Below are 379643 nucleotides of genomic sequence, written 5' to 3' on the forward strand. Positions count from 1 at the left end.
GGAGTTCGAGGGGTCCGTCGGGGTGATCGCGGCCGACGCCCAGGTCAACACGCTGACGGCCGCGCTGTGGGACGGCGGCCTCGACGTGGCCGGGCGGCTCGGCGTGCTGCCCGCCTCGCTGGCCAAGGGCCTGGAGTACGACCACGTGGTGGTGTGCGAGCCCGCCGCCATCGTCGAGGCGGAGGAGCGCGGCCTCCACCGGCTGTACGTGGTGCTGACCCGGGCGGTGTCCCGGCTGGACGTGGTACACGCCCGGCCGCTGCCGCCGCAACTCGCACGGCGGCCCAGCCGCTGAGACGAGTCAGGCAGGCCGCCTCGACAGGCCGTCCACTTGGGTGTGTGATGTTTATCACGTCACGAGACGGGCGGGCCGCCGCCAGGTGCGTTTCGAGAGGAGCACGATCGATGACCTCCCCGCACGATCCACCCCCAGGCGACGACCACTACGGACAACCGGGGCAGCAGCAGCCTTCTTACCAGCCTCCCTATCCGCAACCGCAGGCGCAGTCCACTCCCGTTCTGTCGATCATCGGGTTCGTCTGCGCGGCGATCGCCCTGCTGTTCATCCCGATCCTGTTCGGCATCATCGGGATCGTGCTCGGCATCGTCGGCCACACCCGTGGCGAGACGCTGGGCAAATGGGCGGCCATCACCTCCGCCGTCACCATGGTCGGCGGCATGATCCTTGGGATCATCGTGGTGAACTCGATGGGCTGAGTCGTGGCATTCTGAGCGGGTGCTGCCCCCGCTCGACGAGCTACGCGACCTGATCACGGCCAACCTGGCGGCCTTCGACCGCCGCCAGGTTCCTCCCGCCGAGGGGGTGCGCAGGGCCGCCGTCACCGTGTGCGTGCTCGAGGACGCCGAGCGGACCCCGTACACCGTTCTCATCAGGCGGGCCCCGCACGGCCGCAACCCGGGGCAGTGGGCGCTGCCGGGCGGGCGGCTGGACGACGGCGAGGAGCCCGTCGAGGCGGCGCTGCGCGAGCTGGCCGAGGAGGTCGCCGTGCGCGGCGTGCGGGTTGCGGGGCTGCTCGACGACTTCGTCACCGACTCGGGGTTCGTGATCACGCCGGTGGTGGCCTTCGGCGGCCGGCAGGAGCCGGTGGGTGACGCCTGGGAGGTGGCCTCGGTGCACGCCGTGCCGCTGGAGCGGTTCGTGGCGCCGGGGGTGCCGCGCTGGCGGGACGGGCTGCTGCAGATGCCGCTGGGGCCCGGGATCGTGATCCACGCGCCGACGGGGGCGATTTTGTGGCAGTTCGCCGAGGTCGCGCTGCGCGGCCGTGAGCTGCGGGTCTTCGACGTGACCCAGCCTCACTGGACCCGATCCTGACCAAATCTTGGGGGGCGGTGGAATACGACCAGCCGGATGTCGGTTAGCATCGAATGGCCGATGTGGTCTGTGTCCCCCGGGCCGCAAATTACCGCCTTCACGGAATACCGTTCGGCTGGAGCCGTGTTGTGCACCTCGCCGAGGAGGCGACCGCCACATCGGCCTTAACCACATATCAGGCGCCCCGTCCCAGGACGGGGCGCCTGCTTTATGGTGGGTGGCCGAACCGACGATCGTCCAGGAGCGCCAGTTGCTGTATCAAGTGGTCAAGTTCGCCGCCGCACCGGTCGCGCACGCGATGTGCCGCCCGCATGTCTCCGGCGCCTCGCACGTGCCGAGGACGGGCCCGGCGATCCTGGCCGCCAACCACCTGTCGGTCCTGGACTCGTTCCTGCTGCCCGCGCTGCTGCCGCGGCACGTCACCTTCGCCGCCAAGAACGAGTATTTCTCCGGCAACCCGGTCTCCAGCTGGTTCATGCGCCTGGGGGGCAGCCTGCCCACCGACCGCGAGAGCGCCCACGCGGCGCAGGCCATGCTCGACGCCGCGGCCGACCTGCTGGAGCGCGGCGAGCTGTTCGGCATCCACCCCGAAGGCACCCGCTCCCCCGACGGCCGCCTCTACCGCGGCAAGATCGGCGTCGCCTGGCTCGCGCTCAAGACCGGCGCGCCCGTGCTGCCCGTGGCGCTCAAGGGCACCGAGAAGGTCCTGCCGGTGGGCTCCAGGGTCCCCCGCCCCGCCAAGATCGGCATCACCATCGGCGAGCCGCTGAAGGTCTCCGGGGACCACGCCAACGCGCGCGACCGCCGCCGCGTCACCGACGACATCATGGCCGCCATCCAGCGGCTCTCCGGGCAGGAGTACGTGCCTACGTACGCCGCCAGTCACAAGGCGTCCAACGGCGTGGCCGAGCCGCCTGCGAAGAAGACCCGACGAACTGGAGGCTGACCAGTGCCGCGTGGCCGTACCATCGCGATCGTGTCCGGCGCCACCGTCCTGGTGCTGGCCGCCGCCGGCGGCGGTGCCTACTACCTGCTGCACACCCGCGGCACCCCCGCCGAGACCGCGCAGCGCTTCGCCGCCGCCTGGCAGGCCGGCGACCAGGCCAAGATGAGCGCCGAGCTGGCCACGCCCGCGTCACTCGCCCCCTACGGTCAGTTGCGCACCGCTCTCGGCGTGGAGTCGACCACGGTACGGCTCGGCCGCCCCGCCGAGACCGACGGCCGTGCCACCGTCCCCTACACCGCCACCCACCGGCTGAAGGACCTCGGCGAATGGACGTACGAGGGCGTCATCGACCTCAAGGTGGCCGAGCGCCACTGGAAGGTCGACTGGAGCCCCAAGACGCTGCACCCGTCCCTGGCCGCCGGCGCCACCTTCGCGCTCAAGACCAAGTGGCCGGACCGGGCCGAGATCACCGACGCCTCGGGCGGGCGCATCGACACCGGCGACGTCGGCGGCTCGGTGCAGCAGCTCGTCGGCTACCTCGACAAGGCCACCAAGAAGGACGTGGAGAAGCTCGGCACCGCCTACAAGGTCGGGCAGACCATCGGCGCGAGCGGGCTGCAGGCGACGTTCCAGAAGCGGCTCGCGGGCACGCCCACGACCGAGATCCAGGCCGGCGGCAAGACGGTGAAGACGATCGAGGGCGCCGAGGGTGAGAGCCTGCGCACCACGCTCGACCCGCGCGTGCAGAAGGCCGCCGTCGCCGCCATCAAGGACGTCGAGAAACCCGCCTCGCTGGTCGCCATCGAGGCCGGCTCGGGCGAGATCCTGTCCGTCGTCAACAACAAGGGCGGCTTCAACCGCGCCCTCGACGGCCGCTACCCGCCCGGCTCCACGTTCAAGGCCGTCACCGCGATCGGCCTGCTGGCCGAGGGGATCACCCCCAAGCAGGCCGTGACGTGCCCCAAGTACGTCACGATCGGCGGGCTGCGGATCCGTAACTCCGACGAGTCGTCCTTCGGCTCGGTGTCGTTCCAGGACTCCTTCGCCTACAGCTGCAACACCACCTTCGCGCCGCTGGCCAAGCAGCATCTCGGCGCCGACAAGCTGCTGAGCGCCGCCGAGAGCGTCGGCTTCAACCAGCCGCTGACCATCGGCGTCCCGGCCACAAAACCCAGCTTCCCCAAGGCCGAGTCCGACGCCGAACTCGCCGCCGAATCGTTCGGCCAGGGCCGGATCACCGCCAGTCCGCTGTCCATGGCCTCCGTCACCGCCGCCATCGCCGACGGCACCTGGCGCCCGCCCACCCTGGTGCCCGATCACGAGCAGAAGGCCACCGAGAAGGAGCTGCCCGACGGCGTCACCGCCGAGCTGCACGCCATGATGGCCGCCGTGGTGACCAAGGGCACCGCCAAGGCCGCCGGGCTCCCCTCGGGCACCCGCGGCAAGACCGGAACGGCCGAGTACGGCACCGGGCCGAAGCTGGAATCGCATGCCTGGTTCATCGGCTTCAAGGATGACGTGGCCTTCGCCGTGGTGGTGGAGGGTGGCGGCGGGGGCGGCAAGGTGGCGGCCCCGATCGGCGCCGATTTCCTGCGGGAGCTCGGCGACTACCGGTCGGAGTGATCAGCCGCCCGGGGCTTCTGCCGCCCGGGGCTTTGGCCGCCCGGGGCTTTGGCCGCCCGGGGCTTTGGCCGCTTGGGGCTTTTGCGCTTTCATACCGCCGACAGGTTCCGCTACCTCGGCGGTGAATAGGTCCGCCTTAGCTTTGCATGCATTGCATACAATGGATACAGTTGGCACATGCAGAACGAGGTGGCGCATCGGCGCCTGCGGGAGCTGATCCTGGACGGGACGTACGCGCCAGGAGTGCGGCTGACCGAGGTGGACGCGGCCGCGGCGCTGGAGATGAGCCGGACGCCGGTGCGCGAGGCGCTGCGGGCGCTGGCCGCCGACGGGCTGGTCCGCACCACCGGGCGGGGCGTCGTGGTGGTCGCCCTCGATCCGGGCGATCTCGAGGATGCCTACCAGGTGCGGGCCGCGCTCGAGGCGCTCACCGCCGAGACGGCCGCCACCCGCCAGCGTGACGGCCGCCTCGCGCCCGCGGACCTGACGGCCCTGAGGACGCTGGCCGACGTCACCGCCGAGACGACGAGCGAAGGCCGTCTGGTGGAGGCGGTCGAGCTCAACCGCCGCTTCCATCGGCGGATCGCCGAGCTGGCCGGCAACCGGATCGCGCTGGAGACGCTGAACCGGGTCTGGGACCAGATCCAGGTCTCCACCCTGCGCTCGCTCAAGCCGGTGGTCCGCCACGCGCACGTCTCGGCGCAGCACGACGACCTGCTCGCGGCGATCACCGACGGCCGGGCGCAGGACGCGGGCCAGATCGCCCGCCGCCACGTCCTCGACACCCGCACCACCGCCCGACAACCGCCCGAACAGCAGTGATCACACCTGCCCCGCCCCAGTTCCTCGCCCGCAGCCGCGCCACAAACTCTCCCCACAGTTCCTTGTCCGCAGCCGCGCCACAAACTCTCCCCACAGTTCCTTGTCCGCAGCGCCGCGCCACAGAACCCCCCTTGCCACAGCCGCTCTTGCCGCAACCCCTCGCGCGCAGCGCCGCGTCACCGTACGCGATCAAAAGTAAGGAAGTCTGACGTGTCACGAATGCACACCTATGCCACGACCACGACCTGGACCGGCAATCAGGGCACCGGCACCAGCGGGTACCGCGCCTACACCCGGGACCACACGCTGGCCGCCGACGGGCGCGAGGTCATCGTGGCGAGTTCGGACCCGGCCTTCCGGGGGGACGCCGCGCGGTGGAATCCCGAGCTGCTGCTGGTGGGCGCGCTCTCGGAGTGCCACATGCTGGCGTACCTGCGCCTGTGCGCCGACGCCGGGATCGTGGTCACCGCGTACGTGGACCACGCCGGGGGCACCATGGCCGAGACCGCCGGCGGCGGCCACTTCACCGAGGCGGTGCTGCGGCCGCAGGTGACGGTGGAGTCGCCGGACATGGTGGAGGCCGCCATCCGGCTGCACGCCGACGCCCACAAGTCCTGCTTCATCGCCGCCTCCGTCAAATTCCCCGTGCGTCACGAGCCGGAGGTCACGGCGGCCCGCGCGAGCGACTGAGGCGGCGGCAGGGTCAGAAGGCGGCGGCCAGCGCGAGGGCGGCGGCGGTCTCGTGCTGCAGGACCATGATCAGAAGGGTCGCGACCAGCGTGGCGATGAGCAGCCAGCTGATCAGGATGATGACCGTCGAACGCTGGAGTCTGCGGCCCCCGACCGACTCGCCGCGGGCTCTCGCCTCGCTGCGGCGCACCCGCTCGTTGAACGACTCAAGCCGGGAGACAAGTCTCGGATCATCGTCGACGAGGTGCTGCTCGATCTGGGCCAGCATTCGCTCCTCATCCTGCGACCAGGCCATGGTTGCACCTCCGGAACGCAAGCACTGTGCGGGTTTCCTGCCCAACCATGAAGATCATTAGCCTCCGGCTGACCATGTAATTGCGACGTCTTTCGGTTTGCGATCATCGTCGAACCTTTGTTCTAATCAAGGCATGCGCTGGGACAACCTGCGCCTGGCCGACGCCGGCCGGGACGATCCGGCCGTGCCGCTGTTCGCCCGCGACGCGGTCACCCGCACGTTCGACACCCCCGAGTTCCGGGGGATGACCTTCTACGAGATCCAGGCTCGCTCGATCATCAACCGGGTGCCGGCCGCCAGCCGGGTCCCGTTCGAATACACGATCAATCCCTACCGGGGCTGCGGTCACCGCTGCGTCTACTGCTTCGCCCGAAAGACTCACCAATACCTTGACCTCGACTCCGGCGCCGATTTCGACTCCAAGATCGTGGTCAAGGTCAACGCCGCGGAGCTGGCCCGCAAGGAGCTCGCCTCGCCCCGGTGGGGCGGCCACCACGTGGCCATGGGCACCAACGTCGACTGCTACCAGCGCGCCGAGGGCCGCTATCGGCTCATGCGCGGCATCCTCGCGGCGCTGCGCGACGCGGCCAACCCGTTCTCGATCCTCACCAAGGGCACCTTGATCCTGCGCGACCTCGACCTGCTCACCGAGGCGGCCGAGCGGGCGGAGGTGGGCGCCGCCGTGTCGGTGGGCTTCGTCGACCCCGGCGTGTGGCGCTCCGTCGAGCCCGGCACCCCAGACCCGCACAGACGCCTGGAGACCTGCGCCACCCTCAACGACAACGGCATCGCCTGCGGCGTCCTGATGGCGCCCATCCTCCCCTACCTCACCGACTCTCCCGCCCAGCTCGACCGCACCGTGCGGGAGATCGCGCAGGCGGGCGCCACCCACCTGACGCCCATCGTCCTGCACCTGCGGCCGGGGGCGCGCGAGTGGTGGCTGGCGTGGCTGTCCCGCGAGCACCCACGGCTCGTGCCGCGCTATCTGGAGCTGTACGGAAGGGGCGCCTACGCTCCCAAGTCCTACCAGGAGCGGATCTCCGCACAGGTCAAGGAGCTGGCCGCCCGTCACGGCGTCGGCCGCACCGCACCGGCCATGGCCCGCCGCCTCCCCCCGCCTCCGGCTCCGGAGCCGGAGGCCCCCGAGCAGCTCACCTTGCTCTGACCGAACGGCCCCTGGGCCCGGCCGACCCGACCGCTGTGACGTACGCGGATGACCCGAAGACCCGCCGACCCGACCGCCGTGACGTGCACAGATGGCGCTATGTCGGGTTTTGGTGACAGATGGGTATTAACGGCGTTGGTGCGCCAATCTGACGCATCTGTCCGTACAGGGGGAAGAGACCAATGGCTGACACGAAGAAGAAACCCGGCGCCAAGTCCGGCAAGGCGAAGAAGCAGGCCATCAAGTCCAGCAGGCAGGCCAAGGAGAGCAAGAAGGAGCCCACGAAGCCTGAAGAGGCGTAGCGGGGGTGACATGATCAGACAGCCGAGGGCAGGGTCCCCGGCTGTCTGATCGACCGTGGAGGACACCCATGTCGGGCTACCTGCGCTTTCCCGCCGTGTTCCGGGATGTCGTGGTGTTCGCCGCCGAGGACGACCTGTGGATGGTGTCCGCGCAGGGTGGGCGCGCGTTCCGGCTGACGGCGGGGGTCGCGGAGGCCGGCTATCCACGTATCTCGCCGCGCGGTGACCAGCTCGCGTTCGTCGGGCGCGACGAGGGGCCGGAAGAGGTGTACGTGATGCCGGCGGACGGGGGCGCCGCCCGGCGCGTCACCTTCCACGGCGCCCGGTGCACCGTCACCGGGTGGGATCCCGCCGGGCGCATTCTGTACGCGAGCGACGAGTCGCAGCCGTTCGAAGGGCGCAAGTGGCTGCATCGGGTGGAGCCGGGGAAGGTGCCGGAACGGCTGCCGTACGGGCCCGCGAACTCGATCGCCTACGGGCCCGAGGGCATGATCGTGCTGGGGCGCAACACCGCCGACCCGGCGCGGTGGAAGCGGTACCGGGGCGGCACCGTCGGCGACCTGTGGATCGATCGCGAGGGCGATGGCGAGTTCCGGCGGTTGCTGCGGCTGCCCGGCAATCTGGCCTCGCCCTGCTGGAGCGGCGGGCGGGTGTGTTTCCTGTCCGACCATGAGGGCGTCGGCAACGTCTACTCGTGCACGCCCGACGGCGACGACCTGCGCCGGCACACCCATCATGACGACTACTACGCGCGCAACCTGTCCAGTGACGGCCACCGGCTGGTCTACCACGCCGGCGCCGATCTCTACCTGCTGGATGATCCCGACGAGCGGCCGCGCCAGCTGGAGGTGCGGCTGGCCAGCTCGCGTACGCAGCGCAACCGCAGGTTCGTGGACGCCGACGACTATCTCGACGGTGCCACGCTCAGCCCGGACGGCAGCGCGCTGGCCGTCACCGCCCGGGGCAAGGCGTACGGCATGGCGGGGTGGGAGGGGCCGGTCCGCCAGTACGGCGCGCCCGACGGTGTCCGCTACCGCTTGCTGACCTGGCTGAACGACGGCCGCCGGCTGATCGCCGCAGCCGCGGACGACGATGACGAGGAGTCCCTGGTCATCCTGCACGGCTGTCAGAGATCCACCGCAGAGCATGACGACTCCGGGGACGACGGCCCAGGGCATGACGGTTCCGCAGTGGAGGGGGTGGGGAGGGTGCAGCTGGTGGCGCGGCTGGGGCGGATCACGGCGTTGGTGCCCGACCCGGCCCATGACCGGGTGGCCGTCACCAACCACCGCCACGAGCTGCACCTCGTCGACCTGTCCACCGGCCAGGCCGTGCTCGTCGAGGCGAACCCGTACGGCTCACCGGAGGATCCCGCCTGGTCGCACGACGGGCAGTGGCTCGCCTACGCCGGCCCGCTCAACTCCCGGACCACCGCCATCAAACTCCACCACCCCGAGACGGGCCGGACCGTGGCCGCCACCGAACCGCTCCTGCAGGATGCCCGCCCGGCCTTCGACCCGCAGGGCCGCTACCTGTACTTCATCGGCCAGCGCGTCTTCTCCCCCGCCTACGACCAGCTCCAGTTCGACCTGTGCTTCCCGCTCGGCACCCGCCCATACGCCGTCGCGCTGCGCGCCGACGTCCCGGACCCGTTCGTCCCCCGCCCGCGTCCCGTGCACGACAAGGACGAGGACGAGGAGGACGAGGAGCCGGAGGCGGTGCGGGTCGACGCTGAGGGCCTGACCCGCCGCATCACCGCCTTCCCCGTGCCGGAGGGCCGCTACGAGCGCGTCGCCGGGCTGAAGGGCAAGGCGCTCATCCTGGCCAGCCCGCTGCAGGGCGCGAGCACTCTGCGCCTGTTCGACTTCGCCAAGGGCGACGACGACACCTTCGCCGAGGGGGTCACCGACTTCGAGCTCGGCCGTGACGGCAAGACGCTCCTCTACCGCGCCCGCCACCGGCTGCGGGTGGTGAAGGCCGGCGAGGTGCCGGGCGGGGACGACGATCCGCCGGGGCGGGACAGCGGCTGGATCGACCTGTCGCGGATCAAGGTGTCGGTGTGCCCGGAGACGGAATGGCGGCAGATGTTCCGCGAGGCGTGGCGGCTGCAGCGCGAGCACTTCTGGACCGAGGACATGGCGGGTGTCGACTGGCCCGCCGTCTACGACCGCTACGTGCCGCTGGTGGAGCGGGTCACCACCCGCGGCGAGTTCTCCGACCTGCTGTGGGAGCTGCACGGCGAGCTCGCCACGAGCCACGCGTACGAGAGCGGCGGCGAATACCGGCCGGGCCCCGACTACAGCCAGGGCAAGCTGGGCGTCGACTGGGACTACCGCGACGGCGTCTACCACATCGCCGCGATCGTGCACGGCGACCCGTGGGATCCGTCCGCCACCTCACCGCTCAACCGGCTGGGCCTGGACGTGCGGCCGGGCGACGCGGTGCTGGCGATCAACGGCGCGCCGATCGGGGCCTCGGCCACCCCGAACGAGCGGCTGGTGAACCAGGCGGACGAGGAGGTGGAGCTGACGCTGCGCCGCGAGGGGCGGGTCTTCGCCGTCACGGTGCGGACCATCGCGGACGAGGCGCCGGGCCGCTACCGCGACTGGGTGAACCTCAACCGGGCCCTGTGCCACCAGCGTTCGGCGGGCCGGATCGGCTATCTGCACGTGCCGGACATGGGGACGGACGGGTTCGCCGAGTTCCATCGGGGTTTCCTGGCCGAGTACGACCGGCACGCGCTGATCGTGGACGTGCGCTTCAACGGCGGCGGCAACGTCTCGGCGCTGCTGCTGGAGAAGCTGGCCCGCCGCCGCCTGGGCTACGACTACCCGCGCTGGGGCGCGCCGGAGCCCTACCCGCCCGAGTCGCCACGCGGGCCGCTGGTGGCGATCACCAACGAGTACGCGGGCTCCGACGGCGACATCTTCAGCCACACCTTCAAGGTGCTGAAGCTGGGCCCGCTGGTCGGCAAGCGCACCTGGGGCGGCGTGATCGGCATCTGGCCGCGTCACCGGCTGGCCGACGGCACGGTGACCACGCAGCCGGAGTTCTCCTTCGCCTTCGACGATGTCGGCTGGCAGGTGGAGAACTACGGCACCGACCCCGACATCGAGGTCGACATCACCCCGCAGGACTACGCCTCCGGCGTGGACGCCCAGTTGGAGAAGGCCATCGAGGTGGCTCTCGACCTGCTCGCGAGCAAACCCGTACACACTCCTGATCTCTCGCATAGGCCGCGCATGCAACCTTAGTCACCTCTAAGGCGTCTAAAGATCATAGAAGTGGAAAGCGCCACGGGGATGGACGGCGCACACCACTCCACGCTCCACGGCACGCCGGTGGTGAGGATGTCTCTCACCGCCGGCTGCTTGTCATGGTCATCCAGACGGCAAGGGGAACTTCCAGGTGCGGGCACTGACGCGTAGGGGCAAGTCAGCGGCGGTTCGGTTGTACCGGGGGTACAACCGGCGCAGGGCCAGGAAGGCGCCACCGGCCTCCATCCAGCAGGTGAAGTTCCTGCTGCTGCACGCCAACGGCATGGGCGGCACGATCAGAACCGTGTTCAATCTCGCCGGCCACCTGGCCGACCGGCATGACGTGGAGATCGTCAGCGTCCTGAGGGAGGCCGAGGAGCCGTTCTTCCCGATCGACCCGCGCGTGCGCTTCCGCTATCTGGACGACCGGCTCGCCCCCAGCGCCGACCCGATGCGGGCGCTGCTGTCCAAGCTCCCCAGCAGGCTCGTGCCCAAGGAGGAGTCGGCCTACCACCGCTTCAACCTGTGGACCGACCTGAAATTGGCCCGGTTCATCCGCTCGATGGACACCGGCGTGCTCATCGGCACCCGCCCCGGCCTGGTCCTCGCCGTGGCCCAGCTGGCGCTGCCCAGCGTCATCACCATCGGGCAGGAGCACGTCGCCCTGGCCACCCAGCCGGAGCCGGTCCAGAAGCTGATCAAGTGGCGTTACCGCCGGCTGGACGCCCTGGTCGCGCTCACCAAGGCCGACCTGCAGGACTACCGTGACGCCCTGCCCAAGAAGCCCAAGAAGCTGCTGCGGATCCCCAACGCGGTGCCGGCCATGAGCGGCGAGGTGGCCAAGCTGGACGCGAAGGTCGCCGTCGCCGTCGGCAGGCTGACCCGCATCAAGGGCTTCCACCGGCTCATCACCGCCTGGCAGCAGGTGGCCGAGGCGCACCCCGACTGGACGCTGCGCATCATCGGCGCCGGCCCGCAGCAGGAGGCGCTGGCCGCCCAGATCACCGAGGCGGGTCTCGACGGCAAGGTCGAGCTGCCGGGCCCCACCTCCGACGTGGGCGCGGAGCTGGAGAGGGCCTCCATGTTCGTGCTCAGCTCCCGGCACGAGGGCTTCCCCATGACCATCCTGGAGGCGATGGCCAAGGGGCTGGCCATCGTCAGCTTCAACAGCCCGCACGGGCCCAAGGAGATGCTCACCAACGAGGTCGACGGCCTGCTCGTCAAACCGCGCACCAACGCCAACCTGGCCGCGGCCATCCTGCGGGTGATCGAGGACGAACCGCTGCGCCGGCAGCTGGCCGCCGGAGGGCTGGAGACCGTCCGCGGCTACGACATCGCCACCATCGGCGCCCGCTGGGACAGCCTGCTGGAGGCACTGCTCGCCCGCCGCACCCCTGCGGCGGCGCCCAACCCGCTCAGACCTCGGACTCCGTCAGCTCCACCGGCTCCGCGATGACGTCGACGAGCGCGCCGTTGCGGTAGACGGTGATCGGCAGCGGCCGCCCGATCGCGTCGGCGAACATCAGCCGCTGCAGGCTCTGCGCGTCGTCCACCGGGGCGCGCCCGGCGCTCAGCACCAGATCGCCGGCCCGCAGCCCGGCCCGGCCCGCGGGCGAGCCGGGGATCACCTCCACCACCCGCAGCGCGCCGGGCTGCCCGGTGCGCCGCCGCAGCGGCTCGGCCAGCGGCGCGGGCGAGGTGACCAGCCCCAGGAACGCCCGCCGCACCCGCCCGTACCTGATCAACGCCGCGATGATGCCCCTGGTCGTGGCGTTCACCGGCACGGCCAGGCCCACCCCCACCCCGGCCACCGCCGTGTTGACCCCGACCACCCGCGCCCGCGAGTCCGCCAACGCCCCGCCGGAGTTGCCGGGGTTCAGCGCCGCGTCGGTCTGGATCACGTCCTCGATCAGCCGTACGGCGGAGCCGCTGCGCGCGGGCAGTGACCGGCCCAGTCCCGACACCACCCCGGCCGTCACCGACCCGGCCAGCCCCAGCGGGTTGCCGACGGCCACCACGAGCTGGCCCACCACGAGGTCGGCGCTGTCGCCGAGCACGGCCGGCTCGGGGGTGGGCACCTGTGACCTGATCACCGCCAGGTCCGACAGCGGGTCCCGGCCGACGACGGTGAAGGCGCCGGAGGAGCCGTCGGCGAACGCCAGTGTGCCCGACCTGGCGGAGCCGACCACGTGCGCGTTCGTCAGCAGAAACCCGTCGGCGGTGAACACCACCGCCGAACCGCTGCCTCGCCCGGCCCGCACGCCGGCGACCTTGGGCTGCAGCACGGCCGCGACGGAGGAGACGATCTGCGAGTAGGGGTCCATGTCAGAACCTCCCGAAGGCGAGTGCTTACAACGTTACAGAGCGATCCAGTCCGTGACCACGTTGCTGCCCGTACTCGGACGGCACTGCAGCCTGAACGCCTGGGCCGGCGCCGGCCTGAACACGAAGCACCCCGACTCGTCGATCACCGACGTGACCACGTCACCCGTCACCAGGTGCGTGTACGCCGTCCCCGGCCGGGCCGGCACCACCTGGCCCAGCAGCGCCTCGTGGCCCACCTCCAGCTCGATCGTCAGCTCCGGCGTCGCGAAGATCAGCGCCCGTAACGTCGCGTGCTCGGCGCCCCGCGTCGCCGCCCCCGCCTCGTCCACCGCCGAGTCATAGGTGAGCGCCGCCAGCTCGGCGTCGACGTCATGCCAGACGAAGATCTCCTTGCCGGCCGCCACGAAGCTCTCCGGGACTTCCCGCTCCGCCGCGTGCGCCTGCCGTACAGCGGCCAGGAACCGATCGTCGTCACTCCACCACGGTGTGTCCATGCCCTGTCACCTTCTCCCCTGGGTGTCCCGTTCGGACCTGATCAGCGCGGCCACGGTCGGTGTGCGGCGCAGCTTGTCCAGGCACCGCGCCCGCGTCGGCCCGATCGCGCCCACCGGCATGGCCAGCTTCGCGCTGATGTCGGTGTACGGCACGGGGGGCTGGCTCATCAGCATCGACAGCAGTTCCTGGCAGCGCCCCTCCAGCTGCCGGAACCCCGCGATCAGCGCCGCGTTCCGCTCCGCGTCGATCAGCTCCTGATCCGGCGCGGGCACCCTGACGTCCACCAGCACGTCGGTGTCCACCTGCTGCCGGAGGCGGTGCTGCCGCTCCGCCGCCTGGGCGCACCGGAGACACTCACGCCTGGTCGCCGTCGCCAGCCAGCCCGGCAGCGCCGCCGGCTCGCGCAGCCTGGGTAACTGCTCCACCAGCGACAGCCACACCGTCTGCCCCACGTCGTCGGCGTCGGCCCGGCTCAGCCTGAAAGCCTTGCAGATCGACCAGACCAGCGACGAGTAACGCTCGACGATCTCGTCCCACGCGTCCCTGTCACCGCCCCTCGCCCGCACCACCAAGGCGACGACCGATGGATCGTCTCGCATGTCCGTGTGCTCCCTTCCCGGCACGGCCCACCCAGCAAGAGTGAACGCGGATGCGCGGTGCGTCCAGGCAGGACGCTTCGGCGAACGAACAGGCGGTACCGGGGCCATGTCGTCTCTTCACTGCTCGGTGACGGCGGTCACCAGGACGGAGCGGCCGGACCTCGCCCTGATACCTCCTCGGCCGCATCCGCGCGAGGTCAGCTCTCGCCGCACGGGGACAGCACCATGCCCACCCCGTCCACCTCCCGCGCCGAGGCCAGCACGGCCGCCTTCGCGTCCTGGGCCGACTCCCCCGTGCGCGCCATCCGGGCCGCGATCAACCCCGCCACCAGCGGCGCCGCGAACGACGTGCCGTCCCACCTGGCCATCCCGGAGAAGTTCTGCACGGCGGGCATCTTCGGCGGCTCCCGGTAGGTGTACTCGCCGGTGGCGTAGGCGTTGACGTGCCCCTCGCCCAGCGCGTACACCTTCACCCAGTCGCCGTAGTTGCTGAACCACGCCCGGTGCGCCCCGTCGGGGCCGAGCGCCCCGACCGACACCACCCAGTCGTAGGCGGCCGGGTAGAACGGCCGGTCCGTCGCGTCGTTGCCGGCCGCCGCCACCAGCACCACGTCCGGGTGCGCCTGCTGGAACGCCTCGAAGCCGAGCGAGGACCAGTTGCCGCGGGTGTAGGTGCCCGCCGACAGGTTGATCACGTCCGGCGCGGGCGTCCGGCCGACCAGCTCCTCCAGCTTGGCGATCATCACGTCCTCCAACTCCGCGCCGGAAGCCGAGAAGTGGTCGACGATGTCCACCGCGGCCGACGGCGCCATGCACTTGGCGACCCCGGCCACGAACGTGCCATGCCCGGCGAACGGCGGGATCCGCGGCAGCCCGCTCACCGGCGACGGCGGATCCAGCGTCTCCAGATCGCCGCCCACGCCGCCCAGCCACGGGTAGGCCGCCGGGTCCAGCCCGAGCCAGCCGGTGTCGCTGACGCCGATCCGCGCCTTGCGCACCACGTCGCCTCCCGGGCACGGCGGCGGCCACGGCCGATCCGGCGCCCCGGAAGGCACCTCCGGCTCCGTACCGGGGCACAGCCTGCTCACGTGCAGGACGTGCACCGGCGAGGCCGGCGGCAGCCGGGCGTCGTCCTCCCGCCGGCGGGGCGCCCGCCGCTCGATGACCTCCAGCGCCTCCGGCACCGTCAGCCCGTCCTCCAGCGACAGCACCACCAGATCGCCCCGCCCCCGCGTCTCCAGCCGGCGAACGGCCGGCAGTACGGCTTCGATCCGCTGGATGTTGTCCCCCCGGTCCAGCGTCAGCAGGCGGCCCGCCTCGTACAGGTAGTCGACCTCACCCGCGGGGGTATAGGCCACCTCCACCTGGATCCCCCGCGTCAGGAACGCGTCCTTGACGATCCGGAACTGAGCGTCGAACACCGCGTCCATGGATTCCCCTCCCGGCCGTAGTCAACGATCACACTTTTCACTCCTATATCGACATGGGGTTGCGGGCGCTACAGCCGATCGTCAACGCTCGGAACATGCCGGCGGACCCCGTACCCTCCTCGACCGCCACGGCGGAGCTGCTCCCCCTGGCCCTGTCGCGCCCCCACGAAGCCCTCGACAGGGCGCGTGACCTGCTCGCCGGCGACCCGCCGCCACTGGCCGCGTCCATGGCCAGGCAGGCGATCGGCATCGTGCTGCGCGAGTTCGGCGACATCGACGCCGCCGTGGCGGAGCTCGAAACCGCCGGCCGCCTCGCCCGCCAGGCCGGCTGCGCCGAGCGCGAGGCCGACGTCCAGGCGACCCTCGGCGTGGCCCTCGCCTTCGCCGGTCGTACCACGGCGGGCCGCACCGCGCTCGACGCCGCCGTCCAGCGGTCCACCGGCCTGCTGCACGGGCGCATCCTGCTGCGCAGAGGTGGCGTCCTGATCGTCCTCGGCCACCATCGCGACGCCCTGGCCGACCTCAACAACGCCGTCACCGCCCTGGGCGCCGCCGGTGACGCCATCTGGGAGGCCCGCGCCCGCAGCGAGCGCGCCACCTGCAATCTGGCGCTCGGCGCCATCGCCAAGGCCGCCGCCGACCTGGCCCGCGCCGAGGAGCTCTTCAACGCCACCGGCCAGGAGCTCGAATCGGCCGACGCCATCGTGCACCGCGGCGTCCTCGCCCTGCGCATCGGCGACCTGCCCGCCGCGCTGCTCTGCTTCGACCAGGCCGCCGAGCGCTTCGACCGGCTCGGCACCCCCGACCCCAGCCTCAGCATCGAGCGCTGCGCCGCGCTCCTGGCCGCCGGCCTGCCCCAGGACGCGCTCGCCGAGGCCCACACCGCCCTCGCCCGGCTCGAACGCATCCGCGGCCTGCCCGTCAAGAAGGCCGAGCTGCTGCTCACCGCCGCCAACTGCGCCCTGGCCGCCCGCCGGCCCGCCGACGCGCTCGGCCACGCCGCCGACGCCGCCGATCTCTTCGGCCACCAGCACCGCCACTGGTGGCGGGCGCACGCCCGCCTGGTCAAAGTACGAGCCCAGCTCGCCACCGGCACCACCGACGCCGCCCTGCTGCGGGAGGCCGAGGAGTGCGCCCGCGAACTGGCCGGCCTCTCCTCGCCCGACCTGCCGCTCGGCCACCTCATCGCCGGCCGCCTCGCCCTCGCCCTGGGCGACACCGCCCGCGCCACCGGCCACCTCGCCACCGCCGCACGCGGTCGCCGCCACGGCCCCGCGCTCTCCCGGGCCGCCGCCTGGCTCGCCGAAGCACTGCGCGCCGAGGCCGGCCACGACGCGGCCCGGCTGATGCGCGCCTGCCACCGGGGCCTGCGCGTCCTCGACCAGCACCGCGCCACCCTCGGCTCCAGCGAGCTGCGCGCCCAGGCCAGCGCGCACGGCGCCGAGCTCGCCGCGCTCGGCCAGCGGCACGCCCTGCGCCTCGACCGGCCCCGGCTGCTGCTGGCGTGGAGCGAACGCTGGCGGGCCACCGCACTGGCGGTCCCCGCCGTCCGCCCGCCCGACGACGAGCACCTCCAGGCGGAGCTCGCCGCCATCCGGGCCCTCACCAGCCGCCTGGCCCAAGCCCGCGCCAAGGGTCTGCCCACCGCGCACCTGTCCGCCGAACAGCTCCGCCTGGAGCGGGCCGCGCGCGCCCGAGCCCTGCACGCCCATGGCCACGACCCCGCCGCCACCCCGGGCGTCGACGTCGATGCCCTCCTCGACGAGCTCGCGGACGACCGGCTGCTCGAACTCGTGGACGTCGACGGCCACCTGCACGTCCTCGTCTGCGGCTCCGGCACCGTCCGCCGCCATCCCGCTGGGCGCACCGAGGAGGCCGCCCGCCAGGTCGACCTGGCCCGCTTCAGCCTGTCCCGGCTCGCGCACGGCCGCTCCGCGCTGTCACCCGCCGAGCTCCTCGCCCAGGTGGAGACCATCGGCCACACCCTGCAGCGCGTCCTGCTCGGCGACGCCGCCCAGCACCTCGGCGACCGGCACGTCGCCATCGTGCCGCCGGGCCGCCTGCACGCCGTCCCCTGGGCACTGCTCCCCGCGCTCCGCCACCGCCCCGTCAGCGTCGCGCCGTCGGCCGCCTCCTGGTTGCGGGCCCGCCGTACCGGCGCCCCCGCCCACGGCCGCGTCGTCCTCGTCCGCGGCCCCGGGCTGGCCTCGCAGGGCGCGGAGGTGCGGGAGGTCACGCCGGAGTACGTCGCCCCCGTCGTCCTCGGCGAGGGCACCGCGACCGTCGGCCGCGTCCTGCGGGCCATGGACGGCGCCCGCCTCACCCACGTCGCCGCGCACGGGACCTTCCGCGCCGACAGCCCGCTGTTCTCCGCGCTGCGCGTCGACGACGGCCCGCTCACGGTCTACGACCTCGAACGGCTCAACCGGGCACCCCACCAGGTCATCCTGTCGAGCTGCGACTCCGGCCTGACCGCCGCCGCCGGCGCGGACGAACTCCTCGGCCTGGCCAGCTCACTCATCCAGCTCGGCACCACCGCCCTCGTCGCCGGCGTCGTGCTCGTCAACGACCTCGCCGCCGTCCCGCTCATGGTCGCGCTGCACCGGCGGCTGCGTACCGGCGCCGGCCTGGCCACCGCGCTGCGTGACGCCCGCCTGGACACGGCCGGGGACCCCGTCGCCACCGCCACCGGCTGGTCGTTCACCTGCCTCGGCGCGGGCTGAACGCCATGACCGGCCACCCGGATCAAGAGGACAGCCGGTCATGAACTTCTCACGGAACCGGTTCACATCCCTTACCGTGTCAACATCGCCCACTGCGGGAATCTCTCTAGAGAACCTCCGAACGGCACCCGGGAGGCGTGCTTGAGCGCGAAGGACGCCGTCGCCATCCTCGCCGCAGCCGCGGTCCTGGCCGCCCTGGTCAGCGGCACCGAGAACACCACGTCCGCCGAGACCGCCAGCCCGCTCGGCAACGCCAGCGGCACCCTGCCCGGCCTGGCGCCCGTCACCACCGGACCCGACAAGAAGGCCGCCCGGGCCCTCATCAAGGACTTACGCGTCGCCGCCCGGGGCTCCAGCGCCGGCTACCGGCGCACCCGCTACGGCGGCAACTGGGCCGACAGCGCCCTCGGCGTCCCGTACGCACGCAACGGCTGCCGTACCCGCGACGACCTCCTCGCCCGCGACGGCCGCAACGTCCGCTACCGCAAGGGCTCCACCTGCGAGGTCATCGCCATGGACCTGCCCGACCCGTACACCGGCCGGATGATCGACTGGCGCAAGAGCGACGCCGACGAGATCCAGGTCGACCACGTCGTCCCGCTCGCCTACGGCTGGCGGATGGGAGCCAGGCGGTGGCGCATGACGAAACGGCTCGACTTCGCCAACGACCCGCTCAACCTGCTGCCCGTGCTCGGCCGCGCCAACGAGCAGAAGGACGCCGCCGGGCCGTCCGACTGGCTGCCCCCGCAACGCCGCATCCGCTGCGCCTACGTCACCCGCTTCGCCCAGGTCGCCAAGAAGTACGCCCTGCCGGTCACCCGCGCCGACCGCAAGGCCATGCTCGCCCAGTGCCGATGAGCGCTCAGCGCGGATCGGCCCACTCGAAGCCGTTGCGGAACGTCCGCTCCGCCAGCACCCGCTGCCCGGCCTCGTTCGGGTGGAAGTAGTCCCACCGGCTCACCTGGTCCAGCGTGAACGGGTAGGCGAAGACGGCGCCCGCGTCGGTGCGGCATGACGGCCCCAGCGACGCGCACGCCCGCGCCGCCTCCTGGTTGTAGGCCATCACCCGCGCCCGCACCCGGTCCCGCCGCTGCCGGTCGGCCCGTTTCACCGACGACGGCTGGGCGAGCATCGTCTGGCAGATCCGTCCCACCGTCCAGAACGTGCGCGCCAGCGCGTTGCTCTTGCCCACCTGCCACAGCCGGTGCAGGTCGGGGATGCTCGACACGAACACCCGGACCTGGGGCAGCCCGGCCCGCAGCTCCGACAGGGCCTGGTCCAGCCGCCGCCGGTAGAGCGCCACCGGCGTCATCTGCCTCTCCTCCAGCTTGCAGGCGTCCTGCGCCCCTATGAGAATCGTCACGTAGTCCGCCTTCGCGTCGACCGCCCGCCGCACCTGCCCCAGCAGATCCGCGCTCGTCGCGCCCGGTGCCGCGAAGGTGCGGTTGTGCCCCTCGATCGACGACCCCAGCCGCAGCAGCCGCTGGTAGTGGCTGTTCACGCCCGCGTGCTCGCCGGCGGACCACGACCGGGACGGGCAGGACACGTACCAGCCGCAGCTGTTGAATCCCGACGAGATCGAGTCCCCCAGCGCCGCCATCACCTCGGGCACCGGCTCCGTGGGAGCGGCCTGAGCGGTGCCGGAGCCGGCGAGGAGGACGAGGCCGGCCAGGACGGGCCCCAGGCTGCGAGCGATCATGGCCCCAAGGTAGGGAGCCCGCCGCCGGCCCACCCCGCGCTCGGGGCAACGTCTGCCATCTCAGGACCGACTTCATATCACCACTTGACGACCTTCAGCCGATCAGGTTGCCGTAAAAGCAGGGCAATAGCCGCCTTTATCCGGAAACATGAACCGCAACCGGTCAGACACGGGGGTCCCAGTCGAACGTGTTCAGTTCCCGCATAGAGTGTCTCGGGTGAGTGTCGCGCTCGGAACAACCCGCCCGCTACCGGTTCGCACCACCCCCATTCGCGACCCCGGTAATCTGCTGGCGTCCCTCCCCCGGACCGCGCCGTACGCCTGGATCAGGCACGGCGAAGGCCTCGTCGGCTGGGGCCAGGCCGCCCGCGCCGACATCCCCCCAGGTCCGGACCGCTTCGCCTGGGCCCGCCAGTGGCTCGCCGCGGTCTTCGACGACGCCCACAGCGACGACGACGACGCGCTGCCCCCCGGGAGCGGGCCGGTCGCCTTCGGCACCTTCACCTTCGACGAGAACTCCGCCGGCTCCACCCTCGTCGTCCCACAGACCATCCTCGCCCGCAGGAACGGCCGCGCCTGGCTGACCACCATCGGCGACGCCCCGCACCAGACCTTCACCCCCCTGCTCGACCCCGGCCGCATCAGCTACGGCGACGGCAGCCTGACCGCCCCCGCCTGGGAGCACGTCGTGGCCCGCGCCGCCCGCCGCATCCGCGACGGCGAGCTCGAGAAGGTGGTGCTCGCCCGCGACCTCCTCGCCACCGCCGAGCACCCCATCGACATCCGCCTGCTGCTCCTGCGCCTGGCCCGCCGCTATCCCGAGTGCTACACCTTCTCCGTCGCCGGCCTCGTCGGAGCCACCCCCGAGCTCCTCATCCGCCGCACCGGCCAGGAGATCCAGTCCCTCGTCCTGGCGGGCACCACCCCCCGGGGCACCGGCCCCGCCGACGACCTCAGACGCGGCGCCGCCCTGCTCGCCTCCGCCAAGGACCGGCACGAGCACGAGTGCGCCATCGCCTCCGTCCGGCAGACCCTCGCCCCCCTCTGCGCCCAGTTGCACACCCCCGACGAGCCGGAGCTGCTCGTCCTGCCCAACGTGCAGCACCTCGCCAGCCACGTCAGCGGCCGGCTCGCCGACGGCGCCTCCGTCCTCGATGTCGTGGCCGCCATGCATCCCACCGCGGCGGTCGGCGGCACCCCGACCCACAAGGCCATCGACGTCATCCGCGAGCTCGAGGGCATGGACCGCGCGGGCTACGCGGGCCCGGTCGGCTGGATCGACGCCCACGGCGACGGCGAATGGGGCATCGCGCTCAGGTCCGGCATCGTGGAGGGCCGCCGGGCCCGCCTGTTCGCCGGCGGCGGCATCATGGGCGACTCCGACCCGGCCTCCGAGCTCGCGGAGGCCCAGGCGAAGTTCCGCGTCATGCAGTACGCCCTCGAGGGCTGATGACCGCTCCTCCGTGATCGGCCGATCGCACGATGACCGGCCGACCGCTCAACCCCGAACGGCGGCTCGGCGCGACCTGCCCGTCTGCTCGCGGGCGGCTGAGCCGCCCTTATTCCGGTACGTGTACGTCGCGGCCCAGCTCGACCCGGGCCCGTCCCGCCGTCAAGGCGGCCGCCCAGTCCCGGAAGGCGTCCACCTCGTCCGCGCCCACCGCCACCACGAAGTCCACGGCCGAGCCGTAGCCGACCTCGCGCACCGCGTAGCGGGAGGCTCTGAGGTCGTTCTCCACCCGGCCGGCCTGGTCGTGGGCCACCGAGACGTGCACGAGCCTGGCCGGCACCATCCGCACCGGCTCCACCCGGTCCAGTGTCTCGGTCACCGCTGAGCCGTAGGCGCGCACCAGGCCGCCCGCGCCCAGCAGGATGCCGCCGAAATAGCGGGTCACCACCGCGACCACGTGGTCGAACCCCCGGCCGACCAGCGCCTGCACCATGGGGGTGCCCGCCGTGCCGCCCGGCTCGCCGTCGTCGTCGCCCTTCTGCAGCCCGGCGACGACGTAGGCGGTGCAGTTGTGGGTGGCCGAGGCGTGCAGGCGGCGGCGCTCGGCGATGAACGCGGCGGCCTCCTCCGCGCTCCGCACGGGTGCCATGGCGCAGACGAAGCGCGAGCGGCGGGCCTCGGTCTCGTGCTCGACGGGGGTCTTCAGGGTGAGGTACGGCGCTGACACCGCCTCAGGCTAGCGCCTTTACTTTGTAGATTAATAATTTCCCGGTTGCACTCGCCAACCGTAGGGCGTACGGTACAGCCTACGGAACAACTTGGAGGACTGACTTGACCGACATCCGGCCCTTCCGCCTCGACATCGCCCAGGCCGACCTGGACGACCTGCACGCGCGGCTCGACCGGGTACGCTGGCCCGACGAGATCCCCGGCCTCGGCTGGCAGCACGGAGTCCCGCTGCCGTACATGAAGGAGCTCGTCGGCCACTGGCGCGACGGCTACGATTGGCGGCGCGCCGAGGCCGAGCTCAACCAGCACGACCAGTTCGTCACCGAGATCGACGGTCAGCGGGTGCACTTCCTGCACGTGCGCTCGGCCGCCCCGGACGCGCTGCCGCTGCTCATCACGCACGGCTGGCCGAGCAGTCCGGTGGAGTATCTCGACGTCATCGAGCCGCTCAGCCGCGACTTCCACCTCGTCATCCCCTCCCTGCCCGGCTACGGCCTGTCCGGCCCCACCACGGAGACCGGCTGGGGCTCCACCCGCATCGCCAAGGCGTGGCTGGAGCTCATGACCAGGCTCGGCTACGACCGCTTCGGCGTGCAGGGCGGCGACTGGGGCACCTGGATCTCCCGCGAGGTCGGCGTGCTCGCCCCCGAGCGGGTCGCCGGGATGCACGGCAACGGCATCATCTGCTTCCCCATCGGCGCCCCCGGCGAGCTCGACGGCCTGACCGAGGTCGAGCGGGAGCGCATGGCCTTCCGCGAGACCTACCTGACCCAGCAGTACGGCTACAAGCTCATCCAGTCGACCAGGCCGCAGACCTTCGCCTACGGCATGACCGACTCCCCCGTGGCCCTGCTGTCCTGGTTCGCGAGCGTCTACCACGAATGGAGTGACCGGGACATCGACCCCGACCGCCTGCTCACCACCACCATGCTCTACTGGCTGACCGGCACCGCCGGCTCGGCCGCCCGCTCCTTCGTCGAGACGCCCGACACCGAACAGGACACCAGCGTCGCCTGGGAGCTCACCGCGGCCACCGTGCCGACCTCGATCTCCGTCTTCCCCAAGGACATCCTGCGGCCCATCCGCCGCTTCGCCGAGCGCGACAACACCATCGTCGGCTGGGTGGAGCACGACCGCGGCGGCACGTTCGCCGCCCTGGAGGAGCCGGAGGCCTTCGTCACCGACGTCCGCGCCTTCTTCACCGGCCGCTGAGGACCGTCACCCCGCCGTACCGGCACCATCCGGTACGGCGGGCCGCCCGCGGCCGCGCAGCCGGTCCATCTCCCGCCACTCCGGCCGCAGGGCCGTCACATTCGTGGCGAGGAAGTACGCCGCCCCGCACGCCACCAGCACCGGCGCCAGTCCCGCCCAGGCGAGCGCCGCCCCGGCCACCAGCCCGCCCAGCGGAATGCCCATGTACCCCACCGAGTCCCCCAGCGCGCTCACCCGCCCGAGCAGGTGGCGCGGCACCCGCTCGTACCAGACCGCCGCCAGGATCGGATTGAGAAAGCCGCCGCTGAACCCGCTCACCGCGAACACCGCCACCATCGCCCACACCGGCGCGTCCACCGCCAGGATCAGGAACCTGGGCGCGCCCGCGATGAGGAACGCCACGAAGAACACCACCCGCCGCCGCATCCGGTGCGCCACCGCCGCCGCCACCAGGCTGCCGCCGACCGCCGCCAGCCCCATCACCCCGCTGTTCACCCCGATCATGGCCGGGCCGTGTCCCGACTCCCTGCCCCACACCGGCAGCAGCACCGAGGCGAACGCCGCGTCCAGCAGATTGGTGACGCCGATCATCACGATCAGCGCCAGCAGCAGCCGCTCCCCGCGCAGGAACCGGCAGCCCTGAGCGAACCGCCGCCAGTATCCGGCCCGCTCTTCCCGCGCCGACGCCCGATGCCCTACGCCCGGCGCCTGATCCCCCACACCTGGCGACAGACCCACGCCCGCCGGCAGTGCCCACGCCACGATCACGGAGCCCAGGGCGAAACAGGCCGCGCTGACGCCCAGCCCCGCCAGCGGCCCGAGCAGCGCCACCAGTGCTCCGCCCGCCGCAGGGCCCACCGTCCCGGCCAGCCGCTCGGTCACGCCCGCCAGCCCGGTGGCCCGCTCCAGCGGCACCAGCCCCCGCTCCGCCGCCTCCGGAACCATGATCTCCTTGGCCAGGTCGCCCGGCCCCCGGGCCGCGCCGATCACCGCCACCATGCCCAGCAGCGGCCCGAACGCGAGCGCGTCCACGCCGTGCAGCGCGACGACCGCTCCCGTCGCGGCCGCGCTCACCACGTCGGTGATCCAGGAGATCCGCCGCGGGCCCACCCGATCGACCAGCGGCCCGCTCAGCGCCTTGACCAGCACGTACGGGGCCATCTCGCAGAACGCCACGAGCCCCGTCTGGACGGCGCTGCCGGTGGTGACCAGCACGAACCAGGGCAGCGCGATCGCCGATACCCGGGTGCCGGTCAGCGACACGGCCATCGCCGCCAGCACACCCCCCAGCGGCCGTAACGAGCGCCCGGTCACGACTCCTCCAGGTCAGGCAGGAAGAGCGTGATCAGCGAGAGCCGCTCGGCCCCCTCCGGCGCCACCGCCTCAGGGGCGTCCCGGCGGTAGCGGTCGAGCACCTCGTCGAGCTCGTCGCGCAGCCGCTCGGCCTCCCCCGTGGTCAGGCGCAGCGACCGGCTGCTCAGGTCGAACATGCGCCGCCAGTCGCGGGGCATGGTGTCGAAGGCGTTGAGCGCCTGCTGGACCCGCAGGTGGTAACTGGCGGACACCGCCTGGAGGTAGGTCAGCGTCGCCTCGGGCTCCCGCTCGGCCAGGTCGACGTCGGCCAGCCGGGTGATCTGGTGCACCGGCCGCCACCAGCGCTCCCTGGCGTTGCCCCGCTCGGTGTCCTCCTCGACGAACCCCGCCGCGCCCAGCCGGCGCAGGTGGTAGCTGGCCGTACCGGAATTGACCCCGAGCAGGTCGGCCAGGCGGGTCGCGGTGGACGGGCCGTGCCTGCGCAGGAGGTTGACCAGCTCGACGCGGAGCGGATGCGCGAGGGCGCGCAGGCCCTTGGCGTCGAGGACGACTTCGGTGGCGGGCTTCGCGGGCTCAGTCATACCGGCTAGGGTAAACCGCAAACAGTTCTTCGCAAACAGTTCTTCGCGAAGAACTGTTTGCCGTCACTCCCGTTCCAGCTCGTGGGCCAGTTCCTCCAGTTCGGCGTCGCCGGCCATGAGGGAGGTGAGCTTTTCGCGGGTGATGTCGGCCTTGGCGTACTCGCCCAGGCTCGTCCCCCGGTTCAGCAGCAGGAACCGGTCCCCCACCGGGTAGGCGTGGTGCGGGTTGTGCGTGATGAACACCACGCCGAGCCCCCGGTCGCGGGCCCTGGCGATGTAGCGCAGCACCACGCCGGCCTGTTTGACGCCGAGGGCCGAGGTCGGCTCGTCCAGGATGAGCACGCGGGCGCCGAAGTAGACCGCCCTGGCGATGGCCACCGACTGCCGTTCGCCGCCCGACAGGGTGCCGACCGGCTGGTCCACGTCGCGGATGTCGATGCCCATGGCGCGCAGTTCGTCGCCGGCGACCCGCCGGGCCGTGCGCACGTCGAAGGCCAGGCCTTTGCGCGGCTCCGAGCCGAGGAAGAAGTTCCGCCAGACCGACATCAGCGGGATCATCGCCAGGTCCTGGTAGACGGTGGCGATGCCGCGGTCGAGCGCGTCCCTGGGGCTGCTCAGCCGGACCTCCGCGCCGTCCACGAGCAGGGTCCCCGAGTCATGCTGGTGCACACCCGCGAGGATCTTGATGAGCGTCGACTTGCCCGCGCCGTTGTCGCCGAGCACGCAGGTGACCTGGCCCGCCGCCACCCCCATCGACACCTCGCGCAGCGCCAGCACCGAGCCGAACGACTTGCCGATGCCCCGGGTCTCGAGTATCAATGCTTGACCTCCTCGGCATAGCGCCTGACCAGGCGATTGGCCAGCGTGGCCAGCAGCAGCATGGCCCCCAGGAAGAACTTGAACCAGTCGGCGTCCCAGCCGAGGAACACGATGCCCTTGTCGGCCATGCCGAAGATCACCGCACCGATGGCCGCGCCGATCGCGGAGCCGTACCCGCCGGTGAGCAGGCAGCCGCCGATCACGGCGGCGATGATGTAGATGAACTCCTGCCCGATGCCGATGTTGGCCTGCACGGACGTGTAGCGCAGCGCCATGATCGAGCCGACCAGCCAGGCCGCGACCGCCGTCGTCATGAACAGCGCGATCTTCGTCCGGGCGGCGGGCACCCCGACCGCCCGCGCCGCCGGCTCGCTGCCGCCGACCGCGAAGATCCAGTTGCCGACCCGTGAGCGCATCAGCACCCAGGTGGCCAGCGCGGTGACCAGCAACCACCACAGGATCGCCACCCGGAAGGAGGTGCCGCCGATCTGGATCGTGCCCGCGAAGACGGTCCGCGCCGCCTCGAAGCCCTCCGCCCTGCGCAGCCCACTGACCTGTACGGTGCCCGTCAGCGCCTTGGTCACCCCGAGGTTGACGCCCTGCAGCATGAGGAAGGTGCCGAGCGTCACGATGAAGCTGGGCAGCCGCGTCCTGGTCACGATGAGGCCGTTGAGCAGCCCGACACCGAGCGCCACGACGAGGCTGACCAGCATGGCCAGCCATACGTTCAGGCCGTAGCGGGTGGCGAGGGTGACCAGGATGAGCCCGGTCGTGCCGGTCAGCACGCCCGCCGACAGGTCGAACTCGCCGCCGATCATCAGCAGGGCGATGGCCACCGCCATGATGCCGAGCGTGGCGGCCGGGTCCAGCCAGTTCGCGATGCCCTCGGGGGACCTGAACACCGCCGACTGGGTGGCGAAGAAGGTGAAGACCACCACCGCCCCGACGACCGCGCCCAGCTCGGGCCGGATCAGCAGGCGGCGCAGCAACCCGACCCGCGCGAGCCGCTCGTCGGCGGTGGTGGCCGTCACGGCGCCTCCCCGATCATCGGGTGCCCGCCTCGGCCAGCTTGGCCACCTGCTCGGCGTTGTCCTTGGTGACGAAGCCGGGCCCGGTGTTGACGGGCAGGCCGCCGCCGACGGTGTTGAGGTTGTTCTTGTACAGGTGGAGGAAGGTGATGGGCAGGTAGCCCTGGAGGTATTGCTGCTGGTCGACCGCGAACAGGATCTCGTCGCCCTGGATGGCGGTGACCACGTCGGCCGACAGGTCGAAGGTGGCCAGCTTGGCCTGCGAACCGGCGTCGGCGATGGCGTCCCTGGCGGCGACCGCGACGGCCGGGTTGAGCGCGAGCACGCCGTTGACGGCCTTGTCGGTCTGCAGCTTCGCGGTGACCTTGGAGGTCACGTCGGCCAGGTTGCTCACGTCCACCTGCAGCCGCTCGACGGTGCCGCCGAGGGTCTCCTCGGCGCCCTTGCAGCGCTGGTCGAGGCCGACGTTGCCGGCCTCGTGGATGACGCACAGCAGCTTGGTGACGCCGGCCGCCTTGAGCTGCTCGCCCGCGCCGCGCCCGGCCACGTCCTCGGACTGGCCGACGTGCGTGAGCGCGCCGAGCTCCTTGGCGGTGTCGGCGCCGGAGTTGATGGTGACCACGGGGATCTTCGCGGCGACGGCCTTGCCGATGGCCTCGCGCAGCGCGTCGGGGTTGGCCAGGGAGACCACGATGCCGTCGACCTTGCTGGAGACCGCCTGGTCGATGAGTTGCGACTGCTTGGCGGGGTCGCCGTCGCCCTGGTAGGTGACCTGCGCGCCGTACTCCGTGCCCGCGGCCTCGGCGCCGTTCTTGACGACGTCCCAGAAGGAGTCGCCCGGCGCGCCGTGGGTGATCACGGCGTAGGTGCCCGCGCCGGTCGCGGCCGGCGCCGAGCCCTGCGCGGGCGCGCTCTGCGGGGCCTGTTCACCGGCGGCGGAGCAACCGCCCAGCGCCAGAACGCTCATCATGGCCAGCACTACCGGAATGCGTCTCATCCGAAACCTCCAAGAGCAACGGGCTGCCACCGGTTGTACCCCAATATCATCTGTATGTATAGACATACGGACTAATGCCTAGGACAAGGGACGAATCGTTCCCGACCCGGACGCCGGCACGAGCTCTTTAACCGTACGAGATAGAACGGAATTGTTCGTTCCAGTATGCTGAGTCCATGACGACAGCACCCATGAGCGGCCGCAAGGCGCAGGCCGCGCGCAACGACGAATTGATCCTCACGGCGGCGCGCGCCGTCTTCACCGCCGACCCGGGCGCCCCCATCGCGGCCGTGGCCGAGCGGGCGGGCGTCGGGATCAGTGCCCTCTACCGGCGTTATCCCAGCAAGGAGGCCCTGCTGCAGAAGCTCTGCGGCGACGGGCTGCAGCTCTACATCGCCGTCGCGGAGCAGGCGATGCGCGACCATGACGACCCCTGGGAGGAGTTCGCCGGCTACATGCGCGGCATCGTCGACGCCGACACCAACTCACTGACGATCAAGCTGGCGGGCACCTTCCACCCCACGCAGGAGCTGCACCAGCACGCCGCCAGGGCCTCCGAGCTGGCGACGCGGCTGCACACCCGCGCGGTGGAGGCGGGCGTGCTCCGGCCGGACATCACCCCCGCCGATCTCGCGCTGATCTTCGAGCAGCTCGCCTCGGTGAAGCTCGGCGACGAACAGCGGACCGGCGAACTCCGCCACCGCTTCCTGGCCCTGATGCTGGACTCCCTACGGCAGCCACCGGCGCACCGCCCCCTGCCGGGCCGCGCTCCGGACGACCTGGAACTGTCGGTCCGCTGGAGCCCCGTCGGCTAGATTCCGCCGCCGGTCACGCGAACAGCGTCACGGTCCGAGGATCAAGCGCCATCGGCGGCCGGGCGAACTGTGTCAAGGTCCAGGGGGTTGAGCGCCGTCGGCCAGGCGGGTGAACAGCGTCAGGGTGCGGCGCGCCCTGGCCACGATCGGGGCGTCCACGAACCTGCCGTCCGGCAGGGCGAGGGCGCCCGCCCCGGCGACCTCCGCCGCCTGAACGATCTCCGCGGCCTTGGCCGCCTCCTCCTCGGTCGGCCGGAAGGCCGCCCTGATCAGCGGCAGCTGCCGCGGATGGATCGCGGTCCTGCCGAACATGCCCAGCGCCCGCCCCGCCGCGCACGAGGCCACCAGCCCGGCCTCGTCCCGTACGTCCGGGTGGACGGCCATGGGCACCGGCGGCAGCCCCGCCGCCGCGGCGGCGAGCACGGCCTGCAGCCGAAGGTGGGTCACGGCGCTCTCGCCGGTGATGAACAGCTCGGCGGCCAGGTCCTGCTCGCCGAGCGCGATCCCGTCGACGCACGGGTGGGCGGCGATGGCCCGCGCGTCCATGATCCCGGCCGCCGACTCCAGCAGCGCGTACGCCCGTACGCCGAACCTCGCCAGCAGGTCCAGCGTGCCGGCCGACTCGACCTTGGGCAGCCGGACGGCGTCGGCCAGCGCGGCGAGCGCGTCCAGGTCGTCCAGCCCGCGCTGACCGGCCAGGTCGTTGATCCGCACGTGGACGGGCGGCCCCCCGTCGCTCGCCGCGGACCGTTCGCGCAGGAAGGCGGCGGCGTTGTCGCGGGCCTCGTCCTTGCGGGCCGGCGCGACCCCGTCCTCCAGGTCGATGATGACCACGTCGGCGCCGGAGCCGACCGCCTTGGCGAACCGCTCGGGCCGGTCGCCGGGCACGTACAGCCAGGTGACGGGGAGGTTCACGCGATCACTCCGCCATCGCGCAGCGCGGCGATCCGCTCAGGGGTGTAGGCCAGCTCGCCGAGCACCTCGTCGGTGTCGCGGCCGAGGCCGCGCCCCGGCCAGCGCACCTCCCCCGGCGTCTCCGACAGACGGAACAGCACATTCTGTACGGTGACCGTGCCGAGTTCCTCGTCGGGCACCTCGACGAAGGTGCCGAGCGCCGCGTACTGCGGATCCACCGCGATGTCGGCCACGTCGTAGATGGGGGCGACGGCGGCCTGCACCTCCTCGAAGCGGGCGATGACCTCGGCGGCGTCCCGTTCGGCGATCCAGGTGGCGACGGCCTCGTCCAGCTCGTCGGCGTGCCGCACCCGGCCGCTGCCGCTGCCGAACCAGGGCTGCTCGACCAGGTCGGCGCGGCCGACCAGGGTGACGACGCGCTCGGCGATGGGCTGGGCGCTGGTCGAGACGGCCAGCCAGCGGCCGTCGCGGGTGCGGTAGGTGTTGCGCGGCGCGTTGTTGCTGGAGCGGTTGCCGGTGCGCTCCGGCACCACGCCGAGCGCCTTGAAGGCGGTCATCTGCGGGCCGAGCAGGCCGAGGATGGGCTCGATGATCGCCATGTCGATCACCTGGCCGCGTCCGGTCCGTTCGCGGGCGCGCAGGGCCACCATGACGGCGTAGGACATGGCCAGGCCGGCGATGCCGTCGGCCAGGGCCAGCGGCGGCAGCGTCGGCGGCCCGTCCGGCTCACCGGTCATCGCGGCGAACCCGCTCATCGCCTCGGCCAGGGTGCCGAATCCGGGCTGCCTGGCCATCGGGCCGAACTGCCCGAACCCGGTCATCCGCGCCACGATCAGCCGCGGGTTGAGCGCCATCAGGTCCGCGGGCGCCAGGCCCCAGCGCTCCAGCGTGCCGGGGCGGAAGTTCTCCACGAGCACGTCGGACCGCTCGGCCAGGCGGCGCAGGATCTCCTGCCCCTCCTCGCGCGACAGGTCGACCGCCGCCGCGCGCTTGTTGCGCGACAGCGACTTCCACCACAGCCCCACCCCGTCCACCGAGGCGCCGTGCCCGCGTGACGGGTCGCCGCGCCGTGGATGCTCGATCTTGATCACGTCGGCGCCGAAGTCGCCGAGCATCATCGCGGCCGAGGGGCCGGCGAACAACGTCGCGGCGTCGATGACCCTCAGGTCGGCGAGGCTTGTCATAGTTATGCAACTTATAAGAAATATGTCATAGGTCAACTTTGGGAGACACTAGGAGACATGACCAGCCAGCCCCGGCCGCCCATGAGCAAGGCCGAGTACGTCTACAGCGTCCTGCTGGACGAGATCCGCACGGCCCAGATCCCCGGTGGCACCGCCCTGCGCGCCGGAGCCGTCGCCCAGCGGCTGGGCGTCTCGGTCACCCCCGTACGCGAGGCGCTGCGCAGGCTGGAGAAGGATCGGCTGGTCAGCTACGAGGCCCACCACGGCGCCACCGTGGTCGACCTCGGCGACGACGCGCTGGAGGAGTTCTACGGGCTGCGCGCGGTGGTCGAGGGCCTCGGCGCGCGGCTGGCCGCGGCCCGGATCACCGGCGAGGAGCTGGCCCACCTGCACGACCTGCACGCCGCGATGGAGCGCGCCGCCGACGAGGGCGGCAACGACCGTCTCGGCGAGCAGAGCAGGCACTTCCACCTGCGCATCGCCGACATCGGCGGGCCCGCCTTCCTCGGCCAGCACGCCAGAGCGGTGCGCAACAGCTTCCCGGTGCCCGCCGCGGCCTCGCTGTGGCTGGACGCGGCCCAGGTCAGGCGGCAGCTCGACGCGCACGCGGCGATCCTGACCGCGTTGGCGGGAGCCGACGGCGCGCGGGCCGAGCTGCTGATGATCGAGCACGTCCGGCAGGCCGGTGCCTATCGCCGGACCCGCGGGCCCGCTGACAGGATGACCTCATGATCAAGGGCATCCTGTTCGACCTCGACGGCACCCTGCTCGACCACCGCGCCGCCGCCGACGCCGGGATCACCGCCTGGGTGTCGGCCCGCGCTCCCGGCCACCCCCGGCTCGGCGAGGCGGCCGGGCTCTGGGCCGCGCTGGAGGGGCCGCATCTGCAGGCGTGGCACGCGGGCGAGTGCTCGTGGGCGGAGCAGCGCCGCCGCCGGGTGCGCGCGCTCTGCCAGGAACTGGCCCTGGAGACTCCCGGCGACCTGGACGCCGCCTTCGCCGCGTTCGCCGAGCACTACCGCGACGGGTGGACCGCCTTTCCGGACGCGGCGGACGCCGTGGCCGCGCTCGACGGGTTCCGGCTGGGCGTGCTCACCAACGGCAGCCAGGAGATCCAGGAGGCGAAGGTACGCGCGATCGGGCTGGGCGGGCGGGTCGGCCCCGTGTTGACGGGCGAGGTGCTGGACGGCTGCTACAAACCGGTCCCGGCCTGCTACACCGGCGCGGCCGACGCGCTCGGGCTGGCGCCCGGGGAGGTGCTGCTGGTGGGCGACGACGTGGCGAACGACGTCACCGGCCCGGCCACGGCCGGGATGCGCTCGGTCTGGCTGGACCGGCTCGGCGTCGAGACCGCTCCCCCGGGCTTCCCGAGAATCACCACCCTGACCGACCTCCCACCACTGCTCACCCGCCCCTGAACCGCCCGCGACCTGCCCCGGCGTGAGCGCGGCCAGGCCGAACCTCGCTTGAGCACCGCTGCGGCCTTCAGCCGGGCAGCACCTCGGCCAGGGCCGAGTTCTTCAGGTCGAAGCCGCCCACGTGCGCCAGATAGTCGCCCTTGGCCAGCGGGTCGCCCAGATAGACGCCGCCGGCCTGCCGCACCAGCAGGGCTCCGGCCGCCACGTCCCAGGGGTGGGAGTGGGTGCCGTAGGCGGCGTCCGACCAGCCGGCGGCGACGTGGGCGAGCTTGAGCGCGGCGCTGCCGGGCCGGCGCACGGCGGCGAAGGAGCCGACGAAGCGGCCGTAGCGGCGCAGCGCCTCCTCCCCCTCGGCCTCCAGGTCGAGCGGCGTCGGATAGCTGCTCAACAGCATCGCCTCACGGTCCCGGGTGGCCCCCTCGCTGCGGATCGGCTTGCCGTCGCACCAGGCTCCCTCGGTGGAGGCGGTGAACATGTCCTCGCGTATCGGGTCGTACACCACGCCCGCGACCAGTTCGCCGCGCACGGAGGCGGCGATGGAGACGCAGAAGAACGGCAGGCCGGCGGCGAAGTTGGCGGTGCCGTCGATGGGGTCGACGTACCAGCGCACCTCGCCCGAGCCGGTCTCGCCGCCCTCCTCCCCCACGATGGCGCCGCCGGGCCGGCGTGCGGTGATGACGGCGCGGATGGTCTCCTCCGCGGCTCTGTCGTGCTCGGTCACCGGGTCGTGGAAGTCCCGTTTTGTAGTGATCTGCGGCCGGGATCTGAAGGCCTCACGCAGCCGGGGTCCCGCCGCCATGGCCGCTTCGGTGGCGGTGTCCAGCAGTCCGGTCACGTCCATGCATCCCCCTATGAGCTCGCCGACCGCCCGTCATCGGCGACTATGACAGGACATAGTGACCTCAGGATGAACAAGCGACACGACCTGCAGCCTAACAAGTGCTATTTGTCAGGACATTCTGACCTCGGATAATCTGATCAGCATGACCGCGAATCTGGCGATCGACCTGGACCGATCCAGCCCCGTGCCGCTCTACTTCCAGGTGGCCGAGCAGATCGCCGAAGCCATCCGGCGCGGCGACCTGACACCCGGCTCCCGGCTGGACAACGAGATCCTCCTCGCCGACAAACTGGGGCTGTCCAGGCCCACGATTCGCCAGGCGATCCAATACCTCGTCGACAAGGGCCTGCTGGTCCGCAAGCGCGGCGTCGGCACCCAGGTGGTGCACGGGCAGGTCAAACGCTCGGTGGAGCTGACCAGCCTCTATGACGACCTGCGCCGCTCCGGCCAGGAGCCGGCCACCCAGGTGCTCAAGCTGGAGCCGCGCCAGGCTGAGGACGCGGTCGCCGCGATCCTCGGCGTCGAGCCCGGCGCCGACGTCCTCTACCTGGAGCGGCTGCGCTTCGCCGCGGGCGAGCCCCTGGCCGTGCTGCACAACTGGCTGCCGCTCGGGCTGGCCCAGCTCACCGCCGCCGACCTCGAAGGCCGCGGCCTGTACGAGCTGCTGCGCGGCTCCGGCGTGCGGATGCGCGTGGCCAACCAGCGCATCGGCGCCCGCGCCGCGACCCAGACCGAGGCCAAGCTGCTGGACGAGCGGCGCGGCGCCCCCCTGCTGACCATGGTCCGCACCACCTACGACGACCAGGGCCGGGCCGTCGAGCACGGCTCGCACATCTACCGGGCCTCCCACTACTCCCTGGAGGTCACCCTCATCGAGCGGTGAGCCACTAAGGCCACCCGTATCCCCATCTTCCGGCGAACCGATCGGCCATCGGGTTACACTCCAGCTGGAAACAGGCAGTCGCCGCTGATTTCACCGTGCCGCCCGAACCCCGCGTCACACATTCCTCGCGCCGACCGCTCGGATCCGCCACGCCCGTGGGGGCACGGTGTGGCGTGCCCGAGGGCCGGCGCATCTCTCGGCTTTGGGGACGGCATTCGGGCCATGGCACCACTTCACCTGACGACCAGGGACCACGGTGACACCGTGACCGTCTCGGTCTCCGGCGAGCTCGACATCGCCACCATCGACGTCCTGCGCGCCCACCTGCTCGATGTCCTGGAACGCGCCGGCGGCGAGGTGGTGCTGGAGATGAGCGGGCTGTCGTTCATCGACGCGGCCGGGCTCGGCGCCCTGGTCGCGCTCCGCGGGCAGGCCAGGCTGCACGCCACGAGACTGCTCCTGGCCGGCGTCCCCGCGCCGATGGCGCGGCTGCTGCGGATCACCGGCCTGGAAGGCCACTTCCTCACCCTGCGGCGGCAGAGTCCTGAAGGAAGGCCGTGATCGCCGCCTCGGTGGCGTCGCGCATCCGCGCGTGCACCGCCGCGTTCGCCGCACGGTCGGTGCGCACCTCCACCACTCGCGGCCCCTCGCCGCGCAGCGCCTTCGACAGCTCGGACGGGTCCCGCACCTGCGTGTACGGGGTGCCGGTCGCGGCGGTGACGTAACCCAGGTCCACTCCATGCGGCGTGCCGAAGACGCGCTCGAACGGGTCGCGCAGCGCCGCCTGGGGCAGCAGCGAGAAGATGCCGCCCCCGTCGTTGTTGACCACCACCAGGCACAGGTCCGGCCGGGGCTCCCGGGGGCCGAGGATCAGGCCGTTCTGGTCGTGCAGGAACGACAGGTCGCCCATGAGCGCGTAGGAGGGCCCGTTGTGCGCCAGCGCCGCGCCCATCGCCGTGGACACCAGCCCGTCGATGCCGGAGGCGCCGCGGTTGGCCAGCAGCTTGAGCCCGCGCCGGGGCCGCATCGCCTGGTCCAGGTCCCTGATCGGCATCGAGGAGCCGCAGAACAGCAGGGCGCTGTTGGGCAGCATGTCCGCCAGGTCGCGGGCCAGCCGGGGCTCGCTCAGCCCCGAGTCGTCCAGCACCTCGTCGAGCGCCGTTCTGGCGGCCGCGTCGGCCTGCCGCCAGGAGTGCAGCCAGCTGTCGTCACCCGAGGCCACCGGGATCTCCACCGCCTGCGCCACCTGGCTGGCCGACCGGGTGGGGTCGGGCCAGCGGCCCAGGTCGGGGGCGACCACGATGTGCTCGTCGGCACGCCCCAGCCAGGACAGCAACGGCTTCGACAGACCGGGACGGCCCAGCGTGACCACCACGTCCGGCCGGTAGGCGTCGGCGAAGTCCGGCACGCCGAGCAGGTGGTGGTAGGTGGAGATGGCGTGGTCGCCGTAGCGGGCGCCGCCGTTCGGCTCGGACAGCACCGGCCAGCCCGCCATCCCGGCGGCGGCGACGTATCGGCGCACGTTCGGCGCGCCGTCACCGACCACGAGCACGCCGCGCCTGGTGGGCGGGATGTGCAGGGCGATGGGCGGCGGCGCGACCCGGGAGCGCACCCACGGCCCGCCGGCGCGGCCGTCCAGCGGCTCGCACCACGAGGGGTCGCCGTCGGGGATCAGCGGCTCCCGAAAGGGCAGGTTCAGGTGCACCGGCCCCGGATCGTCCGGGCCGACGGCACGCTGGTAGGCGCGGCAGGCCAGGGAGCGCCAGTAGGCCACCTGGCCGGGCCGGTTCTCGGGCGTCCCGGCCTCGGCGAACCAGCGGGGCGCCGAGCCGTACAGCTTGAGCTGGTCGATCGTCTGGTTGGCGCCGGTGCCGCGCAGCTCGGGCGGGCGGTCGGCGGTGAGCACGAGCAGCGGCACACCGGACTCGCCGGCCTCGATGACGGCGGGGTGGAAGTTGGCGGCGGCCGTCCCTGAGGAGCAGATCAGCGCGACGGGCCGCTCGGCCCGCCGGGCCAGCCCGAGCGCCAGGAAGGAGGCCGACCGCTCGTCGATCCGGACGTGCAGCCGCACCCGCGACTCGGCGTGCAGCGCCAGCGCCAGCGGGGCGGAGCGGGAGCCGGGCGCGATCACGACGTCGGTGAGGCCGCAGCGCACCAGCTCGTCGACCAGAACCGTGGCCAGCGCGGTAGCGGGATTCACAGTGACGCCTCCTGCATCCGGCGTAGCCACGACGGAGAATCAATCTGAAAACTCGACATATCCGACAAATGATGAAAATTCACCTCAGGATGGCGTACGGCCAGCATCCCGTCCAGGGGCACCAGCGAATCCTCCACCACATCGCCCGACAGCAACGCCATCGTCGCGAGCCCGCACGCGTACGGCAGCTCCGGCAGCGCGGCGGCCAGCGCCAGCCCGGCCGCCAGCCCCACCGAGGTCTCCACGGCGCTCGACACCACGGCCGGCAGCCCACACGCCTCCACCACCCGCAGCGCCGCCCGCACGCCGCCCAGCGGCTGCACCTTGACCACCGCGATGTCGGCCGCCTCGGCGGCCCGCACCCGCAGCGGATCCTCGGCCCGGCGGATGGACTCGTCGGCCGCCACCGGCACGTCGCAGGCCCGCCGCACCGCCGCCAGCTCCGCCAGCGTGGCGCAGGGCTGCTCGACGTACTCCAGGTCGAAGCGGTCGAGCTCCTTGAGCCGCCGGACCGCCTCGTCCACCTCCCAGGCGCCGTTGACGTCGACGCGCAGCTTGCCGGCCGGGCCGAGCGCGTCACGCACGGCCTCCACCCTGGCCAGGTCCTCGGCGAAGCTCTGCCCGCGCTCAGCCACCTTGACCTTGGCCGTGCCGCAGCCGGAGCGCCGGACGATCTCGTGCGCCTGCTCGGGCCCGACGGCGGGCACGGTGGCGTTGACCGGGACCGACGCGCGGACCGGCGCGGGCCAGCCTTCGAAGGCGGCCTCGCGCGCGCAGGCGAGCCACCGGGCGCATTCGCGCGGCCCGTACTCGGGGAACGGCGAGAACTCGCCCCAGCCCGCCGGCCCGTGCAGCAGCACCCCTTCTCTGACGGTCTGACCCCGGAACCTGGTGCGCATCGGAATCCGGAAAACCACGGGAGAACGCGTCACGACCCTCCCTGCGCCGCTGCCCGATCTGACGCCATTAACCTTACGAGCATGTGGAGGAACCCGTCGCATCCGGACCGCCCGCTGCACGCCGTCGTGCAGCCCGCGGGCCCCCGGCTGTTCGCCGCGATCCGCGACGCGCTGTCCGGCGACGGACCCGCCGTGCTGCCCCTGACCCCCGGCCAGGAGGGCCCCGCGCTCGCGGCCCTGCGCCCCACCCACGTGAACGGGGTACGGCAGGCGGACGGCGTCGGCGTGCCCGGTGACGTGGCGGTGGTCATCGCCACCAGCGGCAGCACGGGCGCCCCGAAGGGCGTGCTGCTCTCGGCGACGGCCCTGCGCGCCTCCGCGGCCGCCTCGCTGCGCCGGGTGGAGGCCGCCAAAGGTGAGCGGTGGCTGTGCTGCCTGCCCGTCTCCCATGTGTCCGGCCTGCAGGTTCTGGTCCGATCGCTGCTCGGCGAGAGCGAGCCGGTGTTGCACGAGCGCTTCGATCCCGAGGCGGTGCTGGCCTCGGGCGCCGCGCACGTCTCGCTGGTCCCGACCCAGTTGCACCGGCTGGTGGGGCTCCAGGCGGACCTGTCGCGCTTTCGCACCATCCTGCTCGGCGGCGCGGCGCCCCGGCCGGGACTGCTGGCCGAGGCCGCGGCCCTCGGCGCCCGGGTGGTCACGACGTACGGGATGAGCGAGACCAGCGGCGGGTGCGTGTACGACGGCCGGCCCCTTGACCACGTGGACTGCAGGATCGGCGACGACGGCCGGATCCGCCTGGCCGGGCCCGTGCTGTTCGCCGGTTACCGCTTCGGTGGCGAGGCCCCCCTCGACGGCGGCTGGTTCGTCACCTCCGACCTCGGCGAGTTGTCCGGCGGCAGGCTCCGCGTCCTCGGCAGGGCCGACGACGTGATCAACACCGGCGGCGAGAAGGTGGTGGCCGCCACCGTGGCCGCCGTGCTCGGCGGTCACCCCGAGATCGCCGAGGTGGCGGTGGTGGGCCGGCCGGACCCTGAGTGGGGCGAGGCCGTGGTGGCCGTCGCGGTCCCCGCCGACCCGGCGAACCCGCCCACGTTGTCCCAGCTCCGCGCCTACTGCGCCGATCGGCTGCCGCCCTTCGCCGCGCCACGTGAGTTGCGCCTGATGCCCCGCTTGCCATTGCTCGCAAACGGGAAAACAGATCTCATGCGGCTCAAGTCCGGAACCTGATGACTTGTTGCATGCGTCATAGTGGGGAGAAGGAGGGAGCCTCATGAACCAGACCCGCAAGATGTGGGCCTCTGCGGCGGTTGTCGGCGTGATCCTCGTCGGCGGCGTCTCGGTCGCGGCGGCCGCCTCGGCGGGCAGGCTCGACCAGGCCCGGCAGACCAGGGCCGTGGTGCAGGAGGACCCCCCGTTCAGTCCGCCGCCGACCCGGGACGCCAAGCACACCGAGGACGGCATCGTGGTGTCCGACGAGCTCGAAGCCGATCCGGACGAGGTCGTCGGCTACTGGACCGACGACCGCTTGCAGGAGGCGCAGCCGATGCCGATGCCCGAGGTCAAGCCGGGTGAGCTCGTCTTGCCCGAGTAGGATCGTCAAGGGGCGGGCCTTAGGGTGGGTTCCGCCCTTTTTCGCCCTCACGGGAACAAATAGCGGCCGATGGCGTTATGGATACTGGTGAGTCGAGCGGCCGGAGCCGGGCCGCCCCACCATGAACCCGCCTAGATCGTTTCCGCTCCTGTATGGAGGAGGTGTCCTCATGCCCCGAACCGCCGTGGCGACCGCCACTCCGCCCGCAGACCTCGAGCAGCTCATTGACCGAGGGCGAAACCAAGGTCACCTTTCTCTCGCGGAGCTGCGCGACGCCTTCGCCCAGGCCGGCATCAGCCCGGCCCAGGGCCGGTCCATCCTGCGCGAACTCACCGACGCCGGCGTGAGTCTGGCCGCCGAGGACGAGCCCACACTGGCCAAGACCGCCAAGAAGACCCAGCGCTCCGCCAGGAAGGCTTCCGGCACCGAGACTACCGACTCGAAGGCCGCCAAGGCAAAAGACAAGAACATGAAGGCCGACGACGACGAGGACGGCCCCGACGACCTGGTGCTGGAGGTCTCCGCCGAGGTGGCCGAGGAGGTCGACGCCGAGAACGAGCCGCTCGACCTGGACGACAACCAGTCCGTGATGGGCGACTCCGTCCACACCTACCTCAAGTCCATCGGCCGCCGCACGCTGCTCACCGCGGCGCAGGAGGTCGAGCTGGCCAGGCGCATCGAGGCCGGCCTGTACGCCGAGTACAAGCTGGAGAGCACCCCCGACCTGACCCCGGCGCGGCACGCCGACCTGATGCTCGTGGCGCAGGACGGCAAGGCGGCCAAGGACCACATGCTGGAGGCCAACCTCCGCCTGGTCGTCTCGGTCGCCAAGAAGTACACCGACCGCGGCATGTCCCTGCTGGACGTCGTCCAGGAGGGCAACCTGGGCCTGATCAGGGCCGTGGAGAAGTTCGACTACACCAAGGGCTTCAAGTTCTCCACCTACGCCATGTGGTGGATCCGCCAGGCCATCCAGCGCGGCTTCGCCGACTCGGCCCGCACCATCCGCCTGCCGGTCCACGTACTCGAGATGCTGTCGAAGCTGTCGCGCATCGAGCGCGACATGCACCAGCGGCTGGGCCGCGAGCCCACGCCCGAGGAACTGGCCGTCGAGCTGGACAAGACCCCCGACCAGATCGAGGAGCTGCTGCGCACCAGCCGCCAGCCCATCTCGCTCAACGCGACGATCGGCGAGGACGGCGAGACCACGATCGGCGACCTCATCGAGGACGTCGACTCGCCGGAGGCGTCGGAGATCGTCGACCGCCAGCTGCTGGGCGACCAGCTGCGGGGCGTGCTGCGGAACCTCTCACCGCGCGAGGCCAAGATCATGGCTCTGCGCTTCGGGCTGGTCGACGGCAAGCCGCACACGCTGGACGAGATCGGCAAGCACATGGGACTCACCCGCGAGCGCATCCGCCAGCTCGAGAAGGAGTCGCTGTCCAAGCTGCGCCACCCGAGCAACACACGCCCCCTGCTCGACTGGGCCAGCTGACCTCTCCAGCCCTCTGTACGCCGAACGCCCCGGCCCGGAATACCTCCCGGACCGGGGCGTCTGCGCAGTCAAGCGCTCCACCGCACGGATCTCTGTGCGCTCCGACCGTACGGGTGGAACTGCGCCTGTGTGTTTCGGTGTGCGGATCGAACGGCGTCAGCGGGCCGCGGGGACCGGGCGGGGCAGGCGCGGGATGCCCCAGAGCCTGTTCTCCTCGCGCAGCGTGCGCAGTCGCTCCACCTCGGCGGTCCACATGGCGCCGGCGGGCGTGGCCTTCGCCTTGCGGCGGGCGATGCGGTCGTCGTAGGACTTGACGCCGAACGTGGCCCGCTGTCCCGCCTCGGCCGCCCGCAGCGCCTCGGTCAGCGCCTTGTCGAACGCCATCCCCGCGGCCCGCAGCTCGACATCGTCCGCGTCGGTGGCCTGCAGCTCGCGCAGCGTCCGCTCGGCCTGCCTGGCCTTGTCCAGCAGCTCGGGGAAGCTCTTGGAGATCTCCTGATCCGCGTGGAAGCGGACCTCGGCCTCGCGGCTCACCCGCGGACGGAAAAACGCCATCGACTCTGCCCTTCGAACTGTCGGTTCTTGCCAGCGACCAGGGTACGCCGTGCCGCGCCACGCCCAGTACCCGGATCCGCGTGCCCGGCGCCTTTACATAGTAAGATGATCAGTATGCCCGCCAAGCGACCGCCCGTCCCCCTCTCCCGCGAGCGCATCATCGAGGCCGCGCTGCACATCGCCGACAGCCAGGGCCTGCGCCGGCTCACCATGCGCAGGCTGGGCGACGCCCTGCAGGTGGAGGCCATGGCCATCTACCACCACCTGCCCAGGGGCAAGGAAGCGCTGATGGACGCGCTGGCCGAGCACGTCACCGCCGTCCGGGTGGAGCAGGCGGCCACCTGGCAGGAGACCGCCAAGGCCTGGTGCCGGGCCAGCCGCGAGGTGCTGCGCGAGCACCCCGGCGTGCTCGCGCTCGCCCTCACCAAACCGCCGAAGGGCGGCACCGCCCTGGCCATCGGCGAGCAGGTCGAGCAACTCACCGACGCGGGCCTGCCGGACGCGGCCGACGCCGTGCGCTCGCTGCGGGCGTTCGTCTTCGGCAGCGTCGCCGTCGAGGTCCAGCAGTCAGGATGGGCCGACCCGGAAGTGGACGAGTGGACCCGGCGCGACGAACGGGCCGACGCCGACTTCGAGCGCGGACTGGAAGCTTTGCTTCGAGGGCTCCAAATCTAGTGTGCGTGTCGAGCTTGGCCCGTTATCCTGCATAAGGCACGCTGTGTCGAAGGTCACACGATTGGGGCATCCTCCTCTAACAGTCCTAACGGACTATGTCGGAATGTGTGACATACAACGCACACTTGCTGCAAACGAAAAACCCGAGCGCTCCCACCCCTCTTCCGGGAGCACCCACGAGATATCGGAGGCACGCCGATGTGCCCGCACGACCCGGTCTGTCCGTCTGCCGAGGCGCCCGACCGCGAGGCCGCACGTACTCTTGCCTGCCACCCCGAGCAGGGGTGGAGCCTGCTGTGCAACGGCGTAGTCCTGTTCGAGGACACCGGGGAGCTCCTGCCCGGTGGCACCGCCATCGCCCCGCACCGCCCCGACCCCCTGGTCGGCGCGATCTGACCCATACCCGGCCGCCCGCACTGACGGCGGGCCGGTCACCCACGTCCCGCCTGCGACCTCGGCGGGACAGCCTCGACCGCCAGGCCGAGCACCCCCCGCCCGCCAAGGGCCGCGAGACAGCCGACCGGCCCCGAGGCGGCGACCCCGCAACCTCCAGCAGGTTGCGGGACCAGCACCACCGGCCCTTCTCCGCCGGCTCCACCGGCGCGTGAGCCAGTCGGCCACCACCTCAGCTCAAGTGGCGCTTGAGCCAGTCGGCCACCACCTGACCTCCAGTGGTCCTTGACCAGGTCGGGCGCCAGCTCAGCTCAAGTGGCGCTGGAGCCAGTCGGCCACCACTTCGCCCACGCGGGCCGGGTTCTTCTTCAGGTCGTGGCCCTCTCCTGGCAGCACCACCATCCGCGTCGCGTCCGCCGGATCCGGCAACCCGAACGGGTCCCGGTCCCCGCTGACCACCAGCACCTCCACTCCGGCCCCGCGCAGTTCGTCGGCCCTGGACCGTTCCGGCCTGCCCGGCGGATGCAGCGGGAAGGCCAGTGCCACCACCGAGGCCGCGCCCACCGCCTTGGCGGTCCGGCAGGCCACCCGCGCCCCGTTGCTCCGCCCGCCCTGCACCAGGGGCACGTCCGGCCACCGCTTACGCAACTCGTCCACCACGATCTGCCACGCCTCGTCCTGCCGGGCCGGCGACCCCGGCGCCCGCGCCCCGGCCACCCTGAACGCCTGTGTCACCCTCGCCACGCTCGCGCCCACGCCGAGCGCCGCGTCCCGCACCGCCAGGAGATCGGGCGCGTCCACTCCCCCGGCCGACCCGTGCGTCAGCACCAGCAGCATCCGGGCCCGCTCCACCTCGTCGACCTCGACCAGCGCGCGACCCCGAGGGGTCATGATCTCCATGGCAGCACCGTACCTGGGTATGAGGTCAAGCTCAGTCTCAGGTGTGATGACGGCGTGCCCCGGACCATGGAGGATCGGCCGTATGCGAGACACGAGCCCCTTGCGCGAGGACCTGCAGGCCACGCTGGACGCCCGCCGCGACCTCGGCCCCGACTACGAGCCCGCCCTGGTCGACTCGCTGGTCGAGCGCCTGGACGCCACCATCGCCGCCCGGGTCGCCGCCGAGCTCCATCTGCGCGGCGTGCCGCCCGCCAAGCAGCGGGCCAGCGGCTCGGCCATGATCCCCATCGCCCTGGGCTCGATGGGCATCGGCATTCCACTCACCGCCATCGCGAACTCCTCCGGCCTGGTGGCGATCGTGGTGACCTGGATCGCCATCGTCGCGATCAACATGGCGTCCGCCATGGTCATCATGCGCCGCCCCTGACCGCCGAACCCCCACACCCTCTCAATCCGGGCCCACAGACCTCTCGCGCCCCATGACCCGCACAACCTTCGCCCTCGCGTGGCCGGGTCTCGCGCCCCAGCCCGCGCGGTCTCGCTCGACGGCCACGCGGCCCGCAGGTCTACGCCGGTGCCTCGGTCCGTGTTCCCAGGTCTCCGGGCGGGTCTGCGACCGGTTCCCAGCGTGCCTGGAGGTCGGCGCAGATCACCTGCACGGTGCCCGTGAGAAACATCAGTTCGTGACTGCAACCATGCTCATGCGGCAGGATCTCGTCCAGCCGCAGGCTGCTCAGCCCCACCTTCGGGTCCCCGCCGACGCGGACACCGGCCACCCCGGCATAACGGATGACCAGGCGCTCGGAGTGCTTCCACGGATTAGCCTCCAGGCGGAGCTCCAGGCCGAGCGGCCCGCCTCCCAGAGACAGGCCCCCGAACTCGAGGTCCTTCACACAGCGGGGGCCGGCGAAGTCGTAGTGCTCCGGATCACTGGCGAACGCGCGCGCACCGGCGGGCAGCCGTGGGCCCAGCTCGGGCAGCTTGTCCAGGTACGGAGACGGATCATGCATCAGCGCACCGTCCTGCCACTCCACTACGACGAGCTCCACCGATCTCCCTTCAAGATCGCCCACGGGAGGACGGAGGTGGCACGTGCCAAGCCCCGCTGAGCCGGCACCCCGATCGCGAGCACGTCACCGCCCGAGGTCAGCCACGGTCGTAACGCAGCCGCACCTCGGACGCGAGCGTCTCATCCTCATGATTCAAGCCGTACGCCCACACCTGGTCGGCATCGTCGGCGCGTCCCCGTAGCGGGAGCGTGCGGGCCAGCAGCTCGACCGCGAGGGCAGTGGTCTGAGCCTCGCCGTCGTCCTCCACGGCACCCGCGAACTCGGCGCAGGCGAGCTCCAGGTGCGCGATGCCGAGCTGCACGCGCAGCCGGGCCGCGTCGTCACCCCCGGCGTCCTCCAGGCCGTCCAGCAGCACCTCCGCCGCCTCCCCTGGCTCACCGCGCTCCATGAGCAGGTCCGCGAGCTGCTGAATCGCATGCACGCGCACGTCCGCACCACCCTGCCCGACGTCCGCACCACTCTGACCGGCCTGCCCGACGTCCGCGCCGCTGTGGCCGGCTTGTCCCACGTCCGCGCCGCTGTGGCCGGCTTGCGAGCTGCCCTGCCGGACGCCCGCGCCGGCCTGCCCGACGTGCGCACCGCCGACCGTCTGGCCCGCATGCCTCCGCTCGCCGTCGGCCGCATGGTGCCCGCTGTCACGAGGTGCGTCGCCGACGGCGCCCTGGCCGTCTCCCCGCCGCGCTGTCGTCGCGTCGCCGGCGTCGATGGCGGCGCGGAGCTCGGTCTCCGCCTCGTCGTACTCGCCGGTCTCCACGGCGAGCCGGGCGAGCGCGAGGTGGGCGAGCGGGACGTAGGCCGGCGTACCGACCCCCAGCACTGCTTGCCAGGCGCCCCTCGCCTGACCGTAACGGCCCTCACGTTCGAATCCCTGGGCCAGGTGGCAGGCGGCCTGGGCGGCGAACTCGGGATGACCGGTGGCGAGCGCGGTCCTGGCGGCGGCGCGGGCGCCGTCGACGTCGCCCCGCTGGTCGAGGACTACGGCGAGGCCGACGGCGGCCTGTGCCACGTCGGGGCCGCCGGGGGCGGAGGCGAGTTCGGCGAGTATGGCGGCCGCACCATCGAGATCACCGTCTTCGGCCAGGCGGCGGGCGGTGTCCAGCGGCGGGGTCTCCAGCTCTGAGGACGTCAAGAGAGCTCCTTCGGCGACGATCGCACCGAGCCTAACGACTTCTGGCGATCATGTCTGCTCACTTGCGCCCGTAGGCATGATACGCACACCTTTGCGGCGTCAGGCCCTCCCCAGCCGACGACACGAGGGCGAGCCTGGGCCACGAACGCAGGCCCGAGGGCAGGGCGTACGGCATGATGCATGCTCGCGCACGGGGCGGAAAGGCCGAGTTCCGGGCGGGGACGGGCGGCGCGATGCGTGCCCGTACACAAGGTGGAAAGGCCGAGGCCCGGCACGCTCGTAAGCGGGCCGGGCCGGTGGGCGGGGGTGGGTCAGTCCTCGTACGCCTCCAGCGGCGGGCAGGAGCAGACCAGGTTGCGGTCCCCGTACGCCTGGTCGATGCGGCGTACCGGCACCCAGTACTTGTCGTCCCGCAGTGAGGGCACCGGGTAGGCGGCCTCGGTGCGCGAGTACGGGTGGGGCCACGCGTCGGCGGTGAGCGCCTCGGCGGTGTGCGGGGCGTTACGCAGGGGGTTGTCCGTCTTGCCGTAGTCGCCGGAGCCCACCTTCGCGATCTCCTCCCGGATGGCGATCATCGCGTCGACGAACCGGTCCAGCTCCCCCAGGTCCTCGCTCTCCGTAGGCTCGATCATGAACGTGCCCGCGACCGGGAACGACATGGTCGGCGCGTGGAAGCCGTAGTCGATGAGCCGCTTGGCCACGTCGTCGACGGTGACGCCGGTCTCCTTGGTGATCGGCCGCAGGTCGACGATGCACTCGTGGGCGACCAGCCCGCCCCGCCCGGTGTAGAGGACCGGGTAGTGGGGCGCCAGGCGGCGCGCGAGGTAGTTGGCCGACAGGATGGCCTGCTCGGTGGCCGCGGTGAGGCCGTCCCCGCCCATCATCCTGATGTACGCCCAGGAGATCGGCAGGATGCCGGCGGAGCCGTACGGGGCGGCCGAGACGGGACCGACGGGGGTGCCGTCACGCAGCGGGTGGCCCGGCAGGTAGGGAGTGAGGTGGGCGCGGACCGCGACGGGCCCGACGCCGGGGCCGCCACCGCCGTGCGGGATGCAGAACGTCTTGTGCAGGTTCAGGTGGGACACGTCGGCGCCGAACTCACCCGGCTTGGCCAGGCCCACGAGTGCGTTGAGGTTGGCCCCGTCGACGTACACCTGGCCGCCGGCGCGGTGCACCTTGGCGCAGATCTCGGTGACGGTCTCCTCGTAGACGCCGTGCGTCGAGGGGTAAGTGATCATGATGGCGGCGAGCCGGTCACGGTGCTTGTCGATCTTGGCGTCGAGGTCGGCGAGCTCCACGTTGCCGCCCGCGTCGCAGGCCACGACCACGACCCGCATGCCCGCCATGACGGCACTGGCGGCGTTGGTGCCGTGCGCCGAGGACGGGATGAGGCAGACGTCGCGCTCACCCTCACCGCGCTCGCGGTGGTAGGCGCGGATGGCGAGCAGCCCGGCGAACTCGCCCTGGGAGCCGGCGTTCGGCTGGATGGAGACGGCGTCGTAGCCGGTGATCTCGGCCAGCCAGCCTTCCAGCGTCTGGATGAGGTCGACGTAGCCGGCCGCCTGCGCCTCGGGGGCGTAAGGGTGGATGGCGGCGAACTCGGGCCAGGTGATGGGCTCCATCTCGGTGGTCGCGTTCAGCTTCATGGTGCAGGAGCCGAGCGGGATCATGGAGCGGTCGAGCGCGATGTCCCGGTCCTGCAGCTTGCGCAGGTAGCGCAGCATCGCGGTCTCGGAGTGGTGGTCGTGGAAGACCGGGTGGGTCAGATAGCCGGACTCGCGCGCCAGCGAGGCGGGCACCGCGTCGGGCACCCGGGGGTCGTCGAGGGCGACGCCGTCGCGCTCGACGCCGAAGGCGGCCCACACCTTGGTCACCTCGGCGGCGCCGGTCTTCTCGTCGCAGGCGATGGAGACGTGGTCGGCGTCGGCCTGCCAGAGGTTGACGCCCCGCTCGGCGGCGGCGGCGACGATCTCGGCCGCCCGGCCGGGCACGCGGGTCAGCACGGTGTCGAAGAACTCCTGGTGGACGACCTCGACGCCGCCCTGTCGCAGGCCGTCGGCCAGGACCGCGGCGTGCCGGTGCACGCGGGTGGCGATCCGGCGCAGCCCGTCGGGCCCGTGGTAGACGGCGTACATGCCGGCGATCACGGCCAGCAGGACCTGGGCGGTGCAGATGTTGCTGGTGGCCTTCTCGCGGCGGATGTGCTGCTCGCGGGTCTGCAGGGCCAGCCGGTAGGCGGGGTCGCCGTCGGCGTCCACGGACACGCCCACGAGCCGTCCGGGCATCTGCCGCTGCAGTCCTTCCCGTACGGACATGTAGGCGGCGTGCGGGCCGCCGAAGCCGAACGACACGCCGAACCGCTGCGTGGAGCCGATGGCGATGTCGGCGCCGAGCTCGCCGGGGGCGGCGACCAGGGTGAGCGCGAGCAGGTCGGCGGCGGCCACGACGAGCGCGCCGGCGGCGTGCGCCCGCTCGGCCACGTCGCGGAAGTCGCGCAGCCGGCCGGAGGCGCCCGGATACTGCACGAGCACGCCGAAGCAGTCCGGCAGCTCGCCCGCCAGGTCGCTGTCCACGAGCGTGATGCCGAGCGGCTCGGCGCGGGTGGCCAGCACCGCCTTGGTCTGGGGCAGCGTGTCGGCGTCGATGACGAACACGTCGCTCTTGCTCTTGCCGGTGCGCCGGGACAGCGTCATGGCCTCGGCCGCGGCGGTGCTCTCGTCGAGCAGGGACGCGCCCGCCACGGGCAGGGCGGTCAGGTCGGACACCACGGTCTGGAAGTTGAGCAGCGCCTCCAGCCGGCCCTGCGAGATCTCCGGCTGGTACGGCGTGTAGGCGGTGTACCAGCCCGGGTTCTCCAGCAGGTTGCGGCGGATCACCGCGGGCGTGACGGTGTCGTGGTAGCCCAGGCCGATCATGGAGGTGAGCACCTGGTTGCGATCGGCCAGGGCACGCAGCTCGGCGATGGCCTCGGCCTCGCTCGCGGCGGCGGGCAGCTTGAGGCGGTCCTTGCTCCTGATCGCCTCAGGGACGGCCACGGCCACCAGGTCCGCCACGGACTCGAAGCCCACGGCCTCGAGCATGCGCTGCTGCTCGCTCGGGGACGGTCCGATGTGCCGGGTGGAGAACGGCGGTGGTGACAGGTCGGTCATGGAGATGCCTCCCAAGGCGATGGAGACCGGCGCAGAGCGCGGGCGTATGCCAGGTCTCCCCCTCTGTCACCGCTGTCTTCGCGACCTGAGAGCTTCACCCCGAAGGGCTTGCACCGTCGGTGAGACGCGCCTGGCGAGCGCGCCTGCTTTCCAGAGTTGCCTCACCCGAGCGGTACCGGTTGCCTGAGAGATTCCGGGGAGGTTGCTCCTTCGGCGCCCCGGGCCAGCCGGGGACTCTCCCGCATGGGGTCATCGACATGTCCTAGATTACTACCCTATTCGGCGCGCCCGTCGCCTCTGGGCCAGTTCGTCAGCGGGATGGTCGGCCGGGACGGTGTCCGCGACCGCCGCCCGTTCCCCCGGCAGCTCCGCGAGGGATCCCTCGACCTCGCGCCAGACCCGGCCGAGCGCGATGCCGAACACGCCCTGGCCACCCTGGAGCAGGTCTATCACCTCGTCCGCCGAGGTGCACTCGTAGACGCTCACGCCGTCGCTCATCAGCGTGATCTGCGCGAGGTCGGCCACCCCGCGATCCCGCAGATGTTGTACGGCCGTGCGGATCTGCTGAAGGGACACCCCGGTGTCGAGCAGTCGCTTGACGACCTTGAGCACCAGGATGTCGCGGAAACTGTAGAGCCGTTGGGAGCCCGAGCCTTGCGCTGCTCTTATCGTGGGCTCGACCAGGCTGGTGCGTGCCCAGTAGTCCAGCTGCCTGTAGGTGATGCCGGCTGCCGCGCACGCCGTCGGGCCACGGTATCCGATGTCGTCCGGCAGTGTCGCAGGCTGCTCGTCGAAGAGCAGGCCCTGCTCTCCGGCACGCTGCCGCGCGCTCTCCCGCCGTACCGGATCTTCCTGGCCGGCCGTCTTTCCCTCGCCGCTGCTGACCGCCACGCGGACCTCCGGCTTTCTCTCATCCCGCGGCCTGATCTGGGGGTTCGTAAAAAGGCGGCCACGGGTTTCACTTGCACCGTAGGACCGTGACCATGCTCAGTCAACGATCCGGCTCGGCGCGTCGTGAAGCGTAAATGCACTGAAATACCTACCCCGCCCTGCCAAAGTCTTCGGGAGAGATCGTGTCAAGGAACTCCCTGAACTTCTCCACCTCGTCCTCCTGGTCGTCGGGGATGATCACTCCGGCTTCCTGGACCACCTCTTCGCTGGCGAAGATGCGGGCTCCGGTGCGCAGCGCGAGCGCGATGGAGTCGGACGGCCTGGCGCTCACCTCCACGCCGTTGGAGAAGACCAGGTCGGCGAAGAAGATCCCGTCACGCAGGGCGACGATGTTGACGGCGCGCAGGCCCACGCCCAGCGCGCTCAGCACGTCCCGGAACAGGTCATGCGTGAGCGGCCTGGGCGGAGGCTCCTCCGCCTGGGCGAGGGCGATGGCCGTTGCTTCGGTCATGCCAATCCAAATAGGCAGAAACCGTTCCCCGTGTGCCTCCTTGAGCAAGACGATCGGCTGATTTGTGGGCATCTCTACGCGGACACCCACGACCTCCATCTGCAACACGGGCTGCTCCATATTCGACTGGCCGGCGACCCGGCACAGCTCATTGCTGGTCCGCTTCTGCATTTCAACGTAACACCCGAGGGGCCCTGAATGTCCCTCGGGCCGCTCATCGCCCGAGAACGCTCCGCACGCCCGTGCGCAGCAGGGCCTCGTGCAGTTCGAGCAGGCGCGTGGACAGCTCCCTGGCCACCTCGTCGGCCTCGCCGATCGCCCCCGGCGCCCGCCGTTTCAGGATCGGCGCCACGGTCTGCTCGACCAGGCCGGCCTCACGCTCGGCCGCCGCCTTGACCGCCCGCAGGTGCCGGGCGTGCAGCCCGAAACGGGCCAGCGCGCCGACGCTGCGCGCCACCTTGAGCGCGTCCTCGTCGTAGCGCCTGGCCTTGGCCGCGAGCAGGCCGTAGTCCTCCAGCTCGGTGAGCGTCTCCTCGTCGAGCCCGGCCGCCTCGAGCAGCTCGGCGCGGCTGAGGCGCACCTCCTGCTTGTCCTGGACGGCGCGGGGACGGGCGAAGCTCTCCGCCATCTTGTCCTTGATCACCCTCAGCGGCAGGTAATGGTCGCGTTGCTCGGTGAGGATGTAGCGGAGCTGCTGGACGTGCAGGTGAGTGAACTTGCGAAAGCCCGACGGGGTCCGCTCCGGCTCGATGAGCCCCTCCCCCTCCAAGAAACGGATCTTGGAGACGGTGACGTCGGGGAACTCGCCCTGCAGGAGGGCGAGCACCTCCCCGATGCTCATGTGCGAGCGTGCCGCCTGCGAGGTCATGCGCCGGCGGGTGTCCGCATCAGGAACAACAGCCGGAACTTTCCGATCTGCACCTCGTCGCCCGAGTGCAGCGGGACCTCCTCGATGCGTTCCCTGTTGACGTAGGTGCCGTTGAGGCTGCCCACGTCGCGCACGGAGAACAGGCCGCCGCGCTGGCGGTAGAACTCCACGTGCCGGCGGGAGACGGTGATGTCGTCGAGGAAGATGTCACTCTCCGGATGGCGCCCGGTGGTGGTGAGGTCCTTGTCGAGCCGGAAACGGCTGCCCTGGTTGGGCCCTCTGGTCACGGACAGCAACGCCGTGCCCGGCGGGAGCTGTTCGACCAGCGCCCGCTCGGCCAGCAGCATGTCACCGGTCTCTGCCTCGTACGCCTCGATTCCCGCGACGGAGATCGTCGAAGTGGTGTCCCCCGAGACCTCGTGTCTGGTCAAGGGTGACCCACAGCGGGAACAGAAACGGGCATCCTCGGGGTTGGCGTGCCCGCACTGCGTGCAGTAGACGCTCGGCATCGATCGGCTCGGCCTCCTACCGCGAAGACGCGGCAACGGTGCTCGGGGCGCGCCTCGCTTCGCTCTCAAGTTTGCGAATGCCGCAACTTACGCTGATCAGCGGCAAAGGTCAAGGCGGGGCGCTGGACGACAGGTTCGGACGCTGACAAAGTTACCGCCGTCCCGGCCTGAAGGTCCATGCCGCCGCGCCTTCTAACATTACGATCTTGCACGCCATCCGACAAATCGCCGTCGCCCCGGGGTCATGGACGCGGTCCCGGGCGGTCACAGGGCGGCCTGCTCGACCACGGCGGCCCAGCGCTCCAGCAGGAGCTGGGCGCTGTCCACGTCGGAGGCCTCGGCCCACAGGTCGGTGACGGGTTCGGTGGCGGCGGGCAGGATGAGCACCCAGCTTCCGTCGTCCCCCACCACCCGCACCCCGTCGGTGGTGTCGATATGGTAGCCCTCGGCGGCGGACTCGGCCGCCTCGATGACCGAGCGCATCACCGCCCCCTTGGCCTTCCACTGCGTGGGGATCGCCCGCTTGAGCAGCTTGGCCTCGGGGATCCTGGCGTCGATCTGGCTGAGCGAGAGCCGGGTGCGGGCGACCAGCCCAAGCAGGCGCATGAACGCGGCCAGCCCGTCCAGCGCGGGACTGAACTCGGGCACCACGAAGCCGCCCCTGCCGTCCCCGGCGAAGATCATGCCGGGACCGCCGGCGGCGGAGGTGAGAGCGTCGACCGCGGTGGAGGTCCACTGCACCTCCACACCGTGGAAGCGGCAGACCTGCTCGGCGACCCGGGTGGTGGTGACCGGCAGCGCCACCCGGCCGCCCCGGCGCTCGGCGGCCACCAGGTCGAGCACCACGAGCAGGGCGCGTTCCTCGCTGATGAACTGCCCCATCTCGTCCACCAGCGCGACCCGCTCGCCGACCGGGTCGAAGCGGACGCCGAAGGACGCCCGTGAGGAGCTGACCAGCTCCGACAGTCGCTGCAGGTCGCGGCGGCGCTCGGCGAGCGTCTCCGTGGGCGACAGGTCGTCCAGGACGGCATTGACGGTGAGCACCTCGATGCCCGCGCGTCCGAGCAGCCTGGGCAGGACCAGCGAGGAGGTGCCGCCGGCGCAGTCGACCACGACCTTCATGTCCCTGACGCCGGTCATGTCCACCCGGCGCAGCAGCTCGTAGGTGTAGTCCTCGACGGTCCTGGACGGGTAGGTGAGCTCGGCGATCTCGCCGGGGAAGGCGCGGCGGAACTCCTGGCGGGAGAAGACGCGCTCCAGCTTGCGCTGGGCGGCGGGCGGCAGGTCGGCGCCCCGGTCGTCCATGATGACGATGTCGACGCTCTGCGGGTCGCCGGCGGTCGTGCGCAGCGCGATGCCGCCCGCGGCGGTCCCCCGCGAGGAGTGGAAGCGGGCCACCGGCAGCGGCGCGGCCTCCAGGTCGAGCACGTTGATGGCGCTGGCGGTGAGCGCGCTGATCACGGCCCGCTTCAGCGCCCTGGCGGCCAGCGAGGCGTCCCGGGAGGTGACGACGCGCTCGCCCTTCTTCAGGGTGGTGGCGTAGGCGCTGGCCAGCCGCACGCACAGCTCGGGGGTGATCTCCACGTTGACCAGGCCGCTGACGCCGCGCCGGCCGAACAGGCTGCGCTGGCCGCGCGACTCCCAGATGACGCTGGTGTTGACGACCGCGCCCGCCTCGATGGTCTTGAACGGGTAGACCCGCACCCCGCTGGAGACGTACGCCTCCGCCTCGATGACGCATTCGTCGCCGATGACGGCGTTCTCCTCGATGCGGGCGCCGCGCATCACGTCGGTGCTCTTGCCGATCACGCAGCCGCGCAGGTGGGCGCCGGGGCCGAGGTAGACGTTGCTGTGCACGATCGCGCGGTGCAGGAAGGCGCCCTCGCGGACCACGGCGTTGTTGCCCAGGACGGTGTACTCACGCAGCTCGGCGCCGCCCTCGACCTTGGCGTACTCCCCGATGAACAGCGGGCCCTTGAGCACCGCGTCGGGCTCGACGGAGGCCGAGGCGGCCACCCAGACGCCGGGCGACAGCTCGAAGCCGCCGATGTCCAGCCTGACCTCGCCGGACAGGGCGTCGGCCTGGGCCTTGAGGTAGCTCTCGTGGGTGCCGACGTCCTCCCAGTAGCCGTCGGCGACGTAGCCGTAAATGGGGGCGCCGCGTTCGAGGAGCGCGGGGAAGACGTCGGAGGCCCAGTCGACGGACTCCCCGGCGGCCACCTCGTTCAGGACCTCCGGCTCCATGATGTAGATGCCGGTGTTGACGGTGTCGGAGAAGACCTGGCCCCAGGTGGGCTTCTCCAGGAAGCGCTGCACCCGGCCGAGCTCGTCGACGATGATGATGCCGAATTCGAGCGGGTTGGGAACGCGCTTCAGCCCGATGGTGACCAGAGCCGAGTTCTCTCGATGAAACCGGATCATGTCCGTGAGATCGATGTCCGTCAGGGCGTCGCCGGAGATGACGAGGAACGGCGCGTCGTGCAGGCGGTCGGCGGCGTTCTTCACGCTGCCCGCCGTGCCCAGCGGGATGTCCTCGGTGGCGTACTCCAGGCGCATGCCCAGCTCGTCGCCGTCGCCGAAGTAGTTGCGCACCAGCGCGGCCAGGAACTGGACGGTCACCACGGTCTCGGTGATCCCGTGCCGCTTGAGCAGCCGCAGGACGTGCTCCATGATCGGGCGGTTGACCACGGGGAGCAGGGGTTTGGGCTGGTTGGCCGTCATCGGTCGCAGCCGAGTGCCCTCACCGCCCGCCATGACGACCGCCTTCACCGGTCACTCCTTCGTGGTCGCGGTGGTGAGCCGGCGCACCTGTATCGCATACAGCGCACCCGCCCACCAGTACAGGCCAGTTCCCCAGAGCGCGAACGCCCACCCGACAACGCGCGCTATATCGGCATACCACCCCGAGTGGGAGGCAAGGAAGAGCAGGGGGAAGGCGTACATGAGGTTGAACATGGCGGCCTTGCCCAGGAAATGCACTTGAAGCGCCCTATACCCATGCTTACGAAGCACGGGGAAGAAACTCGCGACGAAGAGCTCCCGGCCCAGGATGATCACCACCAGCCACCACGGGATGACCTCCCGCACCAGCAGCGCCGCGATCGTGGCGAACACGTAGAGCTTGTCGGCCGCCGGATCGATGATCCGCCCGAGCTTGCTGACCTGGTTGAACGCCCGGGCGATCTTGCCGTCGAGCCAGTCGGTGAACCCGGCGACCGCCAGGACCGCGATGGCCCACCCGTCCGCCCTCGGCCCCAGAACCAGCCAGAGGAACACGGGCACGCCGAGAAGTCGCAGGAAGCTCAGCAGGTTGGGAACCGTCCAGATTCGGTCCTCGGCGGAAGTTTCACTCACGCAGCAGACCCTACTGCGTGAACTTCCAGCGCAGCGGTGCCGCGTCCGCCCGATCCGGCCACCCGCCGACCAACGCGCTCGGGCCCGTCAGGCCCACGCCCCGACCACACCTGTCAGGTCCGCCGCCCCCACTCCCGGCGTGCCGGTCCCACGCCCCGACGAGACCTGTCAGGTCCTGAGGAAGGTGTGGGTACGGCCGAGCTCGGCGAATCCGAGCCGGGCGTAGAACTCCCTGGGCCAGTCGTCGGCATCGGCGACCAGAAAGATCAGCTCCCTGCCCGCCGCCTCGGCCAGCAGCGACCTTAGCAGCGCGCGGGCGTGGCCTCGGCCCCGGTGGCGCAGGCCGGTGTAGACGTCCTCGATCTGGGCGACGCCGTCGTGCACGTAGAGGTCGGCCCTGGCGGCGAGCTCACCGCCGGTGGCGCGCACGCCGCGGAAGCCGACCAGGTCGGCGCCGCGCAGCCGGGTCTCGACCCGTCTGGCGAGCTGCTCGATCGTCGACTCCGGGGCGTCCGGCAGGCTCTCGCGCCAGTGCCCGCGCAGCACGGGCAGCAGCGTCTCCAGGTCCAGGTGCTCGGCCGCCGGCACGCCTGCGGGCGGGTCGCCGCGGAACGCCATGACGAGGTTGACGGCGGGCTGGTAGCCGGCCGCGGTGAACGCGGGCGTGAGAGCCGCGCCGAGCGCGTCGTCGTCCACCTCGACCAGGCGGTGCGCGCACCCGGCCAGAACCTCGTCGGCCGTCCGCAGCACCGTGGCGGGATCGCCCGCGCCCCACAGGATGAGCTTGTTGTCGTCGTAGGAGCCCGGATAGCGCTCGTCGAGCACGGCGAAGCCGCCGGGCACGTCGACGGCCCGGGGTGTCCTGCGGCGGGCGAACCCCCGCTGGAAGGCGAGCGCGCGGGTGAGCTCAGGCGGCACGGCGGGCCGCTGTGAGGAAGCGGGCGATGAGGGCGGAGTCCTTGACGCCCGGCGCGGTCTCGACCCCGCTGGACACGTCGACCCCCCACGGCCCGGCCGCGGCCACCGCCTCGGCCACGTTGGCCGGGTCCAGGCCGCCCGCGAGCAGCCACCGGCCGGTGGGGCGGCCGCGCACCGCCGCCCAGTCCCACGGCTCCCCCGAGCCGGGGCGCGGCGCGTCGACGATCAGCAGGCTCTCGTCGAAGGCGCCGCAGCGCAGGTCGGCACGCGCGTCGACGGCTCGGACGAGGGTGCGGCCCAGGTCCTTCAGCTCGGTGAAGTCGCCGTGCGGGTGCTTGCCGTGCAGCTGGATGCCGCGCACCCCGGCGGCCAGGGCGGCGGCCCGCACGGTGGCGGGGTCCTCGCCGCGGAAGACGCCGACGGTCAGCACCCGGTCGGGGACCAGGGCGGCGAGCTCGGCCGCGCGCTCCGGGCTCACCTGGCGGGGGCTCGCCGTCAGCACGAACCCGATGGCGTCGGCGCCCGCCTCGACGGCGGCGGCCACGTGCTCGGGCTCGCTCAGCCCGCAGATCTTCACGTACACACCTCCGACCCTAGCGGCGGCGGGAGGCCCCCGGCGACCACGCCCACAGCAGCATCGCGGTGATGAGACCGAACAGGATGACGCCGTTGGGCACGTGCGCGCTGAGCAGCTCCCAGGTGAAGTGCTGGGCCATCCCGACGAGGAACAGCCCGAAGCTGACCAGGGCGGGCCAGCCGGCGCCGCGGCCGGGCCGCCAGACGAGCACGGCGCAGATGATCTGCACCAGCGCGACGAGGTGGACGAGCATCCCGGCCATCACGTGCGCCTCGCCCATCGCGCCGTCGGTGGACACCGACTGGCCGGCGAGCGAGGCCGTCACCACGAGGGTCACCGCCTGGGCGACGATGGCGACGCGCAGGGTGTACAGCAGGCCGGCGGGCACCGGCTTGGCGGGGGCGGTGCCGGGCCGGGCGTCCTGGGGGGCGGTGTCGTACATCGTGGTGGTCCTTCCGGTGGTGCGATGAGGACCAACAGGATCGTCGCCGCGCCCGCCGCCGGTCGTCAGCCTGGCGGGCTATTCGCCGGTCCGCCACGCGGTGGACGCACCGGGCGGAAGGAGGCGTCGACCAGTCCGCTGCGGTGCGCGACCACCGCCGCCTGGATGCGGTTGCGCAGGCCGAGTTTCTCCATCGCGGCCGCGATGTGGGTTTTGACGGTGGTGACGCCGACGTGCAGCCTCTCCGCGATCTCCGCGTTGGACAGGCCGGTGCCCACCAGGGCGAGCACCTCCACCTCCCGCTCGGTGAGCCCGCGGGGGCCGGGCACGGCGGCCCGCTCCTCGGCGTCGAGGAAGCGCTCGACGACGCGGCGCAGCACGGAGGGCGCCAGGAGCTGCTCGCCGGCGTGGGCCCGGCGCACGGCGTCGACCATGCGCTCCGGCTCGTCGTCCTTGACCAGGAAGCCGACGGCGCCGGCGCGCAGGGCGGCGTACACGTTGGCGTCCTCGGCGAACGTGGTCAGCACCACGATCCGGGCGCCGGGCCGGGCGGCGAGCACGCGGCGGATCGCCTCCAGGCCGTCGACCCTGGGCATGCGCAGGTCCATCAGGATGACGTCGGGCAGGTGCCGCTCGGCCAGCCGCACCGCCTCGGCGCCGTCGCCGGCCTCGCCGACCACCTCCATGTCGCTGTTGGCCTGCAACAGCATCCGCACGCCCGCGCGGACCAGGACCTGGTCGTCGGCGATGAGCACACGGATCACGCGGCGCCCCTGGTGGCGGGCAGGCTGGCGGCCAGCAGCCAGCCGCCGTCCTCGACGGGGCCGGCGGTCAGGGTGCCGCCGAGCGCCTTGACCCGCTCGCGCATGCCCGCCAGGCCCCGGCCGGAGGACGGCAGGCGCTCGATGCCGGTGGGCGGGCGGCCGTTGCGGATCTCGACGGCCAGGCCGTCGCCGTCGGAGCAGACGCAGACGCGGACCTTCGTCCCTGGTCCTGCGTGTTTGAGCACGTTCGTGAGGCCTTCCTGGACGATGCGGGCCGCCGAGGTCCGGGCGATGAGCGAGGCGTGGGCGGTGTCAGGGTCGAGGGTCAAGTCCACCACGAGTCCGGCGGCCGCCATCCGCTCGGCCGACTCGCGCACCACGTCGGCGGGGTCGGCGAGCAGGCCGGGCTGGCGGTCAGGGTCGCGCAGCAGGTCGATCAGCCCGCGCAGGTCCTGCAGCACCTGGTGGCCGGTCTCGCGGATGTCGGTCAGCGCGTCGGCGACCGGGCCGTCCGGCGCGGTGTAGCGGGCGGCGCTGGCCCGCAGCACCATGGCGCCGACGTGGTGGGCGACGATGTCGTGCACGTCGCGGGCGATGCGCTCGCGCTCGGCGAGCTGGTCGGCGCGGACCTGCGCCACGGTGAGCCTGGTCGACTCGCTCGCCCGCAGCCGTTCGGCCGCGGTGGCGGCCTGCTTGACGCCGAGGTAGCGGCCGATCGCGACCGGCGTGACCACCAGGGCGCACAGCACGGCGGCGCGGAACGCGGTCACCTCGGTGCCCGGCCCGACGACCGCGACGGCGGCGAGCACGCAGGTGGCGAGATAGGCGAGGGACGTCCAGATCCAGGAGGCCACCCGCATGGCGAACACGCCGAGCGCGATGAGGGTCAGGACCAGGCAGGTGTTGATCGCCTCGGTGAGGTAGGCGTCGGCGGCCACCAGCAGGACGGCCTGGAACAGGAAGACCAGTCCGGGCAGCCGCCTGGAGACGCCGAGCGCCAGGCCGGCCGCCACGGCGAGCAGCCCGATGGTCCAGGCGGGCTGACCTCCGGAATGCCAGCTCGTCCAGGTGCTGAGCACGGTGTGCGCGACCCCGCCCGCGGCCAGGAGCACGTCCGGGGTGATGTCGCGGTGCTCCGGCCGGCCTGCCGATCCGCGCAGGTAGCCGCCGACGATCGCGGGGAACAGGGTGAGGCCGGCGGCGTACAGCCCCGCGTTGAGGGCCACGCCCGGTTCCGCCAGGTTGATCCCGGTGGCGATCCCGGCCACCCCCACGGCGACCGCGAGGGCGCGCCGGCCCGCGCTGTAGGCGGTGACGCCGACCGCCACGAGCAGCAGCATCTGCGCCGTGTTGGAGCTGAACGCCTCGATCTGGTCGGTGAGGACCAGGGCTGCCGACAGCCACAGGGCGGTCGGCAGCGGCCATCGCCGCACGAAACCCATCGGCGCGCCGACCAGTAAGGCCAGCGGCAGGACCGTGAGATGCGGCGGCAGGTCCGCCGTCCGCGCCTGACCGGACATCAGCAGGTCCAGGCCGACGCCGGCCGCGGCGAGGAGCAGATCGAAAGGCACGCCGCGCCAATGCCAACTCATGAGGTAAAGGTATCCAGGTCAAGCCCCGGGACAGTCCTCCGGAAGAGGGATGCCGTCTCCTCCTTGTGGCCGGAGCTCCGCCCCCTGGATGGACGCAGCATCGGATCTTTACCCATACCGTCAATGACATGTCGAACGACAGCGCACTGTTCCTCGGCCAGTTCCTGCGGGCGCCGGCCAGCATCGGCGCCATCGCCCCCAGCTCTCAGCGCCTGGCGGCGGCGGTCTGCGCGCCGGTGCCCGAGCGCGGTGAGCCGACCGTGGTCGAGCTGGGCCCCGGTACGGGCCCGTTCACGCTGGAGATCCAGCGCAGGCTGGGAGAGCGTGGCCATCACCTGGCGGTGGAACTCAACGAGCCGATGGCGAAGATCCTGGCAGCGCGCTTCCCCAAGGTCGACGTGGTGCACGGGGACGCCGCCGAGCTGACCGAGATGCTCGCGGAGCGGGGACTGCGCCAGGCGGACGTGGTGGTCAGCGGCCTGCCGTGGGCGGCCTTCCCCCGGGAGTTGCAGCGCGGGCTGCTGAGCGCGGTCACCTCGGCGATGAATCCGTCGGGCGCCTTCACCACGTTCTCCTACGTGCACGCGATTCCGCTGGCGCGGGCCCGCCGCTTCCGCGCGCTGCTGGCCGACCGGTTCGAGGAGGTCGTGGCCGGGCGGACGGTGTGGCGCAACGCGCCTCCGGCGTTCGTCTTCCACGCACGCCGCCCTCGGCCCGCGACGGATTCTCCTACGATGACGTAATGGACTTCTCCCTCCCCGAGAGCGCCGTCGCGGTGCAGCGCGGCATCGGCGACATCTGCTCCCGGTACGACCTGGACTACTGGCAGCGCTGCGAGAGCGACAAGCGCTGGCCCGAGGAGGTCTGGGCGGAGCTCGGCAAGGGCGGCTGGCTGGGCCTGGCCGTGCCGGAGGAGTACGGCGGCGGCGGGCAGGGCCTGCTGGAGCTCGCCGTGGCCACCGAGACGATCGCGGCCTCGGGCGCGGCGGGCGGTTCGGCTTTCACGTACGTGCTCACGCCCGGATTCGGCGCGCTGACCCTGGCCAGGCACGGCACCGAGGAGCAGCGGGCGGAGCTGCTGCCGCGGCTGGCCACCGGCGAGGTGGAGACCTGCTTCGCGCTGACCGAGCCGGACGCCGGGTCCAACTCACTGGCGATCACCACGTCGGCCCGCCGCGACGGCGGCGACTACGTGATCAACGGCCAGAAGATCTGGATCACCGGGGTGCAGCGGGCCACCTGGATGCTGCTGGTCACCAGGACGATCCCGGCGGCCGAGGCCAAGCCGCGCACCAGCGGGCTGACCGTCTTCCTGGTCAACGTGCCGGAGGCGGTCTCGACCGGGCGGCTGTCCTACCAGCCGATCCCGAAGATGGGCGCCAACACCACCCCGTCCAACATGGTCTTCATCGACGACCTGCGGGTGCCCGCCACCAGCGTGGTCGGGCAGGTCGACGAGGGCGCGGCGGTGCTGTGGGACATCCTCAACCCGGAGCGCATCCTGCTGGCGGCCTCCGCGCTGGGCGGGGCCGAGGTGGCGCTGCGGGTGGGCGTCGCGTACGCCAAGGAGCGCGAGGTGTTCGGCCGCCCGATCGGCGCGAACCAGGCCATCGCGTTCCCGCTGGCCCAGGTCAAGGCCAAGATCGAGCTGGCCCGGCTGATGATCTACAAGGCGGCCTGGTCGTTCGACCGGCGGCTGCCGTGCGGCACCGAGGCCAACATCGCCAAGCTGACGGCCTCGCAGGCGGCGTGGGAGGCGGCCGACGCGGCGTTCCAGACGCACGGCGGCATGGCCTACTCACTGGAATACCCCGTTGCCAGACTGCTCACCGACGCCCGGATCGGGAAGGTCGCACCTGTGACGGAGGAGCTGCTGCTCAACTTCCTCGCGACCCAGGTGCTGGGTCTGCCCCGCAGTTTCTGACCGTCGCCCCTGCCCGCCCGCCGCCCGTCGTCGCCGATCCGCATGCCTCGGCCGGAGGGGAATCCCTCTCGCGCGCCTCCTCGGCCTCGGCCTGGTTCACCTACCTCCGCATGGGAGGGTGAGCGACCTCCTCTGTGTTCGGGTGGCCGGCCGGGCGTCGTCGGGCCGCTGCTTCGTCCCCCGGGGCAGCGTTCTCGGCCTCGGCTGACAGGCCCGCCGCGTGCGCGTGCCGGCGCCCTTGGTGACCAGCCACTTCTTTGTCGTGCATGGGTTTGCGCCTACCCTCGGCACGCGGGTGAAACCACCGCTCAGCAGAAGGCCGCGGGCCGCTTCTCGCGCGGGCGCGAGGCACGGCGACAGACGCGGCCGGCCGGCCGGCCGGGGCGCAAGGCGGCCGGGGCGCGGGGCGGCCGGGGCGCGGGAAACCCGGCGCTCAGCTCACAGGGACGCCCTGAGCCGCGCCGCGACGTAGTCACGGGCCTCGACCGCCTGGTCGAACAGCCTCGGCAGGCCGAAGAAGCTGTGCACCGCCCCTTCGAACCTGCGCACCTCGACGGGCACGCCCGCCTCGGCCAGCCGCTCGCCGTAGCGCTCGCCCTCGTCGCGCAGCACGTCGCAGCCGGCGGTCAGCACGGTGGCCGGCGCCAGGCCGGCCAGTGACGGCAGGCGCAGCGGCGACAGCCGCGGGTCGGCCAGGTCGGCGCCGGCGGCGTACTGCCGGACGAACCAGGCCATCTCCTCGGCGTCCAGGCCGAACCCCTTGGCGAACTCGGTGTAGCTGGGGGTGTCCTGGCGCGTGTCCAGCACCGGATAGATCAGCACCTGGTGGGCCAGGCGCAGCCCGGCGTCGCGCGCCTGCCAGGCGGCCACGGCGGCGAGGTTGCCGCCCGCGCTGTCGCCGACCAGGGCGATGCTGCCGTTGCTCTGGTAGAAGGCGGGCCGGGCGAAGATGTCGCGCAGCACGGTCCAGGCGTCGTCGGCGGCGGCCGGGAACGGGTGCTCGGGGGCGAGGCGGTAGTCGACGGAGACGACGACCGCGCCGGTGCGGATGGCCAGATCGCGGCCGAGCGCGTCGTTGCGCCGGACGCTGCCGAACACCCAGCCGCCGCCGTGGAAGTAGACGACCACGGGCAGCGGCTCGTCGCCGCGGTCGGCGCGGTAGATGCGCACGGGCACGCCCTCGGCCGTCTCGTCGCGGACGTGCGGCAGTTGCGGCAACGGCCCGCGCTGGGCGGCCAGGCCGTCGTGCGCGCGCATCTCCTGGATCCGCTCCAGGTCCAGCTCGGCCAGGTCGGTGTTCAAGTCCGACGGGTAGTCGGTGAGGTACTCCCGTGCCTGAGGGTGCAGCGGCATGATCGCAGCCTAGCGGGCCGCTTCCACGAGCGCATCGAACAATCCGTTGTCATCCCCGCGCTCGGGATGCCACTGCACGCCCACGGCGAAGCGGTGTCCCTGCAGCTCGATGCCCTCCACGATCTGGTCGTCGGCCCAGGCCACCGCCAGCAGGCCGGTGCCGAGCCGGCGCACCGACTGGGTGTGCGGGGCGACCACCTCGACGTGGTCGCCGACCGCCTTGCCGAGCTTGCTGGACACGCTCACCTGGATGCGGTGCGGGGTCGCGGGCTCGGCGTGCCGGTCGTTCTCCAGCATCTCGGGCAGCCACGGGATCAGGGTGCCGCCCTGGGCGACGTTCAGCAGGTGCATGCCGCGCGAGATGCCCAGGATGGGCACCTCGGCCCGCACCGCCGCCCTGGCCAGCGCCAGCTCGAACCGGTCGCGCTGCGGCTGCGCCGCGGGCACGCGCTCGTCCTGCTCGCCTCCGTAGGCCGCGCCGCCGACCTCGACCCCGCCGGTGAGCACCACGCCCCGCAGCCCGCGTACGTAGTCGTCGACGGCGTGCGGGTTGAGCGGTGGCAGCACCACGGGGGCGCCGCCGGCCCGCTCGACGGCCTTGGCGTAGGCGGGTGGGGACAGCACCGCCTCCCGCACCCAGACATCCCAGCGGGCGGCTTCGAAGTAGGCGGTGATGCCTATCAGCGGTCGGGACATGCGTTCTCCAGGGGGAGCGTTCTCCAGGCGGCAGGGGCGGGTGTCCGTGCCGGCGCCGGTCGGGCAGCCACCCGCCCATCATGACGCACTCCATTTCGGTTATGTCGCTTCTCCCGCAGATCTCCTTCCCCCTGCCTCTCTCGATCCTGGTGTCCGGACCGGCGGGGCGCCCGGGGGAGGGCGGGGTGGGGATGTGGTCGGTAGAAATATTCAGATAAGACCGCTTTCCACGTTGAACGCGAATGCAATTTTTATTCACATTGCCGGATCGAAACGCGCTCAGGCGAATGATGGCGTCGTTACGGACAGTTCAGACGTGCCCGTCATTAGGGCGAATCGGTTGTGAGGCCGGGACGGCGGTGTAACACTGGTTCTCGAGCGACCGGACGTGCCGGGGTCGGCCGGGCGCTCGTCACCCGGAACCGTCAGGGAGGTGGGCCACGACGATCGGAGTTCGATTCCGGTCAAGAGGACGGGTTGGGTATATGTCGATAAATCCGCGTCTGGTAAAAGAAAGTTTCGCCCTCATCGAGCCGGTGGCCGACAAGGCGGCCGCCTACTTCTACGGCCGGCTGTTCGCCGAGAACCCGCATCTGCGCGGGATGTTCCCCCCTGCCCTGGACGTACAGCGGGATCGGCTCTTCGGCGCGCTGACCCGCGTCGTGTGGAGCCTGGACAGTCCGGGCAGCATGACGTCGTTCCTCAGCCAGATGGGCAGGGACCATCGCAAGTACGGGGTGACCGCCGAGCACTACACCGCCATCGGCACGGCCCTGCTGGCCACCATCCGGCGCTTCGCCATCGAGATCTGGAACGACGAGATCGAGGCCGCGTGGGTGTCGGCCTACACCGCGGCGGCCAACATCATGATCGAGTCCGCCGAGGCCGACGCGGGCGTCTCCCCCGCGTGGTGGCTGGCGGAGGTCGTCGAGCACCGGCGCCCGCACGACGACATCGCGGTCATCACCCTGCGCCCCACGCAGCCGCTGCCGTACACGGCCGGTCAGTACGTCAACGTGCAGGTCTCGCGCTGGCCGCGGGTGTGGCGGACGTTCTCCATCGCGAACGCGCCGCGTGCGGACCACTCGATCCGGCTGCACGTGCGCTCGGTCCCCGGCGGGTGGGTCTCCGGCACCCTGATCAGGGACACCCGCGTCGGCGACACGCTCATGCTCGGGCCGCCGATGGGCACCATGGCGGCACCGGAGGACAACCCCCGCGACCTGCTGTTCGTGGCGGGCGGGACCGGGCTCGCGCCGCTGAAGGCGATCATCGAGCAGGTCATCGCCTCCGGCCACCGGCCCGGCATCCACCTGCTGTACGGCGCGCGCACCTCGGCCGAGCTGTACGACCTGCCGGACCTCATCCGGATGGAGTCGTCCTTCCCCTGGCTGCAGGTGCTGCCCGTGGTCTCGGACGAGCCCGCCTACGACGGCAGGCGCGGCCGTCTTCCGGAGGTGACGCAGCGGCTGCGCTCCTGGGCCGAGCACGAGGTGTACGTGTGCGGGCCGGCCGCCATGGTCGACGAGACGGTCTCCCGCCTGCAGGCCGACGGCGTGCCGCTGTCGCGCATCCACCGCGACGTCGTGCACTCCGAGCGGTGACCGGAGAGCGGTGACCAAAAGGGGTGACCGAAAGCGGTGACCGGGCTCAGCCGAAGGCGGCGGCGGTCTCCTCGTCGTTGGGCCAGAACATCTCGATGGCCAGCTCGGAGACCGTCACGTCCACGGGCGAGCCGAACGTGGCGAGGGTGGTGAACATCGACAGGATCGTGGCGCCGTGCCTGATCCGCAACGGCAGCAGGATGTCGGAGGGACCGGGGACATGCGCCACCTTGAGGTCGACGCCCGGATAGACGTAGCCGGCGAGCTCGTCGTGCAGCTCGGCCAGCCGCCCGTCGCCCGACATCTCCGCCTGCCTGCGCAGCCGGTGCAGCAGGTGGGCCCGCACCTCGGCGAGGTTGACCAGCCTGCCGCCCATCGCGTCGGGGTGCAGCGACAGGCGCATCACGTTGACCGGCTCGCGCAGCAGCTCGGCCGGCACGCCGTCCATGAACAGGGCGGCCGCCGAGTTGGCCGCCACCAGGTTCCATCCGGCGTCCACGACCAGCGCGGGGTACGGCTCGCAGCCGGCCAGGATCTTGTCCAGCGCCTCCCGTACCGACCGCAGCCGGGGGTCACGCACCTCGCGCTCGGGGAACACCGGCGCGAACCCGGCGGCGACCAGCAACCTGTTGCGGTGCCGCAGCGGCACCTCCAGCTCCTCGGTCAGCTTGATCACCATCTCCCGGCTCGGCCGGGCGCGGCCGGTCTCCAGGAAGCTGATGTGCCGGGACGACACGTCGGCGTCGATCGCCAGATCGAGCTGACTCACCCGGCGCCGCTGACGCCACGATCGCAACAATCCACCAAAAGTCTCTTCTTGTACGGCAAGCGCTCCCATGGTCAGCCACGTTATCTGTCAGTGGGAAGTGCGACGATTACCTCTCAGGTCATCAGGCGACGGCGGCCGGCGTGCCGAATGCGATGAAACGCCCAGTCCTCGGCGGTGCCGGCCACCGCGTGGCACGATGGCCGGAAGCGAACATGGGAGCGATGCCATGACTGACGCAATGCTCGCGATCGGCACCCGCAAGGGTCTGTTCCTCGCCCGCTCGTCCGGTGGCGGACCGTTCGAGGTCGAGCCGATCCAGTTCTCCACGGTCGCGGTGCACTCGGTGGCGATCGACACCCGCGGCACCACCCCCCGCCTGCTCGCCGGCATCGAGTACGGCCACTTCGGCCCCTCGGTGATGTACTCCGACGATCTCGGCAAGACCTGGCAGGAGGCCGAGCGGCCGCCCGTCGCCTTCCCCGAGCGGACCGGGACGACCCTGAGCAGGGTCTGGCAGCTCCTCCCCTCCCCGTCGGAGCCGCAGGTGGTCTGGGCAGGGGTGGAGCCGGGCGCGCTGTTCCGGTCACAGGACGGCGGCGTCACCTACGACCTGGTCGAGGGGCTGTGGGAGCACCCGCACCGGCCGCACTGGCAACCGGGCGGCGGCGGGCTCTGCCTGCACACGATCGTCCCGCACCCGTCCGACCCGCAGATCATGGGCGTGGCGGTGTCGACGGGCGGCTTCTACCGCACCGGCGACGGCGGCCGGTCCTGGGAGGCGGCCAACCAGGGCATCCGCGCGCCGTTCATGCCCGAAGGGCAGCAATATCCGGAATACGGCCAGTGCGTGCACAAGGTGGTCATGCACCCGTCCCGCCCCGAGCGGCTGTTCCTGCAGCACCACTTCGGCGTCTACCGCAGCGACGACTTCGGCTCCTCCTGGCAGGACATCGGCTCGCCGCTGCCCTCGGACTTCGGCTTCCCCATCGTGGTCCACCCCACCAGGCCCGACACCGTCTACGTGCTGCCGCTGCACGCCGACCTCGACCGCACCCCGGTCGGGCACCACTACCGCGTCTACCGCAGCGACGACGCCGGCGACACCTGGCAGCCGCTGGACCGGGGCCTGCCCGAGGAGCCGGTGTACGCCTGCGTGCTGCGCGACGCGATGACGGCCGCCGAGGCGGGCGTGTTCTTCGGCACCCGCGACGGCGAGGTCTACGGCTCGCGCGACGACGGCGAGAGCTGGTCGCTGGTGGGCAGGCACCTGCCCGACGTGCTGACCGTGCGCGCGGCGGTGCTGTGAGCATGGCCAAGTCCGTGATGATGGTGGTGTTCGTGCTGCCCAGCTCGCTGCGCCGGTGGGTCAGCGGGCGCACCGAGGTCAAGGTGTTCGCGGTCGGCGCCGACCGCGACTCCCCGCCCACCCTGGGCGCGGCCCTGGATGTGCTGCGCCGCACCCACCCGCTGCTGGAGGAGCGCATCCGCGACGAGTACGGGCGCATCCGGCGGCACATCAGCATGATCGTGTGCGGCGAGAACTCCCGTGGCCTCGGCGGCCTCGACTGTGCGATGCCGCCGGGCGCGGAGGTCTACGTGCTGCCCGCGCTCGCCTGAGCGGCGGGCACGCGGCTCCTCAGGGGGATTAAGGGGCGACTCTGCCGTTGGCGATGAAGGCGGCGTGGGTGAGGGGCATGAGCCCGGCCCAGACCTCCTCCATCCGCTCGGCCACCATCTCGATCTCGCGCTGCGGGAACGACGGCACCCTGGCCTGCTCGTGCTGGGTGCGCAGGGACAGGAAGTGCATGAGCGAGCGGGCGTTGCAGGTGGCGTACATCGTGGAGAACACGCCCACCGGCAGCACCGCGCGCGCCACCTCACGGGCCACGCCCGCCTCCAGCATCTCCTGGTAGGCGGCGTAGGACTGGCGGTAGGCGCCCTCCATCGCCTCGGTGACGAGCTTGTGCTGCTCGGGGGTGCCCTCGGTGAAGACGTAGTGCCCCGGCTTGCCCTGCTGCACCAGCTTGCGCTCCGGGCCGGGCACATAGAAGGCGGACTGGAGCTCGCGGTAGCGGCCGCTCTCCTCGTTGTAGGACCAGCCCACCCGGTGGCGCTGGAACTCGCGGAAGACGAAGATCGGCGCGCTGACGAAGAACGTCATGGAGTTGTGCTCGAACGGGCTGCCGTGCCGGTCGCGCATCAGAAAGTTGATCAGCCCCTTGGAGCGCTCGGGGTCCTTGTCGAGCTCCGCCAGGGACTGCTCGCCCGCCGTGGACACGCGCGCCGCCCACAGCACATCGCGGTCCGAGGCGCTGTGCTTGACCAGCTCCACCGTCACGTCATCCAGAAAACGCACTCGTCGATCCCTCCGTCTGCGAACAGGCCGCCCGCCATCGTACGCCTGCCGCGCCCTGGTCACGGGACGCGGCAGGCAGGTCGGGCGTACCGTCCTAGCAGCGGCGGGCCGGCCGGGTGCGGGTGACGAGGTCGGTGTCGGCCGCGGTGCCGTCGAGCCAGACGACCCGTTCACCGTCCCCGGCGGCGAACAGGAACTGCTCACCCCGGTTGCAGGAGTAACGCTGGAGCGTGCCGCCGTTGAGCGGAACCTGGAACAGCTTGGGCAGGTCGGCGTTGTTCGCCACGGTGAAGTCCGGGATGAGCCCGATGGTCACCGCCGAGTCGCCGGCGTCCATCCAGATGGGGAAGCCCACCTCCGGCCCGTCGGGGACGAGCGCGGTGGCGCCCGTGCCGTCGGCGGCGGCGCGCATGATGCCGTAGGTGCCGTCGTCGTCGGTGTCCACGGCCCAGACCAGGTGCCGCGAGGTCAGGACGGGCACCGCGGACGCGGACGGGCCGTCGCCGGTGGCGGGCACCTCGGGCAGCACGGTCCGGGTGCCGGTGGCCAGGTCGTAGAGGACCGGGGTGCTGTGCGGGACGCCGCCTTCGACCTTCCACCGCAGGTAGGCCAGCTTGCCGCGGTTGAGCGACGGCTGCAGGCCCTGGGCGCCGTCCACGGCGGAGACGCCGACCGGCGCGGCCGTGCCGCGCTTCAGCCAGACCTGGGCCTCGCCGGTGTCCAGGTTCACCTCCTCCCAGGCGAGGTCGTCGCCGGAGACCACCACGGAGGCCACCAGCCGGGCGGTCTCGTGCACGACGGTGGCCGGCGCGCGGCCGTCGAGGGGCCGCGACAGGATCCGGAAGCTGGTCTGCGCGTCGTCGTAGGAGACCCAGACGGCCCGGCGGCCGTCCGTCGCGGGCGCGGTGTTCCACCGGTCGTCGTCCGACAGCCGCACCGCCTTGCCGCCGCTCACCCGCCCGGTGCGGATGGCGGTCGGCCCGGTGGCGTCGAAGGTGGAGTCCACCACCACGTACCTGTCCCCCGCCACGTCGGGCTTGACGAAGGCGTCGGTCAGGCCGTCGATCAGGACGCGGCTGTCGGTGGCGATCCGCCGGTCCCAGCCGGGCTTGATGCCGTGCCGGTCGAAGGCGCGCGCGATCGTGGTCCGGTCGCGGGCCGGCAGCCGGGCCGCGCGGGCGGCGGACTCGACGGCGCGGCGGCCGTCCTCGAAGTCGTCGAGCGGCGTCATGTACTCCGTCAGCGCCTTGTAGACGACCTTGTCGGTCGCGGGACCGCCGAGCTTCTCCCTGACGTCCCACAGGGCGCCGGAGAAGATCGTGGAGTTGGAGTGCACGCCGCCGCCGTCGGAGGCGACGGTGACGCCGAGGTAGTCCTCGGCGGCGTTCCGGTCGTCGTCGAGGTCGCGGGCGGCGCACTCGACGGGCGTGGCGTTCTTGCAGAACCCCTCGCCCAGCAGGCTCGCCTCCGGGTCGGACATGGGGATGCCGAGGGTGTCGACCTCGATGGCGTTGCCGAAGTAGTCGGCCAGGCCCTCGTTCATCGCGCCCGACTGGCCGAGGTAGACCAGGTCGGCGCTGTTGGTGATCACTCCGTGCGTCATCTCGTGCCCGACGACGTCGAGGGCGGCGGCGAAGGAGTGGAAGTCGGGGCCGCCCCCGCCGTAGACCATCTTGGTGCCGTCCCAGAACGCGTTGGCGAACGGCTCGCCGAGGTAGGTGACGTTGACGACGGAGTGCATGGTGCCGCCCTTGCCGTCCAGTCCTTCGCGGCCGAGCCGGCGGTAGTACTCGTACACCTGGCCGGCGCCCCAGTGGGCGTCCACGGCGCCGCTGTCGGTGTGCTGCGGGCCGAAGGCCAGGGTGGATGACTGGGCGAGTTTCGTGCCGTCCGGGACGCCGCTCCCCAGGTAGTCGAAGACGTCGCCGCCGGCGGCGTCGTAGGTGAGGATCTCGCCGGTGGCGCCGTTCCACATCGGGCGGGCCCGGTCGCGCAGCTCGTAGGCGTCGTCGGCGTTCTGGTAGGCGTTGAGCGTGCGCTGCTCGCCGTGCGCGCCCTGGCCGGTCGCCTGTACGGGGCCCTCGAAGTGGAGCCTGTCGACGGCGAACAGCGGGGCGCCGGAGCGGGCGTCGACGTACGCGTCCCGCAGGACGGGCCGCTTGGCGGCGCGGTCGTGGCCCTTGAGCGGGATCCGCCAGGCCAGCACGCCGGTGCCGCGCGGCACCACGACGAGCTCGCCGGCGCCCGCCTCGACGCTCTCGCGGGTGATCCGGTTCTTGGTCAGCAGGGTGCGGGCGAGCTTGCCGGCCGTCTCGGCGGTGACGGTCGGGGTCGGGTCGACGCTCAACTCGGTGTGGAAGCGGCCGCCCGCGCCGGTGACCACCCGCTGCCCGTCCTGGTCGGCGAAGTGGACCAGGTACTGGCCGCCGAACACCGGCAGGTCCCGGTGACGCTGGGCGAACCTGACCGTCACGTCCGCGCCGTCGGTGATCGTCTGGAGGGGGACCAGGTCGTCGGGGTCCAGGTGGTAGCGCGGGTCTTCCAGGTGCGTCTTGGCGGCCTGGACGGGGTCGCCCGCCCGGGCGGGCTCGGCGAGGCCGCTCACCTCGGCGGGGGCCTCGGTGCCGGCGCGGGACTCCACCTGGGGTGGCGGGTCGTCCGCGGCGGCGGTTCCGGGTACGGCGAGCGTGGCGGCTAACGCGGCGATGGCCGTGAGAATGCTGGGACGCCAGGACACGACACCTCCTGGTGTGGCGTAGGAGTACTGGCGCCCCGATCATGACAGCCGACTTGACTGGCAGACAAATCACAATTTGACTACCAATGTACGGAAATAGCAATTTCCATCCGTACAAAACAGGCTGAAGGCCCGAAAAGGCAGGTGGCGCGTGTCGAGCCGTGAAATAGGGCGCTAAAGGCGATATATCCGGCGGGCATTACCGGAGCCGATCATGTGCGCGATTCTGGCGGCGTCGGCGGCGCTCCACTCCCCCTCGTCGAGCCGTGCCTTGAGCGCCTTGCCGAGGGCCCGCCTGAAGTGCACCGCGCCGAGCAGACAGCTCTCGGCCACGCCCCGGCCGCCGGAGCCGAACAGCAGCTTGTGGAACGGCGCCAGCTCCAGCGACTCCTCCATCAGCCGCGCCGAGCCCGCCCCCGTCTGCGCGAACGCGGGACCGGCGTCAAGGTAGACGTGCGGGAAGGCGTGCGCGAGATGGGCGGCCTGGCGCTGGAACGGGTAGCCGTTGAGCAGGACCACCGGCACGCCCATCGGCTGGAGCGCCCGGACGAAGCCGGCGAGCCGGGCGGGGTCGGCGCGGTGCGGGTCCGCCTCGCACTCGCCGAACCCGGTGTGGACCTGGATCGGCAGACCCCGCTCCCGCGCCACGTCGACCGCCGTCCAGAGCAGGTGGCGCAGCAGGACGGCCTCGTCGAGCCGCCGCTTGGGGTCCGACAGCCGCCGGTTGGCCGCCGCGATCACCGAGCCGCGGCTCGGCCGGGACGGGTCGAAGTCGAGGCCGAGCCGGTAGGCGGCGACCGTCTTGAGCCCGACGGCCCGCACCGCCCTGACGGTGAGCTCCTCGCCGAGGCCGTCCATGTAGTCGACGGCGGCCTGAGCCGTCTCGGCCACGTCCTGCTCGATCTGCTCGGCCCGGACGATCTCCTCGGCCGCCGCCGCGCCGCCGCGCCCCATCTCGGCGGCCGACAACAGGTCGACGTTCTCCACCCCGGTGTCCACCAGGAACACCACCACGCCCGCCGCCCGCAGCAGACGCCGGTTGACCTCGGCCGAGCCGAGTTCGGCGCGGCGGCTCACGTAGACGGCCGGGGGCGCGTGCGGCTCCAGATCGAGCACGGGGGCGCACCAGCGGCGGAGGCCGGCGCCGATCGGGGTGTCGAAGTGGGTGGTGCCGGGGGGCGCGGGACTCGCCCCCTCGTTGATGAGCAGCTCGAACTGCGCCCTGGACAGCTCGTCCCGGCGCACCCCATGGCAGGCGTGGTCGACGAGCGGGGCGAGCAGGGCATCACGCACCGTGTCGGGCAGGTCTACGGGGAGCATGCGGCAGACTCTAAAGGCTGGCCGCATGCCCCGTGGACGTTTTACCGACGAGTTAGGCGGACCTGCGGGAAAGCCGCAGGACGTTCGCGATGACCTGCGCGCCGGCCCCGCCCTCCGCGGTGAGGATCGACTCGGGGTGGAACTGCACGGCGAAGCGCCGGTTGGCGGTGTCCTCGATCGCCATCACGTTGCCGTCGGGTGTGACCGCCGTCGGGGTGAAGCCGACGACCCCGGGCCGCTTGGCGTGCAGCGAGTGGTAGCGGGCCGCGGTGAACTCCTCGGGCAGCCCGTCGAGCAGCGCGCTGCCGCCCAGCCGGGCGACCCGGCCGCGCTTGCCGTGCTCGGGGTAGTCCAGCAGCTCCAGGCTGCCTCCGGCCTGCTCGACCATCGCCTGCAGCCCCAGGCAGACGCCGAAGACCGGCAGCTCGCGGGCGTAGATCTCGTCGATCAGCGCCGCCATGCCGAAGTCGGACGGCCAGCCGGGGCCGGGCGAGAGCACCACCAGGTCGGGGCCGATCTCGTCGATGGTCTGCGCGGGGAAGCCGTGGCGCAGGGTGACCACGTCGGCGCCCTCCTGGCGGAAGTAGTCGGCCAGGGTGTTGACGAAGGAGTCCTCGTGGTCCACGAGCAGCACCTTCATGCCCTGGCCCGACTGCCGCCTGGGCACGGCGACGGGCGCCGCCTCGGGCTGGTTGACGGCGGCGAGCGCGCCCAGCAGGGCGCTGGCCTTGAGCTCGGTCTCGCGCTCCTCGGCCTCCGGGTCGGAGTCGAACAGCAGCGTGGCGCCCGCCCGCACGGTCGCGATGCCGTCCTTGACCTGGGCGGTGCGCAGGGTGAGCCCGGTGTTCATGGAGCCGTCGAAGCCGATGAAGCCGATGGCGCCGCCGTACCACCGGCGGGTGGTGGCCTCGTGGTCCTCGATGAACTGCATGGCCCAGGTCTTGGGCGCGCCGGTGACGGTGACGGCCCACATGTGGGTCAGGAAGGCGTCCAGGGCGTCGAACTCGGGGCGCAGCCGGCCCTCGATGTGGTCGACGGTGTGGATCAGGCGCGAGTAGAGCTCGATCTGGCGGCGGCCGATGACCTTGACCGTGCCGGGGACGCAGACGCGCGACTTGTCGTTGCGGTCCACGTCGGTGCACATGGTGAGCTCCGACTCCTCCTTGACGCTGGTCAGCAGGGTGCGGATGGCCTCGGCGTCCTCGACCGGGTTGGCGCCCCGGGCGATCGTGCCGGAGATGGGGCAGGTCTCGACCCGGTCGCCGCTCACCCGGACGAACATCTCGGGCGAGGCGCCGACCAGGTGCTCGCCCTCGCCGAGGCTGATGATGAACTCGTACGGGGCCGGGTTGCTGTGGCGCAGGCTGCGGTAGAAGGCGGCGGGGTCGGTGCAGGTGGCGTGGAAGACCTGGCCGGGCACGACCTCGAACAGGTCGCCGCGCTTGAACTTCTCCTTGGCCGCGGCCACGACCTTGGCGTAGTCACCCCTGACCGGGTCCGGCGGCAGCTGCGCGGGCGCGGCGAGCGGGGTGGACTCGCCGGTGCGCTCCAGGCCGCGGGTGGTGGCGCCGTCCACGGTGAACTCGTAACGGATGTCGACGCAGGTCTCGCGCTGCCTGTCGATGACGACGAGCCGGTCGGGCAGGTGCAGGACGAGGTCGCGCTGGTCGTCGGGGCGGGTGAGCTCCTGCCTGATCGGCTCGAACTGGAAGGCCAGGTCGTAGCCGAAGGCGCCGTAGAGGCCCAGGTGCGGGTCGTCGCCCTTGAAGGCGGCGATGACCTCGCGGATCGCGGTGAAGACGGTGGGCCTGCGGCTGCGCAGCTCCTCGGGGAGCAGGTCCTCGGACTCGTCGACGCGCACCTCGACGTAGTCGGCGGTGGGCTCCTCGACCGGCTTGCCGGCGGCCAGCAGGCAGGAGGAGACGGCGGGCAGCACGACCCTGCCGCGCGCGTTGAGCGCCCTGGCGGAGATGGTGCGGCCCTTGGCGACGAGCTCCACGCAGGGGTCGACGTAGCCGAACGCCCATCGGCTGTAGCGGCCGGGGTAGTCCATGCCGGAGGAGAAGGCGCCGCCGCGCCTGTGGCCCAGGGACGTCACGATCTCTTCGAGGGCGTCTTCCGACACCTGGCGCACTTCGCGCTCGACGCCGACGCCTCCGGCGGTGGTATATCCGCTCGTCTCCACTGCTGCCCCTTTTGGTATTCGACAATGATGAGCCCCGGGGGCGGACACGACAAAGGCCGCCTTCACCGGGGCGGCCGTCCGTTGAGGTATGCGAATCTCGCGCCGCCTAGAAGCGGCGCCACCACTGAAGCCGGGCGCGATTTCGCATGGGCACAGATTACTCCGCTGGGCCAAGATCACGCAACGCGGACACGCCGGGCGGGGATCGGGTGGAAGCCGTACTGACAGGACGGACACAAAGGATCTAGTTTTGACCCAATGAGGCAGCCCTTGGCATGGCGATCCGTCACGGTGATCGCGGTCCTGCTGTTCGGTGTCCTGCTGGCGCTCAGCCCCGGCTACGGATTCCACCGCGACGAGCTCTACTTCCGGGTGCTGGCGGCGCATCCCGACTGGGGCTACGTCGACCAGCCGCCGCTGACGCCGATGCTGGCCAGGGCCGCCCTCGCGCTGTTCGGCGACAGTCTCACCGCGATCCGGGTGTTCCCGGCGCTGTCCGTCGCGGTCCTGGTGTTCCTGATGGCGCTGATCGCGCGCGAGCTCGGCGGCCGCGGCGTGGCGCAGGCGCTGACGGCGGCGGGGACCGCCGGCGGCGCGTACACGATGATCGCCGGGCACACGCTGCTGACGGTCAGCTTCGACCTGCCGCTGTGGGCGGCGGCGATCCTGTTCGTCCTGCGGGCGCTGCTGCGCGACCCGCGCTGGTGGCTCGCGGCGGGCGCGGTCATCGGGCTCGCCACCTACAACAAGCATCTGATCGCGATGCTGGTGCTCGGGCTGGCCGGTGGGCTGCTGGCAGTGGGACCGCGCCGGGTGCTGGCGGGCCCGTGGGTGTGGGCCGGGGCGCTGCTCGCGCTGGCGCTGGCCGCGCCCAACCTGGTCTACCAGGCCACGCACGACTGGCCGCAGCTGGAGATGGCGGCGGCGCTGAGCGAGAACAAGGGCGACGGCATGCGGGCGCTCTTCGTCCCGATGCAGGTCCTGCTGTTCGGTCCGGTGGTGGCGGTGATCGGCGCGTTCGGGTTCGTCCGGTTATGGCGGGACACGCGCGTGCGGGCCCTGGCGGTGGCCTATCCGGTCACCGCCGTGCTCACCCTCATCAGCGGCGGCCGGTTCGACTACACGGCCGGGCTGATCCTGCTGCTGTTCGCCGCGGGCTGCGTGGGCGTCGAGGCGGCGGGCCCCGGCCGGGTCCGGTCGGGCGCGGTGTCGCTGGCGATGAACACGCTGGGCTGTGCGGTGATCGCGCTGCCGCTGATCCCGGTGGGCGTGCTCGCCAGGACGCCGGTGCCGGCGATCAACGAGGTGGCCCGCGAGGCGATCGGCTGGCCCCGGCTGGACGACGCCGTGGCCGGGATTCTGCGCTCGCTGCCGCCGGAGGACCGGTCACGCACTGTGATCGTCACCGCCAATTACGGCGAGTACGGCTCGCTGTCAAGGGCCGGTCTGCCGCGCGTCTACTCGGGTCACAACCAGCTGTGGCAGTACGGTCCGCCGCCCGAGTCCGGGACGGTCGCGATCGTCATGGACATCGGCCCGATGCGCCGGGACCTGCAGTTCACGAGCTGTGAGCTGAGGGCCGAAGTTGACAATGGCGTCGGCATCGACAACGAGGAGCAAGGGCTGCGGATCCACCTCTGCAGGGGCCTTGACCAGCCATGGAGCACAACATGGCACAGATGGCGACATTTCAGTTGACCAGATCACGTTTCAGGAAATGTCAGATTTTGTTTGTGTTAAGCACTTGCTTTCCGAACTCGATCTCTTCACTCTTCTCGACGTAGGCGTAAAGATCAGCTCTACCGCTCAGCGCGAAGGAGAGTTGTGCTCAACACCCCCCGATGGCGTGTCCTCCTCCTGGGAGCCGCCACTACTCTCAGTCTCGTCCTCCCCTACGGCGTCGCGCACGCGGCGCCCGAACCTGACAAGATCAGCCCCGCCGTCCAGCAGCAGCTCGACAGCGCGGACAAGGCCACCTTCTGGGTGCGCGTCAAGGGCGGGGCCGACCTCACCGCCGCCCGCCGGGCCTCCTCCAAGGAGGTCAAGGCCGCACGGGTCTACGAGGCCAAGACCGATCATGCCGAGTCCTCGCAGGCGGGCCTGCGCACGATGCTGAAGTCGCACGACGTCGACTTCACGCCGTACTGGATCGTCAACGCCATCAAGGTGACGGCGAACGCCAAGGTGGCGGCCGCGATCGCCGAGCGGCCCGAGGTGGAGCGGATCGAGCCGGTCCGCACCCTCAGCGTGCCCAAGCCCGAGCAGGGCAAGGCGGAGAACAAGGTCAACGCGAACGAGTGGAACATCGACCGGGTCGGCGCCCCGCGGGTGTGGGACGAGCTGGGCAACCGCGGTGAGGGCATCGTGGTGGCCAACATCGACACCGGCGTGCAGTTCGACCACCCGGACCTGCAGGCGAACTACCGCGGCCACAACCCGGACGGCTCGGTGAGCCACGCCTACAACTGGTTCGACCCGGCCCAGATCTGCCCGACCTCCGCGCCGTGCGACAACAACGGCCACGGCACCCACACCATGGGCACCATGGTGGGCGCCAACGGCATCGGCGTCGCGCCGGGCGCGCAGTGGATCGCGGCCAAGGGCTGCGAGGCCAACTCCTGCAGCGACGCCTCCCTGCTGTCCGCCGGGCAGTGGATCCTCGCCCCCACGGACGCGGCCGGCGCCAACCCGCGCCCCGACCTCGCGCCCGACATCGTCAACAACTCCTGGGGCGGCGCCGGCTTCGACCCCTGGTACAAGGAGACGGTCGAGGCGTGGGTCGCCGCCGGGATCTTCCCGGCCTTCTCCAACGGCAACGAGGGCCCCAGCTGCACGAGCAGCGGATCGCCCGGCCAGTACGTCACCAGCTACAGCGCCGGCGGCTTCGACATCAACAACGCCCTGTACGCGCGCTCCAGCAAGGGCGCGGGCGAGAACGGCGAGATCAAGCCGAACATCGCGGCCCCCGGCGTGAACGTCCGCTCCTCTGTGCCCGGTGGCTACGCCTCCTTCACGGGCACGTCGATGGCCTCGCCGCACGTGGCGGCCACCGTGGCGCTCATCTGGTCGGCGTCGCCGAGCCTGAACGGTGACATCGAGGCCACCCGGCCGCTGCTCGACGTCACCGCGATCGACGTGGCCGACACCGCCTGTGGCGGCACCGCCGCCGACAACAACATCTGGGGCGAGGGCAGGCTCGACACCTTCGCCGCGGTCCAGGCCGCGCCGCAGGAAGAGGTGGGCGAGCTCAAGGGCGTCGTCACCGCCGACGGCGCGCCGGTGGCCGGCGTCACGGTCACCATCACCGGCCCGACCGGCCGCACGGTCGTCACCGGCGCGGACGGCGCCTACACCTTCGTCCGCCTGGTGCCGGGCCAGTATGAGATCAGGGCCACGAAGTTCGGCTACGCCACGGCGAGCGCGACCGCGACGGTCGTGGCCGAGCAGAGCGCGACCGCCGACGTGACGCTGACCCCGCTGGCCTCGGGCGTGGTGTCCGGCACGGTCACCACGGCCGGCACCGCCGAGGCGGGCGCCCGGATCCTGGCCGGCGGCACCCCGCTCAGCGCCGTCACCGACGCCGGCGGCCGCTACCGGCTCACCCTGCCCTACGGCGACTACGAGCTCAGCGTCGTGCCCGCCTCGCGCTGCTCCGGCGGCGACACCGCGTCCGTGACGGTGGGCGGTGACCTGACCAAGGACTTCGACCTGCCGCTGCGCGGCGACAACTTCGGCTACACCTGCGCCGGCGGCACCGAGCCGTACGTGGCCGGGACCGACAAGCTCGCGCTCACCGGCGACGACGAAGCGGCCCAGGTCACGCTGCCGTTCGCGATCCCGTTCTACGGGGCCAACGAGACCAGGGCGTGGATCGCCACCAACGGCTTCGCCAGCTTCGCCGCCGACAGGTCCACCGCCGCCGGCAACGGCACGCTGCCCACGGCGGCCACGCCCAACCACGCGGTCTACCCGTTCTGGGACGACCTGGTGGTGGACGATCAGGGCGGCATCTACACCGGGGTCGTCGGCACGGCGCCGCGCCGCCAGTACGTGATCGAGTGGCGCAACGTCCGGTTCTTCAGCGACAGCACGCAGCGGATCTCGTTCTCGGCCCTGCTGGGCGAGGACGGGTCGGTGAGCTACCGCTACAAGAACATCGAGAGTGAGCGCGACCAGGGCGCCTTCGCCACGGTCGGCATCGAGAACCGGGCGGGCACCGACGCGCTGCTGTACTCCCTGAACGAGCCGGTGGTCTCCACCGGGCAGAGTCTCACCTTCACGGCGAGCCAGCACGGCCTGGTGACGGGCGTGGTGACCGACGCCAACGACGGCGAGCCGCTGCCGGGCGCGACGGTCAAGATCGGCGAGGTGGGGACCTTCACCACCGGGGCCGACGGCAGGTTCTCCGGCCAGGTGCTGGCCGGGGACTACGAGGTGGAGGTCGCCAAGGAGCACTACGGCACCTTCACCAAGCCCGTCACGGTCGCGCCCGGGACGCTGACCGCGGTCGACACGGCGCTGGTGACCGGCCGGGTGGCCGCCTCGGTGGCCGAGGTGACCGTGGTGGCGCCGACCGGCGCCAGCAGGACCCGGACGCTGGAGCTGACCAACCTCGGCTCGGCCACGCCGTACACCGTGAGCACGGAGTCGGCGGACTGGCTCAAGGTCGCGCCGGGCTCCGGCACCCTGGCCAAGAACCAGAAGACCACGCTGAAGATCACCGTCTCCAGCAACGGCGTGACGGCGGGCACGGTGCGCGCCGGCAAGCTGCTCATCCGGTCGGCCAGCGGCCGCCAGCCCGTCATCGAGATCGCGGTGAAGGTCGTGGTGCCCAAGCACCAGGTGGCCGTGGAGGTCGGCGGCAGCCGCAGGGTCACCGACGGGGCCGGGGACAGCTGGGACCTCGACAAGAGGTACCAGACCGGCGGCTACGGCTACGTGGCCAACAGCAGCAGCACCGGCAGCACGAACAAGACGATCAAGGGCACCGACGACCAGTCGCTGTTCAGGACGGCCCGCGAGGGCATGCTGGAGTACCGCTTCGACCGCGTCCCCAACGGGGTCTACACGGTGGAGCTGGACTTCGCCGACATCGAGAACACCCGCCCCGGCCGGCGCGTGTTCGACGTGCTGGTCGAGGGAGAGCTGGCCATCCCGGCCCTCGACCTGGCCCTGGAGGCGGGCACGTACACGGCCGTGAGCAGGCAGTACACGGTGCGGGTCAGTGACGGGCAGCTCAACGTGCGCTTCGCCACCCGCGAGGGCTCGACGCTCGTCAACGCCATCAGGATCTCCGAGCGGCCGGACAAGGCCGCCTCCTAGATCCGCCGGCTCCGGAGCCCGTCCCACCGCCAGTGAGGCGGGCTCCGGCCCGCGGGCTACCGTTCTTCTCGCGGATTATGTTACTGGTAGGTAATGAGACGCGTTCGTGTTCAGCGCGACCTGCCCGTCCCGATGCCCGATGGCGTGCGGTTGCTGGCCGACCGTTACGAGCCGGTGGGGGCCGAGCGGGCGCCGGTCATCCTCGTCCGCTCCCCCTACGGCAGGCGCGGCCTGTTCGGGTTCATGTACGGGCGCGGGTTCGCCCGGCACGGCTTCCAGGTGGTGATCCAGAGCTGCCGGGGCGGCTTCGGCTCCGGCGGGCAGCTCGACCCGTTCGGCGACGAGCGCGACGACGGCCTGGCCACCCTCGCCTGGCTGCGCGAGCAGCCCTGGTACGGCGGCTCGCTGGCCATGTTCGGCCCCTCCTACCTCGGCTACACGCAGTGGGCCGTGGCCCCCGACGCCGGGCCCGAGCTCAAGGCGATGTCCACCCAGATCACCGCGTCTCAGTTCAGGGACGCCGCCTACGTGGGCGGGGCGTTCGCGCTGGAGTCGGCGCTGAGCTGGACCACGCTGACGGACTCCATGTCGCGCCGGTTCGGCGGCACGGCGGCGCTGACCGCGCCCAGGGTGACCCGGCGGGCGGTGCTGTCCGGGCGGCCGGTGGCCGAGCTCGACCTGGTCACGGCCGGGCGGCCGCTGCGCTTCTACCGCGACCTGCTCGCCCACCACGCCGACCCCGCGCCGTACTGGAGCAAGCGCGACTTCTCCCCCAGGGTCGGTGAGGTGGAGGCGGCGGTCACCATGCTCGGCGGCTGGTACGACGTGTTCCTGCCGTGGCAGCTCAAGGACTATCTCGCGCTGCGCGCGGCCGGGCGGCGGCCGTACCTGACGATCGGGCCGTGGTGGCACGTCGACGCCCGGCACGGCCGGGTGTCGCTGGCCGAGTCGCTGGCCTGGTTCCGGGCGCACCTGCTCGGTGACGCCTCGGGGCTGCGCGAGCAGCCGGTGCGGCTGTACGTGACCGGGGCCGGGCAGTGGCGCGACTACCCCGACTGGCCGGTGCCGGAGATGCGGCCGCGCCGCTGGCACCTGCAGGCGGGCTTCGGGCTGGGGCCGGAGGGGCCGCGGGAGAGCGAGCCCGACCGGTTCCGCTACCACCCGGACCATCCGACGCCGGTGCTCGGCGGGCCGGTGCTGCTGGCCGGCTCCCGGCCGCGCGACCAGCGGCGGCTTGAGGCCCGGCGCGACGTGCTCGTCTACACCTCGCCCGAGCTGGACGCGGAGGTGGAGGCGATCGGGCCGGTCAGCGCCGAGTTGTTCGTACGCTCCAGCACCCCGCACGTGGACGTGGTGGTGCGCCTGTGCGACGTGCACCCGGACGGCAGGTCCATGAACGTGTGCGAGGGTGTGCGCCGACTGGGCCCCGGCTCTACGCTGGAGGACGTGCAGAAGGTGTTGGTGGAGTTGTGGCCGGTGGGTCACCGGTTCGGGCGCGGCCATCGGATCCGGCTGCACGTGGCCGCGGGGGCGTACCCGACGATCGCCCGCAATCCCGGCACCGGCCTGCCGATCGGCGACGGCGGGCCGATGGTGCCGGCCGACGTCGAGGTGTTCCACTCGCCCGGCCGCCCGTCCGCGGTGGTGCTGCCGCTGTGCGCGCCGCGCGACTGATGTCGCTGGTCCTGCTGCTGCAGGGCCGGGGCGGCATGACGGCGGCCGAGCTGGCGGCGGAGCTGGAGGTGTCGGAGCGGACGGTGCACCGCGACGTGCTCGCGCTGTCCGGGGCCGGCGTCCCCGTCTACGCCGATCGGGGTCGCGGCGGCGGCTACCGGCTGCTGGAGGGCTACCGCACCCGGCTGACCGGCCTGGACCGGGCCGAGGCCGAGGCGCTGTTCCTGTCGGGCGTGCCCGGCGCGCTGCGCGAGATGGGGTTGCAGGAGGTGGCGGCGACGGCCCGGCTCAAGGCGGCGGCTGCGCTCTCCCCCGGCCTGCGTGACGCGCCCGCGACCGCCGCGCAGCGCTTCCACCTGGACGCGCCCGGCTGGTTCGCCGGCGACGTCCCGCCGCCCGCCGTGCTGACCCGGCTGGCCAGGGCGGTCTGGAACGACCGGGTCGTCACCGCCGTCTACAAGGACCGGCCGCGCACGCTGGAGCCGTACGGGCTGATCCTCAAGGCGGGCGCCTGGTATCTCGCGGCCCGCTCCGGCACCCGGTTCCTGATCTTCCGGGTGGACCGGTTCGGCGACCTGGACGTGCGCGACGACGTCTTCTCCCGCGATCCGGGCTTCGATCTGGCCGCCTTCTGGGCGGAGCAGTCGGCGGCGTTCACCCGCACGCTGCTGCGCGCCGAGATCACGCTCCGGCTCACCGCGCGCGGGGTCCGGCTGCTGCGCCACGTCGCCGACCCGGCCGCGCTGCCGGACGCGCTCGCCTCCCTGCGGCCCGACGGGACCGTACGGCTCGGTGTCGAGTCGATGGAGGTGGCCTACGCCCAGGTGCTGGGGTTCGGGCCGGAGGCGGAGGTGCTGGCGCCGCCGGAGCTGCGGGCGACGGTCGCCGAGGCCGCCGCCCGCATGGCCGCCCTGTACGAGCCGCCTCAGCGGTAGTCCGCCGGGTCCGCCGCCTTGCCCGTCTCCACCTCCACGATGTAGCGCCACACGTCCGGCCTGCTGCCGTCCACGTCGGTGAAGCCGTACTCCTTGGCCAGCGTGCCGCTGTCGACGGACCTGCCGGACCAGCGCATCCGGCCGGGGTCGGTGGCCAGGGCGGCGACCGCGCGGCCGGCGAAGGCGGGCGTCTCGGAGACGGCGAACGAAGGATGCGCCGTGGCCTCGCGCCAGTTGGCCTCGGTGACGCCGAAGTGCTCCAGCATGACCTCCGAGCGCAGGAAGCCCGGCGTGAGCGCCACCGCCGCGCCGTCGTGCTCGCGCAACTCCTGCGCCTGTGCGTAGGCCAGCCGGTTGACGGCCATCTTGGCCAGGTCGTAGTAGATGGAGTCGCGGTAGCGGGTGGCGTTGAAGTCCCAGGTGCCGTCGGTCACCTCCACCACCAGGCCGCCTTTGTTCCGGATGAGCAGCGGCAGCACGTGGTGGCTGGTGATGAGGTGCGTGTCGATGGCCAGTCTGAGCAGTCTCAGGCCGTTGTCCAGGTCGTGTTTCCAGACCGGCGTGGTCCACTCCCAGAGCGCCTCGGCGCCCCAGATGTCGTTGACCAAGACGTCGAGGCGGCCCTGTTCGCGGTCGACGCGCTCGACGAGGGCCATGACCTGTGCCGGGTCCAGGTGGTCGACCTGGACCGCGACGCCGGTGCCGCCGGCGGCGGTCACCAGCTCGGCCGTCTCCTCGATCGTCTCCGGCCGGTTCATCTCCGAGCGCTGCTCGCGGGTCGTCCTGCCGGTGCAGTAGACCGTCGCGCCGGCGGCGCCCAGCGCCACCGCTATTCCTCGTCCCGTGCCGCGGGTCGCACCCGCCACCAAAGCGATCATGGGGCCAGCCTGGCCGGTAAAGAGGACATCCTCTGTCATGTTTTCTGAGTGATTCCGGGCTGGGGCGGGTGATCGACCGTTCGGCGCGGGGAGGCGACCACTCGTCGCTTGACGGGCTGACGACCTTTCTGGTCATGGTTACCCTGGCGCACAAATCGCCTACTGACGCCCTCTCTCATGTCAGGAAATTTACGCCAAACCGTAATATGCGGGACTCTGGGGTATATATCTCGCCGCAGTTAGTCTCCATTCACTGACTATCAGTCAGGAACCGAGTCGTTTCGGCTCCTGGCCTGAGTGTGTCTGGGAGACAAACAATGACGAACCCAGAATCCGCGCAGAAACCACGCAGTGATCGCAGCCCGTGGAACTGGCTGCTGTTCCTGCCGATCGTGCTGCCCCTGTTACCGTTCCTCTTCAACTCGGACGAGCCACGCTTGTTCGGCTTCCCGCTGTTCTACTGGCTGCAGCTCGCCTTCATCATCGTGGGCGTCAGCTGCACCACCCTCGTCTACCGGATGACCAGGTGAGCGGGCACACGACCGAGCTGGTCGTCTTCAGCGTGCTGTTCCTGCTGGTCAGTGGCATGGGCTTCGTCGCCGCCCGCTGGCGCAGGCCCGACAACATCGAGAGCCTCAACGAGTGGGGCCTCGGCGGCCGCAACTTCGGCAGCTGGATCACCTGGTTCCTGGTGGGCGGGGACCTCTACACCGCCTACACCTTCGTGGCCGTGCCCGCGCTGGTGTTCGGCGCCGGCGCGCTCGGCTTCTACGCGCTGCCGTACACCGTGGTGATCTACCCGATGGTGTTCCTGGTGCTGACGCGGATGTGGTCGGTGTCGCACGTGCACGGGTTCGTCACCCCTGCGGACTTCGTCCGGGCGCGCTTCGGCTCGCCGACGCTGGCGCTGGTCGTGGCGATCACCGGGCTGGTGGCGACGATGCCGTACATCGCGCTGCAGCTCGTCGGCATCGAGGCGGTGCTGAAGACGATGGGGATCACCGGGCATCTGCCGATCATCATCGCCTTCGCCATCCTGGCGGCGTACACCTATCAGTCGGGGCTGCGGGCGCCGGCGCTGATCGCGTTCGTCAAGGACACGCTCATCTACATCGTGATCCTGGCGGCCGTGATCTACATCCCGACCCAGCTGGGCGGCTGGGAGTCCATCTTCGACGCCGCCAAGGCGAAGTTCGACGCCTCGCCGTCGCAGAGCGACGGGCTCACCCTGAACGCGAGCAACCAGCTGCAGTACATCACGCTGGCGTTCGGCTCGGCCCTGGCGCTCTTCCTGTATCCGCACAGCCTCACCGGCGTGCTGGCGTCCAGGAACCGGAACGTGATCAAGAGGAACATGTCGGCGCTGCCCGCCTACAGTTTCCTGCTCGGGCTGATCGCGCTGCTCGGCTTCATGGCCATCGCGGCCGGGACCAAGCCGGTCGTGGGGGCGAACGGCAGGCCGGACGGCAACACCATCGTGCCGGTGCTGTTCGACCAGATGTTCCCGGACTGGTTCGCCGGGGTCGCGTACGCGGCCATCGCGATCGGGGCGCTGGTCCCGGCGGCGATCATGTCCATCGCGGCGGCCAACCTGTTCACCCGCAACATCTACCGCGAATACCTCAACAAGGACGCCACCGACGCCCAGGAGGCCAAGGTCTCCAAGATCACTTCGTTGGTGGTGAAGGTGGGGGCGGTGCTGTGCATCCTCATCCTGGATCCGCAGTTCTCCATCGACCTGCAGCTCATCGGCGGAGTGATCATCCTGCAGACGCTGCCGTCCGTGGCGCTGGGCCTCTACACGCGCTGGTTCCACCGGAGCGGCCTGATCACCGGGTGGGCGCTCGGGCTCGGCGCGGGGCTGTGGATGCTCTACCTGATCCCGAACCCGGTCAGCGGTAAGGCGCACTTCGGCGGATCGGCCTTCGGGCTGTCGAACCTCGGGTTCGACACCACGATGACGATCTACGCCGGGTTCCTGGCGCTGGCCGTCAACCTGGTGGTGGCGGTGCTGGCGACCCTGGCGTTCCGGGCCATGAAGGTGGCCGACGGCGGGGACGCGACTTCCCGCGGCGACTATTTCGCCGACGAGGGCGACCCCAAGGTCAAGCCCATGGACCTGACCGGCACGCACTGACGGGACGACCCGGTCCGGCCGCACGCGGTCCCACCGCGCTGACGGGACGGCCTGGCCCGGCCGCGCGCGGCCGGGCCGGGTCACTCGCCGACCGGCCCGCGGGAAAACCCGTTGCGTCCCGCCACGCGGGAGCCGCAGGCTGGACCGGTGCCCCTACTCGACGCCATCCGGTTGGTCAAACGGTTCGGGACGGTCACCGCCGTCGACGGGCTGAGCCTGAGCGTCGCCGAGGGCGAGGTCGTCGGGCTGCTGGGACTCAACGGCGCCGGCAAGTCGACCACTCTGCACATGCTGCTCGGGCTCATCACGCCCGACGCCGGGCAGATCAGGGTGTTCGGCCTGGACCTGGCGCGGCACCGGACCGAAGTGCTCAGCCAGGTGAACTTCGCCGCCAGCTACGTGGACCTGCCCGGCGTGTTGCTGGTCCGCGAGGTGCTCGATGCCTTCGCCATGCTGTACGCGCTGCGCCGGCCGAAGGCGCGGGTCGCCGAGCTGATCGAGCTGTTCGACCTGGGACCGCTCAGCGAGCGCAGGGTGATGGACCTGTCGTCGGGGCAGCGCACCCGCGTGCAGCTCGCCAAGGCGCTGCTGAACGCGCCCCGGCTGCTGGTGCTCGACGAGCCGACCGCCAACCTCGACCCCGACGCCGGTGACCGCATCCGGGGCCTGCTGTCCCGGGCCGCCGAGGAGAACGGCAGCGCGATGCTGATCACCTCGCACAACATGCGCGAGGTCGAGCGGATGTGCCACCGGATCCACTTCATGGCCGGCGGGCGGATCGTGGCCTCCGGCAGCGCCGCGGAGCTGGCCGGCCGTTACGGGGCCGAGGACCTGGAAGAGGTGTTCTTGAAGGTGGCTCGCGGATGACGGCTCTCACTCTTCCCCCGCTCAGCCTGGCCGCGCGGCGCAGGCGCGTCCTCGGCGTCGTCCGGCGTGACTTCGCCGCGCTGCGGCGCAGCTCCGTCAGGATGTTCGAGATCCTGTTCTGGCCCACCGTGGAGCTGGCGCTGTGGGGCTTCCTCACGGTGTTCCTGCAGACGCAGCGGGTGCCGTTCGTGGCGTCGTTCCTCATCGGGGCCGTGCTGCTGTGGCAGGTGCTGCAGAAGGCCAGCAACGAGATCTCGATCGCGTTCCTGGAGGACGTCTGGTCGCGCAACCTGCTGAACGTGCAGGTCAGCCCGCTGTCCAGCGGCGAGTACCTCACGGGGCTGATGCTGTTCGCGCTGGGCAAGGTGGTGCTCGCGATCACCGTGATGGCGGGACTGGCGCTGCTCTTCTACGGATTCGGGGTGACGAGCCTGGGCGTGGGGCTGGTGCCGTTCATGGGCGTGCTGCTGATGTTCGGCTGGTCGCTCGGGCTGGTGGGCATCTCGGCGGTGCTCAGGTTCGGCGAGAACGCCCAGGTGATCGCCTGGTCGCTGGTGTTCGTGGCGCAGCCGCTGGCCGGGATCTTCTACCCGGTCTCGGTGCTGCCCGCGCCGCTGCAGACCGTCGCCTGGCTGATGCCGGCCTCCCACGTGTTCGAGGGCATGCGCACGGTCCTGAGCGGCGGGCCGGTGCCCTGGGAGCGGCTGGCCTGGGCGTCCGGGCTGAACGTCGTCTACCTGGCCGCCACGCTCGGCCTGTTCGCGTGGGCGCTCGGCTACGCCCGCCGGCACGGGCGGCTGTCGCGCTTCGGCGAGTGATCCGGCCCGGCCGCGCGTGGGACGGCGTGGCGCCGGGCAGGGGATGGCAGACTGCCCACAGGTGTCCTAGATTCCGGAGGTACGGGTGTCCGAGGTGTTCGACGTCATCGTGATCGGAGCCGGGCCGGCCGGCGAGAACGTCTTGGACCGGGCCGTGCGCGGCGGGCTGACCGCGGCGATCGTGGAGGACCGGCTGGCGGGCGGCGAGTGCAGCTATTGGGCGTGCATCCCGAGCAAGGCGCTGCTGCGCCCGGTGGAGCTGGCGGGCGAGGTCGCCCGGATGCCCGGCATGTCGCTCGGCCCGATCGACGTGGACGCGGTGCTCGCCCGGCGCGACGAGGCGGTGTCCCACTACGACGACGCCGGGCAGGTCCGCTGGATCGAGGGGGTGCCCGCCACGTTCGTGCGCGGGCGCGGGCGGCTGGACGGCGCCAAGCGGGTGCTGGTCACCGAACCGGACGGGTCGCAGCGGCTGCTGACCGCCAGGCACGCGGTCGTGCTGGCCACCGGCAGCACCGCGGCGATCTCGCCGGCACCCGGCCTGCGCGAGGCCGCGCCCTGGACCAGCCATGAGGTCACCGCCGTCACGTCCGTGCCCGGCCGCCTGGTCGTGATCGGCGGCGGCGTGGTGGCCTGCGAGATGGCGCAGGCCATGCACGGGCTCGGCGCCCGGCAGACGACCGTGCTGGTGCGCGGCGACACGCTGCTGCCGAGGATGGAGCCGTTCGCGGGCGAGCTGCTGGCCGGCGCCTTCGCCGCCGCCGGCATCGACCTGCGCACCGGTACGGAGGCCGTCCGGGTGGAGCGGCCCGAGCCGGGCGGGAAGGTGACCGTGCACCTGCCGGACGGGCCGCCCGTCGAGGCCGACGAGATCCTCGTCGCGACCGGGCGGCGGCCCGCCACCGAAGGGCTCGGGCTGGAGAGCGTGGGCCTGCCCGGCGGCGAGTCCGTCGAGGTGGACGACAGCCTGCGGGCGACCGGCGTGGCCGAGGGCTGGCTGTACGCGGTGGGCGACGTCAACGGCCGCAACCTGCTCACCCACATGGGGAAATATCAGGCCAGGGCGTGTGGTGACGTGATCGTCGCGCGCGCCAAGGGCGCGCCCGACGACCTGCCCGCCCTGCGCGCCACCGCCGACGGCTACGGCGCGCCGCAGGTCGTCTTCACCGACCCGCAGATCTGCGCCGTCGGCCGGACCGAGGAAGCGGCCCGCCGCGACGGGTTCCGGGTGCGCGCGGTGGAGTACGACCTCGCCTCCGTCAGCGGCGCCTACCTGCTCGGCGACGGCTATCAGGGCAGGGCCAAGGCGGTCGTCGACGAGGATCGCCGGGTGCTGCTCGGCGTCACCTTCGCCGGGCAGGGCACCGCCGAGCTCCTGCACGCGGCGACCATCGCGGTCACCGCCGAGGTGCCGCTCGAGCGCCTGTGGCACGCGGTGCCGTCCTTCCCCACCGTGAGCGAGATCTGGCTGCGCCTGCTGGAGACCTACGGTCTCTGACCGGTTACTGACTCCCGCGCAGGTAGGACACCACCATCTCGCCGACCATCGTGCGCAGCCTGTCGCGGTGCTCCGGCGCCGTCATGTCGCGGCCGAACAGGGCGCCGAAGGTGTGCTGGTTGGCGACGCGGAAGAAGCAGAACGCGCTGATCATCATGTGCACGTCCACGGCGTCGGCCTCGGTGACGAAGTCGCCACCGGCCCGGCCGGCCTCGAGGATGCGCGAGATGACGTCCAGCACCGGGGTGCCGAGGTTGGCCAGCGTCTCGGACTTGCGGATGTGCCGGCCCTCGTGGATGTTCTCGATCGCGACCAGCTTGATGAAGTCGCGGTGCCGGTCATGGTGGTCGAACGTCAGCTCGGCCAGCGTGCGGATCGCCGCCACCGGTGCCAGGTGCTCGACGTCCACGGCGCGCTCGGCCGCGCGGACCTCCAAGTAGGCCTTCTCCAGCACGGCGACGTAAAGCTTCTCCTTGCTGCCGAAGTAGTAGTAGATCATGCGCTTGGTGGTGCGCATGAGCTCGGCGATCTCGTCGACCCTGGCCCCCGCGTAGCCGCGCCGCGCGAACTCCCGCTGCGCGACCTGGAGGATCTCCGCTCTGGTGCGGTCGGCGTCCCGCCGGCGCTCACCGGTCGGGCGGGTGGTGGGCTGCGAGGTCATGGGGCTCCACGGACAGGCGGGACCGATCCGCCTCATCCTATGACCGGCTCGCTCATGGCGTGCCTGGGCCGCGCGCGTGCTGTACGGCCAGGCGCACGGCCGCGTTGGCGGCGCCGTAGCCCCGGTAGCCGCCCGCCCGCTCGACGATCTCGAAGAAGACGCGGCCCACCGTGATCGTGTAGAGGTGCAGGAACTCGCCGTACTCGTCCCTGTCGTACAGCAGCCCGAGCTCCCGGATCTCCGGGCCGACGTCGTGGCGGGCCTCCAGGTCGTCGTAGTAGTTGTCCGGGATCGGCAGCAGCAGGCCGGGGTGCTCGGCGTGCAGGCGGCGGGCGATGCCGCGGATGTCGTCGCAGGACAGCGCGACGTGCTGCCAGGGCGTGTGCCGGGCTCCGACCCGCGCCTGGTTCAGCACCATCCGCACCGCCTCGTCCGGGCCGGCCATCGCCCTGCTGCGCAGCAGCCCGGACGGTTCCGGGACCTCCATGCTCTCCAACGGGCGCAGGCCCAGAACGCTGCGATAGAACAGCGACGCCTCGTCGAAGTGGTGCCACGGCTGGGTGAGCGCCACGTGGTCCACTCGGGTGATGCCGGGCGGCGGAGGGGTGGGCGTGGCCGGTATGACCGTGCCGGGACTCGGCCGCAAAGCCATGGCCGGGTCGCCGGTGAAGTCGCCGGTCCAGTCGGGGTGGTCGGCCCGGCCGCTGCGGCAGAAGAAGATCTGGGTGCCGTCCGGCGCCGCGATCGCCTCCAGCGGGGCCTCTCCCGGGGCTCGCTCGCGCGGCAGTACGGGTGCCAGCAGGTGTTCGGCACGCCGGGCCGACGCGGCGGGATCGGGGGTCTCCAGGCCGATGGCGGCGAGTGCCGTTCCGGTTCCGGTGGCGTTGAGGAGGACCCGGGCCTCGCCCTGCTCCCACATCTCGACCGGCTTGGTGGGGTGCGCCCCGGTACGGGTGAAGCCGAATGCCGCCAGCAAGCCGACCAGTGCGGCGGCCTCACCGGGAGCCGGAGGGAGGGTGTCGCCGGCGGACGGCCCTGTGGCCGGCCCGGTGGCGGGCCCCTTCTTGATCTCGGTGGCGATCTCGGTGGTGAGCCCCTTGGTGAGCTCGGTGGTGAGCTCGGTGGTGAGCTCGATGAAGGCGAATCCCGTCGGGATCACCGGTCCTGGTGCTCGACGGTCGAGGGACTCCTCCAGGGCGATCAGCGAGCGCATCGCGTCCAGCGCCGTACGACAGGCGTCGGACTGACGGAAGACGTCGTTGAAGACCTCCAGTGACAGCGGGCCCTGATACCCGGTGTTGAGGACGTGGCGCACCAGCCCGGTCACGTCGAAGCCGCCCTGACCCGGGAAGCAGCGGTAGTGGCGACTCCACTGGAGCACGTCCATGGCCAGCGGCGGCGCGTCCGCCAGTTGGAGGAAGAACACCTTGTCCCCCGGGATCGCCTCGATGCCGATCGGGTCGGAGCCGCGCGACAGGATGTGGAAGCTGTCCAGGCAGGTGCCGAGGTTCGGGTGGCCGGCCAGCTGGACGATGCGCCAGGCGTGCAGATACTCGTTCACATGCCGGCCCCAGGCCAGTGCCTCGTAGGCGACCCGGATGCCGTGTCGGCCCGCGAGCTCGGCGAGGGCATGAAGCTGCTCGGCGGCCAGGTCGTCGTCGTCGGCCGACTCGGGTGAGACGCTGGAGCACACCAGCAGCATCCCGGCGCCGAGGCGCTCCATGAGCCGGAACTTGCGCTCGGCCCGGCGCAGATTGTGCTCCAGCCTCGCCGGCCCGACCGCTTCGAAGTCGCGTAACGGCTGGTAGAGGTCGATACCGAGGCCCAGGTCCGCCGCACGGTCGCGGATCCGCTCCGGGGAGAGGGGGCAGGAGATCAGGTCGTTCTCGAAGATCTCCACACCGTCGAACCCGGCGGCGGCGATCGCCGCGAGTTTCTCGGTCAGTGTGCCGCTGACCGACACGGTGGCGATGCCTTTACGCATACCGTCCTCCTGTCATGTCCCGCCCGTCCAGGGAGTCCGCCGCCGGGCGTCAGGTGGTGATGAGGTCGGCCAGGTGGGCGAGCATGCGCTCGGTGTCCGGTTCCCGGCCGGTGAAGAGGTGGAAGGCGTGCGCCGCCTGGAAGACGACCATGCCGCCGCCGTCCAGGGTGCGGCAGCCCAGCGCACGGGCGTGACGCAGCAGGTCCGTCTCCAGCGGGCGGTAGACGATGTCGGCCACCCAGAGGCCGGGGTGCAGGAGGTCGGCCGGCAGCGGTGTCCCCGGATGATGGGCCATGCCCGTCGGGGTGGCGTGGACCAGGCCGTCGGCTCGGGGCAGCACCTCGGCGAGGTCCGCCTGTCCTGCGGGGCGTGCGCGGCCCGTACCGAAGCGTGCGGCGAGCCTGCCCGCGAGGGCCTGCGCGCGGGCCGGGACGGCGTCCACCACGGCGATCTCGTCCGCGCCGAGTGTGAGCAGCGCATGGGCGACGGCCGCCCCCGCCCCGCCCGCACCCAATTGGACGATGCGGCCGGTGGGGGCGTCGGGCAGGCCGCGGGCGAACGACTCGGCGAAGCCCGTCCAGTCGGTGTTGTGGCCGATGGCGCGCTCGCCCTCGAAGACGACGGTGTTGACGGCGCCCAGGGTGGCGGCGTCGCCGGACAGGTCGTCCAGGTGCGGGATGACGGTCTGCTTGCAAGGGTGGGTGATGTTGAGGCCGTCGTAGCCGAGCCGCCTCGCCGTGCGGACGAGCTCTCCCGCGTCACCGGCGGCCAGGCCGAGGTCATCGAGGTCGATGAGCCGGTAGACGTAGTGCAGCCCGAGGTGGCGCGCCTCGCGCTCGTGCAGAGCCGGGCTGAGGGATGGGCCGATGCCGGATCCGATCAGGCCGACCAGGTAGGAGGTCATCTGCCGTGGCTCATCCTCACTTCGAAAATGTACGAACTAGTGAGTTAGTCATAGCACCCCGGCGGCGGGCGGTGAAGAGGTGCGCCGCATCCTCTTGACACCCGTTGGCCGTCACAGGAGCATGACGGCACATAATTAACTATCTAGTTCGTAACTACATCCGGCGGGCTTGCGTACGCGATCGGCGGTGCGTGACGGGGGACCACCGAACCGCGCGAAAGCCGCCCAGAACCACACTCAGATCCGCACAGAGCGCAAGGAGCCCTCGTGACCGATCAACCCCCCAGCATCCCGCAAGGCACCCCCCGCAAGGCGGCCACCGCGGCCTGGATCGGCAGCGCGCTGGAGTACTACGACTTCTTCATCTACGGCAGCGCCGCGGCCCTGATCTTCTCCAGGGTCTTCTTCGACGAATCCGATCCCGCCACCGCGACGCTCCAGTCGCTGGCCAGCTTCGGCGTCGCGTACGCGGCCCGGCCGGTCGGCGCCTTCTTCCTCGGCCACGTGGGCGACAGATTCGGCCGCAAGAAGATCATGGTGTTCACGCTCATCCTGATGGGAATATCGACCTTCCTCATCGGATGCCTGCCCACCCGCGACCAGATCGGCGGCCTCGCCCCGGTGCTGCTGGTCGTCCTGCGGGTGCTCCAGGGCCTGTCGGCGGCCGGCGAGCAGGCCAGCGCCAACTCCATGAGCCTGGAGCACGCCCCCGCCCATCGCCGCGGCTACTACACGAGCTTCACACTCAACGGCACGCAGTTCGGGCAGATCCTGGCGACCGTCGTGTTCATCCCGGTGGCCGCGCTGCCGGAGGAACAACTGCTGACCTGGGGGTGGCGGATTCCGTTCTGGCTGAGTTTCGTCGTCGCCGTGGCCGGGTGGATCATCCGCCGCAGGCTTGAGGAGACGCCGGCCTTCGAGCGCGAGGTCGCCGCGGGGACGGTGCCCAGAATGCCGCTGTCGCTGCTGTTCCGCGACCACTGGGCGAGCGTGCTGCGAGTGGTGTGCGCGGCGCTGATCGCCACCGTCAGCACCATCTTCACCGTCTGGGCGCTCAGCTACGCCACCAGCGACGCCGTCGGCCTGGACCGGGCCACCATGCTCTGGATCAGCACCGCCGCCAACGCCACCGCCCTGCTGGCCATCCCGCTGTGGGCCATGCTCTCCGACCGCATCGGCCGCAAGCCCGTCTTCCTCATCGGCGCCGTCGGCAGCCCTTTGATGATCTTCGCTTACCTGGCGGCGATCAACTCGAAGAGCTACCCGCTCATCTTCCTCGTCGGCATCCTCACCCTCGGCGTCGTCTACAGCGCGTCCAACGGGATCTGGCCCGCACTGTACGGCGAGATGTTCACCACCAAGGTCCGGCTGTCGGGCATGGCGATCGGCACGCAGATCGGGTTCGCCATCGCGGGCTTCGCGGTCGCCTCGGCCGCCGGGATCGTCTCCCCGTCCGGCTGGCTCGGCCTCCAGGGCTGGGGCGGAGTCGCCATCTTCACCGGCGTTCTCTGTGCGATCAGCGCCATCGCGGTGGCGACCGCGCGGGAGACGTACCGGACGCCGACCGAGCATCTCGGGCTCGACCCGTCCGAGCAGCGGCCGAACGCCACGACGCCGGCCTGACGCCACGCCCGGTGCTTCCGGGGCCCGCCCTGGAATGGCATCCCCGGAAGCACCGGCGGCACGATGTACTGAAATTGCTGGTAATTACTGGAACTATTGGTACGCTCGCGCCATGAGTGACCGGCTGGACGATCTCGAGAGGCGGATCGACGAGCTCCGGGCCGGCGTGCGCACGGCGATGCGCGCCAGGGACACCGCCACGGCCAGGACCCTGCGCGCGGAGCTGCGCACCGCCGAGCGCACCTGGGACACTCTGGTCAGCGGCGACGGCCCGGCCACGGAGCACGGCCCGCCGGCCGGGAACGTACCGGAGGAGAGCGGGCAGGGCGCGCCGCGGCGGGCCCGCGCCCACGGCGCGGCGGCCAGGCGCGGTGACGGGCCGCGGCTGGTGACCGTGCGCGAGCAGGTGCACCAGGCGCTGGCCCTGCTCGACGCCCCCGCGCAGGCCCGGCTCATCGTCGCCGTGAGCCAGGCGTTCTTCGCCGGCTCCATCCGCAGCCCTCAGCTCACCAGCCTGCGCCGCGACGAGGAGCGGTCCTTCCGGTCCTCGCCGTACGGCAGGCCGTACTACCTGTGCGCGGCGCTCACCGACCGCCTCTCCCCCGCCCGCGGCCTGCTCACGGTCAGTACGTGGCCCGCCGAGCGCAGGGTCGTGGGCCCGCTCAGCCCTCGCGTCGACTTCCTCACCTGCGCCTTACGGGTGGCGCGGCACCTCGGCGGGCTGCCGGGCTCCTTACCGGACGGCGACCGGCTGCTGGCCAGGATGGCCCGCAACATCCCCGGCGCGGGCGACGACGCGTTCGGTCCGCCGGATCCCGGCCGGGTGGTCGAGGCGGCCCGCCGGGAGCTGCGCGTGCACACCCGCCGCGACACGCGGGACCGGGCCCAGCTGGCGAAACGCGCGACATCCCAGCTGGATGACGTGGCCGCGCTGTTCGGCGCCGCTACGCTGAGCACCGTCGCCAAGGAAAGTTCCACGATGAGAGGCGGCCGATGAACCGGCTTGACGCGCTGCGCGGCACGACGCCGCAGAAGCCGCACGACGCCCGGGCGATCGCGGCGCTCGCCGCCAACCCCGGCTGCTCCCGCAGGGCTCTGATGGACGGGGCCGGGATCGACAAGGACGCCGCCGCGCGGCACCTGGGGTTCCCCGCGCCGTTCGGGCAGTCGCCGTTCGCGATCACGCGCGGCAACGCGTTCGAGGCGCTGGTCAAGGCCGACGGCTGCGCCGAGCTGCTGCGGATGCTGCGTGACCTGCTCGGCCTGCCGATCGCGGAGGTGGCCTACCACGACGTCGAGAACGTCGGCGCGCACCTGCGGCACACCCACACCAGGACGCTGATCGACCGCGCCGTCCGGCAGGAGGACGCGGGCACCGTCTACGACCATCCCCTGTTCACCCTGGACATCGCCGGGCACACCGCCTACCTGGAGCCCGACGTGGTCGCCTTCCAGCTCGGCGGGCGGTTCCACATCGTGGAGATCAAGTCGTTCGCGGTGATCGACGGGCAGGCGGACCCGGCCGCGGTGGCGGCGGCCGCGCGGCAGGCGGCCGTGTACGTGCTGGCACTGCGCGGACTGCTGGCGGAGCTGGGGCACGACCCGCTCCGGGTGTCGCACGAGGTGGTGCTGGTCTGCCCGGAGAACTTCGCCAACCGGCCGGTGGCGACGCTGGTGGACGTGCGCCGGGAGCTCGCGGTGCTGCGCCGCCAGCTCACCCGGATGACGACCCTGGACCGGCTGCTGGACGGGCTGCCGGACGACCTGACGTTCGACCTGCTGCCGGGTGAGGACGGGCTGCCCACCAGGCCGGTCGCCGAGCTGGCCGACGCGGTGCGCGGGGCGGCGGCCCGCTACGCGCCCGACTGCCTGTCCACCTGCGACCTGTGCTTCTTCTGCCGGGACGAGGCCAGGCAGGAGGGCGCCTCCGACCTGCTCGGCCGGCACGTCCGTGACGAGCTGGGCGGGGTGGCCTCCGTCGGCGAGGTGCTCGGCCTGGCCGACGGCACCCGCGACGCCGCCGCCGGCCAGGAGGAGATCGCCCGGCTCCTGCGCAACGCCGAACGCCTGCGCCGGGAGTGCCTCACGTGACCCCGCCCCACCAGGCCATCCGCCGCGCAGCCGATCGCGCCGCCCGCCGTGTTGCCGCCCGCGCCGCCCGCCGCGTTGCCGCCCGCGATGGTCGCCGCGTTGCCTGCCGGGAGGCGGCGCCGGCTCGCCGCGCCGTGCGCCGGAGGGGGCCGGCATGAGTCTGCTCACCTCGCTGGCCCGGCTGCGGGCCCTCGACGAGGGCATCGCGCAGCCGATCGCGACCGTCCGGCACTGTCATGTGTCGGCCCGGCCCATGGTGTTCATCCCGCTCAAGCTGTCGGGCGAGGCCGCCGCGCCGCTGGCCGCCATGCTCGGCACCGACCGCGACGAGCCCCGGCTGCTGGTCGTGCCCCAGCCGCGCAACCGGGACCTGCGGTTCGCCTGGGCCGCCGAACTGGCCGGGGTGCTGGTGCCGTACATCGAGACCTTTCTGGCGAGCACCGAGACGGTGGCGCGCAAGAACGCCGACCCCTACGAGCGGGCGGTGGACGCGCCGCAGCTCGTGCTGCCGAACCGGGCGGGGGTGGCATTCACCCGGCTGCTGGGGCGCTCGACCCGCTTCCGGAGCCTCGACGGGCCGTACCCGGTGCCGATGGGGGTGCCGCTGCTGGGGCGGTGGCTGACGTACTTCGCCGAGCGCGCCGCCTACCCGGGCTCGTCGCTGACGCTGTGCGCGACCGACGAGCTCGGCCGGCACTGGGCGAGCGGGCAGAGCGCGCTGGAGGACGCCAACCTGGCCGCGCTGGTCTCCTGGATCACCGAGGGGCCGAACGACGACGCCGAGGACCCGCTGATCTGGCCGCCCGCGGGGCCGGCGACAGATCCGGGTTTCGACGCCGAGGTGCTCGCGCCGGCGATCGAGAGCGAGTCGGCCGAACGCGTCACCGAGGCGCTGCGCACCCAGCTCGCACCCACCTGGCGGCTCATGTGGCGCGCGCTCGACCTGCTGCGCGGCCTGCGGGAGGGCGCCGGCGTGGCGCAGCGGTGGGAGCAGGACCGCGCCTCCTTCAGCGGCATGGCCGCCCAGGTCACCGAGGGCGGGCCGCCGCAGGCCAGGCGTGACGGCGCGATCGCGGCGGCCGCCCGGCTGGCCCGGATGGAGCGCGCCCAGGCCGCCTACGACGTGCAGCGCGCCTACGACGACCCGCTGATCATGGCCGAGTACCGCCTGACGGGCGAGGCGTTCGCGGGCGAGGTGGTGGAGAACGATCCGGACAACACCGAGGGCGAGGGCCGTTCGCGCAAGCTCCGCCCGCTGGTCGTGATCAAGACCGACGATCCGGTACGGCTCGCGCCGGGCACCGCCCTGGGCACGCCGGAGCGGCGCGGCCAGGGCGCGCAGCTGGTGTCGGCGCGCGACGGCCTGGTCACCATCAAGATCACCAAAGGGATGGGCCGGGCCAAGACGCCCGCCCCCGGCTCGGTGCCGGAGGTGGGCGAGCGGGTCTGCTACACCTCGCTCACCGACGACTTCCAGGGCTCACCGGCTCTGCCGGACCCGGAGGCGACCCCGTGGACGCACGGCGGCCCGCCCCAGACGTACGTGCCCACCGACGAGGACGCTCAAGAGGAGTGGTCGTGACCGTGCAGCCGGCCGGCCCCACCCCGGAGCAGGTCATCCAGGCCGTGCTCGCCGACCTGCCGCGCCACCGCGGCGTGGTGGTCGACTCGCCGCCGGGCGCCGGCAAGTCCACCCTGGTCGTACGGGCGGCGGCGCACATCGCCGGGACCGGCGAGCCGCTGATGATCGTGGCCCAGACCAACGAGCAGGTCGACGACCTGGTGGCGCGCATCAGCGACAAGCACCCGAGGCTGACCGTGGGCCGGCTGTCGGCGGGCGGCTACGTGCCGCCGGCCCGGATGCTGGAGCTGCCCGGCGTCACCGTCGGCACCCGCGTCCAGGACCTGGGCGATCCCGACATCGTCATCGCCACCGCGGACAAGTGGGCGTGGATCTCCGGCCGGGTGTGGCCGTGGGCGATCGTGGACGAGGCCTACCAGATGCGCTCGGACAAGCTGCTGCGCATCGCCGGGCTGTTCGAGCGGGCGCTGTTCGTCGGCGACCCGGGCCAGTTGGACCCGTTCTCCATCGTGGACGGCGACCGGTGGTCGGGGCTGTCGTGGGACCCGTTGCAGAGCGCGGTCTCGGTGCTGCTGCGGCACAACCCGGACCTGCCGGTGCACCGGCTGCCGGTGTCGTGGCGGCTGCCCGCCTCGGCTGCGCCGGTGGTGTCGGGGGCGTTCTACCCGTTCACCGGCTTCACCTCGGGCACCGGGCCGCAGGATCGGCACCTGGAGCTGGCCACCGGCGGCATGGGCACGGTGCACGACCGGGCGCTGGAGGAGGCGGCCCGGTCCGGGTGGGCGCTGCTGGAGCTGCCCAACCGGCACACCGTGCGTACCGACGGCGAGGCCGTGGAGGCGGTGGCCCTGCTGGCCGAGCGGCTGCTGCAGCGCGGTGCCGTGGCGACCTCGGAGCAGGGCGAGCGGCCCGTGACGGCCGACCGGATCGCGGTCGGCGCCGCCCACCGCGACCAGGTGGCGGCGATCAGGAGCGCGGGGCTGCCGCGGGAGATCACGGTCGACACCGCCAACCGGCTGCAGGGCCGCGAGTACGACGTCACCATCGTGCTGCACCCGCTGTCGGGACGCCGCGACGCCACCGCGTTCCACCTGGAGTCGGGGCGCCTGTGCGTGCTGACCTCGCGGCACCGGCACGCCTGCGTGGTGGTGGCCAGGGCGGGCATCGCCGAACTGCTGGACGCCCACCCCTCGGCGGAGCCGGTGCAGCTCGGCGCGCCGGTGAAGTTCCCCGACGGCTGGGAGGCCAACCAGTCGGTGCTGGACCACCTGGCCGCGCACCGCGTCTAGATCTTGCGCCGTCGCACGCCATAGCGTCCGAAGCTTGCGCCGTCGCGCGTCATAGCGTCCGAAGCTTGCGCCGTCGCGTCCAGAGCGCGTGTCGTCACACGCCCGCGCGTTCAGATCTTGCGGCGCCAGACGTCGATGGTCAGGACCGGGCGCATGCCCGCCGACTCGTACAGGCCGAGCGCGGGGGTGACGTTGTTGGAGTCCACGTGCAGGATCGTGCCCTTGCGGCCGCGGGCGGCGTCCGCGGCGAAGGCGCGGCGCAGCAGGAGCTTGCCGAGCCCGCGTCCCCGGAACTCGGGCAGCACCGCCAGCGTGGCGACGTAGCCGCACTGCTGGTCGATGACGAACTGGTCGTTGCCGTGCACCATCGCCGCCGGGCGGCCGTCGATCCTGGCCAGGATGAGCTGGCTCCAGTCGTTGGCGCTCTGCTGCTGCCTGCGCTCGAACCACAGGTCGTAGTCGCTGGGGACGAAGCCGTAGTGGTCGGCGAAGCCTTCCTGCTGCACCCGGTGCGCCTCGCGGCGGACCTCGTCGCTCAGTCCGGTGTGCAGGGTGAGACCCGGCGGCTCGGCGGGCGGCTCGACGGGCCCGTCGAAGTCGATGCGCATGCGGGAGAAGCTGGTGCTGGGCTCGAAGCCGTACTTCTTGGCCAGCGCGCGCTTGGTCTCGTCGGCGCGGTAGGCGACCACGTCGACCGTGGCGGTGTCGTGGCCGCGCTCGCGGGCGAGCTCGCGGGCCCGCTCCAGGACGACGGGCCAGAGCCGCTCGGCCAGGCCGTCGACGCCCGGCCGGACGCTGACCTCGATCTCCACCAGGTCGCTGTCGCCCGGCCCGACCGCCCACGCCCAGGCGAGGAGGCGGCCGTCGGCGTCGTGCGCCAGCCAGGCGTCCTGGTCGAGATCGAGCTTCGGCTCGGCCAGCACCTCCTCGATGTCGCCGAGCGTGGTGTCGGACACGCCGAGCGCCGCCACGTCGCATGCCGCACTGAGCTCGTGAATCGCGGCGGCATCCTCGGCCCGCGGCCGCCTGATGATGTGCATGCGGGTGATTCTCCACAAAACGCCTACCGCCTGCCTCTCATTTTCCTTCCATGGATAGGCTGTGGGACGTGCTCGACAAGACACCGCTACGCATTGAGATCGCCTCGCCCGCTCCGGGGACGATCCAGATCGCGCTCAGCGGTGACCTCGACTTCGACACGGCGGCGGAGCTCACGTCCCTCCCCGTGGACGGCTACGACCGGGTGGACGTCGATCTGTCCGGCCTGGCCTTCATCGACTCCTCGGGGCTGGCCTCGCTGGTCCGCCTGCAGCAGGCCGTGGCCAAGACCGGCGCGGTGCTGCGCGTGGTGGCGCTGACCCCCTATGTGCGCAGCCTGATGCGGATGACGGCGCTGGACCGGCTGTTCGGCATCCCGCCGGCCTGATCTTGCTTACCTGCCGCCCGGCAGGTGACTAAGCTGGGGGATCTCATCTCCGGCCGTCGAGACAGGTGCGTAGTGCGGGAAGACACCCGGTCCCGGATCCAGGAGGTCGCCCTCGAGCTCTTCACCGAGCAGGGGTACGAAGCGACGTCGCTGCGGGAGATCGCCGAGGAGCTCGGCGTGACGAAGGCCGCGGTCTACTACCACTTCAAGACCAAGGACGAGATCGTGGCCAGCCTGGCCGAGCTGTGGGCGGCCGAGATGGACGGCCTGCTGAGCTGGGTCAGGTCGCAGCCCAAGACCGCGCCGATGCGGCGCGAGCTGCTCCTGCGCTACGCGGCCAAGCTGCGCGAGCCCCGCTACGTGGGGATCGCCCGGTTCCTGGAGCGCAACCAGACGGCGCTGCGCCATCATCCGAGAATCTTCCGGATGCGCGAGGTGCTGGTGGAGCTGGTCGGCGAGATGAGCGAGCCCGGCATGTCCACGACCACCCGGGTCAGCCGCTTCATGGCCCTGTACACCTTGCACGCCGGGAAGTGGGTGGCGGGCGACGGGCCGCTCGCCGAGCAGGACCTCGCGGAGGCCTCGATCGAGGTGGCGCTCGGTCTCCTGGAGCCGTAGGGAGCCGTAGGAGGCCGTAGAGGGCTGTGGCGCGGGTGGCGCCGGTGACGATTGCCAGGCCAGATCTTGGGCAGAAGGGTCGCACGGCGAGTGGGAAGGAAACGCGGTGGAGACGATGATCGCGCTCCGGCTGCCCAGGGACGCGGCGAGTGTGCCGCTGATCAGGCAGATGCTGGACGGCACACTGCGATCGCTGGGCGTGGACGAGCAGATCCGCGACGACATCGAGCTCATGCTCAGCGAGGCGTGCTCCAACGTGGTCAGGCACGCCCAGCCCAGTGACGATTACACGGTCAGTGTCACCGTCTACGACGACCTCTGCGTGATCAAGGTGATCGACACGGGCGGCGGCTTCGACGCCGCCGCCGTGCGTGAGCCCTCGCCCGGCTCGGAGCACGGCCGCGGGCTGCAGATCATGCGTGCGCTCGCCGATGACGTCCGCTTCACCAACAGGCGGGAGAACGGCGCGGTGGTGTGCCTGGAGAAGAAGCTCCGCTTCGCCCCGGGGGCGGCGGGGCCGCACTTCATGACGACCTAGCCGTCAGGCCCGCCATGACGGCGAGCCAGATGATCACGACCACCGAGATGAGGACCACGGCCAGGAACGACAGGATGAGGGCGATCACCAAAGAGGCGAACGCGCCGAGCAGTGTCCACATCCGCGAAAAGTGCCCCCGATGGACCTCTCTTATGCTGTTTCTCCACCGCTAACTGGGCGTTATATGAGGATATTTCGCCCTTACCTGGTGGCGGTGTTGTGCGGATCGAGGCTGCTCGGCAGCATGTCCAGCCGGCGCAGTATCACCCCTTCACGCAGCGCCCACGGGCACACCTCCAGCCGGTCCACCTCGTACAGGTCCATGACGGCGTCGGCCACGACCGCACCCGCGGCGAGCTGCGCCGCCCGCCCTTCGGACACGCCCGGCAGGCCCGCGCGCTCGGCGGCGCTCATGGTGGTGAGCTCCGCCGCCCAGCGGGCGCTGTCCTGCCTCGTCAGCGAGCGCGAGACGTAGAGGCCGTCGCCCGAGGGCGCCGCACCGGCGATCCTGGCGAGTTGCTTGAACGTCTTGGAGGTGGCCACGGCCCGGTCGGGCCGGCCGTGTCTGACGACGTCCCTGACCGTGCGCGCGATCTCGCCGCGGACGTGCTTACGCAGGCTCCGCGCCTCCTCGGCGGTGGGCGGGTCCTCGGTGAGCCGGTCGCGGGTCAGCCGCCCCGCGCCGAGCGGCAGGGACACGGCCGCGTCGGGCTCCTCGTCGACCCCGGAGGCGATCTCCAGCGAGCCGCCGCCGATGTCGAAGACGAGCAGCCGGCCGGACGACCAGCCGAACCAGCGCCGTACCGCCAGGAACGTCAGCCTCGCCTCGTCGCGCCCGGACAGCACGTCGATGCGCACCCCGCAGCGGTCGTCGATGTCGGCGAGCACCTGCTCGCCGTTCGCGGCCTCGCGCACGGCGGAGGTGGCGAAGGCCAGCAGGTCCTCCACGCCCTTGTCCTCGGCGATGCGCACCGCCTCCTCGACGAACGCGCCGAGCCGCTCGACGCCCTCGGCCGACAGGGTGTCGCCCTCGTCGAGGTGCTCGCTCAGCCGCAGCTCCTCCTTGTGCGAGTAGGCGGGGATGGGCCGGGCGCCGGGGTGGGCGTCGACGACGAGTAGGTGGACGGTGTTCGAGCCGATGTCCAGCACGCCGAGTCGCATGGCCCGACGCTACAGCTCAGCGCGCCACTCGGGGAAACCGAGTCCGCCGGATGATCAGGGCGCGAACGCCCACTACGCTTTCCGGTGACAGGTGAGGAGTGCTGATGGCAGCGTGCTGCGGTCCGAGCAGGGACGCGGCCGCCGGATCCCACCGGCCGGAGGCCGGGCGGGCCGTGGTGGTGGAGGCGGGGCGGCGCGAGCCACCGCGCGGGATGGCGCGCATCCCCGGCGGGACCTTCTGGATGGGCGGGGACGACCCGGACGGCAGGCCGGAGGACGGCGAGGGCCCGGTGCGGCAGGTGCGGCTGAGGCCGTTCCTGATCGATCCGACCTGCGTGACGAACGCGCGGTTCGCCACCTTCGTGAAGGACACCGGGTACATCACGGAGGCCGAGCGGATCGGCTGGTCGTTCGTCTTCCGGCAGTTCGCCGGGCACGGCGTCATGGACGCGAGCGTGCCGCAGGCGCCCTGGTGGGCGGGGGTCGAAGGGGCGACGTGGCGGTCGCCGGAAGGGCCCGGCTCCTCGGTGCGCGACCGGCAGAACCACCCGGTCGTGCACGTGTCGTGGCACGACGCGGCCACGTACGCGGCCTGGGCGGGCAAGCGGCTGCCGACGGAGGCCGAGTGGGAGATGGCCGCGCGCGGCGGCCTGGAGCGGGCCCGCTACCCGTGGGGGGACGAGCTGGCGCCGAAGGGCCGCCCGCGGTGCAACATCTGGCAGGGCCGCTTCCCGGGCGCGCCCAGCAAGGGCACGATGCCGGTCAAGTCGTTCCAACCCAACGGCCACGGCCTCTACAACGTGGCGGGCAACGTGTGGGAGTGGACGGCCGACTGGTGGGGCACGGCGTGGGAACCGTTCGCCGAGGACCCGTCCGGGCCCGCCGACGGCGACGCCAAGGTGATGCGCGGCGGCTCCTACCTGTGCCACGACTCCTACTGCAACCGCTACCGGGTGGCCGCGCGCACCGCCAATACTCCCGACTCCGCCACCGGGCACACGGGTTTCCGCTGTGCGGCCATAGTCTGAGCGCATGTCACGAACCCTGCGACTGCTGATCACCGGCGGCGGCACCGGTGGTCACACCTATCCGGCTCTGACGACTCTGTCGGCGATGCAGCGCCGTCAGGTGCCGCACGACGTGCTCTGGGTGGGCACGTCCGGCGGCCTGGAAGCCAAGATCACCGCCGAGCACGGGATCCCGTTCAAGGCGATCACCACGGGCAAGCTGCGCCGCCGGCCCAACCTGCGCGAGCTCGGCACCAACATCGCCGACGTGTTCCGGATCCCGGTGGGGGTGTTCCAGGCGGTCGGGCACGCCGCCCGCTACCTGCCCGACGTGGTGCTGTCCACGGGCGGCTACGTGGCGGTGCCGATCGGCGTCGCGGCCAAGCTGATCCGGCGCCCGCTGGTCATGCACGAGCAGACGACGGTGGTGGGGCTGGCCAACCGCATTCTGTCCAGGCTGGCGACCCGGATCGCGCTGTCCCACGAGTCGTCCCTGGACTACCTGCCGGCCTCGACCAGGGACAAGGCCGTGGTGACGGGCAACCCGATCAGGCCGGAGCTGCTCCAGGGCAACCGGGCGGCGGCCTACGACCTGTTCGGGCTGACGTTCGAGGTGCCGCTGATCTACGTGACGGGCGGCGCGCAGGGCAGCAAGCAGATCAACACGCTGATCCAGGAGATCCTGCCCCGGCTGCTGCCGCACGCCCAGATCGTGCACCAGTGCGGGCCCGCGTGGATCGAGCAGATGCGCTCCGTCGAGCTGCCCGCGGAGCTGGCCGACCGCTACCATCCGGTCCCTTACGTGGGCGGCGAGCTGCCCGACCTGTACGCGGCCGCCGACGTGGTGATCGCCCGCAGCGGCGCCGGCACGGTGTCGGAGCTGACCGCGATCGGCAAGCCGTCGGTGCTGATCCCGCTGATCCCGACGGGCGGTGACGAGCAGCGCAAGAACGCCGCCTACCTGGTGTCGGCGGGCGCCGCGCGCGCCCTGCTGGAGCCGCGCCCCACCGCCGAGCTGCTGCTGGCGGAGTTGATGCCGCTGCTCGCCGACCCCGGCCGGCTCGCCGCGATGGGCGAGGCGGCGCAGAAGCTGGGCCGCCTGGACGCGGCCGACGCGCTCTGCGACCTGCTGATTCAGGCAGTGGAGAGTACGGCGCGGCCCGGCGCCTGACCGAGTGGCCAGGACGACCCGCCCGGGCGCCTGACCGGGTGGACAGGACGACCCGCCCGGGCGCCTGACCGGGTGGACAGGACGACGCGGCCCGGCGCCTGACCGAGCGGACATACGACCCGGCCCGGCGCCTACCAGGCGGGGCCGGTCAGGGATCGAGGTGGCGGAAGGCCTCGTGGGCGGAGTGGAGGCTCCGCCGCAGGGCCTGGTCGAGCTGGTCGGCGTCGCGGGAGAGCCGTTCGATCTCCGGCACCGCGAAGCCGTCGGCGCCGGACTCGGCGACCAGCTCCTCATACTGGTGGATCCGGCCGCGCAGCTCCTCGATCTGCTGGTGGGCCCGGTAGGCGCGCTCGGCCTCGGCCACGTTGGCGGCGTAGCGCTCCAGCGCCTCGACCCGGGCCACCACGGCGTCCTCGCTGCTGTCGAGCGCCCTGGCGAGCGGCTCGGCGACCGCGGCCACCTCGGGGCTGATGCCGTCGGTCACGGTCTTCCTGTGCTTGGCGCGCAGCGCGGACAGCTTGGCCAGCAGCCGGGCGATCTCCCACTCCTGCGCGGGCAGCATCACCGCGTTGCGTACGTCGTCGAGCAGCCCTTCGGCGTTGACCGTCGACTCGGTCACGGCGGTGACGGCCCGGTGCGCCCGGATCAGCAGCCTGCGGGAGGACTCGTCGAGGTCGTCGGCGAGCACGTAGCGGCCCTCGTACCAGCGGAGCTGCTCGTAGATCTCGCGCTCGGCGGTGGCCTGCTCCTCCTCGCCGAGGTCGGTGTGGACCAGGGTGAGGACGAGGACGGGCGCGGCGACGAGGGCGAGCAGCAGCATGCCGAGGCCGCGGCTCATCACGGCGATGATGACCAGGAGGGCGGCCACGGTCATCACGGTGATGGTCGTGGAGCGGCCCACGCCCGCCTTGGGCGGTGGCACGGGCACCCAGCCGCGGCGCATCTTGATCAGGACGTGCTTGCTCTGTCTGATCAGTCGCGCGTCGTCCGCGGGCACCCCCGGATCTACTACCACGTCCACCACAAACTCGGATCCTAGGGGAAATCGGTGTTCGGGGGTCATCAATCGTCTCCCCCGCGTAAATGGCGAAATGCCTCCTGGGCGGAGCTGACGCTGTCGCGCAGGGCCTCCTCAAGACGGTCGGCGTCCTCGGTCAGCCGGCTCAGCTCGGGCATGGCCGAGTCGTCGGCGCCGGATTCGGCCAGCAGTTCCTCATAGCGGGGCAGGTTGGCGCTGAGCCGGTCGATCTGGCGCCTGGCGCGGTAGGCGCGCTCGGCCTCGGCCACGTGGCCGGCGTAGCGCTCCAGCGCCTCGACGCGCGTGAGCACCGCCCGCTCGCTGCCGTCGAGCACCTGGGCCAGCGGTTCGGTGACGGCCGCGACCTCCGGGGTGATGCCCTCGGCGACCACCTCGTCGTGCTCGGCCCGCAGCCGTGACAGCTTGGCCAGCAGCCGGGCGATCTCCCACTCCTGCGCGGGCAGCATCACCGCGTTGCGCACGCCGTCGAGCAGTCCTTCGGCGTGGACATGGGAGCCCATGATGGCGTCGATGGCCGTCTGGGCGCGGGACAGGAGCGCGCGGGCGCTGTCGTCCAGGTCCTCGTGCAGCACGAACCTGCCGTCGTAGCGGCGGGCGCTCTCGTAGACGTGGTGCTCGACCACGTGCCGTCGCTCGGCTTCGGCGTCCGGCCGGGGCTTGGCCACCATGCCGATGACCAGCAGCGCGGCGAGGGTCATGATGACGACGAACGGCGTGTAGAGGCCGGCCAGGAAGAAGTCGAGCCCCCACCCGATGGCCACCAGTGCCACCGCGCTGATCAGCATGTTGGTGACCAGGCCGTACGCGGGCGAACGGGGCCGGTGGGTGGGGATCCAGCCGGCCCGGATGCGTACCAGCACCTTGCGGTTGTCACGGAACAGCTCGGCGGCCTCGCCAGGCACCGTCGGCTCTACTACCACCTTCGCAGGGCGACCTGGCACATAACTGATCCTATGTGGGGATCTGTCCGAACGTCAGCCCTCCAGGTAGCGGAACGCCTCGTGCGCGGAGCTCACACTGCGCCGCAGCGTACGTTCGACGTCGTCGGCGTCCTGGGCGAGCCGTTCGATCTCGGGTACGGCCAGCGCGTCGGCGCCCGACTCGGCCAGGAGTTCCTCGTAGTGGGGCAACCGGGCGCGCAGCGCCTCGATCTGGCCGCGGGCGTGGTAGGCGCGCTCGGCCTCGGCCACGTGGCCGGCGTAGCGTTCCAGCGCCTCGACCCGCGCGACCACGGCGGCCTCGCTGACGTCGAGGGCGTTCTGCAGCGGCCGGACCACGGCCGCGACCTCCGGCGCGATCCCCCGGTCGATGAGGTCGCGGTGCTCGGCGCGCAGCATCGAGAGCTTGGCCAGCAGCCGGGCGATCTCCCACTCCTGCTCCGGCAGCATCACCGCGTTGCGCGCGTCGTCGAGCAGGCCCTCGGCGTTGACATGGGAGCGCAGCACGGTGCCGATGGCCCGCTGCGCCCTGCGGAGCACCTGCCCGGCCTGCTCGTCGAAGTCCTCGGGCAGGAAGTAGCGGCCGTCGTGACGCCGGGCGTGCTCGTAGACGTCCCGCTCGTGCGGGCGGTGGTTCACCGGCACCTCGTTGATACTGGCGATCTTGATGAGCACGACGAAGACGAACGTCCCCAGCAGGACGAAGCCGACCGGCGCCATGGCGGTCTCCAGCAGCACGGCCATCAACGCGATGATCACCGGGGTGATGGCGAGCAGGATGACGCTGGACGGGCTCCTGCGCGGCCGCTCGGCCGGCGCCCCGGCAGGGGGCACCCAGCCGGATCTGATTCTGGACAGCAGCGGGGCGTTGGCACGCAGTAACCCGGCGATCTCCGGCGAGACTCCCGGCTCGACCACCACACCCACGCTCTGTCCTGGCACCCTGGCGCCCCCAACGCTCGTGATGACGGGATACTACGAGACATTTCGCCTAAGTGGCAGGCTCGCGAAGGACAGGTCAGGAAACCGCCGTCGCGGTAGGGCGGGTACGGCGAGTGCGGCAGCGAGGCAGGCCATCGGGATGGCGGGCAGCACGTACCGGTGGTCGAAGTCGATCGCGGCCACCGGCGCGACGAGCAGGAACATGGCGAACCCCCATGGCAGCAGCGCGGGGCGGCGGCGGCCGACCGAGCCGGCCGCCCCGACGAGCAGCAACACCCCGAACAGCGTCCCGTGCAGGAACCATGGGTAGGGGTAGGCGGCCAGGACGGACCCGTACGGCTCGACGGAGCTCATGCCGCGGATGGCCGGGTCGTACTCGGCGCGCACCTTGTGGATCAGGGCGTGCTCCTCCGGCAGCCCCCAGGAGCCGTACGGGAAGCTGGCGGTGGGCGTCACCCGCCGGGGGTGCCGCACCGGCTCCCAGGTGAAGGCGAGCGAGGTGTCCCGGGCCACCTCGCGCAGGTAGTCGAGCGGCTGGGCGGCGATGGCCTTCAGCGCGAACGACCTGGCCAGGTCGTTGTGCAGGAAGCGGTCGCCGGGCAACTGGTTGAGCGAGGCGCCGGGCGCCCAGACGTACTCGGAGGCGGCGTCCACCGTCGTGCCGTTCGGGCAGAGTTTCGCCTCTTCGGGCGGCGGCTGGATGATCCGGCAGTCGGCGAAGGTCATGGTGCGTGCCCAGAGCGCGACGCCGTCGGAGCCGCTGAGCGCGAACCGGCCGTGGTGCTGGGCGTACCAGCCGGCGTAGGCGAGCAGTGGCAGCGCGCCGGCCAGCAGCAGGGCGGTGGTCCGCCGCCACGGCGTCCGTCTCAGCAGCAGGTAGAGCGCGGCCAGGCCGAGCAGGGGCACGGCGGCCGTGCGGGTCATCCCGGCCAGGGCGATCAGCAGCCCCGCCGCTACAGCGGCGCGCGCCGTCACCTGCTCGTGCCACATCAGCACCAGCAGTGCCGCCACGAGCAGGGCGATCACCTGCAGGTCCGACAGGATCGAGTGCTCCAGCCGGATGAACGACGGGTCGAACAGCACGGGCAGCGTCGCGAGCGCCGCACCCCAGCCGGGCAGCCCTCTGCGGCGCAGCAACGCGTACATCATGACCGCGACGCCGAGCCCGATCACATGCTGTACGCCCGCGATCAGGTACACGCTGTGGAAGGGGCGCATCAGCCACAGGAACCAGGCGTACCCAGCGGGGTGGAAGGCCCCTCCCGGCCGCATGTGCACGGCCGTGTCCAGGTAGGTGAAGGAGTCGTACCAGTAGACCTGCGCGGTGTCGTACCCCAGCATGACCAGCACGCGCAGCGCGGCGGCGAGCGCGAGCGCGGCGCCGAACAGGCGGTGCCCGGCCGGCCCCCTGAGGATGAGAATGGACGCCATGGATCCGCCTCGGAACGGGCCGGGGGGATCCCGGCCGGAGGCAAGGCAGTCCAGCGGCCGGGCGCTAACGCCCGTGTCACCGAAGCTGGTTATGCCCGCGTTATTCCCCTACCGTCACACTGATCGTCACTTATTGATCTTTGGGGGCATCGTGCGTGTTTTGATCGCCGAGGACGAGCGGATGCTCGCCGACTCGATCGCGGAGGGCCTGCGGCATGAGGCGCTCGCCGTCGACGTCGCCTACGACGGGGAGGCGGCGCTCGAACGGCTCGGCGTGCACGACTACGACGTGCTGGTTCTCGACCGGGACCTGCCGCTGCTGCACGGCGACGAGGTGTGCCGGACGGTGGTGGACCGGGGCTGGCTGGTCCGGGTGCTCATGCTGACCGCCGCCGGTGACGTGCGGGCGCGGGTGGCGGGGCTGTCGCTCGGGGCCGACGACTACCTGCCGAAGCCGTTCGCGTTCGAGGAGCTGGTGGCCCGGGTGCACGCGCTCGGGCGCAGGGCCAGGCGGGCGGACCCGCCCATGCTGGAGCGGGCCGGCGTGCGGCTCGACTGGGCGCACCGGCAGGTCTTCCGGGATGGGCGGTACGTGCCGCTCGCGCGTAAGGAGTTCGGGGTGCTGGCGGAGCTGCTGCGCGCGCAGGGGGCGGTCGTCTCGGCCGAGGAGCTGCTGGAGAAGGTGTGGGACGAGCACATCGACCCGTTCACCAACACGGTGCGGACCACGATGACCAAGCTGCGCAAGAAGCTCGGCCCGCCGCAGGTCATCGAGACCCTGCCGGGCGCGGGATACCGCATCCCATGAGCATCCGCCTGCGTTTCGCCGTGGCCTGCGCCGGGGTGGTCCTGGTGCTGGGCGGCCTGGCCCTGACGGGCGTCTACCTCGTGGTTCAGCAGAGTCTCGCGTACCGCACGGGCCTGATCACCCCGCGCTACATCGTCGTGGACGGCTACCGGGGCTTCGAACGGTTCGACGACATCTACGAGGTCGCCCGGGAACGGGTGATGCAGGTGCGCGCCGTCTACGAGCGCGACACGCTGGCCAACGTGCGCACCGTCGGAGCGCTCCTGCTGCTCGCCGCGACGGGCGGCGGGTTCGCCCTGGGCTGGCGGGCCGCCGGCTGGGTGCTGCGGCCGGTCGCGGCCGTCACCGAGACCGCGCGGCGGGTCGCGCAGAGCCACGACCTGACCGAGCGGATCGGCTATGAGGGGCCCAAGGACGAGCTGCGGGAGTTGACCGGCGTCTTCGACACCATGCTCGGCCGCCTCGCCCGCTCCTTCGACGGGCAGCGGCGTTTCGTCGCCAACGCCTCGCACGAACTGCGCACACCGCTGACGATCAACCGGACGCTGGTGGACGTGGCGGTGCGGCGGCCGGACGCGACCGACGACGTCAAACGGCTCGGCGAGTCGCTGCTGCTGGTCAACGCACGGCACGAGCGGCTCATCGACGGGCTGCTCGCGCTGACCGAGGGCGAGCAGACGGTGCTGGACCGGCGCCCGTTCGATCTGACCGACGTGGCCGAGCACGTGCTGGACCAGGCGACCGAGGAGGCGGCGGAGCACGAGGTGGTGATCCACCGACTGCTGGACGCCGCGCCGACCGTCGGGGAGGCGGTGCTGGTGGAGCGGCTGGTGCAGAATCTGGTGGAGAACGCGATCCGGCACAACCACCCCAAGGGCGAGTTGTGGGTGACGACCCGGCAACGCAGTGAGCAGGTGGAGCTGGTCGTGGCCAACACCGGGCTGCAGGTTCCGTCGTACGAGATCGAGACGATTTTCGAGCCGTTCCGGCGGCTGCACGGCGACCGGCTCCACTCCGACCGGGGCAGCGGTCTCGGCCTGTCGATCGTTCGGGTGATCGCCGAAGCGCACGGCGGCACGGTGATCGCCAGGCCGCGGGAGGAGGGCGGGCTGACCATCACGGTCGAACTGCCCGTCTCTCTAGGGGCTGTGGATCTTGCGTAGGACATCCTCAGGGATGCCTGCCTTGACCAGGCTTTCCCAGCTTTCGAAGCGTTCGGCGATCATCGACTCCACGAGAGGGCGGAGCAGCGCGTGGTCGGTGCCGCCGTGCAGGAGGTCGCTGAGGATACGGCCGCGGTCGGCGAAGGGCAGTGCGGTGCCGTCCAGGGTGACCGCGTGCGCGATGAGGCCCAGCAGCCGGCCGTTGGCGGGGGCGCCGGGCGCGGTGACGGCGGCGATCGTGTCCAGGTAGAGGGCGACGCGCTCGCCGGCGGCGCCGGGCTCGCGGGTAAGGAGCTCGTGGACGAGGCGGGCGCCGCTGGCCACCTCGCCGGACGGGCGCAGGACGAGAGGGAGATCCGCCTCGTCCGCCAGCAGGTCGGCGAGCAGGTCGGTGTCGATGTTGAGCAGGTAGGGGCGTTCGGCCAGCGCCCTGGTGCGGTGGCGCAGCAGCGTGGCCTGGCGGCGCGGCCGATGGTCGAACCACCAGCTCAGGCCGGTCGGCTCGGGAGCTTGCCCGGCTCCGCCCAGCAGGATGTCCCGTTCGCCGCCCGTTGACACCCGGTGCGCGGGCAGGGCGGCGAGCAGGCCGGCCCAGCCGTCGTCGCCGAGCTGGCTGCGCCACAGGTGCGCGAAGGAGGTCCAGCGGGCCAGGGGGTCGGGGTCGCGCAGCAGCTCTGAGACGCGTACCGGCTCGGTGGCGGCGGCGACGCGGAGCAGGGTGAGGTTCGCCGAGTAGGCGGCCAGCCGGCGCGTCACCGGGTGGTGGACCGGCTCGAAGCCGGTGAAGGAGCGCCGCCGCCGCTCGTGCAGCGACTCGCGCAGCAGCGTGCTGAGCAGCTCGCCGGCCCGGGCGCGCAGCTCGGCGGGCAGGGCGGCCATGAGTTCGACGGCGAAGCCGACCGTCGGCCCCCGCTCGGCCAGGCAGGAGAACGAGATCACCGCGTGGAGAAGGTCGTCGTCGAGGTCCTGGGCGGGGGCGGCGGCCAGCTCACTCTCGATCAGGTCGTGCCTTCTGACGAGCTCGCGCACCGCGTGCACGGCCAGCCAGCCGACGAGGAACTCGGCGAAGGTGACGTGCAGGAACTCGTAGCAGCGCACCCGGTCGGCGGGCGGTCCGGTCTCGGTTCTGTGCACGAAGAAGAAGCGCCGGGTGGCTCGCCGCGCCCAGCCGTCGGCGTCGCCGTGCGCCTGCCCGCACAGGGCGGCCAGGTCCCGGTCGAGCGCCGCCTCGGTGGCGACCGCCCGGCCGCGCGCGAACATCGACAGCGCCACCACCCCGAGCTGCACCAGCTCCCGGTCCACCAGCGCGCGCAGGCGGGCGGGCGACAGGTCCGCGGCGGCGGCGTCCTTGGCCACCTCGCGCTGGGCGAAGTCCCTGATGAGCGACTCGTAGAGCTGGGCGCGGCCGATGGGCGGCCCGTCGCGCCGTACCGTGTTGCCGGTGGCGTCGTAGAGCGCCAGCAGGAGCAGGAGCAGCGGCTGGGTGGCGAGCTCGCCCTGGGCGAGCGCCACCTCGGCGGTCAGCGGGGTGCGGTCGTGCCTGGCCAGGACGGCGCGGTTGGTCTGGTCCCAGATGTCCAGCCAGCGCCGCACCTGGTCCTCCTCGAACGGCCGCAGCTGCAGGGCGAGCACGCCTTCGGGGAACCTGACCTGGTCGGCCACGACGGTGCGGCCGGTGACGATCACGGCGACGGGCCGTCCCGCACGATACTGCCCGAGCTGGAACTCCTGGATCTGCTCCAGGTAGTCGTACCTGCTGGCGTGCGCGGCCTGGATCAGCTCGTCGAACCCGTCGAGCATGATCACGGGCAGCGCCCCGTCCCCCGTGCCCACCAGGTCCTCCAGGCGCGCCTCCTCGCCGAGCACGTTGCGCAGGCCCTGGTCGATCTGGGACGGGACGGCGGAGTCGGCCGCCACGTCGCCGAGCTCGACCCTGATCGGCAGGAACTCCGAGCCGGCCAGTCGCGCGGCGAGCACCTCGGTCAGCTTGGTCTTGCCCGAGCCGGGCTCGCCGAGCAGGACGAGGGGCGCCTGGGTGGCGGACAGGGAGGTGAGGTGCCCGACCAGGAACGCCTCGGCGTCGGGGAGTTCGCGCCGGCCCTCCCACCAGCTCTTGGCGGCGGGCGTGGCCTCGCGCGTCATCTCCGCGACCCGACAGCGAGGGCTGATGTAGCCCTCGCCGAGCAGCGGCAGCGTGACGTCCTCGGGCGCCGTGCCACCGGCCATGACCGGCAGGTCCAGGGCGGTGGCGGCCAGCCGTACCAGGTGGATCATCGGGCGGTCGCCGACTCGGGGCGGGGCCAGCTCGGCCAGCAGCCGCGCCACTCTGGACAGGCCGGTGCCCAGCGGCTGCGGCTCGGTGACCAGGCTCCACATGCCGAATTCGGGGCTGTCCGCGCTGAGCAGCCGGTAGTCCTCGTCGTAGATCCGTAACGCCTGGGTGGCCGGTCCGTCGTCCAGCAGGATGGGCAGGCGGGTGCGGTCGCCGGCCGACAGTTCTCCCCATACCGGGAGCCCTCGGGTGTAGGTGGTCAGGGCCTGCGACATCCGCTCATAGACCTGCCGTACGGCCTGCCTGGTCTCGGCGTAGGGCCGGTGCGGCTCCGGCATCGGCAGCGGCGCCAGCAGCAGGCTCTCCACCAGGGCCGCGAACTTCTCCGCCGGTTCGCTGCCGGGATGACGGACGTGGTCGAGCCGGTCCAGCTCGACGGGCAGCCTGGCCTCACCGAGCGCCTCGAAGTACGCCGACACGACGAGCACGGCGTGCGTCGCGGCCAGCCGCCGGGTGCGGGTGAACCGGTTGCCGCCCCTCCCCCGCCGGCCGCTGCGCCGTACCACGTCCTCGGTGTAGCCGACGATGTCGCCGCGCAGGTCGAGCAGGCCCGTCGCGGGCCGCGCGACGCCGGCCCTGGCCCAGCCGGTCCGTGCCACGGTCGCGGCGAAGTCGGTGAGCTCGACCAGCCTGCTCCGCTCGCAGCCGAGAACGGCGAGCGCGTCGGCATAGCACAGGATGTCCGTCATAGGCGTCTCCTGGGGGTACGTGAGGGTCCCATCATGACGCCGTTCCCGCCGTTTTTGGAGCGTTCTCGGCTAGTACGGGTGATCAGGCAGGTTGGCACTGGTTCCGTTAGGGTTTGGCGCTGGAGATCACGACCCGGGAGGTGAACGATCATGGTGGACGATCTGATCCTCTCGGCTGTGGTGGGGTCGCGCGCCTACGGGCTCGACACGGCGGACTCCGACACCGACCGGCGGGGCGTGTTCGTGGCGCCGACCGAGGACTTCTGGCGCCTGGACAAACCGGTCACACACCGGGACGGGCCGCTGCCCGAGCAGTTCTCGTGGGAGGTCGAGCGGTTCTGCCGGCTGGCCCTGGAGGCGAACCCGACGGTGCTGGAGTGTCTGTGGTCGCCGATCGTGGAGGTGTGCACCCCGGAAGGGCAGCGGCTGCGGGACCTGCGGGGCGCGTTCCTGTCGCGGCGCGCCCACCGGACGTTCACCGGGTACGCCGACGCGCAGTTCCGCCGGCTGGACCCGGCCGCGCCGAAGTGGAAGCAGGCCATGCACCTGATCAGGCTGCTGCTCAGCGGCCTGCACCTGGTCCGCCACGGCGACCCGCTGCTCCAGGTGGGCCCGTACCGCGACCGCCTGCTGGCCGTCCGGCGGGGTGAGGTGCCGTGGGAGCGGGTGACCGCCTGGCGGGCCGAGCTGACCGCCGAGCTGGCCGGCGCGCGATCCGTACTGCCCGAGCAGCCGGACCGCCGCGCGGTGGAGGAGTTTCTCATCGACGTGCGCAGGGAGCATCTGTGAGACTGCCCGACTGGCTGCCGGAGATCCCCGGCGAGCAGCCGCATCCGCTCGCCTTCGCGACGGTGAGCGGCGCCCACCTGTACGGCTTCCCCTCCGCCGACTCCGACGTGGACCTGCGCGGCGTGCACGTGCTGCCGGTCGAGCAGGTCGTCGGCCTGACCGTCGGCCCGCAGACGCTCGACCGGACCTGGACCCGTGACGGGGTGGAGGTGGACCTCGTCACGCACGACCTGGCCAAGTTCTGCCGGCTGCTGCTGAACCGTAACGGCTATGTCCTGGAGCAGCTGCTGTCGCCGCTGGTCGTGACGTCGTCGCCCGCGCACGAGGAGTTGGCGGCGCTGGCACCCCGATGCCTGACCCGGCACCACGCCCACCACTATCTGGGGTTCGCGCGCACCCAGTGGCGCCTGTACGAGCGGACCGGTGAGCTCAAGCCGCTGCTCTACACCTTCCGGGTGCTGGCCACCGGCATCCACCTGATGCGGACCGGCGCGCTCGAAGCCGATCTGACGCGGCTGTACGCGTACGGTCCCGGGTATCTGCCGGAGCTGGTGGCCGCCAAGCGGGAGGCCGAGCACGGCGCCGCGCCGCCGATCCCCCAGGCGGCCGGGGACGTGGCGCGGCTGACGGCGGAGCTGGAGGCGGCGCGGGACGCCTCGTCGCTTCCCGAGGCGGGCGGCGCCCACCAGGCCGTGCACGAGCTGGTCGTACGGACGCGCCTGGCGGGCGCCGGGATTCAGGTGGGATCGGCCGACAGCACCAGCCGCACCGCGAACACCCGGTAGCCGGCGCGTTCGAACGCCCTGGCCATCGGGAGGTTGGTGGCGTCGGTGTCGGCGGCGATCCGCTGCGCGCCCAGCTCGGCGTGGCAGCGGGTGATCTCGCCGAGCAGGTCGTCGACGTAGCCGTGGCCGCGCTGTTCGGGCAGCACGCCCAGGTAGCCGACGACGGGCCCGGCGTTGTTGGCCGACGGCATGGCGAAGCCCGCCAGGTCGCCGTCCGGGGTGTGGGCCAGCCGCCACCAGGACCTGTCGCCCGGCATGCTCAGGTAGTCGGCGAGGTCCTCGCGGGCCTGCGCCTCGGCGTCCTTGGTGACCAGGGCCTGGCGGGTGTGGTGGTCGAGGCTGCCTTCGGCGACCCGGCGGAACACCTCGACGAACGCCTCGTCGTCGGGCTCCGCCCTGAACGTCAGCCTGCCCGACGGCTCGGGCACCGGGACGTCCGGCGTCCAGGCGTACCGCAGGCGTTCGAGCTCGTCGGTCAGCCCGGCGCGGCGGCCCGCCTCCCACCGCCAGCCGACGGCGGCGACGACCGTGGGGAGGTCGCGCCAGCCGGCCGGCACGAACACGTGGTAGGCGGGGGCGTCGCCGAAGGCGTCGTGGGCGTGCCGCAGCAGCTCGGCGGCCAGCGCCACCCGGTCCTCGACCGAGGGGTGCACGTACAGGCAGTCGAGGGCGAGCGGCCGGTCGCCGGGAAAGCCCCACCAGACGGCGCGGGCGAGGATCTCACCGTCCTGCTCGGCGATCCAGACGCGCTCGTGGCGGTAGTGGCCGTCGGCCAGGAAGGAGCGCAACCGGTCAGGGCCGGCCCAGCTGATGGGTTCGTCGACGGTGCAGTGGAGCAGGCGGTCGAGGTCAGCCTCGACCGTGGAGCGGAACAGCACGATTCCTCCAGAAGAACGCGGGACGCGTCCATGGACCACGGGACATCTCAGCGCCTCCTTTCCATCGACTTTTCGGGCTACTTTCTGGTGCTGCGCTGACTTTAACCCAATGTGACGGGAGTTCCGACAGGATAAGAGCGTGGGCACCTACAACGACATGCTTCCCCTCCAGCCGCCGCTCCGGCTTCCGCCGGACGACGAACTGGCCGACGCCGTCCGCGTCAGCCCGCTCGCGGCCGAGATCATGCGCCGGGAAGAGGCGGGCGATCCCCGGGCGAACGCCGAGATGGCCGCCGCGCTGCGCGACGGACCGGCCGAGCTGACGCTGCGGACCTGGTCGGAGGTCTGCCGTGCGCTGCTCGCCCCCGAGGAGGCGCTGCTGCTGGAGGTGGTCCGGCTGTTCCTCGGCAGCGACCCCGCCGAGGGCGACTCCCCCGACGTGCTCGCCAGCCTCGGCCTGGTGCGGGTCAAGGGGCCGTACGAGCTGACGCCGCTCGGCCTGTGGATCGGCAGGCAGGTGCTCGCGGAGGCGGCGGGGCAGGAGGTGCCCGTCATGGGCTCCCTGGCGGGCCAGGATGCCGCCGCGCTGCTGCACGGTCTGCGCTCCTACCCGCAGGCCGAGCGGGACGAGGAGCTGGCGGGCTGGCTGGAGGGCCGGGAGCCCACGCAGGCGGCGGCCGAGATCGCGGTCGCGCTCGGCAAGGCGAGCCCGCTGGGCCGGGCGGTCGGGGTGGAGCTGCTGGCCACCCGGTTGGGCGAGGACGGCCGCAAAGCGCTCGACGGGCTGCTGGACGAGCCCAGGGTGGGCGCGGTGATCTCCGCCCGGCTGGAGCGCGAGGGCCACGACCCGGCGCCGACGGACCTCGCCTGGGTGCTGGTGGACATGGCGGCGGCGCTGCTGGAGTTCGGCAGTGACACCAGCGAGATCATCGAGTCGCTGGCCGCCGGCAAGGACGCCGACGAGCAGGCACGCACCGTCGCGCTGCTCGCGCTGGGCGACCATCCCGGCACGGAGCTGGTGCTGCGGGTGTTCATCGAGCACCATCCGGACAGCCATGTCTCGGCCGCCGCCCGTAAGGCGCTGCGCCGCCTGCACGGCCTGGCCGACGCGCGCCGGTAGAGACGCGCGCCGGTAGAGTCGGCGCGATGACGAAGCACACGATCACCCGGCAGACCAGCACCATCCTCGGCGACGGCTACGGCTGTTCCTGCGGCACGCGGCTGGTGCACCGCATGGCCGCCGAGCTGCACGCGGCCGAGCAGCAGTTGTGCTCGGCCTGCCTCGGCACCGTCGAGGAGGAGGTGGCCCCCGGGGTGGCGCGCGAGTGCTCGGCCTGCGCCGGCACCGGCCGCCGCCGCGAGCAGCTGATCTGGCAGCTCGCGCACGCCGAGGCCGAGCAGGTGATCACGATGACCCTGGTGCGCGGCGTGGTGGCGGACTTCGACGGGCCGTTCCACCTGTCGGAGATCGCCGACACGGTCAGGGACGGGCTCGGCCTGCCCGGCGGGCGGCTGCCGGTCGGGCCCCGGGTGCGCGACCTGCTGCTGGAGCTGCAGGCCAACGGTGAGATCGCGATGCTGTCGGCGCCGGACGAGCTGCTCGACGCCACCGCGAACGTGGTCCTCTACCGCGACCCGCAGTGGCAGCGCACCGGCACCCTGGGACTCTGACCGGCGAGGCTCGACACTCACGTGAGGGCTCCGGCTGGGCTCGGCGCACCGGCACTGAGGCTCTGACCGGCGGGGTCTGGCGGTCAGGTGCGGCAGAGGATCTCGCCGTGCAGGATCGACAGCCAGCCGTCGCCCGCCTCGGCCCACTCCAGCCATCCCCGTGAGATGCGCCGCAGGTCGTCCTCGGTGGCCGCGCCGGTGGCCAGGGCCTGCTCCGCCAGGGCGGAACCGAGGACGCGCTCCGCCCACATGCCGCCCCACCAGGCCCTGTCGTCGGGGCTGGCGAAGCACCAGGTGGATGAGGTGGCGGTGACCTCCTCGAACCCGGCCGCGCGGGCCCACGACAACAGCCGCCGCCCGGCGTCCGGCTCGCCGCCGTTGGCGCGCGCCAGCTTCTGGTAGAGCGTCATCCATTCCGCCAGCGCCGGCAGCGCCGGATACCAGGTGAAGGCGGTGTAGTCGCTGTCGCGCGCCGCCACGATCCCGCCCGGCTTCGTCACCCGCCGCATCTCCCGCAGCGCCTGTACGGGATCGCCGACGTGCTGCAGCACCTGGTGGGCGTGCACGACGTCGAAGGAGGCGTCGGGGAAGTCCAGGTGGTGCACGTCCGCGACGGCGAAGTCGACGTTGTCCAGGCCGCCGGCCTCGATCTCGGTGCGGGCGAGTGCCAGCGCCTGCTCGGTCACCTCGGACGCCGTGACCCGCGCCACCCGGCGGGCCAGGTCGGCGGTGATGGTGCCCGGCCCGCTGCCCACGTCGAGCAGGCTCATCTCCGGCCGGAGGTGCGGCAGCAGGTAGGCGGCCGAGTTGGCGGCGGTGCGCCACCGGTGCGAGCGCAGCACCGACGCGTGGTGACCATGGGTGTAGACGGCGTCCATCGAGACTCCCTCGGTTCGATCGATGCCTGAACGCTAACATCATCTCGCATTCTAAGAAATAATGTCTCATTATAAGAGACAGGTGAGTTATCGGCATATCGGGTAGCAGGTGGGCTCCAGCGCCAGCGACGAACGGAGTCCTCATGGCCAGGACCGTGGCAGATGTGATGACCACCCACCCCGCGGCCGTCGAGTGCGACCAGCCGGTGAAGGTAGCCGCCGCGCTCATGCGCGACAACGACACCGGCGCGATCATCGTCAACGAGAACGGCCGCATGCGGGGCATCGTGACCGACCGCGACATCGCGGTGCGGTGCGTCGCCGACGACAAGGGCCCCGACACGCCGGTAGGGGAGGCGTGCTCGACCAGCGTCGAGGCCATCGGCCCCGACACCAGCGTCGACCAGGCCGTGAAGCTGATGCGCAGCCACCATGTGCGCCGTCTCCCCGTCGTGGAGGACGGCCGCCCGGTGGGCATCGTCAGCTTGGGCGACCTGGTCATGGAGCGGGAGCCGGACTCCGCGCTCGCCGACATCTCCGCCGCGGAGGCCACCCGTTAGGGTGGCCTCGTGGTCACAGTCGAGGACGTACGGCGGCTCGCGGCGACCTTTCCGCGTTCGTCGGAGCACCTGATCCGCGACCGGGTCAAGTTCCGCGTGGGCGCCATCGTCTACCTGGCGTTCTCCCGCGACGAGACGCTGATGGGCTTCGCCTTCCCGAAGGAGGAACGGGCCGCGCTGGTCGCCGCCGAGCCGGAGACGTTCCTGCTCCCGCCGGAGTCCGACATGCGCTTCAACTGGGTGGTGGCGCGGATGGCCGTGCTGGACCCGGAGGAGATGCGCGAGCTGGTCGTGGAGGCCTGGCGGATGGTGGTGCCGAAGAAGGTTCACGCCGCCTACCTGGCCGGATCCCGCTAGGGTGAGCACGCATCGGAGCGGACGGCCAGGAGTGACCACATGTACTTCCAGCATTCCAGCGACATCTGGCGGGACTTCCCCGACCTGGCGGCCGGCGCGCTCCTGGCCGACGGCATCACCGGTGACGTGGACCCCGCCATCGCCGGTTACCACGCGACCGCGAAGTCCCGGCTGACCGGCGGGCCGGAGTCCGAGCTGCCGGAGATCCGGGCCTGGCGGCGGACCTTCTCCGCGATGGGCCTCAAACCCACCCAATACCGATGCGCTGCCGAGTCGCTGCTCCGGCGCTTCAAGAAAGACGGGACGCTGCCCCGGATCCATCCGCTGATCGATGTCTGCAACGCGATCTCGCTCGCGTTCGCGATCCCGGTGGCCGTGTTCGACCTGTCCCAGGTCACCGGGTTCCTGGAGGTCCGGCGCGCCTCAGGCGAGGAGGACTACCTCACCTTCGGCGGCGAGATCGAGCACCCGGAGGCCCACGAGGTGGTCTTCGCCGACGGCGCCGGGCGAGCGCACGCCCGGCGCTGGTCCAACCGGCAGAGCGGCCTGTCGGCCGTGCGCGACACGACGAACTCGGTCCTGATCGTCGCCGAGGCGCTGCACGCCACGGCGGCCGACGACGTCCGCGCGCTCATGTCCACACTCGCCGACGACCTGAAGACCCTCTGGTCCACCACCCCGAAGACCGCCCTGCTGACCCCGCACTCCCCGCGCCTGGAGTGGTGAAGCCCGAGCTGACGGGCGAGTGGTGGGTCAGGTGACGCTGCGGTAGAGGCCCTTGGCCAGGGTGGTGATCCGGCGTACTGAGCTGCTCCAGGTGCTGCCCGCGGGGTGCGTGGTGAGCAGCGCCATGACGTACCGCTCGTCCTTGCCCACCAGCCCGGTCGTATAGAGGACGGGCCGTCCGAGGTCGGGGACTCCCGTGCCGGCGGATCGCAGCGCGACCGTGGAGATCGACGCGCCCGAGGCGCGGGCGTCGCACTTGACCGGGGGCACGGTGCCGAACCCGGACCAGCCCTGCTTGACCGCGCGCGGGCCGGGCACGCCCTGGGGGATGCCGAAGGTCTGGTCGAAGCCGTCGCTGCCGCACGGGGTGGCCTTGCGCAGGTGGCCGAGGATGGTGTCGCGGACGCGCGGCTGCGCGGTGTCCAGCAGGTAGCGGTAGGTGCGGACGATGTCGTGGGCGCTCAGTGACGCGTAGCCCCAGAACCCCGGGTGGGTGGCGGGCGGCGGCGCGGTGTCGGACAGGCGCAGCTTGCGCGCCATCCTGGTGATGATCGCGCCCTTGCCGCCCCGGTTCCAGAACGCCGTCGCGGCGGCGTCGTCGCTCTCCCGGAGCATGACCCTGAGCAGCCGGGCGTCGGCGGCCGAGAGCGAGGCGCGTCTGTCCAGGAAGTCGATCGCGATCAGGATCTTGGTCACTGAGGCGGAGCGGAACTTGCGGTGCGCGTGCCGGGTCGCCACGAGTTTGCCGGCCCTGCGGTCGTAGACGAGCCACGAGGCCGTGGTGCCGGGTGGCACCTGGGGCGGCTTGGCCGTACGAGACGCACTGGCGTGGGGCGCGCTCGGTGCGAGCCCACTCGACGCGGGCGCGCCCCATGCGGGCGGGCTCGACGCGGGCGCGCCGGTCGTCGCGGACGCGGGAACCGCTGTGAGGCCCGCGATGCAGCCCGTTGCGAGGGGTACGGCTGCCGCCACGGCGGCCCACGGCTTCATTCGCATCGGACATACCTATCAGACTCTTGACGAACCAAAGAAACAGTACTAAACACAGAGAAAACCAAACGGAAACGGCGGTGAATCAACATCATGTACGCCGAGGAACGGCAGCAGGAGATCCTCCGCAGAGCGCGTGCAGCGGGCCGCGTGGACGTGGTGTCGCTGGCGGCCGAGCTCGACGTGACCACCGAGACCATCCGCCGTGATCTCACCGCGCTGGAGCGGGCGGGAGTGCTGCGCAGGGTGCACGGCGGCGCCATCCCCGTGGAGCGGCTCGGGTTCGAGCCCGCGCTGGCCACCCGCGACGAGGTGCTGACCGCCGAGAAGGAGCGCATCGCCAAGGCGGCGCTCGCCGAGTTGCCCGAGGACGGGTCCGTGATCATCGACGCGGGCACGACCACGGGCCGCCTGGTGGGGGTGCTGCCGGCCGACCGCGAGCTCACCGTGGTGGTGAACTCGCCGCCGCTGGCCACCGTGCTGGCCGCGCGCGCCAACCTCAACGTCATCATGCTGGGCGGCCGGGTCCGGGGCAGGACGCTGGCGACGGTGGACGACTGGGCGTTGCAACCGCTGGCGCAGCTTCACGTGGACGTGGCGTTCATCGCCACCAACGGCTGCTCGGCGGAGAAGGGGCTGACCACGCCCGACCCCGCCGAGGCGGCGATCAAGCGGGCGATGGTGCGTGCCGCCCAGCGCAGCGTGCTGCTCGCCGATCACACCAAGTTCACCAACACCTACCTGGCCCAGTTCGCGTCGCTGAGCGAGATCGACCTCGTGATCACCGACACCGGCCTGGACCTCACCCTCGCCGCCGACCTGTCGGCGGCCGGCCCGGAGGTGGTACGGGCATGACCCCCTTGACGACCTCGTACGACAGCCCGGGTGCAGGACGGGCATGGCCCCTCTCGACGACCTCGCACGACGGCCCGGGTGCAGGACGGGCATGGCCCCTCTCGACGACGATTGCGTACGGCGGCCGTACCGAAGGGTGGCGGTCGTGATCCTCACGCTGACGCTCAATCCGAGCCTGGACCGTACGATCGAGATCGCCTCGCTGACCAGGGGCGCCGTCATCCGTGCCGCGACCGCCCGGCTGGACCCCGGCGGCAAGGGCGTCAACGTCTCGCGGGCGCTGCTGGCCAACTCGGTCGTCTCACGGGCGGTCGTGCCGTTCGGCGGCGACGAGGGCAGGCAACTGGTGCACCTGCTCTGGCAGCAGGGCCTGGACATGGTGACCGTCCCGGTGGCGGGGCGGACCAGGTCCAACGTCACCCTGGCGGAGCCGGACGGTACCGTCACCAAGATCAACGAGCCGGGCACCGCGCTGTCCCCCGCCGAGCTCGACACCATCGCCGACACCGTGCTGGCCGAGGCGCACGAGGCCGACTGGGTGGTGGCCTCGGGCAGCCTGCCCCCCGAGGTCCCCGCCGACGTCTACGCCAGGCTCTGCCGGAGGTTCGCCGGCGCGGGCATCCACGTCGCGGTCGACACCAGCGGCCCGGCGCTGGCCAGCGCGCTCGACGCGGGCCCCGCCCTGGTCAAGCCCAACCTGGAGGAGCTCGCGGGGGTCACCGGCCGGCCGATCCTGTGCGTCGGCGACGTGGTGGAGGCAGCGGTCCAGCTCCGCGCCGCCGGCGCGCGCACCGTGCTGGCCAGCCTCGGCGCCGACGGCGCCGTCCTGGTCGAGGAGCAGGGCATCTGGTACGGCGAGGCCACGGTGACCGAGCCGCGCAGCTCGGTCGGCGCGGGGGACGCCATGCTGGCCGGGTTCCTCGCCGGGGGTGCGCGCGGCGAGGCGGCCCTGGTCGAGGCCCTCGCCTGGGGCGCGGCGGCGGTCCGCCTGCCCGGCAGCCGGATGCCGGGGCCGGGCGACATCAGACGCGACGGCGTGCGCACCGGCAGACCCGACCCGGCCCGGCTGCTCACCTCCGCCGTCTGGTCCGAAGCCGCCGACCCGAACCCCGCCGGCCCAAGCCTCACCGGCCCGGATCACCTTGGCCCGGCGGGGGCGGGCCTGGGCGAGCCGGGTCACCATCCTCCACCGGCGTCCCGCTGATCACAGGAGCGCCTGCTCACCCCCCTGAAGGAGCATGTCCAATGGCCGACACCTACACTCCCAAGGTCCAAGGGACCGGCATCAAGGCCACGATCCAGCGGATCGGCGGTCATCTAGCGGGCATGATCATGCCGAACATCGGCGCGTTCATCGCCTGGGGCCTGATCACCGCGCTGTTCATCCCCACCGGCTGGCTGCCGAACGCCACGCTGGCCGCGATGGTGGGCCCGATCATCACGATGCTGCTGCCCATCCTCATCGCCTACACCGGCGGCCGGATGGTGCACGGGCAGCGGGGCGCCGTGGTCGGCGCCGTCGCCGTCATGGGCGTCGTGGTGGGCGCCGACATTCCGATGTTCCTCGGCGCCATGATCATCGGCCCGCTGGCCGCCCTGGTCATGAAATATGTGGACAAGTTCACTGAGGAGCGGACCAAGTCCGGGTTCGAGATGCTGGTGGACAACTTCACCGCTGGCATCGTCGGCGGCGTCATGGCCATCGCGGGCATGTTCGCCATCGGCCCGATCGTCCAGGGCATCACCACGGCGGCCAGCGGTGCGGTCGGCTGGCTGATCGACAACGGCCTGCTCCCCTTCGTCTCCATACTGATCGAGCCCGCCAAGGTGCTGTTCCTGAACAACGCCATCAACCACGGCGTGTTCGGCCCGATCGGCGTCACCGAGGCGGCGCAGACCGGCAAGTCGATCATGTTCATGCTGGAGTCGAACCCCGGCCCCGGCCTCGGCCTGCTGCTGGCCTTCCTGTTCTTCGGCCCGCGGGCGCTGCGGCCCAGCACCCCCGCCGCGATGATCATCCACTTCTTCGGCGGCATCCACGAGATGTACTTCCCGTACGTGCTGATGAAGCCGCGCCTCATCCTCGCCATGATCGCGGGCGGCGCGTCCGGCGTGGCCACCTTCATGATCACCGGTGCGGGCCTGGTGGCGACGCCGTCGCCGGGCAGCATCTTCGCCTACATCGCGGTGACGCCGCGTGGCGGCTGGCTGGGCATGATCGCCGGCATTCTCATCGCCACGGCCGTGACCTTCGTCGTCGCGGCGGTCCTCATGGGCTTCGGCAGGGGCGAGAAGGAGGTCCCGGCCGACGGCCCGGCGTCCGGCACCGCGCCGGAGCCGGCCGAGGACGCCGCGCAGGCCCAGCCGAGCGAGCAGGCCGAGCCCGCCCGCGCCGAGGCTCAGGAGGCTGAGCGCGCCGAGGCGCACAAGCCGGAGCAGACGCCGCAACCGCACCCCCGAACCATCGCCAAGGAGGCGTGAGTCATGCCGAGCATCGACAGCAAGGACATCCACAAGATCATCGTGGCCTGCGACGCGGGCATGGGCAGCAGCGTGATGCTCGCCACCCAGCTCCGCAAGCAGCTCAAGTCCACCGGCGTCACCGTGGAGCACACCCCGGTCAACGACATCCCGGCCGACGCCGACGTGGTGCTGTGCCACACCGGGCTCGCCGCCAGGGCCAGGGTCTCCGCTCCCGGCAAGGTGCTGGTGCCGTTCCAGATCTTCCTCGGCGACCCGGCCGTGACCAAGCTGATCGCCACGATCAAGAACGGCGGCACCGTAGATGCGTGACGACCTGCTCGACCCGCGCGGCGTGCTGCTGCACGAGAGTGCGGGCAGCCGGGAGGAGGCCATCCGCCGGTGCGGGCGCGCCCTGGTCGACGTGGGCGCCGTCGCGGAGCCGTACATCGAGGCCATGCTCGAACGCGAGCGGTCCATCTCCACCTATGTCGGCGAGGGGGTGGCCATCCCGCACGGCACCGCCGCCTCCAAGGAGGACGTCAAGCGGGACGCGATCTGCGTGGTGCGCTTCCCCGACGGGGTGGACTGGGACGGCGATCAGGTCACGGTCTGCGTCGGCATCGCGGCCAAGAACGACGGGCACGTGCCGCTGCTGGCCGCGCTGGCGGAGATCCTGCTCGACCCCGACAGGGCCAGGACGCTGCGTGAGGCCACCGAGGTCCATCAGGTGACAAAGGAGTTGACGTCGTGAAGGTCGCCAGATTCCACGCGCCGGGCGATATCCGGGTGGAGGACGCTCCGGAGCCCGAGGCGGGTCCGGGCGAGCTGAAGATCCGGGTGCGTAACTGCTCGACCTGCGGGACCGACGCGAAGATCTTCAAGTTCGGGCACCACCACATCCGGCCGCCCCGGGTGATGGGGCACGAGATCGCCGGCGAGGTGGTCGGCACCGGCGAACGGGTGCAGGTGATCGCCGCGATCCCGTGCGGGACGTGCGCGGAGTGCGCCAGGGGACGGCTGACCGTCTGCCCGAACCAGGAGTCGATGGGTTACCACTTCGACGGCGGCTTCGCCGAGTACATGATCGTCCCGGCCAAGGTGCTCGCCGTGAACGGGGTCAACACGATCCCGGGCGGGGTGAGCTTCGCCGAGGCGTCCGTGGCCGAGCCGCTCGCCTGCGTGCTCAACGGGCAGGCCCTGGCCCGGGTGGGCAAGGGCGACGACGTGGTGGTGATGGGCGCCGGCCCGATCGGCTGCCTGCACGTCCGGCTGGCGCGGGCGCGCGGCGCGGCCCGCGTGTTCCTGGTGGACGTGAACGCCGAACGGCTGGCGATGGCGGCCGACCTGGTGCATCCGGACGCCGCCATCGACACCGACCCGGTCGAGACGGTGCTCAAGCTGACCGGCGGGCGCGGCGCCGACGTGGTCATCACCGCGGCAGCGGCCGGCGCGGCGCAGGAGCAGGCGGTGCTGATGGCCGCCAGGCAGGCCCGCATCAGCTTCTTCGGCGGGCTGCCCAAGGACGACCCGTTCATCAGGCTGGACTCCAACCTGGTGCACTACCGGGAGCTGACCATCGTCGGCGCGAACGGCTCCAGCCCCGCGCACAACGCCGAGGCGCTCCGCCTGATCGCGGAGGGCGCCGTGCCGGTGGCCGACCTGATCACGCACCGGCTCCCGCTGTCCCAGGTGCTCGACGGGATCGATCTCGTCAGCCGGGGCGCGGCCATCAAGGTCACGATCGAACCCTGAGGAGGTTCCGATGCCAGCAAGGACGGTGGCCGTCGCGTCGGCCAGCGGGCTGCACGCCCGCCCTGCCAAGCTCTTCGTCCAGGAGGCCGCGCGGCTGGGGGTGCCCGTGCGGATCCGGGTGGGTGACGGCAAGGCGGTTCCGGCCAACAGCATGCTCGGCGTGCTGTCGCTGGGCGCGGTGCACGGCACCGAGGTGACCCTGGAGTCCGACGCGCCGGACGCGGAGGAGGCGCTCGACGCCCTGGCCGGGCTGCTCTCCCGCGACCTGGACGCGGAAGAGGCCCTCGATGCCTGACGAGGTGGTCCCGGCGGCCGGCGCTCCCGAGCCGCCCGCCGCCGGCTCCGCCACCCCGGGCGCCGGCCCGGCGCCGGGCGGTTCCACTGGCGTGGGCGTCAGCCCGGCGCCGGGCGGTTTCACCGGGCTGGGCGTCAGTCCGGGGCGGGCGGCCGGGCCGGTGATGCGGATGGCCGGGCCGCCGGTGCTGCCCGCGGCGCGGCCCGTGGCCGACGCCGGGGCGGAGATCGCGGTGGTGGGCAAGGCTCTGGAGGCTGTGGCCGCCGACCTGCGGCACCGCTCCGCCGCCGCGCGGGACCGCACCTCCGGCGGCTCCGGTGGGGACGGCCCCGGGAAGACCGGCGGCTCCGGTGCTGACGGCCCCGGGAAGACCGGCGGCTCCGGTGGGGACGACGCGGCCGAGATTCTGGACGCGCTCGCCATGATGGCCGACGACCCGATGCTGCGGGAGGAGGCCGAGCAGGGCGTGCGGGACGGGCTCGACGCCGCGCACGCGCTGGACGCGGCGTTCAACCGGCATCGGGAGGCCCTGGCGGCGCTCGGCGGCTATCTGGGTGAGCGGGCCGCCGACCTGGACGACCTCAAGCACCGGGCGGTGGCCGACGCGCTGGGCGTGCCGATGCCCGGCCTGCCGTCGCCGGGGCACCCGTACGTGCTGGTCGCCGAGGACCTCTCCCCCGCCGACACGGCGGGGCTGGGCGCCGACGTGCTGGCGCTGGTGACGGAGAAGGGCGGCCCGACCAGCCACACCGCGATCCTGGCGCGCGGCCGCGGGCTGCCCGCGGTGGTCGCGTGCGCGGGCATCACCGAACTGCCGGACGGTACGTACATCTCCGTGAACGGTGTCAGCGGCGAGATCGCCGTCGGCGTCACCGTGGCGGAGGCCGCGCGCATCCTGGAGGAGGAGAGCAGGGAGCGGGCGAGGCTGGCCGCGACCAGCGGGCCGGGCAGGACCGCCGACGGCCACCCGGTCAAGCTGCTGCTCAACATCGGCTCGGCCGCCGACCTGCGGCCGGGCGCGGAGGGCGTCGGCCTGTTCCGGACGGAGTTCCTCTTCCTGGACCGCAAGCAGGCGCCGTCGTTCGAGGAGCAGGTGGCCGCCTACGCTGAGGTGTTCAGGCAGGCCGAGCAGGTCGTCGTGCGCACCCTGGACGCGGGCACCGACAAGCCGCTGCCGTTCCTCGGCCTGCCGCCTGAGCACAATCCGGCGCTCGGCATCCGCGGCCTGCGGGTGGACCGCCTCCTGCCGGAGGTGCTGGACACCCAGCTCGACGCCATCGCCGAGGCGGCCCGCGCGACCGGCGCGGACGCGTGGGTGATGGCGCCGATGGTCACCACCCGCGCCGAGGCCGCCGACTTCGCCCGCCGCGCCCGCGCCCGGGGCATCGGCCGGGTGGGCGTGATGGTGGAGGTCCCCGCCGCCGCGCTCCAGGCGGACCGGCTGCTGGCGGAGGTCGACTTCCTCAGCATCGGCACCAACGACCTCAGCCAGTACACCTTCGCGGCGGACCGCCAGCATCCCGGTCTGGCCGATCTGCTCGACCCGGCGCAGCCCGCCCTGCTGCGGCTGGTCGGCGCCTGCGCGCAGGCGGGTCGCGCGGCGGGCAAGCCGGTCGGCGTGTGCGGCGAGGCGGCCGGTGATCCGGTGCTCGCGCCGGTGCTGGCCGGGCTCGGGGTCACCAGCCTGTCCATGGCTCCGGTCTGCGTCCCCGCCGTCCGCGACGCCCTGGCCCGGCACACCCTGGAGGAATGCTGGGAACGCGCCCGTACGGCCACCGCCTGATCGCTAGCCGACCGGCTGGGGATGGTGGGCGCGCAGGCTGAGCTCGTCGCCTTCGACGTCCACCGTCACCCGGCCGCCCTCGGTGACCTCCCCGGTCAGCAGCATCGTCGACAGCCGGTTGTCCAGCTCGCGCTGGATGGTGCGGCGCAGCGGCCGGGCGCCGAACTCCGGCTGGTGACCGCGCGCCACCAGCCAGTCCTTGGCCGCGTCGCTCACCTCCAGCGTCACGTCCTGCCCGCGCAGCCGCTGCCGGGTCTTCTCCAGCAGCAGGTCGACGATCTGCCGGAGCTGCTCCCGCTCCAGGCGCTTGAACACGATGGTCTCGTCGATGCGGTTGAGCAGCTCGGGGCGCAGCGAGTGCCGCAGCAGGTCCATGAGCTGCTCGCGCGGCACGTCGCCGGGCGCGTCCAGGATCAGCTGGGCGCCGATGTTGCTGGTCATGATGACGATCGCGTTGCTGAAGTCGACGGTGCGGCCCTGACCGTCGGTGAGGCGGCCGGCGTCGAGCATCTGCAGCAGGATGTTCGTCACGTCCGGGTGCGCCTTCTCGACCTCGTCGAGCAGGATCACGCCGTGCGGGCGGCGGCGGACGGCCTCGGTGAGCTGCCCGGCCTCCTCGTAGCCGACGTAGCCGGGAGGCGCGCCGATGAGCCGGGAGACGGTGTGCCGCTCCTGGAACTCGCTCATGTCGATCCGGACCATGTGGTCCTCTCCGCCGAACAGCGCGGCGGCGAGCGCCCTGGCGAGCTCCGTCTTGCCGACCCCGGTGGGGCCGAGGAACAGGAAGCTGCCGATCGGCCGGTTCGGGTCCCCCAGGCCGGCGCGGGCCCTGCGCACCGCCTCGGCGATGGCGACGACCGCCTCTTCCTGGCCGATGACCCGCTCGTGCAGGAGCTGCTCCAGCCGCATCAGCCGTTCACGCTCCCGCTGGGTGAGCTGGGTGACGGGGATGCCGGTACGGCGGGAGACGACGTGCGCGATGTCCTCCACCATCACCTGCGGCACCTCGTGGTGGCCCTGCCTGGCCCGGTCGAGCTCCGGCCGGACCTTGTCGATCATGGTGGTGATCTCCTTGGCCCGGTCGAAGTCGTCGGAGGAGATCGCCTGGTCCTTGTCGCGGCGCAGCGACTCCAGGCGCTCCTCCAGCTCGCGCACGTCGCCGGCGGGGGTCCGGGAGCGCAGCCGTACCCGGGCGGAGGCCTGGTCGATCAGGTCGATGGCCTTGTCCGGCAGGAACCGGTCGGCGATGTAGCGGGCGGACAGGGTGGCGGCGGCGTCGAGCGCCTCGTCGGTGATGCGTACCTGGTGGTGGGCCTCGTAGGCGTCCCGCAGGCCGGCCAGGATCTCGATCGTCTCCTCGACGGTGGGCTCGGCGACCAGGATCGGCTGGAGGCGGCGCTCCAGGGCGGCGTCCTTCTCGATGTTCTTGCGGTACTCGTCGATGGTGGTGGCGGCGATGACGTGCAGCTCGCCCCGGGCCAGGGCGGGCTTGAGGATGTTGGCGGCGTCCATGCCGCCTTCGGCGGAGCCGGCGCCCACCAGGGTGTGCACCTCGTCGATGAACACGATGGTCTCGTCGGCGTGCGCCCGCACCTCGTCGATGACCTGCTTGATGCGCTCCTCGAACTCGCCCCGGTACTTCGTGCCCGCCACCATCCCGGTGAGGTCGAGGGCGATCACCCGCCGGTCCTTGAGGGTGTCGGGGACGCTGCCGTTGACGATGCGCTGGGCGATGCCCTCGACGATGGCGGTCTTGCCGACGCCGGGCTCGCCGATGAGCACCGGGTTGTTCTTGGTCCGGCGCGACAGCACCTCGATGGACTGCTCGATCTCCTCCTCGCGGCCGACGACCGGATCGAGCCGCCCCTGCCTGGCCTCCTCGGTCAGGTCTCTGCCGTACTGGTCGAGCGAGGGCGTGTCACCGCCTTCACGCCGTTCGCCCGGCGCCCGCGGTGCGGTGCCGGACGGCTCGGCGAGCAGGGCCTGCTGCACCTCGTTGGCGGAGACGCCCTGCTCCCGCAGCATGCGCCCGACGCTGGACTCGGGGTTGGCGGCCACGGCGAGCAGCAGGTGCTCCGGGCCGATGTAGGAGGAGCCCAGGGCTCTGGCGACGCGCTGGGCGTCAAGGACGGCCCGCTTGGCCGCCGGGGAGAGCGTGGTCGGCGGCTCGGCGGCCTGGCCCGGCCCGCCGAGCGCGCGGATCTGGTCGCGGAGCCGGCCGACGTCCGCGCCCGCCTCGCGCAGCAGCTCGTGGGTGGGCTCCGCCTCGGTCAGCGCCCCGAGCAGGTCGAGCACGTCCAGGTCCGCGGCGCCGCGCCGCCCGGCGTGCTCCAGCGCGCTGGACAGCACGTCCCTGGCCGTGGCGCTCAGCAGCTTGCCGACGTCGACCCGCTGCACGCTGTGCCTGGCCGGCGGCCATGCGTCCACGTCGCCGAACACCCGGCCGGTCAGCTCTTCGAATCCTCTGAACGGGTCCCTGCCGAAGAACGACCCGAATGGCATGCTCGACACCTTTGTCCCCTTTCACGAACCTTCAGGGACCTGTTACCGGACGCACCCCCACGTATGGCCAGATGACGGTAAAGGCTTCGACGTCATGGATGCGGAGAGCCGCACCTCGGCTTCATCGCCGTCGTAGCCGTGCCGTGCCCCAGAGGCGTGCGGCGACCACCGTGAGGCCCGCGGCCGCGGCCGTCACCAGCCAGAGCATGAACGTCGGGTAGAGGTAGGCCAGCTGGACCCAGCCGGCGTCGCGGCCGCGGGCCAGGATGCGATGGATCGGGGCGATCGTCGCGCACAACCCGATCGGCAGCAGGTACGGCGCCAGCCGCCAGAGCTGCCATCCCGTGCGGCGCGCGGCCCATCGCCGGGCACGTGCCGTGCCGCGTACCGCGAGCCCGATGGTCACCAGGGTCAGCAGGGCGAAGAGCACGTCGGTGGGGAGCTTTTGCTGCCCTGAGGGCGGCTGCGGGGCGCCGCCCTCGATGATGGCGACCAGGCCCGTCATGAGGGTGTGCGCGTCGGAGAAGGCCATGCCGGTGTTGGCCATGACGGCGATGCCGTGTCCCGAGCCGGGCATCAGCAGTTGGTGGGCGGTGGAGGTGAACAGGTCTCCCCCGTGCTCCAGCACGGGGGTGCCGCGTTCGGTCTTGTCGATCATCCAGCCGAGGGCGTAGTCCTGGTTCGGCCGGGAGGCGGTGCGCATCTCCTCGACGCCGTGCGGGGACAGCAGGCCCTGGAGGCCGGTGTTCTGCCTGATCAGCCATCGAGCCATGTCGTTGGCGGTGCTGAGGACCCCACCGGAGCCGTTGCCGAACCCGGTCGGCTCCGGCAGGGCGACAGCCTGGCCGAGTACGTACAGGTGGCCGCGGGCGCTGTCGGGGAGGTCGCGGTCGGTGTCGATCGTCGTGCTGTGGCGCATGCCGAGCGGCTCGAAGATGTGCGCGGCGAGGTAGGCCGCGAACAGCTGACCGCTGACCACTTCGACTAGCCGGGCGGCGACCTGGTAGTTGGTGTTGTGGTAGGTCAGCTTCTCGGCCGTGAACGACCGAGCTTGCAGCTCCTCGCCGTCGATGGCTTCGACGGTCCGGTCCGCGTCAGGCAGCGTGACTGACTGCCCAGCCCGTCTCACCGCGTGAGGCGATGTTGCGGGCTGCGTTGACGTCGGCGTGCTCAGCGAAACCGCACGACGTACACGAGAAGGTGGCCTGGTCAGGCCGGTTGCGCCTGTCCACATGCCCGCAGTGCGAGCACTGCTGTGAGGTGTAGGCCGCATCCACGGCGATCACCGCCACGCCTGCCCGGACCGCCTTGTAGGCGATGAAGACTCCGAGCTGGTAGAAACTCCAGGAGTGCAGCGTGACCCGCTGGGGCTTGCGAAGCCGTACCCGTTCGCGAATGCCCTGGAGATCCTCCAGAGCGATCCCGCGCCCGGTGCGTGTCGCCTCGGTCACGATGCTCTTGGCGATGACGTGGTTGACATTCGCCGCGAAACGGGCCTCCTTACGGCGGCGTCTTTTCAGCAGCCGCCTGGCGGACTTGGTCTGCTTGGCCTGCAAGCGTCGGCGTAGTTGGCGATGGCGGTGGCGGACAGCCTTCAGCGCTTTACCGCTGTGGCGGACTCCGTCGCTGGTGGTGGCGATGTTGGCGATGCCCAGATCGATCCCGAGGAATCCGTCCGGCACCGCGATCGGGGCATCGGCGACCTCGACCGTGGCGTGCAGGAACCACATCCCGTCCCGGCACACCAGATCCGACTCACCGCGGCGGTGGGCGGCCAGCAGCGCCAGTTGCCGCGCCGAGCCGGTGAAGGCCACCCCTTTCAACCGCCTGGCGGTCGTCCAGATCGACACCGTCCGCGCATCATGCTGCCAGGACAGGCACCGGTCGTCGAACGGCTGGGCAGCCAGCGGCCGGAAGGAGATCGGTTTGGTCTCGGCTTTGATCCGGCGCGGCGATCCGGGCTTGCCCAGGTTCCCGGCGGCCAGGTTGGCGTGCAGGGTGCGGTAAGCGTCGCACACTTTCTTGATGACGTGCTGGGCGGCCTGGGCGGCCAGGCCGAAGTCGGCCTTGATCTGGTCGTAGGTGTGCTTGCGCAGGTCGAAGGTGCGGAAACAGCGTTGCTCGAACGCCAGTGCCGCGACCAGGTTCGCCGCCCGGTTGGCGGCGTGCAGGGTGGCTTCCAGCGCCGCCGCCTGCTGCGGCGTCGGCAGGAGCTTCACCTGCACCACCAGTTTCACAATCGAACACACTACCATTAGGTCCATGTCACCGCGATGGGAGCCGAACCCCGAGATCCGGCGGGGCCGTAGCGTGGTCCACAGCCTCCACGCCCATTTGGTCTTTACCACCAGATACCGGCGCGAAGTGTTCACCGATGAGACCCTGCGCCGCTGTGAGGACATCATGATCGAGGTGTGTGACAGCTTCGGCGCCACGCTGGTGGAGTTCAACGGCGAGCACGACCATGTCCACCTGCTGGTGCACTATCCGCCCAAGGTCGCGCTCTCGACTCTGGTCAACTCTCTCAAGGGCGTCTCGGCCCGGCTGCTACGCAAGGAGTTTCCGGTCCACATCCGCCGCCATCTGTGGGGCGGCCATTTCTGGTCCCCCTCCTATTTCGCCGCGTCCTGCGGCGGAGCACCCCTGTCGATCATCAAGGAGTACATCGAGAACCAGAAACGGCCAGACTGAGTCACCCACGCAGACCGACTGTCAGAGCACCGCTCGGGCCTGAGGACCCTCCCGCGCTGTCGTTTCCTCCCGGGCGTGAACGCCCGGGGTTCCACCCCAGATCACGCTGAAGACGGTCCCGGGATCCGCGGCGAGCCTGGCCGTGCTGAGCCGGGCCACGGCGCCTTGGAGCGTTTCCGGTTGAGGCAGGCTCTTCTCCCGGAAGGCCGAGTCGGCCATGCCGGAGGTCTGGTGCAGCAACTGCCGTACGGTGATCTGCGCGGCCCGGGGGTCGGCCATCGTGAGCTCGGGCAGGTAGCCGCGCACCGGCTGATCGAGGGCGACATTGCCCTTCTCGGCCAGCTGCATGACGGCCAGGGCGGTGAAGGACTTGCTGGCCGAGGCCACCGCCATGGGGGGTGTCGGCGGTGACGGGCTCGCCGGTGGCGGTCGTGCCGTATCCGGCGGTGTGGATGACTCTGCCCTGCTGCGTGATCGCCACCGTGACACCAGGCAGGCCCGTAGCCGCGCGGTACGCCTCGACGTAGGCGTCGACCGACGCGGGGACCGACGTAGGAACCGACGCGTCGACCCACGCGGGGACCGGCGCGGGAAGGGTAGGGGCCAGGGCGAGACAGATGGCAGCGCGGACAAGCTGCTGGCACTCGAACGGGCACGGCTCGCCACGTGGCTGGGGCATCCGACGGCTGAGGCCGGCGGCGGCTACGGCTTCCTCGTCGTGCGCGCCGCCGCAGGACTCGTGACCGGGTACGGCGTGACCGCCGGACTGTTGCTGAGCGGCCTGCTCCTGTCCGGCGGGTCGTGGGAGCTCCTCACCAGCGCGAGCGAGTCCGTACCGTTCGACTTCCCCGGGGTGAAGGTGATCAGCAACATCGGCGTCATGGGGCTGCTGACAGGCGGGTTCCTGCTCGTGCTGACCCTGACCGGAGCGCTTGCCGCCGGTGCCGCGGAGCGCCGGCTCGCCGACCGGCTCCTCGGGCCGAGCGGCCAGGAGCGGATGCGCCGGCGCATCGCCGTGCTGACCGCCACCAGGTCCGACATCGTCCGCGCCGTGGACGACGAGCGGCGCAGGATCGAGCGCGACCTGCACGACGGTGTCCAGCAGCGGGGGATCGCGCTGGCCATGCTGCTCGGCCGCGCTCAGCACGCCGCCGACCCGGCCAAGGCCAGGCGCGTGCGGGCGCTGGACGGGGCGTTCACCGTCGACAGCCCGCCAGGCGGGCCCACCAGAATCGCGGCCACGCTGCCCAAGGAGGTCCCGTGCGCCTGATCCTGGCCGACGATTCGGTGCTGCTCCGCGAAGGGCTGACGCGGCTGCTCGCCGACGCCGAGCATGAGATCGTGGCCGCCGTCGGCGACGGTCAGGCGCTGCTGGAAGCCGTCGCCGAGCATCCGCCCGACGTCGCGGTGATCGACGTACGCATGCCACCGGCGCACACCGACGAGGGACTGCGCGCGGCTCTGGATATCCGCGAGCGTCACCCTGGCGTCGGCGTGCTCGTCCTGTCCCAGTACGTGGAGAAGACCTACGCCGCCAGGCTCCTCGCCGGCGATGCCAGGGGCCTGGGCTACCTGCTCAAGGACCGCGTCACGGAGGTGGCCGACTTCCTCGACGCGCTGGAGCGGATCCGTGCGGGCGGCACGGCCTTCGACCCCGAGGTGGTCCGCCAACTGCTCACCCGTACCGTTCACGCCGATCCGCTGAGCAGGCTGAGCGCGCGCGAGACAGAGGTGCTGCGGCACCTCGCCCAGGGCTGCATCAACACGGCGATCGCCGAACGCCTGCACGTGTCGCTGAGCACGGTCGAAAAGCACATCCACTCGCTCATGGACAAGCTGGAGCTGCCGCGCGATCCCGGCTACAGCCGCCGCGTGCTGGCCATCCTGCGCTACCTCGATGACTGAGGCACGTCACCGCGTCGCGACGGCCTCGCCGATGGGGATGTCGCCGGTGACGAGCTCCAGGGTGCGGCGGCCGGCGTACGGGGCGCGCAGCAGCGCGGCGATGACGGCGGCGACGTCGTCGCGCGGCACCGAGCCCGGCGGCACCTCGGGGGCCAGCCGCACCAGGCCGATTCCCGGCTCGTCGGTGAGCCGGCCCGGCCGCAGGATCGTCCAGTCCAGGTCCCGGCTGCGCAGGTCCTCCTCGGCCTCGGTCTTGGCCCTGATGTAGGTGGCCCACACCTCGTCGCTCCCGGGGGCGGGCGGCTTGCCCGCGCCCATGCTGGAGATCTGCACGAAGGTCCGCACGCCCGCCCGCTCGGCGGCGTCGGCCAGCAGGACGGAGGCCGCCCGGTCGACGGTGTCCTTGCGCGCGACGCCGCTGCCCGGCCCGGCGCCCGCCGCGAAGACCACCGCGTCGGCGTCGCGCAGGGTCTCGGCGACCTCCGCCACGCTCGACTTCTCCAGGTCGCAGAGCACGGCCTCGGCCCCGGTCGCCTCGACGTCGGCGAGGTGCGCCGGGTTGCGCACCAGGCCCGCCGCGCCCGCGCCGAGCAGCTTCGCCAGCCGCAACGCGATCTTGCCATGCCCGCCCGCGATGATGATCCTCATGGTCGCCATGGTGTCATGGAGATATGGACGACTTCCCTGAGGCACCCACTCCGGCGTTTCTCTTCGACCTGGACGGCACCTTGATCGACAGTGTCTACCAGCATGTGATCGCCTGGCGGCAGGCGCTGTCGGGGCTGGGCATCGACCTGTCGGTGTGGCGGATCCACCGGCGCATCGGCATGAGCGGCGGGCTGTTCGTGAACGCGCTGCTGCGGGAGACCGGGCTGAAGCTGACGCAGGAGCAGATCGACGCGTTGCAGTCGACGCACGCCACGGCTTACGAGCAGCAGGCGGACTCCGTCCGGCCGCTGCCCGGCGCGGTCGAGCTGCTGACGGAGCTGACCTCGCGCGGCGTGCCCTGGGCGATCGCGACCAGCGGTTACGCGCGTACGGCCAGGCTCGCGCTGGGCCTGCTGGGGCTGCCCGAGGACGCGCCGATGGTGACCCGGGACATGGTGCGCCGGGCCAAGCCCGACCCGGACCTGTTCCTGGCCGGCGCCGCCCTGCTGCGGGTGAACCCGGCGCATGCCATGGTGGTGGGTGACAGCATCTGGGATCTGCTCGCCGCACGGAGGGCGGGCGCGCTCGGGATCGGGCTGCTGTCGGGCGGCTACGGCCGGGACGAGCTCGAACGGGCGGGCGCGTTCAGGGTCTACGCCGACCCCGCCGACATGCTGGACCGGCTCGATGAGCTGGGGGTCCGGCAGAGCGACTGATGGGAATATCCGGCCGAACCGTCCGGCTGGATCATGCGTATCCCTCACAGAGGAGCTGACATGGACTTGGCAGATATCGGCGTCACCGGCCTGGCCGTGATGGGCCGCAACCTGGCTCGCAACCTGGCCAGGCATGGCTACACGGTGGCCCTGCACAACCGGTCGGAAGGCCGTACCCAAGAGCTCGTGCGGGAGTTCGGCGGCGAGGGGACGTTCGTGCCCGCGCGGGAGCTGGCGGACTTCGTCGCCTCGCTGAAGCGGCCCCGGCGGGCGATCATCATGGTGAAGGCGGGCGCCGGCACGGACGCGGTGATCGACCAGCTCGCGGCGCTCATGGAGCCAGGCGACATGATCGTCGACGGCGGCAACGCGCACTTCGCCGACACCCGCCGGCGCGAGGCCGCGCTGCGCGAGCAGGGCATCCACTTCGTCGGCAGCGGCATCTCCGGCGGCGAGGAGGGCGCGCTGCTCGGCCCGAGCATCATGCCGGGCGGTTCGAAGGAGTCCTGGGAGGCGCTCGGCCCGATCCTCCAGGACATCTCGGCCAAGGTGGACGGCGTGCCCTGTGCGGTGCACGTGGGCCCGGACGGCGCCGGGCACTTCGTGAAGATGGTGCACAACGGTATCGAATATTCCGACATGCAGCTCATCGCGGAGTCGTACGACCTGCTGCGCCAGGCGCTCGGCGTCACCCCCGCCGAGCTGGCGGAGGTGTTCAGGCAGTGGAACGAGGGCGAGCTCGGCTCCTACCTGATCGAGATCACCGCCGAGGTGCTGGAGCAGGTCGACGCCGAGACCGGCAAGCCGTTCGTGGACGTGGTGGTGGACCAGGCCGAGCAGAAGGGCACCGGCCGGTGGACCGTGCAGAGCGCGCTGGAGCTGGGCGTGCCGGTGACGGGGATCGCCGAGGCGGTGTTCGCCAGGGCGCTGTCCGGTCACCCGGAGCAGCGGCGGGCCGCCCGGTCGCTGGAGGGTCCCGAGGTGTCCGGGGACGGCGCCAAGGAGCTGGTCGAGGACGTACGGCAGGCGCTGTACGCATCCAAGATCGTCGCCTACGCGCAGGGCTTCGACCAGATGGCGGCCGCGTCCAAGGAGTACGGCTGGGACGTGGACCTGGGCGCGATGGCCACCATCTGGCGTGGCGGCTGCATCATCAGGGCCAAGTTCCTGGACCGGATCCGCGCCGCCTACGACGCCGACCCGAACCTGCCGACGCTGCTGGCGGACCCGACGTTCGCGGCCGCGGTCAACCTGGCGCAGGAGTCCTGGCGCCGGGTGGTGACCACGGCGGTGCGGATCGGGGTGCCGACGCCCGGCTTCTCCTCGGCGCTGGCCTACTACGACGGGCTGCGGCGTGACCGGCTGCCCGCCTCGCTGGTGCAGGGGCTGCGCGACTACTTCGGCGCGCACACCTACCACCGGGTGGACAAGGAGGGCTCCTTCCACACCGACTGGTCGGGCGACCGCGCCGAGCACCCGGCCTAGCCACCGAGCATCCGGCCCGGACGTCGAACGTCCGGGCCGGCCGACGCGGCGGGATCAGGTTCCCGCGAGCCTGCGCAGGGCGGTGGATCAGCTTTCCGCTTAAGTCCTGTGCAGGTTGGCGATGGCGGACACCAGGCAGTAGCCGATCGGTCCGGCCGCGTCGTGCACGGTGCACTGGCCGGCCGCGACCCCCTCGGTGCTGAGGTGACCGGTGGCGTCCATGCCGATCACCTCGCCCTCCGGCAGGCGCGCCAGGTTGAGCGTGTAGTCGGCGTTGATGAACTGCAGGCCGCCGCTGTCCATGCCGCTGAGAGGGCTGGCGAAGTCGGCGGCCAGCGCCGCCCGCACGAACGGGGAGAGCCTCTCTTCCTCGACGAGCGGGCAGGTCTCACGCATCCAGATCCGCCTGCGTCCCGGCCCGTTCCACCCCGGCAGCGACCACAGGTCGAACGGCGGGACCCAGCCGCCCGGGTGCTCCGGCGGCGGCCCGTCGGGCGGGCTCTCGTCCCACGCCGGGGTGACCGGCCGGTCGCCGGCGGGCTGCTCGCCCTTCCTCAGCAGGACGACGCTCGCCCGGCCGATGACGCCCTGCTCGGTGCTGAGCACGGCGTCGGCCACCCGGATCCGGCGCCCGTCCCTGACCAGGGCGACCTCGACGGTGATCGGCAGCATCGGGCTGTTGCGGAACAGGTCGACGGTGAGCCTGGCGAAGTGCATCTCCGGGTCGCCGTACTCCTCCTCGACGGCGCTGGCGGCGAGGCCGCCGATCAGGCGGCCGTGGAGCATGCCGGGGGCCCAGGGACTGCGGGCGTGCGGGGCGGGGACGAACCCTGCCGCGCCGCGCGTGAAGAACGCTGACGTCACAGAATGGGATTCTAGAGCAGCGCCGTCCGGGCGCGGCCAGGTCGTCAGGCCGGGTGGACGCGCAGCGCCTGGACGCTGGAAGCTCATCGAGAGCTTCGTCAACAACATCGGCATCCCTCCCAACCGTGAGGCAGCGGTACCCCACCCGATGGTGGCGCCCGAAGGCTCGAGGAGATATCGCATACCCCGCCTGGTGCGGGTGGGGGCGGGTTCCGTAGGATCCGACGGTGCGAGATTCAGGTGAAGACCCCCGGCCCGCCAAGGGCGCTGTGCGTGAGGTGTCGTCGGCGCAGGCCGTGAAGCTGTCCTACTCCCCCGATCTCGACGGTCTGGCCGACCCCGGTGAGATCGTCTGGGCCTGGGTGCCGTACGAGGAGGATCCTGGGCGTGGCAAGGACCGGCCGCTGCTCGTCGTGGGCCGCAGCGGGCGCGGGCTTCTGGGCATGATGCTTTCCAGCCAGGGCGACGACGGGCCCGAGTGGATGAGCGTCGGCGCGTGGGGGCGTGACGGGAAGGCCTCCTTTGTACGGCTGGATCGGGTGTTCGTGCTGGACGAGGACGACATCCGGCGCGAAGGAGCCATCATGGACGCCGACCAGTTCGTGCACGTCGCGGCCCGCCTGATGAAGATGTACAACTGGTCCGCCGGCCGCTGACCCTGGCCCAGGCGCTACGGCTGGTGCCAGTGTGGGACCTGGCCCGGCTCGTGCAGGTGGTAGTCGGGGGCGCCCTCCAGGGCCTTCTCCTCGCCGCCCGGCGTATAGGTGACGATCAGACGGAGTGGACGCCAGGTGGTGTTGTGCGTCGAGTGGAAGACGCCTCTCGGGATGTGCACGGTGTCGCCCTCCCGGATGGGGAACGGCTCGGCGTCGTCGACCATCTGGCCGGCCTCGCCGGAGATCACGTAGAGGATCTCCTCGGCGTCCGGGTGATTGTGGCGGGCGTGGCCCTGGCCGGGGTTGACGATGACCTCGCCCAGGGTGCTGCTCGCGCCGGGGACGAGCGACGGAGTGACGAACCACTTGATCGAGCCCCAGTCGAAGGTCATGGTCGACACATTGTCCGGATTTATCAGCATTTAGAGCTCCAGATTCTTGAAGGCAGTGACCTGCTCGGCGATGGGACCGCCGTGGTGGTCAGGCCCAGGTGCGGGACGAGCATGTCGGCTCCCGCCTCGGCCATGGCGGGCGCCTGGTCCTCGTCGAAGCCGCGACCTGGTCATTGGGTACGTCCACCGGGTACGACACGCCCGGCTCGCCGGTGCCCGTATCGATCACCAGAACGTCCCGGCCGAGCCCGATCAGCCTGTCACGCAGCCATCCGTATTCCTGGCCCTTGGTATCCAGCGTGCCGATGAGGACGACGGTCATCTTCCGACGCTAACCCGGCTGCGATCATTGGCCTATGCGTGTTGCAGTGATCGGGAGCGGCATCGTCGGCGCCGCCGCCGCTTACCACCTGAGCGGCCACGGCGTGTCCGTCACCGTGATCGACGGGGGTTACCGGGGCGAGGCGACGCAGGCGGGGGCGGGCATCGTGTGCCCGTGGGTGGACCATCCGGACGACGAGGACTGGTACCAACTGACCCGGGAGGGCGCCCGCCGCTACCCCGAGCTCGTCGGCGCCCTGGGCGAGGACATCGGCTACGCCCAGGTGGGGGCACTCCTGGTGTCGGAGGAGCCCGCCGAGCTGGAGCCGGTGCGCGCCCTGCTGGCCCGCCGCTACGCGGAGGCACCGGAGATGGGCGTGGTCTCGGACGTGACGGCGCCGTCGGCGCTGTTCCCGCCGATCGCCGAGGACCTGAGCGCGCTGCTCGTCCCCGGCGCCGCCCGGGTCGACGGGCGCGCGGTGCGGGACGCGCTCCTGGGTGCGGCCCTCCGCCAGGGCGCGGAGCTGCGTACGGGAACGGCGACGATCACCCCCGACGGCCAGGTGCTGGTACGAGCGGCGCGTGAGGCCGACGCGCGCGGCCGGTCGCTGTCCCCGCCTCCGCCCGAGGCACGCGGCACGACCGGCGGCCGACCGTCCTGGCGCCAGGGCGCCCCGGAACCCCCGTCACCTGAACGCCCAGGACGCGAGCCCGCCGGCGAGCACACGACCGGCCCGGAGGACGCCGGCACCCGCCCGCTGGGTGAGGATGCAGGCCCGCACGGTGCCGGGGTGGAGGAGGCGGCGGTTGTCGAGAGCGAGGCCGGTGGCGAGGGGGTGGCGGCCGGGAAGGAGATCGGCGTCGCCGAGGAGAGCTGGGCGGTGGTCGAGGCCGATGCGGTGATCGTGGCGGCCGGGGCCTGGACGGGTGAGGTGTGCCGGCCGCTCGGCGTGGAGCTGCCGGTCTTCCCGAGGCGCGGCCAGATCGTGCACGCCACCCTGGACGGCGTCGACACGGCCTGGTGGCCCATCGTGCTGCCCAGGAGCGGGCCGTACCTGCTGGGGTTCCCCGGCTCTCGCGTGGTGGTGGGGGCGACGGTGGAGGATGTCGGGTTCGCGCCGCGCGTCACGATGGGCGGGCTCGAGGAGGTGCTGCAGGCGGGGCTGCGGGTGGCGCCCGGCCTGTTCGGCGCGACGGTGACGGAGACCAGGGTGGGGCTGCGCCCGGTGTACGCCCCCGGGCCGCCGCTCATCGGCCGCGTCACCGACCGGGTGGCGGTGGCGACGGGCCTGAGCGCGTACGGCCTGACGGCGGGCCCGCTCACCGGGTCGCTCGTGGCCGGTCTGGTGCTGGGCGAGGAGCCGCCCATCGACCTGACTCCGTACGGTCCCCCTGGATGAGGAGAAAAACCGCTCTTCTATGATCGAAGCCTCCCCACCGTGCTCGGAGGGGAAGGCGGCCATGCGCCGGTTCGTACTGCTGGTCCTGATGCTGCTGCCGGTCACGGCGTGCGGCGCGACGACGCCGAGAACCCGCGAGGTCTCCCCATCCCCAGGCAGGACCGACGCCGAGGACGTGCCGCCCAGCGAACCCCCGGCGGCGGCGAAACCGCGGAGATCGCAGGTGCCGCGCGTGCCGAGGGCCGCGTCCGGCCATTACGCGGTGGTGCGCGGCGGGGCGGCCCCCAGGCGTGGCCGTGGGGCGGTGCTGCGCTACCTGGTGGAGGTGGAGCGGGGCCTGCCGTTCGACGGCCGCGCGTTCGCCGCCGAGGTGCACCGCACGCTGAACGACCCGCGCGGCTGGGCCCGGTTCCGGCGCGTCGACCACCCGCCGGTGCGGGTCCGCGTGGCCCTGTCCAGTCCGAGCCTGACCGACCGCGGGTGCCGGCCGCTGCGCACCGGCGGTGACCTGTCGTGCTGGAACGGCACCCGCTCGATCATCAACGCCCTCCGCTGGGCCACGGGTGTCCCGCAGTACCGCGGCGACCTGGACGCATACCGTCAGTACGTGATCAGCCACGAGGTCGGTCACGCCCTCGGCCATGATCACACCACCTGCCCCGGCCCCGGACGTCCGGCTCCGGTGATGATGCAGCAGTCGAAGTCGCTGGGCCGCTGCCGCCCCAACCCCTGGCCGCACCCCAGGGACGGCGGACCGGAGCGGTAGCCGGGTTTTCTGACGTATCGCGACATATCGCTGCCAGTAGGGAACACAGCGGCCGTCGGGATCAGTTGAGCTGGGTGCGACTGACTTCATGAAGGAGTGTGCGATGGCAGATTTTCGGACAGTCCGGCGCATCCTGGCGGGAGGCGCGGCCCTGGCCGCCGCGGGATGGGCACTGCGGGATGTGCCCGCCGAGCTGGGCGTCCGGCCCCTGAAGTCGGGGCCGGAGCGGGCCGACAGGATACGGCGCTCGCCGCAGTTCAGGGACGGCACCTTTTTCAACCCGATGCCCGAGACCACCACCATGATGACGGCCCCGCCGGTGAACATGCTGGGCGAGCTGGCCAAGGACAGGGAGCTGCGCCGCCCGCCCGGTCCCGTCCCGGTGCGCGTGCCGCCGACCGGCGACCCCTCGCCGACCAGGCTGCGGGCCATCTGGTACGGCCACGCCTCCACGCTGGTCGAGATCGAGGGGCGGCGGGTGCTGTTCGACCCGGTGTGGAGCGATCGACCCTCGCCCTCGCGATTCGTCGGCCCCAAGCGCCTTCATCCGCTGCCCGTGGCGCTCAACCGGCTCCCGCAGGTCGACGCGGTGGTGATCTCCCATGACCACTACGACCACCTGGACCGGGAGAGCGTGCGGACGCTGACCAGGACGCAGAAGGCGCCGTTCCTGGTGCCGCTCGGCATCGGCGCCCATCTGGAGCGGTGGGGCGTGCCCGCCTTCCGGATCATCGAGCTGGACTGGGACGAGGAGGCGCAGGTGGCGGGGCTGCGGTTCGTCGCCACGGCCGCCCGGCACTTCTCCGGCCGTACGCTCAGCCGTAACGACACGCTGTGGGGCTCGTGGGTGGTGGCCGGCGCGGCCAAGCGGGTCTTCTACGCGGGCGACTCCGGCTATTTCGAGGGCTACAAGGGGATCGGGGCGGCGCACGGGCCGTTCGACCTGACCCTGCTGCCGGTCGGCGCCTACAACGCGTCCTGGCCGGACATCCACATGGACCCCGAGGAGGCCGTCAACGCCAACCTCGACCTGGGCGGCAAGCTCATGCTGCCGGTGCACTGGGCGACGTTCACCCTGGCGCTGCACCCGTGGGCGGAGCCGGTCGACCGGCTGTGGCGGGAGGCCAAGGCCCGCGACGTCGCGATCGTGGTGCCACGCCCGGGCGAGGCCGTCGACACCACCGCCGCCCCGGCGGTCGACGGCTGGTGGAAGACACTGGGCTGATCACGGGGGTACGAACCTCGCGGCGGCTCGCCGTACGGGCTACGTACGTGGCAGCGCTTCGCTGTGCGGGGCTTCGAACGTCGGGGCGGCTCGCCGTACAGTCGCAGGATGAGCAATCTGGAGCGGGAGCCGCGTGAGGTGCGCTGCGGGGGCGGCGGGGGCGAGGAGAGCGAGCTGCTGGAGGGGCGTTCGGTGCCGCTCGGCGGGCCGCGGGCGATGGCGGTCAGCAGGACGCTGCCCAACGTGCGCCGGCGCATGATCGGCGCCTGGTGCTTCGTGGACGCCTACGGTCCCGAGGAGACGGCGATGCGGGTGCCGCCGCACCCGCACACCGGCCTGCAGACGGTGAGCTGGCTGCTCACCGGCCGGGTGCTGCATCGCGACAGCCTCGGCAGCCTGCAGGAGATCCGTCCGGGCAGCCTCAACCTGATGACCGCCGGGCGCGGCATCTCGCACTCCGAGGAGTCGCGGCACGAGGCGCTGCACGGGGTCCAGCTCTGGGTGGCGCTGCCCGGCGAGCGCCGGGAGGTGGCGCCCGCCTTCGAGCATCACGCGGTGCTGCCCGTACGGGCCGGGACCGGCTTCGCGGCCACCGTGATCATGGGCTCACTCGGCGGGGAGACGTCGCCCGCCACCGTGCACAGCCCACTGGTGGGGGCGGAGGTGGCGGTCGACGGGAGTGCCGTGGTGCCGCTCGACCCGGCGTTCGAGCACGGGTTGCTGCTGCTCGACGGGGCCATCGAGCCGCTGCGCCCCGGCCCTCTGCGCTACCTGCCGCCCGGCCGCGACAGCCTGCGGGTCAGCGGTCAGGGGCGGATGCTGCTCATCGGCGGCGTGCCGTTCGGCGAGGAGATCGTGATGTGGTGGAACTTCGTCGGCCGCGACCATGACGAGATCGTCGCCTTCCGCAAGGAGTGGACGGAGGGCACGGGCTTCGGCTCCGTCCAGGGGTTCGACGGCGAGCCGCTGCCCGCCCCCGCCCTGCCGGGGACCCGGCTGCGCCCGCGCGGGCGGGTGCGTTGAGTCCCCCGGCTGCGACCGCGCGCGGGCGGGTGCGTCAAGTCCCCCGGCCGCTCACTGGGCGCGGGGCTGGCTGAAGCGGAGCATGTTGCCGGACGGGTCGCGGAAGGCGCAGTCGCGCACGCCGTAGGGCTGGTCGATCGGCTCCTGCAGCACCTCGCCACCGGCGGCGCGGACGCGCTCGAAGGTGGCGTCGCAGTCGTCGGTCCTGAAGATGACGGCGCGCAGCAGGCCCTTGGCCAGCAGCTCGGCCATGGCCTCCCGGTCGGCGGGCGAGGCGTTCGGGTCCGCGAGGGGCGGTTCGAGGACGATGTCCACGTCGGGCTGCGCCGGCGACCCGACGGTCACCCAGCGCATCCCCTCGAAGCCGACGTCGTTGCGCACCTCCAGGCCGAGGGCGTCGCGGTAGAAGGTGAGCGCCTTGTCGTGGTCGTCGACGGCGATGAAGCACTGTGCGAGCTTGATGTCCATGCGTTTCACCCTAGGGAGGGGTCTGCCGCCTTGGCTTCTCCGTTCCTGACGGGTCGCGTGTAGATCTTGGCGACGCAGGCCGGGATGGTGGCGCCCTCGTCATGGCCGCGGGCCCGGTAGGCGCTCGGGCTCTCGCCGACCAGCTCGGTGAACCGCGAGCTGAACGACCCCAGTGACGTACAGCCGACAGCGAAACAGACCTCCGTCACCGACAGGTCGCCCCGCCGCAGCAGCGCCTTGGCCCGCTCGATCCGGCGGGTCATCAGATAGCTGTACGGCGTCTCGCCGAAGGCGGCGCGGAAGCTGCGGGAGAAGTGACCCGGCGACATGAAGGCACCGCCGGCCAACGCCGGAACGTCGAGCGGCTCGGCGTAGTCGCGGTCCATCCGGTCACGGGCCCGGCGCAGCCGGACGAGGTCCTCCAACGTCACCCGACCAGCATCCCACAGCGCCGCGCCACCGCCGCGCCGCCGCCTCGCCGCAGTCCTCGCAGCTCCAGAGCACGGTGACCGCCCCTCCCGGACGTGGGCGGCGGTGGGCTGTCACGCTCAGGTCCGCCCCTCCGGCACGTGGGCGCGAGCTAGTCGGTGTAGGTGTAGGTCACGCTCAGGTCCGCCGCTCCGGTCGGCGCGTCCACCAGCACGCGGACCGGGTTGCCGGTGAAGTCCACGACCTGCGCCTGGTGTCCCTGGCCGCCGGTGTCCGGCCGGACCCAGCAGATCAGGTGGTCGTCGTCGTACCAGTTGGCCAGGTTGGTGCAGCGGTTGTCGAAGCGCTCCAGCTCCAGCCCGGAGAGGGAGTCGTACACGCAGGCGGTGCCCGTGGCGAGCCCTGGGCAGTTGGTGACGAACTTCTTCCCCGACGGGGAGAACAGGTAGTCGGCGACGCCCGCGCCCACGTCGGGGATGCTCCGCAGGCGCCGGCCGTCGCCGTCGAAGAAGCGCAGGGCCTGCCGCCTGGCCCCGACGGCCAGAGCCACCACGCCGCCGCCCGAGGGGGCGAAGCCGTAGCGGATGTCGCTCAGCCGGCTCTCCCTGAGCGCGGCGACGGTGGCGGTGCGCCTGGTCACATCCACGATGGCGAAGCCGGTCGACTGCCACGAGTCCTTGATCGGGGTGCCGACGTTGAGCAGCAGGCGGCGGCTGTCGCGTGACCAGGCCTGGACGTAGGCGCTGAGCGGCCTGCGGACCACGTCGACGGTGGAGGTCCGGCCCGTCATCTTGTCGGTGATCTTGACGCTGTCGTAGCCGTTACGGTAGCGCTTGCCGCGCCGGGCCAGGTAGCGGCCGTCGGGCGACAGAACGCTCTCCCACACATCCGCATATTTCCGGAATTTTCCGGAGAGGGAGTCGCGGGTGTAGTACACCCACTGCTTCGCTTTCGCGCTGTAAACCGAGTACGTGGTCAGCCGGGCGGTGTCGGACGGGTGCTCGAAGAAGGTGGCGTCCGTGCCCGGCAACGGCGAACTGACCAGGTTCGCGGTCCGCACCGGCGTGGGGGTCGGGCTGCCGGCCGGGGTGCCCGTCAAGGCGGTGGACCGCACACGGGGCCTGCCGTCCAGGTCGTTGCCCGAGACGAGGACCACGGCGACCGTGGTGACCAGCGCCACCCCGACCGCGACGGCCCCGACCACCCACCCGCTGCGCCTTTTCTCCCGAACGGACTCACCCGCTTTCTCCCGAACCGGCTCGGCCGCTTTCTCCCGTACAGGCTCGGCCGCTTTCTCCCGTACAGGCTCGACCGGCGGCCCCGGCCGGTGGCCGCTGACCAGGGCGGCGGCCCGCTCCCGCTCGCGCTGCCCGGACGCCGGGTGCTCCATCAGGCGGAGGATCACCTGCTCGGCGGTCGGCCGGCGGGCCGGATCCTTCGCCAGGCAGATGGCCACGACACCGCGTAACGGCTCGGTCAGCCCGGTGAGGACCGGCTCGTCGTACAGCACCCGCCGGGCGATCTCGGGCGCCGACCCGGCGGCGAACGGGCCGACGCCGTCGGCGGCGAACACCAGGGTGCTCGCCCAGGCGAACATGTCCGCCGCGGGCCCCGCCGCCCTCCCCAGAAGCTGCTCGGGAGCCATGAAGGCAGGGACACCCACAGGCTCGGCCCCGATCGCCACGTCCGCGTCGAACGCGCCGGCCTCGAACGCGTTGACGTCGAACGTCTGAGCGTCGAACGCCTGGCCGTCGAACATCTGGCCGTCGAACGCCTGGGCGCGGCCGAAGTCGATGACGCGCGGCCCTTCGCCGCCCAGCAGCACGTTGTCCGGGTCGAAGGCGCGGTGCACGATCCCGGCCTGGTGGATGGCGGCCAGCGCGGTCGCCGTGCCGATCGCCAGCCGATGCAGCCCCGAGCCCGCCCACGGCCCGTCCCGCGCCACCGCCTGCCGCAGCGACGGCCCGTCGACGTACTCGCTCACGATGTACGGCCGGTCCTCGTGCACCCCGGTGGCCAGCACCTTCGCCGTGCAGAACGGCGCGACCCGCCGCGCCAGCGCCGCCTCGCGGGTGAAGCGCCGGGCGGCCACGGGGTCACCGGCCAGGTGCGGGCGCAGCCACTTGATCGCCACCTGGCCCCCGTCGTCGCCCGCGCCCAGGTAGACGACTCCCCGCTCACCCTCGCCCAGCCGTCCCCGGATGGCATAACCCCCGAGCACGGCGGGATCTTCGACAGTGGGCGGCATGCCCCGATTATGGCCGTTACGCGAAGCCGCCGAAGCCTCAGGACAGCCGTTGCGCCTTGCTCAGCAGCCGCTGCGCCACCACGACCAGCGCCAGGAACAACCCGCTGACCACCTGCTGGAAGGCCGAGGTCAGGTTGCCCACCTGGTTGATCAGGCTCTGGATGACCCCCAGCAGCAGCACCCCGGCCACCGTCCCGGTGATGCCGCCCGCGCCCCCGGTCAGCAGCGTGCCGCCGATGACCACGGCCGCGATGACGTCGAGTTCGAGGCCGATGCCGAGGATGGTGACGCCGGAGGAGAGCCGGGCCGCGTTCAGCGCTCCGGCCAGCCCGGCGAGCAGCGCGGACATGACGTACACGCGGATCTTGGTGCTGGCGACGGGCACGCCCATGAGGGCGGCCGCCTGCTGGTTGCCGCCGATGGCGTAGACGTTCTGCCCGAAGCCGGTCCGTTGCAGCAGCACCATGGCGGCCAGGGCGAGCCCGATGGTGATGTACACGGGGTAGGTCAGGCCGAGGATCTGCCCCTGGCCCAGCGCCGCGAAGGCGGGGTCCTTCACCAGGTAGGTGGTGGCGCCCTCGTCGGACAGGGCCAGCATGAGGCCGCGGACGCCGAGCAGCCCGGCCAGGGTGACGATGAACGGCGCCATCCCGGTCCTGGCGATGATCACACCCTGCAGCAGGCCGACGAGCCCGCAGGCGGCCAGGGGCAGGACCAGGGCGACGAGCAGCCCGTACTGGGAGCCGTAGGCCGCCAGCACCCCGCCGAGGACGAACAGCGACCCCACGGACAGGTCGATCCCGCCACTGATGATCACGAACGTCATGCCGATGGCGATGATCGCCAGGAAGGACGAGGACACCACGACGCTGGCGGCGTTGTCGAACCTGGAGAACGAGTCGAAGGCCAGGCTGCCCACGAGCACCAGCAGGGCCAGCACCATGAGGGCGCCGTGCTGCTGGAGGGTCCGGCTCACCTGTTCGCGAGAGGTCATCGGGTCCCACGCTCCCTGGTGGCGTAGACGGCGGCCAGGATGATCCCGGCCTGGACGATCTGCGTCCACGACTGTGGCAGGTTGTGCTTGATCAGGGTCGCCGCGAGCAGTTGCATGAGCAGGGCGCCCATGACCGTGCTGAGCACCCTGATCCGCCCGCCGGTCAGCGGGGTGCCGCCGACCACGACCGCGGTGATCGCGGACAGCTCGATGAACAGGCCGAGCGAGGTCGGGTCGGCCGCCTGCAGCCTGGCGGTGGCCAGCACGCCGGCCAGCGCCGCGAGCAGCCCGGAGATGACGTACACGCTGAGCAGCACGCGCTTGACCGGCAGGCCGGACAGCTCGCTGGCCGTCCGGTTGCCGCCGATGGCGACCACCTGGCGGCCGAACGTGGTGCGCCGGACCACGAACATCATCAGCAGCGTGAGCGCGCCCGCGATGAGCACGATGATCGGGATGCCGGCCACCGAGCTGCTGCCGAGCGCGATCAGCCCGGCGCTGCGGAACTCGACGAGCTGTGGCACGAACACGTTGGCCAGGCCGCGCACCCCGACGAGCAGCGCGAGGGTGGCGACGATCGGCTGGACGCCGACGTAGGCGACCAGCGCCCCGCCCGCCGCCCCGGCGACGGCGCCGCCGACCAGGGCGACGATCAGCGCCGGCAGCCATCCGTAGCCGAGGTAGAGCACGACCACGGCGGCGGCCAGCGACATGATCGAGCCGACCGACAGGTCGATGCCCTGGGTGCCGATCACCAGCGCCATGCCGAGCGAGACGATGACGATGGGCGTGACCTGGACGAGCTGGGTGCGGAAGTTGGAGGCGTCCAGGAAGTACGGCGTGAACAGCACGTTGAACAGCAGCAGCGCCAGCACGGCCGCGTACACGCCGTAGTCCTGGACCCAGGCGTAGACGCGCGGCTTGAGCACCGCCATCCGCTCGCTCCGCGGCGAGGTGAGCTCAGCCATCCGCCTGCTCCGCGATCGTTGCCATGATTCTCTCCTCGGTGACGTCGTCGCCGGACAGCTCTCCGACGACCGCGCCCTCGCGCAGCACCAGGATGCGGTCGGCGCCCTCGACGAGCTCCTCCAGGTCGGAGGAGATCAGCAGCACGCCCAGCCCTTCGGCCGCCAGCTCGTCGATCAGCGCCTGCACCTCGGCCTTGGCGCCCACGTCGATGCCGCGGGTTGGCTCGTCGAGCAGCAGCACCTTGGGCCGGACTGCGAGCCAGCGGGCCAGCAGGACCTTCTGCTGGTTGCCGCCGGACAGCTCGGACACGAGCTGGTTCGGCGAGGCGGCCTTGATCCGCAGCCTGCGCATGAAGATCTCCACCACCCGGTCGATCTTGGTGTCGGAGACCACGCCGGCCGTGCCGAGTGAGGGCAGCGCGGCCAGCGCGATGTTCTCCCGCACCGACAGCGTCGGGATGATGCCCTCGGCCTTGCGGTCCTCGGGCAGCAGGCTGACGCCCGCCCTGATGGCCGCCTTGGTGGAGCCGCCGCGCAGCGGCAGCCCCCCGACGATCACCTGCCCGCCGTCGATGGGCATCGCGCCGACGATGGCCTTGGCGGTCTCGGTACGGCCGGCGCCGAGCAGGCCGCCGAGCCCGACGACCTCACCCGGTCTGACGGAGACGTCGACGCCGTCGAGCACGTGCCGCCGGGTGAGGCCGCGGGCTTCGACGACCGGCTCGGCCTGCTGGTCGACGGAGGTCCCGGCGGCGAGATGCCGGTCGCGGGAGAACTTCGTCATGCCCGAGCCCCGCACCTCGCCCAGGTCGCGGCCGAGCATGAGCGAGATGAGCTGCAACCGCTCCAGCTCGGCCAGCTGCCCGGTGTGCGCCAGCCGGCCGTCGCGGAGCACGGTGACCCGGTCGCACACCTGGTAGAGCTCGTCGAGCCGGTGGCTGACGTACATGACGGCGATGCCGCTGTCGCGCAGCCGCCTGATCACCCCGAAGAGGGTCCCGACCTCGCGCGGTTCCAGGGAGGAGGTGGGCTCGTCCATGATGACCACCCGCGCGTCCACCGAGACGGCCCTGGCCAGGGCGACCATCTGCTGGGCGCCGATGCCGAGGTCGCGCAGCGGCCGGCGGACGTCGGTCTCGACGCCGTAGCCGGCCAGGACGCGCCCGGCCTCCTCGTACATCGCGCCCGCGTCGATGACGCCGAAGCGGCCGCGTGGCTCGCGGCCGAGCAGCAGGTTGCGGGCCACGCTCATCATGGGGACGAGGTTGACCTCCTGGTAGATGGTGGAGATGCCGGCGTGCTGCGCGTCCATGGGTGTGCCGAACACGGCGGGCCGCCCCTGGTGGAGCAGCTCGCCGCCGTCCGGGTGGTACACGCCGGTGAAGACCTTGATCAGCGTTGATTTGCCGGCGCCGTTCTCCCCCACGAGGGCGTGCACCTCGCCCGGGTGAAGGGCGAGGGACACGCCGTCGAGAGCGAGCACGCCGGGGAAGCGCTTGCTGATCCCCTTGGCCTCGAGTACCGGTTCCAACTCAGTACGCCTCACCGAGGGAGGTCTTGGCGTTGCTCGTGTCGTAGTCGCGGTCGGAGATGATCACCTTCTCGGGGATGGCCTCACCGTCCAGGAACTTCTGGGCGGTGGAGAAGGCCAGCGGGCCGAAGCGGGGGTTGGACTCGATGACGGCGTGCAGCCAGCCGTCGGCGATGGCCTGGACCGCGCTGCGGGTGCCGTCCACCGAGACGATCTTGATGTCGCCGGCCTCCTTGCCGGCGCCCTTGAGCGCGGTCACGGCGCCCAGGGCCATCTCGTCGTTCTCGGCGTAGATGCCGTTGATGTCGGGGTTGGACTGGATGAGCTGCTCGGTGACCTGCTGGCCCTTCTCCCGGGCGAACTCGCCGGTCTGCTCGAAGGAGATCTCGATCTCCGGCGCCGCCTCCTTGACGCGGTCCTTGAAGCCGTTGGTGCGCTCGGTGGTGACGTTGTTGCCCGGCGCGCCGAGCAGGATCGCGACCTTGCCCTTGCTGGACAGCGCCTCGATCATCTGATCGGCGGCCCGCTTGCCCTGCTCGTAGAAGTCCGAGCCGATGAAGGTGAGGTAGTCACTGCACGGCTTGGCGTTGATCTTGCGGTCGACGGTGATGATGGGGATCTTCTTGGCCGCCGCCTGCTGGAGCACCGGCTCCCAGCCGTCGGAGTTCAGCGGCGCGATGACCAGCAGCTTCACGCCCTGGGCGATGAGCTGCTGCACGTCGGTGATCTGCTTGGAGAACTGCGACTGCGCGTTGGTGACCTTCAGGTCGGCGATGCCGAGCTTGGCCGCCTCGTCCTTGATCGACTGGGTCTCGGCGATGCGGAACGGGTTGGCCTCCTTCTCCGACTGGGAGAAGCCGACGGTGGCCGTCTTGAGGTCGAACTTCTCGCCGCCGAACTGCTGCAGCGTGCAGTTCGCGCCGGCGCTGCCGGTGGGGGTCTGCACGACCTGCTGCCCGGCCGTGCTGGTGGCGGCGGGCGCGCTCTGCGGCGCCTCCGCCTTGGCGCACCCTGCGGCGGTGAGGAGGACGGCCAGTGCCAGTGTCGCGGTCCGGATGGGGGGTTTCATAGCGGTTCCTTCCTATCAGGCACAGGCCGGGCTGATCTCGCCCGTCAGCGCCTTGTTCGCGTCGTGCATGCGCTTGACGTCGGGCTTGGTGATCGCGCGGTCGTAGGTCATGAGGCCGTTGATCTCGGTCTCGACGTCGGTGGTCTGGGTGTAGATGGCGGCGCTGAGGTCGTCGCAGGCGTGCAGCCGGCGCAGTTCCTCGGTCATCGCGACATAGCGGTCGGTGAGGGCCTTGCTGTCGGGCTCGGTGGCATAGCCCCAGCCGCCGCCGGTCCAGGTGTGGCCGATGACCGGCAGGGCCAGCCCGCCGTACTCGCCGAGCACGGTCGCGCGGGTGCCGCTGGGCTTGCCGGTGTTCCCGGGGCCCGGGTAGATGTGCAGGTCCTTGACGTCGCCGTTGCCGCCGTCGACGGCGCCGCAGCAGTTGACGCCACTCTGGTTGTCGACCAGACGGGTGGGGTCCCAGCTCTTGACCAGGTCGGCGATGCGGGCCATGTCGTACTGGCCCCAGCCCTCGTTGAAGGGCACCCACATGACGATCGACGGGCTGCTGCGGTGCTGGTCGACCATGGCCTTCAGCTCGGCCTCGAACTGCGGCCTGTCGATGCTGCGGTGCGCCGACGGCATGTCCTGCCAGACCAGCAGGCCGAGCTGGTCGGCGTGGTGGTACCAGCGGTCGGACTCGATCTTGACGTGCTTGCGGACGGCGTTGAAGCCGAGCCGCTTGGTCTCCACCAGGTCGTGGCGCAGGGCCTTGTCCGTGGGGGCGGTGTAGATGCCGTCAGGCCAGAAGCCCTGGTCGAGCGGGCCGATCTGGAAGACGGGCTTGCCGTTGAGCATCATCCGGTTGTTCTCGAGGGAGATCGTGCGCATCCCGAAGTACGACTGCACCTCGTCCTTGCCGACCGTGACGGTGAGGTCGTACAGGTGCGGGTTCTCCGGTGACCACAGCTTCGGGTTGCGCACCGGCAGCCGCAGCTCGGTGCCGACCTGGCCGACGACCTGGCCGACGACGCGCCTGCCGTCGCGGGCGGTGACGGTCGCGGTGCCGGACGCGCCCCTGACGGTGACCTTCAGCGCCTGGCCGGGCACGTCGGGGACGGTGTCGACGCGCTCGATGTGGTTCTTGGGCACCGGCTCCAGCCAGACCGACTGCCAGATGCCGGAGGCCGGGGTGTACCAGATGCTGCCCTGCTCCAGCCGCTGCTTGCCGACGGCCTGGCCGCCCTTGTCGGTGAGGTCGACGACGCCGACGACGAGCTCCTGCCGGCCGTGGCGCTTCAGCGCGTCCGTCACGTCCACGGTGTGGCGGTCATAGCCGCCCTTGTGGTTGCCGACCTGCTTGCCGTTGACGTACACGGTGGAGTCCCAGTCCACGGCGTCCAGGTGCAGCAGGACGCGGTCCTTCGTCCAGGAGTGCGGCACGTCGAACGTCCTGCGGTACCACATGCGCTCCTCGTGCCGGCCGATGCCGGACAGCTGCGACTCCACCGGGTACGGCACGACGATCCGCTCGGCCAGGTCGCGGCCGATCGGGGCGGCCTCGCCCTCCTGGGCGGCGGCGAACTGCCAGGTGCCGTTGAGGCTGCGCCAGTCCTTGCGGACGAGCTGCGGGCGGGGGTACTCGGGCAGCGGGCGGGCCGGGTTCACGTCCTTGGACCAGCGGGTGGACAGGATGTGCGTGGAGGCGTTGACCACGAAGGCGTAGGGGAAGGCGGCCAGCGCGGTGCCGTCGGTGTGGGTGATCCCGCCGTTGCCGTCGTAGGAGGCGCGCAAGGTGCCGCCCGCCTTGGCGGGCACCGGATGCTGCAGCTTGAGGACCACCGTGTCCCGGTTCTTCAGGACGGCGGACTTCACCGGCCATCTGGTGCCCCCGACGGTGATGACCAGCTTGTCGGCCGCGCCGGCGGGCAGCGGCTTCAGGGCCTTGCCGAAGGTCAGCGTGGCGACGTCACCGGCCGCGTTCACCGTGGCGGCCACCGGTCCCGGCGGGTCGAACCCCTCGGGCAGCGTGAGCGCCGCGGCGGGCACGATCTCCTTCGGCACGCTCGGGCTCTGCCAGCGCAGCCGCAGGTGGGCGCCGCCGAAGTGCTCGAAGTACTCCACCTTGATGTCGTACTTGCGGCCCGCCTCCAGCGCGATCGGCGTGCCGACCTGCTCGATGTCCCAGTCGTCGACCCAGTGATCGATGATCACCTGGCCGTCGATCCAGAGCCGGAAGCCGTTGTCGCCGAACATCGAGAAGGTGTACGTCTCGGAGTGCTCTGGCTGGATCTGCCCGGTCCACCGCACGGAGACGTCGTCGGCCCGGCCGGTCAGCAGTTGCAGCGTCGGGTTGAGGTCGGCCATCTCCAGGTTGGGGTCCACGACGGTGGCCTTCAGCTCGCCGAAGTCCAGCGCGCCCGCCCCGGTGGACAGGTGGTAGTCGCCGCGCAGCCCGTGCCGCTCCTCGGCGGCGTTCGTATCGGAGACGGCGGGCGGCGCCAGGCCTAACACCGCCAGCAGTACGGAGGTCAGTACCGCGATCGTCTTTCGCACGGATGGTCCTTTCACACGGGGAGCACGTTCACGAGCACGCGGGGGGATGCGTGGAGCAGGTCTCGGCAAGGCGAGGGCGACCAGGCGGACGAAGGTGGGGGGTGCGCATGATGCGGCCCTTCGATCAGGATCGGACAGGAAGTGACCCCTGTCTGGCTCCCAAATAAGCACTAGTGGACCCAGCCGGTCAAGATTTCCGATCAGATTCGTACTTAAACGGTCAGAGGCGAAGCGGATTTGACCGTACGTCTATGATCGGGAGTGTGAGCGACACGCAGAGCGACGGACGCCGGCCCGTGTTCGCCGCTGAGCGCAGGCAGCGCATCCTGGAGCTGGTGCGCGCCAACGGCGCCGTGTCGCTGCGCGAGCTCGCCCAGGCGGTGCACTCCTCCGAGGTGACCGTGCGCCGCGACCTGCGCGCGCTGGAGTCGGAAGGACTGCTCAACCGCCACCACGGCGGCGCGACCCTGCCCGGTGAGCTGACCCGCGAGGCGGGCTACACGCACAAGGTGTCGCTGGAGTCGGCCGAGAAGGCCGCGATCGCCGACCTGGCCGCCGCGCTGGTCGAGGACGGCGACGCCATCGTGATCGGCCCCGGCACCACCACCCAGGAGTTCGCCCGCCGCCTGACCAGGCACTCCGAGCTCGCCGTGGTGACCAACTCCCTTCTGGTCGCCCAAGCCCTGGCGGCCTCGCCGCGGGTCGAGGTGATGCTCACCGGCGGCACGCTGCGCGGCTCCATCCTGGCCCTGGTCGGCAGCGCCGCCGAGCGCTCGGTGGCCGGGCTGCGGGTGCGCCGGGCGTTCATCTCGGGCAACGGGCTGAGCGCCGAACGCGGCCTGTCGACCCCCACCATGGTGGTCGCGGGCGTCGACCGGGCGCTGGCCGCCGCGGCGGAGGAAGTGGTCGTGCTGGCCGACCACACCAAGGTGGGCATCGACACCATGGTGCAGACCATCCCGCCGGAAGGCATCGACCACCTCGTCACCGACGAGGGCGCGCCCAGCGAGGTGCTGGACGAGCTGGCCGGCCGCGGGGTCCGGCTGCACATCGCGCGACTCTGATCGAATGTGACTTCTCTGTTACTGGATTGTTTCCTGCTACGATCACGATCGAGTCCGGAGGCAACCGTGTTACAGGTGGCAGGAGTTCTCAAGACCTTCCAGGGCGTCATCGCGCTCGACCACGTCACCCTGTCCGTGCGCCCCGGTGAGGTGCACGCGCTGGCCGGTGGCAACGGCGCCGGCAAGTCCACCCTGGTCAAGGTGCTGTCCGGGGTCTACCAGCCGGACGCGGGCGAGCTGCGCTTCCGAGGCGAGCCGGTCAGGTTCGCCGACCCGGCCGACGCCAGGCGCGCGGGCATCGCCACCGTCCACCAAGAGACCAACCTGGTGCCCACCATGAGCATCGCCAGAAACCTGCTGCTGGGCAGGGAGCCGCGCGGCAGGCTCGGGCTGATCGACTTCACGGCCGTCAACGACCGCGCCACCGAGGTTCTCGCCACGTACGGCCTGCGCACGGACGTCCGCAGGCCGCTCGGCTCGCTGGGCGAGGGAGCCCGTCAACTCGTCGCCCTGGCCAGGGCCGCCTCGGCGGACGCCCAGCTGGTGATCATGGACGAGCCCACCGCCGCGCTGGAGCACGCCGAGCTGGAGACGCTGTTCGGCGCCGTGGCCAGGCTCCGCGAGCAGGGCCGCTCGGTCGTCTACGTCACCCACCGGCTGGAGGAGCTCTACGAGATCTGCGACCGCGTCACCGTGCTCCGCGACGGCCGGGTCGTCCACACCGGCCCGCTCGCGGGCCTGGACCGGCTGCGGCTGGTCTCGCTCATGCTGGGCCGGCCCTTCCACCCGGCGCGCCCCGCCGCCGTCACCGGTGAGCCGGACGAGCCCGGCGACCTGCCGGTGCTGGAGGCCAAGGGCCTGACCCGGCACCACGTGCTCGACGGGGTGTCGCTGGTGATGCGCGCGGGCGAGGTCGTCGGCCTCGGCGGCCTGCTCGGCGCGGGCCGCAGCGAGACGGCCCGCGCCATCGCCGGCGCGATGCCGGTCGACACCGGCCAGGTGACGGTGTCGGGGGCGGTGTCGGAGGCCGGGGCCCGTAAGTGGTCCATCAGGAACGCCATCCGCGCCGGCATCGGCCTGGTCCCGGAGAACAGGAAGACCGAGGGCATTGTGCCGACCCTGTCGGTGCGCGACAACATCGCCCTGGCGGCGCTGCCCCGCCTGTCCAGGGCCGGGATCGTGTCGGACGCGCGGGTCGACAGCATCGTGTCCACGTTCATGCAGCGGCTCGGCATCAAGGCGGTCTCCCCGCACCAGGCGGCGGGCGAGCTGTCGGGCGGCAACCAGCAGAAGGTCCTGCTGGCCCGCTGGCTGGCCATGCACCCCAAGGTGCTGCTGCTGGACGAGCCGACCAGGGGCGTGGACGTGGCGACCAAGGTGGAGATGCAGAGCCTGCTGGACGAGCTGGCCGTGGACGGCCTGGCGATCCTGCTGATCTCCTCGGACGTGGCCGAGCTGGTGGAGAACTGCGACAGCGTGGTGGTGCTGCGGGACGGCGCGATCACCGACCAGCTCGCCGGCCCCGAGGTGACCGAGGAACGCCTCCTCGCCGCCCTGGCCAAGGACTGACGCGGGCCACAGATCCAGCTGGTCAGGGGCTGACGCGGGTCACAGATCCAGCTGGTCAGGGGCTGACGCGGGTCACAGATCCAGGACGAGCTCGTCGCGCGGCTGGGAGCAGCAGATCAGGATGTTGCCGTCGGCCGGGGCGTCGACCGGTTCGGGTGCGTAGCCGACGCCTCCGGACAGCAGGCCGCTCTCGCAGCTGTGGCAGACGCCGGTGCGGCAGGACCAGCGGACCGGCACGTCGCAGGCCTCCGCCAGATCGAGCAGGCTCGCGTAGGCGGGGTCCCAGGGCACGGTGAGCCCGCTGCGCGCGAAGGTGACCGCCGGGCCCGTGCCCGGCGGGCCCGCGGGCGGGTGCACGGGTCGTGCCGGGACGTCGGCCAGGCCGGGCGTGGAGGCCGGGCCCGCCCCGAAGACCTCCGTGTGGATCCGGCCGGGAGCCAGACCGGCCTCGGCCAAGGCGGCGGGCAGCTCGGTCATGAACGCGGACGGGCCGCACAGATAGACGTCCGCGCCCCGGGGCACACCGAGGCGGCCGAGCAGGCCGCCGGAGAGCCGGCCGTGCGTCTGGTAGTCGACGCCCGGCCGGTCAGCGGCCGTCGGACGGCTGTAGCAGACATGCTCACGCGCGTGCGGAAGCCGGGCCAGCAGGGCGCCGCTCTCCTGGGCGAAGGGGTGCTCCGTGCCGTCGCGGGCCCCGTACAGCCACCACACCTCGCGGGTGGAGCGCTCGGCGGCGAGCGCGTACAGCATGGCGAGCACGGGGGTGGCGCCGATGCCCGCCGACATCAGCAGGACCGGGTTGTCGCCGGCCTCCAGGGTGAACGCGCCGCGCGGGGCCGCGAACTCCAGGAGGTCGCCGGCCCGCACGTGGGCCCGCAGATGGCCGCTGGCGGCGCCATGGGGTTCGCGCTTGACGCTGAGGCGATACCGGGCGGCCCCCGGCGGGCCGGACAGCGAGTAGCTGCGGACGAGCGGCGGGCCGCCGTCCGGGTGCATCCGGAGCGTGAGGAACTGACCGGGCAGTGCCGCCGGCAGCGCGGCGCCGCCGGGGTCCTCCAGCGTCAGCGAGAACACGCTCTCACTCTCCACGTCCACGCGGGTGACCCGCAGCGGCCGGAACCCGCTCCACGCGGCGGGCGGCCCGGCGGCGGTGGCCGGGACCAGCCCCGCGTTGCCCGCCGGAGCGCCTGCCGGAGTGGCGGCCTGGTCGAGCAGGGCCCGCAAGGAGGTCTGCCAGCCGGGACTGAGCGCGGGGATGAGCAGCGCCCGCGCCAGCCTCTCGCGCGAGTGGCCGGGGAGGTACAGCAGGGCGTCGATCTCGGCGACGGTCATCCCCTGCGGGCCCCGCTCGATCCTGACGATCTCGTCTCCGGCCTCGACCCGCCCCTCGGTGAGGACCCGGAGGTAGAACCCGGGACGCCGGTGGGACACCAGCAGAGCGGCCATCCGCGGCTCCCCCATCCGCAGGCCCACCCGGTAGCAGGTGACGCGCGGCTGGGTGACCTCGAACGTGGCCTCGCCGATCCGATAGCGGTCCCCGACGCACACCTCGTCGTCCGGCAGCCCGTCGACGGTGAAGTTCTCGCCGAATTGGCCGAAGACGAAGTCGTCCCGCCCGAGACGTTCCTGCCAGTAGCGGTAGGAGTCGAGCTGGTAGACCAGCACGGCGCGGTGCTCGCCGCCGTGCCCCTGGAGGTCTCCCTGGCCGTCGCCGTCGATGTTGAGCCGGCGCACCATGCGCGGGCCGGTGACGGGCTGTTTCCACACACCCGTGTGCACCGTCCTGCCGTGCCAGGCGATGTCCTGCGGCAGGCCGACGTTCACCGCCAGCAGCTTGGCCACGCTTCGATCGTTTCCCCGTCGCTCGTGCGTCCCGCGCCGTCATGCCAGCGTAGCGAGCCGAACGTCGCTTCCGAGTCGGGCCTTGGCAAAGAGGGCCACCACCCTCGACGCGGGCGCCGCTCAGTAGACGGAGATGTGCGGGTGGTCGTAGTGGTTGGCGGTGGTGCCGCCGCGGTCGGTCATCACGCGCCAGCCGCCGGTCCTGATGTGCCAGATCCGCTGCCGGTAGATGATGTACATGATGCCGAGCCGTTTGGCGTTCTTGATCGCCCACTTGGCGATCTCCTCGCCGCGCTCGATCTCCGCACCCGAAGGCATCGTGCCGCCCCGGCTGAGCATGAAGTCGCAGGCCCGGCCGAGCGGGTGCTGGCCGCCGTCCTGGATGGCCCGATAACAGCCGATCCCGTACGGGACCTCGAAGCGTTGCGCGATGAGCGTCTTGACCAGGCGCATCCGGGGTGTGATGTTGTCGGAGCCGCCGGGGAGCTGGGGCACGAAGGTGCCGTCGGAGCGGCGTCCCGGCGCCTTGTGCAGCTGGTCGATCTTGTCCTTGATCTTCTCGATCAGCTTCTTGGCCTTCTTCCGCCGCTCGTCGATGTCATCGACGGTGGCGTCGAGCTCCTCGGCGAGATCGGCCGCCTCCTGCTGGGCCCGCCGGTGCTCGTCCCGGACCCGGGTGAAGCCGCTCAGCCGTGCTTCCTGCTGGGAGATGAGGAAGTCGCTGAGCGCCAGCCTGCTCATCGTGAAGGTGTACTCCCCGGAGTCCGCGATCAGGGTGAGGGGGCTGGGCCTGCCGCCGATGTACTCGGAGACGGCCATGGCTCTCAGCTGGGTCGACTCGCGGTCGTAGACCTCCTGGGCGGCCTCCAGCTTCTCGCGGGCGGCCTTTTCGGCCTTCTCCGCGTCCTGCTGCTCACGACGGCCGTGGTAGTAGTCCTCGATCAGCTTGTCCGAATCCTTGCTGAGCTCGGCCAGCTCCTTCTCCAGTCGTTTGACCGAGGGCTTGGGGTCCGCATGTCCCGCTGTAGCGGGCACGACCAGCAATAACGCCACGGCGAGCCCGGCCGTCAGCCCCTTGAAGGCAGCTGTGGTGCGGGCTCGGAGCGGGCCGCGCCGCCGGTCGGCGGAAGACGCAACCGCCACACTTCTCCTTTGACCATAGCCGCGGGGCGAGATTCGGTCAGCCAGTAATCCCGACCAGGAACGCCCTCAGCAAGATAGTAGGGGATCTTGCGGTTCAGCATATGAATGTATGATTTATCGCTCTATCGTGTGTGCTCAACCGTTACCCATCGCCCGGCTCCACGTCGCGCGGACGTCGGGCGCCCGGCTCCACGTCGCGCGGGCGTCGGGTCCTGCGGACCACCAGCCGGCGTCCGAGCAGCACGGACCCGGGTACGGCCACCAGTCCCAGCAGGCCGGTGCCCAGGCCGAGCCCGACATCGGCGTCGCCGGTGCCCAGGCCGAGTCCGACATCGGCGTCCAGCAGGCCGTCCCCCCTGCCGCTGAGCACGGGCACGTCGAGCGACACCCTGACCGACACCGAGACGAGCGGCTCCCGAGCCCTGGCGGTCTGCGGGGCCGTGCTGGGGCCGGGCGCGCTGGTGGCGGGCGGCGCGGTGGCTTCCGGCTCCGCACCGGGCGTCCGCGTGCTCCGGTCCGGCGTCGGCTCGGCGGCCGTCCTGGTGGGGCGGCTCGTGGTGGGGCGGCTCGTGGTCGGGCCGCTCGTGGTCGGGCCGCTCGTGGTCGGGCCGCTCGTGGTCGGGCGGCTCGTGGGCTCGCGCGGCGGGTCGGACCTGACCGGCGTCCGGCTGGGCTCACGCGCCGGCGTACGGCCGGTGTCGGGCGCCCACGTGGGCCTCGCGGTGGCGGCCGGCTCCGGGTCGCCGCCGGACGGCGAGCCGCCGGTCGAGGTCGGCGTGACCGTACCGGAAGTGGCCGGTGGCGGCGATGTCGGTGTCGGGGCCGGGGTCGGCGGGCGCGAGGTCGCGAGCGCGGCCGGCGGGAACGCGCCGCCGTCCTGCCGGGGACCCTCGTTCCAGATCAGGAACACCGAGACCACGGCCACCCCGGTCGCCAGCACCAGCCCGCCGGTCAGGGCGATCTTGGTGGCCGGCGCGAACGCGGACTGGAACAGGGTCGTGCCCACGTCGGGAGGGGGCTCCGCGAGCGGCCGGGTCATGAGGAACGGCACGGTCAGCGCGGCGAGCCTGGAGCGCCCGCGCACGTCCCAGCGCCGGCCGTACTCCTCCGTCGCGGTCGCCTCCAGCTCGGCCAGGAACGCCTCGGCCGACTCGGGCCGGTCGGCGGGGTCCTTGGCCAGGCCCTGCCGGACCAGCCCGCGGACCTCCTCGTCGATGCCGCCCAGCTCGGGCGCGGCGTGCCGGTGCCGGTAGGCCAGGGCCGCGAGGTCGTCGGCGGCGAACGGGCGGCGCCCGGTGAGGCATTCGTAGAACACCACGGCCGCCGCGTAGATGTCGGCGGACGGGCCCGCCGGAGCGCCGTCCCACTGCTCGGGCGCCATGTAGGAGGGGGTGCCGATCAGAGGCGCCTGCTCACCCGCGTGAACGGCGACACCGAAGTCGACCAGCTTGCTGCCGCCGTCCTCGGTGATGATCACGTTCTCCGGTTTGAAGTCGCGGTGCACGATCCCGCGCCGGTGCGCCTCGGCCAGCCCGAGCAGCGCGCCCTTGAGCACGCTCAAAGCGGCCTGGGGTCCGGTGCCGCCCTCCTGGCGGAGCAGGCGGCGCAGCGGGATACCGTCGACGAGCTCCATCACGATGGCCGCGTCGCCGGGGTTCTCGACGTAGTCCAGCAGGCGGGCCGTGTGCGGGCTGTCGAACTCGCCGATCACCGCGGCTTCGGCGCGGAAGCGCTCCAGGAAGTCGCCGTCCTCGCGTAACCGCGCGGCCAGGTGCTTGATCGCGACGGACGCGCCGTCGGAGTCGCGTACGGCCAGCATCACGTGACCGGTGGCACCGCGTCCGAGTTCCCGGATCTCGGTGTAGCCGGGAACCTCCATGCGTGACACCTCCAGCTCCGGAGAGATCCTTCGCAGAGGACGCTAGACCACCGTCACAGCCCGTGTCGAGAAATTTCACCCCTGTAACCGTTGTCACGCCGAATCAGGATTCGCGATGGATCAGGCGGCCGTCGAGGCGGGCGAGCCGCCGGTCATGAAGCGGCGGACGTTCTCGGCGGCCGTACGGCCCGCGCGGTTGGCGCCGATGGTGCTGGCCGACGGACCGTAGCCGACGAGCTGCAGCCCCGGCTCCCTGACGGCCTGGGTGCCGTCGACCTTGATGCCGCCGCCGGGCTCGCGCAGGCGCAGCGGCGCCAGGTGGTCGAGGGCGGAGCGGAAGCCGGTGGCCCACACGATCGTGTCGGCCTCATGGCTGCTCCCGTCCGCCCAGCGCACGCCGTACTCCGTGATCCGCTCGAACATCGGCAGCCGCTCCATCGCCCCCTTGGCCAGGGCCTCGCGCACCACGGGGGTGTGCCCGAGCCCGGTGACGCTGACGACGCTCTGCGGTACGAGCCCCGCACGTACGCGCTCCTCGACCCGGGCGACGGCCGCGCGCCTGGCCTGTTCGCCGAAGTCGGCGTCGCTGAAGGCCGGCAGGCTCCGGGTCACCCAGAGCGTGCTCGCGGCCACTCCGGCGAGCTCCGACAGCACGTGCGCGGCCGAGTGCCCGCCGCCCACCACGACCACCCGGCGCCCGGCGAACTCCGCCGGCCCCCGATAGGTCGCGTAGTGCGACTGCCTGCCCCGGAAGTCACGCGCCCCCGGATAGTACGGCCAGTAGGGGCGGGTCCAGGTGCCGGTGGCGTTGACGACGGCGCGGGCCGCCCACTGTCCCGTGTCCGCCGTCACGACCAGCCGCTCACCCGCCCGCGCCACGGCCGCGACCTTGACCGGACGCACGACGCGCAGACCGAGCCGCCGCTCGTAGTCACCGTAGTAGGCGGGCACGACCTCGGCGGCAGGCCGCCCACCGGACCGCCCGCCATCCGAGTCACGCCCGCCCGACCGCCCATCGTCCGAGTCACGCCCGCCAGACCGCCCGCCGTCCGAGTCACGCCCGCCCGACCGCTCGCCGTCCAAGTCGCGCCCGCCAGACCGGTCATCGTTCAGGTCGCGCCTGATGCCGGGCAGGTCGAAGATGCCGTGCACCTTGTCCATGGTCAGCGTCGGCGACCGGTGCCGCCAGGCCCCGCCCGGCCCGTCGGCGGCGTCCAGCACCAGCGGCTCGTACCCGAACCTGCGCAGATAGTAGGCGCTGGACAGCCCCGCCTGCCCCGCCCCGATCACCACCACGTCGATCTCGTCCACATCACTGTGAACCGCCGGGGCCCGCGCTGTCTTCCCCACCGCGCCGGCGGCGGTTTGCCATACGGCCCGCGCGGCTACGACCACTACCAGCCGCCCCGCGGACACCCCCCTCGACGAGGACCACTGCTGAGATGAAGCGAACCGGCCTGCTTCTCGCCCTCCTGCTCGCCATCGCCGGATGCGGTCCAGGCGAGACCCCCGCCTCCGGGGGCCACCATGCCGCTCACACCGCCCCCGCTCCCACCGCCCCCGCTCCCGCAGGCTCCGCCTCCCCCACCGGCGGCTTCAACGGGACCGACGCCGCGTGGGTGCAGCTCATGATCCCGATGATCGAGCGCACCCTGCCGATGCTGGACCTGGCCGAGCGGCAGGCCGCCGATCCGGCGGTCGGCCGGCTGGCGGCCTCCCTCGCCACCGCGCACCGCGCCGAGCTGGCCCGCCTGGCCGAGCTCCGGCGGACGGCGGGGTTGTCCGACGTCAATGTCCATGAAGGTCATGACATGCCAGGCATGGTGACCGCGTCCCAGCTCGACGCCATGCGCTCGGCCGACGGGAAGGCGTTCGACGGACTGTTCCTGCGCTGCCTGCGCGACCACCTGGACCAGTCCGTGCTGGTGACGCGCGGCGAGCGCGACGCCGGCGTCGACCCGCGCGCCCTGACCCTCGCCGCCGACCTCGAACGCGCCCGCACCACCCAGCTCACCCGCCTGAGCACCCTGACGTGAGACACAGGCTGCCGGCCTGTACGACATCGGAAACGGGCGGGCGTGACCGCGCTTGACCTCAGCGCGACATGAACGTATGTTCATGAACGCTTGTTCATCCCTTTTCGGAGGCCATCGTGACGATCGTCAACACCCACCAGTCCGAGGCATGGAACGGTTACGAAGGCACCCACTGGGCCGACCACCATGACCGTTACGACGCGCTCAACTCCGGCTTCAACGACCACCTGCTCCAGTTCGCCGGCGACGGCGACCAGGTCCTCGACATCGGGTGCGGCAACGGTCAGGTGACCAGGCTGGCGGCCCGCCGAGCCCGCGGCGCCACCGGTGTCGACCTGTCCACCCCCATGCTGAGCACGGCCCGCGCCCTCGCGGCGGCGGAGGGCATCGCCAACATCGACTTCCAGCAGGGCGACGCGCAGATCCACCCGTTCCCCGCCGAGTCGTACGACCTGGCGATCAGCCGCTTCGGGATCATGTTCTTCGCCGACCCGGTCACCGCCTTCGCCAACATCGCCCGCGCGCTGCGCCCCGGCGGGCGGGTGGCGTTCCTGTGCATGCGCGACCTGGCCGACAACGACCTGCGCTCGGTGTTCGCCGCCATGGCCGAGCACCTGCCGCCGGCCCCCGCCTCCCCCGACGGCACCTCCCCGGCCTCGCTGTCCGATCCCGCGCGGATCCACGAGATCTTCACCGCCGCGGGATACACTGAGGTCGCGGCCACCCCCGTCGAGGCGGAGCAGGTCTGGGGCAGGGACGCTCAGGACGCCGCCGACTTCCTGGCCGCCTGGGGTCCCACCCGCTTCCATCTCAGCCACGCGGACCCGGCCGCCGCCGCGCGCGCGACGGCCGCGCTCGTTCCCGCGCTGGCACCGTACGAGCGAGACGGCGCCGTACGGCTGCGTGGGGCCGCCTACCTGATCACGGCCGTGCGGCCGTGACCCCGCGCAAGCCGGCGGCCGCGCGCGAGGGCGAGCCCTTGTCCGCCCACTTGGTGGCGGCCGCCGAGCGACTGCTCGCCAGGCACGGCGCGGCCGGTCTCACCGTGCGGGCGATCGCCAGGGAGGCCCAGGTGGCCGACGGGGTGCTCTACAACCACTTCGCCGACAAGGAGGAGCTGATCGCGCTGGCGCTGCGGGCGCACGTCCGCTCGGTCGAGCGGAGCCTGCCCCCGCTGCCCACCGCGGCGGGCTCGGGCACGCTGGAGGACAACCTGCGCTCGTACGTCGGCTACGGGCTGGCGCTGCACCTGGCGATTCTGCCCGCCTTCGCCGGCCTGGTCGCCCACCCCAAGATCCTGCACCGCTTCGCCGAGCTGAGCATGCCCGTCGAGCAGGGGCCGCCCCTGCGGGCCGCGCTGACCGCGTACCTGCGGGCCGAGCAGGCTCTCGGCCGGCTGTCGCCGGAGGCCGATCCGGACGCGGCGGCCACCATGATCGTGGGCGCCTGCCACGAGCTGATCCTTCCTCACCTGTTCCACGGCACTCCGGCGGCGGAGATCGCGGTTCCCCCCGACTTCGCCGGGAAGCTGGTCGCCACCTGCCTGAGGGGCATCGCGCCGCCTGGAGTTTGACTCGGGGTCCTCGTGGCAGGGGCGGGGAAAAGGCCGTACCAAGGGAGGCCACCATGGCTGGCCATGGAAGCCTGACGTTCATCGGCAACGCGACCGTGCTGATCCGGTACAACGGGTTCGCCCTGCTCACCGACCCGAACTTCCTGCACCGGGGCCAGCGCGCCTATCTCGGCTTCGGGCTCAGCTCGCGCCGCCTGACCGACCCCGCGATGGGGATCGACGAGCTCCCGCCGCTGGACGCCGTGGTGCTGTCGCACATGCACGGCGACCATTGGGACCGCGTCACCCGGCGGGGCCTGGACCGGGACACGCTGATCCTCACCACCCCGCACGCCGCGCGCAGGCTCGGCCACCAGGGGTTCGGTCAGGCGGTGGGCCTGGGCACCTGGCGGGCGCACGAGCTGCGCGGCGGCAACGGCTCCCTGAAGGTCACGTCCCTGCCGGCCCGCCACGCGCCCGGCATCGCCGAGACGCTGCTGCCGCCGGTCATGGGCAGCATGCTGGAGTTCCGTGACCCGGCCGGGCAGGTGGACCTGCGGCTGCTGATCAGCGGCGACACGCTGATGGACCACTGGCTGGAGGCGATCCCGCGGCACTTCCCGGACATCGACGTGGCGCTCGTGCACCTGGGCGGTACGAAGCTGCTCGGCCTGATGACGGTCACCATGGACGGCGAGCAGGGCGCCCGCTGGGTGGACCTGATGAACCCTCGCACCGTGGTGCCGATCCACTACGACGACTACAGCGCGTTCGCCTCACCCCTGCAGGACTTCCGCCAGTACGCCGAGCAGGCCGGGGTCGGTGACCGGGTGGTCTACCTGCAACGCGGTCAGACCTACGACCTGACCGGCCGCCAGATACCGCACCGCGCTTGACGCGCTCCCCGGCCTGAAGGCCGGAGCACTGCGGACGATCCCGGTAGCGGCATGCGAAAGAGCGCCGCCCTTCACTGCGAGCGGCGCTCTTGCCGTCGGCTTGACGATCTCCGGCTCCGTAGGGGGGAACCGGATCAGCGGACGGCGCCGAAGGCGACGGCGGTGGTGGAGGCGATCACCGTCGTCAGCACGACCATGATCAGCACGGTGGCCAGCGGGTTGGGGCGCTTGAGCGGCGCGACGGGGTTCGGCGCGTACGCGCGGGCGTCCTTCGCTGTGGGAGTGGGAGTGGGCGTCGGCGAGGGGGTCGGGCGGACCGGGTCGGGCACCATCATCCGGAGCGGCCCCTGCGCCGGGACCGGGGCACGCCGGGTCTTGACCGGCACCGCCGCCCGACCGCACCGTCCGACCAGGACACTGCCCGAGGGGCCGTCCACGCAGACCGCGTCGTCGTACACCCGCACGCCGCGCGTCGACACCTGGGGGGCCGGGCGGGGCCTTCGGGGGCGGGGGGTGTTGACGATGGACACCTCCGGCACCGACACCCGTGGCCCGCGCCTGATCGACACCTCGGGCAGTCGCACCCCTCTCTTCGAAACCCCGGGCGGTCTCACCCTGCTCTTCGACACCCCGGGCAGTCTCACCCCGCTCCTCGACACCGCGGGCGGGGAGACGCGCACGTCCGGGATGTTCGGGACCTGCGGCGGGCGCGGCGCGGCCGCCGCCGGGGCGCTCGCGCAGATCGCGGCGAGCGCGACGGCGGCGAGCAGCGGCGTGTGCCTGGCAGCCACGGTCACACTCCCCCGGCGATCCGGGCGAGCTCCTGCAGCGCGCCGCTGAACGCCTCGGGCCCCACGGCGAGCGGTCCGGCGAAGGCGCGCGAGATCTCCCAGGTGAGATGGATGCCGAAGCCCAGCATGGCCGCCATCGCGGCGAGCGGGATGAGCGCCGCCCCGCGCGGCCTGGCTCCGGCGAGGAACGGGAAGACGATGACCGCCAGCCCGGTGAGGATGGTCAGCCACAGCAGCCCCTCCGGGGGCGTGGCGGCGGCGTCGGCGGCGCGCTGGGCACGGGTCGCGGCGACCGCGCCGAGCTGGTCGAGCACGACCCCTCTGGCCGCCAGCTCGCCGTCGGTCTTGGCGGAGAGCTTGAGCACCTCGGCGCGCAGCCGGTCGAGCCGCTCGGCGCCGGCCTCCTCCATCTTCCCCTGCGTCATGTCGGGCCACTCGTCCCTGACCACGAACGCCGCATAGTCGCGCAGCCCCGCCCGGATCGGGGCGACGCCGTCAGCGGGGAGGTCGGCGGCCGCCCAGTAGGCGTCGACGACGGCCCGGCTCTCGGCGTGCGTGTTCTGCCTGGCCGCGTCGGCCGTGGTCCACGGGACGATGATGGCGATGGCGAAGACCACCAGGAACAGCGCCGAGAGCATGGCGCCCGCGTGGCCGGCCGAGGGCCCGTCCGCGCCGCGGTCGTCGCTGCCCTTGCCCGCGAGCCTGAACGACAGGGCGGCGATCGCGACCACGCCCACCGCCGCGATGATCGAGAACAGGTACGTCAGCATGAAGATCTCCCCCAACCTGATGAACCACGTAGAGTCACATGACTATCACACTACGAAGTCTTGGCGTTACGCGCCGAGGCCGGGGAGCCGATGGACCGTCGTGCCGGCGGGCGGGCTGCCCGGCGGGGGCGGCTGGACGGATCGCCGGCCGAGCGGGGGCGTGCGCGACGATCCGTCCAGCGGCGCACCGCGTCGCCCAGGGACCTCGCGAGCATGGGGAGCGTGAACCTTCTCAACGGCCGCAGATTCGTGATGGTGAGCTCGACGGCGAGCGTGGTGGACCCGGAGCGGCCCACCGAGTTCCTCTACCAGGAGGCCGACGGCGTCGTGTGGGGCAGTTACACCGGCGACACCGTGATCCACGGCCGCTTCGTCGGCACCCGGGACGGCGACCAGGTCACGATCTCGTACGTGCACGCGCTGAAGGCGGGCGGCCAGGCGGGCGGCCAGAGCGACAGCCGCGTCGAGACGGAGGCCGACGGGAGGCTGCGCCTGGTGGAGGAGTTCCGGTTCAAGGGCGACGACACCCGGCACGTGAGCGTCTGCACCGAGGTCGTCACCGCCTGAGGACCCTGTCAGGTGTCCTTCTGCAGGGCCGCCCTGCCTTCGGCCGCGCCGACGAAGCGCATCATGCCGAGCGGCACCTCGCCGCCCTGCGCCTCCTGGGCGGGGCGGCGGGCGGTCCTGGCCTTCTCGCCGTCGCTCGGCAGCACGTACGGCCGTTTGAGCACCTCGTCCAGGATGAACACCGTCTCGGTGGCCTTGACCGCCGGGATGTTCGCGAGCCGGTCGGTCACCATGGCGTGCACCGCGGCGACGTCGCCCATCCTGACGAGGATCATCGCGTCGTGCTGCCCGGTGGTGATCGCGCAGTACTCGACCTCCGGCATCCGCGCCAGTTCGGCCCTGAACTGCTTCCACATCTGCTGCCGCACCGTCACGAAGATCAGCGCGGTGATGCCGAGCCCCGTTCTAACCGGATCGATCTCGGCGGTGAACCGCTTGATCGCCCCGTCCGCGCGCAGCGCCTCGAAACGGGTGTAGGCGTTCGCCCGGGAGATGCCCACCCGCTCGGCCAGTGCCGCGACCGAGATCCTGCCGTTCTCGCGCAGGACCTCGAGGATCTTCATATGGGTGGCGTCCAGTTCGAGACCGATACCGATCCGTCCAGGTTGACCGCCACCGCTGCCACCATTTCTGGAAATTTCACTCACAGCTACCTCCTGGCCCTTTATATCCGTCTTGGCGACTGCACGGAGCCTGGACATTCTGCCGGACAATCCTGGACATCTTCGTTCCAATCGTCCATCTGGAGGACTCACCATGGCGACCCGCTCGCAGACGGCGGCTGTGCTGCTCGCCGGTGCACTCGCCCTCGCCGCCTGCGGAAGCGGCGGCGCCCCGGCGCCTGCCGCGCAGAGCGGCGGCAAGACCCTCGTCATCGACACGTCCTTCGACCTCAAGACGGCCGACCCCGGACGTACGTACGAGCCGACCGGTCTGATCGTGGGCAAGGCGACGTATGAGACCTTGCTCACCTTCGACGGCGGTGACGTGACGAAGCCGGTGCCCGCGCTCGCGGAGTCCTACGAGCTGTCGAAGGACGGCAAGGTCCTGACGCTCAAGCTCAAGCAGGGCTCGACCTTCGCCGACGGCTCCGCCATCACCGCGGACGACGTGGTCTTCTCGCTGACCCGGGTGCGCGACATGAAGGGCACCCCGTCGTTCCTGCTGGACGGCGTCGAGATCGCCAAGACCGACGACTCGACGATCACCCTGACGTCCGAGAAGCCCAACGCGGCGCTGCCGTACATCCTGCCGAACCCCGCGCTCGGCATCCTCAACAGCAAGGTCGCCAAGCAGAACGGCGCGACGGCCGACGCCCAGGACAAGGCCGAGCAGTACCTCAACGCGAACTCGGCCGGCTCCGGGCCGTACCAGATCGAGTCCTTCAACGTGAGCAGCCAGGTCGTGCTCAAGGCGAACCCGAAGTACCACGGCGCCAAGCCCGCCTACGAGAAGGTCGTGATCCGCAACGTCGAGGCGGCCACGCAGAAGCTGAACGTGCAGCGCGGCGACAGCCAGGTGGCGCTGAACCTGTCCGGCGACCAGGTCACCAACATGCCGGCGACCCTGCAGGTGAACAAGACCGCCTCGGCGAACGTCATCTTCCTGCTGGCCAACCAGGACTCCGCGATCAGCAAGACCACGACGAACGCCAAGTTCGTGGAGGCGGTGCGCAAGGGCGTCGACTACGCGGGCCTGCTGGAGCTGGCCGGTGAGGGCTCGACCCAGGCGCCGGGCGTGATCCCGTCGCAGCTGCTCGGCGCGCTGCCCGCGGACCAGGCGGTCAAGCGCGACGTCGAGGGCGCCAAGGCGGCGCTGGCGGAGAGCGGGCTGAGCGCCCCGTCGGTCAAGCTGGAGTACCCCACGGAGCTGACCGTCAACGGCCTGTCCTTCCAGCCGCTGGCCGAGCGGATCCAGGCCAACCTCAAGGAGGTCGGCATCACGGTGGACCTGCAGCCGGCCCCGGTGACGACGGCACTGGACAACTACCGCAACGGCAAGGAGGAGATGGGCCTGTGGTACTGGGGCCCTGACTACCCGGACCCGAGCGACTACCTGGCGTTCCTGCCCGGCCAGACGGTCGGCAAGCGGGCCGGCTGGCAGAGCGGCGCGGCCAAGGACATCGAGGCCGCGGGCGAGAAGGCGGCCGCCGCGATCGGCGACGAGGCCCGTACGGAGGCCTACGTCGACGTGCAGACCAAGCTCAACGCCGCCGGGCCGTTCGTCCCGCTGATCCAGCCGAGCCAGAACATCGTGACGGCCGCCTCGGTGACGGGCCTGGAGTACCACCCGGTCTGGACGGTCGACGTGGCCGACCTGGGCACGAAGTAGCGCACATGCCAGAGAAGGACGTAGCGGTCGCGGCGGTGCCGCGACCCGCCAGGCGGCGCCGCGGGGTGCCGCCGCTGGCCCGGTTCCTGATCCGGCGGATCCTCATGGCCCTCCTGCTGGCCTGGGGGATCACGCTGGTGACGTTCGTGCTGACGAACCTGGTCCCGGGTGACCCGGTGGCGGCGAACCTGGGCCAGCGGGCGCTCGGCGACCCGGCCATCGTGGCGCAGTGGCGCACCGAGCACGGCCTGGACAAGCCGCTGTGGGAGCAGTACGCGCTGCACCTCGGGGGCGTCGTTCAGGGCGATCTCGGGATGAGCCAGCAGAGCCACCGCCCGGTCGCCGAGGACCTGGCCGAGTACGTGCCCGCGACGCTGGAGCTGGCGGGCGTGGCCATCGCGATCTCGCTGGTGCTCGGCGTGGCGTTCGGTGTGGTGGCGGCGCTGCGCAGGGACCGGCTCGCGGACCACGTGCTGCGCGTGCTGAGCCTGGTCGGCATCTCGGTGCCGACGTTCTGGCTGGCGCTGGTCGCCTTCTACGTGTTCTTCTTCCGGCTGCAGATCACGCCGGGCAGCGGCCGGGTGGATCCGGCGCTGGGCGCGCCGCCGGGCGTGACCGGGCTGCAGACGGTGGACGCGCTGCTGGCGGGCCGGTGGGACATCTTCACCTCCGCCGTCGGCCACCTGATCACGCCCGCCCTGGTGCTGGCGCTCTACACGATCGGGCTGCTCACCCGCTTCACCCGCTCGGCGGTGCTGGAGGTGCTCGGTCAGGACTATGTACGGGCGGCCAGGGCCAAGGGACTGCCCGGCAGGGTGATCCTGTTCCGGTACGTGCTGCGCTCGGCGCTGGTGCCGATCATCACGGTGGCGGGCCTGGCGTTCGGCAGCCTGCTGTCCGGCACCGTACTGGTGGAGGCGATCTTCGCCTGGCCCGGCATCGGCCAGTACGCCTACAAGAGCGCCACCAGCCTGGACCTGCCCGCGGTGATGGGCGTCGGCCTGGTGGTGGGCGTGGTCTATCTCGCCATCAACCTGATCGTGGACGTGCTGTACGGCGTGATCGATCCCCGAGTGAGGCTGCAGTGAAACGGGACCCCCTGGCCCGCAAGGGCCTGCTGAGGCGGCTGCCCGAGGCGTGGCGGCAGCCGCTGGCCGTGGCCGGCGTGGTGATCGCGCTCGGCTGGCTGGTGATCGCGCTGACCGCGCCGCTGCTGGCGCCGCACGACCCGCTCGCCCAGGACCTGCCGCGGCTGGCCGCGCCGGGCCCCGGGCACTGGTTCGGGACCGACCAGCTCGGGCGCGACATCCTGAGCAGGGTCATGTACGGCGCGCGGGTGTCGATCCCGCTGACCGTGGTGCTGGTGGCGCTGTCGCTGGTGATCGGCGGCCTGCTCGGCGCCTGTGCCGGATATTTCGGCAAATGGGTGGATGAGTCGATCATGCGGCTCGCGGACCTGGTGTTCGCCTTCCCGACGGTGATCCTGGCCATGGTCGTGGCCGCGGCGCTCGGGCCCAGCCTGACCAACGCCGTGCTGGCCGTACTCGTCGTGGCCTGGCCCGCCTACGCCCGGGTCACCCGGGGGCTGGTGCTGGGGGTGCGGGAGCGCGAGTTCGTGCTGAGCGGGCGGCTGCTCGGCTTCTCCGCCTGGCGCTCGCTCCGCGTCGACGTGCTGCCGAACGTGACCGGCCCGATCCTCGTGCTCGCCACGCTGGACATCGGCACCGCGCTGCTGCTGCTGTCGGGCCTGTCGTTCCTCGGGCTCGGCGCCAAGCCGCCGTCCCCGGAGTGGGGCGCGATGGTGTCGTCGGGTGTCGAGGTCTTCGACAGCTGGTGGGTGGCGACGTTCCCCGGCCTGGCGATCCTGACCGTGGTGCTGGCGTTCAACTTCCTCGGCGACACGCTGCGCGACGCGCTCGACCCGCGTACCGCCCGAGCGATCAAGGAGCGTGCGCTGTGACGCTGGCCATCACCGACCTGAAGGTGACCATCGGCGGCAAGGACATCCTGCGCGGCGTCGACCTGTCGCTCCAGGAGGGCCGGGTGCACGGCCTGGCCGGCGAGAGCGGATCGGGCAAGACGATGACCGGCCTCGCCGTGCTCGGCCTGCTGCCGCACGGCGCGCGCGCCACCGGGAGCATCGCGCTCGGCGGGCGCGAGCTGCTCACGCTGGCGAACAAGGAGCTCAACCAGGTACGCGGCGGCGAGGTCGCCATGGTGTTCCAGGACCCCGCGACGAGCCTGCACCCGATGCTCACCATCGGCCGGCAGCTCACCGAGCACATGCGCCACCACCTGGGCGTCGGCAAGAAGGAGGCGCGGGCCAGGGCGGTGGAGCTGCTCGGCAAGGTGCGCATCCCCGGCGCGCAGGAGGCGTACGGGCGCTTCCCGCACCAGTTCTCCGGCGGCATGCGGCAGCGCATCGCCATCGCGATCGCGCTGGCCTGCTCGCCGAAGGTGCTGATCGCCGACGAGCCGACGACCGCGCTGGACGTGACCGTGCAGGCGGGCGTGCTGCGGCTGCTGCGCGGGCTCTGTGACGAGCTCGGCCTGGCCGTGCTGCTCGTCACGCACGACCTGGGGGTGATGTCCGCCGTCGCGGACGAGGTGAGCGTGATGAAGGACGGCCTGGTGGTGGAGAGCGGGCCGCGCGGCCAGGTGCTGCGTGAGCCCGCGCACCCCTACACCCGCTCCCTGCTCGCCTCCCTGCCCGACACCGCCACCACCACCGACACCGCCACCACCACCGACCTGCCCGCTGCCACCGACACCGCTGCCGGCCTGCCCGGCACTGTCACTGATGAGGGGGTTCGATGAGCCTGTTGAGCGTCGATGACCTGGTCATCGAGCACCGCTCCCCCGGCCGTCCCGTCGTCAGAGCGGTGGCCGGGGTCAGCCTGGAGGTGAACGCGGGCGAGGTCGTCGGTCTCGTCGGCGAGTCCGGCTGCGGCAAGTCCACGCTGGCCCGCGCCGTCTGCGGGCTGAACCCCGTCACCGCGGGCCGGATCGCCTTCGACGGCGAGCCGGTGACACCGCTCGGGCTGCGGCGCAGGAAGCTGACCGGCATCCAGATGGTCTTCCAGGACCCGTACGCGTCGCTGAACCCGCGCCGCCGCGTGGGCGACCAGATCGCCGACGGCCTGCGTACCGTGGGCGACACCACCACCCGGCCGGCCGACCTGCTGGAGCGCGTCGGCCTGCCGCGCGACTTCGCCGGCCGGCACCCGCACGAGTTCTCCGGCGGCCAGCGGCAGCGCATCGCGATCGCCAGGGCGCTGGCGGCCAGGCCGCGGCTGCTGATCGGGGACGAGCCGATCTCCGCGCTGGACGCCTCGGCCCAGGCGCAGGTCGCCACCTTGATGCGGGATCTGGCCGTGGACTCCGGCGCGGGGCTGCTGTTCATCAGCCACGACCTGTCGGTGGTGCGGCTGATCGCCGACCGGATCGCGGTCATGTACCTGGGCCGGATCGTGGAGGTGGGCGACACCGCCGAGGTGTGGGCCGATCCCCGCCACCCCTACACGCGGGCGCTGCTGGGAGCCATCCCGAAGCCCGACGGGCTGGGCGTGCTGCCCGCCGAACTGCCGGGCGACGTGCCGGACCCGGCGGATCCGCCCCAGGGGTGCCGGTTCAACCCGCGCTGCCCGCACGTGATGGACGTGTGCCGGGTCGAGGAGCCGGAGTTCGGCCCGGTCGCCTGCTGGCTGCACGAGCCGTCCCGAGCCGGGACTGCGTGAACGAGCCACCATGACCTCCGACGCCCCCCTCCCAGGCGCCATCCCCTCCGACCCCACCCCCCCGACCACCGACACCCCCCACCCGGACTCGCTGACCACCGACTTCGTGCATTCGGGGGGCTCCCGGGTGGTGCGGGATCGGCTGGCCGCCGTTCGGAGGGCCATGGCGCGGGAGGGAGTGGACGCGCTGGTGCTGCGGCCCTCGCCCGACTTCCGGTTCCTCGGCGGGCGGGGTGCGAGCTTTCTGGTGGTGACCATGGACGCGATGGCCGAGACGGACGATCCCGCGCCGTACGTGCCCGAGGACGCGCGGCGGGTGGGCGTCGATCCGGAGATGCGGGTGCGTGAGCTGTTCGGGCTGGCGATCGAGGCGGAGCTGGTGCCGGCCGGCGCCGTGCTGGAACCGCTCAGGCTGCGCAAACTACCCCACGAGGTCGACGCGGTGGGCCGGGCGGCGCGGGCGGCGGAGGCGGTGCTGGACGGGGTGGGCGAGCTGGCCTGGTTCGGCGCCACCGAGCGGGCCATGGCGGCCAGGCTGCGGGCGCTGCTGCTGGAGACCGGGTGCGAGGAGGTGCTGTCGGTACGGGTGGCGGCGGGCGAGCACACCGCCCGGCCGGGTCACCTGCCGGGCGCGCGGGTGATCAATCCGGGTGACGCGCTGCTGATGTCGCTGTGCGGCCGGTGGGACGGCTACTGCGCCGAGGTGGCCCGCGTCTTCGCCGTCGCCGAGCCGCCTGAGGACTTCGAGGCCATGTACTCGGTGGTGCTCGCCGCGCATCACGCGGCCCTGCGCTCGGTACGGCCCGGCGTGGCGGCCGACGAGGTGGCCGCGGCGGTCACGGAGGTGATCGACGGCAGCGGGTACGGCCGGTTCGCGGCCCCGTGCGCCGGCCGGGGCGTCGGCCTCGGTCACGACGAGTCCCCTCGGCTGCTCCCCGGCGACGGCACCGTCCTGCAGGCCGGGATGACGCTCTGCGTCGAGCCGGCGATCTACGTACCCGATCTGTTCGGGGCGCGCCTCGCGGACGTCGCGGCCTGCACGCCGCAGGCGGCGGCGGTCCTGACGACGAGCCCGCACACCCTGCGCGTCCTCGACCGCTGAAGGTCGGCGCGGCCGACGCGCGCCCGAGCGGAACGCGTGCGGGCTGTCGCCGAGCGCCCCGGCAAGCCCCGGCATAGGGGGCGTGCGCAGAGGCCCCCGGCCAAGCCCCCCGCATGGACGCGTGGAGCACCCCGGGCAAGCCCCGGCCTGGAGGCGTAGGGCACGCCGACGAAGACCGTCGCCCTCTTGGTGGTCTGGCACGAATCCCTCGCGCGCGCCGTCGCGTACCGTCGCGATGACATCCGCTGCACCGAGAGGGACGACGGCATTGATCGCCATCAGGGAGCTCCACGGGATCGGGGAGTTCGAGCAGGTCATGGCGCTGTTCGAGGACATCTGGCACTTCGATCCGGGCGGGCAGCCGATCACTGTGGAGCTGATGCTGGCTCTGTCGCACGCGGGCAACTACACGGCGGGCGCCTTCGTCGGCGACCGGCTGGTGGGGGCGTCCGTGGCGTTCTTCGCGGCGGGTTCGGCGCTGCACTCGCACATCACGGGCGTGTCGGGGGCTCCCGGCGCGGGGCTGGCGCTGAAGCTGCACCAGCGGCAGTGGGCGCTCGATCGCGGACTGGGGCGGATCACCTGGACGTTCGATCCGCTGGTGCGCCGCAACGCCCACTTCAACCTGGCCAAACTCGGGGCCATGCCGGAGGAGTACCTGCCCGCCTTCTACGGGATCATGGACGACTCGATCAACCGGGGTGACGAGTCCGACCGGGTCCTCGCCGTCTGGCCGCTGACCGCGCCGCACGTCGAGGCGCTGGTACGGCGCGGCACCGGGCCAGCCGTGCCGGCTGTGCCCACCACGCTCACCGCGCCCGCCGTACCCACCGCGCTCACCGTGCCCGCCGCGCTGCCCGACGGCGCGGTGGTGGCGCTGGCCGATGAGGGCGGGCGCCCGGCGTACCGGCCGCACCAGGGCGCCCCGACCGTGCTGGTGGCCGTGCCGGAGGACGTCGAGGGGTTGCGCCGCGTGGACCCGGGAACGGCGAAGGCGTGGCGGCATGCCGTACGGGACGTCCTGGGCGGCATGCTGGCCGAGGGACGGAAAATCACCGGATTTCACGATAAATCGTTCTATGTAGTGGAGAGTGCGTGAAGATCACAGGAGTTGAGCTGCGCCGGATCGCGATGCCGCTCGTCGCGCCGTTCCGCACCTCGTTCGGCACCGAGACGGTCCGCGACGTGCTGCTGGTCCGGGTCGTGACGCCGGACGCCGAGGGCTGGGGCGAGTGCGTGGCGATGTCGGAGCCGCTCTACTCCTCCGAGTACGTGGACGCCGCGGCGGAGGTGATCCGCCGCTTCCTGCTGCCCGCCCTGCCGGCCGAAGTGGACGCCCAGTCCGCCGGCCGGGCCATGGAGCACATCAAGGGCCACCGGATGGCCAAGGCGGCGGTGGAGACCGCCGTGCTCGACGCCCAGCTCAAGGCGGCCGGCGAGTCGTTCGGCCAGTTCCTGGGCGCGACCCGGGACCGGGTGCCGTGCGGCGTCTCGGTCGGCATCATGGACTCCGTCCCGCAGCTCCTCGACGCGGTCGCGGGCTATTTGGACGAGGGCTATGTCCGGATCAAGCTGAAGATCCAGCCCGGCTGGGACGTGGCGCCGGTCAGGGCGGTGCGCGAGCGGTTCGGCGACGACGTCCTGCTCCAGGTGGACGCCAACGCCGCCTACACGCTCGTCGACGCCCGCCAGCTGGCCAGGCTGGACGACTTCGACCTGCTGCTCATCGAGCAGCCGCTGGCCAACGACGACTTCGTCCAGCACGCCAAGCTCGCCAAGCTGCTGCGCACCCCGATCTGCCTGGACGAGTCCATCGAGTCGGCCGAGCACGCGGCGGCCGCGATCGCGCTCGGCTCGTGCTCGATCGTCAACATCAAGCCGGGCCGGATCGGCGGCTACCTGGAGGCCAGGCGCATCCACGACCTGTGCCGGGCCAACGGGATCGCGGTGTGGTGCGGCGGCATGCTGGAGACGGGTCTCGGCAGGGCCGCGAACGTGGCGCTGGCCGCGCTGCCCGGCTTCACGCTGCCGGGCGACACGTCCGGCTCGCGGCGCTACTACGCCACCGACATCACCGAGCCGTTCGAGCTCGCCGACGGCCACCTGACGGTGCCGACCGGACCGGGCATCGGCGTGGAGCCCGTCCAGCGCCTGCTGGACGAGGTCACCACGGCCAAGGAATGGATCCCGCTCTAGCAGTCCTCACCAGGCACGGGACGGCGGCCCGGGCGGTATCCAGCAAGGGCAACCCGCAACGACATGGTCCTCGCGACCCAAGCGCTACGCGCAAACCAGCTCGGGCCGCCCTTTGCGGGGGCACGCCCCCGCACCCCCAGCGGGTGGCCTCCGGCCCCCCGCACCCCCCGAGCGCGAGACGAGTTCCGCACGGCGGAGCGTGATCCGGCGGTCAGGGTCCGACATCGGCGGCGCGGACGCAGGGCCGGTGGCAGCCGGCCCTGCAGCGGTCGCGGGCTCTTCGCCCTACCGGGCTGCGGCCAGGCGTCCAGCCAGCTCATGCACGTCCCTGCCGAGGCAGATGTGGTTGACGCCATGCTGTGGATCGGGGCATTTCTTCCAGCAGCACCGCACCGCGTACCAGCCGATGGCGCCCTGTGTGATCTCCCAGCGGTCGCCGTACTGCTCCCTCAGACGCTCCAAGGTCGCGTTCACCGCGGCGCCCCCATGGGCTGCGCTTGAGGCGGGCAACCCTGCCGCAGAGTGACGTACCGTAGGGCCACGCGGCGAGCGGCCCGTTCAGGGTCGGACAGGGGATGGATGCCATAGAGGGGCCGTCGGCCTTTCGCGTCCCAGCCGGTACGCCACCAGTAATGATCAATATCACACCAGACGACCAGGCCAACCCACACCGAGACCACGGCCATGCCGTACCCGTCGTTCACGTCGGCCTCGACGCCGTGGGTGGCCAGGTGATGCCGGAGATTCCGCGCGGCGTCGAGCGGGGTGAATCGGGGCGAGGTCATCTCGTTTCCAATCCCGTGAGTTGCCGGTTGAGCTGCGGAAACAAGTGAAGCGAGAGCGCCGATCTCTATCGACTGCGCTGAGGGCCGTTACCGGGACGTGTTCTGAGCCGCAAAACGTCCCAAGAAAGCCTTGAAACGTCCAGGGACGTTCGCGTTCACTGAACTGGTGAACGAGCGACTACGCACAGCGATGCTCCGGCAGGGAGTCGCCCTCGAAGCGCTTGCCGAGGTATGCGGCGTCGAGGCCAAGACGGTGGAGCGGTGGATCAACACCGGCCGGACCCCGCACCGTCGGCATCGGTGGACGGCGGCCAAGGAACTCAGGGTCGATGAGGTGTACCTCTGGCCTGGCACCCTGGAGAGAAGCGACGTTAGGCGCACACGGGCGGGCCGGGCGGAACTGGTCGAGGTCTTCACCGATCGAGCCAGCGTGCCGCGCGAGCTGTGGCTCAGGCTGCTGTCCGAGGCGCAGGAGCGCGTCGACGTCCTGGTCTTTTCGGGGACGTTCTACGCCCAGACACAACCGAGGGTGGCCCGGATGCTCGCCGACGCAGCCAAGCGTGGCGTGTCGATCAGGCTGTGTTTCGGCGATCCGAACGCCCCGGCTGTCGCCCTCAGGGACCGGGAGGAGGGGCTGGGAGGGACGCTCGGGGCGAAAATCCGTTCGTCGCTCACGTACTACCGGACCATCCCCGCCCTTGACGGGTGCGAGGTGCGGTTGCACGCCACCACTTTGTATGCGTCGCTCTTCCACTACGACGATGAGGTCCTGGTGAACCCGCACGCCTACGGGGAGCCCGCCTCCGCCAACCCGACGTTCCACTACCGGCGCTTGGACGGAGGAACGATCGCCGATCATTACATCTCATCATTCGAGCGCGTGTGGGCCGAGGCGCTGCCTTGGTCCGGCGACGACATCTGAGAGGACACCATGGGGCGCGTCGAGTACTGGAATGACCCACAGGCACCGAAGGCCAACTCCCTCGTTCCGGCATGCGGCACGCTGACCGTGGACGGGGAGGGCAGGATCCTCATGCAGCGCCGCCGCGACACCGGCCAGTGGGCGTTGCCGATGGGGAAGATGGAGATCGGCGAGACGCCCTCCGAGTGCGCGGTGCGGGAGACCGAGGAGGAGACCGGCGTGCTCGTAGAGCCCGCGGGCATCCTCGGCATTTACTCCGATCCCGGGCACATCGTGGCCTACACCGACGGCGAGGTCCGCCAGGAGTACGAGATCATGCTGCTCGCCCGTCCCGTCCGAGGTGAACCGCTGGCCAACGACGAGGCGAGCGAAGTCCGCTGGGTGGCCCCGGAGGCCCTGCCAGGGCTGGACATCCATCCGACGCAGTGGCGGCAGCTCAACGACTATCTGAACGGCGGCCATCCTCACGTCGATTGATCAAGCCGTAAAGACGAGCCCTTCCCTCAGCGGCGCAGCCGTGGCACCGACTCCAGGAGCATGCGGGTGTAGGGGTCGGCGGGCTCGGAGACCACCTCCAGGGTGGGCCCGTGTTCGACGATGCGGCCCCCGTGCATGACCGCGACCTCGTCGCACACGTACCGCACCACGGCCAGGTTGTGGGAGATGAACAGGATCGGCAGCCCGAGGCGGTCACGCAGGGACCGCACCAGGTTGAGCACCGAGCCCTGCACCGACACGTCCAGCGCGCTGGTGATCTCGTCGGCGACCAGCAGGTCGGGCTCGGCCCCGAGGGCGCGCGCGATGGCGACCCGCTGCCGCTGCCCGCCGGACAGCTCCCGCGGGTAGCGGCCCGCCACCTCGGCCGGCAGTGACACCAGGTCGAGCAGCCGCGCCACCTCGGCGACCCTGGCCTGGCCGGGCAGCCGCAGCAGGCCCTCCGCCACCGACTCGCCGATCTTCATGCGCGGGTCGAGCGAGGCGTACGGGTCCTGGAAGACCATCTGCACCCGAGAGGCCCCGGTGATGCTCCCGGAGTACGGCACCAGGCCGCTCACCGCCTTGGCCAGCGACGACTTGCCGCTGCCCGACTCCCCCACCAGCCCGACGATCCGGCCGGGCGGGACCTCCAGCGTGACGGAGTCGACCGCGGTGAACGCGCCGAAGCGCACGGTCAGGTCTTTGATCTTCACTTGGCCTCCCAGCAGGCGACCTGGTGCGCGTCGCCGTACACGGACAGTAGGGGTCGCTCGGTCGAGCACCGGTCGGTGGCGAGGGCGCAGCGGGGGGCGAAGGCGCAGCCGTCGCCGACCTCGGCCGGGCCGGGCTGGCGGCCGGGGATGCTGGCGAGCGGGAGCGTCCTGTCGGTGTCCATGTCCGGCAGCGAGGTGATGAGCGCCCGCGTGTAGGGGTGGGCGGCGCCGGTGGCGAGCCGGTCCACGGGCAGCTCCTCGACCACGCGGCCCGCGTACATGACCACGACCCGGTCGCACAGCTCGCCGACGACGGCGATGTCGTGGGAGATGAACAGGGCGGCGGAGCCGGTCTCCTCGGTCACCTCGCGCAGCAGCCGCAGGATCTGCCGCTGCACCGTGACGTCGAGCGCGGTCGTCGGCTCGTCCGCGATGATCAGCCGGGGCGTGCCCATGAGGCCCATCGCGATCACGGCGCGCTGGCGCATGCCGCCGGACAGCTCGTGCGGATGCTTCTTGGCCTGCTTGTCCGGCTCGGGCAGGTGGACGTGGCCGAGCCGGTCGACGGCGCGCCCGCGCGCCTCCGCCCGGGTGGCGCCCTGGTGGACGACGGCCACCTCGGCGAGCTGCCCGCCGACCTTGAGCGCCGGGTTGAGCGAGGCCATCGGGTCCTGGAACACCATGGCGAGCGAGGTGCCGAGCTCCTTGCGGCTGAGCTCGGTGACGTCCTTGCCGCACAGCCGCAGGCGGCCGTAGCCGACGGTTCCCGGGTAGGGGACGAGCCCGCCGATGGCGGCCGCGGTCAGCGACTTGCCGCTGCCGGACTCGCCGACCACCCCGACGATCTCGCCGGGCCGGACGCTCAGCGAGAGCTGCCGGACGGGCGTGACGCCGCCGGGGAAGGTGACGGTCAGGTCCTTCACCTCCAGTACGGCGCCCTCGTCGGGCTTGTCCGTGTCCGCCGCCACCGAGGTGGTCGCCTTCTTGCCCGGTACGGTCGTGCGGGCGGCCCTCCTGGCCAGGGTGTCGCCGAGCAGGTTGAACCCGATGCCCGCGAGCGCCACGGCGACGGCCGGCCCGATCGCCACCACAGGAGTGACGTAGATGCGGCCGAACCCGTCGAACAGCAACCGCCCCCAGTCGTAGGACGGCGGCTGCACGCCAAGCCCGAGGAACGACATGCCGGCCAGGCCGAGCAGCGCGCCGCCGAGCGCCTGGGTGAGGTTGAGGATGAGCGGCTCGGCGATGTTGGGCAACACGTGCCGCACGAGGATGCGGCGGCGGGGCACGCCCAGCATGCGGGCGGCGGAGACGTAGTCGGCGCCGGCCACGGAGGCGGCGAGCGTCTGGGTGAGCCGGGCGAAGCCCGGCGCGATGGCCACGCCGATGCCGAGCACCGCGCCGCGCGCGCCGAGCCCGGCGACAACCGCGGTGAACATGGCCAGCAGCAGCCCGGGGAAGGCCACCAGGGCGTTGACCGCGCCGGTGACGAGCCGGGCGAGCCTGGTGGGCAGCACGGACGGCAGCGCGCCGAGCACGACGCCCGCGACGGCCCCGATGAGGGCGGCCGCCAGCGCCAGCAGCAGCGAGAACCTGCCCGCGACCAGCACGCGGGCGAGCAGGTCGCGGCCCAGGTTGTCGGTGCCGAGCGGGTGCGCGGCCGACGACCCCTGCAGGATGGCGCCCGCGTCGATGAGGTCGGCCTGATCGCCCCAGATGGGCGGCCCGATCACGGCGAGCACCACCATGAGGCCGACCAGTACGGTGCCCGCGATCGCCGAGGGGGTGCGGAGCATCAGGACTCCTTGATGGCGGAGGTCGGGTCACTCAGGCTGAGGACGACGTCGACCAGCAGGTTCACGAGCAGCACGATCGCTCCGTAGACGAGGATGACGCCCTGGGCCACCGGGTAGTCCTTCTGCGTGATCGCCTCGACGATCTTCAGCCCCAGGCCGGGCCAGGCGAAGACGTACTCCACCAGCACGCTGCCGGCGATCAGGGAGCTCAACAGCAGGCCGCCCAGGGTGAGGGTGGCGGTGAGCGTGTTGGGCAGGACATGCCGCAGGTACAGCCGGCCGGCGGGCAGCCGTTTCGCCCTGGCCAGCCGTACGTAGTCGGTGCCGAGCACGCGCAGCGTCTCGACCCGCGCGATGCGGGCGATCATGCCGATCGGCCCGATGGCCAGCGCCAGCACAGGCAGCACGTACGACTCAAGCCCGTCCTTGCCGGCCGGCGGGAAGGCCCGCAGGGTGATGGCGAACACGGTGACCAGCGCGATGGCGTACAGGAACTCGGGCACGGCCACGACGGTGCCGGTGGCCGTGCCGAAGGCGGCCTCGGTGCCGCGGTGGCGGCCGTTCTCGGTCCGTACGGCGGCCCACATGCCGAGCGGGATCGCGGCCAGCAGCGCGATGACGGTGGCGAGCAGGGCGAGCGCCAGCGTGTTGGGCAGCCTGGCGGCGATCACCTCGGAGACCGGCTCCCCGGTGAGGAACGAGGTGCCCATGTCGCCGGAGAGCAGGCCGGAGACGTAGGTGGTGAGCTGGGTCAGGATCGGCTGGTCCAGGCCGAGCGCGGCCGTGCGCGCCTCGACCAGCTCGATCGGCGCGGCCGGGCCGAGCGAGGCCCGCACGGGGTCGCCGGGGATCAGGTGGATCATCGCGAACGAGGCGAGCACCAGCACCACGAGGGAGACCGCGAACCGCACGAGCCGCCGGAGGACCGGACGGCTCGTGGGGCCCGACAGGATGGTCGCGGCCACTCAGCTTCCCTGGGTGAGCCGGATGGTCGAGGCGGCGAACAGGCCGCCCACCATCTCGAAGGAGGCGTTCTTGGAGGCCAGCAGCAGGGTGTTCTCCACGACGGGGACCAGGTCGGCGTTCTCGAACAGTGCGGACTCCGACTCCAGCCAGAGCTTGCAGCCCGCGTCGCCGGGCGTCTTCTGCGCCTCGGCCACCAGCTTCTCGTAGCGGTCGTTGCTCAGGTGCGCGAAGTTGGCGCCCTTGGGAGCGGCCGGCCCGGACAGGAAGCCGACGAGCTGGGTGGGCAGCGTGACCGTGATCGGCAGCCAGAACACGTCCCAGTCCTGGGTGACGTTGAGCGATTCGGCGAGCTTGGTGTCGAGCAGGCCGTTGAGCTCCACCTCGACGCCGATCTTCTTCCAGGCGGCCGCCATGTACTCGGTCGCGGCCTGCACGCCCGGCCCTCTGGTGGTCGCGTAGAGCAGGCGCAGGGTCAGCTTCTTGCCGTCCTTGGCCCTGATCCCGTCGGCGCCGGCCTTCCACCCTGCGGCGTCCAGCGCGGCGGCGGCCGCTGCGGCGTCGAACGCGGGCACGTGGCCGGTCACGCTGTCGCCCTTGCAGGGGCGGGGGTCGAGGACCAGGCCGCTGGCGGGCCGTCCGGTGCCGCTGGAGGCGATGCCGGACAGCTCCTGGAGGTTGAGGGCCTGGGTGAGCGCCTTGCGGACGGCGGGGTCCTTGGCGGGCCGGTCGTCGCCCTGGTGGTAGAAGAACTGGCCGTTGCCGACGGGCGGCAGGACCTTGTTGATGCCCGGCGTGGCCTCCAGGCGGGTGCGGTCGGGGCCGTAGAACGAGGCGGCGTTGATGCTGCCGGCGACCAGCAGGTTGGCCGCGGTCTGCTCGTTCGGCACGATCTTGAGCACGACCTTCTCGGGCAGGTCCTTGCCGGTGCCGCCGTCACGACCCCAGGCGTAGTCCCTGCGCGCCTTGAACGTGTATTGGTTGCCCGGCGCGGCCTCGGTCAGCACGAACGGGCCGGAACCGGAGGTGCCGCGGGCCAGCTTGGAGCGGTCCTTGAGCCCCTCGCCGCAGACGACGAAGAGCGACTGGGCGGTCTGCAGGATGAACGAGAACGGCTCGGGCGTGGAGAGGGTGACGGTCCCGGCGGCGTCGTCGGCCTTGGCCTTCATGCCGGTGGGCACGAGCACGCCGTAGATGGGCGACTTGGTGTCCGGGTCGGCGATGTGGTTGACGGTGTCGGCCACGTTGGAGGCGGTGAGCTTCGAGCCGTCGGAGCAGGTGACGTCCTTGCGCATGGTGAAGGTGACGGCGTCCGGCTTCACCTCCCACTTCTCGGCGATCCCAGGGGCGGGCGTGCCGTCGGCGGCGGTGTGGACCAGGCTGTCGTAGGCGAGGGAGAGCACCGTGTTGGTGACCGACAGCACGCCCGTGGCCGGGTCTAGCGCGCCTGGATCCGTGGGGATCGCGTAGGTGAAGGTGCCACTGGTGGAGACCGGCCCGGCCGCGGGGGCGTCCGCGGGGGCGTCCACACCGCCGCAGGCCGTGGCGAACAGGGCCAGCGAGAGGGCCGCTGCTGCTTTTTTCATGGGAACTCCGGGAACTGGGAGGTGATGCCCCACCTTGTCCGCTGGCTGCGCCGCGTTCTTCGTGCCCGGTGACGAAATGTCCAGCCGATCTGGTGCTATGGCCCGAAGATCCGCATCTGCAGCATCACGGTGAGTCGCGCGTCAGAGTCGGCCAGGTCCAGCCCGCTGATCTCGACGAGCCGCTTGAGCCGGTAGCGGAAGGTGTTGGCGTGGACGTGGACGCGGGCGGAGGCGAGGTTGACGTCGCCGAACGCGTCGAGGTAGGCCCGCAGCGTGGTGACGAGCTCGCTGCCGTGCTCGCGGTCGTGGGCGAGCAGCCGCTGGTAGGGGCCGGTGGGCGTCTGCTCCTCGGCGCTGGCGACGTCGGCGACCTGCAGCAGCAGCGACTCGAAGTGGACGGTGGTGTAGCCGGCGGTCTCGCCCGAGGTGCCGCGGGCGCGCAGCACGCGCAGCGCCCGGTCGGCGTCGGCCCGCGACCTGGCCACCTGCCCGAGGCTGTCGGCCAGCCGCCCGACGCCGATGTTGGCGGGGTGCCGGGGGCCGACCCTGGCCAGGAAGTCCTGGGCGATGCGGACGGCCCGCGCCTCCTCGTCCGTGCCGCCGTCGCCCGAGGTGAGGGGGAGCCCCGAGGTGAGGGGGAGCATGGCGTAGGCGACGGAGCCGACGAGCGCGGCGGCCGCCTTGGGGTGGATGGTGGCCACGTGCAGGGCGAGCGCGTCGCAGAAGCGCTGCCGATCGCTCTCCCCGCGTGCCGGGTCGGCCTCGGGCAGGTCGGTCAGCTGGGCCGCCAGCACGCACAGCCGCTGCGTGGCGACGCCGAGCCGGCCCGCCGCCTCGGCCGCGCCCGAGCCGCCGGCGAGCACGGTGGACAGCAGGTCGGCGCGCAGCCGCCGCTGGGTGTCCGCCCCGGCCCGCTCGCGCAGCAGGCGCAGCGCGACGACCTTGGCGGCGTCGGCGAGCGCGCGGTGCCGCTGCTCGGTCAGCGGTTCGTGGACGGCGGCCCAGATGGAGCCGAGGATCTCGTCGCCCGACCGCACCGCGATGGCGGTCCTGTTGGTGAGGTCGCCGGGCAGCTCCATGTAGACGGGGGCGCGGCTCTGGTAGAGCTCCTTGATCAGGCCGCGCTCGTCCAGCATGCGCTGGTAACGCTCGGGCACCTGGCGGCCCAGCACGGTCTCGATCCGGCCGGCGTCGGCCTCGTCCTGCCGCCCGGAGTAGGCCAGCACCCGCGAGGACCTGTCCTCGATCGTCACCGGCGCGTCGAGCAGCGCGCACAGGGCGTTGGCCAGCGCGAACAGGTCGCCGTGCGGCTCCTCCCCCGGCTCGGCCAGGTCGCCCTCGGCCAGCAGCGAGCGCAGCAGCGCGGCGATCTGCGCCCAGGAGGCGGCCCTGGTCAGGCCGAGCACCGCCACGCCGGTCTCCGCGACCGCCGCCCGGACCCGCTCGTCGACGTCGACGGGCACCTTCACCACGATGCCCGCGGCCCGGCCGGCCGACTTCAGCAGGGATTGGATGTCCTCGGCGCGGTGGATGCCGACGGCCAGCACGATCCCGCCCGGCGGCACCAGCAGCTCGTCGAGCGGGTCGTAGATGTGCACCCCGGTGACCTCGGCGTCCAGCTCACCGGGGGCGGCGGCCACGTCGAGGACCGTGCTGCCCAGGTCGTGCAGGATCCTTCCCAGACTGGCGCGTGGACGGCTGCTCATCCACTCACCATAGGCGTCGTACAGCGTCATCCGGCCCGCAGGCGGTCCACCGCCGCGCGTGCGGCCCGGCCGATCGCCGCGTCGGCGGCCGCGTTGCGTTCGCCGAGGTCGTGGGTGCGCAGGAACACCGCGACGGCATAGCGCCCGCCGTCCGGATATTCCACCACTCCGGCCTCGTTGCGGATGCCCCACAGTGTGCCGGTCTTGCCGGAGACGCGGACCTCCGAGGGGAATCCGGAGGCGAGCCGGTGCGGCCAGATCTGCTCGCCCATGATCTTGCGCACCTCGGCGCACGCCTCGGCGGGCCCCGCCTCGTCCCGCCAGATGCGGGCGAGCAGGGTGGTGAACTCGCGGGGCGTGCCGGAGGTGGTGCGCTCGGGGTCGCGCACGGCCAGCGGCTCGACCAGCTCGCGCGGCAGTCCGTACAGCTCCAGGGTGCCCAGCTCGGCCTCCACCTGCGCGAACAGCTCGGCGCAGCCGCCGATCAGCCGGGTGCGCCGCAGCCCGAGCTCGGCGAGGGTGGCGTGCACCCGGTCCAGGCCGACCCGGCGCAGCAGCACGTCGGTGGCGGCGTTGTCGCTCATCGTCAGGGTGAAGTGGGCGAGGTCGCGGAGGGTGAGCGAGACGTCGTCGGCGCAGCCCGAGGTGCCGATGCCGCCGTCCTTGTCGGCCGCCGTCACCGTCAGCCGCTCGGTGCGCTCCAGCTCCCCGGCCGCGGCCTGCCTGGCGTACTCCAGCACCACCGGGATCTTGAACACCGAGGCGAGCACCACCGGCTCGTCGGGGTCGAGCCCGACCTCGTCGTCGCCGTCGATGTCGCGGGCGTGCACGAAGCCGCGCGCGCCCGCCTCGTCGAAGATCTCCCGCACGTCAGCTCGTCTTGGGGGTGGCTCGGGCGCCCAGGTGCACGTACGGGGAGCCGTCGGCGAGCTGGAAGAACACCGCGGACATCCAGTCGGGGTCGCCCTTCCTGCGTCCGACGAAGGTCACCTCGTCGACGGGCACGAGGTCGAGCTCCTCCGGCCCCTGCAGGGCCGCGAGCTCACCGGTCGCCTCCATGCGCAGCCGCAGCCCGCCCTCCTCACCCGCCCGCTCGGTGATCGTCATGCGCGACCCGGCCCGCTCGTAGACGCCCGCGTACGGGGCGGTGTCGACCTGGACCGGGGTCTGCGGCGGCCCGAGCGTGGCCGGCACGGTCAGGCCGTCGAGTTCGGCGAACAGCTCGGTGGCGACCGCCTTGGTGAAGGCGCCGCTGTGGCCGCCGTTGGCCGTCACGCAGACGATCGTGCCCGTGTCGGGCACCGCCCACAGCATCGCGTGCTGGCCGATGGTGTTGCCGCCGTGCGAGATGACGCGCCGGCCGTCCCACTCGTCGAGGATCCAGCCGAGGCCCCACTGCTTGCCGAGCGTGTACGGATTGGGGATGTCGATCTGCGGCTCCCACATGGCCCGCGGGTCGTTCAGCAGGCCGCCTTCGAGGTGGGCGCGGGCGAAGGCGACCACGTCGGCGGGGCGGGCGCAGATCACCCCGGCGGGCCCGGCCGAGCGCATGAGCCCCCACACCGGGGCGGTCTTGCCGCCTTCGACGTGGCCCATGGCCGCGCGGAAGCGCAGCACGTCCTCGGGCAGGGTGGCGGTGTGGGTGAGGCCGAGCGGCTCGATGATCCGCTCGCGCAGCACCTCGTCCCAGGTCTTGCCGGTCAGCTTCTCCAGGATGCGCCCGGCGATGGTGAAGCCGGAGTTGCAGTAGGACTGGGTGACGCCCAGGGGGTGGTTCTGCGCCAGGTCGGCGCAGGCCGCGACGTACTTCTCCACGCAGTCGTCACCGCGGCCGGTCTCCAGGAACAGGTCGCCGTCGATGCCGCTGGTGTGCGACAGCAGGTGCCTGATGGTGACCGTCTTGGTGACCTCGGGGTCGGCGACCTTGAACTCGGGCAGCACCTCGGCCACCGGCGTGTCCAGGGTCAGCTCGCCCCGCTCGATCGACTGCATCAGCAGGGTCGCGGTCCACACCTTGGTGACGGACCCGATCTGGAAGAGCGAGTCGGTGGTGCTCTCCACGCCGGTGTCGGTGTTGAGCACGCCGGCGGCGAACTCGTGGAGCTGACCGTCGTGCAGGTAGGCGAGGGCCGATCCCGGCACCTCGTACTTGGCGATCAGCTCGGCGAGCCGGTGACCCATTGCTCCAGCCACGCGATGATCCTCTCGTTGTAGTCCAGTCGGTGTGAAGGGCGTCCGTTGAGCAGGAACAGGTGGGACGCCCCCGGATAGCGGACGAGCCGGACCGGCACGCCCTGCTCGCGCAGCGCGGCGAACCACTGCTCGGCCTGGCTCACCGGGCAGCGGTCGTCGTTCTCGCCGTGCAGGAGGAGGGTGGGGGTGCGCACGTCCGCCACGTGGGTGAACGGGGACTGCGCGACGACGTCGTCCCCGCATTCGAACTTCGTCAGCAGATAGCCCATGTCCGAGGTGCCGCTCATGCTGGTCAGATCGGTCACGGCCCCGCCCGGGACCGCGGCCTTGAACCTGCCGGTCCTGGTGCTGAGCCAGCAGGTCATGTAGCCGCCGTAGCTGTAGCCGGTGACGGCCAGCCGGTCGGGGTCGGCGACTCCCTCGGCGACCAGTTCGTCCAGGGGCGCGAGGAAGTCGTCGGTGTCGGCCAGACCCCAGGCGCCCACGGCCGCGGTGTAGAAGGCTTCGCCGTACCCGTCGCTGGCCCTGGGGTTGATGGTCAGGACGGTCCAGCCGCGGGCGGCGAGCACCTGGTGGTAGAGGTGGGCGCCGTCGAAGACGGGCGCCCACGCGTTGTGCGGGCCGCCGTGCACGTCGAGCACCAGCGGTGACGGGCCCTCAAGCGTCTCGTCGCGCAGCACGAACCCTTCGACCCGGGTGCCGTCCGGGGCGGTGAACATGCGGCGGCGCGGCACGTACAGCTCGACCCCGTCAAGGCCGTACGCGGCGATGGGCGCTTGTTCGCCGGTCAGGTGGACGTCGCCGGCGGTGTGCGCCGTGCTGGCGACATAGGCGATCCGTCCGGCGGCGGTGGTCATGCCGGCGATCGAGACGTCCCCGCCGACGAGCTTGGCCGCCGCGCCCGGACGCGCGAGAGGCATGGAGTAGAGGTGCGTGCAGCCCGCGTCCCGCGCGGCGAACAGCAGGTCGTCGCCGCGCAGCTGCGGCGCCGCGCCCGGGTAGCCGGGGCCGCCGGTCATGACGTTGCGGTCGAGGCCGGTCTCCAGCTCCACCAGCCCGTCCGGTTCCAGGGTGAACAGCCTGGTGTGCCCGACCAGGCTGAGCTGGCCGGTGACCACCAGCCGCTCCCCCAGCCACCACGCGCCGGTGCAGACCACGTCGGTTCCGGTGAGCCGCTTGGGTTCGCCGCCGGTGACCTCGACGGTGTAGACGGAGCTGGAGAAGTTCAGGTCGCCGTCGGGCTCCATCCCGGCGGTGAAGGCGAGCTGCCGGCCGTCGGGCGACCAGGTGGGCTGACCGGCGTGGAAGTCCCCCTCGGTGAGCCGCACCGCCTCCTGACCGGGCACGGCCTGGATCACGTGCACATGCGTGGTGACGCCGCGCAGCAGGCCGGCGCCGTCCGCCTTGTAGTCCAGGCGGTCCGCCACCACGGGCGCGTGCGGCTCGACCTCGCCGTGCGCGCCGGCGTACGCGATGAGGGTGCCGTCGGGCGACCACACCGGCGCGCCCGCGCCGAGCGGCGCGGCGGTCAGGACGGCGGGCTCGCCGCCGTCCATGGGCAGCAGGTGGATCTGCGGGACGCCGTCCACGGGCTTCAGGTACGCCAGCGCCCGCCCGTCCGGCGACCAGCGCGGGCAGAACCCCTCCGCGAGCCGCCGCGGCTCCGCGCCAGGAGCGGCGAGCCAGATCTCGGTACGGTTCTCGTCCGGCTCCTTGCCGGAGGCGGTCAGCGTGTAGGCGACGGCGCTCCCGTCGGGCCGCAGCTGGGGGTCGGACGGCACGGTGATCCGGAAGAGGTCGTCCAGCGAGAGGCGGGGCATAGGCGGACGTTAGGCCAGTGCCACGCCGCCTGCTTCGGTCTGCAGGACGAACGGGCCCGCTCGAGTTGTCCGCACGGCCAAATGCCGTCCGCGCGGCCGGACGGAATAATCCGTTGCCGCCCGTTGCTGAGCCCGTCACTATGGTCTTCATGATCCGGCACGCTCAGCTGACGACGCCCGCCATCGCGGGCGCGTTCGGGCATGCCTGCGACGGCCTGGAGCGCTGACCTCTTCCCGTAAGTCCTGAGAGTGACCCGGCGGGGGGAGGTAGCGGCCCCGACACGGGTCACCACGCGTCCAGGAGTCAAAAAGGGTAGGGATCATGGCCAAGCAGGCCTATGTGCGCAACAAGCCGCACCTCAACATCGGCACGATGGGCCACGTCGACCACGGCAAGACCACGCTGACCGCGGCGATCACCAAGGTGCTCGCCGAGCGCGGGCAGGCGACGTACACGCCGTTCGAGAGGATCGACCGCACCCCGGAGGAGGCCTCCAGGGGCATCACGATCAACATCTCGCACGTCGAGTACGAGACCGCCACCCGGCACTACGCGCACGTGGACATGCCGGGCCACGCCGACTACGTGAAGAACATGATCACGGGGGCGGCGCAGCTCGACGGGGCCATCCTCGTCGTGTCCGCGCGGGACGGCATCATGCCGCAGACCAAGGAGCACGTGCTGCTCGCCAGGCGGGTCGGCGTCGAGCACCTGGTCGTCGCCGTCAACAAGGCCGACGGCGCGGACCCGGAGCTCACCGACCTGGTGGAGCTGGAGCTGCAGGACCTGCTCGACGAGCACGGCTACTCCGGCACCCCGATGGTCCGCGTCTCCGGGCTGCGCGCCCTGGAGGGCGACCCGGTGTGGACGGCGTCGATCGACACGCTGCTCCAGGCCGTGGACGACCACATCCCGGTGCCGGTGCGGTACGTCGACGCGCCGTTCCTGATGCCGGTGGAGAACGTGCTCACGATCACCGGTCGTGGCACGGTCGTCACCGGGGCCATCGAGCGCGGCGCGGTCAAGGTCGGCGACACGGTGGAGGCCGTTGGGTTCGACACCGGCGTCACCGCGGTCGTGACCGGCGTGGAGACGTTCGGCCGCACGATGGAGCGCGGCGAGGCCGGCGACAACGCCGCCGTCCTGCTGCGCGGCGTCCAGCGTCGGGAGGTGCGGCGCGGGATGGTGCTGGCGGCCCCGGGCAGCCAGCGCGGTCACCGGTCGTTCACCGCCCGGGTCTACCTGCTCACGGCGGACGAGGGCGGCCGGCGCAAGCCGATCGCCTCCGGCTACCGGCCGCAGTTCTACCTGCGCACGACGGACGTGCCGGGCGAGCTGCTGCTGACCGACCCCGCCAAGCCGGGCGACACCATCGAGGTGCCGATCCAGCTGGGCAAGGCCGTGGCCCTGGAGCCGGGACTCGGCTTCGCCATCCGCGAGGGCGGCCTGACGGTCGGCGCCGGCACGGTCCTCACCGTCACGGACTGACGCCCGCAGCCCCTAGGGGCTCGGCCTGACTCCTGCCTCAGCTCAGATACGAGCTGAGGCAGGATCCGGCGTCTTCACAGCAGGATCGTTCCAGTCGGGCCTTCGAACGGGCAGGCACGCAACCGGGTGGGCTAAACGCCGTTCTCGGGCCGGTCTTCGGGCTTCGTAACGTACGTTCCTCGCTGCGGCACGGTGAACACCCAGCCCTGCTCCCGCAGCAACGCGACCGCCAGCCGCACCGTCCCCTTCGCGACGTCGTACTGCTGCATGAGCGTCGACTCTGACGGGATCGGGAAGTCTGGCCGCAGTTCACCGGCGCGGATCCGTTCTACGAGCTCGGCGGCGATCCGCTGCGGCTTGGTCTCCCTCGGCGCGCGTGGCACGTCTTCCGGTCCGACGAACGAGCCATGCCCCTGAACCGTGTAGACGAGTCCTTCGTCCCGGAGCCTCCGGATGGCCTTGGTCGCGGTGATCCGGCTGACCGCGAACTCCTCAACGACCAGAGAGGTCATGCTGAAATACCTTCGGAACATGGCGCTCCCCGAGACCTCCGAACGCACCGTCGACGACGCCTGGCACGTACGGATCAGCCCGCGCCAGGCGGCCGATCACGCCCTTCTAGAGTCGGACAGAAGGCCGTGACATGGACATCTGGCCCTGCCCACAACTCGCCCCGCACCCGCCCGGGCGCACCGGTCAAGACATGGCACCGATCGGCTGGACGCGGAGAGGCCATATCGCGTCCGGGTCCTGGGCTACACCTGCTCCTGCCGCACCATCGTGTACGAGTTGCTCGCGTCCGGCGGTCGCTATGTCATCCGCCGTACGCATCAGACCTCGCCTCCACGAGAGGCGTACGCAGGCCCGTGGCCCCGAGACGTGGCGGAACGCATGTGGAACTTGATTCTTACGGGAGAAGCGAAATCATGACATTACCGCTGACGACCACCTCACCATACTCACGCAGGCCATCGCGCAACTCCCGGCCCGCTACCGCAAGAGAATCATCTTCCGCATCGACGGCGCCGAAGCCACCAAGCAGCTGCCGACCTGGATCGGCGCTCAGGCCGCCGAGAACGGCCACGACTGGCGTTTCAGCGTCGGCTTCGACGTCACCGAGCCGGTCCACATCGCGATCACCAAAGTACCCGCCGACACCTGGTCGGCCGCGATCACCCCGGACGGCGAAATCCGAGCCGGCGCGTTCGTCACCGACCTGACCGGCCCGCTCACCTTGGCCGACGGCTGGCCCACCGGCATGCGGGTGGCTGCCCGCGTCCAACCCCTGCACCCCCGCCACTCAAGAACGTCAGCCAAATCGAGAACAAACGTGGCCGGCACTTCCAAGCCGCAGCGCACAACCTGCCCGGCCACCACCAGCGCTACGACGTGTTCCACTGTCCCCACGCGACGTCGAATCGGTGATCAAAGACGAGAAAAATCTCGGACTCGGCCGGTTTCCGTTCTACACCTTCGCCGCCAACCAGGCCCGGTGCCTGGCCGCGATGCTCGCCGCCGACCTGCTCGCCTGGCTGTGACTGCCCATCCTGGTCCACCACCCCGAACTACGCAGAGCCAGCCCCGCACGGCTCCGCCAACACCTCCTGAAAGTCCCCACCCGACTGGTACGGCGCGCACGTTGCCGAATCATCCGCCACCCCACCGCCCTGACCGCCACCTACTCGCCCACACGAGAGGAAAGGCCCGTCCACTGCGGTCAGCCGCTCCACCGTTGCGTCCAGCTTCGCGATCGTCTCGCGCTGAGCCTCGATCGTGGCCATCTGCCGGACCGCCAGCGATGCCAGCTCGTCATACGACGGATGGCGCTCCGGGGTCTTCGGCACCCAAAGCATCGCACCTCGCGGACAGCCCTCACGCCAGCAAGATCGAGAACTACTGAATGCCTACGTTACCTGGACAAGCGCCCTTCGAACTTCGCCATGAGTGATTTCAGTTCTTCCAGGTGAAATCCGGTCCTGAGGAACAGCTCTCGCGGCCCGATAGACGAAATCACAAACTGCATGAGTTCGGGGAACTTCGCTGCAGCTATCGGCAGCTCCGTGCGGAGGGTGATCGCATCATTCTCCATAACTTCGGCGCCTATTGATCCTGACCCACCTGCCCCCTCTTCACACAGCAGTCTTTCGATCACGAAAACCCGGACCTTCGACGAATCCCCGACTCGGTGCCGGAGCACACGGAGACCATCGATAAGCTTTTCTAGATCAGCCGCCGGGCAACCTAGTGCCGCGAGTCGGGCTTCATCATAGTTCGCGAGCTGGTGAGCAACCTGGAACAGGATCTCAACGTCACCCACCTCCAGGTCGAGTACACCAGCGACATGGGGCTCGTCCGCTTGCTGACTGTTATCGGAGCACTTCATCGAACCAGGTCTCTCCGCCCATGGGAGTGAACACCGTGCCGCCATTGCCGTCTTCGATTACGACCGCCCGCTTGCCAGGGTCCCAGTAGCCGACACGACCTCTCTCCAGGTACCTGACTCGAACGTTGGGGACGAGCAGTTTCTGGAGGTTGCCCAGCAGCCAGTCCAACTGGCTGTGGTCGGTGCGCAGGTCGGAGCGCACCTTGCGCAATTCGGGGAGCTCCTCGGCGATCGCCGGGAACGCACCCCTGCCCTCGCCGGTGATGATGCGCTCAGGATTTCGACGGCCGGAGAGCGTCCATTCCGTTCTTCCGCACACGATGCCCTCGGTCGCCGGGTAGGACGAACTGTCCGTCAGTGATCAGCAGGAAGCGTTCCAGGCCGGGTACGAGAACATTGGAGACGACGAGGTCGTCGGTCACATAGTGGTCCCGAAGGTATACGTCGAAACCGTTCGACGCGAGCACGTTCACCAGGCGATCCTGATGATCCGGGGGTGTGCTCGGCGCGTCGTCCTCCCTATAGGCCACGCGCTCGGCGTCAGCGAGTAGCGGCGTGAAGTCCGCGAACCGGCAGGCGCGCAACACCGGGAAGCCGCGCGTCAGGTCGGGCAGGCAGTCGCGCTCCTCCGCCTTCTGCTCCTCGCTGGAGTATTGATCCAGGATGAGCAGTTGGACGAGCTCGGTGAGCGCCCGCCTCATGGCGTGGGCGCGGGACAGCGACGCCCCACAGCCGCGCACGCGTGCGGGACTACCGGGTTGTGGCGGACAGAAAGCGAGGAAAGCCGGCACATCCAGTTCTGTCGTCATGTCGATGAGGTGGATCGGCGTTCCGGCGATCTCGCCGGCGTGCTCCCCGAGAAGAGCGAGATCGTCCGGCAGCGTGGCCGGATCCACGACCCTGAGTCGCCGGCTGCGTCGGCCGAGGAACTGGTCGATCAGCAGAAGCGAGAACGCGTCGCGCTCGACCACCTCGTTCAACGCATGAACGACCGCTTCATGCGCATCGACCCCGGACGCCCATCCGTTGTTGAAGGAGTAACGCTGTACGGCCGTATAGTCGAAGAAGTCGCCCACCCTGCCGCGAAGACACTCCCCCGCCGGCAGCACATAGTCCGGGACAGAGAGGAAAACAGGGACGCTGACCGTCTCACCCGTCCTCCCCGACCGGGTACTCATACAGCCGATCTTGCCGTGGGGCATCTCGGCGAGCATGGAGACGGCTACGTCGCGCGCCAGGGGCCCCCGTGCGAGAGAGTCGGAGTCCTGTAGATGCAAGGCGTCAGCGTCGAACCCATCCACGCTGCTCAGATAGTGCTCGAGTGCCTCGAAGAGCGCCCCGACACGTGCCGACTCGACGTCACCCTTGCCATATCCGTTACCTCCGAAGACCGGTACGCCGTTCTGGCTGAGAAAGCAGGAGTGCGCGCCCGGGCTCACCTCCGCGACGGCGGATTCGTTCACTTCGAGGCCCAGTTCTCGAGCCGCGGACAATCCGCGACGATAAGCCTCCTGAAGAGAGATGGAGCGCTCACCGGGCTGCTCAAGATGACGGGACATGCGCCCACCGACGGATTCCATATTGTTTCTCCTACGGGATACATCAACCACGATAAAATGCCGCGGGTAGCGCTCCCCGCGGCATTCACGTTGCTCTGGAATGAGCTACGAGATCACACTCTGATGATCGGCGTTCTCTCGGGAGAGAGCCGCGATCTCCGCGTACTCGCTGGGCGTCAGCTCGAGCACGGAATCCTTGTTCAGCGTCACGAAGGCGTCACTTATCATGATCCTGCCCATAAGATACCTCCTCTCCGATAGGTCGGTCAGCATTGATGCGTGCGATGGGAAAATTAGCATGATCGTAACCTGAGGAACAAGCCTTGACTTTTCACCATGACAGTGGTCCGAAGGGTTCAAAACATAGAGAATTCATATACGAAACGTATACGTTTCACATTGGCCTCGATCTTTAACGATCGTGACGTAGCAGGCGTGGCGTCTGCGATTCTCCGTGGCTCCTGAAGGATTCAGGCGTTTCAGGTGGGAGCGGCCTGGTGATGCAGCTTTGCGTTGAGCGCAGTCCTCAGCGGGGTAGCCCCAGTTCGCCCGCGCGCAGCCCGGCCTGGAAGCGGGAGCCGGCGTCGAGGTCCGGGATGTCGCCGCGGCCGTGACCGGCGTGAAGACGTTCGGCCGCACGAAGGAGCGCGGCGAGGCCGGCGACACCATCGAGGTGCCGATCCAGCTGGGCAAGGCCGTGGCATTGGAGCCGGGACTCGGCTTCGCCATCCGCGAGGGCGGCCTGACGGTCGGCGCCGGCACGGTCCTCACCGTCACGGACTGACACCCGCTGCCCTCAGGGGCTCGGCCTTATCTATACTCATATACATTCAAGCTGACAAGAGCCTCCCTCTCTCCCGATTCACCAGCCAACGCCCGGAGAATCTCAGGCTCAGTCTTATGGTATATCGGATCAAAAGGTGCAATTGACGCATGAACGTCCGAAAATTTCCCGGATTTCATCAATACCCTAATCGGCCTATTTTCGGCGATGGTCGTCCATTCAAGTTCACGCAAACTGTCGACGGCCTTATCGAGCGCATCTCGGGGATTCATGGTTCCAACATCGACTACAAGGATATTTGTGATCTCCGTCCTTCCGTTGACATAGCTCCGGCTCGTCGTCCCAGCTTTCAGCACGCCGATTCCACGCACTTCTTTGATAATAACGGGGTCAACTTGGCTTGGCCCCTGAAACCATCCGCATCCGCCCACCAGCAGGAGGACGGAAGCGACGCTCACCACAACCGTGAAGGGCTACTCCGTCGAATACCCAGCGACGGTCGACTACGACTCATCAACCGGATTTTGCAGAGTCCATCGACGATATTTCTCTTTCTGGGCATTTGCCACTCGCCGTCCTCGTGTTGATGCATCGCTCCCAGTTTTCCAATTCGCAGGCCACCAGTGGGGACATCCCGACTGAGGACGCCACGGAGGAGCCTGCCGAGGCCATCCCGGTGCTTGCCCTGGTCGCCGATGTCGCCCCCGCCGAGGCTGCGACTGAAGAAACAGAAGTCGCGGACCTCTCGGGTATGAAGCCTGCCGCCCCTGCGGTCGCGTTTTACCTCAACGATGACGAGTGGGACAAGATCGACCAAGCCCGCGAGGCGGAGGCCCAGGAGCGGGGCCCAGGAGACTGAGTCGGTTGTGGAGGCTCCCGCAGAACCTGCCATCTCAGAGGATGCCGTGAGGGCGTTCTCACCTCGGAGGTCGGGGCTGAGATGCGCCAGGACGCTTCTAAGGCCATGCTGGCTGAGCAGTCGAGCACCGCACCGAAGCGGCCTGCCAGGGCCGTCCGGTCTCGCGCCAAGGTCAAGGACACGGAGAACCTTGCCACGCTTTCCGAGACCGCGGCCTGATCCCTTCGGGCAATGCAGGCCCCGCGTGATGTCGGGGCCTGCGCCTCCAGCATGTGGACTCCGATTTGTACGTGAAATCAGTGTCGTAGCTATTGGCCCTTGTCGTCGATCGCGTAGAGCCACAGGATGTGCCTCTTCCGCTCGGGCGCGAACTGCCAGGGATCGCCTGTGTTCTCGCCGTCCGGCTGAACGAGGTAGGTCTCGCCCCAGCGCAGGATCTGGTATCCCAGCGAGCGCTTCGGGTGGGGGACTCCCTCGGGGAGATTGCCCGTTCGCATCAGGCACCACCCCCTAGGCCCCCGGAGGGCTACGATCTGTGATTTATGACTGACCTGACTGCGGTGTTACGAGAAGAGCGAGCTGCGATAGAGGTGCGCATCTCGTCGTTGGGGGCCCTGGAGCCGCCTTCTCTCAAGAACGTCATCAACCTGATGGGGACCGTCCTCGAAGCGCTCGACACTGTGGATATGTCTGGGTTTATTAAGCGAGAGCTGGCCCGGAATCCCTCTCTGGAATTTGGAACTCAACGGGAAAGACTCCGCTCTTCGAAGCAGATTCAGAATTATAAGAAAGAGGCTTACATCAGGCATACCGTGGCGTCCTGGAACAGCGCCATACGTATAAGGGCCAAGCGTATTTCGATGAACTCCCCACTCGTGATGGATCTGGTCATCACAGGGGCTGGCAGCGTCAGTATCGCTTCGGCTGCTGTATACCTCTTCAAAACCCGACGAAGATCGGCGAGTGGTTCCCGAAGCTCCAAACCTCTTGGTATTCCGGACGAGCTGAAGCTGAGAAGGCGAAGCAGGCGTACGAAAAGCTGCGTCAAGCAGGGACAGAGATGCGCGAGCTTGAGCCCTGATCACGCGCCCCCGAGTTGCCGGTACAACCCCATGCCGGCGACTTGGCTTGCACGTCTGCAACAGGCATCACTCCCCCTGGGCCTCAGGAGCTATGATCGAAGCTGTGGATATTCCTGTCAGCGCTTTTATTGACAGCAACAGCGTTGAAGAAGACTTGCGACCAGAGTCCGGTCCGCCATCAACGGCAAATCGGGTGGGGGCGCGCTACTACCGCCGTGCCTGGCTCCGGTGGCAGGTATTTCGCTTCGGCCCCCCGTACCATCATGGCTCTCATAATTTGGGGCTCAGACATCGGCAATATCTGGTTGATGCTCGCGTTTTTCCTGCTGATAGCGCTCTGGATATTATTCTTGAACGATCAGGTGGCGGACATGGCGAACCTCAGCTGCCAGCGCGTGCTACGCCGCCGGATTGCCCGGAACAGGTCTCGTCAGCCAAATTGGCTGAACGTCATGTTACTCTCAGCGCTGATAGGGGCGATCGTTTCTTGGCCAGTCACCCAACTGTTCGACGCCATCTTCAAATAGCTGGGCTAACTCACGCACCTCCGAGCTGCCGGTGCAAGTCCATGTCAGCCAAGGGCATGTCTGACTGCATCAGGTGACCACGATGCGCGGACTGCACATCCTGTGCCAAGGACTGCGCCGGTCAAGCCGGGGCGGTCTGCGGTCGCCGTTTTCTGGCGTGGGACCTCACGGAGGAGACGTCCGAGACCCGTCCTCGTCGTCGATCAGCAGGAAGTCGGGCCGGTTCTCGCGCCATTCGGGCACATCCATCGAGTTGAGTACGGAGATCAGCTTCTTCTCCTCGTAGATGAAGTGCGTCTGCATGACCGCCGACAGCGCCGTCACCTCCTCGCGCACCTTGGCGGCCGTGGCGGGGTCCGGCTTTTCCGGGAGGGACTCGAGCAGTTTCTGGAGATTGCCCAGCAGCCAGTCCAATTGATTGTGGTCGGTGCGCAGGTCGGAGAGCACCTTGCGCAGTTCGGGGAACTCCTCGGCGATCGCCGGGAACGCGCCCTTGTCCTCGCCGGTGTGATGGCGCGTCAATGCCGTGCAGAAGGACAGACAGTGGGCACGCAGGTCCCGTGGCGGCAGCCCTTTGCCGTCGAAGTAGTCGTCGACGCTGTCCTGGAGGTCTTCCAGCATCTCGCGGAGCCAGATATGCACTTCGAGCAGTTGTGTGCCCATGGCGGTGAGGCGGCTGCCCGCCTCGGAATGTGCATTCATGCTCTTCCTTCGGATGAATTACTCCGCCCAGTATCCCCGCCGGGACGCCCACGACCGACCCTGTCCAGGCGCTGCACGCGGAAAGCCGTTCCCCATGCCGACGCCTGGTTCACCGCCGTCAATGCAGGCCGCACGGGGCAGCGGTGACGTGTTACGCACGACTGCATCGACGCGTACGCAGCCTTACGTTGAGCACGGTCTTCAGCGGGGTAGCCCCAGCTCGCCCGCGCGCAACCCCGCCTGGAAGCGGGAGTCGGCGTCGAGCTTGACCATCAGGTCGGCCACGCGCCGCCGGTAGGTGCGGAGCGAGACGCCGAGCCGTTTGGCCGCCGAAGCGTCGGTGAGGCCCGAACCCAGGGCCTGGAGGATCAGGCGGCCGTCGGGGTCGAGGTCCGGGATGTCGCCGCGCAGGTAGGTGTCGAGATCGGCGGCGGTGTCCCAGATCGCCTCGAACAGCGAGTGGACGCCGTCGATCAAGGTTTGCGACGTGGTCACGGTGTACTCGCGGCCGTTGGGGGTCTCCTGACCGGCCAGGATCATCACCCGACGGTCGATGAGGATGGTCTCGTGCGGCAGCCGCGAGCCACTGATCCGTACGAGCGCGCCCAGACTCTGCACCAGCCGCAGGTGCGCGCGGTCGTCCTCGTCGGCGAGTGCGACCGGGCTCAGCAGCTTGCGGGAGATGAGGTCCGTGGCGCGCATCCGGTGCCCGATCGCGGCTCTGGGCTCCGGCTGCGACCAGGTGTTGAGGTCCCGGGCGGCACACAGGAACTCGGTCCGTGCGGACGCGAAGAGGTGACCGGCACGCGCGACCAGCTCCGCGTCCCCTTGTACTGAGAACACCTGCTCGTTGCGCATTCCTCCAGTCTGGCAGCATGCTGCCACGCGTTCGCCGGGGGGCGTCGCGGCGGACAGCATGAGGGTCATGACGATCGATACCTTCTCCCTCGGCGGAGATCTGACCATCAACCGGCTCGGTTTCGGCGCGATGCGCCTGGCGATGGGCACCTTCGGCGGCCCGCCGCGCGCTGCGGAGGGCGGCATCGCCGTGCTCCGGCGCGCCGTGGAGCTGGGCGTGAACCACATCGACACGGCCGCCTTCTACGGCAGGGGCGAGGTTCGGGCGAACGAGTTGATCCGTACGGCACTGGCCCCCTACCGTGACGGCCTGGTGATCGCGACGAAGGTCGGGCCGCTGCCCGGCCCGGACGGGAGGCCGAGCGGGCAGGCGACACCTGATCAGCTGCGCGGCCTGGTCGAGGCGGATCTGCGCTCCCTCGGCCTGGACCGGCTCGATCTGGTCTACCTGCGGGTCGGCGGAATGACCGGACCGGGCGGCGAGTCGATCGCCGAGCGGTTCGCCGTACTGGCCGAGCTCCGCGCGCAGGGGCTGATCCGGCACCTGGGCGTCAGCAACGTCGACGCCGCCCAGTTCGCCGAGGCCCGCGCGATCGCGCCCGTCGCGGCGGTGCAGAACGTGCACGCCGACGATCCGGGGCTGCTGGCGCAGTGCGAGGAAGCGGGCATCGCGTACGTGCCGTTCTTCCCGCTCGGTGGTGGCCGCGAGCCGCTCGACACCGAACGGCTCGGCAAGGTCGCGGTACGCCTGGGCGCGACCACCGCGCAGGTCGCGATCGCCGCGCTGCTGGCGACCTCGCCGTCGGTGCTGGCGATCCCGGGCACCGGCCGCCTCGATCATCTGGAGGAGAACCTCGCGGCGCGGGAGCTCACTCTCACCGAGGAAGACCTGTCCGACCTGCGAGGCTAGGAGGTCCCGCGGACCAGGCCGTCGTCACCCCTGCGGCCTGCGACGACCGCGTGCGCACGGCGGCCGGTCCAGACCTGGCTGAGCTGAAGGACGCTCATGCCGAACGACCAGCCCCCGAGAATGTGAGATGGCAGGCCATGTCGACCGCTGTCTCGTCGGACAGGTGCGGGCAGACGAGACCAGGGGAGCAGGCGGCGCCATGACCACCCCAGCCGAGCCGGGACCCGGCCGGACCGACCCGGGCCTGAGCGCGATCATGGGCGAACGGCGCCGGCTGATCAATCTCGCCTACCGGCTCCTCGGCTCCCTGGCCGATGCCGAGGATGCCGTGCAGGAGACCTACACCCGCTGGTACGCCATGTCCCGCACGCAACAGGAAGCCATCGATTCCCCCGGCGCCTGGCTGACGACGGTCGCCGGTCGCATCTGCCTGAACCTGCTCGGCTCGGCACGCGCCAGGCGGGAGCGCTACGTGGGTGAATGGATCCCGGAGCCGCTGCCCGACCGCGCCGAGTGGAGCAGCGGCCGGACGAGTGGGATCGCGGCTGACCCAGCCGACCACGTCACCCTCGACGAGTCGATCACCATGGCCTTCCTCGTCGTGCTCGACACGATGACTCCCGCCGAGCGCGTCGCGTTCGTGTTGCACGATGTCTTCCGCTATTCCTTCGCCGAAGTGGCCCAGGTCCTCGGCCGGTCACCGGCGGCATGCCGCCAGCTGGCCTCCTCGGCCCGCCGTCGCGTCCGCGAGGCGCAGGCATCCACGACCGCGACCGCGACAGCCGCCGGGAACGCGAGCATCGTCAGGGACTTCAAGCGGGCCTGGGAAGCCAAGGACGTCGAGGCGCTGGTCGGCCTCCTCGCCCCCGACGCCACGGTGATCGCCGACGGCGGTGGCCTGGTCAGCACCGCGCTCCACCCGATCGAAGGCCGCGAGCAGATCGCGCGCTACACCGCCCACATCGTCGGCCGAGCCCCCGACATGGCGATCCTGGAACGTACGGTCAACGGCCGGCCCGGCCTGGTAGCGCAGCTCGATGGCGTCACCGTGATGGTGGCGGCCTTCGACATCGCGGGCGACCAGATCAAGCACATTTGGGTGGTACGCAATCCCGAGAAGCTCCGGCCGTGGACCGCACGGTAGGGAGACGCCACCCACCGCACCCCCGACAACGCTATTCGATTGCTTTTGAAACGTGCACCAGCAGATACTCGTCCCACTTCGACGGATCGGACTTGAGGTCTTTCTCCACCTGCTGCTGCACTTCCAGAAAGAAGGAGTCGGCACCCGCGAACCTACGGGCCACCAGATCAGTGCGCTCCCACCTGTCCGACCTCATTCCCATGGAGTCGGTATTCTTGAAGATGGTCTTCCAGCCGTGCTTCGCGAGGCGATCCTGCGCCACCTCAAGCGCCTCCGCAAAAGACGAGGCCCCGACATCCGTGATCAGGACGTCCACTCGCTGGATTTTCTCGTCGAATATCTGATCGTCCGTGGTCTGCGCCACCACCGTACCGACGCTGAAAACTTCGTCGAGAGCGACCTGGTCGGCCTCCACCACCCTGGGCGCCCAGTCCGCACACCCCTGAAGCACTATCATGCACAGAAGCGCAGAGATGCACTTGACCGGCCCAAAAACTCGCCTGCCGCCCTTTCCCCGCAACATAGCCCAAACCTCCACTTTATATATGAATCTAAGTCACCTTTCCTTGTTAGCATGATGCACTATCCACGGTAGGCTTGCGACGCGTTCGGAGTCATCCGTACACACTTCAACGCTTTCCATCTCAGCCCCGCACATTCTCCAGAGCCGCCTTAATGAAACTGAAAGCGCTCGACTTCGGTCAGAGGCCGTAGCCGCCGGAGGCTTCGATGTTCTGGGCGGTGATCCAGCGGCTTTCTTCCGAGACCAGTGTCGCGATCACCATGCCGACGTCGTCGGGCTCGCCCAGGCGGCCGAGGGCGGTGTTCGCGGCGATGGCCGGGATCAGCTCGGGGTAGCGTGCGAAGGCGTCGTCCCCGATCCGGGTCCGGGTGGTGCCAGGGGCGATGGAGTTGACGCGGATGCCGCGCTTGCTGAACTCCTTGGCCATATAGCGGGTGAGGACGGTCAGGCCGCCCTTCATCGTCGCGTAGGCGGAGTAGCCCTCCTCCGTGCCGGCGGCCGACGCCGAGCTGCTGGTGGTGTTGACGATGGCGCCGCCGTCGGCCAGCAGCGGCAGCAGGGTCTGGGTCAGGAAGTACGGCCCCTTGAGCAGGACCCGCATGAACTCGTCGAACAGTTCCTCGGTGGTGTCCTCGAAAAAGGCCATCCGCCCGAATCCGGCGTTGTTGACCAGGTAGTCGAACGTGTCCCGCTGCCACGTGTCGCGCAGCGCCGCGACGACGCTCTCGCGGAAGGCCGGGAAGGTCTCGCTCCTGCCGATGTCCAGCGGCAGCGCGACGGCCTGGCCGCCCTCCTTCTCGATGGCCGCGACCGTGTCGAGCGCGCCGGCCTGGTTGCCGTTGTAGGTCAGGATCACCCCGACCCCGCGCTTGGCGATCTGGATGGCGGCGCTCTGCCCGATGCCGGAGCTGGCGCCGGCGACAATGGCGACCTTCATGGTGTGCCTACCTGTTCATTCGTGGAGCCGATCAGTGCTCCGTGGGAATTGCTTCTCCTTTATTTGACCAGCTTGAGCTGCGCGAACGTTAGAATGATGCTCTTACGAGCTTGCACGATCCTCCCGACTTCAGGATTGACGGGAGCCTGAGCCTGGTGCCAGCGCGGTGAGCAGCAGGTTCGCCAGCCTCGGGACCGCGGTGCCGGCCCTTTCGGGGGGAAGCGTCCGGAACGAGGCGATGGCCCACAGGCCGACCCGTACGTCCTCGACCGACAGCTCGGGCCGGACGGCTTCCGTACGCCGGGCGCGCTCGACGAGCCGCTCCAGCCCGCGCGCGTGGGCGCGGCGCTGTTCGGCGAACGGGAGTCCGGCGGCGTGCGAGCCGAGCACCGCGTCGTTCAGCCCCCGCTCCCGGAGCTGGTAGTCGGCGAAGCGGCGGATGAGTCCGCTCAGCGCGCGCCAGGGGTTGGGATCGTCCAGGGCTGCCCGCATTGCCGCGCCGCAGTCGGCCGCCTGCTCCGCCAGCACGGCGCCGATGAGGTCCGGGCGGGACGGGAAGTGCCGGTAGAGCGTCGCGACGCCCAGGCCGGCGCGCCGGGCGATCTCGCGCATGGGCAGCTCCAGCCCCTCTGCGGCGAACGCGGCATGCGCGACCGCCACGATGTGCCGCCGATTGTGTGCCGCGTCAACGCGAGGTTTCCGAGTCACTGTGGTCGCCGCCCCTCTCACTTTCGCGCGATCCGAAACACCTGTTCCGGTTGTCTGTTTAGCGTAGTAGCGCTGTTGTCACCCAGGTGAAGAAGGTCATCATGTTCGCTGTCCAGTTCGACCGGTTCGGTCCTCCCAAGGTGCTCACCGTCGGTCCGTTTCCCGAGCCTCACCCGGGCCCTGACGAGGTTCGCATCGCCGTCAGGGCGGCCGGGATCTCGCCGGTCGATCTCGCGCTACGAGCCGGCTCGAACGAACGACTTCCCTTGCCGCACGTCCCGGGGGTGGACGCGGCCGGCGTGATCGACGAGGTCGGCGCGGAGGTCACCGGGTTCGCGGTCGGCGATGAGGTCTTCGGCGCGGTCGCCCTCTCCCAGCTCGGCGGCGCGAGCGCGGAGTTCGCCGTACTGAGATTCTGGAGTCTGAAGCCGCCGTCGATGTCGTGGGTGGAAGCCGGCGCCGCCGGCACGAGTATCGAGACGGCGACCCGGGCGCTCGACGTGCTCGACGTGCGGCCGGGAACGACGCTGCTGATCGACGGCGCGGCGGGCGGCGTCGGAAGCGTCGCCGTCCAGCTGGCGGTCGCCCGTGGCGCCCGGGTGATCGGCACGGCACGTCCGGAGAGCCAGACCTTCCTCGCCGACCTGGGCGCGATCCCCACCACCTACGGGCCGGGGCCGGCTGAACTCGTCGGCGCTCTCGGCGTCGAACGGGTCGACCTCGCGCTGGACGTCGCCGGGGCCGGCTCGCTGCCCGAGCTCATCGCGCTGACCGGCGCGCCGACGTCGGTCCTCACGATCGCCGACTTCAGCGGCCCCGAGCTCGGGGTACGGCTCTCGCGCGGTGAAGTCGGCGGCGAACCCGACGGGCGGCACGGCCTCGCCCTGGCGGCCACGCTCTCCGTGGAAGGCCGCTTCCGTGTTCCGGTCCAGGAGGTGTTCCCGATGGCGCGGGCGGCCAGGGCGCACGAGGTCGCCGCGCGAGGACCCCGCCAGGGGAAGCTCGCCCTCACCGCCGACTGAGCGGGCAAGGAGACCGCCGGTCCCAGACGGGGACCGACGGCCTCCACAGCCGAGGTCTACGCCGGGTCGAAGCGGAGGCGGAGCGTCGCCGGCCGAGCCGTCAGCTCGTACCGCGGCAGGGTGCCGGGCCCGCACGCGGCCGTGCCCACGCCGTGCTGGGCGAGGTCCAGGTTGACGTGCACCCGCTCCCCCGGCACCAGGTCCGGCAGGTGGGTGGCGCGGTCGAGGTCGGCGGTGCTCCAGCGGCGGGCGGTCAGCCCGAACACCGGATCGCCCGTCACCCTGACCCCGGGTCCGCCACCCCCGCTGAGCTCCGCCCAGCGGACGTCGGCCCGCTGCCCGTTCTCCTGCGGGTACACGTACGGCGTCTGCAGCTCGTCGATGTTCGCGCTCCAGCGGCCGACCCTGGTGGCCATCCCGGTGTCGGGGTACGCCTCCCCCGGTCCCCGCCCGAACCAGGTGACCCGGTCGAACCGGCCCGGCAGCGACATGGCGACGCCGAGCCGGGGGATCGGCTCGCTCCACTCGCCGTCGGGCTCCACGTCCACGACCAGCTCGAGCCCCTCCCCCACGGCGATCCACCGGTACGTGACCCGCATCCCGAGGTCGGTCGCCGCCGGTGCCACCCGGGTACGCACGACCAGCCCGTCCCCGGTCTCGACCGCGTCCACCCGATGGGTGAGCCGGTCCAGGCCGAGCTGCCGCCACCGCCACTCCGCACCGCTGTACCGGTCGTTGTCGATCGGCGCCCGCCAGAGCTCCAGCGCCGGCCCGTCAACGTCGAGGCCGAACAGGCGGGTGAGACGACCGGTCACCGGGTCGAACGTCGCCCCGGCGACCTCGATCTGCTCACCGTACGTGGCTGGGGTAAGGAAGGTGGCAGCACCGTCGGCGGAGTCCTGCCCAAGAGCGGATTCCTCGGCGGGCGGGACCGGGCGGTAGTGAATCCCGCTGAGGTCGTCCGTCCCCTGGTACGGGGTGCCGCCGGCGGTGAGCGGGACCTGGGCCCAGGACACCTCGTGGCCCGCGTCCGCCCACGGCTCGTCGCCGGCCAGGACGGCGCGGACGGTGAGCCATCGCTCGCCTTCCTCCGCGGGGAACGCGGGCAGCTTGACCTCACCGCCGCCGGCGGGCACCGCCAGCGGGAACGCCGCCCGCGGCACGCCCTCCGCCTCCACCTCTCCGGAGAAGGACAGGTGGGACAGGTCGCGGAAGCCGTACGTGCTCCGGACCGTCACCGAGCTCTCCGAGAAGGAGAACGCGACCGGCTCGTACACCTTCTTGAGGTCGAGCAGTCCGGGCGACGGTGTCCGGTCCGGGAACACCAGCCCGTCGATGACGAAGTTCCCGTCGTGGACCGGCTCGCCGTAGTCCCCGCCGTAGGCGTACCCGAGGGTGGGGTGGGCCAGGCCGTGGTCGATCCACTCCCAGATGAACCCGCCCGCCAGCCGCGGATACCGCTCGAACAGCTCCTGATACTCCGCGAGCCCGCCGGGCCCGTTCCCCATCGCGTGGGCGTACTCGCACTGCAGGAACGGCATCCCCCGCCGCCGCGCGTCCAGCTCCGGGTCGTCCAGCGGGTCCTCGACGCCCTTGCCGATGGCCTCGACCTCGGCGTGCGAGGCGTACATCCGCGAGTACACGTCCACGTCCGCGCATGACCAATCGCCCTCGTAGTGGATCGGCCGCGACGGGTCGCGCTCCCGCGTCCAGGCGGCCATGGCGGCGAGGTTGCGGCCCACGCCCGCCTCGTTGCCGAGGGACCACATGACGACGCTCGGGTGGTTCTTGTCGCGTTCGACCGTGCGGCGCATCCGGTCGAGGTACGCCTCCTCCCAGCGGGGGTCGTCGCTGGGGTTGCGCCGCCAGCCGACCTGGGTGAAACCGTGCGTCTCCAGGTCGCACTCGTCGATGACCCACAGCCCGAGCTCGTCGCACAGGTGCAGGAAGTCGGGGTGCGGCGGGTAGTGGCTGGTCCTGACGGCGTTGATGTTGTGCCGCTTCATCAGCAGCACGTCCTCGCGCATGGTCGCGTACGGCACCGCGCGCCCGTGGGAGGGATGGAACTCGTGCCGGTTGACCCCCTTGAACAGCAGTGGCCGCCCGTTGGCGAGCAGCACCCCGTCCTCGATGCCGATCGTCCGGAAGCCGACCCGCACCCGGACGCTCTCCTCGGCCGTGGTGACGACGGCCTCGTACAGCCGGGGCGTCTCGGCGGTCCACGGCTCCACCTCGGCGGTGATCTCGACGCCGGGCTCCAGGCCGCTGATCCCGAGCTCGGGGACGCTGAGCAGGCCGTCCCCTTCGAAGCTGAGCGTGCCCCGCCCGCCGGCGAAGCCCGCGTGCACGAACACGTCGGCGCTCGACCGGGTGAGCGTCACCTCCCGGAAGATGCCGGGCAGCCACCACATGTCCTGATCTTCCAGGTAGCTGGCGGCCGACCACTGGTGCACCCGTACGGCCAGCACGTTGCGCCCCGGCTTCAGCCAGGGTCCCGCGTCGAACTCGGCCGGCAGTCGGCTGCCGGTGGTGAACCCCAGCAGGTGCCCGTTCAACCAGACCTTGGCGTACGACTCGACGCCGTCGAAGCGGAGCCGGCCGCCGGTCCAGCCGTCCGGCAGGTCGAAGGCGCGGCGGTGGTCGCCGGTCGGGTTCTCGGTGGGGACGTGCGGTGGGTCGATCGGGAAGGGGTAGGCGACGTTGGTGTAGGCGGGCGAGCCGTGCCCGTGCAGCGGCCAGTGCGCCGGCACGGGCAGTTCGTCCCAGCTGGAGTCGTCGTAGCCGGGCGCGGCGAAGTCCTCGGCGGCGCCGGCCGTGGGTGACAGGCGGAAGCGCCAGGTGCCGTTCAGGTCGAGGCTGGGGGCGTCGGAGCGCAGGGCCGCCCGGGGGGCGAGGCGGCCGGAACCAGGGGTGAAGTCTTCGCATTCCATCGCCGCAAGAGCCTAGAGGTTCGGGAGGGTTTCGTCAGCAATGTCCATCTGGCCGATCCTCGGCATGTGACGTGCGCGGGGGCCGAGACCCCCGCGCACCTCCCCGGCTCAGTCCGCCCGCCAGATCCTGCTCTGCAGGTCGGCTCCGCGAATGACCTGGACCCGCCACGGGGTGAGCCGCAGCACGTGCAGTTGTGGATCTGCGGGGCTCTTCCAGAAGTTGCCCAGGTCATAACCGGCTCCGGCCGGGCTGCCCGTGCGGTAGAGGTCCCACACCCTGCGCCTGACCTCCGCGTCTTCGTCCCATGCGGCCACGGTGTCGACGCTGACGGCGTTCTGGCGAGGGCTCCAGTAGGAGAAGGTGGTGTGCGGGTTGTTCGCCAGGTGCGCCGCCTTGACCGGCGTCCGGTACGTCGCGAGCCAGCCGATGGGGCGGCCGTCGACCGTCTCCCAGATCGGGATCAGGACGCGCGCCCGGGGACGTCCCTTGGCGTCCACGGTGGTCATGGTGGCGTAGACGATGTCGCCTATGTAGGCGTTGAACTGGCTCTCGATCGCGGCGAACGATGTTCTGGTGGCCATCGGTTCCTCCTTGTCGTTGAACGGCCTTGCGCTGTCAGCCGGCGAGCGCGGGCTCGGGTTCACCAGAGCGCGCGCGGGGGCGGGAACGGATGCCGATGGCGGTGATCAGCACGCCGAGGACCGCGGCGGCCAACGGGACGAACAGGGCGGCCTGCAGGGCGCCGAGCCGCGCCTCCGCCGTGGTTGCGTCGCCGAGCGCGGCGACGGCGGCCACCGCCGACAGCCCGAGCGCCGTACCGAACTGGATCGAGGTGTAGAGCAGGCCGCTGGCCAGCCCTTGCTCGTGTTCGGCGATCCCGTCGGTGGCGGCCATCGTCAGCGGGCCGTACGCCAGGGAGAACGCCACGCCGAGCAGGAGCATGGTCGGCAGCATCGCGGTGTACGTCCAGTCCATCCCGACGGGCAGGAACAGCGCGTAGGCCACGACCGCCACGACGATCCCGCCGAACAGCACGCGGGCGTTGCCGAAGCGGTTCACCAGCCGCGGCGTCAGGGTGGGGGCGAGAATGGTGTCCAGGCCGATCACCAGCATGGCGAGACCGGTCTGCAAGCTGCTCCAGCCGCGCACCTCCTGCAGGTAGAGGGTCGCCACGAACTGGAACCCGGCGAACGAGCCGACGAACAGCAGTGCCCCCAGGTTGGCCCGGACCAGCGGTCCGGAGCGAAGGATGCCGAGCCGTACGAGCGGGTCGGCCGAGCGCCGTTCGATCACCACGAAGGCCGCCAGCAGGGCCAGCCCGGCGGCGAACGTCAGCACCGTGCCGGCCACGCCGTCACCGGGATGCTCCAGCCGGATCACCCCGTACACCAGCAGCAGCATCGCCCCGGTGATGGCGAACGCGCCCGCCAGGTCGAACCCGCCGGTGGCGGGCCGCGACGGGGCGGTCTCCTTGATGAGGGGCACCGCCGCCACGAGGATCAGCGCCGACAGCAGCACCGGCGCGAAGAACACCCAGCGCCAGCCGATCGAGGCCAGCAGCCCGCCCACGACCAGGCCGAGTGAGAACCCGCCCGCGGCGGTCCCGGCGTACACACCGAGCGCCTTGGTGCGCAGCGGGCCCTCCGGGAAGTTGCCGGTGACCAGCGCCAGCCCGGCCGGCGCCATGAACGCGGCGGCCACGCCGGTGACGAACCGGGCGACCAGCAGCATCCAGCCTTCGGTGGCGAAGCCGCCGAGGCCGGAGAAGACCAGGAAGACGGTCAGCCAGAACAGGAACATCCGGCGGCGGCCCAGGACGTCGGCGACCCGGCCGCCCAGCAGCATGAAGCCGCCGTACCCCAGCACGTAGGCGCTGACGACGCCGCTGAGCATCCCGGTCGACAGGCCGAGATCGGCCCGGATGGCCGGCAGCGCCACATTGAGCATCGCCACGTCGATGCCCTCCAGGAAGACCGCTCCCGCCAGTACGAACAGCACGCTCCAGGCGCGCGCGTCCATGCGGGCCCGTGATGTGGACATCATCCGTTTCCTCCCATAAACCTTGGTATTCAAAGTGATTGCCAGTTCCCTCTTGTAACCAAGGAGCTTGCTGGAGGAAGCTGGGGGCATGGAAGACGGCACATCAGAGTTCCCCGGTTACTGCGGGGATACCGGCGGCGACTACGACGTTCTCCAGTGGGACACACGGGAGGACTGCGAGGTCCGGCAGATCCTCGACCGTGTCGCGGACAAGTGGTCGCTGCTGGCCATCGCGCTGCTCGACAAGCGCAGCCTCCGGTTCACCGAGCTCCGCCGCATGATCGACGGGGTCAGCCAGCGCATGCTCACCCGGACCCTGCGGCATCTGGAGCGCGACGGGCTGGTGAGCCGGACCGTCCACCCGACCGTGCCGCCCCGGGTGGACTACGCGCTCACCCCGCTGGGCGCGACCCTGCACGAGACCATTCGCGCGCTCGTCACCTGGACCGAGGGCCACCAGAACGAGATCGCCACCGCTCGCGCCGCCTACGATGTCCGCGTGGCGGCCGAGCAGCGGGCGATGGCGGACGAGGCGGCGAAGCGGGAGGCCATCGCCAGGGACGTGCTCACCGCCGCGCGCTGACCCGGTCCTCGGACGCGGCGCTCATCGCCGGACGCTCACTCGGTCCCCGGAGGCGGCGAGATAGCCCGCGAGCAGGCTCTCCGCGACCGCGGCCACACTGGAGTCGTCGGGCAGGAAGTCGGGGCTGTGCAGCCCCGCGTCGGTGTCGACGCCGACGAACATCATCAGCGACGGCACCAGCGCGCCGTACTGCGCGAAGTCGTCCCCGCCGCAGGAGCGCAGCTCCTCGCTGACCGAGTGCCCCTGCTCCCGCAGCAACTCCCCGGTCCGTACGGCCAGCACCGCGTCGTTGACGAGCACCGGTTCCCCCGGGAACACCCGCACCTCGGCCTCGCACCCGTGCGCCCCGGCCACCTCCCGCACCTGCTCGGCGAAGCGCGCGTGCAGCGCCTCCCGCCAGGTCCGCGACAGCGTCCGCAGGGTCCCCCTGGCCACCGCCTCGCCTGGAATGGCGTTGGGCGCGGTGCCCGCGTGCACCGTGCCGAACGTGACCACGGTGGGCACCATCGGGTCGGTCACCCGGCTGACGAGCTGCTGGGCGGCGACGATGACCTGCGCCATGGCGACCACCGGATCGCGGGCCAGGTGCGGGTAGGCCGCGTGCCCGTCCCTGCCCCTGATCGTCACCCGGAACTCGTCGGCGGAGGCGTTGACCGCGCCGGGCGTACAGGCGATCACGCCGGCCTCCAGCACGGGCTGCACATGCGCGCCCACCATGGCGTTCACCTGGAGGCGTTCGAGCGCGCCCGCCTCGACGATGTCCCTGGCGCCGGACGGGAAGCTCTCCTCGCGCGGCTGCAGCACCACGACCAGCGGCGCGACCCGGTCGGCGTCCTCGGCCACCGCTTCGAGGCCGGCGCGCCGCGTCCGCCGTGCCTCCAGGATGCCCGCGACCCGGTGGACCGTACGGGCGAGCGCCACCACGGCGGCCAGGTGGACGTCGTGGCCGCAGGCGTGCATGGCGCCGTTCGCCGAAGCCCACGGCACCCCGGTGCGCTCGACGAGCGGCAGCGCGTCCAGCTCGCCGCGCACGCCCACGGCCGGGCCCCTGCCGCCCACCCGGAGCATGGCGCCGGTGCCGGCGACGTACTCGACCTGCCCGTCCGGGAGCGCTTCGAGCACCCGTTTGAGCGTCGGCCCCTCCTTGCCCGACAGTCTCGGCTGGGCGTGCAGCTCCCGTCTGAGCTCCTGGGCGGCGTGCAGCTCCGCGCGCAGCACCTCGCGCAGCAGGACGTCGCGATGATGTGTTCCCGTCACGCGGCCACTCCCAGGCCGTAGACGCGGCGCGCGTTGCCGGCGCCGACCATGGTGACCACCCGCACCGCCTGCTCCGACGACCACTCGCCGTCGGCGACGAAGCCGCCGAGCACACGGGCCATCGCCTGCCGCCACAGCACCGCCCCGAGGTGGTGCAGCTCGGCCGGCCCCCACGCGTCGGAGGAGAACAGCAGCTTGGCGAACGGCGCGACCTCCAGGCACTCGGCGACCAGCGCGTCGCTCCTCGCGCCGGTGTGGTGCACGGCCAGGCCGATGTCGAAGTAGACGTGCGGGTACACGTGCGCGAGGTAGCCGGCGTGCCGGTGGAAGGGGTAGCAGTGCAGCAGCATCAGCGGCACGCCCACCGGCTCGGCCAGCTCGATCAGGCCGCGCAGCAGCAGCGGGTCGGCGCGGCGCAGGTCCAGGTCGGGGTCGCCGTAGCCGATGTGGAACTGCAGCGGCAGCCCTCGCTCCAGACCGGCCCAGATGAGGTGGCGCAGCAGCACCGGCTCGTCCAGGCGGGCGCCCCCGGTGGCCAGCCAGCGTCCGGCCGCCTCGCTCACCTCGGCGGGCTCGGGCGGGGCGGGGTCGAAGTCGAGGCCGTGGCGGTAGGCGACGATGGTCTTGAGCCCGCGCGCCGACCGGGTGCGCTCCCACAGCACCTCGGCGAAGCGGGCGGCGAACCCGGCGGCCGTCACGCCAGTGGCGGCGACCTGCTCGGCGACGGCCTCCAGGCGGACCACCTCCTCCACCGGTACGCCGGTGACCTCGGCCATGGCGGACGGGCCGAGGATCTCCCCGGCGCGGTAGCCCGTCTCGATCAGATAGTGGCCGACACCCGAGGCCGTGAGCAGCCGCCGGTTCACCTCGTCAGCGCCGAGCACGGCGCGGCGGGCCAGATAGGCCTCGGGCGAGGCGTGCGGTTCGAGGCCGAGCACGGGCGCGCAGTGGCGCAGGATGGCGTAGCCGAGCTGGGAGTCGAACTGGGTCATCCACTCCGGCACCGGCCGGTCCGACTCGGTGATCAGCTGCTCGAACTCGACCCGCGACAGGTCGTGTCCGCTGACACCGTGCGCGTGATGGTCGGCCAGCGCCAGGTCCTCGATGATCCGGTGCAGGCCCGGAGGGACGGTGAGGTCAGCGGCCATGTGCGCCCGCCCGGTCCTTGATCTCGTCGGTCATACAGCAACGTCCTACCCGCGGTGACGAACCTCAGACCGCGCCCACCCCCATGGCCCCCTGCCTCTCACCGTGGCCCCTGTCCCCGAGTTCTGCTCGCCGGCGGGGTGAACGAGCCGTGGGGGCGGGCACGGCGTCCGTGCCCGTCCCCCGCTCTCAGCCCGCCGCTCGGGCCGTGAGGGTGACGACGGCCTGCCTGGTCTCGCCGCTGACCGTCACCGCCACGGTGACGTTCCCCTTGCGCAGGGCGGTCAGCGTGCCGCTGTCGGGGTCGAGTACGGCGACGTGCTGCGGCTTGGCCGTGGACCGGGGACCGACGTGCAGGTTGGGCGAGCCCGACCAGCGCGCCGACACCGGGTAGGCCGCGGGGACCACCCGCGTGCTCTGCCTGACGGCGGCGCTGACCCGCGCCGGGGCGCCGATCGCGACCGTGGCGGGCGCGGCCAGCGTGAGGTCGTCCACGTGCGGGCGGACCTGGGCGCCGATCCAGGTGGGCGCGTCGACGAACCAGTTCCGCCGGACGTGCGCGGCCTCCTTGTCCGTCACCGGGTCCACCCCCCACAGCGACCAGCCGGTGAAGCCGCCGTCGCCGGGCGCGGTGGCCGGGTTCTTGCCGGAGTTGCCGTTGATGAAGTACGGCACCGCGTCCACCCGGGCGGCGTCGAACGTGCCGACGTGCGCGCCGATGTAGGCGGCGCCCTTGCCGGTCTCCCGCTGGAAGTCGGCCAGCCAGCCTTCGACCAGCGCCGCCTCCTTGCGGTCGCCGAGCTGGCTGGCCTTGCCGGGTGTCGGGTCGCGCGGCGGCACGTGGAACAGCACCGCCACCGAGCCGACCGAGCGGTCCTCGGCCGCCTTGTCGAGCTGCGCGCGCAGCAGCGCGATCTGCTCGAACCCGCCGCCTCGCAGGGTGAGCCTGGAGGTGTCGAGTGTGATGAAGCGGGTGCCCTTGTGGTCGAAGCTCCGGTACGTGTCCCCGAAGGCGGCCTTGAAGGTGTCGATCTGGCCGCCCATCACCTCATGGTTACCCGGGATGTAGTGATATTTCAGCTCACCGCCGAGTTCCTCATCGAGGATCCTCTTCGCCAGCGCGAAGTCCTCCGGCGACGCCTCGTCCACCAGGTCACCGTTGATCAGCAGGAAGTCCGGCTTGGCCGCCTTGACCTCCCGCAGGGTGCGGCGGGCGTTGCGCACGATGTCGCTGTCGGGGTCCCGGGCCACGAACTGGGCGTCGGACATCACCGCGAACCGCCACGGCATGTCCGCCACCTGCTCCCTGACCACCGGATCGGCCACCTTCGCCGGCTGGGGCGTCTCGACCGACGGCGGCACCTTGGCCACCAGCCCGTCGATCAGGATCTCGTTGGTGTAGCTCGCGTCGGCCTTGGTCTCCGCCACGTAGAAGCGCCGCAGCTTGAGCGGGTAGCTGACGCCCGCCGGCACCGCGAACTCGACATACTGCCAGCCGGTCCACGTCAGGTACGGCCCCCGCAGGATCTGCGACTGCCCGGTGGCGTCGTAGAACTCCAGGCTGGGCCACTCCCCCTTGCCGCTGGAGTGGATCCACAGCCCGAACGCCTGCGGCTGCCCCTCCACCACGATCTGCTGCGGCGGACTGGCGTAGGCGGCGCGGGTGGCCGTGGACTGGGTGAAGTCGTAGGCGAGCTTGAGCCCGCCGCCCTCCCGCCCCGGCGCGGCCGCCAGCGAGCCGGTGGCGCGCGCGGCGGCGAAGGTCCACGAGGCGGCGTCGTCGAAGGCGGCGACGGGCCTGTCCTCGAAGCCGACCGTGACGGGCACGGCCGTGCTCAGCTTGCCGACCTTGGCGGTGATGAGCCCGGCCCCGGTCTCCCGCTTGGCCTTGACGGTGAAGTGGCCCTGCTCGGCGGGGGTCACCTCGAACAGGTCGCGGTCGTAGTCGAGGGTGAGGTCGCCCGGTTCGATGGGCGCGGAGTTGCCGTTGCGGTCGTATCCGACGACGCCGAACGCGGCCGTGCCGCCGGCGCCTGGCAGGCCGACGCGGTCGGTGGTGGCGCCGAGCCGCCGCAGCGGTTGCAGCACGGTCAGCTCCAGGCTGCCCTTGGCCGTGCCCTTGGCGGCGGTGACCTCCGCGGTGCCGGGCACCAGGGCGTGGAACTTCCCGTCGCGGATGACGCCGTGCGCGGCCGGAGTCGAGCGCCAGCGCGGTGTTCCGCTCGCCGGTCCGTACGTCTCGTCGTATCCGGCGGCGGTGAGCCGGCGGGTGAGCCCGGGGAAGACGCGGTCGGGGCGCCCGCCACCGACCGGGGCGGCGCCGGGCGCCTTGGCCGGGTCGCTCGCGGTCTCCACCCAGAAGCCCTTGAGCCTGCCGCTGCCCTCGGGCGCGTAGAGCGCGAGGCCGTTGGGGACGTGCCGCTCGCCGCCGTCGGACGGGCTGTTCTCCACCTGGGCGCCGGCCTGGCCGGGCTCGCGGGCGAGCATGGTGGAGGAGCCGCCGCCGTCGAGGTTGAGCGCGTCGGCGGCGCCCAGCTCGATCATCATGGCGGCGAGCTGGTCGAGGGTGACGCCGCGGCTGTCCGCCTGGCGGCCGTCCACGGTGAGCAGGTGCATCGTGGTGCCGTCGGCGGAGAAGCCGACGGCGGTGCGCGGATGCGCGGCCTGGTCGGTGGAGTGCTGCGCCTGTCCGTCCTTGACCAGCACGTAGTTACCGCCGACCGCGGCCTTGACCTGACTGCCGTCGGAGGCCCTCGGCCGGTACGCGACCTCGACCGCGTCCCCCGGCCGGAGCGCCGCCAGAGCGGCGGCCCCGGCGTCGCGACCGAGCAGGATCGTGGTCCCGGCCGGGATCGGCCCGCTGCCGGCCGTCTGCCGCACGGCGGTGACCTTCCCGTCGACGAGCTCGACCTCGGTGACGGCGGTGGCGCCCTCGACGGCGCGGGCCCTGGTGTAGGAGCCCCACAGCGGGGTGAACAGCCCGACGCCGTCCTTCTGCACGATCTGGTTGAACTGGGTCAGCTTGACGGGCGTGCCGCCGGTCTTCGTGGCGGTGCCCTCGAAGTACATCTTCAGCACCCGGCCGACGCCGTCACCGGTGATCGCGACCGCGTTGTCGTGGCCGGCGACGGGCGACTGGACGAGCTTGCCGCTCTGGACGCCGACGCCCTGCGCGGCGCCGGAGTTGTTGATGTCGAAGAAGTCGCCGTTGACGGCCGCGACGGCACGCGAGCGCCCGGCGGGCCCGGACAGGGGCTCGGTCTTGGACACCTCGCCGGAGAACACGTAGTCGGCGCGGGCGCCGCCGCCGAGGTCGGCGGTGAGGGCGTCGGCCCGCAGCCAGCCGAGCGCGTCGAACCGGTCGAACGAGGTCAGGGAGATGCCCGGGGCGACCGGCCTGGTCTTCTTGACCGTGTCCAGGCCGTCGCCTGGCTCGGCCGCGGCGAGCATCACCGAGGGGGGCGGGTAGGACGACGCCTTCGGCGCGTCCTCCGCGGGGGGCGGGGGGTCGGCCTGCGCGGGGGCGGCGGTCAGGGCCATGGGCCCTAACAGGAGCACGGCGGCGGCCAGTGAACGGAGGGTCTGCACGACCGAACTCAATCGCCCATGGCTATAAGTTTCAAGGCTTACGAGTGAACTAAAAGATAATTTCAGCCCGAGGTACGCCGGCCGCCCCGCCTACACCCCGCTCACGCCTTGCCCGCCACCACTCCGGCGTGCCCGCCACTCTCGTTCGCGGCACCGCTCGCAGCACCGTCCCCGGCACCGTCCACGGCGTCATCCCCTAAAGGTCCGGTGACCTGCGCCTCCTCCGGCGCGGAGTTGATCCCGGCGTAGAGGACCAGCGGCACCGCCAGCGCCACCACCATGGACAGCACGGCGGTGCCCGAGTCGTTGACCAGCATGCCCACCACGCCGCTGACCAGCGCGCCGATCAAGCCGGCGCGCAGCATGGGGGCGCGGGCGAACGCCAGCGGCACCACCCCGGCGCTGATCTTGCCGGGCCGCATGATCGCGAAGATCAGGAAGGCCAGGCCCGCGATCACGATCGGCATGAGGTTCGGCGAGAGCATGGTGCTGAGCATCGCGCCCAGCTTGCGGAAGATCATCGGCAGGAACGTGCCCTCGATCACCTGGCCGACGAACCTGCCCAGATGCGTCTGCTGGGCGAGCGGCCGCTGGAAGTCGAGCACCGCGATCACCGAGACGGCCACCCCGCCCAGCCCGCAGAACCCGACGAACTTCACCACCGACACCCGCTGACCGGCCACCAGCAGCGCCGTCACCGCGATGCCCGGCACGAAGGCGATCACCCCGCCGAAGTCGCTGCCGATCCCGGGCCAGCCCGCCAGCAGCATCGCGGCCACGCCGAGCCCGGCCACCAGCCCGACCGCCACCCGCCTGCGCCCGACGCGGACCAGATGGTCGGCGGCCACGGCGGTCGTCATCAGCACCGCGGTGGCCAGCAGCGCGAACGGGATGTTGGCCAGCCCGTAATAGCGCCCGCCGACCACGGCGGTGTAGCCCATGAGGCTGTTGAACTGCAGCGTCGTCCCGGTCAGCAGGTCACCGACGAGCACCGCCCCGGTGATCCCCGCCACCACGGCGGGCGGACCCAGCGGACTGCGCCGCCACGGACCCGCCACCGCCACGCCCATGATCGCCACGGCGATGGCGATCACCCCGCCGACCAGCAGCGCCACCGGCTGGTCCCCGCGCACCCAGGGCAGCAGGTTGACCAGGTAGGTGGACACCGGGATCGAGGCGACCCCGAGCGCGGCCACCCCGACCGCGGTGGCCTTCCTGCGCCGGGACAGCACGTAGTAGGCGATCGCGTAGAAGGCCACCTGCGTGATCGCGAACCCGGTGAAGAACAGGCCGGTCGTGCCGCGCACGCTCGTGCCCATCAGGTCCGACCTGCGCAGCTCGGCCACCGCCTCCTCCAGGGAGGCCCGCTCCCCCGCCTGCCACGGCAGGCCGATGATCGTGGGCGGGATCGCGATGCCCGCCGCGGTCAGCACGGTGGGCGTGATGTCGGTGAGAATGACGATGTCGTCGCGCCGGGTCGAGCGGGTGCCGAGGTAGGCGCCCGTCGCCTCGGCCCGCTTCCACATCGCCACCCGCAGGTGCGGCACCGACCCGTGGTCGCCGATCCCGGCCAGCACCACCTGGGTGCCGGCGGGTAGTTCGGCCAGCACCGCGCCCACCTCGGCGTCGGCGGCGCGCACCGCCGCCCGGCGCACGTCGGCCGGCACCGCCTCCGGCTCCTTGACCAGCTTGCCGTCCACCAGGTAGGGGGTGATCAGCTCGTCGACGTCCACGGCCAGCACCTGGCAGCGTGCCCAGTCGGTCAGGGCTGCGGGGTTCTCGGCGTAGAGGTCCACCTTGCCGTCGCGGTCGGCCAGCGCGAGCGCGGCGCCTCTGCCGACCGCCGTGGTGCACTGGCCCGCGCCGTGCACGGCGGTGCCGAGCGTGCCCACGTAGCCGCCGTCACGCTTGGCGAGCAGCTCGGCGAAGCCGGGCACCCGCGCCCCCTCGCCCAGTTTCTCGGGGGCGGGCGGCAGGCCGCAGGTCTGGCCGTAGGCGGAGCGGATGCCCGCCGAGACGGTCATCCAGCCGTCGAACGGGCAGGCCACGGTGCCGAGCGTCTTCACCGAGACCGAGCCGAGGTCGCTCTGCCCGGCCAGCCGCCACAGGTTGGGGGTGCGCTCCGGGTCGACGTCGTCCCAGTGCAGGCCAGGCACGCCGACGAACGCCACCCGGCCGGGGGCGTCCGCGGAGACCTCCGATGTTCGGGTGCCGGGGCTGTCGGCGAGCGCTGTCGCCGCCGGCACCGCCCCCCACAACGCCGCCGCGACCAGCAGGAACAGCGCCCACCTCACCGTTGGCCCCCATACGGAGAAAGGAGCCCGCGCGTCGGAGATGACCCCGTCCGACGGCGGCGCTCATGTCAGGAAACGTGGGCAACCTAGCACGGGCCGGCCCTTGTTGACTTCCCCGCGCGGGTGCCCGAACCGGATGGGTTAAGGTGCCGATGCCCGAAGGAGAGACCGGAGGTAACCGGCGTGGCCCCTCGATATCTGTACCTCGTCCGGCACGGCGAGGCGCTGCCGGACGAGAGCGGGCTCAGCGCCGACGGCCACCACCAGGCCGAACTCCTCGGCAGACGGCTGCGGGACGTCCCGTTCGCGGCGGTGCACCACGGCCCGCTGCCCCGGGCCGCGCAGACCGCCCGGCTCATCGCCGCCGAGCTGGACTGTCCCGACGTGCGGGTGTCGGACGCGGCCGGCGACTTCATCCCGTACGTCCCCGCGCCCGAGGAGCTGCCGCCGGAGGCGACCGGCCATCTGACCGGCTTCCTCAGCCACTTCGGCCCGGAGGATCGCGACCGTGGCCGGGCCCTGGCCCAGGAGGCGCTGGACCGGTTCACCGGCCCGGTGGCGGGCGAGCGGGACCGCCACGAGCTCGTCGTCACGCACAACTTCCTGATCGGCTGGCTGGTGCGGGACGCCTACAGCGCTCCCCCGTGGCGCTGGCTGGGGATCAACCAGGCCAACGCCGCCCTGACCGTCATCCGCTACGCCCCGGACCGGCTGCCCGCCGTCCTGGTCCACAACGACATGTCACACCTGCCCGCCGCACTCCGCTGGACCGGCTTCCCACCGGAACTGCGCGCCTGACACGCGCCCCAGCCCCGGGAGCCTGACGCCCGGCCCCGGGAGCCTGGCGCCCGCCCTCGGCCCCGGGATCCTGACGCCCGCCCCCGGCCGTAGGGTGGGCCGGGTGGCGCCACATCACCCGGCGGCGGGGCCGGGCGTCACCACAGGGCTCCGATCACCACGCCCGCCACGACCACCGCCATGACGGCGAAGCGGAACGCCGCCATCCGCGCCCGGGAGCTCATGAAGGCCCCCTCAGGCGTCGGGGTCGAGGCCGGCACGCTCTTCCAGGCGCGTGATGCGCTCCAGGAGAGGCTGGAGCTGATCGCGCACCACAGAGGCCAGGAGCTGGGCCGTGTCCGCCGGATTCGCCGTGTCCGCCGGATTCGCCGCGTCCGCCGGTTGGGCCGGTTTCTGGGCCTGGGCGCGCAGGTGGACGTACCCCGCCAGGGCCGCCACCACGGCGCGTCTGGTCAGCCGGGGGTCGGCGCCGAGCCCGCGCAGGACCTGCCCGGCGGTCCCGTCGGGCTCGGCGACGAGGCCGAGCAGGAGGTGCTCGCAGCCGACGTAGTTGTGCCCGAGCGAGGTGGACTCCGTGACGGCGAACTCCAGCGCGTTGGCCGCCGTCCCGCTGAAGCGCCGCGCCGGTCCGGCCTCGCCCTGCGGCGGCGCGGGCGTCCGCTGCGCGAGGTCGCGGCCGACCTGGCCGGGCTCGATGTCCATGGCGCGCAGCACGTGCAGGGCGAGGTTGCCGCCCTCGTCGAGCAGGCCGGCGAGCAGGTGCCCGGTGCCGACGGCCGTGGCCCCGGCCGCGCCGGCCCGGTCGGCGGCCAGCTTGAGCACGGTGCGCGTCCGGTCCGTCAGGTGGATCAGCGCCCCGGTGGGCACCTCGAGGTCGAGGTCGGTCAGCACCGTCTCCCTGATGGCGGTCACCCGGCGCACCGCCTGCTCCAGGGCCCGCTGGCAGACCGCCGACACCGGCACCCCCGCCTCCTTGACCGCCTCCGCCAGCTCGTCCGGCAGATAAACGTTGATCTTCGGCACCGCACGCACCTCCTGCTTGGAATAACCCCAATATAACCCCATGAGGAGTACGCGCAATCGGCGAAAAGGACATCCGATCACTGGTATTGCCGCGCACATCAGCGCAGACTGGAAGGACGGCGATCCCGCGAACCAGTGGAGCACCCGTGGACAACCATCTTGATCACATGCCGATTCTCTCCAGAGGCAAGCACCGCAACCCGAAACGGGGCGCCTGCTTCATGGAGCTAGCGTCCTACCTGGCCGGAGAGCGGTGGAGCGACCACCCGGCCTGTACGCATCCGTTGCTGGCCGCCCTCGCCCGCCTGGTCAACGACAACACCTCGGACGACAAGCGGGGCCGGCTCATCGGGCTCGTCCCCTCCATCATCGGCCTGTCCAGCGATGACCTGCGGGTCGACGCCCGGCTCTCGCTGCGCTGCGCGACCACGGCGCTGCCGGTGGCCGCGGCCGAGCGTCAGCTCGCGCTGGCGGTGTCCATCCTGGCCGCCGAGGAGATGCTGGCCAGGCTCGACGGCCTGCCGCCAGGACGGCTGAGCGAGCAGAGCCAGGAGGCGATGGCCCAGGTCCCGCAGGCGGCAGCCCAGGCGCACAGGTTCAGCCGGGCAGCGCGGATCACCGAGAAGGGCTTCCGTCGCTACGCGGCGCCCAACGCGGTGCAGCTGTCCGTGGTGGGCATCGTCCAGGCGTGCATCCCCGATCCGGACACGCTGCTGCGCGAGCTGCTGACGGCCGCGATCGCCGACTGCAGGCAGCTCATCCGCGGCCCGGCCGACACGGTCGACACGGCCGACCGGGCGGCCACGGCCCTCCCGGTGTTCGCGGAGCCAGGAGGCTGACCTTCCTCGACGCGCGGTTCACGTACCGGATCTGTCAGGATCCCTCCTGCGGGTGTCCTGCGTCCGCCCTGCGCCGGGTTCGGCGGACACCGTAACATGTCCGGCACCATGCAGCAGGAGACCCGCAGGTCCCCGTACGCCGCATCCGCGAGAGGAAGCCGACATGTCCGAGACAGAGCGGGCCGAAGAGGTCCGCCTGGCCGTCTACGGTGGATTCGCCCGCATCGGCCGCGCTCCTGGCGCGGCCGAACTGGCGGCCCGCACCGGGTTCGACAACCGGGAGGTACGGCAGGCGCTGGAGCTCCTGCACCAGACCCGTGACCTGGTGATCGACACCGCCACCGGTGACATCGTCATGGCGCACCCCTTCTCCTCGGTGCCGCTCGGGTTCTCCATCATGGGCTCGCGGACCTTGTGGTGGGGCGGCTGCGCGTGGGACTCCTTCGCGATCCCGCACCTGCTCCGGGACGAGCCGGACGTGCTGGTGGCCACCCGGTGCCCGGCCTGTGACGCCCCGCACGCCTGGGTCGCCCGCCGCGACACCCCTCCCCCGGGAGATCAGGTCGCCCACTTCCTCGTCCCCGTCGCGCACATGTGGGACGACATCGTGCACACCTGCGGCAATCAGCGCCTGTTCTGCTCCACCGGCTGCGTCGACGCCTGGCTGAAGCGCACCGGGCGCCGGCGGGGTCATGTGATGGACCTGCCCACGCTGTGGCGGCTGGCCCGCGGCTGGTACGACGGGCGCCTGGAGCGCGGCCACATCCGCCGGGACCCCTCGTCGGCCGCCGCCCACTTCACCGCCGCCGGCCTGCGCGGCGCCTTCTGGGGGCTCCCCGAGCACTAGCGATATTCGACACCATATTCGAGATAATGCCTGGCCAGGCGATGAATGCGCACGTCAGGCAAGCCTCTCCTTCGTTGCGGACTATAGGCATTTATGCCTGAATGTCGGATGAATAGCTGTTGTGGGGAGGGGTTTTCATGACCATCGAGCTTGAGCGGACGCACGCGCCGGAGAAGCATCACAGCCATCGCGACGTGACCGGTGGCTGGCTGCGGCCGGCGGTGTTCGGGGCGATGGACGGACTCGTCTCCAACTTCGCGTTGATCGCCGGAGTGGTGGGCGCGGCGGGGGCCGGACGAGGAGCCGTCCTGGCCGGCTTCGCCGGACTGGCGGCGGGTGCCTGCTCGATGGCGGCGGGCGAGTACACGTCGGTGAAGTCGCAGACCGAGCTGATGCGCGCCGAGATCGCCGTCGAACGCGGCGAGCTGGCCCGCGACCCCGAGGGTGAGCAAGCCGAACTCGCCGCCCTCTACCGCTCCCGCGGTCTCGACGCCGACCTGGCGGACAAGGTCGCGGCGGGCCTGTCGGCCGACCCCGAGCAGGCGCTGCGGGTGCACGTACGCGAAGAGCTCGGCGTTGACCCGGACGACCTGCCGTCGCCGCTGCTGGCGGCGGGGGCGTCGTTCTGCGCGTTCGCGGCGGGGGCGCTGGTGCCGCTGGTGCCGTTCCTGTTCGGCGCGGCCGGCCTGGTGGCCGCCGTGGTGCTGAGCGTGGTGGGCCTGTTCGTCTTCGGCGCGGTGGTGGCCGGCATGACCGCCCGCCCCTGGTGGCTGGGCGGTCTGCGCCAGCTCGCGCTCGGCGTCGGCGCGGCCACGGTGACCTTCGGCCTCGGCCACCTCCTGGGCGTCACCGTGTCCTGACCCGGGCCTCTTCCCAGACGCGGACCCTTCCCGGACCGGGCCTCATCCCAGACGCGGACCCTACCCGGACCGGGACTCTTCCCGGACCGGGACTCTTCCCGGACGTGGCCTCTTCCCGGACGTGGCCTCTTCCCAGACGTGGGCCTCTTCCCAGACGTGGGCCTCTTCCCAGACGTGGAAAGGTCAGGGACGGCCGGAGACCGCCAGGTTGACCCCCAGCGCCACCAGGGCGCCGCCGGTGAGCCCGTCGACAGCGCGGCGGACGGCCCGCTTGGCGAACACCGCGCGCAGCGCGGCGACCACGTTGGCCACGACCAGGAACCACGCCACGGTCCCCGCCAGCGCGATCAGCGACAGCACCAGCGTGTCCGCCGGCGCGGCCCCCGGCGACACGAACTGCGGCACCAGCGCCACGAAGAACAGCGCCGCCTTGGGGTTGAGCACGTTGGTGAGCAGCCCTTCGGTGAACGCCGCCCACGGGCTCCTGCCCCCGGACTCGGCCACGTCCAACCGCAGTCCCCCGTCACCGCGCACGGCCGAGCGCAACGCCTTGCCCCCCAGATAGAGCAGATAGGCGGCACCCACGACCTTCACCACCGTGAACGCCACCGCCGAAGCGGCCAGCAGCGCGGCGACCCCGGTCGCCGCCGCCACCACCCAGGCGAACACGCCGATCGAGATCCCCACCGCCGCCGCCATCCCGTGCGCCCGCCCCGAGGAAGCGGACCTCCGTACGACCACGGCGAAGTCAGGCCCGGGCGACATCGCCCCCAGCATCACCACGCCCCCAAAAGCCACAATCTGCGCAAAAGACGTCATCCCCCAACCCTAGGCCGCCCCAGCCTCAAGAACGGGGATCTCGGCCCGAGACCCGCGCCGTAGGTGCGAACGAGGCGCGAGCCCGGAGACGCGGGGGCGGGGTCAGCGCTTGTGGCGGGTGCGCTTGAAGATGGCGCGCAGGGTCAGCAGGAGTGCTATGCCGACGATCTGGCCGCCGAGCACGATGCGGTTGACGTCGACGGCGGGGTGCCAGCGGACATCGCCGTTCTTGACGACGAACACGCCCGCGGGCGTCGCGCCGACACCGTAGCCACCGCCGCTTCCGCTGCCCGTCTCCCCCTCGGTCTTGCGGCCTTCGCCGCTGCCGCCGCCACCCCCGTGGGCGACCCTGGCCACCGGGATCACCAGGATGTCGCCGTGCTGTATGGGGTCCCCGAAGACGCGCTTGACCGTGGCGGAATCCTTCGACTGCTCGATCAGCTCCGTGATGTCCATCCCCCATGGTCACCCGGTGGCCGCCGTTCAGTCGAGTCCCGGTGATGGCACACCCGATCAGAGGTGATGGCACACCCGATCAGGTCCCTGTGCCAGGTGCCGCGGTGACGAACCAGGACCGGGTCAGGGGCGTCTGCCGCGCAGCTCGCGGTAGTGACGGACCAGGCTCTCGGTGGACGCGTCGGGGAAGGTCGTCGGGGGCTCCTCGGAGGTGAGCGCGGGCGCCAGGTCCATGGCCATCTTCTTGCCGAGCTCGACCCCCCACTGGTCGAAGGAGTCGACGCCCCAGATCGTCCCCTGGACGAACACCAGGTGCTCGTACAGCGCCACGAGCTGGCCGAGCGTGCCCGGGGTCAGCCGGCGGGCGAGGATGGTGGAGGTCGGCCGGTTGCCGGGCATCACCTTGTGCGGCACGACGTCGGCGGGCGTGCCCTCGGCGGCGATCTCTTCGGCCGTCTTGCCGAACGCCAGCGCCGAGGTCTGCGCGAGCATGTTGGCCATCAGCAGGTCGTGCATGCCCTCGCGGTCCTCATGCGGCTCGGCGAAGCCGATGAAGTCGGCCGGCACCAGGCGGGTGCCCTGGTGCAGGAGCTGGTAGAAGGCGTGCTGGCCGTTGGTGCCCGGCTCGCCCCAGAAGATCGCGCCGGTGTCGACGGTGACGGGGGTGCCGTCCGCGCGCACGGACTTACCGTTGGACTCCATGGTGAGCTGCTGGAGGTAGGCGGGGAAGCGGTGCAGGCGCTGGCTGTAGGGCAGCACGGCGTGGGTCTGGGCGTCGAAGAAGTCGGTGTACCAGACGCCGAGCAGGCCGAGCAGCACCGGCATGTTGGCCTCGAAGGGGGCGGTGCGGAAGTGCTGGTCCATGGTGTGGAAGCCGGCCAGCATCTCACGGAACCGGTCCGGCCCGATGGCGATCATCAGGGAGAGCCCGATGGCGCCGTCGTAGGAGTAGCGGCCGCCGACCCAGTCCCAGAAGCCGAACATGTTGTCGGTGTCGATGCCGAACTCGGCGACCTTGGCGGCATTGGTGGACACGGCCACGAAGTGCTTGGCCACGGCGTCCTCGCCCAGCGCGCCGGTCAGCCACTGGCGGGCGACCTTGGCGTTGGTGAGGGTCTCCAGGGTGGTGAAGGTCTTGGAGCTGACCACGATCAGCGTGGTCGCGGGGTCGAGGTCGGCGAGGCTGCCGGTGATGTCGGCCGGGTCGATGTTGGAGACGAACCTGGCCTGGATCCCGGCGTCGGCGTAGTCGCGCAGCGCCTCGTAGGCCATGGCGGGGCCGAGGTCGGAGCCGCCGATGCCGATGTTGACGACGGTGGAGATCGGCCGGCCGGTGGCGCCCTGCCACTGCTTCGAGCGGACCTTCTCGGCGAAGGCGCTCATCTTGTCGAGCACGGCGTGCACGTCGCGGCTAACGTCCTGGCCGTCGACGACGAGGCCGGCGTCGGCGGGAGCGCGCAGCGCGGTGTGCAGCACCGCGCGGTCCTCGCTGACGTTGATGTGCGCCCCGGTGTACATGGCCTCGATGCGGTCGCGCAGCCCCGCGCGCTCGGCGAGGGCCACGAGCAGGCCGACGGTCTCGCCGGTGGCGCGGTGTTTGGCGTAGTCGAGGAAGAGGTCGCCCGCGGTGACCGTCATCCGGGCGGCCCGCTCCGGATCCTCCGCGAACAGCTCCCTCAGGTGTCTGCCCGCCACCTCGCCGTGGTGCTTGGCGAGTGCCGCCCACTCCTGGCTCTGGGTGATGTCGCTGCTCACGTTTCCTCCTCGCGCCGTCAAACTGCGATCACATGGTCCCGTACGCTCGTACCCCGGTATGCCTGATTCCGCGCATGGCGGAGCGGCGTGTCCGCCGGGGCGCGAGATCAGTGGGATTCGCGGCCGGGATAGTCTCCGCTGGACCCGGTGAGGAAGTCGAGGTCGGCGCCCCGGTCGGCCTGAGTGACATGGTCGATGTAGAGGCGCTGCCAGCCGCGTACGGGCTCGGCGTGGCCGTCCATCGCGGGCTTCCTGGCGGCGAACTCGGCCTCCGGCACGTCGACGTCGAGCCGTCTGGCCGCCACGTCGAGCACGATCGGGTCGCCGGTGCGCACCCTGGCGAGCGGCCCGCCGGCCGCGGCCTCGGGCGAGGTGTGCAGCACGACCGTGCCGTAGGCGGTGCCGCTCATCCGCGCGTCGCTGATCCGCACCATGTCGCGCACGCCCTTGGCCAGCAGTTTGGCGGGCAACGGCAGGTTGCCGACCTCCGGCATGCCCGGGTAGCCCTTGGGCCCGCAGCCGCGCAGGATCAGCACCGAGGTCTCGTCGACGTCGAGCTCCGGGGAGTCGAGCCGGGCGTAGACGTCCTCGATGCTGTCGAAGACGACGGCCCGGCCACGGTGCTGCAGCAACTCGGGCGAGGCGGCGGCGGGCTTGATCACCGCGCCGTTGGGGGCGAGGTTGCCGCGCAGCACGGCGATGCCGGCGTCGGGCAGCAGCGGGTCGGCGCGGCGCCGGATGACGCTCTCGTCCCAGATCTCCGCGTCGGCGAGGTAGTCGACGAGGGGGCGGCCGGTGACGGTCACCGCCGTCGGGTCGAGCAGGTCGGCGATCTCCTTGAACACGGCGAGCAGCCCGCCCGCGCGGAACAGGTCGTCCATCAGGTGCCGGCCGGCAGGCAGGAGGTCGACCAGCAGCGGCACCCCTGATCCGGTGCGGTCGAAGTCGTCCAGGTCGAGCTCGACGCCGAGGCGGCCGGCGATGGCCAGCAGGTGGATGACGGCGTTGGTGGAGCCGCCGGTCGCGGCCAGGGTGACGATGGCGTTGAGGAAGGAGCCGCGGGTCATCACCTGACTCGGGCGGCGTCCCTCGCGGACCAGGTCGACGGCGAGGCGGCCGGTCTCGTGGGAGCGTTCGAGCAGCCTGCTGTCGGGGGCCGGGGTGCCGGACGTGCCGGGCAGGGTCATGCCGAGGGCCTCGGCCATGCAGGCCATGGTGGAGGCGGTGCCCATCGTGTTGCAGTGGCCGCGGCTGCGGATCATCGCGGACTCGGAGTCGAGGAACGCCTTGCTGGACAGCGTGCCGGCGCGCACCTCCTCGCTGAGCCGCCACACGTCGGTGCCGCAGCCGAGCGGGGTGCCGCGGAAGGTGCCGGTCAGCATCGGGCCGCCGGGCATCACCACGGCGGGCAGGTCCACGGAGGCGGCGGCCATGAGCAGCGACGGGATGGTCTTGTCGCAGCCGCCGAGGAGCACCACGCCGTCGATCGGGTTGGCGCGCAGCATCTCCTCGGTGGCCATGGCGGCGAGGTTGCGCCAGAGCATGGCGGTCGGCCTGACGTTCGTCTCGCCGAGGGACACGACCGGCAGGTTGAGCGGGATGCCGCCGGCCGCCCAGATGCCCTGCTCGACGCTCTTGCCGACCTCGTTCAGATGGGAGTTGCAGGGTGTCAGGTCGGAGGCGGTGTTGGCGATCGCGATGTGCGGGCGCTCGCCGTCGAACGCCTCGCGAGGCAGGCCCCGCCGCATCCAGGCACGGTGCATGTAGGAGTTTCTGTCATTACCGGAATACCACTGCGAACTGCGGAGGGACATATTCGCACCTTAAACCAGCCGCCCAGGGGAGGTGATAGCCCACCCCTCCGATGTCTTCCGGCGATCACATGGCGCCGCCGGCCCGGGTGACGTCTACACCTGCCTTGCAGAGGGCATGGGCCACACCATGGAGAACATCGATGCCTACTGGCGGGCGGCCAATTATCTGTCCGTGGGGCAGATCTACCTGCTGGACAACCCGCTGCTGACCGAGCCGCTGCGGCCGGAGCACATCAAGCCGCGCCTGCTGGGGCACTGGGGCACCACCCCTGGGCTGAACTTCTGCTTCGCCCACCTCAACCGGATCATCCGCGAGCGCGACCAGGACATGATCTACATCGCCGGCCCCGGGCACGGCGGCCCGGCGGCGGTGGCGCACTCCTGGCTGGAGGGCTCGTACACCGAGCGCTACCCTGACGTCACCCAGGACGCGCAGGGCATGCGGCGGCTGTTTCGCCAGTTCTCCTTCCCCGGCGGCATCCCCAGCCATGTGGCTCCCGAGACGCCCGGCTCCATCCATGAGGGCGGCGAGCTCGGTTACGCCCTGGCGCACGCCTACGGCGCCGCCTTCGACAACCCCGGCCTGGTGGTGTCCTGCGTGATCGGCGACGGCGAGGCGGAGACCGGCCCGCTGGCGGCCAGCTGGCACTCCAACAAGCTGCTCGACCGCGAACGCGACGGCGTGGTGCTGCCGATTCTCGCGCTGAACGGCTACAAGATCGCCAACCCGACCATCCTGGCGCGCATCCCCGAGGCGGACCTGTTCAAGCTGCTGGAGGGCTACGGCTACCGGCCGCACCTGGTCGGGCCCGACCACGCGGAGATGGCGGGCACGCTGGACGAGGTGTTCGACGAGATCGCCGCCTACCGCGCCGGTGACGACTCCCGCCTGCCTATGATCATCCTGCGTACGCCCAAGGGCTGGACCGGCCCGCGGGAGGTCGACGGCCTGCCGGTCGAGGGCACCTGGCGTGCCCACCAGGTGCCGCTGGCCAAGGTCCGCGACAACCCGGCGCACCTGGCGATGCTGGAGGAGTGGATGCGCTCGTACCTGCCGGAGGAGCTGTTCGACGAGGGGGGCGGACCGATCCCGGCGATCCTGGGGACGGTGCCGGAGGGCGCCCGCAGGATGAGCGCGAACCCGCACGCCAACGGCGGCGAGCTGCTGGCCCCGCTGCGCCTGCCGGACTTCCGTACGCACGCCGTCGAGGTCAAGTCGCCCGCCGTGCAGACCAGCGAGCCGACCAGGGTGCTGGGCACGCTGCTGCGCGACGTGATCGCCGCGAATCCGCGCACCTTCCGGCTGATGGGGCCCGACGAGACGGCCTCCAACCGGCTCAGCGCGGTCTTCGAGACCACCGACCGCGCCTGGAACGCCGAGCGGCTGCCCACCGACGAGCATCTCGCGCCCGGCGGCCGGGTGATGGAGGTGCTCAGCGAGCACCTGTGCCAGGGCTGGCTGGAGGGCTATCTGCTGACCGGCCGGCACGGCCTGTTCAACTGCTACGAGGCGTTCATCCATATCATCGACTCGATGTTCAATCAGCACGCCAAATGGCTGGAGTCGTCGCAGAAGATCCCGTGGCGGCGGCCGGTGGCCTCGCTCACCTACCTGCTGTCGTCGCATGTGTGGCGGCAGGATCACAACGGCTTCAGCCACCAGGATCCGGGCTTCCTGGACGTGGTGGTGAACAAGAAGGCCTCGGTGGTGCGCGTCTATCTGCCCCCGGACGCCAACACGCTGCTCTCGGTCGCCGACCACTGCCTTCGCTCACGCGACTACGTCAACGTCATCGTGGCCGGCAAGCAGCCCGTCCTCGACCTGTTCACCATGGACGAGGCGATCGCGCACTGCACCCGCGGCCTGGGCATCCTGCCCTGGGCCTCTACCGACGACGGCGTCGAGCCCGATGTCGTGCTGGCCAGCGCCGGGGACGTGCCGACGCTGGAGACCCTGGCCGCCGCCGCCATCCTGCGCGAGGAGCTGCCCGAGCTGAAGGTCCGCGTGATCAACGTGGTCGACCTGATGCGCCTGCAGCCCTCCTCCGAGCACCCGCACGGCATGCCCGACAACGAGTTCGACACGCTGTTCACCACGGACCGGCCGATCATCTTCAACTTCCACGGCTATCCCACCCTGATCCACCAGCTCACCTACCGCCGGCACGGCCATGCCAACCTGCACGTACGCGGTTACAAGGAGGAGGGCACCACCACCACGCCCTTCGACATGGCCATGCTCAACGACATCGACCGCTTCCACCTGGTCATGGACGTCATCGACCGGGTCCCCGGCCTCGCCAGCAAGGCCGCCCACCTGCGCCAGCGCATGTCGGACGCCAGGTTGCGGGCTCGCGCCCACACCCGCGTCCACGGCGAGGACGCCCCCGAGATCAGTGGATGGACATGGCCCAGCACATACTCGTCCTGAACACCGGCTCCTCCTCCATCAAGTACGAGCTCATCGACACCGCCTCGGGGGCCCGGCCCGCCAGAGGGCTGATCGAGCGCATCGGTGACGGTGCGGGCCTGCTGACCCATCACCTCGCCGACGGGCCGCCGTACGAGAAGAAGGGGCATTTCGCCGATCACGCGCAGGGGCTGCGCGCGGTGCTGGAGGCGTTCCGGACGGCGGGACCCGAGCTCGACCCGGTCGCGGTGGGGCACCGGGTGGTGCACGGCGGGACCCGGTTCCCCGCGGCGGTGCTGGTCGACGAGGAGGTGATCGCCGCCGTCGAGGAGCTGGCGCCGCTGGCCCCGCTGCACAACCCGGTGAACGTCACCGGCATCCGGGTGGCGCAGGAGGCCTTCCCCGGCGTGCCGCAGGTGGCCGTGTTCGACACCTCCTTCCAGCTCTCGCTGCCTCCGGAGGCGTACACCTACGCGGTGCCGCGCGAGTGGCGTGAGCGGCTCGGCGTGCGGCGCTTCGGCTTCCACGGCACCTCGTGCGCGTACGTGTCCCGGCGGGCGGCCGCCCTGCTGGGCCGCGACCCGCACGAGGTCAACCTGATCGTGCTGCACCTCGGCAACGGCGCCAGCGCCACCGCGATCGAGGGCGGCCGCAGCGTCGACACCTCGATGGGAATGACGCCGCTGGAAGGGCTGGTGATGGGCACCCGGTCCGGGGACGTCGACCCGGCCCTGTGCGGCTATCTGGCCAGAGTCGCCGGACTGGACGCCCAGGACGTGGAGAAGGCGCTCGGCCACGGCGGTGGCCTGCTCGGGCTCGCGGGCACCGGCGACATGCGCGAGGTCCGCCGGCGCGCCGCGGCCGGCGACGCCGGGGCCCGGCTCGCCCTCGACGTCTACTGCCGGCGCATCCGCAAGTACGTGGGCGCCTACTACGCGGTGCTCGGCCGGGTGGACGCGGTCGTGTTCACCGGCGGCGTCGGCGAGAACGACGCCGCCACCCGGGCCGCCGCACTGGCCGGGCTCGACCGGCTCGGCATCGTCGTCGACCAGGAGCGCAACGAGGCCGCGCGCGATGACGAGCGGGCCGTCTCGCCGCCCGGCGCGGAGGTGGCGGTGCTCGTCATCCCCACCGACGAGGAGTGGGAGATCGCCAGGCAGACGCTGGAGCTGCTCGGCTGATCACACCGCGGCGACGCGCCGTACCGCGGCCACGATGTCGGTGTTGGGCAGGCCCTTGACTAAATACTCCTGTACGCCGACGCGCCGCATCTCGTCGACGGCCCCGGGGTCGCCGTACGCGGAGAAGGCCATGACGCGGGTGCGCGGGGACAGCCGGCGGATCTCGTGCGCCGCCCAGGCGCCGCCGCCCGGCATCCGGACGTCGAGGATGGCGACCACCGGGGTGTGCCGGACCGCGAGCTGGATGGCCTCGTCGGCGTCGCTCGCGGTCGCGACCACGTCCAGGTCGGGCTCCGCCGCCAGCACCTCGCTCAGCACCTCGCGGATCAGCGGCTCGTCGTCGCCGATGAGCACGGTGAGCCGTTCGGGCCGTTCGGGCCGTTTCAGCTGTTCGGGCCGTTCGCGCGGTTCGCTCATGGCGCCTCGCGCCGCACGGCCGGCACCCAGAACTCGACGCTGGCGCCGGAGCCGGGCTCGCTGCGGATGTTCCACCAGCCGCCGGCGACCTCGGCGCGCTGGCGCATCTCGATGAGGCCGAAGTGGCCGCGTTTGACCTGGCTGTCCACCTGCTCGGCGAAGCCGACGCCGTCATCGGTCACCCGGACGTACACGCCCTGGTCGGCCGAGGTGAGCGAGACCTTCACGGCGCTCGCCCTGGCGTGCTTGCGGACGTTGGTGAGAGCTTCCTGGCAGATGCGGAAAATGGTGATCGCCGTCTCGGACGGCGGCTCGGCGTCGAGGTCGTGGGTCAGCTCGTAGGTCAGCCCGGCACCCACCACCACCTGGTCGAGATAGCTGGACAGGCCCTGCACCATGCCGTCGCTGTCGATGCCCGGCGGGTGCAGCCGGAAGGTGAGGTTGCGCAGGCGGCCGATGGAGGCGTTGACCGTCTCGTTGAGCCGCAGCAGCGCGTCCGCGTGCTCGGCCGGCGCCTTGGTGGCGAGCAGTTGCAGGCGCATGCCGACGGCGACCATGGACTGGATGGTGTCGTCGTGCACGTCCCAGGCGATGCGCCGCCGCTCCATCTCCTGGGCCTGCACCAGATGCGCCAGCAGTTGGCCGCGCTCGTCCAGGGCGCGTTCGACGGTGCGCCGCTCGGTCATGTCACGGGTCACCTTGCCGAATCCGCGCAGGTGCCCCGCCTCGTCGTACAGCGCGGTGATGATCACGTTGGCCCAGAATCGGGTGCCGTCCTTGCGCACCCGCCAGCCCTCGTCCTCCAGCCGCCCCTCGACGGTCGCCGTGGCCAGCTCACGATCGGGTTTGCCCGCCGTCACCTCCTGCGGCGGATAGAACACCGAGAAGTGCCTGCCGATGATCTCCTCGGCCCGGTAACCCTTGATCCGCTGAGCGCCGGGGTTCCAGCTCACCACGTGGCCGGTCGGGTCCAGCATGAAGATGGCGTAGTCGACCACGCACTGGATCAGCAGGTTCAGGTCGACGTGCTCGTACTCGGGCATAGGGCAGCTTCGCATGCCGGTGCGGCCACGTGCCAACGGCTCGGATTCAGACGCGGGTGGGGTCGGGAGCAAGTGCAGCGAGTGGTGCCGCGAGCTCACACCAGACCACCTTTCCGCCTTCGTGCTGTGATATCCCCCAGCGGGAGGAGAGTCGTCCGATGACGTGCATGCCCCATCCGTTGCCGGGGCCGGGCTCGCGCGCTTGCGGCATCTCCTCGCTGGAGTCGCCGACCTCGATCCGGATATGCGTCGATCCCCCGGTCAGTCGCAGCACAGGGGCGCCTGCCCCGTGAATGAGCGCGTTGGTCACCAACTCCGAAACGACCAGCAGCACGTCCTCGTGCTGTCCGGCGTAGTGCCAGGCGTCCAAGGCGTCGCGCACGATCTGGCGTGCCACGGTGATGCTGCCCATCTCCTCGCTCAGGTGGCGCTCCACCGTGAACGACTCAGTACGGATGCCCATCGTTCCACTGTCGGACACCCAAGGATTGGTCACGAGACGCAGCCGTGCCGGGATGCCTGATGCATTCGGCCAGTCGCCTATAGTGCAGATGCACTAGTCAAGCAGGCCCTCGCGCCTGGCGATCGCCACCGCCTCCAGCTTCGACCGGGCGCCGAGCTTCTCCAGCACGCGCTGGACATGATTGCGCGCCGTGTTGCGCGCCACGCCGAGCCGCTCGCTGATCTGGTCGGTGCTCACGCCCTCCGCCAGCAGCAGCAGCGTCTCCCGCTCCCGGCCGGTCAGCGCCCCGCCCGCGGTCCACGTACGGCCGGTCAGCCGGTCCAGCACCCCCGACAGCAGGCCCGGGGCGAACACCACGCCGCCCGCCGCCACCTCGCGCACCGCCGCCTCCAGTTCCTGCAGCCCGGACGACTTCTCCACCAGGCCGGCGCCGCCGGCCTCGACCACGCGCACGGCCACCGAGGCGGACGCCTCGGCCGTCAGCACCAGTACGCGGGTCTCGGGAGCGGCCGCCGAGATCGTGCCGATCGCCGCGATCCCGTCGCCGTCGGGCAGGCGGCGATCCAGCACCACCACATCGGGCCGCCAGCGGCGCGTGTCGGTCACCGCCGCCGCGATCGAACTGGACCTGGCCACGACCTCGATGCCCGGGGCGTGACCGAGCGCCATGCCGATGGCCTCGGCCACCATGTCGTGATCCTCGACCAGCACCAGGCGGATGGGAGCGACCGCCAGGGGGTCAGATAAGGGCGACATGGTCGATAACTCCCCCCTGGCGCGCGCTGTAGGCCCTTTCATTGTCCCGCTTCTCACACCCCCTCACTCCGTCGGGGTGAGAGCGGCCGGGACGAGGGTGACGGGCGGCTTCGGACTCAGGGTGACTGCCCGGCCGTGGGGGTAAGGGCCGAGCGTCAGGTAGATCTTTGGCCGACCGTCCTCGCTACTACCTCAAGGCGCGGTCATCAGGGAGAATTGGTAGGGTTAGCGCGCTTATTCGCAATCGAGATGGGTGGGGATTCAGCGGTGGAGGTCGAACAGACGGCGCTGCCAGGGATAGGCCTGCGCCACGATTTCACCACCCAGTCCGGGAAGAGGATCGGCGTCGTATCGCATCGGACCGGCAGGCGCGACCTGGTGGTCTACGACCGCGAGGACCCCGACCGGGCGTGTGAGGTCGTCAAGCTCAACGACGAAGAGGCCGACGCCCTGGTCGAGCTGCTCGGTGCCCCGCGCATCGTGCAGCGGCTCAACCAGGCGCATCAGGAGGTCGAAGGGCTGGTCAGCCTCCAGCTGCCGATTCCTCCCACGTCTCCGTACGTCAACAGGCCCATGGGTGACGCGCGCGTACGGACCCGTACGAACGCGTCGATCGTCGCGATCGTCCGCGCCGGACAGGTGTTCGCCAGCCCGGGGCCGGACTTCATGCTCGCCTCAGGCGACATAGTGGTCGTCGTCGGCAGCGCCGACACCACGTCCGACGTCGCCCACATCCTGGCTGAGGGTTAGGGCCGCGGGTGCATCACACGGCAATACTTTTCCTCGAAGTCGGGGCTGTACTTCTCGGTTTGGGTGTTCTGGGTGCCCTGGCGCTGCGCGCCGGCATCTCGCCCATTCCGCTCTACCTGATCGCCGGTCTCGCCTTCGGCACCGGCGGTGTACTCCCGCTGGCCACCAGCGAGGAGTTCATCTCCGTGGGCGCGGAGATGGGCGTCGTCCTGTTGTTGCTGACGCTCGGTCTGGAGTACAACGCCGACGAGCTGGTCACCAGCCTCAAGAGCAACGCCCGCGCGGGCATCGTCGACCTGGTGGCCAACGCGGCGCCCGGCGCGATCTGCGCCTTACTTCTCGGCTGGGGGCCGGTGGCGGCGGTCGCCATGGCGGGCGTCACCTACGCCACCTCCTCCGGAATCACCGCCAAGGTGCTGTCCGACCTGGGGTGGATCGGTAACCGCGAGACACCCACGGTGCTGTCGCTGCTGGTGTTCGAAGACCTCACGATGGCGGTCTACCTGCCGATTCTGACGGCCCTGCTGGCCGGGCTCAGCCTGGTGAGCGGCGCGGTGACCGTGGCGATCGCGCTGGGCACGGTGAGCGTGGTGCTGGTGGTCGCGCTCAGGTTCGGGCGCTTCATCGAGGCGTTCGTCTCCAGCCCCAACAACGAAGTGCTGCTGCTGAAGATAGTCGGACTCGCCCTGCTGGTCGCCGGTATCGCGCAGCAGCTGCAGGTGTCGGCCGCGGTCGGCGCCTTCCTGGTCGGGATCGCGCTGTCGGGCCAGCTAGCGCATGACGCGCAGGCGCTGCTGTCACCGCTGCGGGACCTGTTCGCGGCCGTGTTCTTCGTCTTCTTCGGCCTGCAGACCGACCCGGTGAAGATCCTCCCGGTCGCCGGGCTGGCCGCGCTGCTGGCCCTGATCAGCATGATCACCAAGCTGATGACCGGCATCTACGCGGCTCGGCGGGCCGGGATCGCCAAGGCCGGTCAGGCCCGGGCCGGTATCGCGTTGATCCCCCGGGGTGAGTTCAACATCGTCATCGCCGGTCTGGCGGTGGCGGCCGGGGTCCACCCGGACCTCGGTCCGCTGGCGGCGGCGTACGTGCTCATCCTGGCGGCGTTCGGGCCGCTGGCGGCCAAGGCCGTGCAGCCGCTGATCGAGAACATCGCCAAGCGGGCCTGACCCGTCACGACGCTTCGGCCCGTCGGGCTGGGGCGGGGCGGCCGTTCTGTCGGTGGCGGGTGGCAGACTCTCTCCGGCGTCACCTTCATGGCGTCGACCAGGCAGCACACGGAGAGCACATGGCCGATCGCAAGCACGGCATGCCGGCACCCCCGACCGAGACCACGGTCAGGTCCGCCGACTGGGACGGGCGTGACCTGACCGGGGAGACCTATCGCCGGGTGCTGTTCGTCGACGTGGACATGACCGAGCTGATCAACCGCGGCTCGTCCTTCGAGGAGTGCTCGTTCCGCAACGTGCGCTTCAACGTGTCCGAGCACGAGGACGCCCTCTTCCTCAACTGCACCTTCTCCCGCTGCTCGTTCTTCGACGCGACGTTCAAGGGCTGCAAGCTGACCGGCAGCATGTTCGACGGCTGCTCCTACGGGCTGCTCAAGGTCGACGGCGGCGACTGGTCCTTCGTCGGGCTGCCGGGCGCCGACCTGCGCGGCAGCGCTTTACACGGCGTACGGCTGCGCGAGGCCGACCTGACAGGGGTCAGGCTGGAGGGCGCCGAGGTCCGGCGGTGCGACCTGTCGGGGGCGTGGCTGCACAGCGCCGACCTCACAGGCTGCGACCTGCGCGGCAGCGACCTGGGAGACCTCGACCCGCACACGGTCAAGCTCGGCAAGGCCGTCATCGACCCCTACCAGGCGACCGTCGTGGCCACCGCCCTCGGCCTTGAGGTGCGCGCTTAGGTCACGGGCCTGGTGGGCCGGGCGAAGGCACTCGAGTCGATCAAGCCCCGTAGCGGCCACAAGCACACGTGGCGGTGACGCCGGGGGCGCGACGCTCGGTCGAGGGGACGGCGGGACAGCCGGCTAAAAGACCTCGAGCAGCCGTCCGGCCAATTCGGCCGCCGAGGCGGGGTTCTGCCCGGTGAACAGATTCCGGTCGACCACCGTGTAGGGCTTCCACATGTCGCCCTTGGTGAAGTCGACACCGAGGTCGACGAGTTCGTCCTCCAGCAGCCAGCGGGCTTTGGGAGCCAGCCCGACCGCGTTCTCTTCCTCGTTGGTGAACGCGGTGACGCGGTAGCCGGCGAAGGGCGATACGCCGTGGATTCTGGTCGCCAGCATCGCGGCCGGAGCGTGGCAGACGATGGCGAGTGGCTTGCCGGAGGCCAGTGCGGCGGTCAGCAACCGGCCGGCGTCCGCGTCGAGGCACAGGTCTTCCATGGGACCGTGGCCGCCCGGCAGGTAGAGGGCGTCGTAGTCATCCAGGCGGGCGTCGGCCACCGTGATCGGTCGTCGCATCACCTCCGCGGAGCGGATGGTCTCTTCCAGATCGAGCGCTATCCGCGCGCTTCCGGCTATCTCGGGGCGCAGGCTCATCATGTCCACGTACGGCACCACCCCGTTAGGGGTGGCGACCACGATCTGGTGGCCTGCCTCGGTGAACGCCTTGTAGGGGGCCGCGAACTCCTCGGCCCAGTATCCCGTCGCGTGCCTGGTGCCGTCCTTGAGCGTCCAGTACGCCGTTCCGGTCATCACGAAAAGAATCTTCGCCATCCGAACCTCCGCCTCCCCCGTCTGCGTTTCAGGCAGCCCAGCAATGGTGAGGGGATGTCACCACGGCCCAGAACGGGTGGGCGTGACCATCGACTCCTTTCACGTTAGTTGCGCGGGAAGGACGCGGTGTCATGGTGAGGTAAGTCCTTACCCCCATCTACACAAGCGACGCGGCCGGAGGCATCTTCGTCTCGGGTCAGGCCGGATTCGACGAGACCGGCGTGCGCGGTGCTGCCGTCGGAGCCGTAGCCCTGTGAGGGGGCGGCTGAGGGCCTGGTGTCAGGGTGGGGCCAGGGAATCGGCCAGGTGGCGGAGGTCGGGGAGAGCGGCTATGACCTGGTCACCGCGGTGGCGGCGGTCCGCAGGGGTTTCGGCGCCGAGGTCGGCGAGCAGTTCGGCCAGGTCGTCCGCCGGTGCGGGGTGCCCGGCGGCGGACAGTTTGGCCAGGCAGCGGGCGAAGGTCGCGACCAGCCAGAAGACGGCTTCCCGGTGCAGGCCCCTGTCGATGAGGTCGTGGCAGCCGCCGATGGCGATGGGCTTGGCCTGCTCGGTGATGTCGGAGGCGAATCGGTAGGACGGGGCCGGCACCCGCTTGGCCGTGTCGAAGGCCCGCTCCAGGCGGTGCAGGTGATGCCGCACCCGCTCGGGGCTCAGCTCGGCGCAGCCCAGCAGGTCGAGCAGGTGCTCGTGGTGGCCGGCCAGGCCGCGTTCGACGAGCAGCTCGCGCACGGCCTCGTACCGGCGGCGGACGGTCGGGTTGCGCAGGCCCGCCACCAGCAGGACGTGCGTCGTCACCCCGGTGCCGAACAGCCACGCGGTGACCTGCTCCGGCAGCGACACCTGGTCGTCCATGCCGGTGATCCAGTCGCGCACCCTGTTCTCCGCGTGCCTACAGCGTTCAAGCACCCAGCGCCGCTCGGCGAAGTGCCGCGCCACGATCCGCTGAATCGCGGTGAGCCGGCCTGTCGGGTCGGCCAGCACACCGGGCCGATGAAAGGCACCCGCGAGGTGATAGTGGCCAAGGATCGCCTCAGCCTGCCGTACGAACTCCGCCGAGGTGTCGAACTCCCGCCGCACGGGATCCGCTGCCGGGCCGAATTCCCGCCGTCCTGGGTCCGGTGGTGGACCGAACTCCCGCCGTAGGGGGTTCGGGGTTGGGGTGAGGGATTGCCAGGAGGTGAAGGAGGTCTCCAGGAGGAGGCCGTCGTAATGGAATTTGCCGCCGCCGGCTGCGGGTGGGAGGGGATCCAGGACTACGAGGATGTCCACGTCGGAGGTGGTAGGGAGCACCGTGTTCGGGTGGGACCACAGGGTGGATCCGGTGAGGAGGGCGCCGGCGAATCCCGGCAGGCGGGTGCCCTCGTCGAGCACCCACTTCCGGGCGATCCTCTTGGCCTGCTCGATCCGCATTCCGGCGCCCCCCTCGTAGCAAGGCGACGAAGACTACCCCGGACAGCGGCCTCCTGGGGCGGGCGGGAGGTTCGGGGCGGCCGTGACCGGGCAGCGGTGGTTGATGAACACCGCCGCGATCGAGGGCCCCGAGCTGGAGCATCTCGTCCGCCGGGAGCTAGCCGGCGCCGGATTCACCGTCGAGCCGTCCGTGATACCGGCCGACGGCGGACTCGGCGTCTGGCACGAGCCCGGGCGCGGTGTCCTGGTCCGCTGGGGCGCGCCGGACGAGCCGCCCATCGAGCACCAGAGCAGGTACGACACCCTCCGCACCGCCGTACGGCTGGCGTTACGGACGATTCTCACCGACGCCGGGTTCGTGGTGGAGGAGGAGTACGAGCATCCGCAGTTGACGGTGGTGGCCGTACGGTCAGCCGGCGGAGGCCTGTGACCGGCCGCCGCCGCGCAGGGACGCGCCCGCCTCGTGCAGGGAGCGCATGGCCTGCGCCCAGGAGTCGATGAGCCCGGTCTCGACATACTCGACGCCGAGCGACGCGCAGTGTTCGCGCACGATGGGCTGCGCCTTGCGCAGGTTGGGTGTCGGCATGCTGGGGAACAGGTGGTGTTCGATCTGGTAGTTGAGCCCGCCCAGCGCCGTGTTGATCAGGTGGCCGCCGCGCACGTTGCGGGAGGTGAGGACCTGGCGGCGCAGGAAGTCCAGCCGGTCCTCACCGGTGAGCACCGGCATGCCCTTGTGGTTGGGGGCGAAGGTGCAGCCGAGGTAGACGCCGAACAGGGCCTGGTGGACGGCGAGGAAGACCAGCGCCTTGCCGACCGGCAGCACGGCGAAGACGGCGCCCAGGTAGGCGAGGTCGTGGACGATGAGCGTCACCGCCTCGGTGCGCCGGTGCTTCAGGGTGGGCCGGCGGAGTGCGCGCAGGCTGGAGATGTGCAGGTTGAGCCCTTCCAGCGTGAGCAGCGGGAAGAACAGGAACGCCTGCCAGCCCCCGATGAAGCGCGGCAGGCCCTTGCTGACCTCGGCCTGCTTGGCGGACCAGATCAGCACGTCGGGCGCCACGTCGGGGTCATGGTCCTCGTGGTTGGGGTTGGCGTGGTGGCGGGTGTGCTTGTCGGTCCACCAGCCGTAGCCGAGGCCGATGCCGAGGTTGCCCACCAGGTGGCCGGCGATCCGGCTGGGGCGGCGGGAGCGGAACACCTGCCCGTGCGCCAGGTCGTGGGCCAGCAGCCCCATCTGGGCGAACACGACGGCGAGGAAGGCGGCGACGAGGATCTGCCACCAGGAGTCGCCGACGAGGGCGAAGGCCACCCAGCCGCCGACGAAGCAGGTCACGACCGTGGCGATCCTGACCGTGTAGTAGACGGGCCGGCGATCGAGCAGTCCTTCCTGGACGATGCGGCGTGAGAGCTGGGAGAAGTCGCTGCCTTTCCTCTCCGGACTCACGGGGGCGCGTTCGATCGTGCTGTCTGCCAAAATCGCTCCGATGCTCGACGGGATCCAAGCCAAGCATCATTGAGCCGTCGGCGTGGGCGAACTGCCGCTGTCACCCATATTCGTGGTAGTGCCTGCCCTACCATCCGGGTGGAAAAAAGACCGCGACAGGCCGCGGTCCCGCCGCGACCTGTCGCGGACCGTCCAGTGGTGAGCCGAGGAGCCCCAAGGACTCACCCTGGACAGGTCATCTGGGGGCGTCAGCCCATCACCTTGACGAACTCCTCCCCGATCGGCTCGGTGTCGCCGAAGACGTGCAGGTCCTGGCGGAAGGCCCGCAGGTAGGACGGCTTGTCGTGGAAGGTGCCCGACAGCGCGTCACCGTAGTCGATGAGCTCGCCGTGCCGGCGCCGGCGCGGCTCGTACCCTGTCTCGAGCATCTTGTCCAGCAGGTCCTGGTCCCCCTCGGCGGCGCAGATGATCTCGGCGAGGATCTCCGCGTCGTGCAGGGTGTAGCTCATGCCCATGCCGGTCATCGGGTGGCAGGCGAACGCGGCGGACCCCAGCAGGGCGGCGTTGCCCTTGTGGTAGGCGGCCACCCGCATGGCCGCGATGGGGATCGCCTGCCAGGAGGCGGAGCCGAGCACGGTGTAGGCGTCGGCGTTGTCGGTGACGAGCCCGCTGAGCGCGTTGAGCAGCGTCGGCGCGCCGGCGGTGCCGAACACCTCGCGGTCGTCGTCGGCGGGCAGGCCGACGAAGACCCGGGCCTGGTCGTGGTTGATCGGGTACAGGTAGCTGAACCAGCCGTCGGAGTTGAAGTAGAGCCGGTTGAGCTGGGCGACGCTGGCGGTCAGCGGCACGGTGGCGACCCGCAGCAGGTGCGGGTACGACGTGCTCTCCTTGTCGAAGCCGAGCGCCTGGCGCACGGCCGATCGGGTGCCGTCGGCGCCGATGACGACGTTCGCCCGCAGCTCGCGGCCGTCGGCGAGCGACAGGTGCTCGACGCGGTCGCCGTCCATGGCCAGGTGGTCGATCTGGGAGTCGAACCAGAACTCCACGCCCTGCATGGCGCAGGAGGAGTAGATGACCTCGACCAGCTCACGGTAGGGGCGGATGAGGAAGCCGTCGGGGTAGGTGCACTCCTGGATCGGCTCGCCGTCGTGGTAGTAGCGGACGATGTCGCGTTTGAGCGCGTGCCGTTCGACCAGGCTCACGAGCCCGTGCCGGGCGAGCACCTGCATGCCGGGGCGTTTGACGAAGTCGGCGCCTGCGGTGGGGACGCTCGGTCCCTGCTCGACGACGACGACGTGTCTGCCGCTGCGGCCCAGCAGGAGTGCCAGGAAGCAGCCGCCGAGGCCGGCGCCGACGATCGCTACGTCGCAGGATGTCACTGCCATGATGAGAGCCCTTCTGGTGATCGAACAAGCGTGCCCCCGAGGGGACGGGTGGGCGAGCCTGCGGTGGCCCTCATGGCGGGGGCGGGGGCGGTGGCTCGCCGCTGCTGTGGAATGGCGGTGGTGGGACTTATCGCGGGGCTCTCTCCGGCCAGCTGGGCGGCCTGCAGCGCGTCCGCCTCGGCCGCGACGGTGGCGAGGGTGGTGCGGAGCTCCAGCAGCATCCGGCGTGGCACCAGGACCATGACCTCGCCGGTGGCGTGCGGCATCCGGAGCATCTTGATGAGCGCGAGGCTGCCGACGAGGACGGAGACGGCCACGCAGATGGCGAGCGCGCTGGCCAGCCCGCCGAGTGGCCCGGCCATGAACGGGTGGTCGATGATGACGGACACGGCGGCGACGCCGACGGCTCCGCCGACCATCCGGGACATGACCGCCGCGCCGACCGCGGAGGCGTACTGATGGGGTTGTGCCGTCAGGGTGGTGGCCATCGAGGTTCCGGGGGCCAGCGCGCCGACGCCGATGCCGATGCCGATGCTGGCCGCCAGGCCCCACAGGTTCGGCGTCGTCTGCGCCAGCGCCACCACACAGGAGCCGCCGCACACGGCGGCGCCGAGATAGATCAGTCCGTACGGCCCGAGCTTGCGTACGATCTTGCCCCCGAGCCAGGCGGTGATGACCATGGCCACCGAGGTGGGGGTGAGCCACAGGGCCACCTCCATCATGGGGAAGCCGAGCTGGAGCAGGTAGAGCGGCTGGAGGGTGAGCAGGCCGTAGGACAGCATGCCGAATCCCCAGGTGGCCAGCCAGCCCCAGGCGAACCCGGGCCTGCGCCACAGGGTCAGGTCGATGGCGGGCACGCGGTGGCGGCGGGCCTGGGCCAGCGCGGCGACGAGCAGGACGAGGGCGGCGCAGGCGAGCCAGGCCGAGTCCATGCCCCACGTCGTCATCTTGGAGATGGCCAGCACCAGGGCGGCGATCGAGGCGGCCAGCAGGCAGCCGCCGAGCAGGTCGGGCCGGCTGCGCGCGGTGGCGCGGTTGGTGCCGGGCGGCAGCCAGGCGCAGGCCACGAGCAGGAGCAGGCCGGTGACGACGACCGGCGCGAACAGGGCGCGCCAGCCGAACCCGGCGGCCAGCCAGCCGCTGCCCGCCTGCATGAGCAGGCAGCCGAGGCCGGAGGCGGAGCTCCACAGCGCGATGGCGCCGCGTCGCTGCTGTTCCGGTAGTTCGCCGAGCAGGACGGCGAGGCTCGCGGGGATCATCGCCGCGGCGCCCGCGCCCTGGACCGCCCTGGCCGCCAGCACCGCCGGCCAGGAGGGCAGGGTAAGGGTCGCGATCCCACCGGCGACGAACACCAGCAGGCCGATGACCAGCACGCGCCTGCGCCCGAACAGGTCGGCCCAGCGACCTGCGGAAGCGAGCAGTGCGGCGATCGGCACGAAGGCCGCACTGGTCAGCCAGACCAGGTCGTTGAGCGGCATGCCGTTGCCGGCGGCGCTGTTGCGCATCAGGCCGACGGCGAGAGTGGTGGCCGTGGTGTCGGCCATGACCGTGAGCATGACGCCGGCACCGACCAGCCGTAGCAGGGTCGCGCGCCGGGGGGCGTCGGTTCCAGGGACCGAACCTGGCTGCACGGCCGCTGGGGACGAACGCACGTGGCCACCTCCATGAGAGCTATATGGTCCGCCTGCTGGCGCGCTCGACTGCCGGCGCCAGCAGGCCGGGGGGAGAAAGAGTGGTTCAGGCGCTGATGCTGTAGCGTCCGGGCGAGATCACGTTGCCCGGGTCGAAGGCGCCCTTGAGCCGGTGGAGCATGCTGAGCGTGCCGGGGCTGCTCTGCGCGTAGACGTCCGCCGCGGAGTTGTCGATGTCCGAGCGGTAGATGACGCAGCCGTAGCCGCGCAGCAGGGCGCCCGCTTCCTGGCGGAGCCGGTGGGCGCGTGCCGGGGCGTCCGGCACGTCACGGTCGAAGAAGATCTGCAGGACGCCGTTGGCGAGGTTCCTGCTGACGAGGTTCCACTCCAGCAGGCCGGCGGTGCCGTTGACTTCCACGGAGGCCCGCAGCACCTGGAGGATGTTCTCGGTCGAGCGGGCGTCCATCGGCAGCTGCGGCAGCAGGGCGAGGAAGCCCATCCGCCCGCTGTCGACCTGCTCGCAGGAGCCCACGCCGAGCGCCTTGTGCACGCCGGTGCAGGTGGGGATGCCCTGGGCCATGAGCGCCCGGTTGTACAGCGGGTCGTCGGGCCTGATGGCGGTGGCGTCCAGGACCTGGAGGTTCTCGGCGCCTTCCACTTCCAGGAGCGCCTTGCGGAGCAGTTCCTCGGCCAGGCGTACCGTCTCGCCGCTGCCGATCAGCGGTCCGACGATGGTGAACAGCTCGGGGTCCACCCCGGCCGGCAGCGTCCATTCGCCCCGGCTGGGCACCAGGGACAGCTCGCGCACCCGCAGCAGGCCTTCTGCCGGGTTGCCGCGCCGTAGGAACGCTCCCATGGCGCTGACCGCCCGCTCGGCCTGGTCGCGGGGGATCCGGGACCAGACCAGTCCGAACGCCTGCGGCCGGGGCACCAGCGCGATGGCCATCGCGGTGACGATGCCGAGGTTGTGCTGGACGAACGCGCCGGTCAGGTCGGGACCCGCGACGCGGCCGCGGTACCGGCCCCAGGTGTCCAGGCCGCCGGTGGTGATGACGCTGCCGTCGGGCATGACGGCCTCGAGGCCGACCACGTCGTGCACGCGGGAGCGGACCGAGCCGTCGCCGCGCTCGAGCGCGTTGCCGAGCACCGAGGTGTCGGCGCACGAGGCGGTGACGTTGAGCAGCCACGGCGTCTCGCGCAGTTCGTCGGCCAGCTGGGCCTGGGTCACGCCCGGCTCGACGACGGCGAAGCCGTTCTCGAGGTCCAGGCTGCGGATGCGGTTCATGCCGCCGAGGTCGACGACGATGTTCTCATCGGTGGCGGGGACTCCTGAGCCCATGCCCCAGTTGCGGCCCGTGCTGTAAGGGAAGAGACGGCGGCCGTCCGCGGCGGCGCACCGTACGAGGGCGCTCACCTCGGCGACGCTCTGCGGCCGTACTTCGCCTGCGATCGCCCGGGGGCGGTGTGCTCCGACGTCGCGCACTGCCGGCGCCAGTCGCGATTGACCCTGCATGACACTCCTCTTGGCTGAGATGTCTCTCGTGCGGTTCCCCGCGGACTCTCGGTCCGCGCGGGTTCCCCCCGCTGGTCCCTCGATCAGGCGGTGCGCTGGAGCAGGTCGTCAATCGAGCCGATGGCTCGGTGGGATATCTCCCGGATCTGCTGCAGGCGCTCGTTGACGTGGGTCTCCGGCTCCTGCGGCGGAGGCATGGTCTCGTCCTGGACGTCGATCACGGCCAAGCGCGCCCTGCGGGGCGTCTGGTGCCGGTCGCCGCCGTATGGGTGGCGGTAGGCCTCTTCGGCCGGTGCGCGATGTGGAGAGGAAGCGGGTTCTTGGGACGCTCGCCGGGCGAGGTCGGACTGGAGGTGCATGACGGGGCTCCTACCAAACGGTGATCGTGGTGCGGTCGGCCTCGGCGCCGGGGTGACACCCGCGGGGTGGTGATGCGGATGAACGGTCATCTGGGTGCCACCTCCCGGCCAAGGCCCTCGCCAGGGTCCTGGTGTAAACCCTGACTATTTGCTTGCACCCCGATCCTGCCAGGTGCCTCCATTCTGTCAACTGACACTTTACGTATGGCTCTCGGCGATCCCCCTCGCCCGACCTGTGACTCCCCGCCCGTCGCACGGCGGCACGCCCGCCGCTCCAGCCGCGTCAGTCCGCCGTTTCGGCAGGACTCGGAAGGTGAATGCGGCTCTGCGGGCCACGCATGATCTACAGTCCGCGATATGGCGCAATGGATAGGTGGACGTCCCCTGCGGTTGGCTAAAGCCGACCCTTCGGTTACAGCCATGAGGCCCGCTCGCACCGCCTCGATCACCGCGATGGCGGTCGCGTGCCTGCTGTCGCCGCTGCCCGCCGCCCAGGCGGCGGGCGGCCCCGGGTACTGCCCGCTGCCGGAGGACGAGCCGACCGGCCCCGACACGGTGTCGTGGATCTATCCCGGCCCGCCGCCGCAGGAGTCCGAACCCACCGCCGAGCAGCGTCGGGACTACGCCGGCTTCCCGAACGCGGCCGTCATCGACACGGTCGGCCCGGACGGCTCACCTCGACGCCACACAATCGTCACCTATTCGAAGAACATCGACGTGGTCATGCCGTACGTCAGCGCCGCGGCCACCTCCGGCGACGACGGCCGCACGTTCGGCCCGTCGGCCCGGACGCCGCTGCGCGAGGCGCCCATCCCGTTGCACGACGGCCGCCTGTTCGCCACGGAGTACTACCTGACCGGCGTGACCGCGCACACGGCGAGCCTGGGCATCCTCACCTCGGCCGACGGCGGCAAGAGCTGGGACCGCGCCGAGGCCGTGTTCGGCACCCCGGAGAAGCTCGCGGGCGGCGGCGTCGCGCACGGCCGGCCGATCCAGCTCGCCGACGGCACGATCCTGGTGACGGTGTACGGCCGCTACGCCGACGTCGACCTGGACCAGTCCGAGGTGTACGCCAGCGCGGACGGCGGCGCGAGCTTCACCAGGCGCGGCGTGATCGGCCGGCCGGACAGCCGCTACGCCTACAACGAGGCCGCGGTCGAGCAGGTGGCCGACGGCAGCCTGCTGGCGGTGCTGCGCCGTGAGGGCGGCGGCGCCTACGCCACGCTGGCCTACAGCCGCTCCACCGACGCGGGCGCGACCTGGTCTCCCCCACAGGACCTGCGGCTGCCCGGCCAGGACTGCCTGGTGCGCGGCGTGGCGCCGCGGCTGCTGCTGATGCCGGGCGGCGCCCTGGTGCTGAGCGCGGGCCGCCCGGACGTCTGGGTCGCCCTGTCCTTCGACGGGCTGGGCGGCAGGTGGGACCGGCAGCGGGTGACTTACCACAACCGGGACGGGATCTACGACGCGCACGGCACGTCGGGCTACAGCGGCATCGCGGCGGTCGGGCCGTACCGGCTGTTGCAGGTCTTCGACAACTGCAAGTTGCCGGGCGCCCGCAGGGACGGCTCGCTCAACGAGACCGCCTGCCCGGCCGGCAACGGGTTCGAGCACGGCAGCTGGTACGCCATCAAAGGCCGGCATCTGGACATTCCGCTCCCCGGCCCCGGCCGGCTGAACCTGGCCGCGCTGCACCGGTCCGGGAAACTGACAGTGAACACCACGATGACGTGGACCAGCAGGCGCCGGCCGCTCGCCCGCCCGGGCGGCGCCTTCGACGGCAGCACCGGCTACTGGTCCAGCGCCGTCTCGGCCGGCCCCGGCCGGTACGTCCTGCACCTGAACCGGATGCGCGCCTTCACCCGGATCGGGCTCAGCCTGCGCCGGGGGCACGCGGCCGGCGCCCGCGTGTTCGTCTCGCGGGACGGCCGCGCCTGGGGCTCCCCGGTCCTGCGGGTGAGCGGCCGCACCGACTACGCGCTCCGCCACGAGGCTCTGGCCACGCCCGTCAAGGGCCGGCACGTCAAGATCGAAGTCGACGCCACCAAGGACTGCGACCCGGAAATCGGCGCCACCTGCGCGATGCTGAACGAGGTGGAACTTTACGCGGCGACCAAGTCCTCATGATTGCCAGGAAAGGCCGCCTGGCGCTCGGCTTCGCCGAGCTTGACAAGCTCGTTGACTTTCCTTGACAAGGAAGAAATATCCCTTTTGATGGGACAAATGGAGATAATCAAACATTCGACGAAGCAGCACCTCTATATCAGCGCACGCGGCACCGGGCGCGCAGATCCACAGCGCGTACAAGTGCTTCCCTGAACGCCACGTGAACGCTGCCCCGGTGGACACCGGGCGCCTGCGGGCGGGCACGCCGCTACGCCGGGCCGAGCGCTTCACGCCGCGCCGGGCCCGGCGGCGTGCTCCCGCCGCGGCCGGGCCGGGCGATCGGCACCGCGCCTGACCGGGCGGCCGGCGGTCAGTGGCCGGAGGAAGGGTCGTCGGGGTGCGGCCGGTCGCGGAGCGGCTTGTCGCTCTCATCCACCGTCTCACCGTCCCGGTCGACCTCGAACCGCTCCCTGCGGACCTTCCCCTGCACCGTCTCGTCCCTGGTGACCCTCTCCTTGCGCATGTGCACGCGCTCGACGGGCGTGCTCTCGGTGCCGACGACGGGGCGCTCCTCGTACAGGGTGAACGTCTCTTCTTCGGCTTCGCCGAACTCGTGGCCCTGGACGGGCTCGCCACCGACGATGGGCTCGCGTTCGATCACGACCTCGTCGCGCTCGAGCGGGATGGTCTCCTCGACGTTCTCGCTCTCCACGTACTTACGCAGCCGTACGTGTCCGGACTCCCTTCTCTCCTTCCCGACGTGCATCTGCTCTTCCGAGCGGGTCATGTCGATGTCGTCGTCGTGGTCCTGTGCCATTCCGGGCTTCGGGCCGGTGGCGCCGGTCATCCCGGCCGCGGCTCCAGACACCGGCCCCGGTCCCGGCCGTGGCCGCGGCGCCTCGGGCCGCCCCATGCCCGGCCGCCCCATCTCGGGTCGCCCCGTTTCAGGTCGCCCGGTGGTCGGCGGCTGTCCGGTCGTCGGCTGGCCTGCGACCGGCCCTCCGGTGGCCGGTCCTCTTCCCTGGCCTTCCCTGCGCTGGGTCGGGACGCTCGACGACTGCAGGCCGTAGTAGCGGTAGAGGCTCACCTCTTCTTCCATGCTCAGCCGGTCGTCCGAGTCGTCGATGGCGGGCGCGCCCTTGACCTTCTCCTTGTCGAACGGCACGCGGAGCGTGCCCGAGCCGCGCTGTGCGCCGGTCAGCGGCACGAAGCTCTCCTTCGTGCCGAAGAACCCGGTCTTCACCGTCACCCACTCGGGTTCGCCCGTGCGGTCGCTGAGGTACACCTGCCCGACCTTGCCGATCTGCTGGCCGTCCGAGCCCACGACACGACAGTCGAGCAAGTTGCGGATCTCTGTTTGGGTAGACAAGACGATCCCCCGAATCGTTGTCCCCGCCGGCCCGTTCCCCTGCCGACGGGTGGTTCAAGACGGACAAATACCCCAAACATCCACAAGCGCACCCCAATTACCTAGAATTTCCTTTCACCGATATTTCATGACAATTCCTGCAAAAGCGGTGTCAGTCCTTGTTCAGTGCTGTCTTGGTCAGGAGCAAATGGTGACGCAGGACCGCGAGCGCGCTCGTGGCCATCGCCTTCACCTCGGGGGAGCTCCCCTTCTTGAGCTCGGTCCGCGTCTCCTTCAGCGCGGTCGCGTGCTGCTTGCGGATCGCGGTGACGAACGCCCGGTCGAACTCCTCCCGCGAGGCGCCCTCCAACGCCTTCCCGGCCTTCTCCTGCGCCCCCGACAGCGCCGACGGCAACTCGACCCCGAGCCGGGCCGCCGCCTGGGTGAGCTCGGCGTCGAGCTCGGTGTGGGCGCTGACCAGCTTCGCGCCCAGCTCCTTGACGGCGGCGGTGCCGCCCTTGCGCTCGGCCAGGCCGCCCGCCCGCGTCTCGGCGAGGTAGCCCTGGTGGATCCTCTTCATCCAGATCCGGTCCTGGTCGGACAGCGCGACCTGGTCGGCCGGGGCCTGCGGCGACGCGCTCGCCGCCGTCCCGGCCCCGGTGGTGGCCTCGCCGCAGCCGGCTGTCAGCACGGCCACGGCGAGCGCGAGCGGAACGAGATGCGAACGCTGAATTGTCATGACTGTCCCCCGAATAGACGTGCCTACCGTCAGCGGTAGGTCAGTCACGTACAGTAATGAAGATCGGCATGTCTCCGCCCGGTATGCCACGCCGGGAACCGCCGACGGGTCGGCAAAGAATTTCGGCACCGATGGTTGGGCTCGGCAGAGGAGGGAAGGGCAGGCAATTCATATACGTCGAACGCGAGGAGGAGCCCTAGTGCTCACCCTGACAGCCAACGCAGCACAGGCCATCCGAGACCTGACCGCGGCGGCGCCCGAGCCGACGCAGAGTGGCATCCGCATCTCGTCCCAGGGAGAGGGCGCCAACGCGCTGACCCTCTCGCTGGCCACGGCTCCTGAGCCGGCCGACGAGGTCGTGGAGGCGGAAGGCGCCCGCGTCTACCTCGACCAGGTGGCCGCGACGGTGCTGGACGACAAGTCCCTCGACGCGGGCGCCGACGACCAGGGAGCGGTGTCCTTCCTGGTCACCGAACGCCCGGCCTGACCCGCCAGCGCCGGTCCGGTGCCGGTTCCGTACCGGACCGGCGGCCGGTCGGGCGGCAGGTCAGCCGTCGCCGAGCAGCTTGTGCAGAAAGCGGAGCTGCTCCTCACGCTGGTAGCCGCTGCCGCCCTCGTGGCCGTTCCACGGCCAAATGGTGATCTCCTTGGGTCCCTGCCAGTGGTTGTGGGCGGCGAAGACCGTGGAGGGCGGGCAGACGAAGTCCATCAACGCCACCGAGTACAACGCCGGCACCTGGCCGCGGGCGGCGAAGTTGACGCCGTCGAAGTAGGACAGGGTGGTGAACACCTGGTCGGTGGTGTCCCTGCGGGTCGCCAGGAAACGGACGAGCTCCTGGTACGGGTCCCGGTCGGTGATCTCCACAGCCCGCCGGAAGTGCGTCAGGAACGGCACGTCGATGAGCGCGGCCCGCACGCCGGGGTGCAGGACGGCGGTCGCCTGGGCGATGCCACCGCCCTGGCTGGCACCGGAGGCGATGACGCGCCCGGCGTCCACGGCGGGATGCGCGGCGGCGGCCTCCACGGCCCGTACCGCGTCGGTGAAGACCCGCCGGTAGTAGTAGTCGTCGGGGTCCAGGATGCCGCGGGTCATCATGCCGGGCGCCTGCGAGGAGGCGGAGCCGTGCGGGTCGCCGGTGACGCCGGGGCTCTGCGTCTGGGCGCCGCCATGGCCGCGCGTCTCCATGACGAACACGGCGTGCCCGGCCGCCGGCCAGATGAGGTGGTCGTGCGGGAACCCGCGTCCGCCGCCGTAGCCGATGTAGTGCATGACGCAGGGCAGCGGCCCTTCGGCGCCGCTCGGCGTCAGCAACCAGCCGTTGATCCGGTGGCCGCCCCACCCGGCGAAGGAGACGTCGTACACCTCGACATTGGTGTACGGAGCGTCGTACGGGGTGAAGGTCGCGTCGAGCGGGAACTCACGCGCCTCGGCGAGCGTACGGGACCAGAAGTCGTCGAAGTCGGCGGGCTCGTCGCGCTCGGGGCGGTAGTCGCGGAGCTGTTCAAGCGGCAGGTCGAACAGAGGCACAGATAACTCCAGCCAGTAGAGGATGGTGATATTTCACCGTATTGGCTGACGGCGGGGTCAACCTACCCCCCTGCACAGGCAGGATCGTGCGGATTCGGGGTAGTGGGCGCACCATGAGCGCGTATCTGGTGCAGACGACCGGCCCCCACCTGGCCCCCGGCATGGTCCTGGACGCCCCCGCCTCCAATGACGACTTCCTGCTGAACTTCGGCGACGACACCGAGGCGCGGGCGGAGCTGATCCGCGACGACGACGGGCGCCCCCTCGTCCGGGTCGGCGGTTACATGACCATGGACGGCACGGTCGTCGCCGAGCGGCTGTGGACGGTGCGGGAGGTGCTCGAACAGGAAGGGCGGCGCCTGGTGCGCCTGGGCGAGCCCCTGGTGTGAAGGCGCGGGTCAGGCCGGGGGCGTAAAGGCGCGGGTCAGGCCGGGCCGGCGCACCCGCCCGCCCGCGCTTCCGCGACCTTCCAGTGCGCCCCGGGGAACGGCGACATGAAGTGCGTCAGCAGGTCGACCGCGTAGTCCGGCACCCGGCCGCCCGCGTCCAGCAGCGAGATCATCTGCGGGCCGCCGGAGCCGCGCAGCGTGATCGAGTTCACCTTGCCCTTCCCGGCGAAGCCCGGCTTGGCGTTGACCGCCAGGCAGGCCAGCCGCACCCCGGCCGCGCTGACCTCATGCTGCGCGCCGATCCGCCGCATCCGCTGGTCGTAGCGGCGCAGGGCGAGCGAGGTGGTCGGGCCGATCCGCACCGACTCGTGGAACACCTCACCACCGACGTCCTTGACCAGCCTGAGGCGCAGGTTGACGTCGGGACGCAGCTTGACGCCCTCGGCGCCGACGTCGAGCCGGGCATAGTCCCCCTCGACGCCGGGCGTCAGGTAGCCGACCGCGCGCGGCGCCTTCAGGTCGAACGGGATCTGGCCCGGCCGGATCCTGAGCCAGGACACCCGCCGGACGCTCAGTGACAGATCCTCGATCGTGCTCCTGCCGAGCGCGAAGGCGCCGCCCACGCGGTAGGTGAGGAATCCCTTGGTGCTGGGCACCTCCTTGGCCAGCTTGATCGGCTGGCGCGCGACCGGCTCGACGGTCAGCCCGGCGTGCAGCTCGATGCGCCCGGTGGGCACCGGCTTCGACACCAGGTCGAGCGACAGGTCGGGCTTGAGCCTGACGGTGGTGTCCGCGGCCAGGTCGGTCACCGCGATCGACACGGCCCCGAGCTCGCCCCGCCGGTCCGTGAGGCCGCCTTCCACGGCGAGGTAGCCGTCCAGCGTGCTGGCACCCCCTTCGGCCTTGTAGGTGAGGGCGGGCACACGCACCCCGCCACCGGCCGCGTCGGCGTCCACGCCGAACGTGGCGGGCACGTCCTTCAGCCGCAGTTCGCCGGTGCCCGCCCCGGGCAGGGTGACCTTCGCGGTGAGCCGGTCGACGGCCGCGGAGTTCTGCACCCGGACGCGGGTCTTCGCACCGTAGCTTCCGTGTACGGCGACCACGGCGGGCACCGGTTCGACCGTCAGCCGGCCGCGCAGGTCGCCGGCCTGGGCGTGCACGGACAGGGAGCCGAGCGTGGCCGCCGGTTCGATGCGGTAGAAGGCCCGCACGGTGTTGCCCCCGGTCACCTCGAACGGGCCGAGCGACATCCGGGTGATCTTCGAGGGCAGGCCGGTGAGCCTGGCTGTGGCCTTGATCGGCACCGGGGCCAGGACGGTGCTGGCCAGGTAGACGCCGAGGCCCCGGCTGCCCGGCCGGTATCCGTCGAAGGTGAACGTTCTGGCGGCCAGGTCGACCGTGACCCGCTCGGGCAGTCCGGTCACGTCGAGGTATCCCTGGATGCCGAAGCAGCCTCTGGCCGTACAGAACGGGCCGGGCGCGCACCCCTGCGAGCCCGCCGCGCAGCCGCCGTCCACCAGCGAGAGCCCGCCCGCCACCGCGGGGGCCGCCGGCATCCGCCGCAGCGCGCCCGCCTTGCCGAGCCAGGCGCGGGCCCGCACGTCGAGCCGGGTGCCCGCGTAGCTGAGGGTCGAGCCGGCGGCCGTGAGCGTGAGGCGGCTGCCCTTCTCCACCACCGGCCCGAGCGTGCCGAGCACGCCGAAGCGCAGATCGCCCCGGGTGATGTCGGCGTCGATCGCGAGGCGCTGCCGGGCCGCGCGGAAGTCGGCGGTCAGTCCTTCGCCCTCGGGGGTGAGCCGGACCGCCGACAGGCCCTGGATCCGCACGCTGGCGTCCAGGTCCCCGGTGGCCTCGTCGTAGTGGGCCGCGAGGTGGGGGCCCGCCGGCGCCTTGGCCCCGGCGTGGTTGGTGAAGGCCAGCGTCGCCGTGCCGACCGGGCCCGACAGGCCGCGGAAGTGGTAGTCGCCCGGGTTCCAGGAGGCGTCGAAACGGGTGGGCACACCGGTGACCCGGGCGGCGGCCCGGACCTCGCGGCCCTGCAGTTTGACGCGGGCGAGCGCGGTCACCGAGCGGACGGGGGTGTCCGCAGTCCAGGTCAGGGTCCTGGCGGCGGTGTCCGCCACCAGTTCGGCCCGCTTGCCGACGCCGTCCATGGCGGCGTGGACGTCCTCGCCGCCGGGCTTGGTGACGTATTTCCTGTTCGCGTAGACCTGGACGTTCGGTAAGGGGGAGGAACTGGTGAACGCGACCGTCGACCGCTCCCCCAGCGTCCACGAGGCGCTGACGTCACCGCGTACGCCACGGACCGTCGCCTCGATCGTGGGGCCCTGGCGGGTGTTGGCGTAGGCGGCGCGGAGCTTGCCGATGTCGCCGCTGGCCTGGTAGACCGCCTTCCTGGTGGCGGGGTCGAGCGTCACGTCGACCCGGGCGGGGGTGTTGGAGATCTCCATCCTGGCCAGGTGGATGCCGTCGATACTGGCGGCGCCGACGAAGGAGCGGCCCCCGGCGGTGGCGGTCAGGAGGGCGCGGGGCTTGGCGCCGTAGGTGACGTCGAAGCCGGACAGCCCGGACAGCAGCGCCGAGACGCCGACGGCCGGCCCGTTCTTGATCATCGTGACGTGGCCGCCCCGCAGGGTGGAGATCGCACCCCCGCCACGCTGCGCCACCAGCGCGAACCTGCCGATCGGCGAGCTGGTCGAGTGCCGCACCCGGTGCTCCGCCGGGTCGCTCGTCAGGCGCAGCCGGGCGGGCAGGCCGCTCAGCTCCGCCCGCAGCACGGTCTTGGCCGCCGCCCTGTCGAAGTAGACGACCTGGGCCGTGCCCGCCCGGCGCAGCCGGGTGTCCAGGGCCAGCGTCTGCTTCGCGCCGGTGGCGCCGTACCTGGCGGTGAAGGCGGGCGGCACGTCCCCCAGCGTCACGCTCGCCAGCCTGGACAGCCGCCCGTCGTCGTAGGTCTGGTCGTGCAGTTCGGCCTGGCCGATGGAGGCGGCGGCGGTCAGTTGGACCTCGGTGTCGCCGTCCTTACCGCGGTTCATCGTTACCCGCGCCCGGGTGGGCATCCGGTCCAGCACCGCCCGGGTCAGCCGGTCGCCGGTCACCACCAGCGCGTCCAGCCGGGCCGGGGATGAGGCGGTGAGGTCCAGCCTGGTCGCGTTCAGGGTGGCGTCGATCGTGAGCTTGTCGGTGGCGGGCGTCTGTCGCAGCCGCACCAGGGTGCGGCCGGTCAGCCCGGCCACGACGGCGGCGGAGGCGCCCGGGTCGGTGCGTTCGACGTCGGCCTTGACCCGCTTGCCCGTGGGGTCGACGGTGAACGTGCCCCGGTCCGAGGCGGACAGCGCCGAGCCCTCGCGCATGCCGTCGAAACCGATCGACACGCGCTCGTCGTACTCGGCCCAGACGCGCGCCTGGAGTTCGGGACGGCCGGGCAGGCGCTTGACCGTGAAATCGAGCCCGGTGAACTGCTGCTGCTGGGCGGTGGGCAGCAGCCTGGCCGCGAGGTCGGCGACGCCGTCGCCGGTGACGTCGGCGGCGACCGGCTTGACCAGCGGCTGGCCTCCCGAGCAGGAGACGGGCACCTCGGCGCTCTGCACGCACAGGCGGTAGGTCAGGGCGCCGGCCGGCAGGCGGATCGCGTTGAACAGCCCCGCCACCGGGGTGCTCAGCTTGAGCGGAGCGGCCTGGGCGGTGTCCGGCAGCACGGCCCGCAGGTCCGGCCCCGGGCCGCCTGCCCGCTTGCTCGCCTCGGCCTCGATCCGCTCGACGAGTGCGGGGCCCGCGGGGGTCGTCACCTCGGGCGCCTCGGGTCCGACCCGGCCCTTGTCGGTCTCCACCGCGACGGTGGCCGCGGACGGCTCCATCGGGACATCGGCCGACGCGGGCGCCGGCTGCCGCACCGGGGGCACCGGTTCAACGGCGACGGCAGTCGTACGAGCGTCCCTGGTCGTACGCGCATCGCTGGTCGTACGAGCGTCCCTGGTCGTACGCGCATCGCTCGTCGTACGAGCGTCCCTGGTCGTACGCGCATCGCTCGTCGTACGAGCGTCCCTGGTCGTACGCGCATCGCTCGTCGTACGAGCGTCCCTGGTCGTACGCGCATCGCTCGTCGTACGGACGTCGCCGGTTGTCCGGACGTCGGCGGTCGTACGCGCGTCGGCGGTGGAGGGCAGGGGGGCCAGGACGGCGGCTGCCAGTGACGCGGATGCGAGCAGGCGTACGAGGGCGTGCCTGAAAGGCATGGAAGAGGTTCCCCCGAAGCGGTGTAAATCAACCCATCAGCAACAGAAGTTACGAGCTGACCACATATAGTGACTTGTCGTCAAACTCCCGAGGACATGGGGCTCCAGGCTCCTTCGGGGCGGCCCGGGGTCAGGAGTCGCGGGAGCGCAGGCGCGGCAGCCAGCCCGGCACGGCCGCCCGGTAGGCGTCGTACTCGGCGCCGAAACTCCGCCGCAGCAGCGGCTCCTCGTACCAGTGGACGAAGGCCGTCACCGCGGCGCCGACCACCACGGCGTAAAGGAACAGGTCGAACCGGCCGAGCAGGAGGGCCTGACCGATGATCGAAGCCAGGACCGCGACGTACATGGGGTTGCGTACGTATCGGTAGAAACCACCGACGACGAGCCGCTCCGGCGGAGCCACCGGAGCAGGGGTGCCGAGCCCTTCGACCACGAACCGGACGAACGCCTGCACCAGGACCACCGCCCCGGCGAGGGTCAGCAGCACTCCCACCAGCCTGATCGGGAGCATCAGCGCGACGGGGAGCGGCGCGCGAGGCTGCCAGCCGGTGATCCACCAAGGAATGAGGACCGCGACGGTCCCGGGGGCGGCGGCGAAGAACAACGCACTGCCGACGGCGGCCGGAGTCTTTCGCATGCCCATCTCCCACCCTGGAATTCATTCCATGATGAGTTTAGGGACAGGAAAAGGAAGCCGTCAATATTTCCGGATATATCCATCTATAAGCGGCCGAATGCCGCACCCACGGACGGGTGCGGCATTCGCCTCGGATTTAGCGCCAAGCATGCCTTTACGGCCAGGCTCAGCAGCCGTCGACGTGACGGCGGTGTTCACTTCACGTCGGCCAGGACCGTCAGTCGACCCACCAGGGGTGCTTGCCGTGGTCGTCGCCGGCGGACCACCACGGAAGCTTGCCGTGGTGGTGGTGGTCGTGAGCCTTCTTCCAGTCGCCCCTGGGCGGCGCCCCCTTCCAGTCGCCCCTGGGCGGCGCCCCCTTCCAGTCGGCCTTGGGCGGCGCCCCCATCCAGTCGGCCTTGGGCGGAGCCCCCTTCCAGTCACCTCTGGGCTCCGGTACCCGCCAGTCGCCCTTGGGGTCCGGCGCCTGCCAGTCGTGCCTGGGCTCCGGTCGCTTCCAGTCGTCCCTGGGCACGCCTTCCCGGTCGACCCACCAGGGGTGCTTGCCGTGGTCGTCGCCGGCGGACCACCACGGAAGCTTGCCGTGGATGTTCCTCCAGTCTTCCCTGTCCTCGTGGTCCCAGTGGTCCCCGTGGTCCCCGTGGTCCCCGTGGTCCTTCTCAGGCTTCTCAGGCTTCTCGGGCACCTCTGGCACCTCGGGCTCAGGCCGCACGGGCCTGTCAACCTCGTCGAAGTCGTCGTCCTCGTCGTGCCTGTCGTCCTTGTGGTCATCCGGGACCGGGATGTGGATGTGACGGACGTTGTCGCGGTGGCCGTGCTTGTGACCGTGCCTGTGACGGTGCTTGTGGTGGCGGTGCCCGCAGCTGCGGTGGTGGCAGTGGTGGTGGCGGTGACCGCAGCCGCGCTTGCAGCCCAGGATCGGCTTCTCGCCGAGCAAGGTCATCTGGACGGCGGCGCCGGCCACCTGCAGCGTGCCGGCACTGGCCGACTGCGCGGCCGGAAGGAGCATGACGCTCGCCGCCGCGGTCGCGAGTGCCAGGGTGACGGCTCGCTTGGAGAAGAGTGCGTGGGGCACTCGACTTTCATTCTTCATGGGCGATCGTTCCGTTCATGGGTTTATCGACCTGGAGGCGGGCGCCCGATTCAAACGCCCCGCCACAGCGCCAGACATACCCCTGTCGATCATCCGCTTTATCTTGCATAAATGTAATGTGCGCTCAAAGTCTCACCATTTCCGGAACCCACCGAGCACACATATGGCCTATGACCCAATTTCTCCGGATAAAGCTGCCCCGCGGGCCTTGGCGGAAAAATTTGGTTTCATGGGGTAGCCATTTGATCATTCGGGTTACGAACCGTTTGTGATCAACGTTCACCGGCCCCTGGTGCTCGCCCTCTGCCTGGGATTCCCGGTCGTTCCAGGTGTCGCCGTCGCCGACACCACGCCATTGGAGATCGTCCTTCGTCCCGGCGACCGCGGCGACAGCGTCGAACGGCTTCAGCGGCTGCTGCGCGACGAGGGCTACCTCTGGGGCCGGGTGAGTGGTGTGTACGACGACCCGACGACGGCCGCCGTCTGGGGCTTCCAGAAGCTGCACGGCATCCGCCCGCACGCGAAGGTCGACCACGTCATGTGGCGGGCGCTCAACCGTCCGCGCCGGCCGCGCCCGCTCGTGTCGAACGGCGCCCGCGACCGGGTCGAGATCGACCTGCGCCGGCAGCTGCTCGTCGTCTACCGGGACCGCCGCCCGGTGCTGATCACCCACATGTCCAGCGGCGCCGGGGTGACCTTCTGCAACGGTGGCCGCTGCCGGACGGCGACGACCCCGGTGGGCGACTTCCGTGTCACCACGCGGGCTCCCGGCTGGACGACCGGGCCCCTCGGGTCGATGTACAACTCGCTGTACTTCGTCGGCGGGGTGGCGATGCACGGCTCGACCAGGGTGCCGCTGTGGCCGGCGTCGCACGGCTGTGTCCGCCTGCCGATGAAGGCGGCCGACCGCCTCTACCAGCTGGTCGGCGTCGGCGAGCCCGTCCACGTCCGCGGCCGCTCAACCGTGGTGTCGAACAACCGGAGGTAACCCCCGGCGCGCAGGGCCCGCTCAGCGGGCGGTCGGAGATCAAGCGCTGACGGATCGGGCCTTCCGGGAGCGGTAGTTGGCCGCCTTGACGCGGTTGCCGCATTCCTCCATGCCGCACCACTGCCGGTTGCCGGCCCGGGACCGGTCGATGTAGACGCGGGTGCAGTCGGGGTGGCCGCACTCGCGGACGCGCAGCCGGTCCAGGCCGGCCAGGAGCGCGATGGCCGCGCGGGCCACCTCGGCGGCGACCGCCGCGATGTCGCCGGTCCGGCTCAGGCCGGAGGGCGTGAGGGCCATCCGGGGCGTCGGGCCCGCCGCCGCCCGGTTCAGCTCGCGCAGGTCGTCCTCCGGCCAGGGCAGCCCGTCCATCCCGTGGCGCACCAGCCGGTAGACGACCTCACGCAGCGCGCGTGTCCGCCGCAGCCCGGCGGCGTCCACCGGCGGCTCGTCGCTGAGCACCCCGGCCTCGACCGTCCAGCGGGCCAGGTCGGCGGGCGTGACCAGCAGCTCCTCAGGATCGCTCCGCCGCCACTTGAGCGTCCCGGCCAGGTCGAGGGCGAGGTCGCCGCTGACGAACACGAAACCCATGTCACCAGCTTGACAGGTGACGCGGTCGGAGCGCAATGTTGGCGTCACCTGTTAAGCCGGTGACGACCTCACCGCTCGGCTCGCGGAGACCCCTCTTGATCACTGACGACGACTACCTCTACTTCGTCCGCCGTGCCCTGGACGGCATGAGCGGCATCGTGGCGGGGCTCGATGACGAGCTCGCCAACGTCCGGCCGCCGTTCCCCGGCGCGAACAGCCCGTACGCCCTGCTCACCCACTGCCTCGGCGTGGTCTCGTACTGGGCCGGCACCCTGGTGGCGGGGCGCGAGGTGGCGCGGGACCGCGACGCCGAGTTCACCGCCTCCGGCCCGGTGCGCCCGTTGCTGGAGCGGGCGGCGGCGGTGCGCGCCGGCCTGGCCGAGGACGCCCGCGCCGCCGCCCCCGCCGACCCGCTGCGCGGCACTCCGCCGCCCGGCTTCCTCGGCCCCGACCGCGAGCTGACCCAGGGCGCGGCGCTGCTGCACGTGTACGAGGAGCTCGCCCAGCACCACGGCCAGATGGAGATCATCCGGGACGTCATCCTGGCCGGCGCGGAGGCCAGGGCATGACCGGCGACGCCTTCCACGCCGTGGACGTCGATCGCCTGCGCTCCGGCCATGGCGTCAAGTGGGGCTCGCTGCCTCCGGGCACCCTCGGCGCCTGGGTCGCCGACATGGACTTCGGGGTCCCGCCCGCCGTGCGGGAGAGCATCCTGCGGGTCACCGAGCGGCAGGACTTCGGCTACCCGTTCTGGCCGGACGGGGATCCGGTGACCGAGGCGTTCGAGGACCGGATGGCCACCCGCCACGGCTGGCGGCCGGAGCCGGGACGGACGCGCGTGTTCACCGATCTGATCCAGATCCTGCAAGTGATGATCGAGCACGCGACCCGGCCCGGCGACGCCGTCGCGATCCACGTGCCCACCTACCCGCCGTTCCTGGCGAGCATCCTCAGGTCCGGGCGGCGGGTCGTGCCGCTGCCGATGCGCCGGCGGGAGTCGGGCTGGGACTTCGACGGCGAGGGCCTGGCCGACCGGCTGCGCGCCCAGGGCTGCCGGATGCTGGTGCTGGTCAACCCGCACAACCCGACCGGCAGGGTGTTCACCCGCGCCGAGCTGGCACCACTGGCCGAGGTGGCCGCGGAGCTGGACCTGGTGGTCCTGGCCGACGAGATCCACGCCGACCTCGCGTTCCGGCCCGCCCGGCACATCCCGTTCGCGTCACTGAACGACGACGCCGCGGCCCGTACGATCACGACCACCTCCGCCACGAAGGCGTTCAACATCGCCGGCCTGCGCTGCGCCGTCGCGCACGTCGGCGCGGAACGCGTGCACCGGTCGCTGGCCGAGGCCCCGCTGGACTACTTCGGCACGCCGAGCACGCTGAGCCGGGTCGCCACCGTGGCGGCCTGGCGTGAGGGTGACGCCTGGCTCGCGGAGCTGATGCGCACCCTGGACCACAACCGGAGCCTCGTGGCCCGGTGGGCCGCGGCGCTGCCGTGGGACCTGCGTTATCACTCGCCGGAGGCGACCTATCTGAGCTGGTTCGACTTCACCGACACGCCGATCGGCGCGGCGGCCCCGGCCGAGCATCTGCTCCGCAAGGCGCGGGTCCTGCTCAGCGAGGGGGCGGAGTTCGCCCAGGGCACCGACGTGGACTGCGCCCCGTTCGCCCGGCTCAACTTCGCCACCAGCCCGTCCCTCCTGCGGGAGGTCCTGGCGCGCGTCGCGGACCTCTGACGTCACCCGACCTGGTGCACTGGTCAGACCAGTCGTTAAGGTGCTTCTCATGACGGCATACGAGCGGTTGTTCCGCCTGGACGGGCGGCGTGCGGTGGTCATCGGCGCCGGGAGCGGCATCGGCAGACAGGCGGCGCTCGCGCTGGCCGCGCAGGGCGCCTCGGTGGTGTGCGCGGACCGGGACCTGGCCGCCGCGCAGGACACCGCCGGGCGGTGCGGCGGCACGGCGCGGCTGCTCGACGTGCTGGACAGCGAGGCGGTCCGGGCGTGCGCCGACGAGATCGCCGCCGACGTGCTGGTGTTCACCGCCGCCACCAACGTGCGCAAGCGGCTGCTGGACTACTCGGGCGAGGAGTTCGACCGGGTCGTGCAGCTCAACCTGCGCGCCTCGTTCGACGTGCTCCGGGCTTTCGGCGCGGGCATGGTGGCGCGGGGCAGCGGCTCGATCATCGGCTTCGCGTCCATCCGCGCCTCGGTGACCGAGCCCGGCCAGAGCGTCTACTCGGCGACGAAGGCCGGGCTCGTGCAGCTGCTGCGGACCGCGGCGGCCGAGTTCGGCCCGCACGGGGTGCGGGTCAACGCGATCGCGCCGGGCGTGGTGGAGACGCCGCTGACCCAGCAGATCAAGAACAACCCCGGCTGGTACGACGCGTACGCGGCCAAGAGCGCGCTCGGCCGCTGGGCCACCGCCGAGGAGATGGCCGGGGCGGTGGTCTACCTGGCCGGTGACGCCGCGAGCTTCGTCACCGGCTCGGTGCTCTACGTGGACGGCGGCTGGACCGCCGTGGACGGCCGCTTCGACCCGCCCCGCTGAGCCGTCAGCCGATCTCCAGGGCGGGCAGCACGTCGTTGGCGAGCGTCCCGACCCCGTCGACCCGGATTTGCACCCGGTCGCCGGGCGTCAGGGTGAAGTCCTGGCCGGGCACCAGGCCGGTGCCGGTGGACAGGATGACGCCTCGGGGGTAGCGGTCCGCCCGGAAGAGGTAGCCGACCAGATCGTCGAGGCGGCGGTGCAGCTGGCCGGTGCCGGAGGTGCCCTCCCAGGCGACCTCGCCGCCACGGAAGATCGTCATCTCGATCTCCAGGGCGTACGGGTCGGGGATCTCCCAGGCGGGACGGATGCCGGGGCCGAGCGCGGTGGCGCCGGCGAACATCTTGGCCTGCGGCAGGTAGAGCGGGTTCTCGCCCTCGATGGAGCGGGAGCTGACGTCGTCGCAGACGGTGTAGCCGGCGATCTCGCCGCCGGCCGTGACCACCACGGCCAGCTCCGGCTCGGGGACGTCCCAGGTGGAGTCGGGCCGCACGCCGATGGCCTCGTCGTGCCCGCGCACCCGCCTGCCGATCGACTTGAAGAACAGCTCGGGGCGCTCGGCGTCGTAGACCCGCTGGTAGATGTCGGGCTCGGTGCTCTCCTCGACCCTGGCCTCGCGGGACTGCCGGTAGGTGACCCCGGCCGCCCACACCTCGGTGTCGGGGTCGACGGGCGCGCCGGGCGTCACCTCGTCGAACCGCTCGGCAGCGGTGTCGAGCAGCGTACGGAAGTGAGCGAGATCGGCGGAGAGCGCGTCGCCGAGGGAGAAGCCGGCGGGCAGCGCGCGGTAGCCGTCCGCGGCGCGCACTGCCCAGCGGGAGGAAGAAGAGCAACGAACGAGGTGCATGAGCGCCTTCCTGGAGAACTGCGGGGGCAGGCGCGCCCTGGTGAGGCTCGCCACTGTCCGGCAGCCTACTCAAGCCGACAGTGGCGTCCTGCGGGTGGTGGGCCCGGGGGTCAGGCCGCGTACTCGGGGTAGCCGTAGCCGGCGACCTGCGAGGTGGGCCGGACCCGCTCCTCGACCTTGCCGTTGCCGGTGTTGCCCTCGATCGTGGTGATCGTGCCGTCGCCGTTGTCCTTCTTGACCAGGCCGACGTGGTCGATGCCGCTGATGTCCTTGGCGCCGTTCCAGTCGAAGAAGACCACGGAGCCGGGCTTGGCCTCGCCGCCCCAGCGGTTGTTGTCCTTGAACCAGCCGGCGTAGGTGACGGTGTAGGCGTCCCAGCCGACCGAGGCGCGGGCGCCGGCCTTCTCGCCGACCCAGGAGACGAACATCGCGCACCACGGGGCGTTGGCGTACAGCGCGGGCTGGCCGCCGCCGTCACGGGCGAGCGTCTCGCCCGCGCGCGGGGAGGACATGTACCAGCTGTGGTACGGCGTGCCGCCGCCTGCCGCGTTCTCCTTGACGCCGATCTGGGACTCGGCGACCCGCAGCACGCTCTGCGTGCTGACCTTGCCGGCCTGGGCGGCGGGAACGGGCTTCTGCTGCGACGGGAGCTCTGCCGCCATGGCGGAGGTGCCGCCCAGGGTGGCGCCTGCGGCGACGCTCAGTCCAAGAGCGAAAGTGACGATGTTGGACCGGCTGGAGGCGCGCTTGAAGATGTTGTTTGCCATTCTGAGAGGGTGCTCCTTGCTTCCATGCCGCCTACCGGGTTAGCTGACGGGTTCGGGCGTGGAAGTGCCCTACGGATGCCTCAGGAGAGAGCAACCGATTCACCCCGGAATTACGTGGGTCCCCGGTTTCGCGATAACGCGGATTCGGCGGCCGCGTCGCACCTGTGATCGAACATTCGCACAGGTCAGACGCGGTCTCGGCGGTGTGCAGTGCATCGGTCACGCGGGTAATGAAAATCCCTGGCGTGTACCTCGGATGCCTCAAAGGTAAGTGAACGGTATGGAACGATGCAAGTGACGGACTTGACTCCCCCTCGGGATCCCCTGTGGCACAAGGGATCCCTGCCCCATTTCTTTACCTTTCCGGGCGTTTGAAGGGGGAGAAATCGGCCCTCCCGGCATGGTCCTCGGGCCGGCGAAGAGGCAGTGAGCGGGTGCGCTCAGGGCCGGATGATGGCCATCCGGGTGACGGTGAACTCCTCGATGGCGAAGCGCGGGCCCTCCCGGCCGATGCCGGAGTCCTTGACGCCGCCGTACGGCATGTTGTCCGCCCGGAAGCCCGGCGCCTCGTTCACCACCACTCCCCCGGCCTCGATGCGCTCGATCGCCGCGAACGCCGTGGCCAGGGACCGGGTGAAGACCGAGGCGTGCAGGCCGTACCGGGAGGCGTTGACCGTGGCGAAGGCGGTGTCCAGGTCGGGCACCGGCCGTACGCACACCACGGGACCGAAGATCTCCTCGTCCCAGGCGGCGGCCCCGCCGGGCACGTCGGCCAGCACGGTCGGCGCGATGGCCCGGCCGTCGCGCACGCCGCCGGTGACGAGCCTGGCCCCGGAGCCGTCGATCCAGTCCAGCACCCGGTCGGTCGCCGCCGGGTCGATGAGCGGTGCCACCCGCGTCTCCGGCGAGCGCGGATCGCCCACGACCACGTCCTTCATGCGCGCGGCCAGCAGGTCGAGGAACTCCTCGTGCGCCGCCTCCTCGACCAGCACCCGCTGCACCGAGATGCACGCCTGTCCCGAGGCGTAGTAGCCGCCGCGCACCACGGCGTCGGCGGCGGCCTCCAGGTCGGCGTCGGCGGCCACCACGAGGGCGGCGTTCGAGCCCAGCTCCAGCAGTACCTTGGTGGGGGCGGCGGCGCGGGCGATGGCGTGCCCGGCGGCGGCCGAGCCGGTGAACGACACGGCGCCGATCCGCGGGTCCTCCACCAGCGTGCGGCCGACCGCCACGTCCCCGGTGACGAGCTGCACCGCGGCGGCGGGCAGCGCGCCCGCCGAGCGCAGCAGATGCACCAGCCAGAGCGTGGCCAGCGGCGTCGCGGGAGCCGGCTTGACGATCACCGGGCAACCGGCCGCCACCGCCGGAGCGATCTTGTGCGCGGCCAGCAGCAGCGGATAGTTGAAGCCGGTGATCCCGGCCACCACGCCGATGGGCCGCCGCGTCCAGAACCCGATCAGCCCCTCCCCCGACGGCAGCAGGTCCAGCGGCACCGTCTCACCGTGCAGCCGGGCCACCTCCTCGGCGGCGGTGGCCAGGGTGACGAGCGTGCGCGCCACCTCGACCCGGCAGTCCACCAGCGGCTTGCCGGTCTCCAGCACGAGCAGCCGCTCGAACTCCGCCCGCCGCTCGGCGAGCGCGTCGTGCGCGCTCGTCAGCGCGGCGCGGCGCGCGTGCGACGGCAGCGCGGCCATCGCGGGCGCGACCGCGAGCGCCTCCTCCACGGCCCGCGCCGCCAGCGCCGCGTCCCCCACGGGCGCGCTCATCACGACCGAGCCGTCGTACGGGAAGATCACGTCACTGTACGCCGGAGCCTCGGCCCAGCCGTCCCCGACCGGAAGCCCGGCCGGCCAGGAGCCTGCGAACGTCACTGTTCCCCCTTGATCAGTCATGGCGTTCGCCGAAGGGCGCTCGGGAACGCGTCGAGATAGGCGGGCGCGTCCGCGCGCCCGGTCGCGGCCAGCACCGCGTGCGCCACGGCCCGGCTGAACGCATCGGCCCCGGCCGCGAGCAGGTCGTGCAGATACGCTCCGTCGGGCGCCGCGCCGTCTCCAGGGGCGCCGGCTGCCGGAGTGGTGACCGGGCGGGATCCGTACAGGGTCGGCTCGGGTCGCGGTGGGGGCAGCGCGCAGGTGGAGACGGCGAAGATGGTGTCGCCGTCGACCATGGTGTGCGCGGGCCGGATGGCGCGGGCGAGCCCGTCGTGCGCGACCCCGGCGAGCTTGCCGCACTGCGCCTTGGTGAGGGTCAGGTCGGTGGCGACGACGCCGATGGTGGTGTTGAGCGAGGTCACCCCGGCGGGCCGCCAGACGGCGACCTCCTCCGCCGACGGCTCACCCAGGTGGTCGAACTCGCCGGGGAGTCCGTAGCGGGTGCCGGACAGGACCCCGCTGCCCGGATCCAGGACGGACCCGGCGGCGTTGACCACCGCCAGCGCGGCCACGGTCACCCCCGAGGGCAGCACGACACTCGCGGTCCCGACACCCCCGGCAAGCCCACCCGCCACGGCCCCGGTCCCGGCCCCGACAGACCCGTTCAGTCCGCCCGAAAACCCACCGCAGGCCGCGTGGCCATCAGGGCCGTCCACTTGGAAGGACGTGGCCGCATGGACATCGGGGCCGTCCACTTGGAGGGAGGTGGCCGCGTCGTAGGCGGCGTGGCCGAAGGCGGCGTCCGGGGTGGCGCGGAAGCGGCCGCCTCTGCCGAGGTCGTAGATGACGGCGGCCGGCACGATGGGGACGACGCCGCCCTCCGCCGGGAAGCCGACGCCCCCGTCCGCGAGCCGGTCCATGACGCCGCAGGCCGCACTCAGCCCGTAGGCGCTGCCGCCCGACAGGACGATGGCGTGCACGCGCTCGATCAGGTTGCGCGGGTCCAAAAGCTCGGTCTCGCGGGTGCCGGGGGCCGCGCCCCGCACGTCCACCCCGGCCACCATGCCGCCGGGCGGCGCCAGGACGACGGTGGTGCCGGTCAGGTAGCCGTCACCGGCCCGCTGAGCATGCCCGACCCGAAGCCCGGCGACGTCCCCCAGGGAGTTGGTCGGGCCAGGCCTGACCTGAGGAAACGACGGACCACTCACCCCAGGCTCCGGGTCAGGAAGCGGCGGGCCGCTTCGGCGAAGACGCGGGTGCACTGGACGATCTCGGCCACCTCGACGTACTCGTCCGCCTGGTGGGCGATCCACTTGCCGCCGGGGCCGTACACGACGGAGGGGATGCCGCCCCAGTGGGTGAGCACGGTGCCGTCGGTGGAGCCGGGGACCCCGCCGTAGACGGGCTCGGCGCCGGTGACGTCGCGGTGCGCGGCGGCGAGCGCGGCCACCACCGGGTCGCCGACGGGGACGTCCACGGGCGGCCGGTCGACCAGGACGGACACCTCGGCGGTGATTCCGTCCCAGGCGGCCAGGGCGGCGACCCGGTCGGCGACCGCCTGATGCTCCAGGCCGGGGATGGTGCGCACGTCGATGAAGACGGAGGCGGTCGCGGGGATGACGTTGACCTGCTCCTCGGTGCCCGCGCGGACCACGGTGGGGGTCACGTACACCTCACCGAGATGCTCGTGGGCGGGGTGGCGGCTTTGCAGGTCCCGCTCCAGCGAACGCAACTCGGTCAGCAGCGCGCCGACCGCCTGGATGGGGTTGCGGCCGTGCTGCGGCATCGCGCCGTGCGCCATCTTGCCGGTGAAGTCGACCCGCAGCCGCAGCGCCCCCTTGGCGACGGCGCAGATCTCCCCGGCCTCGGGCTCGGCCACGATCGCGCCGTCCACGTCGGCGCCGAGCCCCTCGGCGACGAAGTGGTGGGCCCCCAGCATGAGACCTTCCTCGTCGGCCAGCGCGCACACCTTGATCCGCCCCGGGAACGGTCCGGCCAGTTGCAGCGCCCGAGTGGCGTACAGGGTGGCGGCCAGGCCGGACTTCATGTCGGCGCTGCCCCGGCCCCACAGCCTGCCGTCGCGGATCTCGCCGCCGAACGGGTCCACCGTCCACGTGGACAGATCCCCTTCGGTAACGACGTCGGTGTGCCCCTCGAACATCAGCGTCGGCCCGTCCCCGCCGCCGCCCTCGACGACGGCGACCACGTTCGGCCGGCCGGGGGCGGCCTCGTACACGCCGGGCTGCCAGCCCCACTCGCGCATCTTGGCGGCGACCAGGTCGGCGGCGGCCTGCTCGCTGCGCCCGCGCGCCGGGTCGTTGGTGCTCGGCACACGGACCAGCGCCTGGGTGAACTCGACGACCCCGCGGGCGTCCACCTCGATCACAGAAATCCCTCCAGCGTGGGTACGGCCCGCAGCAGCGTGCGCGTGTAGGCGTGGCGCGGCTCGGCCCAGATGTCGTCGACGGCTCCGGTCTCCACGATCTCGCCGCCGTTCATCACCGCGACCGTCTCGCAGACATGCCGTACGACGGACAGGTCGTGCGAGACGAAGACCAGGGTGAGGCCCAGCTCGTCGACCAGGTCGGCCAGCAGGTTGAGTATCTGCCCGCGTACGGACACGTCCAAGGCGCTGACCGGCTCGTCGGCGACCAGCACCTTGGGGCGGGGGGCGAGCGCGCGGGCGATGGCGATGCGCTGGCGCTGCCCGCCGGAGAACTGGTGCGGGTAGCGGTCGGCGGCGGAGGCGGGCAGCCCGACCTGGTCGAGCAGCTCGGCGACCCGCCCGCCGACGGGCTCGCCGAGGGCGACCAGCGGCTCGGCGACGAGGTCGCGCACCCGCATCCGGGGGTCGAGCGAGCTCATCGGGTCCTGGAAGACGATCTGCAGGCTCTGCCGCAGGAAGCGCAGCCGCCGCTCCGGCCTGCCGGTGATCTCCTGGCCGTCGAAGCGGATGGACCCGCTGGTGGGCTGGTCGAGCGCGCACAGCAGGCGGAGCAGCGTGGACTTGCCGGAGCCGGACTCGCCGACGATGCCGAACCGTTCGCCGGCGCGCACGGTCAGCGACACGCCCCGCAGGGCGTGCACGGCCTCGCCCGCTCTGGTGAGGGAGGTGCGCGGCCGGTGGTAGACCCGGCTGAGGTCGCTAGCCTCGATCAGCGGGGTGCCGGCATGCGTGGGCATGACCCTCTCCTGTCAGCGCGGGTTCCTGCTCGCAGGCGGGGGTGGCGTGCGGGCAGCGGTTTGTGAAGACGCAGCCGTCGGGGAACTGGCCTGCCGCCGGGACGCTGCCGGCGATGACGGGCAGCCGGGTGCCGCGCGGGGTCAGCCGGGAGGCGGCCAGCAGGCCTTCGGTGTAGCGGTGCCGGGGGTTGCCGAAGACCTCGCGGATCGGGCCGCTCTCCACCACGCGCCCGCCGTACATGACCAGGACCCGCTCGCACACCGAGGCGACCACGGCCAGGTCGTGGGTGATGAACAGCAGCGCGGGCGCCACCTCGGCGATGAGGTCGAGCATCTGCTTCTGCACGGTCACGTCGAGCGCGGTGGTGGGCTCGTCGCAGATGAGCAGGCCGGGCTCGTTGGCCAGGGCGATGGCGAGCATGACGCGCTGGCGCTGGCCGCCGGAGAGCTGGTGGGGGTAGGCGCGGGCCACCTGTTCCGGCTGCGGCAGGCGTACCCGGCCGAGCAGTTCGACGGCGCGGGCGCGAGCCTGTCCGGCGGGCCTGCCGTGCAGGGTCATGACCTCGGTGACCTGCGCGCCGACCCGCATGAGCGGGTTGAGCGCGGTCATCGGCTCCTGGAACACCATGGACACGTCCTGGCCGCGCAGCGCCTTCAGCCGCCGCTCGGGGACGCCCACCAGGTCGCGCTCGCCCAGCCGGGCGGCGCCGGCGGCGGTGACGCCCTCGGGCAGCAGGCCCATGAGCGACAGCGCGGTCAGCGACTTGCCCGAGCCGGACTCGCCGATCAGCCCGACCCGCTCGCCGGGCCCGATCTCGAACGACACGTCGCGGACCAGCTCGACCGAGCCGGCCCGGACGGTCAGTCCCTCAACGCTCAGCACGGATCCTCCTGAGTTTCGGATCCAAGTAATCACGCAGCCCGTCGCCCAGAAGGTTGAAGCCGAGCACCGCCAGCGCGATCGCCAGACCCGGCCAGAGCGCCAGGCGCGGCGTGGAGAACAGCAGCTCCTGGGACTCCTGCAGCATCCGGCCCCACGACGGGATCGGCGGGCGGGTGCCGAAGCCGAGGAACGACAGCGCCGCCTCCGCCAGGATCGCGATGGCGAACGACACCGACGCCTGCACGATCAGCACCGAGGAGATGTTCGGCAGCACGTGGCGCAGCGCCACGGCGGTGCGCCGCCGCCCGGCCGCCCGGGCGGCGAGGACGTAGTCGGTCACCATGACCTGCATCGTGGCGGCCCTGGACACGCGGGCGAAGGCGGGCACCGTGGCCACGCCGATGGCGATCATGGCGGTGAGCGTGCCGGCCCCGTAGACGGCGCCGAGCATGATGGCCAGCAGCAGCGCCGGGAAGGCGAAGACGAGGTCGTTGACCCGCATGATCAGCTCGGACAGCCAGCCGAGCCTGCCTGAGGTCATCCCGGCGATGATGCCGAGCGGCGTGCCGATGATCGCGGCGATGCCGACGGCCACCACGCCGACGTACAGGGTGGTGCGGGCGCCCACCATGAGCTGGCTGAAGGTGTCGCGGCCGAACTTGTCCGCGCCGAGCAGGTAACCGCCGCCGGGCTCGTGCAGCTTGGCGGCGGCGTCGACGAGCACGGGGTCGCGCGGCGTCCATCCGAACGACAGCAGCGCCAGCAGCACCACGAGGCCGACCAGGACGCCCCCGATGACCAGGCCCGCGTTGATCCGGCCCCTCATCGTGCCCCCCGCAGTCGCGGGTCGAGCGCGGCGTAGGCCAGGTCCACCAGGAGGTTGATCAGGAGGACGGCCACCACCAGCACCATGACGACGCACTGGACGAGCAGCAGGTCGCGGCCCGCGACGCCGTTGAGCAGCAGGTCGCCCAGGCCGGGGATGACGAAGACGCGCTCGACCACGACCGCGCCGATGAGCAGCGTGGCCAGTTGCAGGCCGAGCACGGTGATCACCGGGATGGAGGCGTTGCGCAGGCCGTGCCGCCACAGGGCGCCCATCCGGCCCCGGCCCTTGGCGCGGGCGGTGCGCAGGTAGTCCTCGCGCATCACGTCCAGCACCGCGGAGCGGACGTATCGGGTCAGTACGGCTCCTTGCACGAGGCCGAGCGACAACCAGGGCAGCAGCAGGCCGCGCAGCCACTCGACGGGGTCGTCGGCGATCGGCACGTAACCGCCGGACGGCAGCACCTGCGCCTGCACCGCGAAGACGAACACCAGCAGGATGCCCGCCAGGAAGGCCGGGACGGCGATGCCGACCTGGCTGAAGGCGCTGATGACGGCGCCGAGCGGGTTGCGGTGGTGCACGGCCGCGAACGTCCCCGCGGGCACCGCGATGATCAGCGCGATGAGCATGCCGCCGAGCACCAGCACGGCGGTGACGCCGAGGCGGTCGCCGATCTGCGGGCCGATCGGCGAGCTGGTCACGTAGGAGGTGCCGAAGTCGCCGGTGACGAGCCCGCCGAACCAGTCGAAGAACTGGGTGATCGCCGGCCGGTCGGTGCCGAACTGCTCGCGCAGCGCCGCCACCGCCTCGGGTGTCGCGTTCACGCCCAGCGCGACCTCGGCGGGGTCGCCGGGGAGCACGGCCATGAAGGCGAACACCAGCACCCCGGCGACGGCGGTGCTCAGCACGAACACCGCCAGCCGTCTCAGGAGGTAGAGGATCACTGCTGGGCGAGCCCGGTGAAGTCGAAGGACTCGGAGATGGCGTTCTTCGGCAGCCCGGTGATGCCCTTCTTCGCCACGATCAGGTTCGGGAAGCCGAACAGCCAGTCGGCGGCGGCGTCCTCGGACAGCAGCTTGGCGGCCTGCTTGAGGTCGTCGACCTGCTCCTGCTCGCTGCCCTGGTCGGCGGAGGCGAGCAGCTTGCCGTACTCCGGATTGTCGTAGCCGAAGTAGTAGGTCTTGTTGGCGAAGATGCTCATGTCGCGCGGCTCGACGTGGTTGATGATCGACAGGTCGTAGTCGCCCTTGGTGAAGACCAGGTCGAGCCAGCGGGCGGGGAACTCCAGCGGCTCGATGTCGGCGGTGATGCCCACCTGGGCGAGCTGCGACTTGACCACCTGCGCGCCGGCCACGGCGTAGGGGAGGTTGGGGATGCGCATCTTGACGGTGTACGTCTTGCCGCCGAGCAGTTCCTTGGCCTTGGCCACGTCGTAGGGGTAGTCGCCGGTGCGGTCCTCGTACCAGGGGTCGGTGGGCGGGACCATCGAGCCGATGAGCTGACCGCGCCCGGCCCAGGCGGTGTCGAGCAGCGCCTTGTGGTCGATGGCGTGCCGGACGGCCTGGCGCACCTTCTTGTCGTTGAACGGCGGGCGGGCGTTGTTCATCGACAGCACCACCTCACCGTTGGTGCTGCCCTCGATCGTCTCGAAGCGATTGGGGTCGGCGAACTGCTGCAGCGACTCGGGCGCCTGGACGCTGGAGATGACGTCGATGCCGCCGGTCAGCTGCGCGTTGTTCATCGCCGTGGCGTCCTTGAAATACTTCAGCGTCACGCCGGGGATCGCCGGTTTCGTCCCCCAGTAGGAGGGGTTGGCGTCCAGGCGGATGGAGTCGCCGCGCCGCCACTCCCCCAGTTTGTACGGGCCGGTGCCGACGGGCTGGTTGGCCAGGTCCGCGACGCCGGTGCGGCTGAACATCGCGCCGAGCCGGGTGGCCATGGTGTAGAGGAAGCCGTTGCTGGGCCGGTCGAGGGTGACGACGGCGGTGGTGTCGTCCTTCTTCTCGACGTCCTTGATCATGTCGAGCTGCGACTTGATCTTCAGCTTCCAGTCGGACTTGACCCGGTCGAGGGAGAAGACGACGTCGTCGGCGGTGAAGGGCGCGCCGTTGGTGAAGGTGACGCCCTGGCGCAGGGTGAAGGTGTAGGTCTTGCGATCCTCCGACACCTCCCACTTCTCGGCGAGCAGCGGCTGGATCTTGCCGTCCTGGTCCAGCTTGACCAGGCCCTCGTAGACGTTGACCAGCAGCGCCTGCGGGATGGCCGCGCCCTCGGTCGCGGTGAAGTCCAGGTTGGCGGGCTCGGCCACGAACCCGACGGACAGCGCCTCCGCCTTGGCGGGCTGCTCACCCGTGCTCTCCGGGTCGCTGCCGCCTCCGCCGCCGCAGGCGCTCATGCTCAGCAGGAGACCGCCCACGGCGATCCATGTCCCGACTCGCCTCATGTCTTTCAGCCTCCTGGCTAGTGCACTGGTCTGACCAGTAGGCTGCACCTTGCCAGCCCGCGAGGGCTGAGGTCAAGGGGGCTTTCATGAGTGGTCCACGGTTCGAGCCGGTGCGGACCGTACGCGCGTACGAGCGGATCGTGGAGCAGATCGAGGAGGCCGTCGAGTCCGGTTCACTCCAGCCCGGCGAGCGGCTGCCCAGCGAACGCGAGCTGATGGCGCAGTTCGCCGTGAGCCGTTCCACCGTCCGCGAGGCGCTGCGCGTGCTGCAGGCCCGCGGGCTGGTCAGGTCCCGACCCGGCGACCCGCACGGCGCCGAGGTGCTGCCCTTCTCCCCCGCCGCCTTACACAAGTCGATGACCACGCTGGCCCGGGTGGACGAGCTGTCGCTGGGCGAGCTGGTGCAGTTCCGGATGGTGCTGGACGCCTCGGCCAATCTGCTGGCCGCCCGGCTGCGCACCGACGAGGAGCTGGCGGAGATGGCCGCGGCGATCGAGCGCATGCGCGCGGCGGTCGCGGGCAGCTACGACGAGTTCAGCGCCGCCGACGTGGCCTTCCATGACGCGGTGGCGGGGGCCAGCCGCAACAAGCTCATCCAGATCTGCACCGACGTGGTCCGGTCGATCGTCCTCGACCTGATCGCCGAGAAGATCGCGGCGGCGGCCGACCGGGAGGCGCTCATGCGCCAGACGATCCGCCACCACGAGGAGGTACTGGCGGCGATCCGCGCCGGTGAGGGCCTGCTCGCGGCGCGGCTGTCCCGGCAGTCGATGTACGACTACTACGTCGGCTACGTGCCCGAGGAGGAGCGGCCGGCGCTGCGGACCCTGCTGGAGTAGCCGCCCGTCCGGCGCACATCTCCGCCTTCTGCAGGAGAAATCCCCTACCTCGCAAGTGTCGCGTCTGTACTGAATGCCTGGTGAGGGTGTTATCTTGCACCCGTGGCCGAGGAGGAGACACGGGAGGTGGCGGAGGCGTTCCTGCGCGAGCCTCGCCGCTATACCAGTCATCAGGTAGCCGAGATGGCGGGCGTGCCGGTCTACCGGGCCAGGCGGTTCTGGCGGGCGCTCGGCTTCGCCAACGTGGCCGACGACGCCGTGGAGTTCACCGAGTCCGACGTGGTGGCGCTCAAGACGCTGCTCGGCATGGTCAGCGCCGGCATCTACGACGAGGAGCACGTGCTGCAGATCGCCCGCTCCCTCGGCAGGGCCGCGACGCGGCTGGCCGAGTCGCAGGCCGAGATCGGCGCCGAGGCGCTCGACCAGGCCGGCGTGCCGCTGGCCGAACGCCCCAGGGCCTGGCGCAGGCGGGCCGAGCGGGTGGTGCCGGACCTCGCGCGGCTGCTGGTCTACTCCTGGCAGCGCCAGCTCGCCGCCGCCGCCGGCCGGCTCGCCGTCCAGGACATGAGCACCGTACGGCTGGCCGTCGGGTTCGCCGACCTGGTCGGGTTCACCCGGCTGAGCAGGCAGATCACCGAGACGGAGCTCGCCACGCTGGTCGACAGGTTCGAGGGGCGCTCCGCCGACGTGGTGACCTCCAACGGCGGCCGGGTGGTCAAGACGCTCGGCGACTCGCTCCTATTCGTGGCGGACAAGGCGCACACGGCGGCGGAGATCGGGCTGCTGCTCCTGGAGACCCACGCCCGGGACAAGGGCATGCCGGAGCTGCGGGTGGGCCTGGCCGCCGGGCCGGTCATCTGGCGGATGGGCGACGTGTTCGGCACCACGGTCAACCTCGCCAGCAGGCTCACCGCACTGGCCCGGCCCGACACGATCCTCGCCGACCCGGAGCTGGCCGAGGAGCTCGACGGCGACCGGGCGTTCGCCCTGCGCTGCGTCGACCGCCTGTCGGTACGCGGACTCGGCGAACTCGCCCCCTTCACCGTGAGCAGGGCCGGGGCCCTGAGCTGATCTGTCTCCGCCTGCCGGGCAACCCGGGGGCGGCCTGGATGCGTCTGTACCGTCGCGAGCTCTGACGGGAAGGCAATCAAATTGGCAGATCGAGCGATATTTCAGGACTTCGTGATCGCGAGGTCCGACCGGCTGTTACGCACCGGCTATCTGCTCACCCACGACTGGGAGATCGCCGAGGACCTGCTGCAGGAGTCGCTGGCGAAGGCCTGGTTCGCCTGGCCCCGCGTGGACGAGCCCGAGTCCTACGTCCGCCGGGTGATGGTGACCACGTACACCTCCTGGTGGCGCCGCAAGTGGCGTCGTGAGCTGCCGAGCGGCAACCTGCCCGACACCCCCTGCACCGACGCGTTGCCCGACGACGAGCTCTGGCACGCGGTGGGCAGGCTGCCCGCCAGGCAGCGGGCCGTGATCGTGCTGCGCTTCTACGAGGACCTGCCGGTGGCGGAGGTGGCCCGGCTGCTGGGCTGCGGCACCGGCACGGTCAAGAGCCAGACGGCCAAGGCGCTGGCCAAGCTGCGGGTGGACGAGACGATCGTGAAGGAGATGCAGCGGTGACCGTACAAGATCTGCGGGACGTCCTGCGGGAGCGGGCCGAGGGCCCTTCGCCGGCGAACCCGGCGCGCCACGAGCAGGTCGGCGCGCACATCAGAAGGACCCGCCGGCGCAGGCGGGTGGCCGGGGGCGCGGCGGCGGCGGTGGCGGTGCTGCTCGGCGTCTGGCTGGTGCCCGGCGCCGCCGACCAGCCGCAGAAGGCGACCGTCGCCTCTTCCGTCGCGAAGCTGCCCGAGCGCTTCACCGCCCCGGACGGCACCGAGTACCGGCGCATCGCGGCGACCGCCGTCAAGGCGGCCGGCGGCAGGAAGGCCGTCATCACCGTCCCCCTGTCCGGTAAGCCACTGGATGTGGCGGGCGTCTGCGAAGGGGTGGACAACCGCCCGCCGCGGGTGTCGACCGGCGCGCGAACCTGGCCGCCGATGGGCTTCAGAGGGTGCTCGAAGGTCATGCAGCTCCTGCCGCTGCCCGTGCCCGAGAACGCCGAGGAGGCGACGGTCACCTTCGACACGGCGACAAGCGGTTCGGCCTGCGTACAGGCCGGAGCAGGCGGGCCCTGTGAGCCGGTGAAGGCGAAGCGCGGCGACTGGTCCCTGGCCGTGTACGAATGGACGCCACCCGCCGAGCCGGTCGAGCCGGCCCCGCTCAAGGACCTCCCCCGGCGGCTGGACGGCTGGAAGCTGGCGGACTCGAAGACCGGCCTCTGGCCGCAGGACACCACGGCGCGCTTCGAGATCGTGGGCACCGGACGCAAGCTCGCCTTCGACCAGGTCTGCGGCGGTGACCTGGCCGGGCGGGTGCTCGTGCGCACCTCCACGGGCCTGACCGGCTCACCTCAGAGCAGCACCTGCCCTGAATGGAAGAGCGGCCCGTTCCCGATGGCGATGACGGAGTTCCCCGCCGTGCCCAAGGGCAAGCGCATGGTCATCACCGTCAGGATCAGCGTGATCGGCGAGACCACCAACCGGCCCATCCGCTGGTCCTTCGGCCTCTACAGCAAGTAGGAACATTTCCGGCTAGCCCGTGTTGCACAGATACGTGACCAGCCTTTCGATCCTTGACCGCTCCCTCGTCCGGCAGGGGCACTCCCCGGCGGCGGCGCTGCGGGCGACCGTGCGGTTCGCGCGGCAGGCCGAGGAGCTCGGCTACCGCCGGTTCTGGGTCGCCGAGCACCACAGCGTGCCGGGCGTGGCGGGCTCGGCCCCCACCGTGCTGGCCGCCGCCGTCGCGGCCGCCACCGAGCGCATCCGGGTCGGCACCGGCGGCGTGATGCTGCCCAACCACCGCCCGCTGGTGGTCGCCGAGCAGTTCGGCGTCCTGGAGTCGCTGTACCCCGGCCGCGTCGACATGGGCCTGGGCCGCTCGGTGGGCTTCACCGGCGGCATCCGCAGGGCGCTCGGCCACGACAAGGACGCCGCCGACCGCTTCGGCGGCCAACTGGCGGAGCTGCTCGGCTTCTTCACCGGCGGCCGGGACGGCGTGCACGCCGTCCCGGCCGAGGGCCTGCGTCCCGAGGTGTTCGTGCTGGCCATGGGGGCGGGCGCGGACGTGGCCGCCGAGCACGGCCTGCCGCTGGTGATCGGCGGGGCCGGCGACCGGCTCCGGGAGGCGATCGGCCGCTACCGGACCGCCTTCCGGCCTTCGGCGTGGGCGGCGGCGCCGTACGTGATGGTGGCGGCGAACATCGCGGTCGGCGAGACGGCGGAGCGCGCGGCGCTGCTGCAGGTGCCGGAGGCCTGGTCGACGGCGCACTCGCGGACCCGCGGCGTCTTTCCCCCGCTGCGGCCGGCCCGGGAGATCCTGCGGATGGAGATGACCGGGCGGGAGCGGGCGCTGTTCGAGGAGTCGCGCAAGGGGCAGATCCACGGCACCGAGCAGGAGGTCGGCATGCGACTGGCCGACCTGGTGGAGATGACGGGGGCCGACGAGGTGCTGGTGACGATGAACACCTACGACCTGGACGAGAGACTCGACTCCTACCGCCGCCTGGCCCGACTGGCCTGACGCCGGGTCGCCGGCCAGGAAAGCCAGAGGCGTTCTGAGGCGCCGTCAGGCGGGCCACTCGTCCAGCGCGAACGGCACCCGCTCCCGCACGTGGGCGATGGCGGCGGCCGGATAGCCGACGATGTCATCCGGCAGCGCGTCCAGCCGCCACCAGGCCACCTCGGAGCATTTGTTCGGCTCGGCGTTGTACGGCTCGCCGTCCCACCGGGTGGCGACGAAGAACAGGCCGACCCGGTCCGGGGCCCGGTGCATCACGTGCGCGAAGGCGAGATCCCCTGGCTCGATGACGACGCCGACCTCCTCCTGGACCTCCCGCACCGCCGCCCGCACCACCGACTCCCCCGCCTCCAGATGCCCCGACGGCAGGTGCCACAGCCCGTCGGCATAGCCGGTGCCCGCGCGCCTGCCCAACAGCAGCTCCGTGCCGCGGACCAGCAGTACGTGCACGTCGACGATCGCCCGGAACCGCTGGGCGGGCGCCTCCGGCACGGCCTGCACGTCGGACACCTGTGGCGCGCCCGACCGGGCGAGCGTCTCGGGTAGCGCCGGCTGGGCGGGCGTCTCGGGCATGGCCTGGCGCCGGTCGAGTGCCTGTGTCCACTTGACCGCCACGGCCGCCACCTGCACCAGCTCCGCCCGCAGCCGGTCGGGGTCGGTCTCGGCGAGCGCCTCCAGCACCTCCTCCATCAGGATGTGCCGCCACGTCAGCGTCCCCGCGCCGGCCGCCGCGTCGGTCTCCCGCCTGGCGGTGCCGGCCTCGGCGGCCGCCGCCCCGCCACCGGTGCCGTCGGGCAGCTCCTGCACCCCGTGCGTCTCGTCCTGCCTGGCCCGCTCGGCCGCCACCTCGGCGAGCACCCCGGCCAGCGAGCCGGGCATCCCCGCGTCACCGTCATGTGTCATGGTCCCCCAGTGTGGCCCACGTGAAGGCACGGGCGAGAGGGTAGGCCAGTGGGTATGCCGGAGGGACACCTGATCCACCGCCACGCCCGTGAGCAGCACCGAGCGTTCGCCGGGCGGCGGGTGCGCGCCGCGAGCCCGCAGGGCAGGTTCGACGCGCGGCCGTACGGCGGGCGGCTCGTCGAGGGCGTGGAGGCCGTCGGCAAGCATCTGCTCTACCACTTCGACGGCGGCCCGGCGATCCACGTGCACCTGGGCATGCGGGGGCTGTTCCTGCGCTACGACGATCCGGCGACGCAGCCCCGGCGCGGCACCCGGCTGCGGCTGGCCACGGACGAGGTGGCGTTCGATCTCATCGCGCCCTCCCGCTGCGAGACGATGGGCGGCGAGCAGGTGGCCGCGCTGCGGGCGTCCCTGGGGCCGGACCCGCTGCGCGGAGACGCCGATCGCGGGGTGGCGGTGCGGCGGCTGGCCGCTTTCACCGGGCCGGTGGGGGCCGCGGTGCTGGATCAGGGCGTCTGGGCGGGGATCGGCAACGCGTGGCGGGCGGAGTTGCTGTTCCTGGCGGGGCTCGACCCGGACGCGCGGGACGTCGGGGCGGAGGCCGCGGGACGGCTGTGGGACGTGGCGGTGCGCCATCTCGCCCTGGGGCGGGACGCGGGACAGGTGGTCAGCGATCCGGCGGCGCCGGACGAGCGGTGGGTGTACAAGCGGGAGACGTGCCGCCGCTGCGGGACCGCCGTGCGGACGTGGACGCTGGCCGCCAGGACGGCCTACGCGTGCCCTCTCGATCAACCCGCTGAGCTGGGAAGACTCGCGCGGTGACCGGTGTTGGACCAGTGTGCGGAACACTCGAGGAGACCACCTTCTGGACATCCGGCGGATCTATCTGGAGCCCGCCGCGGCCGAGCTGGCCCGTGGCCGGGAAATCCTGGAGCGTTATCCGGCCGCCGAGCGGGTGGAGGTGGACAGCCACCAGCGGATCCCCGAGCTGTACGGCGACGAGGCGAACGTCGCCCGCTGGGTGCGCATCAAGACGGAGGCGCTGGTGCTCGGGGTCAAGAAGTCGCTGACCGCGCGCCCCAACGGCCGCTCCAGCGACTTCATCGCGCCCTCCACCGCCAACGGCTGCGCGATGGCCTGCGCCTACTGCTATGTCCCGCGCCGTAAGGGCTACAGCAATCCGATCACCGTGTTCGCCAACATCGAGCAGATCATCGGCTATCTGGGCCGGCACGCGGGCCGCCAGGGCGTCAAGCCGGAGCCGAACCAGGTCGACCCGCACGCCTGGGTCTACGACATCGGCGAGAACTCCGACTGCTCGGTGGACGCCACCATCTCCGCCAACGTGCGCGACCTCGTCGAGCTGTTCCGCGGCCTGCCGAACGCCAAGGCCAGCTTCGCCACCAAGTACGTCAACCGGGACCTGCTCGACTGGGATCCGCGGGGCCGCACCAGGATCCGCTTCAGCCTGATGCCCGCCGCCGACGCCAAGCTGCTCGACATCCGCACCTCCCCGATCGAGGACCGGATCGCCGCGATCAACGACTTCGTGGCCGCCGGGTACGAGGTGCACGTCAATTTCAGCCCCGTCGTGGTGCGGGACGGCTGGCTGGCGGACTGGGCCCTCCTGCTGGACACGCTCGGCGACGCCCTGTCGCCGGCCGCCCGTGCGCAGCTCGCCGCCGAGGTCATCTTCCTGACCCACAACGACCGGCTGCACGAGGTGAACCTCGGCTGGCACCCCAAGGCCGAGGAGGTGCTCTGGCGGCCCGACCTGCAGCAGCCTAAGCGCTCGCAGACGGGCGGCTGGAACGTGCGCTACCGCACCGGCCACAAGGGCCGCTACGTCACCGCCCTGACCGACCTGATCGCCGACCGCCTGCCCTGCTGCCGGGTCCGCTACGCGTTCTGACACGAGGTACGGTCTTCCTCGTGGTGATCCAGTCCTCCCCCGTCGTCATCGCGCACCGGGGGGCCAGCGCGCACCGGCCCGAGCACACACTGCTGTCTTATGAGGCGGCCATCGCCATGGGCGCCGACTACATCGAGCCTGACCTCGTCTCCACCAGGGACCACGTGCTGGTGGCCAGGCACGAGAACGAGATCTCCGGCACCACCGACGTGGCCGACCGGCCCGAGTTCGCCGACCGGCACGCCACCAGGACGATCGACGGCCGGGCCGTCACCGGCTGGTTCACCGAGGACTTCACCCTCGCCGAGCTGCGGACGCTGCGGGCCAGGGAGCGGGTGCCCGGCCTGCGGCCCGGCAACACGGCCTTCGACGGGCTGGCCCGGATCCCCACGTTCGAGGAGGTCGTCCGGCTCGCTCGGGAGCACGGGGTGGGCGTCTACCCCGAGACCAAGCACCCGACGCACTTCGCCGGGCTCGGCCTGCCCCTGGAGGAGCCGCTGCTCGACGTGCTCGACCGGTACGGCGTGCGGAAGGCGTACATCCAGTCCTTCGAGACGGCGAACCTGCGTGAGCTCAGCGGCCGGACGGACCTGCCGCTGATCCAGCTCGTCGCGGCCGGGGGCGCGCCGTACGACTGGGTCGTGGCGGGCGACGGCCGCGGCTACGACGACCTCGTCACACCGGAGGGGTTGCGTGAGGTGGCCGAGTACGCGCGCGGGATCGGCGTGGACACCCGGCGGGTGCTGCCCACCGGCCCGGACGGCAGGCTGGGTGCGGCGACCACGCTGGTGGCGGACGCGCACCGCGAGCGGCTGGACGTGCACGTCTGGACCGTGCGCAACGAGAACGCGCAGCTTCCCGTCGACTTCCGGCTCGGCGACCCCGGCAGCCCGCACTACGACCGTGCCACGGGTGACGTGATGGGGTGGCTGTCGAGGCTGCTGGAGCTCGGCGTCGACGGCGCCTTCTGCGACGATCCCGCCATGGGCCGGGCCGTGGTGAGCCGGTGGACAAGGTGAGGCCCTTTCACCCGGGGCCGTGGCGACACCGTGATGCGCTTTCACTCGGGGCCGTGGCGACACCGTGATGCGCTTTCACTCGGGGCCGTGGCGACACCGTGATGCGCTTTCACTCGGGCCACAGTGACATCGGAGCGCCCTTTTGCACAGACAGCCCCGCCCGCCCTTTCTAAGCTGGGTCCATGACTGCTGACCAGCATGGACTGTCCTTGAGCGGGGCGGGCCGGAGTGCCGCCCGCCACTACGACCGGGCGATCGACCACCTGTTGCACTTCCGGATGGAGGTCGTGCACGAGGCCGGCGCGGCGCTGGCCGAGGCGCCGGACTTCCCGATGGGCAACGTGCTGAGCGCCTATCTCGGACTGCTCTCCACCGAGGCCGACCAGGCGCGCCAGGCCAGGCAGAGCTTCGCCGCCTTCCGTACCAGGATCGACCACGCCGGCCTGCCGCCCCGCGAGCGGGCGCATGTGGAAGCGGTGCAGGCGCTGCTCGACGGTGACTTCCACGCCTGTGGCGCGCTGCTCGCCCGGATCACCGAGCAGCACCCGCGTGACGCCCTCGCGCTGGCCGCCGGGCACCAGATCGACTTCTTCGTCGGTGACGCGCGCTCGCTGCGCGACCGGATCGGCGGCGCGCTCAGCGCCTGGCACGAGGATGACCGGCACTATGGGCACGTGCTCGGCATGTACGCGTTCGGGCTGGAGGAGGCCGGGCACTACGACCGCTCGGAGGAGGTCGGGCTGCGGGCCGTCGAGCTGAACCCCCGCGACGTGTGGGGCATCCACGCGGTCGTGCACACCTACGAGATGCAGGGCAGGTTCGGCGAGGGCATCCGCTACCTGGACGCCCGGGTCGACGACTGGTCCACCGGCACGTTCTTCAACGTGCACACCTGGTGGCACTACGCCCTGTACGCGATGGAGGCCGGTGACCACGGGCGGGCCCTGGCGATCTACGACGCGGTGCTGGCCGCCGGCCGGTCGTCGATGGAACTGCTGGACGCCGCCGCCCTGCTGTGGCGCTTCTACCTGGAGGGCGACCTCCGGCACGAGCGGTGGTCGGTGCTCGCCGACGCCTGGCCGGCCAGGACGCACGAGCCGTGCTACGCCTTCAACGACGTGCACGCCGTGATGTCGTACGTGGGCGCGGACCGCATCGGCGACGCCGACAAGCTCATCGCCGGCCGTGAGGCGTACCTCGGTCAGCCGCTTCCCGGCGTCAGCAACCACGGCATGACCGCCCGCGTCGGCCTGCCGGTGTGCAAGGCGCTGGTGGCGTTCGGCCGGGGCGACCACCACCAGGTGGTGGACCTGCTCTACCCGATCAGGCACCGCGTCAACGAGTTCGGCGGCAGCCACGCTCAGCGTGACGCCGTGCAGAAGACCCTGCTGCAGTCGGCGCTCAGGGGCGGCCGGCACGATCTGGCGCGGGTCCTGATCAGCGAACGGATCAACGTACGGCCCGGCAGCCCGTTCAACTGGCTCAAGCGCGGAGCGCTGGCCGAGGCCATCGGCGACAGCGCCGCGGCCACGGCCGCCCGGCTCCGGGCGGGCGAGCTCATGCACCAGGCCCGAACCGGAAATGTCTCCGCAAGCGAGTAGTGTTTCCCATCATGGATCGGCAACTCACCCTGATGGCCGTACACGCCCACCCCGATGACGAGTGCCTCAGCACCGGCGGAGTTCTGGCCCGCTACACCGACGAGGGGATCCGCACCGTGCTGGTCACCTGCACCAACGGTGAGCAGGGCGACGGACCGGGCGGCGTCAAACCCGGCGACCCGGGCCACGACGACGCCAAGGTCGCCGAGCTCCGGCTCAGTGAGCTGCGCCAGTCGGTGCAGCACCTCGGCATCGACCACCTTGAGCTGTTGGGCTACCGCGACTCCGGCATGGAGGGCTGGGACGCGAACAAGCACCCCGACGCGTTCTCCAACGTCCCCGTCGACACCGCCGCCGGCCGGCTGGCGGAGCTGATGGAGCGCTACCGGCCGGACGTCGTGGTCACCTACGACGAGACCGGCGGCAGCGGCTACAACCACCCCGACCACGTCCAGGCGCACCGCATCACGGTCGCGGCCGTCGAGGCCACCGGCATCCCGGCCAAGTTCTACTACACCGCGATCCCCAGGTCGGCGTTCAAGCGGATGTTCGAGCAGATGCGCGCGAGCGGCATGGAGTTCGACTTCGAGCCCGGCGACGACTTCGGCACCCCTGACGAGCTGGTGACCACCGTCGTCGACGTGCGGTCCTTCGTCGATCGCAAGATCAAGGCCCTGCGGTCACATGCGAGCCAGGGCGACAGCATCCCCCCGCTCATGATGTCGCAGGAGGCGCAGCAGGAGGTGTTCTCCCACGAGGCCTTCATCCGCGTCCAGAGCCGCATCAAGACACCGCACCACGAGCTGGACCTGTTCGAAGGGCTGCGCCCCTAGGGCGGTCGCCCGCTCTGCCCGGGTCGAGCAGCGTCCGGGTGAGCGGGCCGCGCCCCCAGGGGCGGTCGCGCTCTGCCGCGTGCAGAGCGCGGTCAGCGCGCTGGGAGGCTCAACCCCGTGGGGGCTGCTCCCCCGAGCCTCTGACGATCAGGCGGGTGGGCACCAGCGTGCCGCGCGCCCGCGACCGGTCGCCGTCCAGGCGTAACAGGACCCGTTCGGCCGCCGCCACGCCGATCGCCTCCGGGTCCTGGGCGACGACCGTCAGCGGCGGGTCCAGCACCTCCGCCAGGGGCAGGTCGTCGAAGCCGACCAGCGCCACCTCCTTGCGCCCCGACTTGGCCAGCGCCACCACGGCGCCCATCGCGGCGAGGTTGTTGCCCGCGAACAGGGCCGTCGGGGGTGCGGGGAGGGCGAGCAGGCGCAGGGTGGCCTGGGCGGCGGCGTCGGCGTCGTGGCCGGTGTCGACGAGGGTGCGGTCGAAGGGCAGGCCCGCCGCCTCCAGCGCGTCCCGGTAGCCCTGGAAGCGTTCGCGTCGGGTGTAGAGGGCGGCCGGGACGTCGCCGACGAAGCCGATCCTGCGGTGGCCGTACGAGATGAGGTGGGCGACGCCGGAGCGGGCGCCCGCGCGGTTGGCGCTGACCACGCTGTCGGCCGTGAGGCCGACGGCGGGGCGGTCGAGGAAGACGATGGGGAGGCCGGCGACGCGTTCGGAGCGCAGGTGGCGGTGGTCGCTGGCGGCCGAGGGGACGATCATGAGGGCGCTGACGCGGCGCGCCAGGAAGGCGGCGATGAGGGACTGCTCCAGCTCGGGGGTCTCGCTGCTGGAGCCGACGATGAGGGTGAGGCCGCGGGCGCGGACGGCGCTTTCGATGCCGCCCGCGACGGTCCCGAAGAACGGGTTGCCCATCTCCGGGATGACCAGGCCGATCGCCGCGTCCCTGGCGCCGACGCGCATGTTGCGGGCCATGAGGTTGGGCTGGTAGCCGAGCTTGCGCACGGCCGCCATGACGCGTTCGCGGGTCTCCACGGCGACCGGGCCGTCGTCGTTGAGCACCCGCGAGACCGTCTTGGCCGTCACCCCGACCTCGCGGGCGACGTCTGTCATGGTGGGGCGCCGCATTTCGACCATGCTAGTGGCTCACGACAGGCCGGCGTCCTTGGCCGCCGGCACCGATTCGTCCTGCTTCACCTGCAGGGCGCCGGTCATGATGGCGACCACCTCGGCCATGTCGTGGTCGGCGGGGTTGAGCTGGGCGACCCGGCGGCCGAGCCGCTGGACGTGGATGCGGTCGGCCAGCTCGAACACGTGCGGCATGTTGTGGCTGATCAGCACCACCGGCAGGCCACGGTCGCGGACCCGCTTGATCATGTCGAGGACCTGGCCGGACTCCTTGACGCCGAGCGCGGCCGTGGGCTCGTCCATGACGATGACGTGCGAGGCAAAGGCGACGGCCCTGGCCACGGCGACGCCCTGCCGCTGGCCGCCGGACAGCGTCTCGACCGCCTGGGTGAGCGAGCGCAACCCGATCTTGAGGTCCGCCATGTGCCTGGCGGACTCCTCGCGCATGCGTTTCTTGTCGAGCAGGCGGAAGATCGTGCCGAGCGGGCCGGGCTTGCGCAACTCCCGGCCGAGGAACATGTTGGTGGCGATGTCCAGCGAAGCGGCCACCGCCAGGTCCTGGTAGACGGTCTCGATGCCGTGCTTGCGGGCGTCGAGCGGGTTGCGGAAGCGGACCGGGCGGCCGTCGAGCAGGATCTCGCCCTCGTCCGGCTGCACGGCCCCGGTCAGCGCCTTGATCAGGCTGGTCTTGCCGGCGCCGTTGTCGCCGATGACGGCGAGGACCTCGCCGGGCATCAGGTCGAAGTCGGCGCCGTCCAGCGCGGTCACGTGGCCGTAGCGCTTGACCAGGCCACGTGCCCGCAGGACGGGGGTCGTCGTCATCGGGTCCTCCTGCGGGAGAGCTGGTCCACGGTCACGGCGAGGATCACCAGGATGCCGGTGATGAGCGTCTGATAGATCGACGGTACGCCCATGAGCTGAAGGCCGTTGCGGAAGACCCCGACGATGAGCGCGCCGACCAGCGTGCCGATGACCAGGCCACGCCCGCCGAACAGGCTCGTGCCGCCGAGCACGACCGCGGTGATGCTGTCCAGATTGTCGGTCTGCCCGGCCTGCGGGTCGCCGACCCCGGTCCTGGACACCAGCAGCAACGCGGCGATGCCGTACACGAGCCCGGCGATCGTGTAGACGCTGATCGTCAGCCGCTGGGTGCGGATGCCGCTCAGCCGCGCCACGTCGGGGCTGTTGCCGAGCGCGTACACGTGGCGGCCCCACGCCGTCTGCCCGAGCAGGTAGGCGAACAGCAGGAACAGCAGGATCGCCACGAGCGAGCCGTAGGTGACGTTGGTGCCGCCGAGCCGGAAGGTCTCGCCCAGGTACGTCAGCGCGGCGGGCAGCTCGGTGACCGTCTGGTCCTGGGAGTAGATGTGGGTGAGCGCGAAGACCACGTTCAGCATGCCGAGCGTGACGATGAACGGCGGCAGCGAGATCCGCGTCACCAGCAGGCCGTTGGCCAGCCCGAACACGGCGCAGGCGGCCAGCCCGGCGGCGATGGCGAGCAGCGGCGGCAGCACGCCGTCCACGGCCAGCTTGGTCATCACGATCCCGCCGAAGGCCATGATGGCGCCGTTGGACAGGTCGATGCCGGCCGTCAGGATGATCAGGGTCTGGCCGATGGCGAGCGTGCCGACGACCATCACCTGCTGGATGATGAGGGAGAAGTTACCGCCGCTGAGGAACTGCTCGGTGTTGAGCGAGAAGAACACGCAGGCCGCCAGGAGGGCGGCCAGCGGTCCGACGATCGGCGTGGACAGCAGGCGGCGCGGCAACGTCGCTTCGATGACCGGCACGTCAGCCCCAGCAGTTCGCCAGGCCGAACGCGGTGTCCTCGGCCTCGACACCGGTGGCGTCCTTGTCGGTGATGAGGGTGACGCCGGTGTCGGTGTAGCCGGAGGACTTCGTGCCGCCCTTGGCGAAGGCGGAGACGGCCTTGACGCCGCTCTCGGCCATCTTCAGGGGATACTGCTGCGAGGTCGCGGCGATCTGGCCGCTCTGCACCGCCTTGACGCCGGTGCAGCCGCCGTCGACGGAGACGACGAGCACGTCCTTCTCGCGGCCCTTGGCCTTGAGCGCGGTGTGCGCGCCGAGGGCGGCGGGCTCGTTGATGGTGTAGACGACGTTGATGTCGGGCGCCTTCTGCAGGCAGTTCTCCATCGCGGTCTGGCCCTTGGACTGGTCGCCCTGGGTGTCCTGGGAGCAGACGATGGACGGGTCGCCCTCGCTGATGCCGAAGCCCTTGAGGAAGCCGTCGTGCCTGAGCTGGCCGACGGTGACGCCGGGGGCCAGGTCGAGGGTGGCGATCTTGGCCGGCTTGCCCGCCATCGCGGCTTTGGCGTACTGGCCGATGAGCTCGCCGGCTTTGAGGTTGTCGGTGGCGAACAACGCGTCGGTGGCGTCCTGCGGGTCGGTCGGGGTGTCGAGCGCGATCACCAGGACGCCGGCGTCCCTGGCCTTCTTGATGGCGGGGACGATGGCCTTGGTGTCGCTCGGGGTGATGAGGATGCCCTTCACGCCCGCCGCGACCATGTTCTCGATGGCGGTGATCTGGGAGGCGTTGTCGCCGTCGAACTTGCCGGCGGCGCTCATCAGCTCCATGCCCTCCGCCTGGGCCGCCTTCTGCGCGCCTTCCTTCATCTTGACGAAGAACGGGTTCGTCTCGGTCTTGGTGATCAGTCCGACCTTGGCGGCGGCGGTCTCGGTGGAGGTGTCCTGGCCGTTGCCGCCACACCCCGTTACCAGGAGCGCGGCGGCCAGCAGACCGGCTGAGAGCCTTGAGATCATGGTGGCTTCCTATCAGGGGGGATCCAATGTCATCGTTGACATATGTCAACGTTGACATTCGCTGTGTTGCGATGATGGACTCCGAGCCGGGAAACGTCAATGCCCTGGTGACGTAACGAATCGGAAACACGCTGGAAGGCAGGCTGATGATCGCGGTCTTGGGTGAGTGCGTGGCGGACGCCTTCGCGGAGCGCCCCCCGGCCGTGCGCGGGGAGCGCTCGCCGGTGGAGCTGGCGTTGCGGGTGTTGCCGGGTGGGGGGCCGGCGAACACGGCGGTGGCGCTGGCGCGGCTCGGCACCGCGACGCGTTTCCTCGGCCGCCTGTCCGGCGACGTGTTCGGCTCGCTCTTCCGGGAACACCTGACCGCCTCGAAGGTGGACCTGAGCGGCTGCGTGGACGCCGCCGAGCCGAGCACCCTCGCGGTCGCCTCCCTGGACGCCGGCGGGCAGGCCACCTACGGCTTCCACGCCGACGGGACCGCCGACTGGCAGTGGACCCCCGCCGAGCTCGCCGCGCTCGACCTCACCGGCGTGTCCTGCCTGCACACGGGCTCGCTGGCGCTGGTACGGGAGCCGGGGCGGGCCGCGGTGGAGGCCTTTGCGGCCGCGGCCCGCGAGCGCGCCACGATCTCGATCGACCCGAACGTACGCCCCAGCCTGGCCCCCCGTGAGGCCTACGCGCTCACCCGGTGGTGCGGCCTGGCCGACATCCTCAAGCTGAGCGACGACGACCTGCGCGTGCTGCGGCCCGGCGAGCCGGTGGAGCGGGTCTGCGACACCTGGCACGCGGCCGGGGCGCGACTGATCGTGGTCACCAGGGGGGCGGCCGGGGCGCTGGTCTCGCTGGACGGCGACCGGCTGGAGGTGGCCGCGCCCCGGGTCGCCGTGGTGGACACGGTGGGCGCGGGTGACGCGTTCACCGCCGGCTTCCTGCACCGGCTCGGCGGGCTGGGCCTGCTCGGCGGGCGGCTCGACGGCCTGGACCTGGAGACGGCCGGGCGGGCGGCGGAGTTCGCCGCCCAGGTCGCGGCCCTCACCTGCACCGTGGCCGGAGCCAATCCACCCTGGAGCCACCAGCTCCAACCGGAGCGGTAGAAGCACGGCCGAGCCCGCGTCCCTACTCCGGGGCCCCAGGATCCGCGTCGTGCTCGGACGCCGTGCCCATGATGCTCGCCGCTCCGACGGCGAGCCGGCGCTGTTCTTCTTCGACGATCTGGCGGGCCAGGTCCCGTTCCGACACGTCGACCGCGTCGGGCGTCGACTCGGCCAGGTGGCTGCGCCTGGCGTAGGTGTCGAACAGCGCGGTCTTGGCCCGCAGGATGCGCAGCATCCGCTCGTCCACGCTGTCCGGCGACAGCAGCCGGTGCACCTGCACGCGCCGGACCTGCCCCATGCGGTGGGCGCGGGCCACGGCCTGGCTCTCGGTGGTCGGCTTGACCTGGGGCTCACAGATGATCACCACGGAGGCCGCCTGGAGGTTGAGCCCGATCCCGCCCGCCTGGATCTGGGCCAGCAGCACCGCGTGCCCGGGCGCCGCCGTGAACGCGTCCACCACCTGCTGGCGCCGCTCAGGTGGCACACTGCCGGAGATCGGGCCGAACACCTGAGAGCCGAGCGCTTGAGGGCCGGATACCTGAGGGCCGGATACCTGAGGGCGGAGGGCTTGCTCGACGACGGTCAGCACGGCGCGGAAGTAGGAGAAGACGACCACCTTGAGTCCGTTGTCGGCGGCTTCCTCGACGAGTTCGCGCAGGCGTTCCAGCTTGGCGGACTTCTCCGGCACCGCGTAGGCCGCCCGCCGCATGTCCATGAACCGGCCCGCCGCCACCGCCGTGCGGTAGGCGTCCTCGTCGGCGGCGCTGAAGGTCTCCCATTCGTCCACGCGCACCAGATCGGGCAGCTCGGTGAGCACGTCCTCCTGGTTACGCCGCAGGTAGACGGGGGCCACCGCGCGCCGGAACGCCTGGGCGCCCGCGGCGGCGTCGCTGCCCCTGATCTCGGCGAGCCGGCTGGGCTGGAGGTAGCCGACGAGGGTGCGGAACTCCTCGACGTGGTTCTCCATCGGCGTGCCGGTCATGAACAGCACCCGTTCGGCGCGGTCGCACCAGCCGGCGACGGCCCGGGACCGCTGGGTCTCGCCGTTCTTGACGTAGTGCGCCTCATCCACGACGAACATGCCGAGCGGCGGCGCGCCGTCCAGCCCGCCCAGCCCGTCGTAGGTGATCACCGCGACGCCGCCGCGCTCGGCCCACTCCGCCCGCGCCACGGCGCGCTCCGCGCCGTGCAGCCGGTAGGCCCGCAGGGTGCTGCGCGCCTCCACCTCGCGTACCCAGTTGACCAGCACGCTGGCCGGGCAGACGACCAGGAAGTGGGTGGCGCCGGTCGCCGCGAGGTGGGCCAGCGCGGCGATGGCCTGGATGGTCTTGCCCAGCCCCATCTCGTCACCGAGGATCACCCGCCGCTGGGCGAGCGCGAACCGGGCGCCGAAGGCCTGGTAGCCGCGCAGCGACACGCGGCGGCAGGTGTCGTCGAGCGCCTGTGCCCGGACGCGGTCGGCGAGCTCGTCGGGCAGGAACCCCTCGGCGGCGACACGGTCGTGCGGCTCCACGGCCGCGAGCTCGGCCAGCAGGTTGTAGTACTCGGCGGCGCGCAGCTCGAAGTCGATCCAGGCGGCGACCTCGTCGGCGGCGGGCCGCAGCAGGTCGGTGGTGGCCTGCGCGATGAGCAACCGCATCCCGGCCTCGCCGCCCGCCGAGGCCACCACGGCGTCGGCGGTCCCCGCGGACATCTCGCCCCCTACGGACATCCCGCCCCGACCGCCCCCGGCACCGGCACCGTCGTCGAGGAGGGTGGCGAGTTCGGTGGCGGCCGTTGCCGCCTCGTCGCGGCGTTGGCGGCCGGACAGGAGGCCGCGCCACCAGCTGCCCGCCGGACGGGCCCGCGGGATCAGCCCGCCGAGCCGCTCTTCGAGCGTCGCGGCCGTGCGCCGGGCGCGCGTCAGCTCGGGGCCGGCGTCCACCAGCCGGTGCAGGGCGATGAGCAGCGCGGTGGTGTCCGGGTCGTCCTGCCGCTCGACGTCGAGGTGAACGGTGGCGACCTCCTGCGCGGCGCCGGCGATCTGCCGGGCCGCCGCGTGCGCCTGCCGCTGGGTGTGCGGGCCGACCCCGGGCAGGCGCTGCAGCTCGTACGGCGTCGCGTTCAGCACGTCGAGCACCGTGGCGTAGCCCGCCTTCTCCAGCGTCCCGAGCCGCAGCCGCCCCCCGGTGACGTCCTTGAGCCTGGACAGCGGGATGCCGGCGAGCTCGGCCCTGGCCTGCCGCTCCCGGATCACGTTCAGGGCGGTGTGCACGGCGTCCAGCGCGGCGTCGTGCTCACGTCGCAGCGCCTGCGCGTCGCCGAGCAGCCGCCCGGCCCGTTCGAGCAGCTCGCGTGCCTGCTTGCCGCGCGGCGCGGCCTCGTCCGTGGCCACGGGATCAGAGCAGGGCGTCGCGGGTGTCCATGAGGGCGAAACCGAGCAGGTTCAGTCCACGCCAGCCGGCCGCGGAGGCGGCGGCGGGATCGTCCGCCGCCAGGCCGATGCCCCAGATCCGGTCGACCGGGCTGGCCTCGACCAGGACGCACGCGGCGGTGCCGAGCAGCCACTCCTTCAGCTCGGGGTGCTGCCCGAACTTGGCGAGGTTGCCGCGTACCACGATCTCGTAGCGATGCGCGGCCCACGTGTCCTCGTCGAAGTGCCGCACCTGGCGGCCGAGCTTCTTGACGGCGTGCGGATGGGCCGTCGCGACGATCTCGGCCGCGGTCGCCTCGTCGCCGAACAGCAGGGCCTTGTGCGCCATCATGTAGTGCTCGGCGGAGTGGTAGACGCGGCCGTCCTCGGTGAAGTCGACCGGCCACCACTGGCTGAGGCACCCACGGCCCGGCCCGCCGTCGCGGGCCGGGCGGTGCCCCCAGAAGTGCAGGTAGCGCGGCGGCCGGCCGGCCTGCTCCGCGGCCACCGCCTCGGGAACGGTCCGGGGAAGCTTGTCGGGCATGGGCTCACTGTCCCACAGGACGGCGGTTTGCGGTCGGGACGTCCGGGCAGCCGAGCCCCGGAGGTGGTCTGATGGCCGAGTACGAGGCGACCAGGGGCATGCCGGCCGGGAGCGACGTGGTGTTCGGCGTCGCGTCCGACGTCGCGCAGATCAACCGGTGGCTGCCGCACGGGCTGTGGGTGCGCGACAGCGGCCCGAACACGCTGGAGGCGGGCGGCGACGTGGTGCCCGGCGAGGGCAGGCACGAGGGCCTGTACGACGTCTCGGCCGACCAGCTCCGGGTGGAGTGGGGCGGCCGTGACCACCCCGGCTACGCCGGCTGGCTGCAGGTGTCGGACTCCCAGAGCGGCACGAGCGAGGTGACGGTGCACATCTCCCTGCTCGACGAGCCCGTGGAGAAGACCTCGCGCAGCCGGGCGGACGAGGTGCAGGGGATGCTGGAGGACTCGCTGCGCCGCCTGTCGGACGAGGTCGGCGCGCGGCGGCCCGGCTGAGGCTCAGTCCGGCTCGCGCAACCGGAAGTAGTTGCCGTGGTGGTCGTCCTTGCTGCCCTCGTGGTAGACGAAGCTGAGGCCGCGCTGGTCGAACAGGGCGAACCAGTCGTCCCAGGAGATCTCCTTGAGGTCCTCCCCGCCGCAGCCGGGGAAGTCGAACCTGAGCACGCAGAGCCGGGCGTCGCACTCGGTCCCCGGCACGGTGGCGGGCAGCGCGCCACGCTCCTCCGCCCACCGGCGGATGATCTCGTGGTCGGTGGTGGTGAGGCTGCGCACGGTCGGCTGGGACATGGACCACTCCTTCGGAGTCGTCCCGTCCTTACCCCCATACGCCCTTGATGATGCCCTGGTGAGGGATCGGTGAGGTTCGGGTCAATCCGCACCGCGCCTGCGTAGCGGCGCGGGTGCCGGCTGGCAGGTTGGGAGCACGCGCCAGTCCGCCCCGGGGAGACCATGGAGTCGCTGCTCATCCTGCACGCGGCGGCCGCCATCTGCGCGCCCTGGCTCACCAGGCGCCTGGGCCGCGACGCCTTGCTCATGCTCGCGCTGGTGCCCGCCGCCGGGTTCGCCTACACGGTGTGGGCGGTGGTGGCGGGCCTGCCCCGGCAGTCGGCGCACGCCTGGGCGCCCGCGCTCGGCATGTCGCTGTCCTTCCGCGCGGACGAGCTCGCGGTGGTGATGATGGCGCTGGTCACCGGGGTCGGCGCGCTCGTCCTGGTCTACAGCTCGCGCTATCTGGACCGGGACGACCTCGGGCTGGGCCGTTTCGGCGGCGTCATGCTGGCGTTCGCGGGCGCGATGCTCGGCCTGGTGACGGCCGACGACCTGCTCCTGCTGTACGTGTTCTGGGAGCTGACCACGGTCGCCTCCTACCTGCTGATCGGCTATGACCCGCAGAGCCGGGCGAGCAGGCGGGGCGGCCTGCAGGCGCTGATCGTCACCACGCTCGGCGGGCTGGCCATGCTGGCCGGGTTCGTCGCCCTCGGCGAGGCGGCGGGGACGTACCGGATCTCCGAGATCGTCGCCCGGCCGCCCGCGGGCGGGCTCGTCGTGCCGCTGGCGCTGGTGCTGGCCGGGGCGCTGGCCAAGTCGGCGATCTTCCCGTTCAGCTCGTGGCTGCCGGCCGCGATGGCGGCGCCGACGCCCGTCTCGGCCTACCTGCACGCGGCGGCGATGGTGAAGGCGGGGGTGTACCTGCTGGCCAGGCTCGGGCCCGCGTTCGGCGATCTGACGGCGTGGCGGGCGCCGGCCGTGCTGCTCGGCGCGGTGACGATGGCGCTGGGCGGCTGGCGGGCGCTGCGCGAGACGGACCTCAAGCGGCTGCTGGCCTATGGCACGGTCAGCCAGCTCGGCTTCCTGACCATCCTGTTCGGGGCGGGCACCGAAGCCGCGGCCCTGGCCGGGGTGGCCATGCTGCCGGCGCACGCGCTGTTCAAGGCGGCGCTGTTCCTGGTGGTCGGCATCGTGGACCACGCGGCGGGCGGGCGGGATCTGCGCTCGCTCAGCGCCGTGGGCCGGGCGATGCCGTGGGTGTGCGCGGTGGCGGTGCTGGCCGGGGCCTCGATGGCGGGCGTGCCGCCGCTGGTGGGGTTCGTCGCCAAGGAGGCCGCCCTGGAGTCGCTGCTGACCGGGGATCCGGCCGGCCTGTTCGCGCTGGCGGCGGTGGTGCTGGGATCGGCGTTGACGGTCGCGTACACGCTGCGTTTCCTGTGGGGGGCGTTCGCCGCCAAGCCGGGCCTGGACCCCACGCCGGCGCACCGCGTCGAGGCGGCCCTGTTCGTTCCTCCGGCGCTGCTGTCGGTGCTCGGGCTGGTGCTGGCGCCGCTGGCCGGCCGGTACGGCGCGGCCATGGCGGGGTACACCGGCGGCTTCCGCGATCCAGGGCACGCCACCCATCTGGCGCTGTGGAGCGGCGCGCCGGTGCCGTTGCTGCTGTCGCTGCTGATCTTCGTGGCGGGCGGGCTGCTGTTCCTGGCCCGGGAGCCGGTGGCCAAGCTCGGCTCGGCGCTGTACGTGACCGACACCGGGGTGCTGTTCTGGACCGGCCTGCGGCGGCTGGACCTGCTGTCGTTGCAGGTCACCGGCATCACCCAGCGCGGCTCGGTGCCGGACTATGTGCTGATCACGCTCGCCTCCATGGCCGCCGTCGGCGTCTTCTCCGTCCTGTACGACCCGCTGGCGGCCCTGACGGCGCCCGTCGTCGCCTGGGAGCGGCCGGAGCAGCCGGTGCTCGTGGTGCTGATGGCGGTCGGGGCGGTGCTGGTGCTGCGGGCGCGGGCGTACGTGGTGCTGGCCGTCTTCGTCGGCCTCACCGGGTACGGCACCGCGCTGCTGTACCTCACCCACGGCTCCCCCGACCTGGCGCTGACCCAGTTCCTCGCCGAGACGCTGAGCCTGGTGGTGTTCGTGCTGGTGCTGCGCCGGCTGCCGATGCGGCCGGTGTCGGGCAGGCTGCCGTTCTCGTTCCGGCTGGCGGCCGGGGTGGTGGTCGCGGTGGTGTCGGTGGGGGCGGGCATGCTGGCGATGAACGCGCGAGTGGCGGCGCCCGTCGGCGCGCTCATGGCCGGCGCGGCGGGCAGCGGGAACATCGTCAGCGCGCTGCTGCTGGACATCCGGGCCTGGGACACCTTGGGCGAGGGCACGGTGCTCGTGGTGCTCACGCTGGGTGTCACCAGCCTGGTCTTCCTGCGGCGCAGGACGTACGCGATCGAGCGGGACGACGAGGAGGAGGAGCCGGCGCGCACGCCGTGGCTGGCCTCGGTGCGGCCCCGGGAGGAGCGGACGCTGGCCTTCGAGGTCGCCGCCCGGCTCACCTTCCACACGGTGCTGGTGCTGTCGGTGTTCCTGCTGTTCGTCGGGCACAGCGGCGTGGGCGGCGGGTTCGCGGGCGGCATCGTGGCGGGCCTGGCCATCACCGTCCGGTATCTGGCGGGTGGCCGCTACGAGTTGGCCAGGGCGGTGCCGGTGCACGCGGGGGTGCTGCTCGGCGCCGGGCTGACGCTGACCACGGGCACGGGCCTGTTCGGGCTGCTGTTCGGCGGCCAGGCGCTGCGCATGCCGACCGCCGACCTGACGCTCCCGCTGGTCGGGACCCTGCACCTGAGCATGAGTCTGCTGTTCGACCTCGGGGTGTACGTGTCGGTGGTGGGGATGGTGCAGGACGTGCTGCGCGCTCTGGGTGCGGAGCTGGACCGGCAGGTGGAGGAGTGGTGACGATCGCGCTGGCGCCGCTGGCCGCCGCCGGGACGCTGATCGCCACCGGGGTGACGCTGCTGCTGGAGCGGAGCCTGGTCCGCGTCCTGGCGGGCGTCATCGTGCTGGGCAACGGGATCAACCTGCTGATCGTGACGGCGGGCGGCGCCGCGGGCCGCCCGCCGCTGCTCGGCCGGTTCGCCCCTGAGACGATGGCCGATCCGCTGCCGCAGGCCATGGTGCTCACCGCGATCGTCATCACGCTGGGCGTCTCGGCGTTCGTGCTGGCCATGGTGCACCGGCTGTGGCAGCTCACCGGCAGCGACGAGGTCCAGGACGACACCGAGGACCGCCGGGTGCGGCTGCGCGCCCGGCGCGGCGAGCTGATCGACGCGGTGCGGGCCAGGCGGGAGGAGTACCGGCGGCTGGTGGCCGAGCAGCGGGCCGAGTTGGCCGGGCTGGCCGCCGAGAGCGCCGAGCACGCCGAGCGCGCCCAGGGCGTTCAGGACGCGCAGGAGAAGGCGCAGCGGCGCAGACTGCGCATCCGCCAGCGGGAGGCGCGTAAGCAGATGCGGCACGCCATCCGGGCCGAGCGGGAGCGTCAGGCGCTGGCCCTCGACGCCGAGGTGGAGGGCGACGACTAGTGGAGAGCCTGATATCCGTACCGGTGCTGCTGCCGCTGCTGGCGGCGGGGGTGAAGCTGGCGATCGGCGGCCGGCTGCGCCGCCTGCAGGCGCTCATCAGCTTCACGACGCTGGTCGTCACCGTCGTGGTGTCGTTCGCGCTGCTGGTCGAGGTCGACGCGCACGGGCCGATGGTCACCTACCTGGGCGGCTGGGCGGCCCCGGTCGGCATCAGCCTGGTGGTCGACCGGCTGTCGGCGCTGATGCTCGTCGTGTCCTCGTCCGTGACGCTCTGCGTCATGGCGTACTCGGTGGTCAACGCCTACGCCGACCAGGAGCACGACGCGCCGATGGCGATCTTCCACCCGGCGTTCCTGATCATGATCGCCGGGGTGGCGGACGCTTTCCTGTCGGGGGACCTGTTCAACCTGTTCGTGGCGTTCGAGATGCTGCTGAGCGGTTCGTACGTGCTGCTCACCTTCGGCGGCACCCTGTCCAGGATCCGGGCGGGAGCCACCTACACGGTGATGGCGCTGGCCTCGTCGATGCTGTTCCTGTTCACCCTGGCCATCGTCTACTCCGCCACGGGCACCCTGTCGATCGCGCAGCTCGCCGAACGGTTCGCCCTGCTGGACACGCACGTCAGGCTCCTGATCGAGCTGACGCTGCTGCTGACCTTCGCGATCAAGGCGGCGATCTTCCCGCTGTCGGCGTGGCTGCCGGACTCCTACCCGACGGCGCCCGCCCCGGCCACCGCGGTCTTCGCCGGCCTGCTGACCAAGGTCGGCGTCTACTCCATCATCCGGCTGGAGGCGCTGCTGTTCCCCGGCGGGCCGGTCGCGACGCTGCTCATGTGGGCGGCGCTGGCCACGATGCTGGTCGGGGCGCTCGGCGCGGTCGCGCAGACCGACATCAAGCGGATGCTCTCCTTCACCCTGGTCAGCCACATCGGCTTCATGGTCTTCGGGGTCGCGCTGTCCACCACGCAGGGCCTGGCCGGCGCGATCTTCTACGTGGTGCACCACATCACCGTGCAGACGGGCCTGTTCCTGGTGACCGGCCTGATCGAGCGGCGCACCGGCACCACGTCGGTGAACCTGCTCGGCGGGCTGATGCAGGCCACGCCGCTGATCGCGGTGCTGTTCTTCGTGCCGGCCATGAACCTGTCCGGCATCCCGCCCATGTCGGGCTTCCTGGGCAAGCTGATGCTCGTCCAGGCCGGCCTCGCCGAGGGCAGCCCGCTCGCGCTCACCCTGGTCGCGGCCGGCCTGCTCACCAGCCTGCTCACCCTGTACGCCGTCGCGAAGGTCTGGAACAAGGCCTTCTGGCGGGCGCCCCAGGTGAGTCCGGTGGGCACCGTGGTGGAGAGCGACGAGGCCACCGGCGCCGACCCGACCGTCACCACGCTGGCGATGCCCGGTCCCCTGCTCGGCGCCACGGCGGCGCTGGTCGCGCTCGGCCTGACGTACACGGTGCTGGCCGGGCCACTGTCCGCGCTGGCGGAGCGGGCCGCGACGGAGCTCATGGCCCGCCGGCCGTACATCTCGGCCGTGCTGGGGGGTGGCGGGTGAAGGGATTCGTGCCGAGGCCGTTCGGCCGGCCGGTGCCGCTGGAGCTGGTCGTCTGGCTGGCGCTGATCTGGGTGATGCTGTGGGGCGAGGTGTCGGTGGGCACCGTGCTGGGCGGGCTGCTGACCGGGGCGATCACCACGTGGCTGCTGCCGCTGCCCGCGCTCGATCCCGGCATCAGGATCCGGCCGCTCAAGGCGGCGTCCTTCCTGCTGTGGTTCACCGCCGACCTGGTGAACTCCACCGCGCGGGTGGTGCTCTGGGTGCTGCGCACCGGCTCGCCTCCCTCGGGGATCGTCCAGGTACGGCTGCGTACGTCGTCGGAGTCCATGATGATGATGATCATGGTGGCGGTCTCCACCGTGCCCGGCAGCCTCGTCCTGGAGGCGCACCCGGACCGCCGGGAGCTGGTGCTGCACGTCCTCGGCCGCACCGGGGACCTGACCTCGCTCGCCCAGCGGGACGTGAGCGGGCTGGAGTCGCGCATCGTGTCGGCCTTCGGCACCCGCGCCGATCGGGAGGAGCTGCGATGACGGCGGTCTACCTGGTGACGCTCGGGCTGCTGGCCTGCGGCGCGCTCGCCACCCTCTACCGGGCGGGGCGCGGCCCCACGATGCTGGACCGGGCGGTCGCGCTGGACGTGCTGACGTCGCTGTCCATGTGCGCCGTGGGCGCGTTCGCGGTGGTCAGCGACGACTACTCGGACCTGCCGATCCTGCTGGTGCTGTCGCTGCTCGGGTTCGCCGGGTCGGTGGCGGTCGCCCGCTACTTCTCCGGCGGCGCCCGGTGAACGTGCTGGACGTGCTGGATGTGGCCGCCGCCGGCTGCCTGCTCGCGGGCGCCGGGCTCGCCCTGTCCGCCGGAGTGGGGCTGATCCGCTTCCGCACCCTGCTGGACCGGATGCACGTGGCGACCAAGCCGCAGGTGCTCAGCGTGCTGCTGGTCCTGCTGGCGATGTGGCTGCACCGCCCCACCTGGGCCACCGCCGGGCCCCTGCTCATCGCGGGCGTCGCCCAGATCATCACCGTCTCGGTGGCCGCCTACGTGGTGGCCCGCGCCGACTACCGTCGCGACGAGCCGGAGTGACACGCTCAGCCCGCCGGGTCGGCGCCCCCTGAGCCGGAGTGACGCGCTCAGCCCGCCGGGTCGGCGCCCCCTGAGCCGGAGTGACGCGCTCAGTCCGCCGGGTCGGCGCCCTCTCGCCGGCCCTCCTCCTGCTCGGTCGTGGGGGCTTCGTCGGAACGGCCGAAGCGGTTGACCGCCGGCTGGCCGAACCAGACCCACGCCACCAGCAGGGCCAGGCCCCCTGCGGTGGCCCACGCCAGCGCGGACTGGAACAGGAAGTCGACCACGAGCATGGTGGCCGCGGTCATCGACAGGGCCAGGGCCAGCGCGCCGATGATGCCGTAGTAGTTGGAACGGCGGACCAGCTTCTCCTTCAGCCCCTGCCGGAACAGCATCCGATGCTGGTTGGCCGGGGCGATGTAGCAGATGGACGCGATCGCGGCGCTCACCAGCGCCACGTAGAACAGCCATCGGTCGAACTCGCGCAGGTTCACGAACCGCTGGGTGAACGGCACGGTCAGCAGGAAGGCGAACAGCACCTGGACCCCGGTCACCGCCACCCTGGCGCTCTGCAGCAGCTCGGTGAAGTTACGATCGGCGCGTTCCTTGTCCGTCTCCCGGCTTGACTGCGGCACTTCCGTCACGCCCAACGCCTCCCACCATCGTCACATCAGGCAGTACCACTTCCTTGACGACGGAGATCAAAACCTACGATTCCCCATCCGTATGGGGTCAGAAGATCAAAATCGTGATTCCCCCTCAGGTGAGGGCAGGGGCTCCTGATGGAACATACGGTGGTGCTGCGCAATCGCTGGTCGATCCTCGCTCTCTTCGTCGCCGCCGTGACCGCCGTGGCGGTGGTGGGATCGCTGGCCGCGATGGACTCGGGGGCCGAGTATCTGACGCTGGAGCGTCCGGCGTGGGCGCCGCCGCAGTGGCTGTTCGGCCCGGCGTGGACGCTGCTGTACTTCCTGATCGCCGTGTCCGGCTGGCTGGCCTGGCAGGCGGGCGGCTGGTCCTCGGCGCACCTCGTGTACGCGGCCCAGCTCGCGCTGAACCTGGCCTGGACGCCGCTGTTCTTCGCCGCCGGGCAGTACGGCCTGGCCTTCGCCGAGATCGTGCTTCTGTGGCTGGCGATCGTGGCCAATACCGTGGCCTTCTGGCGGATCAGCCGCGCGGCCGCACTGCTGCTGGTGCCGTACCTGCTGTGGGTGTCCTACGCGGCGGCGCTGAACTTCGCCATCTGGCAGCTCAACTAGTCCAGGAACTCCGCCACCACCCGGGCGAACTCGTCGGCCCGCAGCTCCAGCGGGATCATGCCGCCCTCGATGACGGCCGTGGCCGCGTTGAGCGGTTTAGCCAGCCGGTGCAGCTCGGGGAAGCCGAACGGGTCGTCCGTGGCGCCGACGCAGAGCACCGGGCAGCGGATCAGGCCGAGGCGCTCCTCCATCCGGTAGGCGCCGACCGCCTGATGGCCGAGCCCGACGCCCGGCCAGATGGTGAGCGCGTCCCGCACGTAGCGGCCCAGCAGGTCGGGGCGGCCGGGCGGGTAGTAGACGGCCCGGCTCGCCCACAGCTCGGTCAGGTGCGTGCCATCCTCCCGCTCGGTGGCGTTGTCGACCGGCCGCCCGCCGCGCCGCCGCCGCTCCCTGGACTCGGCGTCGACCATCGGCGTGGACGACAGCACCAGCCGGGTGACCCGCTCCGGGGCGCGGGCCGCCGCCTCGATCGCGATCACGCCGCCCGTGTGGTGGCCCGCGACCGCGGCGGACTCCAGGCCGAGCGCGTCCATCAGGGCGAGCACGCCCTGCGCGTAGTCCTCGATGGTGTGCGCGGCGGGCTGCGCCGAGGCGCCGAACCCTAACGTGTCCATCGCGACCACCCGGTGGGAGCCGCCCAGCAGCGGCAGCACCTCGCGATACTCGTCCCACGACCGGGGCGTCTGGTGCAGCAGCAGCACCGGATCCCCGCTGCCGCACTCGGCGTAGTGGATCTGCCCGTAGGGGGTCCTGGCATAGCCCAACTCGATCATCGCGCCCCTTCCGGCACCGTCCGCGTCCCCATCATGGCCCTCCTGACGCCGCTGTAAAGACGTCAACCGGTAAGAGGAGAGGGGCTGTGCGGGCCGACCGTGTCGCGATCGTCGCGGGACTTCATCGCGGAGGCATCAGCAGTCCCTTCACACGCAACTGTGCAGCCGGTAGCTCTCCGCGTCGTCGTTGAAATCCCAGTCCTTCAACTGGTTGAGTTCCCGGCCGGGTTTCACGGTCAACGTTCTGCCCTTCTGTCCGTCGTCGGAATAGATGGTGGCGCACCAGCCGGAGCCGTTGACGATGGAGGAGATCTCGTTGTCGCCGTCCCAGCCGCCGAGCTCGTAGTTTCCGCGATTGCTCTTTCTGCCGTACTCGTCGCCCTGGCCGCCGGCGTCCTCGTACAGGCAGAACTGACTGTTCCTGTGGCACTCGACCGATGTCGCTCGTGCGGGTTCCGCGGTGACCGCCAGGGGGATGGCGGCCATGGCCAGCGCCAGGCAGCCGCGGAGCAGGAGCGATCGGGTTCTGTTCGGCTGGGCCGGAGGGTTGGGCCGGAACGTCGTCATGGCGGGCTCGCTCTCTCGGTACGTTCTCGTGCGGAATGGCCACGGAATCCTGGGATGGAATCCAGCTGACCGCCGTTCATCCGGCGATCAGGCGATTGCCAGTTCACTACGCGAGGACATCCCACGTCCAAGTGTTCCTGTCTGAGCGGGAACACCGAGGTCACGACCACGCGCCCGGCGTACGGTCACCGGAAACGGGTGGGGAGCCGGCCATAAGACCCCGTCTGGCGGGCAGGTGGCGATGAGACGTCAACCCCGTACCGGGCACCCGCTGCCCGGATCGGACGGGGATCGCGTCACTGACGATCCCGGAACGCGGTGAACGGGCGGCGAGAAGCGGCACGAGGAGTGACATGGGGCAGGAGTGGGTGGCAGGCGAGTCGGCGGCGGTGCTCACGGTCAACGCCGGCTCCTCCAGCCTGCGCCTCGACCTGGTGGACGGCGGCAGCGTGGTGGACAGCGCGCGCGCCGAGCGCGCCATGGACCCGGACGCGGCCCGGGCCGAGCTGTCGGAGTTCCTCGGCCGTCATCTGAACCGCGACGTGGCGGCCGTCGCGCACCGGCTGGTGCACGGCGGCGACCTCGTCCGCGCCCCGGTGGTCGCCGACGACGCCGTCGTACGGGCGCTGCGCGGCGTCACCGACCTCGCACCGCTGCATCTGCCACCCGCGCTGGCCCTGCTGGAGGCGGCCCGCGAGCTGCTGCCCGCGATTCCGCACGTGCTCTGCCCCGACACCGCCTTTCACGCCGGCCTGCCGGACGCCGCCGCCACCTATGCGCTGCCCGGCCGGTGGCGTGAGAAGTGGGGCCTGCGCCGCTACGGCTTCCACGGCCTGTCCTACGCCTGGGCGCTGGAGCGGGCCGCGGAGCTGCTCGGCCGGCCCGCCACCGAGCTGGATCTGGTGCTCGCGCACCTGGGCGGCGGCTCGTCGGTGTGCGCGGTGTCGGGCGGGCGCAGCGTGGACACCTCGATGGGCTTCACCCCGCTGGACGGCGTGCCGATGAGCAAGCGGTCGGGCAGCGTCGATCCCGGCCTGCTGCTGTGGCTGCTGGAGGATGAGCGGCTGACGCCGGCGGAGCTGCGCGAGGGGCTGGAGCGGAGCTCGGGCCTGCTCGGCCTGTCCGGCGGGCGCTCGGGCGACACCCGCGACCTGGTCGCCGCCGAGCGGGACGGCGACGAGCAGGCGGCGCTGGCGCTGGCCGTGTTCTGCCACCGGGTGAGCCGGGAGATCGCCGCCGCCACCACCTCGCTCGGCAGGATCGACGCGCTGGTCTTCACCGGCGAGATCGGCTGGGACCAGCCGGAGGTGCGCGAGGCGATCTGCCGCCGCCTGCGGCTGCTCGGCGTCGAGCCGCCCGCCCGGGGCGGCCGCGACGACGACGGCCCGATCAGCGCGCCCGGCGCCGCCGTCCCGGTGCTGGTCGTCGAGCTGCACGAGGAGCTCCAGCTCGCCCGGGAGTGCCTGGAGGAGCTGTACGGCCCGGCGAAGGAGTGACCGTCACAGGACAGCTCCCCGTCGGAGTGACGGTTACGGGGCTGCTCCCGTCAGAGTGACGATTACGGGGCTGCTCCCGTCAGAGTGACGATTACGGGGCTGCTCCCTTCGGAGTGACGGTTACGGGTGATCTTCCAGGATGACCGAGACGCCGCCGGCCGCGACGGTGACCGAGCCTTCGTGGCGCGCGCCGTCGAGCGCTCCGGTGCCGGTCACGCCCTCGACCGTCACCGGCTCGTCGCCGTGGTTGATCAGGAAGACGTGCCGGCCGCGCCGTACCAGCTCCAGGGTGTCGGGCAGGTCGCGCGGCCGGGGCACGCCCGCGCGGTCGAGCACCTCGCACAGCAGCTCGCGCAGGCCGGTGACGGGGGCGGTGGCGAGATACCAGGCGGCGCCGGCGCCCAGGTCGTGGCGGGTTACGGCGGGGTGCCCGGCGTCGGGGCCGGCCGTGAAGCGCTGGACGGCCCGCGCGCCCGCCAGGTCGATCCGCTCGGACCAGATCCGGCCCTCGGCGGCGGTGGTCGCCACCGTCTCGTGCTCGCGCAGCGGGTGGAACTCCTCGATGGACAGGCCGAGCAGCTCGCGCAGCGCGCCGGGGTAGGCGCCGGGATGGATCGCGTCGTGCTCGTCCACGATGCCGGAGAAGTACGACACCAGCAGGTGGCCGCCCGCCTCGACGTACCGGTGCAGGTTCTTGGCGGAGGCGTCGGTCAGCAGGTACGCACTCGGCGCAACAACCACCCTGTATCCCGAAATATCGGCAGAAGGGTGTACGAAGTCCACGGTGACGTGCTCCCGCCACAGCGCCTCGTAGAAGGCGTCCACCCGCTCCCGGAACGTCAGGTCCACCGACGGCCGCCAGTCCAGCTCCAGCGCCCAGTAGGACTCCCAGTCCCACACGATCGCCACGTCCGCCGCCACCCCGCTGCCCCGGACCCCGTCCAGCCGGCGCAGGTCGGCGCCCAGCTCCAGCACCTCGCGCCACTGCCGCGAGCCGGTGCCGGCGTGCGGCACCATCCCGGAGTGGAACTTCTCAGCGCCGTGCCGCGAGGCTCTGAACTGGAAGAACAGCACGCTGTCCGAGCCGCGCGCGACGTGCGCGAGGCTGTTGCGGCGCATCTCGCCGGGCCGCTTGGCGAGGTTGCGCGGCTGCCAGTTGACCGCGCCGGCCGAGTGCTCCATGAGCATCCACGGCTTGCCGCCCGCCACCGACCGGGCCAGGTCGGCGGACATGGCCAGGTCGATGTGGTTGTCCGGCTGCTCGGCCCGCAGGTAGTGGTCGTTGGCGACGACGTCGAGCTCGCGGGCCCACTGCCACAGGTCGGTGGACTTGCAGTTGACCGTCCCGGCGAAGTTGGTCGTCACGGGCAGGTCAGGGTGGCTCTCCTTGATGATGTCGCGCTGCAGGATGTAGTGCTCGCGGTGCTGGCCGTCGCTGAAGCGGGCGTAGTCGAGCCGCTGGGCGGGGTTGACCACGGTGTGGTTGAACCGGGGGGCGTCGATCTGCGACCAGGCGGTGTAGCGCTGCCCCCAGAACGCGGTGCCCCAGGCCTCGTTGAGCGCGGCCAGGTCCAGGTAGGTGTGGCGCAGCCAGTCCTGCCAGGCCCGGACGCTGTGCTCGCAGTAGCATTCGCCGAGCGGCGCCCCGTACTCGTTGTGCACGTGCCACATGACCACGGCGGGATGGCCGCGGTAGTGCTCGGCGAGCGCGCGCACCAGGGCGGCGGTGGCGGCGCGGAAGGCCGGTGAGCTGGAGCAGGCGCTCTGCCGGCCGCCGAAGCCGATGCGGATGCCGTCCCTGGTCACCGGGAGCGCGTCGGGGTGCTCGGCGACGAACCAGGCGGGCGGCGCGGCGGTGGGCGTGGCCAGGTCCACCGAGACGCCCGCCGCGTGCAGCCGGTCGATGACCTCGTCCAGCCAGCCGAACTCGTAGCGGCCTCGCTCCGGCTCCATCAGCGCCCAGGTGAACATGCCGAGGCTGACGAGGTTGACCCCGGCCTCGCGCATCAGGGCCATGTCCTCCTCCTGCACCTCGCGTGGCCACTGCTCAGGGCTGTAGTCCCCGCCGAAGGCGATACCGGCCGGACGCTCCGGATACATCCATCCCCCTAAAACTCTGTGAACGTGCACAGTAGCGTCCCACACTTCCACGGCGAACTCCTGGGCCGTTTTTCCTGGGTTAACGAGAATGTAACGACCCCTTGACCGGAGATACGGCGCTGCTCCACTCTGTGCACGTTCACAGACTTTTCTGGAGGTAAGCATGCGTGCCACACGCCTCGGAGCGGTCCTGGCCGCCGCGCTCACGGCCACCCTGACGATCGGCGGGTGCGGCTCGAGCGAGCCCACCGGTGGTTCCGAGGCGGCGGCGACGAGCCCGGCGGCCCCCCAGGGCCCGGTCAAGCTCACCTATTGGACCTGGGCCCCCAACATGGACAAGATCGTCGCAGTCTGGAACAAGGACCACCCCGACATCCAGATCACCGTCAGCAAGCAGGCGGGCGGCGACGACGCGGCGGCGAAGTTCCTCACCGCGGCCAAGGCCGGCAACCCGCCCGACCTGGTCCAGGCCGAATACCAGCACCTGCCGTCGTTCATCGCCGCCGACGCGGTGGCCGACCTCAAGGCCGAGACCGCGGCGATCAAGGGAGAGTTCGGCGAGGGCATCTGGGGCCTGGTCACACTCGGCACCGAGGCGGTCTACGCGGTGCCGCAGGACAGCGGCCCGATGATGCTCTTCTACCGCCAGGACCTGTTCGACAAGCACGGCCTGCAGGTGCCCAAGACCTGGCAGGAGTACGGCGAAGCGGCCCGCACCCTGCGCAAGAAGGACCCCAAGGCCTACCTGGGCACCTTCTCCAGCAAGGACCCCGGCGCCTTCACCGGGCTGGCCCAGCAGGCCGGCGCGCAGTGGTGGTCGATCAGCGGCGAGTCCTGGAAGGTGAACGTCGCCGACGAGCCCACCAAGAAGGTCGCCGACTTCTGGGGCGGCCTGGTGAAGGAGGGCGCCATCGACGACACGCCGTTCTTCACCCCCGAGTGGAACAAGGCGCTCAACGACGGCAAGCTGCTGACCTGGCCGTCCGCCGTGTGGGCGCCGGGCGTGCTGTCGAGCAACGCGCCCAAGGCCAAGGGCAAGTGGGCCGTCGCCCCGCTCCCGCAGTGGAACGCCGGCGAGAACTTCAGCGGCTTCTGGGGCGGCTCCTCGGTGGCGGTCTCCGCCAAGACGCCGAACAAGGCCGCCGCCGCCCAGTTCGCCACCTGGATCAACACCGACCCGAAGGCGCTCGACCTGCTGGTGAAGGAGGCGGCCATCTACCCGGCCGCCGCCAAGGCCCAGGCGGCGCTCGGCGCGGCCCCTGACTACTTCGCCAACCAGCCCGACTTCTGGCAGCAGGCGGCGACGGTCTCGGCGGGGGCGCGCGGCTTCACCTTCGGCCCGAACGTGGGCGTCACGTACAACGCCTTCAAGGACGGCTTCGACAAGGCGCTGCAGGACGGGACGTCGTTCTCCGACGCGGTCCAGGCCATGCACGAGGCCACCGTCGCCGACATGCGCAAGTCCGGGTTCACGCTCGCGTCATGACGCCCACCTCCAAGAGGCGTACGCCCCTGGCCCCGTACGTCATCCTCACCCCCGCCATCGTGCTGTTCGTGCTGTTCCTGGCGCTGCCGATCGGCTACACCGTCTATCTGGCGATGCGCCGCACCCAGGTGTCCGGGCTCGGCCTGGGCGCCGGGGCGCGGCGCGAGGTGTTCGTCGGGTTCGACAACTTCGCCGCCGCGCTGGCCGACGGCGAGTTGTGGGCCGGGTGGCTGCGGGTGCTCGGGTACGGCGCGCTGGTGCTGGTCGTGATGCTCGGCCTGGCGCTGCTGTTCGCGCTGCTGCTGGACTCGGCGCGGGTGCGGCTGTCCCGCTTCAGCCGGATCTCGATCTTCCTGCCGTACGCGGTGCCGGGTGTGGCCGCGTCGCTGATGTGGGGGTTCCTGTATCTTCCCTCGCTCAGCCCGATCCGGGCGATCCTGGACGTGGACCTGCTCGGCGCGAGCACGATCACCTACTCGATGGCGAACGTGGCGGTGTGGGGCGGGACCGGGTTCAACATGCTGGTGCTCTACACCACCCTGCGGGCGATCCCGCGCGACTACTACGAGGCCGCGCGGCTCGACGGGGCCTCGGAGCTGCAGATCGCGCTGCGCGTCAAGATCCCGATCCTGGCTCCGGCGATCATCCTGACCACCGTCTTCTCGATCATCGCGACCATCCAGGTGTTCACCGAGCCGACCACGCTGCGGCCGTTCACCAACACGATCAGCTCGACGTGGAGCCCGCTGATGAAGGTCTACCGCGACGCCTTCGTCACCGGTGACCTGTACTCGGCCGCGGCCACCTCGATCGTCATCGCGGCGATCTCGCTCGTCCTGTCGTTCGGATTCCTGCGCGTGGTCCGCGATCGCGCCTTCGGGGAGGGCTGATGGCCGCCATCGCACCACAGCGGCGCTCCACGCGCAGCGGGATCGGGCTCGCGCCCACCGCGCTGCTCCTGCTGGGGGCGCTCTACTGCCTGTTCCCGGTGAGCTGGCTGCTGATCGCCTCCAGCAAGTCGCCGGGCGAGCTGTTCACCACGCCCACGCTGGCGTTCGGCACCGGCTTCCTGAGCAACGTGACGGATCTGTTCGCCTACCGCGACGGCGTGTTCTGGCTGTGGATGGGCAACACGCTGCTGTACGCGGGCGGCGGCGCGCTGCTGTCCACCGCGGTCTCGGCGATCTCGGGGTACGCGCTGGCCAAGTATCGTTTCCCCGGCCGTAAGCTGATCTTCAACCTGCTCATCGGCGGCATCCTGGTGCCCGCCGTGGTGCTGGCCATCCCGCAGTATCTGCTGTTCTCGAAGATCGGCCTGGCCGATACCTACTGGGCGGTCCTGCTGCCGCAGATCCTGCATCCGTACAGCGTCTACCTGGCCCGCATCTACGCCACCGCCGCGATCCCCGACTCGCTGCTGGAGGCGGGCCGGATCGACGGGGCGAGCGAGGGGCGGCTGCTGGGGCGGCTGGCGCTGCCGCTGATGGTGCCGGGCCTGGTGACGATCTTCCTGTTCCAGTTCGTGGCCATCTGGAACAACTTCCTGCTGCCGTTCATCATGCTGGGCGACGACGGCAAGTTCCCGCTCACGGTCGGGCTCTACACGCTGCTCGCCGCCGGGGCCAACCAGCCGTCGTTGTACAACCTGATCCTCACCGGGACACTGTTGTCGATCATCCCGTTGATCGCGTTGTTCCTCACCATGCAGCGATACTGGAAGACCGACCTGTCCTCCGGAGCCGTGAAATGAAACGCCCCACGATCCATGACGTCGCCGCCGCCGCGGGGGTCTCCCGCGGCACGGTGTCCCGGCTGCTCAACGGCGACCGCTACGTCAGTCCCGCGGCCCGCTCCGCCATCGAACAGGCGATCTCCGAGACGGGCTACGTCGTCAACCGCGCCGCCCGCAGCCTGGTCACCCAGCGGACCGGCACGATCGTCATGGTGCTGTCGGAGCCGCACGAGAAGCTCTTCGAGGACCCCAACTACAGCACTCTCATCAGGGTCGCCATCCGCCGGCTCGCCGAGCGCGACCTGTCCCTGGTGATGATGCTGTCGGGCGACGAGGGCGACCGCGAGCGCGTGGTGCGCTACGTGCGCGGCGGCCACGCCGACGGGGTCCTGCTCGTCTCCACCCACGCGGGCGACCCGCTGGTCAGCGCGCTCGGCTCGGTCACCCCCGCGGTCTCCTGCGGCGCCGTCATCGGCCGCGAGAGCGTCATTCCGTACGCGACCGCCGACGATCGGCTGGGCGCCCGGCAGATGGCCGAATATCTGGTGGGCCAGGGCCGCAGGCGGATCGCCATGATCACCGGGCCGATGGACACGCCGGGCGGCATCCAGCGGCTCGAGGGCTTCGCCGACGTCCTGGGCCGTAAGGCGTCCAGCAAGCTCGTCGCGCACGGCGACTGGACGCAGGCCAGCGGCGAGCGCGCCATGACCGAGCTGCTGGAGCGCTCACCGGACCTCGACGCCGTGTTCGTCGCCTCCGACCTGATGGCCGCCGGCGCGCTGACCACGCTGCGCGCCGCCGGCCGTTCGGTGCCGGACGACGTGGCGGTGGGCGGGTTCGACGACTCCTCGGTGGCCACTTCCACCCTCCCGCCGCTGACCACGGTCAGGCAGCCGCTGGCGGAGATGGCCAACCGGACGATGGACCTGCTGCTGGCGCTGATCGACGGCGCCGAGCAGGTGGAGCCGGTGATACTCCCCACCGAGCTGGTGATCCGCGAATCCGCTTGAGGGCGCTGGGTCAGCGGGGGACGAAGCCGCGGTAGACGACCCGCCGCCGCACGAGCACCGGCCACTGGCGGTCTCTGATGCCCATCAGCACGAGGGCCGCCGTCGCGCCGGTGAGTAGACTGCCCACCAGGCCTGCCATGACGAACATGAAGACGATCTCCATGACGTTCCCTTCACCAAACAGTTGAAGTTTGAACTAAGAAACGCCAACAGAGCCTTCCCCCGCCCTATTCCGGCTTCGGCGGACAGCCCGGAAACTGCTCCCCTTCGGCGGCGAGCCTGGAAAGTGCTCCCTGGCTCGCAGCAGCTTTTTCTCCGGCCGGAACGCCAGCCCCTCGATCGCCTCGGCGAACAGTTCCTCCGCCAGCAGGCCGGCTTCCTCCACCCGCTGGACCTGCACCAGCGCCATTCTCGCCACCCCGGCGGGAGCGACGGGCAGCAGCCGGACATAATCCCTGATCCGCGGCGTCACCTCCGCCAGGCCGGGCCCGAGGCGCTCGTGCAGGTCCACCAGCGCCACCACGCCGGACGGCCCATCGCGCAGCAGCCGCCCCACGACCCGGTCGACGACGTCCGCCCGCTCCAGCAGCCCGTCCTCCACGAGCCGGTGGACGGCCCCGCTCTCCCGGTCGGTGAAGACCTCCCCGAGGCCGTCGATCTCGAAGACGCGCGGAGCGAGATGGGGGAACAGCGGATCCGCGCCGGCCGTGGCCGGATCGAGCGTGCGCAGCCAGCCGGCGACGAACCGGTCCCCGGCGGGCGGGGCGATCCCGGTCTCCCGCACGAACGCGGCGACGATCTCCCACTCATGAGCGTCCTCCGTGCGCAGTCCCGCCACCATCCGGCCCGCCGCGTCCGCCCGCCACTGCTCGGGCCGGTCCCGCAGCAGGTCCAGCACCCATCCGGGGTCGCGGGCATCATCTCCACCCGCCACCTGAACCGTTCACTGAGTTTCAAGGATTCTCAGTGATTCGCCCGGTGCAGGCGAAGGTCCTCGTCTGATCCGGGCAGCGGGTGCCCGGTGCGGGGTTGACGTTTCACGGCCACCTGCCCCGCCAGGCGGGGTCTTATGGTCGGCTCCACGTCCGTTTCGAGTCTCCGGGCCACTCCCGGCGACCGTGCGCTCCACCAGGGAAGCGAGGTTGAGCGCGGCGTTCTCGTCGCGATCCATGCTCAGGCCGCACCCCTCACAGACGTAGGTGCGCACCCGCAGCGGCAGCTTGGTTTTCACCGCACCGCAGGATGAGCAGGTCTTGGAGGAGGGGAACCAGCGGTCGGCGACCAGCAACCGTCCGCCGTGCCAGGTGGTCTTGTAGGTGAGCTGGCGGCGGATCTCCCCGAAGCCCGCGTCGGAGACGGCGCGGGCCAGTCGCCGGTTGCGGATCATCCCGGCCACGTGCAGGTCTTCAACCACGATGGTGCCGTACGTCCGTGCCAGACTCGTGGTCAGTTTGTGGATGCCGTCACGGCGCAGCGCCGCCACCCGATGCTCCGCCCGGTTACGGGCCGCGTTCGCGCGCAACCATCGCTGCGAGGGTCGTTGCCGGGTGCGCCGGTCGGGGCCGCGTTTGCGGGAGACCGCCCGCGACAGACGCCGCAGCTTACGCAAGGCCGTCGTCAGGTGCCGGGGGTTGGCGACCGGCGGTCGTCCGTCGGAGAAGACCGCCAGCGTCTTGATGCCGAGGTCCACCCCGATCACCGTATCCGGCCGCGCAGGCGAACCTTGAGGGCGTTCGGTGTGCACGGTGAAGCTGACGTGCCAGCGGCCCTCCTGCCAGCGCACCGTCGCCGAGGCGATCCGCGCACCTCCCCCGGCGAGCAGGCGGGCGAGTTTGGTGACCGGTTCGTGCGTTTTGATCCGGCCCAGCACCGGCAGCACCACGTGGGCGTGGCCGTCCAGCCGAATCGTGCCGGTGGTGAAGCGCACCGACCGGGCAGTGCGACGTTTGGTCTTGAACCGGGGGAAGCCCATCTTCGGGCCCTTGCGCTTACCGCTCTTGGAGTCGCGCCAGTTGGACAGGGCGTCGGCCAGGCGGGCCAGCCCGCAGGCGTAGGCCTCCTTGGAGTTGCCCGCCCACCACGGCGCCACCTCGTCCTTGACCTGATTCCAGCGTTTGCGCAGCGCGGGCATCGACCAGGACAACGCCGGGGTGAGCCGATCCTCAGGGATGCCGTAGGAACGTTCCGCCTCCCGCTGCGCCAGATTCGCCCGCACCTGCGCCAAGCCCCAGTTGAACGCCACCCGCACCGCACCACAATGCGACGCCAGCACAGCACCCTGACACCCGGTCGGGTCCAACGCGAAACGATAGGCCTGCACGACCCGCACCACGCCATCCCTCCCCACGTATTCGAGAGTGTGTACGAACGACCCTACCAGCATGCCCGCACAATGGGTAAGGCTTTGCACGCACACCGTGACGATGGAGAGATGGGGTAGGCAGCGCCGGCAGGACACGGCGCCAAGCCGCAGGCCCTCCAGCGCTTCGTCCTGCCGTCCACCAGTACGCAGATCACTGAGCCGACCCCGACCGCCACTGGACAGACCGAGATCGCGCTAGAGACAACCAGATGAAGACTGACGAACACTGATACAAACCACAGCGGTTACCAACTGCTCGCTTTCCCGAAGCTTGCCCTTGGCCGTCTTGAGCGTCCACGGCCATATGGAAGAGTTACGGCCTATGGAACACCGCGTATTGGGACGCACTGGACGCCAGGTCGGCGTGGTCGGACTCGGCGCCTGGCAGCTCGGCGCCGACTGGGGTCAGGTGAGCGAGGACGACGCCGTCGCCACGCTGTCAGCGGCGGTCGACGAAGGGGTGACGTTCATCGACACCGCCGACGTCTACGGCGACGGCCGCAGCGAGCAGATCGTCGGCCGCTTCGCCAAGGGACGGCCGGAGCTCACCGTGGCCACCAAGATGGGCCGCCGGGTGGAGCAGCTGCCGGACAACTACGTGCTGGCGAACTTCCGCGCCTGGAACGAGCGCTCCCGCCAGAACCTCGGCGTCGACACCATCGACCTGGTCCAGCTGCACTGCCCGCCCACCGCCGTCTACTCGGCCGACGCGGTGTTCGACGCGCTCGACACCCTGGTCGCGGAGAAGAAGCTCGCCGCGTACGGCGTCAGCGTGGAGACCTGCGAGGAGGCGCTGACCGCCATCGCCCGCCCCGGCGTCGCGTCCGTGCAGATCATCCTCAACGCCTTCCGGCTCAAGCCGCTGGAGCGGGTGCTGCCCGCCGCCCGCGAGGCCGGCGTCGGCATCATCGCGCGCGTCCCGCTGGCCAGCGGCCTGCTGTCCGGCCGGTACGACGAGCGGACGACGTTCGCACCTGACGACCACCGCACCTTCAACCGGCACGGTGAGGCGTTCGACGTCGGCGAGACCTTCTCCGGCGTGGACTTCGCCACCGGCCTGGAAGCGGTCCGCCGCCTGGCGCCGCTGGTGCCGGAGGGGGCGACGATGGCCCAGTTCGCGCTGCGCTGGATCCTCGACCAGCCCGGCGTCTCCGTCGTCATCCCCGGCGCCCGCAACCCCGGCCAGGCCAAGGCCAACGCCTCGGCCGCCGCGCTGGAGCCGCTGCCCGCCTCGACGACGCAGGCCGTACAGGATGTCTATGACGAGCTGATCCGTCCGCAGGTGCACGACCGCTGGTAGCGGCCCTTGAGTACGGCGCCCGCTGGTAGCGGCCCTTGCTACGGTGCCCTGGTGAGCGGACGAAGAGTTCTCGTGACCGGGGCGTCGAGAGGGATCGGGCGGGCGGTCGCGACCGCGTTCGCCGCCCAGGGCGACCGGGTCGCGATCCACCACCGGGACTCGCCCGAGCTCGCCGAGAGCCTGCTCGGCGAGCTCCCCGGCGCGGGACACGCCGTCGTCCAGGCCGACCTGGCCGCCCCGGACGAGGTGCGGCGCATGGTGGACGCGGCGGCGGACGCCCTGGACGGGATCGACGTGCTGGTCAACAACGCCGGCGTCTTCCTGCACCACCCGGTGACCGCCCTGTCCTACGAGGAGTGGCAGACGGCCTGGCGGCAGACGCTCGACGTCAACCTGACCGGGGCCGCCAACGTCACCTGGTGCGCGCTCCAGCACCTGCCGCCCGGCGGGCGGATCGTCAACGTCTCCTCGCGCGGCGCCTTCCGCGGCGAGCCGGACAGCCCGGCGTACGGCGCGAGCAAGGCCGGCCTCAATGCGCTCACCCAGTCCCTGGCGGTGGCCCTGGCGCCGAGGGGCATCGCGGTGGCGGCGGTCGCGCCCGGGTTCGTGGCGACGGACATGACCAACGAGCACCTCAAGCCGCCTCGCGGCGACGAGATCCGGGCGCAGAGCCCGTTCGGCCGGGTGGCGCGGCCGGAGGAGATCGCCGCGGCGGTCGTCTACCTGGCCTCGCCCCTGGCCGAGTGGGCCAGCGGCACGGTCCTCGACCTCAACGGCGCCAGCTACCTGCGCTGACCCTGCCGCCCGCGCTCCTCGCCCCGCTGGGCCTCACAGGCCGGTCAGGCCGATGCCGACCAGGACGAGACTGATGAAGCAGGCCACGGCCCGCACCGTGTTCCAGGCGGTCCACCTCGGCGCGTAGTCCTTCCACACCATCGTGCCCGCGTCGACGGCGTTGTTCATCGGCACGTTGATCGCCATGGTGATCAGGAACGAGCCGATGGCGTTCACCCCGGCCGCGGCGAAGAACCAGAGCGCGGCCGGTCCGTCCGCGAGCAGCCCGGCGGCCAGCGCGGCGATCGGCGCGCCGAGGAACGCGAGGTAGAGCCACGGGTTGAGGATCTTCTTGTTGATGCTCCGCATGACCGCCTCGGCCTGGACGGAGTCGACGGCGTTCAACCCCGGCATGACGGACATCGAGAAGGCATAGAAGAGGCCCGCGAGAGCGCCGTGCAGGACCAGGGCGGCAAGAGGCAGCAGCAGCATGAGCACATCGTGGCCGCCCCGCGCCGGCCGGTCCATACATCGTCCGCTCACGCGCATACGCGAGCGTCCAGCGGTCCCCGTTTCCGCCGAGGTGATTCGTCAGCCGACGCGCGCACCTGGCAGTTCGATCCCCAGCCGCTCGTCTCCCCCGCCGGCGACGGACTGACCGACCTGATCCGACCGTCCCCCGGCCACCCAAGAGCCCTGCCTCTCGGCCGGCAGCGCCGGCCACCTTCGATGGGCGGCTTGACTTTGTCGCAAGCTATGACTCATTCTATTGAGACAAACATTGCGACAATCGGAGGAGACATGCCGAACAGAGCATTACCGGACGCCGACCCGCCGGCGCGTCCGGCGGAGTTGGGGCCGGCGAGCGCGTGGCTGGCTCATCACGGCCTGACCGACGACCGGCCGACACCGTTACTGGCCGCACGGCTGGCGGCACGGCGACGTGCCCGCCTCGCCGATCACGTCATACTCGCAGTGTTGATCATCGCCGCGGCGCTCGCGCAGGCCTACGACCGGCTCGCCACATCCCCCTTCGGCGGGGGCGAGCCGCACCGGCCGATGCCGTTGCTCGTCCTGATGACGGCGATGGCCGGGCTCCTGCTGGCCCAGTCGCTGTTCTACTGGTGGGTGCGGCGCGTCGACCGTCGCGCCGGGGCGGGCCTGTCGCGACGCGTGGCCCATCCGATCCAGCCCGGCTGGCGTGCCCTGATCGGCCGCCCGAACGCCGCCCTCATGGTCGCCACCTTCGCCGGTGCGACAGCGCTCGCGGTCAGCGCCCTGACCACCCAGGACTCCACCGTGTGGTACGCGGCCCTCGTCATGCTGGTCGGCCTGGCCGGCGTCGCCGCCGGATTCGTCATGCAGCTCCGCGATCTGCTGATGCGCCCGGTCGTGGCCGAGGACGAGATGTCGCTGATGGCCGACGTCGTCATGCGCGTCGAGGACGCCCGCGAGCTCACCAGGCCGACCGTGGCCTGGGCGCTGCCCATGGTGTTGCTGTTCGGCTCCGCGCCCGCCTGGTGGAACGCCGCCGCGCTCGCCTTCGTGATCCTGGGGCTCATCACGCTCTTCCTCATCCAAGCGAGAACTCCGCCGATCGCGACGGTGGCCCGGCAGGCCATGGGCACCCGATGATCGTCATCGACGCGGCCTCACCCGTTCCGCCGTTCGAGCAGCTACGCGCCCAGCTGGCCAGGCAGATCCAGGACCGCACCCTGGCCGTGGGCGCCCGGCTGCCGACCATCCGCCATCTCGCGACCGACCTCGGCCTGGCCGTCAACACGGTCGGCAGGGCCTACCGCGAACTGGAGGAGGCGGGGCTGATCGAGACCCGCGGGCGGGCGGGCTCGTTCGTGTCGGCCGGCGGCGAAGAAGGCCGCGAACGCGCCCTCCGGGCCGCCGCCGACTACGCGGCCGTGATCGCCGGCGTGGGCCTCGACCCGGTCGAGGCGCTCCGCATCGTGCAGGCGGCCCTGACCTCCGACAGGACGAACTCAGCCGCTCGTTAGCGGGGATCCGGCCCGAATTCCATGCTCGGCCAGGCGGCCCGGGCCGGCCCCGTGATCCTGCCGATCATCCACTCGCGCTGGCCGACACTCCCATGGGGAAGCCGGCCCAGGCATCAGGGCCGGAGGAACTCGGTGAGCGTGGGCGCGAGCTTCTTCGGCGCCATCATCACGGCGCCGTGATCGAGTCCGGGCAGGGTGCGGTGCGTGGCACTGGGCAGCGCCTCCGCGAGCGCCCGCGCGGCGTCGTGGAACCCCGCCGGGCTCTTGCCGCCGGTCAGCACCAGGGCGGGCGCGGTGGCGCCCGCCCACTCGGCCGCCTCCAGCGGCCCGCCCTGCTGCGTGCCGCCCATGACGGCGATGTCGTACGGCAGCGTGTGCGCCAGCTTCGTGAGGCCGGACCACACTCCGGGCATCAGCCTCATCATGGCCACCATGAACGCCGGCATGCCCTGCGCCTGGGTCATGAAGTACTTGACCGCCTCGCCGCGCTTCTCCCGGGCGAGCAGCACGTCGATGTGCCGGCCGAAGTCCCTGGGCGGTACGAAGCCGTCCCCGCTGACCGCGAACGGAGGCTCGTACAGGGCCAACCGCTCGACGTTCAGCCCCGCGGCGGCGGCGCGGAGGGCGAGCACCGCGCCGGAGGAACTGCCGAACAGTGACGCCGAGCCGCCGGTGTGGTCCATGAGCGCGGTGAGGTCCTCGATCTCGCGCTCCACGGCGTAGTCCGTGGCGTCGCCGCTCGCGCCCCGGCCGCGTCTATCGTAATTGATCACGGTGAAGTGGCGGGCGAGCAGGTTGGCGAGCTTGGCGGCGTCCTTCCGGTCAGCGAGCGCCGACGAGACCAGGATGACGGCGGGACCGCCGCCGAGCCGCTCGAAGGCGATCTCGGTGCCGTCGCGGGAGATGATCATGTCGGTGGTGGTCGCGGGCATGGGGTGGTGCTCCGTTCGGGCGTGATGTCGGGATTTCTGGTTGTATGACGGCGGATCCCCGGAAAAGGAATCGATCCCATCACCGACCCCGCTCGTCCGGCAGCGTCTTCTGCGTTTCTCCGGCGTCGAGCCGGACACAGGTTCTGACCGCGAGGCGGTCGCGGCGGTGGATTCTGTCGGTCCCGCCGTTCACACTCGCGTGTGTCTTCCCTTCTTTCTGGAGGTCGCGATGGCGAGGCGCCGAACATCAGCACGCGGACGTCCCACCCGCCGGAGACGCCGCGGGCAGGTGAATCCGGCCTGGCTGGCCCTGCCGGTCGCGGCGGTGTTCGCGCTGCCGTGGGTGCTCGACTTCCTCAGATCGTCGTGGCTGCCCCTGGCCGTCACCGTGGTCACGCTCGCCGTCCTGCTGGGCGCGGCCGTCGTCGTGGTGCGCCGCCTCGGGGCGAGCTATCGACGGGAGGCGCTGATGCGGGCCGGGCTGGATCAGCTCGACCCCAAACGCTTCGAGGAGTTGACGGCCGAGCTGCTGCGGCGCGACGGGTTCCGCAAGGTCCGGGTGGTGGGCGGGTCCGGGGATCGGGGCATCGACGTCCTCGGCGTCGCGCCGGACGGCAGTCCGTACGCCGTCCAGTGCAAGTACTACACCCGCCCGCTGGGGCCCGGTGGTGTGCGCGATTTCGTCGGAGCTCTGCACGCCGCGCCGTACAAGGACCATCAAGGGGTGCTGGTGACCTCGAACTACCTCAGCACGCAGGCGGCCGATACGGCCCGTGAGCAGGACCTGATCGTCATCGACCAGGACAGGCTGGCCGACTGGCTGCTGGGGGTCTACCGGCTCGGGCCGGGCAGGTCGTCGATGCCCTGGCTCGCCCGCCTGCGCCGGGGCCGGACACCGGCCGTCGAGACTCCCTGAGTGAGCCCGGGCGCACCGGCCCGGGCTCACTCGGCGTCCTACGGCACGGGGATCTCGCGCACCAGGCGTGAGCTCCAGGGGCACCAAATCAGGCCGGGCAGGAACGCGCCGCCCGCCTCGTCCAGGTGGTCTTCGACGTAGGGGATCGAGGCGTCGCACACCTCGATGGCGAAGTCGAAGAAGTCGACCGTCTCGGGGTTGTAGTGGTAGGACCAGCGGGGGTTGTAGGGGGCGGGGCGCTTGACGATCCTGCCCAGGATGTGCGGCCTGTCGTTGGTGATACCGGTCACCAGCTCCCTGGCGTGCTGGATCTTGGCCGGGTCGGTGAGCTTGAGGACGGCCCTCTCCCGGGTGCTGTCGGTGAACTCGAAGTAGGCCTCGGGGGCGGCTGCCCGCTGGGCCTGGGCGGGTGCGGTCAGGGCGAGCATCGCGATCGCTACGAGGGCGGCGACCTTGGGGGTGATACGTCGCATGGGCGTCTCCGGTGCGTGTCGGGGCCGCTGACACGGCCACTCGTCACACAATGTAATCGCACGGTCACTGTCCGCTTCGACACGCCTGCGTTACCTCAGGACGCTCACGGGGTGGCCAGGTTGAGCGTGTCCTTGACGATCCGGCCGTCCTGGATCACCAGGACCACGCGGGACGGGTCGTCGAAGAGCTCCGGCTCGGCCAGCGGATCGCCGCTCACCGCGATCACGTCCGCGCGCTTGCCCGCCCGCAGCGTGCCGAGCTCGTCGTCGAGGCGCAGGATCCGGGCGTTGGACGAGGTCGCGGTGACGATGGCCGCCATGGCGCCGACGAGTCCCGCCCGGTGGGCGATCTCCAGCCCGCGCCGGTTCTGGGCCCTGCCCAGCAGGTCCGAGCCGGAGCCGACGAGAATGCCGTGCTCCCGGGCCATCAGGAGCGATTCGCCGGCGGCCTTCGCCGCGCCCTCCAGCTTGGGCAACCCGGTCTCCGGCACTCCCCATTCGGCGGCCTGGTCACGCAACAGCTCGCAGATGGACACGGTGAAGTCCAGCGCCGCCCCCGCCGCGGCGACCTGCGCCGCCACCTCCTCGGTGAGGTACGTGGCATGCTCGAAGCACTCGATCCCGGCTTCGAGGCCCATCCGGATGGCGTCGGCGTTGTGCGCGTGCGCGGTCACGTACGTCCCCCTGGCCCGCGCCTCCTCCACCGCCGCCCGCATCTCGGCGACGCTGAACTGCGTGTCCTCCATCGCGTCGTTGTGCGACACCACTCCCCCGGAGACACACATCTTGAGCTGCGTCGCACCGTGCCGGAACGCCATCCGCGCGGCCCTGCGCACCTCGTCGGCGCCGTCGCAGACCTGACTCCGCTGAATCAGCCCGGGAATGCTGGGCACGTCATGACCGTGCGAGAGGTACGACGGCCCCAGATCGCCGTGCCCGCCGCTCTGGCACAGCAACGGCCCGGAAGGCAGCAGCCGCGGCCCGCGCACGGCCCCCTGCCGCAGCGCCTGCACCATGCCACCGTCCAGGCCGCCGAGCTCACGCACCGTGGTGAACCCGGCCTCAAGGCACAACCCCAGATTCTCGAACGCCGCGGCCGCGATCAGCGCGGGCGGCATCCCCGCCTCACCGAAGTCGACCAGACCGAGGTGCGCGTGCAGATCGATCAATCCAGGCAGTACGGTCAACCCATCGACGTCCAGGTTGACCGCGCCCTCGGCGGCGCCGAACCCGGCGATCCGCTCGCCGTCGACCCGCAGCGCCGATCCCGTCACCGGGTCGGTGCCCGTGCCGTCGATGATCGTGCCGCCGTGCAGAACCAGCATCAGTCGCTCCTCCGTTTGGATGATGGGGCCAGGATCGCCTACGGAAGGGTGCTGCGGCGACGGGCCGTGCGTCAACGCAGGCCGCGTTCTTCGTCGCAGAGCACAACCGATCACCCGAGCTGAAGGCGCACCGGCTCCGCCAGTACCGCCTGAGCCCCGTCGAAGTCCGCCAGCCTGGCCGCGACCGTCGCCACCGCCAGCCGTTCCGGCAGCGCGGCGGCGAACTTCAGCCCGTGGACGGCGCGCCGATCGACATCCGGCAGGACGAGCGCGGCTCCGGTGCGGGCCTCGCGCCAGGCAGCCGCGGTGATATCCGTACGGAGCCGTACGAAAAGGTCAGTCGCCCGCTGGACGGGATCAGTGACCGACGGCAGCGTGGCGGCGAGTGTCGCGTTGGCGCGGTAGCCGGCCCACGTCCACCACCGGACGTCCTCACCAACCTTGGTCACCAGGGTCCCGCCCGGATGGACGAGACCGGGCGCCTCCTCCTCACGCCACTCGGCGAGCGCCGCCCGCGCGCGACGGGTGAGCGTCACCGGAGGATCGGCGCCGAGCAGCACCTCCCGCATGGCGCGGGCCAGGTCGTACGACAGTCCGGTGACCACGCCGCCGGTCCACTTGGCGACGCCACCGCTGTCGGCGGGTTCGACGAACGCTCTCCTGCGGGTCCAGTCGATGAACGTCACCCGCCAGCTACGGCCGCCGAGCAGCAGCAGCCTGGGGCCCGGTCGTTCCTCCGTCAGCACCGAAGGGTCGGTCCGCCCGATCTCCTGCCGTCCCGCGAGCACGGTGAACTGGGGTGGGGCAGTGAAGGACGCGGTCAGCTCGATGAAGTGCCGCCGGCCGAAGCGCCGCTCTGCCTCGGGGCCGACGAACAGCAGCCCGCCATCCTCATCAAGGTAACCCTGGCTGACCAGGTGCCGCAGGATGGGCTCGGCCGAGCGGTCGAAGGGCGCGAGCCCGTTCCACTCAGTGGGCCACATCCGATCGCCGACCGTGTGCCGCTGGAGCGTGACGGCGAGCAGTTGCTGCGCGACCAGGTGGCGGGGTTCGGGGGGCGCGTTCACCGGCTCCACCCAGCCCTTCCCCCACAACACCGCCAGCCCCGCCGCCTGGAGCAGGCCCTCCTTGGTGGTGGTGAGAAACAGACAGTTGCGTACGGTGTCCGTGCGGCGCCCTGTGCGGCCGAGGCGCTGCAGGAACGACGCGACGGTGCGGGGCGCGTCGATCTGGATGACCCTGTCCAGGTCGCCCACGTCGATACCGAGTTCGAGCGTCGAGGTGGAGACGATGACGCAGTCGCGCGCCTCCGTGAACGCCTGCTCCGAACGCGACCGTTCGTCGGCGGAGAGCGAGGCGTGGGACAGGAACACGTTCACCTCGCGAGCACGCAGCGCCGCACCCAGGTGCTCCACCTGCCGCCGCGAGTCACAGAACACCAGCCGCTTCTCTCCCCGATGCAGCGTCGAGATCACCCGCGCGGCGTTGTCGAGCGAGCCGACGTAGTCGAGCTCGACGTCACCCGGTGAAGGCGACGCGGCGAGGTCCGGCGCGATCACCTGCCCGGCCCGCCGACCGGCGGCGGCGCCTTGCAGCCAGGTGAGCAGGTGCCGCGGATTGCCCACGGTGGCGGACAGGCCGATGCGCTGGATGGAGTGCCCGGTGACGCGCTCCAGCCGCTCCAGCACGGCGAGCAGGTGCCAGCCGCGATCGTCTCCGGCGAAGGCGTGCACCTCGTCCACCACCACCACTCGGACCTGTCCCAGCAGGTGGGCGTGGTCGGTGGTGAATCCGATCAGCATCGCCTCAAGAGATTCGGGTGTGGTGAGCAGAATGTCCGGAGGGTCGGTGCGGATCCGCCGCCGCTGTGATGCGCGCGTGTCCCCATGCCAGAGAGCCGCCCGCCGCCCGAGCCACTGCGCGTAGCCGTCGATCCGGGTGATGAGGTTGTTGAGCAGGGCTTTCAGCGGGCACAGGTACAGCACGGACACGCCGGTCCAGTGCTGCGCCGTCATCGCGGACAGCAGCGGGAAGCAGGCCGCCTCGGTCTTGCCACCGGCCGTCTGGGCCAGGAGCACCGCGTCCTCCCCGTTCATCAGCGGCTCGATCGCCGCCCGTTGCATGGGGCGCATATCGGGCCAGCCGAGGGTGTTGACGATGTGGTGCAGCACGACCGGGTCGAGCCGCTCCACCGGATCGGTCATCACAGGTCCAGGTCGAGGTCGTCGGCCGAGACGACGAGATTGCGCTCAAGGTCGGTGAGCTCGTTGCCCGCCAAGGTGAGCCGGTAGTGCCGTCGCGGGTCGAAGTCCTCGAACTGGTCGATCCGGTCGAGTACGTCTCCTACGAGTTTCTTCAGGAACAGCCGGGGCGCCACCCCGATCTTGCCGCCGAGCGCCCCGCCGACCGCCTGTGCGAGCTCGGTGACGTACGCGTCGTCGGCGATGGCCTTGACCCGTTCGGCGGCACCGGCCGCGTACAGGTCGCGGATGGTCAGCCCCAGGCTTACCAGCGACTCCTGGGTGAAGCCCGGCAGCCGGAGTTGCACGGCGCGCGGGTTGTCGAAGCGCGGGTCGGTGCTGAAGTCGGTGGACAGCCGCTGCGCGAGGGGCGCGAGCCGCTGCACGCCCTGCTGCCCGTCGTAGAACGCCGGGGTGCCGGTGATCACCAGGTAGAGGCCGGGGAAGCGGCCGGAGTGCACCTCGTCGATGAGCTGCCGCAGCGCGTTGAGCGCCTTGTCGCGGGCGTCGGAGCGGACACGTTGCAGGGTCTCGACCTCGTCGAGCACGACGAGCAGCCCGGGATGTCCGCTGTCGCGCAGCACGGTCAGCAGCCCTTGCAGGAAACCCAGCGCGCCGAAGTGGTCGAGGTCGCCGCGCACTCCGGCGGACCTGCGGGCGGCGGCGGCCACGTGGGGCTGCCCGCCGAGCCAGGCCAGCACGGCCGCGGCCGTGGCCTCGTCCCCGTCGAGCAGCGCGGCCCGGTAGCCACGCAACGCGGTCGCGAAGGAGGGCGCCTGCCGGGACACTTCGGCGAGGCGGGCGGCCAGGAGCGTGTCCACCTCGGCGGAGAGTTCGTCGTCGCCGGCTCCGGCTGCGAGCGCGTCCTCCTCCAGCGCGTAGAACCAGGCGTCCACCACCGGTCGCAGCGCGCTCGGCGGGAAGCTGGCGGTGGTGAGCCGTTCGGTCAGCCGCCGGTAGACGGTCTCCAGCTTGTGCAGCGGCGTCTCGTTCTCGGAAATCTGGATCTCGGCGACCGCGAAATTGCGACGCTTGGCGCGCTCACCGAGCCATCGGGAGAAGAACGTCTTGCCGGAGCCGTACTCTCCCCTGACGGCCTTGAACACCGATCCGCCGGTGGTGACGGCGTCCAACTCGGCGTCGAGCGCCGACTCGAACCTGTCCAGGCCGGTGGCGAGCAGGTCGAGCCCGCTCTCCGGCACCGCGCCGCGCCGCAACGCATCGATCACCGATCGCCGGCGCGCGGCACTGACCTGGGCGGATCTGGTGACACTCACGTCGATCAGTGTCCCAGCTCGAACTGGTCCCGCAGCAGTGCCGTGTGCAGGCGCAGGGTCCGCGCGTCCGGAAGTGTCTCCAGGACCTGGACCCCGTCGTAGTTGAGGAGCTGGCGCAGGACGGCGGCGAAGCCGTCGGCCCGGGTCACCGGGTAGCCGATGCGCTGGGCCAGGGCGGTGGCCGGAAGCGTGCCCGCGTCGAGGAGCACCCGGATCGCCTGGTCGACCTTGTCCATGGGCGGCTTGCGCGCCAGGAGGCTCACCTGCTCCTCGAAAGTCTGCGAGGCCAGGAGCTCGTCCGCCAGCCGATCGGCGGGCGACCGGAGCCGGGGGGCGAGCAGTGCGTCCTCCGCCGGTGCCAGGACCATGTCGAACAGCGCGTCACCGAGCTCCTGTCGTGACTTCGATCGCTTCTGTGCTTTCTTGGGCGCGGGCAGTGGTGTGGGCGCGACAGGCTGCACCTCTTCCAGGGACCACCATGGAGGACGCTGATCGCCCAGTTCGCGCCAGCCTCTGGGCGGCTCCGCGCCGAAGGGCAGGAACGCCAGCACCGGGATGGTGAACTCGGCGACCGCCGCACCACCGTGATAGCCGGCCTTCTGCGAGGTGTAGCGGGAGTCCGCGTCCCACAGCGCGACGATCTCGGCGCCCGGCTGCGGCCACACCACCCGCGGGCCGGACAACGCGATCTCGCTCTCTCGTACGGGCTCACCCGGGGTGCGGTGCCGGGCGGAGGCGATCCCGTCGCCGTCGAGCTTGATCCCGTGCCGGTCCACGACATGCCCGTGATCACTGACGATGATGACCGCTCTGCCCTGGTCCGCCGCCATCCGCAACAGCTCGCGCAGTTTGCCGATGTCGTCGAGCCGCCAGGCGCCGTCACCCAGCTTCTGCTCCTTGCCGAGCCGGTCGTCGATGGTGTTCAACACGACGGCGACGTGGGTGTCCTCATCGGCCAGCGCCTGGGTGAGCTCCGGCCCAAAGGCGTCGCCGACGCCGTCACCTCGCAGGTCGTCCTTGTGGAAAACGGCCGCCTGAGCGCTCCCCCAGAAGCGGTGCGCCGGGAAGAGCCGCTTCTCGTCGGCCTGCGTGCCCTTCATCAGTTTTCCGGCGAACAGGGAGGTGCGGGAGATCGTGGTCAGGGTGGGCAGGGCGGCGGCCATCGCCCGCCGCTTGGGGGTCCGCTCGTCCGGCAGCGGATCGTACTCGGCCCAGTCGCGCCGCAGTTCCTCCCCCAACTCGGTGGCGATCGCCGCACTCATCCCGTCCAGGACGAGCAGCATGACCCGCCGCTCCCTCTTGACGGCCACGGGCTTGACCACGCGCGTCAGGAAGGACTCGACGGTGAGCATGCCGCCGGGGTCGGTGCTCGCCTCCAGCCTCCTGGCGAAGGAATGGTCGATCGCCCGCCGCCGCTCGCGGACGTCGGTGCCCAGCCGGTCGTAGGCCGCTCTGAGCGCGGGTTCGGGGTCACCGCCCGACTCAACGTGCTCCAGCGCCTGATCCACCCATCCGGTTTCGGACAGGTGGCGTTCCATCGCCGCCGCCACCGTCTCCGCCTCCGTAGGCGGGTCGGTGGCGAGCCACTGGGCGAGCCGCTGCCCCATCCGTGCCCGGGTGATTCGCACGCGCGGGTCCGGGTCGGCGGCCAGGCCGTGCGCTCCCAGCTCCCGGACGGCGCGGGCGATCGCTTGTGAGCCCCGACCCGCCAACGCCCGGCCTGCCGCCGCGAACCGGGCGTCGAGTCCCGCGGCCAGGACCGGGCTCGCGGCCACCGCGCTCTCGGCGCCGAAGTGCGTGGCGAGCCCTCCTGCCCGCTCCAGCACCCTGCTGGTGATCCGCCGCACCTGGCGGGTGTGCTCCTCGTCGCCGTCGGTACGGCCTGCCGCCAGCAGCGCGGTCACGTACTCCTCGCAGGCCCTGCCGAACGGGATGACCAGCGCGTCCAGGGCCTCCCCCGTCGCGGGTGGTTCGTCGCCGAAGTAGCGCTCGGCCCGGCCTCGGGCGCGGTAGGTCTGCTCGTCGGCGTCGGATCGCAGCCACAGCGACGCGCAGACCAGCCCGAACGCCACCGCGTCCGGCCCGTGCCCGGCTGCCACCAGCGCGAGCAGTGCCCGGCCCGCCAGGTCTTCTTCGCCCAGGAACGTCATGAGACCGGCCCGCTCCGGCCCGCGCAGGGCCAGCAGCCGCTCCGGGGCGCCGGGGACGAGCGACCATCGCAGCAGGGCGTGGGTGTCGAGGCCCTCGTCGTCGGCCAGCGGATCTTCGCTGTAGCGGCCGAGCCCGAGCCGACGCAGGGCCAGTGTCGACAGAGCGGTGCGGCGCGACAGCACCCCGCCCGCCAGCGGCGGCCAGCCGCCCGGCGGAGTGGCGTCCAGCAGCGCCTCGGCCGCCCAGTCGTCCTCACTCAGCCGCGGGTCGACCTGCCCGGCGCCGAACGCCTCCCGTACGACGCTCCAGCTGTCCACGGTCTGGACGCGCTGCTTGTGCACCCGGGCGAGGATCGCCGGGTCGAGCTCGGTCTGCTCCCGATCGGTCAGCACGACCAGCACCGCGGGCTCGTCCTGTCCGGCCAGGTGGCCGAGCGCCAGTTCGTGTACGGCGAGCGGCGACGGCGCGGTGGCCATCCGCGCGCGTCGTCCTTCGCCGAACTCGAGCTCGCCTGGCCCGTCCCACACGGGCGCGGAGCGCAGCAGGACGACGCGCCGCCGTTCGCCGGGAGAGCCGGTCAGCGAGGTCTGGGAGGACAGATACTGGGCGACGGTCACGGCGTTCAGCCGCACCGCGACGGTGACCGCTGTGCTCATCGCTGCACGACCTGCCAAGAGACCTCGATGATGGCGTCCGGCTCGCCGGCCACCAGTTCGGCCAGCTCAGCGGCCAGCTCCGCCACTGCTTGAGAGGCTTTCGTACGCTTCAATCCAGAGCGGCGGGGTGTACCGGGCGTGTCCGGCGTTCGGCCGGGCTCGTCCAGGTCGCCGAGCCCTGCCACACCGCCTGCCGGTCCGCTCCCACCTACCGCGCCGGTCCCGCCGGCCGGGCCAGGTCCACCTGCCGGGCCGGTTCCCCCGGTCAGACCCGTCTCACCGGCGGAGCCGTTCCCGCCCGCCGGACCGACGGAGCCTGGACCCGGGCTGACGACGGGCCGCTGGTTGCGCTTGATCAGCGCGGTGACCTTGCCGCGCGTGTCGGCGAGCGCTTCGACGAGGTCCCCCGCCCGGGGGTCGGCGTTGGCCACCCCGCGCAGGGACTCCAGCAGCGCCAGCCCTTCCGTCCCCTGCCCTTGCGCCAGCTCCAGCGTGTCCCAGGCGGCTCCGGCCAGCGCCCGCTCGACCTCGTGCGCCCGCTTGACCGAGCTGCCGTAGCGGTCGGCGCTCACCTGCCCCAGGTCGAAGCGGGCCAGCACCTCGATGACCTTCTTCGCCCCACTCGCGCCGCGCCCGGCCTCCTGCAGCGCTGCGAGCAGCTCCACCGAGCGGCGGGCCAGCGCGAGCCGCCCGCTCTCGTCGGTCTCGTCCAGACCGAGGAAGCTCACGTGCGCCTCAAGCTGCCGGACCAGTCCCGCAGCGGTCTCACGGTGCTCTCCAGCGGCTTCGGAGATCTGCCGGGCGAACTGGTTGACCATGCGGCCGCGGCGCAGGGTCGGCGCCTTGTTTCCGAAGATGACCTCGAACCGCTGCCGGGCCTCCGCCCAGTCAGCCTCGTCCGGCAAGGGCTGGCTGCGCAGCGCGTCACGCGGCTTGATCTGGGAGAGCTCGGGCGCGGGCTCCAGCGGCACGCCCTCGCGCACCCACACCCGGTCGTCCATCTCGGCGAAGGCCGCGACCACGAGGTTGGCCAGGAACGGCTCCAGGCCGCGCCGCTCCGGCCGGTCCGTCCAGTCGGTGAGCGTGATCACGCTGAGGTCGCCGGTGACGCCCTCGCGCTGCGCCTCCCGCCGGAAGTGGTCGGCCCACCGGGTGGACAGCTCGAAGTACGCCTCCTTCTGCTGCCCGAGCCCGAGCGGCCAGGCGAGGCGCTCCATCAGCTTGCGGTCCTTGGCCGGCACCTCCACGCGCCCGTCGCGCGCCTCGGCGGCGGCCCGGACATGGCCGAACACCGTCCTGGCGTCGGCCGGTCTCACCGCGAGGCCGGTGGCGTCCCGGTCCAGCTCGGGGTGGGCGGGGAACTGGTGGGCGAGCAGTTGGCCCGCGACGTGCCGGATGGCGTCACGCAGCGACTGCCCGAAGGAGACGGTCAGCCCGGCCAGGTCCGGCAGGGGCGCGAAATGCTCGTCGAAGCCCAGCTCGACATCGGCCGCCTTCTTCGCGTCCAGGCCGTAGGCGCCCTTGAAGGCCGTACGGACCTGCTTGAGCAGCGCGTCGCGCTGCGTCTCCAGCAGGCCCTTGGCCCGTGCGCGGTTGTCGGCGTTGAGATGGCCGGCGTACTGGGTGGCGAAGCGGTGCTCGTCGGAGAGCGCCTTGTCGATGACGACCAACCGCTTGAAGTCCGCCATCCGCTGCGCCGACAGGTGGGCGGGCACCCAGCCGACCGTCTGCGGCGCCTTGCCCATGCGCGGGCGCGCGCGCAGGTTGCGCATGCGGTTGACGTCGTCGACGGGCCCGTAGTCGCCCTCGTCGAAGGGCAGGTCCACGACGATCCGCCACTGCCCGTCGAGCTGTGGCTGCAGGTCGTGGTCCTCGATCTCGCTCTCGTCGGCGATGTTCCCGAAGATCACCTCGATGGTGCGCTCGGAGCCGCGCCACACCAGGCGCAGTTCGTCGGCCCCCAGCCGGCCGTTGGGACGGTCCACACCCAGCTCGGCCGCGAGGAGCTTCTTGGCCAGCGCGATCCGGTTGCCGGGATTGTCGTTGACGGCGGCGTTGGCCAGGACCGAGTCCACGTCGACGCCGGTGAGCTCCAGTCGCACGGCCGGGTTGGCGTCGGTGCCTGTCTCCTTGATCTCGGGAAAGCGGGCCGCCCAGTCGGCCACCTTGGCCTTGATGATGCCGACCTCGCTGCCCGGGATGGGCGCGGTCACCGAGCCGTGGTTGAGCGCGCCGAGCCGCCGGACCGTCAGGTCGCTGAGCGCGGGCACGCTGGGCGCGAGGGCTGACAGCAGTAGCGTGCAGATCAGCCGGTTGTCCCCGACGAACACCCGGCAGCGCTGGGCCAGCCCGGGATCGGTGATCGTCTCGGGCCGGTGCAGGAAGCGCTCGACGTCGTCCTCGGTGACCTCGTTGACGCCGAGCAGGTAGGGCCGGAGCTTGGTCTTGTAGAGCCGGTCGGCGGCCTCGAAGACCACTTTCAGGCTGTCCACGAACGGCTTGTCCCCGCCCGCGGCGATCACCTCGTAGAGGTCTCCCAGCGGGACCAGATCGCCCAGCCGCAGGTGACCACGGTGGTCGGCGAGAAGCTGTCCCATCAGCTTCAGACCGGTCCGGGAACGTTGCAAAGCGGAGGAGATGTGCACCAGCGTGTCCATGAACGCGGGCGAGAAGGGGTACGTCAGCCGGAAGGACTCCTCGTCCGCGCCGGTGCTGCCCTTGTCCGAGCCGAGCAGCGTGTCCCAGACCTGCGGGCCGACTTTCTTGGTCCGCTCGAACGCGGCGTTGACCAGCGCCGCCGCCTCGTCGTTCATCGGCTTGACCACACGGGCGTGGGCGATCTGCGGAAGGTTGCGATCCTCCAGGGTGATCTTGTCGAAGCGCCCGGACGCGAGGTTGAGCGTGTCCTGGATGGACGCCTCGGCAGCGCCCGACACCTCCTCGCCGACCAGCTCCCGCAGGTCACGCTGGCGCGCGATGAACGAGATGATGGGGATCGCCCGCCGGGCGTCGCCGCCCTCCACGAAGTTCGTGATCTTACTGGCCTCACGGGCGACGAACCGCTGGTCGTGGATGAGCGTCGCCAGCCAGAGGATCAGCTCGTCCATGAAGAGGATGAGCCCGTCATAACCGAGCGATCTGGCGTGTTCGGCGATCACCGACAGTCCGGCGTCCAGCGAGATGAACCCGTGCTCGTCCTCGACCGCGTTCCGCGCGAAGCCGGGCAGCAGGCTGGTGCTCGCGTCCTGCACGAGTTTGGCCCGCAACTCGGCCGGCGTGGCCGGATGCACCAGGTCCAGCGGGGCGCCGCCGTCGTGCGCCTCCTCCGCGCCCAGCGCGGTGTCGAGCAGGGCGGGCGTCCACGCGAACGACTCCCCCCACTCGTCGTCTCCCTCGTCGCCGAACCCGAGCCCCCTGACGACCGCGTCGTCGCCCATCCGCTCGCGCATGGCCCGGATGTCGGCGAACAACGAGTCCGTCCGGTAGACCTGCGGGGTGGGCGCGTCCGGGTGCAGCTTCTTGACGTGGCTGACGTAGCCGCCGAGCACCCGCTGCTCCAGGGCTTTGGCCCCCAGCATGTGGTACGGCACGAGAAGGAACTTCTTACCCTCGCGCTCCAGCCACTCGTGCCTGGTGAGCACGGGGTCGAACTCCGGGCGCCGCCAGGCGGACCGGTCGTGTCTGAGCAGTGCGTACAGCACCGCCATGAAGTGCGACTTGCCGGAGCCGAACGAGCCGTGCAGGTAGGCCGCTTTCGACGTACGCCCGTCGAGAGCGGACTTGATCAGCCCGATCGCCTCGTCGAAGTTCTCCAGCAGGCGCTCGGTGACCACATAGTCCTTGAGCGCCCGCTCGGCCCCTTCGGGCGTCACCGCCTCCGCCAGGCTCAGCACGAAATCCGAGGTGGAGATCGACTCCTTGATGTCGATGACCTCGCGGAGCAGGGGCTGCTGGACCATGGGGGATGACCTCTCCTTCGACGCCGCGCTCGACGATACCGAACGATCCCGACACCGGGACCAGACGCCGAAAACAGAGGGCGCGATCTCAACGATCATGCCCTCCCCCAGGTGGCGATGAGCCGGTCGGCGTTTGCCGGCCGATGCCCCCGAGGGGTCTCAGCATCTCGCGGGAAACTTCTGCCATCGTTCTATGCTTCGTTTGTACTGTTCGGGCATGTGGAGGCCGGAAACTTCGCCGTACCCGAACAGGCCCAACTTTTTGTGCTCGTTAGAGCTTCGGATCTGCTCGTTCCCGCGATATGTCGAGCCGTAGCTCACGATAAAGGTATGACGCAGCGGCGTGATCTCGTAGACCCACGTATCGATGATCGATTCGACTGTGACGGTGAGATTGAGCTCTTCGTACACTTCTCTGCACACGCACACTTCGGGAGTTTCGCCGACCTCCAGCTTCCCCCCGGGCAACTCCCACTCGTCCCGCTCGTTCATGAGCAGCGGTATTTTACCGTCGATGTCGATGACGAGCTTGACCGATATGGGCAGCTGATACTCGAAATATCCGGCGTTACGCTCCACCAGATACTGAGGCTTCCCATCGGGGCCGAGTCGGTCTGGACCATCCATGCGTAGCTCCTCCATTAATTGGCGAGAATAATCGCCGCAAGATCATCCGACTGCTCGAACTTCGTCGGCGATGAGTTCGACCGGTCCTGCGCTTCATACTTTCTTATTCTTGAAGTTATTTCCTTGAGCCCATGACGATGCACATCAACTTTAAGATCCGCCCAGCTTCGAAGGATCTTGTAATCGACTATGCACCGAGCAAAACCATCCGTACAGATCAGCACAGTGTCCGCACTGTCCGGCGGGAATTTTTCGGTGTGGACCTTGAATACCGCCTCTGGATGCCCGGAGAAGACCGACTCTCGGTGCAGACCACGAATATATTCGAGGCGGCGAGCGAACATGGCGTCCACGATCTCCGCCCCATCCACGAGAAGCGACTCGCCTCCATCGGCAGCCTCCTGCGTGTACAGGCAACCGATTATCGTCGGTTGATTGTCCACCTGCGCCCTGTCCGTGTGGAGCGGTAGTGCCTCATATGTGAATCCTTTGGCGTTGGCTTCGCCGGTGAGTTTCGGCCTTATAACGGTTACCCCGGGACTGATGTCGTGAGGGTGCCGATAAGGGACCGTCCAATCGTTCAGGGCGGACTTAAGCTCATTTAGGGTCGCTCCGGAAAAGAGAATGATTCCATGCTGAGTCAACCCATCTTGTGCCTGATCGATGCGAAATTCCTGCCCGTTCGGTGCTTTGAGCCTCATTCCCCCCAATCCCCTGAGGTGTTCGTTTCTCATCTTCCTCACTGCGACCAGCGGATTTCCCGAACGACCACTCCTCAAATATGGCACCTCCTGATCCGTACTACCCGCCGCGCCAGAGGTCAAGGTGCCGCTTCGATACGCTATGCCTTTTCTCCAAGCTTTTTCTCGATTCAGACGAGTTCCCGTTCTTTCACAAGAGAGGGGCCGACCGATCGCCGCGAACGCCATGTCCGCGGCCGCGACGAACTCCGCCCCTCCGCCGCACGCCATCTCGGCAAGCTTGACGATGGTCGCCTGGGGCTGGTGCCGGAGCATCTCTCCCAGGGCCTGGAAATGCGTACCCACCTATAGGGTGCGCTCGTGGACAATCTTGAAGCCCTCGTCATCGCCCGGCGGTTGCGCGTTCCGATCGGTGACGCGCCTGCCGATTCGCATCCCGGCTGGGGAGAGGTGGCCGCCCGCCAGCTCGACGCGGCGCTGCTGAGCGTCGGCTTCACATGCTCGGCGGCCCTGCTCGAACGCCTGGCGAGGCTGCGCGGCGAGACCGTGCTCGATCTCGGCGTCCGGGTGCTGGCTGCCGTCCGCACGCTGGTCGGCGACCATGTCCAGCACAACGCCTACTTCATCGACTTCCCCAAGAACGTGCCCGACACCATGGAGTTCTGGGTCGGCCTGCTGCGGGAAGCCCTGCTCGACCCGGTCGCCGCCGCGCGCGTCCAGCCGTCGACACTGAACCTGCTCGAGCTGCCGGGTTACGGCCGCTACCAGCACAGCTACGCCGACCTGCTGGCCGCGCACGCCGAGCTGCTGCCGCTGGCCGGCGACCGGGTGACCGTGCTGGACCTGGGCGCGAGCCTGGAGGAAGAGGCACGCGAGCTCTACTTCTCGCTGGCGGGCTCGGAGGTGCCGCTCGCGGAGGAGGATCTGGCGGCGCTGCATACCCTGGCCGGGTTCTGCGCCGACGAGCCCGAGCGCATCCCGGTGCGGGAGAACCGCGCCATCGTCAACGAGGTGCGTCTGGCGGCCGGGCGGCCGCTGCTGGTGGACACGGTGACCGACGTGCTGCGGCTCGCCTGCGGGGTCTCCGGCGGCGACGTCACCCTGTCGACGCCGACCAGGTTCCGCTCGTTCCGCCGCGCCGAGCGCCGCGCCCTGCTGGAGGCGTTGGACGCCATCGCCGTCCCGGCCAAGCTCGGCGACGTGCCGCGCCACCGGGAGCCGTGGAAGCGGCTCGGCGAGCGGCTGCACCCGCACGAGTACCCGAAGCTTCCTCGCGCCGCCCACGTCTTCGAGGTCGCCAGAGGAGTGCGCCACGCCGCGAGCTTCGACAGCCGGGTCGAGGCCGCCCTGTCGGCGGGCCGCACCGGCGACGCCGTCGCCCTCCTGGGAAACACGCCAGGCGCGCTGCTGCGCCGCCTCGACCACCTGCTGCGGTCGGGCCACGACACCTCAGCCGTGCTCGACGCCGCCGAGAAGGCCGCGGCGGGCGCCTCCGGTCGCGTCCTGCTGTCGCTGCGCGAGCACCTGCAGAACCGCCTCGCCCCGGCCGCCGGCCGCGTCTTCACCAACCGGCACGGCGGAGCGTGGGCGACCCCCGACGCCCGCGCGCCGCTCGGCGAGCAGGTCCTGTCGCGGGCGGTCACCATCCTGGACGAGGAGATCACCCGCCGCCTGCCCGACCCGGGCGAGCTGGTCATCGATCCGGACGTGCTCGACGTCGCCCTGCCCCTGTCGGGCAAGGCCGTCGTCCCCGGCCTGGGGATGCTGCCGCGCGGATCGCTGTCGCCGGTGGACGGCGAGCTGCTGCGGTTCTTCGTGCACTGGCGGCAGGCCGAGCGGCGTACCGACTACGACCTGTCCGCGCTCATGCTGGACGCCGACTACGGCAACGCCGAGCACATCTCGTGGACGAACTACGGCAACGACTTCGCCGAGTACTCCGGGGACCTCACCGAGGCGGAGGACGGCGCGTCGGAGTTCATCAACATCAGGCTCGCCGACGCGACCCGGCCGATCATCATCCCGCAGGTTCACATCTTCGCCGGCGAGGCGTTCGACGAGGCCGCCGAGGCGTTCTTCGGCTACATGACCAGGGACGCCGAGCAGGAGGGCCGGCCGTTCGAACCGCGCACGGTGCGGATGAAGTCCGACCTGCGCGGCGCGGGCCGCGTCGCCCTGCCCTTCGTCGTCCTGCGCGGCGACGACGGCGGCTGGCGGGTGAAGTGGCTGCACCTTTACCTGAAGGGGCATCCCTCCTTCAACCAGGTGGAGGGCAACCGCGTCACCTCCTCCCTGCTGGTGCGCTCGATCGTGGAGCGCGACCACCTGCGGGTCCGCTACCTGGCGGACCTGCTGCGGGCGAAGAACTCGACGGCCGGGCACACCACGTACATCGGGCTGCAGGCGCCGGCCGACCTGCCGGAGGGGGCCCGGGTGTACACGCCCGGGACGCTGCACGAGCTGATCCCCGCCTGATAAGCTGAAGATCGCGAGGCCATGGAAGGGCTTCCTTCTCAACCAATTTGGATGAAATTCTAGCCTTCCCGCTCTCCTCGCATTCTGGCCGTGAGGCCATTCGCGCGCTTCCTTCTCACCTGGTTTCGCGACCAGGTCGGTACCCCACGGGGACCAACTGGATATAGCTCGCGAGCCTTCCTCACGGCCAGTTCGCCCACGAACCCTGCCCGGCGGCGGTCAGCGTCACCGGGCGAGCCCGCTCGTGGCTACGCCAAGATGCGGCAGCATCTACGATCAGCCGAACGACGCCAGCTTCTGCTTGAAGGCTTGGGCCTGAGCGCCTTCCAGCACCCCGAAGTCTCCGCCTTGCAGCGACTTGCCCTCGCGGGTGAGGAATCCCATCTTGTTGAAGCTTTGAGCGGATTGTTCGGTTGCGGCGGTCAGGTCCACTACCCCGCAGTAGGTGAGCGCGACACTCACCATCTGCCATCCGACCCCCCGGAACGGATTCGGCGAGTTGGCCTCGCTGACCGCCGGGGGCACGATATTCCAGGGTGCGGCCGACGCCTGATCGATCCTGAGAGAGTTGTGGAGCCTGCTCACCACCGCCAGGCCCTGAATCTTGCCGTCATGCCTAGTCACCAGACAGAGCATTTTCCCCGCGCCAACCAACCGCGTCTGCTGCATCATTTCCTTGATCGCGACCAGTTCGTCCCTGCTGTTCTTGTAGACGGGGTCATCGCTGGGACTGGGGTGGGCGTCGTGGTACTTCAGCATCTCGGTGACGACCTGTGCCAACTCCTTCCGCATGGCTGGGGATTGCGTGTCGTCCTCGAAGTTGGTGCAGTTCAGAGGGAGCTTCTGAAATGGCTTGAGATTGTTCTGGCTTACCGGCTGCGTGCTCATGTCCTGCCTCCTTCGGGCGAAGGCACTCATCGTATGACCAGAAAGCGAAAGCAGATAGTGCACGGTTCGAACGTAAATATTTCTCGCGTACGACTTCCCAGCCCGCCAAGAAGTCGAGCAATGCCCAGGAATTAGAGTATTCAGTTGGCCATGAATTATGTACTCGACAACGCTCGAATTTCATGGCGTCTCATTAAGGACGGTAGCGACCGGTAGGGCCCGCCCCGGAGAGGCCTCTCTGCCGTCCTTCCGGTTACAGCCATCGCGACCGGCCACCAGGCCGTCACCCATGCTGCCTGGCCCAACCAAGCCGACACAGCGATCACCCCTCGCATATCGCCATCCCGCCGGGCATACGGCTGCAGCCTGACCATGATCATTGACCGGGGTACGCCTGGCGATCAGAGCCGCTGCCGGTTCGCATCCATCTGCAGCGGGCTCCTTCCCTGAGCCGCCGAGCGCGTCCACCGGAACAGGCGCGCGAAGCTCGGCCGGTCAGTCCCTGGCCGTCGACAGGTGGGCGCGCTCCCCCTGCGGGCCGAACAACGTGAGCAGCTCCGCGGGCTCGTCTCCGGCGCTGCCGATCCGGTGGGGCACTCGGGTGTCGAACTCGGCCACCTCACCGGGGCCGAGCCGGAACTCCTGGTCACCGAGCACGAAGCGGATGTGACCGTTGAGGACGTAGAACCACTCGTATCCCTCGTGGGTCTGCAGACTCGTCGCCCGCGCGCGGGAGGCGGGCGGGTAGATCACCTTGTACGCCTGGATCCCCCCGGCACGCCTGGTCAGCGGCACCACGGTCAGTCCGAAACGCCGCATCGGCCGCAGGTGGATGCGGGGGTCGCCGGTGAGCGGCGCCTCCACCAGGTCCTCGATCGGGACGCCATGGGCCCGTGCCAACGGGAGCAGCTGCTCCAGCGTGGGCCGGAGTTTCCCGTTCTCCAGCCGCGACAGCGTGCTCGACGTGATGCCGGTCTCCGCGGACAGCCCCGCCAACGTCACTCCCCGGGCCCGGCGCAGAGCCCGCAGACGCGGCCCGACCCCGGCCAACACATCCTGTTCAGTTCTGCCCATGCCCGCCATCATGCAGATCCGCAACTTTTCTTGCAAGCCCGGAATCGCCTGGCACCTGCGCCGCCCGGCCGACGCCCTGCTGTCCCCGACGGATTGGAGATCCCTTCTTAGCGAACTCGGTCGTAGACCATGGCGATCTCGCCCAGTTCACCGCTTTGCTGGTTGGTGAGCATCCACGTCGAAGCCGACAGGCCATCGTCGAACAGTCGCTGCCCACCCCCGGCGATCTCGGGGAAGATCATGAGGTACAGCCGGTCGAGCAGGTCGGCCGCCAGCAGCGGTTTGATGATGCTCGCGCTGCTGTTGACGAGAATGTCGCCCTCACCGGTGGCCTTGAGGTCGGTAACGACGTCGGCGGCGGGGGCGTTCACCACGCGGGTGCGTTCCCACGGGGCCTCGGTCAAGGTGGTGGACAAGACCACCTTTTCCGTGTCGACCAGCCACTTGGCGTATCCGCGATCACGAGGGTCGGCGTTGCCGTCCTCGGCGACCGCCGGCCAGTAGCCCATGAATCCCTCGGCGTTGATCCGGCCGAGCAGCGCCGTCGTCGCGCTCTCCCAGATGCGGTTCATGTGGTCTCGCGCGACCTCGCTGGTCACATAGGGGGCGAACGCGGCGAAATCACCGGGCCCGCCGGGGCCGTTGTAACGCCCGTCGAGGGTGAGGCTCAGGTTCGCGGTCACCCTGCGACCGGTCGAGTTCGTCATTTCGTACTCCTTGTAGTGGTGGTGTGCGTGCCCGCGGCGAGGGTCGCCGCGAGCTTGTCGAGGCTCTGGCCGAAGCCGATCTCGATGCCGGCGATGAAGTCCGCGGAGTTGATCGTGCTGTCGCTGATACGGAAGTGAACGTCGAGCTCTGTACCCGTGTCGGCGGGCTGGAGGTCGAGGTCGAGGTGGGCGGTGAAGGCGAGGCCGCCGTCGGGGAGCAGCGGGGAGAGCCGGTAGGTCAGGCGCTCACCGGGGCGTACGTCCTCGACGACTCCCAGCGCGCGCCCGGCGACCAGGTCGGAGCCGTCGGCATCTTCGGCGTCGCGGTACTCATGGACGATCCGGCCGCCGGGCCGCGCCTCGAAGACGAGCTCGGAGACGTGCAGGTCATCCGGCGTCCACCAGCGGGCGAGCAGGGAGTCCTCGGTCAGGTGGCGCCAGACCTCCTCCGGCCCCGCTGCCAGCGACCGGTGGAAGCGGAAGGAGCGGCCGTCGGCCCAGCCCGGCTCTTTGGCGGCGAGCCGCTCGGCGTGGAGACTGAGCCCGTAGCGGTCGTAGGTCTCGCGCGAGCCGCCGGCCTGTTCCGCGGTGTCGGCCAGCCGGGTGAGCGCAGCCGCCAGCTCCCGCAGAGGCGCGGCCCGGAGCGCGTAAATGCGGCGCTGGCCGGAGCGCTGGGAGGTGACGATGCCGGCACGCTCAAGGGCCTGCAGGTGCTTGGTCGTCTGCGGCTGGCGCGCCCCGGCGAGTTGGGCAAGAACACCGACCGGCCGCGGCCGCTCGGCGAGCAGGCCCACGAGCCGCCAGCGGGCCGGGTCGGCCAGTGCGGCGAGCAATGCGTCCATGGGTAGAAGTATTCACCATGGCGAATATTCGCGTCAAGGAATGTCTAGGGAATGGCTACCATGCAGATCCGCAACTTTTCTTGCAAGCCTGGAATCATCGCGGCCACGATGTCCGCATGGACACCACCGACCCCAGCGAGGTCGCCGAATCGTTCTGGGAGAAGCACTACAGGGCCCGGCGCACGTGGGGCGAGCGCGCCAACCCGCTCCTCGTCGAGACTGCCGGACCCCTACACCCCGGCGCGGCCCTGGATCTGGGCTGTGGCGCGGGCGGCGACGCCATCTGGCTCGCCCGGCACGGTTGGCAGGTCACCGCCGTGGACATCTCCGCCACCGCCGTCGCCCAGGTACGGGAGCGCGCCCGCGAGCTCGGCCTCGGAGATCGGGTCACCACCGAACAGCACGACCTGGCCCGAAGCTTCCCGGACGGGGAGTTCGACCTCGTCTCGGCACAGTACTTCCACACCTCGTTCACGTTGCCCCGCGCCGAGGTCCTGCGCACCGCCGCCCGGGCCCTGCGTCCCGGCGGCCTGCTGCTGATCGTCGACCACGGCTCCACCGCACCCTGGTCCTGGAACCAGGACCCCAACACCCACTACCCCACCCCCACCGAGATCGCCGCCGAGCTGGACCTCGATCCCGAGCAGTGGCCGGTCCTGCGCGCGGACATGCCCCGACGCCGGGCGACCGGACCCGCCGGCCAGACCGCCACGGTCACCGACAACGTCCTCGTCCTCCGCCGAACCCTCTGACGACCGCCCCAACCAGATGGAGCAGCAACAATGCCGATAGACAGTACGCAGCAACCCAGGTCACGGGTGAGGGACACCGGCCCCCCGCGAACCGGCGCCGATGAGAAGGCCACCCTGCGGGGATTCCTCGACCACCTCCGCGAGGCGATCACGAACAAGGCGGCGGACGTGCCGGAGCCGCAGGTCCGGACTCCCGGAGTGCCTTCTGGCACCAACCTTCTGGGACTGGTCAGGCATCTGACCTTCGTCGAGCGGTTCTACTTCCTGGGCGAGGACGTAGACGACTGGGGCCGGACCATGCGCCCGTCCCCCGAGGACACGATCGAGAGCGTGCTCGCCGGCTACCGGCAGGTCATCGTACGAGCGAACCAGGTCATCGACGCCTGCCCCGACCTCACCCACCCCGCTCCCCGGCCCCCGCGCAGGGGACCGGCGCCGACGATGCGGTGGACCCTGGTGCACATGATCGAGGAGACCGCCCGGCACGCGGGCCACGCCGACATCATCCGCGAGCAGATCGACGGCTCCACCGGCCGCTGACAGCTCAACGCGCATGGCTGGACGGCGTCCACGACACCGTCGTCTACCAACATCTGTGACCTCGGGCCCGCACGTGGCTTATCGGGCGTGGCCGTCGAGCAGGCTCTCCCACAGCCGATGCGCTGCGGCGGACCGCAGCCAAGGACTCTCGCTGACGCAGGTGCCCCCGGCCGACCGCACGGTCCGGCGGATGTGGACCAAACCAGCCGCCGAGCACAGCTCGTACGACGGCGTCATGCACCCGCACGTATGCGCCCGAACACGGACCGAGCCTCCCCTGGACACCGGTTCAGACCAAGCGATCGGGACGAAACCCTCCCGCAAGGGCTTCAGATGGCTGCTGTGGAATTCCATCATGGCCATGCCTCCCAAGTCGGTCGTGCTGTCAGAGTCGGTACGGCCACCGCGCGCTCATGGGAGGGGCGGCGCAGCGGGCAGGGATGGGGGACGTGCCGGTTCGGGCAGCACGCCACGCCGATCGTGACGAACCGGCCGCCGTGCAGCCACTCCCCCCACCGCACGTCCACACCACGGGGCAGCAGGTCGAGAGCGGCCTCCAGCCGCTCCTCCAGCAAGACCCCCGGCAGCGGCAACTCCTCGCGGATCTTGCCGTACGCGCCGGCCAGCCAGACCACCGCCAGCCAGACCTCCGCAAAGGTCGCCGCCACCCGCGACCCCGGCCCGGCCCGGTCATCCGCCCGCACCGGCGACAGCACCGAGGTCACACCATGAGGCGACAACGGCCGCCGTACGACCTCATCGCCCCGGCCGACTCCCGCATCGACCCATTGGTACGCGTGCCAATGCATGCTCAGCCGCTCCCGTAGATTTTCGGACCATGGCGGCTCCTGCCTGGATCAGGCAGGGACCGCCGCCTTCGGGTGGTACCTAGAGGGTGGTCAGCCCGGCGGCGCGCAGCTCGTCACCGGTGAACCGGAGGGTCCCTGCCTCCGGGTGCTTCGCGTCCCGCAGCGCGAAAGCATCCGCCACGCCCGGGATCGGAGCGATCAGGACACAACTGTCCACGCCCTCTTCCTGCTCACCGCCGCGCAACCGCCCGAAAGGCACCTCGTCGAGCGGCCTGCCGTACAGATCCATCACGCGATCTCCCTTCCTCTGCCCCGGGCACTAATTCACGCCCGCCAAGGACCTTCGCTACACACCGCCATTGCGCGATGACTGTACGCTCACTTGTAAGGTCATGTCTATGGCTATGATGTCTTTGGATCTTCTATGAGCTCCATACAGCTTCTATGGTTACACGTCAATAGCCTCGTAGCGTTATGTAGGTGACGGGCTCTGAAGACATCGAATGGGACGCAACGCTCTACAAGTACGAGCAGATCGCGCAGATCCTCACCGAGCGCATCAGGTCAGGCGTCTATCCGCCCCAAACCGTGCTGTCCGAGGTCACGCTTGAGCAGGAGTTCGGTGTCGCTCGGCCAACCGTGCGTCTCGCCATGAAGATCATCCGAGAGCAGGGCCTGATCGTCACCAGGCGCGGCAAAGGATCCATCGTCGTCCGCCGGGACAACAATGGATCCTAAGCAGGTGCTGGCTCAGCCGCTCTTCTTGGTACGTCCACCGCGAGCGGCCACAGCCGGACGCCACTCCCGCAGGTTGTCGTCGGTGAGACCGTGCTCACCCTGGATCTGCTGGCGGTAATTCGCGAAGAAGGCCGCCGGAGAGCCGCTGTACATCGGGTGGGACTCGTGGTGCCACTGGTAGAGCCACGGCTGGAGTTCGAGCAGGCCGGCGAGGAACGGGGTGATCTCCTCGCTGGTCAGGGCGTGGTTGGTGAAGTACGTGGCCAACGCCTGCGCCTGCTCTCGGTGATCCCAACCGGCCCATCCGTACAGGCCGGGAGTCTGCGTGTTCACCTGGCCATAGGAGATGAAACGCTCCTTGGGCACGTCGAGCTTCCCGCGAGCCCGCCAGTACGACGTCCGCTGGAAGTCCGCTTGCCCGTACTTCGGCGGGACGGGAATCGAGTCCCGGATCTTCCGCTTGGCAGGCTCGTCCGGGGCCGCGTCCTCCTTGCGCTGAAGGTCCCAGACCTCTTCCCAGTCAGCCCGCTTCTTCAGGCCACTCGGCCTGTACCGCAGCGCAGCCAGGAACGGGACATGTTCCTCAGCCACCAGGTCCGAGACGACGGCCGACAGCTCACGGCGAGGGGCATAGATGGCAGCGACGGAGACGAAGTCCTCGTCACGGGAGAGCGCGTCAACGAGCCTGCCGAGAGTGAGAATGGCAGGCTGGCCGTTCTCGTCATACCAGAGCTCGCGCGCCTCGATCCGATCCAACAACCAGGACCGCAGCGCCTTCTCCTGAAGCACGTCCCAGCCCTCGGTCGCCCAACGCCGCTTGTACTCGGGACGCTCCACCATCCCAATGGCACGGGACGATTCGATGGCGTCGATGCGCTTCTGAACGACCTGCTTGTACGACTCCGGCCAGTGGGACGGGATCTCCTGGATCGGGGTTGATCCGTGCCGCCGGAACCACTCGCCTGATGCTTCGCCATCGGCAATCCGGCGAGCGAGCACGATCTCGAAGGCTCGCTCTCCATGCGCCAGCTCAGGCACATCGGCTTCGGAAGCTCGTAGATCGTCCGGATAGAGGTTATAGAGGGAGTAGACCTGCCAGTCCAGCTCTTCCTGGAGCGCGATCATGTGGGCTCGGATCGATTCCCAATTGGTCTTCGCGAAACGAAGGGCGGTGGTAGTGGGAGTACTACCCACGACCACTGATGACGGGCTAGCAGAGACGAATTCCTGAGCGAGACTATCCAAACTTATACTCAGCGAGACTGGATAAGCGGCAGGAAGTGGAAAACGCCCAATATTGGATCCATTGAATTGATAGAAACGCTCCCATTCTTGCGACTTGAACCCCTCGCTTACGCCTTGCCCTCCCTTATTGTGGCAGTTCATTTTGAGCCAGAAGGCAGCCGTAGAACTGTTGAGCAGTCCGAGCAAGCGCAGATGGTCATCCTCGCTCGAACCCTCCCTTAGCTTGATTACTGGTGCTGTCTGTTTGAACACCTTCCCACCCCGATCAAGCACGAAGTGGTTATGCGTCGCCACTTCCGCAAACGTGATCGACCAAGCGTGGGCCCCAGAGTCCTTAGGAAGCTGATGCCATTCCCACCACATGCGGCCTGCTGAATTGTAGGTACCGCCACCGAAGGTGGCCCGGTTTCCCAAATCCGTCCGGTAATGCCATAGCCCTGAGGACTCTCGATCCTTCCCATGTAGACTCCTGAGCTGCTTGGCCTTCCCATAAGGAAAGAAGGCGACATTGTCTGTGCTCACATTCCAATCCCGAACCTCTTCGCCAGATGCGATAGGAATTAGATAGTCAACCAGGCTTGAAGACCATGCTCGTCCAGGGCGCACCATTACTTCGTCCGCATGAGTCATCCCAACGAAACCGACTCGCGCACATTCAGACGCAAGCGCCCGAGGCGATGCACGATCGATTTCCTCGATCATCTCCAGACCGCCGTCGGCAAGGATCCACGGCTGTTTGCCGAAGTACCGCTCCCGCTCGAGGTCACCTACGGAAACCCAGAGACTGATCGAACCCGCATCGTCGATCTGCTCGACGATCGCATTCCAGACCAGCCCATCCTCACCTTCCTCTGGCGCGTAGGGCTCGCCCTGGACACCACGAATCGTCCTCACGGTCTCCGAACGAATACGCCCCGCACGCCGCGTCCCAATAAGAATGACCGTCGGAGTACCATGCCCAGGGATGTATGCGCCTGAGGTGTCGATGACCTCGGTTAGTTCAACTTTGTGAGCGAAGAAGTCCTCGATCAGCTTGACCCCGAACTCCCGCTTCATGAACGAGTTGGCGGTGATCTGCCCGACCATGCCATACCCACGCCCATCCGCGTCCCCTCGCACAGCCAGCTCGAAGAACCGCTGAGCGAACGGCACCGACAACGCATACGTCCCAGCGCAAGCGTCGTACAGCCCTCGATAAAGCTCGTTCAGCTTCTTGTCCTTGACCGTCACATACGGCGGATTCCCCACCACCACGTGATACCGCCCCGGCTCCAGAATGCGCGGATGCTCGTGCACATCCTCCGTCGCATAAGCGAAGTCAGCCAGCGGATCTCCCGGCACCTCGTCACCCAAGGTCAGCGGCAACTGCCGAGCCTTGATCAGCGAGTCCCCCACCGCCAGATGAATCGGCCACTCATACTTGGCCGCCTCCTTCAGAGTCCGGATATCAGCGGCCGCCATAGCCGCCACCAATAGCCGGAACCGCGCGATGGCCACCGCGAACGGATTCAGGTCCACCCCGTGCACCGAATCCAACGCCGCCCGCACCCACTCCCGCCGCTCCAGCCCCAACGGCCGCTCCCCCCAGAGCCGCACGAGCCGCTGGAACGCTCCCAGCACGAAGTGCCCCGACCCGCACGTAGGGTCGATCATCTTCAGCTCTCGATACCCGAACTCCCGCACCGCCGGATCCATCGTCCGGTCGAGAATGAACTTCTCCACGAAGTCCGGCGTCTGCAACAGCGCATACGTCTTCCGCGCCGCCTCCGACAGATCCTGATACAGATCCCCCAGGAACCGGGTGTCCCACCCCTCGGTCCCGTCCTCGTTCAGCGGATGCGCGAAATCATGGACGAGCTCCCCCTCCTCGTCCCGCCGCCGCCAGAACTCGACCAGCTCCCCGGCCCCGTCGTGACTGAGTGGAATCTGGAACAGCGGATTGTGCGCCGGATCGAACAGCAGCTTCCCGGCCTGCCCCTCCCCCAGCTCCTCGAAGGCCCGCCGCAGCCACCCTCGATACGTCGGATCCTCATCATTCTCGACATAAGCCTCATACCGCGCCTGCGCCAGCTCCCGCCGATCCGGCTCCGGCGCGGTCAGGTACGGCTCCTCGATCAGCCGGTTGTCCTCGCAGAACCGTACGAAAACCGTCCCCAGCACCCACGCCGCCGCGACCTGCGTGACCCGCTCGTCCAGCCACGACCCCCAGGTGGCGGCGGTCCGCTCCAGTCTGCGCGCCTGGTCGTACTCGGCCCGCAGCCGCGCCCCCACCTCGGGCAGCGCCTTCACCTGCCTGGCCAGATCGGCCTCGACCGCCTTGACCTGCTGCTTCAGGTCGTCCAGCACTGCCTTACGGTCGATCATCTGGCCTCCAACGTCAGGCCGGCCCGGTGGGCGTTGGTCACCCACGAGTCCGGAAGCTCGATCCATTCCCCCAGCCCCGCCTGGTAGGGCACGGCGACCGTGCCCAACCGGGGCTCACGCGCCGGGTCGCCCTGCGGGCAGAGCAGCCACAAGCCATGCCCGCCCAGCCGGGCCGCCGCCGCGAGCCGGTCCAGCACCCCCATCGCGTCATACCGCGCGAACACCGCCGCCTCGGTCAGCAGCACCGGCCCCGCGCCCGCCTCCAGCAGCGCGCGGATCTCCGGCTCGATCCGCCCCCACGACGTGCGGGCGTACTCGGCGAACTTCAGCGCCGCCCGGCTGCCCGGCTCGGCGACGTCCGCCCGCAGGATCGTGTCCCACGTCGGCTTCGTGCCCGGCGGCACCAGCTCGTGCATCGCCTCCAGGAACAACCTGGTCGCCGAGACCTGCCGCGCGCCGAACCGCCCCCCGGTGAGCTCGGCCACCGCCTCCCGAGTCCGCCCCGCTTGTACGGTCAACGCCCGGAACCCGTCCCGCCGGGCCGCGGCCGTCAGCCGTTCCTCCGCCCGGACGGCGCCCGCGAGCTGCGGGTCGTCGGCGTAGCGGGTGATCGCGCCGGCCCGGGTGGCGTGCCGCCCGGCGTAGGCGGTCAGGTAGCTGGAGGCGAGGTCCAGGCGGGCCGGCAGGTAGCGCTGCGTGCCGGTGCCCTCCCGGGTGGACAGGTTGAGGTCGAAGCCCGCCTCCCGCAGCGCCTTGGTCAGCGGCGGTCCGCTGGCAGCCCGCCGTCCGTCAGCTCCGGGAAGCGGGCCCGTACGCGCTCATGAACCTCGTCGACGGTCAGCCCCGGCTGCCGGGGCTCGGGCACCCCGGGAATCAGCCGTACCAGGCCCGCCTGGGTGAGCCGCAGTGCGCGTACCAGCAGCAGGTCGCGCGGGTAGATCTCCAGGCGCGGAGTGGCGGCGGCGTTCCTGGAGGCGGCGACGGCGAGCTGCACCGTACGGCGCTCGTCCCAGTCGAGCACCCCCTGCGGCGGGGTGATGGCGCGTAGCTCGGCCAGCACGGTGCTCGCGGTCGGCAGCGTGTCGAGCTTGGCGAGACGGTCGGCGACCCGGCCCAGCCGGTGCGCGTAGTCGAGCAGGCCGGGCGCGGACGGCGTGCTGGGCGGGTCGTCCTCGCACACCTCCAGGGCGAGCAGCCCGGAGTCGGCGGCCTCGCGGTTGGCGGTGTGGCTGAAACGTCCCTCCTCGGGGACGAGCTGCTCCACCTCGACCACGGCCCGCACGGCGGCCAGCGCGAGCGCCCGCCGCTGGTCGCGCCGGTGCAGGCGGGTGCCGCGTCGTACGGTCAGCGCGTCGGCGATCTCGGCGACGGAGGCGACCCGGCCGAGCCCGGCCAGCAGCTCCAGGATCTCCTCGCGCAGCGCCTGGACGGCAGGGGACTTCTTCCACCGGGTGCGCTGGCTCTTCACGATCTGCGGGATGCGCTGGCGGCTAAGCCCCAGCGTCTCGGCGACGGCCTTCTGGTTGGGCCACACCGTCTGCCCCGGCAGCTCGCCGTGCTCGTCGGGCAGCCGCAGCAGCAGCCGTACGGCTTCGACCTCGTTACGGTTGGCGCCGTCCTTCTTCAGCGGCGGGACGAAGAGCGTGGCCAGGGTGTCCAGGCTGACCGCGCGCAGGGCGCGCTGGGGCAGCAGCTCGGCGCCTTCGGCGTCGGCGAGATCACCGACGAGGACGGACTCGGCGGCGCTGAGCTCCTCCTTGGCCTCACGCCGTCCCTCCGCGCTGAACGGGGAGACCGCCGTCTCGCGCAGGCGCCGGCCCCAGTCGCTGAGCCGGCGCTGGATCTCGCTGCGGGTCTTGGCGCCCAGGCCTGGGGCGTTGACGAGGTTGCGCTGGCTGTAGTCCAGCAGGGTGCCGACGGTGGTGAGCCCCAGGCCGTACAGGAACGACTCCGCGGCCGGGGTGAGCCCGGCGGCGGACAGGTGCGTCTCGGGGCCGGCCTCGGCCGCCAGCCGGTCACGCTGCAGCTCGACGGACTCCGGCTCGGCGTCGGCGATGGCCGGGACCTGCTCGGGGGCCGGATGGCGGCTGGCGCGGCCCGCGGACGGGGTGGTCTCGGCCAGGTCCAGGAAGATCTTCTTCCAGGCGTCCTGCATCTTCTTGAGCTCGCCGAAACGCTGCCCGGCGTCGCGGTGCATGGCCTTGCGGAAGAAGGCGACGAGCCCGTCCCGGACCGCCGGGTCGAACGCGTCGGCCGCCACCGCCGGATACGCCTCGTCGCTCTGCCGGGGCGAGACCTTGCCGTCGCCCCAGCGGGGCAGCTCGCCCGAGGCCATCTCATGCAGGGTCGCGGCCACCGCGTAACGCTCGGCGTGCGCGTCGTAGACCGAACGGGTCAGCGTCCCGATGAACGGGTCGAGATAGCCGTCAGTGCCCGCGTCGGTCTCCTGCACCGGGTAGCCGGCCAGGGAGAAGTCGATCAGCACGAGCTGGCGGGTGCGGTTGGGGCGCACCCGGATGGCGATGTTGTCCGGCTTGATGTCGCGGTGCCAGACGCCCTCGCCCTCCAGGAAGTCGACCGCGCCGAACAGGTAGTCGCCGTACGCCTCAAGCTGGTCGATCTGCAGCCGTCCGCTCTCGCGCAGCTGCCGCGCCACCGTCTCCTCGCGGCGGCGCGGCCTGCTGCCGGACTCGGCCGGATCCTCGTCCTCCCGCTCGTCGCCGACATACTCCAGAGCCAGCACCGTGCGTCCGCCGATGATCAGCGGCTCCGGCTCCACTAGGCGGATGACGCGCGAGTCCGCGTGCAACCGGCTCATCACCTCGGCCTCACGGATCAGGATCTCGCCGCGGCCGTCGGACAGGGCGATCTTCAGCACGAGGAGCGGCCGTGCGCCGCGCCCCCGCTCCCCCGCGTGCAGGTCCCTGACGAGGAACGCGCGGCTCGTCGAGCCGGTGCCCAGGCGGCGGCGCACCTCCCAGCGGCCCGCCAGAACGTCGCCCGTGACCGCCTCCAGCGGGTCCTTCTCCTGGGCTGCGGGCTCGGGGGCCGTCAGCGAGTCCTCGATGCATTCGAGCATGTCCAGGAACTCGGCGACCGTGGCGAGCCGCCGCTCGGGCTTGTAGGCGGTGGCCGCCTGCACCAGCTCGTCGATGTCGGTCGACAGGCCGTCCACGATCGCGCTCGGCCGCAGCCCCTCCCCCGCCTCGAACCTGGCCAGCAGCTCCGCCTGGCTGGAGGCCGGGGCCTCGCCGGTCACCAGGAGGTAGGTCAGTACGCCGAGCCCGTAGACGTCCAGGGCGATGGGGTCGGGGCTGACCGCGGTCAGCTCCGGAGCGAGGTAGGCGTCGGCGTCGTCCGCCAGATGGATCGCCGACAGGGCGGTGGGGGCGTACCTGGTCACGCCCTGCGGCACCCGATGCGTGGCTATCTGCCAGTCCGAGATCTGCAGGTACGGGGAGAGCCAGGCCGCCTCCTCGCCGATGGCCTGGCCTTCGCGGCCCCGGTTGCGCGGGATCACGTGCACCGATCGGGCCGAGAGCGAGCGGTGGTGGATCCGGCTGGAGTGCGCGGAGCGCATCGTCTCGGCGAGCTGCCGGACCAGCGCGATCCGGCCGAGGATGTCGAGCCGGTCGCCGTGCTGGACGAGGTATTCGTCCAGGCGCAGGGTGTGCGGGTGATACTCGAAGATCAGCGCGGGGCCGGCCGAGTGCCCGGACGGGTCGTACTGCTTGAGCTGGACGACGCCGGGGTGGCGGAAGCGGCGCAGGACCGCCGCCTCGCGCCGGGCGGCGTTCTCCACCGACCTGCGGATCGACGCGTCCGCGCCGCGCTCGCGCAGGTAGACGCGGACCCGGGCAGGCTCCGGCAGCTCGCTGTGGTTGGCCAGGTAGTCGGCCCAGGTGGGGCCGGTGTCGAAGGACTTGCGCTCCAGCAGATAGGGGCCGACTTTGTACTCGGCGTCGCTGCGGCGGATGCCGACCTGCTCCAGCGCGCCCTTGACCGCGCGGGAGTCGGCCGGGGTGATCCGCCAGCGCTCGTCCCGCGGCGGCTGCCGAAGCATCGTCAAGAGCTCGTCGACCGTGTGGACGCCGTTCTGGTCGTGCGAGGGCAGGCGCAGCCGCAGGGCGTCGTCGGTGAAGCAGACGGCCTCGGTGATCCACACCCGCTTGCCGTTGCGCGCCAGCAGGCCGGCCAGCTCCTTGGCCTTCTTGTTGACCAGGTGCAGGGGATTGCCGTGGGAGACGCGGCGGCCGGTGGGGGTGGTCTGCACCCAGGTGCCGTTCTCGGTGGTGAGACTGCCGTGCCAGTCCTTCAGCTCGACCATGAACGCGCCGCCGGGGCCGACGATCAGCAGGTCGACCTCGCGTACGTGGCCGGTCTGGGCGGTGAAGGTGAAGTTGGACCAGGCCCGCCAGGGCTCGGCGTCGGGCAGTCGCTCGCGGATGGCCTCCAGGCCACGGCGCTCATGGTCGAACTCGGACTCGGTGACGGTCGTCCACCGGCCTTCGAGCATGCGCTCACTCCGCTGATCGAGATGTGTGACCGGCCGCCGCACCGGGCCGGTCCTCGGGCTTGGATCGTATCGGCCGGGTGCGACGGATGCGGACCTCACGAGCAGATGATCAACGGTGCCCCTCGGTGCCGGCGTCGGGTGGGAGTGACCCGCCCAGGGCGTAATGCTCTGGGTAGCCCCATGAACAGGAAGGATGAGCGTCATCGCTGAAATAATCACATTTTTCACCGAGGAAGACGATGTCAAGGACTTGTACGGGGTCTTCGATATCGGCGTCGATGAGGAGGAGTTAAGAGGCGAGCCCAGCCCATGGGCTGTCATACCACCCGGCCCCGAGGAGCGGGCGAACGGCGGCCCCAACGCGGTGATGCTGCAGCGGAGCTGGGAGGCCGCGTCGTACGTTCGCTACGAACTCTGGGACGGCGAACCGTCCGCTGACCACTCATGGGGACACGCTTGGATCGGTGAGGTCTACCTGAGCACCGGAAGGATCAGCGCGATGAGCATGGTGCCGGGCTTCACGCATCACCACACGGTCTTCGACCTCGGCCGCCGCGCCACGACCTGGCGGCTGCGCGTTCAATGGAAATTCCTTGACAACGATCGGGAACCTCTTTTCCCGCGCTACATCTACCAGGTGGACTTGTTCACTCTTCAGTTCTGGCCGCCGCCCTCCTAACGCTTTCCCCGAGCCATGGCACCGGGTTAGGAAGGGGCGCAGGGATACGGCGCGCAGGCGCGGTCAAGACGGCCTGACCCGTGGCCCGGAGCCGGGCGGGAGGAGTGCCGCGAGCGCCGCGGCGAGCAGCGGGAAGCCCACCACCAGGACGGCGATCGGCAGCCACGGGGTGTCGAAGGCCACGCGTGGCAATGGGTCATATCTGTCCGCAGCGGTTCCGGGCCACGCCAGCAGCAGTCCCGTGGCGGCGCCCGCCGCCACGCCCAGCGCCGTTCCGCAGGCTGCGGCCAGCCACGTGCGACAGACGGCGTACGACCTCAGCCGGACGCCCGAGCCACCGGTGACGCGCAGCAGCACGCGCCGCCACCGCAGGCTGTCGGCCACCGAGCCCGTCGCGACCAGCGCACCGACGAGGGCCAAGAGGATCATCGGCACGAAGACGAACAGCCAACCGGTCGAAGCCTCGAATCCCCGCTCCACGTAACTGGGCGTGCCGACGCCCAACCGGCGGTCGAGGCGTTCCTGCTCGGCGGCCGACGTGCGATGAAAGGCGGGGTCGATGATCAGTCGATTCGGTGTCAAGCCGACGCCGAGGTCGCGCAGGACCTTCGCGGGGATGAAGAGGTCCGTCCTGCCTGGGTCCGCGGGCTTCACCGCGATCGCGGGGATGCTTCTGCGCAACGTCTCACCCGAAGGGGTGTCCAGGCTGTAGCCGATGTCCAATGGGATGTCGCCGACGTCTTCGGAGGTGACGAGTACGGCCGTGCCTTCGTCGTACGGCGTGGACAAGTCGCCTGTCAGGTAACCGAGCAAAGCCTGGTCACCGATGTGGGGGTCCACCCCCGCAAGGTCATTGTGAAAGTAGAGGAGGTACCCCTTGCCCGTGCCCTCGCTCTGGACGATGGGGGCCGAGGGAATCTCCTGCCGGAGAGCCGCGCGAGCGACTCTCGCTTCCTCGTCGGAGGACACCTGTACGACAAGGGCTCCGTACGGAGCCTGGGAAGGGGAGAAGGACCTCTCCTGCGCTGTCTGGGCCGCCGCAACGATCATCACCGCGGTGGCCACGGCGGTGGCCACCATCGTCATCGCGACCCCGCCGGCCGTACCGGGCTGATGACCGGCGAGTCGGCGGGCCGGCAACCGTAACGGACGCGGCAGCCGTACGGCGAACCGATCGGGGAGTGTCAGCGCCCACGACACGAACGGGCCCAGGCCGAGGAGGAGCAACGAGCCGCCCGCCATGCCTGCCAGCATGAGCATGCCCGGTTCGAGCTCTTTGTAGAAGCGTTCCTCATGCGTGGCCCATGCGATGCGTGCCGGCACCGCGAGACCGACCACGGCGAGAACCGCTCCCCACATCAGGCGGCTCCCCTGCACCGGTGTACGCCGGTCGCGGGGCGCCGACAGCATCGCCAGCGCGACGGATCCGCCCGCCAGCGCAGGGACGCTCAGTAACGCCAGAAGGACACCCAGCAGCCAGATGAGTCCCGCGATGTCTTCACCCACGCGGCCGATCGTACGCACATCAGCTGGTCCCTCGCCCGCATCCGCACTTGCTCTCGGCGGCCCGGTGCCTGGGCGGTCGACCCACCACCATCGGGATACCTCATCTCACCGGCATCGGCCCACCACGAGCACTCCGGCGAGAGACGCCTACGTACGTAACCTCTCTAGTCGCCGAAACCGTGCAGCAGGGTGTCGACGAGGCGGGTGGCCAGGGCATCGGCGTCATGGTCCTGGTCCGGTCCCGTCGCCGTCTCGTGGATGAGCGCGTAGTAGACGCGGCGCGCCCAGTCGAGGTCGGCGTCCGCGCTGATGAGGCCCGCGTCGCGCGCTCTGCGGAACAGCTTGTCGCAGCGTTCGCGGACCTCGGCGTGCACCCGTGCGACCTCGGGATCCGAAGCGGTCCGGCTCATCGCGTATCCCCAGTCGATCTTGACGCGGAGCACGCTGGCGGTCACCTGATGCAGCGTGACCAGCGCCGGAGCCGTGGTCGTGTAGGCCGACTCGACGGCCTCGGCGAACCGCCGGGTGGCCCAGGCGGCCATCGCGTCGACGAGCGCGTCGCGTGAGGCGAAGCGGCGATGCACGGTCGTGCGGGCGACCCCGGCGGCCTCGGCGATCTGCTCCATGCCCGCCGCCGGATTCCGGCTGAGGACGCGTTCGGCCGCCTCCAGGATCGCTCGCACGGTTCGCTCCGTGTCCGAGCGCATCTTGTTCACCCCGCCATGCTACATCAGTGTCCTTATCTAGATAGAACTTGCAACATTTATGTCGCATGTCATAGCTTAAGCGCATCGAAGATGTCGCAAAAGGGGCTCTGTCATGGATCTGGGACTGAACGGCAAGACCGCGGTGGTGACCGGTGCCAGCCGGGGGATCGGCCTGGCGATCGTGCGGGCGCTGACGGACGAGGGCGTGCGCGTGGTCGCCGGAGCGCGCACGCTCACCCCCGAGCTGAAGGAGACGGGCGCACACGTCTTGACCGCCGACCTGGCCACCGCCGCCGGTGCCGGCGCGCTGGCCGAGCGGGCGCTGATCGAGCTGGGCGGGGTCGACGTGCTGGTCAACAACGTCGGCGGCGGCGAGGGCGAAGGGCAGGCCGGTGGTTTCCTCAGCTTCGACGACCAGCAGTGGCTGGGAACGTACGAGCTGAACTTCCTCAGCGCGGTGCGCGTCACCCGCGCCGCGCTGCCCAGCCTGGTCGAGCGCGGCGGCGCGATCGTGAACATCTCCTCCAACGGCGCCCGGCAGCCGGGCATGGGGCCGATCATCTATTCGACCGCGAAGGCGGCGCTGACGGCATTCGGGAAGGCGCTGAACGAGGAGTTCGGGCCTCAGGGCGTACGGGTCAACACGGTCTCGCCCGGCTCGACGCGGACCTCGATGTGGGAGGGAGCGCAGGGGTACGGCGCGCAGCTGGCCGGGGCGCTGGGGGTGCCGCAGGAGGAGCTGCTCCGGGCGCTGCCGGGACAGGCCGGCATGACGACGGGCCGGTTCGTCGAGCCCGCCGAGGTGGCCGCGCTGGTCGCCTACCTGGTCTCACCGCTCGCCGGCAGCATCGCCGGAGCCGACCACCTGATCGACGGTGGCGCCATCAAAACCGTCTGACCCGCCCCCGCCGTGCGGCGAGCCGGGCGGGAAGTGCCGGCGCCGACGAGGCGAAGGGGCCCAGGCCGGGAGGAGCACCAAGCCGCCGTCGGCAAGGCCGCTCTCGCGGCCTTGCCGACGTGGTGCGACTCGGTCAGCAGAATGGGTTGGCTCGCCGGTAACCCACCTTGTACGGCTTCGGCTTGCCTGCGAGAGAGGACCTCTTGCAGCGGCGTTCTGCCGCGTCGGCGGCGCCCTGGGCAGCGCCCGCCTCCCTCAGCTGAGCCTTCTTGCTCTGCCCGTGGGGCTTGCCGTCACCGCACTTTTCTGAGCCCTTGTCGTAACCCGCGGCGTAGCCGACTGAGTAGTCGGGCTTGCTGGAGTCCGGGGAATGTCCGGGGCGTCGGGCGATGCAGCGCCTGCCGTCTGCGAGCCCGTCCTCGTACCCGAGCGGACAGCCGTGGCCTCGACCGTCGCAAGGGTCTACTTTCGCGGACGTGACCGTGATCACTGAATGTGTTGGGTACTGGGCGGCGGAGACCTCAGCAGCGCTGAGAGGAGCCGCGAGGCAGGCTACAAGAGCCGCTCCAAGGATCTTGTACGAGCGAGTGCCGAGCATAAGTGCTCCTTCCGGGAGGTCATCCCGTCGAGCAGGTGATACCCCGAGCGCTAATGACAAATAGCCACATAGGGGACAAATAGTCTCAGAGCGTCACTCAAGGGAATCGTCTTCCGGTTTGCCGAACGTTCGAGCCACTGCGTCGTACTGCCGGGTTGACATGAACAGCTGTCTCGGGCGGTGGGCCGCCCACCGCCCGGTCGAGCACGCGGCATCGGCTGATCCATCACCTCGCGTCGCGCCGGTCGAGGAGGGTCAGGCCGATCTGGGTGGGGTTGTGCAGGACGCTGCTGTGGTGCCTGCGCGTCGTGATCAGGCCCGCCTCGCGCAGTACGGCCGTGTGCTGGCTGACCGCCGCCGATGAGACGTCCAGGCGGCGGGCCAGGGCGCCAGTGGTGACCACACCGTCGGCGATGGCGGTGAGCACCGACGCGCGGGTGCGCCCGAGGAGGTTGGCCAGTGCCGCCTCCGACGGGCCGCCTGTCCAGATGCCCGCGGCATGGTCGGCACCGATCCTCGCCGGGTAGATCAGGAGGCAGTCGCCGGGATTGCCCGGGTCGTACATGATCGTTGGGATCCGCACGAAGAACGAGGACATCAGCAGCAGCCCCCGCCCGCCGAGGATGAAATCGGCGTCGGACTGGTCGCTGCACGGGATGTGGAGGATCGGCGGCCGCCACCGGACCTGCGGGTGCAGGGTGGACAGCAGACCGTCGACGCCCCGGTCGAGCAGGATCGCGCCGCGCTGGGCGCGCTCGGCGTCAAGGTGTGCGCGGATGCCCGTCCAATGGGGGCCGATGGCGGCGTGATAGTACGCCTCCACCGTGGACAGCACCTCCCGCCGGACGGTGAGGTCGTCGACGAGTCCGGCCAGCGCGGCCGGCACCCGGCCGTGCTGGCGGGCGTAGAAGTCCAGCTCCGCCTCGACGGCGTGCCGAGGGCTGGCCAGAAAGATCTCGGCGCTTTCGGCCAGCTCATGGCCCGGCCCGGAGAGGATGGCCATGTCGAATCTGGGCGGCCGGACGGGCGCGATGGCGGCCAGGACGGCGAACCGCGAGTCAAGGGCGCCGCGCACCCGGCGCCGCCACGCACCGAACAGCGTCTCCTCCGCCCGCCCGCGTAACGCGGTCAGGCTGAACAGGGCCTCCCCCAGGGGGCCCAACGTCGACGCCACCCGCACCCGCGCCAGGTCGGCGTCAGTGAAGTGAATCCTGTGCACCCTCTCCCCCACCCGCATGCCGACATGCCGCCGAACAGCCCAGTTAAGCCAGAACTTACAAGCCTCGCGGCGCGCGATTTCTTCCTGCGAAAGTAAGCGACGCGGCGCATTCTCCCAGTGCCGCGTGGTGAGCCTGAAGACCATCCGCCTGGAGGACACCATGAGCGACTCTTATGCGATAACGGGCTGCTTCCAGCGATGGTTCACCAGGAAAGCGCCTTTCCGAAGAGTGCTCGCGTATGCCCGGCCGGGTGTCAGTTCGTTCGGCCTGAGCGCGGTCAGCGATATCTTCGCCGACCGAAGCGCCAAGGGCTTACCCCGGCTCGACTTCGCCATCTGCGCCGACCGGGCGGGCACCCTGCGCACCGACCTCGGCCTGTGCCTGCGGGTGGAGCATGGGCCCGAGGCGATGGCGACCGCCGATCTGATCATCGTGCTGCCCACCGAGGACGAGCCGCTCACCCTGCCCGCACCGGCCGAAAAGGGGCTCATCGCTGCCCACCACCGGGGGGCCGTCATCGCGGCCTACGGCACCGGCTCGTTCCTGCTGGCCGACACCGGCCTGCTCGACGGCCTCCGCGCCACCACCGACTGGCGCCTCGCCGCCCGGCTGGCCCGCCGCCACCCGGAGATCACCGTAGAGCCTGACGCCCTGTACGTCGACCAAGGCCTGCTGGTCACCGGCGCCGGCGGGGCCGCCGTCATCGACATGTGCCTCCATCTGTTACGCCGCGAGCACGGCCCGGCCCTCTCCGACGCGGTGGCCAGGGAAGCGATGGTCACCCCCCGGCACCGGAACGGGCGCCCACAGCACCTTCCCAGCCCTTCGGACATCGCACCCGACGGCGAGGCCGAACGCATGGCCGACCTGCTCGCCTGGGCCCGCACCCGCCTGCACCAGCCGATGACCGTCACCGACCTGGCCAAGCAGGCGCTGATGAGCCCCCGCACCTTCGCCCGCCGCTTCCGGGCCGCCACCGGCACCACGCCGTACGCCTGGCTGGCCGCCCAACGGCTCGACCGCGCGAGAGACCTGCTGGAAACCACCGACCTGTCCGTGCAGGCGATCGCCGTACGGGTCGGTTTCCCTTCCAGCAATGTCCTGCGGGCGCAATTCATCAAACACCACGGCGTCTCCCCGAGCGCCTACCGGAACGCTTTCCAGCCGAGCCGGCGAACGCCGATGAGCGCGTGCCATTGACGGGCGAATTCTCGCCGTCAGTCATGCTGCCGGGCCAGGCGATGTCGTCAACGGCGAGAAACGGCTCGCCCGCCACGGTCGCGGGTGTCGCCCCGGTGAACGCCCTGACCTCCCGATGCAGGTGGGACTGGTCGACGTAGCCGGCGTCGGCCGCGACCCGGGCCGCGGCGTCACCCGCGACCAGGCGGTGCGCGGCATGGTCGAAGCGGACCAGTCTCCCCGCGCGCTTGGGCGGCAGGCCGAGCTGCGACCGGAACCGGGACCACAGCCGCTTACGGCTCCACCCGACCTCGGCCGCGAGTCCGTCGACCCGGGCCAGGCCACGGCTGCCGACGATCCGGTGCCAGGCCCAGGCCACCTCCGGGTCCACCGGCGGTCCCGCCTCATGCCGGCGGGCGAGGAGCTCGTCCATCAGCGCGAAGCGATCCTGCCAGGAGGAGACACCGCTCAGTCGCTCACCGATCCGTGACACCTGCCCACCCCACAGGTCGTCCAGGACCACCACGGCGCCGTCGAGGTCGGCAGGGGACACGCCCAGAACCGCGCGTGCGATCACCGGGGACAGGCGCACCTGCACGCACTCGACGTTCTCACCCCGCGCCCAGACCGCGCCTCCGGAGCCGACCCCGGGCCCGGCCACGATGCTTCCCCGCTGCTGCCGCCCGGCGGCGTCGGCCACGACGGGCGAACCGGCGCCGAACTCCAGCAGCAGCGTCACGGCCGGGTGCGGGACCATCCGGAGCGCGTCCAGGTCACGGACCCGGAACCCGGCCATGGTGACACCGTCCACCCGGCTGGGCCGCCGCGGGCACGCCACACCCCACACGGCCGCACCGTGCACGAACGTCCGCACCGTCCCATGCTAGCGAGCCGGCCAAGGGAACATTTGTCCAATCCACCGGCGCGTACCGGCGGCGACAGTGGTCCCATGACCCTTTCTGACGGCGTACCCCAGGTGAGCGCCAGCACCGAGATCCTGTCCCTGGACGACGGCGACATCCACGTGTGCCAGGACGGCCCCCGCGACGCCCCCGCGCTCCTGCTCATCCACGGGTCCGCGTCCTCGACCCGCTCGTGGGACATGCTGGTCCCGTTGCTGACCGGATCCCATCACGTCATCCGGATCGACCTGCTCGGGCACGGCCGGTCGGCCAAACCGGCCGACCGCGGTTACGCGCTCCCGGACCAGGCGCGCCGGGCCGGCGCGGTGCTGGACCGGCTCGGCGTCGAGCACGCCGTGGTCGTCGGCCATTCCAGCGGCGGCGCGGCCGCCATCGCCCTCGCCGAACAGCGCCCCGACCTGGTGACCGCGCTCGCGCTCATCAACACCGGCCCTCACCTGGACGCTTTCATCGCACCGGAGTCCGCCGCGATCGACCCCGCGCAGTGGCCGCCGACCGACGAGCAGGTCCGCCGGTTCGCGAGCAGCGGTTTCAGCCGCGCGGGCTACCAGATCCCCGATGAGCTCCTGAACGAGGTGCGCGCCATGACGTACCACACGCTCACCGCGACGATGGGGGGCATCCACCACTACATGGAGCAGCGGACGCTCCCCGATCGGCTGACGGACCTGGGCAAGCCGCTGCTGGTGATCTTCGGCGAGGACGACCGCAGATGGCGATCCTCCTCCGCCGCCGACTACCGGGCCGTTCCGGGCGCGCAGGTCGAGTTGCTGCCCGGTCTCGGACACTCGCCCCTGCTGGAGGATCCACCGCGAACCGCCGCCCCCCTACTGGCCTTCACCACGATTCACGCCGTACGGGTGGACTGAACGACGACCCCGGGCCCGAGGAGGAGATAGGCGTACACAGACCAGGCTCTTACCGGCGGCGGAGATATCCGCCGGCGTCCCTGGAAACACAGGTGGGAGGGACACGCGCCGCGTGCCAGCGGGAGGAGAAGGCGCCATGGCGTTCGATCTCGATCTGTCGAATCCTTATCCGAGCGGTGCCGACGGGCACTTCTACGGCGGCCCCGGCCAGGGCGGGCACGTCGGCGACAATTGGACCATCTCCCACGGCATGGATCTCGGCGCGCCGGTGGGAACCCCGGTGCGCGCCGCCTTCACCGGGAAGGTCACCAACATCTTCACCCCCGCGGCGCCCAGCGGAGGCATCTACGGCGACCAGATCTCGATCCGCCAGAACCCCGATTCCGCCGGGGGCGTCGGTGCCTTCTACACCCATCTGAGGTCGAACGTCACCGTAGGCTCGTTCGTCTCGCGCGGTGAGATCATCGGTGAGATCGTCGAGTTCGGCGACATTCCCACCCACCTCCACCTCGCCCTGGGCGAGCGCCGGAACAACGTCTATGCCGGAGTGAATCTCTACGACCACTTCATGGCGACGGCCAACACCGACACCGTGCTGATGGTGCGGTTCTTCCAGGACGGCAGCGCGCCGCAGCTCGCCTGAGCGGAGAAGTCACCTGCGGGTCAGCGGCTCGGCCTTCGTCGCCTGTACGGCGTCCAGCACGGCGGCGGCGAAGGGCAGGGAGTGATGTGTGGCTCCCCAGCCGATGCCGAACACGACGGAAGCGGGATCGTTGTTGGGGTTGGAGAGGGCCTGATGCCCACGGACGCGCAGCCGCAACGACCCGCGGGCGTCCTCCAGTGCGTGCCAGTCGACGCCCTCGATCTCGGTGATCGGGTAACGCCGGTCACCTGCCGCGTACTTGGTCGGGGAAGCCGTGGACGAGAACCAGGTGAAGGTGACGGCCTGTCCGTCGAAGGCAGCCTCGCCGTCCCACGCCTGGAAACTCCGCGGCACCGAAGGGCCGGCGATCAGAAAACGCTCAGCCGGACCGCGCTCGACGAAGGCCGCGCGCATCTCGTCGGCGTACTGGGCGGCCAGCGTCTCCTTGGCGGCGGGCAGCACCAGCCGGTAAGGGTCGAGCGAGTCCTGGAGCTGCCCCGCCGCCGCGGACATCACCGGATCGGCCCCCTGCCGGGGAACCACCCGCAGCACCACCCGGCCACGGGCGTCGGCCTCGAGCGCGACCTCGGCCAGCGCGTCGTACGGCACGAACCGCGCACCGAGCTCCATGCTCAGCTTCGACCCCTTCTTACCCGGCTCAGGCGTGATGCGCAGCCCCCCGTCCTCGAACTCCCACGCGCAACCTCGCCCCTTCAGTACGTCACCCATGCAAGCAAGGATAGGTGCCCGAACACGGGCCGCCGCGCAGACGGGCGGCCACCGCGAGGGCGGCCCGCCGGGTCAGCGCCGAGTCCCCGCCGGCCCGCACCTCGGCCAGCAGCCGCCCGCCGGTGGCCCAGGCGAACGTCCGCTGATCGTCGCTGCCGACCTTCGACCGCAGGTACGCCCCTTCCCCCAGCCGCAGGGCGCCCTTGTCCGCGGCGAGGGTCGTACGGGCCAGTCGCGCGGCCTCCGCGTCCGTCGCGGCGACCCAGGTGACCGCCACCCGCACCAGCGCCCCCGCGTCGTCGGGCGGGACGAACTCGCACACGTCGGGCTTCGGCCAGCGCACCCCGAGATGCTCCACGGCGCCCGGAACCGGCACGTACCCCGGCAACGCGGCAGGGTCGAGCAGCGTGCACGCGTCAGGCCAGCGGTCCGGCGGCACGGCCAGCGGCGAGGACGGGAGCAGTCCGTCGCGGAAGGTGTAGGCGGTCACCCGGTCACCGCGGGGGTGCCTCTCGTACAGCAGCACGTCGCGGGCGGTGCTGCCGACGACCAGGCTCGCGCTCTCCCCCACGGGCAGGGGCAGCACGTGCCGGGTGCCGTCCGCCAGCGAGATGACCTCGATCATGCGGGGGGCGAGCTCGGTGGCCGTGGCGCCCATGGCGTGACCGGCGGTCAGGGTGCCGGCGTTTCCCGCGTACCCCTCGGGGGTGCCCGGCGGCGTGCGCGGCCTGAGCGAGCGGTGCCAGAGCACCCGCCCGTCGCGGCTGCGCGTCGCGGTCATCTCGCGGACCCCGCCCACGCTGCGGACCAGCAGCGTCAGCTCGGCGTCGCCGACCACGGTCGGCCCCCCGACGTCCGGGTACGTGATCCGCGACCGGGCGACCGGCCGCCCGTGCGGGTCGAAGGCGGTGATCTGCCCGGGCTCCCTCGCGATGATCAGGCGGGTGGCGGAGACGTCCACGTCCGCGAGGTTCTCGTGCGAGCCCCGGACCCGACGCGTCCAGCCGAGACGCCCGGCGCGCATGTCGACGCCGTGCAGGGTCAGCGATCCGTCCGCGCAGTGCTGGACGATGACGGCGAGCTCGGATTCGAGCAGCTGCCGGTCGGGGCACCCGGCGGGCCACGGCACGGTCCAGGTGTCGCGGCCGGATGCCGGGTCGAGCCCGTGCAGGCCATCGCGCCCCGCCCACGCGATGCCGGTGGGGGTGAGGGCCGTCCTGCTCAGGTAGGCACGGATCGGCGCGTCCGCGGAGGCGAGCGGTCGCGTCCACTTCGTCCGGCCGGTGACCGGGTCGAGCACCGTGATCCTCTCCTCGCCGATCCTCTCCTCGCCGATCCTCTCCTCGCCGACCCTCTCCTCGCCGATCACCGCGAGCAGCTCTCCGACGAAGCCCATCCGGTCGTACGGCAGGGTGAAGGGGAAGGTGTGGATGACCGCGCCCGTCTCCGCGTCGTGCAGCCGGATCGCCCCCGGCGACGGCAACGCCAGCACGGCCCGGCCGCCGATCGTGGCCACGGGCACGCTGAAGGCGGGGGTCGCGTCGAGATCGCCCACCTCGGCGCTCCAGGCGGCGGTGAACGCGGGACGTACCTGCCGGGCGACCGCGCCGCCGGCGGCGCAGGCGAGGACGAGCAGGGCGGCGATCAGCGCGCGGAGGTGCATGCCCGCTCCGGATTGAGGAGCTCGCAGGCCGCCCGCCCGGTGACGGCCCGCAGCCCGGCGCCGGTGTTGCGGTAGACCGTCCCGTAGCCGGTGGCGGCCGCCGGGGCGCCGGTGACCCGGAACGGCCGCCCGTCGGGGTCCTTCACGGTGAGGGTCCGCTGTTTCCCGCTCCCGGCTTCCACGTACTCGACCTCCAGCACGAAGGTGTGGCTGTGCGCACGCGCGTCGATCCGGAGGCCGAGCTCCGTCTGCTCGCCCCGCTTCAGCGGCAGGCTGTGCGGGCCGAAGAAGGGACGGCCGGGCGCGCCGACGCGGGTGAAGTACGGGTTCGGCGCATCGAGGCTGACCGTGAGCTGCGGGTTGTCCGTTCCGCCCTGACGGGGATGCTCGACGAAGGCGGCGGTGACGACCGGCTGCTCGGGGGCCGTCTCCTTCACCCTGACATCGGTGACGCGGACGAGGTCGCGCTGGGACTCGAAGATCACGCGCGCGATGGTCCGGCCCACCCGGGCGCCACCCAGTTTCGCCACCACGTCGCCGAACGCCCGATCCCCGAAGCGGCCGCTCAGGAAGGCCGCGCGGTCAGGAGGCGCGGTGGGCAAGGCGGCCACGGCCAGACCCTGTTCGCCGCCGGCGCCGTGCAGCACCGTGACCAGGATCGGTGGCCTGCCGGAGTCGAGCAGGTCGGCGGGCCGCAGGAGAAGACCGAACGCGTCGGTCAGCCAGGCGGTGACGATGGCGGTGAGCAGCGCGCCGAGCCACAGCAGGACCTTGGTGAGCCTGCCCGGCCCCTTGTCGTCACTGTCCGGCACGAGAACGGTCTCCTCGCAGCTGGGCTACTTTCCAGAAGTGACAACGTAACGCAGAGAGCGCGTTCCATCACCCGGAGTGCGGGATTCTCACCCGGTCGTGGACGCCGGGTCACTCCCCTGGACCGGATGCCGGCGGTTCTTCGCGGCTTCCGCCGTCCGCCATGGCGGCCGAGCGGTCTTTGGCCTTCGCCAGCACTGCGGTGGCTTCGGCTGGGCGACCGGCCTCCTTCAGGGTGTCGCCGAGGTGGGTCAGCCCCCGCACGGCGCGGTGTTGGTCGCCGAGTTCGTGGAAGATGGTCGCGGAGTCTCGCAGGGCGGTGCAGGCCTCTTCGAAGCGCCGCGTCCGGCGCAGGGTGCTGCCGAGGCTGTTCAGCGTCTGGGCTTCGCCGTGGCGGTCGCCGATCTCGCGGCAGATGCGCAGGTCCTGCCGGAGAACGGTGATGGCCTCGTCGAAACGGCCCACCTGCTGCAGGACGTTGCCGAGGTTGTGCAAGGCCATGCCTTCACCGCGGCGGTCGCCGATCTCTCGGAAGATGGCGGCGGCGCTGTGGTGAACGGTGATGGCCTCGTCGAAACGGCCCACCTGTTGAAGGACGTTGCCGAAGTTGTCCAGGGCCGTGCCTTCACCGCGGCGGTCGCCGAGCCTTCGAGCGATGGCGGCGGCGCTCTGGTGAGCCGCGATGGCCTCGTCGAACAGGCGCACCTCGAACAGGGCGACGCCGAGGTTGTCCAGGACCATGCCTTCGCCGCGGCTGTCACCGGCCTCCCGGAAGATGGCGGCGGCGGTTCGGTGAGCCGCGATGGCCTCGTCGAAACGGCGCACCTGTCGCAGGGCGTTGCCGAGGTTGACCGAGGCCGTGCCTTCACCGCGACGGTCGCCGAGCCTTCGGAAGATGGCGGCGGCGTTCTGGTGAGCCGTGATGGCCTCGTCGAAACGGCGCACCTCGAACAGGGCGTTGCCGAGGTTGATCAGCGATCCGCCTTCGTGGCGCCGGTCGCCCAGCTGAGTGCCGGCGGTGACGGAGGCGGTGGTAACGGTCAGGCGATCGTTGAAGGCACGACGCCACTCCAGGTACTCGTTCAGGCAGTACGCCAGCTCGATGGCGAACTCGTAGCGGCCGCTGTCCCCCGCGGCGAAGGTGACGGCGGCGACCAGGTTGGCGCGTTCGGCGTCCAACCAGGCCATGGCGGCATCCCGCCCGGTGAAGCGGCCGGGGACAGGCCGGCCGGGCAGGGCGGTGAGGTGGACGCGGGCGTCGCGGGCAACGGAGAGGTAGTGGCGCTGCAGCCGCTCCAGCGCCCTGTCGCGATCGTGCGCGGCGGCTTGGGCGTGGCCGTGCTCACCGGCGTAGAGACGGATCAGGTCGTGCATGCTCCACCGGGCGTATGTCGGCGTGGTGAGCAGGTGGGCCCGGGCCAGCGCGGCCAACTGCTTCCGCACGACGCGTTCGGGGGTGCCGGCGAGGGCGGCGGCGGCTTCGAGGGAGATGTCGGGGCCGGGGTTGAGCGGCAGCAGCCGGAACAGCCGGGCCTGGTCCGGCTGGCTCTCCAGGAGGTGCTGGTAGGACAGATCGAACGCGGTGCGCACGGCGATGCGCCGGCCGTGCTGATCGAGGTCGCCGCTGTCGAGGGCGTCCAGCCCGCGCGCGTCGCTGAGCTCGGCCGCCATGTCGGCCAGCGGACGGCCGGGTTCGGTGCGGAGCAGGGCGGCGGTGATCCGCAGGGCGAGGGGCAGCCGGCCGCAGAGCTCGGCGATCGCTGCCGCGTGTTCCGGTTCGGCTTCGAGGCGCTGGTCGCGTCCTCCTACGCACACAGCGGTGCGCAGCAGGTCGAGGGCTTCGGCTTCGGGCAGAACGGTCAGGTCGATCAGGCGGGCGGGCAGCGTCAGGGAATGCCGGGAGGTGACCAGCAGCCGGTGACAAGGCTGGGCCGGCAGCAGTGGTTCGACCTGGCCGGAGACGGCGGCGTTGTCGGCCACCACCAGCACCGGCGACTCCTGGCGGGCGCGGTCGGCCAGCACCGACTGGTACAGGGCCAGCCGCTCCGAGCCGGTGGGCGGGAGGTCGCCGTCGCGGATGCCCATGGCACGCAGCAACTGCCCCGCCGCGGCAGCGGCCGAGACCCGCTCGGCCGGATCGGGGGTGTAGCCGCGCAGGTCGAGAAAGAACACTCCGCCGCCGAACCAGCCCTGCTCCACCGCTTGATGGGCGGCCACCAGCGCCAGCGCGGTCTTGCCCACCCCCGCCATTCCCGCCACCGCCGACACCAGCACGCCCGGCTCGCCCGGTCCCCGGGGGTCCAGAAAGGCCAGCACGTCGCGGAGGGGGGCGGTGCGGCCGACGAAGCCCGCCGGCGCGGCCGGCAGTCCCGCCAGAGCCCGCGGAGCCGGGCCACTCATCCGCATGGTGACGGTGTGCGCCAAGGTCACCGGCGCGTAGTACGTCCCCTCGTGAATCTCGTTGTGGGTGGTGTCGCCACCGGCCTCATCGTCGGTCATGCGCTCCCTCATGTGGCTACTCCGAGACGTCCTGATCGTCGGAGGCCGGGGACGGCCCGATGATGTCCCGGCCCATCGTCACAGGGGCGTGGAAGGTGCCGCCGCTGATCGTGTTGTGGGTGTCGCCCGGCCGCGTGGTCGCGGCCCGCCCGCCCCCATCACCGGCCTGAAGGGGTGCGGCCGATCGGTCCCCGCCTGTGGTGAGGTCGTCCCCGGCCGGCGACGGAGGAGGGGCCTGGCTCTGCGTCGGGCCGCGGCGAGCCGGCATCACCCCGTAGACGGACACCCCCAGCCCGGCCAGGGCGAAGAAGACGCCGACCACGCTGGCCAGCCGGTCGGCCTCCTCCAGACCCAGCACGATGAAGGTCACCCCCAAGGCGACCGCCACCAGCCCGCCGGCCACCAGCGAGAGCCACACCCACAGACCCCTCCGCTCCACCATGCCCCCCATCGTCGTGCACCTGCTCGCCGCGCGCGACCATCGGACGGGTCAGCGAGCGATCCCCTTCTACGCCCCGGTACGGGTCAGCACGCCGAGCGGGTCGGCCAGCAGGTCGGAGAAGCCGAGTTCGGCGGCCCCGACCAGGGTGGCGTCGTCACCCAGCGCCGAGGTGCGCAGCCGTACCCGCTCGCGGGCGACAGGCAGCACGTTGGCGGCGATGCGGGCGCGTACCTGAGCCGCCGCGCCCGGATAGAGGTCGCGCAGCATGCCACCGAAGATCACCATGCCGGGGTTGAAGAGGTTGCACAGGTTCGCCACGCCGATGCCGAGCCAGTCACCGATGCGGCGCAGCGCCTCCTGGGCCGCGGGATCGCCGCGGTCGGCGTCGTCGACCACGGCCCGCACGGCGTCGCGGCCGAACGACTCGGCGGGCCGTCCGGCGGCGTCGAGCAGGGCCCGCTCCCCGGCCTCCGCCTCCAGGCAGCCGTGGGAGCCGCAGCCGCAGGGGCGACCGTTGTACGGGTTCACCACCATATGGCCGAGCTCGCAGCCGTATCCGCTCTCGCCGTCCAGCAGGTTGCCGCCGACGATGATGCCGCCGCCCACGCCGACGTCCCCATGCAGGTAGATCAGGTTCTGGAAGCCGACGCCCGCACCACGCAGTTGCTCGGCCAGCGCGCCGAGGTGTGCCTCGTTGCCCACCGACACCGGCAGGCCGAGCCCGAGCCGGCGGTCGAGCTCGGCGCCGAACGCCTGGTCCACCCAGCCCAGGTCGGGCCCGAAGCGCACCATGCCGTCGCCGGGCCGGATCATGCCGCAGTAGGACGCGCCGACGCCGACGCACACCGAGGTCGCGGGCGCCGCCTCATACAGCTGGTGACCGAACCGGGCCAGCACCTCCACCACCCGGTCCAGGTCGGCTCCGGCGCGCGGGCGGACCGCCTCCCTGCGGTCCAGCATGATCCCGCCCAGGGTGATCCGGGCGGCGACCAGCCGGTCCACGGCGACGTCGAAGGCCAGCACGTACACCCGCTCGGACTCGGGCCGGACCACCAGCGACGGCCGTCCCGCCCGGCCGGTGTCGGCGGGCAGCTCCTCGCGGACCAGTCCCGCGGCGGTGAGCTCCGTGGTCAGCGCCAGGATGGTGCTGCGGTTCAGCTTCATCCGCGCGGCGAGCTCCGTGCGGGACACCGAACCGCCCAGATGCACGTGCCGGAGCAGGGTGCCGACGTTGTGCCGGCGGATCTCCTCCTGAACCAACCTGACCTCCGCGTCCTGTGGTTTCCGAGCGGCGCCTACGCCGAGCCGGGCAGGACGGCGGCCAGGTCCGGGAGGTGTGCCCGGTAGCCGTCCAGCAGCCGGCGCGCGGTGGTGACCGAGTCGACCAGCGGGTGCAGCGCGAACGCCTCGACGGCCTGCCGGGACGAGCCCGACAGGGCGGCCTCGATGGCCGTCTGCTCCACCGCCTTCACCTGCTGCATCAGGCCCAGGAAGCGGCCGGGGAGCGGGCGGGTGGCCAGCGGCCGGGCGCCGGCGCCGTCGACCGCGCACGGGATCTCCACCACGGCCTCCGCCGGCAGCCCGGCCACCGCGGTGCCGTTGCGCACGTTGAGGATCATGGTGGTGGACTCACCGCGGGCGATGGCGGCCATCAGCGCGAGCGCGATGCCCTCGTACCCGCCCGCCGCCAGGTCGGCGGCGTCACGCTCGCCGGCGTCGGTGACGTCGCGGGCCTCCGCCATGTACGTCGCGTCACGCTGTGCGCGGGCCGCCCGCCACGAGCCGAGGGCGTCATCCGGGCGGGCCCGGACGGCCGCGTAGAACTCCTCCTGCTGCCCCAGCAGGGACTCGCCGCGGGTCCGGCCGGAGATCGCGGCGACCGACTCCCGGGTGAAGTAGTAGTAATAGAGGTATTCGTTGGGAATGGCGCCCAGCGTGCGCACCCAGTCGGCGCCGAAGACGCGGGCCTCCTCGACCTGGCGGAGCGCCCCGTCGTCGGCGAGCAGGCCGGGGAGCACGTCGTGGCCCTGGTGGGTGAGGCCGCGCAGCCAGCCGAGATGGTTGAGCCCCACGTAGTCGGGCGACACGCGCGCCGGGTCGAGGCCGAGCGCCGTGGCGGCCCGCCTGATCAGGCCGATCGGCGAGTCGCAGATGCCGATCACGCGGTCGCCGAGCACTCGCCGCATCGCCTCGGTGATCATGCCGGCCGGGTTGGTGAAGTTGATGACCCAGGCCTGCGGCGCGACGGCGGCCACCCGCTCGGCCACCCGCGTGGCGACCGGGACGGTGCGCAGGCCGTACGCGATGCCGCCGGGACCGGTGGTCTCCTGGCCGAGCAGGCCGAGGTCCAGCGCGACCCGTTCGTCGGCGACGCGGCCCGCCAGGCCGCCGACGCGGATGGCGGAGAAGACGAAGGCGGCCCCGCGCAGCGCGGTGTCCAGGTCGGTGGTGATCAGCACTTCCGGCGGGTCGTCGTGCCCCGCGGCGAGCCCGCGCAGCACGTGCCGGATGGCCTCCAGCCGGTCGAGGGACACGTCGTAGAGGACCACCTCCTCCACGCGCGGCTTGGCGGTGTCGCGCAGGAGCGCGCCGTAGACGAGCGGGACCCGGAAGCCCCCGCCGCCGAGCACGGCCAGTCTCATCCGGCCTCCTTCACGTGAGAAGCACTTCGGCGCCCGCGGCGGCGCAGTTGCGCAGGGTGGTCTCGTCGGCGCCCTCGTTGGTGACGATCACGTCGATGTCCTCGGGGCCGCACACGCGCAGCGCGCCGGTGCCGGGGAACTTGTGCCGGTCCACGAGCAGCACGACCTGCCCGGCCGCCGCGATCATGGCGCGTTTCAGCGGCACCTCGGCGAGCGTGGTGTCGACGAGCTGCCCGTCGGGCCGGACGCCGCTCGCCCCCAGGAACACCCGGTCGGCGACCACCTGGCTCAGCGCGGTCTCGGTCAGCACCCCGACCAGCGAGTGGTAGGTCCTGCGCACCATGCCGCCGAGCAGCAGCAGCTCGACCTCCGTGTCGGCGCGGAGCGCGTCGAGGACGGCGAGGCTGGAGGTGACGACCGTGACCCGGCGGCCGCGGAGCCGGCGGGCCAGCCGCACCGTCGTCGTCCCGATGTCGAGCAGGATCACGTCGCCGTCGCCGACCAGCCGCGCGGCGCGGGCGGCGACCGCCTCCTTGTCCTGCTCGTCGGCCGCCGACACCTCGGCGAAGGGCCGGTCGGTGTCGGCGTCGGCCAGGGCGCCGCCGCGGACGCGCCGCAGGGTGCCGTCGCGGTCGAGCACCTCAAGGTCCCTGCGGATGGTCGACGGGCTCACGCCGAGCTGGCTGGCGAGGTCGCGAACGCTGGTGGCGCCGGACAGGCGCACCCGGCGCATGATCTCGGCATGCCTGAGCCGCTGAAGCACGGCGCGAGTGTATCAGGCGAATTCGCGCACATGTGAGCATCTTGCTTCACTAACTTGCAGAGAAGACTTGAAGTGTGCGAGTAAACGTGCAAGATTGCGCACATCTCGCTGCGTCGAGGAGGACTCAATCCCGTGGCTGTCCAGGCATACGACCCTCTCTCCCACGAGCGGACCCTGGAGGGGCCGCAGTTCGACGTGTTCCTGGCGGGCACCGTCTTCCTCGACATCGTCTTCACCGGTCTGCCCGCCATGCCCGCCGCGGGCACGGAGATCTGGGCCGACGGGATGGGCTCGTGCCCCGGCGGCATCGCCAACCTGGCCATCGCGACCAGCCGGCTGGGCCTGCGCACGTCGCTGGCCGCCGCGTTCGGCGACGACGACTACGGCGACTTCTGCTGGCGCACGCTGGAGGAGCAGGAAGCGGTCGACCTGTCCAGGTCACGGCGCTTCGAGCAGTGGCATTCGCCGGTGACGGTCTCCATGGCGGTCGACCGCGATCGCAGCATGGTGACGCACGGCCACCCCTCGCCCATGCCGGCCGCCGAGATGATCGGCCTGCCGCCCCGCTCCAGGGCCGCGATCGTGACGCTCTCCCCCGACGAGCCGCTCGGCGCGCCCGGCTCCTCGTGCAACTGGGCCGAGGCGGCGCACCGCGACGGCGCGCTCATCTTCGCGGACGTGGGCTGGGATCCGTCGGGCGCCTGGCCGCGCTCCCTGCTCGACCAGCTGTCCGTCTGCCACGCGTTCATGCCCAACGCGATCGAGGCGATGGCCTACACCCGCACCGACACCCCGCGCGACGCGCTCTACGCGATCGCCGACCGGGTGCCCCTGGCCGTGGTGACCGATGGGGCCAACGGCGCCCTGGCCATCGACTCCACGACGGGCGAGGAGGCGTTCATCCCCGCGCCGCGGGTGACGGCGCTCGACCCGACCGGCGCGGGCGACGTCTTCGGCGCGGGCCTCGTGCTCGGCACCCTGTGCCGCTGGCCGCTGGCCGACCGGCTGGCGTTCGCCGGGCTCTGCGCGTCGCTGGCGGTGCAGCAGTTCGGCGGCTCGCTGGCCGCGCCCGGCTGGGGAGACATCGCCGACTGGTGGCACGAGGCCCGCCTGGCGGCCGACCACGGCGGCGCCTACGGCAGCTCGCTGGCCCGCCGTTACGCCTTCCTCGACCGGCTGGTGCCCACCGTCCCGGTGGGCGCCGTCCGCCGCGCGGTCGCCACCATCGCCCGGTACGCCGACGTCGGGGGAACACCGCAGAAGGCGGCCGAGACCCCCGGTGAGCCCGAGGACGGGGGCCCGAACACGCCTCGCGTGACCGCGCAGAAGGAGTAACACCATGACCCGGACCCTCGCCGTACTCACCGCCGCGGCCCTGACTCTCGGCGCGGCCGCGTGCGCGCCCGGCTCCTCCGCCCCGCCCGCCGCCCCCTCCGCGCAGCCGAGCGCCGTACGCACCGACGCCGCGGCCCTGGGCAAGGTGACCTTAACCGTGTGGGACCAGGAGGTGCGCGGCGGGCAGGCCGCCCAGATGAAGCAGCTCAACGCCGCGTTCGAGGCGAAATACCCCAACATCACACTCAACCGGGTGTCCCGCTCCTTCGATGACCTCAACACCACCCTGCGCCTGGCGCTCAGCGGCAACGAACCGCCGGACGTGGTCGAGGCCAACAACGGCCGCTCCGCGATGGGCGCGTTCGTCAAGGCCGGCCAGCTCCTCCCGCTGAACGCCTACGCGCAGGCGTACGGCTGGCAGGACCGCTACCCCGAGTCGGTGCTGCGCTACTCCCGCTACAGCGCCGACGGCAAGGTCTTCGGCGAGGGCAACCTGTACGGCCTGCCGCAGGTCGGCGAGGTCGTCGGCCTCTTCTACAACGCCGCCAAGCTGACCGAGCTCGGGTTGCGGCCGCCGACGACCTGGGCGGACTTCCAGGCGGGGCTGGCCAAGGCCAAGGCGGCCGGTGAGGTGCCGATGCAGCTGGGCAACCTGGACAAATGGCCGGCCGTGCACGTGTTCGGCACCGTGCAGAGCCGCGTGGTCCCCGCCGACCAGATCCGCACGCTGGCCTTCGGCCGCAAGGGCGCCTCCTGGAACACCCCGGAGAACACCGAGGCGGCCCGCCAGCTCGTCGACTGGGTGGACAAGGGCTACTTCAGCAAGGGCTTCAACGGCCAGGGGTACGACCCGGCGTGGCAGGCGTTCCGCGACGGCGAGGGCGTCTACCTGATCGCGGGCACCTGGCTGCTCGCCGACCTGCACAAGACCCTGGGCAAGGACCTGGGCTTCGTCCTGCCGCCCGGCGCCACCGCCGGCGCCGCGCCGATCGCGACCGGAGGCACCGGCCTGCCGTTCGCCATCACCGCCAAGAGCCCCAACCCCGACGCGGCGGCGGCGTACATCAACTTCGTCACCAGCGCGGAGGCGATGAAGGTGCTCACCGACACCGGCAACCTGCCGGCCGCCGACACGGCGGCGCAGACCGTGCCGGCGGGACCGCAGCAGGACGTCTTCACCGCGTTCGGCACGGTGACCGCGGAGAACGGCCTGGTGCCGTACCTCGACTACGCCACCCCGACGTTCGCCGACACGCTGGGCGCGGCGCTGCAGGACCTGCTGGCGAAGAAGGCCACCCCGCAGGAGTTCCTGGCGACGCTGGAGAAGGACTACAAGACCTTCGCCGAGAGCAACGGATGACGGCATCACGCCCTCCCGGGGAGCCGCGCCACATCGCCTACCTCTATCTGCTGCCGGCGTTCGCCGTCTACGCGGCGTTCCTGCTCTATCCGATCGGGCGGGCGGTGCAGCTGTCGCTCTACGACTGGGACGGGCTGTCGCTCGGGCGGTGGGTGGGGCTGGACAACTACCTGGCGATCCTCTCCGACGAGGGGCTGCGGGCCGCGTTCGGCCACGCCCTGGTCCTGATCGTCTTCTACGCGGTCGGGCCGCTGGTCATCGGGCTGGCGCTGGCCGCGATCCTCAACCACGCCAAGGTGCGCGGGCTCGGGTTCTTCCGGACCGTGGTGTTCCTGCCCCAGGTGATCGCCATGGTCGTGGTCGCGGTCGCCTGGCGGCGCGTGTACGCGCCCGACGGGACGCTCAACACGCTGCTCGGCGCGCTCGGGCTCGACTCGCTGACCCGCGGCTGGCTCGGCGAGCACGCCTTCGCGCTGCCCGCGGTCGGCGTGGTCGGCACCTGGTTCGAGACGGGGCTGGTCGCGGTGCTGCTGCTGGCCGGGATGAGCCGCATCCCCATGGAGCTGTACGAGGCCGCGCGGCTCGACGGGGCGGGAGCCGTCCGGGAGTTCTTCGCGGTCACGCTGCCGTCGGTGCGGGGCGAGATCGCGGTCGCGCTGACGCTGACCGTGATAGCCGCGCTGCGCACGTTCGACCTGGTGTACGTCACCACGCGGGGCGGCCCCGGCAACGCGACGTCGGTCCCGTCGTACGAGGTCTACCACCGGGCGTTCGGGCTGAGCCAGATCGGCTCGGCGGCGGCCATCGGCGTCACGCTCACCGTCGTCATCTTCGCGATCTCGTTCGGCATCAACCGGTTCGCGGACAGGGGGGTCGCGTGATCTCGCGGGGCGAGCGGGTGGCCAACTACGTCATCCTGTCGGTGTTCGCCGCGTTCGCGCTCTTCCCCATCGTGACGATCCTGTCGGCCGCGCTCGGTCCCTCCGACAGCGGGCCGACGTCCGGGCTGGGCAACCTCGCGGCGGCGTGGGAGATCGGGCGGTTCGGCACCTACCTGCGCAGCAGCCTGCTCGTGTCGGCGTTCGTCGTGGTCGTCAGCGTCGTGCTGTCCGTGATGAGCGGGTACGCCTTCGGCACCATGCGCTTTCGCGGGCAGTCGGCCCTGTTCTACCTGTTCATGCTCGGGATCATGATGCCGAGCGAGGCCATAGCGGTCCCGCTCTACTTCGACCTGCGCTCGCTGGGTCTGATCGACACGTTCTGGGCGGTGTCGCTGCCGCAGGTGGCGCTGTCGGTGGCGTTCGGCACCTTCTGGATGCGGGCGTACTTCCGCGCGTCCAACCGGGCGATCGCCGAGGCGGCGCGCATCGACGGGGCGTCGAGCTGGCGCATCCTGTGGCAGGTGCTGCTGCCGCCGGCCCGGCCCGCCGTCGTCACGCTGACGCTCCTGGTCTTCATGTGGACGTGGAACGAGTTCCTCATTCCGCTGATCATGGTGACCAGCGAGTCGCTGCGGACCGCGCCACTGGGGCTGGCGTTCTTCCAGGGGCAGCACACCAGCGGCTTCACCCTGCTCGCGGCCGGCTCGGTCATCGTCGCCACCCCCGTGGTGATCTTCTACCTGTTCCTCCAGCGCCACTTCGTCCGCGGGCTGCTCCAGGGAGCGGTCCGCGACTGACCCCCCGGAGGTTCCATGCGCACCGGCCTGGCGGTCGTGACCGCCGCCCTGCTCACCGTCCTTCCCGCCACCCCAGCCCTGTCCAGGACCGCCACCCCCGTCCTGTCCTCGGCCACCGCCCCCGTCCTGTCCGCGACCGCCGCCCCCGTCCTCGCCGGCGGGACCAGTGCCGCCGTGTCGAGCGGCGGCGGGGCCGGCGTCGCGCCTGTCGACCTCGACGCGCTGTTCGTCGGCGCCCACCCCGACGACGAGGCGTTCAGCCTGTCCACCCTCGGCCAGTGGCACGAGGACCACGACGTCCGCACCGGCGTCGTCACCGTGACCAGGGGCGAGGGCGGCGGCAACGCCGTCGGCCCCGAAGAGGGACCCGCGCTGGGCCTGCTGCGCGAGGCCGAGGAGCGGACGGCGGTCGCCAAAGCCGGCGTGCGCGAGGTGTTCAACCTCGACGACGTCGACTTCTACTACACGGTGAGCGCACCGCTGACCGACCAGGTCTGGGGCGGCGACACCCTGGCGAAGGTCGTCCGGATCGTCCGGCAGACCCGGCCGGAGGTGCTGCTGACGATGGGCCCCGCCCCCACGCCCGGCAACCACGGCAACCACCAGCAGGCCGCGCGGCTGGCCATCGAGGCCTTCTACGCGGCGGCCGACCCCAAGGCGTTCCCCGAGCAGATCACCCGCGAGGGCCTGCGCCCCTTCGCCCCCGCCCGCCTGCTCACCGGCGGCGGCCGCGGCACCTCGCGGACCGGGCAGGACTGCGCCGCGACCTTCCGCCCCGCGAACCCGGCCGAGAACGTGTACGGCGTCTGGAGCGGGCGCCCCTCCGCCCAGGGCGCGACGTGGGCCACCGTCGAGCGTGCCGCCCAGCGCGCGTACGCCTCCCAGGGCTGGGCCGTCTTCCCCGACGTGCCCACCGATCCGGCCCAGCTCGGCTGCGACTTCTTCACACAGGTGGACACGCGGGTGCCTGTCCCCGAGCCGGGCACCCCGGCCGCGACCGCGCCCACGGCGATCCTCGACGGCGCGCTGACCCGGCCGGCCGGCACGGTCCCGCTCGGCACCCTGTTCGGCCTGCGCCCCAGCACGTTCGACGTCCGCCCGGGGACGGCGTTCACCGTCAAGGTCACCGCCACCGCGCCGCCGCGCGAACCGCTGGGCCGCTCGTCCGCGGCGCTGCGCGTACCGGAAGGCTGGCAGGTGCGCGGGTCCGGCGACCTGGGCCGGCTCACCCCCGGCCGGACCGGCTCGGCGACGTTCACCGTGACGCCGCCGCAGGGCGGCGGCGACCGGGCCCGCGTCGCGGCCACGCTCACCACCGAGCGCGGCCGCGGCTACACCGACCGGCAGGTCGAGCTCAGCCCGGCCGTACGCGGAGCGCAGCAGCCGCTCCCCCAGGTCGCCCAGTACGAGAAGTGGGCCGCCGAGGTCGGCGTGCCGCAGCTGCGCGGGCTGGTCACGCCCGTCCTCACCCTGCCGTCCGGCGGCTCCCGGCAGGTCGGCGTCGTGGTCACCAACGTCGGCGACACCACCCGGTCCGGCACCGTACGCCTGGACCTGCCCGCCGGTTTCACCGCCTCCCGCACCGAGGCCCCCTACAGCGACCTGGCGGCCGGGGAGTCGACGACGGTGCCGTTCACCGTCACCAACACCGACCCCTCGCTCAAGACCTCGAACGAGGGCGGCGACTACGCGTACACCATCACCACCACCAGCCCGGATGGCTCCAGCGTGAGCAGGCCCGCGCTGGAGCTGGTGCCGGCGACCGCCATCCCGGGTTCCGCGTCCGCCCCGGTCGTGGACGGGCAGGACGGGGACCACTCCGGCCCGGCCCTGGACATCTCGCGGCTGTGGGAGGGCACAGCGTGCTCCTCGGCGGCCGACTGCTCGGGCACGGCCAAGGTCACCTGGCACGACGACACGCTGTACCTGCTGGTCGAGGTGAAGGACGACGTGCTAGGCACCCGCCTGCCCGCCGCCGACTGCAAGCGGCACTGGCGCACCGACGCGGTGGAGGTCACCATCGACCCGCGCGGCGCTTCCGAGAACACCTCCACCACGTTCAAGGCGGCGGTGCTGCCGGTGACGGCCGAAGGGCCGCCGTGCTTCCTGCGCGACGCCGACAGCCGCCAGGGGCCAGGCGAGCAGACGGCGCCGGGGATGCGGGTGGCCGCCAAGGTCCAGGCCGGAGGATACGCGGTGGAGATGGCCATCCCGATGGCCCTCCTGCCCTCGGCCGTCGACCCCGCCCACCTCGGGCTCAACATCCTGGTGTACGACTCCGACACGCAGGACAAGACCGGCCAGACCCGGATCGGCTGGTCAACGTGGGGCGGCGTGCAGGGTGACCCGTACCGGTGGGGCGCCGCGACCCTGCCCGGCTACCGGCCTCCCGCGGACCGGCCGACCACCCCGGCGGACCCGGTGATCCCCTCCACCGCCCTGTCCAGCCTGGACTCCCCGCAGTCGCTGGAGCAGGCGGTCCGCGTACACGTCCCCCTCGCGGGCGGGCCTTCGGCTCAAGCGTCGCGCAGTGGCCAGGTGGTCTCCGCGACGCGCGGGCGGGACTCGGTGAAGGTGACACTGCGCGCGGGCGCCGCCGGTCGGGCGCACCTGTTCGTACGCGATGACCAGGGCACAGCAGGCAGCCGCGTGGTCACCGTGCCCCGCAAGGGCAGCACGACCGTGACCGTCCCCGTGAACCGCGCGCTGGGCGCCGGCCCCAGGGTGGTGACCGGCTGGGATTCCGGCACCGGGACGGCGGTTTCCCAGGTGGCGGTGCGCTGAGCGGCGCAGGGTGCTCCTGCGACGACGATAAGCATCCCTTCTGACCACGTTCAGAAGGGATGCTGGTCCGACTTCTGTCGGCCGTACTCCAGTTCACAGGCCGGGTGACAGCGGAAAGCCTTTTGATCTCCGTACCGCAGCCCCGAGATCAACCGTCTGATTCGGCAGTCGGACGCTGACGCCAACGGCGTCGCGCCCGTTGAGATCGCCCGGCACGTTCCTCGAACAACAGGCGGGAGCGCTGAGTCAGCGCGCCTGACCACGCAGGATCCGCCACCACAGATTCTCGCCGGCGCGAGGTTAGGTTCCGCCCCTGACCGCCTCCCACACCTCCGTGGAGGCAACCCCTGGCACCGCCAGGGCGGTCAGGTGGTACGCCGAGCAGAGAGGACTGCTGGACGACACAAAACGATCATTTTTCCAAAATAGGCCCCACGAGCATCGGGCGGTCAAGCATGTCCGGCCTGAACTGCACCCCCGTGACCTTCGCCGCCAGGGCGAAGCCCCTTGGCACGGCGGTGTCGTAGTTCTCCTCCCAAGCGGCGTCCCACGCAGCCTCGTCCTCCGGCTTGTCCAGCCCCATGCCCAACTCCTGCATGAAGCCGTTGAGCCGGTCAGGGTCGGAGCCGTAACGCTCGTGCGGATGTCGCAGCCGGTAACCAGTGACAACCGTGCCGTCGATCGCGTACTCGAAACTGTGCTCGGCGGCGTAGTCGTGCCGGGTGACCGCCAGCACTTCACAACCCCGCGACAGCTCGGTCACCACCTCGTGGAGCGTGACCATCCAACCGTGGGGCTCGATGGCCACGCACCACTCGCCGACCTTGAAGACGCCCACGTAACCGCCGCCGTCCCCACCGTCCGTCTCGTTGACGAACTCGTAGGCCTTGTCGTCGAGCCCGCCGAAGTCCGACTCCTGGCCGGAGTTCTCACCGCGGCTGAAGCGGCGCACCACCTCCGCCGGATCGAGCCCGCGGAAGAAGGCCACGCTGAAGATCACACCCAGTGCGCCGCCGCCTGAGCTCTCGGACACGTTGAGCCACTGGAACTGGGCCAAGGGATCGGATGTCGTCATGCGGGACATGGTGGCAGGCCGTACCGACAATCAGTCGAGATCGGCGGCCACCCCGATGAAGGCCCACATTGGAGCAGACCCGTTTTGATGGACACCTGATCTCCGCTGAAAAAGCGCTGTACAGCAGCCGATACAGCAACGCCGCCTTACAGGATCACTCTCCACCGACTCGCATCTACCATCTGAACAGGGCAAGAGGCCGTTGATGAGGCGGTTGCCCTTCCCTACGGATCAGAAGGTTACGGGTTCGACTCCTGTCGCCGCACTCACTCGCAAGGCCCGCCACCAGGGAACCTGGGGCGGGCCTTTGTGTTTGTCAGGACAATCTCGGGATCTTGCTAACACCTCTGCTAACAGCGTGGCTCCCGCTACTCGTCGATGGCCTGAGCGAAGACGTCGGCGGCCGAGGCTTCCGCCGCGCGGATCACGTGGGCGTAAACCCCGAGAGTGATCGAGAGGTCGGCGTGGCCGAGGCGGGCGGCGACGACATGGACGGGCACGCCGGCGAGGGGCAGCGTGGTCGCGTGGATGTGGCGGAGGTCGTGCAGCCTGGCATGCGGCAGCGGGTCATTCGGGGGTGCCTGGTTGGAGCGCTTGATGAGGATCGGGAAGAGCGAGCTGAGCGTGTCCGGGTGGACGGGCTCGCCCCAGCCGGTCGTGAACACGTAGTCGCCGCCACCTCGCCACTCAGGGCCGACCTTGTGCTAGTCGTCGGCGTTTGTGCTGGACTGCCACCCTTCGGTTACGGAGAGCTCCAGCTACAACACAAACTAGATCTGGTGCAGGTCGGCGAGGGCGAAGGACTCCTTGCAGAAAGCGGCGGCGATCGTGGTGTGCTCAAGTTGGGACCTTGCCCGCTCCAGCCCTTCACGGAGGATTTCCTCGTGGTCGAAGGCGAGTGTGATCTGCCCGTCGAGGATGGAAGAAACCGGGATCCAGTGGGCGGCGGACGCGTCGGTTTCTGTCTGGGGCATAGGCAGATCGGGACCGAGCGCGAGGTAGGCGATGGAGATGATCCGTCCACGCGGGTCGCGACCGGGGTCGCCGTAGGCGTGCAGTTGTTCCAGGTACAGGCTGCCGCCACCGACTCCGGTCTCTTCTCGCAGTTCCCGCCGGGCGGCCGCGCCCAGCGCCTCGCCATCGCGGACGAACCCGCCGGGCAGCGCCGCTTCGCCACGGTAGGGCAGGTTGCCGCGCTCGATCAGCAGAACTTGGAGTCGACCATCGCGCACGGTGAAGATCACCAGATCCACGGCTACGGCCAGGGAGGCGGGCGGGCGGCGTCGGCGAACTGCCTTGCTCATTTCATACCCCCATTAAAGGTCTAGTTGACTCCAAGTCGTGGACGGACTTATGGTCAGATTTACCTAAATGACTACCCGGGGGGCTCATGGCCCGATCGCGCACAGTACGTTTCGAGAGGAGCACGGGGGCAGTCGACTCGAAGGCGACACGGTACCTCTGTGCCGGCGTCTACCTCGATCGCGACTTCCGCAAGATGGTCATCCGCCGGGTCTACAACGACTCCAAGCACATGGTCGCGCCCTCCTACGGCTTCGATCTGGTGCCAGTCGTTGTGCACGCGTGGCGGGCGTGGCGACTGGAGACCCTGAAATGGATGCTGGTCCTCGCGGTCCTCCTGGGCGGCATCGCATGGGCCCCGGCCGCGACAGCCGCTGGGGCCGCGCTATTCGGCCTGTGCTGGTCTGCTGCGGTCGCTGTCAGAAGCGCTCTGGTCGCTTTACCGCTGAAGGCAAAAGAGCGCGCGGACCGGTTCTTGCGACGCGTCCGCTGGAACAGCGAGTCGAACGACCTCGCCGCGCACCTCCGCTCTTTGAAGCTTGCTTGGACCGGCAGCGGTGCTTTGGTTGTCGCCGTTCCCGTGATCTCCGGTATAGCGGGCATTCCGCTCTCCCAGTTGCTGCAGCAAACAGCGATCATGGGGGTGTTGACGGTTCTCGTCGCGTGCGGCTGTGGTGCCGCCCATCGCGGCGCACTGCACCAAACAGCGAAGAGTCAGCTGCCCTCGCCGGACAGCCACCGATATCGGGCGATCGACGAACAGCAGCACCACACATTCGTTATCTACCGGAGGGCCCCGAAGGAGGAGCCGGAGCCGGAGAATTTCCGCGACATCCTGGCGCTCGATGACTCACATAAACCATTCGTCGGAGCCGGGCGATTGACTCATCGCTGGAACCCGCCACTCAACATCCACTTGTTGCAGATAGGTGAAGGCAGCATGGCCGATCGGGAATTTGATCCTCTCCCGTTCAAGGCGCATGAGCTGGTCGCTTATTTGAAGTACGAGATGCAACGGCTCGACGGGCAGGATGACGCCACTAGCCTTCCGGACTTCGAAAAGGCAGACCGTATCTATGTAGCGGAACCTGATGTCGGCCCAGAGCGCGGCTGGCTACAAGGCGCCCCGGCTACAGGCGAAATCAACGAGATCATTGATCGGCCGTTCGACCGATTCCATCACTTCCTCGAGATCCGTACATCGGTATCCGGTGAGCTTGTCACCACTGTGTTCCTTCGTACCACAGTCAAAGGGCGCGCGCTCAGCCTCGACTTCGCTGCCTGTGCGCTGACGCGGACGCCGGACGAGTATCACGTCCTGGACGGGTATGGCGAGACCGGAGTCATTGCCATACTCCGGGCAGCGGTCCGAGCACTTACCGAACTTCCGACCGACATCATGCAGTCATGGCGTCTCATTCACGTCCCGGCCACCTTGCTCGGGGCCCTTCGAGCACGGCGAGCCCGCGTACTCTATCCCAAACGCGGCGTGAAGATCGGAGCAAAGCTGAGTGTGCGCGAAGAAAAGCGCATGTCGTGGGAGACGGCCCAACTCGACCGAACGCTCATCTCAGACCACGTGAAGCTCGTAGAGGACCGTCTGCTGAAGGCGGCGACCGAGTTCCTGCGCGAAAAAAAGGTCGACATCTCGGAGTTCGAAGAACGCGCTACCAACATCATCAATACAGGGATTATGAACTTCGGCGAATCGATGAATGTAAACAACTCCGCAGTGGGCACCAACGCGGTGAGACTCGATCTACCAGAGAACTTCGGCAGCTCATCAGGAGGAGGCCACACATGAACGATCAGTTCAAGAACAGCGGAATAATCAATCAGGGCGGCCCTATAACCATCAGCGGCACTGCGATCGGCGACGGCGCTGCTGTCGTCCACCACCACCTGTCCGAGGCCGTGGTCCGTAGGCAAGCAGACGTCGGCGTGATAACAATCAAAGAATCGGAGGCCAGGGCAGTCATAGATACCCTCAAACTCGAACGTGCGCCCGTGAACGGGATTCCCTTCTGGCACGGCACCATCGACCTCCGAGGCGTAGCCGCCAGAGTGGCGATGACTCGATCGCTGGGCCAGGGCCAACGATCGACAATGGTCGCGTTCGAGAATCTCAGGGAGATGTTCCGCCCGGCGGTCGTCGCACTTGTCGGCATCGGCGGCGGATTCCAACCGGACGTCTTCACCGGCGACGTCGCCATAGCAACGAGAGCCGTCTACTACGACCTCCGGAAAGAGACGGCCGAAGGCACTCAGCGCAGAGGCGAGGACCGTGAGACATCAGCCATCGTGGGAAACGCCGTGAACAGCTTCTTCGTCGACTACGGCGAACCGGCACGATTCGGAAGCGGAGAGGACGGATTTCAGGTCATCTCCTGCATCGTCGGAACCGGTGACGCCGTTATCGCGGACGCTGAGTCCGAGATCAGGAAATACCTCAAACACTACAATGACAAGATCTCCGTAGTTGACATGGAAGCCGGCGGTCTGGCTCAAGCATTCCACGAGCGCGGCAATCTGGCTCAGATGCGCGGATGGGTAGTGATCCGCGGAGTCTCCGACTACTCGAACAAAGAAAAGAATGACATCCTACAGAAATCGGCCGCCCGGAACGCCGCAGAGGTACTGCGAGCCCTAATCCCCTATCTTCCGTCTAACCTCGATCTTTCACGATCTTCGTATGGTCAGGTAAGCGGTTCGGCTGGGGGTTGATTTCA

At 71.2% G+C, this 379643-nt stretch carries 353 protein-coding genes and 2 riboswitches (1 of these 355 only partly in view); of the genes, 162 read left to right on the forward strand and 191 right to left on the reverse strand.

Annotated elements, in window-relative coordinates; genetic code table 11:
* The 7 genes from IEY87_RS14205 to IEY87_RS14235 form a co-directional block, all read left to right on the forward strand.
* Positions 1-295: the 3' end of a HelD family protein gene (locus tag IEY87_RS14205; RefSeq protein WP_225277342.1), read on the forward strand. It extends 1694 nt beyond the left edge of the window; 295 of the gene's 1989 nt are visible here — the last part of the coding sequence; the start codon falls outside the window, past its left edge; it ends in the stop codon at positions 293-295.
* A 110-nt stretch (positions 296-405) separates the two neighbouring features.
* A complete protein-coding gene (locus IEY87_RS14210; protein ID WP_189139093.1) occupies positions 406-717 on the forward strand; it encodes a hypothetical protein in 312 nt (103 codons plus the stop codon).
* Between the two features lie 19 nt (positions 718-736).
* Positions 737-1333, forward strand: a complete 597-nt coding sequence (locus tag IEY87_RS14215; RefSeq protein ID WP_189139094.1) for an NUDIX hydrolase — start codon at positions 737-739, stop codon at positions 1331-1333.
* Positions 1334-1550: 217 nt separating this feature from the next.
* Entirely contained in the window at positions 1551-2279 is a 729-nt protein-coding gene (locus IEY87_RS14220; protein WP_225277341.1) for a lysophospholipid acyltransferase family protein, read from the forward strand.
* Between the two features lie 30 nt (positions 2280-2309).
* Positions 2310-3902 (forward strand): penicillin-binding transpeptidase domain-containing protein, encoded by a 1593-nt coding sequence (locus IEY87_RS14225; RefSeq protein ID WP_225277340.1) that lies wholly within the window; start codon positions 2310-2312, stop codon positions 3900-3902.
* Between the two features lie 177 nt (positions 3903-4079).
* Positions 4080-4724 carry a GntR family transcriptional regulator gene (locus IEY87_RS14230; protein ID WP_189139096.1) on the forward strand — a complete coding sequence of 215 codons (645 nt, stop codon included), beginning with the start codon at positions 4080-4082 and terminating at the stop codon, positions 4722-4724.
* A 219-nt stretch (positions 4725-4943) separates the two neighbouring features.
* Complete coding sequence (locus IEY87_RS14235) at positions 4944-5414, forward strand: OsmC family protein (RefSeq protein ID WP_225277370.1); 471 nt, start codon at positions 4944-4946, stop codon at positions 5412-5414.
* A 13-nt stretch (positions 5415-5427) separates the two neighbouring features.
* On the opposite strand, the gene IEY87_RS14240 is transcribed toward IEY87_RS14235, so the two are convergent.
* Complete coding sequence (locus IEY87_RS14240) at positions 5428-5709, reverse strand: DUF3040 domain-containing protein (protein WP_189139098.1); 282 nt, start codon at positions 5707-5709, stop codon at positions 5428-5430.
* Positions 5710-5842: 133 nt separating this feature from the next.
* Between IEY87_RS14240 and IEY87_RS14245 the strand changes: the two genes are divergently transcribed.
* The 3 genes from IEY87_RS14245 to IEY87_RS14255 all read left to right on the forward strand — a co-directional run bounded on the left by IEY87_RS14245 (position 5843) and on the right by IEY87_RS14255 (position 11889).
* The gene (locus tag IEY87_RS14245) at positions 5843-6874 is read left to right on the forward strand and encodes an Rv2578c family radical SAM protein (protein ID WP_189139099.1); all 1032 of its coding nucleotides are present in this window, start codon (positions 5843-5845) and stop codon (positions 6872-6874) included.
* A 370-nt stretch (positions 6875-7244) separates the two neighbouring features.
* The gene (locus IEY87_RS14250) at positions 7245-10430 is read left to right on the forward strand and encodes a S41 family peptidase (RefSeq protein WP_189139100.1); all 3186 of its coding nucleotides are present in this window, start codon (positions 7245-7247) and stop codon (positions 10428-10430) included.
* A 154-nt stretch (positions 10431-10584) separates the two neighbouring features.
* Complete coding sequence (locus IEY87_RS14255; protein WP_189139101.1) at positions 10585-11889, forward strand: glycosyltransferase family 4 protein; 1305 nt, start codon at positions 10585-10587, stop codon at positions 11887-11889.
* Here the strand turns inward: IEY87_RS14255 and IEY87_RS14260 are convergent.
* The 4 genes from IEY87_RS14260 to IEY87_RS14275 form a co-directional block, all read right to left on the reverse strand.
* Positions 11849-12757, reverse strand: coding sequence for a S1C family serine protease (locus tag IEY87_RS14260; protein ID WP_189139102.1), 909 nt, complete (start codon positions 12755-12757; stop codon positions 11849-11851). The genes IEY87_RS14255 and IEY87_RS14260 overlap by 41 nt on opposite strands.
* A gap of 33 nt (positions 12758-12790) precedes the next feature.
* Positions 12791-13252, reverse strand: coding sequence for a hypothetical protein (locus IEY87_RS14265; RefSeq protein WP_189139103.1), 462 nt, complete (start codon positions 13250-13252; stop codon positions 12791-12793).
* 6 nt (positions 13253-13258) lie between these two features.
* Positions 13259-13852 (reverse strand): RNA polymerase sigma factor, encoded by a 594-nt coding sequence (locus IEY87_RS14270; RefSeq protein ID WP_189139104.1) that lies wholly within the window; start codon positions 13850-13852, stop codon positions 13259-13261.
* Positions 13853-14049: 197 nt separating this feature from the next.
* Positions 14050-15282 carry a S8 family peptidase gene (locus IEY87_RS14275; RefSeq protein WP_189139105.1) on the reverse strand — a complete coding sequence of 411 codons (1233 nt, stop codon included), beginning with the start codon at positions 15280-15282 and terminating at the stop codon, positions 14050-14052.
* Positions 15283-15377: 95 nt separating this feature from the next.
* Here IEY87_RS14275 and IEY87_RS14280 point away from each other — a divergent pair, with 95 nt between their 5' ends.
* Complete coding sequence (locus tag IEY87_RS14280; protein WP_189139106.1) at positions 15378-18005, forward strand: CHAT domain-containing protein; 2628 nt, start codon at positions 15378-15380, stop codon at positions 18003-18005.
* A 141-nt stretch (positions 18006-18146) separates the two neighbouring features.
* Entirely contained in the window at positions 18147-18863 is a 717-nt protein-coding gene (locus IEY87_RS14285; RefSeq protein ID WP_189139107.1) for an HNH endonuclease family protein, read from the forward strand.
* A 4-nt stretch (positions 18864-18867) separates the two neighbouring features.
* On the opposite strand, the gene IEY87_RS14290 is transcribed toward IEY87_RS14285, so the two are convergent.
* The gene (locus IEY87_RS14290) at positions 18868-19704 is read right to left on the reverse strand and encodes an SGNH/GDSL hydrolase family protein (protein WP_189139108.1); all 837 of its coding nucleotides are present in this window, start codon (positions 19702-19704) and stop codon (positions 18868-18870) included.
* 217 nt (positions 19705-19921) lie between these two features.
* Here IEY87_RS14290 and IEY87_RS14295 point away from each other — a divergent pair, with 217 nt between their 5' ends.
* Positions 19922-21154 (forward strand): isochorismate synthase, encoded by a 1233-nt coding sequence (locus IEY87_RS14295; RefSeq protein WP_225277339.1) that lies wholly within the window; start codon positions 19922-19924, stop codon positions 21152-21154.
* A gap of 109 nt (positions 21155-21263) precedes the next feature.
* On the opposite strand, the gene IEY87_RS14300 is transcribed toward IEY87_RS14295, so the two are convergent.
* Positions 21264-21881, reverse strand: coding sequence for an IMPACT family protein (locus tag IEY87_RS14300; RefSeq protein WP_189139110.1), 618 nt, complete (start codon positions 21879-21881; stop codon positions 21264-21266).
* 104 nt (positions 21882-21985) lie between these two features.
* Here IEY87_RS14300 and IEY87_RS14305 point away from each other — a divergent pair, with 104 nt between their 5' ends.
* Positions 21986-23095, forward strand: a complete 1110-nt coding sequence (locus IEY87_RS14305; protein WP_189139111.1) for an epoxide hydrolase family protein — start codon at positions 21986-21988, stop codon at positions 23093-23095.
* A 6-nt stretch (positions 23096-23101) separates the two neighbouring features.
* Here the strand turns inward: IEY87_RS14305 and IEY87_RS14310 are convergent, their stop codons facing one another.
* The 5 genes from IEY87_RS14310 to IEY87_RS14330 form a co-directional block, all read right to left on the reverse strand.
* Complete coding sequence (locus IEY87_RS14310; protein ID WP_225277338.1) at positions 23102-24409, reverse strand: MFS transporter; 1308 nt, start codon at positions 24407-24409, stop codon at positions 23102-23104.
* Positions 24406-24990, reverse strand: coding sequence for an ArsR/SmtB family transcription factor (locus tag IEY87_RS14315; protein WP_189139112.1), 585 nt, complete (start codon positions 24988-24990; stop codon positions 24406-24408). The genes IEY87_RS14310 and IEY87_RS14315 overlap by 4 nt, the downstream gene beginning before the upstream one ends.
* Positions 24991-25053: 63 nt before the next feature.
* The gene (locus IEY87_RS14320) at positions 25054-25809 is read right to left on the reverse strand and encodes an ATP-binding cassette domain-containing protein (protein ID WP_189139113.1); all 756 of its coding nucleotides are present in this window, start codon (positions 25807-25809) and stop codon (positions 25054-25056) included.
* Positions 25806-26840 (reverse strand): ABC transporter permease, encoded by a 1035-nt coding sequence (locus IEY87_RS14325; protein WP_189139114.1) that lies wholly within the window; start codon positions 26838-26840, stop codon positions 25806-25808. The genes IEY87_RS14320 and IEY87_RS14325 overlap by 4 nt, the downstream gene beginning before the upstream one ends.
* A 13-nt stretch (positions 26841-26853) precedes the next feature.
* Entirely contained in the window at positions 26854-27834 is a 981-nt protein-coding gene (locus IEY87_RS14330) for a sugar ABC transporter substrate-binding protein (RefSeq protein WP_189139115.1), read from the reverse strand.
* Between the two features lie 176 nt (positions 27835-28010).
* Between IEY87_RS14330 and IEY87_RS14335 the strand changes: the two genes are divergently transcribed.
* Positions 28011-28649, forward strand: coding sequence for a TetR/AcrR family transcriptional regulator (locus tag IEY87_RS14335; protein WP_225277337.1), 639 nt, complete (start codon positions 28011-28013; stop codon positions 28647-28649).
* A 72-nt stretch (positions 28650-28721) separates the two neighbouring features.
* Here IEY87_RS14335 and IEY87_RS14340 read toward each other — a convergent pair whose 3' ends face one another.
* Positions 28722-29564 (reverse strand): HpcH/HpaI aldolase/citrate lyase family protein, encoded by an 843-nt coding sequence (locus IEY87_RS14340; protein WP_189139116.1) that lies wholly within the window; start codon positions 29562-29564, stop codon positions 28722-28724.
* On the reverse strand, positions 29561-30748 hold the full coding sequence (locus IEY87_RS14345; protein WP_189139117.1) for a CaiB/BaiF CoA transferase family protein: 1188 nt from the start codon (positions 30746-30748) through the stop codon (positions 29561-29563). Before IEY87_RS14345 ends, IEY87_RS14340 begins: the two co-directional genes overlap by 4 nt.
* Before the next feature lie 57 nt (positions 30749-30805).
* On the opposite strand from IEY87_RS14345, the gene IEY87_RS14350 reads away from it, so the two are divergent.
* Both IEY87_RS14350 and IEY87_RS14355 read left to right on the forward strand, forming a co-directional pair.
* Positions 30806-31480, forward strand: coding sequence for a GntR family transcriptional regulator (locus IEY87_RS14350; RefSeq protein ID WP_225277336.1), 675 nt, complete (start codon positions 30806-30808; stop codon positions 31478-31480).
* Positions 31477-32166, forward strand: a complete 690-nt coding sequence (locus IEY87_RS14355; protein WP_189139118.1) for an HAD family hydrolase — start codon at positions 31477-31479, stop codon at positions 32164-32166. The genes IEY87_RS14350 and IEY87_RS14355 overlap by 4 nt, the downstream gene beginning before the upstream one ends.
* A gap of 67 nt (positions 32167-32233) precedes the next feature.
* On the opposite strand, the gene IEY87_RS14360 is transcribed toward IEY87_RS14355, so the two are convergent.
* Positions 32234-33007, reverse strand: coding sequence for an inositol monophosphatase family protein (locus IEY87_RS14360; RefSeq protein WP_189139119.1), 774 nt, complete (start codon positions 33005-33007; stop codon positions 32234-32236).
* A gap of 142 nt (positions 33008-33149) precedes the next feature.
* Here IEY87_RS14360 and IEY87_RS14365 point away from each other — a divergent pair, with 142 nt between their 5' ends.
* Both IEY87_RS14365 and IEY87_RS14370 read left to right on the forward strand, forming a co-directional pair.
* Positions 33150-33890, forward strand: coding sequence for a GntR family transcriptional regulator (locus IEY87_RS14365; protein WP_189139120.1), 741 nt, complete (start codon positions 33150-33152; stop codon positions 33888-33890).
* Positions 33891-34112: 222 nt separating this feature from the next.
* Positions 34113-34451, forward strand: coding sequence for an STAS domain-containing protein (locus IEY87_RS14370; RefSeq protein ID WP_189139121.1), 339 nt, complete (start codon positions 34113-34115; stop codon positions 34449-34451).
* On the opposite strand, the gene menD is transcribed toward IEY87_RS14370, so the two are convergent.
* Both menD and IEY87_RS14380 read right to left on the reverse strand, forming a co-directional pair.
* Entirely contained in the window at positions 34414-36090 is a 1677-nt protein-coding gene (menD, locus tag IEY87_RS14375) for a 2-succinyl-5-enolpyruvyl-6-hydroxy-3-cyclohexene-1-carboxylic-acid synthase (RefSeq protein WP_189139122.1), read from the reverse strand. The two genes, IEY87_RS14370 and menD, sit on opposite strands and share 38 nt — an antisense overlap.
* The gene (locus tag IEY87_RS14380) at positions 36087-36989 is read right to left on the reverse strand and encodes an o-succinylbenzoate synthase (protein WP_229699340.1); all 903 of its coding nucleotides are present in this window, start codon (positions 36987-36989) and stop codon (positions 36087-36089) included. The genes menD and IEY87_RS14380 overlap by 4 nt, the downstream gene beginning before the upstream one ends.
* Before the next feature lie 81 nt (positions 36990-37070).
* Here IEY87_RS14380 and IEY87_RS14385 point away from each other — a divergent pair, with 81 nt between their 5' ends.
* From IEY87_RS14385 to IEY87_RS14395, 3 genes are all read left to right on the forward strand, one after another.
* Positions 37071-38216, forward strand: a complete 1146-nt coding sequence (locus tag IEY87_RS14385) for an AMP-binding protein (protein WP_189139124.1) — start codon at positions 37071-37073, stop codon at positions 38214-38216.
* Between the two features lie 43 nt (positions 38217-38259).
* Complete coding sequence (locus IEY87_RS14390) at positions 38260-38580, forward strand: hypothetical protein (protein ID WP_189139125.1); 321 nt, start codon at positions 38260-38262, stop codon at positions 38578-38580.
* Positions 38581-38749: 169 nt separating this feature from the next.
* Positions 38750-40075: a sigma-70 family RNA polymerase sigma factor gene (locus IEY87_RS14395; protein ID WP_189139126.1), complete on the forward strand. Its 1326-nt coding sequence runs from the start codon at positions 38750-38752 to the stop codon at positions 40073-40075.
* A 156-nt stretch (positions 40076-40231) separates the two neighbouring features.
* On the opposite strand, the gene IEY87_RS14400 is transcribed toward IEY87_RS14395, so the two are convergent.
* Positions 40232-40630, reverse strand: a complete 399-nt coding sequence (locus tag IEY87_RS14400) for a hypothetical protein (protein WP_189139127.1) — start codon at positions 40628-40630, stop codon at positions 40232-40234.
* Positions 40631-40744: 114 nt separating this feature from the next.
* On the opposite strand from IEY87_RS14400, the gene IEY87_RS14405 reads away from it, so the two are divergent.
* Positions 40745-41305, forward strand: coding sequence for a TetR/AcrR family transcriptional regulator C-terminal domain-containing protein (locus tag IEY87_RS14405; RefSeq protein ID WP_189139128.1), 561 nt, complete (start codon positions 40745-40747; stop codon positions 41303-41305).
* 198 nt (positions 41306-41503) lie between these two features.
* A complete protein-coding gene (locus IEY87_RS14410; RefSeq protein WP_189139129.1) occupies positions 41504-41701 on the forward strand; it encodes a DUF5999 family protein in 198 nt (65 codons plus the stop codon).
* Between the two features lie 303 nt (positions 41702-42004).
* Here IEY87_RS14410 and IEY87_RS14415 read toward each other — a convergent pair whose 3' ends face one another.
* Positions 42005-42598 carry an alpha/beta hydrolase family protein gene (locus IEY87_RS14415; protein ID WP_189139130.1) on the reverse strand — a complete coding sequence of 198 codons (594 nt, stop codon included), beginning with the start codon at positions 42596-42598 and terminating at the stop codon, positions 42005-42007.
* Positions 42599-42680: 82 nt separating this feature from the next.
* Here IEY87_RS14415 and IEY87_RS14420 point away from each other — a divergent pair, with 82 nt between their 5' ends.
* Positions 42681-43025 (forward strand): hypothetical protein, encoded by a 345-nt coding sequence (locus IEY87_RS14420; RefSeq protein WP_189139131.1) that lies wholly within the window; start codon positions 42681-42683, stop codon positions 43023-43025.
* Between the two features lie 139 nt (positions 43026-43164).
* Here the strand turns inward: IEY87_RS14420 and IEY87_RS14425 are convergent, their stop codons facing one another.
* The 14 genes from IEY87_RS14425 to IEY87_RS14490 form a co-directional block, all read right to left on the reverse strand.
* A complete protein-coding gene (locus IEY87_RS14425; protein WP_225277335.1) occupies positions 43165-43647 on the reverse strand; it encodes a hypothetical protein in 483 nt (160 codons plus the stop codon).
* Positions 43648-43744: 97 nt separating this feature from the next.
* Entirely contained in the window at positions 43745-44797 is a 1053-nt protein-coding gene (locus tag IEY87_RS14430; RefSeq protein WP_189139132.1) for a tetratricopeptide repeat protein, read from the reverse strand.
* 311 nt (positions 44798-45108) lie between these two features.
* Positions 45109-47946: an aminomethyl-transferring glycine dehydrogenase gene (gcvP, locus tag IEY87_RS14435; RefSeq protein WP_189139133.1), complete on the reverse strand. Its 2838-nt coding sequence runs from the start codon at positions 47944-47946 to the stop codon at positions 45109-45111.
* A gap of 160 nt (positions 47947-48106) precedes the next feature.
* Positions 48107-48198, reverse strand: a riboswitch (glycine riboswitch).
* Between the two features lie 18 nt (positions 48199-48216).
* Entirely contained in the window at positions 48217-48837 is a 621-nt protein-coding gene (locus IEY87_RS14440; protein ID WP_189139134.1) for a MerR family transcriptional regulator, read from the reverse strand.
* A gap of 148 nt (positions 48838-48985) precedes the next feature.
* Entirely contained in the window at positions 48986-49456 is a 471-nt protein-coding gene (locus IEY87_RS14445) for a bifunctional nuclease family protein (protein ID WP_082310546.1), read from the reverse strand.
* A 106-nt stretch (positions 49457-49562) separates the two neighbouring features.
* A complete protein-coding gene (ftsR, locus tag IEY87_RS14450; RefSeq protein WP_229699333.1) occupies positions 49563-50189 on the reverse strand; it encodes a transcriptional regulator FtsR in 627 nt (208 codons plus the stop codon).
* 23 nt (positions 50190-50212) lie between these two features.
* On the reverse strand, positions 50213-50725 hold the full coding sequence (locus IEY87_RS14455) for a double zinc ribbon and FHA domain-containing protein (RefSeq protein WP_189139136.1): 513 nt from the start codon (positions 50723-50725) through the stop codon (positions 50213-50215).
* A gap of 264 nt (positions 50726-50989) precedes the next feature.
* Positions 50990-53494, reverse strand: coding sequence for a mannose-1-phosphate guanyltransferase (locus tag IEY87_RS14460; RefSeq protein WP_189139137.1), 2505 nt, complete (start codon positions 53492-53494; stop codon positions 50990-50992).
* Positions 53495-53497: 3 nt separating this feature from the next.
* Positions 53498-54079 (reverse strand): cardiolipin synthase ClsA, encoded by a 582-nt coding sequence (gene clsA / locus IEY87_RS14465; protein WP_189139138.1) that lies wholly within the window; start codon positions 54077-54079, stop codon positions 53498-53500.
* A gap of 168 nt (positions 54080-54247) precedes the next feature.
* Positions 54248-54997 (reverse strand): GNAT family N-acetyltransferase, encoded by a 750-nt coding sequence (locus IEY87_RS14470; RefSeq protein WP_189139139.1) that lies wholly within the window; start codon positions 54995-54997, stop codon positions 54248-54250.
* Positions 54987-55580 (reverse strand): phosphoribosylanthranilate isomerase, encoded by a 594-nt coding sequence (locus IEY87_RS14475; protein ID WP_189139140.1) that lies wholly within the window; start codon positions 55578-55580, stop codon positions 54987-54989. Before IEY87_RS14475 ends, IEY87_RS14470 begins: the two co-directional genes overlap by 11 nt.
* A 10-nt stretch (positions 55581-55590) precedes the next feature.
* Positions 55591-56016 carry a hypothetical protein gene (locus IEY87_RS14480; RefSeq protein ID WP_189139141.1) on the reverse strand — a complete coding sequence of 142 codons (426 nt, stop codon included), beginning with the start codon at positions 56014-56016 and terminating at the stop codon, positions 55591-55593.
* Between the two features lie 65 nt (positions 56017-56081).
* Positions 56082-56780: a response regulator gene (locus IEY87_RS14485; RefSeq protein WP_189139142.1), complete on the reverse strand. Its 699-nt coding sequence runs from the start codon at positions 56778-56780 to the stop codon at positions 56082-56084.
* On the reverse strand, positions 56777-58372 hold the full coding sequence (locus tag IEY87_RS14490; protein WP_225277334.1) for a sensor histidine kinase: 1596 nt from the start codon (positions 58370-58372) through the stop codon (positions 56777-56779). The genes IEY87_RS14485 and IEY87_RS14490 overlap by 4 nt, the downstream gene beginning before the upstream one ends.
* 128 nt (positions 58373-58500) lie before the next feature.
* Between IEY87_RS14490 and IEY87_RS14495 the strand changes: the two genes are divergently transcribed.
* Entirely contained in the window at positions 58501-59115 is a 615-nt protein-coding gene (locus IEY87_RS14495; protein ID WP_189139143.1) for a class I SAM-dependent methyltransferase, read from the forward strand.
* Entirely contained in the window at positions 59115-60296 is a 1182-nt protein-coding gene (locus IEY87_RS14500) for an acyl-CoA dehydrogenase family protein (protein WP_189139144.1), read from the forward strand. The genes IEY87_RS14495 and IEY87_RS14500 overlap by 1 nt, the downstream gene beginning before the upstream one ends.
* Before the next feature lie 438 nt (positions 60297-60734).
* Here IEY87_RS14500 and IEY87_RS14505 read toward each other — a convergent pair whose 3' ends face one another.
* Complete coding sequence (locus tag IEY87_RS14505) at positions 60735-61649, reverse strand: alpha/beta hydrolase (protein ID WP_189139145.1); 915 nt, start codon at positions 61647-61649, stop codon at positions 60735-60737.
* A 9-nt stretch (positions 61650-61658) separates the two neighbouring features.
* Positions 61659-62345: a gamma-glutamyl-gamma-aminobutyrate hydrolase family protein gene (locus IEY87_RS14510; RefSeq protein WP_189139146.1), complete on the reverse strand. Its 687-nt coding sequence runs from the start codon at positions 62343-62345 to the stop codon at positions 61659-61661.
* A gap of 536 nt (positions 62346-62881) precedes the next feature.
* Between IEY87_RS14510 and IEY87_RS14515 the strand changes: the two genes are divergently transcribed.
* Entirely contained in the window at positions 62882-63949 is a 1068-nt protein-coding gene (locus IEY87_RS14515; RefSeq protein WP_229699334.1) for a globin domain-containing protein, read from the forward strand.
* A 46-nt stretch (positions 63950-63995) separates the two neighbouring features.
* Here the strand turns inward: IEY87_RS14515 and IEY87_RS14520 are convergent, their stop codons facing one another.
* Positions 63996-64787 (reverse strand): helix-turn-helix domain-containing protein, encoded by a 792-nt coding sequence (locus IEY87_RS14520; protein ID WP_189139148.1) that lies wholly within the window; start codon positions 64785-64787, stop codon positions 63996-63998.
* 157 nt (positions 64788-64944) lie between these two features.
* On the opposite strand from IEY87_RS14520, the gene IEY87_RS14525 reads away from it, so the two are divergent.
* Entirely contained in the window at positions 64945-66024 is a 1080-nt protein-coding gene (locus tag IEY87_RS14525; protein ID WP_189139149.1) for a WD40/YVTN/BNR-like repeat-containing protein, read from the forward strand.
* A 2-nt stretch (positions 66025-66026) separates the two neighbouring features.
* Positions 66027-66335, forward strand: coding sequence for a ubiquitin family protein (locus IEY87_RS14530; RefSeq protein WP_225277333.1), 309 nt, complete (start codon positions 66027-66029; stop codon positions 66333-66335).
* A 28-nt stretch (positions 66336-66363) separates the two neighbouring features.
* Here IEY87_RS14530 and thyX read toward each other — a convergent pair whose 3' ends face one another.
* From thyX to IEY87_RS14550, 4 genes are all read right to left on the reverse strand, one after another.
* Complete coding sequence (gene thyX, locus IEY87_RS14535) at positions 66364-67074, reverse strand: FAD-dependent thymidylate synthase (RefSeq protein WP_189139150.1); 711 nt, start codon at positions 67072-67074, stop codon at positions 66364-66366.
* A gap of 94 nt (positions 67075-67168) precedes the next feature.
* Positions 67169-69811: a M4 family metallopeptidase gene (locus IEY87_RS14540; RefSeq protein ID WP_189139151.1), complete on the reverse strand. Its 2643-nt coding sequence runs from the start codon at positions 69809-69811 to the stop codon at positions 67169-67171.
* A 174-nt stretch (positions 69812-69985) separates the two neighbouring features.
* Positions 69986-71131: an amidohydrolase family protein gene (locus IEY87_RS14545; RefSeq protein ID WP_189139152.1), complete on the reverse strand. Its 1146-nt coding sequence runs from the start codon at positions 71129-71131 to the stop codon at positions 69986-69988.
* Between the two features lie 52 nt (positions 71132-71183).
* Entirely contained in the window at positions 71184-73316 is a 2133-nt protein-coding gene (locus tag IEY87_RS14550; protein ID WP_189139153.1) for an anthranilate synthase component I, read from the reverse strand.
* Positions 73317-73586: 270 nt separating this feature from the next.
* On the opposite strand from IEY87_RS14550, the gene IEY87_RS14555 reads away from it, so the two are divergent.
* The 4 genes from IEY87_RS14555 (at position 73587) to IEY87_RS14570 (ending at position 81247) form a co-directional block, all read left to right on the forward strand.
* Positions 73587-75014 carry a glycosyltransferase family 39 protein gene (locus tag IEY87_RS14555; protein WP_189139154.1) on the forward strand — a complete coding sequence of 476 codons (1428 nt, stop codon included), beginning with the start codon at positions 73587-73589 and terminating at the stop codon, positions 75012-75014.
* Between the two features lie 126 nt (positions 75015-75140).
* On the forward strand, positions 75141-78638 hold the full coding sequence (locus IEY87_RS14560) for a S8 family serine peptidase (protein WP_189139155.1): 3498 nt from the start codon (positions 75141-75143) through the stop codon (positions 78636-78638).
* A 93-nt stretch (positions 78639-78731) separates the two neighbouring features.
* A complete protein-coding gene (locus tag IEY87_RS14565; protein WP_189139156.1) occupies positions 78732-80312 on the forward strand; it encodes a CocE/NonD family hydrolase in 1581 nt (526 codons plus the stop codon).
* Positions 80294-81247 carry a helix-turn-helix transcriptional regulator gene (locus IEY87_RS14570; RefSeq protein ID WP_189139157.1) on the forward strand — a complete coding sequence of 318 codons (954 nt, stop codon included), beginning with the start codon at positions 80294-80296 and terminating at the stop codon, positions 81245-81247. The genes IEY87_RS14565 and IEY87_RS14570 overlap by 19 nt, the downstream gene beginning before the upstream one ends.
* Here IEY87_RS14570 and IEY87_RS14575 read toward each other — a convergent pair.
* On the reverse strand, positions 81238-82125 hold the full coding sequence (locus IEY87_RS14575) for an SDR family oxidoreductase (protein WP_189139158.1): 888 nt from the start codon (positions 82123-82125) through the stop codon (positions 81238-81240). The two genes, IEY87_RS14570 and IEY87_RS14575, sit on opposite strands and share 10 nt — an antisense overlap.
* A 317-nt stretch (positions 82126-82442) precedes the next feature.
* Here IEY87_RS14575 and IEY87_RS14580 point away from each other — a divergent pair, with 317 nt between their 5' ends.
* The 5 genes from IEY87_RS14580 (at position 82443) to IEY87_RS14600 (ending at position 87445) form a co-directional block, all read left to right on the forward strand.
* Positions 82443-82655, forward strand: a complete 213-nt coding sequence (locus tag IEY87_RS14580) for a DUF3311 domain-containing protein (RefSeq protein ID WP_189139159.1) — start codon at positions 82443-82445, stop codon at positions 82653-82655.
* Positions 82652-84262 (forward strand): monocarboxylate uptake permease MctP, encoded by a 1611-nt coding sequence (gene mctP / locus IEY87_RS14585; protein ID WP_308112956.1) that lies wholly within the window; start codon positions 82652-82654, stop codon positions 84260-84262. Before IEY87_RS14580 ends, mctP begins: the two co-directional genes overlap by 4 nt.
* Before the next feature lie 147 nt (positions 84263-84409).
* The gene (locus IEY87_RS14590) at positions 84410-85129 is read left to right on the forward strand and encodes an ABC transporter ATP-binding protein (RefSeq protein WP_189139160.1); all 720 of its coding nucleotides are present in this window, start codon (positions 84410-84412) and stop codon (positions 85127-85129) included.
* On the forward strand, positions 85126-85947 hold the full coding sequence (locus IEY87_RS14595; RefSeq protein WP_189139161.1) for an ABC transporter permease: 822 nt from the start codon (positions 85126-85128) through the stop codon (positions 85945-85947). The genes IEY87_RS14590 and IEY87_RS14595 overlap by 4 nt, the downstream gene beginning before the upstream one ends.
* An 85-nt stretch (positions 85948-86032) precedes the next feature.
* Positions 86033-87445, forward strand: coding sequence for a dihydrolipoyl dehydrogenase family protein (locus tag IEY87_RS14600; RefSeq protein WP_189139162.1), 1413 nt, complete (start codon positions 86033-86035; stop codon positions 87443-87445).
* 4 nt (positions 87446-87449) lie between these two features.
* Here the strand turns inward: IEY87_RS14600 and IEY87_RS14605 are convergent, their stop codons facing one another.
* The 3 genes from IEY87_RS14605 to IEY87_RS14615 are packed head-to-tail and all read right to left on the reverse strand — an operon-like array spanning position 87450 to position 90994.
* A complete protein-coding gene (locus tag IEY87_RS14605) occupies positions 87450-88106 on the reverse strand; it encodes a TetR/AcrR family transcriptional regulator (RefSeq protein ID WP_189139163.1) in 657 nt (218 codons plus the stop codon).
* 52 nt (positions 88107-88158) lie between these two features.
* Positions 88159-90090, reverse strand: a complete 1932-nt coding sequence (locus tag IEY87_RS14610) for a bifunctional sugar phosphate isomerase/epimerase/4-hydroxyphenylpyruvate dioxygenase family protein (RefSeq protein WP_189139164.1) — start codon at positions 90088-90090, stop codon at positions 88159-88161.
* A 49-nt stretch (positions 90091-90139) separates the two neighbouring features.
* Positions 90140-90994 carry a shikimate dehydrogenase gene (locus IEY87_RS14615; RefSeq protein WP_189139165.1) on the reverse strand — a complete coding sequence of 285 codons (855 nt, stop codon included), beginning with the start codon at positions 90992-90994 and terminating at the stop codon, positions 90140-90142.
* A 267-nt stretch (positions 90995-91261) separates the two neighbouring features.
* Between IEY87_RS14615 and IEY87_RS14620 the strand changes: the two genes are divergently transcribed.
* From IEY87_RS14620 to IEY87_RS14645, 5 genes are all read left to right on the forward strand, one after another.
* Positions 91262-92617: an MFS transporter gene (locus IEY87_RS14620; protein WP_189139166.1), complete on the forward strand. Its 1356-nt coding sequence runs from the start codon at positions 91262-91264 to the stop codon at positions 92615-92617.
* Positions 92618-92729: 112 nt separating this feature from the next.
* Positions 92730-93614: a hypothetical protein gene (locus IEY87_RS14625; RefSeq protein WP_189139167.1), complete on the forward strand. Its 885-nt coding sequence runs from the start codon at positions 92730-92732 to the stop codon at positions 93612-93614.
* A complete protein-coding gene (locus tag IEY87_RS14630) occupies positions 93611-94708 on the forward strand; it encodes a hypothetical protein (RefSeq protein ID WP_189139168.1) in 1098 nt (365 codons plus the stop codon). The genes IEY87_RS14625 and IEY87_RS14630 overlap by 4 nt, the downstream gene beginning before the upstream one ends.
* A gap of 154 nt (positions 94709-94862) precedes the next feature.
* On the forward strand, positions 94863-96290 hold the full coding sequence (locus tag IEY87_RS14640) for a hypothetical protein (RefSeq protein ID WP_189139169.1): 1428 nt from the start codon (positions 94863-94865) through the stop codon (positions 96288-96290).
* Entirely contained in the window at positions 96287-97579 is a 1293-nt protein-coding gene (locus IEY87_RS14645) for an AAA domain-containing protein (protein ID WP_225277332.1), read from the forward strand. The genes IEY87_RS14640 and IEY87_RS14645 overlap by 4 nt, the downstream gene beginning before the upstream one ends.
* 110 nt (positions 97580-97689) lie before the next feature.
* On the opposite strand, the gene IEY87_RS14650 is transcribed toward IEY87_RS14645, so the two are convergent.
* Positions 97690-98619 carry a GNAT family N-acetyltransferase gene (locus tag IEY87_RS14650; protein WP_189139171.1) on the reverse strand — a complete coding sequence of 310 codons (930 nt, stop codon included), beginning with the start codon at positions 98617-98619 and terminating at the stop codon, positions 97690-97692.
* Positions 98620-98669: 50 nt separating this feature from the next.
* Here IEY87_RS14650 and IEY87_RS14655 point away from each other — a divergent pair, with 50 nt between their 5' ends.
* The 3 genes from IEY87_RS14655 (at position 98670) to IEY87_RS14665 (ending at position 100161) form a co-directional block, all read left to right on the forward strand.
* Positions 98670-99005, forward strand: coding sequence for an STAS domain-containing protein (locus IEY87_RS14655; RefSeq protein ID WP_189139172.1), 336 nt, complete (start codon positions 98670-98672; stop codon positions 99003-99005).
* 72 nt (positions 99006-99077) lie between these two features.
* Positions 99078-99623 (forward strand): TetR/AcrR family transcriptional regulator, encoded by a 546-nt coding sequence (locus tag IEY87_RS14660; protein ID WP_189139173.1) that lies wholly within the window; start codon positions 99078-99080, stop codon positions 99621-99623.
* Between the two features lie 115 nt (positions 99624-99738).
* Positions 99739-100161: an ATP-binding protein gene (locus IEY87_RS14665; RefSeq protein ID WP_225277367.1), complete on the forward strand. Its 423-nt coding sequence runs from the start codon at positions 99739-99741 to the stop codon at positions 100159-100161.
* Here the strand turns inward: IEY87_RS14665 and IEY87_RS46670 are convergent.
* Positions 100148-100282, reverse strand: coding sequence for a hypothetical protein (locus IEY87_RS46670; RefSeq protein ID WP_263652091.1), 135 nt, complete (start codon positions 100280-100282; stop codon positions 100148-100150). The genes IEY87_RS14665 and IEY87_RS46670 overlap by 14 nt on opposite strands.
* Before the next feature lie 80 nt (positions 100283-100362).
* Positions 100363-101322, reverse strand: a complete 960-nt coding sequence (locus IEY87_RS14670; protein ID WP_189139175.1) for a Ppx/GppA family phosphatase — start codon at positions 101320-101322, stop codon at positions 100363-100365.
* A 104-nt stretch (positions 101323-101426) separates the two neighbouring features.
* On the opposite strand from IEY87_RS14670, the gene IEY87_RS14675 reads away from it, so the two are divergent.
* Both IEY87_RS14675 and IEY87_RS14680 read left to right on the forward strand, forming a co-directional pair.
* Positions 101427-102350: a formylglycine-generating enzyme family protein gene (locus IEY87_RS14675; protein ID WP_189139176.1), complete on the forward strand. Its 924-nt coding sequence runs from the start codon at positions 101427-101429 to the stop codon at positions 102348-102350.
* Between the two features lie 4 nt (positions 102351-102354).
* Positions 102355-103500: a UDP-N-acetylglucosamine--N-acetylmuramyl-(pentapeptide) pyrophosphoryl-undecaprenol N-acetylglucosamine transferase gene (locus IEY87_RS14680; protein ID WP_189139177.1), complete on the forward strand. Its 1146-nt coding sequence runs from the start codon at positions 102355-102357 to the stop codon at positions 103498-103500.
* A 148-nt stretch (positions 103501-103648) separates the two neighbouring features.
* Here the strand turns inward: IEY87_RS14680 and IEY87_RS14685 are convergent, their stop codons facing one another.
* The 4 genes from IEY87_RS14685 to IEY87_RS14700 are packed head-to-tail and all read right to left on the reverse strand — an operon-like array spanning position 103649 to position 107850.
* Positions 103649-104524, reverse strand: a complete 876-nt coding sequence (locus IEY87_RS14685; RefSeq protein WP_225277331.1) for a hypothetical protein — start codon at positions 104522-104524, stop codon at positions 103649-103651.
* A 38-nt stretch (positions 104525-104562) separates the two neighbouring features.
* A complete protein-coding gene (locus tag IEY87_RS14690) occupies positions 104563-105480 on the reverse strand; it encodes a hypothetical protein (protein ID WP_225277330.1) in 918 nt (305 codons plus the stop codon).
* 33 nt (positions 105481-105513) lie between these two features.
* Entirely contained in the window at positions 105514-106404 is an 891-nt protein-coding gene (locus IEY87_RS14695) for a hypothetical protein (protein ID WP_225277329.1), read from the reverse strand.
* Positions 106405-106452: 48 nt separating this feature from the next.
* Positions 106453-107850, reverse strand: a complete 1398-nt coding sequence (locus IEY87_RS14700) for a hypothetical protein (protein ID WP_225277328.1) — start codon at positions 107848-107850, stop codon at positions 106453-106455.
* A 151-nt stretch (positions 107851-108001) separates the two neighbouring features.
* Here IEY87_RS14700 and IEY87_RS14705 point away from each other — a divergent pair, with 151 nt between their 5' ends.
* Positions 108002-108658, forward strand: a complete 657-nt coding sequence (locus IEY87_RS14705; protein ID WP_189139178.1) for a response regulator transcription factor — start codon at positions 108002-108004, stop codon at positions 108656-108658.
* On the forward strand, positions 108655-109821 hold the full coding sequence (locus IEY87_RS14710; protein WP_189139179.1) for a sensor histidine kinase: 1167 nt from the start codon (positions 108655-108657) through the stop codon (positions 109819-109821). Before IEY87_RS14705 ends, IEY87_RS14710 begins: the two co-directional genes overlap by 4 nt.
* Here IEY87_RS14710 and IEY87_RS14715 read toward each other — a convergent pair.
* On the reverse strand, positions 109798-112842 hold the full coding sequence (locus tag IEY87_RS14715) for an NACHT domain-containing protein (RefSeq protein WP_189139180.1): 3045 nt from the start codon (positions 112840-112842) through the stop codon (positions 109798-109800). The two genes, IEY87_RS14710 and IEY87_RS14715, sit on opposite strands and share 24 nt — an antisense overlap.
* Before the next feature lie 150 nt (positions 112843-112992).
* Between IEY87_RS14715 and IEY87_RS14720 the strand changes: the two genes are divergently transcribed.
* The gene (locus IEY87_RS14720) at positions 112993-113631 is read left to right on the forward strand and encodes a nucleotidyltransferase domain-containing protein (RefSeq protein ID WP_189139181.1); all 639 of its coding nucleotides are present in this window, start codon (positions 112993-112995) and stop codon (positions 113629-113631) included.
* Positions 113628-114416, forward strand: coding sequence for a nucleotidyltransferase domain-containing protein (locus IEY87_RS14725; RefSeq protein WP_189139182.1), 789 nt, complete (start codon positions 113628-113630; stop codon positions 114414-114416). The genes IEY87_RS14720 and IEY87_RS14725 overlap by 4 nt, the downstream gene beginning before the upstream one ends.
* On the opposite strand, the gene IEY87_RS14730 is transcribed toward IEY87_RS14725, so the two are convergent.
* Positions 114368-115294, reverse strand: a complete 927-nt coding sequence (locus IEY87_RS14730; protein ID WP_189139183.1) for a GNAT family N-acetyltransferase — start codon at positions 115292-115294, stop codon at positions 114368-114370. The two genes, IEY87_RS14725 and IEY87_RS14730, sit on opposite strands and share 49 nt — an antisense overlap.
* A gap of 139 nt (positions 115295-115433) precedes the next feature.
* Between IEY87_RS14730 and IEY87_RS14735 the strand changes: the two genes are divergently transcribed.
* Both IEY87_RS14735 and IEY87_RS14740 read left to right on the forward strand, forming a co-directional pair.
* A complete protein-coding gene (locus tag IEY87_RS14735) occupies positions 115434-116414 on the forward strand; it encodes a hypothetical protein (RefSeq protein ID WP_189139184.1) in 981 nt (326 codons plus the stop codon).
* Positions 116415-116440: 26 nt separating this feature from the next.
* Positions 116441-116965 (forward strand): hypothetical protein, encoded by a 525-nt coding sequence (locus IEY87_RS14740; protein ID WP_189139185.1) that lies wholly within the window; start codon positions 116441-116443, stop codon positions 116963-116965.
* An 83-nt stretch (positions 116966-117048) separates the two neighbouring features.
* Here IEY87_RS14740 and IEY87_RS14745 read toward each other — a convergent pair whose 3' ends face one another.
* Positions 117049-117843 (reverse strand): class I SAM-dependent methyltransferase, encoded by a 795-nt coding sequence (locus tag IEY87_RS14745; RefSeq protein ID WP_189139186.1) that lies wholly within the window; start codon positions 117841-117843, stop codon positions 117049-117051.
* Between the two features lie 143 nt (positions 117844-117986).
* On the opposite strand from IEY87_RS14745, the gene IEY87_RS14750 reads away from it, so the two are divergent.
* From IEY87_RS14750 to IEY87_RS14760, 3 genes are read left to right on the forward strand one after another with little or no spacing between them, the layout of a single operon-like run.
* The gene (locus IEY87_RS14750; protein WP_189139187.1) at positions 117987-118403 is read left to right on the forward strand and encodes a CBS domain-containing protein; all 417 of its coding nucleotides are present in this window, start codon (positions 117987-117989) and stop codon (positions 118401-118403) included.
* Positions 118404-118412: 9 nt separating this feature from the next.
* Positions 118413-118760, forward strand: coding sequence for an MmcQ/YjbR family DNA-binding protein (locus IEY87_RS14755; RefSeq protein WP_189139188.1), 348 nt, complete (start codon positions 118413-118415; stop codon positions 118758-118760).
* 39 nt (positions 118761-118799) lie between these two features.
* Positions 118800-119486, forward strand: coding sequence for a B3/B4 domain-containing protein (locus IEY87_RS14760; RefSeq protein WP_189139189.1), 687 nt, complete (start codon positions 118800-118802; stop codon positions 119484-119486).
* Between the two features lie 27 nt (positions 119487-119513).
* Here the strand turns inward: IEY87_RS14760 and IEY87_RS14765 are convergent, their stop codons facing one another.
* Entirely contained in the window at positions 119514-120482 is a 969-nt protein-coding gene (locus tag IEY87_RS14765) for a D-alanyl-D-alanine carboxypeptidase family protein (RefSeq protein ID WP_189139190.1), read from the reverse strand.
* An 87-nt stretch (positions 120483-120569) separates the two neighbouring features.
* On the opposite strand from IEY87_RS14765, the gene IEY87_RS14770 reads away from it, so the two are divergent.
* From IEY87_RS14770 to ptsP, 8 genes are all read left to right on the forward strand, one after another.
* The gene (locus IEY87_RS14770; RefSeq protein WP_189139191.1) at positions 120570-121331 is read left to right on the forward strand and encodes a DeoR/GlpR family DNA-binding transcription regulator; all 762 of its coding nucleotides are present in this window, start codon (positions 120570-120572) and stop codon (positions 121329-121331) included.
* Between the two features lie 145 nt (positions 121332-121476).
* Positions 121477-122535: a 1-phosphofructokinase gene (gene pfkB, locus IEY87_RS14775; RefSeq protein ID WP_189139192.1), complete on the forward strand. Its 1059-nt coding sequence runs from the start codon at positions 121477-121479 to the stop codon at positions 122533-122535.
* 41 nt (positions 122536-122576) lie between these two features.
* Complete coding sequence (gene mtlA, locus IEY87_RS14780) at positions 122577-123812, forward strand: mannitol-specific PTS transporter subunit IIC (protein WP_189139193.1); 1236 nt, start codon at positions 122577-122579, stop codon at positions 123810-123812.
* A 3-nt stretch (positions 123813-123815) separates the two neighbouring features.
* On the forward strand, positions 123816-124124 hold the full coding sequence (locus tag IEY87_RS14785; protein WP_189139194.1) for a PTS lactose transporter subunit IIB: 309 nt from the start codon (positions 123816-123818) through the stop codon (positions 124122-124124).
* Positions 124117-124545, forward strand: a complete 429-nt coding sequence (locus IEY87_RS14790; protein ID WP_189139195.1) for a PTS mannitol transporter subunit IIA — start codon at positions 124117-124119, stop codon at positions 124543-124545. The genes IEY87_RS14785 and IEY87_RS14790 overlap by 8 nt, the downstream gene beginning before the upstream one ends.
* The gene (locus IEY87_RS14795; RefSeq protein WP_189139196.1) at positions 124542-125546 is read left to right on the forward strand and encodes a zinc-binding dehydrogenase; all 1005 of its coding nucleotides are present in this window, start codon (positions 124542-124544) and stop codon (positions 125544-125546) included. The genes IEY87_RS14790 and IEY87_RS14795 overlap by 4 nt, the downstream gene beginning before the upstream one ends.
* Before the next feature lie 10 nt (positions 125547-125556).
* Entirely contained in the window at positions 125557-125841 is a 285-nt protein-coding gene (locus tag IEY87_RS14800; RefSeq protein ID WP_189139197.1) for an HPr family phosphocarrier protein, read from the forward strand.
* Entirely contained in the window at positions 125834-127624 is a 1791-nt protein-coding gene (gene ptsP / locus IEY87_RS14805; protein WP_189139198.1) for a phosphoenolpyruvate--protein phosphotransferase, read from the forward strand. The genes IEY87_RS14800 and ptsP overlap by 8 nt, the downstream gene beginning before the upstream one ends.
* Positions 127625-127627: 3 nt before the next feature.
* Here ptsP and IEY87_RS14810 read toward each other — a convergent pair whose 3' ends face one another.
* The 3 genes from IEY87_RS14810 to IEY87_RS14820 form a co-directional block, all read right to left on the reverse strand.
* A complete protein-coding gene (locus tag IEY87_RS14810) occupies positions 127628-130126 on the reverse strand; it encodes an ATP-dependent Clp protease ATP-binding subunit (protein ID WP_263652087.1) in 2499 nt (832 codons plus the stop codon).
* Positions 130127-130247: 121 nt separating this feature from the next.
* Positions 130248-131255 carry a serine hydrolase domain-containing protein gene (locus IEY87_RS14815; protein WP_225277327.1) on the reverse strand — a complete coding sequence of 336 codons (1008 nt, stop codon included), beginning with the start codon at positions 131253-131255 and terminating at the stop codon, positions 130248-130250.
* Positions 131221-132363: an RNA-guided endonuclease InsQ/TnpB family protein gene (locus tag IEY87_RS14820; protein WP_225277326.1), complete on the reverse strand. Its 1143-nt coding sequence runs from the start codon at positions 132361-132363 to the stop codon at positions 131221-131223. The genes IEY87_RS14815 and IEY87_RS14820 overlap by 35 nt, the downstream gene beginning before the upstream one ends.
* 25 nt (positions 132364-132388) lie before the next feature.
* Here IEY87_RS14820 and tnpA point away from each other — a divergent pair, with 25 nt between their 5' ends.
* Entirely contained in the window at positions 132389-132817 is a 429-nt protein-coding gene (tnpA, locus tag IEY87_RS14825) for an IS200/IS605 family transposase (protein ID WP_189139200.1), read from the forward strand.
* A gap of 21 nt (positions 132818-132838) precedes the next feature.
* On the opposite strand, the gene IEY87_RS45720 is transcribed toward tnpA, so the two are convergent.
* Complete coding sequence (locus IEY87_RS45720) at positions 132839-133210, reverse strand: serine hydrolase domain-containing protein (RefSeq protein WP_229699335.1); 372 nt, start codon at positions 133208-133210, stop codon at positions 132839-132841.
* A gap of 55 nt (positions 133211-133265) precedes the next feature.
* On the opposite strand from IEY87_RS45720, the gene IEY87_RS45730 reads away from it, so the two are divergent.
* Together IEY87_RS45730 and IEY87_RS14840 are read left to right on the forward strand one after the other, a co-directional pair.
* The gene (locus tag IEY87_RS45730) at positions 133266-134087 is read left to right on the forward strand and encodes a histidine kinase (RefSeq protein WP_225277325.1); all 822 of its coding nucleotides are present in this window, start codon (positions 133266-133268) and stop codon (positions 134085-134087) included.
* Positions 134078-134722 (forward strand): response regulator, encoded by a 645-nt coding sequence (locus tag IEY87_RS14840; RefSeq protein WP_189139201.1) that lies wholly within the window; start codon positions 134078-134080, stop codon positions 134720-134722. The genes IEY87_RS45730 and IEY87_RS14840 overlap by 10 nt, the downstream gene beginning before the upstream one ends.
* A 6-nt stretch (positions 134723-134728) precedes the next feature.
* On the opposite strand, the gene IEY87_RS14845 is transcribed toward IEY87_RS14840, so the two are convergent.
* The gene (locus IEY87_RS14845; protein WP_189139202.1) at positions 134729-135370 is read right to left on the reverse strand and encodes an SDR family oxidoreductase; all 642 of its coding nucleotides are present in this window, start codon (positions 135368-135370) and stop codon (positions 134729-134731) included.
* A 23-nt stretch (positions 135371-135393) separates the two neighbouring features.
* Between IEY87_RS14845 and IEY87_RS14850 the strand changes: the two genes are divergently transcribed.
* Both IEY87_RS14850 and gnd read left to right on the forward strand, forming a co-directional pair.
* The gene (locus IEY87_RS14850; protein ID WP_189139203.1) at positions 135394-136086 is read left to right on the forward strand and encodes an HAD family hydrolase; all 693 of its coding nucleotides are present in this window, start codon (positions 135394-135396) and stop codon (positions 136084-136086) included.
* A gap of 60 nt (positions 136087-136146) precedes the next feature.
* Positions 136147-137571: an NADP-dependent phosphogluconate dehydrogenase gene (gene gnd / locus IEY87_RS14855; RefSeq protein WP_189139204.1), complete on the forward strand. Its 1425-nt coding sequence runs from the start codon at positions 136147-136149 to the stop codon at positions 137569-137571.
* Between the two features lie 99 nt (positions 137572-137670).
* On the opposite strand, the gene IEY87_RS14860 is transcribed toward gnd, so the two are convergent.
* Positions 137671-138435 (reverse strand): thioesterase family protein, encoded by a 765-nt coding sequence (locus IEY87_RS14860; protein ID WP_225277324.1) that lies wholly within the window; start codon positions 138433-138435, stop codon positions 137671-137673.
* Between the two features lie 227 nt (positions 138436-138662).
* Here IEY87_RS14860 and IEY87_RS14865 point away from each other — a divergent pair, with 227 nt between their 5' ends.
* Entirely contained in the window at positions 138663-139091 is a 429-nt protein-coding gene (locus IEY87_RS14865; protein ID WP_189139205.1) for a type II toxin-antitoxin system PemK/MazF family toxin, read from the forward strand.
* Positions 139092-139105: 14 nt separating this feature from the next.
* Here IEY87_RS14865 and IEY87_RS14870 read toward each other — a convergent pair whose 3' ends face one another.
* A complete protein-coding gene (locus IEY87_RS14870) occupies positions 139106-139483 on the reverse strand; it encodes a cupin domain-containing protein (protein WP_225277323.1) in 378 nt (125 codons plus the stop codon).
* 88 nt (positions 139484-139571) lie between these two features.
* Positions 139572-139805 (reverse strand): Tm-1-like ATP-binding domain-containing protein, encoded by a 234-nt coding sequence (locus IEY87_RS14875; RefSeq protein ID WP_189139207.1) that lies wholly within the window; start codon positions 139803-139805, stop codon positions 139572-139574.
* Positions 139806-139839: 34 nt separating this feature from the next.
* Here IEY87_RS14875 and IEY87_RS14880 point away from each other — a divergent pair, with 34 nt between their 5' ends.
* The 4 genes from IEY87_RS14880 to IEY87_RS14895 all read left to right on the forward strand — a co-directional run bounded on the left by IEY87_RS14880 (position 139840) and on the right by IEY87_RS14895 (position 144218).
* Positions 139840-141204 (forward strand): FAD-dependent oxidoreductase, encoded by a 1365-nt coding sequence (locus IEY87_RS14880; protein ID WP_189139208.1) that lies wholly within the window; start codon positions 139840-139842, stop codon positions 141202-141204.
* 61 nt (positions 141205-141265) lie between these two features.
* Positions 141266-141970 carry a DUF3152 domain-containing protein gene (locus IEY87_RS14885; RefSeq protein ID WP_225277322.1) on the forward strand — a complete coding sequence of 235 codons (705 nt, stop codon included), beginning with the start codon at positions 141266-141268 and terminating at the stop codon, positions 141968-141970.
* 103 nt (positions 141971-142073) lie between these two features.
* On the forward strand, positions 142074-143195 hold the full coding sequence (locus IEY87_RS14890; RefSeq protein WP_189139209.1) for an MBL fold metallo-hydrolase: 1122 nt from the start codon (positions 142074-142076) through the stop codon (positions 143193-143195).
* 108 nt (positions 143196-143303) lie between these two features.
* Positions 143304-144218 carry a pirin family protein gene (locus IEY87_RS14895; RefSeq protein WP_189139210.1) on the forward strand — a complete coding sequence of 305 codons (915 nt, stop codon included), beginning with the start codon at positions 143304-143306 and terminating at the stop codon, positions 144216-144218.
* A gap of 51 nt (positions 144219-144269) precedes the next feature.
* Here the strand turns inward: IEY87_RS14895 and IEY87_RS14900 are convergent, their stop codons facing one another.
* The 8 genes from IEY87_RS14900 to IEY87_RS14935 all read right to left on the reverse strand — a co-directional run bounded on the left by IEY87_RS14900 (position 144270) and on the right by IEY87_RS14935 (position 154463).
* Positions 144270-144686 carry a VOC family protein gene (locus IEY87_RS14900; RefSeq protein ID WP_189139211.1) on the reverse strand — a complete coding sequence of 139 codons (417 nt, stop codon included), beginning with the start codon at positions 144684-144686 and terminating at the stop codon, positions 144270-144272.
* 5 nt (positions 144687-144691) lie between these two features.
* Positions 144692-145072, reverse strand: coding sequence for a helix-turn-helix transcriptional regulator (locus IEY87_RS14905; RefSeq protein WP_225277366.1), 381 nt, complete (start codon positions 145070-145072; stop codon positions 144692-144694).
* A gap of 194 nt (positions 145073-145266) precedes the next feature.
* The gene (locus IEY87_RS14910; RefSeq protein ID WP_189139213.1) at positions 145267-147363 is read right to left on the reverse strand and encodes a serine/threonine protein kinase; all 2097 of its coding nucleotides are present in this window, start codon (positions 147361-147363) and stop codon (positions 145267-145269) included.
* Between the two features lie 37 nt (positions 147364-147400).
* Positions 147401-148357 carry an ABC transporter permease gene (locus IEY87_RS14915; RefSeq protein WP_189139214.1) on the reverse strand — a complete coding sequence of 319 codons (957 nt, stop codon included), beginning with the start codon at positions 148355-148357 and terminating at the stop codon, positions 147401-147403.
* Entirely contained in the window at positions 148354-149325 is a 972-nt protein-coding gene (locus IEY87_RS14920) for an ABC transporter permease (protein WP_189139215.1), read from the reverse strand. The genes IEY87_RS14915 and IEY87_RS14920 overlap by 4 nt, the downstream gene beginning before the upstream one ends.
* A complete protein-coding gene (locus IEY87_RS14925; RefSeq protein ID WP_189139216.1) occupies positions 149318-150856 on the reverse strand; it encodes a sugar ABC transporter ATP-binding protein in 1539 nt (512 codons plus the stop codon). Before IEY87_RS14925 ends, IEY87_RS14920 begins: the two co-directional genes overlap by 8 nt.
* 1 nt (position 150857) lies before the next feature.
* Positions 150858-151925 (reverse strand): ABC transporter substrate-binding protein, encoded by a 1068-nt coding sequence (locus IEY87_RS14930; RefSeq protein WP_189139217.1) that lies wholly within the window; start codon positions 151923-151925, stop codon positions 150858-150860.
* A gap of 15 nt (positions 151926-151940) precedes the next feature.
* Positions 151941-154463 carry a PA14 domain-containing protein gene (locus tag IEY87_RS14935; protein ID WP_225277321.1) on the reverse strand — a complete coding sequence of 841 codons (2523 nt, stop codon included), beginning with the start codon at positions 154461-154463 and terminating at the stop codon, positions 151941-151943.
* Positions 154464-154726: 263 nt separating this feature from the next.
* Between IEY87_RS14935 and IEY87_RS14940 the strand changes: the two genes are divergently transcribed.
* Together IEY87_RS14940 and IEY87_RS14945 are read left to right on the forward strand one after the other, a co-directional pair.
* Positions 154727-155527, forward strand: coding sequence for a DeoR/GlpR family DNA-binding transcription regulator (locus IEY87_RS14940; RefSeq protein ID WP_225277320.1), 801 nt, complete (start codon positions 154727-154729; stop codon positions 155525-155527).
* A gap of 75 nt (positions 155528-155602) precedes the next feature.
* Positions 155603-157096, forward strand: coding sequence for a sugar ABC transporter ATP-binding protein (locus IEY87_RS14945; protein ID WP_189139220.1), 1494 nt, complete (start codon positions 155603-155605; stop codon positions 157094-157096).
* A 72-nt stretch (positions 157097-157168) separates the two neighbouring features.
* Here the strand turns inward: IEY87_RS14945 and IEY87_RS14950 are convergent, their stop codons facing one another.
* The 4 genes from IEY87_RS14950 to IEY87_RS14965 all read right to left on the reverse strand — a co-directional run bounded on the left by IEY87_RS14950 (position 157169) and on the right by IEY87_RS14965 (position 163271).
* On the reverse strand, positions 157169-158938 hold the full coding sequence (locus IEY87_RS14950) for an MOSC and FAD-binding oxidoreductase domain-containing protein (RefSeq protein WP_189139221.1): 1770 nt from the start codon (positions 158936-158938) through the stop codon (positions 157169-157171).
* Positions 158939-159058: 120 nt separating this feature from the next.
* The gene (locus IEY87_RS14955; protein WP_189139222.1) at positions 159059-160081 is read right to left on the reverse strand and encodes a coiled-coil domain-containing protein; all 1023 of its coding nucleotides are present in this window, start codon (positions 160079-160081) and stop codon (positions 159059-159061) included.
* 142 nt (positions 160082-160223) lie between these two features.
* Positions 160224-161960: a serine/threonine-protein kinase gene (locus IEY87_RS14960; RefSeq protein ID WP_189139223.1), complete on the reverse strand. Its 1737-nt coding sequence runs from the start codon at positions 161958-161960 to the stop codon at positions 160224-160226.
* A 120-nt stretch (positions 161961-162080) separates the two neighbouring features.
* Positions 162081-163271: an FAD-dependent oxidoreductase gene (locus tag IEY87_RS14965; RefSeq protein ID WP_189139224.1), complete on the reverse strand. Its 1191-nt coding sequence runs from the start codon at positions 163269-163271 to the stop codon at positions 162081-162083.
* A 131-nt stretch (positions 163272-163402) separates the two neighbouring features.
* Here IEY87_RS14965 and IEY87_RS14970 point away from each other — a divergent pair, with 131 nt between their 5' ends.
* From IEY87_RS14970 to IEY87_RS14985, 4 genes are all read left to right on the forward strand, one after another.
* The gene (locus tag IEY87_RS14970) at positions 163403-163996 is read left to right on the forward strand and encodes a DUF305 domain-containing protein (protein ID WP_189139225.1); all 594 of its coding nucleotides are present in this window, start codon (positions 163403-163405) and stop codon (positions 163994-163996) included.
* A 116-nt stretch (positions 163997-164112) separates the two neighbouring features.
* Positions 164113-164937 carry a class I SAM-dependent methyltransferase gene (locus IEY87_RS14975; RefSeq protein WP_225277319.1) on the forward strand — a complete coding sequence of 275 codons (825 nt, stop codon included), beginning with the start codon at positions 164113-164115 and terminating at the stop codon, positions 164935-164937.
* Positions 164934-165569 carry a TetR/AcrR family transcriptional regulator gene (locus IEY87_RS14980; protein ID WP_189139226.1) on the forward strand — a complete coding sequence of 212 codons (636 nt, stop codon included), beginning with the start codon at positions 164934-164936 and terminating at the stop codon, positions 165567-165569. The genes IEY87_RS14975 and IEY87_RS14980 overlap by 4 nt, the downstream gene beginning before the upstream one ends.
* 53 nt (positions 165570-165622) lie before the next feature.
* Complete coding sequence (locus IEY87_RS14985) at positions 165623-166444, forward strand: MBL fold metallo-hydrolase (protein ID WP_189139227.1); 822 nt, start codon at positions 165623-165625, stop codon at positions 166442-166444.
* A 134-nt stretch (positions 166445-166578) separates the two neighbouring features.
* On the opposite strand, the gene IEY87_RS14990 is transcribed toward IEY87_RS14985, so the two are convergent.
* Both IEY87_RS14990 and IEY87_RS14995 read right to left on the reverse strand, forming a co-directional pair.
* Positions 166579-167235 carry a hypothetical protein gene (locus tag IEY87_RS14990; RefSeq protein ID WP_189139228.1) on the reverse strand — a complete coding sequence of 219 codons (657 nt, stop codon included), beginning with the start codon at positions 167233-167235 and terminating at the stop codon, positions 166579-166581.
* A gap of 2 nt (positions 167236-167237) precedes the next feature.
* Entirely contained in the window at positions 167238-168005 is a 768-nt protein-coding gene (locus tag IEY87_RS14995; RefSeq protein WP_189139229.1) for a bestrophin-like domain, read from the reverse strand.
* A gap of 222 nt (positions 168006-168227) precedes the next feature.
* Here IEY87_RS14995 and IEY87_RS15000 point away from each other — a divergent pair, with 222 nt between their 5' ends.
* Positions 168228-168572, forward strand: a complete 345-nt coding sequence (locus IEY87_RS15000) for an avidin-fold protein (protein ID WP_225277318.1) — start codon at positions 168228-168230, stop codon at positions 168570-168572.
* A gap of 8 nt (positions 168573-168580) precedes the next feature.
* Here the strand turns inward: IEY87_RS15000 and IEY87_RS15005 are convergent, their stop codons facing one another.
* Positions 168581-169273 carry an Lrp/AsnC family transcriptional regulator gene (locus IEY87_RS15005; RefSeq protein WP_263652085.1) on the reverse strand — a complete coding sequence of 231 codons (693 nt, stop codon included), beginning with the start codon at positions 169271-169273 and terminating at the stop codon, positions 168581-168583.
* A 55-nt stretch (positions 169274-169328) separates the two neighbouring features.
* Between IEY87_RS15005 and IEY87_RS15010 the strand changes: the two genes are divergently transcribed.
* The 8 genes from IEY87_RS15010 to menC all read left to right on the forward strand — a co-directional run bounded on the left by IEY87_RS15010 (position 169329) and on the right by menC (position 177938).
* A complete protein-coding gene (locus IEY87_RS15010; protein ID WP_189139231.1) occupies positions 169329-170903 on the forward strand; it encodes an ABC transporter substrate-binding protein in 1575 nt (524 codons plus the stop codon).
* A 5-nt stretch (positions 170904-170908) separates the two neighbouring features.
* Complete coding sequence (locus IEY87_RS15015; protein ID WP_189139232.1) at positions 170909-171991, forward strand: ABC transporter permease; 1083 nt, start codon at positions 170909-170911, stop codon at positions 171989-171991.
* On the forward strand, positions 171988-172863 hold the full coding sequence (locus tag IEY87_RS15020; RefSeq protein ID WP_225277316.1) for an ABC transporter permease: 876 nt from the start codon (positions 171988-171990) through the stop codon (positions 172861-172863). Before IEY87_RS15015 ends, IEY87_RS15020 begins: the two co-directional genes overlap by 4 nt.
* On the forward strand, positions 172860-173720 hold the full coding sequence (locus IEY87_RS15025; protein WP_189139233.1) for an ABC transporter ATP-binding protein: 861 nt from the start codon (positions 172860-172862) through the stop codon (positions 173718-173720). Before IEY87_RS15020 ends, IEY87_RS15025 begins: the two co-directional genes overlap by 4 nt.
* Entirely contained in the window at positions 173717-174640 is a 924-nt protein-coding gene (locus IEY87_RS15030) for an oligopeptide/dipeptide ABC transporter ATP-binding protein (RefSeq protein ID WP_189139234.1), read from the forward strand. Before IEY87_RS15025 ends, IEY87_RS15030 begins: the two co-directional genes overlap by 4 nt.
* A gap of 10 nt (positions 174641-174650) precedes the next feature.
* Positions 174651-175742: a M24 family metallopeptidase gene (locus tag IEY87_RS15035; protein ID WP_225277315.1), complete on the forward strand. Its 1092-nt coding sequence runs from the start codon at positions 174651-174653 to the stop codon at positions 175740-175742.
* Between the two features lie 268 nt (positions 175743-176010).
* Positions 176011-176841, forward strand: a complete 831-nt coding sequence (locus IEY87_RS15040) for a GNAT family N-acetyltransferase (protein WP_225277314.1) — start codon at positions 176011-176013, stop codon at positions 176839-176841.
* Positions 176838-177938 carry an o-succinylbenzoate synthase gene (gene menC / locus IEY87_RS15045; RefSeq protein WP_189139236.1) on the forward strand — a complete coding sequence of 367 codons (1101 nt, stop codon included), beginning with the start codon at positions 176838-176840 and terminating at the stop codon, positions 177936-177938. Before IEY87_RS15040 ends, menC begins: the two co-directional genes overlap by 4 nt.
* 285 nt (positions 177939-178223) lie before the next feature.
* On the opposite strand, the gene IEY87_RS15050 is transcribed toward menC, so the two are convergent.
* Both IEY87_RS15050 and IEY87_RS15055 read right to left on the reverse strand, forming a co-directional pair.
* Positions 178224-178412: a hypothetical protein gene (locus IEY87_RS15050; RefSeq protein WP_189139237.1), complete on the reverse strand. Its 189-nt coding sequence runs from the start codon at positions 178410-178412 to the stop codon at positions 178224-178226.
* Positions 178409-178723, reverse strand: a complete 315-nt coding sequence (locus IEY87_RS15055) for a hypothetical protein (RefSeq protein ID WP_189139238.1) — start codon at positions 178721-178723, stop codon at positions 178409-178411. Before IEY87_RS15055 ends, IEY87_RS15050 begins: the two co-directional genes overlap by 4 nt.
* Before the next feature lie 166 nt (positions 178724-178889).
* Between IEY87_RS15055 and IEY87_RS15060 the strand changes: the two genes are divergently transcribed.
* Together IEY87_RS15060 and IEY87_RS15065 are read left to right on the forward strand one after the other, a co-directional pair.
* Entirely contained in the window at positions 178890-179645 is a 756-nt protein-coding gene (locus IEY87_RS15060) for a DUF5919 domain-containing protein (RefSeq protein WP_189139239.1), read from the forward strand.
* Positions 179646-179654: 9 nt separating this feature from the next.
* Positions 179655-180122 carry an NUDIX domain-containing protein gene (locus tag IEY87_RS15065; RefSeq protein WP_189139240.1) on the forward strand — a complete coding sequence of 156 codons (468 nt, stop codon included), beginning with the start codon at positions 179655-179657 and terminating at the stop codon, positions 180120-180122.
* Between the two features lie 26 nt (positions 180123-180148).
* Here the strand turns inward: IEY87_RS15065 and IEY87_RS15070 are convergent, their stop codons facing one another.
* The 8 genes from IEY87_RS15070 to IEY87_RS15105 all read right to left on the reverse strand — a co-directional run bounded on the left by IEY87_RS15070 (position 180149) and on the right by IEY87_RS15105 (position 190899).
* The gene (locus IEY87_RS15070) at positions 180149-180835 is read right to left on the reverse strand and encodes an ABC transporter ATP-binding protein (RefSeq protein ID WP_189139241.1); all 687 of its coding nucleotides are present in this window, start codon (positions 180833-180835) and stop codon (positions 180149-180151) included.
* Complete coding sequence (locus IEY87_RS15075; RefSeq protein ID WP_189139242.1) at positions 180832-182631, reverse strand: dipeptide/oligopeptide/nickel ABC transporter permease/ATP-binding protein; 1800 nt, start codon at positions 182629-182631, stop codon at positions 180832-180834. The genes IEY87_RS15070 and IEY87_RS15075 overlap by 4 nt, the downstream gene beginning before the upstream one ends.
* Positions 182631-183596, reverse strand: coding sequence for an ABC transporter permease (locus IEY87_RS15080; protein ID WP_225277313.1), 966 nt, complete (start codon positions 183594-183596; stop codon positions 182631-182633). The genes IEY87_RS15075 and IEY87_RS15080 overlap by 1 nt, the downstream gene beginning before the upstream one ends.
* Positions 183597-185180 carry an ABC transporter substrate-binding protein gene (locus tag IEY87_RS15085; RefSeq protein ID WP_189139243.1) on the reverse strand — a complete coding sequence of 528 codons (1584 nt, stop codon included), beginning with the start codon at positions 185178-185180 and terminating at the stop codon, positions 183597-183599.
* A 95-nt stretch (positions 185181-185275) separates the two neighbouring features.
* Positions 185276-186886, reverse strand: a complete 1611-nt coding sequence (locus IEY87_RS15090) for a PucR family transcriptional regulator (RefSeq protein ID WP_189139244.1) — start codon at positions 186884-186886, stop codon at positions 185276-185278.
* 26 nt (positions 186887-186912) lie between these two features.
* Positions 186913-187755, reverse strand: coding sequence for a serine hydrolase (locus IEY87_RS15095; RefSeq protein ID WP_189139245.1), 843 nt, complete (start codon positions 187753-187755; stop codon positions 186913-186915).
* A 1-nt stretch (position 187756) separates the two neighbouring features.
* Positions 187757-189079 (reverse strand): serine hydrolase domain-containing protein, encoded by a 1323-nt coding sequence (locus IEY87_RS15100; protein ID WP_225277312.1) that lies wholly within the window; start codon positions 189077-189079, stop codon positions 187757-187759.
* On the reverse strand, positions 189043-190899 hold the full coding sequence (locus tag IEY87_RS15105; RefSeq protein ID WP_189139246.1) for a S9 family peptidase: 1857 nt from the start codon (positions 190897-190899) through the stop codon (positions 189043-189045). The genes IEY87_RS15100 and IEY87_RS15105 overlap by 37 nt, the downstream gene beginning before the upstream one ends.
* 322 nt (positions 190900-191221) lie before the next feature.
* Between IEY87_RS15105 and tuf the strand changes: the two genes are divergently transcribed.
* A complete protein-coding gene (gene tuf / locus IEY87_RS15110) occupies positions 191222-192388 on the forward strand; it encodes an elongation factor Tu (RefSeq protein WP_189139247.1) in 1167 nt (388 codons plus the stop codon).
* A 131-nt stretch (positions 192389-192519) separates the two neighbouring features.
* Here the strand turns inward: tuf and IEY87_RS15115 are convergent, their stop codons facing one another.
* The 6 genes from IEY87_RS15115 to IEY87_RS46675 all read right to left on the reverse strand — a co-directional run bounded on the left by IEY87_RS15115 (position 192520) and on the right by IEY87_RS46675 (position 196570).
* Entirely contained in the window at positions 192520-192900 is a 381-nt protein-coding gene (locus tag IEY87_RS15115) for a GntR family transcriptional regulator (protein ID WP_189139248.1), read from the reverse strand.
* Between the two features lie 395 nt (positions 192901-193295).
* Positions 193296-193670 carry a hypothetical protein gene (locus IEY87_RS15120; protein ID WP_189139249.1) on the reverse strand — a complete coding sequence of 125 codons (375 nt, stop codon included), beginning with the start codon at positions 193668-193670 and terminating at the stop codon, positions 193296-193298.
* 627 nt (positions 193671-194297) lie between these two features.
* Positions 194298-194771 (reverse strand): hypothetical protein, encoded by a 474-nt coding sequence (locus IEY87_RS15125; protein ID WP_189139250.1) that lies wholly within the window; start codon positions 194769-194771, stop codon positions 194298-194300.
* Positions 194755-195090, reverse strand: coding sequence for a hypothetical protein (locus IEY87_RS45735; RefSeq protein WP_225277311.1), 336 nt, complete (start codon positions 195088-195090; stop codon positions 194755-194757). The genes IEY87_RS15125 and IEY87_RS45735 overlap by 17 nt, the downstream gene beginning before the upstream one ends.
* Positions 195044-196351 carry a YcaO-like family protein gene (locus tag IEY87_RS15135; RefSeq protein WP_189139251.1) on the reverse strand — a complete coding sequence of 436 codons (1308 nt, stop codon included), beginning with the start codon at positions 196349-196351 and terminating at the stop codon, positions 195044-195046. Before IEY87_RS15135 ends, IEY87_RS45735 begins: the two co-directional genes overlap by 47 nt.
* A gap of 84 nt (positions 196352-196435) precedes the next feature.
* Entirely contained in the window at positions 196436-196570 is a 135-nt protein-coding gene (locus IEY87_RS46675) for a hypothetical protein (protein WP_263652084.1), read from the reverse strand.
* 370 nt (positions 196571-196940) lie between these two features.
* Here IEY87_RS46675 and IEY87_RS45740 point away from each other — a divergent pair, with 370 nt between their 5' ends.
* On the forward strand, positions 196941-197114 hold the full coding sequence (locus IEY87_RS45740; protein ID WP_372462255.1) for an EF-Tu C-terminal domain-related protein: 174 nt from the start codon (positions 196941-196943) through the stop codon (positions 197112-197114).
* Between the two features lie 26 nt (positions 197115-197140).
* Here IEY87_RS45740 and IEY87_RS15145 read toward each other — a convergent pair whose 3' ends face one another.
* On the reverse strand, positions 197141-197572 hold the full coding sequence (locus tag IEY87_RS15145; protein ID WP_194511322.1) for a hypothetical protein: 432 nt from the start codon (positions 197570-197572) through the stop codon (positions 197141-197143).
* 128 nt (positions 197573-197700) lie between these two features.
* Here IEY87_RS15145 and IEY87_RS15150 point away from each other — a divergent pair, with 128 nt between their 5' ends.
* Entirely contained in the window at positions 197701-197973 is a 273-nt protein-coding gene (locus IEY87_RS15150; RefSeq protein WP_189139253.1) for a hypothetical protein, read from the forward strand.
* Positions 197974-198281: 308 nt separating this feature from the next.
* Here the strand turns inward: IEY87_RS15150 and IEY87_RS15155 are convergent, their stop codons facing one another.
* The 3 genes from IEY87_RS15155 to IEY87_RS15165 all read right to left on the reverse strand — a co-directional run bounded on the left by IEY87_RS15155 (position 198282) and on the right by IEY87_RS15165 (position 201142).
* The gene (locus IEY87_RS15155) at positions 198282-198470 is read right to left on the reverse strand and encodes a hypothetical protein (RefSeq protein ID WP_189139254.1); all 189 of its coding nucleotides are present in this window, start codon (positions 198468-198470) and stop codon (positions 198282-198284) included.
* A gap of 1277 nt (positions 198471-199747) precedes the next feature.
* Complete coding sequence (locus IEY87_RS15160) at positions 199748-200284, reverse strand: hemerythrin domain-containing protein (RefSeq protein WP_189139255.1); 537 nt, start codon at positions 200282-200284, stop codon at positions 199748-199750.
* 201 nt (positions 200285-200485) lie between these two features.
* Positions 200486-201142 carry a helix-turn-helix domain-containing protein gene (locus IEY87_RS15165; RefSeq protein WP_189139256.1) on the reverse strand — a complete coding sequence of 219 codons (657 nt, stop codon included), beginning with the start codon at positions 201140-201142 and terminating at the stop codon, positions 200486-200488.
* Between the two features lie 67 nt (positions 201143-201209).
* Here IEY87_RS15165 and IEY87_RS15170 point away from each other — a divergent pair, with 67 nt between their 5' ends.
* On the forward strand, positions 201210-202052 hold the full coding sequence (locus IEY87_RS15170) for an oxidoreductase (RefSeq protein ID WP_189139257.1): 843 nt from the start codon (positions 201210-201212) through the stop codon (positions 202050-202052).
* Positions 202053-202251: 199 nt separating this feature from the next.
* Positions 202252-203196, forward strand: coding sequence for an RNA polymerase sigma factor SigJ (sigJ, locus tag IEY87_RS15175; RefSeq protein WP_189139258.1), 945 nt, complete (start codon positions 202252-202254; stop codon positions 203194-203196).
* 31 nt (positions 203197-203227) lie between these two features.
* Here sigJ and IEY87_RS15180 read toward each other — a convergent pair whose 3' ends face one another.
* The 3 genes from IEY87_RS15180 to IEY87_RS15190 form a co-directional block, all read right to left on the reverse strand.
* Entirely contained in the window at positions 203228-203611 is a 384-nt protein-coding gene (locus tag IEY87_RS15180) for a hypothetical protein (RefSeq protein WP_189139259.1), read from the reverse strand.
* A gap of 286 nt (positions 203612-203897) precedes the next feature.
* Positions 203898-204656, reverse strand: a complete 759-nt coding sequence (locus tag IEY87_RS15185) for an SDR family NAD(P)-dependent oxidoreductase (protein ID WP_189139260.1) — start codon at positions 204654-204656, stop codon at positions 203898-203900.
* A gap of 129 nt (positions 204657-204785) precedes the next feature.
* On the reverse strand, positions 204786-205316 hold the full coding sequence (locus IEY87_RS15190) for a TetR/AcrR family transcriptional regulator (protein WP_225277310.1): 531 nt from the start codon (positions 205314-205316) through the stop codon (positions 204786-204788).
* Between the two features lie 149 nt (positions 205317-205465).
* Between IEY87_RS15190 and IEY87_RS15195 the strand changes: the two genes are divergently transcribed.
* Entirely contained in the window at positions 205466-206386 is a 921-nt protein-coding gene (locus IEY87_RS15195; protein WP_189139262.1) for an NADP-dependent oxidoreductase, read from the forward strand.
* Positions 206387-206442: 56 nt separating this feature from the next.
* Here the strand turns inward: IEY87_RS15195 and IEY87_RS15200 are convergent, their stop codons facing one another.
* From IEY87_RS15200 to IEY87_RS15210, 3 genes are all read right to left on the reverse strand, one after another.
* Complete coding sequence (locus IEY87_RS15200) at positions 206443-209316, reverse strand: glycoside hydrolase family 2 TIM barrel-domain containing protein (RefSeq protein WP_189139263.1); 2874 nt, start codon at positions 209314-209316, stop codon at positions 206443-206445.
* A 108-nt stretch (positions 209317-209424) separates the two neighbouring features.
* Positions 209425-209898, reverse strand: coding sequence for a pyridoxamine 5'-phosphate oxidase family protein (locus IEY87_RS15205; protein ID WP_189139264.1), 474 nt, complete (start codon positions 209896-209898; stop codon positions 209425-209427).
* 34 nt (positions 209899-209932) lie between these two features.
* The gene (locus IEY87_RS15210) at positions 209933-211360 is read right to left on the reverse strand and encodes an MFS transporter (RefSeq protein WP_225277309.1); all 1428 of its coding nucleotides are present in this window, start codon (positions 211358-211360) and stop codon (positions 209933-209935) included.
* Positions 211361-211445: 85 nt separating this feature from the next.
* On the opposite strand from IEY87_RS15210, the gene IEY87_RS15215 reads away from it, so the two are divergent.
* On the forward strand, positions 211446-211940 hold the full coding sequence (locus IEY87_RS15215) for a winged helix-turn-helix transcriptional regulator (protein WP_189139265.1): 495 nt from the start codon (positions 211446-211448) through the stop codon (positions 211938-211940).
* A gap of 21 nt (positions 211941-211961) precedes the next feature.
* Here the strand turns inward: IEY87_RS15215 and IEY87_RS15220 are convergent, their stop codons facing one another.
* The 4 genes from IEY87_RS15220 to IEY87_RS15235 all read right to left on the reverse strand — a co-directional run bounded on the left by IEY87_RS15220 (position 211962) and on the right by IEY87_RS15235 (position 220225).
* On the reverse strand, positions 211962-213197 hold the full coding sequence (locus IEY87_RS15220; protein ID WP_189139266.1) for a M20 metallopeptidase family protein: 1236 nt from the start codon (positions 213195-213197) through the stop codon (positions 211962-211964).
* The gene (locus IEY87_RS15225; protein WP_189139267.1) at positions 213194-214345 is read right to left on the reverse strand and encodes an amidohydrolase family protein; all 1152 of its coding nucleotides are present in this window, start codon (positions 214343-214345) and stop codon (positions 213194-213196) included. The genes IEY87_RS15220 and IEY87_RS15225 overlap by 4 nt, the downstream gene beginning before the upstream one ends.
* A gap of 187 nt (positions 214346-214532) precedes the next feature.
* On the reverse strand, positions 214533-217931 hold the full coding sequence (locus tag IEY87_RS15230) for a phosphodiester glycosidase family protein (protein WP_225277308.1): 3399 nt from the start codon (positions 217929-217931) through the stop codon (positions 214533-214535).
* A 101-nt stretch (positions 217932-218032) separates the two neighbouring features.
* Positions 218033-220225, reverse strand: a complete 2193-nt coding sequence (locus IEY87_RS15235; RefSeq protein WP_189139268.1) for an alkaline phosphatase family protein — start codon at positions 220223-220225, stop codon at positions 218033-218035.
* Positions 220226-220408: 183 nt separating this feature from the next.
* Between IEY87_RS15235 and IEY87_RS15240 the strand changes: the two genes are divergently transcribed.
* Positions 220409-221023, forward strand: a complete 615-nt coding sequence (locus IEY87_RS15240; protein ID WP_225277307.1) for a histidine phosphatase family protein — start codon at positions 220409-220411, stop codon at positions 221021-221023.
* 137 nt (positions 221024-221160) lie between these two features.
* Here the strand turns inward: IEY87_RS15240 and IEY87_RS46680 are convergent, their stop codons facing one another.
* Both IEY87_RS46680 and IEY87_RS15245 read right to left on the reverse strand, forming a co-directional pair.
* Entirely contained in the window at positions 221161-221283 is a 123-nt protein-coding gene (locus IEY87_RS46680; protein ID WP_263652079.1) for a hypothetical protein, read from the reverse strand.
* A complete protein-coding gene (locus IEY87_RS15245; protein WP_189139270.1) occupies positions 221258-222046 on the reverse strand; it encodes a Clp protease N-terminal domain-containing protein in 789 nt (262 codons plus the stop codon). Before IEY87_RS15245 ends, IEY87_RS46680 begins: the two co-directional genes overlap by 26 nt.
* A gap of 167 nt (positions 222047-222213) precedes the next feature.
* On the opposite strand from IEY87_RS15245, the gene IEY87_RS15250 reads away from it, so the two are divergent.
* The 3 genes from IEY87_RS15250 to IEY87_RS15260 all read left to right on the forward strand — a co-directional run bounded on the left by IEY87_RS15250 (position 222214) and on the right by IEY87_RS15260 (position 224592).
* The gene (locus IEY87_RS15250) at positions 222214-222885 is read left to right on the forward strand and encodes a hypothetical protein (protein WP_189139271.1); all 672 of its coding nucleotides are present in this window, start codon (positions 222214-222216) and stop codon (positions 222883-222885) included.
* 163 nt (positions 222886-223048) lie between these two features.
* Positions 223049-223732 (forward strand): organomercurial lyase, encoded by a 684-nt coding sequence (gene merB / locus IEY87_RS15255; RefSeq protein WP_189139272.1) that lies wholly within the window; start codon positions 223049-223051, stop codon positions 223730-223732.
* A 137-nt stretch (positions 223733-223869) separates the two neighbouring features.
* Positions 223870-224592, forward strand: coding sequence for a VIT1/CCC1 transporter family protein (locus IEY87_RS15260; RefSeq protein WP_189139273.1), 723 nt, complete (start codon positions 223870-223872; stop codon positions 224590-224592).
* 183 nt (positions 224593-224775) lie between these two features.
* Here IEY87_RS15260 and IEY87_RS15265 read toward each other — a convergent pair whose 3' ends face one another.
* From IEY87_RS15265 to IEY87_RS15280, 4 genes are all read right to left on the reverse strand, one after another.
* The gene (locus IEY87_RS15265) at positions 224776-225357 is read right to left on the reverse strand and encodes a LysE family translocator (protein WP_225277306.1); all 582 of its coding nucleotides are present in this window, start codon (positions 225355-225357) and stop codon (positions 224776-224778) included.
* Between the two features lie 156 nt (positions 225358-225513).
* Positions 225514-225867: a spore germination protein GerW family protein gene (locus tag IEY87_RS15270; protein WP_189139275.1), complete on the reverse strand. Its 354-nt coding sequence runs from the start codon at positions 225865-225867 to the stop codon at positions 225514-225516.
* A gap of 123 nt (positions 225868-225990) precedes the next feature.
* A complete protein-coding gene (gene pgi / locus IEY87_RS15275; protein ID WP_225277305.1) occupies positions 225991-227622 on the reverse strand; it encodes a glucose-6-phosphate isomerase in 1632 nt (543 codons plus the stop codon).
* Positions 227623-227729: 107 nt separating this feature from the next.
* Positions 227730-229436, reverse strand: coding sequence for an IlvD/Edd family dehydratase (locus IEY87_RS15280; RefSeq protein WP_189139276.1), 1707 nt, complete (start codon positions 229434-229436; stop codon positions 227730-227732).
* Positions 229437-229563: 127 nt separating this feature from the next.
* On the opposite strand from IEY87_RS15280, the gene IEY87_RS15285 reads away from it, so the two are divergent.
* Complete coding sequence (locus IEY87_RS15285) at positions 229564-231867, forward strand: phosphoketolase family protein (protein WP_229699336.1); 2304 nt, start codon at positions 229564-229566, stop codon at positions 231865-231867.
* Entirely contained in the window at positions 231843-233027 is a 1185-nt protein-coding gene (locus IEY87_RS15290) for an acetate/propionate family kinase (RefSeq protein ID WP_189139278.1), read from the forward strand. Before IEY87_RS15285 ends, IEY87_RS15290 begins: the two co-directional genes overlap by 25 nt.
* On the opposite strand, the gene IEY87_RS15295 is transcribed toward IEY87_RS15290, so the two are convergent.
* From IEY87_RS15295 to IEY87_RS15310, 4 genes are all read right to left on the reverse strand, one after another.
* Complete coding sequence (locus IEY87_RS15295; RefSeq protein ID WP_189139279.1) at positions 233028-233444, reverse strand: response regulator; 417 nt, start codon at positions 233442-233444, stop codon at positions 233028-233030.
* Positions 233441-234487, reverse strand: coding sequence for a PAS domain-containing sensor histidine kinase (locus IEY87_RS15300; protein WP_189139280.1), 1047 nt, complete (start codon positions 234485-234487; stop codon positions 233441-233443). The genes IEY87_RS15295 and IEY87_RS15300 overlap by 4 nt, the downstream gene beginning before the upstream one ends.
* A 46-nt stretch (positions 234488-234533) precedes the next feature.
* Positions 234534-234950 carry an ATP-binding protein gene (locus tag IEY87_RS15305; protein WP_189139281.1) on the reverse strand — a complete coding sequence of 139 codons (417 nt, stop codon included), beginning with the start codon at positions 234948-234950 and terminating at the stop codon, positions 234534-234536.
* A 93-nt stretch (positions 234951-235043) separates the two neighbouring features.
* Positions 235044-235706: a response regulator transcription factor gene (locus IEY87_RS15310; RefSeq protein ID WP_189139282.1), complete on the reverse strand. Its 663-nt coding sequence runs from the start codon at positions 235704-235706 to the stop codon at positions 235044-235046.
* A gap of 267 nt (positions 235707-235973) precedes the next feature.
* Between IEY87_RS15310 and IEY87_RS15315 the strand changes: the two genes are divergently transcribed.
* The 3 genes from IEY87_RS15315 to IEY87_RS15325 all read left to right on the forward strand — a co-directional run bounded on the left by IEY87_RS15315 (position 235974) and on the right by IEY87_RS15325 (position 238362).
* Complete coding sequence (locus IEY87_RS15315; RefSeq protein ID WP_189139283.1) at positions 235974-236456, forward strand: cation:proton antiporter regulatory subunit; 483 nt, start codon at positions 235974-235976, stop codon at positions 236454-236456.
* 8 nt (positions 236457-236464) lie between these two features.
* Positions 236465-237625, forward strand: a complete 1161-nt coding sequence (locus IEY87_RS15320; RefSeq protein WP_189139284.1) for a cation:proton antiporter — start codon at positions 236465-236467, stop codon at positions 237623-237625.
* Between the two features lie 119 nt (positions 237626-237744).
* A complete protein-coding gene (locus IEY87_RS15325) occupies positions 237745-238362 on the forward strand; it encodes a pentapeptide repeat-containing protein (protein ID WP_189139285.1) in 618 nt (205 codons plus the stop codon).
* A gap of 123 nt (positions 238363-238485) precedes the next feature.
* Here the strand turns inward: IEY87_RS15325 and IEY87_RS15330 are convergent, their stop codons facing one another.
* Positions 238486-239175 carry a type 1 glutamine amidotransferase domain-containing protein gene (locus IEY87_RS15330; protein ID WP_189139286.1) on the reverse strand — a complete coding sequence of 230 codons (690 nt, stop codon included), beginning with the start codon at positions 239173-239175 and terminating at the stop codon, positions 238486-238488.
* Positions 239176-239454: 279 nt separating this feature from the next.
* Entirely contained in the window at positions 239455-240585 is a 1131-nt protein-coding gene (locus IEY87_RS15335; protein WP_189139287.1) for a hypothetical protein, read from the reverse strand.
* Between the two features lie 82 nt (positions 240586-240667).
* Between IEY87_RS15335 and IEY87_RS15340 the strand changes: the two genes are divergently transcribed.
* Positions 240668-241015: a hypothetical protein gene (locus tag IEY87_RS15340; RefSeq protein WP_189139288.1), complete on the forward strand. Its 348-nt coding sequence runs from the start codon at positions 240668-240670 to the stop codon at positions 241013-241015.
* Here the strand turns inward: IEY87_RS15340 and IEY87_RS15345 are convergent.
* The 5 genes from IEY87_RS15345 to IEY87_RS15365 form a co-directional block, all read right to left on the reverse strand.
* A complete protein-coding gene (locus tag IEY87_RS15345; RefSeq protein WP_225277304.1) occupies positions 240995-242056 on the reverse strand; it encodes a fatty acid desaturase family protein in 1062 nt (353 codons plus the stop codon). The genes IEY87_RS15340 and IEY87_RS15345 overlap by 21 nt on opposite strands.
* Before the next feature lie 218 nt (positions 242057-242274).
* Positions 242275-243411, reverse strand: a complete 1137-nt coding sequence (locus IEY87_RS15350; RefSeq protein ID WP_189139289.1) for an FAD-dependent monooxygenase — start codon at positions 243409-243411, stop codon at positions 242275-242277.
* Positions 243402-245063 carry an MFS transporter gene (locus IEY87_RS15355; protein ID WP_189139290.1) on the reverse strand — a complete coding sequence of 554 codons (1662 nt, stop codon included), beginning with the start codon at positions 245061-245063 and terminating at the stop codon, positions 243402-243404. The genes IEY87_RS15350 and IEY87_RS15355 overlap by 10 nt, the downstream gene beginning before the upstream one ends.
* Before the next feature lie 85 nt (positions 245064-245148).
* Positions 245149-246555: an FAD-binding oxidoreductase gene (locus tag IEY87_RS15360; protein ID WP_189139291.1), complete on the reverse strand. Its 1407-nt coding sequence runs from the start codon at positions 246553-246555 to the stop codon at positions 245149-245151.
* Between the two features lie 83 nt (positions 246556-246638).
* Positions 246639-246914, reverse strand: a complete 276-nt coding sequence (locus IEY87_RS15365; RefSeq protein ID WP_189139292.1) for a hypothetical protein — start codon at positions 246912-246914, stop codon at positions 246639-246641.
* Positions 246915-247334: 420 nt separating this feature from the next.
* Here IEY87_RS15365 and IEY87_RS15370 point away from each other — a divergent pair, with 420 nt between their 5' ends.
* Positions 247335-249038 (forward strand): exo-alpha-sialidase, encoded by a 1704-nt coding sequence (locus IEY87_RS15370; protein ID WP_189139293.1) that lies wholly within the window; start codon positions 247335-247337, stop codon positions 249036-249038.
* A 349-nt stretch (positions 249039-249387) separates the two neighbouring features.
* On the opposite strand, the gene IEY87_RS15375 is transcribed toward IEY87_RS15370, so the two are convergent.
* Both IEY87_RS15375 and IEY87_RS15380 read right to left on the reverse strand, forming a co-directional pair.
* Positions 249388-250386 (reverse strand): PRC and DUF2382 domain-containing protein, encoded by a 999-nt coding sequence (locus IEY87_RS15375; RefSeq protein ID WP_189139294.1) that lies wholly within the window; start codon positions 250384-250386, stop codon positions 249388-249390.
* A gap of 151 nt (positions 250387-250537) precedes the next feature.
* A complete protein-coding gene (locus IEY87_RS15380) occupies positions 250538-251104 on the reverse strand; it encodes a DUF4142 domain-containing protein (RefSeq protein ID WP_189139295.1) in 567 nt (188 codons plus the stop codon).
* A gap of 199 nt (positions 251105-251303) precedes the next feature.
* On the opposite strand from IEY87_RS15380, the gene IEY87_RS15385 reads away from it, so the two are divergent.
* The gene (locus IEY87_RS15385) at positions 251304-251591 is read left to right on the forward strand and encodes a Fe-S cluster assembly protein HesB (RefSeq protein WP_189139296.1); all 288 of its coding nucleotides are present in this window, start codon (positions 251304-251306) and stop codon (positions 251589-251591) included.
* A gap of 60 nt (positions 251592-251651) precedes the next feature.
* Here the strand turns inward: IEY87_RS15385 and IEY87_RS15390 are convergent, their stop codons facing one another.
* Positions 251652-252632, reverse strand: a complete 981-nt coding sequence (locus IEY87_RS15390; RefSeq protein ID WP_189139297.1) for an acetylxylan esterase — start codon at positions 252630-252632, stop codon at positions 251652-251654.
* A 113-nt stretch (positions 252633-252745) separates the two neighbouring features.
* Here IEY87_RS15390 and IEY87_RS15395 point away from each other — a divergent pair, with 113 nt between their 5' ends.
* Positions 252746-253021, forward strand: a complete 276-nt coding sequence (locus IEY87_RS15395) for a hypothetical protein (RefSeq protein WP_189139298.1) — start codon at positions 252746-252748, stop codon at positions 253019-253021.
* A 35-nt stretch (positions 253022-253056) separates the two neighbouring features.
* Here the strand turns inward: IEY87_RS15395 and IEY87_RS15400 are convergent, their stop codons facing one another.
* From IEY87_RS15400 to IEY87_RS15410, 3 genes are all read right to left on the reverse strand, one after another.
* The gene (locus IEY87_RS15400; protein WP_189139299.1) at positions 253057-257256 is read right to left on the reverse strand and encodes a hypothetical protein; all 4200 of its coding nucleotides are present in this window, start codon (positions 257254-257256) and stop codon (positions 253057-253059) included.
* Between the two features lie 130 nt (positions 257257-257386).
* A complete protein-coding gene (locus IEY87_RS15405; protein ID WP_189139300.1) occupies positions 257387-257893 on the reverse strand; it encodes a methyltransferase family protein in 507 nt (168 codons plus the stop codon).
* A gap of 217 nt (positions 257894-258110) precedes the next feature.
* Positions 258111-258968: a hypothetical protein gene (locus IEY87_RS15410; protein ID WP_189139301.1), complete on the reverse strand. Its 858-nt coding sequence runs from the start codon at positions 258966-258968 to the stop codon at positions 258111-258113.
* Between the two features lie 286 nt (positions 258969-259254).
* Between IEY87_RS15410 and IEY87_RS15415 the strand changes: the two genes are divergently transcribed.
* On the forward strand, positions 259255-259974 hold the full coding sequence (locus IEY87_RS15415) for a L,D-transpeptidase family protein (protein WP_189139302.1): 720 nt from the start codon (positions 259255-259257) through the stop codon (positions 259972-259974).
* 39 nt (positions 259975-260013) lie between these two features.
* On the opposite strand, the gene IEY87_RS15420 is transcribed toward IEY87_RS15415, so the two are convergent.
* Complete coding sequence (locus IEY87_RS15420) at positions 260014-260562, reverse strand: CGNR zinc finger domain-containing protein (protein ID WP_189139303.1); 549 nt, start codon at positions 260560-260562, stop codon at positions 260014-260016.
* Between the two features lie 95 nt (positions 260563-260657).
* Here IEY87_RS15420 and IEY87_RS15425 point away from each other — a divergent pair, with 95 nt between their 5' ends.
* Genes IEY87_RS15425 through IEY87_RS15435 form a run of 3 tightly spaced genes read left to right on the forward strand, consistent with a single transcriptional unit; the run spans position 260658 to position 263114 of the window.
* Positions 260658-261131 (forward strand): mycothiol transferase, encoded by a 474-nt coding sequence (locus IEY87_RS15425; protein WP_189139304.1) that lies wholly within the window; start codon positions 260658-260660, stop codon positions 261129-261131.
* Positions 261128-262300 carry a MalY/PatB family protein gene (locus IEY87_RS15430; protein WP_189139305.1) on the forward strand — a complete coding sequence of 391 codons (1173 nt, stop codon included), beginning with the start codon at positions 261128-261130 and terminating at the stop codon, positions 262298-262300. Before IEY87_RS15425 ends, IEY87_RS15430 begins: the two co-directional genes overlap by 4 nt.
* 49 nt (positions 262301-262349) lie before the next feature.
* The gene (locus IEY87_RS15435) at positions 262350-263114 is read left to right on the forward strand and encodes an SDR family NAD(P)-dependent oxidoreductase (protein ID WP_189139306.1); all 765 of its coding nucleotides are present in this window, start codon (positions 262350-262352) and stop codon (positions 263112-263114) included.
* Positions 263115-263118: 4 nt separating this feature from the next.
* Here IEY87_RS15435 and IEY87_RS15440 read toward each other — a convergent pair whose 3' ends face one another.
* The 10 genes from IEY87_RS15440 to IEY87_RS15485 form a co-directional block, all read right to left on the reverse strand.
* Complete coding sequence (locus IEY87_RS15440) at positions 263119-264012, reverse strand: fumarylacetoacetate hydrolase family protein (RefSeq protein ID WP_225277303.1); 894 nt, start codon at positions 264010-264012, stop codon at positions 263119-263121.
* A 56-nt stretch (positions 264013-264068) separates the two neighbouring features.
* Positions 264069-264725: a CHAP domain-containing protein gene (locus tag IEY87_RS15445; protein ID WP_189139307.1), complete on the reverse strand. Its 657-nt coding sequence runs from the start codon at positions 264723-264725 to the stop codon at positions 264069-264071.
* Between the two features lie 13 nt (positions 264726-264738).
* A riboswitch (cyclic di-AMP (ydaO/yuaA leader) is annotated at positions 264739-264885 on the reverse strand.
* Positions 264886-265165: 280 nt separating this feature from the next.
* Complete coding sequence (locus IEY87_RS15450; protein WP_225277302.1) at positions 265166-266593, reverse strand: aldehyde dehydrogenase family protein; 1428 nt, start codon at positions 266591-266593, stop codon at positions 265166-265168.
* A gap of 17 nt (positions 266594-266610) precedes the next feature.
* Positions 266611-267801, reverse strand: a complete 1191-nt coding sequence (locus IEY87_RS15455; RefSeq protein ID WP_189139309.1) for a P1 family peptidase — start codon at positions 267799-267801, stop codon at positions 266611-266613.
* Positions 267798-268979, reverse strand: a complete 1182-nt coding sequence (locus IEY87_RS15460) for a M20 family metallopeptidase (protein WP_225277301.1) — start codon at positions 268977-268979, stop codon at positions 267798-267800. The genes IEY87_RS15455 and IEY87_RS15460 overlap by 4 nt, the downstream gene beginning before the upstream one ends.
* Entirely contained in the window at positions 268976-269776 is an 801-nt protein-coding gene (locus IEY87_RS15465) for an ATP-binding cassette domain-containing protein (RefSeq protein ID WP_189139310.1), read from the reverse strand. The genes IEY87_RS15460 and IEY87_RS15465 overlap by 4 nt, the downstream gene beginning before the upstream one ends.
* Positions 269739-270659: an ABC transporter ATP-binding protein gene (locus IEY87_RS15470; RefSeq protein WP_189139311.1), complete on the reverse strand. Its 921-nt coding sequence runs from the start codon at positions 270657-270659 to the stop codon at positions 269739-269741. Before IEY87_RS15470 ends, IEY87_RS15465 begins: the two co-directional genes overlap by 38 nt.
* Positions 270646-271485, reverse strand: coding sequence for an ABC transporter permease (locus IEY87_RS15475; protein ID WP_189139312.1), 840 nt, complete (start codon positions 271483-271485; stop codon positions 270646-270648). Before IEY87_RS15475 ends, IEY87_RS15470 begins: the two co-directional genes overlap by 14 nt.
* Positions 271482-272429: an ABC transporter permease gene (locus IEY87_RS15480; protein WP_189139313.1), complete on the reverse strand. Its 948-nt coding sequence runs from the start codon at positions 272427-272429 to the stop codon at positions 271482-271484. Before IEY87_RS15480 ends, IEY87_RS15475 begins: the two co-directional genes overlap by 4 nt.
* Positions 272426-273928 carry an ABC transporter substrate-binding protein gene (locus tag IEY87_RS15485; RefSeq protein WP_189139314.1) on the reverse strand — a complete coding sequence of 501 codons (1503 nt, stop codon included), beginning with the start codon at positions 273926-273928 and terminating at the stop codon, positions 272426-272428. The genes IEY87_RS15480 and IEY87_RS15485 overlap by 4 nt, the downstream gene beginning before the upstream one ends.
* Before the next feature lie 86 nt (positions 273929-274014).
* On the opposite strand from IEY87_RS15485, the gene IEY87_RS15490 reads away from it, so the two are divergent.
* The 5 genes from IEY87_RS15490 (at position 274015) to IEY87_RS15510 (ending at position 278397) form a co-directional block, all read left to right on the forward strand.
* A complete protein-coding gene (locus tag IEY87_RS15490; protein WP_189139315.1) occupies positions 274015-274767 on the forward strand; it encodes a FadR/GntR family transcriptional regulator in 753 nt (250 codons plus the stop codon).
* A gap of 102 nt (positions 274768-274869) precedes the next feature.
* Complete coding sequence (locus IEY87_RS15495) at positions 274870-275838, forward strand: adenylate/guanylate cyclase domain-containing protein (protein ID WP_189139316.1); 969 nt, start codon at positions 274870-274872, stop codon at positions 275836-275838.
* Positions 275839-275919: 81 nt separating this feature from the next.
* Positions 275920-276396: a SigE family RNA polymerase sigma factor gene (locus IEY87_RS15500; protein ID WP_189139317.1), complete on the forward strand. Its 477-nt coding sequence runs from the start codon at positions 275920-275922 to the stop codon at positions 276394-276396.
* The gene (locus IEY87_RS15505; protein ID WP_189139318.1) at positions 276393-277397 is read left to right on the forward strand and encodes a hypothetical protein; all 1005 of its coding nucleotides are present in this window, start codon (positions 276393-276395) and stop codon (positions 277395-277397) included. Before IEY87_RS15500 ends, IEY87_RS15505 begins: the two co-directional genes overlap by 4 nt.
* A gap of 34 nt (positions 277398-277431) precedes the next feature.
* Positions 277432-278397, forward strand: coding sequence for an LLM class flavin-dependent oxidoreductase (locus IEY87_RS15510; protein ID WP_189139319.1), 966 nt, complete (start codon positions 277432-277434; stop codon positions 278395-278397).
* 45 nt (positions 278398-278442) lie between these two features.
* Here IEY87_RS15510 and IEY87_RS45745 read toward each other — a convergent pair whose 3' ends face one another.
* Positions 278443-279297, reverse strand: coding sequence for an NUDIX hydrolase (locus IEY87_RS45745; protein WP_225277300.1), 855 nt, complete (start codon positions 279295-279297; stop codon positions 278443-278445).
* Positions 279298-279351: 54 nt separating this feature from the next.
* On the opposite strand from IEY87_RS45745, the gene IEY87_RS15520 reads away from it, so the two are divergent.
* From IEY87_RS15520 to IEY87_RS15540, 5 genes are all read left to right on the forward strand, one after another.
* Complete coding sequence (locus IEY87_RS15520; protein WP_189139320.1) at positions 279352-280119, forward strand: DNA-formamidopyrimidine glycosylase family protein; 768 nt, start codon at positions 279352-279354, stop codon at positions 280117-280119.
* Positions 280120-280135: 16 nt separating this feature from the next.
* Positions 280136-281209 carry a spore photoproduct lyase family protein gene (locus IEY87_RS15525; RefSeq protein WP_189139321.1) on the forward strand — a complete coding sequence of 358 codons (1074 nt, stop codon included), beginning with the start codon at positions 280136-280138 and terminating at the stop codon, positions 281207-281209.
* A 20-nt stretch (positions 281210-281229) separates the two neighbouring features.
* Positions 281230-282228: a glycerophosphodiester phosphodiesterase family protein gene (locus IEY87_RS15530; RefSeq protein ID WP_225277299.1), complete on the forward strand. Its 999-nt coding sequence runs from the start codon at positions 281230-281232 to the stop codon at positions 282226-282228.
* Between the two features lie 182 nt (positions 282229-282410).
* On the forward strand, positions 282411-283829 hold the full coding sequence (locus IEY87_RS15535; RefSeq protein ID WP_189139322.1) for a tetratricopeptide repeat protein: 1419 nt from the start codon (positions 282411-282413) through the stop codon (positions 283827-283829).
* Between the two features lie 11 nt (positions 283830-283840).
* On the forward strand, positions 283841-284662 hold the full coding sequence (locus IEY87_RS15540) for a PIG-L family deacetylase (RefSeq protein WP_189139323.1): 822 nt from the start codon (positions 283841-283843) through the stop codon (positions 284660-284662).
* A 109-nt stretch (positions 284663-284771) separates the two neighbouring features.
* Here the strand turns inward: IEY87_RS15540 and IEY87_RS15545 are convergent, their stop codons facing one another.
* Genes IEY87_RS15545 through IEY87_RS15560 form a run of 4 tightly spaced genes read right to left on the reverse strand, consistent with a single transcriptional unit; the run spans position 284772 to position 288563 of the window.
* Positions 284772-285782, reverse strand: coding sequence for a LacI family DNA-binding transcriptional regulator (locus IEY87_RS15545; RefSeq protein ID WP_225277298.1), 1011 nt, complete (start codon positions 285780-285782; stop codon positions 284772-284774).
* A gap of 18 nt (positions 285783-285800) precedes the next feature.
* Positions 285801-286604, reverse strand: coding sequence for an ATP-binding cassette domain-containing protein (locus IEY87_RS15550; RefSeq protein ID WP_189139325.1), 804 nt, complete (start codon positions 286602-286604; stop codon positions 285801-285803).
* Entirely contained in the window at positions 286601-287572 is a 972-nt protein-coding gene (locus IEY87_RS15555; protein ID WP_189139326.1) for an ABC transporter permease, read from the reverse strand. The genes IEY87_RS15550 and IEY87_RS15555 overlap by 4 nt, the downstream gene beginning before the upstream one ends.
* A gap of 1 nt (position 287573) precedes the next feature.
* Positions 287574-288563 (reverse strand): sugar ABC transporter substrate-binding protein, encoded by a 990-nt coding sequence (locus tag IEY87_RS15560; RefSeq protein ID WP_189139327.1) that lies wholly within the window; start codon positions 288561-288563, stop codon positions 287574-287576.
* Positions 288564-288709: 146 nt separating this feature from the next.
* Between IEY87_RS15560 and IEY87_RS15565 the strand changes: the two genes are divergently transcribed.
* On the forward strand, positions 288710-289657 hold the full coding sequence (locus IEY87_RS15565) for a carbohydrate kinase family protein (protein WP_189139328.1): 948 nt from the start codon (positions 288710-288712) through the stop codon (positions 289655-289657).
* Positions 289658-289679: 22 nt separating this feature from the next.
* On the opposite strand, the gene IEY87_RS15570 is transcribed toward IEY87_RS15565, so the two are convergent.
* Positions 289680-292031, reverse strand: a complete 2352-nt coding sequence (locus tag IEY87_RS15570) for a DEAD/DEAH box helicase (RefSeq protein ID WP_225277297.1) — start codon at positions 292029-292031, stop codon at positions 289680-289682.
* Between the two features lie 4 nt (positions 292032-292035).
* Positions 292036-292593: a riboflavin biosynthesis intermediates N-glycosidase gene (gene ybiA, locus IEY87_RS15575; protein ID WP_189139329.1), complete on the reverse strand. Its 558-nt coding sequence runs from the start codon at positions 292591-292593 to the stop codon at positions 292036-292038.
* A 71-nt stretch (positions 292594-292664) separates the two neighbouring features.
* On the opposite strand from ybiA, the gene IEY87_RS15580 reads away from it, so the two are divergent.
* Entirely contained in the window at positions 292665-293087 is a 423-nt protein-coding gene (locus IEY87_RS15580; RefSeq protein ID WP_189139330.1) for a hypothetical protein, read from the forward strand.
* 3 nt (positions 293088-293090) lie between these two features.
* On the opposite strand, the gene IEY87_RS15585 is transcribed toward IEY87_RS15580, so the two are convergent.
* Positions 293091-293378: a hypothetical protein gene (locus IEY87_RS15585; RefSeq protein WP_189139331.1), complete on the reverse strand. Its 288-nt coding sequence runs from the start codon at positions 293376-293378 to the stop codon at positions 293091-293093.
* Between the two features lie 162 nt (positions 293379-293540).
* Here IEY87_RS15585 and IEY87_RS15590 point away from each other — a divergent pair, with 162 nt between their 5' ends.
* From IEY87_RS15590 to IEY87_RS15615, 6 genes are read left to right on the forward strand one after another with little or no spacing between them, the layout of a single operon-like run.
* Positions 293541-296300 (forward strand): Na+/H+ antiporter subunit A, encoded by a 2760-nt coding sequence (locus IEY87_RS15590; protein ID WP_189139332.1) that lies wholly within the window; start codon positions 293541-293543, stop codon positions 296298-296300.
* Positions 296297-296923, forward strand: a complete 627-nt coding sequence (locus IEY87_RS15595; RefSeq protein ID WP_189139333.1) for a Na(+)/H(+) antiporter subunit C — start codon at positions 296297-296299, stop codon at positions 296921-296923. Before IEY87_RS15590 ends, IEY87_RS15595 begins: the two co-directional genes overlap by 4 nt.
* Entirely contained in the window at positions 296923-298473 is a 1551-nt protein-coding gene (locus IEY87_RS15600; protein ID WP_189139334.1) for a Na+/H+ antiporter subunit D, read from the forward strand. Before IEY87_RS15595 ends, IEY87_RS15600 begins: the two co-directional genes overlap by 1 nt.
* 8 nt (positions 298474-298481) lie before the next feature.
* Positions 298482-299003, forward strand: coding sequence for a Na+/H+ antiporter subunit E (locus IEY87_RS15605; protein WP_225277296.1), 522 nt, complete (start codon positions 298482-298484; stop codon positions 299001-299003).
* Entirely contained in the window at positions 299000-299260 is a 261-nt protein-coding gene (locus IEY87_RS15610) for an MrpF/PhaF family protein (RefSeq protein ID WP_189139335.1), read from the forward strand. The genes IEY87_RS15605 and IEY87_RS15610 overlap by 4 nt, the downstream gene beginning before the upstream one ends.
* Complete coding sequence (locus IEY87_RS15615) at positions 299257-299556, forward strand: cation:proton antiporter (RefSeq protein WP_225277295.1); 300 nt, start codon at positions 299257-299259, stop codon at positions 299554-299556. Before IEY87_RS15610 ends, IEY87_RS15615 begins: the two co-directional genes overlap by 4 nt.
* 89 nt (positions 299557-299645) lie before the next feature.
* Here IEY87_RS15615 and IEY87_RS15620 read toward each other — a convergent pair whose 3' ends face one another.
* Positions 299646-300179 carry a DUF6328 family protein gene (locus tag IEY87_RS15620; RefSeq protein WP_225277294.1) on the reverse strand — a complete coding sequence of 178 codons (534 nt, stop codon included), beginning with the start codon at positions 300177-300179 and terminating at the stop codon, positions 299646-299648.
* 138 nt (positions 300180-300317) lie between these two features.
* On the opposite strand from IEY87_RS15620, the gene IEY87_RS15625 reads away from it, so the two are divergent.
* Positions 300318-300794, forward strand: a complete 477-nt coding sequence (locus IEY87_RS15625; protein ID WP_189139336.1) for a TspO/MBR family protein — start codon at positions 300318-300320, stop codon at positions 300792-300794.
* Here the strand turns inward: IEY87_RS15625 and IEY87_RS15630 are convergent.
* Positions 300791-301567, reverse strand: coding sequence for an alpha/beta fold hydrolase (locus tag IEY87_RS15630; protein WP_189139337.1), 777 nt, complete (start codon positions 301565-301567; stop codon positions 300791-300793). The genes IEY87_RS15625 and IEY87_RS15630 overlap by 4 nt on opposite strands.
* Positions 301568-301714: 147 nt before the next feature.
* Positions 301715-302134: a peptidase inhibitor family I36 protein gene (locus IEY87_RS15635; protein WP_189139338.1), complete on the reverse strand. Its 420-nt coding sequence runs from the start codon at positions 302132-302134 to the stop codon at positions 301715-301717.
* Positions 302135-302487: 353 nt separating this feature from the next.
* Here IEY87_RS15635 and IEY87_RS15640 point away from each other — a divergent pair, with 353 nt between their 5' ends.
* A complete protein-coding gene (locus IEY87_RS15640; RefSeq protein WP_189139339.1) occupies positions 302488-303630 on the forward strand; it encodes an acetate/propionate family kinase in 1143 nt (380 codons plus the stop codon).
* 120 nt (positions 303631-303750) lie between these two features.
* Here IEY87_RS15640 and IEY87_RS15645 read toward each other — a convergent pair whose 3' ends face one another.
* Entirely contained in the window at positions 303751-305730 is a 1980-nt protein-coding gene (locus tag IEY87_RS15645; RefSeq protein WP_189139340.1) for a beta-galactosidase, read from the reverse strand.
* 163 nt (positions 305731-305893) lie between these two features.
* On the opposite strand from IEY87_RS15645, the gene IEY87_RS15650 reads away from it, so the two are divergent.
* From IEY87_RS15650 to IEY87_RS15665, 4 genes are read left to right on the forward strand one after another with little or no spacing between them, the layout of a single operon-like run.
* On the forward strand, positions 305894-307216 hold the full coding sequence (locus IEY87_RS15650; RefSeq protein WP_189139341.1) for an ABC transporter substrate-binding protein: 1323 nt from the start codon (positions 305894-305896) through the stop codon (positions 307214-307216).
* Positions 307213-308106: a carbohydrate ABC transporter permease gene (locus IEY87_RS15655; protein WP_189139342.1), complete on the forward strand. Its 894-nt coding sequence runs from the start codon at positions 307213-307215 to the stop codon at positions 308104-308106. The genes IEY87_RS15650 and IEY87_RS15655 overlap by 4 nt, the downstream gene beginning before the upstream one ends.
* Positions 308106-308966 (forward strand): carbohydrate ABC transporter permease, encoded by an 861-nt coding sequence (locus IEY87_RS15660; RefSeq protein WP_189139343.1) that lies wholly within the window; start codon positions 308106-308108, stop codon positions 308964-308966. Before IEY87_RS15655 ends, IEY87_RS15660 begins: the two co-directional genes overlap by 1 nt.
* Positions 308963-309958 (forward strand): LacI family DNA-binding transcriptional regulator, encoded by a 996-nt coding sequence (locus IEY87_RS15665; RefSeq protein WP_189139344.1) that lies wholly within the window; start codon positions 308963-308965, stop codon positions 309956-309958. Before IEY87_RS15660 ends, IEY87_RS15665 begins: the two co-directional genes overlap by 4 nt.
* Positions 309959-309968: 10 nt before the next feature.
* Here IEY87_RS15665 and IEY87_RS15670 read toward each other — a convergent pair whose 3' ends face one another.
* From IEY87_RS15670 to tnpB, 3 genes are read right to left on the reverse strand one after another with little or no spacing between them, the layout of a single operon-like run.
* Positions 309969-310121: a hypothetical protein gene (locus tag IEY87_RS15670; protein ID WP_189139345.1), complete on the reverse strand. Its 153-nt coding sequence runs from the start codon at positions 310119-310121 to the stop codon at positions 309969-309971.
* 33 nt (positions 310122-310154) lie between these two features.
* A complete protein-coding gene (locus tag IEY87_RS15675) occupies positions 310155-310892 on the reverse strand; it encodes a hypothetical protein (protein ID WP_189139346.1) in 738 nt (245 codons plus the stop codon).
* Positions 310893-310901: 9 nt separating this feature from the next.
* On the reverse strand, positions 310902-312341 hold the full coding sequence (tnpB, locus tag IEY87_RS15680) for an IS607 family element RNA-guided endonuclease TnpB (protein WP_225277293.1): 1440 nt from the start codon (positions 312339-312341) through the stop codon (positions 310902-310904).
* Positions 312342-312642: 301 nt separating this feature from the next.
* On the opposite strand from tnpB, the gene IEY87_RS15685 reads away from it, so the two are divergent.
* Together IEY87_RS15685 and IEY87_RS15690 are read left to right on the forward strand one after the other, a co-directional pair.
* A complete protein-coding gene (locus IEY87_RS15685; RefSeq protein ID WP_189139348.1) occupies positions 312643-313620 on the forward strand; it encodes an aldo/keto reductase in 978 nt (325 codons plus the stop codon).
* Positions 313621-313671: 51 nt separating this feature from the next.
* Positions 313672-314415: an SDR family NAD(P)-dependent oxidoreductase gene (locus IEY87_RS15690; protein WP_189139349.1), complete on the forward strand. Its 744-nt coding sequence runs from the start codon at positions 313672-313674 to the stop codon at positions 314413-314415.
* A 33-nt stretch (positions 314416-314448) separates the two neighbouring features.
* Here the strand turns inward: IEY87_RS15690 and IEY87_RS15695 are convergent, their stop codons facing one another.
* Positions 314449-314937, reverse strand: coding sequence for an anthrone oxygenase family protein (locus IEY87_RS15695; protein ID WP_225277292.1), 489 nt, complete (start codon positions 314935-314937; stop codon positions 314449-314451).
* Positions 314938-315195: 258 nt separating this feature from the next.
* Here IEY87_RS15695 and IEY87_RS15700 point away from each other — a divergent pair, with 258 nt between their 5' ends.
* Together IEY87_RS15700 and IEY87_RS15705 are read left to right on the forward strand one after the other, a co-directional pair.
* Positions 315196-316029: a hypothetical protein gene (locus IEY87_RS15700; protein WP_189139350.1), complete on the forward strand. Its 834-nt coding sequence runs from the start codon at positions 315196-315198 to the stop codon at positions 316027-316029.
* Positions 316026-316403, forward strand: coding sequence for a GntR family transcriptional regulator (locus IEY87_RS15705; protein ID WP_189139351.1), 378 nt, complete (start codon positions 316026-316028; stop codon positions 316401-316403). Before IEY87_RS15700 ends, IEY87_RS15705 begins: the two co-directional genes overlap by 4 nt.
* Positions 316404-316516: 113 nt before the next feature.
* Here the strand turns inward: IEY87_RS15705 and IEY87_RS15710 are convergent, their stop codons facing one another.
* Positions 316517-317335, reverse strand: a complete 819-nt coding sequence (locus IEY87_RS15710; RefSeq protein WP_189139352.1) for an alpha/beta fold hydrolase — start codon at positions 317333-317335, stop codon at positions 316517-316519.
* A gap of 289 nt (positions 317336-317624) precedes the next feature.
* Here IEY87_RS15710 and IEY87_RS15715 point away from each other — a divergent pair, with 289 nt between their 5' ends.
* Positions 317625-318251 (forward strand): restriction endonuclease, encoded by a 627-nt coding sequence (locus tag IEY87_RS15715; protein ID WP_189139353.1) that lies wholly within the window; start codon positions 317625-317627, stop codon positions 318249-318251.
* Between the two features lie 38 nt (positions 318252-318289).
* On the opposite strand, the gene IEY87_RS15720 is transcribed toward IEY87_RS15715, so the two are convergent.
* The 8 genes from IEY87_RS15720 to IEY87_RS15755 form a co-directional block, all read right to left on the reverse strand.
* A complete protein-coding gene (locus tag IEY87_RS15720) occupies positions 318290-318724 on the reverse strand; it encodes a BP74-related protein (RefSeq protein WP_189139354.1) in 435 nt (144 codons plus the stop codon).
* Positions 318725-318828: 104 nt separating this feature from the next.
* Positions 318829-320049 (reverse strand): metal-dependent hydrolase family protein, encoded by a 1221-nt coding sequence (locus IEY87_RS15725; RefSeq protein ID WP_189139355.1) that lies wholly within the window; start codon positions 320047-320049, stop codon positions 318829-318831.
* A gap of 110 nt (positions 320050-320159) precedes the next feature.
* Positions 320160-322253 (reverse strand): DEAD/DEAH box helicase, encoded by a 2094-nt coding sequence (locus IEY87_RS15730; RefSeq protein ID WP_189139356.1) that lies wholly within the window; start codon positions 322251-322253, stop codon positions 320160-320162.
* Positions 322253-323566 (reverse strand): BREX system ATP-binding protein BrxD, encoded by a 1314-nt coding sequence (brxD, locus tag IEY87_RS15735; protein WP_225277291.1) that lies wholly within the window; start codon positions 323564-323566, stop codon positions 322253-322255. Before brxD ends, IEY87_RS15730 begins: the two co-directional genes overlap by 1 nt.
* A 5-nt stretch (positions 323567-323571) precedes the next feature.
* Complete coding sequence (gene pglZ / locus IEY87_RS15740) at positions 323572-326373, reverse strand: BREX-2 system phosphatase PglZ (RefSeq protein ID WP_189139357.1); 2802 nt, start codon at positions 326371-326373, stop codon at positions 323572-323574.
* Positions 326370-330332, reverse strand: a complete 3963-nt coding sequence (gene pglY, locus IEY87_RS15745; RefSeq protein ID WP_189139358.1) for a BREX-2 system ATPase PglY — start codon at positions 330330-330332, stop codon at positions 326370-326372. Before pglY ends, pglZ begins: the two co-directional genes overlap by 4 nt.
* A gap of 159 nt (positions 330333-330491) precedes the next feature.
* Entirely contained in the window at positions 330492-330959 is a 468-nt protein-coding gene (locus IEY87_RS15750; protein WP_189139359.1) for an NUDIX domain-containing protein, read from the reverse strand.
* Between the two features lie 14 nt (positions 330960-330973).
* Entirely contained in the window at positions 330974-332005 is a 1032-nt protein-coding gene (locus tag IEY87_RS15755) for a TauD/TfdA family dioxygenase (RefSeq protein WP_189139360.1), read from the reverse strand.
* Positions 332006-332020: 15 nt separating this feature from the next.
* On the opposite strand from IEY87_RS15755, the gene IEY87_RS15760 reads away from it, so the two are divergent.
* The gene (locus IEY87_RS15760; protein WP_189139361.1) at positions 332021-334135 is read left to right on the forward strand and encodes a TerD family protein; all 2115 of its coding nucleotides are present in this window, start codon (positions 332021-332023) and stop codon (positions 334133-334135) included.
* A 276-nt stretch (positions 334136-334411) separates the two neighbouring features.
* Here IEY87_RS15760 and IEY87_RS15765 read toward each other — a convergent pair whose 3' ends face one another.
* The 4 genes from IEY87_RS15765 to IEY87_RS15780 all read right to left on the reverse strand — a co-directional run bounded on the left by IEY87_RS15765 (position 334412) and on the right by IEY87_RS15780 (position 337646).
* Positions 334412-335023, reverse strand: coding sequence for a hypothetical protein (locus tag IEY87_RS15765; RefSeq protein WP_189139362.1), 612 nt, complete (start codon positions 335021-335023; stop codon positions 334412-334414).
* Between the two features lie 495 nt (positions 335024-335518).
* Positions 335519-336097: a helix-turn-helix domain-containing protein gene (locus tag IEY87_RS15770; protein WP_189139363.1), complete on the reverse strand. Its 579-nt coding sequence runs from the start codon at positions 336095-336097 to the stop codon at positions 335519-335521.
* A gap of 107 nt (positions 336098-336204) precedes the next feature.
* Complete coding sequence (locus tag IEY87_RS15775) at positions 336205-336804, reverse strand: dihydrofolate reductase family protein (RefSeq protein ID WP_189139364.1); 600 nt, start codon at positions 336802-336804, stop codon at positions 336205-336207.
* Positions 336801-337646, reverse strand: coding sequence for a metalloregulator ArsR/SmtB family transcription factor (locus IEY87_RS15780; RefSeq protein ID WP_189139365.1), 846 nt, complete (start codon positions 337644-337646; stop codon positions 336801-336803). Before IEY87_RS15780 ends, IEY87_RS15775 begins: the two co-directional genes overlap by 4 nt.
* Positions 337647-337762: 116 nt before the next feature.
* On the opposite strand from IEY87_RS15780, the gene IEY87_RS15785 reads away from it, so the two are divergent.
* A complete protein-coding gene (locus IEY87_RS15785) occupies positions 337763-338398 on the forward strand; it encodes an SAM-dependent methyltransferase (protein ID WP_189139366.1) in 636 nt (211 codons plus the stop codon).
* A 30-nt stretch (positions 338399-338428) separates the two neighbouring features.
* On the forward strand, positions 338429-338938 hold the full coding sequence (locus IEY87_RS15790) for a DinB family protein (protein WP_189139367.1): 510 nt from the start codon (positions 338429-338431) through the stop codon (positions 338936-338938).
* A gap of 353 nt (positions 338939-339291) precedes the next feature.
* Here the strand turns inward: IEY87_RS15790 and IEY87_RS15795 are convergent, their stop codons facing one another.
* Together IEY87_RS15795 and IEY87_RS15800 are read right to left on the reverse strand one after the other, a co-directional pair.
* Positions 339292-339663, reverse strand: a complete 372-nt coding sequence (locus IEY87_RS15795; protein ID WP_189139368.1) for a hypothetical protein — start codon at positions 339661-339663, stop codon at positions 339292-339294.
* Positions 339664-339826: 163 nt separating this feature from the next.
* Positions 339827-340036 (reverse strand): DUF397 domain-containing protein, encoded by a 210-nt coding sequence (locus IEY87_RS15800; RefSeq protein ID WP_189139450.1) that lies wholly within the window; start codon positions 340034-340036, stop codon positions 339827-339829.
* Positions 340037-340227: 191 nt separating this feature from the next.
* Between IEY87_RS15800 and IEY87_RS15805 the strand changes: the two genes are divergently transcribed.
* Positions 340228-340485 (forward strand): GntR family transcriptional regulator, encoded by a 258-nt coding sequence (locus tag IEY87_RS15805; RefSeq protein WP_225277289.1) that lies wholly within the window; start codon positions 340228-340230, stop codon positions 340483-340485.
* 12 nt (positions 340486-340497) lie between these two features.
* Here the strand turns inward: IEY87_RS15805 and pglX are convergent, their stop codons facing one another.
* The 3 genes from pglX to pglW all read right to left on the reverse strand — a co-directional run bounded on the left by pglX (position 340498) and on the right by pglW (position 348610).
* Positions 340498-344094 carry a BREX-2 system adenine-specific DNA-methyltransferase PglX gene (gene pglX / locus IEY87_RS15810; protein ID WP_189139369.1) on the reverse strand — a complete coding sequence of 1199 codons (3597 nt, stop codon included), beginning with the start codon at positions 344092-344094 and terminating at the stop codon, positions 340498-340500.
* Positions 344091-344612 carry a hypothetical protein gene (locus tag IEY87_RS45750; RefSeq protein ID WP_225277288.1) on the reverse strand — a complete coding sequence of 174 codons (522 nt, stop codon included), beginning with the start codon at positions 344610-344612 and terminating at the stop codon, positions 344091-344093. The genes pglX and IEY87_RS45750 overlap by 4 nt, the downstream gene beginning before the upstream one ends.
* Positions 344613-344851: 239 nt before the next feature.
* The gene (gene pglW, locus IEY87_RS15815) at positions 344852-348610 is read right to left on the reverse strand and encodes a BREX system serine/threonine kinase PglW (protein ID WP_225277287.1); all 3759 of its coding nucleotides are present in this window, start codon (positions 348608-348610) and stop codon (positions 344852-344854) included.
* 193 nt (positions 348611-348803) lie between these two features.
* Between pglW and IEY87_RS15820 the strand changes: the two genes are divergently transcribed.
* Complete coding sequence (locus IEY87_RS15820; protein WP_189139370.1) at positions 348804-349289, forward strand: hypothetical protein; 486 nt, start codon at positions 348804-348806, stop codon at positions 349287-349289.
* A gap of 63 nt (positions 349290-349352) precedes the next feature.
* Here the strand turns inward: IEY87_RS15820 and IEY87_RS15825 are convergent, their stop codons facing one another.
* A complete protein-coding gene (locus tag IEY87_RS15825; RefSeq protein ID WP_189139371.1) occupies positions 349353-350795 on the reverse strand; it encodes a hypothetical protein in 1443 nt (480 codons plus the stop codon).
* A gap of 164 nt (positions 350796-350959) precedes the next feature.
* On the reverse strand, positions 350960-351478 hold the full coding sequence (locus tag IEY87_RS15830; RefSeq protein ID WP_225277286.1) for a TetR/AcrR family transcriptional regulator: 519 nt from the start codon (positions 351476-351478) through the stop codon (positions 350960-350962).
* Positions 351479-351614: 136 nt separating this feature from the next.
* Between IEY87_RS15830 and IEY87_RS15835 the strand changes: the two genes are divergently transcribed.
* Positions 351615-352400 (forward strand): SDR family oxidoreductase, encoded by a 786-nt coding sequence (locus IEY87_RS15835; RefSeq protein WP_189139372.1) that lies wholly within the window; start codon positions 351615-351617, stop codon positions 352398-352400.
* A gap of 824 nt (positions 352401-353224) precedes the next feature.
* Here IEY87_RS15835 and IEY87_RS15840 read toward each other — a convergent pair.
* Positions 353225-354217, reverse strand: a complete 993-nt coding sequence (locus tag IEY87_RS15840) for an ArsR/SmtB family transcription factor (RefSeq protein ID WP_189139373.1) — start codon at positions 354215-354217, stop codon at positions 353225-353227.
* Positions 354218-354377: 160 nt separating this feature from the next.
* On the opposite strand from IEY87_RS15840, the gene IEY87_RS15845 reads away from it, so the two are divergent.
* A complete protein-coding gene (locus IEY87_RS15845; protein WP_189139374.1) occupies positions 354378-355418 on the forward strand; it encodes a GlxA family transcriptional regulator in 1041 nt (346 codons plus the stop codon).
* Here IEY87_RS15845 and IEY87_RS15850 read toward each other — a convergent pair.
* Positions 355336-356271, reverse strand: a complete 936-nt coding sequence (locus tag IEY87_RS15850; RefSeq protein WP_189139375.1) for an AraC family transcriptional regulator — start codon at positions 356269-356271, stop codon at positions 355336-355338. The genes IEY87_RS15845 and IEY87_RS15850 overlap by 83 nt on opposite strands.
* Before the next feature lie 75 nt (positions 356272-356346).
* Here IEY87_RS15850 and IEY87_RS15855 point away from each other — a divergent pair, with 75 nt between their 5' ends.
* Together IEY87_RS15855 and IEY87_RS15860 are read left to right on the forward strand one after the other, a co-directional pair.
* Complete coding sequence (locus tag IEY87_RS15855; RefSeq protein WP_189139376.1) at positions 356347-357189, forward strand: alpha/beta fold hydrolase; 843 nt, start codon at positions 356347-356349, stop codon at positions 357187-357189.
* A gap of 136 nt (positions 357190-357325) precedes the next feature.
* On the forward strand, positions 357326-357832 hold the full coding sequence (locus tag IEY87_RS15860) for a M23 family metallopeptidase (RefSeq protein ID WP_189139377.1): 507 nt from the start codon (positions 357326-357328) through the stop codon (positions 357830-357832).
* Positions 357833-357841: 9 nt separating this feature from the next.
* Here IEY87_RS15860 and IEY87_RS15865 read toward each other — a convergent pair whose 3' ends face one another.
* The 8 genes from IEY87_RS15865 to IEY87_RS15900 all read right to left on the reverse strand — a co-directional run bounded on the left by IEY87_RS15865 (position 357842) and on the right by IEY87_RS15900 (position 367380).
* Entirely contained in the window at positions 357842-358561 is a 720-nt protein-coding gene (locus IEY87_RS15865) for a DUF4429 domain-containing protein (protein ID WP_189139378.1), read from the reverse strand.
* Positions 358554-360224: an outer membrane protein assembly factor BamB family protein gene (locus IEY87_RS15870; RefSeq protein ID WP_189139379.1), complete on the reverse strand. Its 1671-nt coding sequence runs from the start codon at positions 360222-360224 to the stop codon at positions 358554-358556. Before IEY87_RS15870 ends, IEY87_RS15865 begins: the two co-directional genes overlap by 8 nt.
* Positions 360206-361036, reverse strand: a complete 831-nt coding sequence (locus IEY87_RS15875) for a hypothetical protein (protein ID WP_189139380.1) — start codon at positions 361034-361036, stop codon at positions 360206-360208. Before IEY87_RS15875 ends, IEY87_RS15870 begins: the two co-directional genes overlap by 19 nt.
* Before the next feature lie 109 nt (positions 361037-361145).
* Positions 361146-363533 (reverse strand): tetratricopeptide repeat protein, encoded by a 2388-nt coding sequence (locus IEY87_RS15880; RefSeq protein WP_189139381.1) that lies wholly within the window; start codon positions 363531-363533, stop codon positions 361146-361148.
* A gap of 16 nt (positions 363534-363549) precedes the next feature.
* The gene (locus IEY87_RS15885; RefSeq protein ID WP_189139382.1) at positions 363550-363975 is read right to left on the reverse strand and encodes a hypothetical protein; all 426 of its coding nucleotides are present in this window, start codon (positions 363973-363975) and stop codon (positions 363550-363552) included.
* Between the two features lie 66 nt (positions 363976-364041).
* Positions 364042-365235, reverse strand: coding sequence for an ROK family transcriptional regulator (locus IEY87_RS15890; RefSeq protein ID WP_225277285.1), 1194 nt, complete (start codon positions 365233-365235; stop codon positions 364042-364044).
* Between the two features lie 35 nt (positions 365236-365270).
* The gene (locus IEY87_RS15895) at positions 365271-366617 is read right to left on the reverse strand and encodes a 6-phospho-beta-glucosidase (RefSeq protein WP_189139383.1); all 1347 of its coding nucleotides are present in this window, start codon (positions 366615-366617) and stop codon (positions 365271-365273) included.
* Positions 366618-366627: 10 nt separating this feature from the next.
* On the reverse strand, positions 366628-367380 hold the full coding sequence (locus IEY87_RS15900) for a DeoR/GlpR family DNA-binding transcription regulator (RefSeq protein WP_189139384.1): 753 nt from the start codon (positions 367378-367380) through the stop codon (positions 366628-366630).
* Between the two features lie 132 nt (positions 367381-367512).
* On the opposite strand from IEY87_RS15900, the gene IEY87_RS15905 reads away from it, so the two are divergent.
* From IEY87_RS15905 to IEY87_RS15925, 5 genes are read left to right on the forward strand one after another with little or no spacing between them, the layout of a single operon-like run.
* Positions 367513-368715 (forward strand): carbohydrate kinase family protein, encoded by a 1203-nt coding sequence (locus tag IEY87_RS15905; RefSeq protein ID WP_189139385.1) that lies wholly within the window; start codon positions 367513-367515, stop codon positions 368713-368715.
* 4 nt (positions 368716-368719) lie between these two features.
* A complete protein-coding gene (locus IEY87_RS15910; RefSeq protein WP_189139386.1) occupies positions 368720-370075 on the forward strand; it encodes an extracellular solute-binding protein in 1356 nt (451 codons plus the stop codon).
* Entirely contained in the window at positions 370072-370956 is an 885-nt protein-coding gene (locus IEY87_RS15915; protein ID WP_189139387.1) for a carbohydrate ABC transporter permease, read from the forward strand. The genes IEY87_RS15910 and IEY87_RS15915 overlap by 4 nt, the downstream gene beginning before the upstream one ends.
* The gene (locus IEY87_RS15920) at positions 370953-371753 is read left to right on the forward strand and encodes a carbohydrate ABC transporter permease (protein WP_189139388.1); all 801 of its coding nucleotides are present in this window, start codon (positions 370953-370955) and stop codon (positions 371751-371753) included. Before IEY87_RS15915 ends, IEY87_RS15920 begins: the two co-directional genes overlap by 4 nt.
* A 15-nt stretch (positions 371754-371768) precedes the next feature.
* Positions 371769-374537, forward strand: coding sequence for a sugar-binding protein (locus IEY87_RS15925; RefSeq protein ID WP_189139389.1), 2769 nt, complete (start codon positions 371769-371771; stop codon positions 374535-374537).
* 412 nt (positions 374538-374949) lie between these two features.
* On the opposite strand, the gene IEY87_RS15930 is transcribed toward IEY87_RS15925, so the two are convergent.
* The 3 genes from IEY87_RS15930 to IEY87_RS15940 all read right to left on the reverse strand — a co-directional run bounded on the left by IEY87_RS15930 (position 374950) and on the right by IEY87_RS15940 (position 376865).
* Positions 374950-375612, reverse strand: a complete 663-nt coding sequence (locus IEY87_RS15930; protein WP_189139390.1) for a DUF6461 domain-containing protein — start codon at positions 375610-375612, stop codon at positions 374950-374952.
* A 368-nt stretch (positions 375613-375980) separates the two neighbouring features.
* Positions 375981-376277 (reverse strand): tyrosine-type recombinase/integrase, encoded by a 297-nt coding sequence (locus IEY87_RS15935; RefSeq protein WP_189139391.1) that lies wholly within the window; start codon positions 376275-376277, stop codon positions 375981-375983.
* A 105-nt stretch (positions 376278-376382) separates the two neighbouring features.
* Positions 376383-376865: an NUDIX domain-containing protein gene (locus tag IEY87_RS15940; protein ID WP_229699339.1), complete on the reverse strand. Its 483-nt coding sequence runs from the start codon at positions 376863-376865 to the stop codon at positions 376383-376385.
* Between the two features lie 137 nt (positions 376866-377002).
* On the opposite strand from IEY87_RS15940, the gene IEY87_RS15945 reads away from it, so the two are divergent.
* A complete protein-coding gene (locus IEY87_RS15945) occupies positions 377003-378718 on the forward strand; it encodes an AbeC-like domain-containing protein (protein WP_194511324.1) in 1716 nt (571 codons plus the stop codon).
* Positions 378715-379638, forward strand: a complete 924-nt coding sequence (locus tag IEY87_RS15950; RefSeq protein WP_189139394.1) for a 5'-methylthioadenosine/S-adenosylhomocysteine nucleosidase family protein — start codon at positions 378715-378717, stop codon at positions 379636-379638. Before IEY87_RS15945 ends, IEY87_RS15950 begins: the two co-directional genes overlap by 4 nt.
* Positions 379639-379643: the final 5 nt, after the last annotated feature.

The sequence above is a fragment of the Nonomuraea glycinis genome (assembly GCF_014646515.1).
Lineage (GTDB): Bacteria > Actinomycetota > Actinomycetes > Streptosporangiales > Streptosporangiaceae > Nonomuraea > Nonomuraea glycinis.

Coding starts and splice junctions, on each gene's coding strand:
- IEY87_RS15125 (WP_189139250.1), bottom strand. CDS start 194,771: ATGAAGTGCTCCGATAACAGTCAGCAAGCGGACGAGCCCCATGTCGCT.
- IEY87_RS15090 (WP_189139244.1), bottom strand. CDS start 186,886: ATGAGCAGCCGTCCACGCGCCAGTCTGGGAAGGATCCTGCACGACCTG.
- IEY87_RS14380 (WP_229699340.1), bottom strand. CDS start 36,989: ATGCGCACCAGGTTCCGGGGTCAGACCGTCAGAGAAGGGGTGCTGCTG.
- IEY87_RS15630 (WP_189139337.1), bottom strand. CDS start 301,567: ATGATCGAGTTGGGCTATGCCAGGACCCCCTACGGGCAGATCCACTAC.
- IEY87_RS14765 (WP_189139190.1), bottom strand. CDS start 120,482: ATGCGAATGAAGCCGTGGGCCGCCGTGGCGGCAGCCGTACCCCTCGCA.
- IEY87_RS14265 (WP_189139103.1), bottom strand. CDS start 13,252: ATGGACACACCGTGGTGGAGTGACGACGATCGGTTCCTGGCCGCTGTA.
- pglW (WP_225277287.1), bottom strand. CDS start 348,610: ATGCTCGAAGGCCGGTGGACGACCGTCACCGAGTCCGAGTTCGACCAT.
- IEY87_RS14530 (WP_225277333.1), top strand. CDS start 66,027: ATGGCCAAGTCCGTGATGATGGTGGTGTTCGTGCTGCCCAGCTCGCTG.
- IEY87_RS14655 (WP_189139172.1), top strand. CDS start 98,670: ATGGATAGGCTGTGGGACGTGCTCGACAAGACACCGCTACGCATTGAG.
- IEY87_RS15290 (WP_189139278.1), top strand. CDS start 231,843: ATGGCCCAGCACATACTCGTCCTGAACACCGGCTCCTCCTCCATCAAG.
- IEY87_RS14905 (WP_225277366.1), bottom strand. CDS start 145,072: ATGGACCGCGACTACGCCGAGCCGCTCGACGTTCCGGCGTTGGCCGGC.
- IEY87_RS45745 (WP_225277300.1), bottom strand. CDS start 279,297: ATGACACATGACGGTGACGCGGGGATGCCCGGCTCGCTGGCCGGGGTG.
- IEY87_RS15945 (WP_194511324.1), top strand. CDS start 377,003: ATGGCCCGATCGCGCACAGTACGTTTCGAGAGGAGCACGGGGGCAGTC.
- IEY87_RS15260 (WP_189139273.1), top strand. CDS start 223,870: ATGACCATCGAGCTTGAGCGGACGCACGCGCCGGAGAAGCATCACAGC.
- IEY87_RS15215 (WP_189139265.1), top strand. CDS start 211,446: ATGGAAGACGGCACATCAGAGTTCCCCGGTTACTGCGGGGATACCGGC.
- IEY87_RS14395 (WP_189139126.1), top strand. CDS start 38,750: ATGCCCCGAACCGCCGTGGCGACCGCCACTCCGCCCGCAGACCTCGAG.
- IEY87_RS15790 (WP_189139367.1), top strand. CDS start 338,429: ATGCCGATAGACAGTACGCAGCAACCCAGGTCACGGGTGAGGGACACC.
- IEY87_RS15250 (WP_189139271.1), top strand. CDS start 222,214: ATGCCGATTCTCTCCAGAGGCAAGCACCGCAACCCGAAACGGGGCGCC.
- pglZ (WP_189139357.1), bottom strand. CDS start 326,373: ATGAGCACAGCGGTCACCGTCGCGGTGCGGCTGAACGCCGTGACCGTC.
- IEY87_RS15650 (WP_189139341.1), top strand. CDS start 305,894: ATGCGTGCCACACGCCTCGGAGCGGTCCTGGCCGCCGCGCTCACGGCC.
- IEY87_RS15490 (WP_189139315.1), top strand. CDS start 274,015: ATGAGTGGTCCACGGTTCGAGCCGGTGCGGACCGTACGCGCGTACGAG.
- IEY87_RS14670 (WP_189139175.1), bottom strand. CDS start 101,322: ATGCGACTCGGCGTGCTGGACATCGGCTCGAACACCGTCCACCTACTC.
- IEY87_RS15285 (WP_229699336.1), top strand. CDS start 229,564: ATGGAGAACATCGATGCCTACTGGCGGGCGGCCAATTATCTGTCCGTG.
- IEY87_RS15170 (WP_189139257.1), top strand. CDS start 201,210: ATGACGATCGATACCTTCTCCCTCGGCGGAGATCTGACCATCAACCGG.
- IEY87_RS15725 (WP_189139355.1), bottom strand. CDS start 320,049: ATGCTGGTTCTGCACGGCGGCACGATCATCGACGGCACGGGCACCGAC.
- IEY87_RS14525 (WP_189139149.1), top strand. CDS start 64,945: ATGACTGACGCAATGCTCGCGATCGGCACCCGCAAGGGTCTGTTCCTC.
- IEY87_RS15195 (WP_189139262.1), top strand. CDS start 205,466: ATGTTCGCTGTCCAGTTCGACCGGTTCGGTCCTCCCAAGGTGCTCACC.
- IEY87_RS15930 (WP_189139390.1), bottom strand. CDS start 375,612: ATGACGACATCCGATCCCTTGGCCCAGTTCCAGTGGCTCAACGTGTCC.
- gcvP (WP_189139133.1), bottom strand. CDS start 47,946: ATGACCGACCTGTCACCACCGCCGTTCTCCACCCGGCACATCGGACCG.
- IEY87_RS14275 (WP_189139105.1), bottom strand. CDS start 15,282: ATGGACGCGGTGTTCGACGCTCAGTTCCGGATCGTCAAGGACGCGTTC.
- IEY87_RS15420 (WP_189139303.1), bottom strand. CDS start 260,562: ATGGGTTTCGTGTTCGTCAGCGGCGACCTCGCCCTCGACCTGGCCGGG.
- IEY87_RS15635 (WP_189139338.1), bottom strand. CDS start 302,134: ATGACGACGTTCCGGCCCAACCCTCCGGCCCAGCCGAACAGAACCCGA.
- IEY87_RS14385 (WP_189139124.1), top strand. CDS start 37,071: ATGTGGAGGAACCCGTCGCATCCGGACCGCCCGCTGCACGCCGTCGTG.
- IEY87_RS14345 (WP_189139117.1), bottom strand. CDS start 30,748: ATGACAAGCCTCGCCGACCTGAGGGTCATCGACGCCGCGACGTTGTTC.
- IEY87_RS15775 (WP_189139364.1), bottom strand. CDS start 336,804: ATGACGAACTCGACCGGTCGCAGGGTGACCGCGAACCTGAGCCTCACC.
- IEY87_RS15075 (WP_189139242.1), bottom strand. CDS start 182,631: ATGCTCCGCACCCCCTCGGCGATCGCGGGCACCGTACTGGTCGGCCTC.
- IEY87_RS15280 (WP_189139276.1), bottom strand. CDS start 229,436: ATGTCCCTCCGCAGTTCGCAGTGGTATTCCGGTAATGACAGAAACTCC.
- IEY87_RS15950 (WP_189139394.1), top strand. CDS start 378,715: ATGAACGATCAGTTCAAGAACAGCGGAATAATCAATCAGGGCGGCCCT.
- IEY87_RS14675 (WP_189139176.1), top strand. CDS start 101,427: ATGGCAGCGTGCTGCGGTCCGAGCAGGGACGCGGCCGCCGGATCCCAC.
- IEY87_RS15545 (WP_225277298.1), bottom strand. CDS start 285,782: ATGCGGCGCCCCACCATGACAGACGTCGCCCGCGAGGTCGGGGTGACG.
- IEY87_RS15310 (WP_189139282.1), bottom strand. CDS start 235,706: ATGTCGCCCTTATCTGACCCCCTGGCGGTCGCTCCCATCCGCCTGGTG.
- IEY87_RS15085 (WP_189139243.1), bottom strand. CDS start 185,180: ATGAAAAAAGCAGCAGCGGCCCTCTCGCTGGCCCTGTTCGCCACGGCC.
- IEY87_RS14930 (WP_189139217.1), bottom strand. CDS start 151,925: ATGAAACCCCCCATCCGGACCGCGACACTGGCACTGGCCGTCCTCCTC.
- merB (WP_189139272.1), top strand. CDS start 223,049: ATGTCCGAGACAGAGCGGGCCGAAGAGGTCCGCCTGGCCGTCTACGGT.
- IEY87_RS14715 (WP_189139180.1), bottom strand. CDS start 112,842: ATGACGGACATCCTGTGCTATGCCGACGCGCTCGCCGTTCTCGGCTGC.
- IEY87_RS15445 (WP_189139307.1), bottom strand. CDS start 264,725: ATGGCAAACAACATCTTCAAGCGCGCCTCCAGCCGGTCCAACATCGTC.
- IEY87_RS15270 (WP_189139275.1), bottom strand. CDS start 225,867: ATGGACATCACGGAGCTGATCGAGCAGTCGAAGGATTCCGCCACGGTC.
- IEY87_RS15155 (WP_189139254.1), bottom strand. CDS start 198,470: ATGCGAACGGGCAATCTCCCCGAGGGAGTCCCCCACCCGAAGCGCTCG.
- IEY87_RS14455 (WP_189139136.1), bottom strand. CDS start 50,725: ATGCCGAGCGTCTACTGCACGCAGTGCGGGCACGCCAACCCCGAGGAT.
- IEY87_RS14315 (WP_189139112.1), bottom strand. CDS start 24,990: ATGACTGAGCCCGCGAAGCCCGCCACCGAAGTCGTCCTCGACGCCAAG.
- IEY87_RS14415 (WP_189139130.1), bottom strand. CDS start 42,598: ATGGAGATCATGACCCCTCGGGGTCGCGCGCTGGTCGAGGTCGACGAG.
- IEY87_RS14565 (WP_189139156.1), top strand. CDS start 78,732: ATGAGACGCGTTCGTGTTCAGCGCGACCTGCCCGTCCCGATGCCCGAT.
- IEY87_RS14230 (WP_189139096.1), top strand. CDS start 4,080: ATGCAGAACGAGGTGGCGCATCGGCGCCTGCGGGAGCTGATCCTGGAC.
- IEY87_RS14520 (WP_189139148.1), bottom strand. CDS start 64,787: ATGGGAGCGCTTGCCGTACAAGAAGAGACTTTTGGTGGATTGTTGCGA.
- IEY87_RS15730 (WP_189139356.1), bottom strand. CDS start 322,253: ATGACCGATCCGGTGGAGCGGCTCGACCCGGTCGTGCTGCACCACATC.
- IEY87_RS15135 (WP_189139251.1), bottom strand. CDS start 196,351: ATGGAATCCGTCGGTGGGCGCATGTCCCGTCATCTTGAGCAGCCCGGT.
- IEY87_RS14610 (WP_189139164.1), bottom strand. CDS start 90,090: ATGCGTAAAGGCATCGCCACCGTGTCGGTCAGCGGCACACTGACCGAG.
- IEY87_RS14650 (WP_189139171.1), bottom strand. CDS start 98,619: ATGCACATCATCAGGCGGCCGCGGGCCGAGGATGCCGCCGCGATTCAC.
- IEY87_RS14960 (WP_189139223.1), bottom strand. CDS start 161,960: ATGGAGGTTCCCGGCTACACCGAGATCCGGGAACTCGGACGCGGTGCC.
- IEY87_RS14890 (WP_189139209.1), top strand. CDS start 142,074: ATGGCAGATTTTCGGACAGTCCGGCGCATCCTGGCGGGAGGCGCGGCC.
- IEY87_RS15300 (WP_189139280.1), bottom strand. CDS start 234,487: ATGCCCGAGTACGAGCACGTCGACCTGAACCTGCTGATCCAGTGCGTG.
- pglX (WP_189139369.1), bottom strand. CDS start 344,094: ATGATCGACCGTAAGGCAGTGCTGGACGACCTGAAGCAGCAGGTCAAG.
- IEY87_RS15640 (WP_189139339.1), top strand. CDS start 302,488: ATGGGGCAGGAGTGGGTGGCAGGCGAGTCGGCGGCGGTGCTCACGGTC.
- IEY87_RS14210 (WP_189139093.1), top strand. CDS start 406: ATGACCTCCCCGCACGATCCACCCCCAGGCGACGACCACTACGGACAA.
- sigJ (WP_189139258.1), top strand. CDS start 202,252: ATGACCACCCCAGCCGAGCCGGGACCCGGCCGGACCGACCCGGGCCTG.
- IEY87_RS15700 (WP_189139350.1), top strand. CDS start 315,196: ATGCCGAACAGAGCATTACCGGACGCCGACCCGCCGGCGCGTCCGGCG.
- IEY87_RS15655 (WP_189139342.1), top strand. CDS start 307,213: ATGACGCCCACCTCCAAGAGGCGTACGCCCCTGGCCCCGTACGTCATC.
- IEY87_RS14580 (WP_189139159.1), top strand. CDS start 82,443: ATGACGAACCCAGAATCCGCGCAGAAACCACGCAGTGATCGCAGCCCG.
- IEY87_RS14420 (WP_189139131.1), top strand. CDS start 42,681: ATGCGAGACACGAGCCCCTTGCGCGAGGACCTGCAGGCCACGCTGGAC.
- IEY87_RS14545 (WP_189139152.1), bottom strand. CDS start 71,131: ATGCTCCCCGTAGACCTGCCCGACACGGTGCGTGATGCCCTGCTCGCC.
- IEY87_RS15360 (WP_189139291.1), bottom strand. CDS start 246,555: ATGCAGGGTCAATCGCGACTGGCGCCGGCAGTGCGCGACGTCGGAGCA.
- IEY87_RS14510 (WP_189139146.1), bottom strand. CDS start 62,345: ATGTCCCGACCGCTGATAGGCATCACCGCCTACTTCGAAGCCGCCCGC.
- IEY87_RS15835 (WP_189139372.1), top strand. CDS start 351,615: ATGGATCTGGGACTGAACGGCAAGACCGCGGTGGTGACCGGTGCCAGC.
- IEY87_RS14800 (WP_189139197.1), top strand. CDS start 125,557: ATGCCAGCAAGGACGGTGGCCGTCGCGTCGGCCAGCGGGCTGCACGCC.
- IEY87_RS15105 (WP_189139246.1), bottom strand. CDS start 190,899: ATGCCCCGCCTCTCGCTGGACGACCTCTTCCGGATCACCGTGCCGTCC.
- IEY87_RS15200 (WP_189139263.1), bottom strand. CDS start 209,316: ATGGAATGCGAAGACTTCACCCCTGGTTCCGGCCGCCTCGCCCCCCGG.
- IEY87_RS14490 (WP_225277334.1), bottom strand. CDS start 58,372: ATGAGTTGGCATTGGCGCGGCGTGCCTTTCGATCTGCTCCTCGCCGCG.
- IEY87_RS15765 (WP_189139362.1), bottom strand. CDS start 335,023: ATGAGCACGCAGCCGGTAAGCCAGAACAATCTCAAGCCATTTCAGAAG.
- IEY87_RS15465 (WP_189139310.1), bottom strand. CDS start 269,776: ATGCCCACGCATGCCGGCACCCCGCTGATCGAGGCTAGCGACCTCAGC.
- IEY87_RS14870 (WP_225277323.1), bottom strand. CDS start 139,483: ATGACCTTCGACTGGGGCTCGATCAAGTGGTTCGTCACTCCGTCGCTC.
- IEY87_RS15035 (WP_225277315.1), top strand. CDS start 174,651: ATGACCTCCGACGCCCCCCTCCCAGGCGCCATCCCCTCCGACCCCACC.
- IEY87_RS15115 (WP_189139248.1), bottom strand. CDS start 192,900: ATGACCTCTCTGGTCGTTGAGGAGTTCGCGGTCAGCCGGATCACCGCG.
- IEY87_RS15660 (WP_189139343.1), top strand. CDS start 308,106: ATGGCCGCCATCGCACCACAGCGGCGCTCCACGCGCAGCGGGATCGGG.
- IEY87_RS14330 (WP_189139115.1), bottom strand. CDS start 27,834: ATGAGACGCATTCCGGTAGTGCTGGCCATGATGAGCGTTCTGGCGCTG.
- IEY87_RS15550 (WP_189139325.1), bottom strand. CDS start 286,604: ATGACGACGACCCCCGTCCTGCGGGCACGTGGCCTGGTCAAGCGCTAC.
- IEY87_RS15585 (WP_189139331.1), bottom strand. CDS start 293,378: ATGTCCCAGCCGACCGTGCGCAGCCTCACCACCACCGACCACGAGATC.
- IEY87_RS15670 (WP_189139345.1), bottom strand. CDS start 310,121: ATGGAGATCGTCTTCATGTTCGTCATGGCAGGCCTGGTGGGCAGTCTA.
- IEY87_RS14390 (WP_189139125.1), top strand. CDS start 38,260: ATGAACCAGACCCGCAAGATGTGGGCCTCTGCGGCGGTTGTCGGCGTG.
- IEY87_RS14270 (WP_189139104.1), bottom strand. CDS start 13,852: ATGCGAGACGATCCATCGGTCGTCGCCTTGGTGGTGCGGGCGAGGGGC.
- IEY87_RS14280 (WP_189139106.1), top strand. CDS start 15,378: ATGCCGGCGGACCCCGTACCCTCCTCGACCGCCACGGCGGAGCTGCTC.
- IEY87_RS15405 (WP_189139300.1), bottom strand. CDS start 257,893: ATGCGAAAGACTCCGGCCGCCGTCGGCAGTGCGTTGTTCTTCGCCGCC.
- IEY87_RS15350 (WP_189139289.1), bottom strand. CDS start 243,411: ATGGCAGTGACATCCTGCGACGTAGCGATCGTCGGCGCCGGCCTCGGC.
- IEY87_RS14915 (WP_189139214.1), bottom strand. CDS start 148,357: ATGACCTCTCGCGAACAGGTGAGCCGGACCCTCCAGCAGCACGGCGCC.
- IEY87_RS14240 (WP_189139098.1), bottom strand. CDS start 5,709: ATGGCCTGGTCGCAGGATGAGGAGCGAATGCTGGCCCAGATCGAGCAG.
- IEY87_RS14885 (WP_225277322.1), top strand. CDS start 141,266: ATGCGCCGGTTCGTACTGCTGGTCCTGATGCTGCTGCCGGTCACGGCG.
- IEY87_RS15160 (WP_189139255.1), bottom strand. CDS start 200,284: ATGAATGCACATTCCGAGGCGGGCAGCCGCCTCACCGCCATGGGCACA.
- IEY87_RS15365 (WP_189139292.1), bottom strand. CDS start 246,914: ATGCACCTCCAGTCCGACCTCGCCCGGCGAGCGTCCCAAGAACCCGCT.
- IEY87_RS14985 (WP_189139227.1), top strand. CDS start 165,623: ATGGCTGGCCATGGAAGCCTGACGTTCATCGGCAACGCGACCGTGCTG.
- IEY87_RS15800 (WP_189139450.1), bottom strand. CDS start 340,036: ATGGATCTGTACGGCAGGCCGCTCGACGAGGTGCCTTTCGGGCGGTTG.
- IEY87_RS15870 (WP_189139379.1), bottom strand. CDS start 360,224: ATGCACCTCCGCGCGCTGATCGCCGCCCTGCTCGTCCTCGCCTGCGCC.
- IEY87_RS15910 (WP_189139386.1), top strand. CDS start 368,720: ATGACCCGGACCCTCGCCGTACTCACCGCCGCGGCCCTGACTCTCGGC.
- IEY87_RS14700 (WP_225277328.1), bottom strand. CDS start 107,850: ATGGCGTCCATTCTCATCCTCAGGGGGCCGGCCGGGCACCGCCTGTTC.
- IEY87_RS15055 (WP_189139238.1), bottom strand. CDS start 178,723: ATGACCTCGCCCCGATTCACCCCGCTCGACGCCGCGCGGAATCTCCGG.
- IEY87_RS14350 (WP_225277336.1), top strand. CDS start 30,806: ATGACCAGCCAGCCCCGGCCGCCCATGAGCAAGGCCGAGTACGTCTAC.
- IEY87_RS15645 (WP_189139340.1), bottom strand. CDS start 305,730: ATGTATCCGGAGCGTCCGGCCGGTATCGCCTTCGGCGGGGACTACAGC.
- IEY87_RS15210 (WP_225277309.1), bottom strand. CDS start 211,360: ATGATGTCCACATCACGGGCCCGCATGGACGCGCGCGCCTGGAGCGTG.
- IEY87_RS15785 (WP_189139366.1), top strand. CDS start 337,763: ATGGACACCACCGACCCCAGCGAGGTCGCCGAATCGTTCTGGGAGAAG.
- IEY87_RS14370 (WP_189139121.1), top strand. CDS start 34,113: ATGGCACCACTTCACCTGACGACCAGGGACCACGGTGACACCGTGACC.
- IEY87_RS15475 (WP_189139312.1), bottom strand. CDS start 271,485: ATGAGGGGCCGGATCAACGCGGGCCTGGTCATCGGGGGCGTCCTGGTC.
- ftsR (WP_229699333.1), bottom strand. CDS start 50,189: ATGAGCATCGGGGAGGTGCTCGCCCTCCTGCAGGGCGAGTTCCCCGAC.
- IEY87_RS15265 (WP_225277306.1), bottom strand. CDS start 225,357: ATGTCGCCCGGGCCTGACTTCGCCGTGGTCGTACGGAGGTCCGCTTCC.
- tnpA (WP_189139200.1), top strand. CDS start 132,389: ATGTCACCGCGATGGGAGCCGAACCCCGAGATCCGGCGGGGCCGTAGC.
- IEY87_RS15685 (WP_189139348.1), top strand. CDS start 312,643: ATGGAACACCGCGTATTGGGACGCACTGGACGCCAGGTCGGCGTGGTC.
- IEY87_RS14875 (WP_189139207.1), bottom strand. CDS start 139,805: ATGACCGTCGTCCTCATCGGCACGCTGGATACCAAGGGCCAGGAATAC.
- IEY87_RS15610 (WP_189139335.1), top strand. CDS start 299,000: ATGACGGCGGTCTACCTGGTGACGCTCGGGCTGCTGGCCTGCGGCGCG.
- IEY87_RS14810 (WP_263652087.1), bottom strand. CDS start 130,126: ATGCCATTCGGGTCGTTCTTCGGCAGGGACCCGTTCAGAGGATTCGAA.
- IEY87_RS15780 (WP_189139365.1), bottom strand. CDS start 337,646: ATGGACGCATTGCTCGCCGCACTGGCCGACCCGGCCCGCTGGCGGCTC.
- IEY87_RS15590 (WP_189139332.1), top strand. CDS start 293,541: ATGGAGTCGCTGCTCATCCTGCACGCGGCGGCCGCCATCTGCGCGCCC.
- IEY87_RS15150 (WP_189139253.1), top strand. CDS start 197,701: ATGCATCGCTCCCAGTTTTCCAATTCGCAGGCCACCAGTGGGGACATC.
- IEY87_RS15705 (WP_189139351.1), top strand. CDS start 316,026: ATGATCGTCATCGACGCGGCCTCACCCGTTCCGCCGTTCGAGCAGCTA.
- IEY87_RS15865 (WP_189139378.1), bottom strand. CDS start 358,561: ATGGGTGACGTACTGAAGGGGCGAGGTTGCGCGTGGGAGTTCGAGGAC.
- IEY87_RS15625 (WP_189139336.1), top strand. CDS start 300,318: ATGGAACATACGGTGGTGCTGCGCAATCGCTGGTCGATCCTCGCTCTC.
- IEY87_RS15845 (WP_189139374.1), top strand. CDS start 354,378: ATGAGCGACTCTTATGCGATAACGGGCTGCTTCCAGCGATGGTTCACC.
- IEY87_RS14995 (WP_189139229.1), bottom strand. CDS start 168,005: ATGCTGACGTACCTGTTCTCGATCATCGCGGCGGTGGGCGTGGTCGCG.
- IEY87_RS14720 (WP_189139181.1), top strand. CDS start 112,993: ATGGTGGACGATCTGATCCTCTCGGCTGTGGTGGGGTCGCGCGCCTAC.
- IEY87_RS14245 (WP_189139099.1), top strand. CDS start 5,843: ATGCGCTGGGACAACCTGCGCCTGGCCGACGCCGGCCGGGACGATCCG.
- IEY87_RS15860 (WP_189139377.1), top strand. CDS start 357,326: ATGGCGTTCGATCTCGATCTGTCGAATCCTTATCCGAGCGGTGCCGAC.
- IEY87_RS14760 (WP_189139189.1), top strand. CDS start 118,800: ATGTACTTCCAGCATTCCAGCGACATCTGGCGGGACTTCCCCGACCTG.
- IEY87_RS14595 (WP_189139161.1), top strand. CDS start 85,126: ATGACGGCTCTCACTCTTCCCCCGCTCAGCCTGGCCGCGCGGCGCAGG.
- IEY87_RS15015 (WP_189139232.1), top strand. CDS start 170,909: ATGCCAGAGAAGGACGTAGCGGTCGCGGCGGTGCCGCGACCCGCCAGG.
- IEY87_RS14495 (WP_189139143.1), top strand. CDS start 58,501: ATGTCGAACGACAGCGCACTGTTCCTCGGCCAGTTCCTGCGGGCGCCG.
- IEY87_RS14355 (WP_189139118.1), top strand. CDS start 31,477: ATGATCAAGGGCATCCTGTTCGACCTCGACGGCACCCTGCTCGACCAC.
- mtlA (WP_189139193.1), top strand. CDS start 122,577: ATGGCCGACACCTACACTCCCAAGGTCCAAGGGACCGGCATCAAGGCC.
- IEY87_RS15010 (WP_189139231.1), top strand. CDS start 169,329: ATGGCGACCCGCTCGCAGACGGCGGCTGTGCTGCTCGCCGGTGCACTC.
- IEY87_RS15580 (WP_189139330.1), top strand. CDS start 292,665: ATGGCCGAGTACGAGGCGACCAGGGGCATGCCGGCCGGGAGCGACGTG.
- IEY87_RS14710 (WP_189139179.1), top strand. CDS start 108,655: ATGAGCATCCGCCTGCGTTTCGCCGTGGCCTGCGCCGGGGTGGTCCTG.
- IEY87_RS15895 (WP_189139383.1), bottom strand. CDS start 366,617: ATGAGACTGGCCGTGCTCGGCGGCGGGGGCTTCCGGGTCCCGCTCGTC.
- IEY87_RS46670 (WP_263652091.1), bottom strand. CDS start 100,282: ATGTGGACACTGCTCGGCGCGTTCGCCTCTTTGGTGATCGCCCTCATC.
- IEY87_RS14400 (WP_189139127.1), bottom strand. CDS start 40,630: ATGGCGTTTTTCCGTCCGCGGGTGAGCCGCGAGGCCGAGGTCCGCTTC.
- IEY87_RS15540 (WP_189139323.1), top strand. CDS start 283,841: ATGGATCGGCAACTCACCCTGATGGCCGTACACGCCCACCCCGATGAC.
- IEY87_RS14790 (WP_189139195.1), top strand. CDS start 124,117: ATGCGTGACGACCTGCTCGACCCGCGCGGCGTGCTGCTGCACGAGAGT.
- IEY87_RS14970 (WP_189139225.1), top strand. CDS start 163,403: ATGAAGCGAACCGGCCTGCTTCTCGCCCTCCTGCTCGCCATCGCCGGA.
- IEY87_RS15185 (WP_189139260.1), bottom strand. CDS start 204,656: ATGAAGGTCGCCATTGTCGCCGGCGCCAGCTCCGGCATCGGGCAGAGC.
- IEY87_RS15030 (WP_189139234.1), top strand. CDS start 173,717: ATGAGCCTGTTGAGCGTCGATGACCTGGTCATCGAGCACCGCTCCCCC.
- IEY87_RS15720 (WP_189139354.1), bottom strand. CDS start 318,724: ATGCGACGTATCACCCCCAAGGTCGCCGCCCTCGTAGCGATCGCGATG.
- IEY87_RS15005 (WP_263652085.1), bottom strand. CDS start 169,273: ATGTCCAGGCTCCGTGCAGTCGCCAAGACGGATATAAAGGGCCAGGAG.
- IEY87_RS46675 (WP_263652084.1), bottom strand. CDS start 196,570: ATGGGCAGGATCATGATAAGTGACGCCTTCGTGACGCTGAACAAGGAT.
- IEY87_RS14625 (WP_189139167.1), top strand. CDS start 92,730: ATGAGTGACCGGCTGGACGATCTCGAGAGGCGGATCGACGAGCTCCGG.
- IEY87_RS14360 (WP_189139119.1), bottom strand. CDS start 33,007: ATGGACGTGACCGGACTGCTGGACACCGCCACCGAAGCGGCCATGGCG.
- IEY87_RS15400 (WP_189139299.1), bottom strand. CDS start 257,256: ATGCCTTTCAGGCACGCCCTCGTACGCCTGCTCGCATCCGCGTCACTG.
- IEY87_RS15430 (WP_189139305.1), top strand. CDS start 261,128: ATGACCGGCGACGCCTTCCACGCCGTGGACGTCGATCGCCTGCGCTCC.
- IEY87_RS14740 (WP_189139185.1), top strand. CDS start 116,441: ATGACGAAGCACACGATCACCCGGCAGACCAGCACCATCCTCGGCGAC.
- IEY87_RS15330 (WP_189139286.1), bottom strand. CDS start 239,175: ATGGCGAAGATTCTTTTCGTGATGACCGGAACGGCGTACTGGACGCTC.
- IEY87_RS15820 (WP_189139370.1), top strand. CDS start 348,804: ATGAGCGTCATCGCTGAAATAATCACATTTTTCACCGAGGAAGACGAT.
- tnpB (WP_225277293.1), bottom strand. CDS start 312,341: ATGCTGGTAGGGTCGTTCGTACACACTCTCGAATACGTGGGGAGGGAT.
- ptsP (WP_189139198.1), top strand. CDS start 125,834: ATGCCTGACGAGGTGGTCCCGGCGGCCGGCGCTCCCGAGCCGCCCGCC.
- IEY87_RS15305 (WP_189139281.1), bottom strand. CDS start 234,950: ATGGGCATCCGTACTGAGTCGTTCACGGTGGAGCGCCACCTGAGCGAG.
- IEY87_RS14290 (WP_189139108.1), bottom strand. CDS start 19,704: ATGATCGCTCGCAGCCTGGGGCCCGTCCTGGCCGGCCTCGTCCTCCTC.
- IEY87_RS14615 (WP_189139165.1), bottom strand. CDS start 90,994: ATGACCTCCTACCTGGTCGGCCTGATCGGATCCGGCATCGGCCCATCC.
- IEY87_RS14250 (WP_189139100.1), top strand. CDS start 7,245: ATGTCGGGCTACCTGCGCTTTCCCGCCGTGTTCCGGGATGTCGTGGTG.
- IEY87_RS15750 (WP_189139359.1), bottom strand. CDS start 330,959: ATGGATGGTCCAGACCGACTCGGCCCCGATGGGAAGCCTCAGTATCTG.
- IEY87_RS14505 (WP_189139145.1), bottom strand. CDS start 61,649: ATGCCGCTGCACCCTCAGGCACGGGAGTACCTCACCGACTACCCGTCG.
- IEY87_RS15395 (WP_189139298.1), top strand. CDS start 252,746: ATGAGCGCGTATCTGGTGCAGACGACCGGCCCCCACCTGGCCCCCGGC.
- IEY87_RS15565 (WP_189139328.1), top strand. CDS start 288,710: ATGATCGCGGTCTTGGGTGAGTGCGTGGCGGACGCCTTCGCGGAGCGC.
- IEY87_RS14235 (WP_225277370.1), top strand. CDS start 4,944: ATGCACACCTATGCCACGACCACGACCTGGACCGGCAATCAGGGCACC.
- IEY87_RS14335 (WP_225277337.1), top strand. CDS start 28,011: ATGACGACAGCACCCATGAGCGGCCGCAAGGCGCAGGCCGCGCGCAAC.
- IEY87_RS15295 (WP_189139279.1), bottom strand. CDS start 233,444: ATGAGCGAACCGCGCGAACGGCCCGAACAGCTGAAACGGCCCGAACGG.
- IEY87_RS14750 (WP_189139187.1), top strand. CDS start 117,987: ATGGCCAGGACCGTGGCAGATGTGATGACCACCCACCCCGCGGCCGTC.
- IEY87_RS14575 (WP_189139158.1), bottom strand. CDS start 82,125: ATGATCGCTTTGGTGGCGGGTGCGACCCGCGGCACGGGACGAGGAATA.
- IEY87_RS15885 (WP_189139382.1), bottom strand. CDS start 363,975: ATGGTGGAGCGGAGGGGTCTGTGGGTGTGGCTCTCGCTGGTGGCCGGC.
- IEY87_RS14850 (WP_189139203.1), top strand. CDS start 135,394: ATGGACGACTTCCCTGAGGCACCCACTCCGGCGTTTCTCTTCGACCTG.
- IEY87_RS15165 (WP_189139256.1), bottom strand. CDS start 201,142: ATGCGCAACGAGCAGGTGTTCTCAGTACAAGGGGACGCGGAGCTGGTC.
- IEY87_RS14500 (WP_189139144.1), top strand. CDS start 59,115: ATGGACTTCTCCCTCCCCGAGAGCGCCGTCGCGGTGCAGCGCGGCATC.
- pglY (WP_189139358.1), bottom strand. CDS start 330,332: ATGGTCCAGCAGCCCCTGCTCCGCGAGGTCATCGACATCAAGGAGTCG.
- IEY87_RS15370 (WP_189139293.1), top strand. CDS start 247,335: ATGAGGCCCGCTCGCACCGCCTCGATCACCGCGATGGCGGTCGCGTGC.
- IEY87_RS15335 (WP_189139287.1), bottom strand. CDS start 240,585: ATGCGGATCGAGCAGGCCAAGAGGATCGCCCGGAAGTGGGTGCTCGAC.
- IEY87_RS15770 (WP_189139363.1), bottom strand. CDS start 336,097: ATGGGCAGAACTGAACAGGATGTGTTGGCCGGGGTCGGGCCGCGTCTG.
- IEY87_RS14665 (WP_225277367.1), top strand. CDS start 99,739: ATGATCGCGCTCCGGCTGCCCAGGGACGCGGCGAGTGTGCCGCTGATC.
- IEY87_RS14410 (WP_189139129.1), top strand. CDS start 41,504: ATGTGCCCGCACGACCCGGTCTGTCCGTCTGCCGAGGCGCCCGACCGC.
- IEY87_RS14480 (WP_189139141.1), bottom strand. CDS start 56,016: ATGTACGACACCGCCCCCCAGGACGCCCGGCCCGGCACCGCCCCCGCC.
- IEY87_RS15710 (WP_189139352.1), bottom strand. CDS start 317,335: ATGCCCGCGACCACCACCGACATGATCATCTCCCGCGACGGCACCGAG.
- IEY87_RS45720 (WP_229699335.1), bottom strand. CDS start 133,210: ATGGCGGTGGCCTCGGCCAGCAAGTCCTTCACCGCCCTGGCCGTCATG.
- IEY87_RS14900 (WP_189139211.1), bottom strand. CDS start 144,686: ATGGACATCAAGCTCGCACAGTGCTTCATCGCCGTCGACGACCACGAC.
- IEY87_RS14365 (WP_189139120.1), top strand. CDS start 33,150: ATGACCGCGAATCTGGCGATCGACCTGGACCGATCCAGCCCCGTGCCG.
- IEY87_RS15925 (WP_189139389.1), top strand. CDS start 371,769: ATGCGCACCGGCCTGGCGGTCGTGACCGCCGCCCTGCTCACCGTCCTT.
- IEY87_RS15915 (WP_189139387.1), top strand. CDS start 370,072: ATGACGGCATCACGCCCTCCCGGGGAGCCGCGCCACATCGCCTACCTC.
- IEY87_RS15880 (WP_189139381.1), bottom strand. CDS start 363,533: ATGACCGACGATGAGGCCGGTGGCGACACCACCCACAACGAGATTCAC.
- IEY87_RS15535 (WP_189139322.1), top strand. CDS start 282,411: ATGACTGCTGACCAGCATGGACTGTCCTTGAGCGGGGCGGGCCGGAGT.
- IEY87_RS14745 (WP_189139186.1), bottom strand. CDS start 117,843: ATGGACGCCGTCTACACCCATGGTCACCACGCGTCGGTGCTGCGCTCG.
- IEY87_RS15435 (WP_189139306.1), top strand. CDS start 262,350: ATGACGGCATACGAGCGGTTGTTCCGCCTGGACGGGCGGCGTGCGGTG.
- IEY87_RS14895 (WP_189139210.1), top strand. CDS start 143,304: ATGAGCAATCTGGAGCGGGAGCCGCGTGAGGTGCGCTGCGGGGGCGGC.
- IEY87_RS15205 (WP_189139264.1), bottom strand. CDS start 209,898: ATGGCCACCAGAACATCGTTCGCCGCGATCGAGAGCCAGTTCAACGCC.
- ybiA (WP_189139329.1), bottom strand. CDS start 292,593: ATGCCCGACAAGCTTCCCCGGACCGTTCCCGAGGCGGTGGCCGCGGAG.
- IEY87_RS14405 (WP_189139128.1), top strand. CDS start 40,745: ATGCCCGCCAAGCGACCGCCCGTCCCCCTCTCCCGCGAGCGCATCATC.
- IEY87_RS14640 (WP_189139169.1), top strand. CDS start 94,863: ATGAGTCTGCTCACCTCGCTGGCCCGGCTGCGGGCCCTCGACGAGGGC.
- IEY87_RS14785 (WP_189139194.1), top strand. CDS start 123,816: ATGCCGAGCATCGACAGCAAGGACATCCACAAGATCATCGTGGCCTGC.
- IEY87_RS15380 (WP_189139295.1), bottom strand. CDS start 251,104: ATGACAATTCAGCGTTCGCATCTCGTTCCGCTCGCGCTCGCCGTGGCC.
- IEY87_RS15665 (WP_189139344.1), top strand. CDS start 308,963: ATGAAACGCCCCACGATCCATGACGTCGCCGCCGCCGCGGGGGTCTCC.
- IEY87_RS15325 (WP_189139285.1), top strand. CDS start 237,745: ATGGCCGATCGCAAGCACGGCATGCCGGCACCCCCGACCGAGACCACG.
- IEY87_RS15225 (WP_189139267.1), bottom strand. CDS start 214,345: ATGGCCGCTGACCTCACCGTCCCTCCGGGCCTGCACCGGATCATCGAG.
- IEY87_RS14260 (WP_189139102.1), bottom strand. CDS start 12,757: ATGGACCCCTACTCGCAGATCGTCTCCTCCGTCGCGGCCGTGCTGCAG.
- IEY87_RS14880 (WP_189139208.1), top strand. CDS start 139,840: ATGCGTGTTGCAGTGATCGGGAGCGGCATCGTCGGCGCCGCCGCCGCT.
- tuf (WP_189139247.1), top strand. CDS start 191,222: ATGGCCAAGCAGGCCTATGTGCGCAACAAGCCGCACCTCAACATCGGC.
- IEY87_RS14630 (WP_189139168.1), top strand. CDS start 93,611: ATGAACCGGCTTGACGCGCTGCGCGGCACGACGCCGCAGAAGCCGCAC.
- IEY87_RS15520 (WP_189139320.1), top strand. CDS start 279,352: ATGCCGGAGGGACACCTGATCCACCGCCACGCCCGTGAGCAGCACCGA.
- IEY87_RS15485 (WP_189139314.1), bottom strand. CDS start 273,928: ATGAGGCGAGTCGGGACATGGATCGCCGTGGGCGGTCTCCTGCTGAGC.
- IEY87_RS15065 (WP_189139240.1), top strand. CDS start 179,655: ATGGGGCGCGTCGAGTACTGGAATGACCCACAGGCACCGAAGGCCAAC.
- IEY87_RS14845 (WP_189139202.1), bottom strand. CDS start 135,370: ATGAGGATCATCATCGCGGGCGGGCATGGCAAGATCGCGTTGCGGCTG.
- IEY87_RS15855 (WP_189139376.1), top strand. CDS start 356,347: ATGACCCTTTCTGACGGCGTACCCCAGGTGAGCGCCAGCACCGAGATC.
- gnd (WP_189139204.1), top strand. CDS start 136,147: ATGGACTTGGCAGATATCGGCGTCACCGGCCTGGCCGTGATGGGCCGC.
- IEY87_RS14920 (WP_189139215.1), bottom strand. CDS start 149,325: ATGGCTGAGCTCACCTCGCCGCGGAGCGAGCGGATGGCGGTGCTCAAG.
- IEY87_RS14910 (WP_189139213.1), bottom strand. CDS start 147,363: ATGCCGCCCACTGTCGAAGATCCCGCCGTGCTCGGGGGTTATGCCATC.
- IEY87_RS15560 (WP_189139327.1), bottom strand. CDS start 288,563: ATGATCTCAAGGCTCTCAGCCGGTCTGCTGGCCGCCGCGCTCCTGGTA.
- IEY87_RS14680 (WP_189139177.1), top strand. CDS start 102,355: ATGTCACGAACCCTGCGACTGCTGATCACCGGCGGCGGCACCGGTGGT.
- IEY87_RS14605 (WP_189139163.1), bottom strand. CDS start 88,106: ATGACCTCGCAGCCCACCACCCGCCCGACCGGTGAGCGCCGGCGGGAC.
- IEY87_RS14770 (WP_189139191.1), top strand. CDS start 120,570: ATGTACGCCGAGGAACGGCAGCAGGAGATCCTCCGCAGAGCGCGTGCA.